The 447,918-nt window shown below is 62.3% G+C and carries 419 protein-coding genes, 9 tRNA genes and 1 other RNA gene (2 of these 429 running past the window's edge); 227 read left to right on the top strand and 202 right to left on the bottom strand.

Features of this window, described 5'->3' with window-relative positions; translation table 11 throughout:
* Both AC5STI_RS06290 and AC5STI_RS06285 read right to left on the bottom strand, forming a co-directional pair.
* Positions 1-755: the 5' portion of a 3-hydroxyacyl-CoA dehydrogenase gene (locus AC5STI_RS06290; RefSeq protein ID WP_495446060.1), read on the bottom strand. 1 nt of this gene lie to the left of the window's left edge; 755 of the gene's 756 nt are visible here — the first part of the coding sequence; the start codon lies at positions 753-755; the stop codon is cut by the window's left edge — 2 of its three bases fall inside, at positions 1-2.
* A 100-nt stretch (positions 756-855) separates the two neighbouring features.
* The gene (locus AC5STI_RS06285) at positions 856-1,782 is read right to left on the bottom strand and encodes a GNAT family N-acetyltransferase (protein ID WP_495446059.1); all 927 of its coding nucleotides are present in this window, start codon (positions 1,780-1,782) and stop codon (positions 856-858) included.
* A gap of 46 nt (positions 1,783-1,828) precedes the next feature.
* On the opposite strand from AC5STI_RS06285, the gene AC5STI_RS06280 reads away from it, so the two are divergent.
* Positions 1,829-1,966: a hypothetical protein gene (locus AC5STI_RS06280; protein ID WP_495446058.1), complete on the top strand. Its 138-nt coding sequence runs from the start codon at positions 1,829-1,831 to the stop codon at positions 1,964-1,966.
* Between the two features lie 402 nt (positions 1,967-2,368).
* Here the strand turns inward: AC5STI_RS06280 and tyrS are convergent, their stop codons facing one another.
* Entirely contained in the window at positions 2,369-3,625 is a 1,257-nt protein-coding gene (gene tyrS, locus AC5STI_RS06275; RefSeq protein WP_495446057.1) for a tyrosine--tRNA ligase, read from the bottom strand.
* A 143-nt stretch (positions 3,626-3,768) separates the two neighbouring features.
* Between tyrS and AC5STI_RS06270 the strand changes: the two genes are divergently transcribed.
* Positions 3,769-4,878 carry an anhydro-N-acetylmuramic acid kinase gene (locus AC5STI_RS06270; RefSeq protein WP_495446056.1) on the top strand — a complete coding sequence of 370 codons (1,110 nt, stop codon included), beginning with the start codon at positions 3,769-3,771 and terminating at the stop codon, positions 4,876-4,878.
* An 82-nt stretch (positions 4,879-4,960) separates the two neighbouring features.
* Here AC5STI_RS06270 and AC5STI_RS06265 read toward each other — a convergent pair whose 3' ends face one another.
* Complete coding sequence (locus tag AC5STI_RS06265) at positions 4,961-5,863, bottom strand: fatty acid desaturase (RefSeq protein ID WP_495446055.1); 903 nt, start codon at positions 5,861-5,863, stop codon at positions 4,961-4,963.
* 42 nt (positions 5,864-5,905) lie between these two features.
* Complete coding sequence (locus tag AC5STI_RS06260; RefSeq protein ID WP_495446054.1) at positions 5,906-6,325, bottom strand: cupin domain-containing protein; 420 nt, start codon at positions 6,323-6,325, stop codon at positions 5,906-5,908.
* A gap of 57 nt (positions 6,326-6,382) precedes the next feature.
* Between AC5STI_RS06260 and AC5STI_RS06255 the strand changes: the two genes are divergently transcribed.
* Positions 6,383-7,801 carry a protein adenylyltransferase SelO gene (locus AC5STI_RS06255; protein WP_495446053.1) on the top strand — a complete coding sequence of 473 codons (1,419 nt, stop codon included), beginning with the start codon at positions 6,383-6,385 and terminating at the stop codon, positions 7,799-7,801.
* 156 nt (positions 7,802-7,957) lie between these two features.
* Positions 7,958-8,662 carry an endonuclease/exonuclease/phosphatase family protein gene (locus AC5STI_RS06250; protein ID WP_475052620.1) on the top strand — a complete coding sequence of 235 codons (705 nt, stop codon included), beginning with the start codon at positions 7,958-7,960 and terminating at the stop codon, positions 8,660-8,662.
* A 255-nt stretch (positions 8,663-8,917) separates the two neighbouring features.
* Here AC5STI_RS06250 and AC5STI_RS06245 read toward each other — a convergent pair whose 3' ends face one another.
* Positions 8,918-10,237: a DEAD/DEAH box helicase gene (locus tag AC5STI_RS06245; protein ID WP_495446052.1), complete on the bottom strand. Its 1,320-nt coding sequence runs from the start codon at positions 10,235-10,237 to the stop codon at positions 8,918-8,920.
* Positions 10,238-10,587: 350 nt separating this feature from the next.
* On the opposite strand from AC5STI_RS06245, the gene AC5STI_RS06240 reads away from it, so the two are divergent.
* The 4 genes from AC5STI_RS06240 to AC5STI_RS06225 all read left to right on the top strand — a co-directional run bounded on the left by AC5STI_RS06240 (position 10,588) and on the right by AC5STI_RS06225 (position 13,915).
* Positions 10,588-11,001, top strand: a complete 414-nt coding sequence (locus AC5STI_RS06240) for a Fur family transcriptional regulator (protein WP_174146276.1) — start codon at positions 10,588-10,590, stop codon at positions 10,999-11,001.
* 157 nt (positions 11,002-11,158) lie between these two features.
* Positions 11,159-12,052, top strand: coding sequence for a DMT family transporter (locus AC5STI_RS06235; protein ID WP_475052615.1), 894 nt, complete (start codon positions 11,159-11,161; stop codon positions 12,050-12,052).
* Positions 12,053-12,225: 173 nt separating this feature from the next.
* The gene (gene eno, locus AC5STI_RS06230; RefSeq protein ID WP_027237328.1) at positions 12,226-13,500 is read left to right on the top strand and encodes a phosphopyruvate hydratase; all 1,275 of its coding nucleotides are present in this window, start codon (positions 12,226-12,228) and stop codon (positions 13,498-13,500) included.
* A gap of 250 nt (positions 13,501-13,750) precedes the next feature.
* Complete coding sequence (locus tag AC5STI_RS06225; RefSeq protein ID WP_495446051.1) at positions 13,751-13,915, top strand: hypothetical protein; 165 nt, start codon at positions 13,751-13,753, stop codon at positions 13,913-13,915.
* A 438-nt stretch (positions 13,916-14,353) separates the two neighbouring features.
* On the opposite strand, the gene AC5STI_RS06220 is transcribed toward AC5STI_RS06225, so the two are convergent.
* The 4 genes from AC5STI_RS06220 to mazG all read right to left on the bottom strand — a co-directional run bounded on the left by AC5STI_RS06220 (position 14,354) and on the right by mazG (position 17,232).
* Complete coding sequence (locus tag AC5STI_RS06220) at positions 14,354-14,629, bottom strand: glycine zipper 2TM domain-containing protein (RefSeq protein ID WP_475052610.1); 276 nt, start codon at positions 14,627-14,629, stop codon at positions 14,354-14,356.
* A gap of 222 nt (positions 14,630-14,851) precedes the next feature.
* Positions 14,852-15,301 (bottom strand): GNAT family N-acetyltransferase, encoded by a 450-nt coding sequence (locus tag AC5STI_RS06215; RefSeq protein WP_495446050.1) that lies wholly within the window; start codon positions 15,299-15,301, stop codon positions 14,852-14,854.
* The gene (locus AC5STI_RS06210) at positions 15,298-16,239 is read right to left on the bottom strand and encodes a nucleoside hydrolase (RefSeq protein WP_495446049.1); all 942 of its coding nucleotides are present in this window, start codon (positions 16,237-16,239) and stop codon (positions 15,298-15,300) included. The genes AC5STI_RS06215 and AC5STI_RS06210 overlap by 4 nt, the downstream gene beginning before the upstream one ends.
* 177 nt (positions 16,240-16,416) lie before the next feature.
* Positions 16,417-17,232, bottom strand: coding sequence for a nucleoside triphosphate pyrophosphohydrolase (mazG, locus tag AC5STI_RS06205; RefSeq protein WP_495446048.1), 816 nt, complete (start codon positions 17,230-17,232; stop codon positions 16,417-16,419).
* 63 nt (positions 17,233-17,295) lie between these two features.
* Here mazG and AC5STI_RS06200 point away from each other — a divergent pair, with 63 nt between their 5' ends.
* From AC5STI_RS06200 to AC5STI_RS06180, 5 genes are all read left to right on the top strand, one after another.
* Positions 17,296-18,462, top strand: coding sequence for a M20 aminoacylase family protein (locus tag AC5STI_RS06200; RefSeq protein ID WP_495446047.1), 1,167 nt, complete (start codon positions 17,296-17,298; stop codon positions 18,460-18,462).
* A 78-nt stretch (positions 18,463-18,540) separates the two neighbouring features.
* A complete protein-coding gene (speB, locus tag AC5STI_RS06195) occupies positions 18,541-19,509 on the top strand; it encodes an agmatinase (RefSeq protein ID WP_495446046.1) in 969 nt (322 codons plus the stop codon).
* Positions 19,502-20,449, top strand: coding sequence for an agmatinase (gene speB / locus AC5STI_RS06190; protein ID WP_475052594.1), 948 nt, complete (start codon positions 19,502-19,504; stop codon positions 20,447-20,449). The genes speB (AC5STI_RS06195) and speB (AC5STI_RS06190) overlap by 8 nt, the downstream gene beginning before the upstream one ends.
* 74 nt (positions 20,450-20,523) lie before the next feature.
* Positions 20,524-20,964 (top strand): DUF1499 domain-containing protein, encoded by a 441-nt coding sequence (locus tag AC5STI_RS06185; protein WP_475052593.1) that lies wholly within the window; start codon positions 20,524-20,526, stop codon positions 20,962-20,964.
* A gap of 333 nt (positions 20,965-21,297) precedes the next feature.
* Positions 21,298-21,954, top strand: a complete 657-nt coding sequence (locus tag AC5STI_RS06180) for an imm11 family protein (RefSeq protein ID WP_495446045.1) — start codon at positions 21,298-21,300, stop codon at positions 21,952-21,954.
* 46 nt (positions 21,955-22,000) lie between these two features.
* Here the strand turns inward: AC5STI_RS06180 and AC5STI_RS06175 are convergent, their stop codons facing one another.
* Positions 22,001-22,300, bottom strand: a complete 300-nt coding sequence (locus AC5STI_RS06175) for a hypothetical protein (protein WP_495446044.1) — start codon at positions 22,298-22,300, stop codon at positions 22,001-22,003.
* Positions 22,301-22,360: 60 nt separating this feature from the next.
* Between AC5STI_RS06175 and prfA the strand changes: the two genes are divergently transcribed.
* The 3 genes from prfA to AC5STI_RS06160 all read left to right on the top strand — a co-directional run bounded on the left by prfA (position 22,361) and on the right by AC5STI_RS06160 (position 25,164).
* Entirely contained in the window at positions 22,361-23,416 is a 1,056-nt protein-coding gene (gene prfA / locus AC5STI_RS06170) for a peptide chain release factor 1 (protein WP_495446043.1), read from the top strand.
* A gap of 2 nt (positions 23,417-23,418) precedes the next feature.
* Positions 23,419-24,270, top strand: coding sequence for a peptide chain release factor N(5)-glutamine methyltransferase (gene prmC, locus AC5STI_RS06165; RefSeq protein ID WP_495446042.1), 852 nt, complete (start codon positions 23,419-23,421; stop codon positions 24,268-24,270).
* Positions 24,271-24,483: 213 nt separating this feature from the next.
* The gene (locus AC5STI_RS06160; protein WP_490398013.1) at positions 24,484-25,164 is read left to right on the top strand and encodes a DUF4167 domain-containing protein; all 681 of its coding nucleotides are present in this window, start codon (positions 24,484-24,486) and stop codon (positions 25,162-25,164) included.
* A 122-nt stretch (positions 25,165-25,286) separates the two neighbouring features.
* Here AC5STI_RS06160 and AC5STI_RS06155 read toward each other — a convergent pair whose 3' ends face one another.
* From AC5STI_RS06155 to lptF, 8 genes are all read right to left on the bottom strand, one after another.
* Positions 25,287-25,826 carry a GNAT family N-acetyltransferase gene (locus tag AC5STI_RS06155; RefSeq protein ID WP_495446041.1) on the bottom strand — a complete coding sequence of 180 codons (540 nt, stop codon included), beginning with the start codon at positions 25,824-25,826 and terminating at the stop codon, positions 25,287-25,289.
* Positions 25,827-25,922: 96 nt separating this feature from the next.
* The gene (locus tag AC5STI_RS06150; RefSeq protein WP_495446040.1) at positions 25,923-26,708 is read right to left on the bottom strand and encodes a pyridoxine 5'-phosphate synthase; all 786 of its coding nucleotides are present in this window, start codon (positions 26,706-26,708) and stop codon (positions 25,923-25,925) included.
* A 38-nt stretch (positions 26,709-26,746) separates the two neighbouring features.
* A complete protein-coding gene (gene rsmA, locus AC5STI_RS06145) occupies positions 26,747-27,589 on the bottom strand; it encodes a 16S rRNA (adenine(1518)-N(6)/adenine(1519)-N(6))-dimethyltransferase RsmA (protein ID WP_495446039.1) in 843 nt (280 codons plus the stop codon).
* 84 nt (positions 27,590-27,673) lie between these two features.
* Positions 27,674-28,645 (bottom strand): 4-hydroxythreonine-4-phosphate dehydrogenase PdxA, encoded by a 972-nt coding sequence (pdxA, locus tag AC5STI_RS06140; RefSeq protein ID WP_495446038.1) that lies wholly within the window; start codon positions 28,643-28,645, stop codon positions 27,674-27,676.
* The gene (locus tag AC5STI_RS06135; RefSeq protein ID WP_475052574.1) at positions 28,642-29,901 is read right to left on the bottom strand and encodes a peptidylprolyl isomerase; all 1,260 of its coding nucleotides are present in this window, start codon (positions 29,899-29,901) and stop codon (positions 28,642-28,644) included. The genes pdxA and AC5STI_RS06135 overlap by 4 nt, the downstream gene beginning before the upstream one ends.
* Positions 29,886-32,066 carry an LPS-assembly protein LptD gene (locus AC5STI_RS06130; protein ID WP_495446037.1) on the bottom strand — a complete coding sequence of 727 codons (2,181 nt, stop codon included), beginning with the start codon at positions 32,064-32,066 and terminating at the stop codon, positions 29,886-29,888. The genes AC5STI_RS06135 and AC5STI_RS06130 overlap by 16 nt, the downstream gene beginning before the upstream one ends.
* A complete protein-coding gene (gene lptG, locus AC5STI_RS06125; RefSeq protein ID WP_475052571.1) occupies positions 32,050-33,153 on the bottom strand; it encodes an LPS export ABC transporter permease LptG in 1,104 nt (367 codons plus the stop codon). The genes AC5STI_RS06130 and lptG overlap by 17 nt, the downstream gene beginning before the upstream one ends.
* Positions 33,150-34,268 carry an LPS export ABC transporter permease LptF gene (lptF, locus tag AC5STI_RS06120; RefSeq protein ID WP_495446036.1) on the bottom strand — a complete coding sequence of 373 codons (1,119 nt, stop codon included), beginning with the start codon at positions 34,266-34,268 and terminating at the stop codon, positions 33,150-33,152. The genes lptG and lptF overlap by 4 nt, the downstream gene beginning before the upstream one ends.
* A 202-nt stretch (positions 34,269-34,470) precedes the next feature.
* Here lptF and AC5STI_RS06115 point away from each other — a divergent pair, with 202 nt between their 5' ends.
* The 3 genes from AC5STI_RS06115 to AC5STI_RS06105 all read left to right on the top strand — a co-directional run bounded on the left by AC5STI_RS06115 (position 34,471) and on the right by AC5STI_RS06105 (position 37,099).
* The gene (locus AC5STI_RS06115) at positions 34,471-35,946 is read left to right on the top strand and encodes a leucyl aminopeptidase (RefSeq protein ID WP_495446035.1); all 1,476 of its coding nucleotides are present in this window, start codon (positions 34,471-34,473) and stop codon (positions 35,944-35,946) included.
* Between the two features lie 6 nt (positions 35,947-35,952).
* Positions 35,953-36,411, top strand: a complete 459-nt coding sequence (locus tag AC5STI_RS06110; RefSeq protein WP_495446034.1) for a DNA polymerase III subunit chi — start codon at positions 35,953-35,955, stop codon at positions 36,409-36,411.
* 136 nt (positions 36,412-36,547) lie between these two features.
* Entirely contained in the window at positions 36,548-37,099 is a 552-nt protein-coding gene (locus AC5STI_RS06105; protein ID WP_490398003.1) for a CHAP domain-containing protein, read from the top strand.
* Between the two features lie 19 nt (positions 37,100-37,118).
* On the opposite strand, the gene AC5STI_RS06100 is transcribed toward AC5STI_RS06105, so the two are convergent.
* From AC5STI_RS06100 to AC5STI_RS06085, 4 genes are all read right to left on the bottom strand, one after another.
* A complete protein-coding gene (locus AC5STI_RS06100) occupies positions 37,119-37,535 on the bottom strand; it encodes a globin domain-containing protein (RefSeq protein WP_495446033.1) in 417 nt (138 codons plus the stop codon).
* A gap of 117 nt (positions 37,536-37,652) precedes the next feature.
* Positions 37,653-38,234, bottom strand: a complete 582-nt coding sequence (locus AC5STI_RS06095; RefSeq protein WP_495446032.1) for a retropepsin-like aspartic protease family protein — start codon at positions 38,232-38,234, stop codon at positions 37,653-37,655.
* Between the two features lie 44 nt (positions 38,235-38,278).
* Complete coding sequence (locus tag AC5STI_RS06090; RefSeq protein WP_495446031.1) at positions 38,279-38,899, bottom strand: MarC family protein; 621 nt, start codon at positions 38,897-38,899, stop codon at positions 38,279-38,281.
* Complete coding sequence (locus AC5STI_RS06085; RefSeq protein ID WP_495446030.1) at positions 38,896-40,752, bottom strand: ABC-F family ATP-binding cassette domain-containing protein; 1,857 nt, start codon at positions 40,750-40,752, stop codon at positions 38,896-38,898. The genes AC5STI_RS06090 and AC5STI_RS06085 overlap by 4 nt, the downstream gene beginning before the upstream one ends.
* 200 nt (positions 40,753-40,952) lie before the next feature.
* Here AC5STI_RS06085 and ndk point away from each other — a divergent pair, with 200 nt between their 5' ends.
* Positions 40,953-41,375, top strand: coding sequence for a nucleoside-diphosphate kinase (ndk, locus tag AC5STI_RS06080; RefSeq protein ID WP_008556653.1), 423 nt, complete (start codon positions 40,953-40,955; stop codon positions 41,373-41,375).
* 61 nt (positions 41,376-41,436) lie between these two features.
* On the opposite strand, the gene AC5STI_RS06075 is transcribed toward ndk, so the two are convergent.
* The 3 genes from AC5STI_RS06075 to AC5STI_RS06065 all read right to left on the bottom strand — a co-directional run bounded on the left by AC5STI_RS06075 (position 41,437) and on the right by AC5STI_RS06065 (position 42,599).
* Positions 41,437-41,958 carry a DUF4112 domain-containing protein gene (locus AC5STI_RS06075; protein ID WP_495446029.1) on the bottom strand — a complete coding sequence of 174 codons (522 nt, stop codon included), beginning with the start codon at positions 41,956-41,958 and terminating at the stop codon, positions 41,437-41,439.
* The gene (locus tag AC5STI_RS06070) at positions 41,951-42,121 is read right to left on the bottom strand and encodes a YqaE/Pmp3 family membrane protein (RefSeq protein WP_008553983.1); all 171 of its coding nucleotides are present in this window, start codon (positions 42,119-42,121) and stop codon (positions 41,951-41,953) included. The genes AC5STI_RS06075 and AC5STI_RS06070 overlap by 8 nt, the downstream gene beginning before the upstream one ends.
* A 130-nt stretch (positions 42,122-42,251) precedes the next feature.
* Complete coding sequence (locus tag AC5STI_RS06065; RefSeq protein WP_495446028.1) at positions 42,252-42,599, bottom strand: TfoX/Sxy family protein; 348 nt, start codon at positions 42,597-42,599, stop codon at positions 42,252-42,254.
* Positions 42,600-42,769: 170 nt separating this feature from the next.
* Between AC5STI_RS06065 and AC5STI_RS06060 the strand changes: the two genes are divergently transcribed.
* A complete protein-coding gene (locus AC5STI_RS06060) occupies positions 42,770-43,999 on the top strand; it encodes a cytochrome P450 (protein WP_495446027.1) in 1,230 nt (409 codons plus the stop codon).
* Between the two features lie 27 nt (positions 44,000-44,026).
* On the opposite strand, the gene AC5STI_RS06055 is transcribed toward AC5STI_RS06060, so the two are convergent.
* Entirely contained in the window at positions 44,027-44,641 is a 615-nt protein-coding gene (locus AC5STI_RS06055; protein WP_475052554.1) for a response regulator, read from the bottom strand.
* A 313-nt stretch (positions 44,642-44,954) separates the two neighbouring features.
* On the opposite strand from AC5STI_RS06055, the gene AC5STI_RS06050 reads away from it, so the two are divergent.
* Together AC5STI_RS06050 and AC5STI_RS06045 are read left to right on the top strand one after the other, a co-directional pair.
* Entirely contained in the window at positions 44,955-45,452 is a 498-nt protein-coding gene (locus tag AC5STI_RS06050) for a putative pterin-binding protein (RefSeq protein WP_495446026.1), read from the top strand.
* 25 nt (positions 45,453-45,477) lie between these two features.
* A complete protein-coding gene (locus tag AC5STI_RS06045) occupies positions 45,478-47,961 on the top strand; it encodes a PAS domain-containing hybrid sensor histidine kinase/response regulator (protein WP_495446025.1) in 2,484 nt (827 codons plus the stop codon).
* 120 nt (positions 47,962-48,081) lie between these two features.
* Here the strand turns inward: AC5STI_RS06045 and AC5STI_RS06040 are convergent.
* The 3 genes from AC5STI_RS06040 to AC5STI_RS06030 all read right to left on the bottom strand — a co-directional run bounded on the left by AC5STI_RS06040 (position 48,082) and on the right by AC5STI_RS06030 (position 49,487).
* Positions 48,082-48,156: transfer RNA gene (locus AC5STI_RS06040), tRNA-Asn, on the bottom strand.
* Positions 48,157-48,424: 268 nt separating this feature from the next.
* Positions 48,425-48,499, bottom strand: a tRNA-Asn gene (locus AC5STI_RS06035).
* 70 nt (positions 48,500-48,569) lie between these two features.
* Complete coding sequence (locus AC5STI_RS06030) at positions 48,570-49,487, bottom strand: MBL fold metallo-hydrolase (protein WP_495446024.1); 918 nt, start codon at positions 49,485-49,487, stop codon at positions 48,570-48,572.
* An 84-nt stretch (positions 49,488-49,571) separates the two neighbouring features.
* On the opposite strand from AC5STI_RS06030, the gene AC5STI_RS06025 reads away from it, so the two are divergent.
* Together AC5STI_RS06025 and AC5STI_RS06020 are read left to right on the top strand one after the other, a co-directional pair.
* Positions 49,572-50,891, top strand: a complete 1,320-nt coding sequence (locus tag AC5STI_RS06025; protein ID WP_495446023.1) for an ATP-binding protein — start codon at positions 49,572-49,574, stop codon at positions 50,889-50,891.
* A 155-nt stretch (positions 50,892-51,046) separates the two neighbouring features.
* The gene (locus tag AC5STI_RS06020; RefSeq protein WP_475052547.1) at positions 51,047-51,310 is read left to right on the top strand and encodes a spike base protein, RCAP_Rcc01079 family; all 264 of its coding nucleotides are present in this window, start codon (positions 51,047-51,049) and stop codon (positions 51,308-51,310) included.
* 125 nt (positions 51,311-51,435) lie between these two features.
* Here the strand turns inward: AC5STI_RS06020 and AC5STI_RS06015 are convergent.
* A tRNA-Ile gene (locus AC5STI_RS06015) sits at positions 51,436-51,511 on the bottom strand.
* A 159-nt stretch (positions 51,512-51,670) separates the two neighbouring features.
* Between AC5STI_RS06015 and purM the strand changes: the two genes are divergently transcribed.
* Together purM and purN are read left to right on the top strand one after the other, a co-directional pair.
* Positions 51,671-52,717, top strand: coding sequence for a phosphoribosylformylglycinamidine cyclo-ligase (purM, locus tag AC5STI_RS06010; RefSeq protein ID WP_495446022.1), 1,047 nt, complete (start codon positions 51,671-51,673; stop codon positions 52,715-52,717).
* Positions 52,714-53,310: a phosphoribosylglycinamide formyltransferase gene (gene purN / locus AC5STI_RS06005; RefSeq protein WP_495446021.1), complete on the top strand. Its 597-nt coding sequence runs from the start codon at positions 52,714-52,716 to the stop codon at positions 53,308-53,310. The genes purM and purN overlap by 4 nt, the downstream gene beginning before the upstream one ends.
* On the opposite strand, the gene AC5STI_RS06000 is transcribed toward purN, so the two are convergent.
* Complete coding sequence (locus AC5STI_RS06000) at positions 53,307-53,492, bottom strand: hypothetical protein (protein ID WP_475052540.1); 186 nt, start codon at positions 53,490-53,492, stop codon at positions 53,307-53,309. The genes purN and AC5STI_RS06000 overlap by 4 nt on opposite strands.
* A gap of 229 nt (positions 53,493-53,721) precedes the next feature.
* Here AC5STI_RS06000 and rnd point away from each other — a divergent pair, with 229 nt between their 5' ends.
* A complete protein-coding gene (gene rnd / locus AC5STI_RS05995; protein ID WP_475052538.1) occupies positions 53,722-54,879 on the top strand; it encodes a ribonuclease D in 1,158 nt (385 codons plus the stop codon).
* 82 nt (positions 54,880-54,961) lie between these two features.
* Here rnd and AC5STI_RS05990 read toward each other — a convergent pair whose 3' ends face one another.
* Entirely contained in the window at positions 54,962-55,474 is a 513-nt protein-coding gene (locus AC5STI_RS05990) for a hypothetical protein (protein WP_475052535.1), read from the bottom strand.
* Positions 55,475-55,609: 135 nt separating this feature from the next.
* Here AC5STI_RS05990 and AC5STI_RS05985 point away from each other — a divergent pair, with 135 nt between their 5' ends.
* Positions 55,610-56,020: a SufE family protein gene (locus AC5STI_RS05985; protein ID WP_495446020.1), complete on the top strand. Its 411-nt coding sequence runs from the start codon at positions 55,610-55,612 to the stop codon at positions 56,018-56,020.
* Between the two features lie 60 nt (positions 56,021-56,080).
* Here AC5STI_RS05985 and AC5STI_RS05980 read toward each other — a convergent pair whose 3' ends face one another.
* Positions 56,081-56,791: a DUF1638 domain-containing protein gene (locus tag AC5STI_RS05980; RefSeq protein ID WP_495446019.1), complete on the bottom strand. Its 711-nt coding sequence runs from the start codon at positions 56,789-56,791 to the stop codon at positions 56,081-56,083.
* Between the two features lies 1 nt (position 56,792).
* Positions 56,793-57,491 (bottom strand): corrinoid protein, encoded by a 699-nt coding sequence (locus AC5STI_RS05975; RefSeq protein ID WP_039178412.1) that lies wholly within the window; start codon positions 57,489-57,491, stop codon positions 56,793-56,795.
* A 223-nt stretch (positions 57,492-57,714) separates the two neighbouring features.
* Between AC5STI_RS05975 and AC5STI_RS05970 the strand changes: the two genes are divergently transcribed.
* The gene (locus AC5STI_RS05970; protein WP_495446018.1) at positions 57,715-58,794 is read left to right on the top strand and encodes a PA0069 family radical SAM protein; all 1,080 of its coding nucleotides are present in this window, start codon (positions 57,715-57,717) and stop codon (positions 58,792-58,794) included.
* A 73-nt stretch (positions 58,795-58,867) separates the two neighbouring features.
* A complete protein-coding gene (locus AC5STI_RS05965) occupies positions 58,868-59,146 on the top strand; it encodes an acylphosphatase (protein WP_475052523.1) in 279 nt (92 codons plus the stop codon).
* Between the two features lie 176 nt (positions 59,147-59,322).
* Here the strand turns inward: AC5STI_RS05965 and bmt are convergent, their stop codons facing one another.
* Together bmt and AC5STI_RS05955 are read right to left on the bottom strand one after the other, a co-directional pair.
* A complete protein-coding gene (bmt, locus tag AC5STI_RS05960; RefSeq protein WP_495446017.1) occupies positions 59,323-60,345 on the bottom strand; it encodes a betaine--homocysteine S-methyltransferase in 1,023 nt (340 codons plus the stop codon).
* Positions 60,346-60,609: 264 nt separating this feature from the next.
* Positions 60,610-60,927, bottom strand: coding sequence for a DUF1476 domain-containing protein (locus AC5STI_RS05955; RefSeq protein ID WP_495446016.1), 318 nt, complete (start codon positions 60,925-60,927; stop codon positions 60,610-60,612).
* Positions 60,928-61,199: 272 nt separating this feature from the next.
* Here AC5STI_RS05955 and purC point away from each other — a divergent pair, with 272 nt between their 5' ends.
* From purC to AC5STI_RS05925, 6 genes are all read left to right on the top strand, one after another.
* Positions 61,200-61,961 carry a phosphoribosylaminoimidazolesuccinocarboxamide synthase gene (purC, locus tag AC5STI_RS05950; RefSeq protein ID WP_027237392.1) on the top strand — a complete coding sequence of 254 codons (762 nt, stop codon included), beginning with the start codon at positions 61,200-61,202 and terminating at the stop codon, positions 61,959-61,961.
* 103 nt (positions 61,962-62,064) lie between these two features.
* Complete coding sequence (gene purS, locus AC5STI_RS05945) at positions 62,065-62,295, top strand: phosphoribosylformylglycinamidine synthase subunit PurS (protein WP_027243772.1); 231 nt, start codon at positions 62,065-62,067, stop codon at positions 62,293-62,295.
* Positions 62,295-62,963 (top strand): phosphoribosylformylglycinamidine synthase subunit PurQ, encoded by a 669-nt coding sequence (purQ, locus tag AC5STI_RS05940; protein ID WP_495446015.1) that lies wholly within the window; start codon positions 62,295-62,297, stop codon positions 62,961-62,963. The genes purS and purQ overlap by 1 nt, the downstream gene beginning before the upstream one ends.
* A gap of 36 nt (positions 62,964-62,999) precedes the next feature.
* Complete coding sequence (locus AC5STI_RS05935; RefSeq protein WP_475052508.1) at positions 63,000-64,772, top strand: ATP-binding protein; 1,773 nt, start codon at positions 63,000-63,002, stop codon at positions 64,770-64,772.
* Between the two features lie 31 nt (positions 64,773-64,803).
* Positions 64,804-66,141 (top strand): sigma-54-dependent transcriptional regulator, encoded by a 1,338-nt coding sequence (locus AC5STI_RS05930; protein WP_475052505.1) that lies wholly within the window; start codon positions 64,804-64,806, stop codon positions 66,139-66,141.
* A gap of 586 nt (positions 66,142-66,727) precedes the next feature.
* Entirely contained in the window at positions 66,728-69,739 is a 3,012-nt protein-coding gene (locus AC5STI_RS05925; protein WP_495446014.1) for an Rne/Rng family ribonuclease, read from the top strand.
* A gap of 202 nt (positions 69,740-69,941) precedes the next feature.
* Here the strand turns inward: AC5STI_RS05925 and AC5STI_RS05920 are convergent, their stop codons facing one another.
* On the bottom strand, positions 69,942-70,175 hold the full coding sequence (locus AC5STI_RS05920; protein WP_475053152.1) for a sulfurtransferase TusA family protein: 234 nt from the start codon (positions 70,173-70,175) through the stop codon (positions 69,942-69,944).
* 93 nt (positions 70,176-70,268) lie between these two features.
* Here AC5STI_RS05920 and AC5STI_RS05915 point away from each other — a divergent pair, with 93 nt between their 5' ends.
* The 3 genes from AC5STI_RS05915 to AC5STI_RS05905 all read left to right on the top strand — a co-directional run bounded on the left by AC5STI_RS05915 (position 70,269) and on the right by AC5STI_RS05905 (position 73,735).
* A complete protein-coding gene (locus AC5STI_RS05915) occupies positions 70,269-71,021 on the top strand; it encodes a cytochrome c biogenesis CcdA family protein (protein ID WP_475052501.1) in 753 nt (250 codons plus the stop codon).
* A gap of 93 nt (positions 71,022-71,114) precedes the next feature.
* Positions 71,115-72,383 carry a hypothetical protein gene (locus AC5STI_RS05910; protein ID WP_495446013.1) on the top strand — a complete coding sequence of 423 codons (1,269 nt, stop codon included), beginning with the start codon at positions 71,115-71,117 and terminating at the stop codon, positions 72,381-72,383.
* Positions 72,380-73,735 (top strand): cytochrome P450, encoded by a 1,356-nt coding sequence (locus AC5STI_RS05905; RefSeq protein WP_495446012.1) that lies wholly within the window; start codon positions 72,380-72,382, stop codon positions 73,733-73,735. Before AC5STI_RS05910 ends, AC5STI_RS05905 begins: the two co-directional genes overlap by 4 nt.
* A 48-nt stretch (positions 73,736-73,783) precedes the next feature.
* On the opposite strand, the gene AC5STI_RS05900 is transcribed toward AC5STI_RS05905, so the two are convergent.
* The 4 genes from AC5STI_RS05900 to fumC are packed head-to-tail and all read right to left on the bottom strand — an operon-like array spanning position 73,784 to position 75,832.
* A complete protein-coding gene (locus tag AC5STI_RS05900) occupies positions 73,784-74,011 on the bottom strand; it encodes an N-(5'-phosphoribosyl)anthranilate isomerase (RefSeq protein ID WP_259973249.1) in 228 nt (75 codons plus the stop codon).
* 23 nt (positions 74,012-74,034) lie between these two features.
* A complete protein-coding gene (locus AC5STI_RS05895) occupies positions 74,035-74,253 on the bottom strand; it encodes a ribbon-helix-helix domain-containing protein (protein ID WP_495446011.1) in 219 nt (72 codons plus the stop codon).
* Positions 74,250-74,438 carry a DUF4169 family protein gene (locus AC5STI_RS05890; RefSeq protein ID WP_495446010.1) on the bottom strand — a complete coding sequence of 63 codons (189 nt, stop codon included), beginning with the start codon at positions 74,436-74,438 and terminating at the stop codon, positions 74,250-74,252. The genes AC5STI_RS05895 and AC5STI_RS05890 overlap by 4 nt, the downstream gene beginning before the upstream one ends.
* Positions 74,438-75,832 carry a class II fumarate hydratase gene (gene fumC, locus AC5STI_RS05885; RefSeq protein WP_495446009.1) on the bottom strand — a complete coding sequence of 465 codons (1,395 nt, stop codon included), beginning with the start codon at positions 75,830-75,832 and terminating at the stop codon, positions 74,438-74,440. Before fumC ends, AC5STI_RS05890 begins: the two co-directional genes overlap by 1 nt.
* 251 nt (positions 75,833-76,083) lie before the next feature.
* On the opposite strand from fumC, the gene AC5STI_RS05880 reads away from it, so the two are divergent.
* Positions 76,084-76,596 (top strand): hypothetical protein, encoded by a 513-nt coding sequence (locus AC5STI_RS05880; RefSeq protein ID WP_495446008.1) that lies wholly within the window; start codon positions 76,084-76,086, stop codon positions 76,594-76,596.
* A gap of 61 nt (positions 76,597-76,657) precedes the next feature.
* Here the strand turns inward: AC5STI_RS05880 and AC5STI_RS05875 are convergent, their stop codons facing one another.
* The 7 genes from AC5STI_RS05875 to AC5STI_RS05845 all read right to left on the bottom strand — a co-directional run bounded on the left by AC5STI_RS05875 (position 76,658) and on the right by AC5STI_RS05845 (position 81,807).
* Positions 76,658-77,131, bottom strand: a complete 474-nt coding sequence (locus AC5STI_RS05875) for an SspB family protein (RefSeq protein WP_475052482.1) — start codon at positions 77,129-77,131, stop codon at positions 76,658-76,660.
* 119 nt (positions 77,132-77,250) lie between these two features.
* Positions 77,251-78,522 carry a chromate efflux transporter gene (chrA, locus tag AC5STI_RS05870; protein ID WP_495446007.1) on the bottom strand — a complete coding sequence of 424 codons (1,272 nt, stop codon included), beginning with the start codon at positions 78,520-78,522 and terminating at the stop codon, positions 77,251-77,253.
* A complete protein-coding gene (locus tag AC5STI_RS05865; protein ID WP_495446006.1) occupies positions 78,519-79,334 on the bottom strand; it encodes a chromate resistance protein ChrB domain-containing protein in 816 nt (271 codons plus the stop codon). The genes chrA and AC5STI_RS05865 overlap by 4 nt, the downstream gene beginning before the upstream one ends.
* Positions 79,335-79,483: 149 nt before the next feature.
* Positions 79,484-80,023 carry a nuclear transport factor 2 family protein gene (locus AC5STI_RS05860; RefSeq protein WP_495446005.1) on the bottom strand — a complete coding sequence of 180 codons (540 nt, stop codon included), beginning with the start codon at positions 80,021-80,023 and terminating at the stop codon, positions 79,484-79,486.
* A gap of 305 nt (positions 80,024-80,328) precedes the next feature.
* Positions 80,329-80,678, bottom strand: a transfer-messenger RNA (tmRNA) gene (gene ssrA / locus AC5STI_RS05855).
* A 127-nt stretch (positions 80,679-80,805) separates the two neighbouring features.
* The gene (locus AC5STI_RS05850) at positions 80,806-81,057 is read right to left on the bottom strand and encodes an aspartate aminotransferase (protein ID WP_495446004.1); all 252 of its coding nucleotides are present in this window, start codon (positions 81,055-81,057) and stop codon (positions 80,806-80,808) included.
* 21 nt (positions 81,058-81,078) lie between these two features.
* On the bottom strand, positions 81,079-81,807 hold the full coding sequence (locus AC5STI_RS05845) for a FadR/GntR family transcriptional regulator (protein WP_475052472.1): 729 nt from the start codon (positions 81,805-81,807) through the stop codon (positions 81,079-81,081).
* 125 nt (positions 81,808-81,932) lie between these two features.
* On the opposite strand from AC5STI_RS05845, the gene AC5STI_RS05840 reads away from it, so the two are divergent.
* The 6 genes from AC5STI_RS05840 (at position 81,933) to AC5STI_RS05815 (ending at position 87,866) form a co-directional block, all read left to right on the top strand.
* Positions 81,933-82,703, top strand: coding sequence for a DUF2182 domain-containing protein (locus tag AC5STI_RS05840; protein WP_495446003.1), 771 nt, complete (start codon positions 81,933-81,935; stop codon positions 82,701-82,703).
* Between the two features lie 15 nt (positions 82,704-82,718).
* Complete coding sequence (locus tag AC5STI_RS05835) at positions 82,719-83,351, top strand: DUF1326 domain-containing protein (RefSeq protein WP_495446002.1); 633 nt, start codon at positions 82,719-82,721, stop codon at positions 83,349-83,351.
* Between the two features lie 69 nt (positions 83,352-83,420).
* Positions 83,421-84,524: a dimethylsulfoniopropionate demethylase gene (locus AC5STI_RS05830; RefSeq protein WP_495446001.1), complete on the top strand. Its 1,104-nt coding sequence runs from the start codon at positions 83,421-83,423 to the stop codon at positions 84,522-84,524.
* Positions 84,525-84,535: 11 nt separating this feature from the next.
* Complete coding sequence (gene acuI, locus AC5STI_RS05825) at positions 84,536-85,528, top strand: acryloyl-CoA reductase (RefSeq protein WP_495446000.1); 993 nt, start codon at positions 84,536-84,538, stop codon at positions 85,526-85,528.
* A gap of 194 nt (positions 85,529-85,722) precedes the next feature.
* Positions 85,723-86,142, top strand: a complete 420-nt coding sequence (locus AC5STI_RS05820) for a universal stress protein (protein WP_495445999.1) — start codon at positions 85,723-85,725, stop codon at positions 86,140-86,142.
* Positions 86,143-86,225: 83 nt separating this feature from the next.
* On the top strand, positions 86,226-87,866 hold the full coding sequence (locus tag AC5STI_RS05815) for a BCCT family transporter (RefSeq protein WP_495445998.1): 1,641 nt from the start codon (positions 86,226-86,228) through the stop codon (positions 87,864-87,866).
* A gap of 56 nt (positions 87,867-87,922) precedes the next feature.
* Here the strand turns inward: AC5STI_RS05815 and AC5STI_RS05810 are convergent, their stop codons facing one another.
* Positions 87,923-88,303, bottom strand: coding sequence for a VOC family protein (locus AC5STI_RS05810; protein WP_475052457.1), 381 nt, complete (start codon positions 88,301-88,303; stop codon positions 87,923-87,925).
* Positions 88,304-88,567: 264 nt separating this feature from the next.
* On the opposite strand from AC5STI_RS05810, the gene AC5STI_RS05805 reads away from it, so the two are divergent.
* The 9 genes from AC5STI_RS05805 to AC5STI_RS05765 all read left to right on the top strand — a co-directional run bounded on the left by AC5STI_RS05805 (position 88,568) and on the right by AC5STI_RS05765 (position 98,626).
* Positions 88,568-89,791, top strand: a complete 1,224-nt coding sequence (locus AC5STI_RS05805; protein WP_495445997.1) for an aminotransferase class V-fold PLP-dependent enzyme — start codon at positions 88,568-88,570, stop codon at positions 89,789-89,791.
* A gap of 24 nt (positions 89,792-89,815) precedes the next feature.
* Entirely contained in the window at positions 89,816-91,240 is a 1,425-nt protein-coding gene (locus AC5STI_RS05800; RefSeq protein ID WP_495445996.1) for a cryptochrome/photolyase family protein, read from the top strand.
* A gap of 81 nt (positions 91,241-91,321) precedes the next feature.
* Positions 91,322-92,527 (top strand): class I SAM-dependent methyltransferase, encoded by a 1,206-nt coding sequence (locus tag AC5STI_RS05795; protein ID WP_490397922.1) that lies wholly within the window; start codon positions 91,322-91,324, stop codon positions 92,525-92,527.
* Between the two features lie 29 nt (positions 92,528-92,556).
* On the top strand, positions 92,557-92,997 hold the full coding sequence (locus AC5STI_RS05790; RefSeq protein ID WP_475052448.1) for a TrgA family protein: 441 nt from the start codon (positions 92,557-92,559) through the stop codon (positions 92,995-92,997).
* A 30-nt stretch (positions 92,998-93,027) separates the two neighbouring features.
* Positions 93,028-94,152: an NUDIX domain-containing protein gene (locus AC5STI_RS05785; RefSeq protein ID WP_495445995.1), complete on the top strand. Its 1,125-nt coding sequence runs from the start codon at positions 93,028-93,030 to the stop codon at positions 94,150-94,152.
* Positions 94,153-94,220: 68 nt separating this feature from the next.
* Positions 94,221-95,255: a cysteine synthase A gene (locus AC5STI_RS05780; RefSeq protein ID WP_490397920.1), complete on the top strand. Its 1,035-nt coding sequence runs from the start codon at positions 94,221-94,223 to the stop codon at positions 95,253-95,255.
* Positions 95,252-97,744, top strand: a complete 2,493-nt coding sequence (locus AC5STI_RS05775; RefSeq protein WP_495445994.1) for a DUF3772 domain-containing protein — start codon at positions 95,252-95,254, stop codon at positions 97,742-97,744. Before AC5STI_RS05780 ends, AC5STI_RS05775 begins: the two co-directional genes overlap by 4 nt.
* Positions 97,731-98,456, top strand: a complete 726-nt coding sequence (locus tag AC5STI_RS05770; RefSeq protein WP_495445993.1) for an alanyl-tRNA editing protein — start codon at positions 97,731-97,733, stop codon at positions 98,454-98,456. The genes AC5STI_RS05775 and AC5STI_RS05770 overlap by 14 nt, the downstream gene beginning before the upstream one ends.
* An 80-nt stretch (positions 98,457-98,536) precedes the next feature.
* Positions 98,537-98,626 (top strand) — tRNA-Ser (locus tag AC5STI_RS05765).
* Between the two features lie 87 nt (positions 98,627-98,713).
* On the opposite strand, the gene AC5STI_RS05760 is transcribed toward AC5STI_RS05765, so the two are convergent.
* Positions 98,714-98,911 carry a hypothetical protein gene (locus AC5STI_RS05760; protein WP_495445992.1) on the bottom strand — a complete coding sequence of 66 codons (198 nt, stop codon included), beginning with the start codon at positions 98,909-98,911 and terminating at the stop codon, positions 98,714-98,716.
* An 850-nt stretch (positions 98,912-99,761) separates the two neighbouring features.
* On the opposite strand from AC5STI_RS05760, the gene AC5STI_RS05755 reads away from it, so the two are divergent.
* Complete coding sequence (locus tag AC5STI_RS05755; RefSeq protein ID WP_495447735.1) at positions 99,762-101,990, top strand: Hint domain-containing protein; 2,229 nt, start codon at positions 99,762-99,764, stop codon at positions 101,988-101,990.
* Positions 101,991-102,084: 94 nt separating this feature from the next.
* Here AC5STI_RS05755 and AC5STI_RS05750 read toward each other — a convergent pair whose 3' ends face one another.
* From AC5STI_RS05750 to AC5STI_RS05720, 7 genes are all read right to left on the bottom strand, one after another.
* Complete coding sequence (locus AC5STI_RS05750; protein WP_495445991.1) at positions 102,085-102,666, bottom strand: nucleotidyltransferase family protein; 582 nt, start codon at positions 102,664-102,666, stop codon at positions 102,085-102,087.
* 259 nt (positions 102,667-102,925) lie between these two features.
* Positions 102,926-105,343: a GcvT family protein gene (locus tag AC5STI_RS05745; protein WP_495445990.1), complete on the bottom strand. Its 2,418-nt coding sequence runs from the start codon at positions 105,341-105,343 to the stop codon at positions 102,926-102,928.
* Between the two features lie 108 nt (positions 105,344-105,451).
* Positions 105,452-107,086: an MFS transporter gene (locus tag AC5STI_RS05740; RefSeq protein WP_495445989.1), complete on the bottom strand. Its 1,635-nt coding sequence runs from the start codon at positions 107,084-107,086 to the stop codon at positions 105,452-105,454.
* 37 nt (positions 107,087-107,123) lie between these two features.
* On the bottom strand, positions 107,124-108,434 hold the full coding sequence (locus tag AC5STI_RS05735; protein ID WP_475052427.1) for an HlyC/CorC family transporter: 1,311 nt from the start codon (positions 108,432-108,434) through the stop codon (positions 107,124-107,126).
* A 62-nt stretch (positions 108,435-108,496) separates the two neighbouring features.
* Positions 108,497-109,441, bottom strand: a complete 945-nt coding sequence (locus AC5STI_RS05730) for a site-specific tyrosine recombinase XerD (RefSeq protein ID WP_490397913.1) — start codon at positions 109,439-109,441, stop codon at positions 108,497-108,499.
* Between the two features lies 1 nt (position 109,442).
* The gene (locus AC5STI_RS05725) at positions 109,443-110,960 is read right to left on the bottom strand and encodes a hypothetical protein (protein WP_475052421.1); all 1,518 of its coding nucleotides are present in this window, start codon (positions 110,958-110,960) and stop codon (positions 109,443-109,445) included.
* Positions 110,950-111,099, bottom strand: a complete 150-nt coding sequence (locus AC5STI_RS05720) for a hypothetical protein (protein WP_167332331.1) — start codon at positions 111,097-111,099, stop codon at positions 110,950-110,952. Before AC5STI_RS05720 ends, AC5STI_RS05725 begins: the two co-directional genes overlap by 11 nt.
* Before the next feature lie 81 nt (positions 111,100-111,180).
* Here AC5STI_RS05720 and AC5STI_RS05715 point away from each other — a divergent pair, with 81 nt between their 5' ends.
* Together AC5STI_RS05715 and aroB are read left to right on the top strand one after the other, a co-directional pair.
* The gene (locus AC5STI_RS05715; RefSeq protein ID WP_495445988.1) at positions 111,181-111,771 is read left to right on the top strand and encodes a shikimate kinase; all 591 of its coding nucleotides are present in this window, start codon (positions 111,181-111,183) and stop codon (positions 111,769-111,771) included.
* Positions 111,771-112,877, top strand: coding sequence for a 3-dehydroquinate synthase (aroB, locus tag AC5STI_RS05710; protein WP_495445987.1), 1,107 nt, complete (start codon positions 111,771-111,773; stop codon positions 112,875-112,877). Before AC5STI_RS05715 ends, aroB begins: the two co-directional genes overlap by 1 nt.
* Before the next feature lie 79 nt (positions 112,878-112,956).
* Here aroB and AC5STI_RS05705 read toward each other — a convergent pair whose 3' ends face one another.
* Positions 112,957-115,128 (bottom strand): methyl-accepting chemotaxis protein, encoded by a 2,172-nt coding sequence (locus AC5STI_RS05705; protein ID WP_495445986.1) that lies wholly within the window; start codon positions 115,126-115,128, stop codon positions 112,957-112,959.
* Between the two features lie 413 nt (positions 115,129-115,541).
* Positions 115,542-116,078 (bottom strand): single-stranded DNA-binding protein, encoded by a 537-nt coding sequence (ssb, locus tag AC5STI_RS05700; protein ID WP_475052410.1) that lies wholly within the window; start codon positions 116,076-116,078, stop codon positions 115,542-115,544.
* A 232-nt stretch (positions 116,079-116,310) separates the two neighbouring features.
* On the opposite strand from ssb, the gene AC5STI_RS05695 reads away from it, so the two are divergent.
* The 3 genes from AC5STI_RS05695 (at position 116,311) to AC5STI_RS05685 (ending at position 118,973) form a co-directional block, all read left to right on the top strand.
* A complete protein-coding gene (locus AC5STI_RS05695; protein ID WP_475052407.1) occupies positions 116,311-116,895 on the top strand; it encodes a lytic transglycosylase domain-containing protein in 585 nt (194 codons plus the stop codon).
* A gap of 125 nt (positions 116,896-117,020) precedes the next feature.
* Complete coding sequence (locus AC5STI_RS05690) at positions 117,021-117,395, top strand: hypothetical protein (RefSeq protein WP_495445985.1); 375 nt, start codon at positions 117,021-117,023, stop codon at positions 117,393-117,395.
* 201 nt (positions 117,396-117,596) lie between these two features.
* Positions 117,597-118,973: a tetratricopeptide repeat-containing sulfotransferase family protein gene (locus AC5STI_RS05685; RefSeq protein WP_495445984.1), complete on the top strand. Its 1,377-nt coding sequence runs from the start codon at positions 117,597-117,599 to the stop codon at positions 118,971-118,973.
* Between the two features lie 56 nt (positions 118,974-119,029).
* On the opposite strand, the gene AC5STI_RS05680 is transcribed toward AC5STI_RS05685, so the two are convergent.
* The 6 genes from AC5STI_RS05680 to miaA all read right to left on the bottom strand — a co-directional run bounded on the left by AC5STI_RS05680 (position 119,030) and on the right by miaA (position 127,395).
* The gene (locus tag AC5STI_RS05680; RefSeq protein ID WP_495445983.1) at positions 119,030-121,120 is read right to left on the bottom strand and encodes a dipeptide ABC transporter ATP-binding protein; all 2,091 of its coding nucleotides are present in this window, start codon (positions 121,118-121,120) and stop codon (positions 119,030-119,032) included.
* A gap of 102 nt (positions 121,121-121,222) precedes the next feature.
* Positions 121,223-122,437: an ABC transporter permease gene (locus tag AC5STI_RS05675; protein WP_495445982.1), complete on the bottom strand. Its 1,215-nt coding sequence runs from the start codon at positions 122,435-122,437 to the stop codon at positions 121,223-121,225.
* 15 nt (positions 122,438-122,452) lie between these two features.
* On the bottom strand, positions 122,453-123,505 hold the full coding sequence (locus tag AC5STI_RS05670) for an ABC transporter permease (RefSeq protein WP_475052395.1): 1,053 nt from the start codon (positions 123,503-123,505) through the stop codon (positions 122,453-122,455).
* A 123-nt stretch (positions 123,506-123,628) separates the two neighbouring features.
* Positions 123,629-125,293: an ABC transporter substrate-binding protein gene (locus AC5STI_RS05665; RefSeq protein WP_495445981.1), complete on the bottom strand. Its 1,665-nt coding sequence runs from the start codon at positions 125,291-125,293 to the stop codon at positions 123,629-123,631.
* A 302-nt stretch (positions 125,294-125,595) separates the two neighbouring features.
* Complete coding sequence (locus AC5STI_RS05660; protein ID WP_495445980.1) at positions 125,596-126,408, bottom strand: helix-turn-helix transcriptional regulator; 813 nt, start codon at positions 126,406-126,408, stop codon at positions 125,596-125,598.
* Positions 126,409-126,534: 126 nt separating this feature from the next.
* Positions 126,535-127,395, bottom strand: a complete 861-nt coding sequence (miaA, locus tag AC5STI_RS05655; protein ID WP_495445979.1) for a tRNA (adenosine(37)-N6)-dimethylallyltransferase MiaA — start codon at positions 127,393-127,395, stop codon at positions 126,535-126,537.
* Between the two features lie 128 nt (positions 127,396-127,523).
* On the opposite strand from miaA, the gene pyrH reads away from it, so the two are divergent.
* The 13 genes from pyrH to lpxB all read left to right on the top strand — a co-directional run bounded on the left by pyrH (position 127,524) and on the right by lpxB (position 139,917).
* A complete protein-coding gene (pyrH, locus tag AC5STI_RS05650) occupies positions 127,524-128,273 on the top strand; it encodes a UMP kinase (protein WP_475052385.1) in 750 nt (249 codons plus the stop codon).
* 296 nt (positions 128,274-128,569) lie between these two features.
* Entirely contained in the window at positions 128,570-129,133 is a 564-nt protein-coding gene (gene frr, locus AC5STI_RS05645) for a ribosome recycling factor (protein ID WP_019296156.1), read from the top strand.
* Positions 129,134-129,142: 9 nt separating this feature from the next.
* Positions 129,143-129,901, top strand: a complete 759-nt coding sequence (uppS, locus tag AC5STI_RS05640; protein WP_490397903.1) for an undecaprenyl pyrophosphate synthase — start codon at positions 129,143-129,145, stop codon at positions 129,899-129,901.
* Positions 129,898-130,674, top strand: coding sequence for a phosphatidate cytidylyltransferase (locus AC5STI_RS05635; RefSeq protein WP_490397902.1), 777 nt, complete (start codon positions 129,898-129,900; stop codon positions 130,672-130,674). Before uppS ends, AC5STI_RS05635 begins: the two co-directional genes overlap by 4 nt.
* 16 nt (positions 130,675-130,690) lie before the next feature.
* Positions 130,691-131,863 (top strand): 1-deoxy-D-xylulose-5-phosphate reductoisomerase, encoded by a 1,173-nt coding sequence (gene dxr / locus AC5STI_RS05630; RefSeq protein ID WP_495445978.1) that lies wholly within the window; start codon positions 130,691-130,693, stop codon positions 131,861-131,863.
* Positions 131,864-131,867: 4 nt separating this feature from the next.
* Positions 131,868-133,217, top strand: coding sequence for an RIP metalloprotease RseP (rseP, locus tag AC5STI_RS05625; protein ID WP_495445977.1), 1,350 nt, complete (start codon positions 131,868-131,870; stop codon positions 133,215-133,217).
* 139 nt (positions 133,218-133,356) lie between these two features.
* On the top strand, positions 133,357-133,482 hold the full coding sequence (locus AC5STI_RS05620) for a hypothetical protein (RefSeq protein WP_495445976.1): 126 nt from the start codon (positions 133,357-133,359) through the stop codon (positions 133,480-133,482).
* A gap of 127 nt (positions 133,483-133,609) precedes the next feature.
* Entirely contained in the window at positions 133,610-136,012 is a 2,403-nt protein-coding gene (gene bamA, locus AC5STI_RS05615) for an outer membrane protein assembly factor BamA (protein ID WP_495445975.1), read from the top strand.
* A gap of 49 nt (positions 136,013-136,061) precedes the next feature.
* The gene (locus tag AC5STI_RS05610; protein ID WP_475053149.1) at positions 136,062-136,631 is read left to right on the top strand and encodes an OmpH/Skp family outer membrane protein; all 570 of its coding nucleotides are present in this window, start codon (positions 136,062-136,064) and stop codon (positions 136,629-136,631) included.
* A gap of 74 nt (positions 136,632-136,705) precedes the next feature.
* The gene (gene fabZ, locus AC5STI_RS05605; RefSeq protein WP_475052372.1) at positions 136,706-137,173 is read left to right on the top strand and encodes a 3-hydroxyacyl-ACP dehydratase FabZ; all 468 of its coding nucleotides are present in this window, start codon (positions 136,706-136,708) and stop codon (positions 137,171-137,173) included.
* 2 nt (positions 137,174-137,175) lie between these two features.
* The gene (lpxA, locus tag AC5STI_RS05600) at positions 137,176-137,961 is read left to right on the top strand and encodes an acyl-ACP--UDP-N-acetylglucosamine O-acyltransferase (RefSeq protein WP_490397897.1); all 786 of its coding nucleotides are present in this window, start codon (positions 137,176-137,178) and stop codon (positions 137,959-137,961) included.
* A 4-nt stretch (positions 137,962-137,965) separates the two neighbouring features.
* Entirely contained in the window at positions 137,966-138,754 is a 789-nt protein-coding gene (locus AC5STI_RS05595; protein WP_495445974.1) for an LpxI family protein, read from the top strand.
* Complete coding sequence (gene lpxB / locus AC5STI_RS05590; RefSeq protein ID WP_495445973.1) at positions 138,751-139,917, top strand: lipid-A-disaccharide synthase; 1,167 nt, start codon at positions 138,751-138,753, stop codon at positions 139,915-139,917. Before AC5STI_RS05595 ends, lpxB begins: the two co-directional genes overlap by 4 nt.
* A 264-nt stretch (positions 139,918-140,181) precedes the next feature.
* Here lpxB and mnmA read toward each other — a convergent pair whose 3' ends face one another.
* Positions 140,182-141,327, bottom strand: coding sequence for a tRNA 2-thiouridine(34) synthase MnmA (mnmA, locus tag AC5STI_RS05585; protein WP_495445972.1), 1,146 nt, complete (start codon positions 141,325-141,327; stop codon positions 140,182-140,184).
* A gap of 149 nt (positions 141,328-141,476) precedes the next feature.
* Between mnmA and sciP the strand changes: the two genes are divergently transcribed.
* The 5 genes from sciP (at position 141,477) to AC5STI_RS05560 (ending at position 147,381) form a co-directional block, all read left to right on the top strand.
* Positions 141,477-141,764: a CtrA inhibitor SciP gene (gene sciP / locus AC5STI_RS05580; protein WP_008557698.1), complete on the top strand. Its 288-nt coding sequence runs from the start codon at positions 141,477-141,479 to the stop codon at positions 141,762-141,764.
* Between the two features lie 117 nt (positions 141,765-141,881).
* Positions 141,882-142,601, top strand: a complete 720-nt coding sequence (ctrA, locus tag AC5STI_RS05575; RefSeq protein WP_495445971.1) for a response regulator transcription factor CtrA — start codon at positions 141,882-141,884, stop codon at positions 142,599-142,601.
* 202 nt (positions 142,602-142,803) lie between these two features.
* Positions 142,804-145,023: an NAD-dependent DNA ligase LigA gene (gene ligA / locus AC5STI_RS05570; protein WP_495447734.1), complete on the top strand. Its 2,220-nt coding sequence runs from the start codon at positions 142,804-142,806 to the stop codon at positions 145,021-145,023.
* Positions 145,020-147,110: an ATP-dependent DNA helicase RecG gene (gene recG, locus AC5STI_RS05565; protein ID WP_495445970.1), complete on the top strand. Its 2,091-nt coding sequence runs from the start codon at positions 145,020-145,022 to the stop codon at positions 147,108-147,110. The genes ligA and recG overlap by 4 nt, the downstream gene beginning before the upstream one ends.
* A gap of 148 nt (positions 147,111-147,258) precedes the next feature.
* On the top strand, positions 147,259-147,381 hold the full coding sequence (locus tag AC5STI_RS05560) for a hypothetical protein (protein WP_024090279.1): 123 nt from the start codon (positions 147,259-147,261) through the stop codon (positions 147,379-147,381).
* Positions 147,382-147,672: 291 nt separating this feature from the next.
* Here the strand turns inward: AC5STI_RS05560 and AC5STI_RS05555 are convergent, their stop codons facing one another.
* Positions 147,673-148,125 carry an iron-sulfur cluster assembly scaffold protein gene (locus AC5STI_RS05555; RefSeq protein WP_495445969.1) on the bottom strand — a complete coding sequence of 151 codons (453 nt, stop codon included), beginning with the start codon at positions 148,123-148,125 and terminating at the stop codon, positions 147,673-147,675.
* Positions 148,126-148,202: 77 nt separating this feature from the next.
* Here AC5STI_RS05555 and hisI point away from each other — a divergent pair, with 77 nt between their 5' ends.
* Positions 148,203-148,574: a phosphoribosyl-AMP cyclohydrolase gene (gene hisI, locus AC5STI_RS05550; RefSeq protein ID WP_495445968.1), complete on the top strand. Its 372-nt coding sequence runs from the start codon at positions 148,203-148,205 to the stop codon at positions 148,572-148,574.
* Positions 148,575-148,627: 53 nt separating this feature from the next.
* On the opposite strand, the gene gluQRS is transcribed toward hisI, so the two are convergent.
* From gluQRS to AC5STI_RS05530, 4 genes are all read right to left on the bottom strand, one after another.
* Positions 148,628-149,488 carry a tRNA glutamyl-Q(34) synthetase GluQRS gene (gene gluQRS / locus AC5STI_RS05545; RefSeq protein ID WP_495445967.1) on the bottom strand — a complete coding sequence of 287 codons (861 nt, stop codon included), beginning with the start codon at positions 149,486-149,488 and terminating at the stop codon, positions 148,628-148,630.
* The gene (locus AC5STI_RS05540; protein ID WP_495445966.1) at positions 149,485-150,099 is read right to left on the bottom strand and encodes a class I SAM-dependent DNA methyltransferase; all 615 of its coding nucleotides are present in this window, start codon (positions 150,097-150,099) and stop codon (positions 149,485-149,487) included. Before AC5STI_RS05540 ends, gluQRS begins: the two co-directional genes overlap by 4 nt.
* A gap of 33 nt (positions 150,100-150,132) precedes the next feature.
* Positions 150,133-151,488 carry a methylenetetrahydrofolate--tRNA-(uracil(54)-C(5))-methyltransferase (FADH(2)-oxidizing) TrmFO gene (gene trmFO / locus AC5STI_RS05535; RefSeq protein WP_495445965.1) on the bottom strand — a complete coding sequence of 452 codons (1,356 nt, stop codon included), beginning with the start codon at positions 151,486-151,488 and terminating at the stop codon, positions 150,133-150,135.
* 351 nt (positions 151,489-151,839) lie between these two features.
* Entirely contained in the window at positions 151,840-152,625 is a 786-nt protein-coding gene (locus tag AC5STI_RS05530; RefSeq protein ID WP_495445964.1) for an enoyl-CoA hydratase, read from the bottom strand.
* A 58-nt stretch (positions 152,626-152,683) separates the two neighbouring features.
* Here AC5STI_RS05530 and AC5STI_RS05525 point away from each other — a divergent pair, with 58 nt between their 5' ends.
* Complete coding sequence (locus tag AC5STI_RS05525; protein WP_495445963.1) at positions 152,684-153,106, top strand: PaaI family thioesterase; 423 nt, start codon at positions 152,684-152,686, stop codon at positions 153,104-153,106.
* Here the strand turns inward: AC5STI_RS05525 and asd are convergent.
* From asd to AC5STI_RS05505, 4 genes are all read right to left on the bottom strand, one after another.
* Positions 153,103-153,993, bottom strand: a complete 891-nt coding sequence (gene asd, locus AC5STI_RS05520; RefSeq protein WP_495447733.1) for an archaetidylserine decarboxylase — start codon at positions 153,991-153,993, stop codon at positions 153,103-153,105. The genes AC5STI_RS05525 and asd overlap by 4 nt on opposite strands.
* Before the next feature lie 320 nt (positions 153,994-154,313).
* Positions 154,314-155,177 (bottom strand): polyamine aminopropyltransferase, encoded by an 864-nt coding sequence (speE, locus tag AC5STI_RS05515; RefSeq protein WP_495445962.1) that lies wholly within the window; start codon positions 155,175-155,177, stop codon positions 154,314-154,316.
* On the bottom strand, positions 155,174-155,680 hold the full coding sequence (gene speD, locus AC5STI_RS05510) for an adenosylmethionine decarboxylase (RefSeq protein WP_259937596.1): 507 nt from the start codon (positions 155,678-155,680) through the stop codon (positions 155,174-155,176). Before speD ends, speE begins: the two co-directional genes overlap by 4 nt.
* 258 nt (positions 155,681-155,938) lie before the next feature.
* Positions 155,939-156,172, bottom strand: a complete 234-nt coding sequence (locus AC5STI_RS05505; protein ID WP_008557434.1) for a DUF1127 domain-containing protein — start codon at positions 156,170-156,172, stop codon at positions 155,939-155,941.
* A 96-nt stretch (positions 156,173-156,268) separates the two neighbouring features.
* Here AC5STI_RS05505 and AC5STI_RS05500 point away from each other — a divergent pair, with 96 nt between their 5' ends.
* From AC5STI_RS05500 to AC5STI_RS05470, 7 genes are all read left to right on the top strand, one after another.
* On the top strand, positions 156,269-157,672 hold the full coding sequence (locus tag AC5STI_RS05500; RefSeq protein WP_495445961.1) for an aminotransferase-like domain-containing protein: 1,404 nt from the start codon (positions 156,269-156,271) through the stop codon (positions 157,670-157,672).
* Positions 157,673-157,838: 166 nt separating this feature from the next.
* Positions 157,839-158,297 (top strand): 50S ribosomal protein L13, encoded by a 459-nt coding sequence (gene rplM, locus AC5STI_RS05495; protein WP_495445960.1) that lies wholly within the window; start codon positions 157,839-157,841, stop codon positions 158,295-158,297.
* A gap of 5 nt (positions 158,298-158,302) precedes the next feature.
* The gene (gene rpsI / locus AC5STI_RS05490; RefSeq protein WP_475043458.1) at positions 158,303-158,788 is read left to right on the top strand and encodes a 30S ribosomal protein S9; all 486 of its coding nucleotides are present in this window, start codon (positions 158,303-158,305) and stop codon (positions 158,786-158,788) included.
* Positions 158,789-158,942: 154 nt separating this feature from the next.
* A complete protein-coding gene (locus AC5STI_RS05485) occupies positions 158,943-159,725 on the top strand; it encodes a class I SAM-dependent methyltransferase (RefSeq protein ID WP_495445958.1) in 783 nt (260 codons plus the stop codon).
* Between the two features lie 153 nt (positions 159,726-159,878).
* A complete protein-coding gene (locus AC5STI_RS05480) occupies positions 159,879-160,502 on the top strand; it encodes a CatB-related O-acetyltransferase (RefSeq protein WP_495445956.1) in 624 nt (207 codons plus the stop codon).
* A 136-nt stretch (positions 160,503-160,638) separates the two neighbouring features.
* A complete protein-coding gene (locus AC5STI_RS05475) occupies positions 160,639-161,007 on the top strand; it encodes a group I truncated hemoglobin (protein ID WP_490397880.1) in 369 nt (122 codons plus the stop codon).
* Positions 161,004-162,062: an adenylate/guanylate cyclase domain-containing protein gene (locus tag AC5STI_RS05470; RefSeq protein WP_495445953.1), complete on the top strand. Its 1,059-nt coding sequence runs from the start codon at positions 161,004-161,006 to the stop codon at positions 162,060-162,062. Before AC5STI_RS05475 ends, AC5STI_RS05470 begins: the two co-directional genes overlap by 4 nt.
* On the opposite strand, the gene AC5STI_RS05465 is transcribed toward AC5STI_RS05470, so the two are convergent.
* The 10 genes from AC5STI_RS05465 to guaA all read right to left on the bottom strand — a co-directional run bounded on the left by AC5STI_RS05465 (position 162,059) and on the right by guaA (position 172,909).
* Positions 162,059-162,676, bottom strand: coding sequence for a TetR/AcrR family transcriptional regulator (locus AC5STI_RS05465; RefSeq protein WP_475052337.1), 618 nt, complete (start codon positions 162,674-162,676; stop codon positions 162,059-162,061). The two genes, AC5STI_RS05470 and AC5STI_RS05465, sit on opposite strands and share 4 nt — an antisense overlap.
* Positions 162,669-163,538, bottom strand: a complete 870-nt coding sequence (gene ppk2, locus AC5STI_RS05460) for a polyphosphate kinase 2 (protein WP_495445951.1) — start codon at positions 163,536-163,538, stop codon at positions 162,669-162,671. The genes AC5STI_RS05465 and ppk2 overlap by 8 nt, the downstream gene beginning before the upstream one ends.
* A 61-nt stretch (positions 163,539-163,599) precedes the next feature.
* Positions 163,600-164,553: an alpha/beta fold hydrolase gene (locus AC5STI_RS05455; RefSeq protein ID WP_495447732.1), complete on the bottom strand. Its 954-nt coding sequence runs from the start codon at positions 164,551-164,553 to the stop codon at positions 163,600-163,602.
* Position 164,554: 1 nt separating this feature from the next.
* Entirely contained in the window at positions 164,555-165,472 is a 918-nt protein-coding gene (metA, locus tag AC5STI_RS05450; protein WP_495445949.1) for a homoserine O-acetyltransferase MetA, read from the bottom strand.
* Between the two features lie 59 nt (positions 165,473-165,531).
* Entirely contained in the window at positions 165,532-166,395 is an 864-nt protein-coding gene (locus AC5STI_RS05445) for an ATPase (protein WP_495445947.1), read from the bottom strand.
* A 55-nt stretch (positions 166,396-166,450) separates the two neighbouring features.
* A complete protein-coding gene (locus tag AC5STI_RS05440) occupies positions 166,451-167,365 on the bottom strand; it encodes a DMT family transporter (RefSeq protein WP_495445945.1) in 915 nt (304 codons plus the stop codon).
* A gap of 120 nt (positions 167,366-167,485) precedes the next feature.
* Positions 167,486-168,601, bottom strand: a complete 1,116-nt coding sequence (locus tag AC5STI_RS05435; RefSeq protein ID WP_495445943.1) for an outer membrane protein transport protein — start codon at positions 168,599-168,601, stop codon at positions 167,486-167,488.
* A gap of 102 nt (positions 168,602-168,703) precedes the next feature.
* Complete coding sequence (locus AC5STI_RS05430) at positions 168,704-169,588, bottom strand: DMT family transporter (protein WP_495445941.1); 885 nt, start codon at positions 169,586-169,588, stop codon at positions 168,704-168,706.
* A gap of 143 nt (positions 169,589-169,731) precedes the next feature.
* Positions 169,732-171,231, bottom strand: a complete 1,500-nt coding sequence (locus tag AC5STI_RS05425; RefSeq protein WP_495445939.1) for a hypothetical protein — start codon at positions 171,229-171,231, stop codon at positions 169,732-169,734.
* A 115-nt stretch (positions 171,232-171,346) separates the two neighbouring features.
* Positions 171,347-172,909 (bottom strand): glutamine-hydrolyzing GMP synthase, encoded by a 1,563-nt coding sequence (gene guaA, locus AC5STI_RS05420; protein WP_495445937.1) that lies wholly within the window; start codon positions 172,907-172,909, stop codon positions 171,347-171,349.
* A 244-nt stretch (positions 172,910-173,153) separates the two neighbouring features.
* Between guaA and AC5STI_RS05415 the strand changes: the two genes are divergently transcribed.
* Positions 173,154-174,698, top strand: a complete 1,545-nt coding sequence (locus tag AC5STI_RS05415; protein ID WP_495445935.1) for a trimethylamine methyltransferase family protein — start codon at positions 173,154-173,156, stop codon at positions 174,696-174,698.
* Between the two features lie 16 nt (positions 174,699-174,714).
* Here the strand turns inward: AC5STI_RS05415 and AC5STI_RS05410 are convergent, their stop codons facing one another.
* On the bottom strand, positions 174,715-175,074 hold the full coding sequence (locus AC5STI_RS05410) for a DUF6477 family protein (RefSeq protein WP_495445933.1): 360 nt from the start codon (positions 175,072-175,074) through the stop codon (positions 174,715-174,717).
* 234 nt (positions 175,075-175,308) lie between these two features.
* Here AC5STI_RS05410 and AC5STI_RS05405 point away from each other — a divergent pair, with 234 nt between their 5' ends.
* Complete coding sequence (locus AC5STI_RS05405) at positions 175,309-176,376, top strand: DUF6456 domain-containing protein (RefSeq protein WP_495445931.1); 1,068 nt, start codon at positions 175,309-175,311, stop codon at positions 176,374-176,376.
* A 73-nt stretch (positions 176,377-176,449) separates the two neighbouring features.
* Here AC5STI_RS05405 and AC5STI_RS05400 read toward each other — a convergent pair whose 3' ends face one another.
* Complete coding sequence (locus AC5STI_RS05400) at positions 176,450-176,998, bottom strand: peroxiredoxin (RefSeq protein WP_174147073.1); 549 nt, start codon at positions 176,996-176,998, stop codon at positions 176,450-176,452.
* Between the two features lie 196 nt (positions 176,999-177,194).
* On the bottom strand, positions 177,195-178,109 hold the full coding sequence (locus AC5STI_RS05395; protein WP_495445929.1) for a hypothetical protein: 915 nt from the start codon (positions 178,107-178,109) through the stop codon (positions 177,195-177,197).
* A 211-nt stretch (positions 178,110-178,320) separates the two neighbouring features.
* On the opposite strand from AC5STI_RS05395, the gene lipA reads away from it, so the two are divergent.
* Positions 178,321-179,271: a lipoyl synthase gene (gene lipA / locus AC5STI_RS05390; RefSeq protein WP_495445927.1), complete on the top strand. Its 951-nt coding sequence runs from the start codon at positions 178,321-178,323 to the stop codon at positions 179,269-179,271.
* A complete protein-coding gene (locus tag AC5STI_RS05385) occupies positions 179,268-180,410 on the top strand; it encodes an amidohydrolase (RefSeq protein WP_495445925.1) in 1,143 nt (380 codons plus the stop codon). The genes lipA and AC5STI_RS05385 overlap by 4 nt, the downstream gene beginning before the upstream one ends.
* Positions 180,411-180,413: 3 nt before the next feature.
* On the opposite strand, the gene AC5STI_RS05380 is transcribed toward AC5STI_RS05385, so the two are convergent.
* Positions 180,414-180,743: a hypothetical protein gene (locus AC5STI_RS05380; RefSeq protein ID WP_495445923.1), complete on the bottom strand. Its 330-nt coding sequence runs from the start codon at positions 180,741-180,743 to the stop codon at positions 180,414-180,416.
* A gap of 233 nt (positions 180,744-180,976) precedes the next feature.
* The gene (hpt, locus tag AC5STI_RS05375) at positions 180,977-181,522 is read right to left on the bottom strand and encodes a hypoxanthine phosphoribosyltransferase (protein WP_495445921.1); all 546 of its coding nucleotides are present in this window, start codon (positions 181,520-181,522) and stop codon (positions 180,977-180,979) included.
* 74 nt (positions 181,523-181,596) lie between these two features.
* On the opposite strand from hpt, the gene AC5STI_RS05370 reads away from it, so the two are divergent.
* Both AC5STI_RS05370 and tmpT read left to right on the top strand, forming a co-directional pair.
* A complete protein-coding gene (locus AC5STI_RS05370; protein WP_495445919.1) occupies positions 181,597-182,043 on the top strand; it encodes a type II toxin-antitoxin system RatA family toxin in 447 nt (148 codons plus the stop codon).
* A 91-nt stretch (positions 182,044-182,134) separates the two neighbouring features.
* The gene (tmpT, locus tag AC5STI_RS05365) at positions 182,135-182,776 is read left to right on the top strand and encodes a thiopurine S-methyltransferase (RefSeq protein ID WP_495445917.1); all 642 of its coding nucleotides are present in this window, start codon (positions 182,135-182,137) and stop codon (positions 182,774-182,776) included.
* Between the two features lie 99 nt (positions 182,777-182,875).
* On the opposite strand, the gene AC5STI_RS05360 is transcribed toward tmpT, so the two are convergent.
* The 4 genes from AC5STI_RS05360 to AC5STI_RS05345 all read right to left on the bottom strand — a co-directional run bounded on the left by AC5STI_RS05360 (position 182,876) and on the right by AC5STI_RS05345 (position 186,330).
* The gene (locus AC5STI_RS05360; protein ID WP_495445915.1) at positions 182,876-184,057 is read right to left on the bottom strand and encodes an ammonium transporter; all 1,182 of its coding nucleotides are present in this window, start codon (positions 184,055-184,057) and stop codon (positions 182,876-182,878) included.
* Positions 184,058-184,196: 139 nt separating this feature from the next.
* On the bottom strand, positions 184,197-184,688 hold the full coding sequence (locus AC5STI_RS05355; protein ID WP_495445913.1) for a CinA family protein: 492 nt from the start codon (positions 184,686-184,688) through the stop codon (positions 184,197-184,199).
* A gap of 2 nt (positions 184,689-184,690) precedes the next feature.
* The gene (locus tag AC5STI_RS05350; RefSeq protein WP_495445911.1) at positions 184,691-185,197 is read right to left on the bottom strand and encodes a phosphatidylglycerophosphatase A family protein; all 507 of its coding nucleotides are present in this window, start codon (positions 185,195-185,197) and stop codon (positions 184,691-184,693) included.
* Positions 185,194-186,330 (bottom strand): bifunctional 2-C-methyl-D-erythritol 4-phosphate cytidylyltransferase/2-C-methyl-D-erythritol 2,4-cyclodiphosphate synthase, encoded by a 1,137-nt coding sequence (locus tag AC5STI_RS05345; RefSeq protein ID WP_495445909.1) that lies wholly within the window; start codon positions 186,328-186,330, stop codon positions 185,194-185,196. The genes AC5STI_RS05350 and AC5STI_RS05345 overlap by 4 nt, the downstream gene beginning before the upstream one ends.
* Positions 186,331-186,511: 181 nt before the next feature.
* Here AC5STI_RS05345 and dusB point away from each other — a divergent pair, with 181 nt between their 5' ends.
* The 5 genes from dusB (at position 186,512) to ntrX (ending at position 193,734) form a co-directional block, all read left to right on the top strand.
* A complete protein-coding gene (gene dusB, locus AC5STI_RS05340; RefSeq protein WP_495445907.1) occupies positions 186,512-187,498 on the top strand; it encodes a tRNA dihydrouridine synthase DusB in 987 nt (328 codons plus the stop codon).
* Positions 187,495-188,574 (top strand): two-component system sensor histidine kinase NtrB, encoded by a 1,080-nt coding sequence (locus AC5STI_RS05335; protein WP_490400164.1) that lies wholly within the window; start codon positions 187,495-187,497, stop codon positions 188,572-188,574. The genes dusB and AC5STI_RS05335 overlap by 4 nt, the downstream gene beginning before the upstream one ends.
* A 3-nt stretch (positions 188,575-188,577) precedes the next feature.
* Positions 188,578-189,945: a response regulator gene (locus AC5STI_RS05330; RefSeq protein WP_495445904.1), complete on the top strand. Its 1,368-nt coding sequence runs from the start codon at positions 188,578-188,580 to the stop codon at positions 189,943-189,945.
* Positions 189,946-190,045: 100 nt separating this feature from the next.
* Complete coding sequence (locus tag AC5STI_RS05325; protein WP_495445902.1) at positions 190,046-192,328, top strand: sensor histidine kinase NtrY-like; 2,283 nt, start codon at positions 190,046-190,048, stop codon at positions 192,326-192,328.
* The gene (ntrX, locus tag AC5STI_RS05320; RefSeq protein WP_490400161.1) at positions 192,325-193,734 is read left to right on the top strand and encodes a nitrogen assimilation response regulator NtrX; all 1,410 of its coding nucleotides are present in this window, start codon (positions 192,325-192,327) and stop codon (positions 193,732-193,734) included. Before AC5STI_RS05325 ends, ntrX begins: the two co-directional genes overlap by 4 nt.
* Positions 193,735-193,776: 42 nt before the next feature.
* Here the strand turns inward: ntrX and AC5STI_RS05315 are convergent, their stop codons facing one another.
* Together AC5STI_RS05315 and AC5STI_RS05310 are read right to left on the bottom strand one after the other, a co-directional pair.
* On the bottom strand, positions 193,777-196,110 hold the full coding sequence (locus tag AC5STI_RS05315; protein WP_495445899.1) for a caspase family protein: 2,334 nt from the start codon (positions 196,108-196,110) through the stop codon (positions 193,777-193,779).
* 445 nt (positions 196,111-196,555) lie between these two features.
* A complete protein-coding gene (locus AC5STI_RS05310; protein ID WP_475052290.1) occupies positions 196,556-197,023 on the bottom strand; it encodes a hypothetical protein in 468 nt (155 codons plus the stop codon).
* 113 nt (positions 197,024-197,136) lie between these two features.
* Here AC5STI_RS05310 and trkA point away from each other — a divergent pair, with 113 nt between their 5' ends.
* The 4 genes from trkA to hflX all read left to right on the top strand — a co-directional run bounded on the left by trkA (position 197,137) and on the right by hflX (position 201,683).
* A complete protein-coding gene (gene trkA / locus AC5STI_RS05305) occupies positions 197,137-198,513 on the top strand; it encodes a Trk system potassium transporter TrkA (RefSeq protein WP_475052289.1) in 1,377 nt (458 codons plus the stop codon).
* Between the two features lies 1 nt (position 198,514).
* Complete coding sequence (locus AC5STI_RS05300; protein WP_495445897.1) at positions 198,515-200,050, top strand: TrkH family potassium uptake protein; 1,536 nt, start codon at positions 198,515-198,517, stop codon at positions 200,048-200,050.
* Positions 200,051-200,172: 122 nt separating this feature from the next.
* The gene (gene hfq / locus AC5STI_RS05295) at positions 200,173-200,412 is read left to right on the top strand and encodes an RNA chaperone Hfq (protein ID WP_005611588.1); all 240 of its coding nucleotides are present in this window, start codon (positions 200,173-200,175) and stop codon (positions 200,410-200,412) included.
* Entirely contained in the window at positions 200,412-201,683 is a 1,272-nt protein-coding gene (gene hflX / locus AC5STI_RS05290) for a GTPase HflX (protein ID WP_475052283.1), read from the top strand. The genes hfq and hflX overlap by 1 nt, the downstream gene beginning before the upstream one ends.
* A gap of 65 nt (positions 201,684-201,748) precedes the next feature.
* On the opposite strand, the gene AC5STI_RS05285 is transcribed toward hflX, so the two are convergent.
* Positions 201,749-204,223 (bottom strand): penicillin acylase family protein, encoded by a 2,475-nt coding sequence (locus AC5STI_RS05285; protein ID WP_495445894.1) that lies wholly within the window; start codon positions 204,221-204,223, stop codon positions 201,749-201,751.
* Between the two features lie 86 nt (positions 204,224-204,309).
* Between AC5STI_RS05285 and AC5STI_RS05280 the strand changes: the two genes are divergently transcribed.
* Positions 204,310-205,215 (top strand): NAD(P)-dependent oxidoreductase, encoded by a 906-nt coding sequence (locus AC5STI_RS05280; RefSeq protein ID WP_495447731.1) that lies wholly within the window; start codon positions 204,310-204,312, stop codon positions 205,213-205,215.
* 94 nt (positions 205,216-205,309) lie between these two features.
* Here AC5STI_RS05280 and AC5STI_RS05275 read toward each other — a convergent pair whose 3' ends face one another.
* A complete protein-coding gene (locus AC5STI_RS05275; protein WP_495445892.1) occupies positions 205,310-205,885 on the bottom strand; it encodes a lipid-binding SYLF domain-containing protein in 576 nt (191 codons plus the stop codon).
* A 139-nt stretch (positions 205,886-206,024) separates the two neighbouring features.
* Positions 206,025-207,023: a porphobilinogen synthase gene (gene hemB / locus AC5STI_RS05270; RefSeq protein WP_495445890.1), complete on the bottom strand. Its 999-nt coding sequence runs from the start codon at positions 207,021-207,023 to the stop codon at positions 206,025-206,027.
* Positions 207,024-207,208: 185 nt separating this feature from the next.
* On the opposite strand from hemB, the gene AC5STI_RS05265 reads away from it, so the two are divergent.
* Together AC5STI_RS05265 and mfd are read left to right on the top strand one after the other, a co-directional pair.
* Positions 207,209-207,730: a component of SufBCD complex gene (locus AC5STI_RS05265; RefSeq protein ID WP_490400153.1), complete on the top strand. Its 522-nt coding sequence runs from the start codon at positions 207,209-207,211 to the stop codon at positions 207,728-207,730.
* 60 nt (positions 207,731-207,790) lie between these two features.
* Positions 207,791-211,246 (top strand): transcription-repair coupling factor, encoded by a 3,456-nt coding sequence (gene mfd / locus AC5STI_RS05260; protein WP_495445888.1) that lies wholly within the window; start codon positions 207,791-207,793, stop codon positions 211,244-211,246.
* 54 nt (positions 211,247-211,300) lie between these two features.
* On the opposite strand, the gene AC5STI_RS05255 is transcribed toward mfd, so the two are convergent.
* The 4 genes from AC5STI_RS05255 to AC5STI_RS05240 all read right to left on the bottom strand — a co-directional run bounded on the left by AC5STI_RS05255 (position 211,301) and on the right by AC5STI_RS05240 (position 216,578).
* Entirely contained in the window at positions 211,301-212,974 is a 1,674-nt protein-coding gene (locus tag AC5STI_RS05255) for a tetratricopeptide repeat protein (protein WP_495445886.1), read from the bottom strand.
* 60 nt (positions 212,975-213,034) lie between these two features.
* The gene (locus tag AC5STI_RS05250; RefSeq protein WP_490400150.1) at positions 213,035-214,258 is read right to left on the bottom strand and encodes a multidrug effflux MFS transporter; all 1,224 of its coding nucleotides are present in this window, start codon (positions 214,256-214,258) and stop codon (positions 213,035-213,037) included.
* 152 nt (positions 214,259-214,410) lie between these two features.
* Positions 214,411-215,076, bottom strand: a complete 666-nt coding sequence (locus AC5STI_RS05245; RefSeq protein ID WP_475052264.1) for a DsbA family oxidoreductase — start codon at positions 215,074-215,076, stop codon at positions 214,411-214,413.
* On the bottom strand, positions 215,073-216,578 hold the full coding sequence (locus AC5STI_RS05240) for a class I adenylate-forming enzyme family protein (RefSeq protein WP_495445883.1): 1,506 nt from the start codon (positions 216,576-216,578) through the stop codon (positions 215,073-215,075). The genes AC5STI_RS05245 and AC5STI_RS05240 overlap by 4 nt, the downstream gene beginning before the upstream one ends.
* A 64-nt stretch (positions 216,579-216,642) precedes the next feature.
* Between AC5STI_RS05240 and AC5STI_RS05235 the strand changes: the two genes are divergently transcribed.
* Positions 216,643-217,266, top strand: a complete 624-nt coding sequence (locus tag AC5STI_RS05235) for a helix-turn-helix domain-containing protein (RefSeq protein WP_495445881.1) — start codon at positions 216,643-216,645, stop codon at positions 217,264-217,266.
* Positions 217,267-217,275: 9 nt separating this feature from the next.
* Here AC5STI_RS05235 and AC5STI_RS05230 read toward each other — a convergent pair whose 3' ends face one another.
* The 5 genes from AC5STI_RS05230 to AC5STI_RS05210 form a co-directional block, all read right to left on the bottom strand.
* Complete coding sequence (locus AC5STI_RS05230) at positions 217,276-217,506, bottom strand: hypothetical protein (protein ID WP_475052259.1); 231 nt, start codon at positions 217,504-217,506, stop codon at positions 217,276-217,278.
* Positions 217,507-217,599: 93 nt separating this feature from the next.
* Positions 217,600-218,292 carry an aquaporin gene (locus AC5STI_RS05225; RefSeq protein WP_495445879.1) on the bottom strand — a complete coding sequence of 231 codons (693 nt, stop codon included), beginning with the start codon at positions 218,290-218,292 and terminating at the stop codon, positions 217,600-217,602.
* Positions 218,289-218,765: an arsenate reductase ArsC gene (locus AC5STI_RS05220; protein ID WP_495445877.1), complete on the bottom strand. Its 477-nt coding sequence runs from the start codon at positions 218,763-218,765 to the stop codon at positions 218,289-218,291. Before AC5STI_RS05220 ends, AC5STI_RS05225 begins: the two co-directional genes overlap by 4 nt.
* 22 nt (positions 218,766-218,787) lie before the next feature.
* Positions 218,788-219,621: an arsenate reductase/protein-tyrosine-phosphatase family protein gene (locus AC5STI_RS05215; protein WP_495445875.1), complete on the bottom strand. Its 834-nt coding sequence runs from the start codon at positions 219,619-219,621 to the stop codon at positions 218,788-218,790.
* A 72-nt stretch (positions 219,622-219,693) separates the two neighbouring features.
* Complete coding sequence (locus AC5STI_RS05210) at positions 219,694-221,409, bottom strand: extracellular solute-binding protein (protein ID WP_495445873.1); 1,716 nt, start codon at positions 221,407-221,409, stop codon at positions 219,694-219,696.
* 427 nt (positions 221,410-221,836) lie between these two features.
* On the opposite strand from AC5STI_RS05210, the gene AC5STI_RS05205 reads away from it, so the two are divergent.
* Both AC5STI_RS05205 and AC5STI_RS05200 read left to right on the top strand, forming a co-directional pair.
* Positions 221,837-222,610, top strand: a complete 774-nt coding sequence (locus tag AC5STI_RS05205) for a 3-hydroxybutyrate dehydrogenase (RefSeq protein WP_495445871.1) — start codon at positions 221,837-221,839, stop codon at positions 222,608-222,610.
* 99 nt (positions 222,611-222,709) lie between these two features.
* Complete coding sequence (locus AC5STI_RS05200) at positions 222,710-223,738, top strand: patatin-like phospholipase family protein (protein WP_495445869.1); 1,029 nt, start codon at positions 222,710-222,712, stop codon at positions 223,736-223,738.
* On the opposite strand, the gene AC5STI_RS05195 is transcribed toward AC5STI_RS05200, so the two are convergent.
* From AC5STI_RS05195 to AC5STI_RS05180, 4 genes are all read right to left on the bottom strand, one after another.
* The gene (locus tag AC5STI_RS05195; protein ID WP_475052243.1) at positions 223,735-224,451 is read right to left on the bottom strand and encodes a DUF502 domain-containing protein; all 717 of its coding nucleotides are present in this window, start codon (positions 224,449-224,451) and stop codon (positions 223,735-223,737) included. The two genes, AC5STI_RS05200 and AC5STI_RS05195, sit on opposite strands and share 4 nt — an antisense overlap.
* An 80-nt stretch (positions 224,452-224,531) precedes the next feature.
* Entirely contained in the window at positions 224,532-225,446 is a 915-nt protein-coding gene (locus AC5STI_RS05190; protein ID WP_495445867.1) for a pseudouridine-5'-phosphate glycosidase, read from the bottom strand.
* Positions 225,443-226,351, bottom strand: coding sequence for a PfkB family carbohydrate kinase (locus AC5STI_RS05185; RefSeq protein WP_495445865.1), 909 nt, complete (start codon positions 226,349-226,351; stop codon positions 225,443-225,445). Before AC5STI_RS05185 ends, AC5STI_RS05190 begins: the two co-directional genes overlap by 4 nt.
* 41 nt (positions 226,352-226,392) lie before the next feature.
* Positions 226,393-227,202 carry a DUF4198 domain-containing protein gene (locus AC5STI_RS05180; RefSeq protein ID WP_495445863.1) on the bottom strand — a complete coding sequence of 270 codons (810 nt, stop codon included), beginning with the start codon at positions 227,200-227,202 and terminating at the stop codon, positions 226,393-226,395.
* Between AC5STI_RS05180 and AC5STI_RS05175 the strand changes: the two genes are divergently transcribed.
* On the top strand, positions 227,201-228,352 hold the full coding sequence (locus AC5STI_RS05175; RefSeq protein WP_495445861.1) for a HupE/UreJ family protein: 1,152 nt from the start codon (positions 227,201-227,203) through the stop codon (positions 228,350-228,352). The genes AC5STI_RS05180 and AC5STI_RS05175 overlap by 2 nt on opposite strands.
* A 37-nt stretch (positions 228,353-228,389) precedes the next feature.
* On the opposite strand, the gene AC5STI_RS05170 is transcribed toward AC5STI_RS05175, so the two are convergent.
* Positions 228,390-229,022 carry a thiamine phosphate synthase gene (locus AC5STI_RS05170; RefSeq protein ID WP_495445859.1) on the bottom strand — a complete coding sequence of 211 codons (633 nt, stop codon included), beginning with the start codon at positions 229,020-229,022 and terminating at the stop codon, positions 228,390-228,392.
* A 181-nt stretch (positions 229,023-229,203) separates the two neighbouring features.
* Between AC5STI_RS05170 and AC5STI_RS05165 the strand changes: the two genes are divergently transcribed.
* Genes AC5STI_RS05165 through AC5STI_RS05155 form a run of 3 tightly spaced genes read left to right on the top strand, consistent with a single transcriptional unit; the run spans position 229,204 to position 232,635 of the window.
* Positions 229,204-229,956 (top strand): RNA methyltransferase, encoded by a 753-nt coding sequence (locus AC5STI_RS05165; RefSeq protein ID WP_495445857.1) that lies wholly within the window; start codon positions 229,204-229,206, stop codon positions 229,954-229,956.
* A 60-nt stretch (positions 229,957-230,016) separates the two neighbouring features.
* Positions 230,017-231,162: a heme A synthase gene (gene ctaA / locus AC5STI_RS05160; protein WP_495445855.1), complete on the top strand. Its 1,146-nt coding sequence runs from the start codon at positions 230,017-230,019 to the stop codon at positions 231,160-231,162.
* A 3-nt stretch (positions 231,163-231,165) separates the two neighbouring features.
* The gene (locus AC5STI_RS05155) at positions 231,166-232,635 is read left to right on the top strand and encodes a carboxypeptidase M32 (RefSeq protein WP_495445853.1); all 1,470 of its coding nucleotides are present in this window, start codon (positions 231,166-231,168) and stop codon (positions 232,633-232,635) included.
* A 192-nt stretch (positions 232,636-232,827) separates the two neighbouring features.
* Here the strand turns inward: AC5STI_RS05155 and AC5STI_RS05150 are convergent, their stop codons facing one another.
* Both AC5STI_RS05150 and gyrA read right to left on the bottom strand, forming a co-directional pair.
* Positions 232,828-233,178, bottom strand: coding sequence for a DUF6614 family protein (locus tag AC5STI_RS05150; RefSeq protein WP_495445851.1), 351 nt, complete (start codon positions 233,176-233,178; stop codon positions 232,828-232,830).
* A 127-nt stretch (positions 233,179-233,305) separates the two neighbouring features.
* Positions 233,306-236,014, bottom strand: a complete 2,709-nt coding sequence (gene gyrA / locus AC5STI_RS05145) for a DNA gyrase subunit A (RefSeq protein WP_475053142.1) — start codon at positions 236,012-236,014, stop codon at positions 233,306-233,308.
* Between the two features lie 224 nt (positions 236,015-236,238).
* Here gyrA and AC5STI_RS05140 point away from each other — a divergent pair, with 224 nt between their 5' ends.
* Complete coding sequence (locus AC5STI_RS05140; RefSeq protein WP_475052227.1) at positions 236,239-236,508, top strand: usg protein; 270 nt, start codon at positions 236,239-236,241, stop codon at positions 236,506-236,508.
* Between the two features lie 180 nt (positions 236,509-236,688).
* Positions 236,689-237,816, top strand: a complete 1,128-nt coding sequence (locus tag AC5STI_RS05135; protein WP_495445849.1) for a hypothetical protein — start codon at positions 236,689-236,691, stop codon at positions 237,814-237,816.
* Positions 237,817-237,823: 7 nt separating this feature from the next.
* Here the strand turns inward: AC5STI_RS05135 and AC5STI_RS05130 are convergent, their stop codons facing one another.
* Positions 237,824-238,777, bottom strand: coding sequence for a radical SAM protein (locus AC5STI_RS05130; protein WP_495445847.1), 954 nt, complete (start codon positions 238,775-238,777; stop codon positions 237,824-237,826).
* A gap of 139 nt (positions 238,778-238,916) precedes the next feature.
* Here AC5STI_RS05130 and zwf point away from each other — a divergent pair, with 139 nt between their 5' ends.
* The 3 genes from zwf to pgi are packed head-to-tail and all read left to right on the top strand — an operon-like array spanning position 238,917 to position 242,683.
* On the top strand, positions 238,917-240,392 hold the full coding sequence (gene zwf, locus AC5STI_RS05125; RefSeq protein ID WP_495445845.1) for a glucose-6-phosphate dehydrogenase: 1,476 nt from the start codon (positions 238,917-238,919) through the stop codon (positions 240,390-240,392).
* Positions 240,389-241,060 carry a 6-phosphogluconolactonase gene (gene pgl, locus AC5STI_RS05120; protein WP_495445843.1) on the top strand — a complete coding sequence of 224 codons (672 nt, stop codon included), beginning with the start codon at positions 240,389-240,391 and terminating at the stop codon, positions 241,058-241,060. The genes zwf and pgl overlap by 4 nt, the downstream gene beginning before the upstream one ends.
* Positions 241,061-241,078: 18 nt before the next feature.
* Entirely contained in the window at positions 241,079-242,683 is a 1,605-nt protein-coding gene (gene pgi / locus AC5STI_RS05115) for a glucose-6-phosphate isomerase (protein ID WP_495445841.1), read from the top strand.
* A 79-nt stretch (positions 242,684-242,762) separates the two neighbouring features.
* Here pgi and AC5STI_RS05110 read toward each other — a convergent pair whose 3' ends face one another.
* The 4 genes from AC5STI_RS05110 to AC5STI_RS05095 form a co-directional block, all read right to left on the bottom strand.
* Positions 242,763-243,245 carry a hypothetical protein gene (locus tag AC5STI_RS05110; RefSeq protein ID WP_490397381.1) on the bottom strand — a complete coding sequence of 161 codons (483 nt, stop codon included), beginning with the start codon at positions 243,243-243,245 and terminating at the stop codon, positions 242,763-242,765.
* A 157-nt stretch (positions 243,246-243,402) separates the two neighbouring features.
* A tRNA-Gly gene (locus tag AC5STI_RS05105) sits at positions 243,403-243,476 on the bottom strand.
* Positions 243,477-243,551: 75 nt separating this feature from the next.
* Positions 243,552-245,597 carry an ASKHA domain-containing protein gene (locus AC5STI_RS05100; protein ID WP_495445839.1) on the bottom strand — a complete coding sequence of 682 codons (2,046 nt, stop codon included), beginning with the start codon at positions 245,595-245,597 and terminating at the stop codon, positions 243,552-243,554.
* 144 nt (positions 245,598-245,741) lie between these two features.
* Positions 245,742-246,908 carry a CaiB/BaiF CoA transferase family protein gene (locus AC5STI_RS05095; RefSeq protein ID WP_495445837.1) on the bottom strand — a complete coding sequence of 389 codons (1,167 nt, stop codon included), beginning with the start codon at positions 246,906-246,908 and terminating at the stop codon, positions 245,742-245,744.
* 184 nt (positions 246,909-247,092) lie between these two features.
* On the opposite strand from AC5STI_RS05095, the gene guaB reads away from it, so the two are divergent.
* The 3 genes from guaB (at position 247,093) to AC5STI_RS05080 (ending at position 252,162) form a co-directional block, all read left to right on the top strand.
* Complete coding sequence (gene guaB / locus AC5STI_RS05090; protein ID WP_475052211.1) at positions 247,093-248,541, top strand: IMP dehydrogenase; 1,449 nt, start codon at positions 247,093-247,095, stop codon at positions 248,539-248,541.
* A gap of 36 nt (positions 248,542-248,577) precedes the next feature.
* Complete coding sequence (locus tag AC5STI_RS05085) at positions 248,578-249,750, top strand: RsmB/NOP family class I SAM-dependent RNA methyltransferase (protein WP_495445835.1); 1,173 nt, start codon at positions 248,578-248,580, stop codon at positions 249,748-249,750.
* A gap of 96 nt (positions 249,751-249,846) precedes the next feature.
* The gene (locus AC5STI_RS05080) at positions 249,847-252,162 is read left to right on the top strand and encodes an ATP-binding response regulator (protein ID WP_495445833.1); all 2,316 of its coding nucleotides are present in this window, start codon (positions 249,847-249,849) and stop codon (positions 252,160-252,162) included.
* A 54-nt stretch (positions 252,163-252,216) separates the two neighbouring features.
* Here AC5STI_RS05080 and AC5STI_RS05075 read toward each other — a convergent pair whose 3' ends face one another.
* The gene (locus tag AC5STI_RS05075) at positions 252,217-252,816 is read right to left on the bottom strand and encodes a gamma-glutamyl kinase (RefSeq protein ID WP_495445831.1); all 600 of its coding nucleotides are present in this window, start codon (positions 252,814-252,816) and stop codon (positions 252,217-252,219) included.
* A 193-nt stretch (positions 252,817-253,009) separates the two neighbouring features.
* On the opposite strand from AC5STI_RS05075, the gene recA reads away from it, so the two are divergent.
* The 3 genes from recA to AC5STI_RS05060 all read left to right on the top strand — a co-directional run bounded on the left by recA (position 253,010) and on the right by AC5STI_RS05060 (position 257,252).
* On the top strand, positions 253,010-254,077 hold the full coding sequence (gene recA / locus AC5STI_RS05070) for a recombinase RecA (protein ID WP_495445829.1): 1,068 nt from the start codon (positions 253,010-253,012) through the stop codon (positions 254,075-254,077).
* Positions 254,078-254,234: 157 nt separating this feature from the next.
* Positions 254,235-256,886 (top strand): alanine--tRNA ligase, encoded by a 2,652-nt coding sequence (alaS, locus tag AC5STI_RS05065; RefSeq protein WP_495445827.1) that lies wholly within the window; start codon positions 254,235-254,237, stop codon positions 256,884-256,886.
* Between the two features lie 78 nt (positions 256,887-256,964).
* Positions 256,965-257,252 carry a DUF1330 domain-containing protein gene (locus tag AC5STI_RS05060; RefSeq protein WP_174147010.1) on the top strand — a complete coding sequence of 96 codons (288 nt, stop codon included), beginning with the start codon at positions 256,965-256,967 and terminating at the stop codon, positions 257,250-257,252.
* A 144-nt stretch (positions 257,253-257,396) separates the two neighbouring features.
* Here AC5STI_RS05060 and typA read toward each other — a convergent pair whose 3' ends face one another.
* Positions 257,397-259,217: a translational GTPase TypA gene (typA, locus tag AC5STI_RS05055; RefSeq protein ID WP_475052197.1), complete on the bottom strand. Its 1,821-nt coding sequence runs from the start codon at positions 259,215-259,217 to the stop codon at positions 257,397-257,399.
* A gap of 92 nt (positions 259,218-259,309) precedes the next feature.
* Positions 259,310-259,645: a DMT family transporter gene (locus AC5STI_RS05050; protein WP_495445824.1), complete on the bottom strand. Its 336-nt coding sequence runs from the start codon at positions 259,643-259,645 to the stop codon at positions 259,310-259,312.
* Positions 259,646-259,892: 247 nt separating this feature from the next.
* Here AC5STI_RS05050 and AC5STI_RS05045 point away from each other — a divergent pair, with 247 nt between their 5' ends.
* Complete coding sequence (locus AC5STI_RS05045) at positions 259,893-260,675, top strand: class II glutamine amidotransferase (RefSeq protein WP_495445822.1); 783 nt, start codon at positions 259,893-259,895, stop codon at positions 260,673-260,675.
* A 24-nt stretch (positions 260,676-260,699) separates the two neighbouring features.
* Here AC5STI_RS05045 and AC5STI_RS05040 read toward each other — a convergent pair whose 3' ends face one another.
* The 3 genes from AC5STI_RS05040 to AC5STI_RS05030 are packed head-to-tail and all read right to left on the bottom strand — an operon-like array spanning position 260,700 to position 262,761.
* Positions 260,700-261,869, bottom strand: coding sequence for an HD domain-containing protein (locus tag AC5STI_RS05040; protein WP_495445820.1), 1,170 nt, complete (start codon positions 261,867-261,869; stop codon positions 260,700-260,702).
* The gene (locus AC5STI_RS05035; protein ID WP_475052189.1) at positions 261,866-262,108 is read right to left on the bottom strand and encodes a hypothetical protein; all 243 of its coding nucleotides are present in this window, start codon (positions 262,106-262,108) and stop codon (positions 261,866-261,868) included. The genes AC5STI_RS05040 and AC5STI_RS05035 overlap by 4 nt, the downstream gene beginning before the upstream one ends.
* Positions 262,108-262,761, bottom strand: a complete 654-nt coding sequence (locus tag AC5STI_RS05030; protein ID WP_475052187.1) for an alpha/beta hydrolase — start codon at positions 262,759-262,761, stop codon at positions 262,108-262,110. The genes AC5STI_RS05035 and AC5STI_RS05030 overlap by 1 nt, the downstream gene beginning before the upstream one ends.
* A 187-nt stretch (positions 262,762-262,948) precedes the next feature.
* Here AC5STI_RS05030 and iscR point away from each other — a divergent pair, with 187 nt between their 5' ends.
* From iscR to AC5STI_RS04975, 11 genes are all read left to right on the top strand, one after another.
* The gene (iscR, locus tag AC5STI_RS05025) at positions 262,949-263,407 is read left to right on the top strand and encodes a Fe-S cluster assembly transcriptional regulator IscR (protein WP_475052185.1); all 459 of its coding nucleotides are present in this window, start codon (positions 262,949-262,951) and stop codon (positions 263,405-263,407) included.
* 129 nt (positions 263,408-263,536) lie between these two features.
* A complete protein-coding gene (locus AC5STI_RS05020; RefSeq protein ID WP_495445819.1) occupies positions 263,537-264,580 on the top strand; it encodes a cysteine desulfurase family protein in 1,044 nt (347 codons plus the stop codon).
* Between the two features lie 14 nt (positions 264,581-264,594).
* Positions 264,595-266,118 (top strand): Fe-S cluster assembly protein SufB, encoded by a 1,524-nt coding sequence (gene sufB / locus AC5STI_RS05015; RefSeq protein ID WP_495445818.1) that lies wholly within the window; start codon positions 264,595-264,597, stop codon positions 266,116-266,118.
* Positions 266,119-266,121: 3 nt separating this feature from the next.
* A complete protein-coding gene (locus tag AC5STI_RS05010; protein ID WP_475052181.1) occupies positions 266,122-266,391 on the top strand; it encodes a hypothetical protein in 270 nt (89 codons plus the stop codon).
* Complete coding sequence (locus AC5STI_RS05005; protein ID WP_495445817.1) at positions 266,388-266,702, top strand: YbjQ family protein; 315 nt, start codon at positions 266,388-266,390, stop codon at positions 266,700-266,702. Before AC5STI_RS05010 ends, AC5STI_RS05005 begins: the two co-directional genes overlap by 4 nt.
* Before the next feature lie 17 nt (positions 266,703-266,719).
* Complete coding sequence (locus AC5STI_RS05000; RefSeq protein WP_495445816.1) at positions 266,720-267,322, top strand: hypothetical protein; 603 nt, start codon at positions 266,720-266,722, stop codon at positions 267,320-267,322.
* Positions 267,323-267,363: 41 nt separating this feature from the next.
* The gene (gene sufC / locus AC5STI_RS04995) at positions 267,364-268,119 is read left to right on the top strand and encodes a Fe-S cluster assembly ATPase SufC (protein WP_495445815.1); all 756 of its coding nucleotides are present in this window, start codon (positions 267,364-267,366) and stop codon (positions 268,117-268,119) included.
* Positions 268,120-269,400, top strand: coding sequence for a Fe-S cluster assembly protein SufD (gene sufD / locus AC5STI_RS04990; protein ID WP_495445814.1), 1,281 nt, complete (start codon positions 268,120-268,122; stop codon positions 269,398-269,400). It begins immediately after the preceding gene.
* Complete coding sequence (locus AC5STI_RS04985; RefSeq protein ID WP_495445812.1) at positions 269,400-269,885, top strand: YIP1 family protein; 486 nt, start codon at positions 269,400-269,402, stop codon at positions 269,883-269,885. Before sufD ends, AC5STI_RS04985 begins: the two co-directional genes overlap by 1 nt.
* Complete coding sequence (locus tag AC5STI_RS04980; protein WP_495445811.1) at positions 269,882-270,466, top strand: YIP1 family protein; 585 nt, start codon at positions 269,882-269,884, stop codon at positions 270,464-270,466. Before AC5STI_RS04985 ends, AC5STI_RS04980 begins: the two co-directional genes overlap by 4 nt.
* Positions 270,459-271,679, top strand: a complete 1,221-nt coding sequence (locus AC5STI_RS04975; protein WP_495445810.1) for a cysteine desulfurase — start codon at positions 270,459-270,461, stop codon at positions 271,677-271,679. The genes AC5STI_RS04980 and AC5STI_RS04975 overlap by 8 nt, the downstream gene beginning before the upstream one ends.
* Positions 271,680-271,781: 102 nt before the next feature.
* Here AC5STI_RS04975 and tmpB read toward each other — a convergent pair whose 3' ends face one another.
* Entirely contained in the window at positions 271,782-272,387 is a 606-nt protein-coding gene (gene tmpB, locus AC5STI_RS04970; RefSeq protein ID WP_495445809.1) for a (R)-1-hydroxy-2-trimethylaminoethylphosphonate oxygenase, read from the bottom strand.
* 3 nt (positions 272,388-272,390) lie between these two features.
* Positions 272,391-273,524: a 2-trimethylaminoethylphosphonate dioxygenase gene (gene tmpA / locus AC5STI_RS04965; RefSeq protein ID WP_495445808.1), complete on the bottom strand. Its 1,134-nt coding sequence runs from the start codon at positions 273,522-273,524 to the stop codon at positions 272,391-272,393.
* Positions 273,525-273,622: 98 nt separating this feature from the next.
* Between tmpA and AC5STI_RS04960 the strand changes: the two genes are divergently transcribed.
* Entirely contained in the window at positions 273,623-274,492 is an 870-nt protein-coding gene (locus AC5STI_RS04960) for a LysR family transcriptional regulator (RefSeq protein ID WP_495445807.1), read from the top strand.
* 33 nt (positions 274,493-274,525) lie between these two features.
* Here the strand turns inward: AC5STI_RS04960 and AC5STI_RS04955 are convergent, their stop codons facing one another.
* From AC5STI_RS04955 to mepK, 3 genes are all read right to left on the bottom strand, one after another.
* Positions 274,526-274,858, bottom strand: a complete 333-nt coding sequence (locus AC5STI_RS04955) for a PilZ domain-containing protein (RefSeq protein ID WP_475052160.1) — start codon at positions 274,856-274,858, stop codon at positions 274,526-274,528.
* 103 nt (positions 274,859-274,961) lie between these two features.
* Positions 274,962-275,038, bottom strand: a tRNA-Arg gene (locus AC5STI_RS04950).
* Between the two features lie 166 nt (positions 275,039-275,204).
* A complete protein-coding gene (mepK, locus tag AC5STI_RS04945; protein ID WP_475052158.1) occupies positions 275,205-275,774 on the bottom strand; it encodes a peptidoglycan L,D-endopeptidase MepK in 570 nt (189 codons plus the stop codon).
* A 348-nt stretch (positions 275,775-276,122) separates the two neighbouring features.
* Between mepK and AC5STI_RS04940 the strand changes: the two genes are divergently transcribed.
* The 4 genes from AC5STI_RS04940 to AC5STI_RS04925 are packed head-to-tail and all read left to right on the top strand — an operon-like array spanning position 276,123 to position 280,387.
* On the top strand, positions 276,123-277,751 hold the full coding sequence (locus AC5STI_RS04940; protein WP_495445806.1) for a L,D-transpeptidase family protein: 1,629 nt from the start codon (positions 276,123-276,125) through the stop codon (positions 277,749-277,751).
* Between the two features lie 39 nt (positions 277,752-277,790).
* The gene (gene lpxD / locus AC5STI_RS04935; protein ID WP_495445805.1) at positions 277,791-278,864 is read left to right on the top strand and encodes a UDP-3-O-(3-hydroxymyristoyl)glucosamine N-acyltransferase; all 1,074 of its coding nucleotides are present in this window, start codon (positions 277,791-277,793) and stop codon (positions 278,862-278,864) included.
* A gap of 48 nt (positions 278,865-278,912) precedes the next feature.
* Positions 278,913-279,170 carry an acyl carrier protein gene (locus AC5STI_RS04930; protein WP_495445804.1) on the top strand — a complete coding sequence of 86 codons (258 nt, stop codon included), beginning with the start codon at positions 278,913-278,915 and terminating at the stop codon, positions 279,168-279,170.
* 8 nt (positions 279,171-279,178) lie between these two features.
* Entirely contained in the window at positions 279,179-280,387 is a 1,209-nt protein-coding gene (locus AC5STI_RS04925) for a beta-ketoacyl-[acyl-carrier-protein] synthase family protein (protein WP_495445803.1), read from the top strand.
* A 72-nt stretch (positions 280,388-280,459) separates the two neighbouring features.
* Here the strand turns inward: AC5STI_RS04925 and AC5STI_RS04920 are convergent, their stop codons facing one another.
* Entirely contained in the window at positions 280,460-281,128 is a 669-nt protein-coding gene (locus AC5STI_RS04920) for an invasion associated locus B family protein (protein WP_495445802.1), read from the bottom strand.
* A gap of 498 nt (positions 281,129-281,626) precedes the next feature.
* On the opposite strand from AC5STI_RS04920, the gene AC5STI_RS04915 reads away from it, so the two are divergent.
* Positions 281,627-283,171, top strand: a complete 1,545-nt coding sequence (locus AC5STI_RS04915; protein WP_495445801.1) for a helicase HerA-like domain-containing protein — start codon at positions 281,627-281,629, stop codon at positions 283,169-283,171.
* Between the two features lie 30 nt (positions 283,172-283,201).
* On the opposite strand, the gene AC5STI_RS04910 is transcribed toward AC5STI_RS04915, so the two are convergent.
* The 7 genes from AC5STI_RS04910 to AC5STI_RS04880 all read right to left on the bottom strand — a co-directional run bounded on the left by AC5STI_RS04910 (position 283,202) and on the right by AC5STI_RS04880 (position 289,347).
* Entirely contained in the window at positions 283,202-283,450 is a 249-nt protein-coding gene (locus AC5STI_RS04910; protein WP_490397411.1) for a hypothetical protein, read from the bottom strand.
* A gap of 204 nt (positions 283,451-283,654) precedes the next feature.
* Positions 283,655-284,977 (bottom strand): branched-chain amino acid ABC transporter permease, encoded by a 1,323-nt coding sequence (locus AC5STI_RS04905; protein WP_495445800.1) that lies wholly within the window; start codon positions 284,975-284,977, stop codon positions 283,655-283,657.
* On the bottom strand, positions 284,974-285,984 hold the full coding sequence (locus AC5STI_RS04900; protein ID WP_495445799.1) for a branched-chain amino acid ABC transporter permease: 1,011 nt from the start codon (positions 285,982-285,984) through the stop codon (positions 284,974-284,976). The genes AC5STI_RS04905 and AC5STI_RS04900 overlap by 4 nt, the downstream gene beginning before the upstream one ends.
* Positions 285,984-286,436: a hypothetical protein gene (locus AC5STI_RS04895; RefSeq protein ID WP_495445798.1), complete on the bottom strand. Its 453-nt coding sequence runs from the start codon at positions 286,434-286,436 to the stop codon at positions 285,984-285,986. The genes AC5STI_RS04900 and AC5STI_RS04895 overlap by 1 nt, the downstream gene beginning before the upstream one ends.
* Before the next feature lie 2 nt (positions 286,437-286,438).
* Positions 286,439-287,269: an ABC transporter ATP-binding protein gene (locus AC5STI_RS04890; protein WP_495445797.1), complete on the bottom strand. Its 831-nt coding sequence runs from the start codon at positions 287,267-287,269 to the stop codon at positions 286,439-286,441.
* Positions 287,266-288,054 (bottom strand): ABC transporter ATP-binding protein, encoded by a 789-nt coding sequence (locus AC5STI_RS04885; RefSeq protein ID WP_495445796.1) that lies wholly within the window; start codon positions 288,052-288,054, stop codon positions 287,266-287,268. The genes AC5STI_RS04890 and AC5STI_RS04885 overlap by 4 nt, the downstream gene beginning before the upstream one ends.
* Positions 288,055-288,153: 99 nt before the next feature.
* Entirely contained in the window at positions 288,154-289,347 is a 1,194-nt protein-coding gene (locus AC5STI_RS04880) for an ABC transporter substrate-binding protein (protein WP_495445795.1), read from the bottom strand.
* A gap of 189 nt (positions 289,348-289,536) precedes the next feature.
* Between AC5STI_RS04880 and AC5STI_RS04875 the strand changes: the two genes are divergently transcribed.
* Positions 289,537-290,640: a PQQ-dependent sugar dehydrogenase gene (locus AC5STI_RS04875; protein ID WP_495445794.1), complete on the top strand. Its 1,104-nt coding sequence runs from the start codon at positions 289,537-289,539 to the stop codon at positions 290,638-290,640.
* A 21-nt stretch (positions 290,641-290,661) separates the two neighbouring features.
* Here AC5STI_RS04875 and AC5STI_RS04870 read toward each other — a convergent pair whose 3' ends face one another.
* Complete coding sequence (locus tag AC5STI_RS04870; RefSeq protein ID WP_475052129.1) at positions 290,662-291,666, bottom strand: GlxA family transcriptional regulator; 1,005 nt, start codon at positions 291,664-291,666, stop codon at positions 290,662-290,664.
* A gap of 181 nt (positions 291,667-291,847) precedes the next feature.
* Between AC5STI_RS04870 and AC5STI_RS04865 the strand changes: the two genes are divergently transcribed.
* Positions 291,848-293,218 (top strand): class II 3-deoxy-7-phosphoheptulonate synthase, encoded by a 1,371-nt coding sequence (locus tag AC5STI_RS04865; RefSeq protein ID WP_490397418.1) that lies wholly within the window; start codon positions 291,848-291,850, stop codon positions 293,216-293,218.
* Positions 293,219-293,358: 140 nt separating this feature from the next.
* On the opposite strand, the gene AC5STI_RS04860 is transcribed toward AC5STI_RS04865, so the two are convergent.
* On the bottom strand, positions 293,359-294,207 hold the full coding sequence (locus AC5STI_RS04860) for a PAS domain-containing protein (protein ID WP_495445793.1): 849 nt from the start codon (positions 294,205-294,207) through the stop codon (positions 293,359-293,361).
* A 238-nt stretch (positions 294,208-294,445) separates the two neighbouring features.
* Here AC5STI_RS04860 and AC5STI_RS04855 point away from each other — a divergent pair, with 238 nt between their 5' ends.
* The 10 genes from AC5STI_RS04855 (at position 294,446) to phoB (ending at position 304,080) form a co-directional block, all read left to right on the top strand.
* Complete coding sequence (locus AC5STI_RS04855; protein ID WP_495445792.1) at positions 294,446-295,342, top strand: YicC/YloC family endoribonuclease; 897 nt, start codon at positions 294,446-294,448, stop codon at positions 295,340-295,342.
* 15 nt (positions 295,343-295,357) lie between these two features.
* Positions 295,358-295,999 (top strand): guanylate kinase, encoded by a 642-nt coding sequence (gmk, locus tag AC5STI_RS04850; RefSeq protein ID WP_475052119.1) that lies wholly within the window; start codon positions 295,358-295,360, stop codon positions 295,997-295,999.
* Positions 295,996-296,517, top strand: coding sequence for a gamma carbonic anhydrase family protein (locus tag AC5STI_RS04845; protein ID WP_495445791.1), 522 nt, complete (start codon positions 295,996-295,998; stop codon positions 296,515-296,517). Before gmk ends, AC5STI_RS04845 begins: the two co-directional genes overlap by 4 nt.
* A 101-nt stretch (positions 296,518-296,618) precedes the next feature.
* On the top strand, positions 296,619-297,659 hold the full coding sequence (locus AC5STI_RS04840; RefSeq protein ID WP_495445790.1) for a sensor histidine kinase: 1,041 nt from the start codon (positions 296,619-296,621) through the stop codon (positions 297,657-297,659).
* A gap of 207 nt (positions 297,660-297,866) precedes the next feature.
* Positions 297,867-298,907 carry a substrate-binding domain-containing protein gene (locus AC5STI_RS04835; RefSeq protein WP_475052112.1) on the top strand — a complete coding sequence of 347 codons (1,041 nt, stop codon included), beginning with the start codon at positions 297,867-297,869 and terminating at the stop codon, positions 298,905-298,907.
* Between the two features lie 109 nt (positions 298,908-299,016).
* The gene (gene pstC / locus AC5STI_RS04830) at positions 299,017-300,489 is read left to right on the top strand and encodes a phosphate ABC transporter permease subunit PstC (RefSeq protein WP_495445789.1); all 1,473 of its coding nucleotides are present in this window, start codon (positions 299,017-299,019) and stop codon (positions 300,487-300,489) included.
* The gene (pstA, locus tag AC5STI_RS04825; protein ID WP_475052107.1) at positions 300,489-301,847 is read left to right on the top strand and encodes a phosphate ABC transporter permease PstA; all 1,359 of its coding nucleotides are present in this window, start codon (positions 300,489-300,491) and stop codon (positions 301,845-301,847) included. Before pstC ends, pstA begins: the two co-directional genes overlap by 1 nt.
* Before the next feature lie 14 nt (positions 301,848-301,861).
* Positions 301,862-302,659, top strand: a complete 798-nt coding sequence (pstB, locus tag AC5STI_RS04820; protein ID WP_475052105.1) for a phosphate ABC transporter ATP-binding protein PstB — start codon at positions 301,862-301,864, stop codon at positions 302,657-302,659.
* Positions 302,660-302,676: 17 nt separating this feature from the next.
* Positions 302,677-303,387, top strand: coding sequence for a phosphate signaling complex protein PhoU (gene phoU / locus AC5STI_RS04815; RefSeq protein ID WP_475052103.1), 711 nt, complete (start codon positions 302,677-302,679; stop codon positions 303,385-303,387).
* A 3-nt stretch (positions 303,388-303,390) separates the two neighbouring features.
* Complete coding sequence (gene phoB / locus AC5STI_RS04810) at positions 303,391-304,080, top strand: phosphate regulon transcriptional regulator PhoB (protein WP_058286894.1); 690 nt, start codon at positions 303,391-303,393, stop codon at positions 304,078-304,080.
* 73 nt (positions 304,081-304,153) lie between these two features.
* On the opposite strand, the gene AC5STI_RS04805 is transcribed toward phoB, so the two are convergent.
* On the bottom strand, positions 304,154-305,065 hold the full coding sequence (locus AC5STI_RS04805) for a LysR family transcriptional regulator (protein WP_495445788.1): 912 nt from the start codon (positions 305,063-305,065) through the stop codon (positions 304,154-304,156).
* Positions 305,066-305,164: 99 nt separating this feature from the next.
* Between AC5STI_RS04805 and AC5STI_RS04800 the strand changes: the two genes are divergently transcribed.
* Positions 305,165-306,385, top strand: a complete 1,221-nt coding sequence (locus AC5STI_RS04800; protein WP_495445787.1) for an acyl-CoA dehydrogenase — start codon at positions 305,165-305,167, stop codon at positions 306,383-306,385.
* A gap of 212 nt (positions 306,386-306,597) precedes the next feature.
* On the opposite strand, the gene AC5STI_RS04795 is transcribed toward AC5STI_RS04800, so the two are convergent.
* Both AC5STI_RS04795 and AC5STI_RS04790 read right to left on the bottom strand, forming a co-directional pair.
* Positions 306,598-306,852 carry a hypothetical protein gene (locus AC5STI_RS04795; protein WP_495445786.1) on the bottom strand — a complete coding sequence of 85 codons (255 nt, stop codon included), beginning with the start codon at positions 306,850-306,852 and terminating at the stop codon, positions 306,598-306,600.
* Between the two features lie 206 nt (positions 306,853-307,058).
* Positions 307,059-308,609: a trimethylamine methyltransferase family protein gene (locus AC5STI_RS04790; protein ID WP_495445785.1), complete on the bottom strand. Its 1,551-nt coding sequence runs from the start codon at positions 308,607-308,609 to the stop codon at positions 307,059-307,061.
* A 440-nt stretch (positions 308,610-309,049) separates the two neighbouring features.
* Between AC5STI_RS04790 and AC5STI_RS04785 the strand changes: the two genes are divergently transcribed.
* From AC5STI_RS04785 to AC5STI_RS04765, 5 genes are all read left to right on the top strand, one after another.
* Positions 309,050-309,565, top strand: a complete 516-nt coding sequence (locus AC5STI_RS04785) for a hypothetical protein (protein WP_495445784.1) — start codon at positions 309,050-309,052, stop codon at positions 309,563-309,565.
* A gap of 275 nt (positions 309,566-309,840) precedes the next feature.
* On the top strand, positions 309,841-310,422 hold the full coding sequence (locus AC5STI_RS04780; RefSeq protein WP_495445783.1) for an outer membrane protein: 582 nt from the start codon (positions 309,841-309,843) through the stop codon (positions 310,420-310,422).
* A 301-nt stretch (positions 310,423-310,723) separates the two neighbouring features.
* Complete coding sequence (gene cysS / locus AC5STI_RS04775) at positions 310,724-312,106, top strand: cysteine--tRNA ligase (RefSeq protein WP_495447730.1); 1,383 nt, start codon at positions 310,724-310,726, stop codon at positions 312,104-312,106.
* Positions 312,106-313,740, top strand: coding sequence for a citramalate synthase (gene cimA, locus AC5STI_RS04770; protein ID WP_495445782.1), 1,635 nt, complete (start codon positions 312,106-312,108; stop codon positions 313,738-313,740). The genes cysS and cimA overlap by 1 nt, the downstream gene beginning before the upstream one ends.
* On the top strand, positions 313,730-314,506 hold the full coding sequence (locus AC5STI_RS04765; protein WP_495447729.1) for a squalene/phytoene synthase family protein: 777 nt from the start codon (positions 313,730-313,732) through the stop codon (positions 314,504-314,506). Before cimA ends, AC5STI_RS04765 begins: the two co-directional genes overlap by 11 nt.
* A gap of 60 nt (positions 314,507-314,566) precedes the next feature.
* Here AC5STI_RS04765 and AC5STI_RS04760 read toward each other — a convergent pair whose 3' ends face one another.
* A complete protein-coding gene (locus tag AC5STI_RS04760) occupies positions 314,567-315,784 on the bottom strand; it encodes an MFS transporter (protein WP_495445781.1) in 1,218 nt (405 codons plus the stop codon).
* Between the two features lie 107 nt (positions 315,785-315,891).
* Between AC5STI_RS04760 and AC5STI_RS04755 the strand changes: the two genes are divergently transcribed.
* Both AC5STI_RS04755 and AC5STI_RS04750 read left to right on the top strand, forming a co-directional pair.
* Entirely contained in the window at positions 315,892-316,539 is a 648-nt protein-coding gene (locus AC5STI_RS04755; protein ID WP_495445780.1) for a DNA-3-methyladenine glycosylase family protein, read from the top strand.
* Positions 316,536-317,201 (top strand): alpha/beta hydrolase, encoded by a 666-nt coding sequence (locus tag AC5STI_RS04750; protein ID WP_495445779.1) that lies wholly within the window; start codon positions 316,536-316,538, stop codon positions 317,199-317,201. The genes AC5STI_RS04755 and AC5STI_RS04750 overlap by 4 nt, the downstream gene beginning before the upstream one ends.
* Positions 317,202-317,238: 37 nt before the next feature.
* Here AC5STI_RS04750 and AC5STI_RS04745 read toward each other — a convergent pair whose 3' ends face one another.
* Together AC5STI_RS04745 and AC5STI_RS04740 are read right to left on the bottom strand one after the other, a co-directional pair.
* Positions 317,239-317,661 (bottom strand): VOC family protein, encoded by a 423-nt coding sequence (locus AC5STI_RS04745; protein ID WP_475052079.1) that lies wholly within the window; start codon positions 317,659-317,661, stop codon positions 317,239-317,241.
* A gap of 13 nt (positions 317,662-317,674) precedes the next feature.
* Positions 317,675-318,328 carry a pseudouridine synthase gene (locus AC5STI_RS04740; protein ID WP_495445778.1) on the bottom strand — a complete coding sequence of 218 codons (654 nt, stop codon included), beginning with the start codon at positions 318,326-318,328 and terminating at the stop codon, positions 317,675-317,677.
* A gap of 240 nt (positions 318,329-318,568) precedes the next feature.
* Here AC5STI_RS04740 and AC5STI_RS04735 point away from each other — a divergent pair, with 240 nt between their 5' ends.
* Positions 318,569-319,153, top strand: a complete 585-nt coding sequence (locus tag AC5STI_RS04735) for an HNH endonuclease (RefSeq protein WP_259969497.1) — start codon at positions 318,569-318,571, stop codon at positions 319,151-319,153.
* A 198-nt stretch (positions 319,154-319,351) separates the two neighbouring features.
* On the opposite strand, the gene ocd is transcribed toward AC5STI_RS04735, so the two are convergent.
* From ocd to rocF, 3 genes are read right to left on the bottom strand one after another with little or no spacing between them, the layout of a single operon-like run.
* Complete coding sequence (ocd, locus tag AC5STI_RS04730; RefSeq protein ID WP_490397435.1) at positions 319,352-320,398, bottom strand: ornithine cyclodeaminase; 1,047 nt, start codon at positions 320,396-320,398, stop codon at positions 319,352-319,354.
* Complete coding sequence (gene ctlX, locus AC5STI_RS04725) at positions 320,395-321,324, bottom strand: citrulline utilization hydrolase CtlX (RefSeq protein WP_495445777.1); 930 nt, start codon at positions 321,322-321,324, stop codon at positions 320,395-320,397. The genes ocd and ctlX overlap by 4 nt, the downstream gene beginning before the upstream one ends.
* Positions 321,321-322,247: an arginase gene (gene rocF, locus AC5STI_RS04720; RefSeq protein WP_475052068.1), complete on the bottom strand. Its 927-nt coding sequence runs from the start codon at positions 322,245-322,247 to the stop codon at positions 321,321-321,323. Before rocF ends, ctlX begins: the two co-directional genes overlap by 4 nt.
* A gap of 112 nt (positions 322,248-322,359) precedes the next feature.
* Between rocF and AC5STI_RS04715 the strand changes: the two genes are divergently transcribed.
* A complete protein-coding gene (locus AC5STI_RS04715; protein WP_490397438.1) occupies positions 322,360-322,785 on the top strand; it encodes an Lrp/AsnC family transcriptional regulator in 426 nt (141 codons plus the stop codon).
* A 58-nt stretch (positions 322,786-322,843) separates the two neighbouring features.
* On the opposite strand, the gene AC5STI_RS04710 is transcribed toward AC5STI_RS04715, so the two are convergent.
* Complete coding sequence (locus tag AC5STI_RS04710; protein ID WP_495445776.1) at positions 322,844-323,311, bottom strand: disulfide bond formation protein B; 468 nt, start codon at positions 323,309-323,311, stop codon at positions 322,844-322,846.
* A 2-nt stretch (positions 323,312-323,313) separates the two neighbouring features.
* Positions 323,314-323,892, bottom strand: coding sequence for a YqaA family protein (locus tag AC5STI_RS04705; RefSeq protein ID WP_475053138.1), 579 nt, complete (start codon positions 323,890-323,892; stop codon positions 323,314-323,316).
* Between the two features lie 164 nt (positions 323,893-324,056).
* Here AC5STI_RS04705 and AC5STI_RS04700 point away from each other — a divergent pair.
* Positions 324,057-324,142: transfer RNA gene (locus AC5STI_RS04700), tRNA-Leu, on the top strand.
* 116 nt (positions 324,143-324,258) lie between these two features.
* Here the strand turns inward: AC5STI_RS04700 and AC5STI_RS04695 are convergent.
* From AC5STI_RS04695 to ypfJ, 3 genes are all read right to left on the bottom strand, one after another.
* The gene (locus AC5STI_RS04695; protein WP_495445775.1) at positions 324,259-324,924 is read right to left on the bottom strand and encodes a class II aldolase/adducin family protein; all 666 of its coding nucleotides are present in this window, start codon (positions 324,922-324,924) and stop codon (positions 324,259-324,261) included.
* Between the two features lie 14 nt (positions 324,925-324,938).
* Positions 324,939-326,045 carry an S-methyl-5-thioribose-1-phosphate isomerase gene (mtnA, locus tag AC5STI_RS04690; protein WP_495445774.1) on the bottom strand — a complete coding sequence of 369 codons (1,107 nt, stop codon included), beginning with the start codon at positions 326,043-326,045 and terminating at the stop codon, positions 324,939-324,941.
* A 134-nt stretch (positions 326,046-326,179) separates the two neighbouring features.
* Positions 326,180-327,025, bottom strand: a complete 846-nt coding sequence (gene ypfJ, locus AC5STI_RS04685; protein ID WP_495445773.1) for a KPN_02809 family neutral zinc metallopeptidase — start codon at positions 327,023-327,025, stop codon at positions 326,180-326,182.
* A gap of 361 nt (positions 327,026-327,386) precedes the next feature.
* Between ypfJ and AC5STI_RS04680 the strand changes: the two genes are divergently transcribed.
* Positions 327,387-328,535 carry an efflux RND transporter periplasmic adaptor subunit gene (locus AC5STI_RS04680; RefSeq protein ID WP_495445772.1) on the top strand — a complete coding sequence of 383 codons (1,149 nt, stop codon included), beginning with the start codon at positions 327,387-327,389 and terminating at the stop codon, positions 328,533-328,535.
* A 3-nt stretch (positions 328,536-328,538) separates the two neighbouring features.
* The gene (locus tag AC5STI_RS04675; protein ID WP_495445771.1) at positions 328,539-331,664 is read left to right on the top strand and encodes an efflux RND transporter permease subunit; all 3,126 of its coding nucleotides are present in this window, start codon (positions 328,539-328,541) and stop codon (positions 331,662-331,664) included.
* A 68-nt stretch (positions 331,665-331,732) separates the two neighbouring features.
* Here AC5STI_RS04675 and AC5STI_RS04670 read toward each other — a convergent pair whose 3' ends face one another.
* A complete protein-coding gene (locus AC5STI_RS04670) occupies positions 331,733-332,206 on the bottom strand; it encodes a hypothetical protein (protein ID WP_495445770.1) in 474 nt (157 codons plus the stop codon).
* Between the two features lie 244 nt (positions 332,207-332,450).
* On the opposite strand from AC5STI_RS04670, the gene AC5STI_RS04665 reads away from it, so the two are divergent.
* The 3 genes from AC5STI_RS04665 to AC5STI_RS04655 all read left to right on the top strand — a co-directional run bounded on the left by AC5STI_RS04665 (position 332,451) and on the right by AC5STI_RS04655 (position 336,563).
* Entirely contained in the window at positions 332,451-333,416 is a 966-nt protein-coding gene (locus AC5STI_RS04665) for a TAXI family TRAP transporter solute-binding subunit (protein WP_495445768.1), read from the top strand.
* A 109-nt stretch (positions 333,417-333,525) separates the two neighbouring features.
* Complete coding sequence (locus AC5STI_RS04660) at positions 333,526-336,135, top strand: TRAP transporter permease (RefSeq protein WP_495445767.1); 2,610 nt, start codon at positions 333,526-333,528, stop codon at positions 336,133-336,135.
* Entirely contained in the window at positions 336,132-336,563 is a 432-nt protein-coding gene (locus AC5STI_RS04655; RefSeq protein WP_495445766.1) for a universal stress protein, read from the top strand. The genes AC5STI_RS04660 and AC5STI_RS04655 overlap by 4 nt, the downstream gene beginning before the upstream one ends.
* A 27-nt stretch (positions 336,564-336,590) precedes the next feature.
* On the opposite strand, the gene AC5STI_RS04650 is transcribed toward AC5STI_RS04655, so the two are convergent.
* The 3 genes from AC5STI_RS04650 to AC5STI_RS04640 are packed head-to-tail and all read right to left on the bottom strand — an operon-like array spanning position 336,591 to position 340,700.
* The gene (locus AC5STI_RS04650; RefSeq protein ID WP_495445765.1) at positions 336,591-337,640 is read right to left on the bottom strand and encodes a lipocalin-like domain-containing protein; all 1,050 of its coding nucleotides are present in this window, start codon (positions 337,638-337,640) and stop codon (positions 336,591-336,593) included.
* The gene (locus tag AC5STI_RS04645; RefSeq protein ID WP_495445764.1) at positions 337,630-340,047 is read right to left on the bottom strand and encodes an FtsX-like permease family protein; all 2,418 of its coding nucleotides are present in this window, start codon (positions 340,045-340,047) and stop codon (positions 337,630-337,632) included. The genes AC5STI_RS04650 and AC5STI_RS04645 overlap by 11 nt, the downstream gene beginning before the upstream one ends.
* Positions 340,044-340,700: an ABC transporter ATP-binding protein gene (locus AC5STI_RS04640; protein ID WP_495445763.1), complete on the bottom strand. Its 657-nt coding sequence runs from the start codon at positions 340,698-340,700 to the stop codon at positions 340,044-340,046. The genes AC5STI_RS04645 and AC5STI_RS04640 overlap by 4 nt, the downstream gene beginning before the upstream one ends.
* 194 nt (positions 340,701-340,894) lie before the next feature.
* Between AC5STI_RS04640 and AC5STI_RS04635 the strand changes: the two genes are divergently transcribed.
* On the top strand, positions 340,895-341,344 hold the full coding sequence (locus AC5STI_RS04635; protein ID WP_495445762.1) for an ion channel: 450 nt from the start codon (positions 340,895-340,897) through the stop codon (positions 341,342-341,344).
* Here AC5STI_RS04635 and cls read toward each other — a convergent pair.
* Entirely contained in the window at positions 341,341-342,756 is a 1,416-nt protein-coding gene (gene cls, locus AC5STI_RS04630) for a cardiolipin synthase (RefSeq protein ID WP_495445761.1), read from the bottom strand. The genes AC5STI_RS04635 and cls overlap by 4 nt on opposite strands.
* A 145-nt stretch (positions 342,757-342,901) precedes the next feature.
* On the opposite strand from cls, the gene AC5STI_RS04625 reads away from it, so the two are divergent.
* Both AC5STI_RS04625 and AC5STI_RS04620 read left to right on the top strand, forming a co-directional pair.
* Positions 342,902-343,768: a YihY/virulence factor BrkB family protein gene (locus AC5STI_RS04625; protein WP_475052034.1), complete on the top strand. Its 867-nt coding sequence runs from the start codon at positions 342,902-342,904 to the stop codon at positions 343,766-343,768.
* A gap of 129 nt (positions 343,769-343,897) precedes the next feature.
* A complete protein-coding gene (locus AC5STI_RS04620) occupies positions 343,898-344,086 on the top strand; it encodes a hypothetical protein (RefSeq protein ID WP_475052033.1) in 189 nt (62 codons plus the stop codon).
* 6 nt (positions 344,087-344,092) lie between these two features.
* Here the strand turns inward: AC5STI_RS04620 and AC5STI_RS04615 are convergent, their stop codons facing one another.
* Both AC5STI_RS04615 and AC5STI_RS04610 read right to left on the bottom strand, forming a co-directional pair.
* Positions 344,093-344,809, bottom strand: a complete 717-nt coding sequence (locus AC5STI_RS04615) for an RlmE family RNA methyltransferase (RefSeq protein WP_027237657.1) — start codon at positions 344,807-344,809, stop codon at positions 344,093-344,095.
* Between the two features lie 76 nt (positions 344,810-344,885).
* Positions 344,886-345,998 (bottom strand): Ppx/GppA phosphatase family protein, encoded by a 1,113-nt coding sequence (locus AC5STI_RS04610; protein WP_475052031.1) that lies wholly within the window; start codon positions 345,996-345,998, stop codon positions 344,886-344,888.
* 284 nt (positions 345,999-346,282) lie between these two features.
* Between AC5STI_RS04610 and AC5STI_RS04605 the strand changes: the two genes are divergently transcribed.
* The 3 genes from AC5STI_RS04605 to AC5STI_RS04595 are packed head-to-tail and all read left to right on the top strand — an operon-like array spanning position 346,283 to position 348,604.
* On the top strand, positions 346,283-346,579 hold the full coding sequence (locus AC5STI_RS04605; RefSeq protein WP_039182980.1) for a virulence factor: 297 nt from the start codon (positions 346,283-346,285) through the stop codon (positions 346,577-346,579).
* Between the two features lie 27 nt (positions 346,580-346,606).
* Positions 346,607-347,533, top strand: coding sequence for a methylenetetrahydrofolate reductase (locus tag AC5STI_RS04600; RefSeq protein ID WP_490397454.1), 927 nt, complete (start codon positions 346,607-346,609; stop codon positions 347,531-347,533).
* Between the two features lie 9 nt (positions 347,534-347,542).
* Positions 347,543-348,604: a methyltetrahydrofolate cobalamin methyltransferase gene (locus AC5STI_RS04595; RefSeq protein WP_490397455.1), complete on the top strand. Its 1,062-nt coding sequence runs from the start codon at positions 347,543-347,545 to the stop codon at positions 348,602-348,604.
* Positions 348,605-349,918: 1,314 nt separating this feature from the next.
* On the opposite strand, the gene AC5STI_RS04590 is transcribed toward AC5STI_RS04595, so the two are convergent.
* From AC5STI_RS04590 to AC5STI_RS04580, 3 genes are all read right to left on the bottom strand, one after another.
* On the bottom strand, positions 349,919-351,565 hold the full coding sequence (locus AC5STI_RS04590) for a BCCT family transporter (RefSeq protein ID WP_495445760.1): 1,647 nt from the start codon (positions 351,563-351,565) through the stop codon (positions 349,919-349,921).
* A gap of 146 nt (positions 351,566-351,711) precedes the next feature.
* Entirely contained in the window at positions 351,712-354,222 is a 2,511-nt protein-coding gene (locus AC5STI_RS04585; RefSeq protein ID WP_495445759.1) for a CoA transferase, read from the bottom strand.
* A gap of 27 nt (positions 354,223-354,249) precedes the next feature.
* A complete protein-coding gene (locus tag AC5STI_RS04580) occupies positions 354,250-355,914 on the bottom strand; it encodes a GMC family oxidoreductase (protein WP_495445758.1) in 1,665 nt (554 codons plus the stop codon).
* A gap of 167 nt (positions 355,915-356,081) precedes the next feature.
* On the opposite strand from AC5STI_RS04580, the gene AC5STI_RS04575 reads away from it, so the two are divergent.
* Positions 356,082-356,990 carry a LysR family transcriptional regulator gene (locus AC5STI_RS04575; protein ID WP_495445757.1) on the top strand — a complete coding sequence of 303 codons (909 nt, stop codon included), beginning with the start codon at positions 356,082-356,084 and terminating at the stop codon, positions 356,988-356,990.
* Between the two features lie 125 nt (positions 356,991-357,115).
* Here the strand turns inward: AC5STI_RS04575 and AC5STI_RS04570 are convergent, their stop codons facing one another.
* The 5 genes from AC5STI_RS04570 to AC5STI_RS04550 form a co-directional block, all read right to left on the bottom strand.
* On the bottom strand, positions 357,116-358,651 hold the full coding sequence (locus tag AC5STI_RS04570; RefSeq protein ID WP_495445756.1) for a GTPase: 1,536 nt from the start codon (positions 358,649-358,651) through the stop codon (positions 357,116-357,118).
* Positions 358,638-360,551, bottom strand: coding sequence for a TerB family tellurite resistance protein (locus tag AC5STI_RS04565; RefSeq protein WP_495447728.1), 1,914 nt, complete (start codon positions 360,549-360,551; stop codon positions 358,638-358,640). The genes AC5STI_RS04570 and AC5STI_RS04565 overlap by 14 nt, the downstream gene beginning before the upstream one ends.
* A 9-nt stretch (positions 360,552-360,560) precedes the next feature.
* On the bottom strand, positions 360,561-361,157 hold the full coding sequence (locus tag AC5STI_RS04560) for a hypothetical protein (RefSeq protein WP_495445755.1): 597 nt from the start codon (positions 361,155-361,157) through the stop codon (positions 360,561-360,563).
* 286 nt (positions 361,158-361,443) lie between these two features.
* Positions 361,444-362,637 carry an IS91 family transposase gene (locus tag AC5STI_RS04555; RefSeq protein WP_495445754.1) on the bottom strand — a complete coding sequence of 398 codons (1,194 nt, stop codon included), beginning with the start codon at positions 362,635-362,637 and terminating at the stop codon, positions 361,444-361,446.
* Between the two features lie 12 nt (positions 362,638-362,649).
* Entirely contained in the window at positions 362,650-363,528 is an 879-nt protein-coding gene (locus AC5STI_RS04550; RefSeq protein WP_495445752.1) for a tyrosine-type recombinase/integrase, read from the bottom strand.
* Between the two features lie 409 nt (positions 363,529-363,937).
* Here AC5STI_RS04550 and AC5STI_RS04545 point away from each other — a divergent pair, with 409 nt between their 5' ends.
* Together AC5STI_RS04545 and AC5STI_RS04540 are read left to right on the top strand one after the other, a co-directional pair.
* Positions 363,938-364,825 (top strand): tyrosine-type recombinase/integrase, encoded by an 888-nt coding sequence (locus AC5STI_RS04545; protein WP_495445751.1) that lies wholly within the window; start codon positions 363,938-363,940, stop codon positions 364,823-364,825.
* Between the two features lie 11 nt (positions 364,826-364,836).
* Entirely contained in the window at positions 364,837-366,033 is a 1,197-nt protein-coding gene (locus AC5STI_RS04540) for an IS91 family transposase (RefSeq protein ID WP_259939175.1), read from the top strand.
* 783 nt (positions 366,034-366,816) lie between these two features.
* Here AC5STI_RS04540 and AC5STI_RS04535 read toward each other — a convergent pair.
* Entirely contained in the window at positions 366,817-367,689 is an 873-nt protein-coding gene (locus AC5STI_RS04535) for a LysR family transcriptional regulator (protein ID WP_495445750.1), read from the bottom strand.
* Between the two features lie 189 nt (positions 367,690-367,878).
* Between AC5STI_RS04535 and AC5STI_RS04530 the strand changes: the two genes are divergently transcribed.
* From AC5STI_RS04530 to AC5STI_RS04520, 3 genes are all read left to right on the top strand, one after another.
* Positions 367,879-368,994 carry an S-(hydroxymethyl)glutathione dehydrogenase/class III alcohol dehydrogenase gene (locus tag AC5STI_RS04530; RefSeq protein WP_495447727.1) on the top strand — a complete coding sequence of 372 codons (1,116 nt, stop codon included), beginning with the start codon at positions 367,879-367,881 and terminating at the stop codon, positions 368,992-368,994.
* Positions 368,995-369,066: 72 nt separating this feature from the next.
* Positions 369,067-369,900, top strand: coding sequence for an S-formylglutathione hydrolase (gene fghA / locus AC5STI_RS04525; RefSeq protein WP_495447726.1), 834 nt, complete (start codon positions 369,067-369,069; stop codon positions 369,898-369,900).
* Positions 369,901-369,942: 42 nt separating this feature from the next.
* Positions 369,943-370,683: a hypothetical protein gene (locus AC5STI_RS04520; protein WP_495445749.1), complete on the top strand. Its 741-nt coding sequence runs from the start codon at positions 369,943-369,945 to the stop codon at positions 370,681-370,683.
* Between the two features lie 47 nt (positions 370,684-370,730).
* Here AC5STI_RS04520 and AC5STI_RS04515 read toward each other — a convergent pair whose 3' ends face one another.
* Positions 370,731-371,171 carry an HIT family protein gene (locus AC5STI_RS04515; RefSeq protein ID WP_495445748.1) on the bottom strand — a complete coding sequence of 147 codons (441 nt, stop codon included), beginning with the start codon at positions 371,169-371,171 and terminating at the stop codon, positions 370,731-370,733.
* Positions 371,172-371,357: 186 nt separating this feature from the next.
* Here AC5STI_RS04515 and AC5STI_RS04510 point away from each other — a divergent pair, with 186 nt between their 5' ends.
* Complete coding sequence (locus tag AC5STI_RS04510; protein ID WP_495445747.1) at positions 371,358-371,501, top strand: hypothetical protein; 144 nt, start codon at positions 371,358-371,360, stop codon at positions 371,499-371,501.
* A gap of 313 nt (positions 371,502-371,814) precedes the next feature.
* Here AC5STI_RS04510 and AC5STI_RS04505 read toward each other — a convergent pair whose 3' ends face one another.
* From AC5STI_RS04505 to bla, 3 genes are all read right to left on the bottom strand, one after another.
* Positions 371,815-372,153 (bottom strand): hypothetical protein, encoded by a 339-nt coding sequence (locus AC5STI_RS04505; RefSeq protein WP_495445746.1) that lies wholly within the window; start codon positions 372,151-372,153, stop codon positions 371,815-371,817.
* Positions 372,146-373,051, bottom strand: coding sequence for a serine hydrolase (locus tag AC5STI_RS04500; RefSeq protein WP_495445745.1), 906 nt, complete (start codon positions 373,049-373,051; stop codon positions 372,146-372,148). Before AC5STI_RS04500 ends, AC5STI_RS04505 begins: the two co-directional genes overlap by 8 nt.
* A gap of 77 nt (positions 373,052-373,128) precedes the next feature.
* Positions 373,129-374,007 (bottom strand): class A beta-lactamase, encoded by an 879-nt coding sequence (gene bla / locus AC5STI_RS04495; RefSeq protein ID WP_495445744.1) that lies wholly within the window; start codon positions 374,005-374,007, stop codon positions 373,129-373,131.
* Positions 374,008-374,214: 207 nt separating this feature from the next.
* Here bla and AC5STI_RS04490 point away from each other — a divergent pair, with 207 nt between their 5' ends.
* On the top strand, positions 374,215-375,087 hold the full coding sequence (locus AC5STI_RS04490) for a LysR family transcriptional regulator (RefSeq protein WP_495445743.1): 873 nt from the start codon (positions 374,215-374,217) through the stop codon (positions 375,085-375,087).
* Between the two features lie 495 nt (positions 375,088-375,582).
* A complete protein-coding gene (trpS, locus tag AC5STI_RS04485) occupies positions 375,583-376,584 on the top strand; it encodes a tryptophan--tRNA ligase (RefSeq protein ID WP_495445742.1) in 1,002 nt (333 codons plus the stop codon).
* A gap of 199 nt (positions 376,585-376,783) precedes the next feature.
* Here trpS and AC5STI_RS04480 read toward each other — a convergent pair whose 3' ends face one another.
* The 5 genes from AC5STI_RS04480 to AC5STI_RS04460 form a co-directional block, all read right to left on the bottom strand.
* Entirely contained in the window at positions 376,784-378,202 is a 1,419-nt protein-coding gene (locus AC5STI_RS04480) for a hypothetical protein (protein ID WP_495445741.1), read from the bottom strand.
* Positions 378,202-379,410, bottom strand: a complete 1,209-nt coding sequence (locus AC5STI_RS04475) for a caspase family protein (protein WP_495445740.1) — start codon at positions 379,408-379,410, stop codon at positions 378,202-378,204. Before AC5STI_RS04475 ends, AC5STI_RS04480 begins: the two co-directional genes overlap by 1 nt.
* On the bottom strand, positions 379,407-380,561 hold the full coding sequence (locus AC5STI_RS04470) for a hypothetical protein (RefSeq protein WP_495445739.1): 1,155 nt from the start codon (positions 380,559-380,561) through the stop codon (positions 379,407-379,409). The genes AC5STI_RS04475 and AC5STI_RS04470 overlap by 4 nt, the downstream gene beginning before the upstream one ends.
* A 424-nt stretch (positions 380,562-380,985) precedes the next feature.
* Positions 380,986-383,628 (bottom strand): DUF4238 domain-containing protein, encoded by a 2,643-nt coding sequence (locus AC5STI_RS04465; RefSeq protein WP_495445738.1) that lies wholly within the window; start codon positions 383,626-383,628, stop codon positions 380,986-380,988.
* Complete coding sequence (locus AC5STI_RS04460) at positions 383,558-383,761, bottom strand: helix-turn-helix domain-containing protein (RefSeq protein WP_495445737.1); 204 nt, start codon at positions 383,759-383,761, stop codon at positions 383,558-383,560. Before AC5STI_RS04460 ends, AC5STI_RS04465 begins: the two co-directional genes overlap by 71 nt.
* On the opposite strand from AC5STI_RS04460, the gene AC5STI_RS04455 reads away from it, so the two are divergent.
* Positions 383,760-383,966 (top strand): ATP-binding protein, encoded by a 207-nt coding sequence (locus tag AC5STI_RS04455; protein ID WP_495445736.1) that lies wholly within the window; start codon positions 383,760-383,762, stop codon positions 383,964-383,966. The genes AC5STI_RS04460 and AC5STI_RS04455 overlap by 2 nt on opposite strands.
* 102 nt (positions 383,967-384,068) lie before the next feature.
* Here AC5STI_RS04455 and AC5STI_RS04450 read toward each other — a convergent pair whose 3' ends face one another.
* The gene (locus AC5STI_RS04450; protein WP_495445735.1) at positions 384,069-384,659 is read right to left on the bottom strand and encodes a hypothetical protein; all 591 of its coding nucleotides are present in this window, start codon (positions 384,657-384,659) and stop codon (positions 384,069-384,071) included.
* Between the two features lie 525 nt (positions 384,660-385,184).
* Here AC5STI_RS04450 and AC5STI_RS04445 point away from each other — a divergent pair.
* The 6 genes from AC5STI_RS04445 to AC5STI_RS04420 all read left to right on the top strand — a co-directional run bounded on the left by AC5STI_RS04445 (position 385,185) and on the right by AC5STI_RS04420 (position 390,884).
* On the top strand, positions 385,185-385,631 hold the full coding sequence (locus AC5STI_RS04445) for a hypothetical protein (RefSeq protein WP_495445734.1): 447 nt from the start codon (positions 385,185-385,187) through the stop codon (positions 385,629-385,631).
* A complete protein-coding gene (locus AC5STI_RS04440; RefSeq protein WP_495445733.1) occupies positions 385,621-386,112 on the top strand; it encodes a hypothetical protein in 492 nt (163 codons plus the stop codon). Before AC5STI_RS04445 ends, AC5STI_RS04440 begins: the two co-directional genes overlap by 11 nt.
* 86 nt (positions 386,113-386,198) lie before the next feature.
* Complete coding sequence (locus tag AC5STI_RS04435; protein ID WP_495445732.1) at positions 386,199-387,164, top strand: hypothetical protein; 966 nt, start codon at positions 386,199-386,201, stop codon at positions 387,162-387,164.
* The gene (locus AC5STI_RS04430; protein WP_495445731.1) at positions 387,154-387,528 is read left to right on the top strand and encodes a hypothetical protein; all 375 of its coding nucleotides are present in this window, start codon (positions 387,154-387,156) and stop codon (positions 387,526-387,528) included. Before AC5STI_RS04435 ends, AC5STI_RS04430 begins: the two co-directional genes overlap by 11 nt.
* A gap of 485 nt (positions 387,529-388,013) precedes the next feature.
* Positions 388,014-389,207, top strand: coding sequence for a hypothetical protein (locus tag AC5STI_RS04425; RefSeq protein ID WP_495445730.1), 1,194 nt, complete (start codon positions 388,014-388,016; stop codon positions 389,205-389,207).
* A 519-nt stretch (positions 389,208-389,726) separates the two neighbouring features.
* Positions 389,727-390,884: a hypothetical protein gene (locus AC5STI_RS04420; RefSeq protein ID WP_495445729.1), complete on the top strand. Its 1,158-nt coding sequence runs from the start codon at positions 389,727-389,729 to the stop codon at positions 390,882-390,884.
* A 240-nt stretch (positions 390,885-391,124) separates the two neighbouring features.
* Here AC5STI_RS04420 and AC5STI_RS04415 read toward each other — a convergent pair whose 3' ends face one another.
* Together AC5STI_RS04415 and AC5STI_RS04410 are read right to left on the bottom strand one after the other, a co-directional pair.
* Positions 391,125-392,066 (bottom strand): hypothetical protein, encoded by a 942-nt coding sequence (locus AC5STI_RS04415; RefSeq protein WP_495445728.1) that lies wholly within the window; start codon positions 392,064-392,066, stop codon positions 391,125-391,127.
* 340 nt (positions 392,067-392,406) lie between these two features.
* Positions 392,407-393,276: a LysR substrate-binding domain-containing protein gene (locus AC5STI_RS04410; RefSeq protein WP_495445726.1), complete on the bottom strand. Its 870-nt coding sequence runs from the start codon at positions 393,274-393,276 to the stop codon at positions 392,407-392,409.
* 116 nt (positions 393,277-393,392) lie between these two features.
* Here AC5STI_RS04410 and AC5STI_RS04405 point away from each other — a divergent pair, with 116 nt between their 5' ends.
* Positions 393,393-394,934 carry a trimethylamine methyltransferase family protein gene (locus AC5STI_RS04405; RefSeq protein ID WP_495445725.1) on the top strand — a complete coding sequence of 514 codons (1,542 nt, stop codon included), beginning with the start codon at positions 393,393-393,395 and terminating at the stop codon, positions 394,932-394,934.
* Between the two features lie 16 nt (positions 394,935-394,950).
* Positions 394,951-396,042 (top strand): aminomethyl transferase family protein, encoded by a 1,092-nt coding sequence (locus AC5STI_RS04400; protein ID WP_495445724.1) that lies wholly within the window; start codon positions 394,951-394,953, stop codon positions 396,040-396,042.
* 405 nt (positions 396,043-396,447) lie between these two features.
* Here the strand turns inward: AC5STI_RS04400 and AC5STI_RS04395 are convergent, their stop codons facing one another.
* Genes AC5STI_RS04395 through AC5STI_RS04375 form a run of 5 tightly spaced genes read right to left on the bottom strand, consistent with a single transcriptional unit; the run spans position 396,448 to position 402,752 of the window.
* Positions 396,448-397,302: a crotonase/enoyl-CoA hydratase family protein gene (locus AC5STI_RS04395; RefSeq protein WP_495445723.1), complete on the bottom strand. Its 855-nt coding sequence runs from the start codon at positions 397,300-397,302 to the stop codon at positions 396,448-396,450.
* Positions 397,303-397,304: 2 nt separating this feature from the next.
* Positions 397,305-398,738, bottom strand: a complete 1,434-nt coding sequence (locus tag AC5STI_RS04390; RefSeq protein WP_495445722.1) for an aldehyde dehydrogenase family protein — start codon at positions 398,736-398,738, stop codon at positions 397,305-397,307.
* Positions 398,739-398,753: 15 nt separating this feature from the next.
* Positions 398,754-400,358, bottom strand: coding sequence for a class I adenylate-forming enzyme family protein (locus AC5STI_RS04385; RefSeq protein ID WP_495445721.1), 1,605 nt, complete (start codon positions 400,356-400,358; stop codon positions 398,754-398,756).
* Complete coding sequence (locus tag AC5STI_RS04380; protein WP_495445720.1) at positions 400,351-401,142, bottom strand: crotonase/enoyl-CoA hydratase family protein; 792 nt, start codon at positions 401,140-401,142, stop codon at positions 400,351-400,353. The genes AC5STI_RS04385 and AC5STI_RS04380 overlap by 8 nt, the downstream gene beginning before the upstream one ends.
* Entirely contained in the window at positions 401,139-402,752 is a 1,614-nt protein-coding gene (locus tag AC5STI_RS04375) for a class I adenylate-forming enzyme family protein (protein WP_495445719.1), read from the bottom strand. Before AC5STI_RS04375 ends, AC5STI_RS04380 begins: the two co-directional genes overlap by 4 nt.
* Positions 402,753-402,844: 92 nt before the next feature.
* Between AC5STI_RS04375 and AC5STI_RS04370 the strand changes: the two genes are divergently transcribed.
* Positions 402,845-403,741 carry a LysR family transcriptional regulator gene (locus tag AC5STI_RS04370; RefSeq protein WP_495445718.1) on the top strand — a complete coding sequence of 299 codons (897 nt, stop codon included), beginning with the start codon at positions 402,845-402,847 and terminating at the stop codon, positions 403,739-403,741.
* Here AC5STI_RS04370 and AC5STI_RS04365 read toward each other — a convergent pair.
* Positions 403,696-404,718, bottom strand: coding sequence for a GlxA family transcriptional regulator (locus AC5STI_RS04365; RefSeq protein WP_495447725.1), 1,023 nt, complete (start codon positions 404,716-404,718; stop codon positions 403,696-403,698). The genes AC5STI_RS04370 and AC5STI_RS04365 overlap by 46 nt on opposite strands.
* Positions 404,719-404,726: 8 nt before the next feature.
* Positions 404,727-405,935 (bottom strand): aminomethyl transferase family protein, encoded by a 1,209-nt coding sequence (locus AC5STI_RS04360; RefSeq protein ID WP_495447724.1) that lies wholly within the window; start codon positions 405,933-405,935, stop codon positions 404,727-404,729.
* Between the two features lie 150 nt (positions 405,936-406,085).
* On the opposite strand from AC5STI_RS04360, the gene AC5STI_RS04355 reads away from it, so the two are divergent.
* From AC5STI_RS04355 to AC5STI_RS04320, 8 genes are all read left to right on the top strand, one after another.
* Positions 406,086-407,012 (top strand): LysR substrate-binding domain-containing protein, encoded by a 927-nt coding sequence (locus tag AC5STI_RS04355; RefSeq protein ID WP_495445717.1) that lies wholly within the window; start codon positions 406,086-406,088, stop codon positions 407,010-407,012.
* 304 nt (positions 407,013-407,316) lie between these two features.
* Complete coding sequence (locus tag AC5STI_RS04350) at positions 407,317-407,856, top strand: hypothetical protein (RefSeq protein ID WP_495445716.1); 540 nt, start codon at positions 407,317-407,319, stop codon at positions 407,854-407,856.
* A gap of 303 nt (positions 407,857-408,159) precedes the next feature.
* Positions 408,160-409,914 carry a site-specific integrase gene (locus AC5STI_RS04345; RefSeq protein ID WP_495445715.1) on the top strand — a complete coding sequence of 585 codons (1,755 nt, stop codon included), beginning with the start codon at positions 408,160-408,162 and terminating at the stop codon, positions 409,912-409,914.
* A gap of 56 nt (positions 409,915-409,970) precedes the next feature.
* A complete protein-coding gene (locus AC5STI_RS04340; RefSeq protein WP_495445713.1) occupies positions 409,971-411,299 on the top strand; it encodes a hypothetical protein in 1,329 nt (442 codons plus the stop codon).
* An 88-nt stretch (positions 411,300-411,387) separates the two neighbouring features.
* Complete coding sequence (locus tag AC5STI_RS04335) at positions 411,388-411,909, top strand: 3'-5' exonuclease (protein ID WP_495445712.1); 522 nt, start codon at positions 411,388-411,390, stop codon at positions 411,907-411,909.
* Between the two features lie 218 nt (positions 411,910-412,127).
* Entirely contained in the window at positions 412,128-412,505 is a 378-nt protein-coding gene (locus tag AC5STI_RS04330) for a hypothetical protein (RefSeq protein WP_495445711.1), read from the top strand.
* An 11-nt stretch (positions 412,506-412,516) separates the two neighbouring features.
* Entirely contained in the window at positions 412,517-412,933 is a 417-nt protein-coding gene (locus AC5STI_RS04325; RefSeq protein WP_260114573.1) for a hypothetical protein, read from the top strand.
* Positions 412,934-413,035: 102 nt separating this feature from the next.
* Positions 413,036-414,195, top strand: a protein-coding gene (locus AC5STI_RS04320) for an IS3 family transposase (protein ID WP_495445279.1) whose coding sequence is annotated in 2 segments (ribosomal slippage) — positions 413,036-413,294 and positions 413,294-414,195 — 1,161 coding nt in all. Because the reading frame shifts where the segments join, the coding sequence is not laid out codon by codon here.
* 172 nt (positions 414,196-414,367) lie between these two features.
* Here the strand turns inward: AC5STI_RS04320 and AC5STI_RS04315 are convergent.
* Positions 414,368-414,589 (bottom strand): hypothetical protein, encoded by a 222-nt coding sequence (locus AC5STI_RS04315; protein WP_495445710.1) that lies wholly within the window; start codon positions 414,587-414,589, stop codon positions 414,368-414,370.
* A gap of 35 nt (positions 414,590-414,624) precedes the next feature.
* Between AC5STI_RS04315 and AC5STI_RS04310 the strand changes: the two genes are divergently transcribed.
* Positions 414,625-415,722: a tyrosine-type recombinase/integrase gene (locus AC5STI_RS04310; RefSeq protein WP_495445709.1), complete on the top strand. Its 1,098-nt coding sequence runs from the start codon at positions 414,625-414,627 to the stop codon at positions 415,720-415,722.
* Positions 415,723-415,963: 241 nt separating this feature from the next.
* Here AC5STI_RS04310 and AC5STI_RS04305 read toward each other — a convergent pair.
* Positions 415,964-416,053: transfer RNA gene (locus AC5STI_RS04305), tRNA-Ser, on the bottom strand.
* 119 nt (positions 416,054-416,172) lie between these two features.
* Between AC5STI_RS04305 and AC5STI_RS04300 the strand changes: the two genes are divergently transcribed.
* The 7 genes from AC5STI_RS04300 to AC5STI_RS04270 all read left to right on the top strand — a co-directional run bounded on the left by AC5STI_RS04300 (position 416,173) and on the right by AC5STI_RS04270 (position 422,472).
* On the top strand, positions 416,173-417,024 hold the full coding sequence (locus tag AC5STI_RS04300; RefSeq protein WP_495445708.1) for a DUF2059 domain-containing protein: 852 nt from the start codon (positions 416,173-416,175) through the stop codon (positions 417,022-417,024).
* Between the two features lie 201 nt (positions 417,025-417,225).
* Complete coding sequence (gene rplU, locus AC5STI_RS04295) at positions 417,226-417,780, top strand: 50S ribosomal protein L21 (protein ID WP_475052022.1); 555 nt, start codon at positions 417,226-417,228, stop codon at positions 417,778-417,780.
* An 11-nt stretch (positions 417,781-417,791) separates the two neighbouring features.
* Complete coding sequence (gene rpmA / locus AC5STI_RS04290) at positions 417,792-418,061, top strand: 50S ribosomal protein L27 (RefSeq protein ID WP_222475790.1); 270 nt, start codon at positions 417,792-417,794, stop codon at positions 418,059-418,061.
* A 283-nt stretch (positions 418,062-418,344) separates the two neighbouring features.
* Positions 418,345-418,881, top strand: coding sequence for a GNAT family N-acetyltransferase (locus tag AC5STI_RS04285; RefSeq protein ID WP_490397457.1), 537 nt, complete (start codon positions 418,345-418,347; stop codon positions 418,879-418,881).
* A 121-nt stretch (positions 418,882-419,002) separates the two neighbouring features.
* Positions 419,003-420,037, top strand: coding sequence for a GTPase ObgE (gene obgE / locus AC5STI_RS04280; RefSeq protein WP_495445707.1), 1,035 nt, complete (start codon positions 419,003-419,005; stop codon positions 420,035-420,037).
* Positions 420,025-421,131: a glutamate 5-kinase gene (proB, locus tag AC5STI_RS04275; RefSeq protein ID WP_495445706.1), complete on the top strand. Its 1,107-nt coding sequence runs from the start codon at positions 420,025-420,027 to the stop codon at positions 421,129-421,131. The genes obgE and proB overlap by 13 nt, the downstream gene beginning before the upstream one ends.
* A gap of 75 nt (positions 421,132-421,206) precedes the next feature.
* Positions 421,207-422,472: a glutamate-5-semialdehyde dehydrogenase gene (locus tag AC5STI_RS04270; RefSeq protein ID WP_495445705.1), complete on the top strand. Its 1,266-nt coding sequence runs from the start codon at positions 421,207-421,209 to the stop codon at positions 422,470-422,472.
* A gap of 63 nt (positions 422,473-422,535) precedes the next feature.
* On the opposite strand, the gene AC5STI_RS04265 is transcribed toward AC5STI_RS04270, so the two are convergent.
* A complete protein-coding gene (locus tag AC5STI_RS04265; RefSeq protein ID WP_495445704.1) occupies positions 422,536-423,132 on the bottom strand; it encodes a histidine phosphotransferase family protein in 597 nt (198 codons plus the stop codon).
* Positions 423,133-423,166: 34 nt separating this feature from the next.
* Here AC5STI_RS04265 and AC5STI_RS04260 point away from each other — a divergent pair, with 34 nt between their 5' ends.
* The 5 genes from AC5STI_RS04260 (at position 423,167) to tsf (ending at position 426,960) form a co-directional block, all read left to right on the top strand.
* Positions 423,167-423,349 carry a DUF3553 domain-containing protein gene (locus tag AC5STI_RS04260; RefSeq protein WP_475052007.1) on the top strand — a complete coding sequence of 61 codons (183 nt, stop codon included), beginning with the start codon at positions 423,167-423,169 and terminating at the stop codon, positions 423,347-423,349.
* A gap of 105 nt (positions 423,350-423,454) precedes the next feature.
* On the top strand, positions 423,455-424,216 hold the full coding sequence (gene olsB, locus AC5STI_RS04255; protein ID WP_495445703.1) for an L-ornithine N(alpha)-acyltransferase: 762 nt from the start codon (positions 423,455-423,457) through the stop codon (positions 424,214-424,216).
* Positions 424,213-425,043: a lyso-ornithine lipid O-acyltransferase gene (gene olsA / locus AC5STI_RS04250; RefSeq protein ID WP_495445701.1), complete on the top strand. Its 831-nt coding sequence runs from the start codon at positions 424,213-424,215 to the stop codon at positions 425,041-425,043. The genes olsB and olsA overlap by 4 nt, the downstream gene beginning before the upstream one ends.
* Positions 425,044-425,231: 188 nt before the next feature.
* Complete coding sequence (gene rpsB, locus AC5STI_RS04245) at positions 425,232-426,005, top strand: 30S ribosomal protein S2 (protein WP_475052000.1); 774 nt, start codon at positions 425,232-425,234, stop codon at positions 426,003-426,005.
* Between the two features lie 79 nt (positions 426,006-426,084).
* Positions 426,085-426,960 carry a translation elongation factor Ts gene (gene tsf / locus AC5STI_RS04240; RefSeq protein ID WP_490397464.1) on the top strand — a complete coding sequence of 292 codons (876 nt, stop codon included), beginning with the start codon at positions 426,085-426,087 and terminating at the stop codon, positions 426,958-426,960.
* A gap of 500 nt (positions 426,961-427,460) precedes the next feature.
* Here tsf and AC5STI_RS04235 read toward each other — a convergent pair whose 3' ends face one another.
* Both AC5STI_RS04235 and aroQ read right to left on the bottom strand, forming a co-directional pair.
* The gene (locus tag AC5STI_RS04235) at positions 427,461-428,216 is read right to left on the bottom strand and encodes an autoinducer binding domain-containing protein (protein WP_490397465.1); all 756 of its coding nucleotides are present in this window, start codon (positions 428,214-428,216) and stop codon (positions 427,461-427,463) included.
* Entirely contained in the window at positions 428,213-428,662 is a 450-nt protein-coding gene (aroQ, locus tag AC5STI_RS04230; RefSeq protein WP_495445700.1) for a type II 3-dehydroquinate dehydratase, read from the bottom strand. Before aroQ ends, AC5STI_RS04235 begins: the two co-directional genes overlap by 4 nt.
* A gap of 274 nt (positions 428,663-428,936) precedes the next feature.
* Here aroQ and AC5STI_RS04225 point away from each other — a divergent pair, with 274 nt between their 5' ends.
* The gene (locus AC5STI_RS04225; protein WP_495445699.1) at positions 428,937-430,148 is read left to right on the top strand and encodes a serine hydrolase domain-containing protein; all 1,212 of its coding nucleotides are present in this window, start codon (positions 428,937-428,939) and stop codon (positions 430,146-430,148) included.
* A gap of 68 nt (positions 430,149-430,216) precedes the next feature.
* Positions 430,217-431,080, top strand: a complete 864-nt coding sequence (locus AC5STI_RS04220) for an acyl-CoA thioesterase (RefSeq protein ID WP_495445698.1) — start codon at positions 430,217-430,219, stop codon at positions 431,078-431,080.
* Between the two features lie 331 nt (positions 431,081-431,411).
* Here the strand turns inward: AC5STI_RS04220 and AC5STI_RS04215 are convergent, their stop codons facing one another.
* From AC5STI_RS04215 to pdxH, 5 genes are all read right to left on the bottom strand, one after another.
* Positions 431,412-435,056 (bottom strand): vitamin B12-dependent ribonucleotide reductase, encoded by a 3,645-nt coding sequence (locus AC5STI_RS04215; protein ID WP_495445697.1) that lies wholly within the window; start codon positions 435,054-435,056, stop codon positions 431,412-431,414.
* 725 nt (positions 435,057-435,781) lie between these two features.
* Positions 435,782-435,858 (bottom strand) — tRNA-Pro (locus tag AC5STI_RS04210).
* A 43-nt stretch (positions 435,859-435,901) separates the two neighbouring features.
* The gene (locus AC5STI_RS04205) at positions 435,902-436,378 is read right to left on the bottom strand and encodes a DUF192 domain-containing protein (protein WP_495445696.1); all 477 of its coding nucleotides are present in this window, start codon (positions 436,376-436,378) and stop codon (positions 435,902-435,904) included.
* Positions 436,379-436,382: 4 nt separating this feature from the next.
* Positions 436,383-436,922 carry a cold-shock protein gene (locus AC5STI_RS04200; protein WP_495445695.1) on the bottom strand — a complete coding sequence of 180 codons (540 nt, stop codon included), beginning with the start codon at positions 436,920-436,922 and terminating at the stop codon, positions 436,383-436,385.
* A 133-nt stretch (positions 436,923-437,055) separates the two neighbouring features.
* The gene (gene pdxH, locus AC5STI_RS04195; protein ID WP_475051979.1) at positions 437,056-437,661 is read right to left on the bottom strand and encodes a pyridoxamine 5'-phosphate oxidase; all 606 of its coding nucleotides are present in this window, start codon (positions 437,659-437,661) and stop codon (positions 437,056-437,058) included.
* 134 nt (positions 437,662-437,795) lie between these two features.
* Here pdxH and fabI point away from each other — a divergent pair, with 134 nt between their 5' ends.
* The 5 genes from fabI to trpE all read left to right on the top strand — a co-directional run bounded on the left by fabI (position 437,796) and on the right by trpE (position 443,986).
* Positions 437,796-438,599, top strand: coding sequence for an enoyl-ACP reductase FabI (fabI, locus tag AC5STI_RS04190; protein ID WP_421055384.1), 804 nt, complete (start codon positions 437,796-437,798; stop codon positions 438,597-438,599).
* Between the two features lie 71 nt (positions 438,600-438,670).
* Positions 438,671-439,174 carry a xanthine phosphoribosyltransferase gene (gene gpt, locus AC5STI_RS04185; RefSeq protein WP_490397471.1) on the top strand — a complete coding sequence of 168 codons (504 nt, stop codon included), beginning with the start codon at positions 438,671-438,673 and terminating at the stop codon, positions 439,172-439,174.
* A gap of 149 nt (positions 439,175-439,323) precedes the next feature.
* A complete protein-coding gene (locus AC5STI_RS04180; protein ID WP_495445694.1) occupies positions 439,324-440,499 on the top strand; it encodes an aminotransferase in 1,176 nt (391 codons plus the stop codon).
* A gap of 118 nt (positions 440,500-440,617) precedes the next feature.
* Positions 440,618-442,459 (top strand): peptidyl-prolyl cis-trans isomerase, encoded by a 1,842-nt coding sequence (locus AC5STI_RS04175; RefSeq protein WP_495445693.1) that lies wholly within the window; start codon positions 440,618-440,620, stop codon positions 442,457-442,459.
* A 15-nt stretch (positions 442,460-442,474) separates the two neighbouring features.
* On the top strand, positions 442,475-443,986 hold the full coding sequence (trpE, locus tag AC5STI_RS04170; protein WP_475051973.1) for an anthranilate synthase component I: 1,512 nt from the start codon (positions 442,475-442,477) through the stop codon (positions 443,984-443,986).
* Between the two features lie 80 nt (positions 443,987-444,066).
* On the opposite strand, the gene AC5STI_RS04165 is transcribed toward trpE, so the two are convergent.
* On the bottom strand, positions 444,067-445,641 hold the full coding sequence (locus AC5STI_RS04165; protein WP_495445692.1) for a divergent polysaccharide deacetylase family protein: 1,575 nt from the start codon (positions 445,639-445,641) through the stop codon (positions 444,067-444,069).
* Positions 445,642-445,832: 191 nt separating this feature from the next.
* Between AC5STI_RS04165 and AC5STI_RS04160 the strand changes: the two genes are divergently transcribed.
* The 3 genes in view from AC5STI_RS04160 to AC5STI_RS04150 are tightly spaced (each overlapping or abutting the next) and all read left to right on the top strand, a layout consistent with a single transcriptional unit that may run on beyond the window.
* Positions 445,833-446,414, top strand: a complete 582-nt coding sequence (locus AC5STI_RS04160) for an anthranilate synthase component II (protein WP_495445691.1) — start codon at positions 445,833-445,835, stop codon at positions 446,412-446,414.
* A complete protein-coding gene (trpD, locus tag AC5STI_RS04155) occupies positions 446,411-447,430 on the top strand; it encodes an anthranilate phosphoribosyltransferase (RefSeq protein ID WP_495445690.1) in 1,020 nt (339 codons plus the stop codon). The genes AC5STI_RS04160 and trpD overlap by 4 nt, the downstream gene beginning before the upstream one ends.
* Positions 447,427-447,918 carry the 5' portion of a uracil-DNA glycosylase gene (locus AC5STI_RS04150; RefSeq protein ID WP_495445689.1) on the top strand. 162 nt of this gene lie beyond the right edge of the window, so 492 of the gene's 654 nt are visible here — the first part of the coding sequence; it begins with the start codon at positions 447,427-447,429; its stop codon lies beyond the right edge, outside the window. Before trpD ends, AC5STI_RS04150 begins: the two co-directional genes overlap by 4 nt.

The raw sequence follows: 447,918 nt of genomic DNA, 5'->3' as shown, positions 1-447,918 counted from the left end.
CAGCGCATGCGCAGGGCGCCGTCGATGCGGATGACTTCGCCGTTCAGGTAGCCCATTTCGACGATGAAACCCGCCAGACGGCCGTATTCGCGCGGGTCGCCCAGGCGGGCGGGGTTGGGGACGTCTGCGGCCAGCTGCTGCTGCACCTCTTCCGGCAGGCCGGCCAGCATCGGGGTCATGAAGATGCCGGGTGCGATGGTCATCACGCGGATGCCGGAGGACGCCAGGTCGCGCGCCATCGGCAGGCACATGCCCGCGACGCCGCCCTTGGAAGCGGCATAGGCGGCCTGGCCCTTTTGGCCGTCGAAGGCTGCGATGGAGGCGGTGTTGATGATCACGCCGCGGGCGCCGTCATCGTCGGGCGTGTTCTTGGCGATCTCGACAGCGGCCAAGCGGGCGACGTTGAAGGTGCCGACCAGGTTGATGTCGATGGTGCGCTTGTAGGCGTCCAGGGGGTGCGCGCCGTCCTTGCCGACTGTCTTGGCGCCGATGGCGATGCCCGCGCAGTTCACGCAGGCGGTGATCTTGCCCATCTTTTCCACCGCGTGTGCGATGGCGGCGGAAACAGAGTCTTCGCTGGTCACGTCGGTCTGGGCGAAGTGGCCGCCGATTTCCTCTGCCACCTGGGTGCCGCGTTCGGCGTCGCGGTCGAGGATGGTTACCTGGGCGCCTTGTTCGGCGAAATAGCGCGCGGTGGCCTCACCCAGGCCCGAAGCGCCGCCGGTGATGACGGCTGCGGTGTCTGCAAGTTTCATGAGCGGGGCTCCTCCCGATTATCTGAACATTTGTTCATATAATGCAGGCTGCGCCTGCCTGTCCAGCGGGACGGGGCGTCGCGGCACAGGGGCGCGGAAGTCAGCCGGCCATCAGGCGGCGGTCGAGGGCCGCCAGCGGACGCAGCAGGCGGCCGAGCGGCGGCCACCAGCCCCAGGTGCCGCCCAAACGGTGCAGCCTGGCGCCGGTGCCGAGTTTGAACCGGGCGAGGCCGGGGGTGTCTTCGGTATTGATCAGGCCGAGGTCGAGCTGGCGGATGCCCTTGGCGGAGAGCCAGCTGGCGGCCTCCCAGAGCAGCCGGTTATGGGCGCTGAGCTGCTTGCCGCGGGCGGTGGTGTGGGCGATGTGATAGGTGGCGGTGCTGCCGTGCAGCAGGATCAGGATAGCGGCCACGGGTTCCTTCCCCTCGAAAGCCTGGAACAGCTTAGCCTGGCCCTTGTTCTGTTGCGCATAGGCAAGGGTGAGGCCGATCGGCCAGCTGCGGTAGCCGCGGCTGCCCTGCTGTTTGGCGTCAGCTGCGAACAGCCAGTGGCCAGGGTCATGCGGCAGGTTCTGGCGGGTGAGGCGCAGGTCCTGGGATTCGCCGTGTTTCAAGCGGTTGCGCCATTTCTGGTGCAGCGCGGCGCGGCGCTGGTCCGGGGGGGTGGAGAGGTCCAGCAGCGCTGCATGGGCCGGGCTCATCAGCGGCACCGCGCCGATGCGGGCCAGCTCCGGCGCCGGGGTTTCCGGAGACAGGATCAGGGGCGTGCGGCCCAGGCCGTGCGCCTGCAGCGCCTCCCGCAGGGATGCCGGTTCCGCAATGACTGCACGGTTTACCATGGCCAGCTGCAGGCCGCCTGGCAGCCGCTGCCGCAGCAACAGCGTGTCCTGCAATTGCGGTAAGGTGACCGGCGCCTGGCCGCAGGCGCGCAAAGCCCGGGCGAATTCAGGGCTTTGCTGGAGTGCGCAGGTGCGGTTGAGGGCGCTCCGGGCTTGCGGCATGGAGAGGTCTGGGGCGGCATCATACATGCCCCGCATTAACGCGCTGGAAACCTAAATCAGGGTTAATGAGCGCATGAAAAATTCAAAACAGATCATGGGGCAGGCGGCGGCTGCGCCGCGGATGACCAAGTCGGCGGCGCTCCTGATTGCCACCGGCCTGTCGGTGCCGGTGTTTGTGCTGCTGACGCTGCTGGAGGCGCTGCTGTTCTGAAACGGCCGGGCAAGCTCCCGCGCCCGCGGGCGCATTGGCTGCGCCACTGCGCCTTTGTGCGGCCTTGGGCCGGGCGCCGCTGCGCGGCGCGCTGCTGCACAGCAGATAGGTTGCTGAGAGGCGCTCAAGGTCAAGTCTGCCCTTAAGCGCCTGTTCCAGTCTATCCCGTCCAGCTCCGCCTCAAGGGTAAACCGTGCTGCGCACGGCCGCTGGAGCGGCCCTTGACCCGGTGCTGGCCTGATGGCAGCCGTAGCCAGCGAGGCGCTGCCGCGCCGCGCGGCGCGCGGTGCCGGGCCAACCATGAAGGCTCATCTTTAACGGGGCTGGAATGGGCGGGAGAGCCTGGCGGCAACAAAAAAAGGGAGCGCAGAGGCTCCCTTTTTCCGTTCCATGCCAGACGGTTCAGCCGTCCAGCCGCACCAGGGCATGGCGCTTCTTGCCAGCGCTCAGCTTGATCGGCGAGGACAGGGCGCCCGCGTCGATCATCAGGCCTGCATCCGTCAGCGGCTGATCGTCGATCCTGGCGCCGTTCTCGGCAATCAGGCGCTTGGCATCCTTGCCGGATTTGGCAAGGCCGGATTTCACGATCAGCTGCACGATCGAGATGCCGTCACCCAAGTCTGCCGACGACAGCGAGAGGGTAGGCAGGTCGTCGCCCACACCGCCCTTTTCAAACACCTCGCGCGCGGTGGCTTCCGCCGCCGCCGCCGCTTCGGCGCCATGGCAGAGGGTGGTCACCTCATTGGCCAGGATCACCTTGGCGGCGTTGATCTCGGACCCTGCCAGCGCGCCCAGGCGCTCGCATTCCCCGACCGGCAGCTCGGTGTAGAGCTTGAGGAAGCGGCCCACGTCCGCATCGGTGGTGTTGCGCCAGAACTGCCAGAACTCATACGGCGAGCGCATGTCGGCGTTGAGCCAGATTGCGCCGTCGGCGGTCTTGCCCATCTTCTTGCCGTCCGAGGTGGTCAGAAGCGGCGAGGTGAGGCCATAGACCTCGTGGTCGATCACCCGGCGGGTGAGGTCGATGCCGTTAACGATATTGCCCCATTGGTCGGAACCGCCCATCTGCAGGATGCAGCCGTAGCGGCGGTTCAACTCCATGAAGTCATAGGCTTGCAGGATCATGTAGTTGAATTCGAGGAACGAGAGCGACTGCTCGCGGTCGAGGCGGGACTTCACGCTTTCGAACGACAGCATCCGGTTCACCGAGAAATGGCGGCCGATGTCGCGCAGGAATTCCAGGTAGTTCAAGCCGTCCAGCCATTCGGCGTTGTTCAGCATCAGCGCCTTGTTCGGCGCGTCGCTGTCATAGTCGATGTAGGCGGAGAACACCTTCTTGATGCCCGCGATATTGTCGTCAATCTGCGCTTCGGTCAGCAGCGGGCGCTCGTCCGCGCGGAAGGAGGGGTCGCCCACCTTGGTGGTGCCGCCGCCCATCAGGGTGATCGGCTGGTGGCCGGTCTTCTGGAACCAGCGCAGCATCATGATCTGGATAAGCGAGCCGACGTGCAGCGACTTGGCTGTCGCGTCAAAGCCGATATAGGCCGGGCGCACACCTTGCAGCAGGGCCTCATCCAGCCCCTGATAATCGGTGCAGTCCGCGAGGAACCCGCGTTCCATCATGACTGCGACGAAATCCGATTTCGGTGTGTAGGTCATAACATGCCTCGGTCTATGGTTTTGCACCATGCCCTATAAATCGCATTGGCGCCGGTTGGAACCTGTTTTCCCGGCAAAATATGCGCTGTAGTGTGGCGCGCAAACGGGCGGAACGGCCCGGTTCTGTGAGAGGGGCAGGGGCGATGAGCAAGGCCATTGCGAAAACAGGTGCGGTCAGGGCGCTGGGGGCGATGAGCGGCACCTCGCTGGACGGGGTGGATGCGGCTGTGGTTGTGACCGACGGCGCGCGCATTCACGGGTTCGGAGAGAGCAGCTACCGCGAGTATTCCGCAGAGGAGCGCAGCGTGCTGCGCGCGGGCCTGGGGAAATGGACCGGGCCGGAGGTGGAGGCCGCGGCCGAGGTCTGTGACGCAGCCCATGCCGCGGCGCTGGCGGCGTTCGGGGATGTGGAGATCGTCGGCTTTCACGGCCAGACCCTGGCCCATGCGCCGCGGCGGCAGGGGACGCTGCAGGTGGGTGACGGGGCGGCGCTGGCTGAGACCTTGGGCAAGCCGGTGGTCTGGGACTTCCGCTCAGATGATGTGACGATGGGCGGAGAGGGCGCGCCGCTGGCGCCGTTCTTTCACTTTGCCTGCGCGAAATACATTGGCGCGGAACGGCCCTTGTGTTTCCTGAACCTGGGGGGGGTGGGCAATCTGACCTATGTGGATCCGCGGTTTGAGCGGCCGGAGGAGCCGGGGGCATTGCTGGCCTTTGATACCGGGCCCGCCAACGCGCCGGTCAATGATCTGGTGCAGGAGCGGCTGGGCATTCCCTGGGATGCGGACGGCAAGGTTGCGCGGTCGGGCACTGTGGAAACCGGCGCGCTGGAGCTGTTTCTGGCCGAGCCGTACTTTGCAAGAATGCCGCCCAAATCTCTGGACCGGAACGATTTTGCGGAAATGGTCGGACTGGTCAATGAACTGAGCGACGCGGATGCTGCGGCGACCCTGATCGCCATGTGCGCAGCCGCTGTGGCGCAGGGAATGGAGCATTGCCCGGAGCCGCCGGAGATGGTGCTGGTCACTGGCGGCGGGCGGCATAACCCTGTGCTGATGGAGATGCTGCGGGTCTCGCTGGACTGCCCGGTGAAGCCGGTGGAGGACGCAGGCCTGGACGGCGACATGCTGGAGGCGCAGGCCTTTGCCCATCTGGCGGTGCGGGTGGCGCGCGGCATGCCAACCTCGGCGCCTGGCACCACTGGCGTCAGTGCCTGCGTCGGCGGCGGTGTGGTCAGCGTGCCGGGGGAGTGACCGGGTGCGTCCAGACGCAAGAATTTTCAGAAAATTCTTGCCAAATTTCTTCTGAAGAAATTTGCCGCCTGTGGCGCGCGGATCAGCGGGAAAGCTGGCGGAGGTAGTCTCCGGTGAACGCAGCATAGCCGTCCGACGTGGACTTCAGATACTCTTGGGTAATGGCGTGGAAGGCGGGCAGCTGGTGGAACGGCACGTTGGGGAATGAATGATGCTCGGCATGATAGGGCATGTTCCAGGCCAGGAAGCGCACCAGCCGGTTTGTGAAGGTGGTGCGGGAGTTTTCCAGCATGTTGGCAACAGGCGGGCAGAGGCCGTGTTCTGCCAGAAGATAGGCGCGCAGGACCGGCTGGCCGATCAGCAGCGGCACGATCCACAGCCACAGCAGCAGCGGTGACAGCAGAAGGCTGAGCAGCGCGGCGGCGTAAAGGGCCAGCAGCACCCGTGCTTCCAGCCGCATATCCGAGTGGCGGCGTTCCGGCAGGTAGGGCGCGCTGATCGTGCCGAAGGCGTTGCGCCAGAGGGTCCCGGCCATGCCGCGCCAATAGCCCCAGCCGCTCAGGTATTTGAACCACTGGGGTAAGGTGGACGGGCGCGGCCCGTACTCCAGTTCCGGGTCGCGTTCGGGGTCGTTGGTGTATTTGTGATGCGCCAGGTGGAAATAGCGGAACCAGGTGAAGGGCAGCGCGATGGCGAGGGCACAGGCATGTCCCGCGGCCTCGTTCAGCCATTTGCTGCGGAAGGGTGTCTGGTGGGTGCACTCGTGGCTGAGCGTGAACAGGAACACCAGCAATATGCCCTGCGGCAGCATCAGCAGCGGCCAGAGCGGCACTTGCAAGGCAATGCCTGCGGTGCAGGCGGCGAGGGCGGTCAGGTAGAGTGCCAGGTGGCGCAGGCCCGCTGCGTCGGAACGGGCCGTCAGGGCGGCCTTGGTCTCTGGCGGCAGCGATTTGATCAGGGCGGTGTGATCCAGTGCAGCAGGCATAGGGCAGTGTTGGACGCCCGGCGATTCGCTGCAAGGGGCGGGTCAGGCGCGGGGGATGTCGAAACCGGGCGCGGCCAGCTCGAAACCCCCGAACTGGAAACCGGGGGAGACGGTGCAGCTGACCAGCGTGTAGTCCCCGGTGCTGCGCGCCGCCTGCCAGTGGCCCTCCGGCACGATCAGCTGGGGCGCGCCATTGGTCAGGTCCGGGGTCAGCAGGTGGTCTTGCGCGGGACCCTCGTCCGTTGCCGCCATCGAGAGCACCAGCGGCGCGCCGGCGTGGTAGAGCCAGATCTCAGCAGCATCGACCCGATGCCAGTGGCTGGCTTCACCGGCCTTCAAAAGGAAGTAGATACAGGTGCCTGTCGGGCGGCCCTCATTCCCGGCGCGCCAGGTTTCCTTGTACCAGCCTCCCTCCGGGTGCTGCTGCAGGCCCAGGTGCTGGATGATCCGGTCTGCGTCCATTGCTGCTCTCCCTCTATTGGTGCTGGTAAATCTCTATTCCAGTCATATGTTTGGGCCATGACACTCATGATCCCCTTTGACAACACCTATGCTGCCCTGCCGGGGCAGTTCTACTCCAAACTGGCGCCGCAGGCTGTGAAGGCGCCCAAACTGGTGGCGTTTAACGAAAATCTGGGCCGGATCATGGGGATCACACCCGGTGAGGCGGCGGAGATGGCGGAGGTGTTCGGCGGCAATCAGGTGCCGGACGGCGCGGACCCGCTGGCGCAGCTTTACTCAGGGCATCAGTTCGGCACTTACAATCCGCAGCTCGGCGACGGGCGCGCGATCCTGCTGGGGGAGACGGTGGGAACAGACGGCAAGCGCCGGGATATCCAGCTGAAGGGATCGGGGCGGACACCGTATTCGCGGGGCGGCGACGGACGCGCCTGGCTGGGGCCGGTGCTGCGCGAATATGTGGTGAGCGAGGCAATGCATGCCCTTGGCATCCCCACAACCCGCGCGCTGGCGGCGGTGGAGACCGGCGAGACCGTCTGGCGCGAAGGCGGCCTGCCGGGCGCGGTGCTGACACGGGTGGCGGCGAGCCATCTGCGGGTGGGCACATTCCAGGTATTCGCCGCGCGCGGCGACAAGGCGAGCCTCAGGCAGCTGACGGACTATGCAATTGCCCGCCACTACCCTGAAGCGGAAGGCCCGATGGGGCTGTTGAAGGCCGTGCGCGATGCGCAGGCGGAGCTGATCGCCGCCTGGATGGGGGTGGGATTTATTCACGGGGTGATGAATACCGACAACTTCTCGATCTCGGGCGAGACCATCGACTACGGGCCCTGCGCCTTCATGGATGTGTACCACCCGCACACGGTGTTTTCCTCGATCGACCGTGGGCTGCGCTATGCCTATGCCAACCAGCCCACGATCGCGGTCTGGAACCTGGCGCAGCTGGCCACGGCTCTGATCCAGCAAATGGACGACCCGGAGGCGGGTGTGGAGGAGGCGACGGAGATCGTGCACGCGATGCCGGACCTGACAGAAGCAGCCTGGCTCGGCCGCTTCCGGGCCAAGCTGGGGATCACCTCGCCGCAGGAGGATGACCTGGAGCTTGTCACCTCCCTTCTGGGGCGGATGGCAGAGAACCAGAGCGATTTCACCAACACGTTCCGGGCGCTGGCCAAGGGCACGGCGCGGGACCAGTTCACCGGTCCCGAGGCCTTTGATGCTTGGGCGGAAGGCTGGCAGGCGCGGCTGGAGGGAGAGCCGGACCCGCAGGCGGTGATGCGCCGGGCAAACCCGGCCTTCATCCCCCGCAACCACCGGATTGAGGAAATGATCGCCGGCGCGGTGACGGGCGATTACGCCCTGTTCCACCGGCTGAACGATGTGCTGGCCCGCCCCTATGATGACCAGCCGGACCACGCGGATCTGCAGCGCCCGCCGTTGCCGGAAGAAGTGGTGCAGGCGACGTTCTGCGGCACCTGATCCCCTGTTCATCTGGCTGAAAATATCCTCGGGGGTGAATTGAGCTGAAGGCTCAAGAGGGGGCAGACCGCCCCCTGCGCCGGTTGCGGCCTGATGCCGGTTGTGCATGGGCCGCATTCTGCGCCACACTCCCTGCAAGCCCCGGAGAGAGAGCAGATGCCGAAGCCCCCGCCGCCGGACACCCTGCGGATTGCCACTTACAACATCCAGAAATGCGTCGGCATGGACTTGCGCCGGCGGCCGGAGCGCACCTTGCAGGTGCTGTCGGGCCTGGGCGCTGATGTGGCGGTGCTGCAGGAGGCCGACAAGCGCCTGCCGCCGCGGCCCGCAGCGCTGCCGCATTTCCTGGTCGAGGAAACCGGCTGGCAGGCCGCGGATCTGGGCGGGGCGGGATCCTTGGGGTGGCATGGCAATGCGGTGCTGTTCCGCAATGGCGTGCGGCTGCGGGCCAAGGGCCATATCACACTGCCGGGACTTGAGCCGCGCGGCGCGGTCTGGGCGCTGCTGGAGACAGAAGCCGGGCTGGTCCGGGTGATCGGCGCGCATCTGGGGCTGACGGGGCGCGCCCGGCGCGAGCAGATGCATGCGCTGGCCCGTGCGGCGGAAGCGGATGACGCGGCAGTGGTCCTGGCGGGGGATTTCAACGAATGGTCGCGGTCTCCGGTGCTGGAGCATATCGCCCCGGCGCTGACCTTTCTGCCGCCGAAGGCCAGCTTTCCCGCACTGCGGCCCTTGGGAGCGCTGGACCGGATCGCCCATTGCAGGCGGCTGGAGGCGGTGGCGCATGGGGTGCATGGCGCGCGGCCGGCGCATATCGCCTCCGACCATCTGCCGGTCTGGGCGGATTTGCGGGCGGTTTGACTGCCGTTTGACTGCTGCTGGCAAGGGAGGGCTCCCGCGCCCGCAGGAGCTTCAGGCTGCGCCTGGCGCGCCTTGGCGGCCTTGGGCCGGGCGCTGCTGCGCAGCGCAGAGTTTTTCTGCTGAGAGGCGCTTAAGGGCAGGTTTGCCCTTAAGGCGCCATTTCGAGTGTGTATTCCGCCAGCGCCGCGTCAAGGGCAGGCCGCGCGTGCCGCGCGGTCCCTGCGGGCCCCTTGACCCGGCGCTGGCGGGGAAGCTTCAGCGTGCGCGCTGCTTTTGGCCGCGGCGCTGGGCGTTGCCGGGCTTGCTGCCCTGAGGTTTGCCCTGGCCGCTGGTGCCGCCGCCGCCGCCGCCTCGGCGGCGCTGACCGCCGGGTTTGCCGCCGCCGCGGCGTCCGCCGGGACGGCCGCCTGGCTTGCCGGCGGGTGCGGCCGGATCGGGCATCGCTTCCCAGGCGCGGCCGGAGGCGACGGGGATGGTGATCTTCATCACCTTCTGGATCGCCTTCAGCTCGTCCATCTCATCCGGCGAGCAGAAGGCGATGGCGGCGCCATCCTTGCCTGCGCGCGCGGTGCGGCCGATGCGGTGGACATAGGCGTCGGGCACATTCGGCAGCTCGTAGTTGTAGACGTGCTTGACGTCCGGGATATCCAGGCCGCGGGCGGCCACGTCGGTGGCAACCAGCACCTTGATGTCGCCGGACTTAAAGGCAGCCAGGGCGCGCTCGCGCTGGCCCTGGCTTTTGTTGCCGTGGATCGCGGCGGCGGCAAAGCCTGCCTTATCCAGCACCTTCATCAGCTTTTCCATGCCGTATTTAGTGCGGCCGAAGACCAGCGCGCGCTCGTCCTTGTGCTCTGCCAGCAACTCCTTCAGCAGGCTCAGCTTTTCCGCCTTGGCGATGAAATGCACCGACTGGGTGATCTTGTCGGCAGCCTTGCCCGGAGGCGAGACCTCGATCCGGACGGGGCTTTGCAGATAGGAGTTGGCGATCTCGTTCATCTGCTTGGGCATGGTCGCCGAGAACAGCATGGTCTGGCGTTCCGTCGGCAGCAGCGCTGCGATCTTGCGCAGGGTGTGGATGAAGCCGAGGTCCAGCATCTGGTCGGCCTCGTCGAGCACCAGGAAGTCGCAGGAGCCGAGGTCCAGCGCGCCGCGGTCGAGAATGTCGATCAGGCGGCCCGGGGTGGCGACCAGGATGTCGGTGCCCTTTGCGATGCGGGAGATCTGCGGGTTGATGGAGACGCCGCCGACCACCAGGCCGACCTTCATCGGGGTGCCTTCGGTCAGGCCCTTGAGGGTGTCGGCGATCTGGTTGGCCAGCTCGCGGGTCGGGGCCAGCACCAGACCGCGCACGGTGTTGGCGGCGGGCTTGCGGCCGTATTGCATCATCTGCGCGATCAGCGGCACGCCAAAGGCGGCCGTCTTGCCGGTGCCGGTTTGCGCCAGCCCCAGCACGTCCTTGCCGTTGAGGGCATGAGGAATGGCGCGGGCCTGGATCGGGGTGGGGTCGTTCAGACCCATGTCCTGGAGGCGGGCGAGGAGCTTCTCAGGCAGCCCCATGGTCGAAAATTCAGTCACGTATCGTCCTTTCACGGCCCTGCGGTCTGCACTGGCCGGGTCCGCTGCACGGCAGCGGTTTCATGCGGGGCAGGGACCTCGGGCGCGCGCTGGCCGGATGCCAGGCCGCTGGCCTCTGCAATCCCCACGCGTGATTTTGGGAATGGCGGCATATCACTAGACCCCGGGTGTTCTGTTACGCACATGCGGTGCGGCCGGTATTGGTCTCTGCTCACGCGGCAGGGAGGGATGCCTGGGTGCCAAATGGCTGTGGATAAGCGGTTTGTCAACTGCTGATGCACGTGAAAAGCCTGTTTTCGGCGCAGTTTGCATCCGTTAAAGAGGAAGCCCAGAAAACCGCGAGGACGCAAATGGCAAAGACGATTATCGCCCGCTGCGAGCGCAAGGGCCTGCGCATGACCGGCCAGCGCCGGGTGATTGCCCAGGTGCTGCAGGACAGCGATGATCATCCTGACGTCGAGGAGCTTTATGCCCGTGCCAGTGCGATGGATGCCGGGATTTCGATTGCCACCGTCTATCGCACCGTGAAGCTGTTCGAGGAAGCGGGCATTCTGGAGCGGCTGGAGTTCGGCGACGGGCGGGCGCGCTATGAGGATGCCGACCGCGAGCATCACGACCACCTGATCGACATGAATTCGGGCGAGGTGATCGAGTTCTGCGACCCGGAGATCGAGGAGCTGCAGGAGCGGATCGCCCGCAAGCTGGGCTATGAGCTGCGCGGGCACAAGCTGGAGCTTTACGGGGTGCCGCGCAAGCAGGACTGAGGCGGCAGGTGGCGCCCGACGTATCACGGAAATTGATACGTGTGCTCACGTCTTGTCATCGCGGCGGGTCGGAAACGGAGTTGCTGCGGGAGTATTTTGCCGCTTTTGTCCCACGGAACCCGGCAGCCCCGCCGGGCGGAACGATGGACGCGCGCTCATGAACAACCTGCACGGCATTCTGCTGGTCATTGCCTCGATGGCGTTTTTCACGCTTGAAGACATGTTCATCAAGCAGCTGTCAGGCACCTTGCCGGTGGGGCAGATCCTGATTTTCCTCGGTATCGGCAGCGGGCTGGTCTTTGCTGTGATGGCGAAGATGCAGGGGCACCGCCTGTTCGCGCCGCGCAGCTGGCGGCTGCGGCCGGTGCTGCGGGCGGGGACCGAGGCGGTGTCGGCGATGGGGTTTGCCTCGGCGCTGGCGCTGGTCGATATCTCAGTCGTGGCTGCCGTGTTCCAGGCGACGCCGCTGGTGATCACCATGGGCGCGGCGCTGTTTCTGGGCGAGCAGGTCGGCTGGCGGCGCTGGCTGGCAATCTGCACCGGCTTTGCCGGGGTTCTGCTGATCATCCGCCCGGGGCTCGACAGTTTTGAACCGGCGGCCCTGCTGGTGGTGATTGCGGTGCTGGGCGTGGCCACGCGGGACCTGATGACACGGGTGATGGACAGCGCGGTGCCTTCCACCGTTGTCAGCTTCCAGGCGTTTCTGGCAGTTATCCCTGCGGGGCTGCTGCTGCTGGCCTTCACCCCTGGCGAGGCGCAGGTGATGGAGCAGAACGAATACCTGATGATGGCAGGCGGGGTGCTGTTCGGGGTGCTGGGCTACTATGGCATCGTGACTGCGATGCGGGTGGGGGATGCCTCGGCGGTGACGCCGTTCCGCTACACCCGGCTGTTGTTTTCGATTCTGGTGGGCGTCATCGTTTTTGGCGAGCGGCCCGACACGCTGACCCTGAGCGGGGCGGCGCTGATTATCGGGTCCGGGCTGTATACCTTTGTCCGCGAGCAGCGGCTGGCGCGGCGGGCACGCCGTGCGGCAGCGGCTGCGGCCTGAGGTCCCGCCTGGCAGAAATCCTCCGCCCTGTTGGCGCAAACAGCGTTTTGTTAGCCCTAACCTGCCGGATTTAGACGTGTTAGCGATAACGAGCGTGGTTTACATTTCCCCCGCGGCTGGTATGACGCTGGCAACAGAACGCGCCGCTTTCAGGCCCAACCAAGGATGGACAGATGAGCACCATTATCGACATTCACGCCCGTGAGATCCTCGACAGCCGGGGCAACCCGACGGTTGAGGTCGACGTGATCCTGGAAGACGGCACCATGGGCCGCGCCGCCGTGCCTTCGGGCGCGTCGACCGGCGCCTATGAGGCGGTGGAGAAGCGCGACGGCGACAAGTCCCGTTACATGGGCAAGGGTGTGCTGGAAGCGGTTGCTGCGGTGAACGGCGAGATTGCCGAAGAGCTGGTCGGCTTTGACGCCACCGAGCAGGTTGCGGTTGACCAGGCGATGATCGAGCTGGACGGCACCGAGAACAAGGGCCGCCTGGGTGCCAACGCGATCCTGGGCGTGTCGATGGCGGTGGCCAAGGCCGCGGCAGATTTCACCACCCAGCCGCTGTACCGCTATATCGGCGGCACCTCGGCGCGTGTCCTGCCGGTGCCGATGATGAACATCATCAACGGCGGCGAGCATGCCGACAACCCGATCGACATTCAGGAATTCATGATCATGCCGGTGGCTGCGGACAACATCCGCGAAGCCGTGCGCATGGGCTCCGAGGTGTTCCACACCCTGAAGAAAGAACTGTCGGCGGCGGGCCTCAGCACCGGGATCGGCGACGAGGGCGGCTTTGCACCCAACATCGCCTCCACCCGCGAAGCGCTGGATTTCGTTCTGAAATCCATCGAGAAGGCTGGCTACAAGCCGGGCGAGGAGATCTACCTGGCGCTAGATTGTGCGGCGACCGAATACTACAAGGACGGCAAATACGTGCTGTCCGGCGAGGGCAAGACCCTGTCGTCCGAGGAAAACGTGGCCTATCTGGCGGCGCTGGTGAACGACTATCCGATCATCTCCATCGAAGACGGCATGTCCGAGGATGACTGGGACGGCTGGAAGGCCCTGACCCAGGAAATCGGCGACAAGGTGCAGCTGGTGGGCGACGACCTGTTCGTGACCAACCCGGCGCGTCTGGCCGAGGGCATTGAGCGCGGCTGCGCCAACTCGATGCTGGTCAAGGTGAACCAGATCGGCTCGTTGACCGAGACCCTGAAGGCGGTCGATATGGCCCACCGCGCGCGCTACACCAACGTGATGTCGCACCGCTCCGGCGAGACCGAGGATGCCACCATCGCCGACCTGGCGGTTGCCACCAACTGCGGTCAGATCAAGACCGGCTCGCTGGCGCGTTCTGACCGGCTCGCGAAGTACAACCAGCTGATCCGCATCGAGGAAATGCTGGGTGAAGTGGCCGAATACGCGGGCCGTTCGATCTTGAAGTAAGAGCGTCTCCAGCCGGAAGACGCAAAGCGCCTTGAACGATTGTTCGAGGCGCTTTTTTTCGGGGGGGAGGTCACGTCCAGTCGTGTATGCTGGCGGTCTTTCGCAGGGCGGGCTTGGGTAGACCTCAGGAGCCGCAGCGCCATCGTCGGCGCGCCCGGAACAGTCAGGGCCGGGCCTTAACACGCATCAAGGCCTGCTTTGCCGGAAACGGGCATTCTGTACCCGCTCACCGTCAATGCAGGAGCCTCACATGACCCCCGTCCGCATCATCATCCTTGCCTTGTTGTCTCTGCCGCTGCTGCTTGCTGCGTGCACCGAGCCCGGTACTTATCCAATCAGCGGTGAGGAGTGCGGGCCCGACGACCCGGTGCTGGAACTTGACGCGAGCGATTGCCCGTCATTGGCGGCAGTCTGATCCGCTTGCCCCGTTTCCCTGGCGCGGCTGGGGCTGGAAAGCCCGCAGCGTAAGAGCTGGCACCTGTCAGAAAACACGCTTTTATCAGAGCGTTACCTTCCGGAAATTGCATGTGTGGCCCGGATCACAGACGCTCACGCAGGCGTCATGCTAGGTTGATCTTGCGCGGCGCACGGGTGCTGCGGGAAAGGGGGGACAGGCCATGAAAACGCGGTTTATGCGCACAGTGGCGATCTGTGCAGTTCTTTCAGCACTTGTGGGGTGCAGCGGGGCCGGGACATACCCGATCAGCGGTCAGCCGGCGTCGGCCGGCGATCCGGTGATGCGGATGGACATGTCCGACAATTACCCGTTGCTGGCCGGGCTATAGTCAGGCGACCGGGGGGCTAGCGCCTGCAACTGGCGCCCTGACCGGGGGCGGGGCGCCAGTTGGCAGCATTAACAGGGGGCAGTGTAATAGGTGCCGTCACCGCGGGAATAGGCGCACTGCTGGGTCTGGTTGTTCTGTGCAACCAAAGTGCCAGCTGCTGCGCCGCCCAGTGCGGCGATCAGGCGCCAGTCGTCGTCGGCCTTGAGCGCATCGGCAGCGATCAGGCCGGCTGCGGCACCACCTGCCACGCCAGCGACTGTGCGCTGTTCCGGGGTCAGGTTGGTACAGGCGCCCAGGCCCAGGGCGGCACTGGTAGCGAGAACGGGAATCCAGCGGAAATTCATGATTTTCCTCCAATTTCGTTGGTCCGGACGGCCTGTTTGAGGGCCGCGGATGGCACTATAACGCCACCTGCTGACGGATGGTTCCGGTTTGTGGGGTGAATTTTCCGCTGCGGCGCCGATCCGCCCGCGCCGGGTGCCGGGCGGCAAGCTTCCGCCGCACGGCTGGGGCGGACCGCATTTCAGCGCGAAGTCCGGCCCGGAAACGTATTGGCTGCCGCAGAGTTACAGGGTCTTGGTCATCAGAATGTAGTTCTTGCGCGGCTGGAACCGGGTGCGCAGGTAGAGCCGCTGAGCGGTTTCATTTTCCCGGTCGACTTCAAGATGCAGGGCGCGCATTCCAGCGGTGGCCAGTGATTTCGGCAGCTCGGTCAGAACCTCGGTGGCGATGCCGCGGCCGCGCACCGCAGGACGGATGTAAAGCTCATCCACAAAACCGTCCATGCCGCCAAACTCCACTGACCAGCCGAAAGTGATCACGATATAGCCGATCGGCGCCCGGGTGGGTCCAATCAGGTAGACGGCGCCATAGGGGTGGCCGTTCAAGAGGGGCTCGATCCCGGCGCGGCGGTGCTCGTCGCTGCTCTCCAGCCCGGATTCGGTATGGAAGGCGGCGACCAGCGACAGCACGGTATCCAGATGCTCAGGCTTGGCGAGATGCAGGGCGGCGCTCATAGGCGGGCGAGCCTTTCGGTTAGAAGATCAAAGAAGCCGTCCGCGTCGGCATCACCGATGAACAGGGCGTTGGGTGTGCGGTCCGTGACACCCCACCAGTCTGCGACTGTCATGCCGAGAGTGAGAGCGGAGGCGGTTTCGATTTCCACATTCACATGGCGGCCGGAGAAGAGTTCAGGTCTGAGCAGCCAGGCGATGACGCAGGGATCATGCAGCGGGCCGCCTTCGGAGCCGTATTTCTCCACATCGAAGCGCTCGAAGAAATCGAGCATTTCAGCGGTAAAATGGCCGACGCGGGTACCGAGAGCGCGGATCGCCTCCACTCGCGGCTTGGTGGCCAGTACCTTATGTGTCACATCGAGCGGCATAACGGTGATCGGCGCGCCGGATCTGAACACGATTTCAGCAGCTTCCGGATCGACATAAATGTTGAATTCGGCTGCCGGGGTGATGTTGCCCACCTCAAAATAGGCGCCGCCCATCATCACGATCTCCTGCACCCGCTCGATGATGTCGGGTGCGGTGTTGAAGGCAGCGGCGACATTGGTGAGCGGACCCAGGGTGCAGAGGGTGACGGTGCCCGGTTCATGCGCCCGCAGGGTTTCGATGATGAAATCGACGCCATTGTCCCCGGCCAGCGGCATCTGCGGCTCCCACAGCTTCGGGCCGTCGAGGCCGGTCTGGCCGTGCACATGTTCCGCGGTGATCAGCGGGCGGTAAAGCGGCGCCTTGCTGCCCGCAAAGACGGGTACATCCGTGTGGCCTGCGGCCTCGCAGACGATGCGGGCGTTCTTGCTGGTGAGCGGCAGCGGCACATTGCCCGCGACACAGGTGATGCCCAGCAGATCCAGCTCGTCAGGGCTGGCCAGTGCGAGCAGGATGGCGACGGCATCATCCTGCCCCGGGTCGGTGTCGATGATGATTTTCCTGGCGCTCATCGCTGTCTCCGCAATTCGTGAGCCACGACACTACGCGCAGTTCAGCCGGGATTGAACCGCCGACTGGCGGGGCAGTGCGAATTTCCTAAGGTTTTCTGCGGCAGCAATTTGCGGCTTGCCCGGCCGCTGGCGGCCGGAAATTGAGTATTTGAGGAAAGATGAAGCCGAGGGGAGCGCTCAGGCGCGCTCGTCTGCTTTGACTTCGTCCCAAAGCGCGTCCATCTCGGCCAGGTCACTGTCCTCGGGGCGTTTGCCGCGGGCGGCAAGCTTGGCCTCGACGCCCTGGAACCGGCGGGTGAACTTGGCGTTGGCGGCGCGCAGCGCGGCTTCGGGCTCGACACCCAGATGGCGGCCCAGGTTGGCCATCACAAACAGGAGGTCGCCGAATTCTTCTTCGACTTCCGCCTGGGAGAGGCTGTCGCGGGCTTCGACCAGTTCGGCGCATTCCTCGGTGATCTTGGCGATGACGTTGTCAGCCGACGGCCAGTCAAAGCCGACGCGGGCGGCGCGTTTCTGCAGCTTGTAGGCGCGCAGCAGGGCGGGCAGGCCGACGGCAACGCCATCCAGCGTGCCCTTCTGCGCCTTGCCGGCCCGCTCGGCGGCCTTGATCGCCTCCCAGTCGCGAGTCTGCTGTTCGGCGGATTTCTCGCGGCTTTCGTCGCCGAAGACATGCGGGTGGCGGGAGACCATCTTGTTGGACATGGTGGTGACCACATCCTGGAAAGTGAAATGCCCGGCTTCCTGCGCCATCCGGGCGTGGAAGACGGATTGGAACAGCAGATCGCCCAGTTCGCCTTTCAGTTCATCCCAGGCCTCGCGCTCGATCGCGTCGGCAACTTCGTAAGCCTCTTCAATGGTATAGGGGGCGATGCTGGCAAAATCCTGCTCGATATCCCAGGGGCAGCCGGCTTGCGGGTCGCGCAGGCGCGCCATGATCTCCAGGAGCCTTTCGATGCCCGCGGTTTCGTCGTGGATCAGGTCTGTTTCTTGCATTGCGGCTGCTCATTTTCCGGTGTCAGATGCATCATCCCGAGTCTGGAGCAGGAGTCCACCCCAATGCCCGTTGTGAACCGTATTGCCGATTACGCCGAGGAGATGAAGGCCTGGCGGCGGCATCTGCACCAGATCCCGGAACTGGCGCTGGACCTGCCCAAGACGGCGGCGTTTGTGGCGGAGCGGCTGCGGGAGTTCGGGGTGGATGAACTTCATGAAGGGATCGCGCAGACGGGTATGGTGGCGATCATCAACGGGCAAGGGGACGGGCCGACCATCGGGTTGCGCGCCGACATGGACGCGCTGCCGATCCCGGAGGAGACCGGGGTGGAGTATGTCTCGGGCCATGAAGGCAATATGCACGCCTGCGGTCACGACGGGCATACCACGATGCTGCTGGGGGCGGCGAAATATCTGGCGGAGACGCGCAACTTCAGGGGCCGGGTGGCGCTTATCTTCCAGCCCGCGGAAGAGGCGATTGGCGGTGCCCGCATCATGGTCGAGGAAGGCATCATGGAGCGCTTCGGTATCGGTGAGGTCTATGCGCTGCACAATTCGCCGGGCCTGCCTGTTGGGCATTTCCTGACCACGCCGGGAGCGCTGATGGCCGCGGTCGATACTTTCCACATTCATATTCAGGGGGTTGGCGGCCACGGTGCCATGCCGCATGAAACCCGTGACCCGGTGATGGCGGCCTGCGGCATGGCGCAGGCGATCCAGACCATTGTGTCGCGCAACCACCATACGCTGGAGGATCTGGTGGTTTCTGTCACCCAGATCCACACCGGCAGCACCGACAACGTGATCCCGGACACCGCCTATATCAACGGCACCGTGCGCACCTTTAACCCGGAGGTGCAGAAGATGGTGATGCGGCGGATGAAGGAGATCGTCGCGGGGCAGGCGGCCAGCTATGGCGTCGAGGCGGAGCTGGACTATGAGATCGGCTATCCGGCGACTTTCAACGACGCGGAAAAGACAGCCTTTGCCGTTGATGTGGCCAAGGAAATCTCGGGCGAGTCCAATGTCGAGCCGGACGGCGGGCGCGAGATGGGGGCGGAGGATTTTGCCTACATGCTGCAGGCGCGGCCCGGCTCCTACCTGTTCCTGGGGCAGGGGGATACCGCCGGGCTGCATCATCCGAAATACGACTTCAACGATGAGATTTCGCCGGTGGGAGCCTCATTCTTTGCCCGGCTGGTGGAGCGGGCTCAGCCGGTGAGCGGGTAAAATCCAGGCCAGATGACACCCGCTTGCGCAGCGGGTATTTGATCAAACAAAGAACTCTCACAACAGGGACGCACCGTCATGGCACTGGAAGACGCAAAGCACATGATCGATCACGCCTTCACCCGCGAGGATCTGAAGGGGTTGAGTTTCGAGATCACCTTTGGCGGGGCGACGTCCTTTCTGCGCCGCAAGTACACCAAGGATCTGACCGGCGTGGATATTGCCGTCACCGGAGTGCCGTTCGACCAGGCGGTGACCAACCGGCCCGGAACGCGGCTGGGGCCGCGGGCGATCCGCGAAGCCTCTGCCCTGCAAAGCCCGGATGAGCCCTATGGCTGGCCGCATAAGCCGCTGAGCACCCTGGCGATTGCGGATTACGGCGATCTGGCCTTTGACCATGCCAATGTGCCGGAGTTTCCGGCGGCGCTGACGGAGCATATCCGGGGCATTCTGGCGGCGGATACGGCCTCGGTCGTCTTGGGCGGGGATCACTATATCAGCTTTCCGATCCTGAAAGCCTATGCCGAGAAATACGGGCCGATTTCACTGCTGCAGTTCGATGCGCATACAGACACCTGGCCGGATGACAACATGGACCGGGTGGATCATGGCACCATGTTCTATAAGGCGGTGAAGACCGGGATCGTGGACCCAAAGACCTCAGTTCAGGTGGGGATCCGCACCACCAATGAGGATACGCTGGGGGTCAATATCATTGATGCTCCCACCGTGAATGAGATCGGCCCGGTGGAGACCGCACGCCGGATCAAGGAGATCCTGGACGACCGGCCGGTCTATCTGACCTTTGACATCGACTGCCTGGATCCGGCCTATGCGCCCGGCACCGGCACGCCGGTCTGGGGCGGGCTGACCTCGGCGCAGGTGGCGCGCATCCTTCGGGAGATTGCCGGCATCAATATCAAGGGCGGTGACGTGGTGGAAGTCTCTCCCCCCTTTGACACAACCGGCGCAACTGCTATTGCCGGGGCACATGTGGCGACGGAGATCATCTGCCTTCTGGGCTGGAACATGAGAGACAATGACTGACTTCAATCAACCGATCAGCGGAAATGACCTGGCCCGGTTTTCGGGACCGAACACTTTTATGCGGCTGCCGCAGGCAACCTCGCTGGACGGCCTGGATGTTGCGGTTCTGGGGGTTCCGATGGATATCGGTACCTCCTGGCGGTCGGGCACACGGTTCGGCCCCAAGCAGATCCGCGCCGAAAGCGCGATGCTGCGGCCCTATAACATGGCCACCGGCGCGGCGCCGTTCGACAGCCTGAACATTGCCGATATCGGCGATCTGGCGATCAACACCTTCTCGCTGCCGGATTCGCTGAGGATCATCCAGGAGAGCTATGAGGCGATTCTGTCGGGCGGGGTGATCCCGGTGGCGATGGGCGGTGATCATTCGATCACCCTGCCGATCCTGCGCGCCATCGCGAAAAAATACGGCCCCGTTGCGCTGGTGCATGTGGATGCCCACGCGGATGTGAACGACGAGATGTTCGGCGAGCGCGAAACCCACGGCACCGTGTTCCGCCGCGCCTTCGAGGAAGGGCTGATTGTTCCGGACAAGACCTATCAGATCGGCATCCGCGGCACCGGCTATGCGGCAACGGACTTTACCGAGGCGCAAAGCTGGGGCTTTCAGCACTTCCCGGCGCAGGAGCTGTGGGGGCGGCAGCTGCATCAGATGGGTGCGGAAATTCGCCGCGATATCGGCAATAGGCCGGTCTATGTCAGCTATGATATTGATAGCCTTGACCCGGCCTATGCGCCGGGCACCGGCACGCCTGAAATCGGCGGGCTGACAACGCCTCAGGCGCTGGAGCTGATCCGGTCCCTGAAGGGGGTCAATATCGTGGGTTGCGACCTGGTGGAGGTGTCGCCGCCCTATGATCCCTCGGGCAACACCGCCTTGGTGGGCGCAAACCTGCTCTATGAGCTGCTGTGCGTACTGCCGGGGGTGGCAACGAGATAAGCGGTCCGGCCTCAAGCGTATAGGCCGGGGGAGGGCCGCGCAGGGAGGAGGCAAGGGTTGACCTTGAAACCGCAATGAAGCGGCTGATGCTGTTTGGCTGGCTGGTGCTGGCCGCTGTGGTCGCCGGGCTGGGGTTCATCCGGCTGGCGCCCAGTGATCCGCTGGATTGGAACACCCAGCCGGAGTTCACCGAGGACAAAGAGTTCCGCGGCGGCGTTTTCCGGGTGGTGCGCACCGGCCCGGACGGGCTGGAGCGGTTCCACCAGATCGCCAGCACCGCGCCGCGCACCAGCGTTCTGGCTGGCGGCCCGGACGACGGGATGGCCACCTATATTACCCGCACCCAATTGCTGGGGTTTCCAGACTACACCACCGCGGCGCAGGACGGCGATCTGCTGAAGGTCTATGCCCGGCTGCGCTTTGGCCGCTCAGACCTGGGCGCCAACAAGGAGCGGATCAACGGCTGGCTGGCGGAGATGGAAGAGGCCCCGCAAGAGGCTTCGGCCAGCGAGTAACCGGCAGAGCGTTCTCCCGCCTGTTCGCGGGCTTTTGGAAAAGCCCCCCGCAGTTGGGCCGGGCGCCGCGCTGGGCGCGGCGCGGGCTCTTCCGCCTGGGGCGGCAGAGCCTGTGGTTTTTCCGCGAAGCGATTCAGGGGCTGGGCTGCGCGTGAAGACGCTAGTCTGATTTTTGTTTCTGCCGCGTCAAGGGCAAGCTGTGCTGGCACGCGGAGGCTGCGCCATCCTTGAGCCAGCGCGGAGGGGCGGCGTTGGTTTGCGAAGACTGATGCGCTTGAAAGCTCTAATAAGAAGGGCCTATGCAGCAGGGGTTGCTGATTGAGGACGTGACATATGACAAGTGATTGCAAAGAAATGCTTTGCTACCGGCCAATTATGGCGCATGGAGACAAACGGTCAGTTACCTTCGAATTTTCGCCAAGAGCAGGAGAGGCTCCTAGTCCGTGGCCTGAAGGCAAATGGACGTCACGTATCCGTCATATCGAAGCGGGAAGTTTTGATGAGGAGGCAAAGCGTAACTTTGCCAGTCACTGGACGCTTATCAATCCGGAAATAAGAGAATTGCCGGATGTACTTGGCCAATTCAGTTGGGTGGAAGATGATTTTCCTGCGTTCCGCCGGGAGTTGAAGGAAGCCATTTTGGCTGCCGATCCCGAGCTGTGCAGTTTTGTGCCTGTATCACAGTTGTATGACTTGCGTCATGGCAGGGTGATCGACAAGCCGGAGTATTTCTTTGCTGCGGTGAAGCAGACAAAGGATTCTCTGGATGTTGAAAACAGCGAGACCCAGACCATTGCCTTTCACGATGGATCGACCATTCCGGGACTTATGCCTAAAAGCCGAGTGCATCGATCCGCGCTGAAAGGCGCAATGCTGTGGCGTGATCAGAAGTCGAGAGAAGTCCTGTGCACCAGTGAGTTCAAAGCGCTGGCTGAGACGGCAGGCTGCGTGGGAATGAGGTTTTACGAAGTGGGAATTTCTGAGGTCTGAAACCAGCCCGGCGAGCCGGGGGTACTGGTCTGCCAGATTAGAAACATCAGAGCAGAGGTACCTGCGGTGGCGCGCTCGACATGCCGGGCACATCCCCCAGCGACGCCGACAGGCAGCTGCTTTGCACCTCGCGCCACATCGGCACGTTCAGCGACATCTGGCATTGCGCCATGAACATGCGCCCGTCCACCTGCAGGCAGCGAAGCTCACCCAGTTCCACCCGGGCGCCGGACTTATCTGTGCAGTAGCAATCGATGGTTTTGCCGCCTGGACCCTTCACATCCGCCAGTGCCATGCAGGGCAGAGTGAGGAGGATTGTGGCAATAAGGACTCTGGCATGTCGCATGGCTCTAGCATATCACATGGGGGCAATTTGGCCAAAACATGAACAAGAATAGGCGCGCCCATGGTTCCCGAAGAACGGCTGGAACAGATCCTGCAGCGGTTTCAGTATCTTGAAGCCGCGATGGCGGATGGCGCCGGGGGCGGGGATATTGCGGCGCTGGCCAAGGAGTATTCCGATCTGCGCCCCGTGGCGGAGCAGGTCACGGCCTACCGTAAGCTGCTGAGCGATCTGGAAGAGGCTGAGCTGATGCTGGCGGACCCGGATATGAAGGATCTTGCGGCGGAGGAGATCCCGGCGCTGAAGGCGGCGATCCCTGAGGCCGAGCACGCTTTGCAGCTGGCGTTGCTGCCCAAGGATGCGGCAGACAGCCGTCCGGCGATGCTGGAAATACGCCCCGGTACGGGAGGCGATGAGGCGGCGCTGTTTGCGGGTGACCTTTTGCGCATGTACCAGCGCTATGCCGAAGGGCAGGGCTGGAAGTTCGACATCATCGAGGAACAGGCGACCGAGCTGGGCGGCATCAAGGAGGTGGTAGCCCATATCAAGGGCGAGGATGTCTTTGCCCGGCTGAAGTATGAATCCGGCGTGCACCGGGTGCAGCGGGTGCCGACGACCGAAAGCGGCGGGCGCATCCATACCTCAGCGGCGACGGTGGCCGTGCTGCCGGAAGCTGAGGACGTGGATATCCATATTGATGCCAATGACATCCGCATCGACACCATGCGGGCCTCGGGCGCGGGCGGGCAGCATGTGAACACCACCGACTCGGCGGTCAGGATCACCCACCTGCCGAGCGGGATCGTGGTGACAAGCTCGGAGAAGTCCCAGCACCGCAACCGCGAGATTGCCATGCAGGTGCTGAAAACGCGGCTCTATGACATGGAGCGGCAGCGGATCGACAGCGAACGCTCGGCGGACCGGGCGAGCCAGGTGGGCTCCGGCGACCGCTCGGAGCGGATCCGCACCTACAACTTCCCGCAGGGCCGGATGACCGATCACCGTATCAATCTGACGCTTTACAAGCTGGATCAGGTGATGGGCGGCGATCTGGATGAGGTTATCGACGCGCTGACAGCGGAAAATCAGGCGCGGCTCTTGGCCGAGATGGGGCAGTAGGCATGGCAGAGACGGCGGCACAGGCGATGGCGGCAGCAACGGCGCGGCTGCGGGCGGCAGGGGTTCAGGACCCGGCGCGGGATGCGCGGGTATTGCTGGCCCATGCGGCCCGGATCGAGGCCAGCCGGGTCACGCTGATCGCGCCTGAGGAACTGGCGCCGGAAGTGGCCGAGCGCTATGAGCAGCTGATTGCGCTGCGGGCCGTGCGTGTTCCGGTCTCGCATCTGATAGGTGAGCGGGAGTTCTACGGCCGCCGTTTCAAGGTGTCGCGCGATGTACTGGACCCGCGGCCCGAGACCGAAATCCTGATCGAGGCGGCGCTGGCGGAGCCCTATAGCCGGGTCCTGGATCTCGGCGTCGGCTCCGGCTGCATTCTGGTGACGCTGCTGGCGGAACGGCAGGAGGCAAGCGGGCTGGGTGTGGACATCAGCGAGGCTGCCTGCCTGCAGGCCAGTGCGAATGCGGTGCTGCACCGGGTTCAGGCGCGGGCTGATATCCAGCAATCGGACTGGTTCGAGGGGGTCGAGGGGCATTTCGACCTGATCGTTTCCAACCCGCCTTATATTGCGCTGGACGAGATGGAGGACCTGTCGGCAGAGGTGCGCGGGCATGAGCCGGGCATTGCGCTGACCGATGGCGGCGACGGGCTGGGGGCATACCGGCAGATTGCGGCTCAGGTGGGGGAACACCTGGCGCCGGGCGGCAGGGTGCTGCTGGAAATAGGCCCGACGCAGGGGCAGGCTGTCAGCGCGCTGCTGGAAACGGCAGGGCTGAGCGGCATTGCCGTGCTGCAGGATCTGGACGGCCGCGACCGGGTGGTGCGGGCGCATTCCAGCATGAAGAGCAGCATTTGACGCGGAAATTCGCGATTTCGAAAGAAAAAACTCAGAAAATACTATTGTGCCCCTTGTCTGGGGCTTCGTAAAATGGTTACTCAGAGGGAGCCGCTTGAGGAGAAAGCTTTGCAAGCCTTCCCGCGGCATCAAGCCCAAAAAAGCTGATGATCCGGCGCTGAGGCGCGCACGAATGGGTCTACGGCGCATTAACTCAAGGCTGACGTTAGGCAGATGAGATCGTCCAAATCACGTTCACGTTCCAAGTCGAACCGGAACCGTCCCAATGGCGCCAATGTTGTCAACCGCGTGTTTGACAGCTCCGGTCCCGAAGGCAAGGTGCGCGGAACGCCGCAGCAGATCATCGACAAATACAATCAGCTGGCCCGCGATGCGCAGCTGAGCAATGATCGGGTTGCCGCGGAGAATTTCCAGCAGCACGCAGAGCATTATCTGCGCATGCTGAACGAGGCACAGCGCGAAATCGAGGCGCGCCGCGAAGAGCAGGAGCGCCAGAACCGCGAACGCCAGGCCGAGCGCGACCGTGAGCGGGCCGAACGCCTGGAGCGCCAGGAGCGTGAAGCTGCGGCGGCTGCTCCGGCAGCGGATCCGGCTGGCTCGCCGCAGCCTGAGGTGATCGACCCGCGCGGCGAAAACGGCAATGGCGCGGACAGCGGTCTGGTGGAAACCCCGGAAAGTCAGTCTGCACCTGCGGACACTCCGGCTGAGGCCGCACCGAAAAAGGCCCCGGCCCGCAAGCCGCGGACCCGCAAGCCCGCGCCCAAGGCCGAAGATGCCGCACCGGCTGGAGACGGCGGCGATGCGGAAGCCAAGCCCGCGCCGAAGAAGACTACCCGCTCGCGCGCTAAGCCCAAACCCAAGACCGAAGACGGTCCGGCGGAAGCGGCTGAATAAGCGGTTCAGAACCAAATTTGATAGAAGTCCCCCGGTGCCGATGCCCCGGGGGATTTTTCCTTTCGGGAGGCGTTTTGTTAGCAGCAGCTAACGCTGACGTCGGACGCGGCCTTTACCTGACGCTACCAGTAATCGGGGTTGTTCAAGGCTTCGATACAGGCCGAAGGGCCGCGCAACGGGGCAAGCTCTTCGCCGTTGAGGGGCTGCGCCAGCCATCCTTCCGGGAAATTCAGGGACAGCGGGGCGGCGGCCTGCGCTTCGGTAATCTGGCGGAAGCCAACCCTGCTGTAATAGCCGGGGTCGCCATAGGTGACGGCAACGTCGACGCCCTGTTTACGGATCTCGTCCAGCCCATGCCTAAGCAGCGCCTGACCGATGCCCTGCCGTTGCCGGCTGGTTGAGACGGCAACCGGCGACAGGATGAACACCGTGCGGCTGTCCTGATCGTAACGCAGACGAGAATAGATGATGCAGCCGATAAGCGTATGGCCGTCCCAAGCCGAATAGACGAAAAAGTCCTGTTCCGGCGTTTTGGCGCAGATATCGCGGACGAGGCCCGCGATCAGATCGCCTTCGGCGTCCCCCTCAGAGGCGGCGAAAACCGCCCGGAAAAGGCTGATGATTTCAGATGTATGGCCGCGGTATTCTGATGAAAACTCCATCCGCTGCTCCTGTGCCTGTTGGCTGGCTGGTGCACGCAGCATAGGGCAGCCGGGGGGCGGGCCGTCAAGCGCCGGGCCGGCTGCGTCGCCAGGCAGTCAAGCTTCGTGGCCCAGCACCCGCAGGTAGCGGCGTACTGCTTCGGGGAAACCCAGCATCAGCGCATCGGCGGTGAGGGCGTGTCCGATGGACACCTCGGCCAGATCAGGAATGGCCTGGCGCAGGGCGGGCAGGTTGTCCACGGTCAGGTCGTGGCCTGCGTTCATCATCAGCGCGGTGCTGCTGCCCTCTGCGCCAAGCTGGCGGGCGGCGTCTGCGGTGGCCTTGATCCCGGCCAGTTCCTGCTGAATGGCGTCAGGCGCGGTCTGGTTGGCGTAAGGCCCGGTGTAGAATTCGATCCGGTCTGCGCCAGCCTGCTGCGCCAGCGCCGGGTCAGCCGGATTGGCGTCCACGAAATAGGAAACCCGGATGCCCGCGGCCTTGAACTCTTCGGCGATGGGCAGAAGCATTTCGCCATCGGCGGCAAAGTCCCAGCCGTGGTCGGAGGTGGATTGTTCGGGCGTATCGGGCACCAGCGTCACCTGTTGCGGTTTGTTTTCCAGCACCAGGTCGATGAAATGGCGGGTCGGGTAGCCCTCGATGTTGAACTCCGCCTGCGGGAATTCATCGGCGATCAGGCGGGCGAGGTCCGGCAGGTCGGAGAAACGGATGTGGCGCTCATCCGGGCGCGGATGCACCGTGATGCCATGGGCACCGGCCTGCAGGATGGCGCGGGCGATGTCGATCAGGTTGGGCCAGGGCACCTCGCGCCGGTTACGCAGGTAGGCAACAGCATTGACGTTCACGGACAGCAAGGTCGGGCGGGGCGTAACCGGTTGGGTCATCGGGCAATCAGGCTCCGGCAAGGAATTCGGGAAGAGGTTCAGGCCTTGGCCAGCTCGCGCGCCAGCGCGCAGAAGGCCTCAAGGCTCACCTGTTCGGCACGCTCGGTCGGCGGGATGCCGGCGGCGGTCAGATGCGCCTCTATATTGGGAGAGATGCCCTTCAATGAGGCGCGCAGCATTTTGCGGCGCTGGTTGAAGGCGGCGGCGACAACACGCGACAGGATCGCGGCATCGGCCGGGAAGCGCGGTTCCGGCAGGGCGTCCAGATGCACCACAGCGCTGGAGACCTTGGGCGGCGGGGTGAAGGCGCCGGGCGGCAGCGACAGCACGATGCGCGCCTCGGCCCGCCACTGGGCCAGGATCGCCAGACGGCCATAGGCCTTTGAGCCGGGCTGCGCCACGATGCGCTCGGCCACCTCGCGCTGGAACATCAGGGTGAGGCTCTGCCAGAACGGCGGCCATTCCTTGGGCGTGAGCCAGCGCACCAGCAGTTCGGTGCCGACGTTATAGGGCAGGTTGGCGGCGATGCGGATCGGCGGCGTCAGGTGTTCGAGCGGGTCGATCTCCAACGCGTCGCCGTTGATCACCTCAAAGCGGCCCGGGTAGGCCTCCGCGATCTCCTGCAGCGCGGGCAGACAGCGGCTGTCCTTCTCCACTGCCAGCACCCGGCGCGCGCCCTCGGCGAGCAGGCCGCGGGTCAGGCCGCCGGGGCCGGGGCCGATCTCGAGCACGTCGCAGCCGGTCAGGTCGCCTGCCTGGCGGGCGATCTTGGCCGTCAGGTTCAGGTCCAGCAGAAAGTTCTGGCCCAGCGACTTGCGGGCCGAAAGCTGATGCGTCGCGATCACTTCGCGCAGCGGGGGGAGATTGTCGATGGCGCTCATGTCAGCTCCACTGTGGCGCATGGCGGAACGGGCGCGCCAGAGGTTTCATGCCTCCGGCGGGGATATTTGCAGCAAGAAGAAGGTTCAAGAGCTGGCCGCCATGTCCTGTGCCAGTTTCAGCGCCTCGATGAGGCTGGAGGGGTTGGCCTGGCCGGTGCCTGCGATGTCGAAGGCGGTGCCGTGGTCGGGTGAGGTGCGGATGAAAGGCAGGCCCAGCGTCACGTTGACGCCGCGGTCGAAGTCCAGTGTCTTGATTGGGATCAGTGCCTGGTCGTGGTACATGCAGACCGCCGCGTCGTAGCGCGCGCGGGCAGCGGCATGGAACATCGTGTCCGCAGGATGCGGGCCGGTGATGTCCAGCCCCTCGCTCTGCATTTCGCCGATCAGGCCGTTGATCCAGTCCAGTTCCTCAGATCCCATGGCGCCGCCTTCACCCGCGTGCGGGTTCAGTCCCGCGACCGCGATGCGGGGGGAGTTGATGCCGAATTGATCGCGCAGCCCGGCGGCTGTGATCTCAACGGTTTCGCGCAGCAGGCCCGGGGTCAGCACCTTGGGCACGTCGGCAAGCGCGATGTGGATGGTGGCGGGCACCACACGCAATTGCTCGCTGGCCAGCATCATCACCACGCGATCGCGGCCCGCCAGCGCCGCGAGGAATTCGGTATGGCCGGGGTAGGCAAAGCCTGCGCCGTCAATCAGCGCCTTCTTGTGGATGGGGGCGGTACAGATGGCAGAGGCTTCCCCCTGCTGGACCAGCCGCACGGCGGTCTCAACGGATTGGATCACTCCGGCGGCATTGGCCGGGTCGGCAGTGCCCTTGACCGCGCTGCCGCCGAAGGAGAGCGGGAGCACCGGAAAGTGGTCGGCGAAAACTGCCGCGGCCTCTGCCGGGGCAGAGATCTCCTTGACCGGGGTGCCGGCGGGCAGGTGGCGCGGGTCGCCGATCCAGAAGAACGGGCAGGCGCCGCGCAGGGCGTCCCAGGCCTTGACGGCGATTTCCGGGCCGATGCCTGCGGGTTCGCCGCAGCTCAGTGCAATGGGCCCGGGCCGGCTCATTTGATGTCGATCCGCGCATCCGCGCGCAGCTGTTCCAGATAGCTGTCGACCAGAGAGGTCATCCGCTGTGCCACGAGCGCATTGGCTACGGTTTCACGGTTGGCGCCTTCACCGAGGTCGGCGGTGCGGCCGCAGAGCATCAGCACCATCAGGGTCTGGCCGTTGTTGCGGGTCAGTGCGGTGGAGGTTTCGCCCGGGTCCAGCTTGGCCAGTTCCAGTGCGACATCGCTGGGGATCTCAGAGGGCGGCAGGCTTTCAACCGCCAGAACAGATGGATCCTGCCCTTGCGCAAGACCATAGAAGTCTTGGCAGGTGTCGACGCTGTTCACCACACGCTGCGCGGCGGCCAGGGTCTCGGGTGTGCGCCCGCCGGGCAGGAAATAGGTGGCATATTCAATCGCGGTGTAGCGCGGGGCAGCGCCTTCCACCTCGCGCAGGCCGCGCATCTGGAACAGCGCCACGGCGCCCTGCAGCGGCAGCGGCTCGGAGATTTCACCGGGCTGCAGCGCCAGCACAACCTCTTGCAGCTGCGGCGGCAGCTTGGTCAGCGGCATCCAAGGCAGGCGGCCGCCGTCGCTGCGGCTGCCGGCGGCTGAATATTGGGCGGCAGCGGCGGAGAAACTGTCATAGCCTTTGAGCTGGGCGACCTGCTCCACCAGTTCCTCGACCTGGGCGGCGTTCTGGTCGTTGACCGGCACGATGAATTCGCTCAGCAGCACCTGGACACTGCCGCTGCCCGCCGTGCCCATGGCGCGGTCGATCTCTTCCGGCGTGGGGCGGGCGCGGGACAGAAAGCGGGCGCGGGTGTACTCGCGCCAGCCGAGCCCGACCTTGGTGAAATCGCGCAGTGTCTGCGGCGAAACACCCTGCTGCTGCAGCGCGGTGACGAAATCGTTGAGCGACAGATTGGCGCGTCCTGCCAGCTCTTCCATGCCCGCAGTGATGTCTTCGTCGCTGAGTTCGATCCCTGCTTGTTCCAGCACATCCAGTTTGAGACGGTCGTTGATCAGTTCTTCGCGGGCGGTTTCCAGCGGATCGCCCGGCACTCGCAGTGCGGCCTGGAAGCGGGCGCGTTGTTCCAGCTCATACCGGGTGATGACCTGATCATTCACGGTGACCGCCGGGGCAAAGAGGTTCTGTGCGCCCGCGGGCAGGCCGCTCCAGGCCAGCCCTGCTGCCAACGCCAGCGCGGCGGCAGTTTTGAGAGCACGGGAAAGGAAAGGAGCCGGGAACCGGGTATTCACGTCTTGCTGCATGACCGCCTGTACTGTTTGCTGCCGCTTTTTACGGAAAATCCGCTCAGCGAGATGGTAAAGCCGAAATCCGTTGTCGGCTCAACACTTGTTGTTGAGGTATAGCGGCGGTTGACCGAAAGGTCGACCGTCACGCATTCATTGCTGTACGCCACGCCGAGGCCCGCGCGGGTAGCTTGGGCACCGGCTATGTCATAGCGCAGCCGGGCACTGGCGGACCAGTTGGGGTTGATGTCATAGCGTCCGTCAACCCAAAGTTCGGAGCTTTCCTCGGCCCGGTCTTCCTCCGGGTCGGTGCCGAGCCACAGATAGGTGCCGGAGAGGCTGGAGCGGCTGGTGTGCCATTCGCCGCGGAATTCGGCCTTGGAGAAGTTCAATGACCCGTTCAGCAGGCCGCGGGTCGAAATGGCCAGGCTGTCGCCGTATTTGATCTGGCCCGCCAGCAGGATATCCGATGTGGTGCCGCCCAGGCCGGAGCTTTTTGTGAACCGGCCGTCGGCGTCGCTGCGCAGTACTTGGCCCGCGGTGGCATAGGCCTGCCAGCCGGTGGGCGCATAGCGGGCCCAGTTGGCGCCGTAGACAAGGGTCAGCCCGTCTTCGCGGGCATCGGTCGAGGGGAAGCGCGACAGCGACAGAAGGTTGCCCTGGTCGAATTCGACAAAGCGGCTTTCCTCGCTGACCACGTTGCCGCCGCCCTCGTCACGCCATCCCAGCTGCAGGATCGGCTCCAGGTACTGGCTGGCCCCGCTGGCTTCGCGGCGGATCATCGGCAGGCGCAGGGTCAGCGCACTGCGCGGGGTGAGGCGGGTGACTTCCTCGGTAAAGAAGGCGTCGTCGTAGGCGCGGAAGGCATCGCCGGCGGCGCCGATTTCCCATTCCGCGAGGACACCGTTGCCCAAACGCCAGCTGCGGCGCCAGTCGATATCGGCGGTCAGCCGGGACAGGTCTCGGCCGTTGCTGTCGGTGGCGGTGCCTTCAATGCTGGAGCTGCGGTGGTGGCCGTGGCCCTGCAGCGTCAGCCGCAGTTCACCGCCAGTGAGGGCCGGGAAATAGCGGGTCTGGTAGAAGGCTTCTGCGATGCCGGAGGGGATATCGCTTTGCTCTTCGCTCTCGCGCAGTGTTTTGTAATGTGTGAGCGAGGTGCGGAAAAGGCTGTTGCGCTTGGACCGGGTCAGCACCGCCTCGGACCGCAGGCGGTCCAGGTCCGGCAGGCCGTAGTCGGCCACATAGGCGTCGTCTGAGACCGCCTTGACGTCGAAAGTGAAGCGGAAGTCGCGCGGCAGGTCGAACTGGCCTTCGCCAAAGAGATAGCCGCGGTCCTCCCCGGAGAACAGGTCATCGCGGGTATAGGCGCCGTTGAACTCGATCCGGCCGCGGCGGAACGCCTGGCGGTAGCGCACATCCAGCGTCTGGGTGCTGGAAGAGATATAGGGGGCCAGTGTCAGATCGCGGTGCGGGCCGAGAGTGAAGAAATACGGCACCTTAACCCCGGTCCCGAGGTTCGAGGTCGAGCGCACAGACGGCACCAGAAACCCGCTGGCGCGCTCCAGCGACGGGTCCGGCAGGCGGATGGCCGGGAAATAGAACACCGGCACATCCAGCACCCGCAGCTGGGCGCTCTCGAAATAGAGCTGGCGTTCCTGCTGGTCATGGATGACCCTCTCGGCCCGGATCTGCCACAGCGGCGGGCGGCCGTCGTCGCAGACGTGGCAGGAGGTAACAGCGGTCTTGTACAGCTGCGTATAGCGGCCGCTGACCCGGGTCATTTGCAGCGAGGCCAGCTGAAGCTGCTGCTGGAAGACCATGCGGGCGCCGGTCAGCAGGCCGTTGCGCAGGTCGCGGTCCAGCTCGGCGGCGTTGGCCAGGATGGTGATGTCGCCATCCTGGTCGATGCGGATCGGGCCTTCGATCTGCAGGGTGCCAGTGCTCTGGTCAAAGGTGATTTTGCGGGCGCGCAGCCGGATATTGCCCTGGAACGCCTCGACGTTGCCCTCAGCCACCAAGGTGCGGTCCGGAGTGATGAAGACCTGATCGGCCACCAGCATCGCGGGCTGCGCCGGATCAGGGGGCGTTGCTGTCTGCGCCTGCAAATCAGGGGCTGTCAGCGCCAGCCAGGGCAGCACGGCGGAAAGAAGCAGCGCCCGGCGCAGGTTACCCGTCTTCGGCATGGAGAAGCAGTCCCAAGGTCAACAATATTGCAGCGGCAGGCGGCGCCCAAGCGGCCAGCGCCACCGGAATTTGCCCGTTCTCGCCAAGGATTTGCGCGAAATTACGGATAAAATAAAGCCCGAATCCCAACAGCACCGCCATCAGAACCGCCAGGCCGGTGCCACCGAAGCGGGCGTGCCGCATCGTGAAGGACGCGCCGACCAGCACCATGGCGATCAGGAACAGCGGCCGGGCCAGTTCCGCCTGATACCGGACCTCATAGCGTTTGGTGGTGAAGCCCGCGGCGGAGAGTTCGCGGATGGTGGCGGGCAGGTCGTAGATCGAAATACCGCTGGAAGTGCCCAGCGTGTCGCGGATGCGGTCGGTGGTCAGCGTGGTCGGCAGCTGCAGCTCGTCATGCGCAGCGGCACCGGATTCCGGGTTGATGCCAGCGGCAAGCGGCCAGGATTTGGCGTTGAACAAAACCCAGTTGCTGCCATCCAGCCGGGCACTTTCGGCAATGATGCGGCGCACCGGGCCCCCGGCGTTGGTATAGGCGTGGATAGACACGTCATGCAGGGTGATGTCGGCGGCATCGCCGCTGTAACCTTTTGCATGGATGACCGACTGTCCGCGGGCGCCGCCCTGTCGCAGCCACAGGCCCTCGCCGCTGAGCGACAGCGCCGAGGGTCCGCCATTGTGGTAGGTCTCAGCCAGATCCTGATAGCGGTTGGCGGTGGCTGCCGCGATGGGGTTCAGCATGGTGACCGCCAGTCCGCCGATCGCGGCTGCCGCCAGCACCGGCGCCGCCAGTGCCCGAATGCCGGAGCGGCCAATGGCACGGGTCACCACCAGCTCGCTGCTGCGGGCGAGGCCGACAAACAGCACGATGGTGGTGAGGATCATGATCAGCGGCAGGAACTCGCTGAGCGCGGCCGGGATGTTCAGCAGGCTGAGGCCGACCAGCTGCGGCAGGCCGAGCTCTGCGCCTTCGAAGCGGCGGATCTGCTCGTTCAGGTCGATCAGCACCACCAGCGTCATCAGAACCGCGCAGATCACCAGAAACCATTGCAGGAAGCGGCGCGCGTAATAGAGATCCAGCTTCATGCGGGGGCCTCCTGCCGGATGCGCTTGGGGCGGGACGCCAGGATCAGGAAGACCAGCGCCACCGCGATCCCCAGAAAGGTCGGCAGGTAGATCAGCGGCCACAGGCTGGGGTTATCCAGCACTGGCTCCGACACCACCCCGCGCAGGCCCTCGACAAAGATCAGAACGACAAAGGCCAGCAAGGCCTGACGCCAGACGCCGAAGCGGGAGAAGGTGCCCAGCATGAGGGTTGAAAACCCGATCAGCGCCACCGCCACGCAAACCAGCGCGCGGGCAAAGCGCAGGTGCAGCTCCTCCGCCTGGGCGCCTGCGGAATAGCCATCGGTGCGGGCGATGGCCTCTGTGCCGGTCATCAGCTCAAGGCTTGGGATGGCACGGATGTTGCGGGCCGGGTTCTCAGCTTGCCGCGCTAGAGCGCTGATATCGTACGAGAAATCCGAAAAGAACGTGGTCGACATCCGCTGCGTCGTGTGGTCCAGCCGCTGCGCCATGCCTTCCACCATGATCAGATGCGCGCTGCTCTCGTCACGCACCAGAAAGGCGCGGGCGCCGGTGTAGGTCACGGTCAGTTCCGGGTCACGGCGGTCCGACAGGAAGACATCGTTCAGGGTGCCGTCCGGGTCGATCTGGCGGATGTAAAAGGTGACGCCATCCGCCGGGTGCAGGAAGTCGCCCTCGCTCAGCAGCTTGGCGGTGATATTCCGGGAGACCTCGCTTTCGCGCACCTCGAGCTGGCTGATCGAGGCAGGCAGCAGGTAATGGGTCAGTGCTGACATCATCAATGCGGTGATGATGCCAAAGGCCAGGGCGGGCCGCGCCATCTGCCAGGGACTGGTGCCGGTGGCGCGCAGCACCGTCAGTTCGCTCTCGCTGTTGAGCCGGTTGGTGACCCAGACCGAGGCGCCGAAGGCGGCAATCGGCAGCACCATGCGGATCAGGTTCGGCAGGGTCAGGGCGGTGAATTCCAGAAACACCAGCGCAGATTGGCCGTTGCCGATCAGCCGGTCGAACAGCACCACGGCCCGGTTGACCCAGAACACGGCAACCAGAATCAGGGCAAAGAAGCCGAAGAAGAGCAGATACTGTGACAGCACATATCTGTCGTAGCGTGACACCCGATCCCCCCAGATCTTGCCATTGTTGTTTTGCCGGACCTTAGTGGATTTGCGTGGCGGGGAAAACTGCATTCTCGCCAGGGGTCAGGATCGGCGGCGGATTACGGACCAGCGGACCGAACGGCCGGGTCTGGCCAAGCGCCGCTGCGCAGGATACCTCTTGAGCCAACAATCAGATTACGCCAGCAGGAGTTCGCGAAAAATGAGCAGTCTTACCCCGATCCGTTTTGCCGAATACGATCCCAAGGGGCTGGCAGAGATGACCGGCCGCGTGGCGGTGATGGTCACGCCTGAGGGCAGCATGGATCAGGCGGCGCGCAGCGCCAACCGGCTGAGCAAAGGCGCCATTGCCCGGCTGATCGAGTCCGAGGGGTTCAAGAAGGCCAAGAGCGGCGACATGATCTCTGTGAGCTGGCCTGCGGGGATGCAGGCGGAGGCGCTGGACGTGCTGGTGCTGCCGCGCAAGCTGACGCCGGTGGAGGCGCGCAAGGCAGGCGCCAATCTGGCCAAGGGAGCCGCAGGCAAGCGTCTGACGGTAATGGCCGGCGGCATGAACAAGGCTGCCGACCTGGCCCAGGGGATCGCGCTGCGGGGCTATGAGTTTGACAACCACAAGTCGCCGAAAGACGACAAGCCTGAAGGCGAGGTGGTGATCGCCTGCAAGGCGCCGGCGGATGTGGAAGCCGCTTCTGCACCGCTTCTGGCGGTCGCCGAGGGCGTGCACATGACCCGCGATCTGATCAATGAACCGGCCAATGTGCTGACCACTACGGAGTTCGCCCGCCGTATTGAGGAGATGAAAGAGATCGGCCTGGAGGTCGAGATTCTGGAAGAGGCGGACCTGGAAAAACTGGGCATGCGCACGCTCTTGAGCGTCGGGCAAGGCTCCGACAGCCCCTCCAAGGTGGCTGTGATGCAGTGGAAGGGCGGCGCAGATGATGCCGCGCCGCTGGCGCTGGTCGGCAAAGGTGTGGTGTTCGACACCGGCGGCATCTCCTTGAAGCCCGCCGGCGGCATGGAAGAGATGACCATGGACATGGGCGGCGCAGGCGTGGTGACCGGCACCATGAAAGCGCTGGCCCTGCGCAAGGCCAAGGCCAATGTTGTCGGTCTGGTGGGTTTGGTGGAAAACATGCCGTCGGGCAATGCCACCCGTCCGGGCGACGTGGTAAAGTCGATGAAGGGCGACACGGTGGAGATCATCAACACCGACGCCGAAGGCCGTTTGGTGCTGTGCGATGTGCTTTGGTACGCGCAGGAACAGTTCAAACCGGCGGGAGTGATTGATCTCGCGACGCTGACCGGCGCCATCATCATCGGCCTGGGGCATGAAAATGCCGGTGTGTTTTCCAATGACGATGATCTGTGCAATGCCTTCTTGAAGGCCGCCAGCGCTGAGGATGAGGGCGCCTGGCGGATGCCCTTGGACAAGGCCTATGACGACCAGCTGAAGTCGCGTATCGCTGACATGAAGAACGTGGGCGGCCGGCCCGCAGGGTCGATTACCGCGGCGCAGTTCCTGCAGCGGTTCATCAAGGACGATATGCCGTGGATCCATCTGGACATTGCGGGCGTGGCCTCGGTCAAATCGGACACGTCTTATGCGCCCAAAGGGGCCACAGGCTGGGGCGTGATGGCTCTGAACCGGCTGGTCGCGGATAAGTTCGAGGCGGAATAAACACAGATGGGGGCTGCCTATTTCTATCATCTGACCCGCAGGCCGCTGGAAGAGACCCTTCCGGTGCTTCTGGACAAGGCGCGCGGGGCTGGCTGGCGCATTGCGGTGCGCGGGCGCGACCCCGAGCGCATGGCCTGGCTGGATGACCGTCTGTGGCTGGGGCCAGAGGAGAGCTTTCTGGCCCATGGCCTGGCGGGCGGCCCCCATGATGCGTTGCAGCCGGTTCTGCTGACCGCGGGACCGGAGGCGGCCAACGCCCCTGATTGCGTAATGGCGGTGGATGGAGCCGCCGTCAGCGCCGAAGAAGTGCAGGCGCTGAGCCGCGTCTGCATCCTTTTCGACGGCACCGACCCGGAGGCCGTCCAGCATGCCCGCACCCAATGGAAAAGCCTGACGGACGCCGGTTGCTCCGCCCAGTACTGGTCCGAAGAAAGCGGGCGCTGGGAAAAGAAGGCCGAGAAATAGGCCGCCCCGCCCAAATGATCGGCGGGATTCCGCCAGTTTTGTTTAGTTTTATTTCATTTGTGCAGGAAATACTCGCGTGATCGCGGGCGGCACAGTAATCCTCCCGGTCAAAAGTACCAGAACACTGGGGGGACAGATGACTTTCAAGCGTGTGTTTCTGCGGCCGCGGCTGCTGCCTGTTGTTGGGGCGGCGCTGCTTGTGCTGGCAAATTGCGGCGGCCCTCAGGGCGGGTCCGTAAGCCGGACCGAAGTTGATGTCGAGCGCCTGGATTTTGCGGTTCAGGAAGTGAAGTCCCTGCGGTCCAAGGGCAAGCGTGTCTGGTGCGTTCCATTTGCGCGCAACGCCAGCGGCATCGAGATTTACGGCAATGCCAAGACCTGGTGGTCACAGGCCAAGGGCCAATTCAGCCGGGGGAAGCAACCGCAGACTGGTGCAGTGATGGCCTTTCAGGCAACCCGCTCCAACCCGCTGGGCCATGTCGCGGTGGTGTCCAAGGTCGAAGATTCCCGCAGGATCGAGGTCAACCACGCGAATTGGCACCGCAACAAGGTCTCGCTGGGAATGGCAGTCATTGATGTGTCGGCGGCCAATGACTGGTCCGCCGTGCGGCTGGAAAGCAACCCGGGCGCTTTCGGGCGGGTTTACCCTATCCTCGGCTTCATTTCGGCGGATCCTGACGCCGGATGAGGCAAGGGGCGGACTGCTGTCAGCTGTTCTGAATGCCGCCGCGCTGGATCATGCGGCCGGAAATTTTCTCAAAGGCTTTTCGCCACAGGGTTTCGAGTTCCGGAGTGAAGTCCTCTTCCAGCGCGTTGCGCAGGGAATCCACCAGTGCTTCCTCCATCGGTGCAAAGTGTGAGACATGAACCCCCAGGCTTGCATGCCTTTTGCCGAGCTCCTGGAAATGCGGATCGACCGCTGATTCATCGTCAAGCTTGGCAAGAATGACGCCCAGCGTTGTCATGAATTTCATGCCTTGGCCTTCGAGGTCTTCCCGAAAGAGCTGCCGCAGCTCAGGCGCGTGACGGAACAATGCGTCGTAGAAGAACGCGGGGTCCCTGACGGCCTCGTCTTTCAGCTTGCTGTAACTTTTTCTCAGTTGTTCCAGTTCTTCTTCTGTCACGGGGATATCTTGCTCCTTTCTGGTGCCGAAGTTCCCCTCCAGCTTAGAAGCTTAGCAGCCGGAATTCCTTGATCCGGCTCAATAACCCGAATTGCGGGGCTGGACTGTCTGCTGCGGCTACCGCGTCAGGACCAGGGCGCCGTTGCGGATCTCGATGCTGGACCAGCGCTGGAGATAGCCCATTCCAAGCAGCGATTGATCCAGCGCCCCCTGGTTGACCCAAACCCGCACGCCGGTGTCAGTAATGCCCCCCAGGGACATTTCATCAATCCAGACTGAGGCGGTGCGCACCTCGCCATTTGCGGTTTGCGCCCGGCCGAGATAGGCGAGGTTTTCCGTATCGATTCCGGCGCGCCGGGCGTCTCGCTCATTCAGAACGACCTGGCTGGCGCCAGTGTCCACCAGAAACTCGATGGCAGCGCCGTTGACATCCAGGGTCAGGTAATAGTGCCCGTCCGGTGCGCGCGGCACCTCGACACGGCCGGTATCCACCGCAACGTTCTGCTGGGGGCGCACAGTCTGGCGGATGTCATGCCACAGCCCGTAAGAGGCGATCACGCCTAGGAAAATGAAGCCCCAGACGGCAAACATCTGCAGCGTCCTGCCAAGTCTTTGGCGGTTCTGCACGAAAACCCAGGACCCCACTGCCACCAGCAGGATCGCCAGATAGATGAACCGCCCGATTTCATAGTCGCCCATTTGCGCACCTCCTGAACAGAATGTAGGCGGTCCAGGGCGGTATGCTAGGCGGCAAAGCCGAAGGCGCGCAGCCCATCGAGCACGAACTGAACCGAAAGCGCCGCCAGCAGCATTCCCAGCAGACGGGTGACGACCGTGATGCCGGTTTTGCCAAGCATGCGCTCGAACAGGCCGGAGAACAGGCACATCACCAAGAGGATCGCCAGCACCGCAATCACCACGCCCATGACCATGGCAAAGCCGGTGAAGCCGGGCTGCTGGCCGGTCAGCAGGATGACCGTGGCGATGGAGCCCGGCCCGGCCATCAGCGGGATCGCCAGCGGGAAGACGGACGGGTCGTCGAAATCATCCTCCTCGCTGCGGTCCTCCCGCCGCTTGTTGCGGCGTTCGAACAGCATGTCGAGCGCGGTCAGGAACAGCAGCGCGCCGCCCGCAACCCGGAAGGCAGGCATGGAGATGCCGATGAAGTCCAGCACGGCTTCGCCGAGAGCTGCAAAAACCGCCAGCAGCACTGCTGCCGTGATGGTCGCCCGGAGCGCGATGGAGCGGCGGCGTTCAGACGGCATCCCTTGAGTCAGGGCGATGAAGACAGGAGTCAGGCCGATCGGGTCGACAATGACAAACAGCGTCACGAAAGAGGTGATCAGAAATGCGGTGTCGATCATTGCGCCTCGGCCTGCTCCAGTTTCTCCAGTGCGTCCATCCACAGGCCCTCAGCCCGTTCCAGCGCCTCAATGCATTCAGCGTGCTTTTTCTGCCAGACCGCCATATCCGACGCTTTGCCCGGTTCGTACAGGCTAGGGTCGGCAAGCTTTTCGTCAAGCTTTTCACGCATTTCGCTGAGCTTTTCCACCCGCGCCTCGGACTTTCGAACGTCTGCGCGCAGTGCGATCAGCACATCGCGGGGGGCGCGTTTGGGCTTGGCGGGCTTTGACGTATCGGTCTTTGCTGCCGGTTTCTCCCGCGCCAGCAGCAGCGTGCGGTAGCTTTCCAGGTCGCCATCATAGGGTTTCACGGTGCCCTCCGAGACCAGCCAAAGCCGGTCCGCCACGAGGCTCAGCAGGTGCATATCGTGGCTGACCAGAATGACCGCGCCGGAATAGGCCGTCAGCGCTTCTACCAGCGCCTCGCGGCTTTCGATGTCCAGGTGGTTGGTCGGTTCGTCGAGGATCAGCATATGCGGCGCGTCGATAGTGGCGATCAGCAGGCTGAGCCGCGCCTTCTGGCCGCCGGACAGCCGCCCGACCTCGGTTTCCGCCTGCGCAGCGCCAAGGCCGAACCCTGCCAGCCGCGCACGCCACTTTGCGGGCGCCTCATCCGGGCGCAGGCGGCGCAGGTGGTCCAGCGGGGTTTCATCGACGTAAAGCTCATCCACCTGATGCTGGGCGAAATATCCGATGCGCAGCTTGGAGGACCGGGTCATCTTGCCTGCCATCAGCGCAAGCCGGTCCGCCAGCAGTTTCGACAGCGTCGACTTGCCCTGGCCGTTCTTGCCCAGCAGCGCGATGCGGTCGTCCTGGTCGATGCGCAGGTTCAGCCGTTTCAGGATTTCCGTGTCGCCATAGCCGGTGACGCCGCCCTCGATATGGATGATCGGCGGGGACATCTCCTCCGGCTCGGGGAAGCTGAATGCGCGCAGGGCGGCCTCCTGCGGCGTGGTGATCGGCTTCATCTTGGCGATCATCTTGAGCCGCGACTGGGCCTGCACCGCCTTGGACGCCTTGTAGCGGAACCGGTCAACAAAGCTTTGCAGATGGGCGCGGCGGGCTTCCTGCTTCTTGGCCTCAGCCGCGGCAACCGCCAGACGCGCCGTGCGGGTTTCGGCGAACGTATCGTAGTTGCCCTGGTAAAGCGTTAGCTTCTTGTCCTCCAGGTGCAGGATCGAGCCCACCGCCCGGTTCAGCAGTCCGCGGTCGTGGCTGACGATCAACACCGTGTGCGGGTATTTCGCCAGGTAGCTTTCCAGCCAAAGCGCGCCCTCAAGGTCGAGATAGTTGGTCGGCTCGTCCAGCAGCAGCAGATCAGGCTGCGCAAACAGCACCGCCGCCAGCGCCACCCGCATCCGCCAGCCGCCGGAAAAGTCGGAGCAGGGTCGTTTCTGGTCGGCGTCGTCAAAACCGAGGCCCTTCAAGATCGAGGCAGCGCGCGCCTCCGCCGACCAGGCGTCGATGTCCGACAAACGGGTCTGGATCTCGGCGATCCGCGCCGGGTCCGTGGCGCTGTCAGCTTCGGCCAGCAGGGCGGCCCGTTCGGCATCGGCGGCCAGCACCGTGTCGGTCAGCGAGACATTGGAGGAGGGCACCTCCTGCGCGACACCGCCGATGCGGGCCTTGGAAGGCAGGGAAATGCTGCCGCCCTCCAGCGCCAGTTCGCCCCGGATCAGCCGGAAAAGCGTGGTCTTGCCGGTGCCGTTGCGCCCGACCAGGCCAACCTTGTGGCCGGTGGGAATGGTGGCAGAGGCACTGTCGATCAGCGGGCGGCCTTCGACCGAATAGGTGATGTCCTGAATGCGTAACATGATCAGCGGTGTGGCGCAGGTGCCGGAGGCTGTCAATCGGCCTGCCGCCTTCCTCTTGCTGAAAATACCCCCGCCGGAGGCACGCGCGCCTGCGCGCGGTCTGAAAACGTCTTCCCAAGCGCCTCCAGCCATGTTACGCGGCGCGCGGAGTTTTCGGCCCGGGGATACGCCCCGCGGCCCATCAATCAGGAGAATGCCAAATGGCTCTGGAACGCACTTTCTCGATCATCAAGCCCGATGCAACCCGTCGCAACCTGACCGGCAAGATCAACGCCAAGTTTGAAGAAGCCGGCCTGCGCATCGTGGCGCAGAAGCGCATCCACATGACCAAGGAGCAGGCAGGCAAGTTCTACGAAGTGCACGCCGAGCGTCCGTTCTACGACGAACTGTGCGAGTTCATGTCCTCCGCTCCGGTGGTTGTGCAGGTCCTGGAAGGCGAAAACGCCATTGCCAAGAACCGCGAAGTGATGGGTGCCACCAACCCGGCAGACGCTGCCGCCGGCACCATCCGCGCCGAGTTCGCTGAATCGGTTGGCGAAAACTCCGTGCACGGTTCCGACGCTCCGGAAACCGCCGCCGTGGAAATCGCTTACTTCTTCTCCGGCATCGAGCTGGTCGGCTGATCTTTCCGGATCACCGGTTGACACCGGAAGGGGCTGCAGCGTCACGCTTGCAGCCCTTTTTTCATGGATCGAGGTAGCGGTTCAGCGGATGCTGCCGTATCGCGGGCTGATCCTGCGGCGGCGCGGGCCTGCTCTTTACGTAAGACAGCGAGCGGCCCAGTTCCCGCGGTGCGGTCAGTTTCGAAACCGCCCGGCGCCCAAGGCGCTTGGGCAGGGGCTCACCCTTTGATGCGCGGTCCTCCAGGTGGCGGCGGAGCAGGTCAGTGTTGCGCGTGTTCGATTTCCACGCGACGTCGAACAGGTCACCCACCAGCGGCACGGAGCCGATCAAGGCATCGACGCCGGTGTTCGCCGCCATCCGGGCCAATGTGCCGGTGGAGGCGCCCATCTGATAGCCCGAGTAGATGATGTAGCCGGCGGGCGCCAGCGCCAGAGCGTCCCCGATGCCCGGAACCAGGCCAGCGATGCTGTCCCAGCCGACCCTAAGGCCGATGCCCGGAATGCGGAACGCCCGGTCCATGCGCTGCGCCAGGCGCTCAAGCGATTGCAGCTTTTGTTCGTGGTGTTGCGGCAGATCAGGCATGGCTCGGCGTCCTTGCGATGACCCAGACCGCGTGCACGATGCCGGGGATGTAGCCCAGGAGGGTCAGCAGAATGTTCAGCCAGAAGTGCTTGCCAAGACCAACCTGGAGAAAAACGCCAAGCGGCGGCAGCAGAACTGCGAAGATAATGCGGATCAGGTCCATGCCGGAACTCCTTCTGTTGCACTCATTCCTGCATGGTTAACGGCTGAACCCGGGAAAAAGTTGCATGAAGGGTGGGAGCGGCAAGACAGGTGGCCTCTCTTGGAGGCTGGCGAGATGGGGGCGTCGCAGCTTACAGGGGCTTCAGATCAGCAGGCACAGCGCGCACGCCAATGGCGTCCAGTTCCGCCAGCAGCTTCGAGCTGTGCTGCGGCCGGGCGTCTGCCTTGATCGCGTCAAAGCGCTTGCGCAGCTCCTCCTTTTCCTTGCCCTTGCAGTCGTTCCAGGGGCGTCCCTGCAGAGCCATCACCAGAACATAGTAGCCGATGAAATGCGGCCGGGTGCCGGATTGCAGCAGCCGTGCATAGGCTGCATCGGGACCGATGGCGCGCAGCTCTTCGGCAGAGGCGATTCCAGCGCGGTGGCAGGCTTCCTCGTAGGCAGGGCCAAGATTGCGGATGGAGGAAATAGCTGTGTTCATGGTTTGTTTCTATCGGGTGCGGGCCGCGTTGTCACGATGGAAAGCGCGGTGTTCGTTAACCGCGCAGGATTTGTCTGACGCTGGGTCCCTTGGTGACGCGCCTGATTGACAGTCGCATTTCCCGCCGCAAGCCTTGCGGGCAGGGCAAGCGGAACCGGGGGAGAACGGCGATGAAGGAAAGCCAGCAAGCATCTGTGAACGTGGAGGGTTTTGATCTGGCGGCCCCGCCAGCCGGATTTGCGGAGGATCCGTTTCCCTTCTACGACGCCTTGCTGCGTGACGCTCCGGTGCTGCCGCAGCCGGACGGGTCGCTTCTGATTTGCCGCCATGCCGATCTGGACCGGATTTACCGCGATACCACGCTGTTTTCTTCGGATAAGAAGAAGGTGTTTGCCCCCAAGTACGGCGCAGGCTCGCCGCTGTTTGAGCATCACACCACCTCGCTGGTGTTCTCCGATCCGCCTCTGCACACACGGGTGCGCAAGATCATGACCTCGGCGCCGACCCCGCGGGCGATTGCGAAGATGGAGCCGGGGCTGATTGCCACGGTGGATCACTTGCTGGAGGAGATGGCCGGAAGGGATCAGGCTGATCTCATTGAGGATTTTGCCGCCTCCATCCCGATCCAGATCATAGGCAACCTGCTGGATGTGCCGATGGCGGAACGCGAACCGCTCAGGGACTGGTCGCTGGCCATCCTCGGCGCGCTGGAGCCAGTACTGAGCGCGGAGCAGCTGGCGGCGGGGCACCGGGCGGTGGAGGAGTTCAAGGACTACCTCGGCGGTTTGATTGCCCAGCGCCGGGCCCGCCCTGGCGATATCGAAACCGATGTGCTGACTCGGCTTATCCGCGGCGAGGGGGCAGAGGGCACCTTGAGCGAGATCGAGCTTATTCAGAATTGCATTTTCATCCTGAATGCCGGCCATGAGACCACCACCAACCTGATCGGCAACGGGCTGGCACTGCTGCATGACAATCCGGAGCAGAAGCGTCGGCTGATGGAGGCGCCGGAGCTGATCAAACCCGCGATAGAAGAGATGCTGCGGTTCCGCTCCCCTAACCAGTTGGGCAACCGGGAAACGACCGCAGAAGTTGAGATCGGCGGACACCGCGTGCCTGCGGGCACCAACCTGCATCTTGTGATCGGCGCTGCCAACCGCGACCCTGAAGTTTTTGAAAACCCTGAAACTTTCGACATTTCCCGAAGCCCGAACCGGCATCTTGCCTTTGCTGGCGGCCCGCATGTCTGCGTCGGCCTGACGCTGGCGCGGCTGGAGGGGAAGGTCGCAATCGAACGGTTCCTGCGCCGTTTCCCGGAGTATCGCCTGCTGCCTGGCCGCGTGCCCGGCGGACGTATCCGGTTCAGGGGCTACGCGGCTCTGCCGGCCAGTTTGCTCTGAATACTGTTCGGCAGGCGATGGCTTGGGTCAGAACAGCCCGGCCTCCTTGGCGGTGAGCGCTGCCTGGGTGCGGTTCTTGGCATCCAGCTTGCGGCACAGGGTGCGCACATGCAGCTTGATGGTCACTTCCTGCAGGTCCAGTTCGCGGGCGATTTCCTTGTTGGACAAGCCGCGGCATAGCCCGTTCAGCACTTCCAGCTCCCGCGGGCTGAGCTTCTGGGCCAGCGGGTGAGTGCTTGCCGCGGATTCTTCGCGCATCAGGTCGACCGGCACATAGATTTCGCCGGCGCTCATGAAGCGGACCGCGTTCAGCAGCGATTGCGCCCCCATCGTCTTGGGGATGAAGCCGATGGCCCCGGCGCCCAGCGCCTCTTGCGCGGTTCTTGCGGGCGCGCTACCAGACAGAATGGCCACGCCCTTGCCGCCGTTAGCCGCCAGCGCCCTGGCCAGCCCGTCGAGCCCCATCATACCCGGCATATTGTAGTCAAGCAGCACCAGGTCGAACGGACCCTCGCCGGAGATCTGTTCGATTGCACCGGGCAGATCAGTGGCCAGCGCGACCTCGGCGCCGCCCTCTGACCGGAGGTAGGCGGAGATCGTTTCCCGAACCATGTCGTGATCGTCTGCCAGCAAAATTCGCATGAAGCCCCTGGACCTGTTCTGCAACTCACGGTCCCAGTCTACAGCCGCAAGTGTTTCAAAACTGTCAACCTTGGAATGCGGGGGGCGCCTGAAATGAGGACTTGTGCTGCAGCTCCTGTGAACTTGGCGGAATATTATTGATATTAGGCCAGCCGGGCGGTGACCGGTAAGCCAACATTAGGGGGCTGGCGCTAGGCTTGAGGCTGGGCACCCTTTAAGGAAGGTCAGGTTCCTATCCTCCGGTGCCGGTTTCGGGGCCGCGCCAATGTGGCATGTTTCCGGCAGATCTGATGAGGCAAGTGGAGAGCTGCAGATGAGAGAGATGATATCGCGGGCAGGTGCGCTTGCTGCCATGCTGGTTTTGGCTTTTTCGGCTGCGGTTTCCGCAGGTGATGATCCGCAGATGCTGCTGTCAGTACGCATGGACGGCCAGTCAGACTATGCGGCGCAATACACAATCGAGGACCTGCGCGCGCTGGAGCCCGTCACCTTTGAAACGGAGACCATATGGACCACCGGCCCGCAGCAGTTCACCGGCGTGCCGCTGGCGGTTCTGATGGAGCGGATGGGGGTCAGCGGCGGCCAGATGGTGGCGCATGCGGTGAACGATTATTCGGTGGAAATTCCGGTGTCGGACGCGGTTGAAGGCGGGCCTATTGTTGCTTTTGAGCGCAATGGAGCGGAAATGTCGCTGCGCAACAAGGGGCCGCTTTGGTTGGTATACCCCTATGACAGCAACCCGGACTACCGGACCGAAGAAGTATTTTCGCGCAGTATCTGGCAGCTGGACCGTATCGTAATCCGGCAATGACCGGCAGGCGGGGGGCAAGCTGCTGATGCTGCACGGGTTTCCATCGGTGCCGCGCTGGGTGCTGGCTCTGGTGCTGGCGATTGCCGCGGCGCTGGCGGCGCAATCGGTGCGGCTGGGCCATCAGGTGCTGCAGGAACTGGACGGCCTGTCGACCGCGGCCACCGACAACATGCAGTGGAACCTGTCGCAGGCCGAGGTAGAGCATCTCAAGCTGCAGACTGCGGTACTGACCGCCAGCGCACCCGAAGATTTGCCCCGGCTGCGGCGCCAGTTCGATATATACTACAGCCGGATCTCCACCTTTCGCGAAAGCCCGTTGTTCGAAGATCTTCGCCGCAGCCCCGCTGGGACAGGCCTGCTGCAGCAGATGCAGGACCGGCTGGACAGGATGGCGTCGGTGGTGGACAGCGGCGATCAGGCGCTTTTACGCGGTCTGCCGGACCTTGCGGAGGAACTGGAGGTTAACAGCGCTGACGTGCGCGAACTGGCTCTATTCGGCGTTGTCCTGCAGGTGGACGATTCCAAGGACAAACGGCTGAAACTCTTCACCATTCTGTCCCGCTTGGGCTGGGTTGTGCTGGCCCTGGTGCTGGCGTTGGCGCTGGCGGCGCTGCTTCTTGGGCGGCTTTACCGCAAGGGCCGTCAAATGGCGATCGAACGCAGCCGCGCCGCAGCGCGGATGGAGGCGATGATTGCCTCGTCGCTTGACGCCATCCTGGTTGTTGGCGCCGACGGGCGGATCCAGGCTTTCAACGGTGCCGCGGAGTCGGTGTTCGGCTACAGCAGAGAAGAGGCTGTCGGCCAGCCGATGGTAAATCTGATTGTGCCGGACCATTTGCAAGAGGCGCACGAGGCCGGCATGAGGCGGTTCCTGCAAACCGGCCAAGCGCGGGTTGTAGGCAAGGGTCGGCTGCAGTTGGAGGCGCGCCGCAAGTCCGGCGAACTCTTCCCGGTGGAGCTTTCGGTCTCGGTCAGCCAATCGGGCACCGACATGGTGTTTGTCAGTTTCCTGCGGGATATTTCCGAGCGGATTGCGGTGGAGGAAGAGTTGCGGCGCGCTCGTGACGACGCATTGGCAGGTGAACGGGCCAAGCACAACTTGCTGACAGTGATGAGCCACGAGATGCGGACACCGCTGACAGGGGTGCTGGGTGCCCTCGATCTGATCGAGGGAACTGGCCCGACGCAAGAGCAGCGCCGCTACCTCCAGGCCATGCGGGTCTCGGGTGAACTGCTGCTGCATCATGTCAACGACGTGTTGGAATTGTCGCGGCTGGAATCCGGAGCCGACTCGGAAAAGCTGCGGATCTTTGACTTGGAAGAATTGGTCGGCGGTTTGGTGGAAAGCCAGCAAGCCAGCGCCAAGGGGCGGGGAATCGACTTGTCTCTGCATTGCAGCTTGGGCGGTAAACCCGTGGTCGCCGGCCGCCCCCGCGCCGTGCAGCAGGCGCTTTTGAACCTGATCGGCAACGCCTTGAAATTCACCAGTGAAGGCGTGGTCAGCGTCGATGTGATGCGCCTGCCGGACGGTGAAACGGTGGAATTCAGTGTGGCGGACACCGGCCAGGGCATCGCAGCGGAGGATCTTGACCGGATCTTCGAGGATTTCATCACGCTGGATGCCAGTTATGGCCGGGGCAGCGAGGGCACCGGGCTGGGGCTGTCGATCACCAAGCGCCTGGTGGAGGCGATGGGAGGAACTGTCACCTGCGAAAGCGAACCTGGAGAGGGCAGCCTGTTCACGATTTCCCTTGCCCTGCCACCGGCCAAAGCGCTGCCGCGCCAGACCGAACAGGACAAGCCGCAGCATAAAGGCGGTTGCCGGCTGCTGGTTGCGGAAGACAATGACATCAATCGCGAGCTGCTGGCCACCATGCTCGGCCAGGAAGGGCACAAAGTCACCGCGGTGCCGGGCGGTGCCGAGGCGGTGCAAGCCGCCAGTGAAGGCAGGTTCGACCTGGTTCTGATGGACATCAGCATGCCCGAGGTCGACGGGATAGAGGCGCTGCGCCGCATCCGTGCCGGGCAGCTGGCCGAAGGCACAGACATCGTGGCGCTGACCGCCCATGCAGCAGCAGAGGATCACACCCGCATTCTGGAGGCCGGCTTTGCCGAGGTGCTGACCAAGCCGGTCAACAAGGCGGAGCTTGCCGATGTTATTGCTCGCCGGGCTGGAGGCGGGGTCAAGGCGCTCCCCAGAACCGAGTCTGACATTCACCAGTTCTTCGAGGCTTTGGGGCAGGACCGCGCACGCAGTTTCCTGGTGTCCTTCTGTGAGGAGGTGAATCAGTTTCAGGGCATGCTCCAGGGGTCTGCGGAGCTGGAGGATCTCCAGCGCAAGGAAGCACACCGGCTGGCAGGTTCAGCCGCGGTCCTGGGGCTGTCGGATCTGCGCTCGGCAATGCTGGCCATTGAGAAAACCGAACTGGGAGAAAACCCTCCGCTGGCTCCATTCCAGCAGGCATGGGCCAGTGCCGCAATGATCCTGGTGCCGCATCTGCATTCCTGAAACTGGGCCAACCGCTCTGCTGTGGTATCGCGGGACAGTGACGGAAACCTATACGGCGCAGCTGCGCCAATGCGGAAGCCAAAAGGGGTCAAAGCATTGCTGCTTTGACCCCTGGAAATCTGGCTCCGGCGGTAGGGATCGAACCTACGACCAATTGATTAACAGTCAACTGCTCTACCGCTGAGCTACGCCGGAATGTGAGGCGTCGTATAAGAGTTCCAACCTGTGGCGTCCAGAGGAAAATCGGCATTTCGTCAGATTTTTTTGCCCCCGGTTTCCAATCGGTTGAGCCTGGAGTCGGAGGGCGGGAAACCGGTTGCGGCGGCACTGCGAACTTGGCAGTGGAGGTGCCGGATTTTGTGGTGAAACAGTGCGGAAAGGCCGCGGGGATGGGCCTGGGAATACACGTGCGGTACGCTGCGCGTGGCCGGGCCTAACAGCCTGTTATCACATGATTTTTGAATGGCTCCGGCGGTAGGGATCGAACCTACGACCAATTGATTAACAGTCAACTGCTCTACCGCTGAGCTACGCCGGAACGGTTCGTGCCGTATAGCGCCCCCCGTGTTGGGCGTCCAGAGGGCGCAGGGCATTTTTTGAAAAAAAAATCAGCCGCCGCGCCGTTCGAATACTGCAGCCGCGGACAGGGGGCCTTGCGGCGCCGCCAGGCCGCGGCCGCTCAGGTCCACGAGATGGGCAAACACGTTGCGCTCAGCCGCCTTCAGCAGGGCGGGCGGTGTCTCGGTATAGATCTGCTCCGCCAGCGTGCGGGCAGTGGCAGGGGTCTCGGCCAGTGCTTGCAGAATCGCGGCCTCGCGCGATTCCCGGTGGGCGATCAGCCAGTCGAGCCGCCCGGCCGGATCCGTTACCGGGGCGCCGTGGCCGGGGTGAAACACCCGCCAGCTGCGCTGGCGCAGGCGGCGGCAGGAGGCCATGAAATCGGTGAGGTCGCCATCCGGCGGCGACACCAGCGAACTGGCCCAGCCCATCACGTGATCGGCGGTAAAGCAGGCGTCCCCCCATGCCAGCGCGATGTGGTTGCCGAGGTGACCGGGTGTGTGAATCACTTCCAGCTCCCAGCCGTCGCCGCTGATGACCTCGCCGTCGCCAACGGTGATATCCGGCGCAAACCCTGTGTCGATGCCTTCGCCGCCGCCGGCCAGCCCGCTGCCTGCCAGCCGGGACATCACCTCGCTGCGTCCCGCGTCCGCGCCCCCAAAGGCAAAAACCGGCGCGCCGGTGGCTTGGCTCAGGCCGCGCGCAAGGGGGGAGTGATCCAGATGGCAGTGGGTCACGATGATATGGGTGATCTGCTGGCCAGGCCGGACCGCGGCGAGAATCGCCTCCAGATGCGGCGCGGAGTCGGGGCCCGGGTCGATCACCGCCAGGCTGCCGGTTCCGATCAGATAGGTGTTGGTGCCGCGGTAGGTCATCGGAGAGGGGTTCGGCGCCAGAATGCGGCGCAGGCCCGGCTCCAGCTCAACGGCGAGGCCAGGCTGCGGGTTGAAATCGTCTGATGCCTGCATGGTCTTGCCCCGCTGCTGTTTTCCTGCACTGATGCGCCGGAGGATCGGCTTTCCTCTTTTCCTGGCGCCCTATAGGCTTAGCCCATGTCCTTCAATTGGCTCAAACAATATATGCCGCGCAGCCTATATGCCCGGGCGGCCCTGATCCTGGTGGTGCCGATCGTGGCGCTGCAGATCGTGGTCTCCGTGGTGTTCATCAAGCGCGATCTGGAAGATGTGACGGTGCAGATGACCGCCACCATACAGCGCGAGTTTGAACTTTTGCGCCAGGTGGCGGATTCGGCGCCGGATCAGGAGACGGCGCTGGCGCAAATGGCGCCGCTGCTGCAGCCGCTGAAAATGGAAGCCCGGTACCTGGCGCCCGGTGCGCCGCTGCCTGAGGACCAGTTCAGCCTGATCGAATTCTCCGGCCGGGTGGTCCGTGACGAGCTGGAGAAGACTTTGCCAGGGTTCCTGGCCGCACGCTTTCCGGCTGATCGTAAGGTGCTGGTCTATTTCAACACCGCGCACGGGCTGGTGGAACTGAGCTTTGACCGCCGCCGCCTGACCGCGGCAGCGCCCCATCAGTTGATCGTCACCATGATGCTGTTCGGCTTCCTCATGATGCTGATTTCCTTTCTTTATATGCGCAACCAGCTGCGCCCGATCAAGCGTCTGGCAAATGCCGCCGAAGCCTTTGGCCGCGGCCGGGTGGAGCCGTATTCGCCCGGCGGAGCAACCGAGGTGCGCGCTGCCGGCAGTGCGTTTTTGGATATGCGGGCGCGGATCGAACGGCAGATCGAACAGCGCACCCTGATGCTGTCGGGTGTGAGTCATGATTTGCGCACTCCACTGACCCGGATGAAGCTGGAACTGGCGATGCTGGACGAGGAGGACGCGGCGCCGATGCTGCGTGACGTGGATGAGATGCAGGCGCTTCTGGACGCTTTCCTGGATTTCTCCCGCGGGGCAGCTGTGAGCGAGCCGGAACCGGTGGACCCGCATGAGCTGGTGCGCACCATTATCAGCGACTGGCAGCGCCAGGAGAACCAGGTGTCGCTGGGCGAGATGAGCGGGGCAGGAGAGGTGATGCTGCGGCGCCAGCCGGTGCGGCGGGCGGTGGAGAACCTGATATCCAATGCCGTGCGTTACGGTACCAAGGCCCGGGTTTCGGTGGCGCTGACGGAGCGGTCACTGCGCATCCGGGTCGAGGACGACGGCCCGGGCATCCCTGCGGAACAGCGCGGCGATGCGGTCCGGCCCTTTACCCGGCTGGATCCGGCGCGCAACCAGAACCGGGGTTCCGGTGTCGGCCTCGGACTGGCGATCGTAGCGGATACTGCGCGCGCGCACGGCGGGACGCTTCGGTTGGGGGAAAGCGCCGACCTTGGCGGGCTGAAGGCGGATATCGTCATCGCCCGCTGATCCTGAGGCCGCCCTGGCAGTACTCTGACTATCTGGGTGTTGCGCGAGGCCGCGGCGCACCGCACGCTGGCTTTCCCTGATTTTCTCATTTTGCCGGTATCACTCTGACCCCGGGGCAGGCTGCCCTGGAGCAAAACCTTGTTTGGAGTCCTCTCATGCCTCAGATCGACCCGTTCACCAGCCATCGCCGCGGTCTGGAAAGCCCGGCCACGCATCACCTGGCCATTACCCCGCAGGACGGGGTGGATCTGCCTGTCCGGCCACGGGTGCTGCGAGTGCTTGCGTCCGGTGATCTCAGCCTGCGTGACGAGGCTGGAACGGTCATTACCTATTCTGTGACGGCCGGGGAGACATTCGTGTTTTCTGCTGTCGGTGTGGAAGCCTCAAACACCACCGCAACCGTTGCAGGATGGTACTGAGAGTGAGCCTGGTCCGGTAGCACGCTTGCGCTGGCTCTCCTCTTTGCCAAGGCGTCTTGCCGCTGGACCGGACACGCCGGCGCTGCGGCGTAGTTATCCCGCATACTTTGTTGTGGCAGCTGATGTGGTAGGCCCGGCAGGATTCGAACCTGCAACCAAAGCGTTATGAGCGCTCTGCTCTAACCGTTGAGCTACAGGCCCGCCATAGTCCCGTGGTTAGAAAATGGCGGGCGGGAGGTCAAGCGGCGATTGCACCGCAGCGCCGCAACCGCGGCCTTCTGTGCCGGGATGCAATCGCTTGTTTCCTTCTGTTCCGCCTTGCGCTAAAGGCTGCCGCAACGTGTTGGAAGGAGCCAAGTGATGACCAGCGGCAAAAACGGCCTGACCTATGCAGACGCAGGTGTGGACATTGATGCGGGCAACGCCCTGGTCGACCGGATCAAGCCGGCCGCCAAGCGCACCAACCGCCCCGGCGTGGCCAGCGGGCTGGGCGGTTTCGGCGCTCTGTTTGATCTGAAAGCCGCAGGTTACAACGACCCGATCCTGGTGGGCGCCACCGATGGTGTCGGCACCAAGCTGCGGATCGCCATCGACACCGGTGTGGTGGATGGCGTCGGCATCGACCTGGTGGCGATGTGTGTGAACGATCTGGTCTGCCAAGGGGCTGAGCCGCTGTTCTTCCTCGACTATTTCGCCACCGGCAAGCTGGAAACCGACGTGGCCGCTCGCATCATCGAAGGCATCGCCGAGGGCTGCGTGCGCTCCGGCTGCGCGCTGATCGGCGGCGAGACGGCGGAGATGCCGGGCATGTACCCCGAGGGCGATTTTGACCTTGCAGGCTTTGCCGTCGGCGCAATGGAGCGCGGCACCGCGCTGCCCGAAGGCGTGGTGGAAGGCGATGTGCTGCTTGGGCTGGCCTCTGACGGCGTGCACTCCAACGGCTATTCCCTGGTCCGCAAGCTGGTCGAGGTCTCGGGTCTGGGCTGGGATGCGGATTGCCCGTTTGGCGAAGGCTCCCTGGGCGAGGCGCTGCTGACCCCGACTCGTTTGTATGTGAAGCAGTGCCTGACGGCGGTGCGGGCAGGGGGCGTGCATGCGCTGGCCCACATCACCGGCGGCGGCCTGACCGAAAACCTGCCGCGCGTGCTGCCCGAAGATCTGGGGGCCGACATCGACCTGAACGCTTGGGAGCTCCCGCCCGTGTTCAAATGGATGGCGGAGACCGGCGGCATTGCCGAAGCGGAGATGCTGAAGACCTTCAACTGCGGCATCGGCATGATCCTGTCCGTCTCCGCGGACCGCGCCGATGAGCTGGCGAAGGTGCTGGAAGCCGAGGGCGAGACCGTCGCCCGCCTGGGCACCGTCACCGCAGGCGCCGGCATGCGCTACGCAGGCAAGCTGCTGTGAGCCACAGACGCGTCGCGATCCTGATTTCCGGCGGCGGCTCCAACATGGTGTCGCTGCTGGAGAGCATGACCGGCGATCACCCGGCGCGGCCCTGTCTGGTGTTGTCAAATAACGCTGATGCCGGCGGTCTGGCCAAGGCTGCCGCCGCGGGCGTGGCCACGGCGGTGGTGGATCACCGTCCTTTTGCAGGCGACCGCGAGGCCTTTGAGGCCGAGCTGGTGAAACCCATCTTTGACGCGGGCGCGGACATCGTCTGCCTGGCCGGGTTCATGCGGGTTCTGACCGCCGGGTTCGTCTCGCAGTTCGAAGGCCGGATGCTGAACATCCACCCGTCTTTGCTGCCGAAATACAAGGGCTTGCACACGCACGCCCGCGCGCTGGAGGCCGGCGATGCTGAGCATGGCTGCACCGTGCATGAGGTGACGCCGCGCCTGGACGACGGCCCGGTCCTGGGCCAGGCGCGGGTGCCGGTTCTGCCCGGCGATACGCCGGACACGCTGGCGGCGCGGGTGCTGGTGCAGGAGCACAAACTGTACCCGGCAGTACTGCGCCGGTTTGCCGCTGGCGACAAAACCCCGGTCCTGCTGCCCTAGCGTCTGTCCTGAACGGTTGCGCTGTTGCCGTGCCAGTCCAGCGGATCTTGCTGCGGGGCAGGTGCCAGAAGTGCGATCAGGCCAAGCAGTACGAGCAAAGCAGCGGCAGCCAATAGCGGAATCATCCCGCGAAAAGGTGTGACTCCTGCGGGTTCTGCGGGGGAATGGTCGAGTGCAGTCATCGGTGGTTCTCCTATTTGCGATACACACCCAATCTAGGGGTTGGTTTTGCATCATAAAAATGAATGTTTGGCGGGGATATCATCACAAGGGGTGAAGCGTTTAGCCCTGCTGCACCAGTGGCTGTGCTGCTTGCGGCACAAATTCACGGTGTCCGGTGCACCTGTTTGCATTGCCCGGAACAAGCGCGTATCACGGCCCGGCCCACGTGAGATTGAAAAGCGGTAATTGATGAAAACCCTGACCACCACCGAAGAACTGCAGGCCTTCTGCGATGCCGCTGCACAGCATCCCTACGTCACGGTGGATACCGAATTTCTGCGCGAGCGGACCTATTATTCCAAGCTCTGCCTGATTCAGCTGGCCTTTAACGGCGACGGTGAAAACGACGCGGTTCTGGTCGATCCCCTTGCCAATGGCATCTCACTGGAGCCGCTTTACGCGCTGTTCCGCGACGAAAATGTGGTCAAGGTGTTCCATGCCGCGCGTCAGGATCTGGAGATATTCTGGGTCGAGGCAAGCGTGTTTCCGAAGCCGCTGTTTGACACCCAGGTGGCAGCGATGGTTTGCGGCTTTGGCGAGCAGGCGGGCTATGAAACGCTGGTGCGCAAGATCGTCAAGCAGGGGCTGGACAAGACCTCGCGCTTTACTGACTGGTCGCGCCGTCCGCTGAGCGAAGCGCAGAAGACCTATGCGCTGGCGGATGTGACCCATCTGCGCAAGATCTATGAATTCCTGGCAGCCGAACTGGAGAAGAGCGGCCGCTCCCATTGGGTGGCGGAAGAGCTGCAGGTGCTGACCGACCCGGCGACCTATGACATCCAGCCGCAGGACGCGTGGAAGCGCGTGAAGACCCGGACCAACTCGGGCAAATTCCTGGCGGTGGTGCGCGAGCTGGCGGCGTTCCGGGAAACCTATGCGCAGTCAAATAACGTGCCGCGCAACCGGGTGTTCAAGGATGATGCGCTGGTGGAGCTGGCCTCGACCAAGCCGCGCACCGCGGCGGAACTTGGCGGCTCGCGTCTGCTGCTGCGGGAGGCCCGCAAGGGCGCGATTGCCGAGGGCATCCTGGAAGCGGTGGCCAAGGGCGTGAACTGCCCGCCGGAGAAATTTCCCCGTCTGGACCGCAGCAAGGAGAAGCTACAGGTGAACCCGGCGCTGGCGGACCTGCTGCGGGTGCTGCTGAAAGCCAAGACCGAGGCCGAAGGCGTGGCGGCCAAGCTGATCGCGCCAAGCGCCGATCTGGATGCCATTGCCGCGGGGCTGCGCGATGTGCCGGCGCTCAGCGGCTGGCGCCGTGAAGTGTTCGGCGAAGATGCGCTGCGGCTGTGCGACGGCAAGATCGGCCTCGCCGCCAAGGGACAGGCGGTGCAGGTGGTGGAACTTTAATCCAGCACTCCGACGCCGGAAAAAAGAAACGCCCGCAGATGCGGGCGTTTTCCGTTTTTCAATTCGGGCGAAGCCTGCGGCGTCAGCGGCGGCGGCTTTCCCGTGCGTTCTCCGCGCCGTTTACACGGACGAGGCTGACGGCCTCAAGATCCTGCTTCGACAGCGTACGGGCCGCGTGAAGAGTACGGCTGAACTCGCTGCCCTTCAGGGTCGCCTCCTCCGGGTAGACCACCCGGAAATCATAGGCCAGAACACCGTCCTCTGCCGTCTCTGACTTGCGCAGCTCGACATCAAACGCCCCCTGGCGCGCGGCAACGCCGGACGCGTGGATGATGGCTCCGGAGGCGGTCCGTTCGATTTGAAGCCCGGTGACCTGGCTGATCAGGACGCTTTTGTCCTCTGGCGGCTTCTTGGCGAAAATCCCGCGCGCATTGCTCTCCTGCGGCAGCAGCGGGTTGGTGCCTTCCGGCACCCGGGCCTCTGCTGGGGCCGACCGGCCGAACCAGTTAGACGGGTTGACCCGCGAGTCCTTCCAGCCGCCGCAGCCGGCCAGCACCAGCGCTGAGGCCAATGTGAGAGCCAATGGTTTGTGCATCTGTCCCCGCCCATTCAAAATGTCTTTGCAAGGGATTACCCGATTGGCCGAAGCTTGAAAAGCTGTTGAAATGAGGCGGGCAGGGGCTTAGGTGCTGATCAGCCCCGGAATACGGATTTTGAGGATAGACGGACGATGGCCACAGCCGCCTTTGAAGAGATCGTGGAGGACTTCGAGTTCATGGAGGACTGGGAGGACCGCTACCGCCATGTGATCGACCTGGGCAAGGCGATGGAGCCCCTGGACGACGCGCTGAAGGTGCCCGCCACCAAGGTCGACGGCTGCGCCAGCCAGGTGTGGCTGCATGCCACGGTCGAGGGCGGGGTATTCCGCTTCGATGGCGACAGCGACGCGATGATCGTGCGCGGGCTGATTGCGGTGCTGCGCAAGCTGTACAACGGGCTGACCCTGCAGCAGGTGGCGTCCGTGGACGCCAAGGCAGAACTGGGGCGGCTGGAGCTGAATGAGCACCTGTCCTCGCAGCGCTCCAATGGTCTCAGGGCGATGATCGAGCGGATCCGCGAAACCGCGATGGCGCAGGCCTGAGGAAAGCGGGCGAGGGGCCGACCCCTCGCGCTCCCCGGAGTATTTCGGGAAAGATGAAGGCTACTTGGCCCAGCGAGAAATGGCAGTTTCCAGATCGCCGTAGCCGGTGTGTCGGTGCTCGAAATCCAGTCCCATGCGGTCCGCGCATTGGCGGGCCTTTTCCACCAGCTTGGGGTCGCTGATCTGCGACTGGTAGACCAGCTTGGTGTAGTTGCCGAACACCATGTCCCGCAGCTCCGGGTTCTTGTCGAGACCCATCGGGCGCCAGACGAAGGCGTCGAATTGCTTGACCAGAAAGTCGGTCAGGTAGAAGGCGGTGATTTCGCCCTCATCGGCATGTCTGGCAAAGGTGTCATTGCCCTCGAAGAACGAATAGCAATGCGGGCCTGCGACCATTTCAACACCGAGCTCTGCGCATTTGCGCTCCAGCGCGCCGCCGGTGCCGCAGTCGGCATAGACCACATAGATCTTGTCATAGACCGCTGAATGTTTGGCCACGGCACCATCGACGGCATCGGTGATCTGCTCCGGATACAGGTGCAGCTTGGCGGGCAGGCAGGTGAGGTCGATGTGATCCAGCCCGTTTTTCTCCTTGATATCAAGGATCTCGCGCGCAAGCGCGCCGCAGGCGATCAGCAGGATGCGGCCGGTTTTCTTTTCAGGGGCAGCCAGACCCTGTTCGGTGAGGGAGCTTTCCTCAAGCGTCCGCCCGGTGGGCGGGCGGAAGGCAGCCCGCTCTGTCAGGCGGGCTGCGCGTCCTTTGCGTGCCAAATCAGGCGCTCATCGAGTTGTGCTTGCGCGCAACGAAGTCCTTGGCCATTTCCACGGCCACGGCTGCGTCACGGCAATAGCCGTCGGCGCCGATCGCCTTGCCGAACTCTTCGTTCAGCGGCGCGCCGCCCACCAGCACGATGTAATCATCGCGCAGGCCTTGTTCGACCATGGTGTCGATCACCACCTTCATGTAGGGCATGGTGGTGGTCAGCAGAGCCGACATGCCGAGGATGTCCGGCTTGTGCTCTTCCAGCGATTCCAGATAGTTCTCGACCGGGTTGTTGATGCCGATGTCGACGACTTCGAAACCTGCGCCTTCCATCATCATGGAAACCAGGTTCTTGCCGATGTCGTGAATGTCGCCCTTGACGGTGCCGATCACCATTGAGCCGACGCGCGGGGCGCCGGTTTCGGCCAGCAGCGGCTTCAGGATGGCCATGCCGCCCTTCATCGCGTTTGCGGCCAGCAGAACTTCGGGAACGAACAGGATGCCGTCGCGGAAGTCGGCGCCGACGATGGTCATGCCGCCCACCAGAGCCTTGGTCAGGATGTCGTAGGGAACCCAGCCGCGCTCCAGAAGGATGTTCACGCCTTCTTCGATTTCCTCTTTGAGACCATCATAGAGGTCGTCAAACATCTGCTGAACAAGTTCCTCGTCATCGAGTTCCGAGAGGATGATGTCTTCTTCGTCCGACATGCGCCTAATCCTTGCTGACGGGGGGAGCCCCCGGTGTTGGCCTATTTCAGAAGCTTTTGTGACAGAATGCCGCCTGCCGACTGCATTATTTGCGACATTGCCGCTGTTCTAACCGACGTATAGAGACAATTTCGGTGCAAGAATAATGAAGATTCCGCATGGAAATCTTCGAATTTGCCCATTTGTTCTTTATTTGTTCCTCGCGTGCGGTTACTTTGCGCCCATGCAGCCGGAATTCACGCCAGATACGTTACGCCGCAAAGCGCGCGCCAGCCTCAGCAATGCGGCAGGCCGCTTTGAAATGGCGCGCGATGCGGTGGATGACGGCTGGTTTCAGGATGTACCGGACGCGGTGATTCCCACCGAGGTGCGGCAGGAGACGGCGCGGTCGCTGATCACCTATAACCGGTCGCCGGACCTGCCGTTCGACCGGTCTATCAATCCCTACCGCGGTTGCGAGCATGGCTGCATCTACTGCTTTGCCCGTCCGACCCATGCCTATCTGGGGCTGTCGCCGGGGCTGGATTTCGAAACCCGGCTGGTGGCCCGGCCCAATGCGGCCGAGGTGCTGCGCAAGGAACTGTCGGCGCCGCGCTATAGGGTGGCCACTATGGCGCTTGGCACCAACACCGACCCCTATCAGCCGTGTGAGCGGGATTATGGCATCACCCGCGCCTGCCTGGAGGTGCTGGAGGCATTTAATCACCCGGTGGCGATCGTGACCAAGGGGGCAATGGTCGAGCGGGACCTGGATATCCTGGCACCGATGGCGGCCAAGGGCCTGGTGCGGGTGGGGATCTCCGTCACCACGCTGGATCCGGATCTTTCGCGCCGGATGGAACCGCGGGCGCCATTGCCTGCGCGGCGTCTGGCTGCCATCCGGCGGCTGACGGCGGCAGGTGTGCCGGTGCGGGTTATGACCTCTCCCATCGTGCCTGGATTGACCGATCATGAGCTGGAAGCGCTGCTGGCGGCCGGTGCGGAGGCCGGGGCGGATGCCGCCAGCTGGATCATGCTGCGGCTGCCGCGGGAGGTGTCGGAGCTGTGGCAGGAGTGGCTGGCGGAGCATGAGCCGGGCCGGGCCGCCAAGGTGATGGCGCGGCTGCGGGAGATGCACGGCGGGCGCGACTACGACCCGCGCTGGGGCCACCGGATGCGGGGCGAGGGGCGTTATGCGGAGATGATTGCGCAACGCTTCAAGGCGGCCTGCAAACGTCTGGGCTTGAGGGAGCGGACGGAGGAGCTGCGCAGCGGCCTGTTTGCCCGGCCGCCGCAGCCAGGGGATCAGCTGGCGCTGTTCTGATCCATTCTTGAACAGCCGGCCTGGCGCTTTTGTGCTATGCTGAAGCCCTTCATGACGGGAAGGAAGGTGTCCAATGGCTTCTATAGCTGTGAAGGCGCGTGTCACCGGGCGCGTGCAGGGCGTGGCTTTCCGCACCTGGGCCAGGGCGGAAGCAGTGCGCCACGGGCTGTCGGGATGGATCCGCAATGAGCCGGACGGCTCGGTGCGGGCGCTGCTGATAGGGCCGGCTGCCAGCGTTGCCGATATGGTGCGCAGAATGGGGCGCGGCCCCGGCGCTGCCTCGGTCAAGGACGTCCTGACGGAGAGAACTGATCCCGAGCCGGGGATCAGCGGCTTTAGTATTGTCGGCTAGGCTGGAGCGGACAGGGATTTGCAGGCCGGCGCAGACAGACCTGCCGCCGGGAGCAGGAACCTGCGCCCGGATGCTTGCGGGACGCTGAAACAGAAAGGAAATACGGCCTGAACGGAAAAAGGCGCCGCATGTGGACATGCGGCGCCGTTCTTTCAGGAGTTCGCCAACGGCTGCCTTCAGGCGCGGCGCCGGCCGCGGCGGGAGCGGCGCTCGCCGCCTGCATTCGCATCGTCGCCGGTTCCGTCGCTGTCGGAGGTGAAGGGGCCCAGCACCTCTACGATCTGTTCCAGTGCCGGACGGTCGCCGCGCGGGCGGCTGTCGAGCGCCGCGCGCATGTGGCGCAGGTGGTCGGGCATGGTGCCGCAGCAGCCGCCGATGATCTTGGCACCGGAATCGCGGGCCATCACCGCATATTCGCCCATCAGCTCAGGCGTGCCGTCATAGTGGATGTGGCCGTCGACATATTTCGGAATGCCGGCATTGCCCTTGGAGATGATCGGACGCTCTGTGCCTTGGGCGGCAAAGCCCAGCACGGTGCGCAGGATGTCGGAGGCGCCGGTGCCGCAGTTGGCGCCAAAGGCGAGCGGCCCGTTGTCGAATTCTTCCACCAGCTGGGCCAGATCCGCCGAGGTCACCCCCATCATGGTGCGGCCTGCGGTGTCAAAGCTCATAGTGCCGCACCAGGGCATGTCCGCCAGTTTGAAGGCCTCAGCTGCGGCGCGGAATTCCTCCGGTGCGGAAATGGTTTCCAGCCACAGCACATCGGCGCCGCCTTCTTTCAGAGCGTCGGCCTGCTCGTGGAACATCTCAACCGCCAGCGCATGGGACATGTCGCCGACGGGTTCAAATATCTCACCGGTCGGACCGACGGAGCCGGCCACGGCAATCTTGCGTTCAGCCTTGTCGGCCACCTCGCGGCCCAATTCGGCGGCGATGCGGTTCAGCTCGCGCACACGGCCCTGCGCGTCGTGCAGTTTCAGGCGCGCGGCAGTGCCGCCGAAGCTGTTGGTCAGAAACAGGTCGCTGCCCGCATCGACAGAGCCCTGGTAGAGCGCCATGATCTTCTTGGGTTCGTCCACGTTCCACAGTTCCGGAGCATCGCCGGACTGCAGTCCCATGGCAAACAGATTGGTGCCGGTCGCGCCATCCGCCAGCAGCACGTTCTTAGTGTCCAGCAGCTGTTTGAAAGTATTTGTCATCGGTTTTGTCCCGTGTCAGCAGGCCGCCCCGGCGGGGCGGGCGGCAAAGTGGTTTGTTTCCCCTGTCTCACGCCGGGCGGGCAAGGGCAATTTCATTTTGTTCATCTTCATTATGAGTTTGCGGCGCGGCGGCGTGCAGCCCCGGAGTGAGGGGCAGCAGGCGGCGTTTGCAGCGCGGCCCGGGCGAATGAAGCTTTGGCGGTGCCGCAGCGGCGCATGCCCGGCGGCGGCAGCCGGTCAGGCCGTTTGCCGCACAACGGATCTTCAGCTGGTTTCGCTGAGGACTTCTTCCTGCGCCTGAACCATCAGCTCCCGCAGTTTCAGGCGGATCTGCTCCTCGCTGGCCTGGCTGCCCAGATCACCGGTGAGCTTGCGCACCACATCCTCATGGCCTGCTTCCTCGAGGTCCGCGGCCACAATGGACTGGGCATAATCAGTGGCGGAGGAGCCGGTTTTTCCCAGAAGGTCCGCCGCCCACAAGCCCACCAGCTTGTTGCGGCGCGCCCGCGCCTTGAACTGCATTTCCTCATCATGCGCAAACTTGGCCTCAAAGGCCTGCTCGCGTTCGTCGAATGTCGTCATGGCTGATCCTCATTAACCTTGTGCACCTTAGATATGATAGGAGTATGATTGCCCCTCAGGGCAAGAAAAAACAGTGCCTGACAAAGCCTTTGGGCGGATTTGCCCTAGGCATGGCAGCGGCCGGCTGGGTCCTTGGTCCGGTCCGGGGGCTGCCGCCGCGGCAGCCATGGCGCGGCAGGCCCGTGCAGCAAGCTTGCGGCTGGGGTCCCCTTGCACTATGAGAGCGGCACATCGCAGGGCCGGATTCCCGGCAATGACCCGAAAGGTTCCCAATGGCGCGCCGCAAGAAAATCTACGAAGGCAAGGCAAAGACACTGTACGAAGGCCCGGAGCCGGGCACCATCGTGCAGTATTTCAAGGACGACGCCACCGCCTTCAACGCCGAAAAGCACGACGTGATCGAGGGCAAGGGAGTCCTGAACAACATCCTCAGCGAGTTCTTCATGCTGGGGCTGGCGCAGATCGGCGTGCCGACCCATTTCCTGAAGCGCCTGAACATGCGCGAGCAGCTGGTGCGCAGCTGCGAGATCATTCCGCTGGAGGTCATCGTGCGCAACTATGCGGCCGGCAGCATCTCCAAGCGCCTCGGGATCGACGAGGGCACCCAGCTGCCGCGCCCGATCGTGGAATACTGCTACAAGGACGACTCCCTGGGCGACCCGCTGGTCACCGAGGAGCATATCGCCGCCTTTGGCTGGGCCAGCCAGCAGGACATGGACGACATCCTGAGCCTGGCGCTGCGCGTGAACGATTTCCTGTCCGGCGTGTTTCTGGCCGTGGGTATCCGCCTGGTCGACTTCAAGATCGAGATCGGCCGTATCTATGAAGGCGACTTCCAGCGCCTGGTGATCGCCGATGAGATCAGCCCGGACAGCTGCCGCCTGTGGGACATCAAGACCGGCCAGAAGCTGGACAAGGACGTGTTCCGCCGCGACCTGGGCAGCCTGACCGACGCTTACAGCGAGGTGGCGCGCCGTCTGGGCGTGATGCCGAACAATCCGCCTGCGCCGGGCAAACCGACGCTGGTGAACTGAAAACGGGACCCGCTGCGCCTGACCGCGCCGCGGGTCCTTGAGTATTTTTGGAAAGATGAAGCCTGGATGGGGCTTCGCCATCGAAAACCTGAGGGATGATGCGATGAAGGCACGGGTGCATGTGATGCTGAAGAACGGGGTTCTGGATCCGCAGGGCGAGGCTGTGCGCCACGCGCTGGGAGCCTTGGGCTTTGACAAGGTCGAAGGCGTGCGCCAGGGCAAGGTGATTGACCTGGATCTGGCCGAAGGCGCCACCGAGGCAGATGTGACCGCCATGTGCGAGAAGCTGCTGGCCAACACCGTGATCGAATCCTACAGCATCGAGATGCAGTGATGAAGGCGGCGGTAGTAGTCTTCCCCGGCTCGAACTGCGACCGCGATCTGGCGGTGGCCTTCGAGCAGGCCGGCTTCGATGTGTCGATGGTCTGGCACAAGGACAGCGCGCTGCCCGAGGGCGTTGATATCGTCGGGGTGCCGGGCGGCTTCTCCTATGGCGACTACCTGCGCTGCGGCGCCATCGCAGCTCAGTCGCCGATCTGCAAGGCGGTGGTCGCGCATGCGGACCGCGGCGGCTTTGCCATCGGCGTCTGCAACGGTTTCCAGATCCTGACCGAAACCGGCGTGCTGCCGGGCGCGCTGCTGCGCAATGCGGGCCTCAAATACATCTGCCGCACTGTGGGCCTGAAGGTGGCAACCGCTGACAGCGTGTTTACCCAAGGCTACAGCGCGGGCGATGTGATCGGGGTGCCGATTGCCCACCACGACGGCAATTATTTTGCCGATGCAGACACCGTCAAGGCGCTGCAGGATCAGGACCGGGTGGCCTTCACCTATGAAGAGAACCCCAATGGCTCGGTCGCGGACATTGCCGGCATCCTGTCGGAAAACCGCCGTGTTCTCGGCATGATGCCGCACCCCGAGCGGGCCGCGGATGAGGGCCATGGCGGTACCGATGGTGCGGCAGTGTTCCGCGCATTGGCGGGGATGGTCACCGCTGCGTGACTTGAGGATGCGGGGCGGCCGCAATAGGTATTGGTTATGACCGCCCCGCGCTCTGAAACGACCAAAGGCAAGGCCAAGGCTGGTTCCCGCACGATTTCATGGCGGGCGCGGCTGGCGCTTGTCCTGTTCATGGTGGTCGCGGCGATCACGGTCTGGACCACCAACCGGGCGCTGACACACAGGTTCACAGAAAGCACCCGCAACCGGGCTGAGCTGCGGCTGGCGCTTTATTCCGGCAACCTGCTCAGCGAGCTGCGCCAGCACGCCATCGTGCCGCAGCTGCTGGCGCGCGACCAGACCTTGATCTCGGCGCTGCAGTCCAGCGATTTCTCCCTGTCCACCCAGCGGTTGATCTCCTTTGTTGATGAGATCGGCGCGGCCTCCATCATGCTGTTGGCGCAGGACGGGCGCACGGTGGCGGCCACCGACCGCAACCGGCTGGGCGAGAGCCACCGCAATGCCGCCTATTTCGTCGATGCCGTGCGGGCCAAGTCGACGGTGTTCTCGGTGATCCCGCGCGAGGTCGGCGGCTACCGCTTTACCTATTCGCGCCGCATCATTGATGCGACCGGCGTCCTGGGCGCGATTGTGGTCGAGGTAGACCTGCAGAAGTTCGAGCGCGCCTGGGCAGGCATTTCCGACGCGGTGCTGGTCACCGACAGCACCGGGACCATCATCCTGGCGACCGAGGCGCGCTGGCGCGGCCTCAAGGAAGGCGATGCGCTGACGCTGCAGACGCCCGAGGGCGCGATCCAGCGGGCGATCCGCGCCACCACCGACTGGACCGCGCTGCCGCCCGATGCCTACCTGCAGGGCGAGGCGGTGATGCGGCTGGAAACCCGGGTGCCGTTCCAGGGCTGGCGGATGGCGTCCTTCACCACCTATTCGTCGGTGCGGGAGCGCGTAAATGCCGTGCTGGCACTGGAAATCATGGGATTCGCGATCCTTCTGGCGCTCGCCTTCTATGCGCTGAGCCGCAAGACCGCGCTGCGGATGGCGCTGTTCCAGCGGGAGTCGGCAGAGCTTCGCGTATTGAATGCGCGCTTGCAGCGGGAAATCGCCGAGCGCGAACGGATGCAAAAGACCCTCGCCGTGGCCGAACAGAGCCTGGCGCAGAGCTCCAAACTGGCCGCCCTGGGCGAGATGTCCGCCGCCGTCAGCCACGAACTGAACCAGCCGCTGGCGGCGATGAAAACCTACCTGGCCGGCGCCCGCCTGCTCTTGAACCGCAACCGCCCGGACGAGGCATTGGCCTCCTTCGGGCGCATTGACGATTTGATCGAGCGGATGGGCGCGATCACCCGTCAGCTCAAATCCTACGCGCGCAAGGGTGGCGATGCGTTCAGCCCTGTAAACTTGGGTGATGCGCTGGCATCCAGCCTGTCGATGATGGAGCCGCAGCTGCGTCAGCGGCATGTGAAAATCACCCGGATTTTACCCGAAGAACCTGTTATGGTGATGGGCGACCGGATGCGCCTGGAGCAAGTTATGGTCAACCTCTTGCGCAATGCGCTGGACGCCACCAAATCCGTGGCGGACCCTGAGGTGGAAATTCTGCTGGCGGCCGGTGAGACGGCAACGCTGTCGGTGCGCGACAATGGAGGGGGGATCAAGGACTTCGACAATCTGTTCGAGCCTTTCTACACCACCAAGCAGCCCGGCGACGGGGTCGGTTTGGGTCTTGCCATCTCCTCGGGGATCGTCAACGACCTTGGGGGACGGCTGACCGCCCGCAATGGCCAGAATGGCGGCGCGGTCTTTGAGATGCAATTGCCGGTCCTGGTGGACGGTATAGAGGCTGCTGAGTGAAGCGGCCCGGAGTGATTAGGAGAGAACGCGCATGGCCCAGGCTATGAAAATCGCGATCGTTGATGATGAACAGGATATGCGGCAGTCGATCAGCCAGTGGCTGGCGCTGTCAGGCTATGACACGGAGACCTTCTCCAGCGCCGAGGAAGCGCTCAAGGTTCTGGGGCCGGATTACCCGGGGATTGTGATCTCTGACATCAAGATGCCGGGTATGGACGGCATGCAGTTCCTCAAGAAACTGATGGGCACCGACAGCGCGCTGCCGGTGATCATGATCACCGGCCACGGCGATGTGCCGATGGCGGTGGAGGCGATGCGCGTGGGTGCCTTCGACTTCCTCGAAAAGCCCTTCAACCCGGACCGCATGTCGGAACTGGCCAAGCGCGCTACCGGCGCCCGCCGCCTGACATTGGACAACCGCGCATTGCGTCGCGAGCTGTCGGACGGCTCTCAGATCATGAAGAAGCTGATCGGCCAGAGCCCGGTGATGGAGCGCCTGCGCGAGGACATCCTCGACCTGGGCCAGGCCGATGGCCACGTGCTGATCGACGGCGAAACCGGCACCGGCAAGACACTGGTCGCCCACGCGCTGCACGCAGTCGGCAGCCGGGCGGGCAAGAAGTTCGTGCTTGTGTCTTGTGCGGCTCTCGAAGAGGAGGCGCTGTCCAAACGCCTGTTTGGCCCGATGCAGCCAGAAGACAGCATGCTGCCCGCAATTGAGGAAGCCCGCGGCGGCACCCTGGTGCTGGAAGACATTGACGCGCTGTCCGAAACCCTCCAGGCCAAGCTGCTGAGCGTGATCAACGAGCAGGGAACACCTGCCGAGACCCGGATCATTGCAATCTCCAACTTGCAGGAAGCCGGCAAAACCTGCGAGGACGCGCTGCGCCCGGACCTGTTCTACCGTCTGGCCGCGCTGCGCATCACCGTGCCGCCGCTGCGCCAGCGCGGCGAGGATATCCTGACGCTGTTCACCCGCCTCAGCGAGCAATTCTCCGAAGAATACGGCTGCGATGCACCGCAGGTCAGCGCCCAGGAAGCGGCGCAACTCTTGCAAGCGCCATGGCCCGGCAACGTCCGTCAGCTGATCAACATCGCCGAACGCGCGGTCCTGCAATCGCGCCGCGGCTCCGGCACCATCGCGTCCCTCCTGATGTCCGATCACGAGGAGATGCAGCCGGTGATGACCACCGAAGGCAAGCCGCTGAAGGAATACGTCGAAGCGTTCGAGCGGATGCTGATCGACAACACCATGCGCCGCCACAAGGGCTCTATCGCCAGCGTGATGGACGAGCTGTGCCTGCCGCGCCGGACGCTGAACGAAAAAATGGCGAAATACGGCCTGCAGCGCTCGGATTATCTGGCCTGATCTCTCTTCCGGGCCGTTTCCCGGCGTGGGAAGCGGCCCGGAAAGCACGTTTTTTCAGCCGGAGTTCCTGCGGAATTCCGGTTCTGTACTGAATTTAAACGGAAAATTAACGACATTCCGGATACCGGCAATCTGATTTCATTTTCAGGTTTTGCGGTGACGAATGACCATTGTCATTACCTATCCACAGGCCTTATGCTGTCCCAACGGGCCGGAAACCGGCAATTGGCTTCCCCCGTACTGATGAGTTTCGCTGGCTTCGGCTTTTGTCCGGCACGATCCGAGAAAGCTGCAGCCAGACCGATTGGCCCCCTTGACCAAGGGGGCAGTGTAGCGCCCGAGCCGGAATTACAGCCGGCGCAGGGATTATAGGGCAGGGAAGGCTGCGGCCAGCCTGCCGGAGAAGAACCGCGATGACGCGCGCGAGAGCGAAGAGCACTGAGGCAGGAAGGCCGGGCACAGACCCCGGGACCACCTGCTGCACCGCGCCGTCCCAGATCGCCCTGACAAGACACCACCCGAAACGCGCGCGGCCGCCTGGAAGCAGACAGCTTGCGGGCGCACAGGGCAGGTGCACCAAGGAAACATGGCAAAGAAGATGCTTATTGACGCCACCCACGCGGAAGAAACCCGCGTTGTGGTGGTCGATGGAAACAAGGTTGAGGAGTTCGACTTTGAATCCGAAAACAAACGCCAGCTTGCTGGCAACATCTACCTCGCAAAAGTAACCCGGGTCGAACCGTCGCTGCAGGCGGCGTTTGTGGACTATGGCGGCAACCGCCATGGCTTCCTGGCGTTTTCGGAAATCCATCCGGACTATTACCAGATCCCCGTCGCGGACCGTGAGGCCCTGATGGAGGAAGAGCGCGCCTACGCCGAGGCGATGCGCGCCCGCGACGAAGACGAGGAAGAAAAACCGTCCAAGCCCAAGCGGTCGCGCCGGTCCAAGTCTTCCGCCAAGGCGGCTAAGGCCTCCTCTGATGATGCAGTGGAGACCAAGGAAGTTGACGTCTCCGAGGAGAAAACCGGCGAGATTGCCGGGATGGAAACCATCGACCTGAGCGACAGTGCCGCAGCCGAGGACGTCCCGGCGGAACTGGCCGAGGTGCCCGAAGGCTCCTCGCCGGTGGAACGCGTCGCGGAAACACCGGTGGAAGAGCCGGAGGACGAGGCCGAAGCCCCCGCTGAGGCGGACGCGCCTGCCGAAGCGGGCGAAGAGCCTGCAGAAGCGGTGGAAGAGATCGCTGAAGAGGCTGCTCCTGCTGAAAAAGCAGCGGCAGAAGAGACTGCGGAAGAGACCGGAGAAGCGCCTGCGGCGGCTCAGGCCGAAGCGGACGCCGGAGAATCCAAGGCAGAGCCTGCCAGCGATGATGCTGCTGGTGACGAGGGCGATGAAAACGGCGGCTCCCGCCGGGCGGACGCGGCCACCAAGGATGAAACCATCGAATCTGTCGCTGACGAAGACGACAGCGAGGACATCCGTCCGCCGCGCAAACCGCGGCCGCGCCGTTACAAGATCCAGGAAGTGATCAAGGTGCGCCAGGTGCTGCTGGTGCAAGTCGTCAAGGAAGAGCGCGGCAACAAGGGCGCGGCGCTGACCACCTACCTGTCGCTTGCTGGCCGTTACTGCGTGCTGATGCCCAACACCGCCCGTGGCGGCGGCATCTCCCGCAAGATCACCAACGCTGCCGACCGCAAGAAACTCAAGGACATCGCCTCTGAACTGGACGTGCCGACCGGCGCGGGCCTTATCGTGCGCACCGCCGGGGCCAAGCGCACCAAGGCGGAGATCAAGCGCGACTACGAATACCTGCAGCGCCTGTGGGAGCAAATTCGCGAACTGACGCTGAAATCCATCGCGCCCGCCAAGATCTACGAAGAGGGCGACCTGATAAAACGCTCGATCCGCGACCTGTATAACCGCGAGATCGACGAGGTTCTGGTGGAAGGCGACCGCGGCTACCGCATCGCCAAGGACTTCATGAAAATGATCATGCCGTCCCATGCGAAGAACGTGAAGCACTACCAGGACGCGCTGCCGCTGTTCGCCCGTTACCAGGTCGAAAGCTACTTGGGTGCCATGTTCAACCCGGTGGTGCAGCTGAAGTCCGGCGGCTACATCGTGATCGGCGTGACCGAGGCGCTGGTGGCGATCGACGTGAACTCCGGCCGTGCGACCAAGGAAGCCTCGATCGAGGAAACCGCGCTCAAGACCAACCTGGAGGCCGCCGAAGAGGTGGCGCGCCAGCTGCGTCTGCGCGACCTAGCGGGCCTGATCGTGATCGACTTCATCGACATGGACGAACGCAAGAACAACGCCGCCGTCGAAAAGCGCATGAAGGACAAGCTGAAAACCGACCGCGCCCGCATCCAGGTGGGCCGGATCTCCGGCTTCGGCCTCATGGAAATGTCGCGCCAGCGCCTGCGCCCCGGCATGATCGAAGCCACCACCGCGCCGTGCCCGCATTGCCACGGCACCGGCCTGATCCGCTCGGACGACTCGATGGCGCTGTCGATCCTGCGCCAGATCGAGGAAGAGGGCACCCGCCGCCGCTCCCGCGAGGTGCTGGTGCGCTGCCCGGTCTCCATCGCCAACTTCCTGATGAACCAGAAGCGCGAGCATATCGCCCAGATCGAGGCGCGTTACGGCCTGTCCGTTCGCATCGAAGGCGACGCGCATCTGGTGAGCCCGGACTTTGTTCTGGAGAAATTCAAGACCGCGTCACGCACTGTGCCTGCGGCCACGGCTCCGGTGGTGTCGGTTGACACATCGATCATGGATCAGGTGGACGCGGACGAGGCGCAGCAGGACGAGGAAGAGGCGCCCGTCGCCGCGGAGGCCGCTGAAGAAGCCGCGCCGCAGGATGACAAGCCCAAGCGCAAGCGCCGCCGCCGTCGCCGCCGCAAGTCCGGAAACGGCGATCAGCCCCAGGCGGGCGAGAACGGCGACGAAACTTCCGAAGATCAGGATCAGCCGAAGGAAGAGGCCGCAGAGGCGCAGGAAACTGCCGCTGAAGCGGAAGAACCTGCCGCGGAAGAGGTGAAGGAGAAGAAACGCTCCCGCACCCGGACACGTTCGCGCAAGCCGAAGGCAAGGCAGGCTGAGGCGGAAGCCGTGGAGGCCAGCGAAGAGACCGCGGCAGCTGCTGAAGGTTCAGAAGCCGCCGCAGAGGAAGCACCGGTCGCGGCTGAAACTGCCGAAGCACCTGTGGCAGAGGCTGCTGCGGAGGCTCCGGCTGAAGAGACCGCGGAACAAGCGGCTGCTGACAGCGCCGAGGCCTCCGCCGCCAAGGACGCAGAACCGGTTGCGGAAGCTGAACAGGCCGCTCCGGCCGAAGAAGCGGCCGCTGTGGAAGATGCCGCACCGTCTGAGGAGCCTGCGGAAGCGGCCGAAGCGGCTGAAGTGCAGCCTGCTGAAGAACCCGCTGCGGAAGCCGCGGAGGATCAGCCTGCCGCTGCTGAAGAAGCCCAGCCGGAACCCGTCGCTGCGGAAGAGGAAAAGCAGCCGGAGCCTGCCATGGCTGGCGCCGCGGCTGAACCGGAACCGGCAGCCCCGCCCAAGCCGAAGCGCCGAGGCTGGTGGTCGATGGGCGGCTGAGCCAGGCACAAGAATAAGGGAAAAGGCAGGCCGCCAGGCCTGCCTTTTTCATTCAAGGCTGCCGGCAATTCCGGATCTCCTGACTGGACGCGGGCCATCGTTTACCGGCGCGGGAAACCACCCGGAAAACACGTGTTTTCCGAGCCGGAATTCTCGCAGAATTCCGGCGCTCCCAGGCACGGGCGGTTGTGAGGATTGCGGCCTAGCTGCCTTTGCGGATCAGGTAGATCTGATGGCCTGCGCCTTCGCTGTGGCCCAGGAACTCATGCCCTGCTTCATTGCAGAAATGCGGCACATCGATCACAGCCGCCGGGTCGTCGGCCAGCAGTTGCAGCACATGGCCGGGCTGCAGCGATTTCAGCCGCTTGCGCGCCTTCAGGACGGGCAGGGGGCACAGCAGCCCGATTGCATCAAGTGTCTCTTTGATCTCGCTCATGGTGTTCAGATAAGGGGGATGTTTCATGCTGTCCACAAGGATGTGACCAGCCGTCCCCGTGACGTTGGCCGCCTGCTGGCATAAGTGTGGATCATGTTTGGAATCGAGATCATCGACGCAGGGCTGCTCCCTGCCATGCTGGTGGCGCTGCTGGGCGGCGTGATCAGTTTCCTGTCGCCTTGCGTGCTGCCGATCGTGCCGCCCTACCTGGCCTATATGAGCGGCGTCACCATTGGCGAGATGCAGGGCACGGTCGCCGCGCGGCGCAAGGCCATCATTGCGGCGCTGTTCTTCGTGCTGGGGCTGTCCACGGTGTTCCTTCTGCTGGGCTTCACGGCCTCGGCTTTCGGCGCATTTGTGCTGCAAAATCAGGAACTTTTTGCGCAAGTCTCAGGTGTCGTGGTGATCATTTTCGGCCTGCACTTCCTGTCGGTCTTTCGCATTCCGCTGCTGGACCGCGAGGCGCGGATGGAGGCCGGCGAATCCGGCGGCTCCGCTCTGGGCGCCTATGTTCTGGGGCTGGCTTTTGCCTTTGGCTGGACCCCCTGCATAGGGCCGCAGCTGGGCGCGATCCTGTCGCTGGCCGCATCGGAGGCTTCGGTCAGCCGCGGCACCATCCTGCTGGGCGTTTATGCCGCGGGCCTGGGCGTGCCCTTCCTGCTGGCGGCGATGTTCCTCAACCGTTCGATGACGCTGATGAACAAGATGAAGCGCCACATGGGTGTGATTGAAAAGGCAATGGGCGGCCTGTTGCTGTTCGTCGGCATCATGCTGGTTACCGGCCTGTTCACCACCTTCTCCTGGTGGCTGCTGGAGACATTCCCGGCGCTGGCAACACTGGGATGACCCCGGGGAGTTTCAAAGGGGCCTGAGGGCCCCTTCTTCTTTGTCCCTCCCAGCCTTACTCTTGCCGGATTGCGCTGCTAGTCTGCCTTCGAAATGTCAGAGCAGGACAGCGTGGATCAAATCGGTTCCAACCCTCAGCAGGTACGCAAACGCCGGGTGTTCTACATCCCCGGCTATGACCCGATTCACCCGCGCCGCTACCGGGAGCTCTACCGCAAGGAAGGCGCGGCTCAGGCGCAGATTTCCGGTTACAGCCTGACGCTGTCCCCCAAACGGACCAGAGGCCCCTACGGCTGGCACACGGCTGCTGAGATGGACGGGCAAAGGACCGAGGCGGATATCGAAGTGCTGGTCTGGTCCGACATCGTGCGCGGCAGCATGGAGGCGACGATCCCCGGCACCTATTGGCAGCTGTTGCGCACCGCCTGGATCTATATCTCAACCGGGGCGCTCAGGCGGCTGATGCGGCTGCGCAAGGGGCCGGTGATTGCGGCGCTTTACCCGGTAGGAATGCTGCTCTTGCAGGCGCTGCTGGCGCTACTGCTGGCCTGGGGTGTTGCCCATGCCTTTGGTCTTCTTTCAGTCGCGGCCGGGGTTGGCGGTACTTTCACATGGCTGCCGGGCTGGGCCTTGGGCCTTGGCGCCGGATATGCGCTGCTGCGCTGGTTCAAGGAACGCGATGGCAAGTTCTTCGCCTATTACCTGATGCACGACTACGCGCATTCGGCAGCCGCCGGCGGTGCGATCCCGCCGGAGATGGAAACGCGGATGAGGGAATTCCGCTCTGTGATTGCCGAGGCCTTGCAGGACAAAAGTCTGGATGAGGTGCTGGTCGTCGGCCATTCCTCCGGCGCGCATGTGGGCGTGTCGGTGCTGGCGGACCTGATCCGGGAGGGCGTTCCGGACACCCGCCCGGCGCTGGGGTTCCTGACACTGGGGCAGGTGGTGCCAATGGTCTCCTTCTTGCCACAGGCCAAACGTTTGCGGGCTGACCTGAAATACCTGTCTCAGCGCGAGGAGCTTGCCTGGGTGGATGTCACCGCCCCGGGCGACGGCTGCGCCTTTGCGCTGTGCGACCCGGTTGCGGTCAGCGGCGTTGCGCCAGCGGGCAAACGCTGGCCGCTGGTGTTCTCCGCCGCATTCACCCAGACCCTCAGCCCGGAGCGTTGGCAGCAGCTGCGCTGGCGCTTCTTCCGGCTGCATTTCCAGTATCTCTGCGCCTTCGACCGGCCGGGAGATTATGACTACTTCCGGATAACAGCCGGGCCGCTGACGCTGGCGCAGCGCTACCGGGACCGCAAACCTTCGCAGTCGCGGATTGACGTGCCGGTGTCGAAGTTCACTTCGGTGGCCGCTGAATGACCCAGGTGCTGCCGCCGAAACCGCCGGCGCGCCCCGACCGGGTGTCGCTCTGGCGCTATGTGAAGCTGTTCCGGCAGGACATCCTCTCGGCCCAGCCCGCGCGCCTCTACCGCGCCTGGATGGCCGAGTTCCGCACCCCGTTCTTCCGCTCTTTCCTGGTCAACCAGCCGGATCTGGTGAAGCTCTTGCTGAAGGAGCGTCCAGACGATTTCCCCAAGTCGGACCGCATTGCCGAGGGTTTGAAGCCCTTGCTGGGCAATTCCGTGTTTTTGACCAACGGCGAAGCCTGGAAGCGGCAGCGGCGGATCATTGATCCTGCGTTTGAGGGGGGACGGCTCAAGGATACCTACCCGGCGATGCGCGCCGCGGCAGAGGCGGCGGTCCAGCGGCTGGAAGGGCGGACGGGACCGGTGGAGATCGAGGAGGAAACCTCCCACGCGGCGGCGGATGTGATTTTCCGCACGCTGTTTTCAATTCCGATCGAGCATGAGGTGGCCGGACAGGTCTTCATTCGGTTCCGCGACTACCAGCGCAGCCAGCCCTTGCTGAACCTGGCCGCCTTCGTGCCGCTGCCGCGCTGGATGCCGCGGTTCTTCCGCCGCGGCACCCGCCGGAACGCTGAGACGATCCGGAGGCTGATTGCCCAACTGACGGCTGAACGGATGGCGGCGATCAAGGCGGGCAGCGCGCCGGATGATCTGGCGACCAAAATCATGACCACCCGCGACCCGGAGACCGGAAGCACGTTTGATACTGCCGAAATGGTCGATCAGGTGGCGATCTTCTTCCTCGCGGGCCATGAAACCAGCGCTTCTGCCCTAGCCTGGGCGCTCTATCTGATGGCGCTGTACCCTGAGTGGCAGGAGAAGGTGGCGGCAGAGGCTTCGGCGTTGGACGACGAGAGCTTTGCCGCTGTCTCCAGGCTGAAGATCAGCCGCGATGTGTTCCGCGAAACCCTGCGGCTGTATCCGCCGGTGCCGATGATGGTGCGCGAGGCCAGCTGTCCCGAGCATTTCCGCAACCGTGACGTGCCCAAGGGCGCGCAGATGGTCCTCAGTCCCTGGCACCTGCACCGCCACGAACGGCTTTGGGAGAACCCGGACGGCTTTGATCCGGCACGCTGGGGGACGGAGAACGGCAAGAAGTGCCAGCGGGAAGCCTATATCCCGTTTTCCGCAGGCTCCCGCGTCTGCACCGGGGCGGGGTTTGCCATGGTAGAGGGGCCGCTGATCCTGTCGATGATCCTGCGCCGGTTCCGCGTCGAACCGGTGGCGGGCAAGGCGCCGGTGCCGGTAGCGCATCTTACGGTGCGGTCAAGGAACGGGATCTGGCTGCAGCTTTCGAAACGCTAGCCAAGAAAATTCGAATTTTCTTGGCAAATTTCTTCGAAGAAAATTGCGTCACTGGATGATGCGCACGGCGTCCTGATTGCAGAAAATTACGACCTGACCTGCGTTTTCCACGGCATGGAATCCGCGGTGTTTCAACTCTTGCCGAAACCGGTCCCAGCCGAGCAGCCGTTCTATATCGCGCTTCTGCCGCCGGATGACACCACCCTTGGCCGCCGCCTGGGAACGGAACAATTGCTGCAGCCAAGCGTCAGCAGAGAGAGGGGCAGGTACCGGCATGAACCGATGATTGCAATTTGCGGTTAACGCGCTCTTAACCGTCGCAGCACAAACAGCCGGATGGCGGAGGCCAGCCCGCAATCCTCGCCGCGGCGTTCGTCAATTTCGGCTGCCAAGTCGTTGATTGCCCGGTCTTCCTGAGCTGCGATCTCGCGGAAGGCGTCCCAAAAGTCATCCTCCAGCGACACCGACGTCCGGTGCCCGCGCAGGGTCAAGGAATGCTTCTTGGGCCGGGAATTCATTCGTCGCGCTTGTGCGCGTCCAGGCGTTTGACCTCTTGCGCGTTGCGTGCCTTGTCCAGGTCTTTTTCTGCCTTGGTCCGTCCGAAGGTCACAGCGTTCCGGTCAGCGCGGGCCCTTTTCTCGGCCCGCGCTTTTTCTTTTCTGTACCGGTTCAGATTGACCGGCCCTGAACCGGAACCTGCCATCAGTCCTTGGGCCCGATCATCTGCTCAGGCCGCACCACCGCGTCAAAAGTGGCTTCATCGACAAAGCCCAGCTTGACCGCCTCTTCCTTCAGGGTGGTGCCGTTCTTGTGCGCGGTCTTGGCAACGGTTGTGGCGTTGTCGTAACCGATGGTCGGCGCCAGCGCGGTGACCAGCATCAGGCTTTCCTTCATCAGCTTGTCGATGCGCGGCTCGTTGGCCTTGATGCCGTTCAGCATCCGCTCGGTGAAGCTGTCCGCGGCATCGCCCAAGAGCTGGATCGACTGCAGCAGGTTATAGGACATCATCGGGTTGTAGACATTCAGCTCAAAATGGCCCTGGGAGCCTGCAAACTTGATCGCCGCGTCATTGCCCATCACGTGCGCCGCCACCTGGGTCAGCGCCTCTGCCTGGGTCGGGTTCACCTTGCCCGGCATGATCGAGGAGCCGGGTTCGTTCTCCGGCAGGATCAGCTCACCAAGGCCGGAGCGCGGGCCGGAGCCGAGGAAGCGGATGTCGTTGGCGATCTTGTAGCAGCTGCCTGCAATGGTCGCGAGCGCGCCGGACAGGAACACCATGGCGTCATGCGCCGCCAGCGCCTCGAACTTGTTGGGTGCGGTGACAAAGGGCAGGCCGGTGATCTCGGCCATGTTGGCGGCAACGGTCTCGCCCCAGCCTTTCTGGGTGTTGAGGCCGGTGCCGACCGCGGTTCCGCCCTGCGCCAGCTCGTAGATGCCGGGCATCGCCGCTTCGACCCGCGCCAGACCCTGACGGATCTGATGGGCGTAACCGCCAAATTCCTGGCCCAGGGTCAGCGGGGTCGCGTCCTGGGTGTGGGTGCGGCCGATCTTGATGATGTCCTTGAACTCTTCGGACTTCTTTTCCAGCCCTTCCGCCAGCTTGGTCAGGCCCGGCATCAGCACGTCGCGCACCATCATCGCGGTGGCGATATGCATCGCGGTGGGGAAGGTGTCGTTGGAGGACTGGCCCATGTTGCAGTGATCGTTCGGGTGCACCGGATCTTTGGAGCCGATGGTGCCGCCCAGGATCTCAATCGCGCGGTTGGCGATCACTTCGTTGGAGTTCATGTTGGACTGGGTGCCGGACCCGGTCTGCCACACCACCAGCGGGAAGTTGTCGTCGAACTTGCCGGCCACCACTTCGCTGGCGGCCTGGATAACGGCATCGGCGATCTTTGCGTCCAGCTTGCCCGAGTCCTTGTTGGCCATGGCGCAGGCCTGCTTGATCACGCCAAGCGCGCGCACGATGGCAACCGGCTGCTTTTCCCAGCCGATCGGGAAGTTCATGATCGAACGCTGGGTCTGCGCGCCCCAGTACTTGTCTGCGGGGACCTCAAGCGGGCCAAAGCTGTCGGTTTCGGTGCGGGTTTCGGACATCCGTCTTCTCTCCGTTGCGTATGCGATTGTATGCCGTTTAGCCTGCGCGCTGCTGCAGTGCAATTGGCCAGTTGCGCGCAGCATAGCCAATCACGCGGTCAGGTATAGTGCCGAATTGGCGCAATCCAAGACATGCCATTGCTTGAAACCATGCTATGATTACAGTGCGAGGGCAGGCTTGGACATCCGGAAGGAATTGCGACGTGCCGACGCATTTGCGAACTCTCAGAATCCCATTGGGCCTAGCTGCTATGCTTGTGGCGGGGGCCCTCTTGCTTCTGCCGCATTGGGCGCGCGCCGATATTTCCCGTTTTGTCGGCCAATACGCCGGCAGCGTCGAGATCGTGAAGGCTGATGGTGACACCGATCCCCGGGACATGAGTGTTGTGATCCGCGAAATGAAGAAGGGGTTCACCATCAAATGGACCTCCACCACTGAAAAGGATGACGGCCGCCGGAAATCCAAGACTTATGAGATCGAATTCCTGCCCAGCGGCCGCAACGGTGTCTTCTCCGCAGCCATGACGCGCAACGTCTTTGGCCATTCGGTGCCGCTCAATCCAATGGAGGGAGAGCCGTTTGTCTGGGGCCGGATCACTGGCGATAAGCTGACGGTGTTCTCGCTGTATATCCACCCCAACGGCGACTACGAGATGCAGCAGTACGACCGGACTTTGGCCGAAGGCGGTCTGGACCTGGAGTATACCTCGCGCCTGAACGGCGAGCCCCGGCGGCAGTTGAGCACTTTCCTGGCCCGGCAGTGATCCGGACAAGAAAAAGGCGGCCTGCGAGGCCGCCTGACGTTAACCGGGATGGTCTTCCGCGTTATTTGCGGAAGCTGTCCAGTGAAACGATATCAGCGTTTTTCTTTTCTTCTGCAGGAGCTTGGACATTGTCCTGCTCCTCGTCGGCGTCCGGCACCGCTGCATAGCTTTCCGGCTCCTCATCGGCGCTTTCGAAACGCAGGCCGAATTCCACCGACGGGTCCACGAAGGTGCGGATAGCGTCATAAGGAATATAGAGCGGTTCGGGCGAGTCACCGAAATTGAGCGTGACGGCAAACCCCTCGTCATCCACAGTCAGATTGTCGAACCAGTGCTGCATGACCACGGTCATTTCACCCGGGTACCGGTCGGACAGCCAATCGGCCAGTTCCACATCCGGATGTGCCGTGTCGAAGGTGATGAAAAAGTGGTGGTTACCGGGCAAGCCGTTCTCAGCGATGTCCTGCAGCACGGTCCGGATCAGGCCGCGCATGGCAGTGTGCATCAGGTTGCCATAGTCGATTTCACGGGACATGCAGTCACCCCTTGTTCATTTGTTCCCAAGCATAAGAGATTCTGGCGGAAACAAAAGACCGCCCTTTCGGTCAGCGAAAAAATTCTTGGAACCGCACGGCCCTCCGACGGCCGTCGCAGTCAGCTGATTGCAAACGGGAATTCCGCAGTGGCCAAACCGGCGCAGGCCATCGCGGCAAGCAGCAGCAGCATATTGCCGCGCACGATCCAGGCGGCCAGCGGCGCCAGCAAAACCAGCAGCACGGCCCGCGTGTCCATGCTGTCCCAGACGGGGACGGGAACATGCAGGATGCCTGCCTCAAAGACCTGCGTTCCGGCAAAAGCCACATGCATCAGGAACCAGACCGACAGGTTCAGGATCACGCCCGCGACCGTGGCGGTCACCGCCTTCAGCGCCATGCCCAGCCGCGGGTGCGCGGCTATGCGTTCCACATAAGGCGCGGCGGCAAAGATCCACAGAAAACAGGGCATGAAGGTCGCCCACAACGCCACGGCACCCGCGGCCAGAAACAGGCCCAGCCCGTCCTGCAGCAGCCCTGACAGCATGGCAACGAACTGGGTGACCAGGATCAGCGGGCCGGGGGTAGTCTCGGCCAGTCCCAGCGCGTCGATCATCTGCCCGGCGCTGATCCAGCCGAACTGGCTGACCACTGTTTGGCTGATATAGGCCAGCACCGCGTATGCCCCGCCAAAGGTCACCACGGCGAGTTTGGAGAAGAACCATCCGACATCGGCCAGAAAGCCCGCGCCGGACAGGCTGAGCGCGATCAGCGGCAGCAGCCACAGGCTGCCCCAGACGGCAATGGTCCGCAGTGTGCTGGCCGCCTGAAACGGTGCGGCGGAGGCGGGCAGATCCGGGTCTTCTGCCTTGCGCAAATATCCGGTAACCGCCGCGGCCAGCACCACCAGCGGAAACGGAAGGTTGAGCAGGAACAGCGCGGCAAAGCCGAACCCGGCCAGCATCCAGTCCACCCTGTGGCGCAGCGCCTTGGCCGCCAGCCGACGCAGCGCTTGCAGGATGATAACGACAACAGCGGCCTTGATGCCCAGAAAGGCCGACTGCACCGCGGGGAGGGTGCCGTATTGCACATAGAGCCAGGTCAGGAGGGCAATCACCGCCGCACCCGGCAAAACGAACAGCAGGCCTGCCAGCAGCCCGCCGGCGGTGCCGCGCATCTTCCAGCCGGTATAGGTGGCCAGCTGCATCGCCTCAGGCCCCGGCAGCAGCATGCAAAAGGACAGGCCGCGCAGGAAGCTCTCCTCGCTCAGCCAGGGCCGGTCCTCGACCAGCTCCTTGTGCATCACCGCAATCTGCGCCGCCGGGCCGCCAAAGCTCAGCACCCCGATGCGCCCGAACACACGGAACATCTCCGCCCAGCCGGGATGGCTCATGCCTTGCGGTCCGCGGGCCAGTCGTGGCCTTCGCCCTGGCCATCGCGGGCCCAGCGGTACAGCGCGTCATAAAGGGTCATGCCTGCCTCAAGCTGCTGATGGTCGTCCTTGTACTGGCGCGACAGTCCGACCGAAAGGGCGAGAAGCCCTGCTGCCTCGGGTGCCAGATCGTGCCGGTTGGTATCGGCGCCTCTCACAACCCGGGCCAGGGTGTCAAGCGCGGGCGTGCGCAGGCCGAATTCGTCCAGCATGGTGTCAAAGGTGCAGTGTTCGCCTCGGTGCGACCAGAACACATCCTCGGTATCGAATGGCGTGGCGCCAAAGCGTTCGGCTACGGCTGCCACCTCAGACGGCGTGACAAACAGAAAGCGCGCCTCCGGGTCCGCAAAGCGGCGGATCAGCCAAGGGCAGGCGATACGGTCGATCTTGGGCCGGTGCCGGGTCACCCACAGGGTTCTGCCGCCCACTGGCGCGGGCAGGGCCTCGAAGGGCAGGCGCGGCGCGCCTTTGAGGTCGCGCCAGGCGTGCATGCCGCCCTGCAGGTATTCCGCTACGATCCCGTCATTGCGCAGCCAGGCCGCCATACCTTGCGACAATTTGAGGCCCTTCTGGCAGATCACCACACAGCGCCGCCCGTTCAGGCGGGCCTTGAGGCCCTCGATATCCGAATGAGGATGCCTGAAGGACCCCGGGATCAGATAGGGGTCGGCAGCAAAGTCTTCTTCAGTGCAGATATCGGCCAGTACCGGCGCGTTGGGGGTGCCAATCAGGCGCAGCAGCTGGGCGGGGGTGATTTCATTCGGGGCAGCCATGGGCATGTCTCCTCGCAAGCAAGGTTAACATGCGAACCTTGGGCTGTCGCCTCACGGGGCGTTCGCGGTTGTCCCCCTGTCTTTAAAAAGACCAGCCGGGGCAGCCCTGTCAAGCCCGGGAGCCGCCGCCGGCAGAGAGTAAGCGCCCGCTACCTTAGCCGCTCACCGGTCAGGCAGATGGCCATGGCCTCTGGCGGCAATTGCCCCAGTTTCTCGAACATTCGAAAATAATCCATGTTGGAGTGCATCTCGGTGATCCTGCCGTCCTGTACCCGGGCCATGACCTGGCCGGTGATTTCAAACGGCTCGCCGTCGCGGGGATTGCTGGTTGCGGCCAGCATACGGACAGAGATCCATTCGTCTGTTTCCATCACGTGGGTAAAGGTCACCTTGATCGGACCCAGCAGGTTGCGCAGCGCTGCGACCACCTCGCCGTAATCGCTTTCCGGTTCCGCCAGGGCAGAAACCGCCCCGGAGATCAGCGTGTTGCTGCCCATGATTTCGGGAACCGCATTCAGATTGCCTTTGCCCCAGACTTCTTCGAACCAGTAGTGCAGAACACGGGTCAGCGGCATGTCTGCCATGCTGTCCGGATCGAATGGTGCCGCCATGGCGGTCTGGGGCGCGGACGCGGCGGCCCGGCGGGTGATTAGGGTTTCAGGTGCGGGATTGTTGGGGGACTGAGTCATTCTTTTCGTCGCGTATAACCTTGCCGGATCAGGCAAGCATCAGAGGGGGCTCGCAACCGCCCTCGCTTTTCCGGGCGGCGGGCCGGCGGAGCCGGTTGCATCGCGCGCTCCGGCACACCGGGCTGCTATTGCAGATTTTCGTTTTTCAACTTCGTGCTGGCCAGGGGACAGCCATTGTTTTTGCAGGCCGGTACCGGTTCAGATCCCGGCAGCCTATCTGCTGGCGGCAGGAACCGCAGCCCAAACATAAGGTTTTAAGCATTCACGTGAGACCGGTAGAGGACCTTCATTGCAAAGGCTGAAGAAGTGCAGGTTTCTGTTGCCAGGTACCTGCGAACCCCGCCTTACGCGGCTAGGCGCAAGGGCTTAGATTTCGATTCCTCGAACTGCTTACGCAGCCAGAGCAACCGGAGCACGATTGTCGTTTGCAATTGTACTGTTTGGGCCGGTACGGTGGCACCCCGCCGAGACAAAGCAAACCCCTTTAGACGTCCGTCGATCCTGTTTCGGCCCCATGATCCCCAAACGAAGGATTTTGGTGGAGCCGCCGGGTACCGCCCCCGGGTCCGATCCGCTTATTACGAGCGCGTTTATGTCCATAGTTCCACATGGGAACAGCAGCTATATAATGCGCTTCTGTGCGGTTGCAAAGGGGGCAACCGGAATCCTGCGAGGATTCCGGCCAGTTTTCCGGCGCGGAAAACTGGTGCTGTGCCGCCGCTGGTGCCGCCAGAAATCCTCGCAGGATTTCTGGCCGTTTTCCGCGCCGGAAAACGGTGCCGTCACACCAGTCTGCGGATCGGGGCGCTGTTGCAGAAGACGACAACCTGCTCGCGGTTCAGCACTGCCTGAAACCCGCGGGCGCGGACTTCGGCCAGAAAGGCCTCCATCCCGGCATAGCGCTCGATATCGCGGATCTTGCGGCGAAGCACCTGGCCGTTCTGCACCGCCTTGCAGGCGAAGATATCGCGCAGCCAGATTTCGGGGGAAAGGGCGGAGCCGGGTTTGACCATGCCGCCAGTGTCCCGGGTCATGGTTAACAAAGTGTTGACTGCCTATCTTTGCGCCCGCGCGGCAAAGACGTCGGAGGCCAGCTTGCGGGTCTCGCTCTCCAGGTCCTGCAGGCCGGAGACGGCTGCGCTGCCGTCGCCTGCCTCGATGGCATCGGCAATGCGGGAATGCAGGCCGGTGATCGCCTCCCGGTCGCGGGCGGTGAAGGTGATCATGTTCATCAAGGGCTGCATTGCCTCCACCGCGCCGGCCAGCTGGTAGGAAAGCACCGGGTTGCCCGCGCCATCCACCAGTGCCCGGTGAAACGCCACGTCAGAGGCGCAGAAGGCCTCGTCGGTCAGGCCCGGCTGCCCCTGGCGGAAGATCTCCGCCCGCATCGTCGCCAGATGGTCGGCACTGCGGCGCTCGGCTGACAGCGGTGCACAGGCACGCTCCAGCGCGTAGCGCGCCTCGCAGGCGGTATCGAAACTCACCGCATTCATGCTGAGGAGCAAGGTCGACGTGGTGATCTGCTGCGAATAGGCGTCTTCAAAGCTCAGCCGGTTCACGAACGCACCGCCCGCCGCGCCGCGCTGGGTGCGGATCAGCGATTGCGCAGCCAGCCGTTTCAGCGCCTCGCGCACCGTCGGGCGGGAGACCTGGAAGTGATCTGACAGCTCCGCCTCCGACGGCAGCCGCTCATCGACAATCAGCTCGCCGGAAATGATGGCATCCTTGATCGCCTGGGCTATCTGAACCGAAAGATCGGCGGAGCTGTTGGGGTCAATCTTCATACCCGGTATCCTGACGCTGCGTAATGCCGGAGCTGGCCCGGCAAGAAATCATTTGTCTGACATTTAAAAGTCTGACATTTAAAACTCAAGACGTGAGTCGCAGACCCTCTTACCCGGAGCGCGCCATGAAAGCCATTCTGGCACAACGGATCAGAACCATGGGAGGCTGGCATTGGCTGGGCCTGTTCGGGCTGATCCTGGGGGCGTGGGTCTTGCTTTATGCGATGTCGGTGCCGGCCGAGCTGCGCGCGGCTGGCGCGATCTACGGGCCCGATTTCTGGCGCGATTTCTGCACTCTGACGCCGGATGCGGCGGGCTTTGGCAAGATGCTGGTGATGTGGGCGCTGATGTCGGCAGCGATGATGGCGCCGACCGCGCTGCCCGCCTTTGCCACCTATGAGGACTTGTCCCACACCGCGCCCGGCACCAGTTTCACCCGGCTGGTGGGCGGTTATCTGGCCGTGTGGCTGGGTTTTTCCGCGCTGGCCGCCGTGCTGCAACTGGGACTGTTCCAGGCAGAATTGCTCACCGCCTTTGGCGACAGCAACTCGCGCTACCTGTCGGCGGGGCTGCTGCTGATCGCGGGCGGCTACCAGTTCTCGCCAGTCAAGGAGGCCTGCCTCAGCAAATGCCGCCGCCCGCTGGTGTTCTTTATGCAGCACTGGGACGAGGGCCCGCTGCGCAACGGCCTGCGGCTGGGGCTGGTGTGCCTGGGCTGCTGCTGGGCGCTGATGCTGCTGGCCTTTGCGGGCGGCACCATGAACATCGCCTTCATGGGGCTGGCGACCGTGATCATGATTTTGGAAAAGCTGCCGGACCTGGGCCGCTACATCACCAAACCGCTGGGAGCGGGGCTGGTGATTGCGGCGCTGGCGCTGGCGGCAGGGATAATCTGAGAGGGAGACTAAGACATGGCCTTGGACGCCGCAACGGGCACCGTGCCCTGGACAATCAAAGGGGAACTGATCCTCAACTGCAACTGCACTGTGTTCTGCCCCTGCGTGGTGTCGCTGGGCAAGCACCCGCCGACCGAGGGTCACTGCCAGGCCTGGGCGGGCGTGCGCATCGACACGGGCGAATACGGCGGGGTTGACCTGTCGGGCCTGAACGTCGGCCTGTTCCTGGAGATCCCCGGCAACATGGGCCGCGGCAACTGGAAGGCGGCGGCATATATTGACGAGCGCGCCTCGGAAGACGCCTATGACGCGCTGGTCGCGATCTTCTCGGGCGCGGCGCGCGGCACCACCGGGCTGTTCTCCATGCTGGTGGGCGAATTCCTGGGCGCCGAACGCGCGCCGGTCACCTTCGAGACCGAAGGCAAGGAGCGCCGCCTGATGGTCGGCAAGAAGATCCAGGGCGCTGTGGTCCCGGTCGAGGGCAAGGACGGCAAGGACATCGTTGTCACCAACACCGAATACTGGATGGGGCCCGACATCACCGTCGCCACCGCCACCAAAGGCCGCGTCCGCGCCTTTGGCCGGGTTTGGGATTTCGATGGCCGTTCTGCCGAGATCTGCCAGATCGACTGGCACGGCCCAAAATAAGCGGCTTTTCCGGCGGCTGCTCGTCTGCGGCCGCCGGGCATACTGCACATGGTTCTGGGAGGAATAGCCATGGCCCTGATTTCCCCGTCGCGCCGCCTTCGGCGCACCCCGTTTTCCGAAGGCGTCGAAGCCGCCGGCGTCAAGGCCTATACGGTCTACAACCGGATGCTGCTGCCCACTGTCTTTGAGAGCGTGGAAGCGGACTACCGCCACCTGAAGCGCCACGTGCAGGTTTGGGACGTTGCCTGCGAGCGCCAGGTGGAGCTGCGCGGCCCCGACGCCGGGCGGCTGATGCAGATGCTGACACCGCGCGACCTGCGCGGCATGACGGCAGGCCAGTGTTTCTACGTGCCCATCGTCGACGAGACCGGCGGCATGCTGAACGATCCGGTGGCGGTCAAGCTGAGCGACGACCGCTGGTGGATCTCGATTGCCGACAGCGATCTGCTGTTATGGGTCAAGGGCATTGCCAACGGCTGGCGGCTGGATGTGCTGGTGGATGAGCCGGATGTCTCGCCGCTCGCAATCCAAGGCCCCCGCGCGGACGACCTGATGGCCCGTGTCTTTGGCGAGGAGGTGCGCAAGATCCGCTTCTTCCGCTTCGGCATCTTCCAGTTCGAGGGCCGCGACATGGTGATCGCGCGTTCTGGCTACTCCAAGCAGGGCGGCTATGAGATCTACCTCGAAGGCGGCGATCTGGGGATGCCGCTGTGGAACCGTCTGTTTGAGGCGGGCGAGGACCTGCAGGTCCGGGCCGGCTGCCCCAACCTGATCGAACGGATCGAAGGCGGTCTGCTGAGCTACGGCAACGACATGACCGACGACAATACCCCGCATGAATGCGGCCTGGGCAAGTTCTGCAACACCCATACGGCAATTGGCTGCATCGGCCGCGACGCCCTGCTGCGGGTGGCCAAGGAGGGGCCGGTGCAGCAAATCCGCCCGATTGCGATTGACGGCGATGCCGTGCCAGGCTGCGACCGGCCATGGGCTGTCTTTGCGAATGGCAAGCGGGTGGGGCAGGTGACCTCCGCCGCCTGGTCGCCGGACTTTGAGACCAACGTCTCTATCGGCATGATCCGCATGACCCATTGGGATGCGGGCACGAAACTTGAGGTGGAAACACCTGACGGTATGCGCACAGCCTCCGTGCGCGACACATTCTGGATTTAAGGAGAAGGCAGATGTTCAACGCATTGGTTGTGAACAAGGACGAAGAGAGCGGCAAGACCTCTGCCGCGGTCGAGCAGATCAGCCTGGATCAGCTGCCCGAGGGCGAGGTGACCGTGGCGGTGGAATACTCCACCGTGAACTACAAGGACGGGCTCTGCATCGGTCCGGGCGGCGGGCTTGTGCGCAAATACCCGCATGTGCCGGGCATCGACTTTGCCGGCACCGTCGAGGCCTCCTCGGATGACCGGTATAAACCGGGCGACAAGGTGGTGCTGACCGGCTGGCGCGTGGGCGAGGCCCATTGGGGCGGCTACAGCCAAAAGGCCAACGTGCGCGCCGACTGGCTGGTGCCGCTGCCCGAGGGTCTTGATACCCGCCACGCGATGGCTGTGGGCACTGCGGGCTTTACCGCGATGCTGGCGGTGATGGCGCTGGAGGATCACGGCCTCGAGCCGGGCCACGGGCCGGTTCTGGTCACAGGTGCCGCGGGCGGCGTGGGGTCGGTCGCCACCGCAATTCTCGCGAACCTCGGCTATGAGGTTGCTGGTGTCACTGGCCGCCCGGAGACCGCTGATTACCTGAAATCGCTTGGCGCCACCCAGATCGTGGCCCGCGAGGAGATCAACGAGACCACCAAGCGGCCGCTGGAAAGCGAATCCTGGGCGGGCTGCGTGGACGCCGTCGGCGGCGCCATGCTGGCGCGGGTGCTGGGGCAGATGAAATACGGTGCCTCGGTGGCGGCGGTCGGCCTGGCAGGCGGTGCCGGGCTGCCGGCGACCGTCATCCCCTTCCTGCTGCGCGGCGTGAACCTGCTGGGCATCGACTCGGTCATGCAGCCCTACGACAACCGTGTCCGCGCCTGGCAGCGGATTGCCAAGGACCTGCCGATGGACAAGCTGGACGCGATGATCCAGCCCGCTACCCTCAGCGACTTGCCGCAACTGGGTGCGGATATCCTCAAAGGCCAGGTCAAGGGCCGCGTCGTGGTGGACGTCAACGCCTAAATCCTTATAATAAATTGCATCTACCGGATGAACGCGCGGCGCTGTCCGCGCGTTTTTCATGTGTGCCGCGGCTCTGCCGCGGACCAGAGGGACGGAGCATTGCCGCAATTGCGCGGCCTCTGCAGCGCTCCGCCCGGTGCTCTTCCGGCCCCGCGCCGGAGGTGCATATAATTTGAAGCAAGAGGAGGGAGACCGTGTATTCCAAAATCATGGTGCCCGTCGATCTGGCCCACGCCGACCGCCTTGAGCGGGCGCTCAAAATGGCATCGGATCTCGCGCATCTCTACAACGCAGAAGTGATTTTCGTGGGGGTAACCTCCCCCCAGCCCAGCAAGGTGGCGCATAACCCGCAGGAATATGCGGCAAAACTCGATGAGTTCGCGTCCGGCCAGGCAGCCAAGCACAGCATTACCGCTTCGGGCCATGCCGTTGTCAGCCACGATCCGGCGGTGGACCTGGATGCCACGCTGGTTAAGGCCTGCAGCGATACCGGGGCCGGGCTGATCGTGATGGCAAGCCATGTTCCCAGCGTGAGCGATTATCTGTTCCACGCCCACGGCGGGCGCGTGGCCGAGAAGGCACCGGTATCGGTGCTGGTCGTTCGTGAAAGCTGACCGTGGGGGTCCTTTGAAAGCGCAAGCGTTTGCCTGCGGGTTCAAAGAGTATTGGGCCGAAGTTTACAGGGAAGGAGGCCGCAATGGCTGACGAAACCACAAATCAGGGTATCCCCGCCCCGGAAGGCGAAGCGGATATCATCGATACCGAATACGAGATCGGGCAGGATAATATCGAAACCCAGATCGGCCCGTTCGGGGTCGATATCCACAACCCGGTGTTCCTGGTCTCAGGCCTCGTCATCGTGGCCTTCGTGTTCTACGCGCTGGCGCTGCCGGAGCAGGCGGGCACATTTTTCAACTGGCTGCGCCCGGCGGTGACCAGCACCTTTGACTGGTTCTTCTTCGGCGCTGCAGACCTGTTCGTGCTGTTCTGCCTGTTTCTGATCGTCTCCCCCTGGGGCAGCGTGCGGCTGGGCGGCAATGAGGCAACGCCGGATTACACCTATTTGGGCTGGTTCGCGATGCTGTTCGCGGCGGGCATGGGCATCGGCCTGATGTTCTATGGCGTGAGCGAGCCGATGAGCCATTTCTCCACCGCCTTTGGCGGCACGGCCGTGCCGGAGGGCGGCGGTGCCCGCACCGACTGGGCTCCGCTGGGCGCGGCTGCCGGGAATGAGGCGGAGGCTGTGCGCCTGGGCATGGCGGCAACGATCTTCCACTGGGGGCTGCACCCTTGGGCGATCTACGCCATCGTGGCACTGGCGCTGGCGCTGTTCACTTATAACAAGGGCCTGCCGCTCACCATCCGCTCAGCCTTTTACCCGATCTTCGGGGAGCGTGTCTGGGGCTGGACCGGCCATATCATCGACATCCTGGCGGTCTTCGCCACGCTGTTCGGTCTTGCCACCTCGCTGGGGTTCGGGGCGACGCAGGCGAATGCCGGTCTGAATGAGCTGTTCGGGGTGCCGATGGGTGCCACCACAGAGGTGATCCTGATTTCCGCGATTACCGCAGTTGCCCTGATCTCGGTGCTGCGCGGCCTGGACGGCGGCGTCAAGGTGCTGTCGGAAATCAACATGGGGCTGGCTTTCCTGCTGCTGGTCTTCGTGCTGCTGGCCGGACCCACCGTGGCGATCCTGACGGGGTTTGCCACCAGCCTGGTGGCCTACATCGAATACCTGCCCGCATTGTCGAACCCGATCGGGCGCGAGGACGTGAACTTCAGCCAGGGCTGGACCGCCTTCTACTGGGCCTGGTGGATCAGCTGGTCGCCGTTTGTGGGCATGTTCATCGCCCGCGTCAGCCGTGGCCGCACGGTGCGGGAGTTCGTGATCTGCGTGCTGCTGATCCCGAGCCTTGTCTGCGTGCTGTGGATGAGTGTCTTCGGCGGCACCGCAATTCATCAGGTGGTCGCCGATGGTTTCACCGGGGCGCAGGACGCGTCGCTTGAACTCAAGCTGTTCAAGATGCTGGGAGAGCTGCCGCTGGCCGGGATCACCTCCTTTGTCGGGATCGTGCTGGTGGTCGTGTTCTTCGTGACCTCGTCCGACTCCGGCTCGCTGGTGATCGACACCATCACCGCAGGCGGCAAGGTCGACGCGCCGGTGCCGCAGCGGGTGTTCTGGTGCATCTTCGAGGGCGCCGTGGCCATCGTGCTGCTGCTGGGCGGCGGTCTGGCGGCGCTGCAGGCCATGGTGATTTCCACCGGTCTGCCGTTCACCGTGGTGCTCTTGCTGATGTGCTGGGCGATCTTCCGCGGGCTGTTGACTGAGGCCCGCTGAGGCTTCTGGCCACTGGAAATAGGAACGCCCCGGCCGCGCAGCCGGGGCGTTTTTTGTCAGTCGTTGTATTTGAAGAACCCCAGCGAGTTGCCATCCGGATCGGTGGCATAAAAGAACCGTCCGGGCGGGATGGCGATGGTCTCTGAAACCACCTTGCCGCCCGCATCCGTGACCCGTTCCATCACATCCTCCAGCTCACCCTCAGCGGTCAGATGCAGGGTCGGGCCGCGGCCGTCGCCAGCGGGCTTGCCGGGATAAAGGTGCAGCGCAATGCCGGATGCCTCATCTGCCGTTTTGAACATTGCCATCGGGTTCGGCCCGCTGTTGTCGATGCTGAGATCGGCACCGGTGACCTTGGAATAAAACGTCACTGCCGCGTCCAGATCGCTCACGGGCAGCTCGCCCCAGACCAGGAAATCCTTGGGAGTAAAGGCCATGTCTAATCCTCCATGTTTGCCTGGGGGCAAAGTCTCATGCCCTGATGACAGTTTCCGGCATCAGCCTTGCCGCTTGACCGGACCGCCGGCGGTACGTTACGACCCTTGCGTCCTGTCCGGCCTTTTGCGCCTTGCAGGGCTGCCTGCGATCCCTCAATCCTTGTGCGGGAGCGCGGCTCGGCTGGAAGACCTGCCATGTTCGGGGAGATCCCTGGCATGTGCCGGCCTTCCCATCGGACCGCAGCGATTGAGGAGAGATTTGCAATGACTGCTTTGGATATTGATTTCGTCCGGGCCCAGTTTCCGGCCTTTGCCGAACCCAGCCTTCAGGGCCAGGCGTTCTTTGAGAATGCGGGCGGCTCTTACACCTGCCGCCAGGTGATTGACCGGCTCACCCGGTTTTACACCCAGCGCAAGGTGCAGCCCTACGCGCCCTATGAGGCCTCGCGCCTGGCGGGCGAGGAGATGGACGAGGCCCGCGCCCGCCTGGCTGCCCTGATGGGCGTTGCCGCAGAGGAGCTGAGCTTTGGCCCCTCGACCACCCAGAACACCTATGTGCTGGCGCAGGCGTTCAGGAAGTTCATGAAAGCGGGCGAGGCCATCATCGTCACCAACCAGGACCACGAGGCCAACAGCGGCCCCTGGCGGCGGCTGGCAGAGGAGGGGATCGAGGTCCGCGAGTGGCAGATAGACTCTCAGACCGGTCATCTGGACTTGGCGCAGCTGGAAACTCTGCTGGACGAAAACGTCCGCCTGGTCTGCTTCCCGCATTGCTCCAACGTGGTAGGGGAGATCAACCCGGTGGCAGAGATCACTGCGATGGCCCACGCCGCAGGCGCCTTTGTCTGTGTTGACGGCGTCTCCTACGCGCCGCACGGGCTGCCGAATGTGGACGAACTGGGCGCGGACATCTACCTGTTCTCCGCCTACAAAACTTATGGGCCGCATCAGGGCGTCATGGTGATCCGCAAGGCGCTGGGCGAGCTGCTGCCGAACCAGGCGCATTACTTCAACGCCGGTAGCCTCTACAAACGCTTCACCCCCGCAGGCCCGGACCACGCCCAGGTGGCGGCTTCTGCCGGTATGGCGGATTACGCTGAGGCGCTGGCGTCCCATCATGGCCACTCAGGCAGCGCCGCGGAAACCGGCGCCTTTGTCCACGACCTGATGCGGTCGCATGAGGTGAAGCTGCTGCAACCGCTGCTGGACGCTGTGAAGGACCGCAATGATGTGCGCCTGCTGGGGCCGTCCACTGCCGAAAACCGCGCGCCGACGGTTGCCCTGGCACTGAACCGTGCCGCGGAACCGGTGGCCGCCCAGCTGGCAGAATTTGGCATCATGGCCGGCGGCGGCGATTTCTATGCCGTCCGCGCGCTGGAGGGGATGGGCATTGATCCAGTCCAAGGCGTGCTGCGTATCAGCTTCACCCACTACACGTCCGAAGCCGAGGTCGCGAAGCTGATCGAGGCGCTGGACCGGGTGCTGTAACGCGAACTGGACAAGGAAATCGACATGAGCAGCCGTCCCCCGGTGATTTGGTGGATCAGGCGGGATCTCCGCCTGTGTGACAACCCGTCCCTGACGGCTGCCGTCAGCAGCGGCGCCCCGGTCCTTCCTGTCCACATCCTGGACGATCAGGATGAGGCGCTGGGCGCCGCCCCCAAATTCCGTCTCGGCCTGGGGCTGGAGCACTTCGGACGGCAACTTGCCAAGGCGGGCTCCCGCCTGATCCTGCGCCGCGGCAACGCGCTGGAGGTGTTGCGGGATCTGATCGAAGAAACCGGGGCAGGGGCCGTGCACTGGTCCCGTCTCTACGACCCGCAGGCCATCGCCCGGGACAGCGAAATCAAGCAGCAGCTCAAGGAGCAGGACGTCGAGGTCAGATCCCACGGCGGCCGGCTGCTGTTTGAACCTTGGACGGCAGAGACCAAGGCCGGCGGCATGTTCAAGGTCTACACCCCGTTCTGGAAGGCGGTGCAGGGCCGCGATGCGGACAGCCTGCGGCCCGCGCCAGCAAAACTGCAGGCACCGGACAGCTGGCCCGCCAGTGAGGATTTGGCCGATTGGCAGATGGGTGCCGCAATGCGCCGCGGCGCGGATGTGGTGGCCCGTTACTGCCGGGTGGGAGAGGCGGCAGCACAGGAGCGGCTCGACGAATTCCTGGAACACGCGGTGGACGCCTACAAGGCGCGCCGGGATTTTCCCGGGGAGGACGCCACCTCCGGCCTGTCGGAAAACCTCGCTTGGGGCGAGATCAGCCCGCACCGCATGTGGCACCAGGGCCGCGCAGCGCTGGAACGCGGCAGCCAGGGGGCTGAACACTTCCTGAAAGAGATTGTCTGGCGCGAGTTTGCCTATCACCTGATGTACAACTCGCCGCATATCCTGACCGACAGCTGGCGCGAGGAATGGCAGGCCTTCCCCTGGTCGCAGGACATCACCCCGCAGGTGCAGGCCTGGCGGCGCGGGCAGACAGGTTACGGCTTTGTCGATGCTGCCATGCGGGAGCTGTACGTCACCGGCAAGATGCACAACCGGGCCCGGATGATCGCCGCAAGTTTTCTCACCAAGCATCTGATGGCGCACTGGAAAATCGGCATGGACTGGTTTGCGGATACTTTGGTGGACTGGGACCCGGCGTCCAATGCCATGGGCTGGCAATGGGTGGCAGGCTCCGGTCCCGATGCATCCCCCTTTTTCCGCGTCTTCAATCCGTCGGGGCAGCTGGAGAAATTCGACCCCGACGGCACCTACACCCGCCGCTGGATTGCCGAAGGCCAGGGACAGCCGCCGCAAACCGCACTGGACTTTTTCGACGCCACGCCGCTGTCCTGGCGCCTCGCGCCTGACGGTGCCCGCGCGGAGCCTGTTGTCAGCCTGCAGGCCGGCCGGGAACGCGCGCTCACGGCCTATCACGAAGTCCGTGAAAACCGCTAACGCACAGTTTTCTTGCCAGAAAGCCCCCTGCGGCCTAGCTTTTCCCTGTAGCACTTCCGTATTTCGTACAGGGGGAAGCGTATGAAGTTCACGTCCGCTGAGGGACAGGAAAACCTGCCGCGCTACTTTGCAGCGGTGTTTGCCAGGATAAAGGCAATGGAAGTCGGGCAGCTGGATATCCACTTGCCGGACGGCCGCGTATTCTCCGCCAAAGGGCGGAACCCTGGCCCAGTGGCTGATCTGCACATCCACAACCCGGACTGCTTTGCCCGGCTGATCCGCGAAGGCGATCTGGGCTTTTCAGACGCCTACCTGGAAGGATGGTGGAGCACCTCGGATCTGCAAGCCTTCATGGATCTGGTCCATATGGGGGCCAACACAGTTTATGACGGCTTCCCGGGCAGCGGCCTGGCGCGCGCTTATGAACGGTTCCGCTTCTGGCTCCACCGCAACCACCGCCGCCAGGCGAAAAAGAACATCTCCTATCACTACGACCTGGGCAATGACTTCTATGGCCTGTGGCTGGATGACACGATGACCTACTCCAGCGCCCTGTTCCAAAGCGGCCAGGACAGCCTGGAAAAGGCGCAGACCGCCAAATACGCCTCTATGGTCGACCAGATGGGCGTGAAGCCCGGCGACCACGTGCTGGAGATCGGCTGCGGCTGGGGCGGCTTTGCCGAATATGCTGCCGGTCAGCGCGGGCTGCGGGTCACGGGGCTGACAATCAGTGAGGAGCAGTTGAAGTTTGCTCGCGAAAGACTTGAAAGGGCTGGGCTTTCCGACCGGGTGGAGCTGCGGTTGCAGGATTACCGCGACTGCCGCGGCCAGTTCGACGGCATCGCCTCGATTGAAATGTTCGAGGCAGTTGGCGAGAAATACTGGCCCGCCTATTTCAGCACCATCCGCGACCGGCTGAAGCCCGGCGGCCAGGCCACCTTGCAGATCATCACCGTCGCCGACCGCCGCTGGGAGGTTTACCGCAAGGGTGTCGATTTCATCCAAAAGCACATCTTCCCGGGCGGTATGCTGCCGTCACCGAAGGTGCTGCGCGAGCAGGTGGAGAAGGCGGGCCTCGGCGTCGTGCGCTCGATCGAGTTCGGCGACAGCTACAACCAGACCCTGCGCCGCTGGCACGATACTTTCAACACCCGCTGGGACCAGATTTCCGGCATGGGCTTTGACGAGCGGTTCCACAAGATGTGGAACTTTTACCTCACTTCCTGCGCGGCCGCCTTTAAGACTGGAAATTGCGACGTGACGCAGATTACAGTTGCTCATCGCTGACTGAAATGCCGCACGGAACCTGACCGCATATGCCCACCGGAGCCCGACTGACCGCTGCAATTTGCCTGGGCCTGGTGGCGTTTTTCGTGTCCTTCCTGGTCATGCCGCTGATGCCGGAGGGCACCGATTTCGGCTATTTCGTGCATGTGAATGTGGTGCTGGGCCTGCTCTGCGGCTGGATTTTCATGGGCAGCCGGGCAGGCCGCGGCCTGGTCCCGGCTGTCAATAACGGCATCACCGGCATGGCGGTGATGGTCCTGTGGGCGCTGTTCATCCAGGGCGCTTGGGAGATGTTCCGCCTCGCCATGCGCCACCGCTACGACGGACCGTTTGAGGCGCTGTCGGCGATCTTTGTCATTGCGCTGGATTATTTCTTTGTTATCGCTGTGCCATCCGTGCTGGTGCCCCTGGCCGTGGGCGGAGTGCTGGCGGGGCTTGCGACCGAAAACGCTTCCCGCCGCTGGCGCTGATAATAATTCATTAACAACAGGTTACCGACCGTGGCTAATCTCTTCTTCTTTGGCACGCTGCGCCATCTTCCTTTGCTCGAACTGGTACTCGGCCGCAGCGGCGCAGCGCTGAACGCGCAGGCTGCGAAATTGCCCGGGCACGGGGTCTACCAGGTCGCAGGGCAGCCGTTTCCGGCGATCGAGGAGCGTGCGGATGCCACCGCCAACGGCGTTCTGGTGCAGGACCTTTCGCCCGCCGATCAGGACGCACTCAACTTTTACGAGGGCGGCTTTGGCTACTCGCTGAAGCCGGTCTCGGTGCAGCTGGAGGATGGCAGCACGGCCCCGGCAGAGGTCTATTTCCCCGAACCCGGCCTGTGGCAGACGGCGGAGCCCTGGGACCTGGCGGCCTGGGTGCAGAAATGGGGCGCGCTGTCCTTGCGCGCCGCCGAAGAGGTGATGGCCTACCACGGCCGCATGACCGCTGAGGAGGTGGCGCGCTGCTTCCCCTCTGTGCGCCGCCGCGCCGCTGCCTGGCTGGCAGCCCAGGCGCGCCCGGGCGATCCGGAACATGACCTGTCCAAGGACGTGATTGTCCACAGCCACACCCGCGCTCATCTGAACTTCTTTGCGATGGAAGAGATGGAGCTGCAGTTCCGCCGCTACGACGGCAGCATGAGTCCGGTGGTGCACCGCTGTGCCTCGATGGCGGGCCATGCGGCGGTGGTGCTGCCCTACGACCCGGTCCGCGATCAGGTTCTTCTTGTGGAGCAATTCCGCGCACCCCCCTTCATGATGGGCGAAGCGCATCCCTGGATGTGGGAACCGGTGGCGGGTGTGATCGACCCGGGCGAGACGCCCGAGGAGACCGCGGTCCGCGAAGCGCAGGAGGAGGCGGGTGTGACCGTGCAGCGGCTTGAGCCGGTGGCCCAAGTCTATCCATCCAGCGGCGCACTCGCTGAATTGATCCATGTTTTCATTGGTATATCGGATCTTTCTGATCTAAATGGCGGCGGCGGCATTGCGGGCGAGGGCGAAGACATCCGCAGCAAGATCCTCAGTTATGATGAACTGATGCTGGGCGTGGACGGCCAGATCTATCAGGACATGCCGCTGGTGACCGCCGCGCTGTGGCTGGCACGCCACCGCACCCGGCTGCGCAACGCATTCTCCTGAGCCGCTTCCCGCCTTGTGAACGCCGGGACGCTTGGTTACATCTTGGGGAACAGATCGAAAGGGATACCATGCGCATTGCACGTGATCTGGCTGATGCCATCGGCCACACACCTCTTATCCGCCTGAACCGCGTCAGCGAAGAGACCGGCTGCGAGATCCTGGGCAAAGCTGAATTCATGAACCCGGGCCAGTCGGTCAAGGACCGCGCGGCGCTCTATATCATCAAGGATGCGGTGGCCCGCGGCCAGCTCAAGCCCGGCGGGACCATTGTTGAAGGCACCGCCGGCAACACTGGCATCGGCCTGGCCCTGGTGGGCGCGTCGATGGGTTTCAAGACAGTGATCGTGATCCCGGAAACCCAGTCCGAAGAAAAGAAGGACATGCTGCGCCTGGCGGGCGCCCAGCTGGTCCAGGTGCCTGCGGCGCCCTACAAAAATCCCAACAACTACGTGCGTTATTCCCAGCGCCTCGCGGAAAAACTGGCTCAGACGGAGCCCAACGGCGCGATCTGGGCCAACCAGTTCGACAATGTCGCCAACCGGCAGGCCCACGTGGAAACCACCGGCCCGGAAATCTGGGAGCAGACCGGCGGCAAGGTCGATGGCTTTGTCTGCGCCGTGGGCTCTGGCGGCACCCTGGCAGGCGTGGCCGAAGCGCTGCAGCCCAAGGGCGTGAAGATCGGACTGGCCGATCCGCTGGGGGCTGCGCTTTATTCCTATTACACCACTGGCGAGCTGGCCTCTGAGGGCAGCTCGATCACTGAGGGCATCGGCCAGGGCCGGATCACCAAGAACCTGGAAGGCTTCACGCCTGATTACAGCTATCAGGTGCCGGATGGCGAGGCGCTGCCGTATGTCTTTGACCTGCTGCATGAGGAAGGCCTGGTGCTGGGCGGCTCCTCTGGCATTAACATTGCAGGCGCTGTGCGTATGGCCAAGGACATGGGCCCGGGCAAAACCATCGTCACCGTTCTGTGCGACTATGGCACCCGCTACCAGTCCAAGCTGTTCAATCCGGATTTCCTGCGGGAGAAAGACCTGCCGGTGCCGGATTGGATGACCCATACGCCTGCGTCGATCCCCGGCGTTTTTGAGGACGTATGACACCTTTCATAACCGCGTTGCGGACTGTTTTGCTGGGGCTGGCCCTTGTGGCCGGCCTCGCTATGCCTGCCCTGGCGCAGCTGAATGCTGAATCCCGGGCTGTTTACCAGGACTGGCTCAAGACCGCGAACCGTGCGGAAGACGTGATCGACGCCAGGCGGGCCTCCAGCGCCGCGCTGGAGACCCTGCGCCAAGAGCTGGCGCGCTACCGCCAGAACTTCCTGGACGCGCGCACCGAAAACGGCGACCGCCTCCAGACGCTGGAAGGCCAGCTTGCCGCCCTGGGCGAGCCGCCCGCAGAGGGCGAGAGCGAGCCCGAGGACATCGCACAGCTGCGCAGTTCGCTGGAACAGCAGCTGAAGGATCTCAAGGTTCCGCGTATTGTGGCGGAGGAAGCCTTCAGCCGCGCCAACGGCCTGATCGCCGAAATCGACAAGATCATCCGCGAACGCCGCACCCGCAAGCTGCTGGAGCGCGGGCCGTCGCCGCTCAACCCTGAAAACTGGCCCGGCGCGTGGCGCACTCTGTCGCGGTCTGCCGGATCACTGCTGAATGAAACCGCCTCGCGCATCGGCAGCGCCACCACTGCCGAGCGGGTGCAGAACAGCTTGCCCGCCTTGATTCTGCTGCTGGCGACCTCCGCGCTGCTGCTGCTGCGCGGCCGGCCCTGGGCCCATGCAGCAGGCGACTACCTGCGCCAGTTCGGCAGCAGCGGCCGCGGCGTCTGGGGCTTTGTCGTCTCGCTGCTTGAGGTGATCCTGCCGTTTATCGGCATCCTCTTGCTGGTCGCGGCGGTGGACCTGTCCGGCATCCTCGGGTTCCGCGGCTCCGTGCTGCTGGACTATCTGCCGGGCTGGGCGCTGCTGATCCTCTCTTTTCACTGGCTGGGCAACCAGCTGTTCTCCGGCCGGATCGAAAACGATCTGGTGCCGGTGCAGGAGGGGCGCCTCAATGAAACCCGGCTGATGGTCGATATCCTGGCGGTGATCCTGGTTTTGCAGGATGCGCTGACCCTGATGGAGAACATCGACAGCATCCCGGCAGAGGCCCATGCGGTCGCCAGCTTCCCGCTTATTATGGCCGCGGCCCTGGTGCTGCTGCGCCTGCACCGGATCGGCGCCAAACGCCGCCAGCAGCAGAGCGAAGACGACACCGACGACGATGGCGCCATCGCAGCCGGTGCGAACCGGGTGATGACGCTGGTGCGCCGCGCCGTCTATCTGCTGGGCTTTGTGTCGCCGGTGCTGGCGGCCTTTGGCTACGTGAACGCGGCTGAGGCGCTGATCTATCCGGCGGTTTCCACCTTGGCGCTGCTGGCCGCCCTCTTGGTGCTGCAACGCTTCCTGGGCGACGTCTACGGCTGGCTGTCCGGCAAAGGGTCAGAGGCACGGGATTCGCTGTTTGCCGTGATCATCGGTTTCCTGCTGGTCACCCTGGCACTGCCGCTGCTGGCGCTGATATGGGGCGCGCGGGTGGCCGACCTGACCGAGCTATGGTCGCGTTTTCTGGAAGGCTTTCAGATCGGCGGCACCCGGATTTCACCCACGGCCTTTCTGACCTTTGCCCTGGTTTTTGCCGTTGGCTATGCGCTGACGCGTCTGGTGCAGGGGAGCTTGCGCAACTCGCTGCTGCCCAAAACCAAGATCGACCCGGGCGGCCAGAACGCGATCACCTCGGGGCTTGGCTACGTCGGCATCTTCCTTGCGGCGGTGGTTGCAATCTCTATGGCGGGACTCGACCTCTCATCGCTCGCCATCGTCGCCGGTGCGCTGTCGGTCGGCATCGGTTTCGGCCTGCAGACGATCGTGTCCAACTTCGTCTCCGGCATCATCCTGCTGATCGAACGCCCGGTCTCCAAGGGCGACTGGATCGAGGTCGGCGGGCTGATGGGCTATGTCCGCGACATCTCGGTGCGCTCGACCCGGATTGAGACCTTCGACCGCACCGATGTGATCGTGCCGAACTCCGACCTGATTTCCGGCACCGTCACCAACTACACCCGCGGCAACACCGTGGGCCGGGTGATCGTGCCGGTGGGCGTCGCCTATGGCACCGACCCGCGCAAGGTAGAGGCCATCCTGGCCGAAATCGCCAAGGGCCACCCGATGGTGCTGCTGAACCCCGCGCCCTCGGTGGTGTTCCAGGGCTTCGGCGCCGATTCCCTCGATTTCGAGATCCGCGCCATCCTGCGCGACGTGAACTGGGTGCTGTCGGTCAAGTCCGACATGAACTACGAAATCGCCAAACGGTTCCAGGAAGAAGGGATCGAGATCCCCTTCATGCAGCGCGACATCTGGATCCGCAACCCGGAGGCGCTGGCCCAGGCCACGGCAGCCCCTGGCGCAGAGGAGCCGGCAAGCACCCCGGCCTCCGCCCCCGCGGCTGCTTCCGTCAAGGCTCCGCCGAGGCCGGATCTGGACGATCTGCAGCAAGACCCCGGCGAGGATGCCGATGGAGACGGAGATGGAGATTCAGATGCCGACAAGTGACCTGCTGTTCCGCAAGGATGCCTATGCCCGCATGACAGAGGCCGAGGTCCTGGCCAATACGGAGCAGGGCGGCATCATCCTGGACCGCACGCTGTTCTATGCCACCGGTGGCGGCCAGCCCGGCGACAGCGGCAAACTGTTGTGGGCCGAAGGGCAGTGCACCATCGCCACCACGGTCAAAGGGGATGAGGGCGCGGTGGTGCTTGTGCCACAGGACGGCTCCGCCCTGCCTCCCGCGGGCACCACAGTGACCCAGGTGCTCGACTGGGACCGCCGCTACGGCCACATGCGTGTGCATACGGCGCTGCATCTCTTGTCTGTGGTGATCCCGCTGGAGGTCACCGGCGGCTCGATCAGCGAAGCCAAGGGCCGGCTCGATTTCAACATGCCCGAAGCACCGGAAGACAAGCAGGCGCTGCAGGACCAGCTGCAGGCGCTGATCGACCGCGATCTGGAGGTGAGTGAGGACTGGATCACCGACGCCGAACTCGACGCCAATCCGCAGCTTGTAAAAACCATGTCGGTCTCACCGCCGCGCGGCGCAGGTCAGGTGCGGCTGGTGCGCATCGGCACCCCGGAGGAGCAGATCGACCTCCAGCCCTGCGGCGGCACCCACGTCAAACGCACCGGCGAGATCGGGAAAATCCGCCTCGGCAAGGTGGAAAAAAAGGGCAAGCAGAACCGCCGCGTCTACCTGCATTTGGAGGTCTGAAAAAGATTGGGGGGAAGGTGCATTTTTTGCCATTTCGGCTCTTGCAATTCCCCCTCCAATCCTTCAAAAGCCCCCTCAACGGAGAGGTGGCCGAGTGGTCGAAGGCGCACGCCTGGAAAGTGTGTAGGCGGGAAACCGTCTCCAGGGTTCGAATCCCTGTCTCTCCGCCATAACCCCGCAAATAGGTTTGGATAACAGGCTGGTGCCGGTGCCAGTCGTCCGGTTGGACAGCCGGTGTGACCCGTTTGCGGGCAGGATCAGTTCGGCCGGACGGCCACAAGAACGACACCCAGTTCCTCTTCCAGTTCCTGCAGTTTCTTCAGCTGGTCATCCGGCAGCGAAGCACTATCCGCCTCAACCTCGGCCAGCGCCACAACAGGGCTTCCGATATCCTTTTCCAGAGCCCGGATCGCGTTGAGCTTCTCAGTTTCAAGCGAGGCGAGGGGGTACAGCATTGTGATCTCCTGTCTGTTGATGAGGCTGAGTATAGCCCGTTTTCCATGGAGCGGGCTGATTGATTTCGGGCCGGGCCGCGCATTGGCTGGAGCAGCCGGGCGGGCACCGGGCCTGCGGCACCCAGGTATCGCGGGTTTGTATAAAGTCTTCAGCGGTTTTTGCTTTCGGGATGGGCCGCTTTGGTTGCCCGGCCCGGGCTTTGATTCGAATGCGCGGACGGGCCGGGCTGCCGCCCTGTGGAAACAAACTCAGAAATTTCCGGTAATTGAAACCAAATCCAGCCCCTTTGCCGCAGCCGCGCCAGACAAACACGGCGGAACAAAGGCGTGACCTGATCATTCGCGGGTGTTTCGAATATGGAAACAAATCTGGGCTAATCTGGCAGTTGAATGCGAAATTCGGCATATTTCGACAAGTTGCAGCGCGTTTAATTTTCTGAAGTGGAAACAATGCGGGCTCGGGCAGGCCATGATCCGGCCGCTGCTGCCCGGCGGATACCCATAATGTGAGGAATTTTAGGCAATTTTTTGGCTTTGAGGGCAGGGGTGCCTAAAGTATGCATGGATTAGCCCATTTGGGGGGGCGAGTTCTGCGAGCTGCTGGACTGTGGTGGACTGCTGAAGATTTAAACAAGTCCCGGTGCCGTTTTTTACGGGCACGCCACTGATCAGAAAGCTGATGCTTACCGACTGCGCGCTGTTCAGGCGCGCAAACCAGGGCGTTTGCGCTCTGGCTCCCAATCCGCGTGGGCTGGTGTTTTGACTGCGGCAGGCCGCATGGCTGTGCGGCTGTCCGGCGGACCCGGCAGATGGGGTTTTTCGCCTGACCGGTGAGGAAAGGGTAATGACAATGAGTGACGAACAGCCGAATCCGGCACTGGACGGGATCGTAGAGGGCACGTCCGGCGACGACCGGATCGATGCCGCCTATACCGGCGATCCGGAAGGCGACATGGTCGACAACGCCGATGCCATCGACCCGGCGGCAGGTCCGGATGATGATGTCATTCTCGGCGGCGCCGGTAATGACAGCATCTATGCAGGCGCAGGCGACGACACGGTTGACGGCGGCAGCGGTGACGATCTGATCCTCGGCGACGGTGTGTCCGGCGTCCCGGACTCGGTCACCATCACGATCGACGGCTCCACCGCGGGGATCGTGAATCAGCTGTTCGCCTACACCATCGACCCGGACACCGGCGAGATCAGCAATGTGGTGGTCCTGACAGATAACGCCAATGGCAACATTGGCCGCAGTTTCACCTACGACGCGCCCGAAGGCGCCATTGTCGGTGTTGGCATCTCCAACGCCAAGGGCACATACTATTCCTCGGGTTACGGCAGCAATGCCGGGTTGAACCCCGATGGGCTGGTCCATACCCAGGGCTTTGGCCAGAACCCGGACGGCTCCGTGCAGATCGGCTTTGAAGATCTGCCCGGCCTTGGCGACCGGGATTTCGACGACATCACGCTGACTGTCGATCTGGGCACCTCGGGCACCACCTTTGACAACACCCATTACGACTATTCCTCGGATCCGCAGGATCCGGTGGTTCCGGGAGATGACTCGCTGACTGGCGGCGAGGGCGACGACACCATCCTGGGCGGCGGCGGCAACGACACAATCGACGGCGGCGACGGTGCGGACTCGGTGGACGGCGGCAGCGGTGACGATGTGATCGACACCTCCAAGGACAGCGGTGTTCCGCTGCCGGACCGCGGTTTTCCGGGCTACACGGGCACCGACCCGGATATCCCCTTCATTCCGGCGGATGCGGACCCGTCCGACGACATGGATACGGTGCTGGGCGGGGCCGGCAATGATACCATCTCGACGGGCGACGATGCCGATCTGATCGACGGCGGCACCGGCATGGATGTGATCGACGGCGGCATCGACGACGACACCATCGACGGCGGCGCGGATGCGGATGTGATCACCGGCAGCGAGGGTTCGGACTCTATCCTCGGCGGCAGCGGCGATGACACCATCTTCGGCGGCCTGAACCCGGCATTCCCGGACGGGCTGAACATCACCGATGACGGCAGCGACGGCCGCCCGGCGGATCCGGACCCCACCAACGGTATGGACACCATCTACGGCGGTTCCGGCAATGACCTGATCTATGGCCAGGATGACGATGACGAAATCCATGGCGGCACCGGAGACGATACGATCGACGCAGGCATCGACGACGACCTCGTCGATGGGGGTGCAGGCAATGATCTGATCACCGGCGGCCACGGGGCGGACACCCTGTCTGGCGGTGATGGCCGCGACACCTTCCTGGGTGGCACCGCCGGCGACGTTGTGGATGGCGGCTCAGGCGGCGATGACTTCGACACGCTGGACCTGACCGGCTCCGGTCCGTTTGAGCTGACCGGCGTCACCGAGGATGCGGATGGCAACAGCATCTCCGGCACCGTCAACTTCCTGGACGGCGACGGGGCCGTGACCGGCTCGATGACCTTTGGCGAGATCGAGCAGATCATTCCCTGCTTCACGCCGGGCACGCTGATCGCCACCCCGCAGGGCGAGCGCCGGGTCGAGGACCTGCAAGCCGGCGACCGGGTGATCACCCGCGACAATGGCATCCAGGAAATCCGCTGGATCGCGGCGCGCACGCTGGAGGGAGCCGATCTGGCCTCCGCTTCGCATCTGCAGCCGGTGCTGATCCGCAAAGGCGCCTTGGGCAACGGCCTGCCGGAGCGCGACATGATGGTCAGCCCCAATCACCGGGTGCTGGTCGCCAACGACAAGACCGCGCTGTACTTCGAGGACCGCGAGGTCCTGGTGGCTGCCAAGCATCTGACCGGGCTGGCTGGTGTCGACCGGGTGGAGGTGTCCAGTGTCACCTACATTCACTTCATGTTCGACCAGCATGAGGTTGTTCTGTCGGACGGTGCCTGGACCGAAAGCTTCCAGCCCGGCGACCACTCCCTGCGCGGTTTGGACAATGCCCAGCGCAACGAGCTGTTTGAGCTGTTTCCGGAATTGAAATCGGAACAAGGCCGCGCGGCCTATACCGCGGCGCGCCGGTCACTGCGCAAACACGAGGCGCATTTGCTTGTGCATTGAGAGATGTGGCTGCCGTTTGGGGGAATGGCAGATAAGAGCGAAGCGCAGGAAGGCAGGGCCTTGTGCCCTGCCTTCTCTGATTCAGCGGCGCGGGTCAGCGGCTGCGGCGCCAGGCGGCCCAGTCTTCAGGCGTGTCCAGGTCGGTAAGCGCGTGGCGGCCGGGCAGGGCAACCATCTGCACGGTTTCCTGTTTCAGCACGCTGCGAGCCCCCTGATCGCCACTAAGGGCCTGCAAGGCCGCGAAGCAGCGGCTGGGAAACAGCACCGGATGGCCCGGGGTTCCGTCCTCGGCTGAGGCGCGAACGATGGGGCTTTCAGCTCCGTGGAAATGCGCCGCAAGATGCAGCATGTCCTGGGTCTCCACTTCCGGCATGTCGGCGGGCAGGATCATCACGCCGCCGCACCCCTCGGGCAGCGCCGCGACCCCGCGGCGGATCGAGGCGGCCATGCCTTCGTCCGCGTCCGGGACTGGAACGGGTGTTGCTGTGCCAATGGCAGCTGCGCGGGGATGGGCCGTGCCGGGCACTGTCACAAAGACCGGCAGTCCGGTCAGTGCGGCGCGGCGGCAGACCTGGGACAGGAGAGGCTGGCCGACCACGTCCTCCATCAGCTTGTCTCGGCCCTGCATCCGCGAGGAGGCACCGGCGGCGAGCAGGAGAATGGCGATGACGGTCATGCGATTCCGGTCCTTGGTTCCTGGCCGCAATGGCGGATGCCTCCGGCGGGAGTATTTTTGCAAAGATGAAGAGCGGGGGCCAGAAAAGATGTGGTTCGAGAAAGGTCATAAGAGCTGACCTAATGTTTCGCGCGCGAAACATTCGGGTAACGGTACTGACGTTTGTGTTGCGCAAGTGCCGCCGCGTCAGCGTTCTCTCCCGTGGCAACGGGGCGGGTTCAGGTCAGGTACACTGACCTGAACCCCGTGTTTTTCAGGCTCAGCCGCGCATCCGGGCGCCGTCGGCGTCAAACAGCGGCTGGGTGATGAGGCGGGCCTTGTACATCTTGCCGAGGATTTCGATTTCCACTTCCAGGTTTTCCCTGGCTGTCCCCGTGGGGACAAACCCCAGCGCAATGGATTTCTGCGCGTGGTGCGAATAGCCGCCTGAGGTGCAGAAGCCCACGACCGCGCCGTCGAGCCAGATCGGCTCATAGGCGACCACATCGGCGTCGTCCGCTTCGACTTCAAAGGCGCAGAGCTGGCGGGCGGGGCCTGCCTCACGTTCGGCCTCAGCTGCGGCGCGGCCGATGAATTCAACGGGTTTCTTGAAGGAGATGAAGCGGTCCAGCCCGGTCTCTGCGGCGGTGTAGTCGGGCGAGAACTCCCGCAGCCAGGAGCCGAAGAACTTGTCCAGGCGCAGCGACATCATCGCCCGCATGCCGAAGGGCTTCATGCCGTGCGGCTGGCCTGCGGTCCAGAGCACGTCCCACAGGGCCCGCTGGCTGGGCAGGTCGCAATAGATCTCATACCCCAGATCGCCGGTGTAGCTGACACGCTGCACGATGCAGTCGGCCATGCCCACGGTCAGGCGGCGCACATCCATGAAGCGCATGTCCGAGATGTCCTGACGGGTGCAGGCTTGCAGGACTTCGCGGGCCTTGGGGCCTGCGATCTGGAAGCCGTTGCGGGTGTCGGAGATGTTTTCGAGGGACACACCTTCGTTCAGGTTCTGCAGGAACCAGCGCATGTGGTATGCCTGCGAGCCATAGGAAGCGGTGAGCTGGAATTCTTCTTCCGAGAGGCAGGAGATAGTGAAATCGCCGATCAGCCGGCCCTTGGGCGACAGCATCGGGGTCAGCGACAGGCGGCCCGGCTGCGGCACCCGGCCGGCCATGATGCGGTCGAGCCAAGCGCGGGCGCCGGTTCCCTTGACCAGATATTTGCCGAAGTTGTGGACCTCGTTGATGCCCACGTTTTCGCGTACGGCTTTGACTTCGCGGGCGGTGGCCTCAAAGGCGTTGGAGCGGCGGAAGGACGGGGTCTCATAGCGCGGCTCGTCACCCTCGGCGAAGTAGTTCGGGACCTCCATGCCGTATTGCGCACCCCAGACCGCGCCCATGCCATCGAAGATATCGTACATTGGCGTGGTGCGGAACGGGCGGGCTGCGGGCAGCTCCTCGTTCGGGTAGGCGATGGAGAAGCGCTTCTGATAGTTTTCAATGACTTTAGGCCGCGTGTAGCCCGGGGTGATCCAGTCGCCAAAGCGGGCGCAGTCCATCGCGAAGGTGTCGCGCTCGCATTCGCCCTCGACCATCCACTGGGCCAGCATCAGGCCGACACCGCCGCCTTGGGAGAAACCCGCCATGACGGCGCAGGCGGACCAGTAGTTGCGCATGCCGGGCACCGGGCCGACCAGCGGGTTGCCGTCGGGGGCAAAGGTGAAGGGGCCGTGGATTACGGATTTGACGCCTGCGGCCTCCAGCGCCGGGAAACGTTTGTAGGCGAAGGCGATGGAATCCTCGATCTTGTCGAAGTCATCGGGCAGCAGCTCATGTCCGAAGTCCCAGGGGGTGCCATCCACCGCCCAGGGTTTGCAGGGCTGTTCGTAGAAGCCGATGCAGAGGCCGCGGCCCTCTTGCCTGAGGTAGCTTTCGCCGGCGGGATCCATCACATGCGGATGCTCGCCGCCGCCGTCGATGATCTCGGCGATCATCGGCACCTCGTCGGTGACGATGTACTGGTGCTCCATCGGGTGCAGCGGGAAGTAGACGCCGGCCATGGCGCCGACCTCACGCGCCCAGAGGCCGCCTGCGTTGACGACGTGTTCCGCGTGGATGGTGCCTTTGTTTGTCACCACGTCCCAGGTGCCGTCCGGGCGCTGGTTGGTCTCGATCACCTTGCAGTGGGTTTCGATCGTGGCGCCGCCCATGCGCGCGGCTTTGGCATAGGCATGGGTGGTGCCGGAGGGGTCGAGGTGGCCGTCGAGGGGGTCATACAACCCGCCGATGATGCCGTCGACATTGGTGACGGGGGCGATCTTCTTGATTTCTTCGGGGGAGACGATTTCGGTCTCCAGCCCCATGAAACGGTGCTTGGCGCGCTCTGCCTTCAGCATGTCGAAGCGCTCCTGGGTTTCGGCCAGGGTGACGCCGCCGACGTGGTGGAGGCCGCAGGACATGCCGGTGATCTCTTCCAGCTCTTTATACAGCTTGATGGTGTAGCCCTGCAGCGCCGCCATGTTGGTGTCGCCGTTGAGCGTATGAAAACCGCCCGCCGCGTGCCAGGTGGAGCCGGAGGTCAGTTCCGAGCGTTCGATCAGCATGACATCGGACCAGCCGAGCTTGGTCAGGTGGTAGAGGACAGAGCAGCCGACGACGCCGCCGCCGATCACTGCCACGCGGGTGGTGGTTTTCATGTGGGCCTCCCTGAATAGGTGTTCCCCGCATTCTGTACAGAAGTGAACAGTAGTCCAGAAGAAAAACGGCACGGTATGCCGCTTCCAGACCGTCTGCGCCGCCCAGGGTTATTCAGAGGTGCGGAAGCGGCTGTTCTGGATGATGAAAATTGCCGTCAGCGGCGCGGCCAGGAAGATCACGCCAACCGTGATCAGCAACATGCCAAGCTGGGAGTAATCCGCCGGGGTGGTGATGTTGCCTGCCGAATCTGTGACCTCGCGCGTGACCACGAAGATTTCGTTCAGGTATTTGGTGCCGAGGCTGGAGGCCGAGAGCGCCAGATTGGTGAAGGAGGCCATTACCGCAAAGAAGGTGGCCTTGAGCCCCGAAGGCGCGTTGCGGGCGATCCAGGCGAGCATCGGGATCATCGCGACCTGGCCCAGCGGCGATTCCACGGCGGTGTCGACGATGGCGATGAAGCGGGCATCCACCACGCCGCCGGTCATTGCCGCCGTCCAGTGGTGGGCGCCGTAGTAGAGCGCGATGTTGGGCAGGCTGAGGACCGCCTCGGTTATCGCCAGGAAGGCAACGATCCAAGCGATCGGGCGGCTGGCCATCATCGGGCGGAAGATCAGCATGCCCGCCAGCGTCAGCAGCGAGGTTATGAGGGACAGGACCGACAGGAACTGCTGGTCGAAGCCCAGCACGTCGATCTCAAACCAGGTCGCACCGGGGCCGCGCAAGGGTGTGGCGCGGTAGACAAAGATGATAATGGCGGTGCCGATCAGGGCGCGGGCCTGATCCGTGGGCAGCACGGCGACCAGCTGGCGCATCAGGAACAGGACGATGGCCATGGAGCCGGCAAAGACGATTTCCTGCGAATAGGGCACGTCGCCCAGACCCACGGCGAGGGAGAGCGCGACAAAGGCGCCGCCGCCGATGAAATACCAATGGTTCGGGGCGACCGGCTCGCGCGGGAGTTCGATGCGGCTGCGGATGTCGGCTTCGGCCACTCCAGCGCGGCGAAGCTGCGCGGCCTTGCGCCATTTTTGCCAGATCGCCAGCGCCACGCCGGAGAGCGAGATCACCGGGATCAGCAGCGCAAGGGTGAAAACAAAGCCGTAAAGCGCGCCTTTCTCCGGCTGCGGCAGGGCATCGGCGCCGTCGAACAGAGCGACGTTCAGGGCCGCGGCGGCGCTGGAGCCGCCGATCAGCGCGATCCGCCCGAAGGTCTGCATGGTGGTGTGCAGGGACTTGGTTTCAGAGTCGGGCAGCGGATTGCCCTGCGCGTCGGTGTGCGGCACGGCCTCCACCGACATGGCATCAGCCACCACGTCCTGCAGCACGAACCCGCAAGGTGCGAGCAGTGCGGCAGTGACATACCAGGCATTGAGCGGCATCACCGCGCCCATCATCGCCGGCTCCAGAACGATGGCGGCCAGGATACCATAGCTGCCGGCCATCAGCCCCGCGCCTGCAAGGATCAGCAGGTATTTCCAGCGCCAGATCAAGTCGACCAGATGGCCCAGCGGCATCTTCAGCGCCCAGGGCAGGCCGACCCAGAATGCCAGTCCGGCCAGAAAGGCAGCCGACAAGTCCAGGTATTCTTTGACAAAAAACGAGGCGGCGACGGTGGTGATGCCCTGTGCGCCATAGGCGAAATAGATCAGGAGCGGCGGCAGGAAGGACCAGCGGAGCTGCCGGAACAGCTCCAGCACGACCCGGTCGAACCCGTTCCAGGCCAGCATCGCCGCGCGCGTCATGACTGCACCTGCCTCATCACAAGCCGCATAGCTGGGCTCACAACAGGGGCCGGATCTTGAGCCCGGTGACCCGGTTGCCTTCCCGTTCGGTCACCTCAAAGCGGAAGCCGTGGAAGGAGAACACCTGGCCCTTGGTGGGGATCATCTGCGCCTCGTGGATCACCAGGCCCGCGATGGTGTTGGCTTCGTCGTCCGGCAGGTTCCATTCGGTGGCCCGGTTCACGTCGCGGATGGTGGCGGCACCGTCGACCAGATAGGAGCCTTCGGTCGTTTTCTTAACGATGCTTTCCTCGTCCGGGTCGAATTCGTCGGTGATTTCGCCAACGATCTCTTCCAGGATATCCTCGAGCGTGATCAGCCCTTGCAGGGCGCCGTATTCGTCCACCACCAGCGCAAAATGCGAGCGCATCCGCAGGAACTGGCGCATCTGTTCGTCCAGGGTGGTGGTTTCGGGCACGAAATAGGGGGCCTTGGCGACCTTGGTGATGTCGAAGGATTTGAGCCGTTCGCTATCGCCCTCGGCACCGCCGGCCTCGGTGTACATCGTGCGGAACAGATCCTTGGCGTGAACCACGCCGATAATGTTCTCCTGCTCGCCGCGGAACACCGGCAGGCGGGTGTGCTGGCTTTGCAGGCATTGCTCCAGAATGGTTTCGGGTTCCGCATCCGCGTCGATCATCTCGATGTTGGAGCGGTGCAGCATGATCTCCTCGACAAAACGGTCGGAGAGGTCGAGCGCGCCCAGGATGCGGTCGCGGTCCTCTTTCTCGACCACGCCTTCGGAATGGCCCAGGTGCAGGGCGCCGGCAATCTCCTCGCGCACAGCCATGATGTGGCTGTCCGGGTCGATCTGCACGCCAAACACGCGCAGCACTCCGCGCACGAAGAGGCGCACCGCGCCCACCACCGGCGACAGCACCTTGACGATAATAGCGATCGGTGCCGAGACCGCCGAGGCGGCCTTTTCAGCGTTGGAAATGGCGTAGGTCTTGGGCAGCACCTCGGCAAAGACCAGTACCAGGAGGGTCATTACCAGAGTCGCCATCGCAACGCCGCTTTCACCAAAGAGGCGGGTGAAAAGCGCAGTGGCCAGCGAAGCCGCCAGGATGTTGACCACGTTGTTGCCCAGCAGGACCGAACCGATAAGCCTTTCGTTATCTTCGGTAATCAAAAGCGCGCGTCTGGCTCCCGCCGAACCTTTGTCGGCCTGGCTGCGCAGCTTGCCGCGGGAGGCGGCGGTCAGCGCGGTCTCGGAGCCGGAAAAGAAGCCGGAGCACACAAGCAACAGTGCAATCGAGCCGGCGGTGATCCAGAAATCGCTGTCAAAAACAGTAGTGGCGGGGTCCATTTGGAGTCCGTTGTTGAGAATGTCTGCACAGTTATGGGGTCTGGCCCGCGCCGCTTCAAGCGTCAGGCCTGATCCTGTGCCAGCGGGTGATGCTCCAGCACCAGTTCTTGCAGCCGGGCGTCCAATACGTGTGTGTAGATCTCGGTGGTGGCAATGTCGGCGTGCCCCAGAAGCGCCTGTATCGCGCGCAGGTCGGCGCCATTGGCCAGCAGGTGGGTGGCGAACGCATGGCGCAGCGTGTGGGGGGTGACCTTGTCCGGTGAGACGCCGCCGGTCACTGCCAGTTCCTTGATCAGCAGGTAGAAGCGGTGCCGGGTCAGGTGGCCGGACTTGCCGCGGGAGGGGAACAGGAAGCGGGAGGCCGGGTTGCCCTTTGCTTCGCGCGCGGCCTCTGCCTCGTCACGGACTTGCAGCCAGACTGCCAGCGCCTCGCGCGCGGGCGGCGACAGCGGAACCATGCGCTCCTTGCCGCCTTTACCCATGATCAGCAGCATCCGCGGGTCGCCGCGGGCAGCGGAGACCGGCAGCGACACCAGCTCGGTCACCCGCATGCCGGTGGCATAGAGCAGCTCCATCAGGCAGGTGTTGCGCAGCCGGTCGGCCTTGCTCCGGCCGGTCTGGCGGGCCGCGTCCAGCAGGCGGTCGACCTCGATCACCTCGAGCGTCTTTGGCAGCCGTTTCTCGCGGCCCGGTCCCCGGATCTGGATCGCGGGATTGTCTTCGCGCCAGCCTTCCTCAAAGGCGAAGCGGTAGATCTGCTTCACCGCCGACAGCCGCCGGGCCCGGGTGGAGCGCGCCAGCCCTTGGGCGTCGCAGTTGATCAGATAGGCCTCGATATCGTCCTGGGAAGCGGTGAGGAAATCCAGGGAGCGGTGCTCCAGCCAGGCGGTCAGGTCCTTGAGGTCGCGGCCATAGGCCAGGAGCGTGTTCTGCGACGCGCCGGTCTCTGCTGCCTGGGCATCGAGGAAGGTAGAGATCCATTGGAAGTTCGCGGAAGGAGCTGCCATGTCACTGACGCTCCAGCAGCATCAGCTGCAATGAGGCGCGCCGGGCGGTGTCCTCCAGCCCAACCGCACGGAAAGCGGCCAGCGCGGCGGTCAGGTCGCCCAGGTTGCCGTCGGAACCTTGCGCAAACAGCACCATGCTGCGCAGGATCGCTTCGCCCAGCTGGCCATTGTCCAGCAGCTGCCGGATCACGGCGGGGACGGGCGGTTCTGCGGCGAATCCCAGCGCAATGGCTTCCGCCAGCGGCGACGGGGCCGGGACCTCGCCGGGGCGTCCGCGGGCGAGGCTTGCCAGGAACTGCTCCCGGGTTCCTTCCGCTGGGGCGTCATGCGCGGCCAGTTCATAGAGCGGAGACAACAGGCGGATACGCCAGGCCAGCGCTTTGACGGGGCCGTCCAGCCCGGCGCGCGCCAGCGGCTCGGCAAAGAGGTCGGCAAAAACGGTCTCGGTGCCCGCCTGCTGCATCGCCTCCCATGCGCGGGGCAGGGAAGCGGCAACTGCTTCGGCACGGCCGGAATTCAGGTCGTGCTCCAGCTGCTGCACCGCCGCAACCCGGTCCCAGATGCCGCCCGATGCGGCCGGTTTGCGGTCGCTGAACAGGCCGAGATACTGATTGGGGTTGAGCGCTCCGCCGCGGGCCAGCCGCTCCGCCGCTTCCAGCTGCGCTTTCCAGCCGGCAATGTCGCGCAGATCCGCCGCGGCAAAGGCCGGCGGCAGCGGCGACGTGGGCATCGGCTCGCCAATCGTTTCGAACAGGCGGAAGGTCAGCGGATCCGGTTCCGCCGGATGGGGCAGCGGCGGCGCCCCCTCAAACAGGTCGGGATTGAGGAAACGGTCCAGCAGGTCCATCCGCTCCTTGGGCAGCAGTTCCAGCGCATGGGCGGTTTCCAGCATCAGCGCCGCAGTCGGCCAGTCGCCGCGCCGCGCCGCACAAAAGATTCTGTCGTCATAGCTGTCCGTCAAATGCGGCTCGGCGGCCAGTGCCTTGCAGGAGGCATCCTCGCTGCCGGTCAGCAGGGTGGCATCGAACCAGCGGGCGAACCGCTCCTTGTTTTTGGCCGGGCCAGCATGTTCCGCCAGTGCTTGCGACGGGTCCGCAGCCCCGAGCGCCAGCAGCCGGTCGAGCCGGGCCAGCAGGATCTTGTCCTTGGAGGCTGCAGGCGGGCGGCTTTCCGACAGCAGAAGGGTGAACAGCAGCGCCTGCATCGCCGGGCTGCCGCGCACCGGCACGGTTTCGATCAGGCGGGCGACCTCATCAGCACTGCTGCCGCGCCACATGTCGGGCGGAAGCCCCGTTGCGGCAGCCGGAACCAGCCCGACAGGCGGCAGAAGCGCCTCCAGCGGGGTGACGGACACCGGCGGCACCGTGGCGGTGCCGGTGACCGGCGGTTCCAGCAGAACGGTGCCGGGCAGGCCGCTGCGCGGCTGCGGCTGGTTCAGCCAGTCAATCGCTGCCAGGGGCTCGTTGGCGAAGGCATTGCCTGCCAGCATAACCCCTGCGGCAGCCGCCTTAATCCGCATTCAGCACCACCGGCTTGCGCACTTCGGTGCTGGGCGCGCGGAAATCGGCGCCGAACCACGGCCCCACATAGGCGTAGCCAACCAGCCCGATACCGGCCAGAACTACCAAATAGACCAGATACTTAATCAAACGCCCCATATCGTGTCCAATGCCTGTTTCCTGCTCTTTTGACCAAGTTATATATTCCCTTTTGCGCAAGATCACGTCATTCACTGAAGAATGAGCGAAAAAGAGCAAAGCAGCGGCCAGAAGGCGGCGGGCCCGGTGCCTGGGCAACTGAAGAAAACCATCGTGATGGTGGGGATGATGGGAGCCGGCAAGACCGCTGTGGGGCGGGCGCTGGCGGCCCGGCTGGATGTGTCCTTTCTGGACAGCGACCATGAGATCGAGGCCGCTGCCAACATGACCATCCCGGAGATTTTCGCCCGCGACGGCGAGCCGTTTTTCCGCCAGAAGGAGCGGCAGGTGATTGCCCGCCTGCTGGAAGAGGAGCGCGGAGTGCTGTCGACCGGCGGCGGCGCGTTCCTGGCGCAGGAGAACCGTGAGGTGATCACCGCCAAAGGGGTTTCTGTCTGGCTGGACGCAGGTTTGGATGTGCTGTGGAACCGGGTCCGCCACCGCGACACCCGGCCGCTGCTGCGCACCGCCGATCCCTATGCGACGCTTCGGGGCCTGTACGAGCAGCGGGTGCCGCTTTATGCCAAGGCCGATCTGACGGTTGCCTCTGACGGCCAGGCCGCAATCGAAACCATGGTTGACCGCGTGCTGGACGCCTTGAAGGCACGCCCCGATGTACTGGAGTGGAAATGATGGAACGTACGGTTCACGTGCCTCTGGGCGACCGCGCCTATGACGTCGTGATCGGGCCCGGGCTGCTGGCGCAAGCGGGCGAGCGTATCAGGCCGCTGCTGAAACGGCCGCAGGTGGCAGTGCTGACCGACGAGACCGTGGCGGAGAAGCACCTGGACGCTTTGCGCGCCGGGCTGGCGGCTGCGGGCGTGGAGATGACGGCGCTGGCCCTGCCGCCGGGCGAGGCGACCAAGGGCTGGCCGCAATTCACGCGGTCGGTGGAGTGGCTCTTGGAGCAAAAGGTGGAGCGGGGCGACGTGGTTGTCGCCTTTGGCGGCGGGGTGATCGGGGACCTGGCCGGTTTTGCCGCTGCTGTTCTGCGCCGCGGGGTGCGGTTTGTGCAGATCCCGACCTCGCTACTGGCGCAGGTCGACAGTTCGGTCGGCGGCAAGACCGGCATCAACGCGCCGCAGGGCAAGAACCTGATCGGCGCCTTTCATCAGCCCTCGCTGGTTCTGGCCGATACCTCGGTTCTGGAAACGCTGAAGCCGCGCGACTTCCTGTCCGGCTATGGCGAGGTGGTGAAATACGGGCTGCTGGGCGATGCGGCGTTCTTTGCCTGGCTCGAGGAAAACGGCCCGGCCCTGGCGGCTGGCGATGTCGCCGCACGGGTCGAGGCGGTGGCGCGCTCGGTGCAGATGAAGGCGGACATCGTCGTGCGCGATGAGACGGAGCAGGGCGACCGGGCGCTGCTGAACCTGGGCCATACTTTCTGCCATGCGCTGGAGGCCGCGACCGGCTATTCGGACCGGCTGCTGCATGGCGAGGGCGTGGCGATCGGCTGCGCGCTGGCGTTTGAGCTGTCGGCGAAACTGGGGCTGTGTTCCCAGGAAGACCCCAGCCGGGTGCGGGCGCATCTGAAGGCGATGGGGATGAAGACCGATCTGGCGGATATCCCCGGCGAGCTGCCCGGCGCCGCGGCGCTGCTGGAGCTGATGGGGCAGGACAAGAAGGTTGTCGCGGGCCAACTGCGGTTCATCCTGGCGCGCGGCATTGGCGAGGCCTTTGTGACCGGAGACGTGCCGCCGGAGCAGGTCCTGTCGGTGCTGCGCAGCGCCGGCGCCTGACGGGCGGGATTAGACAGGAAACCAAGAGGGCAGCCGCAGTGGCTGCCCTGTTTGTATTCAATGCAGGCGGCGGCCCGGCTCAGGCCGCGGCGCTGCCGGAGTCAAATCCGGGCTGACCGGCGTCAAAGCCGATGGTCATGTGCGGCTCCCCTCTGCCGGACGGGCGGGTCAGCGCGGGCAGCGGGCCAGACGACCGGGGAACGGTGAACTGGGTGACAAGTACCCGCAGATCCTGCGCCTGCTCCGAGAGGGAGGTGGTGGCGGCGGTGGTCTGCTCGGCCATGGCGGCATTCTGCTGTGCCATCACTTCCAGCTCGCCGACGGCAGTATTGACATCGCCCATCTGCACCGACTGTTCCTTGATGTTGGCAGCGATCTCTACGGCCAGGCTGGAAATTTCCCCGACCTGTTCGTTCACGCTGGACATCGCCTGGCCTGCCTGATCGACCAGCGTGGCGCCGTTCTTGACCTGTTCGGAGCTGCGGGCGGTCAGTTCGTCGATCTGCTGCACCGCATCCGCACAGCGCTGCGCAAGCATCCGGACCTCGCTGGCGACCACCGCAAAGCCGCGGCCCGCGTCTCCGGCCCTGGCCGCCTCGACCCCGGCATTCAGCGCCAGCAGGTTGGTCTGAAGGGCGATATCCTGGATCACCTTGGTGATCTGCGAGATTTCCTGAGAGGATTCCTGCAGCTTGTCCATGGCGGCAACGGTTTTTCTCACCACTTGGTCGCAGGATTTGACTTGGTTCCGGGCACTGTCCGCCAGGTGTTCGGCACGATCCGCGTTATTTGCCGAATCCTGCACGCTGGCGGTCAAGTCGCGCATGGCTTGCGTGGTATTCTCCAGCGTCGCCGACTCGGCCTCGGTGCGGTGTGCCAGATCTGTTGAGGCTTCTGCGATCGACCGGGTGCTTTCGTCGACGCTCGTGCTCAGTTCGCCGATGGCGGAGAGTGCTTCACTCAGCGCGTGCAGGGAGTTGTTGAAGTCCGTGCGGATCGACTTGAACTGCTCTGGGAAGACCTCTTTGATCGGGTGGTCCAGCCGCTTGTTCTGCAGATCCGTCAACGCTGCGCCGATACGGCGGGCCACCAGCAGAACTTCTTCGCGGCGTGCCCGTTCGATCCGGGTTTCCTCTGCCTGTTTATGCTGGGTCACCGTGCGCAGTTCGACGACATTGCGGGCGACTGCGCCGATCTCGTCCCGGCGGCCCGCGCCGGGAACCTCGGTGCTGGCGTCACCTTTGGCAAGTTTCCTCAAGGCGCTGTTCAGCACGGACAGCCCCTTGGTCATATCGCGGGCGACGACCAGGCTGAGGGTGAGAACGGCCGCAAGCAGTACCGCAGCAAGGACGGCCATTTCGGTCAGCTGCTGATTGTTCTGCGCATCGTACGCCGCCATGCCGTCTTTGAGGTTCTGAATGAGGGCGGTTTCTCTGCCGCGCAGGACTTTCAGCATGTCTGTCGCGGCTGCGAACCACGCGTCCCCGTTCATGCCCGACAGGTCGCCGCCGGCCAAAATTGCCTGCTGGAATACCTCGAACTCCTTCACCTCAGGGGTGCTTTTCAGGCTGTTCACCGCGGCGCGTTCTTCGGCGGTGGCAAAGTCGAGAAAACGTGCCAGACGTTCTTTGAAGCGCTCGTGGCTGACGGCAAAAGCCTGAAAATCATCGGGCGTCCAGCCATTGGCAAACCCGACAGCGCCGGCAGCGCGTTCAAGCCCGGCCGCATCCTTGGCCCGCAAATAGAGCGACAGGGCAACAGCCTCGTTGAAGATGCCGGGGTCGTCGATCGTTTGGGCTATGGAAAGCCCGGTCTGGATCAGCGCGGTGTTCAAAGCGGTGTAATATCCGACCGCGGCGCGCACAGGTAAGGACCGGGCGGCGATCTGCTGGCGGACACCCGCTATCCGGTCCAGCTCCGTTTGTGCAACGCCAATGGACTGAAGGGCCTCGCCGCTCAGCTGGCCGCGGTCGATACCTTTAAGGCGGGAGAGAAATCCGGCTATAGCGGCGTCATTCTTCTTGCGCATGTCAAGCAGCGCTTCCGGCATCGCCGCAGAGGCTCCGCCAAGGTAGCCTGCGCTCATCCCGCGTTCGACCTGCAGCGTGTGCACAAGGCTGCTGGTGCTGTCCAGCAGCTCCCCGGCCAGCACAGTGTTCACCTGTGCGCGCTGGTACAGTTCGACCAGCTTGTTACCCATAAACCAGAGGCTGAGGAGCAGCGGCGCTGCCAGCAGCATTGTGATCTTCACCCTAATGGAGAGGTGCTGCAAAAAACGCATACTCATAACCAGAACCTTTGTCACACAATTATCGCCATGATTGCATTCAGCATGCATCCGGTCTCTTAATATTCGGCTACTTGGGAGAACGGGGCGGCGCACGTCAGGAACGCCCGGGCCAACTGGTTCGAAGTCAACCGGCGGAGTGGTGTTCAGTTCGGCATGCTATTGAAACTTCTGGGAAAATGCGAAGAGTGCGAAGGAGCATCCGCCTGCCGGCACTGTATTTTCCGAAGGGAGCGGCTCCGCCGCCGGGGCAGGAGGCTGCCGTGCAAACCGTTAAAACACCAGAAAGCACCGCGACAATTTGAAAAGCTCCCAAGGCTGACCGCCTGGGAGCTTCTCTGTGTTCGGAATTGGCAGGCTTGCCGAGGCGACTGGCCTTAGAACGGAATTTCGTCGTCGTCGATGTTGTGGGAGGCGCCGCCGCCGTATCCGCCGCCGCTGCTGCTGCCGCCGCCTTGCGAACCGCTGTCATAGCCGCCGCCGTAGCCGCCGCCCTGACTGCCGCCGCCGTAGCCGCCACCGCCCTGGCCGCCGCCGTAACCGCCGCCGCCGCCGCCTTCGCCGCGGCCGTCAAGCATGGTCAGGGTCGAACCGAAGCCCTGCAGCACCACCTCGGTCGAATACCGGTCCTGGCCGCTTTGGTCCTGCCACTTGCGGGTCTGCAGCTGGCCTTCCACGTAGACCTTGGAACCCTTGCGCAGATACTGTTCTGCGACGCGCACCAGGCCCTCGTTGAAAATCGCGACGGAGTGCCATTCGGTCTTTTCGCGGCGCTCGCCGGTGTTGCGGTCCTTCCAGGTTTCCGAGGTGGCGATGCGCAGGTTGCAGACCTTGCCGCCGTTCTGGAAGCTGCGCACCTCGGGGTCGCGGCCCAGGTTGCCGATGAGCATGACTTTGTTGAGTGAGCCGGCCATAGGGTTCCGTCCTTTAGTTTCTGTTCGTCGTGTCCAGCAGCGGCCGGGCTCGAATCCGGCCCCGCCGCGTTCCGGCGACAGTATAGCCCCATGACCAGCGTGAAAAGCAGGCATCTGTGGATGCTTTGGACGCCGCCGGCGCGGGATTTGCGGTGGTTCACGCCTGTGTTGCTTTAATTTTGTTTCGCATTGGGTATATTGCCCGCAGTGGGACAGTATCAGGACAGCGGAAATGCGCAAAGCCGTTGCGGGGTTGGTGATCGCGGTCATGGCAGCAGGGCAGCCAGTTGCGGCCGATGTATTGAGCACAAAAAGCAGGCGCGACCTGTTTGCGGCCCACACCAGGGTTCTGGATGGCCGCGCCGCTGCGCAGTACAAGAATTCTGCCAGGCTGCAGCCGCAGACTTACGGGATTCCCTCCGCCGCGGGCACTCTGCCATATAATGGCAAGTACCGGGGGCAGTATCTGGAGATGGCGCGCGCAGCAGCCCGCCAGCATGGAGTGCCAGAGGACCTGTTCCTGCGGCTGGTGCAGCAGGAGAGCAACTGGAACCCGAATGCCAAGTCCCACAAAGGAGCACTGGGGCTTGCGCAGCTGATGCCTGCCACTGCGCGGGCGCTTGGGGTCAATCCGTCGGTACCAAAGCAGAATCTTGAAGGCGGCGCCCGCTACCTGGCGCGGCAGTTCCGCAAATTCGGCTCCTGGCGGCTGGCTTTGGCGGCGTATAACGCGGGGCCGGAGGCGGTGGTGAAACACGGAGGGGTCCCGCCCTACAAGGAAACCCGCAATTATGTGAGGAAGATCTGGGGCAGCTGAGACGGCTGTTCCCGGCTTGGTTAACCCTGCAGTAACACCCCTTAATGCCCCGTTAACTCCGTTCCAGCGTCACGCATTTGCCTTAATTTTTCGTGAAATTGGCGGCGGGAATTGGAGGGTAAGTGTTGTATATCAATAGCTTCGACGAGCGGATCGGCAGGATCAACTGGCAGCCGAGCCCAGTTCCGACCCGGCAGATGATTGACAGCGTCCTGGCCGGGCGGCTGCCGCGGCAGCCGCGCAGTGCGGTGTCAAGCCTGGCGGGGGCCGTGACGGGTATCCTGATCGGTGTCGGCCTGAAGGGCATGATGCTGCCTGGTTCCTCATGGGGGCCTGGCACCGGGCTGGCCGGCGCTATTGGCGGCAGCCTTGCCCTGGCGGGGCTGGCGGGTTCGGTGGCCGCAGCGCTGTTTGCGGCTGTCAGGGGCAGCCTTGCGCCGAAGCTGCTGCAGTTTGCGTCATTGAACCTCCTGATGATCGCGGTGCTGCTGCTGAGCTGACACCTGTCTGATCCGCGACTGGCTGTGTCCGGTGCTCCAGCAGGTCTCGGCAAGCCGCAGCTGGGCTTCGCGCGTCCTCTTCACTGCTTGTAAAGCTTGTGGCCTTAACCTTGGTCCCAAACGACGGAGCAAGGAGACCCCATGAACCGGGTGCTGGACAAAAGTGCTTTTGCAAAATTTCCCCACAGCGGTTTAGCGGCCGTGGACCAGCTGATGGCCGGGGGCAGGTTTGCTCAGGCGCTGCAACTGCTTATCCCGGTGCTGAGGTCAGACTTTGACGACGCAACAGTGCTGGACCGGGCCGCGGTCTGCTATTTCCGGGTAGGCGATTGCCAGACGGCCTTGAAACTGATGGAACTCCTTCTGGACGTTGTGCCCGCCAACGCGGCAGCCTGGGGAAAGTTCGCCGCCATGAAGGCATCTGCCGGCGACAGGACCGGCGCTGCAGCGGCCTATCGCAAGGCCCTGGAGCTGTCGCCGGAGAATGTCAGTTTCATCGCCGGATTGAACCTGGTGCAGCCGGTTCCGGTCAACAGCCCCCATGTTTCGCGCCTCAAGGCGCTGGCGGCATCCGCCACGGTCTCTGTCGCGGAGCAGGTTCTGGCGCATGCAACCCTTGCCAGGATCGAGGAAAAGCAGGGGAACTTCAAACTGGCATTTGCCCATTACAAATCGGCAAATGAACTGAAGGATGCGGACTACGATGCTGAGAGTGTCGGTACGCGTGTGAAGGATCAGGCCAGGTTTTTTGAGGCTTGCCGCGCCGCTGACGCACAGGCAGATGCTGACGCCTCCCGCATGCTGTTCATCACCGGGATGCCGCGTTCTGGAACCACGCTGGTGGAAAGCTCACTCAGCCGGCATCCAGAGATTTGCAGCATCGGAGAAAGCAGCGCACTGGACAAGACTGCCGGTGCCGTCCGGCAATATGTTGCGGCCCGCGGCGGCGGCACCGGCTGGTGGGATTGGTTCGGTCAGCTCGACGAGGAGGCAATCCGCCAGTTCCGGGCGTATTTCTACCAATGCGCCTTTCAGAACGAGCGTCCGGAGGGGCGTGTCGTGCTCGACAAGATGCCGCTGAACTGCTTCGAACTGGGGCTTGCGCATGTCCTGCTGCCCGATGCCAGGTTCGTGTTCATGTCACGGCATCCGCTGGATACCGGCCTGTCAAACTTCAAAACCAATTTTCACGCGGGCAATGGATTCTCTGCCCGGCTTGAGTGGATCGGCCACATCACCCGCAGTGTTCTGTCGTCGGTTCAGGACTACCAGAGCAAACTGGGCAGCCAATTGCGGATCCAATCCTATGAAGCGCTTGTTTCACACCCCGAGGAGCAGATCCGGGCGCTGCTTGCGCATGCCGGCCTGGACTGGCACGAGGCCTGTTTGCGTCCTGAGGAAAACGAAGCCGCGGTGAACACGGCGTCGCTCCTCCAGGTCCGGGAGAAAATCAACACAGGCGCACTTGGCAAGTGGCGGCGTTACCAGGAAGAGCTTGAGCCTCTGGCCGGTGCGCTTGGCGGATCCGAATGGATCGGCTCATGGCAGGCCTGGGACCGGCAGGCCGCCGGTGCTTGAGTGAAAAAGGCAGGGGCGGGCCCCTGCCTGATGTCTAGACTTGAGATTGCGCGGCTTTACTCAGCGGCGACCTTGATCACCGGTGTCATCCGCTCCAGCACCTCGTCGCTCAGGTGGCATTTGACCTGATGGCCATCACCCAGCTGACGCACCGGCGGCACCTCGCGCTCGCACAATCCGCCCGGCACTTCTGACTTCCAGCGGCAGCGGGTCTGGAACGGGCAGCCCGGGGGCGGGTTCATCGCCGACGGGATGTCGCCTTCCAGAACGATATGCTCCTTTTCGACCGAGGTATCGGCAATCGGCACAGCCGACAGCAGGGCTTCGGTATAGGGGTGGTAGGGCGGTGCGAACACCTGGTCGGTGGTGCCGAGCTCCACCACATGGCCCAAATACATCACCATCACCCGGTCCGACAGGTAGCGCACGATCGACAGGTCGTGGGAAATGAACAGCAGCGTGGTCTTTTCCTTGCGCTGGATCTCCATCAGGAGATCGGTGACGGCAGCCTGCACCGACACGTCCAGCGCCGAGACCGGCTCATCCGCCACGACAATGCGGGCGCCGCCGGCAAAGGCGCGGGCGATGCCCACACGCTGCTTCTGACCGCCCGAGAGCTGCCGCGGCATCCGGTCGGCAAAGGCCCGCGGCAGTTTCACCAGGTCGAGCAGCTCCAGCATCTTCTTGCGGCGTTCGGCCTCGGAACCGCCCACCCCGAAGATTTCCAGCGCCCGCATGATCTGGCGGCCCACAGTCATCGACGGGTTTAGCGTGTCGAACGGGTTCTGGAACACCATCTGCACGTCAGAGACGGTCTTGGTGTCGCGCTCCTCGATCGGGATCTGCTCGATATTGCGGTTATCCAGCAGGATCTGGCCCTCGGTTGCGGTTTCCAGACCCATCAGCACCTTGGCAAAGGTGGATTTGCCGCAGCCGGATTCGCCGACGATGGCGAGGGTTTCAGACTCGCGCGCCTCAAAGCTCAGCGTCTCGTTGGCCTTCACAACCTTCTTCTCACCGCCGCCGAACAGCGCATTGGCGGCAACCTCATAGTATTTCTTGAGGTTGTCCATCTTCAGAACGACGTGGCCGGGCGCGGTCTTTTCCTTCTGCTCGCCCAGCGTCAGCGGCGCGTTCCAGTCGATCTCCTCGAACCGCAGGCAGCGGGTCTCGTGCCGGTCATTGCCCTTTACCGGCCGCATCGGGATCACCTGGTCGGCATCGCAGCGGCCCTCTTCGAAATAGTCGCAGCGGGGGCCGAAGTTGCAGCCAGGCGGCCGCTCGTGGGGCAGGGGGAAGTTGCCGGGGATCGCGACCAGCGGCCGGGCGTTTTTGTCAGCCCCCGGCAGCGGGATCGAGCGGAACAGCGCCTGGGTATAGGGATGCTGCATCTCGTCGAACACGTCGTGGATCGAGCCGCGTTCCACGGCCTCTCCGGAATACATCACGCACAAGCGGTCGCAGGTCTCCAGAACCAGTCCTAGGTTATGGGAGATGAACAGCATCGAGGTGCCGTATTTCTTGCCCAGATCCTTGACCAGCTCAACCACCGCGGCCTCCACCGTCACGTCGAGCGCGGTGGTGGGCTCATCAAGGATCAGCAGCGAGGGCTTAGACATCAGGGCCATCGCGATCACGATACGCTGCTGCTGGCCGCCCGAAAGCTGGTGCGGGAAGGAGTTCAGCATCCGCTCCGGGTCGGGCAGGCGCACGTCGGTGACCACTTCCAGGGCGCGCTGATAGGCTTCCTTCTCGCTGACGCCTTCGTGGATCATCGGCACTTCCATCAGCTGCTTGCCGATCTTCATCGCCGGATTGAGCGAGGCCATCGGCTCCTGATAGATCATCGCGATCTCATTGCCGCGGATGTCGCGCAGCTCTTCTGCGCTCATCTCGCTCAGGTCGCGCCCCTTGAACTTGATGGTGCCGCCGACAATGCGGCCGTTTTTGCCCAGGTCCTGCATCACCCCCAGCGCCACGGTGGATTTGCCGCAGCCGCTTTCGCCGACCAGGCCCACGGCCTCGCCCGGCTGCACCGCCACGGAGAAATCCATCACCGCGGGGATTTCGCGCAGACGGGTGAAGAAGGAGATCGACAGCTTGTCAATCTCCAGGATCGGGCCGTTGTAGTCTGCCATTTTGATCATGTTCTTGTCTCCCTGTTGAGGCTGGAAGGGACGGGATCCCTTTCATCTGGCCTCAAATATCCCGGGGGTCCGGGGGCTGGCCCCCGGTCCCGCCGGTTCGGATCAGTCTTTCAGGCTCTCTTCGCGCAGGCCGTCGGCCAGCAGGTTCAGACCAAGCACCAGTGTCAGCAGCGCGAAAGCAGGCGGCAGCGCCGGGTGCAGGTAGATCGACAGCAGCTTGCGCCCGTCGTTGATGGTCGATCCCCAATCCGGGCTTTCCGGCGGCAGGCCAAGGCCAAAGAAGCCCAGAGTACCCAAGAGGATGGTGGTGTAGCCGATGCGCAGGCAGAAATCGACGATCAGCGGTCCGCGGGCGTTGGGCAGGATCTCCCACAGCATGATGTACCAGGGGCCTTCGCCGCGGGTCTGGGCGGCCGCCACATAGTCGCGGGTTTTGATGTCCAGCGTCAGGCCGCGCACGATGCGGAACACCGTGGGCGAGTTGACGAAGACAACAGACACGAACACCACCAGGATACCGCCAGGGATATCAAAGAGGTCCATCGCCCGGGGCAGGCCCCAGATCGCGTATTCCGGCGTGTTGATCAGGTAGCCGCCGTTGGACACCAGCTGCAGGTAGAACCAGATGATGGTCCCGAGCACAACCGGCAGCAGCCAGTTGCGCAGCTTGGGGCGGGTGTAATAGCGCGAGTTCAGCAGCACCCCGACAAAGATGATCGGGAAGATGAACAGAACGATCGCCATATAGTTCGGCACGCCGGTGGCAACGATTTCGGGTGTGACCAGCAGGTAGAACAGCAGGATCACCGGGAAGGCCAGGATCAGGTTCGCCGCAAAGGACAGGACGGTGTCCAGCTTGCCGCCGTAATAGCCCGCGGGCAGGCCCAGGGTGATCCCCACCATAAAGGCAAAGACCGCGGCCATCGGGGCAATCTTGATGACTTCCCAGGCGCCTTTCACAAGCCGGCTGAACACGTCGCGGGCCAGGTTGTCGCCGCCCAGCAGGTAATACTGGTACTCTTCTTCGCCTGCACCGCGCACCGGGGTGCCGGGCAGCTTGTTCTTCATGCCCGAGACCTGGGTCAGCGGGTCATGGGTGACGATCATGTCCATGGCACCGTAGATGCCGGTGAACACCCAGAACATCACCAGTCCGAAGCCGATCATGCCGATGGGGCTGTCAAACAGTTTGCCGTAAAGACCCAGCCGCCGTTTGAAGCCGATCGAGAGTGCAAACAGGATCACCAGTGAAATCCAGACCGGCGACAGCTGGTAGATGATCCGCAGGGTGATTTCAAAAAAACCAAGAGGTTCCATGCTCAGCTGCCTTCCTTAAGAGATCCGGATACGCGGGTTCAGGTACACATAGCCGATATCGGAGATCAGCTGGGTGACCAGCACCACGACGACTGAGACCACGGAGACGGCCAGCAGCAGTTCGATGTCATTGTTGCCCGCCGCTTCCACCAGCACCCAGCCGAAGCCCTTGTAGTTGAACAGGGTTTCGACGATCACCACGCCATTCAGCAGCCATGGGAACTGCAGCATGATGACGGTGAAGGGGGCAATCAGCGCGTTCCTGAGCGCATGCTTCAGAACGATGTTGTGGAAGCTCACGCCCTTGAGGCGCGCGGTGCGGATGTATTGCGCCGTCATCACCTCGGTCATCGAGGCGCGGGTCATCCGGGCGATGTATCCCATGCCGTAAAGCGCAATGGTCAGCACCGGCAGGAAGAAATTCTCAAATGTCGGATTATCCATCGCTGAGGTTGCGGTGCCCTTGAACCACTTCAGACCGACCGTGGACGACGTGAACACGGCGATGAAGATCACGCCCGAGACGTATTCGGGCGTTGCCGTGGTCAGGATCGACGCGGTGGACAGGGTCCGGTCGGTGGCCGAGCCCTCGCGCATGCCCGCCAGAACGCCGATGATCAGTGCCGATGGCACCATCAGCACCAGCACCCAGAACATCAGGCGGCCGGTGTTGCCGAGCCTTTCGGTGATGATTGACGAGACTTCATCCTTGAACCGGGTCGAATATCCCCAGTCGCCTTGCAGAATGCCGCAGAATGTGGGGGCTTCGGCGGCTTGCTCTGCACTGACAGCGCCAGTGATGCAGCGGCCGGTGATGCCTGTCTCGGTCTCGCGGGTCCAGCCCGGCAGCACACCGAGCCACTGGCCGTACTTGGAGACCATCGTGCCGCCATAGCCGTTGGCATCCAGCCAGCTGGCCACAGCCTCATCCGACATACGGAAGTTGCCTTGGGTTTTGGCGAGTTTCTCAAGGTTAGGGTAGAGGTTCGTCAGGAAAAACACGATGAACGTCAGGCACAAGGCCGTCAGCAGCATCACGCCCGAGCGTCGGAGAATGAAAAGTCCCATGGGGTCCCCTGTCAGTCTGGCGGATCGGACCCGTGCGCAGGTGCGGGTCTCTTATCGTCTTAGCTGGATCGCACCGCCCCGGGCGGGGCGGTGCAGGAGGCCGGAGCGGAGCCGGGAGCCGGCTTAAGCGGCCCAGCCCCACTTGTAGTGGTGATGCTCGAAGGACACGTGCATGTCCGCGCCCATGACACCTTCGCGCATGTGGCGGTACAGCGAGCGCCAGTACGGCTGGATGGTCACGCCTTCCTCCTGGATCAGCATCTCACCCTTCTTGGCGATCTCGCGGCGCTTGTCCGCGTCGGCAATCGACAGGGCTTCGGCCAGCAGGGCGTCGAACTCCTCGTTCGCCCAGCCGAACTCATTCCAGGCTTCGCCGGACTTGTAGGCCAGCGCCCAGATCTGCACGCCCAGGGGGCGGTGGTTCCAGTTGGTGGAGGAGAACGGGTATTTCGCCCAGTCGTTCCAGAAGGTCGAGCCCGGCAGCACGGTCCGCTTCACCTTGATGCCAGCGTCGCGCAGCTGCGCGGCAACCGCGTCGGTGGTGTTCCGGCGCCAGTCGTCGTCGATCGACAGCAGCTCATGCTCGAAGTCCAGCATGCCTGCTTCTTCCATCAGCGCGCGGGCGCCTTCCGGGTCCACTTTCTGCGGCGGCAGTTCGGCGTATTCCGGGTGGATCGGGCCGACATGGTGGTTTTCCGCAGGCTCGCCGCGGCCGCCATAGCCCAGTTCCAGGCAGACCGAGTTGTCGACCGCCATCTGGATCGCCTTGCGGACGCGCTTGTCTGCGTAAGGCTTCTTGCCGTCGATTTCCGCCAGCTGGTTGGGACGGATCACGATCGAGGACATGGTCACGACTTCAGACTTCTTGTAGCCGAGGCCGTCCATCACATCGATGAATTCGCCAACCGATTCATAGAGCATGTCGACTTCATCGGATTCCAGCGCCGCAAGCCAGGACGACGGATCGGTGCCGAAGTCGATGTATTCGATGCGGTCCAGCGCAGGCTTGCCAAATTCGGCTTCGCCCCACCAGGTGTGGTCCGTATTGCGCTCCAGTGCCGCCTTCACGCCCACTTCCAGTTCGGTCAGCACGTAAGGGCCAGTGCCGACGTTGCTCAGGAAGTCGTTGGTCTGGAAGGAGGAATGCACAATGGCTGCCGGATAGTCGGCCATGCCGGCGATCAGCGAAATGTCCGAGGACGGCAGGTTCAGCTTCACGGTGTGGCTGTCCACCACCTCGATGCCGCCTTCGACGGCCTGGCCGCTGTCGGCGTCGATCAGGGTGCCGAAACGGCCGGCCATGGAGTTGCCTTCGACCGACTTGTCGCACCAGCCGGCGATGTTGCGGGCCACGTCCTCTGCGGTGAAATCGTCGCCGTTGTTCCACTTGACGCCCTGGCGGACATTCAGCGTGTATACGGTGGCGTCTTCGTTGATTTCCCAGCTTTCCAGCAGCATCGGGCTGATGGAGCCGTCATTGTTGTATTCCACCAGGTATTCCTGGGTGCCGCGGGTCAGGTTGCCCATCTGCGACCAGTCGTAGGTGCGCGGGTCCTTGAGCGGCCGGACTTCCATCTGCACGCGCAAGGTGCCGCCTTCCTGCATGCCTTCAGCGGCCTTGGCCGGCGCGGCCAGGCCAATCATGCCATAGGCTGCAGTTGCGGTTACACCCAGGGCGGTGGTGCGGGTCAGAAATTCGCGGCGGCCGAGCTTGCCCTCCAGAACTTCCTTGGCATGCATTTTTGCTGCCCAGTGCACCGGGGCTCCGTTGATAGTGTCTTTGGTCATTTAGGTCTCCCTGTTGTAGCGTTTGTTTGTATTATCTTACGAAACGGCTATCGGCTCAGCGGCTGGCTGAGCGTTTGTGAAGCACGTTTCGGATTAAAGTTTCCCCATAGCTGCATTCGGGCAGAGATATGCCCTTTCGTCAATGCACAGTTTCGTCGTTTCACGGTAGAAATACGACATTTGCGGCGTCGTTTTTGTAAACGGAAAGGGCATACGGCCGCATACTGTTCAAAACTGCCCAGTAATAGGGGCCAAACCAGGTGCCAGCTGGCAAACATGCGAGAATCTGCAAGCGGATCAACCTATTGGGATTTCGCGCGTGCTTTTTTGCGCAGGGCGCTTGGGGACTGGCCGGTGTGCTGCGTGATGAATCTGGTGAAATATGCGGCGCTGCCGAAGCCCAGCTGGGAGGCGATGTCGCGAATGGCCAGGTCGGAGGCGATCAGCAGAGTGCGTGCGGAATGAAGCTGGCGTTCGGTCAGCAGGGCAGCGGCGGTCCTGCCGGTCTCGGCCTTGCAGACCCGCGTCAGGTGGGTCGGCGTCACTTGGAGAGCTGCGGCATGATCCGCCATTGCAGCCTGCCGGTCCTGCAGCCCGGCCACGCGCTGGCAATAGGCCCGGCACAGGCGCTGCGCCGCAGTCTGGCGCGCGGAGTGCGCGCCGGGGTCCGGCTGGCGCCTCAGGGTGATGGCGGCCAGTTCGCACTGCGCCTGCACGGCGCGCCGCCAGAACGGTGCCTGTGCGGCCTGCTCGCGGCTGATCGCTTCGAACAGGGTGGTCAGCCGGGTCTGCTCCTGGAGGCTGGTGAAGCGTCTGTGGCAGGGCGTTTCGGGAAAGGGCGGCAGCAGCGGACCGGTCATCGTCAGAACGTGGCCCAGGCACTGGCGGGAGAACTCTGCAGACCACAGTGTGCCAGCCGGGATGAAGATGGCGCTGTGCGGCCCGAATCCGCGCTGCCCGCCATTGAGACACATACGGCCCTGTCCGCGGGTGATCCAGATCAGCAGGTGTTCGCGGCGGCTGTGCGACAGCGAGGTCTGCCAGGCGCCGTCAGGGCTTAGGCTGAGAAGCGGGGCGGTATGAATGTCCCCGGAAAAATCTGGATCAAATGGCATCTGTTGCCTTGGGCAGTAAAAAAGATTGCCGCAACAGGCCAGAAAACGCTGATTCTGGCAAGTTTCCGCCGGAAAAAGCGGAAACTGAGAGGTATTTTACTGACCCGCCTGCTGGGCGCCGTCCGTTTACGGCAGCGCCACCTGCCGCCAATCCTTCATCCGGGCGCGGAACCAGCTGCGCTGGCGCTTGGCAAACTGCCGGGTGGCGATGGCGGCGTGCTCTTCGGCCTCCGCCAGGGTGAGCTGCCCCCGGGCATAGCCCATCAGCTCCGGCACCCCGATCGCCTTGCAGGAGGGCAGGGCGGGGTCATAGCGGTCCTGCATCGCCTCAATCTCTGCCATTGCGCCCTGATCCAGCATCAGGCCGAACCGCTTGCGGATGCGGCCCTCAAGCCACGCCTTGTCCGAATTCAGCACCATTGCGGTGCAGCGGGACAGCGGCAGCGCCGGGGCAGGGGTGTCGTCCTGCCAGCTGGCCAGCGGGCGTCCGGTGGCCTTGAGCACCTCCCACGCGCGCTGAACACGGGCGCGGTTTTGCAGATCAATGCGGCTGGCGGTTTCGGAGTCGAGCTCTGCCTTCAACGCCTCCAACGGCATCGCGTCGCCCTCGGCCCGCACCGCAGGCGGCGTGGGCGGGATCTCGGCCATGCCTTCGGTCAGCGCGGTGAAATACAGGCCAGTGCCGCCGACGATAATCAGCCGCTCCGGGCCGTCCAGCAGCGGCAGCACCTCGCGCAGCCAGTGGCCGGCCGAATATTCCGCGTCATACGCCACATGGCCGTACAGCGCATGCGGCGCCTGGGCTTCCTCCTTTGGCGAGGGGCGGGCGGTGATCACACGCCAGCAGTCATAGACCTGGCTGGCATCAGCGTTGACGATGATGCCGCCCTGACGGGCGGCAATCTCCAGCGCCAGGGCGGACTTCCCGGAGGCGGTGGGGCCTGCGATCAGCACAGGCAGATCCGGGTCGATGTCGGGCAGGTTCATGCGGTTGCGATCCGTCTTTGATGCCGGTTCCGCAAAACTCGGCGGAAACCGCGCTGCGCGCATTGAAACCCGCAGCGATTTACTCCATTTTGCGCGCAAATTAACCCTCACATCTTCTGGAGCGCAACATGCCTCAACCGCAAGACAAGCCGGAGCTGGATCCGGCCGCCGCCTATAAACGCGTCATGCTGAAAATTTCCGGCGAGGCATTGATGGGCGACCAGGGGTTCGGCCTTCATCCGCCGACCGTGCAGCGCATCGCCCGCGAGGTGAAGTCGGTGCGCGACATGGGCGTCGAGATCTGCATGGTGATCGGTGGCGGCAACATCTTCCGCGGACTGTCCGGCTCGGCCCAGGGGATGGAGCGCACCACTGCCGACTACATGGGGATGCTGGCCACGGTGATGAACGCGCTGGCGATGCAGTCGGCACTGGAAGGCATGGGTGTCTTTACCCGGGTGATCTCGGCTATCCGCATGGATGAGGTGGCGGAACCCTACATCCGCCGCCGTGCCGTGCGCCACCTGGAGAAGAAGCGGGTCTGCATCTTTGCGGCCGGCACCGGCAACCCTTACTTCACTACCGACACCGCTGCGACGCTGCGCGCCAATGAAATGGCGTGCGAGGCGATCTTCATGGGCAAGAACGGCGTCGACGGCGTTTATGACAAGGACCCCAAGGAACACCCGGACGCGGTCCGCTACGACGAGATCAGCTATGACGACGTCTTCGCCAAGCGGCTGAAGGTGATGGATGCCTCTGCCATTGCGCTGGCCCGCGACAACAACCTGCCGCTGATCGTCTTCCCGCTGGATGAGCCGGGCGGATTCCGCGGTATCCTGTCGGGTCAGGGAACCTACACGAAGGTCCAGGGCTAACCGCCTCTTACACTGCGGGAATCTGAGCGCGGGCTTTAATTTCGGCCCGCGTTCTTTCTGCCGCAGGCAGGGACCGGCCGGGACCGGCGTCCGCAGCCCGCAATCTGGTCCCGCCCGGCCGCAGCAATAGCAGGAAAAGCGTTGCGGACGGGCTATTTGCAAGGATGCGGGAGCGCGCGCCGGAGCACCGTATCGCTCAAGGGGGGCGGCAATTCCCCCGCATGATCGCTATACATCAGCCTTCCAATGGCTTATGAGCCAAGGGAAGACCGCCTCAGATAAGGGGAGAGAGCAGCATGTCTGATGATTTTGAACTGGATACCGATGATCTGAAACGCCGCATGGACGGCGCCATGGCCAACCTGCGCACTGAATTTGCATCGCTGCGCACCGGCCGCGCCTCGGCCTCGATGCTGGAGCCGGTGATGGTGGATGCCTACGGCTCGCCGACACCGATCAACCAGGTCGGCACCGTCAACGTGCCTGAGCCGCGCATGGTCACCATCAATGTTTGGGATAAGGGCCTGGTCGGCAAAGTGGAAAAAGCGATCCGCGAATCCGGCCTGGGCATTAATCCGCAGCTGAACGGCACCATTATCATGCTGCCGATCCCGGAGCTGAACGAGGAACGCCGCCGCGAGCTGGGCAAGGTTGCCGGCCAGTACGCCGAGCACGCCCGCGTGTCGATCCGCAACGTCCGCCGCGACGGTATGGACCAGATCAAGAAGGCCAAGGCCGACGGCATGTCGGAAGATGATCAGAAGTTCTGGGAAGCTGAGGTGCAAGAGCTGACCGACAAGATGATAAAACATGTGGACGAGGCGCTTGAGACCAAGCAAGCCGAGATTATGCAGGTCTGACGGCGCATTATGCCGGGAGATGCAAATCCGCAGATGAGCCCCGCCGGAGAAGCTCCGGCGGTCCGCTCTGGCCCGCGCCACGTGGCCATCATCATGGACGGCAATGGCCGCTGGGCGCAGGCCCGCGGGCGGCCAAGGCTGTTTGGCCACCATGCCGGTGCGCGCCGGGTTCGTGAAGTTGTCGAGTGCTGCCCAAGTCTGGGCGTGGAATATCTGACCATTTTTGCCTTCTCGACCGAAAACTGGAAACGCACACAGACCGAAGTGGCCGGTCTGATGAGCCTGTTCCGCCGCTATATCTCCAAGGAAATGAATGCCTTGGCAGAAAAGAATGTCCGGGTGCGCTTTATTGGCGACCGGGTGCGGCTGGATGCCAAGCTGATTGACCTGATGGACAAGCTTGAGCGCAAGACCGAGGGCAACGGCGGCACTCAGCTCACCATCGCTCTGAACTATGGCGGCCGCGATGAGGTGGCCCGGGCCACCAAGCGGCTGGCGCGGGATGTGGCCGAGGGCCGCCTGGACCCGGAAAACGTCGATGAGGAAACCCTGCCGCGCTATCTGGACACCCATGTGCTGCCGGACCCGGATCTGGTGATCCGGACCAGCGGCGAGGCGCGGATTTCGAACTTCCTGCTGTGGCAGTCGGCCTATGCGGAGTATGAGTTCATCGACACCCTGTGGCCGGATTTCACCGCTGAGGAACTGGCGCGGCTGTGCGGCAGCTATGGACGCCGCGACCGCCGCTTCGGGGCCGTCAAGACATGAGCGCTGCCAAGGGCCGCTGGGCCGACCTGCTGCCGCGGGTGCTGTCGGCCATCGTGATGGTCCTTGCGGGCGGCTATGCCGTCTGGGCCGGCGGGCTGGTCTTTGACGGAATGATCGCGCTCTGCTGCGGCGGCATGATCTGGGAACTGGTGCGGATGCTGGCGCCGGAACGCGGCGGCCTTGCGCTGCAGCTGGGCGCAGTCTCTGCCGTTGCGGTGCTGCTGGCGGCGCTGCTGCCGGTGATCTGGGTGGTTCCCTTGCTGGCTGCGCCGGTTGCGGCCGGCTTCAGCCAGTTCGAACGCAACCGCCACTATTTCTCCGGCTGCGCGATCTGGGTCCTGTTTGCGGGCTTCGGCTTCATCTGGCTGCGCGGCCAGATGGGGGTCGAGTGGATGCTGTGGCTGATCGGCATTGTGGTTGCGACCGATGTGGCAGGGTATTTTGCGGGCAAGATCATTGGCGGGCCCAAGTTCTGGCCGCGCGTCAGCCCCAAGAAGACTTGGAGCGGCACCGCTGCCGGCTGGCTGGCCGCCGCCCTCGTGGGCGCACTGTTTGCCGCGCAGATGGGGCTGGGCTTTGGTATCGTGGTGCTGTCAGTGCTGCTGGCGATGGCCAGCCAGGCCGGCGATGTTGCGGAAAGCGCGCTGAAGCGGAAGATGGGCGTCAAGGATTCCAGCGCGCTGATCCCCGGGCACGGCGGGCTGTTCGACCGTTTCGACGGGATGCTGGGCGCCGCGGCCATGTTCCTGGCCGTGACCGCCATCTGGGGATAACCAGGCAGGAAGAACTATGCGGAACGTTTCGATTTTCGGCGCTACCGGGTCGATCGGGCAGAACACCATCGACCTGATCCGGCGCGCGCCTGAAGCCTATGATGTCGTGGCCCTGACCGGCGGCGCCAATATCGCGCAGCTGGCGGAGGACGCCATCGCGCTGCGGGCTGAGGTGGCTGTCACCGCTTATGAAGACCGTCTGCCCGATTTGCGCGCGGCGCTGGAAGGGTCCGGCGTAGAGGCCGCCGCAGGGCAGGCGGCCCTGGTCGAGGCCGCAGCGCGCCCGGCAGACTGGATCATGTCGGCCATCGTCGGCGCGGCTGGTTTGGCTCCGGGACTGGAGGCGCTGAAGCACGGCACAACCTTGGCGCTGGCAAACAAGGAGTCGCTGGTCTGCGCAGGACGGCTGCTGCTGGAAACAGCGGAAAAGCATGGCGCCCGGCTGCTGCCGGTGGACAGCGAGCATTCGGCGGTGTTCCAGGGACTGGTCGGCGAGGACATCGAAGCGGTCGAACGGGTTGTCATCACCGCCTCAGGCGGGGCGTTCCGCGACTGGCCGCTGGAGGATCTGCCTAAAGCGACCCTGGCGCAGGCGTCCTCGCACCCCAACTGGGACATGGGGCAGCGGATCACCATCGATAGCGCGTCGATGTTCAATAAGGCGCTGGAAGTCATTGAAACCCGGGAATACTTCGGTGTGCGCCCGGATCAGATCGAGGTGCTGGTGCATCCCGAATCCCTGGTTCACGCTCTGGTCGGTTTCAACGACGGGGCGCTGATGGCGCATCTGGGAGCGGCGGACATGCGGCACGCCATCGGCTATGCGCTGCATTGGCCGGACCGCCAGCATCTGCCGGTTGAACGGCTGGACCTGGCCCGGATCGGCCAGCTGAATTTCCGCGCCCCTGACCCCGCCCGCTATCCGGCGCTGCGGCTGGCCTATGAGGTGATGGAGCGGGGCGGAATGATGGGCGCGGCGTTCAATGCGGCCAAGGAGCAGGCGCTGGATGAGTTCATTGCCGGCCGCATCCGCTTTACCGAAATGGCCGCGGTAACCGAGGCCGTGCTGGAGCGGTTTGCGGCGGAGAGCGGCCTCATCGATGCCGCAATGACACTTGATAACGTGACCCGGGTTGACCATCTCGCACGTCAAGAGGCCGTCAGGGCCGCAGAAAAACACATAGGGTAGATCTTTGGACATACTTGCTTTTGTCCCGCAGTTTGGCGGTTTTCTTTATACGATCGCCAGCTTTGTCATCGCGCTGTCGGTGATTGTGGCCGTTCATGAATACGGCCACTACATCGTCGGCCGCTGGTCGGGCATTCACGCAGAAGTGTTCTCGATCGGTTTCGGCCCGGTGCTGTGGAGCCGGGTGGACAAGCATGGCACCCGCTGGCAGATCGCGGCGCTTCCCTTTGGCGGCTACGTGAAGTTCCTTGGCGATGCCGATGCGGCCTCGGGCAAGGATGCGCAGGCTATGCAGGCGGCTGCGGAGGATCCGGAGCACCTGCGCCGGACCATGCATGGCGCCCCCCTTTGGGCCCGCTCGGCAACCGTCGCGGCCGGCCCGGTCTTCAACTTCGTGATGTCGGCAATCATCTTTGCCGCCGTTGCCATGTCGCAGGGGGTGATGCGTGATCCGCTGACCGTTGGGGACATGGCGCCGCTGCCAGGTGTCGAAAGCGGGCTGCAAGAGGGGGATGAGCTGATTGCAGCAGGCGGCTTGGCGGTACCAAGCTACCTGGATGCCGATGCCTGGGAAGATTTCCGCAAAGAACTGCCGCAGCAGCAGCCGCTGGAGTACCAGGTGCGCCGCGGCGGGTCTGAGCTCAGTGTCAGCGGTCCGTATCTGTATCCGCCCTATGTCCGCGGCGTGGTACCGCGCAGCGCAGCATCGGACGCCGGGTTGCAGCCGGAAGACCTGATCGTCGCCGTAGACGGCAAGCCGCTGGTGTCCTTCGACCAGCTGAAGGAGCACGTGGAAGCCGCAGACGGCAAGGTTCTGGTGCTGGATGTGCTGCGCGGCGGCGAAAGTGTCGAAATGGCCCTGGCGCCCCGCCGCACGGATGAGCCGCTGCCGGACGGCGGCTTTACCACCCGCTGGCGGATCGGCATCATCGGCGGGCTGGCGTTTGAGCCTGCAACCGACTCGGCCGGCTTTGGCGAGTCTCTGGCGGCTGGCGCCTACCAGGTCTGGGCAGTGGTCGAGACTTCCCTGTCAGGTCTGAAGCATATGATCACAGGCGCCATCAGCACCTGCAACTTGTCGGGTCCGATCGGCATCGCCGAAACCTCCGGCGCGATGGCCAGCCAGGGGGCGGAAAGCTTTATCCGCTTTATCGCTGTGCTGTCGACCGCAGTCGGGCTGTTGAACCTGTTCCCGGTGCCTGCGCTGGATGGCGGCCACCTGATGTTCTACGCCTATGAGGCTGTGGCGGGCCGTCCGCCAAGCGACCGGGCGGTGCGGGTGCTGATGTCGCTCGGCATTGCCATCGTGCTGTCGCTGATGGTGTTCGCGATCGGCAACGACCTGTTCTGCTGATCCGGCAGGCGGGAGTGCCAAGGGGCGGCCACGGTGCCGCCCAACTGCTGCCACATTCCCCCGTTAACGTTTCATCAACCCGCGGCGGCTGCCAAAGCGCTGCACCGCGGGCAGGTGGACTTGGACAGGGGGATGACCGATGCAGACACTCTCGCACTCTTATCGCGGCCTCGGCCTGCTGATGCGGCTGAACTGGGACCGGGCGCTGACCGGATTTGCCATTCTCGGCGCCCTGACCGCAGGTGCCTGGCTCTCTACTTTGTGATTCCCGCAACCGGCGCGCAAGCCCGTCGCGCCGGATGCTGCCAGAATGCGCTTTGATGGTTTTGACAACCGCTTTCAAACCCGGTACGCACTTGCCAAAGCTGCTATAATAATCGGGTTCAGAAAAAATGGTTTGGGGGAAAGTTACAGGCAAGTCCTGTAGTGAGCGCAAGTCGGGCATCAATATATTGTACCGTAAAGTTTCTGCCATTTCTTTGGCAGTTGCGCTGGGTTACGCGTTGTCGCCGCTGCCGGCGGAGGCGCAAAGCTACCGCTTCACCTCGGTTCAGGTTGAGGGCAACCAGCGGATTCAAACGTCCACTGTTGTCGCCTATACCGGCATCGAACGCGGCCAGACGGTCAGCGCGGGCGAGCTGAACGATGCCTACCAGCGCATTCTTGACAGTGGCGTATTTGAAACAGTCGAAATCGTGCCGCAGGGCAGCACGCTGGTGATCAAGGTCACCGAGTTCCCGACCATCAACCAGATCAGTTTCGAGGGCAACCGCCGCCTCAAGGACGACGCGCTGAGCGACATCATCGAGTCCGCACCGCGCCGGGTCTTCAGCCCCACGCAGGCTGAGCGCGACGCTGGGCTGATTGCAGAAGCCTACAGCGTTCAGGGCCGTCTGGCCTCCCGCGTGACCCCGCGTATCATCCGCCGCACCAACAATCGCGTCGATTTGGTCTTCGAGATTTCCGAAGGCGACACCATCGAAGTTGAGCGCGTGTCATTCACCGGCAACCGGGTCTATTCCGACCGCCGCCTGCGGCGGGTTCTGGAAACCAAGCAGGCCGGTCTGCTGCGCACTTTCATCCGCTCGGACACCCTGATTGAAGACCGTCTGGAGTTCGACAAGCAGGTGCTGAGGGACTTCTACCTGTCGCGCGGCTATGTTGATTTCCGGGTCAACAGCGCCAATGCCGAAGTCACCCAAGAACGTGATGCCGTTTTCCTGGTTGTGGATGTCACCGAGGGCCAGCAGTTCCGGTTCGGCAACATTTCGGTGACCAGTGAAATGCCGGAAGCTGACGCCGACCTGTTCAGTTCCACACTGAAGATCCGCCCCGGAGTGGTCTATTCCCCGACGCTGGTCGAGAACGCGATTGACCGGATGGAGGGGCTGGCCGTCCGCAACGAAATCGACTTTCTGCGGGTCGAGCCGCGTGTCACCCGCAACGACCGGGACCTGACACTGGATATCGAGTTCGTGCTGACGCGCGGTCCGAGGGTGTTCGTCGAGCGGATCGACATCGAGGGCAACACCACCACTCTGGACCGGGTGATCCGCCAGCAGTTCCGCTCTGTCGAAGGCGACCCGTTCAACCCGCGTTCGATCCGCAACAGCGCGGAACGGATCCGGGCCTTGGGCTTCTTCGCCAACGCTGATGTGGAAACCCGCGAGGGCAGCTCTTCGGATCAGGTCATTGTCGACGTGGACGTCGAGGAGCAGCCGACCGGTTCATTGAACCTCGGCGGTGCATACTCGGTCACCGACGGTTTCGGTGTCAGTGTTGGTCTGAGCGAAAACAACTTCCTGGGCCGCGGCCAGCGGCTGTCGTTCAATATCGCCACGGCGACGGAGTCGGATTCCTATGTCCTTGGCTTCACCGAACCGTTCCTGCTGGGACGGGAGCTGAAGTTCGATCTGGACCTTGGTCTGAATGAAACGGACTCCAGCTTCTCGGAGTATAAAACAAAACGCGTCTTCTTCCGTCCGGCGCTGACATTCAACACAGGCGAGGACTCGTCGCTGCAGGTCCGCTACACCTGGGACGCGGATGAGATGCAGTTTGATGATGATGACACCAACCAGAATCTGGCGGGTCCGGTCATCCAAAGCGAAATCAGGCAGGGTGAGCTTACATCCAGCGCCCTCGGTGTCACTTACAGGTACGACAGCCGTCTGACCGGGCTCGACCCCAACGCAGGTTTTCTGGTCGAAATCGGAGCTGATTATGCCGGGCTGGGCGGTGATTCCGAATACATCAAGGCAACCACCAAACTTGTTGCGCAGCGGAAAATTCTGAATGAAGAGGTTACCCTGCGCGCGACCCTGGAAGCAGGGGCGTTCCAATGGGAAGGCGGCGGTAACAGCCGCACGATCGACCGCTTCGTTCTGACCCCCTCTGTCATCCGGGGCTTTGAACCCGGCGGTATCGGGCCGCGGGATCAGAATAACGGAAATCCGAATGGCGGATTTTATAATGATTTCCTCGGCGGTAACTATTATGCGGTTGCGCGCTTTGATGCGGAGTTCCCGCTCGGCCTGCCGGAAGAACTGGGGCTGCGCGGCGCATTGTTCTATGATGTCGGCGGCCTCTGGGGGCTGCAGAACGTCAACACCGCAGGTTTTAACTCCGGCAACGGCATCGTGGGGCGTGACAGGTCCTTCCGTCACGTAGTCGGCTTCTCGCTCTTGTGGACCACGGGCTTTGGCCCGCTGCGGTTCAACTTCTCCAAAGCTCTCAAGAAAGAGGACTTCGACGAGGAGCAACCCTTTGACCTGACCCTGCAGGCGAGGTTCTGATCTGGTGCGGCAGCAGGCTCCCGGCTGTTGGGCGGCGCGCGGTCTTGCCGTGGCGCTGGCCTGTTTCGGGCCTGCTTCCGTTCTGGCGCAGGACACGGTGCAGCCGGCGCCGGGTTCGGGGCGCGGCTACCAGCTGGGGCTGCCGCAAAGCGGCATCCTCACCATCCAGCCTGAGCGGCTGTTCTCCGAAAGCGCCTTTGGCAAGCGGGTTGAGCGGGAAATGGAGGCGGAGGGCGCGGTGCTGACCGCGGAAAACCGCCGCATCGAGGCCGAACTGCGCAGCGAAGAGCTGGAACTGACGGAGCGCCGCAGCGGGATGGAGCCGGAAGCGTTCCGCGCTCTGGCCGATGCTTTCGACCAGAAAGTGCAGGACACCCGCCGCCGTCAGGAGCAAAAGCTGCGCGAAATCAACCAGATGGGTGAAGAGGCCCGGCGCGAATTCATCAACGCCTCGCTGCCGGTGCTGCAGCAGATCCTGCGGGAAACCGGCGCGGGCGCGATCCTTGATCATTCCTCGGTGTTTCTGAGCGCGGATGCCGCCGACATCACCAGCCTGGCCATCGCCCGGGTTGACGCGGTGCTGGGGGACGGCGCCGCGCAAGAGGATGGCGATCGCTGAGCCGGCGAACTTGCCCAAACGCCGCCTGCTTGCTAGGGACGGCGCAGCACATTTGAAGAAATGGGAAACCAACCATGACCACCGAGCTGCAAAGCGCTGATATTCACCTGATCCAGCGGATCCTGCCGCACCGCTACCCGTTCCTGCTGGTCGACAAGGTGGTCGATATCGACAGCTACAAATCGGCGCGCGGCATCAAGAATGTCACCATGAACGAGCCGCACTTCCAGGGCCATTTCCCGGGCACCCCGATCATGCCGGGCGTGACCATCGTCGAGGCGATGGCGCAAACCGCAGGCGTGATGCTGGGGGTCGGCATGGATATGGTCGACACCAATCTGCTGATCTACTTCATGAACATCGACAAGTGCAAATTCCGCCGCAAGGTGGTGCCGGGCGATGTGCTGGAAATGCATGTGGAGACCCTGCGCGGCAAACCCGGCGGCAAGATCTTCAAATTCACCGGCCGTGCCACCGTCGATGGCGAAGTGGCGGCAGAGGCCGAATTCTCGGCCATGGTTGACGTGCAGAAGGACGGATGAACATGAGCCGGATTCACTCCAGTGCCGTGATCGAAAAGGGCGCCAAACTTGGAAAGGACTGCGAAATCGGCCCGTTCTGCGTGGTTGGCCCCGACGTGGTTCTGGGGGACCGGGTTGTTCTGAAGTCTCACGTTGTCGTCACCGGCGACACCGAAATCGGGGACGAGACGGTCGTCTTTCCCTTTGCCGTTCTGGGCGAGATCCCGCAGGACCTCAAGTTCAAGGGCGAGAAGTGCCGGACCGTGATCGGCAAGCGCAACCGCATCCGCGAGCATGTGACGGTGAATGCCGGCACCGAGGGCGGCGGCGGGCTGACCAAAATCGGCGACGACGGCCTGTTCATGGCAGGCTGCCACATTGCCCATGATGCCCAGGTCGGCGACCGGGTGATCGTGGTGAACTCCGCCGCGGTGGCGGGCCACTGCGTGCTGGAGGATGACGTCATCATCGGCGGCCTGTCCGGCATCCACCAGTGGGTGCGGATCGGCAAAGGCGCGATTATCGGTGCGGTCACCATGGTGACCAACGACGTGATCCCCTATGGCTTGGTGCAGGCGCAGCGCGGCGAGCTGGACGGCCTCAACCTGGTCGGCCTCAAACGCCGCGGAGTGGCGCGCAGCGACATCACCGCCTTGCGCGCGGCCTTCCAGATGCTGGCGCAGGGCGAAGGCACCTTCCAGGAGCGCGCCAAGCGGCTGGGGGGGGAGACCGACAGCGAATACGTGCAGGAGATCGTTGCCTTCATCACCGGTGAAAGCGACCGCTCCTTCCTGACACCGGGGGGCTGATGCCATGCTGGCTTTGATTGCAGGCACCGGCGGCTTGCCCGCCGAAGTGGCCGCCCGGGCTGTGGGCCGTCCGCTGATCTGTGCCATGTCGGGGTCGGAACCGGATGCGGTGGATCCCGAAATCACGTTCCGGTTCGAACAGCTTGGCTCCTTTCTCGAAAGGCTGAAGGCCGCGGAGGTCACCGAAATCTGCATGGCAGGTGCGGTGCAGCGTCCGAATATCGACCCTTCGGCGATTGATGCGGCCACACTGCCGCTGGTGCCGGTACTGCAGGGGGCGCTTGCCGCCGGCGATGACGGCGCGCTGCGGGCGATCATCGGGATTTTCGAGCAGGCCGGTTTCGATGTGCGCGCCGCGCATGAGGTTGCCCCGGATCTGCTGATGGCCGCAGGCGTGCCGACCAAGGTGCAGCCGGGCGAACTGGACAGGGCGGATGCGGAGCGCGGCGCAGAGATCGTCGCTGCCATGTCCGCTGCCGACATCGGCCAGTCCTGTGCCGTGCGCAAGCGGCAAGCGATTGCGGTGGAAAATATCTTTGGCACCGACTGGATGCTGTCCGCGCTGGCGGAGCGCCCGGACGGGCAGGGCGGGCTGCTGTTCAAGGCCCCCAAGCCCGCGCAGGACCGCCGCGCTGACCTGCCGACGATCGGGGTGGAAACAGTTGAGGCTGCTGCGAAGGCCGGACTCTCCGGTATCGTTCTTGAGGCGGGCGGCGTCATCGTGCTGGACCAGGACGCGGTGATTGCGGCCTGTGACCGGCTGGGCCTGTTTCTGTGGCTGCGTGAGGCATGAGCCTTCGGGTGTTCATCCTGGCCGGTGAGCCTTCGGGCGACCGGCTGGGCGGGGCGCTGATGGCAGGGCTGAAACAGCTGGCACCTGGCGTCAGCTTCGATGGCATCGGCGGCGCGCTGATGGCGGAGCAGGGGCTGGTTTCGCGGTTTCCGATGGATGAGCTGTCGGTGATGGGGCTGGCGGAAGTGCTGCCCAAGTACCGCCATCTGAAACGCCGCATCCGGGAAACTGCTGACGCGGTGCTGGAGACCCGCCCGGATGTTCTGATCACCATCGACAGCCCGGATTTCAGCTTGCGCGTGGCGCGACTGGTGAAAGAGAAGAGCAACATCCGCACAGTGCATTATGTTGCGCCCTCGGTCTGGGCTTGGCGGCCCAAACGGGCCGTGAAGATGGCGGAAGTGATTGACCACGTGCTGGCGCTCTTGCCGTTTGAGCCGCCTTGCATGGAGGCCGCGGGAATGGACTGCGACTTCGTCGGCCACCCGGTGGTTGCCGAACCGCAGGCCACGGATGCGGAGATCTCTGCATTCCGGGAAGAATTCGATCTGGGCGATTCACCGTTTGTGCTGGCTCTGCCCGGCTCGCGGCGCTCCGAAGTTGCGCGGCTGGCACCGGATTTCGGCGGCGCGCTGCAGCGCTTCACCGCGGCGCACCCGGAGTACCGGATTGTCGTGCCCGCCGCCGCGCCGGTGGCCGGGCTGGTGCAGGAGGCGCTGCGAAGCTGGCCCGCAGGCACGGTGCTGGTCGATCCGAACCGGTTTGAGACTGCCACCACCAAGGCACACAAACGCGCGGCGTTTGCCGCGGCGGATCTTGCGCTGGCCGCCTCCGGCACCGTCTCGCTGGAACTGGCCGCCGCCGGCACCCCGATGGTCATCGCTTACAAGTTCCAGTGGCTGACCTGGCAGATCATGAAGCGCATGGCGCTGATCGACACGGTGACGCTGATCAATCTCGTGAGCGAGACCCGTGTGGTGCCGGAATGCCTGGGGCCCGACTGCACGCCTGAGAATATTGCCAGGCAGCTGGCGGCGCTGGCCGCGGACCCTGGGGCGCAATTGGAGGCCATGCAGCTGACCATGCAACGGCTGGGCGAGGGCGGCGAAGCGCCCGGGCTGCGGGCCGCCCGCGCGGTGCTGGACCGTTTGCCCGGGAGTTGAGACGCAAGCGCGCCGGAGGCTGGAGCCTCCGGCGCGCGGCTTCTGGCGGCGCGTGCGCTTGCGCACCCGCGCGGAGCTTGCCGTCGCGGAGGCGCTGAACGCTGGGCGATGTGAAAATTTGAAACGCTGGATCTTTTTTGCTGAGAAGCGCCTGAGGGCAGGACTGCCCTCAGGCGCATGTACAATTTTGGTTTGGCATGCTCTGTAAAGGACAAGCCGCGCTGTCGCGCGGAGGCTGCGCCTTCCTTGACAGAGCGCCGTGCCTCAGTAGCCGCGCCAGATCCAGCCCCCGCCGAAGATGCGGGAGCCTTCGCTGGCATAGAACACGCAGGCCTGGCCGGGGGAGACGCCTTCCTCAGGGGTCAGCAGCTCCACCTCGGCGGTGGTGTCGCTGAGCGGCCGGATGATCGCCTCGCGCGGGGGGCGGGTGGAGCGGACCTTGACCTTCAGATGCCATTCGTCCCGGCTGGTGAAGGGTTCGTCGCCCAGCCAGTTGATCTCGCGCACCGGAATGGTGCGGGTGGCCAGCAAGTCCTTGGGGCCGACCACCACCTGCTTCTTGTCGACGTCCAGCTTCACCACGTAAAGCGGCTCGGACAGACCGCCGATACCAAGACCGCGGCGCTGGCCGATGGTGTAGTGAATCACCCCCTCGTGGCTGCCCAGCACCCGGCCGTCCGCATGCACGATCTCACCCGGCTCTGCAGCACCCGGGCGCAGCTTCTCGATCACCGAGGCATAGTTGCCATCCGGCACAAAGCAGATGTCCTGGCTGTCGGGTTTGTCCGCCACCGCCAGCCCGTACTGGGCCGCCATTTCGCGCGTCGCATCCTTGGAGGGCAGGTGGCCCAGCGGGAAGCGCAGGAAGTCTAGCTGCTCCGGCGTGGTGGAGAACAGGAAATAGCTTTGATCGCGGTTGGCATCCTCGGCGCTGTGCAGCTCCGGCCCGTGTGCGCCCATCTTGCGCTGGATGTAGTGGCCGGTGGCCATACAGTCGGCCTCCAGATCCTTGGCGGTCTCCAGCAGGTCCTTGAACTTCACCCGCTCGTTGCAGCGGATGCAGGGCACCGGAGTCGCGCCCGCCAAATAGCTGTCAGCGAACTCGTCAATCACCGCATCCTTAAAAATGTTCTCATAATCCAGGACGTAATGCGGGAAGCCGCGCTCCTCCGCCACACGGCGCGCATCGTGGATATCTATCCCTGCGCAGCAGGCGCCTTTCTTGGCCAGCGCCGCGCCGTGGTCATAGAGCTGCAGCGTCACGCCGACCACGTCATACCCCTGATCGGCCAAGTATGCTGCAACAACAGAGCTGTCGACGCCGCCGGACATGGCAACCACCACCCGGGTTTCCGAGGGCGGCTTGGCAAAGCCGAGCGAGTTCAAGGTGGTGTTGTGGTCCAGCGCCATGGGGCAGCTCCTGAAGGCAAGGGGGCAGGCGCCGCAGAATATAGGAAAATCCTAACGACTCTCAAGGGGGGTGGTTCACGCGCCGTTAAGCCTGTTCGGAAATTCTTTTTCCAGGACCCCAACGAAAAAGATCTTCAAAGGGAAGACGGATGTTTTTGAAGAAAGTCGACGGCCCGCGGGCGGTCACCCTGCCGGACGGAACCATCATGACCCGGGCGGATCTGCCGCCGGAAACGACCAAGCGCTGGGTTGCCTCGCGCAAGGCTGCGGTTGTGCGCGGCGTGCTCTACGGCCTGCTGCCGCAGACCGAGGCCATGCGCCGCTACGGACTCAGCGAGGAGGAGTTCCGCAGCTGGGTTGCCGCCGTGGCCGACCACGGTGAAGAAGCGCTGAAAACCACACGGTTGAAGAAATTCCGCAATCCGGACGCAAAATAGACGGGGCCGCCCTTGAGTTGAATTCGTAAATTAACCATCATGGTAACGGGCCATTAACTTTTTTCCACCAAGGTTAACGAGACCTGAGGGAAACAGTGTACAGGCGGAGAATAAAATATGCGCATTCTTTTGGTTGAGGATGATCCGACCACAGCAAAAAGCATCGAGCTGATGCTGACCCACGCCAACCTGAACGTCTATTCGACGGATCTGGGCGAGGAGGGGATCGATCTGGCCAAACTCTATGATTATGACCTGATCCTGCTGGATCTGGGGCTGCCGGACATGAACGGCCATGAGGTGCTGCGCCAGCTGCGCATGTCCCGCATTGAAACCCCTATCCTGATCTTGTCCGGTGCGGATGATACCGAGAACAAAATCAAGGGGTTCGGCTTTGGTGCGGACGACTACCTGACCAAGCCGTTCCACCGCGAGGAGCTGGTGGCGCGGATCCATGCGATCATCCGCCGTTCCAAGGGCCATTCGCAGTCGATCATCAAGACCGGCAAGATCTCGGTCAACCTGGATGCCAAGACGGTTGAGGCCGATGGCAAGGCGGTGCATCTGACCGGCAAGGAATACCAGATGCTGGAGCTGCTGTCCCTTCGCAAGGGCACCACGCTGACCAAGGAAATGTTCCTGAACCACCTTTACGGCGGTATGGATGAACCGGAACTGAAGATCATCGACGTTTTCATCTGCAAGTTGCGCAAGAAACTCAGCAACGCGACGGGCGGCGAAAACTATATCGAAACCGTCTGGGGCCGCGGCTACGTTCTGCGTGATCCGCAGGAGGATCATATGTCCGGCGGCCAGCGGATGGCAGTCGGCGCTTGAAAGAATGAAATTCCGGACGGCACGTGAACCTGTGCCCCCGGTTGTAAAGGCCTGCCGCTTGGCGGGCTTTTTTCATGTCTGCCTGCGGCGCAGCCTGCTCTGACAGAGGCGCTGGACGCGGCGCGCGCGGCGTCATATCACCAAGGGTGAGAACGAAGAGGGACCGCGCGTGGCAGAGAATTCGGAAAAAGACGTGGCCGGCCTGACGGCAGAGGACGCCCGGGCAGAGTTTCTGGCGCTGGAAGAGCAGCTGCGGGCGGCGGATCTGGCCTATCACCAGGCTGATGCGCCGGAGATCAGCGACGCCGAATATGATTCGCTGAAACGGCGCTACCAGGCACTGGCAGAGGCCTTTCCTGAACTTGCCGACGAGGCCTCCCAGTTGGCGGCGGTTGGCGCACCGGCGGCGTCGGGGTTCGGCAAGATCACCCATGCGGTGCGGATGCTGTCGCTGGGCAATGCCTTCGAGGATGACGACGTCGCGGACTTTGACCGCAGTATCCGCAAATACCTGGGCCTGAACGGCGGGGCCGCGCTAGGCTACACGGCCGAGCCCAAGATTGACGGGCTGTCGCTGTCGCTGCGCTATGAGCAGGGCAAACTGGTGCAGGCCGCCACCCGCGGCGATGGCAGTGTGGGCGAGAACGTGACCGCCAATGCGCTGACCATCACCGATATTCCGCAGCGGCTGGCTGGTGCGCCGGAAGTGCTGGAGGTGCGCGGCGAAGTCTATATGAGCCACGCGGATTTCGAAGCACTGAACGCCCGCCATGCGGAGCGCGGCGGCAAGATCTTTGCCAACCCGCGCAACGCCGCCGCAGGCTCGTTGCGGCAGCTGGACGCGGAGATCACCCGCGCCCGGCCTTTGCGGTTCTTCGCCTACAGCTGGGGAGAGCTGAGCGCACCCTTGGCAGAAACGCAGATGGAGGCGATTGCGCGGCTGCAGTCGCTTGGGTTCCAGACCAATCCGCTGACCCGGCTGTGCACCAGCGTTGCGGAGATGATTGATCATTACCGCAGCATCGAGGAACAGCGCGCGACGCTGGGCTATGACATCGACGGCGTGGTCTACAAGGTCAACGATCTGGCGCTGCAGGGGCGGCTGGGGTTCCGCTCCACCACGCCCCGCTGGGCAATTGCGCATAAATTCCCGGCCGAGCTCGCCTGGACCCGGCTGGAGGCCATCGACATCCAGGTTGGCCGCACAGGGGCGCTCAGCCCGGTGGCGCGGCTCACCCCGGTGACTGTCGGCGGGGTGGTGGTGTCAAACGCGACGCTGCACAACGAGGACTACATCCAGGGCCGCGACTCCAAGGGCGAGGAGATCCGCGGCGGCAAGGACATCCGCATCGGCGACTGGGTGCAGATCTACCGCGCGGGCGACGTGATTCCAAAAGTGGCGGATGTGGATCTGTCCAAGCGGCCCGAGGGGGCCGAGCCGTATCCGTTTCCGCACACCTGCCCGGAATGCGGCAGCCCGGCGGAACGGGAAGAAGGCGATGCTGTGCGCCGCTGTTCCGGGGGGCTGATCTGCCCCGCGCAAGCGGTGGAAAAGCTGAAGCACTTCGTCTCCCGCGCGGCCTTTGATATCGAAGGTTTGGGCGCCAAGCAGGTTGAGCAGTTCCACAGCGATGGCTGGATCAAGGAACCCGCGGATATCTTTGATCTGCAAGAAAATTACGGCTCTGGCCTGCAGCAGCTGAAGAACCGCGAGGGCTGGGGGGAGAAATCCGCCGACAACCTCTTTGCCGCAATCGAGGAAAAACGAACGATCCCGCTGGCCAAGCTGATCTTTGCCCTCGGCATCCGCCATGCAGGTGAGGTAGCCGGCCGCGATCTGGCGCTGCACTACCGGGACTGGCAGGGTATGGCGGCTGCGCTCGACGTGGCCCGCCCGGCTGCGCTGGCGCACCGGGCCGCCGATGAAGCCGAGGAGTCCGAACGCCAGGCCGCCGCGGAGGAGGGCCGCCGCGCCCGGATCTCGGAAACCCGGGCCGCTGCCATTGCTGCCTGCGAAGTCCCGGCCGAGGCTTCAGCTGCCTGGGCCGACCTGATCGGCGTCGACGGGATCGGCGCGGTGCTGGGCCTGTCCCTATCCGATGCCTTTGCCAACCCGGAGGAACGCGCGGCCATCGACCGGCTGGTGGCGAAACTGACCATCGTGCCGCCCGATGCCCCCGCCGCGGACAGCCCGGTGGCGGGCAAGACCGTCGTCTTCACCGGCACGCTGGAGAAGATGACCCGCGCCGAGGCCAAGGCACGGGCAGAGGCACTGGGGGCCAAGGTCTCCGGCTCCGTTTCCAAGAAGACCGATATTCTGGTGGCCGGTCCCGGGGCGGGTTCCAAGGCCAAGAAGGCGGCGGAGCTGGGTATCCAAACCTTGGACGAAGACGGCTGGCTGGAGCTGATTGCAGGGGCATGAGCGGGCGTCCGGAGATCTTGTTTCCGCTGTTTGCGGGCGCCGAGACCTTGCAGGGTGTCGGCCCGAAAACCGCGCAGAACCTTCTCCAGATTGATATAGAAACGCCGCGCGACTTGTTGTTTTCCCTGCCTTATTCTGTGGTCGACCGCCGCCGGCGCGAGACTATTCGCGGTGTGGACTTGCCCGCAACGGTGACGGTTGAAGTGACCGTTGGCCGCCACCGGCCCGCGCGCAACAAGGGCGGCGCCTATCGTATCCACGTGGAGGACGCGGAGACCGAGTTCCAGCTGGTCTTTTTCCATGGCCGCAGCCGCTATCTGGAGGCGCAGCTGCCGGAGGGATCGCGCCGGGTGGTTTCGGGCAAGCTGGAGCTGTTTGACGGCATCGCCCAGATGGTGCACCCCGACCATATGCTGCCGGTGGAAGAGGCGCATGAGATACCGGAGTATGAGCCGGTCTACAGCCTGACCCATGGGGTCACGCAGAAAACCATGTACAAGGCGGCGCAAAGCGCGCTGTCGCGGATGCCTGAGCTGGATGAGTGGATCGACCCGGCGCAGATGCTGAAGGAGAACTGGCCTGCCTGGCACGAGGCGCTGCAATCCTCGCACGTGCCGCAAGGCCTGGATGACCTGAGCCCGCAGGCGCCGGCCCGGGCGCGTCTGGCCTATGATGAGCTGTTTTCGCATCAGCTGACCCTGGCGCTGGCGCGGCAAACTGAGCGGAAGGCCCGGGGCATCGAAAGCCACGCAACCGGCCGCCTGCAGTCGCGTGTTTTGAAGACGCTGCCGTATAAGCCCACCAACGCCCAGGCCCGGGCGATCGAGGAAATCTCCGCCGACATGGCCTCGCCCAAGCGCATGAACCGGCTGCTGCAAGGCGATGTGGGCGCAGGGAAAACCCTGGTTGCTTTCATGGCCTTGCTGGTCGCAGTTGAAGCGGGCGGGCAGGGGGTAATGATGGCCCCGACCGGCATTCTTGCACAGCAGCACATGGAGGGGCTCGCACCGCTTGCGGAAGATGCGGGGGTGGTGATCGAGATCCTGACAGGCCGCGACAAGGGGGCTGAGCGAAAGGCCAAGCTGGCTGCGCTCAAGCGCGGTGATATTCATGTTCTGGTCGGCACCCATGCGGTGTTCCAGCAGGATGTTGAATTCCGAGACCTGCGCCTCGCGATTGTCGATGAACAGCACCGCTTCGGGGTGCGGCAGCGGATGGAGCTGGCAGAAAAGGGCAAGGGCGCCGATGTGCTGGTGATGACTGCAACACCGATCCCGCGCTCGCTGGCGCTGGCGCAATACGGCGACATGGATGTCTCGGTGCTGGATGAGAAACCGCCGGGGCGCAAACCGGTCAAGACTGCGGTCATCAGCACCGAACGGATGCAGGAGGTGGTCGACCACCTGCGCAAGGCCATCGCGGAGGGGCGGCAGTGCTATTGGGTCTGTCCGCTGGTCGATGAGTCGGAGCTGAGCGACCTGACCGCGGCGGAGGAGCGTTTCAAGCATCTTCGCGCTGTCTTGGGTGAGGGGATCGCGGGTCTGGTCCACGGCCAGATGCCGCCCGCGGAAAAGGATGCCGCGATGGCGGCGTTCCAGGAGGGCAAGACCAAGGTTCTGGTGGCCACCACGGTGATTGAGGTCGGGGTAAACGTGCCCAATGCTTCTATCATGGTGATTGAACGGGCGGAGATCTTTGGCCTGGCGCAGCTGCACCAGCTGCGCGGCCGGGTTGGGCGCGGCAGCGCCGAGTCGACCTGCCTGCTGATGTACCAGCCGCCGCTGACCGAAGGCGGGCGAAAGCGGCTGGAGGTATTGCGCGAGACCGAGGACGGCTTCCGGATCTCGGAAACCGACCTGCAGATGCGCGGCGCGGGCGACATGATCGGCACCGCGCAATCCGGGCTGCCGCGGTTCCGGATTGCCGACTTGGAGCGCCAGGCCGGGCTGATGGCGGTGGCGCAAAGCGATGCGCGGTCGCTGCTGGCGGCGGACCCCAAGCTCGAGAGCGCCCGCGGCAAGGCAGCGCGGGTGCTGTTGTGGCTGATGAAGCAGGATCAGGCAATCCGTTTGATTTCAGTGGGTTAATCCGCGTTCCGGCGCGTGTTCCCGGTTGATGTTCCAATCTGTTCGCAAATGTTCTCAAAAAGTTCTTTACAGGTGCCAGTAAAAATGAGAACAAAGGGGCAACAAATTTGCCAAAGAGCGAAAAGACAGACTGGAGGAGGCCCGAGCCATGATTGCACAGATCAAAACCACGATTCAGAATGCCCATTCCACCCTGCTGCAGGACGCCATCGGCGCGGCCTCGCTGATGGTGATGCTGGTGGCGGCGCTGCACTTGCCGGGCCTGCTCTGACCCGCTGTTTCCATTCCTGAATGCCTCTGCTGTGCCGGGCCGGCCCTTTCCTGTCCCGGACTGCTCAAGGGATCAACCGCCTGTCCCGATCCCCCAATGGATTGCCTCAAGATCCAGCCTGGCCCGCCCGGGTCCCGCACCGCAGAGCATGACTGCCGCCGCCATCCTGCCCGGATGCGCGGCGGTTTTTTGTTGGAAGGGCGAAGGCAACAAAAATCTTTCCCTTGCAAAGCTGCAAGGGTGGTTGCGGGTTCTGTTGTCTATGACAATCAGTGACGCAAGGTGCCGCCGTCAGGCGCATTGCTCCTTGGCGGCGGTCTGCATCGCTTCCAGGGTGGCCTCCAGCGCCAGCATGATGGAGGCATGGCGGTTCTTGAACTCGCGCGCGGGCTGCAGCACTTCCAGCCCGTCGAAGGGGGCATCGGGCACCGGGCCGTCCTGGGTCAGCATGGCCTTCAGCTGGTCGCGGGCGGTTTCGACCTCAGCCAGCGAGCGGCCGATCACATTGGCGCCGACAACAGCCGCGGCGGCCTGTCCCAGCGCGCAAGCTTTTACGTCCTGGCCGAAATCCGTGATCCGTCCGTCGTCTACAGTGACGTCTACGGTGACGGTGGAGCCGCACAGCGGCGAGCGTTTCTTGACCGTGGCGTCCGGGGCTTCGAGACGCTCAAGATGCGGAATATCCGCCGCCAGCGCCAGAATGCGCGAAGAATACAGCTTGATCAGATCGGATTCGCCAGACATCGCTTTCCCGGGCTTTCCCTGCTTGGTGGTTCCCCATACATAGGGAGCCGAACAGCAGATGCAAAAGGTTTTTATCCATGTCCATTGCCGCGTCCTTTGATCCCGCCAGCCTGTCCTACAATGACGCCGGCCTGATCCCCTGCATCGCGCAGGATGAGGCGTCAGGCGAGGTGCTGATGATGGCCTGGATGAATGCAGACGCGGTGGCGCGCACGCTGGAAACCCGCCGGGTCACCTACTGGTCGCGCTCGCGCCAGGCGTTCTGGATCAAAGGGGAGACTTCGGGCCATGTGCAGGAACTGGTGGATCTGCGGGTCGATTGCGACCGCGACTGCCTGCTTGCGCTGGTGAGCCAGACCGGGGCGGCTTGCCACACCAACCGGCGGACCTGTTTCTATACCGCGCTGCGGGAGGGGGGCGAGGTCGAGCTGATGAAGCCGATGGAGTGAGCCGCAACCAAAGGAGACGGCCCTGATGGGCCGTGCCTGCGGCGGGGGTATCTTCAGCAAGAGGAAGGCGGCAGGCCAACCATGCCGCGGATGTCCCGCGGGGTGGCGCCCTCGGCGCGGTACTTGGAGATAGCGCGGGCGTCGTCGCGTTTGGCGAGCCGTTTGCCATGATCGTCGCGGATCAGGCGGTGGTGGTGATAAACAGGCGTGGGCAGCCCCAGCAGCGATTGCAGCAGCACATGGATCTGGGTTGCTTCGAACAGGTCGGCGCCGCGCACCGCATGGGTGATGCCCTGATCCGCGTCATCTATCACCACCGACAGGTGGTAGGAGCTGCCCATGCTGCGGCGCACCAGGATGATATCGCCAACGCTTGAGACCAGTTGTTCTGGGTCGAGCTGGTGCGTTCCGGCAAATTCTGGTCCGGTCTCGGTGAAGCTGCGCAGCTCTGCGGCTTGGACGGCCTTTTCCATGTTCAAACGGATCACGTCGCGCTCCGTGGCCTCGCCAGGCAGGCGGGGGCGGCAGGTGCCGGGATAGATGCGCCCGTCGGGGCCGAATTGCGGCACGCCTTCCTGCGGTGCTCCGGCCGCGGCCTCGATATCGGCGCGGTTGCAGCAGCAGGGGTAGGTGAGCCCCAGTGCGGTCAGCCGGTCCAGAGCGGCGCGGTAGCGGGGCAGCCGCTCTGATTGGCGCATCACTGGCTGCGGCCAGGTGAGGCCCAGCCAGTGCAGGTCGTCATAGATCTGCGCCTCCCAGGCGGGCCGGGCGCGGGATTGGTCGATATCCTCAATGCGCAGCAGGAAGCGGCCGCCTTCAGCCGCGGCCATATCATGCGCCAGCAACGCGGAATAGGCGTGGCCCAAGTGCAGCGGTCCGGTCGGCGACGGCGCAAATCTGGTGGTGAATGTCACGCCTTCTCAATCACATAAACGGTGGACTTCAGGTTTATTCCGGGGAGGTGATCCCCATGTTCCCGGAATAGCAGGCGTGCCGCCGAACAGTCCAGCCATTCGTTGAGCTTGCCGGTATAGGCGGGGTCCTCCAGCGCGTGGTCGTTGTAGGAGAAAGCAAACAGCCCGCCGCGCGGCAAGGCGCGCATGATCATGTCGAACACCACGGGCGGAGCCGCGCCGGTACCCAGCACACCGCAGCCGGTGATCAGGCGGTAGGCGCCTTCCGGGATCGGCTTCTTGTTGGAAACATCAATCTGCGTCAGCTTCCGGTAAACGCCTTTGCTGCGGGCCTGGGCGAGCATTTCCTCGGAAGGCTCCATTCCGTCGACGGTTTGAAAGCCTTGCAGCCGCAGAGCCATGCCCGACAGGCCGGTGCCGCAGCCGAAATCCAGAACAGGCTCGCTCAGGTCTTTCTGGAATTTCGCCAATGCCTGGGCAATCCGCCCCGGTGTCGCATACCCGTTTTCGGCAATCTCTGCGTCATAGGAAGCGGCCCACTGGTCGTAGTGCTTGAGGGTCGCTTCCGGTGTTTCAAGGTCATAGGCCTTGTTCAGAAACTTTTCGCTCATGCCGCAAGTTTAGGCCCCGCGGTCGTATTCCGTCTAGGAAAAGTTGCTGAGCCACTCCTGCCAGACAGTCTTGGCGCGGTCGGTATAGGCCTTGTAGCGGTCCTTGCGGCCGCGGCGGCCGCCTTTCAGGCCGCCCACCGGGCGGAACAAGCCAAAGTTCACGTTCATCGGCTGGAAGGTCTTGGCCTCGGCGCCGCCGGTGATGTGGTGGATCAGCGCGCCCATAGCGCTGTCCTGCGGTACTTCGGGCAAGTCCCGGCCGAGGATTTCTGCCGCCGCCAGACGACCTGCCAGCAGGCCCATGGCGGCGCTTTCGACATAGCCCTCAACGCCGGTGATCTGGCCGGCAAACCGGATGTTGGGCTTGGACTTCAGCCGCATCTGTGCGTCCAGCAGGGTGGGCGAATTGATGAAGGTATTGCGGTGGATGCCGCCAAGACGGGCAAAGCTGGCGTTCTCCAGTCCCGGGATCATTTTGAACACTTCGGTCTGGGCGCCGTATTTCATCTTGGTCTGGAAACCGACGATGTTGAACAGCGTCCCCAGCGCGTTGTCGCGGCGCAGCTGCACCACGGCATGGGCTTTAACGTCCGGCTGATGCGGGTTGGTCAGTCCCACCGGCTTCATCGGCCCGTGGCGCAGGGTTTCGCGGCCGCGTTCGGCCATCACCTCTATCGGCAGGCAGCCGTCGAAGTAGCCAGCGGTCTCGCCCTCGTGGAATTCGGTCTTGTCCGCGGCCAGCAGCGCGTCGATGAAGGCTTCGTACTGGTCTTTGTCCATCGGGCAGTTGAGGTAGGCGGTGCGCTCTTCCTCGGTCTCGCCCTTGTCATAGCGCGACTGCATCCAAGCCTTCGACATGTCGATCGACTCGGCGTAGACGATCGGCGCGATGGCATCGAAGAAGGCCAGCGCCTCAGCGCCGGTTTCAGCCTGAATCGCCTTGCCCAGCTCCGGCGAGGTCAGCGGGCCGGTGGCAAAAATCCAGTGGCCGTCGGCGGGCAGTTCGGTGATCTCCTCGTAAGAGACCGACACATTCGGATGCGCCTTCAGCCTGGCGGTCACGGTCTCGGCAAAGGGCTCGCGGTCCACGGCCAGGGCGCCGCCGGCGGGCAGGCGGTGCTGATCGGCGGTGGTCATGATCAACCCGTTTGCCTGGCGCATTTCCCAGTGCAGCAGGCCGACCGCGTTCTGCTCATCATCGTCCGAACGGAAGGAGTTGGAACACACCATCTCGCCCAGGTTGCCGGTCTGGTGGGCAAAGGTTTCCACCTTGGGGCGCATTTCGTGGATCACCACCTGTACGCCCATGTTCGCCGCCTGCCAGGCCGCTTCCGAGCCGGCCATGCCGCCGCCCACGATATGCAGTGTTTTTGCCGAATGATCTGTCATGCCCGCCACATAGGGCAGGGTGAGGGCCTGTGCAACCGGCTTGGGCGCGTTGGGGGTGGGGCAAAGCTGCCGGAAACCGCGCACGGGCGACGTCCGGGTGTCAGTTCGTCAGGGGCAGGGTAATTTGGGGCCGCCGCCGCGGGAATGATCGACCGGTGAGAGAGAACCGGCTGGAGGGACCCTTCCGCAGCAGCAGCCCAAATTGTGCAGGCCAGTGACAGTGCGTCGGCCTTGCCCAATCTTTGCCATCTTTCCGCCCGAATTGAAAGGCAGTTGGCTGGCGTCTTAGGGAAACAATAGGTTTCGATTGGTAAACAAAGCCTAAAGCTCTCCGAAAATTTTCCGAAAAACTCATTCCTGCCAGTCAGGCGCGCGTTTTTCGATAAAGGCGGCCATGCCTTCGATGGTGTCGCGGTACATCAGGTTCTCGACGATCACCCCGCTGGTATAGGCATAGGCCTGGTCGAGCGGCATTTGCAGCTGCTCATAAAACGCCTGTTTGCCGATCTTCACCGCCGCGCCCAGTTTCGCAGCGATGGTTTCGGCCAGCTTGGCGGTTTCCGCCTCCAGCGCCTCCAGCGGCACCGCGCGGTTGGCCAGCCCCAGCTCCACGGCGCGGGCAGCGTCGATGAATTCACCCGTGGTCAGCAGCTCAAACGCCTGTTTGCGCGGGATATTGCGCGACAGGGCAACCATCGGCGTGGAGCAGAAGAGGCCGATGTTCACCCCGTTGACGCCAAACCTGGTGCCCTCCGCCGCCACCGCCAGATCGCAGGAAGCGACCAGCTGGCAGCCCGCCGCGGTGGCGATACCGTGGACCTGGGCGATCACCGGCTGGGGCAGGGACTGCAGCCCCGTCATCACGCTGGTGCAGCGGGCAAACAGATCCTGGAAATAGGCCTTGCCGCCATCTTCGCCTGCGCGCCCTGCGGTCATCTGCTTGATGTCATGGCCTGCGCAAAAACCTTTGCCCGCGCCGGACAGGATCACCACCTTGATGCTGCTGTCCTCGCGCAAGGCATCAATCTGTTCCTGCAGCGCCGCCAGCATCTCGTCCGACAGGGCGTTCAGCTTCTCCGGCGTGTTCATCGTCAGCCGGGCAATATTCCCTGTGTCGCAACGTTCCAGAATTGCCATCTTGCTCTCCTCCCAAAGCTTGCGGCAACTCTAGTCAGCGCGAAGGGAAAGGAAAAGCATGGCACTGGCATTTGATGTCGCAGGTCTGACGGACTACCTGCATGAGATCTTTCCGCAGGTGAAGGACGACTTTTCCATTGACGCGATGGATGAGCAGGGCCTGCGGATGCGCCTGCTGACGGCGGAGCGGCACCTGCGGCCCGGCGGCACCGTGTCGGGCCCGTCGATGTTTGCGCTAGCCGACTGCGCGATCTACGCGCTGATCCTGTCGCGGCTGGGGCGCGAGGCGCTGGCGGTGACCACCAATTGCTCTTTGGATTTCATGCGTAAACCCGTGGCAGGTGCCGATGTGATTGCCGACGCGCGGCTGCTGAAGCTGGGCCGGGTTCTGGCGGTGGCGGATGTGCTGATGTACTCCGAAGGCATGGAGGAGCCGGTCGCCCGCGCCTCCATGACCTATTCGATCCCGCCCAAGCGTTAAAGCGCGGTGGCCAGAGGCTGGCCGACTTTGACCAGCGTTTCCCGGCCTTTGGCGCTGTTGGCTGCCAGGTCATCCGCAAACCGGACTTTGCCCGGCTCGAATACCACCACCACGGTGGAGCCGCCGAACTTGAAATAGCCCTTCTCGTCCATCTTCCGCACCGTGCCTTCGGAGCGGGTGTTGACGATGGAGCCGACGCCAAAGGCGCCCACCTCGACAAAGCAATAGGTGCCCAGGGTTTCGGTCTCAATCAGCGTCCAGGTCCGTTTGTTCTCGCCGAACACGTCCGGCCCGGCCCCCAGCGCAATCGGGTTCACCGAGTGCAGCGCGCCGGGAATGTCCCGCGCGCCGGTGATCCGGCCGCCGGCGGGAAAGTGGTAGCGGTGATAGTCCGCCGGGCACAGCCGCACGATGGCCAGCGCGCCGCCGATGAAGCGGTCGGCAATGCCCGGCAGCATGGTGCGGACCGACATCGGATAGCCCTTGACCGGGACAAAGACATCCCCGGCCAGTTCAGGGAACACCAGCACCCGGCCGTCGGCGGGGGAGACGATGTCCTTCGGATCATCGCTGAAGGGCCGGGCTTCGGGCTTCAGGTGGCGCACGAAAAAGTCGTTGAAACAGCTGTAGCTGTCCGCAGCCGCTGTGGCCTCCGACATGTCGATCGACAGATCCTCGATCACCTTGGCGATCTTGCCCTTGGATATCCGCGAGTCGAACCAGGCGCCCATCAGCCGGCTGATCAGGGAGGAGCGGAACAGCAGTTTTTCCACCGGCCTGGCGCTGGCGTTCTGATAGGCCCAGCGGATCCATTTCTCGCCCAGCACAACCTCTTCAAAAGTCTCGCCGGTCTCGCGGTCAACAACAAGGATGGGGTCGCGCTGCATTTGGCCTGCCACGTCTGATTAAGCTCCCGCCGCGCCTAGCAAAGACTGGCAGTCAGGCCAAGGGGGATCGGCGCGCAACGTTAGGGCCGGGGCCGTCGCCTCGGCCGGATCAATAAATTAAGCGTTCGCCCGGGTGGGCGCGGAACGCGCCCGCCGTGGGGCGGGCGGACGCGTGCCTGCCGCTGGCGCGACAGGCGAATTGAATGGAACGGGCTTAGTTCAGGTTTCATTCATGCTTGCGTCGAGGATGCTGAACGCGATCACCCGACTCAGCCGCTGACATGAAAAGGGGGGCCGGAGCCCCCTGTCTCCCGTGTTCCTTACGGGAACAGCTTCTTCACGTAGTTCGGCAAGGCAAATGCGGCCTTGTGAACCTCCGGATTGTAGTACCCGGTGTCGATCCCGGCGGCGGCAAAGCGTGCCTCCAGATCGGCCAGGCTCACATTGCGGGCCTTGTCCGAGTGGCTGCCCCAACCGAACGCCATCGGCCCGCCGGCATAGGTCGGCACGGTGGCCAGATAGCACGACGCATCGGCAAACAGCGCCTGGAACGCCCGCAGGGTGCCGGTCAGCTCATCGCCCTGCATGAACGGCACACCGTTCTGGGTGACGATGATGCCGTCCTCGGTCAGCGACCGCGCGGCATGGCCATAGAAGGTGTCGGTGAACAGCACTTCGCCGGGGCCGATCGGGTCGGTCGAATCGACGATGATCACGTCGAACTTTTCGGTGTTCTCTTTCATGAAGAGCGCACCGTCGTTGATCACCAGGTTGAGGCGCGGATCGTCAAAGGCGCCGTCGCTCAGCATCGGCAGATACTCTTTCGAGAAATCCACGACGCCGCCGTCGATCTCCACCATAGTGACATGCTCGACCGAGGTGTGGCGCAGCGCCTCGCGGGCCATGCCGCCGTCGCCGCCGCCGATGATCAGTACGCGCTTTGCGTTGCCATGCGCCAGGATCGGCACATGGGTCAGCATCTCATGGTAGATGAAGTTGTCGCCTTCGGTGGTCTGCACCACGTCGTCCAGCGTCAGGATGCGGCCGAACTGGCCGTTCTGAAACACTTTCAGGCGCTGGTGCTCGGTGTTGCTGTCATAGAGCATCTCGTCCACGCGCAGACGCTGGGCGTAATGCGCGTGCAGGCTCTCGGTGACCCACTCCTTCTTGACGGCATCGCTCATGCCGCCACCTCTTTGGCGATCAGCTCCTCCCCGCGCAGCAGCTCGCGCACTTCCACCATATCGGTGTTGAACGCTTCTTTCAGCACGCCGACGGCTTTCCACGGCTCTGCGTCGCCGCACATGAACACGTCAAAGGCGCCATAACCGATTTCCGGCCAAGTGTGGACGGAGATGTGGCTTTCGGCCAGAACGGCCACGCCGGACACGCCCTGGGGTGAGAATTTGTGGGTGTGGATGTGCAGCAGGGTGGCGCCGCAGACCTCAACACATTTGCGGAAGGCGTTCTGGATGCGCTCTTCGCAGTCCAGGCCGGTGCCCTTCATCACTTCGATGATCAGATGCGTGCCGGCAAACACCTTGCCATCCTTGCGGATGAAATGGTCTTCGCGGTCGGAATCAACAACAGCATCAAGATTCGCGGCAGTTACACCGCGGGCGGTATCTTCCTCATGGGCGCCTGTCTCCAGACCGATCCCCAGTTGGAAGAGGTTGGCGTCTTTCATGGCGCTCCCCTTCGTTCCAGCAGATGACAATCCAGACGGCCCTTAGCGCCCCCCCGGATAAGGGTCCGGGGTTGGGATCGGTGCCGAAAGTGAGGGGGCATGTAGGACCCATGAAAGATTCGTTCAACCTTTAATTTCCGCATGGCTGGTAACGCATGGGCGGGCGGGTCCGCCTGGCGGCGGCAGGTGAAAGAAAACGGGCGCAAAAAAAAGGCCGGGGCGAACCCCGGCCGTCAGGTTGTTCTATTGCCCAGGGGATCATGGGCGCCAGAACGGAAGAGTCGCTTCATAATGGGCGTCTGCGCGGGACACGCCGATGTCCTTCAGCTGCGCGTCGCTCAGGTGTTTCAGCTGGCACCGGGTTCGGTGGCGCAGGCTCCACTTGGTGACCAGCACGGCAAACAGGACGGCCCACTGCGCCAGCACCGGCAGGGCCGGGCGGCTGTTCAGAAAGGACATATTCGATTGTGCCATTTGCGTGTGCTGTGCCATGGGAGGCTTCCTTCGTATTGTGTTGATACAATCCTGTTGATTTGTCGTGATGTTCTGATACAAAGGGGTAGGCGTATTGTCCAAGGATGGATTGTAATGGGTACAATTTGGCCGCAGAGCCTGGAAGAGGCCAAGGGTCCGAAGTACAAAAAGGTGGCAGACACGATTCGGTCCGCCATTGACGCCGGCAGTTTGAAAATCGGTACAAAGCTACCACCGGTGCGCGATCTCGCGTACCAGTTGAGCATCACGCCCGGCACCGTTGCCCGGGCTTACAGCATCCTGACAGATGAGGGCGTGCTGGAGGCCGAGGTCGGGCGCGGCACCTTTGTAGCCGAAAAAAAGAAACCGGTGCCGGATGACGTATGGTCGCGGCAGTTGCATTTGGCTGAAGCGCGCGATCCCGGCCATGTCAGCCTGTTCAGCCCGCGGATTGCCGATATGGGGCAGGTGGCCGCGGTGCGCGAGGCGTTGCACAAGGTGGCCGAAGGCGACGCGCGCAAATTCCTGAATTATCCGACCCGCGACGCCTATCTGCCGGTGCGCCAGGCCGCAGCCGCCTGGGTGGGGCAATCGCCGGTCGGAACCGTGACCGAAAATGACATTGTACTAACACACGGCGGCCAGAACGGTCTGATGGTGGTGCTGCAGGCGATCCTTCAGGGTCCGCAGCCGGTCATCATGGTCGAGGACCTGACCTATGCCGGGTTCCGCCGTGCAGCCGAGCTTCTGCGGGCGCAGGTGGTCGAAGTCGCCATGGACGAACATGGCATCCGCCCGGATTCGATGGAACTGGCCATCCGCAAAACCGGCGCCACGGTTCTGTGCACCAGCCCTGAGGTGCATAATCCCACCGGGCTTTACACGCCCTTGGAGCGGCGCAAGGACATCATCCGGATTGCCCGCCGCCACGGGGTGCAGATCGTCGAGGACGACTGCTACCGCCTGGGCGAGTCCCGCGCGCCCAGCTACCGGGCGCTGGCGCCGGAACTCGCTTGGCATGTGTCCTCGATCTCCAAGATCCTGACGCCTGCCTTGCGCGTCGGCTTTGCGCTGGCGCCGGAGGGGCGGGCGGCGGATCTGCGGCGGGTGGCGGAATACGGCTATTTCGGGCTGGCCCAGCCGCTGGCGGATCTGGTCCGCATCCTGCTGACCGATCCGAGGCTGCCGGGGCTGGTGGAGAATGTGCGCGCCGAGATGGCCCGCTATGTGCGGGTCGCGGTCAACGCGCTTGGCGGCTTTGACCTCACCTGGAACCCGGATGTGCCGTTCCTGTGGCTGCGTCTGCCCTCGGGCTGGCGGGCGGCGGCCTTTACCCGCGCGGCAGAGGCAAACGGAGTGCAGATCCGGTCCGCCGATGAATTTGCTCTGCGCGACGGCCGCGCCCCGCATGCGGTGCGCATTGCCATCAATGCCCATGTGCCGCTGAAGCAGTTCGAGGAGGCAATGCTGCGGCTGCGCGCCCTGCTGGACAACCCGCCGGAGCAGATCAGCGTCTGAAATCGTGGGGTAAAATAATACCTATTTTATAAGGTATTGTAATGTCTAGTTTTATTCTTGTTTGCCCCTGTTGACGCGGCAGTCTGATCCCCGTAAACCCCGTCCATCGCATTCAGGCGGACCCGTTCCGGGATTCTGCCTTCACGACAAACAGGATTGACCTGCCATGAAAACCTTCTCTGCTACTCCGGCAGATATCGAGAAGAAGTGGATCCTAATCGACGCCGAGGGCGTTGTTCTGGGCCGTCTTGCCTCGATCGTTGCCATGCGCCTGCGTGGCAAGCATAAAGCCTCGTTCACTCCGCATATGGACATGGGCGACAACGTCATCATCATCAACGCCGACAAGGTGCAGATGACCGGCAAAAAGCGTGACGAAAAATTCTACTGGCACACCGGCCATCCGGGCGGCATCAAGTCGCGCACCAAACAGGAAATCCTGGAAGGTGCACACCCGGAGCGCGTCGTGTTCCAGGCCGTCAAGCGCATGCTGCCGGGCAACCGCCTGGCGCGCCAGCAGATGACCAACCTGCGTGTCTATGCCGGTGCCGAGCACCCGCATGAAGCTCAGGCCCCCGAAGTTCTGGATGTCAAATCCATGAACAAGAAAAACACCCGGAGCTGATATCGATGGCTGATCAGATCAACACTCTCGAAGAGCTCGCAGCTGCAACCGGTGTGGAAGCAGCGGCTGAGGAAACCATCGCGCGTGAGCCGGTTCGTGACGAACTGGGCCGCTCCTATGCCACCGGCAAGCGTAAAGACGCTGTTGCCCGCGTCTGGATCAAGCCGGGCTCCGGCAAGGTCGAGGTGAACGGCAAGGAAATCAACAAGTACTTCGCCCGTCCGGTGCTGCAGATGATTCTGCGCCAGCCGTTCCAGGTTGCCGGCGTCGAAGGCGAGTTTGACGTCTACGCCACCGTCAAGGGCGGCGGCCTGTCCGGTCAGGCCGGTGCGGTCAAGCACGGCATCTCCAAAGCGCTGCAGCTCTATGATCCCGCGCTGCGCGGCGCTCTGAAAGCTGCTGGCTTCCTGACCCGCGACAGCCGCGTTGTGGAACGTAAGAAATACGGTAAGGCCAAAGCCCGCCGTTCGTTCCAGTTCTCCAAGCGCTGATTTTCGCTTCACGCCTTTTTTGGAAGGGGCTGCCTTTTGGCGGCCCCTTTTTTTATGCAGTATTCCCGCTCGATTTTAGGCGCATCTTAAGTTCTGCCCGTCAATTTCCACGCATGTGCCGCTGGCGCGGCGCCTGATAAATTTGACAGGAGTTATGGGATTGAAGGAACGGCACGATTTTACAAGCTGCCCCTTGTGCGAAGCGACTGAGTTTTCGGAAATTTACCGCGGCGATTGCTCCAGAGAGGCCAAATACAACCCTGTTTTCAAGCCCGAAATCATTTGGAACAAATGCGCGCCTTGCTCCCATGTTTTCACAAACGGCTATTTCACGGATGAGGCGTTTGACGTCCTGTTTGCACAGACGACTCCAAACAAGACCGTAGGCCATGAAATGGAAAAGAACCGCCATGTGTCGGCTAAGATGGTGGAGAAGGTTCTGCCCTATGCCTCCAGCGGCCCTTGGCTGGACATCGGCTTTGGCAATGCTTCGCTGCTGTTCACTGCCCGCGAATTCGGCTTTGAACCCATTGGAGTCGACCTCCGCAAGCCAAATGTTGACGCGCTTTTGCAGATCGGGATCGAGGCGTATTGCGAGGACATTCAACAGCTGGATCTCGGAAGGCAATGCTCTGTCGTCAGCATGATGGACGTGCTGGAGCATGTGCCGTTCCCAAAACCGTTCCTGAAGGCGGCGGTGGATCTTCTGGAGCCGGGCGGGCCGCTGCTGATTTCGATGCCGAATTCCGAGAGTTTCTGCTGGGATTACGCGACGGGCATAAAGCAAAACCCGTATTGGAGTGAGATGGAGCATTTCCATAACTTTTCACGCCACCGTCTGTATTCCTTGCTGAGGGAGGTCGGAATGGAACCAGTCCGCTTCGGCATCAGCGAAAGATACAGGATGTGTATGGAAGTTGTCGCACTGAAGCGCTGATTCATCATCGGAATGGGTACGGAAGGGCGCGCGGCTGAGCGGCCCTTCCTTTGTGCCGCTCCTCTTTTACGGGACGCTTTCAGGTTTTTTTTAGAAAGTTTTTCTACTTTGTTCCCGAATTCGAGTGACCATATAGCGAAGGCAGGACAGAGCATGGCAACACCGGGAAACTTCAAGACTGCCCCAATCGGCAATGGGCAGCTGGAAATCGGCCGTTTCACCCACGGCTATGAGGATCTGGACATCCAGGAGCAGGGCGGCGGCGCCAATGTGTCGATCGGCTCGTATTGCTCCATTGGCAGGGGGGTGCGGATCCTGCTGGATGCCTCGCCGATGCTGGACCGGATCACTGCTTATCCCTTTGGTGAGGTTTTCACCGAAGAACTGGGCGGCGCCGGGGTTCACGTCCCGCGGCACGGGGCCGGCGATGTTGTCATCGGCAATGACGTCTGGATTGGCGCCAATACCACTGTGCTCGCCGGCGTGACCATCGGCAACGGGGCTGTGATCAGCCCGAACGCCACTGTCGCCAATGATGTGGGCCCTTACGAGGTTTGGGCGGGCAACCCTGCGCAGCTGGTGCGCAAACGGTTCGACGACGCGGTCTGCGGCAAGCTGCAGGAACTGCGCTGGTGGGACTTGCCGCTGCCGCTGATCCAGGAAATGGCGCCGTTGCTGACAGCCCAGCCAACGGTAGAGCTGATCGAAGGTCTGCAGGGCATCGTTTCCGATCTGGTGACCTTCACCGACCAGGGCGCAGGCGAAAGCGCGGCCTGAGGCGGGGCAGGGTCTGCGCCCAAGGCAAACTGCGGTGATTTCCGGTCCGGGACCCGGTCAGGTTCCAGGGGCGTTAACTTTTGCGCAAAACTGTCGTAACATTGGCGGCACTGCTTCCTGGTGGGGGAAAGCTGCCATGCCGCAAACCATTTACGAGAAATACGGCGGGTTCAGTGCCATCAGCCGCGTCGTGATGACATTCTACGAGATGGCGCTCGACTCCGATCAGATCGGCGATTACTTCGCCGACGTTGATATGGCGCGGCTGATTGATCACCAGACCAAGTTCATCTCCTCGCTCCTCGGCGGGCCGGCCTCCTTCAGCGACGAGCGGCTGGAGGCGGTGCACAGGGCCCTCGGCATCACCCACGAGGATTTCGACGAAATGGCTGCCCTGCTCAAGGAGGCGCTGGAGCAGCATGGCCTCGCTGAGCCGGATGTGCGCACCACGCTGGCCGCGATTGAGGCCAAGCGCAACATCATCGTCACCCGGAACGCGGCATGAGCATTGCCGCCATCAACGAGCAGCTGTTGCGTGCAATCGGTGTGGGGGTGGCGGTCGTGCGGTCCTCGGACCTTGGGTTTGTCTTTCACAATCAGCCCTTTGCGGAATGGTTCGGCACTCCGGGACCGGAGGCGTCGCTGACTGACGCGATTGAGGGGCTGAACCGCGAGGATTTGGGTCCGCTGTGCGAGGAGGGGCTGCGCTATTCGGCGGAGCTGAAGATCAAGCGCAAGCGCCGCACCCTGGTGTTCGCCATCAACATCTCGCAAGCCAGCCATCTGGATGAGCCGCTTTTGGTGGTGGAATGCCAGAACATCACCCGCATCCGCGAGCTGGAAAGCATGATCGACAGCTATTCCGCCATGGTCGAGCGCAACACTCGCGAACTGGAACGCGAGAAGGAGCGGGTGGAGCGGCTCCTGCTGAACCTGATGCCGCGCCAGGTCTACGAGGAGTTTAAGACCTTTGGCGTCGTCACCCCGCAGCTCTACCCGCAGGTGTCGGTGGTGATGCTGGACTTCGTGAATTTCACCGATTTTGCCTCCCGCACCGATCCGACGGTCACGCTGGGGGAGCTGAACGACATATTCACCGCCTTTGACCGCATCGTCGAGCAATATGGCTGCGAGCGGATCAAGACCATTGGCGACGCATACCTGGCGGTGGCCGGAATGCCGGAACCGATGCCGGAGCACGCCACCGCCGTGGCCCATTGCGCCACCCGCTTCCTGCGCTACCTGGAGCGGCGCAACCAAAGCCACCAGCACAAGTGGCAGGCGCGGATCGGGCTGGGCACCGGCTCTGCCGTCGGCTCTGTGGTGGGGATCCAAAAGTACGTCTATGACGTGTTCGGCCCCGCGGTGAACCTGGCCTCCCGCCTGCAAGTCTTTGCCAATCCGATGAAAATTGTCGCGCCGGAGGAAATGAAGGATGCCCTGTCCGAGGAATTCCACGTGACCGACATCGGCCCCGAAGACATCAAGGGCATCGGCGAGGTTAAGCTGGTCAATGTCGGCGACGAGCTGAGCGCACCGCAGCCCGCCGGCCGCTTCTAGCTGTCCGGTTCAATCAGCCCCAGCCCGCGCAGATAGATGCCGATGCCGCTTTCCAGCAGGTCCTCTGGCGGAAAGGGTGAGGTGGCTCCAGGAGAGTTGCGCGCATAAAGCTCTACCACTCCGTGGCTCATCGCCAGCACATGCGCCGAGAACATCGAGGCCGGCGGCCGTTTCTCTGCCGGGATATGCTGGCTCAGGTCCGCGGCGGCGCGTTCCAGGATCGCCCGGGCACGGGCGGCGGCGTCGGCCAGCTCCGGCGTGCGGTTCACGGAAATGCCGCTTTCGAACATGGCGATGTAGTGGCCCGGGTGTTTCCGGGCAAAGGCCAGATAGGCGCGGCCCGTCGCCTCGAACGCGGCCAGCGCAGAGGGCTGGTACTTGTCATAGGCGTGCTGCATCAGGTCGGCGAACATGATGTAGCCCTGGCGCGAGGCCTCGGCGATCAGGTCTTCGCGCCCCTCGAAATGCCGGTAGACGGCGGCCGGTGTGACGCCTGCTGTCTTGGCCGCTTCCGACAGGGTAAAGCCGGTCGGGCCCTTGGCCTCGATCAGCTGCAGGGCGGCTTCGACCAGCGCCTGGCGCAGGTTGCCGTGATGATAACCGCGTTTAGGCATCCCAGATGTCCGGGCCTCCGCAAATTTCCGTGTCCAGGGCGCCGATGGCCTTGGCGTCCTTGTTGTCATAGTCGATGGCGGTCAGCACCGCCCGGATCGCCGCCAGCCGCGCCCGCCGTTTGCCGTCAGAGCGCACGATGGTCCAGGGGGCCTCGGGGCAATGGCTGCGTTCCAGGGTCTCGGAGATTGCGGCGGTGTATTCGTCCCATTTCTCCAGCCCTTTGACGTCGATCGCGCTCAGCTTCCATTGCTTCAGCGGATCGGATTCCCGCTTCAGAAACCGCCGCAGCTGCTCAGCCCGGCCGACATTGAGCCAGAACTTGAACAGCAGCACGCCGTCATCCACCAGCGCCTGTTCAAACCCCTTTACTTGATGAAAGAACCGCTCGCGCTGATCATCGGTGCAGAAGCCGAACACCTTTTCCACCACGCCGCGGTTGTACCAGCTGCGGTCGAAGAACACGATCTCGCCGCCCGAGGGCAGGTGTTCGATATAGCGCTGGAAATACCACTGGCTCTGTTCTTCTTCGGTGGGTTTGGACAGCGCCACAACCCGGGCGCCGCGCGGGTTCAGGTTTTCGCGGAAGCGCTTGATGGTGCCGCCCTTGCCGGCCGCATCGCGCCCTTCCAGCACGATGGCAATGCGGGCGCCGCTGGCTTTGACCCAGGCCTGCAGTTTGACCAGTTCGATCTGCAGCGCCTCCAGCTCCTTCTCATAGGTTTTACGCCCCATGCGCTCCTTGTGGGGGTAGCTGGGGTTAAGGATATCGTCCTTGTCCGCATCCTGGATCGCCTTGCGGACCTCCTCCGGCGCGCCGGTCTGGTAATAGCGGCTGATGGCCCCGTCAAATGGCAGCGTCATGTGCAAAACCCTTCTGTCCTCAATCCCTTATATGGGGAGAGAGTATGGAATGTGAATCGCATTAACGCAAACGTGCCCGGTCGGCAGCGCGGTGCACCGCGGCGGCAACCTCATCGGTTGCCACGTGGTGCGGCATGTGGCCGATCCCCTCCAGCAGGGTCAGGGCAGCACTCGGGACGTCCCGCACCAGCTGCCGCGCGTGGATGTTGGGGCTGACAGTGTCATCCGCGGTGCCATGGATGATTTCGACCGGCACCCCGATGCGGCTGTACTGCGGCGCCAACGCTTTCACTTCCGCCAGCAGGTTGGCGCGCTGCCGGGCATTGGCTCGCAGGGACTTGCGCCGCAAGGTCAGGCCGATGCCGAAATGCTGGGCATACCCTTCCGGCACCGCCTGCGGCGCAAAGACGGCGTCCAGTGTCTCCATCACGGTGGCACGGGACACAAAGGCGGTGAGGGCCGGAACGGCGAGCGCACTGCCGATCCGGGAGGACGTCACCTTGTAGAAGGTGTCCAGCGGCGTGTCCCAAGGATGCGAAACGCCGGCAACAGACACCAGCGCCGCCAGCTCCTCCGGGTGGTCGACGGCCCAGGCAAGCGCCACCGCGCCGCCGTAGCTTTGCCCCAGCACAACGGGTTTTTGCGCGCCCAACTGCGCCGCGGCCTGGCGTAAAACATCAGCCTGCTGGCGGATCGTTGCGCCGCTGCCGTTCAGGCGGTCGGAATAGCCCAGGCCCGGCCGGTCGAAGACCAGGATACGGAAATCCCGGGCCAGCGCGGGCGCCAGCCGGAAGGTCATGTCCCGGGTGTTGCCGCTGGAGCCGTGGATCAGCACCAGGTCCGGCGCGCTGCCCTTGGGCTGGCCCATCTCCACCACATGCACCCGGTGGCGGCCGACCACCAGTACCTGACCCTGGGGCGGGTGGCTGGCCTCGGCGGCCGCCTCGCGCCGCCCGGCCTGCCACACGGTCAGCGCGGCGCCGGTTGCGGCAGCAAGGCTCAGATAGACCAGCATCCTAGCGGCCGATCTGATCCAGCTCATATGGCGTGGTCTGGTAGATCTCATTGATCCAGTTGCCGTACAGCAGATGCGCGTGGCTGCGCCAGCGGTTTTGCGGCTGCTGGCTCGGATCATCGTTCGGATAATAGTTGTCCGGCACGTTGATCGGGGTGCCATTGGCCACGTCGCGGTCGTACTCCTGCTTCAGCGTATCGCTGTCATATTCGAAGTGATTAAAGATATAGAGCGCGCGGTGCGCCTTGTCCTCAACCAGGCAGGGGCCAACCTGATCGCTGCCCAACAGGGTCCGCAGCCCCGGGGCCGCGTCGATCTCTGCCTGCTTCATCTCTGTCCAGCGGCTGACAGGGATCACGAAATCATCCGAGAACCCGCGCAGGTACGGCGAGGCCGGCGCCAGGTTCCGGTGACGGAAGCAGCCGAACGCCTTGTGGTCCAGCATGTGCTTCTTCACGCCGTGGAAATGGTTGATCATCGCCATGCCGCCCCAGCAGACGCCAAAGGTCGAATGCACGTTGGTCTGGGTCCATTCGAACACCTCGCGCATCTCGTCCCAATAGGTGACTTCCGGAAACTCCAGATGCTCGATCGGCGCGCCGGTGATGATCAGCCCGTCGAACTTCTCGTGCTTCACCTCCTGGAAGGAGTGGTAGAACTCCTCCATGTGCTCAGCCGCGGTGTTCTTGGTCTGATGCTCCGTCATCCGGATCAGGCTCAGCTCGATCTGCAGCGGCGTGGCGCCGATCAGCCGGGCAAACTGGTTCTCGGTCTGGATTTTCTTGGGCATCAGGTTCAACAGCCCGATGCGCAGGGCCCGGATATCCTGGCGCGCCGCCTGATCCGGCGACATGACCATCACGCCTTCGTTCGTCAGAACGTCATAGGCGGGGAGGTCTGCGGGGATCTTGATGGGCATGTCACTGTCCTGATTTGCGGAAGGTTGTGCGATATAGCGGAAGCTGAGAGATAAGCGGCTTAGCCGCGGGCCTCAAGAGCCGAGGCGATCAAATCCACGAAACCGGCCTCATCCTTGACGGCAGAGATCTGGTCGGCGGTGACGGTGATGCCCCAATTATCCGCCATCGCCTGATAGCGCGGCTGGCGGTGGGCCAGGGCCTGGGCATAGGTCCAGCGGATAAAGGCGTCGGGGTCCACATCCCCTTCAGCTATGCCATTTTCCTTGAGATATTCTTGCCAGACCCGGTCCAGGAACTCCGGCTGATAGGACATCGGCTTGGGTGCGCGGTCGAACCGGCGCACCAGCTCCTCGGTATGGGCGTCGTCGCCCTTGATCCAGACCATCAGCGTGTGCTTGCCAAGCTCGGACAGGATCTGGTCGTTCGGGTCGTTCGCGTCGGCCCATTCGCAGATCGACCCGCCGGTATCGCAGATGAAATGCGGATAGCCGTAAAGCTGCTGCGCGCGTCCTTCGAAATACTCGGTGTCCAGCAGCGCGCGGATCTCGGCAACCCGGAACTGCTCCTGCCGCCGCTTGTATTCCGCGATGGGCAGCCCGCCCTTGGCCACATCCCCGGGCTTGCCCAGATAGGCGGCGACCGGCGTCAGGTTTTCAAAGGTGATGTTGGAGCCGATAAAGATCGAATCCGACAGCAGAAGCTCCCGCAGGAACGGCACTTTCATCGCCTCGGCCTTGGCATTGTCTGCGATGTATTCACCCATATACCGGGTGCCGATGCGGTAATCGACCGAGTAGTGGAACCAGCTGCCCGCGCCGCGCAGAACGTTGCTGACATAGGTTTTGCCAAGCCCGGACATGCCAAAGAACAGCACCCGTTTGTTCGGCGCATCGCGCCAGTCCTGTGCGGAAGAATAGAGCATTAGGTATTCGGTCCCTGAAGGTTTCAGGCCTTGCTAATCCTCTGCGCGGGCTGGGTCAATTCCGTGCGCGCTTGCGCCGCAACCGGGGCTTGCCGTTCAGGATCACAAGTCCGGCCGCCAGCAGCGCAAAGCCTGCATAGGCCTGCGGCTTCAGCGCCTCGCCCAGCACCCAGGCGCCCAGCACGATGGCGACGGGCGGGATGATCAGCGTGACCAGCATCAGGTTGCCGCTGCCCGCCAGCCCCAGCACCCGGTAATAGAGCAGATAGGCCCCCGCCGTGGCGATCAGCGAGAAATAGGCGATGGAGATCCAAGTGCCGGTTTCCAGCGCCAGCACAGGCGCGCCGTCAATCAGCAGCGCGGCCGGAACCAGGCACAGGGTGGAGCCGGTGAGCATCCCCGCCGCCGCCACCTGCGGCGCCAGGCCGGACAGTTTCAGACGTGCCCAGGCGCTGGCAAAGGCATAGGACACCGTGCCCGCCAGAACCGCCAGCTGCGCTGTGCTGCGGATGTCGAAACTGGCAAATTGCTCCAGCCCGATGGCCGTGGCCACACCCAGGAACCCCAGCCCCACTCCCAGCGCCTTGCGCGCCGTCAGCCGCTCATCGGCAAAGACCAGGGCAGCCACGATCACCCCGAAAATCGCCGTCGCCGCGTTCAGGATCGAGGTGAGGCCGGTTTCGATGTGCAGCTGCCCCCAGGCCATCAGCCCGAAGGGAATCACGTTATTGAGCAGCCCCATAACCAGAAAGGCACCCCAGACCCGGGGGTCCTTGGGCACCGGCAGCCGCATCAGCAGCACGACGGCCCACAGGAACAGCGCCGCCCAGCCGCAGCGGTGCAGAACCAGGGTGACAACGGGGATTTCATCCAGGGCGATGCGGATCGACAGAAACGATCCGCCCCAGATCACGCCGAGCAGGATCAGCTCGGCCCAGGCACGGGGGGATATGGTCTTTTGCGGGCTCATAGAGCTCAGCTAACGCGCGGACGGGCGCCAGGCGACCCGTTTCTTGCGGCAAAAGAAAACCCCGCCCGGAAAGGGGCGGGGTCGATGTCTTGCCTGCTGTCTCAGCTGCCTTCCAGAGGATCAGAAGTTGTAGCCGACCTTCAGGCCAAAGCTCACAGCGTCGTTGTCCCGGAAGTTGGTGACCGGATTGCCGCCCGGAGAGGCGACCGCATCGCCCAGCTGGGTGTAGCGGATGCCGGCAGAGATCGTCATCTGATCCTGCTTGTACTGCACGCCAAGGCGGATCGCTTCATAGCCGTGGGTCGGCGCCAGCGGCGACACCAGGTCATCCCCGTCCACGTCGGCGTAAATCAGCGCCAGCGAACCGGACCATTGCTCATTGAAACGGCGGCCAACACCCAGCGTGTAGGTGAAGGAGTCATCCAGGTCGATCAGGTCACGGCCAAGCGTCGTGGGGGCGAGGTCAGTCACACTGTGTTCTGCCCAGCGGATGCCGCCGAACAGCAGCGTGTCCTTGGCGACGCCGGTCTGGAAATCCAGGTTCACCGATTGCGGTGTCTTGGTCGTCGTCGAGGTCGAGGCGTTTGCTGCGGGGAAACCGGCAAAGGTTTCGTCCACGTCGAAATCATGCTCGATCTCTGAGCTGTAGGTCAGCGACGCACGCAGGGCGATCTCGGGGATCTCATAGGCAACACCGGCCACCCAGCCAAAGGCGCCGTCCTTGTTCACCCGCACATTGTAGGTGCCGCCGGGGATGGCCCCGTATGCGGCGCCTGCCAGGTTGATCTGGCCGTCGATCTCCTGATAGCGGAGGCCGCCGTGGACGCTGAAGCGCTCGTTGAACTTGTAGCGCAAAAGGGCGGTGATCGCGTTGGAATCCGCCTGTGCAGTTGTGCCGCCAAGCAGCACAGAGCCGCCCACCGGATAGTTCACGTCCACACCCCAGGGCTGATCGAAGATCACGGCAAACGACAGCTGCTCGCTGAGGTCCCGCTTGTACCCCGCGCCGAACATGTTGAAGCGTTCGCCAACGTCGCCAGTGGCAGAGCCGAGCGGGTTCAAGGTCGTCCGGTCATTGCCCGACAGGTCCACCGAAGTGGTCGCGAACGAGAATTCGGCGTAGGTGCCTTCTTCGAAAATAAGGCCGATCGGCTGCCCGGTCCGGTCCAGACCGCTGGCCATGGCAGAGCCAGAGGCCAGCGCCAAAGCCGCCGAGGTTGCAAGATAGCGTTTCATTGTTCCTCCCTGAATTGCGGCCGGTGCGGGCCGCTTTACGGGAAGGTAAGCGGGCTGAAATCCGCAGATCAACCGTAACCAAGCGGCAACTTGCCGGAAACGTCAGTTCCGGGCGGACCTGACGGGGTTTCCTGCAACAATATTGAGATAATTGGCAATGCAGATGATCGCTGCGCCGCTCAGGACCCAGGCATCCAGCGCTTCGCCGTAAATCACCATGCCCAGGATCGCGATGGCGGGCAGGCGGGCAAAATCGACGGGCACCACCACGCTGGCAGGCGCCAGTGACAGGGCCGTGGTCAGGCAGAAATGCGCCGTGAGGCCGGCAATGCCGATCAGCACCAGCCAGGGCAGGGTAGAGGCATCCGGCAGCGCCATATTACCGTCCCAGCCCGCTGCCAGCAGCCCCATGGCCAGCTGCATCGCGGTCAGCCAGAACAGGATCGAGGCGGTTTTTTCATGCCTTGTCAGCCGTTTGGTCAGAATTGCGGTCAGCGCAAAGAAAATCGCGCAACTGGCCGCCGCGCCCAAGCCGAGGTTCAGCGTGTCCGGACTGGGGCGGGCGACGATCAGGATGCCGGCAAAGCCCAGGCCAACCGCCAGCATCCGCCGCCGGTTCAAAACCTCGCCCAGCAGCAGCGGCGACAGGATGATGACCCACAGGGGCGAGGTGAACTCCAGCGCAAAGACCTGCGCCAGCGGCACCAGCGTCACCGCCAGAAACCATAGGTTCTGGCCGGTGAAGTGGAAGACATTGCGCAGCAGATGCACACCCAGCCGGTCCCGCTGCACCTGATGCCAGCGCCCGGTGGCCGTCAGCACTGCCGCCACGATCAGCAGACCCACCATGCTGCGGTAGGTCATGATCTCGAAGGTGTCGAGCGTCAGCCCGGCTTCGCGCCCGGCAATCGCCATGGCGGAAAAGGAGACGATGGCACCCACCATCCAAAGGGCCGCCAGTCCTGCCCGTGCTTCGCCTTCTGCCATGCCGGCGCCTCTCTGTTTGCTCTGGCGGGAACAGACAGGGATACCGGCCGGCGGTCAAGCACAACAACAGCCCGGCCGCAGCAGAAGCGCAGCCGGGCCGGGCGGTCAGTCTGGCAGGAAGGGCGCTGCCTGCGCCCCGGAAATCAGGCCGCGGCGCTGTGCAGGGCGGAGGAGTCCAGGGTGCGGCCTGCATCGATATAGGCGGTGGCGATAGCCTTGGCGTCGAACTTCAGCCGCCCCAGCAAGGTGCGGATTTCGGCGGTCAGCGCGTCGTTGACCCCGGACTGGTTGAGGGTGGCGTTTTTCTTTTCCGGCAGGACCGGCACGCCGTCGTGGCCCAAAGCCGCCAGCAGCCTGGCGGCGCCGTCCGGCTTGGTCGCCTCTTCCAGCCGGGCCTCGACGAAATTGATCCGGTCGCCGTACTTGAGCTGGTAATAGGCATAGCGCGCTTCCATCTCCAGCGCGTACCAGATGGCCCAGCCGATCTGCCCCAGCTTTCTGAGGGTCGACGGGTTCACCATCACGTTGCGATAGTTCATGTCGAGATACCATTGCCAAGGGATGGTGATGTTGTGGAAATCATTGCGCCCGACATAGCTGGCGCATTGCTTGGCCAGGTCGCGGCGCAGGATGATCACGGTGGTGCGGTTGCAGATGCTGCTATCTGCCAGCGCCTCGATCAGACCGCATTTGCCCAGGGTGTGATTGGACTCGGCATAAGGCGCCTGGAGCGCGGCCAGCTTGTTGCGCCAGAAGTCCCGCGTCACACCGTCCATGCCGAAAGTGTTGAACCGGCGCATATGCCGGATCTCCGGCATCGCCGTGCCGAAATCCTCGACCCCCAAGGGTTCATGGACAGAGTGCACCTCCAGGTTTTCACCCAGGAATTGCGCCAGCCAGGCAGTTCCTGTCCGCCCGGCGGACAGAGTGAAGATGAAATCATTTTTTCCGCCCGTTTCCCGAGGCGCCGGCACCGTGCCAGGGCGTTTGTAGCCGAACCTGCGGATTTCGGCGCCGCATTGTTCCGCGACAATATCAGCCGCCGCCGGGTACCGGGTGTAAAGCGTGTCCGGGTCGGCGCCGCTGCGCGGGCGGATGGCGCCCTTGGCGCGCAGGCTGGAGAACCGTTCCCACAGCCCGTCAATGCCAAGCGCGGCGATATCTTCTTTCAGATGCTCGTAGCGCAAGTATACATCCATCGCATCCGGCCCCTCCAGCGGGGCGATTTGGCAGTTCGCGGTCAGCATGTCCTTGGATTCGCGCACGAAATCTCCGAACGACTTACTGGATTGATCTGCCCTTTCCCAGTAATAGCGGGAGATGATGGCATCATAGGGGTCCCGCCAGATGGTGACCTTGGTGTAGTTGTCCCAGATCTCCTGCGGGATGATGGCTTTGGCCTGCGATGCAGGGATGTGGTTATAGAAGGATTCTTCGGTCTCCGTTCCGTCCGGCCAGACCTGCTGCTTGTGATTCTGAGCACCGGGATAGCCCAATTCTGAACGGGTCGCTTCGTCGTCGTGTGAAATCGGTGTGATGACACTGGTTTCGTCGCAGAAACCGGACAGGGCGATTTCAAAAGATGTGCCGCCGACCTTCTGGGTTTTGATGAAGATTAGTTTCAGCGGGTGGCAAATGATCATTGGATTCTCCAAACCGGCGGTCTTTGGGGAACTATCCCATTAACACCTGACAGTTTGGTTAACCGGTCCGGACAAAAAGAAACCCCGGCCGCTGGGCCGGGGTTTTTTATGCAGGTCATTCCCACTCGATGGTGCCCGGAGGCTTGGAGGTGATGTCATAGGTGCAGCGGTTGATGCCCTTCACCTCGTTGATGATCCGGGTGGCGGTTTCGCCCAGGAACTCGTGGCTGAACGGGTAGTAATCCGCGGTCATGCCGTCCACCGAGGTCACCGCGCGCAGGGCGCAGGCATAGTCATAGGTGCGGCCGTCGCCCATCACGCCGACGGTGCGCACCGGCAGGATCGCGACAAACGCCTGCCAGATCTCGTCATAGAGGCCGTGCTTGCGGATCTGGTCGATATAGACCGCATCCGCCTCGCGCAGGATGTCCAGCTTCTCGCGGGTGATCTCGCCCGGGCAGCGGATCGCCAGGCCCGGCCCCGGGAAGGGGTGGCGGCCGATGAAGCTCGCGGGCAGGCCCAGCTCGTGGCCGAGCGCGCGGACCTCATCCTTGAACAGCTCGCGCAGCGGCTCGACCAGTTTCAGGCCCATCTTCTCCGGCAGGCCGCCAACGTTGTGGTGCGACTTGATGGTGACCGAGGGGCCGCCCGAGAAGGAGACCGATTCAATCACATCCGGGTAGAGCGTGCCCTGCGCCAGGAACTCGGCGCCGTCGATGGTGTCGGCGTGTTTCTGGAACACGTCGATGAACAGCTTGCCGATGATCTTGCGCTTGGTTTCCGGGTCCGACTGGCCTTCCAGCTCGCCCAGGAACAACTCGCTCTCATCCGCATGGATCAGCTGAATGTTGTAGTTGTCGCGGAACATCTTGACGACTTCTTCCGCTTCGTTCTTGCGCAGCAGCCCGTGGTCGACAAAGACGCAAGTCAGCTGATCGCCGATCGCCTCATGGATCAGCACCGCCGCAACCGAGGAATCGACGCCGCCGGAGAGGCCGCAGATCACCTTCTTGTCGCCGACCTGTTCGCGGATCTGGCGGATCGCCTCGTCCTTGTAGGCGCCCATGGTCCAGTCGCCGGTGAAGCCTGCAAGCTTCACAAAGTTCTCATACAGCGTCTTGCCGTTCGGGGTGTGGTGCACCTCGGGGTGGAACTGCACGGCGAAGAAGTTGCGCTCCAGGTCGGCGGTAATCGCAAAGGGCGCGTTGGGCGAGGTGCCGTAGACCTCAAAGCCCGGCGCGATTTTGGAGACATGGTCGCCGTGGCTCATCCAGACCTGCTCGCGCTCTTCCAGGAACCAGCCGTTCAGCAGCGGGATGCGCTCCTGGCTCGGGGTCACATAGGCGCGGCCGAATTCGGCGGTGCCGTGGCCGCTGACCACCTGGCCGCCCAGCTGGTGCATCATCACCTGCTGGCCATAGCAGATGCCCAGGATCGGCACGCCATATTCGAAAATCTCCTGCGGCACGCGCGGGGAGCCCTCGCGGGTCACGCTGTCCGGCCCGCCCGAGAAGATCACTGCCTTCGGCGCCATCTCGCGCACAAAGTCCATGGTGACATTCTGATAGGGGTGGATTTCGCAATAGACGTTCAGCTCGCGCAGGCGGCGCGCAATCAGCTGCGTGACCTGGCTGCCAAAGTCGATGATGAGAAGGCGGTCATGGGATGTCTCTGTCATGCACGCGCCATAGGGCAGGAACGCATTTTCTGCAAGAGGGTTTGGCGCTTGGCCCGCGCGCAGCCCGGTTTTTCACGGTGCCGCCGCACTGAGCCCGCAGAAGGTATGCCAAAGTCCACCGCTTGCGGGGGAAAATGCCCCGTCAATGTCGCTTTTCAACTTGAATGGCCGTAATCCTGCGGCGCGGCGCCGCGCGGTGGCTATAATACCCTCCGCAATGAAATGCCTGTGGTGAGGATAAACCATGACAGAAGCAGCACCGCGCCGGCGCGCCCGGGGTGGCGGCGGCGCCGCCCGCCGCGCAGAACGCACCAGCGTCAAGATCGAGACCGCCAAGTACATCGAACGCAACATTCCGAACTTCGAAGTCCTGAACGACGAAGCACTGGAGATCATCGAGTACAACGCGGAAACCATCCTCGAAGAGGTCGGCGTCAACTTTGTTGACAATCCGGCGGCACTGGAGCGCTGGCGCGAGGCTGGCGCGGACGTGCAGGGCGAGCGCGTGCGCATCCCCCGCGGTCTGGCCCGCAAGCTGTGTGAGACCGCGCCGTCGGAATTCACCCAGCATGCCCGCAACCCCGAGAAATCGGTGGTCATCGGCGGCAAAAACCTCGTGCTGGCGCCGGTCTACGGCCCGCCGTTCGTGCGCGACGCCAACGGCGGCCGCCGTTATGCGACCATGGCCGACTTCAACAAGTTCGTGAAGCTGGCCTATATGTCCAAGTGGCTGCACCACTCCGGCGGCACCGTGTGCGAGCCCACAGACATCCCGGTGAACAAGCGCCACCTGGACATGCTGATGGCGCACATGACCCTCAGCGACAAGCCGTTCATGGGCTCCGTCACCGAACCCAGCCGCGCCCAGGACTCGGTCGATATGGCCGGCATCCTGTTCGGCAAGGAGTTCGTGCAGAATAACACCGTGATGACCTCGCTGACCAACATCAACTCGCCGATGACCTTCGACGACGTGATGATGGGCTCGCTGGAAGTCTACGCGCAAAACATGCAGGCCTGCATCATCTCGCCGTTCATCGTCGGCGGCGCCATGGCGCCGGTGTCGGTGGCCGGCACGCTGACCCAGGTTCTGGCCGAAGTGCTGACCGGCGTCGCCTACAGCCAGCTGGTCCGCCCCGGCGCGCCTGCGATCTTCGGCGCCTTCGTGTCCTCGATCGACATGAACTCCGGCGCGCCGACCTTCGGCACCCCCGAAGCCTCCCTGGTCACCTATGGCGCAGGCCAGCTGGCCCGCCGCCTGAACCTGCCGTTCCGTTCGGCCGGTTCGTTCTGCGGCTCCAAGCTTCCGGATGCGCAGGCAGCCTATGAAACCGCCAACTCGCTCAACATGGGCCTCTTGTCCGGTGTGAACTTCATGCTGCACTCCTGCGGCTGGCTCGAAGGCGGCCTGGTTGCGGACTTCGAGAAGTTCGTGATGGACGCCGACCAGCTGGGCACGCTGCACGGCCTTGCCAAGGGCATCTCGGTTGACGAAAACGGCCAGGCGATGGAAGCCATCCGCGAAGTCGGCCCCGGCGGCCACTACCTCGGCTGCGCCCACACCCAAGCCAACTTCAAATCGGCTTTCTGGAAGTCCGACCTGCTCGACTACAAGCCGTTCGAGCAGTGGGAAGAGGAGGGCAGCCGCGACACCTATGCGCTGGCAACCGGCCGGGTCGAGAAGCTGCTGGCCACCTACGAACAGCCGGCAATGGATCCTGCTATCAAGCAGGCGCTGGAAGAGTTCGTCGCCGAGAAGAAGGCGTCGATGCCCGACACGTTCATGTAAACGTCCCGGCAACAGATCAGGGGCAGGGGGCTGCGCTCTCTGCCGCAATGGAACGGCGGTCCGCATGGGCCGCCGTTTTTGCATCGTCCGGACGCCCTGCCGCGCGCAGATAGCCCGCTTCGCCTGCCAGCGCGATCAAAACGTCCACATGGCGGATCATCGAATACCCCGCTTCGCCGGCCTTGCGAGCGGCGTTCAGGGCACTCTCCATTTCTAGAAGCCGCATCACCGCCGCGGCCGGCTTGGGCAGGTTCCCATAGCCCAGAACCCGCCGCAGGTCGCGCTGACGGCAATAGTTGCCGGCCCCCAGACGGGCCGCCCGCGACAAGATCCGCGGGCGGCGGAGCATTGTGACCCGGCTGAATACATCCTGCATGTGTCCTCTCCTTTCCAATCTCTGTGCCGGACCTGCTATAACACAACCTATCGTGGTGTTGCGGAGAGGGTGCTACCGGCGAACGGTCCGTTTTTTGATGATTATTCATTTTCTGGAAACAATAGCGCCTGATCTGAATTTCTTTTCAAAACCAGTCGGGTGACCGTGGAGGAGCCTCCGGGCGCAGTGCGCGCGCCCGGCGGGCGGGCCCGATTGACGACCGGGGGTCTGAAAATGCAAAACGTACCGCACGCACCCTTTCCTGGCTGGGTGCCGCTTGAGACATGCCGTTATCTTCAGCATACGGAGGCGGGCCGCCCGATCCGGCAGCTGGCCCGCAAGGCGGGATGCCATCCTTCCACCATTCTGCGGCAGGTGCGCCGGGTGGAAACCCTGCGGGATGACCCGCTGATTGACGAGGTTCTGAATTATCTTGCCGGGCGCTTTCAGGCCGCCGCCAAACCCGGCGCGGCTGCGGATAGGCCCGCGCCGCGCGGCCTGACAGCCGGGTTTGAGCGCGAAGCCGCCAGCGTTTTGACCCTGCTCAGCCGCGGCGGCGCGGTTCTGGCAGCGGCGGAAGGTATGGAAATGGCAGTTGTCGTGCGCGAGGGCGAGCATAGCGATGGCCAGAAGGTTGCCGTTTCGAGGCCGCTGGCCGGGGCACTGGCGCTCACCGGCTGGATTTCCTGCTCCCGCAGGGGAAGGATCAGCCGCTATGCCATAACGCCTGCCGGCCGAAACGCCCTGAAAGGGATCATTGCCGATCAGGAAAACAGGGCGCGGGCGCGGCTTGAGGGCGGGTTTGCCGAGGCCCAGGCCCCGTTCCAGGCCCCCGGCGGCGCCGGCAAGTCCGGCTATGGCCGCAAACCGCGTTATGGCACGTCGGAAACCCCGCTGGAGATGCTGGCGCGGCTGTCGGACAAGGACGGCAAGCCGTTTCTTTCTCCGGGGATGGTGAGCGCGGGCAAGAGGCTGCGCGAAGATTTCGAGCTGGCGCAGATCAGCAGCCACCTGACGCAGGAGAAGCTTTATTTCACGCCCGGCAGCCAGGCCCTGCGCAGCAACAGTCGCGAGGCCGGCGCCGCCGCGCAGCAGCGGATGACAGAGGCGTTGCAGAAACTGGGGGCTGGCCTTGGCGACATTGCCCTGCGCTGCTGCTGCCACCTGGAAGGTCTGGAAACCGCCGAGCGCAGCCTCGGCTGGCCGGCCCGCTCCGGTAAGGTGGTGCTGCGCATCGCGCTGCAGCATCTGGCGGATTATTACGGCGAAACCAGCGCTCAGGCAGCGGAGCTGATCGGCTGACAGGACGTTGCCCGCAAAAAGAAAACGGGCCCGCACTTGGCGGACCCGCAATACTGCCTGAAGAGGCTAAGCCTTAGGCGGCGACTTCTGCCTTGGCTTCTTTCAGGTGCTTCAGCACGGTCTCCGGGGAGGAGACGCCATAGGGGTCTTCGCCGTGGTTGTCGGACAGGCCCGGCTCTTCGAACCATGCTTCAACCACGCCGTTGTTGACGATCGCCGCGTAGCGCCAGGAGCGGTTTCCGAAGCCCAGGTTGTCCTTGGCGACCAGCATGCCCATCTTGCGGGTGAACTCGCCTGAGCCGTCCGGGATCACTTCCACGTTTTCCAGCTCCTGGGCACGTGCCCATGCGTTCATCACAAAGCTGTCGTTCACGGACATGCAGTAGATCGCGTCGATGCCCTCGGCCTGGAAGTCGGCAAAGCCTTTTTCAAAGCCCGGCAGCTGGTAGGTGGAGCAGGTCGGGGTGAAGGCGCCCGGCAGCGAGAACAGCACAACGCGCTTGCCTGCAAAGTAATCCGCGGTGGTCTTGTCTTCCCAGCGGAACGGGTTCGGGCCCTCGATCGACTCGTCACGGACACGGGTGCGGAAGGTCACGTCGGGCAGCTTAACGCCAGCTTTCATCTCTGAATCTCCTGAAGGTTCATGCTCGTTCGGCGCGCAGACTTAAAATGATTCTAAGCCGGTATCAACACGTCCATGAATCCAGGATGCAGGTTAAATTTCTGCGCCGCGGCAAGCAGCGCAGATGCGTCTTTCAAGGCGCGGATCGCGGCATGTGCCTGCCGCCAATCCACGCTTTCAGCCGGCGGGCGCGGCGCTAGGCCGCAGCTTTCTTGATCGTCACCGTGGTGCCGCGCACCTTGCGCTCGGCCGCGGCAGTGAGGTCATTGAATTTCTTCAGCGTCGCCAGCAGCTTCTTCTTGTCCTTGGAATCCTCTATGGCGCCCGGGAACTTCTTCTTGGCGGTCTGGTACTGGTCATTGATCTTCTTCAGATCCTTGTACTTCGCCGCTGCCGCCTTGAGATCCGGCGCCGCCGCCTTGAGATCCTGGCCCGCCTTGTCGATCGCCGCCACGCAATGGGCGTTGATCGCCTTCACCAGCGCGCCGACCTGGTTGGTGTATTTCTTGAGGTTCCGGTCCACCAGCAGCTGCGGCAGCTCGGTCGCGTCCTTCTTCTTGTCATGGCTGTCCGGCGTTTCCTTCATGATCTTTGCCACGTTCTTCTGGAAATTCGCCGCATACAGCTTCTGCATGGCGTTCAGCTTGCCCTCGTATTCCGAGGCCTTCTTGACCCCGGCAATCTCCTTGGCCAGCGCGCCCTGCAGCGCCTCTATGTCCTTCTTGGAGTCCGAGGTCTTGGACCGCTTTTTGAGGTCCTTTTCGATCTCGCTGGCCAGTTTGTTCATCTTGACCAGATGCGCCTTGGCCTCCGTGCAGAAGCCCTTCATCGCGTCGACTTCGCCCTGGTGAATGTCCACCGACTTGTTCCAGGTGGTCATGCCGTCCTTGAAATGCTTGTTCTTCTGAAAATCCGCCATCTTGCCGGAGGTCACCCCGTCGGCGCGCGCCTTGGCCAGGCTCTCGCGGAAATAATCCTCGCCCTCCCAGGCATTGCCCAGCGAAATCCCGATCCGTTTCTTCAGTTTGTCGCCCTCAGCGGTGGTGAATTTCTTGGTGCCCGCAGCCAGCTTCTTGTGCTCCGCCTTGAACTTCTCCAGCTCCTTGGCCATCACGTCCTCCCTGTACCGTTTAACCGTGCGTTTGCCCTGTACAGCTAGACTATGTGCGGCGATGCGGCGCTTTGGCAAAGGAAAACGGCATGTGTATCAGGTGGCCCCAGCCATGATCAGGCCGCAAGGCAGGGTTGACGATATGCCCGTGCCAAGCCACATCAGCTATGGTACACCCGCTCAGAAGCCAGAGGCCGGAAGGGAAACCCACGTGAGAGACCTAAAGATCCCGGAGCAGCGCCACCCCGAAAAGGCGCATCGTCCCGACAACGCTCAGCCCAAGAAGCCAAGCTGGATCCGGGTCAAGGCGCCGGGCGGCAAGGGCTATGCCGAAACGCACAAGATCATGCGCGACAACAAGCTGACCACGGTCTGCGAAGAGGCGGGCTGCCCCAACGTCGGCGAATGCTGGAGCCAGGGCCACGCCACCATGATGATCATGGGCGAGATCTGCACCCGCGGCTGCACCTTCTGCAACATCGCCACCGGCCGCCCCGACGCGCTCGACGCGTTTGAGCCCGGCCGGGTCGCCCATGCGGTCGAAAAGCTGGGCCTGAACCACGTGGTGATCACCTCCGTCGACCGCGACGACCTGCAGGACGGCGGCGCCGAGCATTTCGCCCAGACCATCCGCGCGGTGCGCCACCGCAGCCCCAAGACCACCATCGAAATCCTGACGCCCGATTTCATCAAATGCGATGACAGCGCATTGGAAAAGGTGGTCGAGGCCAAGCCCGACGTGTTCAACCACAATCTGGAAACCGTGCCGGGCCTCTATCCTGAGGTCCGTCCGGGCGCGCGCTATTTCCACTCCTTGCGCCTGCTGCAGCGGGTCAAGGAACTGGACCCGTCGGTCTTCACCAAATCCGGCATCATGGTCGGCCTGGGCGAGGACGCGCAGGCGGTGAAACAAGTGATGGACGACATGCGGGCCGCGGACGTCGACTTCCTGACCATCGGCCAGTATCTGCAGCCGACGCCCAAACACCACGCGGTTGACCGCTTCGTGACGCCGGAGGAGTTCAAAACCTACGAGAAAGCCGCCTATGGCAAGGGCTTCCTGATGGTCTCGGCCACGCCGCTGACCCGTTCGTCCTACCACGCCGGCGACGATTTCGCCCGCCTGCGCGAGGCCCGCAACAAGAAGCTGGGCCTGGCATGACGCCTGAGCGTCTGGCGCAGCTCACCCGGCTGCGCCACGCCCTGCATCAGATCCCCGAGGTTTCCGGCGCCGAGGAAAAGACCGCCGCGATGGTGGCCGATTACCTGCGCCAGCATCAGCCCGACCAGCTGCTGACCGGTCTTGGCGGCCACGGCGTCGCTGCCGTATATGAGGGCTGGGCGGACGGCCCCACTGTCTTGATCCGCTGCGAGCTGGACGGCTTGCCGATCGAGGAACTCTCAGACCAGCCCTACCGCTCCACCCATGCAGGCCGCGGCCACCTCTGCGGCCATGACGGCCATATGACGATGGTTGCCGCCCTGGCTGAGGATCTGTCGGCACAGCGCCCCGAAAGGGGCCGCGCCGTGCTGCTGTTCCAGCCCGCCGAGGAAACCGGCAAGGGGGCCGCGGCCGTGATTGCGGATCCCGCATATGCACAGATCGCTCCGGACTATGCTTTCTCGCTGCACAACCTGCCGGGGCTGGCGGTGGGGCAGGCGGCGCTCTGTTCTGGCGCCGCCAACTGCGCCTCCCGCGGGATGCGGATCAAGCTAACCGGTAGAACCTCCCACGCTGCCGCGCCGCAGGACGGGGTGTCGCCTGCCGGAGCCATCGCGCAATTGCTGCCGGGTCTGGTGGCTCTGGGCAGCGGTGGTGATCTGGGCCCGGAATTCGCCCTTGTCACGCTGACTCACGCCCGGCTGGGCGAGGCCACATTCGGGATCTCGCCCGGCCAGGCAGAGGTTTGGGCCACCCTGCGCACCGTCACCGATACGCGCATGGAACAGCTGATCACCGCGGCCACTGTATTGGTGGAACGGACCTGCGCGGCAGAGGGGCTGGGGCACGCGATCGAATTCGACGACGTGTTTGACGCCTGCACCAACGACCCGGAAGCTGTTGAGTTGCTGCGGGCAGCGGCAGCGGATGCGGGCTATCCGATGCAGATGCAAAACCAGCCCCAGCGCTGGTCCGAGGACTTTGGCCAGTTCGGCAAGACCGCCAAGACTGCGATGTTCTGGCTCGGTTCCGGAGAAAACCAGCCGCAGCTGCACAACCCGGACTATGATTTCCCGGACGCGGCGATCCCGGCCGGCGCCGGGATCTTTCTGCACACGGTCAGAAACCTGCTGGGCTGACCGTCACTTCGTCAGCGCGTCGACGACGGCCACCGCGCCGATGATCGCAAGCGTGTCCTTGACGACCTCAAAGATCTGGTTGTCCTGGCGGACATAGCGGTGCCCGTCGCGCGGCGGCTCCAGGCCCCAGCGCTGGTAGTCTTTCACGTAAGACCAATCATCACCGCGAATGTAGCGGTGGTGGGAATGGCGTTTCTTTACCTGGCCAGGCGCATGGTGGGCGGCGCTGTTATTGTGGCCCGGCGTCCATTTCGGCGGCCCGGCATGGGAGGCTGCGGGGGCGAGGGCAAAGCCCGCGGCGGCGGTTGCGGCCAGCATCAGACTTTTGTGCATCTGCGGATTTCCTGTGATCTCTGCGTTCGGAGACCAGATGAGCGTGCTGGACAAAAAAGGCAAATCCGCTGCGCCGGAATGTGCCGGCCGCGCGGCCAAACCGGCGGACTGGCGCCGGTTTCCGCGTGGGTTCAGGTTCTTGGTTTCTGTGGCATTTCTGCAAACCGGCTGCGGCAGGGCGCACTGGCGGTGTACAGGAGGTGCACGCATGGCACCCCCGGTTTCGGGCTCGATCAGCCCTCGCCGGTGAACCGCACCTTGCCGATGTGCGGCAGGTTCCGGTTGCGCTGCGCGTAATCGATTCCGTAACCCACGACAAATTCGTCCGGGATCTCAAATCCCACCCAATCGGAGCGGAAATCCACCTCGCGCCGCGACGGCTTGTCCAGCAGCGCAATGGATTTCAGACGCGCGGGATTGCGGCTTTGCAGCAGATGGGTGACGTGGTTCAGCGTGTGGCCAGTGTCGACGATATCTTCCACCACCAGCACGTCGCGACCTTCAATGGCGCCGCGCAAGTCTTTGAGAATACGCACTTCCCGGCTGCTTTCCATTGCATCGCCATAGGACGACGCCTCCAGGAAATCGACCTCGATCGGCAGATCCAGCTCGCGCACCAGATCGGCGATGAACACGAAACTGCCGCGCAAGAGGCCGACCACGACCAGCTTGTCGGTGCCCTCGAATTCACGCTGAATTTCCGCGCAAAGCTCCTCGATCCGTGCTGCAATCGCCTTGGCCGAGATCATCACATCAATGACATATGGACGCTGTGTCATGGCTGCCCCCTTGAATTTCCCGCGCGTACATAGGACATGACGCCCGGTAATTGTAGCAGAAAATCATCGGACAGATGCCCACACACTCGGAAACCCGCCAGATGCCCTACACGGCGCAGCAGATGTACGATCTGGTGGCCGATGTCGCGCAATATCCCAAGTTCCTGCCCTGGTGCGCCGCCGCCCGCATTCGCAGCCGTGCGCCGATGGGCGAGGCGGAGGTGATGGAGGCGGATCTGGTGATCTCGTTCAAAGTCTTCCGCGAGCGCTTCGGCAGCCGGGTAACTCTTTACCCTGGCGAGAAAAAGATCGACACGGAGTATCTGGACGGCCCGTTCCGCTACATGAAGTCGAACTGGTCCTTTGCGCCGCGCGAGGACGGCACCTGCGACGTGTCCTTTTTTGTCGATTTCGAGTTCAAGAATGCGGTTTTGCAGGGGATCATCGGCGTGGTGTTCAACGAGGCGATGCAGCGCATCGTGCGCGCGTTTGAACGCCGCGCGGCGGATCTGTACCGGTAAAGCCCAGCGGTCCTGAAACTTGTTGACCTAAAGCTGACTTCAATTGGTACCCCCGCGGGGCGTTTGGTTTTTGGCGGAAGGAACACCCAAAATGGAGCGGGATTTCTGGCAGGCGCGCTGGCGCGAAAACCGTATCGGCTTTCACGAAGCAGCGCCCAACACATTGCTGACCAAACACTTCTCCCGGCTCGGGCTGGAGGCCGGGGGGTCCGTCTTTGTGCCGCTCTGCGGGAAAGCGCTGGATCTGGACTGGCTGGTTTCCAAGGGTCTGCGTGTTACAGGCGTCGAGTTCAATCAGGGCGCGGTGGAAGAAGTGTTTGCCCGCCAGGACCTGGAGCCGGAGGTGGTGCAGACAGGTGCTCTCACACGGTACCAGGCGGGAGAGCTGACGCTTTATACGGGGGACTTCTTTGCCCTGAATTCAGCACATACGGGTCTGGTGGACGCGGTCTATGACCGTGCTGCGCTTGTTGCCGTAAAGCCCGAAGACCGAAAGGCATACGCCGCACATCTGAACCGGATCACAGCCAATGCCAGGCAGCTCCTGATCGGCTTCGACTATGACCAGTCCCTGATGGACGGGCCGCCGTTTTCGGTGCCTGGCAGAACGGTGGAAGAACTCTATCGCGGCAGCCATTCAGTCACCCTGATAGAGGAGCGCGCCGCCGGTGGCCGGATCGGCGAACGGTGCCAAGCGCTGGAGCAGGCCTGGCTGCTGGAGCCTCTGTCCTGAACCTTTTGGCCCGAAACGAAAAACGGGTCCCTGAAGGGACCCGTCCGGCGCCAAAATTGCGCCGTCTGCCGTGAGTGGTGGCATTCGCCGAAGCCGGGATCAGCTGTTCATGTCGTATGCGCGCTCGCCGTGAACGGACAGGTCGAGGCCATTGGTCTCGCTTTCAAGATCCACGCGCAGGGATGTGATCGCGGCGGAGACTTTCACCAGCACGATGGTCACCACCACGGTGAAGATCCCTACGATGACCAGGGCACCCAGCTGCGCGGCCCAGGCGCCAGCGCCGAAGACGGCGATCATGATGGTGCCGAAGATGCCGCCTACGCCATGCACCGCAAAGACGTCCAGGGTGTCGTCGATCTGCATCTTGTTGCGGATAAGGTTGACCATTTCCTGGCACAGCACGCCGGCAACGGCACCGATGATCAGCGCTTCCACCGGGCCGACAAAGCCGGAGGCCGGGGTGATCGAGGCGAGGCCTGCAATGGTGCCGGTCACCAGGCCTACCAGGGAGGCCTTGCCATACTTGATCTTTTCCCACAGCGCCCAGGAGAGGGAGGCTGTGGCGGCAGAGATATGGGTCACGGTCAGTGCCATCGCCGCGCCGCCGTCAGCCGCCAGCTGCGAGCCGCCGTTGAAGCCGAACCAGCCGACCCACAGCATTGCGGCACCGATCATCACATAGCCGGGGTTGTGCGGCGGGATGGTGCGGTTTTTGCGCGGTCCCAGGAAGAAGGCGATGATCAGCGCCGCCAGGCCCGCGGTTTCATGCACCACGATGCCGCCGGCAAAGTCTTTGACCCCAGTGTCGCCGAAGATACCGCCGTCAGCCAGGAAGCCGCTGCCCCAAATCCAATGCACCACGGGCGCGTAGCACAGCAGCATCCAGAGCCCGGAGAACACCAGGACGAAGCCAAAACCCACCCGCTCCACATAGGCTCCGACGATCAGCGCGGGCGTGATGATGGCGAATGTCATCTGGAAGGCAAAGAACAGAACCTCGGGCAGGGTGCCCGACAGGCTGTCGGCAGTGACGCCGTTCAGGAACATCTTGTCGAGCCCGCCCCACAGGCCGCTGGTGCCGCTTCCGAAGGCGATGGTGTAGCCGAAAGCCAGCCACAGAACGCTCATCAAACAGGCAATGGCGTAGCAATGCATGAAGACGCTGAGCACATTACGGGCACGCACAAGCCCGCCGTAGAACAGGGCCAAGCCTGGCAGTGTCATGAAGAGGACCAGGGCCGTGGCCACTATGATCCATGCGGTATCCGCTCCGTTCATCCGATTGTTCCTTCCCCTCAAAAACCGGTGAGGTCAGGAGAAAGCGCAGGTCGGGCGCAGAAAAAAGCGGCAGCGGGTTCGATAGCGCCCAAAATCGGGGCTTTTTTGCAAATGCCGAAAAAATGGGCGCTTCAGCGGGTCAGCTGCCCGTTTCGCGTTCAATTTGGGAAATGTCCTGTGAGAGCATCTCCAGCGCGCGGTCGCGGGAGGCGGCGCGGACCTTGTCCCGGCCGATGGCGCCGTATTCCACCGTTTCGGTGACGGTCTGCTGGCCGCTGCGGGCGAGGCCAAAGCAGACGCGGCCCTCGGGCTTGAACTCCGACCCGCCGGGACCGGCGATGCCGGTGACTGAAACTGCCAAGGTCACGCCTGCGTTCGCCAGTGCGCCTGCGGCCATTTCTGCGGCGACCTCTTCGCTGACTGCGCCTACGGCGTCGAGCGTTTCCGCCTTGACCCCCAGCATCTGCATTTTGGCGTCATTGGAATAGGTGACAAAGCCCCGGTCCACCACGGCGGAGGAGCCGGGAATATCGGTCAGCGCCGCAGCGATCATGCCGCCGGTGCAACTCTCGGCGGTGGCGATGGTGATGCCTGCGGCGGTGGCGCGGCGGATGAGCTCGGCGGTGTCCATGACTACATCCCTAGAACACCGTGGGACAGGAAGGCCAGCGCAACAACGCCGATGGCGGCCATGATGCCGGCGATCACGTCGTCCATCATCACGCCGGTTGCCCCCTTCTGCCGGTCGGCCCAGCCGACCGGGCCGGGCTTCCAGACGTCGAACAGGCGGAACAGCACAAAGGCGGCAATCCAGCCCGGCCACAGGGCAGTGATCTCGATATCATGCGCCCAGGCCGGATAGGAGACGGCCCAGAGCGCGGTGAACTGGCCTGCGACCTCGTCCAGGACGAATTCCGACGGGTCCATGTTCTCGCGGTTGCGGGTCATCGCCTCTGCTGCCCAGACGCCCACGATCATGCAGACCACAGTCGCCAGCGCCAGAAGGAGAAACCCGCCCAGCTGGTGCAGCGCATAGGCCATTGGAAGTGCCGCAAGCGACCCCCAGGTGCCGGGTGCCGGGCGCAGGTAGCCGATGCCGCCAACGGTGCCGATCAGGTAGGCCAGGCGCGATGTCTTCATGCCTTCACCAGGGCTGCGGTTGCAATCGCAGCGATGCCTTCACCGCGGCCGGTGAAGCCGAGGCGTTCGGAGGTGGTGGCCTTGATCGAAACACGGTCCGCGCTGATGCCAAGGAAGTCGGCCATGACTTCGCGCATCTTGGCCGCGTGCGGGCCGACCTTGGGGTATTCGCAGACCAGGGTGCAGTCGACATTGGAGAGGGTAAAGCCCATCTCGCGGGCCAAATTGGCGGCATGGCGCAGGAAGATCTCGCTGGCGGCGCCCTTCCACTGCGGGTCAGAGGGCGGGAAGTGCTGGCCGATGTCGCCCTGCGCCAGCGCGCCGTAAATGGCGTCGGTCACTGCGTGCATGCCCACATCTGCGTCGGAGTGGCCTTGCAGGGTCTTTTCATGCGGGATTTCGACACCGCAGAGGATCACACTGTCGCCGGGGCCGAAGCGGTGCACGTCGTAGCCATTGCCAAGCCTGATATCCATGTCTGCTCCCAGAATGCGTTCCGCCCGGGCAAAATCCTCGGGGCGCGTGATTTTGATGTTGTCGGGCTCGCCCGGAATGATGCGGACGTCAAGCCCTGCAGTGCGGGCAACCTCGACATCATCGGCGGCCCCGCCCGGGTGGGCAAGATGTGCGGCCAGAATGTCCAGATAGCGGAAGCCCTGCGGCGTTTGGGCGGCGAACAGGCCATTGCGGTCCTGGGTGCCGGTCACACTTCCCGCGGCGCCGGTCCACAGCGCATCGGTGACGGCAAGCGCGGGAGCCGCTGCAGGTCCGTCGTCCAGCGCATTGATAATGCGGTGAATCAGAGCGGTGCTGACACAGGGGCGGGCGGCGTCATGGATAAGCACCTTGGTCACGCCGTGCTGTTCCAGCGCCTTCAGCCCGTTCAGGACCGAGGCCGCGCGTTCGCTGCCGCCCTCGGTCAGGATCAGGCCGGGCTTGCCGGAGAACTCCGCCCAGGCCTGGTGGTCATCCGCCGAGAGAACAAGAACCGTGAGGTCGACGCCTGCCTTATCAAAGGCGTCCAGCGTCCAGTCGATCACCCGGCGGCCCTTGAGCGGGCGCCATTGTTTGGGCCTTCCGCCGCCTGCGCGGGTGCCGCGTCCGGCGGCGACGATCAGGGCGGCTGTGGTCATGAAGGCCTCGTTGCAAATCCAGCCTTTGTTTATGAGGTGGCGCAGGGATAGGCAATCACCTGGCGGAATGTGCCTAAAAAATAGGCAAAATGTGGTTGACGGTGCCTTGCAGAGGGCGGTTTCATTGCTGCATAGCAGGGACTTGGGCTAAATACGCTTCAGTTGCACAAGGATTAGGCAGTTGTCCTTCACGCTTGGAACCACCTCCATGTCTCCGCCGATTGCATTGGCGCCGATGGCCGGAATCACCGACCGTCCGTTCCGGGATCTGGTCCGCTCCTTCGGGGTGGGGCTGATGGTGAGCGAGATGGTGGCCAGCCAGGAGATGGTGCAGGCCAAGCCCGGCGTGCGCGAGCGGGCCGAGCTGAGCGCCGATGTGGAAAACACCGCGGTCCAGCTGGCCGGGCGTGAGGAATACTGGATTGCCGAAGCCGCCAAGCAGGTTGCAGGGCAGGGTGCGCGGATCATCGACATCAACATGGGGTGCCCGGCCAAGAAGGTGACAAACGGCTATTCCGGTTCAGCCCTGCTGAAAACGCCGGACCATGCGCTGAAGCTGATCGAGGCGGTTGTCGGCGCGGTGGATGTGCCCGTCACGCTGAAGACGCGGTTGGGCTGGGACGGCAACTGCCTGAACGCACCGGATGTGGCGCGCCGCGCGGCGGAAGCCGGGGTGCAGATGGTGACAATCCACGGCCGCACCCGCTGCCAGTTCTATAAAGGCTCCGCCGACTGGGCGGCGATCCGGGCGGTTAAGGACGCGGTGAATGTGCCGTTGCTGGCCAATGGCGATATCGTAGACACCGCCTCTGCCAGGCAGGCGCTGGAGCTGTCTGGTGCGGACGGCGTGATGATCGGGCGCGGGGCCGAAGGCAAGCCGTGGCTGCTGGCAGAGGTGGCGCATCACATCTGGGGCACCCCGGCACCGGACGTGCCGGAGGGCGATGCGTTTATCGAAATGGTTTCAGAGCATTACAAGGCAATGCTCGCCTTTTATGGGCATGATCTGGGCGTGCGCGTCGCGCGCAAGCATCTGGGCTGGTACATGGATGTGGCCGGGACCGGCCCGGCAAGGCGCCGTGCTGTTCTTACAGAGAAAAACCCGCAAGAAGTGCTGGCCCTGCTGCCGGAGGCGCTGAGCGCGCAAGATGCGGAGGCCGCCGCATGATGGACAGTGCCGCCCTCTGGGCCTCCCTGCCGGTGCCTGCGTTTCTGATCGACGCTTGGGACAATATCGCGGACGTGAATGCGGCCGGAGAAGGGTTCCTCAATACCTCCCGCAAGGCGCTGCTGGGGCAGCCGGTCTGGGACACGCTGGCGATCGACGCGCCGATCGAGGAGGCCTTTGCCCGCGCCCGGGTGCAGGGCACGCCGCTGTTTGTGAATGACATCGACGTCGGCTCCGGCAGCCGGGCGCCGCTGCAATGCGGGGTGCAGATCGCATCGCTGCAGGGGCAGGATGGGGTAATGCTGCTGATGGTCACCCCGCGGGAGCTGGCCGGGCGGATGACCCAGACCCATTCGGCCAAATCCGCCGCGGCCTCGGCCATCGGCATGGCGGAGATGCTGGCGCATGAGATCAAGAATCCGCTGGCAGGCATCACCGGTGCGGCGCAGCTTCTGAGTATGAATCTGGGGGCTGAGGACCTGGAGCTGACGGATCTGATCGTCAGCGAGAGCCGCCGCATCGTGAAACTTTTGGAGCAGGTAGAGCAGTTCGGCAACCTGACCGAGCCGGAATTCAAGCCAGTGAACTTGCATGACGTGCTGGACCGCGCGCGCCGTTCCGCCCTGCTGGGGTTCGGCGCCCATATGACCATCACCGAAGGTTATGACCCGTCGCTGCCGTTGGCCTGGGGAGATGCGGACCAGCTGCTGCAGGTGGTGCTCAATCTGCTGAAGAACGCCTCGGAAGCGGCGGATCCCAAAGGCGGGCATATCCATATCCGCACCTTTTACGAACATTCCTTCCGGCTGCGCCGCAGTGACGGAACCGGCAAGCTGCTGCCCTTGCAAATCGAGATCATCGACGACGGGCCGGGGCTGCCGGACAATATCAGGGATGACATTTTCGACCCGTTTGTGTCGGGCCGGGAGAATGGCACCGGGCTGGGCCTTGCTTTGGTGAGCAAGATCGTCTCGGAGCATAATGGCTGGATCTCGGTAAGCTCGGTTCCCGGGCGCACGGTGTTCCGGCTGTCGCTGTCGCGCGTGCCGCGTGACGCAAAACCTCAGGAGAGCTGATTCATGGACGGCACCGTTCTGGTCGCTGACGACGACCGCACCATCCGCACCGTTCTGACCCAGGCGCTGACCCGTGCAGGCTGCAAGGTGCATGCGACCTCCTCGCTGACCACTCTGATGCGCTGGGTGGGCGAGGGCAAGGGCGACGTCGTGATCTCGGATGTGATGATGCCGGACGGGAACGGGCTGGAGATGCTGCCCAAGATCCAGTCCGACCGCCCCGGCCTGCCGGTGATTGTGATCTCGGCGCAGAACACCATCATGACGGCGATCAAGGCGGAAGAGGCGGATGCCTATGATTACCTGCCCAAACCCTTTGACCTGCCGGAGCTGATGAAGCGCACCGCCAAAGCGCTGTCGGCCAAGCGGGTGGCGCCGGCGGCGGTGAAAGGCGAGACGCAGGAGCGTCCGGAAGAGCTGCCGCTGATTGGCCGCAGCGAGGTGATGCAAACACTGTACCGGCTGATTGCACGGGTGATGAACACCGATCTGCCGCTTTTGATCACTGGTGAAAGCGGAACCGGCAAGTCCCTGATTGCGCAAGCTATTCACGACTTCTCCGACCGCCGGACCCTGCCGTTTGTGCATGCGGATGCCGCCACACTGATTGAGCTGGAAGGCCCGGCGCGCCTGCTGGCCCAGGCCAAGGGCGGCACGCTGGTGGTTGATGAGCTTGCCGACCTGCCGGAAGAGGCGCAGGCGCGGCTGGTGCGGATGATGGACAGCCCTGGCGACCATGCGCCGCGTTTCATCGCCTCCAGCCAGAAGGATCTGGAGGCAGCCATGGAAGCGGGTGAGCTGCGCCAGGATCTGTATTACCGGATCTGCGGCACCGCACTGCATGTCCCCGCCTTGCGTGAGAGGGTGGAGGATATTCCGCTGTTGTCGGAGCATTTCCTGATCCGGGCCGAAAACGAGGGCGCGCCGCACCGGATGCTGAGCGAAGGCGCGCGCGAGGTGCTGCGCCATTTCGCCTGGCCGGGAAATGTGCGCCAGCTGGAAAACGCGGTGCGCCGCCTGGCGCTGACCGCCCGCGGCGAGGAGATCACCCAGGCCGATGCGGCCGCGGTCTTGGGGCCGCAGACCGGGCCGGAGCCTGCGGCCGCCGGGTTTTCCAATGAGAAACTGTCGGAATCCGTCGGACGTCATTTGCAGCGCTATTTCGACCTGCATGGCGACATGCTGCCGCCGCCCGGCCTGTACATGCGGCTTCTGCGCGAGGTGGAGACGCCGTTGATCGAAATCGCGCTGGCGGCGACCGGCGGCAATCAGGCGAAATGCGCCGAATTGCTCGGCATCAACCGCAATACCTTGCGTAAGAAGATCACTGATCTGGATATTGAGGTGACACGCCGCCGCAAACTGATGTAATATCGCCACAGAAATGTGGCTTTGCCGTGAATTTCCTAGGCAGGGCCACGAGATATGGCGGTGACTCGCAAAGAGTCGCACATCAGGATGAGGGCAGTGGGTGGCGTATAAGTCACATCTGAGGGCGGCATACGGGCCATTTGCGGCCTTTGACCGGTGGCGGAAGACCCGCCGCGCCCGAAATATCGGCACCATCGGCCTGGTCTTGCTGGGACCGGTTCTTGCCTTGGCGACTTTCCTGATTATCGGCCCGCTGGGGCAGGGGGCGTCCTCGCGGTCGCTGCGGCTGATCCTGCTCGCCGACCTGGTCTATATCCTGACAATTGCGGCGCTGGTGATGGCGCAGATCGTGCGCCTGTTTGCAGCGCGCCGGTCGAAATCGGCCGGCTCCCGCCTGCATCTTCGTCTGATCGGCGCCTTTGGCTTTCTGGCGCTGATCCCGACTGTCATTGTTGCCGTCTTTGCGGTTCTGACCGTGAATGTCGGTCTTGAGGGTTGGTTCTCGCAGCGCGTGCGTCAGGTGATCGGCAGCTCGCTGGCCGCCGCCGAAGCCTACCAGGCGCAGCAGAAGGGCGATCTGACCGAAGATGCCCAGGCCCTGGGGCGCTATCTGGATAACAGCCGCGCGCGCAGTTTCTTTATCAACGACGCCGAGCTGCGGCAGGTTCTGGCGCAGGGCCAGCTGCAAATCCAGCGCGGCCTGCGCGAGGCCTATATCGTCGACAGCGGCGGGCAGATCCGGGCGCGCGGCGAGCGATCATATGAATTCGATTTCGAGCAGCCCAACAGCCGCCAGCTGGAGGCGGCCCGCCAGGACGGCATGCTGCTGATCGAGGATTGGGACAACAGCGAGTTTCGCGCCCTGGTGCAGCTGAATGCCTTTGTAGACAGGTTCCTGTACATCAGCCGTGATGTGGACGGAGAGCTGCTGAACCTGCTGGACGACACCCAGGAAACCGCACATCTGTATCAGCAGCTGGAAAGCGAGCGGGGCCGGGTTCTGTTTGAATTTGCGCTTCTGTATATCGGGTTTGCGGTGATCCTGATCCTGGCGGCGATGTGGCTGGGCATGTGGTTTGCCGAACGGCTTTCGCGCCCTGTCGGGCGGCTGACAGTTGCGGCGCAGCGGGTGGGCGCCGGCAATCTGGACGTGCAGGTGCCGGTCGATGACGGCGGCGACGAGATTTCGCAGCTGGGCCAGTATTTCAACCAGATGACCCGCGAGCTGAAGGCGCAGCACAGCCGCCTGCTGGACAACACCCGGCAGATCGAACGCCGCCGCCGCCTGTTTGACTCGGTACTGTCGTCGGTGACCTCGGGTGTTGTTGGCCTGGACGAGGACGGACGGGTGACATTTGTGAACCGCTCTGCGGAGCGGCTGCTGGACTGGCAGGAGGACCAGCAGTCGCTGGCGCTGGCCGTGTCGGTTCCGGAGTTCGGACCGCTGTTTTCTGAGCTGATCGACACAGGTGCCGAGGTGGTGCAGGAAGAAATCAAGGTGACCCGCCAGGGACGGCTGGAAAACCTGCTGGTCAGGATGTCGCCGCGCCGCTCTGGTGAGGGCGGTCTGGAAGGTTATGTGGTGGCCTTTGATGATGTGACCGATCTGGTCAGCGCGCAGCGGATGGCGGCCTGGGGCGATGTGGCCCGCCGTATTGCGCATGAGATCAAGAACCCGCTGACCCCGATCCAGCTGAGCGCGGAGCGGATCAAGCGCAAGTTTGCGCCCAAGCTGGGTGAGGAGAACAGCGATAAACTGCAGTCTATGACCGATGTCATCGTGCGCCAGACCAATGATCTGCGCCGGATCGTCGATGAATTCTCGAAATTCGCCCGCATGCCTGAACCGGAGCGGCGCGAGGAGGATCTGGTCAAACTGGTTCGGGACGCGGTGATCCTGCAGCAGCAGGGGCAGCCGGGCGTCCGCATTGCGGCGGAGCTGCCAGAGGAGCAGATGCCGTCGGATCTGGATGCAACGATGATTGGCCAGGCGCTGACCAATCTGATCAAGAACGCAGGCGAAGCCATCGAAAGCCTGCAGAACAAGGGGGCGCCGGACGGCCTGGTGCCGGAAATCCGGGTGACAGCCCAGAAGGCGGGCAGCTTCTATGAAGTCCGCATAGCCGACAATGGCATCGGTCTGCCCGAAGACAGGGCGCGGCTGTTTGAACCCTATGTGACCACGCGGGACGCGGGCACCGGGCTGGGGCTGCCGATCGTCAAGAAAATCATCGAAGAGCACGGGGGCACGCTGACGCTGGAAGATGCCCCGGTGTTCGAGGGACACGCGCATAATGGCGCAATGGCGGTGATCCGCCTGCCTGCCGCAGCCAAAAGAGTGGCGGCACCTAACAAGAGCACAGTGAAAGCAGGTCTGACATGAGTGACATTCTGATTGTAGATGATGAGCGGGATATCCGTGAGCTGATCTCGGACATTCTGGAGGACGAGGGCTATGCCACCCGCAAGGCCGGCAGCTCGGACGAGTGCATGGCCCGGCTGGAGGAAGCCAAGCCTGCGCTGATGATCCTGGATATCTGGCTGAAGGACAGCCAGATGGATGGCATCGACATCCTGAAGACGGTTAAACGCGACACGCCGGACATCCCGGTGGTGATCATCTCCGGCCACGGCAACATCGAAATCGCCGTCGCCGCGATCAAGCAGGGTGCCTATGACTTTATCGAGAAGCCTTTTAACATCGACCAGCTGATGGTGGTGATCCGCCGCGCGATGGAAACCTCGCGCCTGCGCCGGGAAAACTCCGACCTCAAGCGCAAGGAGACCGGCCCGGCGGATATGATCGGCACCTCCGCGTCCTTCCGCACCCTGATCGGCCAGCTGGACAAGGTGACCAAGTCCAACGGCCGTGTGATGCTGACCGGCCCTGCCGGCAGCGGCAAGGAGATTGCGGCGCGTTATATCCACGCAAACTCCAACCGTGCGTCGGCGCCGTTCATCACCGTGAACTGCGCCAGCATTGAGCCGGACCGGATGGAAGACGTGCTGTTCGGCCGCGAGTCATCTGAACGCGGGGTCGAGCCGGGCCTGCTGGAACAGGCGCATGGCGGCGTGGTGTTCTTTGACGAAGTGGCGGATATGCCGCTGGGCACCCAGTCCAAGATCCTGCGGGTGCTGGTGGACCAGCAGTTCCAGCGGGTGGGCGGATCGGACAAGATCCGCGTTGACCTGCGGGTTGTGTCCTCCACCAACAAGGATCTGGATGCCGAGATCGAGGGCGGCACCTTCCGGCAGGAGCTGTATCACCGTCTGAACGTGGTTCCGGTTGCGGTGCCGTCGCTGGCGGACCGGCGCGAGGATATTCCGCTGCTGGCCAATTATTTTATCTCCCAGTTCAATGAGGCCCAGGGCCTGCCGCTTCGGGAGCTGACCGAGGAGGCGGTGGCGCTGATGCAGACGATGCCGTGGCCGGGCAATGTGCGCCAGCTTAAGAACCTGGTGGAGCGGGTGCTGATCCTGGGCGACGGCAGCGGCCCGATCGAGGCCAAGGATCTGCCGCGCGAGGAGGAAAAGACCGAGGAGGAAGGCCGGGTGGTGCTGTCCGGCGCGCTGGCAACCCTGCCGCTGCGCGAGGCGCGGGAGGCGTTCGAGCGGGAATACCTGCTGACCCAGATCAACCGCTTTGGCGGCAATATCAGCCGCACCGCGTCGTTTGTCGGGATGGAGCGCTCGGCGCTGCACCGTAAGCTGAAGTCGCTGGGGGTGGTGACATCCAACAAGGCAGGCGCCCGGGTGGCGCATGTGGAAACCGAAGAGGAGCAGGCCTGATCTGGCGGCCGTTGCGCCCGGGAATACCGGGCGCAGGCGGGGTCAGAACAAGTCCTGGCGGATCGGGTTCATCGCGAAATGGATCTGCGCGGCCAGTTGCAGCCGGCTGATCGGATCCTCGGGAACGATGGCGGGCAAACCTGCGGCCCGCGCTTTGTCTTCAAGCTGCTTGCGGGACGCCGGGCCAAACTGCCCGTCGACCGTGATGCCAGAACCCAGCTGGCGCAGGATATACTGGGTGCCCGCGTCCACGTCGCGCTGAGGCATGCCGGATAGCAGCTCTCGCGCGGCGGCACGGGCGTCCGGGTCGTTCAGAGCCATTGCTTTGCCTGCCCGTGCGGCGGCAGCGTGGGCGGGAACCCGGTCGGACAGCCGGTTCAGGGCAACCCAGGCGCCATTGGCGCCGCCCCAGGCATCGCCGCGGGACAAGCCCATGTCATACCATTCCAGCGCCTCCGCCGCGTCCCGTCCGGGCAGGTCGCCGCCCATGATCATCCGTCCGATCTCTGCCGGGGCGTGCGGGTGGCCAAGTTGCGCGGCTTCGGCAAACAGGGCCCGGGCTTTCTCCTTGTCGACCGGCTTGCCCGCGCCGCCGTCGCGGTAGACATAGCCGAGGTTGGCGGTGCCATAGATATCGCCGCGCCCCGCGGAGGCCTCCAGATAGGACAGCCCGCGTTCCGGCTGCGCCAGCTCATCTCCGCTCCACAGGAAGAACACGCCCAGCTCATTCATCGAAAAGGTATGGCCCAGCTCCACCGCGCGGCTGAGAAGATCGAAGCCGCGCTGCTTTTCCTCGGGCGTGCTGCTTTTCCGCAAAAGCCGCTTGCCACGGGCGTGCATCGAGAACGGGTCGCCGGCCTCGATCCCCTTGTCCCACAGGGCAAAGGCCTTGTCCGGGTTATAGGGTATCGGTACGGTTTCGCGGTCGACATTCGGGGTGACATGCAAATAAGCCACCGCGTTGTAGGCGCGGACATGGTTCAGTTCTGCTGCCTTTTCAAAGGCTTCATAGGCTTCGATCAAGCGGCCCTGGCCCTGCAGCGCACGGCCCAGCTGGTAATGCAGGCGGCCGAGTTCCGGTGCGGCCTGCAGCGCCTCGCGGCAGGCGGCCTCTGCCGCTTTCAGATCAATCTCATTCGGGTAGCGGTACAGGCCAACCCCTTGCAAATCCAGCAGATCCCCAGCTTCCAGGTCGCATTGGCGGGCAATCATCTCCAGGTTCACAGTCACGTCGCGGACCGTGTCAGCCTGGGCCAGCCGAAGAACCATCCGGTCCTTGCGTACCTGCCCGCCGTCCTGCCGCGCGTTCAGTTCCTCCAATTTGGGCGCATAGCTGAGGCTGAGCGCGCTTCCGTCGCCAGATTGCAGTGAGGTAACGCCGGAGGAGGGGGATTCCACGATCGTCACCGTGGTGCCTGAGCGGACATAGGGGCTGATCTCCGGCGCGAGTTCCAGCGAGCGGCCCAGCGGGATTTTCACCGAAAGCTGATCTGGAAGCTGGTCAAGGCTGGCCGGTGTCGCTTCAGGCTCCGCCCTGGCGACGTTCAACGACCGTTCCGCCGGGCGCAGGTAGATCTTCTGCATCAGCGTCGAGCTTTCCCAGGGCACCTGAGTGTTGCCGGTCGCGCTGTAAACATCGCCGCGGATCGCGGCGAGCACCGTCATCGCGTCTTCCTCCGGGCGGTCGGGGAAGTGGCGCACGACCGAAGCCGTGTAGGGACTGTTGCCGCCCGGCTCGCCATCCAGTGCGGTGGCGCCGGGGGAGGTGGAGAAGGCGACCAGCGTGTTCAGCGGCGGGCGGAACACGTCAAATCCTTCGCGCGCCTCATAAAGCTGAGCGCCGACCTCGGCGTTCAGTTTGACTTCGGGCACCGGGTTGTCGCGGCAGGAATCCAGCATCAGGATCTGGCTGCCTGCCTTGCCGCCGAGAATGGCCGACACCCGGTCCAGGGTGACCGACTGGAAGGGCAGGTCGTGAATGCCCGACAGTTCCGCATCGCTGGTCAGCAGGTAATTGCGCCGTCCCAGCTGGATGCCGTGGCCCGCGTAGTAGAAGAACACCTGGCTGCCGTCGCGGATGTTGAGGGCGGCCTGGCGCAGCAGCGCCTCAAACCCGCGCTTGTCCAGATCGTAGCCCTCAAAGACGGTATAGCCAAAGGACCTGAGCATTTCTGCCATCGCCTTGGCGTCGTTGCGGGTGTTGGTCAGGTCAGTGACGTGGTCGTAGTCCTGAATGCCGATCACGATGGCAGTTTCGGGCGCAGAAGCCCGCTCGCTGGTTTCATAGGCTGCCAGTGCCGGCACGGCGCGCAGCAGCGCCGCGCAAGCCAAAACCGCGGCTGCCGGGGTAAGTGGTCTGATAGTCAAGGCTGTCATGGCGGTGTTCCGGGTTAGCCCCAGCCCCCGCCGCCGCCAGAGCCGCCGCCTCCGCCGCCAGAGCCGCCGCCGCCTCCGGCTCCAGCACCGCCGCCGCCGGGCGGTCCGACCGGTTCAGGTGCCGGGGCGGGCGCTTGTGCCGGAGCGGGTGCCGGTACAGGTGCGGGCGCGCGGTATGTCGTAGGCGCGCTGTACGTCGCGGGCGCCGGTGCAGGAGCGGTTGCAGAGGTTGGAGGCGGGGCAATGGGTGCTGTCGGCTCGCAGGCTGCTGTGACAGCGGCCAAGGGCAGCGCGGCAAACAGGAAATGTATCCGCATGGGGTACCTTTCTCTTTGGAAATACTGGTCAACAAACAATCCGGTAATCAGCCTACTTGATATGGCGGTGCAAATCAAAGTTAACCCGCCGGCCGCCTCCGGCCAGAGCCTAAGCCGAAGAACCGGGCTCAGCCGTAGGGCCGGATCACCACACTGCCATCGCGGTTGCGTTGCGCGCATGCGGCTTCGCTCAATGGTGCCAGCCGCGGCCCCGGGACTGCCGCCGCATTGCGCTGTGTGCAGCGTTTCAGGGCGATCTGCTGATAGCCTTTGGCGGCCATGCAGGATCTTTCCAGCCGCTGGCGCAGCGGCTTGTTCACATCCACAGTGTAGATCCCGCCTTCGGCCCAATAACCGGGGTAGTAATAGCAATTGCCGCCATGGCAGACTTTGCGGCCGGGGTAGAAGACGGGCGGACGCTGGCGGATTTCGTTGGCGACCGGTGCGTCCTTCAAAGCCTGGGTCTGGCAGACGAGCTCGTCGGTTTGCAGACGGGACACCTCCGCGCCTTGCTTGTAGTAGACCGGCACCGGCCCGCAGGCTGCCGTGCTCAGCAGCAGGGCAAGGCCCGCCAGGATCTTGAGATCGCCTCTCATAGGGAAATAATGGCTGCAATCAGAGGAAGTTACAATTAAATTGACCGGCAAAGCGGCTTCTGTCATTCACTTCGGGCGAAACTCCGCCCGAATTTCCGCCAAGGGATACGCGTATGAAGGTCATTATCTGCGGCGCTGGCCAGGTCGGCTGGCAGATCGCCCGGCACCTGTCCGGCGAGCACAATGATGTGACGGTTGTCGACAACAACGCAGAGCTGGTGCGGCGGGCCACCGATACGCTGGACGTGCAGGGGATACACGGCTTTGCCTCCTACCCGGACGTGCTGGAGCGGGCCGGAGCGCGGGATGCTGACATGATCATTGCCGCGACCCATTCGGATGAGGTCAACATGGTGACCTGCCAGGTGGCGCATTCGGTGTTCAAGGTTCAGCGTAAGATCGCGCGTCTGCGGGCCAAGAGCTATCTGACCGCGATCTATTCCGACCTGTATCAGCGTGAGCATCTGCCGATTGACGTGGTGATCAGCCCGGAACGCGAGGTGGCAGCGGCGGCGATGCAGCGGCTGTCGGCGCCGGCGGCTTTTGACACCGAGACCTTCATGGGCGGAATGGCGCAGCTTCTGGGCATTCAGATCGACGCCGATTGCCCGGTGGTGAACACGCCGCTGCGGCAGCTGACAGACCTGTTTTCGACGCTGCGGGCGATTGTGGTGGGGGTGCGCCGCGACGGCACCCTGTTCGCGCCGGAGCCGGGCGATCAGCTGTTCGTGGGCGACAGCTGCTATGTGTTCTGCCACGTGGACGACGTGCCCCGCACGATCGAGGTGTTCGGCAAACAGGAAAAACGCCAGGACCGTGTGGTCGTGGTTGGCGGCGGCAATGTCGGGCTGGAGGTCGCGAAGGCGCTGGAGAGCAGCACCGCGCGGATCCGCGCCAAGGTGATCGAACGCGACCGCAGGTCCGCGGAACGCGCGGCGGAGGAACTTGAGCGCACCATCGTTCTGAACGGCGACGGGCTGGACCGGGCGCTGATGATCGAGGCGGGCATCGACAAGGCGGATGCGATGCTGGCGGTCACGGATGACGACAAGACCAACATGCTGGCCGCCGTGCGCGCCAAGGCCGAGGGCTGTCCGCTAGCGATTGCGCTGATCAACGACCCGACCCTGGTGCCGCTGCTGCCGCACCTTGGGATCGACGCCTATATCAACCCGCGCTCCACCACTGTGAGCTCGATCCTGCGCCACATCCGCTATGGCCGGGTGCGGCAAGTCTACTCGCTGGGCGATGCCGAGGCTGAGATGATCGAGGCCGAAGTGCTGTCGACCTCGCCGATTACCGGGCAGATGATCCGGGACACCGACTTCCCCGAAGGCGTTCTGGTTGGCGGGGTGCTGAAGAACGGCGAGATGCTGCGCCCCTCCGGTGAGATGCGGATCGAGGAGGGCGACGTGATCGCGCTCTTTGCTATGGCGGATGACGTGCCGGAGGTCGAACGCCTGCTGCAGGTGTCGATCGACTACTTCTAGGATGCGCCGCCCGGTCCAAGCTCCCATCGGCGTGCTGCGCCTGCCGCTGTTCCTGCTGATCTGGGGCACCGCTTCGCTGGCGATGTGGCTGCCCGCCGTGCATGCGCTGGTGCTCGATGATCACCAGACCTCGCGCAGTTTTTTCTATGCCGGGCTTGCCGGGATAATCCTGGTGGTGCTGATTGCCCTGTCGATGGGCAACCGGGTGCCGCGCTACAGCATGCCCGGGCAGCTGCTATCGCTGCTGGCAACCTTTGCCGTGCTGCCTCTGTTCCTTGCGGTGCCGGTGCAGGATGCGCTGGTCAGTGCCCATTATTTGAACGCCTACTTCGACATGGTCAGCGCGATCACCACCACTGGCGCCGATATCTGGGCCGACCCCGCGCGGCTGCCGCCCAGTGTGCATCTGTGGCGGGCGATCGTGGGCTGGCTGGGCGGGCTTCTGATGTGGATTGCAGCCTCGGCGGTGCTGGCGCCGATGTCGCTCGGCGGGTTTGAGGTCACGACCAAGGGCGAGCCCGGCGGCGGCACTGCGTCACCGCTGCATATGGAGAAGGCCGATCCGCGGCGTCAGCTGGTGCAGGTCACCAGCACGCTGGCACCGGTTTATGCGGGGCTGACATTGGTGCTGTGGATGCTGCTGATCATCACCGGCGAGGAGGCGCTTGCCGGGTTGAGCCACGCCATGTCGGTGATGGCAACCTCGGGCATTTCCGCAACCGGCGGGGTGGAGAACGCCCACAGCGGCATTGCCGGCGAGATGGTAATGTTTCTGTTCATGTTCTTTGCCCTGTCCCGGCTGACTTTTTCCAGCGACACGGTGACGGCCGGCCAGGGGCGTCTGGACAAGGACCCGGAATTCCGCACCGGGCTTCTGATCGTATTCGGCGTGCCGCTGCTGTTGTTCCTGCGCCATTGGGTGGCGGCCTATGAAGTGGATGCCGGCGAAGACCTGCCGCAAGCGCTGTACGCGCTGTGGGGGACGCTGTTCACGGTGATGTCGTTCCTGTCGACCACCGGGTTCGAAAGCGCGCACTGGGAAGCCGCGCGGACCTGGTCGGGGCTGGAAACTCCCGGCATGATCCTGCTGGGGCTGGCAGTGTTCGGCGGCGGTGTCGCCACCACGGCGGGCGGGGTCAAGCTGCTGCGCGTCTATGCACTCTATCTCAACGGATTGCGCGAGATGGAGCGGCTGGTGCATCCCAGTTCCGTCAGTGGGGAAGGCGACCGCACCAAGCGGCTGCAGAAGAATGGTGCCTTTGTGGCTTGGGTGTTCTTTATGCTGTTTGCCTTGTCCCTGGCCCTGATCAGCACCGCACTGGCCGCGGTCGGCAACGATTTCGAGCAGTCGATCGTGCTGGCGATTGCCTCGCTTTCGACCACTGGCCCGCTGACAGAAAGTGCCGCCAGCGAACCGATTGTGCTGAGCCTGCTGACAACACCGGCAAAACTGATCCTGTGCATCGCGATGGTGCTGGGGCGGCTGGAGACACTGGCCTTCATTGCGCTGCTTTCGCCAAATCTGTGGCGCAGCTGACAACGGCTTGCAGGCAAGACGTGTTTTTCGGGTAGAAACTTGTATTTTCTCCGGTCATAGTGATTTTTACCGTGCGTGCTGGTCCGCAGCGCGTGGCAAGAACAAAGGCGAGATAATAAAAAATGGCTTCGGACAGACAGAATCTTCAGGATGCCTTCCTGAATCACGTTCGCAAAACCAAGGTTCCGGTTACAATCTTTCTGATCAACGGGGTCAAGCTGCAGGGTGTAATCACCTGGTTCGATAATTTCTGCGTGCTGCTGCGCCGCGACGGACAGTCGCAGCTGGTCTATAAACACGCGATTTCGACCATCATGCCGGCCCAGCCGATCAGTCTCTATGAGGGTGAAGACTCCAATTGATGGAGCATGAGAGGAAGCGCACCCGCGCCTGGGTGCTGCATCCGGAAATCAAATCCGACAGCGGGCGCCGTGACGCAGCTCCCGCGCTTGAGGAGGCCGTTGCGCTGGCAGCGGCCTTGCCCGATCTAGATGTGATCGGCTCCAACGTCGTGCGCTTGCCCAAGGCGCATCCGGGAATGCTGTTCGGCTCCGGCAAGATCGAGGAGCTGGGGGGCGTCCTGAAGGCAAATGAAATTGAGCTGGTCCTGATCGACGGGCCGGTTTCGCCTGTGCAGCAGCGCAACCTGGAAAAGGCCTGGAAGGTCAAGATCCTGGACCGGACCGGGCTGATCCTGGAGATTTTCTCGGACCGCGCGGCAACCCGTGAAGGCGTGCTGCAGGTCGAAATGGCGGCGCTCAGCTATCAGCGGACGCGACTGGTCAGGGCCTGGACCCACCTGGAACGCCAGCGCGGCGGGCTGGGGTTTGTCGGCGGACCCGGCGAAACCCAGATCGAAGCGGACCGTCGTGCCATCGACGACCAGCTGGTGCGGCTGCGCCGGCAGCTCGACAAGGTGGTGAAGACCCGGACACTGCACCGCGCCTCGCGCGCCAAGGTGCCGTACCCGATTGTGGCGCTGGTGGGGTATACCAATGCCGGCAAGTCGACGCTGTTCAACCGCCTGACGGGGGCCGAAGTGATGGCCAAGGACATGCTGTTTGCCACCCTGGACCCGACCATGCGGCGGGTGCAGATCCCGGACGGTCCGGAGGTGATCCTGTCCGATACGGTGGGCTTCATCTCGAACCTGCCGACGGAACTGGTTGCCGCCTTCCGCGCCACCCTGGAAGAGGTTCTGGCGGCGGATGTGATCCTGCACGTGCGCGACATCAGTCACGAGGACAGCAAGCAGCAGGCGGAAGACGTCGAGGCGATCCTGGCGTCGCTGGGGGTGGATGAAAACCGCGCCCGGATTGAGGTCTGGAACAAGCTCGACCAGCTGCCGGAAGAAGAAGCTGAAGCCCGCCGTCAGCGTGCGGAGCGTGAGGATGGCATTCATGCGATCTCGGCTCTGACAGGCGAGGGGCTGGACGGTCTTTTGGCCGACATTGCCGAAAAGCTGCAGGGTGTGCGCCACGAGGAGATCCTGACCCTGACCTTTGCACAGGGCAAGCAGCGCGCCTGGCTGTTCAAGGAGGACCTGGTGCAGCAGGAGGAGCAGACCGAGACCGGGTTTGACATCACCGTGCTGTGGACCGACCGTCAGAAGGCCAAGTTCGACAGGCTTTGAAACGAACCTCGAAGCACAAAAGGAAACGGGCGCCGCAGCGCCCGTTTTTTATTGCCTCATTCTGGTTACCGCGGAGTGATCCGGGTGATGCCAACCGCAGCGGCGCGGGCCAAGTCCTCGTCAAGTGACATCGGTATATATTCACCGCGGCGCCATAGCTGTGCCATGTCATCGTAGTAGCGCGACAGCGGGTGGCCGGACTGGCCGGTGGACACAATGAAGACCGAGCTGTCAGGGTCTGCGAAATCATAGACCCCGCGGTAGCCGGCGGCGTGGATGTTCTGGAACGGATACGGATCCTTGCCGGAGCTTTTGCCGCGCTGGAGGGTGTTGTCGCTGCCACTGGTGGACTGGCGGATATTCACGAAATAGCGCAGAAGCGGCACCTTGCCGAGGACGGCATGGTCCTGCGTGGCCTGGTGGGCGTCCCCCCAGCGCAGCGATTCCAGCGCGCTGCCATAGCGTTCCTCGATCCAGATCAGCGCATCGTCCAGCGCCAGGCGGGCCATGTCGGTGCAGCTTTCCTTTGGCGCGCTTTGGCGGACGTCGCACCACGCGGAGGCACCGTCCACATCACGGTAGACACGCTCGATGAACAACGGCTCCACATGGCGGAAGGACTTGGCGACAGGCCCTAGCTCATCGGTGATCAGCCGTGCTTGCAGCGCCCGCACCCAGGCGGCGTAGATCAGCGGCTCCGGAAGGTGCTCGTTCATTTCGCCGTTCCATTCCGACAGCAGGGTCAGGGCAATCTGGCGCTGGCGCTCGCGGGTGCCTGCGGGGGCGGCCTCGCCGGTGAACCACAAGTCGGCGCCGATCAGCGGCAGCAGCGTGCGGGCAGTGTAGGAGACGGTGTCCAGCTGCGCCTCGATGAAGCTGTCTCGGGTGTGAACCTCGCGGTTCTGCATCAGCTTCTGCCAGCGGTGGATACGCTGGGTGTCGCCCCAGTCGAACGAGACATGCTGCGGGAAGGGCCGGTCCAGGATCTTGTTGTTGGTGTTGCCCAGGATGCCGCCGGCAGGGCGGATAAATTCCGGGTTCTCCGCATAGGGGGCACGGCCCTGCCAGCGGTTTTCCGGGTGCCAGCCCTGGCTGGGCATCCGGCCTTTGCTCTGGTGTCCGGGGTCGCGTGCGGGGAAGGCGCCAACGGTCTTGAGCGCGATCGATTCCCGGTCCGCCAGCGTCAGGTTCTGAGACGGCGCGATAAAATCCTCGCCCGCGTCGATGGCCTCCTGCACTGAGGTGCTGCGCATCAGGTTTATGGCAGCGCTCATCGAGGTGTCATTTGGACTGAGCACGGTCCAGCTGAGCGACACCACGTGGCCGGGCGGGGTGATCTCTGCAAGTTTGAACATGGAACCGGGCAGAACCGGGCCGTTGTCGGTCCAGCGCAGAGTCAGGGTGACCGGAGTTTCGTCCTTAATCTTGATGATCGAGGGGCGGGTGACGAACTCCTTATAGCCGTCAACGCTCAGATATTCCTGGCGGTTTTCCGGGTTCAGCTTTTCGATAAACAGATCCTGGTCGTCCAGATAGGAGGAGGTGACACCCCAGCCCAGGGTGTCCGACCGTCCCGTAATGACCGCCGGAATGCCGGGGATGGTGCCGCCGATCACGCCGCCGGTGCCCAGCTCGAGCCGCGCCAGGTACCAGACGCCGGGGGCGCTGAGGCCCAGGTGCGGGTCATTGGCCAAAAGCGTGCCGCCAGCGGCTGAGCGGCTGGGATCGGCGGCCCAGGCGTTGGAGGCCCCGGCCAGACCGCGCGGCGCGACCGGGAACAGCAGGCTTTCCTCCTCAGCGCTCTCTGCGGAGGCGTAGTGGCGGGCACCGGGCACAAGCTCGGCATATTCGGGCAGGGCGGTGATGCCGGTTCCCGGCGCATCCGGCAGGATATCCGTGATCCGGGTTTCGTCAGTCAGTGCCAGTGAGGTGCGGGCGCGCAGGATCTCTTCCCGCATGTGGCCGGACAGCTGCAGCGCCATCAGCTTCATAATGGCGATGCTGTCGGCGGGCTGCCAGGGCGGCAGCGGCATGCCGAACAGGAACATTTCCGGCGCGCCGCGGCCAAGCGCGTCTTCGTTGATCTCCAGCAGCCGGGCGTTGACGCCGGCGGCATAGGCATTGAGCGCAGCCATTGCCTCAGGCGATTGCACTTGCACCGATTGCTGCGCCAGACGGTAGATATCCAGGCGCCGCAGGTAGGTGTCGGTTTCCACCGTGCGGGTACCAAATATTTCCGACAGGCGGCCTTGCGCGGTGCGGCGCATCACCGCCATCTGCCACAGCCGGTCCTGAGCATGGGCATAACCTAGGCCGAAATAGACATCCTCGTCGCTGGCACCGTAGCTGCCGAAAATATGCGGCACGTTGGCGTTGTCGCGGACAATTTCCACGGGCGAGGAGAGGCCTGGCAGGTCAAGCTCCTTGCTGTATTCGGGCAGTGACTGCGAGGCGAGGTAGTACACCAGCGCAAAGGCCAGAACGCTCAGCAGAATCAGCCCCGCAGCAATGCGCAGAAGCCAGCGGAAAAGGTGTCCCATCAGCGGTTGTTTCCCATTGGGTTTTTGTCATTTCCACCGGCTGGCAGATTGCGCCCCGCGGCGGCGGTGTTAGGGTTGGCGCCAACATATGCGAAGACAGATCAGGGGAAAAGCAGATGGCAAAAATCGCGTTTCTGGGGCTCGGCGTCATGGGCTATCCGATGGCGGGGCACTTGCAGGCCGCGGGCCATGAGGTCACCGTCTATAACCGTACTGAGACCAAGGCCAAGGCCTGGGCTAAAGAGCATGGCGGCCATTTTGCGGCGACCCCGCGGGCGGCAGCGTCGGGGGCGGAGTTCGTGATGGCCTGTGTTGGTAACGATGACGACCTGCGGTCGGTTTGCCTGGGCGCGGATGGCGCGTTTGCCGGAATGGCCAAAGGCGCGGTGTTCGTCGATCACACCACGGTTTCGGCCAAGGTAACGCGCGAACTCTATGCGGCCGCGCAGGAGCAGGGGATCTCCTTTGTGGATGCGCCGATCTCTGGCGGCCAGGCCGGTGCGGAGAACGGCGCTCTGTCGGTCATGTGCGGTGGTGATGAAGTGGCCTATGCCAAGGCGGAGCCGGTCATCGGTGCCTACGCCCGCATCTGCCGCCGGATTGGCGAGAGCGGTGCCGGGCAGATGACCAAGATGTGCAACCAGATCGCAATTGCCGGTCTGGTGCAGGGTCTGAGCGAGGCGCTGCATTTTGCCGAGAAGGCCGGGCTGGACGGGCGTGCAGTGGTGGAGGTGATCAGCCAGGGCGCGGCAGGCAGCTGGCAGATGTCCAACCGCTATGAAACCATGCTGGACGATCATTTCGAGCACGGGTTTGCGGTCGACTGGATGCGCAAGGATCTGGGTATCTGCTTGGACGCTGCGGATGAAACCGGTGCCAGCCTGCCGGTCACCGCGCTGGTCGATCAGTTCTACAAGGACGTGCAGAAAATGGGCGGCGGCCGCTGGGATACCTCGTCGCTGTTCAAGCGGCTGCGCAAACTGGATGGCTGAAACGAAAATGGCCTTTCCGGGTGGAAAGGCCATGCCTCCGGCGGGGATATTTGGGGCCAGATGAAGGAGCGGATCCTTTCCGGCCGGTTTCCGGTCAGGGGATGATGCGGGTGTATTTGGTGCCTTCCAGAGTGGCGCCCACACGCAGGCCGGCCTGCCCGAAAACGGCGGCAAGCACCGGCGAGGTCAGGGTATTTGTGTCGGCGGTCAGCGAGTTGCCTTCGTCCTTGATCACATATTCCACATCGGCGCCTGCCGCCCAGCCGGAGGAGCGGCGGAAGCCGGCCAGCGCGTCCTCGGTCATGAAGAACAGCACATGGGCATACTGCTGGGCGCCGATCTGAAGCCCTGCGTTGCCCTTGACGGTGGAATAGTAATCGACGGTCACGCCGTTGATCCGCAGCGCGCCGCGCCCGTATGCGCCGCCAAAGACAAAGCCGGCCTCAGTCACCAGCGGCATCACCAGCATGCCGGTTGCCTTTTCGGCCAAGGTGCGGGTGTTGGGGTACTGGCTGTACATCTGGTTCAGCGTTGTATCGACACGGGCGTCGATGGTGGCGGCGTTGCTGTTGCCGACGCCGTTGCCGCAAGCGGCGGTCACTCCGGCACCGGCCAGGGCGGCCAGGGCAAAGCCGCGGCGGGTCATGCGGGAAGAGGAAAAACTGCTCATTTCTCAGGTGCCTGTAATGATTTGCTGCAAGGCCGGTTCGGTCCGGCTCTGGGCTATGGTATACGCGGAAAACCGCTGCCTGTCATCAACTGCAAAGCGGTTATTGGCGGCTTCCCGCTGAATTGGCCGGGCGCAGCTGTCAGCCGTTCAGCAGCTTGGCCGCGGCCGGGGCGAAATAGGTCAGGATGCCGTTGCAGCCGGACCGCTTGAAGGCCATCAGGCTTTCCATCATCACCTTTTCTCCATCAATCCAGCCGTTCTGCGCTGCCGCCTGGATCATCGCGTATTCGCCGGAGACCTGATAGGCATAGGTCGGCACGCCAAAGGCGGATTTCACGCGGTGGCAGATGTCCAGATAAGCGATGCCGGGTTTGACCATCACCATGTCTGCGCCTTCCATTAGGTCGCGCTCGATCAGCCGCAGCGCCTCGTCGCTGTTGGCCGGATCCATCTGATAGGTCTTCTTGTCGCCCTTCAGCGCCCCGGAGGCCCCGACCGCATCGCGGAACGGCCCGTAGTAGGCGGAGGCGTATTTGGCCGAATATGAGAGGATTGCCACGTTGTGGTGGCCCGCCTTTTCCAGCGCGCTGCGCATGGCGCCGATGCGGCCGTCCATCATGTCGGACGGGCCAATGATGTCGGCGCCGGCCTCGGCCTGCGCGAGCGTCATCTTGACCAGCGCCTCGACGGTGGCGTCGTTGACGATCTCGCCATCCACCACATAGCCGTCGTGGCCGTTGATATTATAGGGGTCCAGCGCCACGTCGGTCATCACCGCAATATCCGGGGCTGCATCCTTGATCGCGCGGATGGCGCGGTTGGTCAGGTTGTCCGGGTTCCAGGCCTCGGCGCAGTCCTCAGTCTTGAGCGAAGCGTCCGTGTAGGGAAACAGGCAGATAGCCGGGATCCCGAGCGCCTGCGCCTCAACCACCGCTTCGGCGATCTTGTCTACCGAACGGCGCATCACGCCGGGCATGGAGGCGACCGGCTCTTCCATGCCTGCTCCATCGCGGACAAACACAGGCCAGATGAAGTCGGACGGGGTCAGGGTGTTCTCCCGGACCAGATCACGGATGGACTGGGTGGCACGGGTGCGGCGCAGGCGGGCGGCGGGGAAGGGCGCGACGGTGGGCTTCATGGCGGTCTCTCGTTTTGGCTGGCCCATGGGTGGCATGGATGCTGTCCCGGGAACAAGAGGCACAATCGCCGCGTTGGAAAACTTGTGTGCCTTGCGGGGCTTGTCTGCGCGGGATTCCCGGTTGATATAGGGCCGGTTGAAGACTTTCCAGCCCGGAGCCAAGCGGGCAAAAGATGGGGGCTGGCGTGGATCTGCTTCACATTATCTATGAGATGATTGAGCTGCGGTCATTCTCCAACCTGTGGTACTGGATTTCGCTAGCAGTGCTGTGGTCCTCGGCCAGCCATTGGATTCTGGGCGTGCCCTACGACATGGTCTACCGGGCGCAGCGCAAGGGCGGCCAGGCGGAGCGGGATCTGGAAGACATCGCCCGGGTCAACGTGAACCGGCTGATGTATATCTCCGAGGTGTCCGGGCCCTGGCTGGTGGCGCTGTCCTGTTTTCTGCTGACCGGCCTGGCGATGCTGGGCTTTGTCTATCTGCTGGAAATCGCTCAGGCGGTGTTCCTGCTGGCCTTTCCGATGGCGGTGGTCGGGGTGATCAGCTATTTCACCGCCCGCCGGATCGCACGTGACGGGTCCACGGGAGAGGACTTGCGCAAACGGCTGGCCTTCTGCCGCCTGTATGTTCAGTTTGTTGGTGTGATATCGATTGTGGTCACCGCGTTCTGGGGCATGTATCAGAACTTGTCGATCGGAGCATTGTGACAGGCGGGCAGGGCAACTGGCTAGTTGGCGCCCCTGGTGGATTTCTGAAGAGGATAACGCATGGCACAGCGTGCAATCACCATGGGCGGCGCGCCCGAAGGCTTTGACGCCCGGCTGATCCTGAAAGAGGTGCAATCCTCCGGCGCGCCTGTGCTGCATGTGGCGCGCGACGACAAGCGGATGGAGGCGATGCGGGCGGCACTTGCCTTCTTCGCGCCGGACATGCCGGTGTTTGTCTTCCCGGGCTGGGATTGCCTGCCGTACGACCGGGTGTCGCCCAATGCCGATATCTCAGCGGCGCGGATGGCCACCCTGGCGGCGCTGGTGCATCAGATGCCCAAGCAGTTCGTGCTGCTGACTACGCTCAATGCCGCCAGCCAGCGGGTGCCTGCGCGCGAAGTGCTGCGCGAGGCCGCCTTTACCGCCCGTGTCGATCAGCGGATTGATGAAGAGGCGTTGCGCAACTTTCTGGTGCGTATGGGTTTTACCCAAAGCCCGACAGTGATGGAGCCGGGTGACTACGCGATCCGCGGCGGCATCATCGACATCTTCCCGCCGGGCGAAAGCGGCCCGGTGCGGCTGGACCTGTTCGGCGACGTGCTGGACGGCGCGCGGCGCTTTGACCCGGTGTCGCAGCGCACCACGGAAAAGCTGGAGGTGGTGGAACTGGCGCCGGTCTCTGAGGTGATCCTGGATGAGGCGGCGATCACCCGGTTCCGTCAGAACTACCGGATCGAATTCGGGGCCGCCGGGACCGACGATCCGCTGTATGAGGCGGTCAGCGCAGGGCGCAAGCATCAGGGGATCGAGCACTGGCTTCCGTTTTTCCATGAGAAGCTGGAAACCCTGTTCGATTACCTGCCGCAGGCGTCTGTGACGCTGGATGACCAAGTGACGCCGGCGCGGCTCGCGCGCTGGGAGACCATCGAGGACCAGTACCAGACCCGCAAGCACGCGATGGAGCAGAAGGGGCGGATTGATACGGTCTACAAGCCCACGCCGCCCGGGCTTCTGTATCTGGATGATGCGGCCTGGGAGGCCGCGGTTTCTGGAATGCGTGTGGTGCAGTTTCATCCGCTGCCGCAGGCCTCCGGCCCTGGCGTCGTGGATGCCGGCGGCCGTATCGGGCGCAATTTTGCACCTGAGCGGCAGCAGGAAAATGTCAGCCTTTTCGGCTCTTTGGCTGTGCATATTAAAGCGCGGATGCAAGAGGGGCCGGTTCTGGTCGCCTCCTACTCCGAGGGCGCGCGGGAGCGTCTGTCCGGGCTGATCGAGGATGAGGGCCTGGCCGAAGCGATCCCGGTGACGGACGGCACCCGCATCGGTAAATCAGGTCTGCACCTGGCGGTCTGGGCGCTTGAGCACGGGTTCGAGGCGCCCGGCCTGACGGTGATCTCGGAACAGGACGTGCTGGGCGACCGGCTGATCCGGGCGCCGAAGAAACGCCGCAAGGCAGAGAACTTCCTGACCGAGACCCAATCGCTCACCCCCGGCGATCTGGTGGTGCATGTGGACCACGGCATCGGACGCTACAAGGGGCTTGAAGTGGTGACCGCGGCGGGTGCAGCGCATGAATGCATCCTGCTGGAATACGCCGAGCAGGCCAAGCTGTACTTGCCGGTCGAGAACATCGAGCTGCTGTCCAAATACGGCCACGAGGAAGGCCTGCTGGACCGGCTTGGCGGCGGCGCCTGGCAGGCCAAGAAGGCCAAGCTCAAGGAACGCATCCGCGAGATGGCGGACAAGCTGATCCGCATCGCGGCCGAACGCGCGCTGCGCAAGGCGCCGGTGATGGACCCGCCGCCGCACGCCTGGGAAGAATTCTCGGCCCGCTTCCCCTATCAGGAAACCGACGACCAGTTGCGTGCCATCGAGGACGTAATGGAGGATCTGCACTCGGGCCAGCCGATGGACCGGCTGATTTGCGGTGACGTGGGCTTTGGCAAGACCGAGGTGGCGATGCGTGCAGCCTTTGTGGCGGCGATGTCGGGGCTGCAGGTCGCGGTGGTGGCGCCCACCACGCTGCTGGCGCGACAGCACGCTGCTTCCTTTGCAGAACGCTTCCGAGGTTTCCCGTTGCAAGTCAGGCAGTTGTCACGCTTTGTTAGTGCGAAGGAAGCAAGCCAGACACGCGAAGGGCTGGCAAAAGGCACCGTCGATATCGTGGTCGGTACGCATGCTGTTCTGGCCAAGAACATCAAGTTTCAGAACCTCGGCCTGCTGATCATCGACGAAGAACAGCACTTCGGCGTCGCCCACAAGGAACGCCTGAAACAGCTGCGCAGCGATATCCATGTGCTGACCCTGACCGCCACGCCGATCCCGCGGACGCTGCAGCTCAGCCTGACCGGTGTGCGGGACCTGTCGATCATCGGAACGCCGCCGGTGGACCGCCTGGCGATCCGCACCTACGTTAGCGAGTTCGACAGCGTTACCATTCGCGAGGCACTGCTGCGGGAACACTATCGCGGCGGTCAGAGCTTCTATGTTGTGCCGCGGATCACCGATCTGCCGGAGGTCGAAGAGTTCCTGAAGGCGCAGTTGCCGGAACTCACTTACGTGGTGGCGCACGGTCAGATGGCGGCGGGCGAGCTCGACGACCGGATGAACGCGTTTTATGACGGCAAATACGATGTGTTGCTGGCGACCACGATTGTGGAAAGCGGGCTGGATATTCCGACCGCCAACACGATGGTTGTGCACCGCGCCGACATGTTCGGCCTGTCTCAGCTCTATCAGATCCGGGGCCGGGTCGGCCGTTCCAAGACCCGTGCGTATGCATACCTCACCACCAAACCGCGCCAGCGGCTGACGCCCGCAGCAGAGAAACGCCTGCGGGTGCTCGGTTCACTGGATACGCTGGGGGCCGGCTTTACCCTCGCCTCGCAAGACCTTGATATCCGTGGTGCCGGCAACCTGCTGGGCGAGGAACAGTCCGGCCAGATGCGTGACGTGGGCTATGAGCTTTACCAGTCGATGCTGGAAGAGGCGATTGCCAAGATCAAGGCGGGTGAGATGGAAGGCCTGTCGGACGCAGACGAGCAATGGGCACCGCAGATCAATCTGGGTGTGCCAGTGCTGATCCCAGAGGATTACGTGCCTGATTTGGATGTGCGCCTCGGCCTCTACCGCCGTTTGTCGTCGCTCTCGACCAAGGTGGAGCTGGAGGGCTTTGCGGCGGAACTGATCGACCGCTTCGGCAAGCTGCCCAAGGAAGTGAACACGCTTATGCTGGTCGTTCGGATCAAGGCGATGTGCAAACGTGCAGGTATTGCCAAGATGGACGGCGGGCCGAAGGGCGCCACGATCCAGTTCCACAACGACAAATTCGCCTCGCCTCAGGGGCTGGTGGAGTTCATTCAAGGTCAGAACGGCCTGGCCAAGGTGAAAGACAACAAGATCGTCGTGCGCCGCGACTGGAAAAAGGACAGCGACAAGATCAAGGGCGCCTTTGCCATCGCCCGCGATCTGGCGGAGAAGGTCGTGGCCGAGAAGAAGAAGGCGAAGGCCGGGTAATAAGCGACAAGGAAATTCGAATTTCCTTGGCAAATTTCTTCGCAAGAAATTTGCTCAGCCGCAGCAGCTGTCCGGAGCCATCGCCGCTTGAGCGCAGAAACAGGACGCGCCCACGGCCCGGTCTGCGCGTGCCAGCGCCCGGTCAAGCTGCTGTTCAATGTGCCTGATTTCAATCGTTTCACCGCTGGCCTTCAAGCAATCGTGCAGCCCTTTGAGGCTCCAGATATTGGCGGGATGCACAGAGGCACGCGACAGGGTGTCGTCCAGCCCCAGGTCGGCGCGGTAGACGGCCTCGGCTTCTCCGGCATGGCCCTGCTCAAACAGCAGCGCGCCCAGTGCGTGGCGCGTGGGTTGCATCCAGCCCCAGGGCTCATCATAGGGCAGGTTGTCGTCCAGTTCCGCCGAGCGGCGCAGATGGGCAAAGGCCGCGTCGTAGTTCTGTTTGCGGTATTCGATCTCACCGCGCAGCATTTCAGCTGCGATTTCAAGCAGATCCACAACCTTGTTGTTGTGAAGCCGGCGCGTGTCCGGCACCCGGGCCTTGGCAGCCAGGAACAGCTTTTCTTCCGCCTCGGCCTCTGCCACGCGTCCCGTCGCGGCATAGGCGATGGCCCGGGCATAGTGGGTGTTTGCGGTCAGGGTGCAGTACAACTGCTGATCTTCGGGCAGGTCCAGCGCCATTGCCTCCTCCCAGCGGCCAAAGCGCACCAGGATATGCGGATGCATCGCCAGATAGCTTTCAAAGAAGTCCGCAATGGGCGGGCTTTCGACCAGCAGCATTTCAGGCGGCGTGGTGTCCAGTATGCCCTGGTTGGCCTCAAGCGCGGGTTCGATCTGGCCCAGGAACATCGCGCCGTAGATGACGAAATGGTAATTATGCTGGCGGTATCCGGTGTAGATGTTGAAGGCGCCTTCGCGTTCGTAGAACTTCAGGTCTGCCTCAATCGCCTTCCGGTTCCAATGCACCACGTTGTGGTAGTCGCCGCACAGCACGTCAATGTGTGTCGGCATATGCACCAGGTGGCCAGCATCCGGCACCAGCGTGCGCAGGGCATCGGCAGCCTTCAGCGCCTTTTCTGGGGTGGGCGACATTTCCATCAGATGCACATAAAGATGCAGCAGACCGGGGTGCTGCATGGCGTCCGTGTCATTCTCCATCACCCATTCCAGCACCTCTTGCGCTTCCTGCGTGGCTGCGCCCTCGGCAGGCAGGCCGGTCTTCAGGTCCCACATCTTCCAGGGAGTCAGGTTTAACAGGCTCTCAGCATAGACGGTACGCAGGTCCAGGTGATCCGGGCAGGCGGCAAAGGCTGCGCGCATGGCCCCGGCAAAATCGTAGTCCCAGGCGTGCATGTCCTCTCCGGGCTCGCGCTGCGGATAGCGGGTCTGGATGGCGCGGATCAACTGTTGTTCAGTCTCGGTACAACCGTCGATGCACTTCAGTGCGGACTGCGCTGCGTCAAAGGCCGCTGCCAGTGCTTCGGCGCGGCTTTTGGCGTCCCGAAGGTCCCAGGGCAGGTTGTAGTTCGGGCCAGCCGCATAGGCGGCACCCCAATGGGCCATGGCGCAGTTCGGATCATGCTCCAACGCGCGCTGAAAACAGGCGATGGCTTCTTCGTGATTGTAGCCATAGGTCCAGACCAGGCCGCGGTCGAACCAGCGCTGCGCCTCTGGTGAAGTTGTGGTCACCGGGCAGGAATAGCCGCCGAGATCATAATCGTAGCCCATGAAGAAACCTCCCCAAATGATTGGAGAGGTTAGGATCAGGCAGGCGCACCGGCAAGGCCGTTATTCGGCAGGCAAGCGCGCCTCGGCTCTGGCCATTTGCAGCATCAGCACAAAGGCAAGGGACGCCATGGTCAGCAGACCTGCACTCAGCGGCAGCAGGGAGCCGTCAAACAGCAGTCCGACCGGCGCGGCGATTGCGGCGGCCAAAACGGTGGAGATCGCGCCGATAACCGAGGCCGCCATGCCGGCAATATGGCCCATCGGCTCCATCGCGATGGCATTCAAGTTGCCAAGGGTGGTGCCCGCCAGGAAGAACACGCTGGTCTGCCAGGCGATGAACAGGCCGAACAGAAGCCCGCCCGGCAGCGGGCTGGAGCTGAGGAACAGCATGGCGGCAGAGGCCAGGATCTGCACGGCAAGCGACCAGGTCACGATGCGCCGCATGCCGACCCGGACAACGATGGCGGCATTCAGCAGGCTTGCCGTACCCGCCATCAGCGCCACGAAGCCGAACCAGAACGGGAAGCTTTCGGCGCGGTCAAAGATCACGTCATAGACCGGCTGAACCATGGTCAGCATGGTGAACAGCATCCCCAGGCACAGGGTCTGCACCATGATCGACAGTCGCACGGTGGGATGGCCCAGCATCTCCTTTACCGCGCCCAGCAGCAGCGGCAGGCGGAACGGCCGGCGGTTTTCCCGGGCCAGTGTCTCTGGCAGCCGCAGACCCATCCACACCACGATGATAACGGCGAAGATGGCAAAGGCCAGGAAGATGCCGCGCCAGCCGGAGAATGCGATGATGCCGGCGCCCAGCATCGGTGCGAAGGCAGGAACCAGAGTGAAGATCATCATGGCAATAGACATGAGGCGGGCCATTTCCCGGCCTGCGTAAAGGTCGCGCACGATGGCGATGCCAACAATGCGCGGCCCGGCGGCCCCCAATCCCATCACAACACGGGAGGCCAGCAGAAGCTCCAGCGATTGCGACCGCCAGGCAACGGCGGCGGCAAGGATATACAGCACCGCTCCGCCGGCAATCACGCGCTTGCGGCCAAAGGCATCAGACAGCGGGCCGGTGAAGAAAGTACCAATCCCCATGCCCAGCACAAACGACGTCAGCACCAGCTGCGCGCGGTTGACATCATCGGGACTCAGCGCCTGACCGATCTCGGGCAGGGCGGGCAGCATCGCGTCGATGGAAAAGGCAATGGTGGCAAACATCATCGCAATCAGCGCGATGAATTCAGCCTTGGCCATGCCATGGGCGGGGGACTGTGACATCTGAAACCTCTAACAGCTCTTCAGATGGTTCCGGGGAATAGGGCCGGTCTGGGAGCTGTCCGCTTCCGCTACCACAATCCTCCCAGCCGTGCCAGCGCCCGGTTGCACAGGAGGCTGTGCATAGTTGCGATGCTAAGCAGTCGCGCGGCGGCCTAGTTGCCCTCGGCCTCTTTCAGCTGCTTCTGGATGTCCTCAATCACCTGCTTCCACAGTTCCGGCGGCTGGGCGCCGGGCACCGCGTGCTGATTGGCGACAATGAAGGTTGGCACCGAGCTCACGCCCATCTCCCGGGAATGGGCGTCGCGGTCGCGGATTGCCTGCACATCGCTGTCGCCCTCCAGAAGGCGGGCAGCGACATCTGCCTCCATGCCTGCTGCCTGCGCGATCTCCGCCAGCACCGCTTGGTCGCCGATGTCCTTGGCGTCCACGAAGTAAGCCTGGAACAGGGCGTCCACGACCTGGCCCTGCTTGCCCTCGATCCCGGCCCAGTGGATCAGCCGGTGCGCGTCCAGCGTATTCGGGGTGCGCTTCATGGCTTCGAAGTTGATCGTCAAACCTGCTTTTTCCGCGTGTTCCACGACGGGCGCATAGGCCTTGACCGCGCCTTCCTTGCCGCCGAACTTGCGCTCCAGATACTCGCGCCGGTCCATGCCTTCACGCGGCATGTCCGGGTTCAGCTGGAACGGGTGCCATTCAATGACGAAAGGATGGTCCGGGACCTCCGCCAGCGCCTTGTCCAGATGGGTCTTGCCGATATAGCACCAGGGGCAGATCGGGTCTGACAGGATGTCGAGTTTGACAGTGGCCATTTGGGTCATCCTTTGAACAGGGCAGGCAGGGCGCGGCGCAACAGTTTGCCATTGGCGCCGGTGGGCAGCGCGTCCAGATGGACATAGGCGCGCGGCTGCTTGTAGCGGGCCAGGCGCTGGGATGCAAAGGCCTGCAGGTCCTGTGCGTTCAACTCTTCGGGACCGGTGTAAAAAGCAGCGATGATATAGGTGTCTTCCTTCACCTCCACCGCGGCAGCGCCGGCCTGAGCGATGCCGGGATGGGCGGCAAGCGCGGTTTCGACCTCGATCGGCGACACCCGGTAGCCGCCTGCGTTCATCATGTCATCGCTGCGGCCGAGATAGCGGATCTGGCCGTCAGCCGTCATTGCCCCCTGGTCGCCGGTCAGGAACCAATCGCCCTGATAGCGTGCGGCGGTTTCCTCCGGTGCGTTCAGGTAGCCCAGCATCAGCCCCGGATCGGAGCGGTGGATCGCGATAGTGCCTTCCTCGCCCATTTGCACCGGTCCGTCCGTGCCCAGAATGGCCACCTTGCGGCCCGGTTGCGGCTGGCCCAAAGCGCCATCCTGCGCCGGGTGCGAAGGTGACGAGGAAATGAACGTCGAGCACTCCGACATGCCGAAAGCTTCATAAAGCCCGCAGCCTGTTGCTGCATCCCACTCTTCGTGAAGGTGCCGCGAAAGCTTTTCACCTGCGCAAAGCCCATGCCGCAGGTCCGGCAGGTTCAGCGGGCCGTCGCGCAGGAACTTGCGGTAGACACCAGGGGCCGCTGCAAAGATGGTCGCGCGGTGCCGTTTGAGCAGCGCTGGCAGTTGTTCGGGCGGTGTTCCCGGAGCCGGGATCAGCGCCGTGGCACCTGCGGCCCAAGGGTCCATCAGCCCTGTGCCCAGCGTATAGGTCCAGTTGAACGCGCCCGCATGCAGCAGCCGGTCCTGCTCAGTCAGCCCGTACCATCCATCAACCATCATCTGCCGCGCCCAGACCGCCCGGTGAGCGTGTGTCACGGCGCGCGGATTTCCGCTGGTGCCGGATGTGTAGACCACATAGGCTAGGCGCTCCGGGTCTCCGGGGGCGTACTCACAAGGGGGTAGGCCGTGCATATCGAGCAACTGCCGCGTGGTGATCTCCACCGGGTGACTCGCGCAGGCCACCGCCGGATCGCGCAGGACCGCCGCAGGGTTCAGATCGGCGATTATCCGGGCGGTTTCCGGCCCGGTCAGCTGGGCCGAGGTCGGCACCGGCACCAGCCCGGCGGCAATGGCGCCGAGATAGGCAATCGGAAACTCGACCGTGTTGCCGAGCCGCATCAGCACGATGTCGCCCGGGTTCAGATCCGCCGCCAGCAGGCCGGTTCCAGTCCCGCGTACCGCGGCCTCCAGCCGGGCATAGCTCCAATCGTCGTGAGAGTCGCCCTCAAGAACCGACAGCGCAGTCTTGTCTGCCAGCCGGGCAGCATGGCGCAGCACATGGGCGGCAAGATTGAAGGGCGAGGGGCAGGGCGCGAAGGGCCCCTGATCAAAAACCGACAGCATGGCAAATGGCTAGCCTGCGCTGTCCTGCGTTGCAAGGCGCGCAGGTGCGGCTTATAGAGTGGCTATGACTGGCCGTGACCCGAAATCCCTGATCACCATCGCCCGCGCCAATGGCGGCGAAGGCGACGCAGAACCGCTGGATCTGGGCGCCCGGGTGCGGGAGCTTCGCAAGGCGCGGGACTGGACGCTGGAACATGCGGCCAACCAGGCCGGGCTGGCGCGGTCGACTCTGTCAAAGATCGAAAACGGCCAGATGTCACCGACTTACGAGGCGTTGAAGAAGCTGGCCGTGGGTCTGGAGATATCGGTGCCGCAATTGTTCACCCCGCCGCAGCGGGATCAGGTGAACGGCCGGATGACGGTGACCAAATCCGGCGACGGATCGGCCCATGCCACCGCGACCTATGAGCACGAGCTGCTGGCTGATGGCCTGACACGCAAGCAGATGCTGCCCTACCGGGCACGGGTGCGGGCACGGTCGATGGAGGAATTCGACGGCTGGGTGCGCCATGACGGCGAGGAGTTCCTGTATGTGCTGACAGGCGTGGTCAAGCTCTACACGGAATTCTATGAGCCGATTGAGATGCGCCGCGGCGACAGCGCCTATTACGACGCGGCGATGGGCCACAACGTCATCTCTGTCAGCCCCGAAGATGCAATGATCCTCTGGGTGACGTCGCTGGTCTGACGTGGCACGCTAGTGCTTGCGGCCGTCCAGCTCTCTCAGCAGGCTTTCTATGTAGAGGAAATCGTCCACCTCCTCCTTGGCTTCATTCAAGGTAAGGTGATGGGTGCGGGCCAGATAGGCAACAAATCTGTCCCGGTCATCCAGTATGGACGGCGCATTGCTGGCTTTCAGGTGCGGAAAGCGCTGTTTGATGCGGGGCATCCTGTCAATCCAGCTGGCAGCTGCTGCTTGTACAGGCATGGGGGGAACTCCCTGACAAACGGTGTATGGTTTTTGGCCCCCCATGGTAACACTTTTCGTGTCATTTTGTAACGTCCGGGCGTGGCGCCCGGGTCAAGTCTGCCGGCCTCGGCGGGTTTCCGCCGGGGGTGAGCGCTCGGCAAACAATCGCGTCAGCACCACGTGGCCGATCCCAACCGCAATCAGCTGCATCACGATGAACATCGGAATGTGGCCCGGATAGATGCCTGCGAAGGTGTCAGTAAAGCCGCGGGCGATGGTCACCGCCGGGTTGGCAAAGCTGGTGGAGGACGTGAACCAATAGGCGCCGGTGATGTAGAGGCCGACCAGCGGGGGAACCGCGTCGGGACGCGACCGCAGCCCGCCGAAAATCACGAACAACAGGCCGAAGGTGGCCAGGATCTCGGAAAACCATTGGGCAGTTCCAGTGCGGTGCATGGTGGTCGAGCTTTGCAGAATTGCAAGGTCGAACATTACGTGACAGGCCCAGACACCAAGAATACCGCCGCCGATCTGCGCCAGAACATACGGCCCGACCGCGCTCCAGGAGTGTTCGCCGCGCATGGCAAAGGCCAGCGTGACAGCTGGATTGAAATGGGCGCCGGAAACCGGGCCCAGCGTGGTGATGATCACATAGAGCATACAGCCGGTGGCAACGGCATTGGCCAGCAGTGCCAAGGCCACGTTTCCGTCAGCAAGGGTCTCCGCCATGATACCGGAGCCCACCACCCCAACCAGCAGCATGGCGGTGCCCAGGCCCTCGGCCAGAAGTTTCTGCGCGGTCATGCGATATCTCCAATCCGCTTGAGCTGCTGTGTCAGTTCCGCCGCGCTCATGGTTTCAAATGGAAGCTCCAGCAGCGCCTTGGCGCGCTTTTCCAGCGTGGCATAGGCCGCGCGGAAGGCTGCGTCCCAGTCCGGTTGCTCAGCCGCGGCGGGATCTTCGACGCCCCAATGGGCGCGCACCGGCGCGCCGGGCCAGACCGGGCAGGTTTCACCCGCGGCTGAGGCGCAGACGGTGATGACCATGTCCATCTCCGGCGCGTCCCCGGCGGCGAACTCATCCCAGCTCTTGGACCGCGCGCCGGAGGTGTCGTGACCCAGTTCCTTGAGCAGCACCAGCGATTGCGGATGCACTTTGCCAGTGGGGTTGGAGCCTGCCGAATAGGCGCGCACGCGGCCTGCACCAAGCGTATTGAAGATCGACTCCAGCAGGATTGAGCGCGCGGAGTTGCCCGTGCATAGGACGAGAATGTTCATGATTGATGACCGTGATTGAGGGTTAGTCGGAAGAGTTCACGCGGCCGATATCGTCAACCCGGTGCTGAAGCGACATGCGGTCGAGGGTATCAAAAGGCAGCGCCGCAAAGGCTTTGATGCGGTTGCGCAGCAGCCCGTAGGCCTGCTGGAAGGCAAGGCGTCGTTCGGCGTCCGTGCCTGTCGCCTTCACCGGATCGGCCAGCCCCCAATGGGCGCTCATCGGCTGGCCGGGCCAGGCCGGGCATTCCTCGTTGGCGGCGTGATCGCAGACGGTGAAGACGAAATCCATTTGCGGCGCATCTTTCGCTGAGAATTCACCCAAATCCTTGGAGCGCAGTTCAGAGGTGTCGTGCCCCTTGGCCTGCAGCAGCGCAGTCACTTCCGGCCGCGGGCCGGGCGACGGGCTGGTGCCCGCGGAATAGGCGCGGAACCTGCCGCCGCCCTCATGGTTAAGAATGGCTTCGGCCAGAAGCGATCTGGCGGAATTGCCGGTGCAGATGAACAGCAAGTTCAAAGGGCGCTCGGTGGTGGGAACCGGCATTACCTCAGAACTGGCGGGGGAGCAGATGTCTGGCCGGTTCCGGCAGCAGCCGGACAGCAGATCATCAAACATGCCGCGCAGACCCGGCAGGTCGGCGGCGTACATCAGCGAGGTGCCGGTCCGGTGCTGGCTGATCAGCCCGGCCTGTTTCAGCACTGACAGATAGGCCGAGGCGGTGTTGGCCTTGAATTCCAGCGCCGAGGCGATTTCCCCAGCAGGAACGGCGTCCGGATAGCGGCGCATCAGCAGGCGGAACAGGGCTAGCCGGTTGGGGTGCGCCAGGGCACCAAGCTTATCTGTGATCTCTATTTCCATAGTTCGCGAAATACGGAAATTAGAAGCGGCTGTCAACTCAGTTCGCGGCTATCGGCCCACAGCGTCAGGCCGTCAATCGGCCTCGTACCACCAGACATCTGGCATGAAGCCGGTGCGGTCGCCGTAGATCGGGAGCTTATCCGGGTAGCGCATTTCCTTGATGTGGGCGATCCGCCCGGCATCGTATGTCCAGAACGGGATCACGTATCGCCCCGCGGTCAGCACCCGGTCCAGCGCCCGCACGGCGGCGGTGAAATCCCCAGGCTCCTTGGCGGTCAGCATCGCGCCGATCATCGCTTCGGCAGCGGGGCTGTCCATCCCCATCAGGTTTCGGCTGCCGGGCTGGGAAACCCCGTCGCTGCCCCAATAGTAGCGCTGCTCGTTGCCGGGGCTCAGCGACAGTTCCCGGCGGTAGCGGGTGAGGTCGAAGTCATAGGCGTTTTCGCGCTCCACATATTGCGCGTTGTCGACAGTTTCGGCGGTGAGGGTTATGCCCAGACGCTCCAGCGCCCGGGCGTAGATTTCCGTCACCGTCTTCATCTCGCCGTCGCCCTGGCGGATCAGCACGGTGAGGTCCAGCGCTTGACCTTCACTATTGCGCAGCACGCCGCCGGTGACGGTCCAGCCTGCGTCTTCCAGCAATTTCATCGCCTTGCGCAGGTTGCCGCGGTTGCGCTTGCTGCCGTCGCCCTGGGGCAGGGTATAGCCGTCCAGCGTGCCGGGCAGCAGGCTGTCCGCAAACGGCTCCAGCAGCGCGCGCACCTTGCCGCTGGCCGCCCCCGGCTGCAGTCCCAGTGCCGAGCCGGAGAAATAGGAGGTGATGCGCGGCTGCACGCCGCCGGTCACGGTGCCGTTGATGTATTCGAAGTTGAATGCCAGCAGCAGCGCTTCGCGCACGCGCCAATCATCCAGCGGCGCACGGCGCGTATTCATCACCAGTCCGGTCATACCGGAAGGGCGCTGGTGCGGGATTTCGCTTTTGACCACATCGCCGCGGGTGACGGCCGGGAAGTTGTAGACACTGTCCCACTTGTCGGCATTGAATTCGCGCACCGCGCTCAGCTCGCCCGCCTTGAAAGCCTCGAACAGCACGGTTTCGTCGCCGAAGAAGTCGATGCGCATCTCGTCAAAATTCTGCGTGCCGCGCTGCAGGGGCAGATCCTTGCCCCAATAGTCCGGATTGCGGCGCAGGGTAACGTAGCGGCCCGGCTCATAGGCGCTGACCACATAAGCCCCGGTGCCGATGGGTGCGCCCTCGACGGTGCCGCTGGCAAAATCCTTGCCCTCCCACTGCGCCTTTTTCAGGATCGGGCGCATGCCGGCGATCAGGGCCAGCTCGCGGTCCTCGGTGTTGAAGGTCAGGCGCACGCTGCGCGGGCCGGTCTGTTCGATCCGCTCCACCTTGGCCCAGAATCCGCGGTAACGGGGATGCCCTTGGGTGCCGAGCGTTTCATAGGACCAGATCACATCCTCGATGGTGACCGGGCTGCCGTCGGAGAATCGCGCCTCTTCCCGCAGGGTGAATTCCACCCAGGAGCGGTCCTCCGGCACCTCAATCGATTCGGCCAGGAGGCCGTACAGGGTGAAAGGTTCGTCCCACGAGCGGCCCATCAGGCTTTCGTATCCCCAGAACCTCAGCTGCCAGGGAGAGGTCCCTTTCAGGGTGAACGGGTTCAGAGAGTCAAAGCCGCCGGTGTTGCCAAAGACCACCTTGCCGCCCTTGGGGGCATCGGGGTTGGCGTAGGGCAAAGACACAAAATCCGGTGGCAGGGCGGGGTCCCCGTACATAGCTATGCCATGCGCCGATTCTGCCTGCGCGGAATTCGCGGCAAATGCCAAGGTGATTCCAGCCAGTGCCGTGCGAAGATTCAGGAAATTTTCTTTTCGCAGTTTCACAACAATCCCGCTCTGCCCTTATTTTCTTGCCTCTGCACGCTACGTGCGCTTTTTCGTCTTTTCAAACTTTTAGCTTGGACGAAAGCCGGAAATTGCTTATAAAGAGATCACTGCTCGATAGGTTTCTTGCCTGTATGAAACCTGCCTCAATAACTAACGCCCGCCTTGTGCGGGCGTTTTTTTCTGGGGTGGTTCCCTTCCGTTTTTACCGCAAATGCCCCTGCGTTCCGCCGGGGCTCTGCGTCGTCTTACGCGTTCCCTTTGCATCTGCAGCATGGCACAGTGGCGCCAGTTTCATTGAGCCAAAGCGGAGAAGCTGATGTCCTTGCAAGGGAAGACTGCCGTCATCACCGGATCGAATTCAGGCATTGGCCTGGGGGTTGCACGCGAACTGGCGCGGGCAGGGGCCAATGTGGTGCTGAACTCCTTCACCGACCGGGAGGAAGACCACGCGCTGGCGGAAGAGCTGGCCAATGAGTTCGGCGTCCAGGCACAGTACGTCCAAGCCGATATGTCCAAGGGTGCCGACTGCCGGGCGCTGATCGAAAAGGCGGGGGCCTGCGATATCCTGGTGAACAATGCAGGCATTCAGCATGTCGCGCCGATCGACGAATTTCCGCAGGACAAGTGGGATGCGATCATCGCCATCAACATGAACTCGAACTTCCACACCATGGCGGCGGCCCTGCCCATGATGCGCGCCGCGGGCTGGGGGCGGATCGTCAACATCGCCTCTGCGCACGGACTGACGGCCTCGCCCTACAAAGCGGCCTATGTGGCAGCCAAGCATGGAGTCGTGGGCATGACCAAGACGGTGGCTCTGGAAACCGCCGAAGAGCCGATCACCTGCAATGCGATCTGCCCGGGCTATGTGCTGACGCCGCTGGTGGAGGCGCAGATCCCGGACACCATGGAGAAATACAGCATGGGCCGGGAAGAGGTGATCAAGAAGGTGATGCTGGAGCGCCAGCCGAGCCGCGAGTTCGCCACTGTCGAGCAGCTGGGCGGCACTGCTGTGTTCCTGTGCTCGGACGCGGCGGCGCAGATCACCGGCACCGCGATCAGCGTCGACGGCGGCTGGACCGCGCTGTAACCGCACTATGAGGAGGCGAGAGGGGGCCAGCCCCCTCTTGGCCTGGCGGCCAATTCAACCCCGGGATATTTTCAGCCAGATGAAGAGGCGGATCAGGGTATGACTGTTAAGATCAATCTGGCCCTGCAGGGCGGCGGCGCGCATGGAGCCTTCACCTGGGGTGTGCTGGACCGTCTGCTGGAGGATGAAGGAGTAGAGGTGGCCGGGATTACCGGCACATCGGCCGGTGCGCTTAATGGGGCTGCCTTCAAGTCCGGCATGGTGCAGGGCGGGCGGCAGGGCGCCAAGGCGGCGCTGGACGGTCTGTGGCAGCGCATGGGGGCCGTGGGGGATATGAGGTTCACCCATTGGCTGACGCGGTTCGATGCGGTGGCCTGGGCCGGGGCCTTGGAAGCCGTTATGCCTTTCACGCCGATGGAGGCGGTGAGCCAGGTGATCTCCCCTTATCACTATGGCCCGTTCTATGAGAACCCGCTGCGCGAGGTGGTGGAGAAGTTCCGGTTCGAGGACGTATGCGCAGGCGCCGGTCCGGAGCTGTTCGTTTGCGCGACCTGCGTTCGGACAGGCAAGATCCGCATCTTTGAAGGGCAGGAGATCAGCACGGATGCAATTCTTGCCTCCGCCTGCCTGCCGGACATGTTCCAGGCCGTGGAGATCGAAGACCCGGACACCGGCCGGATTGAGGCCTATTGGGACGGCGGCTATACCGGCAATCCGGCCTTGTTTCCGCTGTTCAAGGAACCGCTGCCGGGGGATGTGGTGATCGTGAACATCAACCCGCTGGAGCGTGAGGAAATCCCCAAGACGCCGCAGCAGATCCGCAACCGGGTGAATGAGATCAGCTTCAACTCATCGCTGCTGCGGGAACTCAGGGCGGTCCACTTTGTGCAGCGGCTGCTGGCGGATGGCACGCTTCAGCCGGGGCGGATGAAGCAGGTTCGCGTGCACATGATTGCGGATGACGCCCTGATGACGAAGCTGTCCGTTACCACCAAGCTGATCCCGGTGCCGCAGATCCTGGCAAGGCTCAAAAAGGCAGGCCGGGAGGCGGCAGAGGGTTTCCTGACTCAGCACCGGGAAAATCTCGGGGTTCGGTCTTCAGCCGATTTGCCCGCGATGTTCGGCTAGGCGTTTTCTTTCTCGAGCGCCTTGGTCTTTTTGCCGTTCTCCACCGGTTTCGACGGGTCCTTGGGGTTCGGATAAACCAGGCCCGCCGAGATCACCAGCTTGGCGGAATCCTCCACCGACATGTCCAGCTCGATCACGTCTTCCTCGGGCACAAACAGCAGGAAGCCCGAAGTGGGGTTCGGCGTGGTCGGGAGGAAGACGCTCACCAGCCCGCCGCTGGTTTCCGCCCGCTTGGCAATCTCACCCTTTGCGGTGGTCGAGATGAAGCCGATCGCCCAGATACCCTTGCGCGGGTATTGCACCAGGCATGCCTTTTCAAAACTGCGTTCCGATTGGGCAAAGACGGTCTCGGAGATCTGCTTGATGCCGGAATAGACTGTGCGCACCACCGGCATCCGGTCCACCAGGCTTTCGGCAAAGCTGATCAGCGAGCGGCCCAGGATGCCCTTGGCGATCCAGCCTACGACAATTGTGAACAGCAGGAAGATGATCAGCCCGACGCCGCGCAGGTTGATGCCGATGTACTGTTCGGGCCGGAACGTGTGCGGAACCAGCGGCAGCACCACGCTGTCGATCCAGCCCATCACCGACCACAACAGCCAAATGGTGAGCCCCACCGGCGCGATCACGACGATGCCGGTAAAGAAGGAGGCGCGCAGGCTTGCGAACAGGCCCTTGCGGCGGTGAGGTTCTTCGTCGAATGGCGTGGTCATAGATCAGTTTTCCAGGAATTCCGGGTGGAACCTAGGCACTGTTTTGGGGCGGAGCAATGGTTTCCGCCCCAAAAATCAACTCACTGTGCGATATTGTTGAGTTCCTGTGCAATCTTTGCCGCCAGCCGGGCATTGTTTCGAACCAATGCGATGTTCGCGGTCAGCGAACGGCCCTCTGTCAGTTCGAAGATGCGGCTGAGCAGGAAAGGTGTCACGTCCTTGCCGGCGATGCCCTGGGCGTCGGCCTCGGACTGGGCCTGCGCGATGACGGGGGCCAGGTCTTCTGCCGCAATCTGGGCGTCCGCCGGGATCGGGTTGGCAACCAGCTGGCCGCCGGGCAGGCCCATCGCCTGCCGGGTGGCGTGGGCGCGGGCGATCTGCGCCGGGTCATCCATGCGCAGCGGCGCCTTCAGGTCCGACTGGGCCGACCAGAAAGCCGGGAAGCTGTCCTGCCCGTAGGCAATGACCGGAACGCCCTGGGTTTCCAGCACTTCCAGGGTTTTGGGCAGGTCGAGGATCGCCTTGGCGCCTGCGGCCACAACGGTAACCGGGGTCTGTGCCAGCTCCATCAGGTCGGCGGAAATGTCGAAAGTGGTTTCAGCGCCTTTGTGAACGCCGCCGATGCCACCCGTGGCAAAAACGGAGATGCCAGCCAGCCGCGCCGCGATCATGGTGGCCGCCACAGTGGTCGCTCCAGTGCCGCCGGTGGCGATGCACGCGGGCATGTCTGCGCGGGAAATCTTGGCGACGCCTTTCGCCTGGCCCAGCGCTTGCAGCTGATCGGGCTCCAGACCCACGTGCAGCACGCCCGCGATCACCGCCATGGTGGCGGGGACGGCGCCGGCATCGCGGATGTCCTGCTCCACCTGCGCCGCGACCTCGACGTTCTGCGGGTATGGCATGCCGTGGGTGATGATGGTGCTCTCCAGCGCAACAATGGCACGGCCTTCGGCCTTGGCAGCCTGGACCTCGGACGAATACTGAATGTCGATCACAGCGGGGGTTCTCCTGAAACGTAGGTTGCCGCAGCCTTTAGGGCTGAGGCCAATGCGGTCTTACGGTCTTCGCCCCGTGCCTCGGCAACGATATGGGCGGCCATGAAGGTATCGCCTGCACCGGTCACCCGGGCGACTGTCACGCGGGGCGGGTGCAGGGTAATGGTGCCCTTGGCATCCGCCACGGTGGCAGAGGAGCCGCCATCGGTGACCAGAACCCGTGCTGCGCCACGGTCCAGCATCGCCTTGGCTGCGGTTTCGCTGTCAGTGAACTCTGCCTGGCACAGGATGCCGGACTCTTCGAGGTTCACATAGAGCGTGCCGCGGGTGCGGGTCAGAAACGGGCGCAACCGTTCCGCTTTGCCCGGTGAGGCCGGCGCGACGCGCAGGTCGGCCTTGGCAAAGGCAGGACTCGCGACGATGTCATCAAGCAGCGACAGTGTGAGGTTACCGTCCAGCGCCACCTGGCCCTCATAGGGCGCGGCCTCGGTGCCGAGCGAGCCGTCAGACAGCGGGCGCAGGATCTTGTCACCGGCGGCTTCCAGCGAATGGGCGTCGGCAATGGCGGCGATCAGCCCGTTGGCGCCCTCCACCGCCATGTAGCGGTCGGTGGGCAGGTCCTCGGAGCGGTAGATATGGTCGGTGATCAGCCCGAAATGGCCGCAGGCATGGATCAGCTCGTCGCCTTCGGGGTCGCGGCCAACGGCGGTCAGCAGCGCGGGCTGGACGCCGAACCGTGACAGCGTCATGGCAATGTTCATGGCAACCCCGCCAGGAAGGCGGGTAATACGGCCGGGCATATCCGAGCCGCGCTGCATTTCCGTGGTGCAGCGGCCGATGATGTCCCAAAGGACCGACCCGATGCACAGAATGGCGGGGGGCTGTGTGGCAGAGGCTTGTGTCATATTGACCTATTGCCGCCTTTGGCAGGCCTCTGCAAGCGGCTTCACCGGGGCGGCACCGCAAAGGTCAGGGCGGCCCAATGGCTTTCCCATACGTAACCTTTACCGCCGGGCGCCGGGCGCAGGACAACAGCGTCCAGCAGGTATTGATGCCCCGGCATCACAGCGACAGCGGTTTCGCCCTGCGCATCTGTCCGCTGGGTGCTGACGGTAACGCTGCCATCCGGGGCCTTGGCAAATACCTCGACCTGGGCTTGCGGCCTCGGCTCTCCCTGATAGAGCACCCGGACAGGCAGCCCGTTGGACAGATCATCGGTATAGGGATTGGCCAGGGCAACGATTTCTGCCTCCAGCCCGGTGGCGGCATCTGATCCTCTGCCTGTCCGGACCGCTACCAGAGATTTTGCGTAGCGGGTGTATTGTTCGCGAAAGCCCGCGTCCGGCAGCCCGCGCTCCAGATGCTGCGTGCGGATATCGCCAAACGCTTTGTGGTCGATGAAGGCCTGAAACTCTTCCCAGGTGTCATATGTCAGGGTTTGCGGCTGCGTCTGATGGATGAGCACGGCGAGGCCGTCTTGCGGCATGTCCTGTGTAAATGCCGGCATATCCCCCATCCGGCCATGGTAGGGATGGGTGTCTGTGCCCTGCATCACCTCGAACCGGGCGATCCGGTGATCAAGATAGGGTTGCTCAGCGCCCTTGAACTCCTGACCGTTGCGCAGCCGCGCCACCAAAGGTTCGCCGGATTCCACTTGATATTTCTCCGGCTCAATCCAAAACTCGTGGGATAATACCGGTGCGGCCCCATAGGCTAGTCCGGCACAGATAATTGAGCAGAACAGGCGGTATTGCATGGAAATGTCCTTGGCTGTCGGTCGCGGCTTAAAGAGGCCGCGGATCATATTTGCGCTGCTGTTCTGCTGGGTTGCAATAGCCGCCGCAAGTGTCCGCGCCCATGAGGTCACTCCGGCGATAGCCGATTTCCGGGTGGAGGACGGCCGGATTTCCTTGGAGCTTAGGCTGAACGTCGAGGCATTTGTTGCCGGGATAAATCTGGACGGGCTTGAGGATACCAACCAGACGGCACAGGCCGACGATTATGACGAGTTGCGCGCGCTGGGCGCGGAGGAGCTGGAACCAATGGTGCAGCTCTTTGCCGAGGAGTGGCTTGAGACCTTTTCCGTTCAAGCGCCAGACCGGATCGGCCTCAGCCTGTCCCGGATCACCATTCCGGAGGTCGGTGACGCCAGCCTGCCGCGCGCCTCCTATCTTGTGTTTGACGGTGAGATCCCGCCCGAGGCCCGCAGCCTGCGCATTGCCTGGCCCGCGGGTTCGGGCGGAGTGGTGCTGCGCCAGAACGGGGTAGCGGAGCCCTATACCGGATATCTGCAGGGGGGAGAGACCTCGCCGCCGATCCCGCTGAGCGGAGGTGCGGCCAAGACACCGGTCGAGGCTTTCATGGAATACATCCCCGTCGGCTTTACTCACATCCTGCCCAAGGGGCTGGATCATATCCTGTTTGTGCTGGGCCTGTTCTTCCTCAGCCCGCGGGTGAAACCGCTGCTGCTGCAAGTGAGCGTGTTCACCGTCGCCCATACTATCACCCTGGCGCTGGGCGCGCTGGGCATGGTTTCCGTCAGCGCCGCCATCGTCGAGCCGCTGATTGCCCTGTCGATTGTCTTTGTCGCGGTCGAGAACATCTTTGCCCGCAAGCTGCACAGCTGGCGCACATTCGTGATCTTCGGCTTCGGACTGCTGCACGGGTTGGGCTTTGCCTCCGTGCTGGGGGCATTCGGACTGCCGCAAAACCAGTTTCTGCCTGCGCTGATCGGCTTCAACGTGGGGGTGGAGCTGGGCCAGCTGGCAGTAATCGCCGCAGCCTACCTGGGCGTGCGCCTGTGGTTCGGGCGGCACCCGAAATACCGCGGCCGGGTGGCGATCCCGGCCTCAGTCACCATCGCGATGATTGGTGGTTACTGGTTCGTCGAGCGGGTGTTCCTGTGATCACCCGCCAAAGGCTCAGCCCAGGCAGCGGGGCTGGTTAGCCCATCGCCCGCATCAGGGTCTTGAGTGCCGCAAGCGGGTCCTCTGCGTGCCAGATCTCGTCACCGATGCCAAAGAAATCGGTATGAGGGGCGATGCCGCGCACCAGATCCTCGGTCAGCCCGCCTTCTGCCACAACCGGAACCTCGATCATCTTCGACCACCATTCGAACAGATCGGCCTCTGCCCGCGCACCGTCGCCCAGGCCGGAGGTTCCTACGGGGCCAAAGCTCACGTAATCCGCGCCCGCCTCGCCGGCCACCATGCCGTCGTGCTGCGACGCGCCGCAGAAGCAGCCGACGATTGCATCCGGCCCCAGAGCCTTGCGCGCCGTGCGCACGGACTTGGAGGCGTCCGTCAGATGCACGCCATCCAGCCCCAGCCGTTCCGCCAGGATCTGATGGTCCGAGATCACCAGAGCCACATCCCGCTCCATAGTGACTTCGCGCAGCGCGTCGCCCGCACGGCTCAGCGTGTCCTGATCGCGGCTGGCCAGATCCAGGCGCACGCAGGCCACGTCGACCTCATCCAGGACCCGCGCCAGCAGGCCGGGGAATTTGCCCAGCTCGAAACTCGGCGGGGAGATCAGGTAGATCTGCGGCTGCTCCGGTGCGTCAGCAGGGCTTCCCATAATGGTGCTCCATTGTTCAGGCGATTGGACGGTGTTTACCGTATTTGCTGCGGGACGCAAGGATTTGCGCTCTGGTACGGGCCAGGAAAAACGGCCTGCGCGGGTGCCGGACCTTGCCCCCGGCGCGCACGGGGATTACAGCACTACCGATTTAACGCGCAACAGACGGATGCCTGCAGCCATGCCGACCGACACCCCTCAGCCCGCCTTTGTCCTTGTCCGCCCGCAGATGGGCGAGAATATCGGTGCCGCCGCGCGGGCGATGTGGAATTTCGGGCTCGACCGGATGCGCATTGTGGCGCCGCGTGACGGCTGGCCGAACCCCAAGGCGGTGGCAATGTCCTCGGGCGCGGGCCGCCTGCTGGACGAGGCGCAGCTGTGTGCGGACGTGCCGGAGGCGCTGGGCGACTGCACCTATGTCTTCGCCACCACCGCCCGCCAGCGCGGGTTGACCAAGCCGGTCTACAGCCCGGAACGCGCCATGCAGATCGCAGCGGAGAAGATCGCAGCGGGCGAGAAGGTCGCGGTGATGTTCGGCCCTGAGCGTGCCGGTCTGGAGAACGAGGATATCGCCAAGGCCAACGCCATTATCTCTGTGCCGGTGAACCCGCTTTACGCCTCGCTGAACCTGGGCCAATGCGTGCTGCTCACTGGCTATGAATGGATGCGCCAGTCCGGCGATGTGGTGCATGAGACCACCGATCTGGGCCGCAAGGGCGACTGGGCGACCGGCATTGAGGTCGAGAAGCTGGTGGAGCACTACGAAGAGCGGCTGGACGACGCGGGCTTCTTCTATCCGCCGGAAAAGGCCGAGGGCATGAAGACCAACCTGCGCAACCTGTGGTCCCGGATGCGGATGACCCGCTCCGACGTGCAGATGCTGCACGGGATCATGCGGCAGATGGTCCGCTGGAAAGAGCGGGGCGGCGAATAAGCCGCTCTGGACCAATTCCGAAACCGCCCCTAGCTTGGCAGCACAGACAAAGAGGCAAGCATGAGCAAGCGCAGCATTTTCGAAGAGGTCGAGGGCGAGAAGAAAGACGCGCCCGCGGTGCAGCCGGGGCTGATCGACCGCGGCCGTGGCGGCGCCCGCAAGGCGATCCGCGCCTGGCTGATGGTTCTGTTTGGCCTGGTGGTTGCGATGATCGTGGTAGGCGGGCTGACGCGCCTGACTGACAGCGGTCTGTCGATCACCGAATGGCGCCCCGTGACCGGGGCCATCCCGCCGATGTCCGAGGCGGAATGGCAGTCGGAGTTCGACAAATACAAGGAAATCGATCAGTGGCGCATCCAGAACCAATGGATGGAACTGTCTGATTTCAAAGAGATCTATTGGTGGGAATGGGGCCACCGCCAGCTGGGCCGGTTCATTGGCGTGGTTTGGGCTGTTGGCTTCCTCGGCTTCCTGGCCGCGCGCAAGATTCCGGCGGGCTGGACCGGCCGGCTTCTGCTGCCCGGTGTCCTCGGCGGCGTGCAGGGCGCTATCGGCTGGTGGATGGTCGCCTCTGGCGTGACCCAGGGCGAGGGGATGACCGCCGTGGCCTCTTACCGGCTGGCGGTGCATCTGGGGCTCGCGTTCGTAATCCTCGGCTTTATCGCCTGGTACGTGCTTATGCTCGGCCGCGAGGAGCGCGAACTGATGCAGGCGCGCCGGGCCAAGGAGGCAAAGCTGTTCAGCCTGTCCACCGGCCTGATGCATTTCGCCTTCCTGCAGATCCTGCTTGGCGCGCTGGTGGCGGGGATTGATGCGGGCCGCTCCTACACTGACTGGCCGCTGATGGGCGGGCAGGTGATCCCGCCGAACCCCTTCATGATTGAGCCGGTCTGGAAGAACTTCTTTGAAAACCCCGGGCTGGTGCAGTTCATCCACCGGGTGGCGGGCTATTTGCTGTTTGCCTTTGCCGTGGTGGCCTGGCTGCGCGGGCGCGGCTCTGCCCATGCACGCACCCGTTTTGCCTTTAACGCCGTTTTTGCGACGCTGTCGGTGCAGGTGCTGCTGGGGATCATCACCGTGGTTTACGCCGCGCCGCTGCACGCCGCGATCACGCATCAGCTGGTGGCAATCGGCGTCTGGGTGCTGATCCTGCGCGCCCGTTTCCTGTCTGCCTATCCCATTGCAACCTCGATCAAGGATCACTGACGCATGAGCGCATTTGACGAACTGATGGCCTTCCAGCGCGAAACCCAGGCGCTGGGGCAGATTGCGGGCCGTCTGGGCTGGGATCAGGAAACCATGATGCCGCGCGGAGCGGCGCCGCAGCGGGGCGAGGAAATGGCCGCGATCGAAGCGGTGCTGCATGCCCGCCGGTCCGACCCGCGGGTGGCGGAGTGGCTGGAGCAGGCCGAAGCGCCGGATGAGGCCGGTGCCGCCCAGCTGCGCGAGATCCGCCGCAGCTATGAACGCACCGTCAAGGTGCCCGCCGATCTGGCCAAGAAGATCGCCCAGGTCACGTCGGAGGCGCAGGGCAAATGGGCCGCCGCGCGGGCGGATGAGGATGTCGCGGCTTTCCTGCCGGTATTGGAGGAAGTTGTCGCCCTGAAGCGCGAGGAGGGCCAGGCGCTGGCAGCGGGCGGCGACGTCTATGACGCCATGGTCGAGGACTACGAGCACGGCATGACCGGCGCCGGGATCGCGGAGATCTTTGACGCCATGCGCCCGGGGCTTGTGGAGCTGCGCGCCAAGGTTCTGGACAAGCCCGCGCCAAAGGGCCTGCAAGGCACCTTCGACGAAGCCGCGCAGATGAAGCTCACCCGCAAGATTGCCAAGGTGTTCGGCTATGACATGGGGCACGGACGGGTCGACAAGGCGGTGCATCCGTTCAGCTCCGGCTCCGGCCTGGATGTTCGGATCACCACCCGGACCAGCGAGACAGATCCGTTCAACTGCTTCTATTCGACCATCCACGAGGTCGGCCACGGCGCCTATGAGCAGAACATCAGCCGTGATTACCTGCTGACCCCGCTGGGCAGCGGTGTGTCGATGGGGGTGCATGAAAGCCAAAGCCGGATCTATGAAAACCAGATCGGCCGCAGCCGCGCCTTTACCGGCTGGCTGTTTGAGGAGATGAAAACTGCCTTCGGCGATTTCGGGATCGCCGATGCGGACGCCTTTTATGCCGCCGTCAACGCAGTGCATAAAGGCTATATCCGGACAGAAGCGGATGAGCTGCAATACAACCTCCATATCATGCTGCGGTTCGGCCTGGAGCGCGCGCTGATGAGCGGCGATCTGGCGGTGACGGATCTGGAAGCGGCCTGGAACGACCGGTTCGAGGCGGATTTCGGGTATGCGGTGGACAAGCCGTCCAACGGCTGCCTGCAGGATGTGCATTGGTCGGTCGGGCTGTTCGGGTATTTCCCGACCTACAGCCTGGGCAATGTCTATGCCGGTTGCCTGTACCAGGCGCTGCGGCGGGATCTGCCCGGTCTCGATGCACAGCTGGCTGAGGGTGATACCTCAGGCGCTACGGCCTGGCTGAAGCAAAACCTGCAGCAGCATGGCGGTTTGCGCAGCCCGCGTGAGACCATTATCCATGCGGCTGGCATGGAGCCCGGACAAGAGCCGCTTTTGGCCTATCTGGAAGAGAAATTCGGTCTGCTTTACGATCTGTGAGTCTCATCCGCGCACGGCGGGATTGGGGTGACGGGGCGGCGGGAATTCAGCTGCCCCGGAAATGCCGTATTCATCCGGTATTCTCTAGCGCACGTGGGGACGTGTGGAAGAGAGTAAAATGATGCATACAGCCGTAGCCTACCTGATCTTTGCCAGCTTCGTGCTGGCACCAACCCTGATCTGAGGCCGTTCTCAGATCAACGCCATCCGTTCGGCCCGCTCCGGATCGGGGAAGGGCCGGTAGAGGCCGATTTCCGCCCTGGCGATCAGGGCGGTGACATTTGAATACAGCTTTTCCACTTCCTCGTCATGTTCACCCAGAACGCGGAAGGCTTGGTCGAGCTGGGTCATGTCACGAAATTCGATTTCGAGAAGAAAGTCCCGGCAATTGTCACTGGCCAAATTCAGCTTGCGCCGCAGCAGACGCCAGCCCACCACCACACCGCGTTCCTGCAGATAGCTTATCCATTGCTCAACCGCGCTGGAAAAGCTCAGGGCCTTGGCTTCGTGATGCAGGTCGATGGAGCAGTGATACAAGTTCATGGGGCATCCCCTTGCTGAGAAAACGGAACTTGACCGCAAGAATGCCCGAAACCCGTTAGGGGGCCGTTAACAAAGCGAACGCCGCCCCGGCAACGGGACGGCGTTCAGCGTTTCCAATGGGACGGGCTTATTCTTCGCCGCCGTCCTCTTCCTCGCCGTTTTCGGCGATCCAGGCGACGGATACCACTTCCTCACCCTTGCCGGTGTTGAACACCCGCACGCCGCCGGCCGAGCGCGAGCGGAAGGAGATGCCATCGACGGGCACCCGGATCGACTGACCCTTGGAGGTGGCCAGCATGATCTGGTCGTCCATCTCAACCGGGAAGGAAGCCACGATCTCACCGCCGCGCATCGCCTTGTCCATCGCGGTCACACCCATGCCGCCGCGGCCGCGCACCGGGTAGTCGTGCGAGGACGACAGCTTGCCCGAGCCGCCCGCGGTAATCGTCAGGATCAGGTTCTCCGCTGCCGACATCTCTGCATAGAGCTCGGTGGAGAAGTTCGGATCCTCGGGTGCATCCTCATCCGAAGCGTCGGCGTCGTCGGTCAGGCCGGCCATTGCCCGGCGCATCTTGAGGTAGGCCGTTCGCTGCTCCGGTGTGTACTTGGAGTGGCGGATGACGGACATCGAGACAACACTGTCCTCGCCGGTCAGCTTGATGCCGCGCACACCGGTGGACTCGCGCGAGTTGAACACCCGCACGTCCGTGGAGCGGAAGCGGATGGCGCGGCCTGAGTTGGTGAACAGCATCACATCGTCGTCTTCCGAGCAGATGCGCACGTTCACCAGTTTGACGGAGCCGTCTTCCGGCAGTTTCATCGCGATCTTGCCGTTGCGGCGGACGTTTGTGAAATCCGACAGCCGATTGCGGCGCACGTCCCCGCCGGAGGTCGCAAAAACCACCTGCAGGTTTTCCCATTCCTCATCCGGCACATCGACCGGCATGATGGCGGCGATGGACACGCCTGTCGGGATCGGCAGGATGTTCACAATCGCCTTGCCCTTGGAGGTGCGGCCGCCCTGCGGCAGGCGCCAGGTCTTGAGCTTGTAGACCATGCCGTCTGTGGTGAAGAACAACAGTTGGGTATGGGTGTTGGCCACGAAGAGGGTGGTGATCACATCCTCTTCCTTGGTTTGCATGCCCGACACGCCTTTGCCGCCGCGCTTCTGGGCGCGGAAATCGGCCAGCGGAGTGCGCTTGATGTAGCCGCCGGAGGTCACGGTCACCACCATGTCCTCGCGCTCTATCAGGTCCTCGTCCTCCATGTCGCCGGACCAGTCGACGATCTCGGTGCGGCGCGGCACGGCGAAGTTGTCGCGCACTTCGCGCAGCTCGTCGCCGATGATGCCCATGATGCGCTCGCGCGAGGACAGAATCTCAAGGTATTCCTTGATCTTGGCCGCCAGTTCTTCCAGCTCGTCGGTGACTTCCTTGACGCCGATCTGGGTCAGGCGCTGCAGGCGCAGTTCCAGGATGGCGCGGGCCTGGGTTTCGGACAGGTTATAGGTCCCGTCGTCGTTCATCTTGTGGGTCGGGTCGTCGATCAGGCGGATGTAGTCCGCGATGTCGGCGGCCGGCCAGCGCCGGGTCATCAGCTTTTCACGCGCTTCAGCCGCATCTGCCGAAGAGCGGATGGTGGCAACGATTTCATCAACGTTGGAGACCGCAACAGCCAAACCGCACAGGATGTGGCTGCGCTCACGCGCTTTGCGCAACAGGTGCGCGGTGCGGCGGGCGACAACGTCCTCACGGAAATCGATGAAGGAGGTCAGGAACTTGCGAAGCGTCAGCTGCTCCGGCCGGCCGCCGTTCAGCGCCAGCATGTTGCAGCCGAAGGAGGTCTGCATCGGGGTGAAGCGGAACAGCTGGTTCAGCACCACCTCGGGCGTTGCGTCCCGCTTTAGCTCGACCACCACACGCACGCCATTGCGGTCGGATTCGTCCTGCACATGCGCCACGCCCTCGATCCGCTTTTCGCGGACCTGCTCTGCAATCTTCTCGATCATCGCGGCCTTGTTCACCTGATAGGGGATCTCGTCCACGACAATGGCATAGCGGTCCTTGCGGATCTCCTCGACGCGGGTTTTCGAGCGGATGATCACGCTGCCGCGGCCCTCAAGATAGGCCTTGCGGGCACCGGAGCGGCCCAGCATCACACCGCCGGTCGGGAAGTCGGGGCCGGGGATGTACTCGATCAGCTGTTCGCTGGTCAGATCCGGGTCGTCGATCAGCGCAAGCGTTGCGTCGACCACTTCGCCCAGGTTGTGCGGCGGGATGTTGGTGGCCATGCCGACCGCGATACCGCCGGCGCCGTTGACCAGCATGTTCGGGAAGCGGGCCGGGAGCACGGTCGGCTCGCGGTCCTTGCCGTCGTAGTTGTCCTGGAAATCGACGGTTTCTTTTTCGATATCCGCCAGGATCGCCGCGGCGGGCTTGTCCATGCGGACCTCGGTGTAACGCATGGCCGCCGGGTTGTCGCCGTCCATCGAGCCGAAGTTGCCCTGGCCGTCCAGAAGCGGCAGCGACATCGAGAAGTCCTGCGCCATCCGCACCAGCGCGTCATAGATCGCGCTGTCGCCGTGCGGGTGGTATTTACCCATCACGTCGCCGACAGGGCGCGCCGACTTGCGGTAGGCCTTGTCGTGGGTGTTGCCGGATTCGTGCATCGCATAGAGAATGCGGCGGTGCACCGGTTTCAGGCCGTCCCGCAGGTCGGGAATTGCACGGCTGACGATGACCGACATCGCATAGTCGAGATACGAGTTGCGCATCTCGGCTTCGATGGAAACGGTCGGCCCGTCATAGGCCGGGCGTTCCGGCAGGTTTTCGTCCATGTTTTCAGGAGTTTCCGGCGTATCGCTCACGTTGGCTGCCCGCTCTTTCTTCTGGCTCTATATATTGTGTTCGCACCCTATCAGAGACCGTATATGGGGCGCAAGCACACAGCCCGGAATTGCCGGATTCCAGCCGTTCACGCGGTGGTAACGCACTGTTTTTGAGGAAATTAACCAATTGCACCCTAGCATCAACAGGAGGGGGTAAGAATTGGAGGCTAGAGATGGAGACCAGCGAAACCGAGCTGATGCTGAAAGGATACGGGCTGACCACGGCGGAATTCACCTACCGGATGCCCGATTACATCCATGTTCTGAATACGTTTGTCTGGCAGGAATACGATCTTGCGCCGGATCACCCGCGGCTGTTTGAGTTCATCGAATTCTGGCACCGGGAGATCGAGGGGCCCTTGCATTCAGTACGCTTTACCCACCGCAAGATGATCGGGCCGGGACAATGGCGTAATGTCGTTGGCGAGTTCCCGATCCACTAGGCCGGTCCTGTCCTGAAGGAGGCTGGCGGCTTTGGGGCGCAGGGAAGTTCCTTTGATATTGCGGGAACCAAACGGCGGCCTTACTCCTATGCGTGTTAAGTTCTCTGGTGCAGTGCGGCGGATTCGGGCGGCACCAGACAATTGCGGGCAGTCAATAATCGGAAAGCACGGCAGGAATTAATGCGTAAATATATTCTGGGAACCAGGTTCGACAACGACCTGGAAGCCACCCAAACAATTCGCGAGAGCTTGTACGGCCGGGACGGCGACGACACGTTTTCAATTTACCATCACGACGTGAACGGCGTGCTGTACCCCGACTTGTCAGACCGGTTCTTCGGCGGGGGCGGAGCCGACACGCTCGGTACGCTCAATTTCGATTTAATGAACGGCAGCACGCTGAGCGACTACAGTCAGCTCAGCTTCAATGGCGGCGCCGGCTACGACACCGTGTCCTCGGAGATCGACACGCAGATCACCGGCGGGTTTACTCTGGACCTCTCCAACATCGAGACAAGCGTCCGGTCCGTTGAGCATTGGGATTACGGCATAGACCTGGGGACCAGCACGGGCGATGGAGATTTCGTTATCCGGTCCGGCCGCCAGGACGACACTCTGGACATCCGGCAGTGGGCGGCTGCGGGGGATGCAACCGTCAAGATCAAGACCCTGGCAGGCAATGATCATGTCGAGTATTCAACTGAGCACGATGTCAGCGACCTGCGCGTGAACACTGGCGCAGGCAGTGACTACTTTGAATTCAACGGGTTCTGGAATGTAACCGCAGGCCTCAGTGTCTCCACTGGCAAGGGTAAGGATACTGTGGTCATTAATGGAACCACCATTGCTTATCCCGACGGTTTGACCGCGAATATCCGTACCGGTTCCGGCGCCGACACGATCGTTCTGGAAGGGATGCACTCAGAACGTCTGAAAGCGGGCGGGGGCAACGACGATATCTATATTCTGACCGGCAGCTTTAAAAACGCTGCCGACACGATCTCTACCGGGTCGGGCAAGGATGAGCTGTTCATCGAGCTGGACGCTTATTCCACGGTTGCGGTTCTGGATGACTTCTCAGCCCAGAATGATGTGTTTGTTTTTGACGCTGACGAAGCCGCCGGAACGATCTCCCGCAACACTGACGTGACCTTCGACAGGTCGGAGTGGGAGGACGCCAGCGAAGACCGCCTGTACATGAGCAACGCCGAGAACAAGCTGTACTATGGCGATAATGTGCTGGTGGAATTCACCAGCGACGTGACGTTGAGCGCCGCCAATTTCACCACCGGAGACTGGGAGTACTAACGGCCAGTCAGGCGGAGCAGCTGGCCCCCCCAAGGACGCAGAATTTGGCGCAGTGGGGGTGGTTCAGCTGCACTGCCTGTTCGGCCTCGGCCAAGGTTGTCCCCAATTCGAACTCCGGCGCGTAGGGCAGCAGGGTGCAGGCGAGAACGGCGGGTGTCTCTGCGCCTTTACGTTTGACCACCATCCGTGATGACGCGCACATGACATCTTGCGGGCTCTTGTTGAGAATGCCCCAGCACGCGGTTGTGATTTCGGGAACTTCCACACGTTCATCCATTTCCGGAAACAGCACTGTCTGGCCTGGGTCCTGCGCGTCGATTGCAAAGCCATGCGAGGCAAACAGCGCGGCATAACCGGTGCGGGCTTCGGCTTCACTCTCCCCCCAGACCGTGCGGCCGGCCACGGCCATCCGGAAACCATTGTCGCGCAGCCATTCCATGCCTTCGATGGTCCTGGCAAAGCTGCCTGCGCCGCGCTCCTCGTCGTGCAGCGCCGCACTGTGGTGATCGACGGATATCCGCAGGGTCAGCTTGTCTCCAAACCGTTCGCGCAAGTCCAGAAGCCCGGCCTTCACCGGTTTGCGCATCATCGGGCGCATGGCGTTGGTGAGGATCAGAACCTCGAACCCTCGCTCCAGCGCGGCGCGGGTCATTGCGATCATCCCGGGGTTCATGAAAGGCTCGCCGCCGGTGAAGCCGATTTCGCGGATTGGCCAGCCGCGTGCTGCGATCTGATCCAGATAGCTCTGCACCTCAGCCTCGGTCAGATAGACCAGCGCATCGTTGGTAGGGGAGCTCAGGATATAGCAGTTGCTGCATTCGATATTGCACAAAGTTCCGGTGTTGAACCAAAGGGTCTGCGGGTCGCTGAGCGGAACAGAGGCGCGTTCCTGACCGTCTGCCGTCACGTAAGCGTCTTGAAACTTGCCTAGGTTCGCGACGGGTTTTTGCAGGTCTTTCATGCAGATGTCCTCTGAGGCGTTTCTTTCGCCGGAAGCTACCTTATACTAGGCAGGAAATGAAAGCAGCCGGGCAGGCACATGACAGGGATGTGAGCGGCGGTGTGCCGCGCTTGCACCGGCTTAGACAGGAAGAACAATAATGGTTTCGCGTGTGATACCGGTCGACCCGTTTGACCTGGTGATTTTCGGCGGCACGGGCGATCTGGCGCAGCGCAAGATTCTGCCCGCGCTGTTCCGCCGCCATTGCGCCGGCCAGCTGCCGGGCGGTGAGCGGATCATCGGCGCCGCGCGCACGGCCATGAGCAGCGCGGACTACCGTACTGTTGTTGCGGAATCGATCCGCGAGCACGCAGGCCCCAAGGCTTGTGGCGGCGGCGCGCTTGAGGCGTTCCTGGAGCGGGTCAGCTACGTTTCGCTGGATGCTTTGGGCGAGTCGGGCTGGCAGCAGCTTGGGCAAGAGCTGGAGGGGGCAGAGGATCAGCGGATCAGCATGTTCTATTTCTCTGTCGGCCCGGCGCTGTTCGGTCCGTTGGCGGAGCGCCTGCACAGATACGGTCTTGCCACTCCGCAGACCCGGATCGTGGTGGAAAAACCCTTTGGCCGCGATCTGGCCTCTGCAAGGGAGTTGAACCGGACGCTCGCCAGTCATTTTGACGAAAGCCAGATCTACCGGATTGATCACTACCTGGGCAAGGAAACGGTGCAGAACCTGATGGCGGTCCGCTTTGGCAACATGCTGTTCGAGCCGCTTTGGAACAGCCAGTATGTCGATCACATCCAGATCACCGTGGCCGAAACCGTTGGCGTCGAGGGGCGCGAGGAATACTATGAGCGCGCTGGTGCCATGCGCGACATGATGCAGAACCATCTGATGCAGCTTCTGTGCCTGATCGCGATGGAGCCGCCCGCGAAATTCGACCCGGACGCGGTACGCGACGAGAAGCTCAAGGTGATACGCGCGCTGGACCCGGTGGAGCCGCATCACATCGTGCGCGGCCAGTATCAGGCGCGGCTGGACCCGGAGGCGCCGCATCCGTCCTACCGCGGTCTGGTCGGCAACCCGCGCAGCACGACTGAGAGCTATGTGGCGCTGAAGGCGCATATCAGCAACTGGCGGTGGGCGGGCACGCCGTTCTACCTTCGCACCGGCAAGCGGCTGGTGAACCGCTCCTCGGTCATCAACGTGATGTTCAAGGACGCGCCGCATTCGATCTTTGGGGCCGAGGCGGGCCGCCATGCCAATCACCTGAAGATCCGCCTGCAGCCGAATGAGGGGATCACGCTCAGCGTGACCATCAAGGAACCGGGGCAGGGCGGCATGCGGCTGATCGACGTGCCCTTGGACATGAGCTTTGCCGAGGCGCTGGGGCCGGAGGGCGGCGATCCGCCGGATGCCTACGAGCGGCTGATTATGGATGTTGTGCGCGGCAACCAGACGTTGTTTATGAGGGGGGACGAAGTGGAGGCGGCCTGGGCCTGGACAGATCCGCTTATTGCGGGCTGGAAGTCCCGGGGCGATGTGCCTAAACCTTATGAAAGCGGCAGTACCGGTCCCGGGGATGCCGATTTGCTGATGCGCCGCGATGGGCGTGAATGGAGGGGGATAAACCCATGAAATTCAACGAGTACCCTGACCAGGACATGCTGGCGATTGAAGTTGCGAACGAAATCGCCGGGGATTTGAAAACCCATCTTCTGCATCACGATACAGTATCCTTTGCGGTCGCTGGCGGGTCCACGCCGGGCCTCATCTTTGACGATCTGTGCGCTGCGGACATCGAATGGGACCGGGTGCATGTGATGGCGACAGACGAACGCTGGGTGCCCGCGGACAGCGCGCGGTCCAACGCTGCGATGATCCGGGCGCGGCTCCTGCAAAACCGGGCGTCTGCGGCGCAATTCCTGCCGTTCCATGTGCCGGAGCGCGAGCCTGAGGATGTTCTGGCGGAACTCGAGAGCCGGGTGGTGCCGGAGCTGCCGCTGTCGGTTCTGCTGCTGGGCATGGGCGAGGACATGCACACTGCGTCTCTGTTCCCCGGCACGGCGGGTATTGAAGCGGCTTTGGAGCCGGATGCGCCTGCGCTCACGGTCATGCGTCCGGACAGCCAGCCGGAGCCCCGGGTCAGTCTGACCGCACGGGTGCTGGACGGTGCGATTGCAAAGCATTTGGTAATATTCGGCGATGCCAAACGGCGGGCGCTTGAACAAGCGATGTCCTTGCCGCCGGAAGATGCGCCGGTCCAGGCCGTATTGTCCGAGGCCTCCGTCCATTGGGCACCTTGATTTTCAGGAAAACTAAGTATGTTTGAAGGTTTGAAGACGCTGCATGCAGAGAAATGCGGCGGAGATATAACTGAACTTTTTGAAGAGGACCCGCAGCGCGCCAGCAGTTTCAGCGTGCGGTCCGAAACGCTGTTGTTCGATTATTCCAAAACCCGGATCACTGCAGAGGTGCGAGAAGGCCTGACTGCCCTTTGCGAGGGTCGGGACGTGGCCGGGCGGCGTGCGGCCATGTTCGACGGCGGGCAGATCAACGAAACGGAACAGCGCGCGGTGCTGCATACTGCTTTGCGCGACCCGGACGGGCCGGAATTGCTGGTCGATGGAGAGGACGTGCGCGCGCCTTTGCGGCACACACTGGAGCGGATGGAGGATCTGGCGCGCCGGGTGCGCTCGGGTGCTCTGGCCGGGCCGGGCGGCACCTTCACCGATGTGGTTAATATCGGCATTGGCGGCTCCGATCTGGGGCCGGTGATGGCGACGCTGGCGCTGGCGCCGTACCATGACGGCCCGCGCTGCCATTTCGTGTCCAACGTGGACGGCGCGCACATCAATGACATCCTGCAGCGGCTTGATCCAAAAACAACTTTGGTGATCGTTGCCTCCAAGACATTTACCACCATCGAAACCATGACCAATGCCGCCACGGCGCGGCGCTGGGTAGAGGCCGGCGGCGGCACTCCGGCGCGCCAGTTTCTCGCGCTGTCCACGTCAGAGGAAGAAACCGCAGCTTTTGGCATCCCGCCTGAGCATGTGTTCGGTTTCGAGGATTGGGTCGGCGGCCGCTACTCGGTCTGGGGGCCGATTGGGCTGAGCCTGATGCTGGCGGTCGGGCCGGACCATTTCCGCGACTTCCTGGCAGGCGGCAAGTCGATGGACAACCACTTCCGCGCGGCCCCCTGGGAGCAGAACATGCCGGTGATGCTGGCGCTCACCGGGATCTGGCACCATCAGGTTTGCGGCTATCCGACCCGCGCCGTGCTGCCCTATGATCAGCGCCTGCGGCGCCTGCCGGCGTACCTGCAGCAACTGGAGATGGAATCCAACGGAAAATCCGTGGCCATGGATGGCACGCCGTTGCCCTACAACTCCGGCCCGGTTGTCTGGGGGGAACCCGGAACCAACGGCCAGCACGCTTTTTACCAGCTGCTGCATCAGGGCACCACGGTTGTGCCTGCTGAGTTTCTTGTCGCAGCTAAGGGGCATGAGCCGGAGCTCGACCAGCACCACCAGTTGCTGGTGGTGAATTGTCTGGCGCAGTCTGAGGCGCTGATGCGCGGGCGCAGCCTGGAAGAGGCCTGCGCGCTGATGAAGGCCGCCGGCTATGAGGGCGCAGAACTGGACCGGCAGGCGCGCCACCGGGTGTTCCCGGGCAACCGGCCCTCCACGACGCTGGTCTACCCGCAGCTGACGCCTCATGTGCTGGGCCAGATCATCGCGCTTTATGAACACCGGGTGTTTGTCGAAGGCGTGATCCTCAGCATCAACTCCTTTGACCAATGGGGTGTTGAACTGGGCAAGGAGCTGGCCAATTCCCTGGTTCCGCTATTGCGTGGCGAGGGGTCTGCTGACGGGAAGGACGGATCGACCCGGGCGCTCCTCACGTTCGTTCAAGAGGCGCAATAGGTCAGCGGACGGGCCGCCACTGGGCGCCGGGCCGGAGCTCTGCCCGAGGGTCTCAGTCAGGTCCGGACCGCACGCCGCCTTAGGGCATGGTCACGCTGCTGGTGATGGTGTTCACGAATTTGCCGGTCTCGGGGTCGGTCAGGGACGAAAACGTGCCGCCGCCCTGCGCATCAGCCCACGGGCCGCTGCCTCCGCCCAGGGTCCAGCTGCCAGTCAGCGCGCCGGAGTCGTCCATGCCTTCAGCGTCCCAATGCAATACGACCTTTTCGCCCGCACTGTCGGTAAATGCGCAGATTCCGCCGCCCTCAACCTGGCCAGAGGCAACCTCAACCGCCCCGAAACAGGGGCCCGCGGCGCCGTTCATCGGATGCTCAGCCTCATCCATTTCAACATTTTCATAGGAACTGCTGATCTGCATCACCATGTGGCCTTCGGCAATCTGGTTGACGGAACTGGTGGAGATTCCGGTTCCTTTGCCCGTTTGGTCCCAGGTCGTGCCGGCCAGTGCGGCTCCTGCGCTGAACGCGCAAAGCAGTGCTGCGGTCAAACAATGACGTGTCATACTGATACCCTCTCAACCAAGCCGCCCGCACCTTGCAGGCAGATGGTCCGAGTTTAGCACACTTCGGCCTGTGCCGCGCGGCAGGCTTGCTGCCGGCGGATACGCACCGGGCGTGCCCGGCTGCATGGCGGTAACATTTTGAAATGTCGTCGGAAACTGGAGCGGGTAGCGGGAATCGAACCCGCGCGTTCAGCTTGGGAAGCTGACAGGCTACCATTACATCATACCCGCCTGTGAACAGCAGGATTATGCTGCAGCGCCAAGGAGGTCAAGGGCGCTGCAGCGGTATTTTCGGCCTTTCGGTCTTCAGCCGCGGCGGCGGCGCCGGCGGCCTCCGGACCCTTCGCTGTCGCCGCCGCCGGTGTTGAAGTTCACCTGCGGCAGTGTCACCACGGTTTCCAGGATCGGGAAGGGTTCGGCCGAGTTCGGGATCGCCGAGGCGTTCACGAAATGCTCCTGGAAGCGGGGCTCCACGGCGGTTTCGATCTTTTCGATGTTGCGAACGGTTTCCTCGATCTCGCCGCGCGCTTCGGTGTTCAGCAGCGCGATGCGGGCGCCGGTGCCTGCGGCGTTGCCAGCCGAGGTGACCTTGTCCAGCTGGCAATCAGGGATCATCCCCAGCACCATCGCGTGTTTGGCCGAGATATGCGCGCCGAAGGCACCGGCGAGCACCACGCGGTCCACCTTGTCGACACCGAACTTGTCCATCAGCAAGCGCGCGCCGGAATACAGCGCCGCCTTGGCCATTTGAATGGCGCGGATGTCCGGGTTGGTGACGGTGATGGTCGGGCCGCCCTCGGCGGAGCCGTCCCACAGCATATAGGCGTTGGTTCGGCCGTCCTGGATGCAACGGGCCGACCCGGTCTGCTCAGCCGAGCCGATCAGGCCGGATGCGTCCAGCACCCCGGCCAGGCGCATTTCGGCGATGGCCTCGATAATGCCGGAACCGCAGATGCCGGTGATGCCGGTGGTGGCAATGGATTCGGCAAATCCCGGCTCGTCGGACCAGATCTCGGATCCGATGACGCGGAAACGGGGCTCCTTGGTCTTGGGGTTGATCTCGACCCGTTCGATGGCGCCGGGGGCGGCACGCTGGCCGCTGGAGATTTGCGCCCCCTCGAACGCGGGGCCAGTGGGGGAGGAGCAGGCGAGGACCTTTTCTTTATTGCCAAGCAGGATCTCGGCATTGGTGCCCACGTCGACGACCAGAACCAGATCCTCGGATTTGTCCGGGGCTTCCGACAGCGCCACCGCGGCGGCATCGGCACCCACATGGCCTGCGATGCAGGGCAGCAGATAAACGCGGGCAGCGGGGTGGATGTTCAGATCCAGCTCAACCGCGCGCAGTGCCAGCGAATTGGAAGTTGCCAGCGCAAACGGTGCCTGGCCCAGCTCGAACGGGTCGATGCCGAGGAACAGATGGTGCATCACCGGGTTGCAGACAAAGACCGCATCCACGATCAGCGCCTTGTCGATTTCGGCCTCAGCCGCGATCTGGGTAAACAGCGCGTTCATGCCTTCGCGCACCGCGCGGGTCATTTCCTGGTCGCCGCCCTTGTTCATCATCGAATAGGAGACGCGGCTCATCAGGTCTTCGCCAAAGCGGATCTGCGGGTTCATGATGCCGGAGGAGGCGACCACTTCACCGGTTTTCAGATCGCAAAGATGCGCAGCGATGGTGGTGGAGCCTAGATCAACCGCCAGCCCGTAGACTGAGCCTTCGTAGAAGCCAGGCCAGATGTGCATGATCTTGGGCGGATGGCTGGCATCGCCCAGATGCACGGCGACGGTTACCTTCCAGTTGCCCTTGCGCAGGGCTGGCTGCAGAACGCTCAGGATATGCAGGTCGGTTTTGACACCTTTCAGGCCCCACTGGCTGTCCAGCGCCTCAATCAGGCGCTCCATATCGCCGGTAGGCTTATGCATGTCGGGCTCTTCAACCTCGACATAATAGAGCCGGGTGGATGGGTTCATGGTGATGTCGCGGGCTTCGGCGCGCTTGCGGACCACCTGGCGGTGGACCTGGCTTTCCGGCGGAACGTCGATCACGACGTCGCCCTGCACGGTGGCCTGGCAGCCCAGGCGGCGGCCGTCGATCAGGCCGCGCTTGTCCTTGTAGCGCTGCTCGACCTTGTTCCACTCGCTGAGCGCGCCTTCCTGAACAGTTACGCCGTGCTTGGGGAATTCGCCGTAGGAGGGCGTGATCTGGCACTTGGAGCAGATCCCCCGGCCGCCGCAGACCGAGTCGAGATCGACCCCCAGCTGCCGGGCGGCGGTGAGGATCGGCGTGCCCGCGGGGAAACGCCCGCGCTTGCCGGAGGGGGTAAACACAACGAGGGGTTCGTCAGTCATGCCTGTGGCCTTCTCATTCCGCAATTTAGGCGGAGCATATGGGCTTTTGCGGCAAGCGAAAGGCAAGGGGCGGCATTTTCCCGTCTGCCGGCGGCATTTTTGTAAATTGATGACTTTGGAATGCGGATTTCGAGCGTCCTGCCGTCAGGTGGGCTGCTGCCCTTCAACCTCCTCCAGCCACGCCAGAATCTGCGCCCGGCTGCCGTCGAGCTGAGGGGCAGGGGGGCGGGTTGCGGGGTCGGGCAGGCCGCTCATCTTGATCGGATTGCCAGCTGACAAATATTCAGGGCGGCCATCATCGCCCAGCACATCCACTACCATATTGCGGGCCAGGATCTGCGGATCCTTGAGCACCTGATCGACGGTCTGGATCGGCCCGGTCGGAATGCCCGCCTCCGTCAGCAGCGAAATCCAATGCGCCTTTGTCCCGTCAAGGGTCACGGCCTCAATCAGCCGCTTCAAAAGGCGGGCGTTGTCGCAGCGGGCGGGGTTGGTGGCAAAACGCGGGTCAGAGGCCAGCGGCAGCTCCAGAACGTCGCACAGCCGGGCGAACAGCGCGTCGTTGCCCGCGGCGATCACAAACAGCCCGTCCGAGGCGTGAAAGGTTTCAAACGGGGTGATCGACGGGTGGCGCGCACCGGAGGGTTGCGGCGCTTCGCCGGTCACCGAGGTGATGGCGATGGCGTGCTCCAGCAGCGCCAGCTGGCTGTCGAGCATGGCGACATCGACGAATTTGCCTTCGCCGGTTTTCTGCACGTCCAGCAACGCTGCCAGGATGCCGTGGCCCAGGAACATGCCCGCCACGATGTCGCCGATCGAGGCGCCGACCCGCACCGGCTCGCGGTTCTTTTCTCCGGTGATCGACATAACCCCGCCGCGGGCCTGGACCACCATGTCATAGGCCGGTTTCAGGGCATCCGGCCCGCTGTGGCCGAAGCCGGAAACGGCACCGTAGATCAGCCGCGGATATTTCGCGTGCAGTGCGTCCCAGCCGTAGCCCAGCCGCTGCATCACCCCAGGGCGGAAGTTTTCCAGCAGCACATCGGCTTGCGCCAGCAGCCGGTCGAAAATGGCGCGGTCCCTTGGTGCCTTCAGATCCAGCGCGATGCTTTCCTTGCCGTGGTTGATGGTGGCGAAATAGGCGCTTTCGCCGTCCTTGAACGGTGGAAAGGCTCGGGTATCGTCACCGCCGCCGGGGCGCTCCACCTTGATGACCCTGGCGCCCAGGTCGGACAGGATCATGGAGCAATAGGGACCGGCCAGCACATGGGTGAGGTCAAGGATGGTGATGTTTTCCAGTGGTCCGGGCATGAGCAGTCCTGTTCGCGGTTCGATGCAGCACAGTGCTAACGTTCCTGTGAAACAGGTCCTTGATGCAAGTCAGGAAAAGCCGGGTTTTCTGCACCGCAGGAATTCTTGCCCTCTGCCTCTTTTCCCCCGGCCGGTTCTGTGCCATAGGGTCACCGCCAAACGGGGTTATGCATGGGGATGACAAATGCAGATTCGTGAGGCTCTCACCTTTGATGATGTTCTTTTGGTGCCGGGCGCGTCCAGCGTGCTTCCGAACACCGCCGATACCCGCACCCGGGTTACCCGGTCGGTGTCGCTGAACATCCCGCTGCTCAGCTCGGCGATGGACACGGTGACTGAGTCCCGCATGGCGATTGCGATGGCACAGGCCGGCGGCATGGGCGTGATCCACAAGAACCTGAACGTCGAAGAGCAGGCCCGAGAAGTGCGCCGGGTGAAACGCTTTGTCTCCGGCATCGTCTACAACCCCATCACCCTGACCGCCGAGCAGACTCTGGCCGATGCCAAGGCGCTGCAGGAGCGCTACCGGGTGACCGGTTTCCCGGTGGTGGACGGCTCCGGCCGCGTGGTTGGTATCGTCACCAACCGCGATATGCGCTTTGCTTCCGATGACAGCACGCCGGTCTCGGTCATGATGACCTCCGACAACCTGGCGATGCTGCAGGAGCCGGCCGATCTGGAAGAGGCCAAGTCGCTGATGAAGGCGCGCCGGATCGAAAAGCTGCTGGTTACCGATAAGAACGGCAAGCTGACCGGCCTTTTAACCCTTAAGGACACCGAACAGGCGGTTCTGAACCCCACCGCCTGCAAGGACGAGCTGGGCCGCCTGCGCGTGGCGGCTGCCAGCTCCGTCGGCGACAGCGGCTTCGAACGCTCCGAGGCACTGATCGACGCGGGTGTTGATATCGTCGTGGTTGACACGGCGCATGGTCATTCCGCGGGTGTGATCGACGCCGTGAAGCGGGTCAAGGCGCTGTCCAGCAAGGTTCAGGTGATTGCCGGCAACGTGGCCACCGGTGAAGCGACCCGGGCGCTGATCGACGCAGGCGCGGATGCGGTTAAGGTCGGCATCGGCCCGGGCTCGATCTGCACCACCCGCATGGTGGCGGGCGTTGGCGTGCCCCAGCTGACCGCGATCATGGATTGCGCAAGCGCCGCTGGCGACACTCCGGTGATCGCGGATGGCGGCATCAAGTTCTCCGGCGACTTCGCCAAGGCGATCGCAGCCGGCGCATCCTGCGCGATGGTCGGTTCGATGATTGCGGGCACTGACGAGTCCCCGGGCGAGGTGATCCTGTACCAGGGCCGCTCCTACAAATCCTACCGCGGCATGGGCTCAATGGGTGCGATGGCGCGCGGCTCCGCTGACCGCTACTTCCAGAAGGATGCCGCCAGCGACAAGCTGGTGCCGGAAGGCATTGAAGGCCAGGTGCCCTATAAAGGCGGCGCAAACGCGGTGATCCACCAGCTGGTGGGCGGTCTGCGTGCGGCAATGGGCTACACCGGCTGTGCCACCGTTGATGAGATGCGCAAGAACTGCAACTTTGTCCGCATCACCGGCGCCGGGCTCAAGGAAAGCCACGTGCATGACGTGCAGATCACCCGCGAAGCGCCGAACTACCGGGTGGGATAAACTGATGACGGCCGTGTGTGAAATTGGGGCAGGGGCATGACCCCCGCCGCCCGCCTGCAGGCGGCCATTGAAATCCTAGACCAGGTGCTGGCGGGGGAGCCGGCGGAAAAGGCGCTGACCTCCTGGGGCCGGCGCAGCCGCTTTGCCGGCTCCAAGGATCGCGCGGCGGTGCGCGACCATGTGTTCACTGCCGTACGCTGCCTGCGCTCGCACGCGGCCTTGGGCGGTGCACGCAGCGGGCGGGGGCTGATCCTTGGCGCCTTGCGCGAGGCCGGGCAGGACCCGGATGAGGTCTTCACCGGGCAGGGCCACGCCCCCGCGACGCTGAGCGAGGCTGAACGCCAACTGCCACCGCCGCCTGAAGGGGCTGAGGCGCTGGATATTCCCGATTGGCTGTGGCGTGAATTCAGTGCCAGTCTCGGACGGAACGCCGAAACTGCCGCGAAGGCCCTTCGCAGCCGTGCTCCGGTGCATCTGCGGGTGAACACGGCCCGGTGCACAATCGAGCAAGCTCAAGACGCTCTGGCTGCCGAGGGGATATCCACCCAGCCGCACCTCGCGGCTTCAACTGCGTTGGAGATCACCGAAGGCGCCCGCAAGCTGCGCAATGCCAAGGCCTACGCGGACGGCCTGGTTGAGCTGCAGGACGCGGCCAGCCAAGCGGTGGTTGAGCAGCTGCCGCTGCAGGATGGCATGTCCGTTCTCGACTATTGCGCCGGCGGCGGCGGCAAGAGCCTTGCCATGGCGGCCCGCGCCCGGATCCGCCTGCACGCCCATGACGCCGATCCCAAGCGGATGAAGGACCTGCCGGAGCGCGCCGCGCGGGCAGGCACCGGGGTGACGCTTCTCTCCTCCACGGATGTTGACCGCACAGCCCCCTTTGATCTCGTCCTCTGCGACGTGCCCTGTTCCGGCTCCGGATCATGGCGGCGGGCGCCCGAGGGTAAATGGCGGCTGACGCCAGAGGCCTTGCAGGCCCTGCTGCAAACCCAATCGGAAATTTTGCACAAAGCGGCGGGTCTCACGGCCCCTGGCGGCACGCTGGCCTATGCAACGTGCTCCATGCTTCAAGCGGAGAATACGCTGCAAGTTGAACGCTTTATCCGGGAGCAGCCTGAGTGGTCCCTGACGGCGGAGCAGAGCTGGCAGGTGCAGCAGGGCACAGACGGGTTCTATGTTGCCGTGTTGACGCGCGCAAAGACCGGTTGATAGGGTCGCGGCTGGGAAACCCTTTGTTTTTATTAACGTGGTTTTAACCTGAACCGCCGCGTTATGGCGTCACCAAGCAAAGACCATGGAGCCGTAATGTCCGGTCGCCAAGACACTTCCGTTCCGGAACTGCGCGTTTATGCGCCTGAACACGCCAGGCTGGCCGCCACTTTGCTGCTGGCCCTGATGCTGATGTCCGGCCCCTGGCTGTTTCCGCTGCCCGATTGGATGAGCCGCGGCTTTATCATGGTCGGACTGACGCTACTTGTGGTAGCAGTGCTGATGGTGGTGCAGACCCGCATGCGGCTAAACGCACGGGCGATGGCTGCGGAACTTCTGACTGGCTTCATCGAGAAAGACGCCACACCCAGCTTTGTCACGGACGGCGATGGGGTCATCCACGCCTGCAACGGCGCGGCGGTGAAGCGATTCCAGGATGGCGGCGGGGAAACTCTGACGGGCACTTTGCGGTCGATCCTGGCGAATCCGTCCGCCGTTCTGTACCGGCTGCAAAGCCGTGCCCGCGTCGATGGTGCCGCGCGCGAGGATATCGTGACACGGCGCGGCCATGTCCGGCTGGCGGTGCATCAGATGAATGGCGGCAGCTTCCTGTGGCGGGTGGAGGATATTCTGGACCGCGGCAGCAATGGCCGCGGCGCGGACACTATGCCGGTGCCGATGATCACCGTAGGCCGGACCGGCGCGGTTCTGTTCATGAACGAAGCCGCCCGCAGCCTGATCGGCGAACGGGTGAAGTCCACCGACCGCCTGTTCCCCGCGCTGCCGGTTCTGCCGGGGCGGATCAACACGCTCAGCACCAAAAACGGGCCGGTGCAGGTTCTGGTCAGCGAAAACAACCGTACCCAGGGCCGCAGCGAGCTGTTCCTGATGCAAGTGGACGAAAGCGGGCTCGACGCCGCGCAGGCCGGGCTGGAGGCGCTGCCGGTTCCCTTCCTCAAGGTTGCACCCACTGGTGAGATCCTGACCACCAACCGGATGGCGCTGCGCCTGCTGGGGGTGGAAAGCTGCGCCAACCTGAAACTTGGCCAGCTGATGGAGGGCCTCGGCCGCCCGATGTCCGACTGGCTGCGCGATACGGCTGACGGGCTGGCCCCCAACAAATCCGAATTCCTGCGTCTGTCACGTTCCGACAAGGAAGTCTTCGTCCAGGTCACTCTCACCCGCGTGGTCGAAGAGGGCACGCCGGTGCTGATCGCGGTTCTGAACGACGCGACGGAACTGAAAACGCTGGAAGCGCAGTTTGTGCAAAGCCAGAAAATGCAGGCGATCGGCCAGCTGGCCGGCGGTGTTGCGCATGACTTCAACAACCTGCTGACGGCGATTTCCGGCCACTGCGACCTGCTTCTGTTGCGCCATGATCAGGGCGATCAGGACTATGGCGATCTGATTCAGATCCACGAGAATGCCAACCGCGCGGCCTCGCTGGTCAGCCAGCTGCTGGCGTTCTCGCGCAAACAGACACTGCAGCCGGAGATCCTGGATGTGCGCGACACGCTGTCGGATCTGACTCATCTTCTGAACCGCCTGGTGGGCGAGAAGGTCACGCTAACCCTGAGCCACGACCCGGTGATGAAGTCAATCCGCGCCGACAAGCGGCAGCTGGAGCAGGTGCTGATGAACCTGGTGGTGAACGCGCGCGATGCGATGCCGCAAGGCGGCGAAATCCGTGTTGAGACCGAGGTCCTCTCGCTGGACAAGCCGCTGGAGCGGAACCGCGCCACCGTGCCTGCGGGAGATTGGGTAACGGTTAAAGTGTCCGACGAAGGTGTCGGGATCGCGCCGGACAAGTTGCAGAAGGTGTTCGAACCTTTCTACACCACCAAACGCACGGGCGAGGGCACCGGTCTGGGTCTGTCCACGGCTTATGGCATCATCAAGCAGACCGGCGGCTATATCTTTGTCGACTCGGTCAAGGGGCACGGCACCCAGTTCACGCTGTTCTTCCCTGTCTTCAAGCAGCAGGCTGACACGCTGGCCGCAGAGAAGACCGAAGAAGCGGAGGACAAGACCGCAGCAAATCAGCATGGTGAGGGTGTGGTGCTGCTGGTGGAGGACGAGGCGCCGGTGCGGGCCTTTGCCTCCCGCGCGCTGCGGATGCGCGGCTATACCGTGCTGGAGGCGGATTCGGCCGAGGATGCACTGCGCACGCTGGAAGATCCCGGTCTGACCGTTGACGTCTTTGTCACCGATGTGGTGATGCCCGGCATGGACGGCCCCAGCTGGGTGCGCGAAGCGCTGAAGGAGCGGCCGGATACCCGGGTTGTCTTTGTGTCCGGCTACGCCGAGGGTGCCTTTGGCGAGGCGGAGCCGGAGGTGCCGAACTCGGTATTCCTGCCCAAGCCCTTCTCGCTGAACCAGCTGACAGAGACGGTACACGCCCAGCTGCATTGAGGTTTGAAGAGAATTGCGCTGAATAAGCCGCCGGTCCCCGGCGGCTTGCTTGTCTCAGCGGCGCGGTATCGATCTATACAACGAGAATTCCTCCGCCCGTTTCCGCCGCAGCCGGTCTTCGGCGTCCTGGCTCAGCGACAGTTCCGCTGCAGGGCTGACGTTCTTGCGCTCCAGTCGTATTCCGGTGTCCAGTCGCTGTTCCAGAAACGCTTTCAGCGCATCCTGGTCTTCATAGCGGAACAGATGGCTGACCTTGCAGCCGTTCGGCTGGGGCTCGAGGAACTTTGCCTGGGTGCCCACATTGGCATAGGCAGGCGGTTTGCCCTTGCAGTAGCCGTGCAGGAAATCTTCGAAACTGATACCCTTGGTCGAATTCGGATTGCCGTCCAGCGCGGGCCGCTGGCGGTAGCGGTACCAGCTGCCCAGCCAGCTCACCGGCTCCCGCATCACCGCTGCAATCTCCAGCTCGGCGCTACAGACCTTTTCATACATTGGCCGGATCCAGCGGTTGTAGCGGTAGAGCGGTGCATGTTTCAGCTCCGGCGGGTCGGAGATAACCAGATCCGCCCGGTCGCGCAGCGCAGCCTGAAAGGCAGTGGTGCCGGTCTTGGGAACGGAAAGAAGCGCCAGCCGTTCCTTGAAAAATATCATCATTCCGTTAACTGCCCGGTAAAAATAATTGCTCGGCTTTAACCATAAAGGACTCTTTAACACCCTGCCGTTGAAGTGGGTATATCAGTTTTACTGTTGCAATGTTCTCTTTTTGATCTCATAAGGAACAAGAGGTGAACAAAGCAGTGATTGCCGCACGCCCCGGTGTGTGACAGATAGAAAGGGACAAGGGACTATGGCGGATCTTTTGACCATGAAAAATAAAGTAAGCGGTGACAAGCAAAAGGCGCTCGACAGCGCGCTTGCCCAGATTGAGCGGCAGTTCGGCAAGGGCTCCATCATGAAGCTCGGCGATGGCAATGCCATGAACGAAATCGAGGCCAGCTCGACCGGCTCTCTGGGCCTCGACATCGCATTGGGCATTGGCGGTCTGCCGATGGGGCGGATTATCGAAATTTACGGGCCCGAAAGCTCGGGCAAGACCACCCTGACCCTGCATTGCATCGCGGAACAGCAGAAAAAGGGCGGCGTCTGCGCCTTTGTGGACGCGGAACATGCGCTGGACCCGCAGTATGCGGCCAAACTGGGCGTTGATCTGGACGAGCTGCTGATCTCGCAGCCCGACACCGGTGAACAGGCGCTGGAAATTACCGACACGCTGGTGCGTTCAGGCGCGGTCAACATGGTGATCGTCGACTCGGTGGCGGCGCTGACCCCGAAATCCGAGCTTGAGGGCGACATGGGCGACAGTAACGTCGGCGTCCAGGCCCGCCTGATGAGCCAGGCGATGCGCAAGCTGACCGGCTCTATCAGCCGCTCCAAATGCATGGTGATCTTTATCAACCAGATCCGTATGAAAATCGGCGTGATGTTCGGCTCCCCCGAAACCACCACCGGCGGCAACGCGCTGAAATTCTATTCCTCCGTCCGCCTGGACATCCGCCGCATCGGAGCGATCAAGGACCGCGACGAGGTGGTCGGCAACTCCACCCGCGTCAAGGTCGTCAAGAACAAGGTGGCGCCGCCGTTCAAGCAGGTGGAATTCGACATCATGTATGGCGAAGGCATCTCCAAGATGGGTGAGCTGCTGGATCTGGGCGTGGCGGCCGGTGTCGTCAACAAGTCCGGCGCCTGGTTCTCTTACGGGGACGAGCGGATCGGGCAGGGGCGCGAAAACGCCAAGACGTTCCTGCGCGAAAACCCCTCCATCGCCTATGACATCGAGGACAAGATCCGCGCCGCGCACGGGCTGGAATTCGAGCGTCCGGACATGGATGGCACCGACGATATCCTTGAGGCCTAAGCGCCGGATAATCTGATCAAATCCTGAGAGTGAGGGGGCGCGGCGAAGGCTGCGCCCTTTTTCGTTGCTGCACGCCGCTTCCCGCTGTGGACAGCGCCCCGGCGCGCGGGTAAACCTGCCCGGAACGCTTGTTTTAAGCCCGCAAGAGATCCCGCATATGCCGACGCTCAACGATATCCGCTCTACCTTTCTGAACTACTTTGCCAAACAGGGGCATGAGGTTGTCGACTCCAGCCCGCTGGTGCCGCGCAACGATCCGACCCTGATGTTCACAAACTCGGGCATGGTGCAGTTCAAGAACTGCTTCACCGGGGTAGAGACCCGCGACTACAAACGCGCGACCACCTCGCAGAAATGCGTCCGCGCCGGCGGCAAGCACAACGACCTCGACAACGTCGGCTACACCGCGCGCCACCACACGTTCTTCGAGATGCTCGGCAACTTCTCCTTTGGCGATTACTTCAAGGAAGAGGCGATCCCCTTCGCGTGGGAGCTGATCACCAAGGAATTCGATATTCCCAAGGACCGGCTGTACACCACCGTCTATCACACCGATGACGAAGCCTTTGAGATCTGGAAGAAAATGGGCGTGCCGGAGGAGCGGATCATCCGCATTGCCACCTCCGACAACTTCTGGCAGATGGGCGACACCGGCCCCTGCGGCCCCTGCACCGAGATTTTCTATGATCACGGCGACCACATCTGGGGCGGCCCTCCGGGCTCTCCGGAGGAAGACGGCGACCGCTTCATCGAGATCTGGAACCTCGTCTTCATGCAGAACGAGCGGTTCGCCGATGGCACCATGGTTGATCTGGAGATGCAGTCCATCGACACCGGCATGGGGCTGGAGCGGATTGCGGCGCTGCTGCAGGGCACCCATGACAACTATGAAACCGACCTGTTCAAGGCGCTGATCGAAGCCTCCGCGAACGTGACGAACACCGATCCGTTCGGGGATCAGAACGTGCATCACCGGGTGATCGCCGATCACCTGCGGTCCTGTTCGTTCCTGATTGCCGAGGGGGTGCTGCCGTCGAACGAAGGCCGCGGCTACGTGCTGCGCCGGATCATGCGCCGCGCGATGCGCCATGCCTCGCTGCTCGGCGCCACCGATCCGGTGATGCACAAGCTGGTGCCGTCGCTGGTGCAGAAGATGGGTGCGGCCTATCCAGAGCTCGGCCAGGGCCAGGCGCTGATCGAAGAGACCTTCGAGCAGGAGGAAACCCGTTTCCTCAAGACACTGGACCGCGGTTTGAAACTTCTGGACGAAGCCTCTGCCGATCTGGGCAAGGGTGACGTGCTGCCGGGTGAAACTGCGTTCAAGCTGTATGACACCTACGGCTTCCCGCTCGACCTAACGCAAGACGCCCTGCGCGCCAAGGAGATCGAGGTCGACACCGATGGGTTCGACGCTGCGATGAGGGAGCAGAAGGAGAAATCCCGCGCAGGCGGTATCGGTTTGGGCGAAGCCGCGGATGTGAAGGTTTACTTTGACATCGTGGACGCCGCCGGCACCACTGATTTCCTGGGTTATGAAACCGAGAAGGCAGAGGGCCAGATCGTTGCCATCGTCAAGGACGGCGCACAGGTGCAGTCCGCGGCCAAGGGCGACACGGTGCAGGTCATCCTGAACCAGACGCCGTTCTATGGCGAAAGCGGCGGCCAGGTGGGGGACACCGGTGTGCTGACCGTGGAAGGCGGCGCTGCCCGCATCACCGACACCAAGAAGGTAGAAGGCCTGTTCCTGCACATCGCCGAAGTGACCGAGGGCACTGTTGCCGTCGGTCAGGGCGCGGCGATGGAAGTGGATCATGGCCGCCGGAGCAAAATCCGGGCCAACCACTCGGCAACCCACCTGTTGCACGAAGCCCTGCGCAACGCGCTGGGGGAGCATGTGGCGCAGAAGGGTTCTCTGAACGCCGCTGACCGGCTGCGCTTCGACTTCAGCCACAACAAGGCGATGAGCGCGGATGAACTGGCCAAGGTGGGCGCGGAGGTGAATGACTTCATCCGCCAGAACACGCCGGTGTCGACCCGGATCATGACTCCGGATGATGCGCGCGATTTGGGCGCGCAGGCCCTGTTCGGCGAGAAATACGGCGAGGAGGTGCGAGTCGTCTCCATGGGCCGTGCTCCGACTGGTAAAGGCCAGGATGGCGACACGTACTCGATCGAGCTGTGCGGCGGCACGCATGTGAAGCAAACCGGCGACATCGGCACCTTTGTGATCCTGGGCGACAGCGCGTCCTCTGCCGGCGTGCGCCGGATTGAGGCGCTGACCGGCGCGGCAGCGGTCGAGCATCTGGAGCGCGAAGCGGGCCGCATGGCTGAGGTCGCCGGAGCGCTGAAGGCGCAGCCCGCAGAGGTCCTGGACCGCCTGAAGGCGATGATGGATGAGCGCAAGGCGCTGCAGAACGAGATCTCCAACCTCAAGCAGCAGATCGCCATGGGCGGCGGTTCCGGCGGCGGTGCCGAGGCTAAGGATGTGAATGGCAAGAAGTTCCTGGCCCAGGCTCTGCAAGGCGTCTCCGGCAAGGATCTCCGCGGCCTCATCGATAAGCACAAGCAGAACATCGGCTCTGGCGTGATCCTGCTGATCGCCGAGGATGAGGGAAAGGTGGCCGTGGCTGCTGGTGTCACTGACGATCTGACCGGCGAAGTCTCTGCCGTGGACGTTCTGAAAGCCGCGGTTCCGGCCGTGGGCGGCAAGGGCGGCGGCGGCCGTCCGGATATGGCCCAGGGCGGCGGCAAGGACTTCTCCGGCGCCGAGGAGGCGATCAAGGCCGCAGAGGCGGTGCTGGCTGGCTGACCATTTGGTCAAATAACACTTGGTCTTTCCGGCAAACTGCCTAAGCTGCCGGGAAGATCATAAACTTGGGAGGCTCCGATGCCCGCGCTTTGGATTGCACATGTGACCGTCACCGACGCCGATGCATACGGCAAATATGCCGAGTTGGCTGGCCCTGCCATCGCCAAGCATGGCGGTGAGTTCATCGCCCGCGGCGGCCGGTTTGTGCAGCTGGAGGGCAAGGAGCGGCCGCGCAATGTGGTGGCCCGCTTCCCGAGTGTCGAGGCGGCGGTGGATTGCTATCACAGCCCGGAATACCAGGAAGCGCTGGACCACGCGCGCGGCGCGTCCGAGCGCGAGCTGATGGTGGTGGAGACCAGCGAGTAAAGGCTGGTCCCTGCGGCGGTTCTGCCGTCTTTTTTGAGTATTTTGGGAAAGATGAAGGGGTGCCTTGTGTGCCCCTTTTTGCTGCGGTGCAGACTAAGTCGGCCGCGTAAAAAAGGCGCCCGAAGGCGCCTTTTCAGGTCTGTGTCAGCTTGCGGCCTTGGCCATCCGCTTGCGTTCATGCGGGTCCAGGTAACGCTTGCGCAGACGCACGTTGTTCGGTGTCACTTCGACCAGTTCGTCATCGTTGATGTAGGCGATGGCCTCTTCCAGCGACAGCGTCATCGGGGTGGTCAGACGCACCGCGTCGTCGGTGCCGGAGGCGCGGACGTTGGTCAGCTTCTTGCCCTTCAGCGGGTTCACTTCCAGGTCATTGTCGCGCGAATGCTCGCCGATGATCATGCCGGTGTAGATGTCGGCCTGAGCCCCGATCATCATCTTGCCGCGCTCTTCCAGGTTCCACAGGGCATAAGCCACCGACTGGCCGTTCTCCATCGAGATCAGCACGCCGGCGCGGCGGCCCGGAATTGCACCCTTGTGCGGAGCCCAGCCGTGGAACACGCGGTTCAGCACGCCGGTGCCGCGGGTGTCGGTCAAGAATTCACCGTGGTAGCCGATCAGGCCCCGCGAGGGGACATGGGCGATGATACGGGTCTTGCCTGCACCTGCGGGCTTCATCTCGACCAGCTCACCCTTGCGGGCGCCGGTCAGCTTCTCGATCACCGCGCCGGAGTATTCGTCATCCACGTCGATGGTGGCTTCTTCGATCGGCTCCATGCGGACACCATCGACTTCCTTCATGATCACCTGCGGGCGGGAAATCGACAGCTCGAAACCTTCGCGGCGCATGTTTTCGATCAGAACGCCCATCTGCAGTTCGCCGCGGCCGGAGACTTCGAAGGCCTCGCCGCCAGGGGTGTCCTGGATCTTGATGGCGACGTTGCTTTCGGCCTCTTTCATCAGGCGGTCGCGGATGACGCGGGACTGGACCTTTTTGCCATCACGGCCGGCCAGCGGGCTGTCGTTGATGCCAAAGGTTACGGTGATGGTCGGCGGGTCGATCGGCTGGGCGTCCAGCGGCTCATCCACGGCCAGGGCGCAGATGGTGTCGGCTACGGTGGCCTTGGACATGCCGGCAATGGAGACGATGTCGCCTGCCTGTGCCTCTTCGATGTCCTGCTGGGCCAGGCCGCGGAACGCCTGAATCCGGGTGACGCGGAACTGCTCGATCTTCTGCCCGATGCGGGAGATCGCCTGCACGGTGGCGCCGACCTTCAGCTTGCCGGATTCCACGCGGCCGGTCAGGAGGCGGCCGACAAACGGATCGCTGCCCAGGGTGGTGGCCAGCATCCGGAAATCTTCGTCCTGGCGCTTGATCTGCTTGGGCTCCGGCACGTGGTTCACGATCAGGTTGAACAGCGCGTGCAGGTCCTTGCGCGGGCCGTCCAGCTCGGCATCGGCCCAGCCGGAGCGGCCGGAAGCGTACATATGCGGGAAGTCCAGCTGGTCTTCGGTCGCGTCCAGAGAGGCAAACAGGTCAAAGCATTCGTCCAGCGCGCGGTCGGGTTCTGCGTCGGGCTTGTCGACCTTGTTCAGCACCACGATCGGACGCAGGCCCAGGGCCAGCGCCTTGGAGGTCACGAATTTGGTCTGCGGCATCGGGCCTTCGGCGGCGTCTACCAGCAGCACCACGCCGTCCACCATCGACAGGATCCGCTCGACCTCGCCGCCGAAGTCGGCGTGGCCGGGAGTGTCAACGATGTTGATGCGGGTGCCGTTCCATTCGACCGAGGTCGGTTTGGCAAAAATGGTAATGCCGCGTTCGCGCTCAAGATCGTTGCTGTCCATGGCGCGTTCCGCCACAGCCTGATTTTCGCGGAAGGCGCCGGATTGTTTCAGCAGCTCGTCGACCAGAGTGGTTTTGCCGTGGTCAACGTGAGCAATGATCGCAATGTTGCGCAAGTCCATGACGTTCGCCTTTGTAAGGAAGTTGGGCCGCGCATAGCCCGATCCCGGTTCAAAGGCCAGAGAAAAACCGCCATATGGCCTGCAAATGCGGTTCAGTGGCCCGAGGACTTGGAAAACAGGTGGATGATGACGATACCGGACATGATTAGAATCATGCCGATGACTGCGGGAAGATCCAGCTTCTGGCCGAAGACAAAGAAGGCAATCACCGCAATCAGCAGGATGCCGAGGCCGGACCAAATAGCATACACGATGCCCACTGGCATGAATTTGAGCGTCAGCCCCATCATGTAGAAGGAAAAGGCATAGGCAACCAGCACGATCAGCGACGGCCCAAGACGGGAAAACTGCTGGCTGGCTTGCAATGCCGTGGTTCCGATTGTTTCCGCGGCTACGGCAATGATCAGGTAGAAGTAATGTACCGGCATCTCTGCCTCCGTTCTGCGCGCTTGCCCCCGCAACGGCGGGCCTGTTTCCCCGGTACCTTATCCGCCGCGTTCAAGGAAGTCCCGATGCGTCACCGGCTGCCGCTTTTCCGCCTGCCGCGGCGGCGAACAGGCGACTGTGCGCGAACACACTGGACTGTGATTTGGGAGTTTCTTAGGAGATTGTTCCAATAATCCGGTGCCGGAAAAGCTCCGGTCCGATTCCCAAACTGGTGCGGGGGACTGCCATATGTGCCGCTGGGCTGCCTATTCGGGGGCTGATGTGTTCCTGGAAGACATCATTTCAATTCCCGCGCATTCCCTGATTGCCCAAAGCCAGAAGGCGGCTGAATGCAAGACGGCAACCAACGGCGACGGGTTCGGCCTCGCCTGGTACGGCCAGCGGCCGGAGCCTGGTCTGTACCGCGATGTTTATCCGGCTTGGTCGGACTGCAATCTGCGGGCGCTGGTCCAACAGGTGAAATCAGGCCTGTTCCTGGCCCACGTGCGCGCCTCGACGGGCTCCGCAACCAGCCGCAACAACTGTCATCCCTTCACCGCTGGCCGGTGGAGTTTCATGCATAACGGCCAGGTCGGCGGCTTCGAAAAATTCCGCCGCCATGCTGACATGTGCATCCCTGATGAGCTGTATGAGCACCGAAAAGGGGCCACCGACAGCGAGGTGCTGTTTCTGCTCGCCTTGCAGGAAGGCCTGGATACCGACCCGAAAGCGGCGCTGGAGCGGGCGGTTGCCCGGATGGAGGCTTTGTCGCGCGCGCGGGGATCCACTCCGCATATGCGCCTGTCCGTAGCAATGTCGGACGGGCAAAGGCTTTATGCGGCGCGCTATTCTTCGGACAGTATTGCGCCCTCGGTCTATTACCGCTGGAGCAACAGCCTGAGCGGCTGGGCGGTGGTGTCGGAACCACTGGAGCAGACCGGCGAAGCCTGGAGCGAGTTGAAGCCGGGCGCCTTTCTGACGCTGACTGGGGAAGGCTCGGAAATCGAGCCGTTTCAACCGTTTCTGGAGTGACGTTCAGTGCGGGGGCGCCTGCTGCTACAGGCGCCCGGCCTCCCGGAACCAGGGTTCGACCGTTGCGCGAACATAGTCCCAAACGCCGGGGGTGCCGCGGCTGACCTTTTCGCCGACGCGGGCCTCGAGCTGCGGCAGGGTTACGTCGTAATCTACCCAGCTGCCACCGCCGTTCAGCAGGTTCAGCAGCACCGGCTGCACCCGGTCAATGGACTTGGCAAAGACTGCATCTGCGCTGCTCGCGGCCTCGAACTCTTCCCAGATGGCGCGCATCGGAGCGCCCTGCTCCAAGGGAAGAAGGCCGAACAAACGGTCTGCGGCAGCTTGCTCCTCAGCGGCCAGGGCAGCGAGGGCAGCAGGATCCAACACCCCGTGGATCGGAGCATCGCCTGCGTCGATTTCCACCAGGTCATGCAGCAGCAGCATCTGCAGCACCCGGTCCACATCCGCCGCATCCGCGCTGTGCTCTGCCAGCACCCAAGCGTAAAGCATGATGTGCCAGCTGTGCTCTGCCGAGTTTTCATGCCGCGAGCCGTCGCCCAGCTTGGACGCGCGGGTGACAAGTTTCAGGTTGTCGGCTTCATTCAGGAAAGGAAGGCGGGCCGTCAGCCTGCTGCAATCAAATCCGGTGTCTTCTCCCAGCAGGGCCAGCGCGTGGTGAAACGCTTCGGGCAAGTCGTGCTCCAGCGCGGCTGCCCGGCCGCCGAACAGGTTCTGCCGGACCACACCGACATGCCAGTCCAACGGCTCTGCGCCGTAAAGGGTCTGAAAGACCGGCTGGCAATGGTCCACCCGCTTGGCAAAGCGTGCATCGGGCGTTTCGGACGCTTCGAACTCCTGCCACAGTGTCAGGAATTCTGCGCCCTGATCCGCGGGCAGCAGGCCAAACAGGCGGTCAGCAGCGGCCAGTTCAGACCGCGCAACGGCGTCCCAGTCGACCTCATCGGTGATCGGATGATCGCCTGCGTCGATCTCCACCAGATCATGCAGCAGCAGCATCCGTATGGCGCGGAAGATGTTCACCTCCGGCGCGGCAAACGGTGCCAGCACCAGCGCATAAAGCGCCAGATGCCAGCTGTGCTCGGCTGAGTTTTCGCGGCGGCTGCAATCCAGAATCAGGTTCTGTCGCTCCACGCAGCGCAGCTTGTCCGCTTCCAGCAGGAAGGCGAATTGGGCATCCAGACGGGCGCTCACGCGTCACCCTTGGCTTCCAGCTGTGCCTGCAGCGCGGAAACTTTCTGATTGAGGAATTCACGCGCCTTGCGTTCCGCCAGGCGCACGCGCATTTCGGTGAGGAACGCCTCTTCGAGCGATTGGGAGGCAGCGCCCAGCACCTGGCCCACCTCGACGTACAGCCGGTCCTCGCCGCTGGCGTCCTGAACTTTGAGCGTATCGACCGCCAGTTTTTGGGCCAGCGTCTCGATTGTGCTCATCAGCGCGACGTCTCCGTCAGGCGACGCTTCACGTAATCGCTCACATTGCCGATCATCGTGTCCATATACGGATCCTGGAAGAAGTGGTCCGCGCCCTCGATCTCGGTGTGGGTGATGGTGATGCCCTTCTGCTCATGCAGCTTGCTGACCAGGTTGGCGGTATCCGCAGGCGGCGCCACGCGGTCGGCAGTGCCGTTGATGATCAGACCTGAGGACGGGCAGGGCGCCAGGAAGGAAAAGTCGTACATGTTGGCCGGCGGGGCAACCGAAATGAACCCGGTGATCTCGGGGCGGCGCATCAGCAGCTGCATACCGATCCAGGCCCCAAAGGAGAAGCCAGCAACCCAGCAATGCTTGGAGTTGGTGTTCATCGACTGCAGGTAATCCAGAGCCGATGCCGCATCGGACAGTTCGCCGACGCCCTGGTCGTATTCGCCCTGGCTGCGGCCAACACCGCGGAAGTTGAACCGCAGAACGGTGAAGCCCATGTTGTAGAACGCGTAGTGGAGGTTGTAGACAACCTTGTTGTTCATGGTGCCGCCGAACTGCGGATGCGGGTGCAGCACGATGGCGATCGGGGCGTCTTTTTCTTTTTGCGGGTGATAGCGGCCTTCGAGGCGGCCTTCGGGTCCGGGAAAGATGACCTCGGGCATGGGCGGTTTAAATCCTAATCTCGTTTTCGGGTCTGCTGGCAGAATACTTGACGGGTTCCGTCAGGCATCTTAGAACAGTTCTAATCAAGGGCGCAGGCCAGAGCCGAACACCGTCAAGCTGAGATACGCACAGACGCGGGCGAGGTCAATGTTTTCGCGTGGCCGCTCTGATTTCGAGGAGACATAGATGAAGCTTTCCACCAAGGGGCGCTATGCCATGGTCGCTTTGGCCGATATCGCGCTGCAAACGCAGGGTGATCTGGTGCCTTTGGGCGATATCTCCAAGCGTCAGGATATTTCCCTGCCGTACCTTGAGCAGCTGTTTGTCAAACTGCGCCGTGCCGGGCTGGTTGAATCAGTGCGCGGCCCCGGCGGCGGTTACCGTCTGGCCATGCCGGCGTCGGAAATCCGGGTTGTCGATGTGCTGTCCGCCGTGGACGAAACGGTGGACGCTATGCACAAGGGGGCAGGCGCCTCAGGGGCGCTGTCCGGCAGCCGGGCGCAATCCTTGACCAACCGCCTGTGGGAGGGGCTGAGCGCGCATGTCTATGTGTTTCTGCATCAGACCCGCCTGTCCGATGTGATCAAGAACGATCTGGCGCCATGCCCGGCGGTGCCGAGCTTGTTTGCCGTGGTGGATGATTGAGGTGCCGGTGACTTGCTGCGCCACCCCATCCGGTTCTATCGGACCCACCACACAATTTGTGCGGGAAGGCTTTGCGCATTGGTGCAAGGCCGCGTATGACGCGGCAGCGATCCGCAAAAAGATGCATCTATGAAACGTGTTTATCTCGATCATAACGCCACCGCCATTCTGCGTCCCGAAGCGCGGGCTGCGATGATTGCAGCGATGGACGTCTGCGGCAACCCGTCGTCGGTCCATGCCGAGGGCCGGGCCGCCAAGGCGCTGGTCGAAAAGGCGCGGGCGCAGGTGGCTGCTGCTTTTGGAGCCGATGGCGCGGATATCGTGTTTACCTCGGGTTCAACCGAGGGCGCGTCGCTGGCGCTGGCCGGCCGCGGCCTGCATGGCGCACCGGTGGAGCATGACGCGGTTCGAGCGTGGATCGTCGAGGACCTGAATGCAGGCTCCGACGGTGCGGTGGAAATTACCGCCCCTGCCGCTTCAACCTTGCAATTGGCCAATTCGGAAACGGGCATTGTTCAGCGCTTGCCGGACGGCTTGGCAGTGACCGATGCGACCCAGGCATTCGGTAAATTGCCGGTTGCCTTCAACTGGCTTGGCGCTCAAATGGCGCTGATCTCAGCGCATAAATTGGGCGGCCCCAAGGGCATCGGCGCGGTGGTGATGAAACGCGGTACCGACCTGTCGGCTCAGATAAAAGGCGGGGGCCAGGAGATGGGCCGCCGGTCCGGCACCGAAAATGTCATTGGAATCGCTGGCTTCGGCGCCGCAGCTGAAGCTGCTGCCAAAGATCTGGCCGATGGCGTCTGGGAGCGGGTTGAAGAACTTAGAAATATTCTAGAAAAGGCGCTTGTGTCTGGCGCAAGCCATACTATTTTTGTCGGGAAGGATCAGAAGCGGCTGCCGAACACCCTGTGTTTCGCAACGCCCGGCTGGAAGGGCGAGACCCAGGTCATGCAGATGGACCTTGCGGGATTTGCCATCAGCGCGGGCAGCGCTTGTTCCAGCGGCAAGGTGCGCGCCAGCGCGGTGCTGACCGCCATGGGATACGACGAGGCCACGGCACAAGGCGCGGTGCGCGTGTCGCTGGGGCCGGAGACGACGGAAGAAGACGTGCTGCGCTTTGCCGAGGCGTGGCTGCAAAAAGAAAAGAAACATCGCGCCCGCGCGGCGTGAGTGAGGAGAAGATAATGGCCGCTTTGGACCAGACCCAAGTCAAGGAAGGTGTTGACCAGGAAACCGTGGACGCAGTCCGCGAGGTAGGCGGTGCTTACAAATACGGCTGGGAAACCGATATCGAGATGGAATACGCGCCCAAGGGCGTGAACCCCGATATCGTCCGACTGATCTCGGAAAAGAACGAAGAGCCCGAATGGATGACCGAATGGCGCCTGCAGGCCTTTGAGCGCTGGGAGCAGATGGACGAGCCGAACTGGGCGATGGTCAGCTACCCGGAAATCGACTTCCAGGACCAGTATTACTATGCCCGCCCCAAGTCGATGGAGACCAAGCCCAAGTCGCTGGATGAGGTCGACCCCAAGCTGCTGGCGACCTACGAGAAGCTGGGTATCCCGCTGAAAGAACAGATGATTCTGGCAGGCGTCGAAGGCGCAGGCGAGACTCCGGAAGAAGGCCGCAAGGTCGCCGTGGACGCGGTATTCGACTCCGTCTCCGTCGGCACCACTTTCCAGAAGGAGCTTAAAGAGGCGGGCGTCATTTTCTGCTCGATCTCCGAGGCGATCCGCGAGCATCCGGAACTGGTGAAAAAGTATCTCGGCACCGTTGTTCCGGTTTCGGACAACTTCTATGCGACGCTGAACTCCGCCGTCTTCTCTGACGGTTCGTTTGTCTACGTGCCCCCGGGCGTGCGCTGCCCGATGGAGCTGTCGACCTATTTCCGCATCAACGCGGAAAACACCGGCCAGTTCGAGCGTACCCTGATCATCGCCGACAAGGGCTCTTACGTGTCCTATCTGGAAGGCTGCACCGCACCGCAGCGCGACACCGCGCAGCTGCACGCCGCGGTGGTGGAAATCATCATCGAGGAAGATGCCGAGGTGAAATACTCCACCGTCCAGAACTGGTATCCGGGCGACGAAAACGGCAAGGGCGGTATCTACAACTTTGTGACCAAACGCGCCGACTGCCGCGGCGACCGCGCCAAGGTGATGTGGACCCAGGTGGAGACCGGCTCTGCTGTGACGTGGAAATACCCGTCCTGCATCCTGCGCGGCAACGAAAGCCAAGGCGAGTTTTACTCGATTGCCATTGCCAACAATATGCAGCAGGCCGACACAGGCACCAAAATGGTTCACCTGGGCAAGAACACCAAATCGCGCATCGTCTCCAAAGGTATCTCTGCAGGCAAGGCGCAGAACACCTATCGCGGTCTGGTGTCCATGCACCCCAAGGCCAAGGACAGCCGCAATTACACCCAGTGCGACAGCTTGCTGATCGGCGACAAATGCGGGGCGCACACGGTTCCCTACATCGAGGTCAAGAACAACTCTTCCCGCGTGGAGCATGAGGCGACCACATCGAAGGTGGACGACGACCAGCTGTTCTACTGCCGCCAGCGCGGCATGGACGAGGAAGAGGCTGTGGCCCTGGTGGTGAACGGCTTCTGCAAGGACGTGCTGCAGGCGCTGCCGATGGAGTTCGCCATGGAAGCCCAGCAGCTGGTTGCAATTTCGCTGGAAGGCTCGGTGGGGTAAGCAGTGAACTTGGACAAGAGGGCAGATGCAGAGGTCAAGGCCTTTGAATACAACGCGAAAGAAGGCGTTCGCGCCGTCGCGTTCACCTGGTTCCTGCGCCGCATTGCCGGTCCTCTTTTCCTGGTTTTTGTAATCACTCTTGTCGCGGCCGTCGCCGTCAACGGAGTGATCGCTGGAGTGTTATGCCTGGCGGTATTTGGCGGCCCCTTTTTGGTTTTGTGGATGTTCACTTACCGGCAAGGATCAAAAGTGTTGGAGTATTGGAAAAGATGATCGTCACAACCACCAACTCCGTCGAAGGCTACCAGGTTGCCGAATACAAGGGCATCGTGGTGGGCGAGGCGATCATGGGCGCCAATGTGGTGCGCGATGTCTTTGCCTCGATCACCGACATCGTCGGCGGCCGCTCCGGCGCCTATGAAAGCAAGCTGCAGGACGCGCGCGAAACCGCGCTGAGCGAGCTGGAAGAGCGCGCCCGGGCCAAGGGCGCCAATGCCGTGGTCGGCGTCGATCTGGACTATGAAGTGGTCGGCCAGTCCATGCTGATGGTCTCGGCCAGCGGCACCGCCGTGGTGCTGGGCTAAGGGGCCGGGAGACGGGCATGGCCAAAGACGAGCAGCTGATCGAGCGCCCGGCGCTCACCCTGCCGCCGGAAGAGGCGGAATGGGTGTGCAGCCATTACCAGGCGGCAAATGTCATCCTGGAATACGGCAGCGGCGGCTCGACCGTGCTGGCGTCTGAGCTGAGCGGGAAAAAGGTCTTTTCCGTTGAGTCCGACAAGATGTGGTACCGCATGATGAAGCGGTATTTGCGTCAGGCTGGGGCCAAGTCCGAGGTGTATCTGCACCACGCCAATATCGGCAAGACCGGCAAGTGGGGAAGGCCGCTGAATAATGACATGTGGCGGCGGTTTCACCAGTATCCGAACTCCGTATGGGATCTTGAAACCTTTGAGGCACCGGATCTGGTTTTGATTGACGGCCGCTTCCGCACGGCCTGCTTTCTGACCGTCATGCTGCGGACGGAACAGCCCGTCACCGTCCTGTTTGACGACTACGTGGGGCGGGCGCTGTACAAGCAGGTCGAAAGATGGGTGAAGCCGGTTGAAATCCGCGGCCGCATGGCCCGGTTCGACCTGCTCCCCGATGAACTTCCGCGCCGGGATCTGACCCAGATCCTGACGCTTTACACCAAAACCTTCTAGGCGCCGACGGCTGCCGGAACAGTACTATGCGAGAGGCAAAAATGCTCGAAATCAAAAACTTGCACGTCAAGCTTGAAGACGAAGACAAGCAGATCCTGAACGGCGTCGACCTCACCGTCGAAGCGGGCAAGGTGCATGCGATCATGGGGCCGAACGGCTCGGGCAAATCGACCCTGTCCTATGTCCTTTCGGGCCGTGATGGCTATGAGGTGACGGAAGGCTCTGCCGAGCTGGAAGGCGAAGACATCCTGGAGATGGAGCCGGAAGAGCGCGCCGCGGCGGGCATGTTTCTGGCGTTCCAGTACCCGGTCGAAATTCCTGGTGTCGGCAACATGACCTTCCTGCGCACCGCGGTAAACGCACAGCGCAAGGCCCGCGGCGAGGAAGAGCTGTCGGCCTCCGACTTCCTCAAGGAAGTGCGCGCCAAGGCCAAAACCCTGAAGATCGACGCCGAGATGCTGAAGCGTCCGGTAAACGTCGGCTTCTCCGGCGGTGAGAAGAAGCGCAACGAGATCCTGCAGATGGCGATGCTGGAGCCGAAGCTGTGCATCCTGGACGAGACCGACTCCGGTCTGGACGTGGACGCGATGAAGCTGGTGGCCGAAGGCGTGAACGCCCTGCGTGACGAAGGCCGCGGCTTCCTGGTGATCACCCACTACCAGCGTCTGCTGGACCACATCAAACCGGACGTGGTGCACATCCTGGCCAACGGCCGCATCGTCAAGACCGGCGGCCCCGAGCTGGCGCTGGAAGTCGAGAACAACGGTTACGCCGGCATCCTGGCAGAGGAGGCGTAAATGGCCCTGCCCGAAGTCAAGCAAAGCGCAACCGAGGCACGGCTGTCAGCGCTGAGCCTGCCGGAAAGCGGCTGCCTCAAGGCGGCCCGCGAGGCAGCGCTGTCACGGGTCCAGACCATGGGCCTGCCCAGCCGCCGCGACGAGTACTGGAAATACACCAAGCCGGACACGCTGGTGCAGGTCGGCGCGCCCAAGGCGGCGGTGTTCGACGCCGATGAAGCGCCGATGTTCAGTGCCTTTGAGCGTTTGAACATCGTTTTCGTTGATGGCGTGTTTGATGCAGAAGCCTCCGACGATCTGTCGCTGGAAGGTGTAACCATCGACCGGATCGAGGATATCTGCTGCAAGGATATCCATTGGGCCAAAGACTTGTACGGTGTTCTTGAAGCACGCGGGCAGACCCCGGTGGAACGTCCGCTGGCGGCGCTGAACACCGCTTTTGCCAGCGATGGCGTGGCGATCCGGGTGACTGGCAAGGTCTCCAAGCCGATCAACTTCACCTATGTGCATTCGGACGAAAACTCCGACGCGATCCTGCATCACGTGATCCGCGTGGAAAGCGGTGCCGAGGTGACTATTCTGGAAAACGGTCCGGCGGCCTCGCGCTTCAACAAGTGCATGGAGATCGACATTGCCGACGGCGGCAAACTGCATCTGGTGCGCGCCCAGGGCCGTGACCATGAGCGCCGTGCGGCCACCCACCTGTTTGCCCGCCTGGGCACCGAGTCGGTGTTCAAGTCTTTCACCCTGACCGTGAATGGCGTGCTGACCCGCAACGAGGCGGTGATCGAGCTGACCGGCGACGACGCGGTTGCTCACATCGCAGGCGCTTGCGTCGGCGACGGCGACTTCCACCACGACGACACCGCGTTCATCACTCATGACGCCGTGAACTGCGAAAGCCGTCAGGTGTTCAAAAAGGTGCTGCGCAACGGAGCCACCGGTGTGTTCCAGGGCAAGATCCTGGTGAAGGAAGGCGCGCAAAAGACTGACGGATATCAGATTTCCCAGTCGCTGCTGCTGGACGACGACAGCCAGTTCCTGGCCAAGCCGGAGCTGGAGATCTACGCTGACGACGTGGCCTGCTCGCATGGTTCGACCTCCGGCGCGATCGACGAGGAGGGGCTTTTCTACCTGCGCTCCCGCGGTGTGCCGCACGCAGAGGCCACTGATCTGATGACCCTGGCCTTCCTGGCTGAAGCGGTGGATGAGATCGAAGATGCGGAGATTGCCGCCGACATCGTCTCCCGCCTCGAAGGCTGGCTGGCCCGGCGCCGCTGATGTCCGTAACCACGGATATCCCCGCAACCTACAAGGGGCCGCGCAAGGTTTTTGCGCGGCTTCTCAGCATGGGCGCCCGCGAGGACCGGCTGCTGGTGTTCCTCATTGTTGGCTGCGTGCTGACCTTTGTGGCGCAAATGCCGAAACTGGCCCGCGAGGCGCATCTGACCGGCCAGGAGCTCAACATGCTTTTGGGCGGCGCGCTGCTGGGCATCGTCTTTATCGCGCCGCTGCTTCTTTACGTCCTGGCACTGGTTGCGCATTGGATTGCCCGGGCCGCGGGCGGGCAGGGTGATGCTTATCGGGCCCGGCTTGCGCTGTTCTGGGCGTTTCTGGCCTCCAGCCCGCTGATCCTGCTGAACGGCCTCGTGGCCGGTTTCATCGGCGCCGGTGCGGCGCTGAACCTGGTGGGGGCACTGTGGTGCGCCGTCTTTCTGTGGTTCTGGATTTCCGGCATGATCCAAGGGTATTGGACAAAGTCATGAACGCTCTGGCTGCTTTTGCCCTGCTGACAATCAAGTCTCCGCGCGATGCCGCGATGCAGATCCTGGCGCGCGATTGGCCGCGGGAAGCGCTGTGGACCGCGTTCCTGCTGTCCGTGGTGCTGAACACCTGCGTCTACACGCTGCAGCAGGTTCTGTTCCCGCTGCCGCCGGAAGTCTTGCTGCCACGGTTTGCGCCCGGTGCGTATTTCGCAGTGGTTCTGGTGTTGCAACTCAGCTTCATTGCAATGCTGGCAACCACAGGCCGCTGGCTGGGCGGGCAGGGTGACCTGCCGTCGCTGCTGGCGCTGATCACCTGGCTGCAACTGCTGCAGGCCGCGTTGAACGGTGCCATCGTGGTGGTGTTCCTGATCCTGCCGGCGCTGGCGGCGCTGCTCAACATTGCCGCCAATATCGTGGTGTTCTTTATCCTCTTGCATTTCGTCAACGCGGCGCACAGGTTCGGCTCCGTCTGGCGCTCGCTTGGGGTGGTTTTGATGGCCAGCCTGATCCTGGTGTTTGCTCTACTCTTCATCGTGGGTCTGATCGGCCCAGCCAATCTGGGACTGCCCGAAAATGTATGACGTCGAAAAAATCCGTGCCGACTTCCCGATCCTCTCGCGTGAGGTGAACGGCAAGCCGCTGACCTATCTCGACAACGGTGCGTCGGCCCAGAAGCCGCAAGTGGTGATTGACGCGGTGAGCAAGGCCTATGCGGAAGAATATTCCAATGTCCACCGTGGCCTGCACTTCCTTTCCAACCTCGCGACCGAAAAGTATGAGGCCGTCCGAGGCATTATTTCCCGGTTCCTGAATGCGGGCGACGAAAACACCATCGTGCTGAACTCCGGCACTACCGAGGGCATCAACCTTGTTGCCTATGGCTGGGCGATGCCCCGGTTTGAGGCCGGCGACGAGATCATCCTGTCCGTGATGGAGCATCACGCTAACATCGTGCCCTGGCACTTCCTGCGGGAGCGTCAGGGGGTAGTGCTGAAATGGGTCGATACCGAGGCCGACGGCAGCCTCGATCCGCAGAAGGTCATTGACGCCATCACCCCCAAGACCAAACTGGTAGCGGTCACCCAATGCTCAAACGTCCTGGGCACCGTGGTGGACGTCAAAGCCATCACCCAAGGCGCCCATGCCAAGGGTGTGCCGGTGCTGGTCGACGGCTCGCAGGGCGCGGTCCACATGCCGGTCGACGTTCAGGACATCGGCTGCGATTTCTATGCGATCACCGGCCACAAGCTCTATGGCCCGTCCGCATCCGGCGCGATCTACATCAAGCCCGAGCGCATGGCCGAAATGCGCCCCTTTATCGGCGGCGGCGACATGATCAAAGAAGTCCACAAGGAGCAGGTCATCTACAATGATCCGCCGATGAAGTTCGAGGCGGGCACGCCGGGCATTGTTCAGACCATTGGTCTGGGCGTGGCGCTGGAGTACATGATGGACCTTGGCATGGAAAACATTGCCAAGCACGAGGGAGGCCTGCGTGACTATGCGATGGAGCGGCTGACCGGTCTGAACTGGATCAACGTGCAGGGACAAGCACCGGGTAAAGCAGCGATTTTCAGTTTCACCATGGAAGGCGCCGCGCATGCTCATGACATCTCCACCATCCTGGACAAGAAAGGCGTCGCGGTGCGTGCGGGCCATCATTGCGCCGGTCCCCTGATGGATCACCTGGGGGTTTCCGCAACCTGCCGCGCGTCTTTTGGCCTCTACAACACCAAGGAAGAGGTCGACACGCTGATCAATGCGCTGGAATTGGCACACGAGCTGTTTGCTTGATCTAAGATTCTGACCGAAAAGAAAACGGCGCCCGTCACGGCGCCGTTTCGCATTTTCCAGCTTGGTAACAGCCTTGGTATCCCAAGAGATCCCGCCGGTCGCTTATCTTGCGAAATCTCCCGTACCCATATGCTTATCGACCATCCGCTGCACCATCGGTGCAAAGTGCCAGTAATCCGGGGTCTCCATATCCGCGCGCTTGCCGGCCTCATCCAGATACCGCACTGCGATAATCTGCTTTAGGTTCGGATTCCTCTCGAACTCTGCCACTTCCTCAGCGTTCATCGGCCCGCCTTGCAGGTGGAGCGAGTGCACGGAAGCCTCTGACAGCCGGTTGAAGTATTCCGGCTTGGTCGCGCAGAGGTAACGTTTCGCGGCCACATGATAGCGTACGCAATCGGTGATTACCGAAGGAAAGAACCGTTCCAGCACCTCGGCGCCAGCTTCCTCGTGAAAGCGGTCTTCGGTGTCGTTCATTGAGAACATCCCGAACTCACTGGTGAAATGGCCGATATCGTGGAGCAAAGCCCCTACGATGATTTCTTCCGGCTGGCCGTTCTGCTCGGCAATCGAGGCGCCTTGCAGCATGTGTTCAGCCATGGTGACCGGCTCACCCAGGTATTCCTCGTCCCCGCGGCGGTCAAAGATTCCGCCAATGAACGCAACGATGTTTTCGCGGTTCAGCTTGCTGACGTCCGGCTTGCTCATGTCTCAACCCTCCAGTTGGGCGTTCAGCACGTTCAGGGTGGACAGCAGCCCGTCCTTGTCGGCGTAGCATCCTTGCAGCCAGCGCGATCCGGCACCGGAATAGCCAAGCCGCGCGTGCAGCACGCGGGTGTTGTCGACAATAAAGCTTTCCCCGGGCTCCAGCTTGAACGACACTCCCATTTCGGGATCGTCAATGATTTCGCCGAGGCGCCGGTAAGCGGCGTAATAGACTTCCATCTTCTCAAATGGGATGTCCACAAACGGCGCCGAGGAGCGGTTGTTGAACCGAACCGCAATCATTTCGCCATCGGGCGACAGCTCAATCATCGGACGGCGAGAGCGCAGATGCACCCCGTCAGAGCCCTTGTACTCAAACCGGGCCGGGTAGCCTGCCAGCAGGGCAAAGCCCTCCGGGTCTTCTTCGCGCAGCCGCTCGGCCGCGCGGAAACCGTCCACCACGATGCTGTCACCGCCCTCGGCGGAGTTTTCCAGACAATAGAGGATCTGCAAACTGGGCACCGGATCGCGATAGGGGTTATCGGTATGCGCCTGCAGGCCCAGGCCGGTATAGGCCAGGTTGGTCGGGTTCACCTCGGTCCGCACTTCGAAGTACTTGCCATAGTTGGTCTCACGCACAAAACCGAACATTGCGGCACAATCAATCAGTGCGCCCTCGCGCACCGGGCCGTTCACCAGCTTGGCAAAGCCGAGGCGGGCGATGGCATCCAGCCAATTGCGCTTGATCTCCGGCTCGAACTGTACTTCGTTCCAGTCAAAGGCCGGGGCCGGCTGGCCGCTATCCCAGGTCTGGACGCCCGGAGCCGTCCGGCCAAAATCAGTTATTTTTTCAATGTCATATGCGTTGGACTTTAACCAGTTTCCGGGGAAGGTAACGGTCTTGCCCCCGGGGGAGAATGTCACGGTCAGTTCGCCGTCTTCCACCAGAGCAGTGCTGATTTTGGTATCCGCCGGAATGTCGCCAATGGTAATCAGCCGCTGGCCGTTGCCAGGGTCGCGGGTCTCGGGATCCAGCGCGTTGTCCCGCAGCCAGATCGCGTGAAAGCGGCTTTGGCTGCCGTCGTCGAATGTCAGGGTCAGAAAGCTGCCGGATGCGTCAGCGATCACGGAACGGGGCATAGGGTTTCTCCGGTTGGCTTGGTTCTTCCTTGCGCTGGTACCGCGGCTGAGCCATCAAGAGAACGACGGAAATCAGGGTCCGAGAGTTAGGTTTGCTAATGCCAAAGAAAATCACCAAACAGGGGCTGCCGCCGCTTGATTGGCTCAAAGTGTTTGAGGCGGCGGGCCGGCACGGCAGTTTCACCGCCGCGGCCGAAGAATTCGGAGCCACCCAGGCCGCGGTCAGCCAGCGGATTCGCAATCTCGAATCCTGGCTGGGCCGCCAGCTGTTTATCCGCTCCGCGCGCGGGGTAACGCTGACCGTGGACGGCGAAAGCTATTTGCCGCTGGTGCATGACTCCCTACGCGCGCTGGAGCAGGGAACCGAGAACCTGTTCGGCCAAACGGTACGTGAACTTCGGATTGCGGGTTTGCCGTCTCACGTGGAAATGCTTGTGCTGCCGCGGCTTGCTGCGTTTTCTGAATCCTATCCGGACGTGCGGCTGGTTACAGAAACTGTGCCCAAGCGGCTGGACTTTGAGGCCGCTGACGGGGCTTTGCACATCCGTTTCGGGCGCGGCGGCTGGCAAGGGCGCGACGGCGTTCTGCTGGCAAATGAAGTTTTGCAGCCGATGGCGGCACCGGAACATGCGAAAAACTGGCGGAACCTGCCGACAATTGAACTGCGCGGCGAGCGCCCCGGCTGGGCTGAGTGGGCCCGGGTAACGGGTGAAGCCGTGCCGGAAGCGGGAGCCGTTTCAGTCGATTCCATGGGCCATGCATTGCGGGCCGCGCGGCTGGGAATGGGCGTGGTCCTGGGGTCCACGGCTCTGGCAGCCAATCTTCTGCGCACCGGGCAATTGGAAAGTGCCGGCGCGCCTGAACTGGCCACCATCGACGGCTATTGGCTGACCTGGCCTGCCATTCAGGGAAAGTCCAAGCGGCAGACAGAAGTTCTGGCCGCACTCACTGCCGCACTTCAGAGCTGATTTCAGCTCAGCAGCCGGACAAGCATTGTGAAATCAGGTCGGGTACTCGCCGATACGGGTGAAATATGCATCCAGTTCTGGCCGGGCGCCGCGCTTGCTGTAGAACTTGAAGCCAATTCTCACGTCCTTGCGCCACCGGGTGCGAACTTCAAACTCACCGATATCCCCGATGGTGACCGAGTTCAGATCTGCCAGAGCGAAAGTTTCGTGGCCTTCGGGAAGGCGGATAGCAAAACCGCTGTAACTGATGTTGTACACCGTGGCTTCCTGTTTGGATCCGGACAGATTGACAACGCAGGGCAAGTTCAGACGAAGCCGGGGCTCTGTCGGTTCTGCAGTCCGGAAAATAGAGTTGGAATGTACCATTCTGCCTCACTGGCCGCATCGGGAGATATCAGCAGCGTTGCTAGCATCACGCTCTTTACGAAACCTTAAAGGTCGTAAGGATTGGAGAGCTTTTGCGGTGAAATGGCGCACCTGAGAGGATTCGAACCTCTGGCCTCTGCCTTCGGAGGGCAGCGCTCTATCCAGCTGAGCTACAGGTGCGTCTTTAAGCCGGGGTATACCCGTGCTTTGCTACCTCTGCAACGGGAAAAACTGCCTGTTTCCAATTTCCTGAGATAGGCTTGTGTAATCAGGGGCGGCATCGGCGAAGACAAAAAAAGCCCGCCCCGGGACGGGCAGGCTTGCATTCTTGCAATGGAGGAGCTGATTAGCCGCGCCAGGTGCGGACAACACCGCAATCCATATGCACGAAGTTGGAGCGCGCGTATTTACCAACACCACCGGCGCGGCAGGCTTCGGCGGCTTTCGCCATCTGCGACACCGACCGCGATGCCAGCCGCAAGTCAGCAGCCTGGCCGCGCATGTGCAGCGAGTTCTTGGCCACCCCGCGCGAGCGGCTGCGCAGCATCGCGTTGGTCTTGGGGCTGCGGTAGCCCGACAGCAGCATGTAGGGCTCATTCACATCCAGAAGGTTGTGAGACGCCGCCATGATGTCGATGGTGCGCAGGTCGATTTCCTTCACATCATCCGTGCGCCAGTCCCGCATGAAGTGATTGATTTCCTTGACCGCGTCTTTGATGTACTGGCCGTCAATCCAATACACCATGTCGACACGCTCGCCGGTACGGCCGGAATACATGCGGATGCGCCGGATATCACCGCCGCCGCGCAAGAAGCCTGCTGCACTTGAGAAGGTTGGGGCTGCTGTCACTGCGGTTGCAGCAAAAACACCCAAAAGAGAACGCCGGGAGATCCCCGTGCCCGTGGTTTCTGCCATTGATACTGCGCCGTCCCGTACGCTGTTAGTCCTGCCTAAACGCCCGATGTTACGGGCTCGTCAACGCTCTTAGTTAACGTGCGGCATGTATGGCACAGTGAGAATCTTGTTCCAACATTTCTTTGCCGCACTGTAACGTATGACCGGGTTTTCGGCGATTTCTTGCGCAAAAGGGGAGGGCGATGGAACTTTTCCCCGCGACTGTTGCAGGCGGGTTTCATAGACGCGGCAACGGTGCATCAGGGTTAACTTTTCGCGATTGTGAGTGGACAACGCAGGCTGGCATTTACCAGAATTTCAGATAGGCACTGCCAAAATTGGAAAAAACGGCACAAGGACCGGAGATTTATGACGCGCGCATCCGCTGGATATTTTTTGCCGGGGCTCAAGGCAGGGCTGTTTGCTCTGGCCTTGAGCGGCTTGGCTGCCGGAACCACCGCCGGCACGGCGCAGGCAGATATACCGGCGGCCTTCCGTCAGGCCGTGGCTGAGGCGGCCTCAACCGACGAAGCGGTCGCCAGTTTTTACCGGGAGAACAGTTATCAGGCGATCTGGACCGGAACGGATGAAGCGTCTCTCCAACGCCGCAACGCGCTGCTGGCCGCGCTGAACGACACCCGCGCGCATGGGCTGCCGGACCGCTCTGCGGAGGTCAACGCCCTGCTGCAGCAGATGCGGGAGGCCCGCACCACCCGCGACATCGGCAAGGTTGAGGCGGCGCTTAGCAGGGCGCTGGTGGATTATGCCACCGACTTGCAGACCGGCCTTCTGGTGCCGTCGCGGATTGATGATGGCATGGTGCGCAAGAAGCATACTGTGGACGGCGCCAGCTTCCTTGCCGGCATCCGCGACGCCCAGCCCTTTGCTTATATGCGCAGCCTGGTGCCCACATCCCAGCAATACCGCGGACTGATGCGCGAGAAGTTGCGTCTTGAGCAGGTTCTGGCCGCCGGCGGCTGGGGGCCCGTGGTGCAGGCCAAGAAGCTGGAACCTGGTGAGCAGGGACCGGCGGTCATTGCCTTGCGCAACCGGCTGATGGCGATGGGCTATCTGCAGCGCAGCGCCGCGCGAAGCTATGACGCCGTGATGGTTCAGGCGGTGCAGAGCTTTCAGGCGGATCATGGACTGGAGACAGATGGCGTGGCGGGCGCCGGCACTCTGGCAGAGGTCAACAAACCGGTCAGCGACCGTCTGAAATCGGTGATCATCGCCATGGAGCGGGAACGCTGGCTGACCCCGGACCGGGGCGAGCGCCACATCCTGGTCAATCAGACCGATTTCACCGCCAAAATCGTCGACAACGGCGATGTGACGTTTGAAACCCGCTCGGTGATCGGCAAGAACACCCACGACCGGCGCAGCCCCGAATTCTCGGACGAGATGGAGCATATGGTGATCAATCCGAGCTGGTATGTGCCGCGCTCGATCATCACCAAGGAATACCTGCCCAAGCTGCGAAATAATCCCAATGCCGTGGGCCATATCCAGATCACCGACCGCCGCGGCCGGGTGGTGAACCGCAGCTCTGCCGATTTTTCTCAGTACACAGCGCGGAACTTCCCCTATTCCATGCGCCAGCCCCCCAGCCGCAGCAATGCTCTGGGTCTGGTCAAGTTCATGTTCCCGAACAAGTACAACATCTATCTGCACGACACTCCGCAAAAAAGCTTGTTTGCGCGTGAAGTGCGCGCCTTCTCGCACGGCTGCATCCGTCTCGCGCAGCCGTTCGAATTTGCCTATGCGCTGCTGGCGCGCCAGACCGAAGACCCCAAAGCCTTCTTCCACCGCATCCTGAACAGCGGTCGGGAAACCAAGGTCGAGCTGGAGCAGAAGGTGCCGGTGCATATCATCTACCGGACCGCGGTTGTTTCCAGCAAAGGCCGTGCGGAATTCCGCCGCGATGTCTATGGCCGCGACGCTAAGATCTGGGCGGCACTGGAGCGGGCAGGGGTGGTGCTGCCCAGCGTTCAAGGGTAAATACCGGGCCCATACAGGATTATTCTGAAAGGGCCTGCCATGTTCACTATCCGCCAGATCGCTGAGTCCCTGGGCGCTGAAGCCCAGGGCGACCTGGACCTGCAGATTGCAGGCGCGGCTGAACCGCAGGATGCTGAAGCCGGCCAGATTGCCATGGCGATGGCGCCGAAATATGCGGAAGGCCTGCAGGCAGGCAAGGCGCAGGCGGCAGTGCTGTGGGAAGGCGCGGACTGGCAGTCTTTCGGGCTCAAGGCCGCGATCTTTGCGACGCGTCCGCGGATGACAATGTCCGGCGTGACCGCCATGCTGGACCGCGGGCAGGGATTCCCCGCAGGCATTCACCCCTCCGCCGTCGTTGATCCCAGCGCCGAACTGGGCGAGGGCGTCTCTGTGGGACCGCTGACGGTTGTTGCGGCCGGTGCCAGGATTGGCGCAGGATCCGTCATCGGCCCGCATTGCTTTATCGGTGCAGATGCGGTGATCGGTGCGGAGGCCCAGCTGCGCGAGATGGTTTCGATCGGAGCCCGCGCCACCATCGGGGACCGCTTCCGCGCTCAGCCGGGAGCGCGAGTCGGAGGCGATGGGTTCTCTTATGTGACGCCGGAGGTCTCCGGCGCCGAAAACGCCCGCAAGACCTTGGGCGACCAGGGCGAGGCCAAGGCACAATCTTGGGTCCGCATTCATTCGCTGGGCGCTGTCACCATCGGTGATGATGTGGAGATCGGCTCCAACTGCACCATCGACAACGGCACCATCCGCGACACCGTGATCGGCAATGGCACCAAACTCGATAACCTTGTTCACGTCGGCCACAACACCCGCATCGGCAATGACTGCCTGCTGTGCGGCCAGACAGGGATCTCCGGGTCGGTGGACATCGGCAACAACGTTGTTCTGGGCGGCCAGTGCGGTGTGGTCGACAACATCTTCATCGGCGACGGGGTGATTGCCGGCGGCGGAACCAAGATCCTGTCGAACGTGCCTGCGGGCCGCGTGATCATGGGCTACCCGGGCGTCAAGATGGAGACCCACACAGAGATGTATAAGGCACAGCGCCGGCTGCCGCGGCTGATGCGTGACATCGAATTGTTAAAAAAGGCTGTTTTCAAGTAGCGGCCGAATACATACATCAGCCTCAGGCAGAAAATCGGGGATCTTTACATGAGCACGCAGGACAAGGTCATTGCAATCATTGCCGAACAGGCGGTTCTGGAACCGTCGGATGTGACCCTCGACAGCACCTTGGAAGATCTTGGCATCGACAGCCTGGGGCTGGTCGAAAGCATCTTTGCCATTGAAGAGGAGTTCGACATTTCGATTCCCTTCAATGCCAATGAGCCCGAGAAGAGCGACTTTGACATCTCCAATGTCGCGGCCATCGTCGAAGGCATCGACAAGCTGATCACGGAAAAGGCGTAAGCCCTCTCATGAAGCGCGTTGTCATTACCGGGGCCGGGACTATCAATGCTTTGGGCCATTCGGTGCCGGCCACGCTGGAGGCCATGCGGGAAGGCCGCTGCGGCATCGGAGAATTGGAGTTCCGCGATGTGGACCGGCTGGCGATCCGCATCGGCGGCCAGGTCCGCGGGTTCGAGGCCGAAGGCCGCTTCAACCGGCAGCAGATGAGCCTTTATGACCGCTTCACCCAGTTCACCCTGACCGCAGCCAAGGAAGCTATCGAACAATCCGGCCTGGAGTTTCATGGGGAGCTGTCGGCCAAGGCCGGTGTCGTTCTGGGCAACTCCGGCGGCGGTATGCAGACGCTGGATGAGAACTACCGCAGCGTCTACGAGGACGGCAAGAATAGGGTGCATCCCTTTGTGGTGCCCAAGCTGATGAACAATGCCGCGGCCGGCCATGTGTCGATGCAGTTCAACCTCAAGGGGCCGAGCTTTACCGTTTCCACCGCTTGCGCGTCCTCCAACCATGCGATGGCGCAGGCGTTCCAAATGGTTCGCTCGGGGATGAGCCCGGTGATGATCACCGGCGGCTCGGAATCGATGCTGTGCTTTGGCGGCGTAAAAGCCTGGGAGGGCCTGCGGGTGATGTCCAAGGACGCCTGCCGCCCCTTCAGCGCCAACCGCAACGGTATGGTGCAGGGCGAAGGTGCTGGCGTCTTCGTGTTCGAGGAATATGAGCACGCCAAGGAACGCGGCGCAGAGATCCTGTGCGAAGTAATCGGTTTTGCGATGTCCTCGGATGCCGCCGATATCGTCATGCCCAGCAAGCAGGGCGCCGCGCGGGCCATTGCCGGCGCGCTGCAGGATGCCCGCGTCAGCGCTTCAGAGGTCGGCTATATCAACGCGCATGGCACCGGAACGGCCGCCAATGACAAGACCGAATGCGCTGCGGTGGCGGATGTCTTCGGCCCGCACGCGGACAGCCTGATGATCTCCTCCACCAAATCCATGCACGGCCACTTGATCGGCGGCACCGGAGCGGTGGAACTGCTGGCCTGCATCATGGCGCTGCGCGACGGGGTGATTGCGCCGACCATCGGCTATGAGGAGCCGGACCCGGAATGCAACCTGGATGTGGTCCCGAACGAGGCGCGCGAGGCCTCGGTCGAGGTTGCACTGTCCAATGCCTTTGCCTTTGGCGGGCTGAACGCGGTGCTGGCCCTGCGCAAGGTCTGAAGACCTAGAAAACGGAAACGCCGCGGCCCAGGGCGGGACGCGGCGTTTCTGGGTTCAGGCGGGTGGCTGGCGTTACTGCTTGACCACGTCCACCACGTCATAGCCTGCGGTAAACCCGCTCAGCGACAGTTTCATCTCCACCACCTGTTCCGGCGCCGGTGCGGGGCGCAGCGACAGGGTGGCTTCCTTGCCTTTCTTGAAGGCGTCGATGTCGCCTTGGGTCAGGCCGATCTGCGCCACACAGCCCAGCTGGTTGCAGAAGGAATAATTATAGCGCTTGGCCGGCGCGCCATCGATCGAGATGGTCAGCGCGGCTGGCAGCAGGGTTTCGAGCGGAACAATCACGGTGGCGCCGGCAACCGCCTGGCCGCCCTGCTGCTCGATCCGGAACAACGAAACCTCGGCAATCGGGTTGCCTTGCGGTCCCGACAGAATCTGCAGCAGCGAACAGGGGTCGCTCTCGCCCTCGGTCTTGATGCAGGCCAGATCCCAGTCGCCGTGCTTTCCCTTGGAATAACGCTGACCAAGCTGCGGGCCGTTGCTGACCGGCTCCCCCAGGTCAAGGAGCTGATCCGCGGTTGATTCCGCCTGCTCGCCTTGCTCCGCCTGTCCGGTTTGCTCAGCCTGTTCTGCGGTTTCCGCCCCGGCGGCTTCCTCTTCCGCTGCCGTTTCCTGCGCCGCCAGCGGCGCGGCCATTGCCAGCATTGCGGCCAGCGTGATCGGGGTCAGGGACTTCAACATGAATGCCTCATTTTTCTACAGACGCTGCTCTCGCGTGTAACACGCTGTCCGGACAGTGTCAGGTCAATATCAGACGATCAGCGGGGAATTCCGCTCAAACCGCCTCAATCGTGGAAGTTGCTGAATAAGAACAAAAAAGGGAACCCGATGGCCCCCTTTTTCGTGTTTGCGTCTCCCCGTCGGACTGGCCGACTTAGTTATTGCGTAGGACGTTACGAAAGGGCTGGCCATCGGTCAACATGCAAGTTCAAAAAAATACAGCACAGCCGCGATTTGGCGAAAATTGCCGGAAATCGCGGGAGGTTGCGGTGCAAGCTGCCCGTTTTGCAGGCAGTTTCGCCAAAAAGAAGGCCGTGCACGAGGCACGGCCCAGTCTGACAGGGAGGAAATGTCCGCCGCGGCAACCGCATGTGCAGGGGCGGGCAAGATTGACTATCGCACTGAAAAGTTAACTTTGTATTGTTATCCACAGGCGCAAAGCACAAGCAGGGGGCAGGCATGGAAGAATGGGTTTTTTTGGGTGGCGGCGGAGAGGGTTACGGCACACCGCAGGGGCTGGCGCTGAGTTATGCCAACCGCCACGGGCTGATTGCCGGCGCAACCGGCACAGGCAAGACGGTGACACTGCAAATCCTGGCCGAAGGGTTCTCCAATGCCGGCGTGCCGGTGATCCTGTCGGACGTGAAAGGAGACCTGTCAGGCCTGGCAAAACCAGGCACGGACAGCCACAAACTGCATGGCGCCTTCACCTCCCGGGCGGAAAAGATCGGGTTTGCTGACTACAGCTACCACGCTTGTCCGGTCACCTTCTGGGATCTCTACGGGGAGCAGGGTCATCCCGTGCGCACAACGGTCGCCGAAATGGGCCCATTGCTGCTGTCGCGGCTGCTGGAACTCAGCGAGGCGCAGGAAGGCATTCTGAACATCGCTTTCCGGCTTGCCGACGAAGAAGGGCTGCCGCTCCTGGACCTCAAGGACCTGCAGGCGCTGCTGGTCTGGATCGGGGAAAACCGCAGCCAGCTGTCCCTGCGCTACGGTAACGTCTCACCCGCGTCGATCGGCGCGATCCAGCGCCGCCTTCTGGTGCTGGAGAACCAGGGCGGTGCCGGTCTGTTCGGGGAGCCGGCGCTAGAGCTCAGCGACCTGATGCGCTGCGATTCAAATGGCAGGGGTATGGTCAACATCCTGGCCGCGGATAAGCTGATGGCCGCACCGGGCCTCTACGCAACATTCTTGCTCTGGCTCCTCAGCGAGCTGTTCGAGGAACTGCCTGAGGTTGGCGATCCAGACAAGCCGCGCCTGGTCTTCTTCTTTGACGAAGCGCATTTGCTGTTTGAGGATGCCCCCAAGGCATTGATCGACAAAGTGGAGCAAGTGGCCCGGCTGATCCGGTCAAAGGGCGTGGGGGTGTATTTCATCACCCAGAACCCTGCCGATGTGCCGGAGGATATCCTGGGCCAGCTCGGCAACCGCATCCAGCACGCGCTGCGCGCCTTCACCGCCAAGGACCGCAAGAACCTGCGGCTGGCCGCGGAAACCTACCGCGAGAACCCGCGGTTTTCGACCGAAGAGGCGATCCGCGAGGTCGGTGTCGGCGAGGCGGTCACTTCGATGCTGCAAAAGAAGGGCGTGCCCGGCGTGGTGGAGCGGACCCTGATCCGCCCGCCAAGTTCCCAGCTGGGGCCAATCACCGCTCAGGAGCGGGCGGCCATGCTCAAAGCGTCCGATATGGCCGGAAAATATGAGACGACTCTGGACCGGCGGTCAGCACATGAGATCCTTGCCCAACGGGCGCAGGCCGCGGCCCAGGAAGCTGAAGCGGCCGAAACCGCAGCAGAAGAGTCGCCGAAACCGGCGGCGCGTGAGTTCAACGCTGGCCGCCGCTATTCCGGAACACGGGTCAGCCGGTCCTCGTCCCGCACACACCGCCAGAAGGACAGCTTTGCCTCTGCGATGTCGGAAGCGGTGATCAAGGAGCTGAAAGGCACGACAGGACGCCGCATTGTCCGCGGCATCCTCGGCAGCCTGTTCAAGGGCCGTTAGGGGTTGAGCCAAACTTTGCAAAAGGGCGGATCAGACGCCGTCCTTTTGCCGCTGCCCTTCCTGCTTGCAGATCGCGTCAGCCTCCTGCACCGACATGGCCGCGGGGCGGTCGATCGAGCGGTCCCAAAGAACCCGGTCCTTGGTATAAAGCTGACAAGTCACGATGCCTTTGCTTGTCTGGAGCTGCACCGGAGTGGTTTCAAACTGCTCTGGCGAAACGCAGCCGGACAATGCGGCCGCCGCCGCGGATATCAGAAAGAGAGTCAGAGTATTGCGCATGGAACCGTGCCTCTTTGTTATTAGTGAACTGCTTAGCACCTGATAGTTAAGAAAATGAGGCAGGTCTTTTCCAATTTTAAGGAAAACCTGAGGCGTGGACTTCATCGGGGCTTCGGTCTGACAGCAGTCAATCGAATAAACTGCGACCGTCTTGAAAAAGTGCAGGGCCCTGCCTGGGATCATCCAGACAGGGCCCGTGCGTTCTTACTTTTCGGGGATCAGGCCGCGCGGGCTGAACCTCAGCACCAGAAGCAGAATCAGGCCCATTGTGAACAGCCGCATGTGCGAGGCGCTTTCCATCAAATGCGCCTTCAGTGCGCTGCCCTCGGCCATGCCGGAAGTCACCAGCTCCATCAGCAGGATGCCCATCGGCTCCACCTTGATCCAGAAGAACCAGATCAGCATGCCGCCCAGCACCGCACCAAAGTTGTTGCCGGAACCGCCCACGATCACCATCACCCAAATGAGGAAGGTGAACCGCAGCGGGTTGTAGGTGCCCGGCGTCAGCTGGCTGTCGAGCGTGGTCATCATCGCGCCGGCAATGCCGCAGATTGCGGAACCCAGCACAAAGATCTGCAGGTGGCGGCGGGTGACGTCCTTGCCCATCGCTTCGGCCGCGGTTTCGTTGTCACGGATCGCGCGCATCATCCGGCCCCAGGGGCTTTTCAGCGCCATCTGCGCCATCCACAAAAGCGCCAGCAGAACCACCGCGAACATCACCGCATAACCCGCCTTGACGTAGACGGTCGAGGCGGTGACCGGGTCCATGCCCCAGCTTGCCGCACGCTCCACAAAGGACGGATCGTTCTGGAGGTCAACCTCATAGGGCAGCGGGCGGGGCAGGCCGACCACGTTCTTCACGCCGCGCGACAGCCAGTCCTCGTTCTTCAAGACCGCGATGATGATCTCGGCGATGCCCAAAGTGGCAATGGCCAGATAGTCAGAGCGCAGGCCCAGAGCCGTCTTGCCGATCAGCCAGGCCGCACCTGCCGCCAGCAGCCCGCCCGCGGGCCAGGCCAGCAGAACCGGCAGGCCCAGGCCGCCGATATTGCCCTGCAGCGCGGGATTGATCGCCTCGACCGAGCTGACTGCCGGGTCGAAGATCGCGCGGTAAACAAAGAAGCCGGCGACCAGAACAGCCAGCAGGACCAGCGTTCTGAATTTACCCGCTGGCATGTTCTTGGTGATCATCACCGCGGCCACGATTGTCATCGCACCCATGACCAAGGCCATTACGATGCTGACGCCGCCCGAAGACCAGGCCGCAGGGACCACCGGAGTGGAAGTCAGCACCACGGCCAGCCCGCCAAGCGCGGTAAAGCCCATGATGCCGACGTTGAACAGCCCGGCAAAGCCCCACTGGATGTTTACGCCAATCGCCATGATGGCCGAGATCAGCCCCATGTTCAGGATCACCAGCGCCGAGTTCCAGGAGCCAGAGAAGAACAGGAAGTCGGTCATGCCTTCCAGCAGGATCATCACGCCGACAAAGACGAAAAGAAGGGTATGTTTCATAGTATCGGTCATACCGCTTTCCCTTTGAAAAGGCCGGTGGGCTTGAACAGGAGGACGACAATCAGGATCGCGAAGGAAACCGCGAACTTGTAGTCGGTGCTGAGGAGCTGAACCAGCCCGTCAGGCGCCAGGCTCTCCGGCAGGCCATAGGTCAGCACCTTCTTCCAGGCATAGGTGATCGTCACCTCGGAAAACGCGATGATGAACCCGCCGGCGATCGCCCCGATCGGGTTGCCGAGGCCGCCAACAATGGCAGAGGCAAAAATCGGAAGCAGCAGCTGGAAATAGGTGAAGGGTTTGAACGACTTGTCGAGGCCATATAGAACCCCGGCAATGGTCGCCAGCGCCGCCACGATCATCCAGGTGTACATCACCACGCGCTCCGGGTTGATGCCGGAAAGCAGCGCCAGATCCTCGTTGTCCGAGTAGGCCCGCATGGATTTGCCCGTGCGGGTCTTGTTCAGGAACCAGAACAGCACCGCCACCACGATGATTGCGGTGATCACGGTGATGCCCTGGGTGGTCTTGATTGCCAGGCCTTCATCCAGGCCAGTCATCTGCTTGAAGGTGCGCGCCTTGATGATGAACCGCTCGCCATCGGCAAACCGCTGGTCGCCGGGGCCGATGATGAAGCGCACGATGCCGTTCATCATGAACATCACACCAAGCGAGACCATGACGAAGATCACAGGCTTCGCTTTTTGCTGGCGGTAGAACCGGTAGACGGTCTTATCGGTCAGCAGCGCCAGGCCGATGGTGCCCAGGATGCCAAAGGGCAGGGCCAGCAGCGCCGTCGGCAGCGGGCCTGCGCTGATCCCCATGGACTGGAAAGCCCAGGTGATCAGGATTGTGACCATCGCGCCAAACGCCATGGTGTCGCCATGGGCAAAATTCGAGAACCGCAGGATCCCGTAAATCAGCGTCACCCCCAGCGCGCCAAGCGCCAGCTGGCTGCCATAGGCCAGCCCGGGGACAAGTACAAAGTTGGTAAGCGCCACGAGGGCATTGAGAAGATCCATTAGTTTGTCTCCTCACATACGCCGGAAAGCACAGTGATTATGCTGTGTTTCATGTTTCTTTGATCAGTCATTTGAAAACTTGAAGTGCTGTTACTTTCCGATCCACTCAGCGCCGCTGTCGACACGAAGTCTTCTCCGCGCTCATAAGCGAGCAGAGTGGTGGCGGTGGAACGCTCCTGGTCAATCAGGATTTCTCCGAGTGGAAAAGTTCCTTCGCTAATTGGTGAGACTGCAGTCAGGACCATTTTGCCCTCGCTGGAAGTAACATCCACAGTGAGCGTTTTTTCGGGACAATCGGCGATTTCACAGATTCCGGTGCCCATGCAATACGTTGTGAAGATGCATAAATTGACTTGGCAACGATTGAGATCGGGCAATGCATTTGCACCTGTGTGCATGAGCGCAGCGAAAGCCGCACTCACTAACAATGCGGGTAGTCGTACACCTTGCATACTCACCCCCCCAGGAAAGATTTACGCACTTCGGGATCGGCCAGCAGCTCCTTGCCGGTGCCGGTATAGGCATTGCGCCCCTGCACCAGAACATAGCCTTTGTCCGCGATCTCAAGTGCTTGCTTGGCGTTCTGCTCTACCATCAGGATCGGCAGCCCGGTGCGGGCGACCTCGATGATGCGGTCGAACAGTTCGTCCATCACGATGGGGGAGACACCCGCCGTCGGTTCGTCCAGCATCAGAACCTTGGGCTTGGTCATCAGCGCGCGGCCCACCGCGACCTGCTGGCGCTGGCCGCCGGACAGCTCACCGGCCGGCTGGTTGCGCTTGTCGCGCAGGATCGGAAACAGGTCATAGACCTGCTCCATGGTGTCCCGGAAATCATCGGTGCGGATAAACGCGCCCATTTCCAGGTTCTCCTCGACCGTCATTGAGGTGAAAATGTTGCTGGTCTGGGGCACAAAGCCCATGCCCTTGACCACCCGGTCCTGCGGGGTCAGCTGGGTGATGTCCTCGCCGTCCAGACGCACGGCGCCGGAGCGCACGTTCAGCATCCCGAACACCGCTTTCATTGCGGTCGACTTACCGGCGCCGTTGGGGCCGACGATCACCGCGATTTCGCCCTTGTCGACGGCGATGGTGCAGTCATGCAGGATGTCCGGACCCTTGCCGTAGCCGCCGGTCATGGTGTCGCCGATCAGGAACGGGCCGCCCTCGACCTTATGCGTGCGGCCGCTTTTCAGATGGGCCGGCTGCATCGTGCCCATGCCCTTCCGGTTGGTGATCGAGGCGTCCTTGTTGCCGTGATCGTCCTGGTAGGGGTTGTCGCTCATGCGTCCGCCTCCAGCTTATCCTTGTTTTTCAGACCGGTACCCAGATAGGCCTCGATCACATGCTCGTTTGCCTTGATTTCGTCCAGGGTGCCCTCGGCCAGCTTCTTGCCCTCGGCCATGCAGATCACCGGGTCGCACAGGCGGCCGATGAATTCCATGTCGTGCTCGATCACCACGAAGGTATATCCGCGCTCCTCGTTCAGGCGCTTGATCGCATCGGCGATGGTGTAGAGCAGGGTGCGGTTCACACCGGCGCCGACCTCGTCGAGGAAGACGATCTTGGCGTCCACCATCATGGTGCGGCCCAGTTCCAGCAGCTTCTTCTGGCCGCCGGAGATCTGGCCCGCCTTCAGGTCCGCGATATGGCTGATGGTCAGGAACTCCAGCACCTCGTCGGCCTTGGCCCGCAGCGCGCGTTCCTCGTCAGCGATCCGCTTGCGCCCGAACCACGTGTTCCACAGGCTCTCCCCCGACTGCGCGCCGGGCACCATCATCAGGTTTTCCCGGCAGGTCATCGAGGAGAACTCATGCGCGATCTGGAAGGTGCGCAGCAGGCCCTTGTGGAACAGCTCATGCGGGGGCAGGCCGGTGATGTCCTCACCGTCCATGGTGACCCGGCCTGAGGTCGGTTCCAGAACACCTGCGATTACGTTGAAAAGAGTGGTTTTTCCGGCACCGTTCGGGCCGATCAAACCGGTTATGGACCCCTTGGCGATTTCCAGCGAGGCGCCGTCCACCGCGTGGAACCCGCCGAAGTGCTTATGCAAGTCCTCGACGACGATCATGACATTTCATCCCCTGCCGCAGTTTTTGCGGCGTTTTTAATTTGGAACAGCCCGGGTGGGACCCGGGCTGCTCTTTATCGGTTGCGTTTCCGAAGGTTATCAGCGGAAGCGAAGGGTTTCGTTCTTGCCGTCCTTCACTTCGATCTCGCGGTAGGAGCCTGCGCTCTCACCCGGGCCGATCAGCTCGACGCCGGTTGCGCCCTGATAGTCGATGTCACCGCCGGCAGCGAGGATTTCCAGCGCCTTGCCCAGCTCACCCGGGTTGATCGGCTCACCCGGGGCGTTGGCCACGTCCAGGATCTTGCCGACATAATCCGCCGGGTTGGTGGAGTTGGCGGCCTGCATTGCCAGCAGGAACAGCGCCGCTGCGTCATAGGATTCAGACGCATAGGCCGAGGTGCCGTCAAAGCCGCGCTCTTTCGCCATTTCGGCAAAGATTTCCGCGCCCTTGCTGTCGGAACCCGCGATCTGGCCAAACGAGCCATCGAGGTCCGCGCCAACATTTGCGGGCAGGCTGTCGCCGATCATGCCGCCGGGCAGGCCAAAGGTTTCAAACGCACCGGAGTCCAGCGCGCCCTGAATGATGCCCAGGCCACCCTGGTCCAGGTAGCCCGCCACAACCAGCACATCGCCGCCGGCCGATGCCAGCGCGCCGACTTCTGCGGAATAGTCGCCTTTGCCGTCTTCATGCGCGGTCACGATGGTGACTTCGCCGCCGACTTCCTCAAAGGAGGTCTTGATCGCGTCCGCCAGGCCCTTGCCATAGTCGTTGTTGGTATAGGTCAGGGCGATCGAGTTGATGCCGCGCTCCTTCAGGATCTCGGCCATCACCTGGCCTTCGCGTGCATCCGACGGCGAGGTGCGGAAGAACAGGCCGTTGTCTTCCATGGTCGACAGACCCGGCGAGGTTGCCGACGGAGAAATCATAACCATGCCGTTCGGAATCGCCACGTTCTGCAGGATGGCACCGGTCACGCCGGAACAGTCGCCGCCGATGATGCCGTTCACGCCCTCAGCCACCAGCTTTTCGCCGTTTGCCACTGCCAGGCCGTTGTCGATACAGCCGGTGTCCGCGCGGACCGGGGTCACGGTGGCGCTGTCCAGCAGCTTGCCCGACTTGGTGACCTCTTCCATGGCCAGCTCAGCGCCGTCGCCCATGGCCGGGGCCAGCGATTCAATCGGGCCGGTGAAGCCGAACAGCACGCCCAGTTTCACTTCCTTCGCGTGGCCGCCGGCAAATGCGGTGCCAGCGGTCAGCGCAACAGCCGCGGTGGCCATCAGCAGTTTTTTCATTTGAGAACTCCCATTGTTGGAACAAAAATGTTCACATCGGACCCTAGGCAAGCCGGTTGAAAAAGAAAAGTCTTATTGAACCGGAACAATTTTCCTCGGGCCGCCTGTTTTGCGCTGCTCCTCCTCTTGATCCCCGGATGCAGCGCCGGCGTGGATTTACCGTGGAATCATCAGAAGGAAAAGACCTCAATGTTGCAGCTGCTCCGCCCCGTGACGCTTGCCCTGGCGCTGATGACGGTTTTCACGGCCGCATGGGCAGAAACTCTCTCCAGCAGCCAGGGCACACTGCGCGTGACCCGGATGGCGGCGGGGTTTGATGTGCCCTGGGCGTTTGCGTTCCTGCCGGACGGCGGCCTGCTGGTGACTGAGCGGGACGGCCAGCTTCTTTATATTCGAAACGGGCAAAAGCAGCCCATCAGCGGCACGCCTGCGGTTGTAGCCGAGGGGCAGGGCGGGCTGTTGGACGTGATGGTGCCGCGGGACTTTGCCAGCAGCCGCGAGGTCTTCCTGACCTACGCCAAGCGCCAGGGGCGCGGGGCAGGCACCGCCTTGGCCGTTGGCAAGCTCAGCCGGGACAATAGCCGGCTGACAGGCGTCAGGGTTTTGTTCGAGGCCGCGCCCGGCTCCCGCGGCGGGCGGCATTTCGGCGCCCGCGTGGTGGAAGCGCGCGACGGCACGCTGTTTCTTTCGCTGGGGGAGCGCGGTGACCGGCCCAGCGCCCAGAACCTGCGGCTGCACCAGGGGTCGGTGGTGCGGATCAACCGCAACGGCACAGTGCCCGCCAGCAATCCGTTCACTAGGACCGAAGGCGCGCAGCCGGAGATCTGGTCCTACGGGCACCGCAACCCGCAGGGGATGGCGCTGGATCTGCAAGGCAATCTCTGGGTCGCCGAACATGGCGCCAAAGGCGGTGACGAGGTCAACCGGGTCCGCAAAGGCGCCAATTACGGCTGGCCGGTGATCTCCTACGGCCGCCATTACTCCGGCGCGCGGATCGGCGAGGGCACCGCAAAGCCCGGGATGGAACAGCCGCAGTGGTACTGGGACCCGTCCATCGCGCCTTCCGGCATGATGATCTATTCCGGCCGGATGTGGCCGGAGTGGCGCGGCGATATTTTCGTGGGCTCACTGAAATTCGGCTACATCTCCCGCCTTTCCGGAGCACCGCTTAAAGAGGTCGAACAGCTGCGCAGCGATGAGACGGGCCGCATCCGCGATGTGCAGGAAGCGCCCGATGGCAGCATATGGTTCGCCTCGGAAACTGAAGGAGCCGTATTCAGGCTGTCCCGCTGACACGGAACAGCCAAGCGCCGGTCAGGCCTTGTAGTGCGCCGCCTTGCTGCCGCGCTCGCGGTAAGGCGTCGTGTCGTAATGCGCCCGGTAGCATTTGGAGAAATGCGACGGCGAGGCAAAGCCGCAGGCCAGCGCCACGTTAATCACGCTCATGTCGGTCTGCATCAGGAGGTTGCGCGCCTTCTGCAGCCGCAGCTCCATGTAATAGCGCTTGGGCGAGCGGTTCAGGTAGCGGCGGAACAGCCGCTCCAGCTGACGGGTCGACATGCCGACATCCTGCGCCAGCACCGACGGGCTGATCGGCTCTTCGATATTGGCTTCCATCATCTGGATCACCATCGACAGCTTGGGGTGGCGCACGCCGATACGGGTCGGGATCGACAGCCGCTGGGTGTCCTGGTCGGTGCGGATCGAGGAATAGATCAGCTGATCCGCGACCGCGTTTGCCAGCTCTTCGCCGTGGTCATTGGCAATCAGCTTGAGCATCAGGTCGATAGACGATGTGCCGCCTGCGGTTGAAACCCGGTTGCCGTCGATCACGAAAACCGATTTGGTCAGGTCGACCTCGTCGAATTCCTCGGCAAAGCTGTCGGCGTTTTCCCAATGGATGGTGGCCCGTTTGCCGTCCAGCAATCCGGCCTTGGCCATGGTGTAAGACGCGGTGCACAGCCCGCCCACGGTCAGACCCTTGCGCGCCTCGCGGCGCAGCCAGGCCAGCAGCTTCTTGGTGGTGGCCTCCTGCACGTCTATACCGGAGCACAGCATCACCACGTCGTCGCGGCGCAGCTCGATCAGATCGTCGTCCAGATGAAAAGTGGTTCCGGCGGAACAGGTTACATTCTCGCCGCCTTCGCCCACCAGGGTCCAGGAATACATATCCTCGCCATACATCCGGTTGGCGATCCGCAGGCACTCGACAGCCGATGCAAAGGACAGCATCGTAAATTTGTCGAGCAGCACAAACACGAACCTCTTCGGCTGGCCGGCTTCTGTTCCAGAATCAGCAGGCTTGCGTGACGTCTGCATGGCGGGGGTCCTTCAAGAAACAAGTCGGGCCGCGGGAGCACGCTCCGCGGCAGGTCGGAAAACCGTGTTCACAGGATGGACGCCGGGTCAAGTAGGCGCAATTCTAAACTGGCCTCCAAGGAGCGGATTTTGTATAGAGCACCCTACAAATTCTAAAGTCCTCTGATGCGGAGAAAAAGTCATGAGCGAATGGCAAAAATCGGACTGGCGCAGCAAGCCGCGGGTTCAGATGCCGGACTACACCGATGCGGCAGCGCTGAACGCTGTCGAGGCTCAGCTTTCCAAGTATCCTCCGCTGGTCTTTGCCGGTGAGGCGCGCCGCCTCAAGCAGCATCTGGGCGCTGCGGGCCGCGGCGAGGCGTTTTTGCTGCAGGGCGGCGATTGCGCCGAAAGCTTTGACCAGTTCAGCGCCGATGCGATCCGCGACACATTCAAGGTGATGCTGCAAATGGCGATGGTGCTGACCTATGGCGCCAAGGTGCCGGTGGTGAAGGTGGGCCGCATGGCCGGCCAGTTTGCCAAGCCGCGCAGCGCGCCGACCGAAACCATTGATGGCGTCGAGCTGCCCAGCTACCGCGGCGACATCATCAACGAGCTTGCCTTCACACCGGCAGCCCGCATTCCCGATCCCAGCAAGATGCTTCAGGCCTACACCCAGGCCGCGGCCACACTGAACCTGCTGCGTGCCTTCTCCACCGGCGGCTTTGCCGACATGAGCCGGGTGCACTCCTGGACCCTGGGCTTCACCGATGAGCAGGAAGTCCAGAAATACAGCGAGATTGCCACCCGCATTCAGGACACCATCGACTTTATGGGCGCCGCGGGCATCACCGCCGACACCACCCATGAGTTCTCGACCGTCGAATTCTATACCAGCCACGAAGGCCTGCTGCTGGAATACGAGGAAGCGCTGACCCGTCTGGACTCGACCTCCGGCAAATGGCTGGCAGGCTCCGGCCACATGATCTGGATCGGCGACCGCACCCGCCAGCCCGACGGTGCCCATGTGGAATTCTGCCGTGGTGTGCTGAACCCGATCGGCCTCAAGTGCGGCCCGTCCACCACCGCCGAGGACCTGAAGGTTCTGATGGCGCGCCTGAACCCGGAGAACGAAGAGGGCAAGCTGACCCTGATCGCCCGCTTCGGCGCGGGCAAGGCAGGCGAGCATCTGCCGCGGCTGGTCAAGGCCGTGAAGGAAGAGGGGGCCAATGTTACCTGGGTCTGCGACCCGATGCATGGCAACACCATCAAATCCTCCACCGGCTACAAGACCCGCCCTTTCGACAGCGTGCTGCGCGAGGTGCGCGACTTCTTCGGCGTCCACAAGGCCGAGGGCACGATCCCCGGCGGCGTGCACTTCGAGATGACCGGCCAGGACGTGACCGAATGCACCGGCGGCGTCCGTGCGGTGACCGAAGAGGACCTGAGCGACCGTTACCACACCGCCTGCGATCCGCGCCTGAACGCCAGCCAGTCGCTGGAACTTGCCTTCCTAGTGGCCGAGGAACTGTCCGCCCTGCGCGCCGCGCAAAAAGCCCGTCAGGCAGGCTGACACCAGTGGGGGCGCGGCTGCGCGGCCTTTCCACGGTTCTTGCAAAAGAAAAGGCGCCCCGGGGGTTCTCCCTCGGGGCGCAGTCAATTCAAGTGCTATGACCTTGTACTTGAATGATAAGATCTGTGCGGCGCGGCCTGTTAGTCGCGGCTGACCACCAGGCGCAGGTGCGGCGCGCCCTTGGGCTTAGCCGGTGCCGCTGCGGGTGTCTCCTCCGGTGCTGCGGGTCTGGCCGCGCGGCTGCGCTCCAGCAGCGCCTTGGCCTCATCCAAAATGGAGCGCTCCGGCTTGAACCGCGCCTGGGTTTCGGCAAAGCCCGGGTTCGGCTGGTTCACGTCGCGGCGCTCTTCCTTGGCTGCGGGCGTGGCGGCAGGCGCGGTATCAGGACGCGGTTTGGCCTTGAACCCGGCAGTGCCCGGGGTCTTGGAGACCGCGCGCATCTCGATCGAGGAGATCGAGAACCGCTGCGAGGTGACCGTCTCGCCCTCATCCGCCACCAGCACGCCCAGCACCCGGCTGATGTCGCCCAGATCGCTGCGCAGAGGCAGCAGCAGCATGCGGGCCTCGCGAGGAGTGCGCAGGCGCGGCGCTTCGATCTGCAGCTCCAGCTCCACAATTGCGGGCGTCTCGAACATATGCTCCATCGCCGAGCTCAGCTGCTTGCGCGCCTCGGTGGTGAAGAAGGCGGTGACTGGCATACCGCGCACTTCCATGCCGGCCATGTCATTCACCATCGACCCGGCCAGGCGGAAGCGGGCGATGCCCGGTGCGATCCGCTCCAGAATGAATGTGTTGCTCAGGATATTCTCAAGCCCGCGCGGATCGATCTGCGACCGGCTCGGCACATCATCGCCGCGCCGCAGGGCCGTCCAATAGGCCTCCGCCTGGCGCAGCGGCGACAGCGGTCCGCCTTTGCGGAACCGGTTCATGGAAACAACCTTGTCCTGACTGCTGGTCTTTTCGGTACCGCTGCGGCTGCCAAAAATCATCTCATATCCCCTTAAGCCCCGGCGTGCCTTGCGTTTCTCTCAGCCAGCGGCTGCGTTAACACTTAGGGCCGGTATGGTTACCCTGAAGTTAAGATGACACAATCTAATTCAAATTTGGACTACTTCTTTAAGCAATGGTTAACGTGCAGGGGTAGCGGCGTTTTTGCGATTGCGCTTGCACCCTATACTTTCGAGACAGTAGAGCTGACCAATCACCAGCGACGAGAGGGCCTTTGCCATGACCATCCGCAGCATGACCGCCTTTGCCTCGGCGCAGGGCAGCACCGGGCAGCACAGCTGGAGCTGGGAACTCCGCTCGGTCAATGCCAAGGGGCTGGACATCCGGCTGCGGGTTCCGGACTGGCTGGACGGCCTTGAAAACCATATCCGTTCGGTTTTGTCCAAGGCGCTGGCACGGGGCAATGTCTCGCTGACGCTGCGGCTGTCACGGACCGAAGACAGCGCCGCGCAGGTTCAGATCAACACGGCAGTCTTGCAGTCGGTCATCAAGGCACTGGGCGAGGCGCAGTCAATCGCGCAGCAGAACCGGGTCGGCATCCGCCCGGCCTCCGCCGCCGAGGTGCTGGGCTTCAAGGGCGTGCTCGAACAGGCCGCAGTGGACGACGACCCGGCGCCGCTGGTTAAGGCGCTGAGCAAGGAACTGGAAACCCTTGTGGCGGAATTCGTGCAGATGCGCGAAGCCGAAGGCGCCGCGCTTGCCGTAATCCTTAACGGCCAACTCGAGCAGGTTGCCTCACTGACCGCCCAAGCAGGGGCACGGGCCGACGAGCGCAAAGTCAAAATGGCGGAAACCTTCAAGGCCAACCTGGCCCGGGTGCTGGACAACGCCGACGGTGCCGATCCGGACCGCGTCGCGCAGGAACTGGCGCTGATTGCCGTCAAGGCAGACGTGACCGAGGAACTGGACCGCCTCGGCGCCCATGTCGAAGCCGCACGCGACCTGCTGGTCAAGGGCGGCGCCGTGGGCCGCAGGCTCGACTTCCTGATGCAGGAATTCAACCGCGAGGCCAACACGCTTTGTTCAAAAGCGCAGCACAGCGCCTTGACGGCGGTGGGGCTTGAGCTGAAAACCGTGATCGACCAGATGCGCGAGCAGGTGCAGAACATAGAATAAGAAAAGGAGTGCCCCATGGCGGACCGCCGCGGCCTTTTGATCATCCTCTCATCGCCTTCGGGCGCAGGCAAATCCACACTGGCCCGCCGCCTGATGGCCTGGGACCCGGGGCTCAAGTTCTCGGTCTCCGCCACCACCCGCGCCCCGCGCCCGGGCGAGGAGCATGGCCGCGAGTACTTCTTCATGTCCGAGGACGAGTTCCGCCAGAAGGTGGCCGAAGGGGGAATGCTGGAGCACGCCCACGTGTTCGGCAACTTCTACGGCTCCCCGGCAGGCCCGGTAAAGGACACCATCGAGGCCGGCCAGGACGTGCTGTTCGACGTCGACTGGCAGGGCGAAATCCAGATCCGCAACTCCGACCTGGGCAAGCACGCGCTGTCAATCTTTATCCTGCCGCCCTCGATCCCAGAGCTGCGCCGCCGCCTGGAAACCCGGGCTCAGGACAGCGACGAGGTGATCGCCAAACGGATGCAGAAAAGCTGGGATGAGATCAGCCACTGGGGCTATTACGATTATGTGCTGGTCAATGACGACCTGGACCAGACCGAGGCCAAGCTGAAAACCATCGTCGAAGCTGAACGGATGCGCCGGATCCAGCAGCCCAAGCTGCAAGAGCATGTGCGCGCCCTGCAAACCCAATTCGAGGAACAGTCATGACCCTTTACGCCCTTGGAGACCACCAGCCGCAAATCCACGAGGACACCTGGGTTGCTCCCGATGCCAATCTGATCGGCAAGGTGGTGATGGAGGCAGGGTCGTCGGTCTGGTTTGGCGTCACCATCCGCGCCGACCACGAGGATATCCGCATTTGCGAAGGCACCAATGTGCAGGAAAACGTGGTGATGCACATTGATGCGGGCTACCCGCTGACCATCGGCAAGAACTGCACCATCGGCCACAAGGCGATGCTTCACGGCTGTATCATCGGCGAAAACACCCTGGTCGGCATGGGCGCCACCATCCTGAACGGTGCAAAGATCGGCAAGAACTGCCTGATCGGTGCCGGCGCCCTGATCACCGAGAACAAGGAAATCCCCGATAACTCGCTGGTCATGGGCAGCCCCGGCAAGGTCGTGCGGGAGGTGGATGCCGCGCTGGCAGAGAAGCTCACCCAAAGCGCATTGCATTATCAGGACAACATGCGCCGCTTCCGGGCTGAGCTGAAACTGCTGTAACCAGCATCCGTACCCCGGTTTTTGCGCTGGCTGAACGCGGGTGCCACACGGCGTTTACAAAGCAGCGCTAGGCAGGCCGGACACTCAACGACGGGGATCTGATGACGACGGAGCTGATTGACGGATTTCTGGCGGCCATCCCGCTGCCCGCTGTGCTGGTGGACCAGACCGAGCGGTTCATCGCGGTGAATACCGAAGCGGCCACGCTTCTGGGGCAAGGGGTGAAGGGGCGCCATTTCGCCACCATCCTGCGCCAGCCCAGCGTCGCCACCGCCATCGAGGGCTGCCTGCGAGACCGCAACCCCCGCGTGGCCCGCCACCTCGCCAATGACGGTGCCCAGGACACGACATTTGCCGTCACCCTGCGCTATGTGCCCGGCATCGGTGCCGTCGGCGGCGGCGCGGTGCTGGCCTGTTTCGACGACGTCACCGAACGCGAGCAAGCCGGCCAGATGAGGCGCGATTTCGTCGGTAACGTCAGCCACGAGCTGCGCACGCCGCTGACCGCGCTGATCGGTTTTATCGAAACCCTGCGCGGCCCGGCCCGCGAGGATGCGCAGGCCCGCGACCGTTTCCTGACGATCATGGAGGGCGAGGCGAGCCGGATGAACCGCCTGGTGGGCGACCTCCTGTCTCTGAACCGGGTGGAAAGCGAAGAGAGGGTGCGGCCCAAGGAGAAGGTCGATCTGACCGGCCATCTGGCCTCCACTCTCAGGACGCTGCAGCCGGTGGCGGAGGCTCGCGGCGTCCAGATGAAACTTGAGGCGCCCGAGGAGGCCGTGTCAGTTACCGGCGATCCGGACCAGCTGCAGCAGGTCTTCACCAACCTGGTGGAAAACGCGGTGAAATACGGCGGTGACGAGGTCCGGGTGGTGCTGAGCCATACTGATCGCGACCCATCCGTGCGTGCCCCGGCCGCCCGCGTGCAAGTGATCGACAACGGGCCGGGAATCGACCCCGTCCACCTGCCGCGCCTGACCGAACGGTTTTACCGCGCCGACAGCCACCGCTCCCGCGAGATGGGCGGCACCGGGCTGGGGCTGGCAATTGTAAAACATATCATCAACCGCCACCGCGGACGCCTGCGGGTGGAAAGCGAATTGGGGCAGGGCTCTGTTTTCACGGTGATCCTGCCGGAATGACCAGGCGCCGCAAATAACTCTGCACACAAACCGCCGCCGGTAATTCCCGGCGGCGGTTTGCCGATTCATGACACATTTTTTTCCGTCCAAACGGCGGTTGTCATGAAGCTGTTACACTGGTGTCACAAAAGCCTCATCAGCGGCCTCTAGGTGATGCGCCAAGATCATCGAGGGGTGATCGAACATTGAAAACTCATGGAGACAAAAATGTCCTTTGTGAAACTGACCGCTTCCGCCCTGGCAATTTCCGCCGTTTCTGCCACTGCAGCAGCCGCGCGCGACCAGGTGCAGGTTGCCGGTTCGTCGACCGTTCTGCCCTATGCCTCTATCGTGGCTGAGGCCTTTGGCGAGAACTTCGACTTCCCGACCCCGGTTGTGGAATCCGGCGGCTCCTCCGCGGGCCTCAAGCGGTTCTGCGAAGGTGTGGGCGAAAACACCATCGACGTCGCCAACGCCTCGCGCAAGATCAAGGACAAGGAAGTCGCCGCCTGTGCCGAAAACGGCGTGACCGACATCATCGAAGTCCGCATCGGCTATGACGGAATCGTGTTTGCCTCCGACATCAACGCCAACGCTTTTGAGTTCACCCCGTCCGATTGGTTCCTGGCGCTGTCCGACAAGATCCTGGTCGACGGCCAGCTGGCCGATAACCCGAACCAGACCTGGGCCGACGTGAACGCCGATTTCCCAGCCGTCGACATCCAGGCCTTCGTTCCGGGCACCAAGCACGGCACCCGCGAAGTGTTCGAAGATAAGGTGATCCTGGCAGGCTGCGAGGAAACCGGCGCCTTTGAAGCCTTCAAGGAAGCCAACGGCGGCGACAAGAAAGCAGCCGAGAAAGCCTGTATCGCCCTGCGCACCGACGGCAAGTCGGTCGACATCGACGGCGACTACACCGAGACCCTGGCCCGCATCGAAAGCAACAAGGACGGCATCGGCGTCTTTGGCCTGGCGTTCTATGAGAACAACACCGACAAGCTGCAGGTTGCCACCATGTCCGGTGTTGTGCCCTCGACCGAAAGCATCGCAACCGGCGAATACCCGGTCTCCCGCCCGCTGTTCTTCTACGTGAAGAAAGCCCACATCGGCGTGATCCCCGGCCTCAAGGAATATGCTGAGTTCTTCGTCGCTGACGAAGTCGCAGGCGAAGACGGCCCGCTGGCCGAATACGGCCTGGTAGCAGACCCGGAACTGGCCGAGACCCAGGAAACCGTCGCCAACGAAGCCGTCATGGGCGGCAACTCCTAAGGCTTTGTCCTGACGTAAGATTTGCCGGGGCGGACTTTTCTGCCCCGGCGCTGTTTTTCCCGGTCCCCGACGCTGTTTCCCTTTCCGTCACCGCCTAACGGAGCCCTCCATGCCCACTTTCTGGCTCGTTGTTCTCCTGCTTGCGCTGTCCGCAGCGGGTTTTTACTGGGGGCGCAGCCGCGCGCTCCAATCCGCCGGGGGCGATGCAAGAGAACTGCATTCTCTGCCGTCCTACTACGGCTACCATGTTGCACTGGCATCCTTTGTGCCTGCCATCGCTGTGCTGGCCATCTGGCTGCTGGCCCAGCCGCTGGTCATTGAGAACCGTGTCTCGGGCATGATCCCGCCTGAGGCGGTTCCGGAAAGCTCCACCCTCGGCTTGGTGATGAGCGACGTGCGCCGGGTTGCCGAAGGGCTGGATCTCGCGGTGGAGCAGGAACTGCTGACCCGCCGTCAGGCCCGCGATGCCTCCAGCAGCGGGCAGGACCTGCGCGCCCTGATGGGCGAAGTCGGAGTTGCCCTCGGTGCCGATGTGCGGCCCGAGGTTCTGAATGCGGCTCAGGCCTACCGCAACCTGTCGCATACCGGCAAAACCGCAATGACCGTGGTAGTCGCGCTGCTGGCGCTTGGCGGCTTTGCTTGGGCCCACAGCCGCACTCACAAGGATTTCCGCGCCCGCAACGTTGTGGAGCGCGGTGTCCTTGCGCTGCTGATCCTGGCTGCCTCGCTGGCAATCCTGACAACGGTCGGCATCGTCCTGTCGATGCTGTTCGAGACCAAGAACTTCTTTGGCCTGCACAGCTGGACCGACTTCTTCTTTGGTTCCACCTGGGCGCCCAACTTCCGCGGCGACAGCGACCTGTCGATCCTGCCGCTGTTGTGGGGCACGCTATATATCTCCTTCATCGCGCTGCTGGTGGCGGTGCCGGTGGGCCTCTTTGCCGCCATCTACCTGTCGGAATACGCCAGCGGCGCCGTGCGCGCCTTTGCCAAGCCGCTGCTGGAGATCCTGGCGGGCATCCCAACCATCGTTTACGGCCTGTTCGCGCTGCTGACCGTGGGGCCGGCGCTGGCCAATCTGTTCGCCAAGGGCGGGCTGCTGGGCGTCGAATGGATGGCCGGTGCCACCTCGGTTCTGACCGCGGGGCTGGTGATGGGCATCATGCTGATCCCGTTCGTCTCCTCGCTGTCCGATGACATCATCAACGCGGTACCGCAGGCGATGCGCGATGGCTCGCTGGGCCTGGGCGCCACCAAATCTGAGACCGTGCGCCAGGTGGTGATGCCGGCGGCATTGCCGGGCATCGTCGGCGCGGTGCTGCTGGCCGCGTCCCGCGCCATTGGCGAAACGATGATCGTGGTGATGGGGGCAGGGGCGATTGCCAAGTTCTCGGCCAACCCGCTGGAATCGATGACCACAATCACCACCCGCATCGTCAGCCAGCTGACCGGGGACACCGACTTTGCCAGCCCCGAAACCCTCGTTGCCTTTGCCCTGGGCCTGACCCTGTTTGTCCTGACCCTCGGCCTGAACGTCCTGGCGCTCTACATCGTGCGCAAATACCGGGAGCAGTATGAATAATGACTGACCTCAGCCAATCCCCCGCAGGCGCCGCGCCCCGCAAGCACGGCGGTTCGCTGCTGGAGCAGACCCCGCGCACCAGAAAACGCAACGCAGCCGAAGCACGGTTCCGCGGCTATGGCATCGCCGCCATTACCGCGGGCCTGATCATGCTGCTGATCCTGGTGACCACCATTGTCAGCAAGGGCACCGGCGCCTTCCAGCAAACCTTTGTGACGCTTCAGGTGGAGCTGCTGGAAAGCAAGCTCGACAAGAAGGGTGAGCGCAACATCGAGGACATCAAGAAGGTCACCACCTTCGGCTATGCGCCGATCATCAAGGGCGCGATGGAGTCCGCGGTCGAAGAGCTGGGCATTGAGACCAGCCTGAAGGCCAAGGAACTGGCGGGCGTGCTGTCCAAGGACGTCGCCGCGCAGCTGCGTGATTTTGTTATCGCCAATCCGGACCAGATTGGCCAGACGGTGGAGTTCCGCTTCCTCGCCTCCGGCCGGGTCGACGGCTACATGAAGGGCCGCGTCAGTCGCGACAGCATCGTCAACGACAAGAACATCTCGGCCGAACAGCTTGATCTTGTTGATGCTTTGGCCGCAGCCGGAGTGCTTGAAAAGACCTTCAACCTCGACTTCATCACTGGCGCCGACGCCTCCGACGCCCGCCCCGAAGCCGCCGGCATCGGCGTCTCCATGCTAGGCTCGCTGTTCATGATGTTTGTGGTGCTGGCGCTCGCGCTTCCGATTGGCGTCGCCGCCTCGATATATCTCGAGGAATTTGCGCCGCAGAACTGGCTCACCGACATGATCGAGGTGAACATCTCCAACCTCGCCGCGGTGCCGTCGATCGTGTTCGGCATCCTGGGTCTTGCGGTGTTTATCAACTACATGCACCTGCCGACCTCGGCGCCGCTGGTGGGCGGCTTGGTGCTGACGCTGATGACGCTGCCGACCATCATCATCTCCACCCGTGCCTCGCTGAAATCGGTGCCGCCGTCGATCCGCGACGCCGCCCTGGGCGTTGGCGCCTCCAAAATGCAGGCGGTGTTCCACCACGTGCTGCCGCTGGCCGCGCCCGGTATCCTGACCGGCACAATCATCGGCCTGGCGCAGGCGTTGGGGGAAACCGCGCCGCTGCTGCTCATCGGCATGGTCGGCTTTATCGCCTCCAACGCGCCGGAAACCCTGGCCGACGGCCTGCTGGCCCCGAACTCCGCGATGCCCGCGCAGATCTATGAGTGGGCCAAACGCGCCGACCCGGCGTTCTATGAACGCGCCTGGGGCGGTATCATCATCCTTCTCATCTTCCTGGTGACCATGAACACGCTTGCCGTGATCCTGCGACGCCGCTTTGAACGCCGCTGGTAAGGGGGCATAGTGCAATGAACGACATGACCTTGATGGATAACACCGTGGACACACAACAAATCAAAATCGCCGCCAAGGATGTGAACGTCTACTACGGCGACTCCCACGCGATCAAAGACGTCAACGTCGAGATCGAGGACAAGACCGTCACTGCTTTCATCGGGCCTTCGGGCTGCGGCAAGTCGACCTTCCTGCGCTGCCTCAACCGGATGAACGACACCATCGATATCTGCCGCGTCAAGGGCGACATCCTGCTGGATGGCGAGGACATCTATGACAAGCGCGTCGATCCGGTGCAGCTGCGCGCCAAGGTCGGCATGGTGTTCCAGAAGCCGAACCCGTTCCCCAAGTCGATCTATGACAACGTGGCCTACGGCCCGCGTATCCACGGCCTGGCCAAGAACAAGGCGGAACTGGATGAAATCGTTGAGAAATCCCTGCGCCGCGGCGCGATTTGGGACGAGGTGAAGGACCGGCTGGACGCCCCCGGCACCGGCCTTTCCGGCGGCCAGCAGCAGCGCCTGTGCATCGCCCGCGCCGTCGCGACCGAACCCGAAGTGCTGCTGATGGACGAACCCTGTTCAGCGCTGGACCCGATCGCCACTGCGCAGGTCGAGGAGCTGATCGACGAGCTGCGCAGCCAGTATTCCGTGGTGATCGTCACCCACTCGATGCAGCAGGCCGCGCGGGTCAGTCAGAAAACCGCCTTCTTCCACCTTGGGAACCTGGTGGAATTCGGCCCCACCGGCCAGATCTTTACCAACCCCGAAGATCCGCGCACCGAAAGCTACATCACCGGCCGGATCGGCTGATCTATAGGAATTTCAACATGGTAGAACAGCATATTGCATCGGCATTCGACCGCGACCTGGAGGCAATCCAGGCCCGGATCATGAAAATGGGCGGCCTGGTTGAGGACGCCATCCGCGAGGCAGCCCGCGCGCTGGAAACCCGCGACGAAGAACTGGCGCTGACCGTGCGCCAGGGCGACAAGGCGATTGACGGGCTGGAAGAGCTGATAAACGAGGAAACCGCCCGGCTGATCGCGCTGCGCTCGCCCACGGCCTCCGACCTGCGACTGGTCCTGTCGGTGATGAAGATCGCCGGCAACCTGGAACGCATTGGCGATTATGCAAAAAACATGGCCAAGCGCACCGCGGTGCTGGCCCAGGGTCCTGACATCACCGAAGGCGCAGCGGCGTTGCGCCGGATGGCGCGCGAGGTGGAGCGGATGCTCAAGGACGCATTGGATTCCTACATCCAGCGTGACCCCGAGCTGGCAGCTGATGTCATCGAGCGCGACCGCGATGTGGATCAGATGTATAACGCGCTGTTCCGCGAATTTCTGACCCATATGATGGAAGACCCGCGCAACATTTCGGCCTGTATGCACTTGCATTTCATTGCAAAAAACACAGAGCGCATGGGTGATCACGTGACCTCCATCGCTGAGCAGGTGATCTATCTGGTGACCGGTGTAAAACCGGAGGAAGACCGTAAGAAAGCCGATACCACCTCGACAACATCTCAGGAGATCTGACCGATGGCTGCCGATCAGCCCACCGTCCTTGTTGTTGAAGACGAAATGGCTCAGCGGGAAGTGCTGGCCTACAACCTCGAAGCCGACGGCTTCCGCGTGCTGCGCGCCGAACATGGCGAAGAAGCGCTGCTGGTGGTCGAGGAAGACATGCCCGACATCATCATCCTGGACTGGATGATGCCTAACCTCAGCGGCATCGAAGTGTGCCGCCGGCTTAAGACCCGACCGGAAACCCGCAACATTCCGGTGATCATGCTGTCGGCCCGCTCGGAAGAGGTCGACAAGGTGCGCGGCCTGGAGACCGGCGCCGATGATTACGTGGTCAAACCCTATTCGGTGATTGAGCTGATGGCGCGGGTGCGAACCCAGCTGCGCCGGGTGCGGCCCTCCACCGTCGGGGTGCGGCTGGAGTATGACGACATCGTGCTGGACGCCGAAACTCACAAGGTCAGCCGCGCCGACAATCCGCTGAAGCTGGGGCCGACGGAATTCCGTCTGCTCTCCACCTTCATGGAGAAGCCGGGCCGGGTGTGGAGCCGCGAGCAGCTACTGGACCGGGTCTGGGGCCGCGACATCTATGTCGACACCCGCACCGTCGATGTTCACATCGGGCGGTTGCGCAAGGCGCTGACCCAGCATGGCGGCAGCGACCCGGTGCGCACGGTGCGCGGCGCGGGCTACGCGCTCGGCTGAAACGGCATCAGGGGGTGTACAGGCGGTGCACAGGGGGGGCACGCATGTCAGCCCCTTGTTTTGCCGCCGCCGGTCAGCGCGGCAGCGGATCTTCCGGCTGCGCCTGGCCTTCCAGCCATTCGCGGAATTTTACCAGCGCAGGAGCGCCCGATTTCCGCTCCGGCCAGACCAGGTAATAGGCACCGGCTGACTCCAGCGGTTCCGGGTGCAGCGCCACCAGACGGCCGGTGGCCAGATCCTGTTCCACCAGGTAATCCGGCATCAGCGCCACCCCGAGGCCATGCAGAGCAGCTTGGGTAATGGTTGCGAATTGATCATAGATCGTGCCGCTCAGCCCGTCATCGGCAGCGATCCCTTGCCGGTTGAACCAGTCCCGCCAGGCGGTCGTCCGGGTTTGAATGTGCAGCAGCGGCAGTTTCAGAATGTCCTTGGGGCCCGTGACTGAACGGCCCTCGAGAAGCTGCGGCGCGCAGACCGGCAGCAGCTGTTCGTGCTTGAGCAGCAAGGATTGCGTGCCGGGCCACTGAGCATTCCCGAAATGAATAGCCGCATCAAAGGGTTCTGTGGAGAAATTGAATGGCTCCAGACGGGTGGCCATGTTGATGGTCACATCCGGGTGCAGCCGGGCAAAGTCCGGCAGCCGCGGCATCAGCCAGCGCATCCCGAAGGCGGGAAGAATGGCCAGATTCAGCGTGCCGGCCAGCGGCGCGGCCTGCAAACGCAGGGTTGATTGCACAATCTGGTTCAGCGCTTGGCGGATCTCCGCGGCGTAATCCTGCGCTTCTGAGGTCAGCATCAGGCGTTTCTGGTCCCGCTGCACCAGTTCCATCCCCAATTGCCGTTCCAGCGTTTGCAATTGGCGGCTCACGGCACCTTGCGTGAGTGCGAGTTCCTCGGCCGCAGCGGAAGCGCTGCCCAGACGGTCTAGCGCTTCCAGCGCGCGCAGGGAGGAGATGGATGGCAGGAATTTGCGGGGCACGGTCATGTATGAGTGTTTGTCATGGATCTTTGCGAAAGTCTCGCTGTTTTTTCCCTTCACCTCCCGTTAGGGTTTGCCCAAACCGCGAACCATTGAGGTGACATGATGACCGACAAACCCGCGCTGCGCGCCAAAGATGCTCCGGACCTGGGCCGTTTCAACTGGGATGATCCGCTGCGGCTGGAGGACCAGCTAACCGAAGATGAGCGGATGATCTCCGCCTCGGCCCGCGCCTATGCCCAGGAAAAACTTCAGCCGCGTGTGCTAAGTGCCTATGAAAACGAAGAAACCGATCCCGAAATCTTCCGCGAGATGGGCGAGATGGGCCTGCTTGGCACCACCATCCCGGAAGAATACAGCGGCCTTGGCGGCGGCTATGTCTCCTATGGCCTGGTGGCGCGCGAAGTGGAGCGTGTGGACAGCGGCTACCGCTCGATGATGTCGGTGCAAAGCTCGCTGGTGATGTATCCCATCTACGCATACGGCAGCGAAGAGCAGCGGCAGAAATACCTGCCGAAACTCGCCTCCGGCGAATGGATCGGCTGCTTCGGCCTGACCGAACCGGATGCCGGTTCCGACCCCGCCAGCATGAAGACCCGGGCTGAGAAAACCGAAGGAGGCTATAGGCTTACCGGCTCCAAAATGTGGATCTCCAACGCGCCGATCGCGGATGTTTTTGTGGTCTGGGCCAAGTCCGAAGCGCATGGCGGCAAGATCCGCGGCTTTGTGCTCGACAAGGGCCTGAAAGGCCTGAGCGCGCCGAAGATCCAGAACAAGGCCTCGCTGCGCGCGTCGATCACCGGTGAGATCGTGATGGACGGCGTTGAAGTTGGCGAAGACGCACTTCTGCCGTATGTTCAGGGGCTTAAGGGTCCTTTCGGGTGTTTGAACCGCGCCCGTTACGGCATCAGCTGGGGCGCAATGGGCGCGGCGGAGGCCTGCTGGCACGCAGCGCGCCAGTACGGGCTTGATCGCACGCAGTTCGGCCGTCCGCTGGCCAATACGCAGCTGTTTCAGCTGAAGCTTGCCAACATGCAGACCGAGATCACCCTTGGCCTGCAGGCCTCTCTGCGGGTCGGGCGGCTGATGGATGAGGCCAGCGCGGCACCGGAGATGATCTCGATCATCAAGCGCAACAACTGCGGCAAGGCGCTGGAGATTGCCCGGATGGCTCGCGACATGCATGGCGGCAACGGTATCAGCCTGGAGTTCAACGTGATCCGCCACATGGTGAATCTGGAAACGGTGAACACCTATGAGGGCACCCACGATGTTCATGCCCTGATCCTGGGCCGTGCTCAGACTGGTTTGCAGGCCTTCTTCTAAAGACCGATTGCAGCGCGAGATACCGTCTCGCGCTGCATTTTTCCATTATCATTTTGCAGTTTTGCAAGATGTGACCGCTCGGTGAGTTCCGCAAAGGATTCTGGCTCGTTTTCAAGCTCAGCTATCGCCGGATCGGATCCGAAAACCCTACCCTGAAATCTGTGGTGGCATAAAAACTACTGAGAAACTTTGGTCTCTCGGGAGACAGCTGGTTAATATTCGAGGACCGCTTTTGCAACGGTGTTGGGTGCGGCGACCCAAGCGCAGGTTTGCGTTGCGAATTTTCGGATGATGGTTTTCCCACCCATCTGGCGCTGTCGTCTTGCGCTTTTGAGGAGCCGCGAGGCTGTAGCGAGATACACACGGGTCTCGTCATGCAATAATGCAATACCAGCCTGCACCTTTGCATTGCAAAAATGCGCGGCATGAAACGGCAGAACGCCGGCGCGCTTTGCAAAGAAACGCATGTTAACAAATAGTTACCATGAAGCTCCCGGCTGTGGAAGCCATTAGTTTGTGTTTTATTGGATTGCTGGTGATGGGCCCCGTGTAGCACAAATGGACCACTCAGGAAGGCAGCCTGGTATATCGGCCGGTTGCAGAACTGACGGCCACAGGCACTGATGCAAAGACGGGCCGGAAATTCCGGCCCGGTTGAAAGCGATACTGGCGGTTACGCAGGCAGATGGATGTTGAAACGCTCCCGGATTGCCATGTCGGTGGCGGCGTCAAACCTGGCTGTGGCGCGTTGCGACAGGATCTTTTCCTTTTTCACAATTGCCTTCTGGATCAGGTCGGGCTTGTCGCGCTCCGCCCATTCCTTGGGTGAGGTGCGGTCGCCCAGGTCAGGATAGACATAGTCCATCTGCATCCGGCTGAGCGTCTGATCGGTGCCCAGATAGTGGCCGGGCCCGCCCAGGCAGGTGGCGCGCATCTGGTCCAAGGCCAAAGTCTCTTCGTTGACTTCAATGCCGCGCACACAGCGTTGCGCCTGACCCAGCAGGTCGTTGTCGAGGATCAGCGACTCATGGCAGAAGCCCAGCAGCGAAGCATGCATGCCCGCGGCCTCGTAAACCATATTGAGACCAGACAGCCCCGCCATCACGGCAGAGCACATCTGCTCCCAGCCGGCCTGCATGTCGGGCATTTTGGAATCTGAGGCGCCCGCAGCTGCGCCGCCGGGCAGGTTGTAGAACTTGTGCATCTGAGCGCAGCCTGCAGTCAGCAAAGCTTGCTCGCCAGAACCCACGGACATCGCGCCGGTGCGCAGGTCCAGGCCGAAGGGCCAAGTGCCAAAAATTGCGGGAGCACCGGGCTTTACGGCGTTTACGTAAACCAGCCCGGCCAGGCATTCCGCCACCGCCTGGGCAATTGCGCCGGCAATGGTGGAGGGCGCGGTTGCGCCCGCCATACCAGCCGACAGCAGGAGTACTGGCATGCCGCCCTTGATGCACTCCTCCATGACCTCGCAGGATTCCGTGGCGAACTTCATCGGCGGAACCACAAAGCAGTTGGAGTTCGACACGAACGGGCGCTCGCGCCACTTGTCTTCGCCGCCAGCAATCATATGCAGAAGTTCCAGCCCGGGCTTCACGAACCCAGGTTCTGTGAAGGAGACGCCAACATGTTTGGTCGTGCCGGCGGTGGTGGCGTAGATTGAGTTCAGATCCATCTCGCAGTTGTCGGCGATGTCGCGGCATACCATCGGGCGCTGGACAAAGTGGATATTGTCGAGCTGGTCGCAGATGCGGGCGGCGTCATGCAGGTCCTGAACGGTGGAATCGCGGTAGGTCTTGCCATGCACATCGACCATGCTGACCGCGGCGCCTGCGGTGCCGTAATGAACGCGGCCGCCAGAAAGCTGCAGGTCGGTTTTGCCGTCGCGGCTAAACAGGGTGACTGACCGGTTGGCTTTGGAAATGGTGTCCTCGACCAGGGCGCGGGGGAAGCGGATACGGCCGTCATCGCCCAGGGTACAGCCTGCTGCGGTCAAGTATTCGATGCCGCTTGGCGGGGCATCGGCGAGGCCGATCTCTTCGAGTGCGGTCAGTGCGGTCTGGTGGATCTGCTCCATGTCCGCTTGGCTGAGCATTTTCAGGGCGGTGGATTCCATCCCCGGGCGCACGGGGCGCAGATGATCCGGCAATGCGGCGGCCCGGGCGGCACGTCGTGCATTGCGGCCGCCGCTGCGGCCAGCGCGGGAGGAGGAGGCTTGGTCGTTCATTATATTGAGCCTTTCAGGTGGGTGAGTGGAAATTGCTGGAAATCCAACTCAGTGCGGCCGGCCTCTGGCCGCACGCCCGCGCGCCGCACCGATTGTGCGGCAGATCAGGCTGACAAGGCTGCGTTCTCCCTGCATGCGGGCTCCTGTCTGTGTTGTTGCAATTTGACATGGCTGGAAGGGGTTTCTTGCCCGTTTGCGACCAGGATGAAAAAAGCGACATGATTTTCATTCGGGGCGCCAGGCGCGGTTTGGACGCCGCAAAACTGTGGCTTTAAGTAAATGTATTTATTTTTATTGGTGTATCTTCGATTTTTGACGCTATGCGCGGCTGGCGGTTATTGGCAGGATGGCCTTGGGAACCGAATATTAAGCATTAATGGCGAAACTGGGGTCCTGGGGATGGCGCGCTGAAACAGCGCATTTCAAGAAGGCAAAGCGATATGCCGATGGTTAGAAAAACCACACTCACTCATGCCTTTGCCGCGGGTCTTTCTGTTGGGCTTGCATTTGCCCAGCCGAGTTTTGCAGAAGGGTGGGCCAGGCCGCTTTTCAGTAACCGCGTTCAATCCGCATCCGGCGCCGGCAGCACCGAGCCGCAGGCTTTCCAGCTGGCCTTCCTGCAGGAGTTTGGCAGTTTTATCCTTGGCGGCACGGTTGCCTCCCGACGTTCCGGTCTGCTGACACGGGCGGTGCGGGCAGATGAAACGCATCAGCTGCGTCTCCACGCGGGATACGACTTTGGTCCAGCAACGGGTGTTGTTACCCTGGGCGGGTTGCAAGCTGAGACCGCAACCGGCAAGCGGAATGGGACACTGTTTGGTTTGGGAATGCGTGTTTCTCTCAACCGGGCACTGCAACTGCGGGGTGAGCTGCTGCATCACGAAGCCGGACCCAAGGATGGCAGCGGCCGACCGCGTGGCGAGACTTTATCCTTAACCGCTGCATTTCGCTTCTAACGATCGGTTTCCCCGGCTAACTGCCGTTACGCGCGGCGGGTGACCGATGCCATGCAGTGTCAGGGCGCTAGGTGCGCGCAGGGTCCATTTCAATGGCTGCACTTAACTCCGTTATTGGAGTCCGGCGGAAAAGCGCACGTTGCAGGGGAATTTCGGCCAGTCATTGCCAGTTCAAGGGAACGTGAGCCGATAGGACTGGAAGTTCGGCTTTGGAGACCTTTTGTAAGCTCCAACGGCGCACAACCTGCGCCGGGACTGCAAAAGGAGAAGTCTGAATGACTCGTTTCGTAGCTATGACAGCCATCGCAGCCGTAATGGGCAGTGCAGCATTTGCCGGTAACATCAGTGAACCGGTGGTCGAGCCGGCACCGGCACCGGCACCCGTACCGGTGGCCAATGATGGCGGCGACTGGACTGGTTTCTACCTGGGTGGCCAGATCGGCCAGCTGGATGTGGACGCAACCAACGGTGCGTCGGGTGATGATCCCGCATACGGTATCCACGCCGGCTACAACCATGACTTTGGCCGCTTCGTGCTGGGCGGCGAACTGGATTATGACACCACCGACGTGGACCTGGGCGGTGGCGCAACCGTTGACTCGGTTGCTCGTGCCAAGGTGAAAGCCGGTTATGACTTCGGCAACGTTCTGGCCTATGTCACCGGCGGTGTGGCTGAGGCGGACAGCTCGCTGGGCAGCGAAACCGGTGAGTTCTACGGCGTTGGCCTGGCTTATCAGGTGACCGACCAGTGGCAGATCGGCGGCGAAGTTCTGGAGCATGAGTTCGACGACTTCGGCAACTCCGGCGTTGGCGCGGATGCCACCTCGGTATCGCTGCGCGCGTCGTTCAAATTCTAAGCTGACGCTAAAGCGGGCGCAGCACTCACCTGTTCTGCTGCGCCGCTGGCCGCCCGGTCTGTACCCAAGGCAGACGGGGCGGCCTTTGCTTTTTGAAGCAAAAGCCTTGGCGGGGGTGCCGGCCCGTGCTAAGCAACCCTCATGAACCATAAATGCACCGCCATCATCTGCTGCATTACCTGCTGACATATCAGCGGGCTGGTTTCTGTCGTTTTCATTTCCTTGACAAGTTGCTAAGCCCGCGCTGCGCGCAAAGGGTGATGCCGGCCGTTTTGAGCTGGGCATGGGAAAGGAACCGGGCATGGGAACCAAGGACATAGTGATCAAGCTGCATAATACGAAGACCCGCAAGAAAGAGGTCTTTGAGCCGATCAACGCCAGCAACGTGCGGATGTATGTCTGCGGCCCCACGGTGTATGACCGGGCGCATCTGGGCAATGCCCGGCCTGTGGTGGTCTTTGACGTGCTGTTCCGGCTGCTGCGGGAAGTTTATGGCGCGGATCAAGTGACTTATGCCCGGAACTTCACCGACGTCGACGACAAGATCAACGCCCGCGCCGCCGAAAGTGGCCGCGCGATCGGCGATATCACAACGGAAACCACCCAGTGGTTCCTGGACGATATGGGCGAGCTCGGGGCGCTGGAACCCAACCACATGCCGCGGGCGACTGAGTACATTCCGCAGATGGTGGCGATGATCGAGGATCTGATCACCAAGGGCCACGCCTATGCTGCGGAAGGCCATGTGCTTTTTGCTGTCGATAGTTGGAAAGAACTTTACGGCAAGCTGTCAGGCCGGTCTGTTGATGACATGATCGCCGGCGCCCGTGTGGAGGTGGCGCCTTACAAAAAGAACCCGATGGATTTCGTGCTGTGGAAACCTTCCACCGGCGATCTGCCAGGCTGGGAAAGCCCCTGGGGCCGCGGCAGGCCGGGCTGGCACATCGAATGCTCGGCGATGTCCTATGAGCTGCTGGGCGAGACGTTCGATATCCACGGCGGCGGCAACGACCTGATGTTCCCGCACCATGAGAATGAAATTGCGCAAAGCTGCTGCGCCCATCCGGAAGGTGAATTTGCACGCTTCTGGCTGCACAATGAGATGCTGCAGGTGGAAGGCAAGAAGATGTCCAAATCACTGGGCAACTTTTTCACCGTGCGCGACCTGCTGGACCAGGGCTATCCAGGCGAGGTGATCCGGCTGGTGTTCCTGCAGACCCATTACCGCAAGCCGATGGACTGGACCGACAAGAAGGCCAAGGAGGCCGAGGCGACGCTGCGCAAGTGGCGGGCGCTGACCGCGGGCATCGAACCCGCGTCCAGCGCTGCTGCCGCGGTCCTGGAAGCACTGGCGGATGACCTCAATTCCGCGGGCGCGATTGCAGAGCTGCACAAGCTGGCAGCGGATGGCGATGCGGCGGGGCTGCTGGCCTCCGCCCGGTTGCTGGGGCTGCTGACCGATGAGTTGGGGGCTTGGGCGTCAGCGCCTGCCATCGATCTTTCCGCCTTTGAGGAGAAGCTTTTCGAAACGCGCCGGAAGGCCATGGAAAGCAAGGATTTTTCCGAAGTCGACAGGCTAAAAGCGGTCTTTGTTGAGGCAGGGCTTGAGGTGCGGATGAGCAAGACCGGCGTGGAACTGGTGCCGGGTGCGGGGTTTGACCCGGACAAGCTGGGGGCGCTTTGATGGGCAAGGAACGGCTCTACCTTTACGACACGACCCTGCGGGACGGGCAGCAGACCCAGGGTGTGCAGTTCTCGACTGCGGAAAAAAAGCAGATCGCCCAGGCGCTGGACGGCCTGGGGGTCGATTACATCGAAGGCGGCTGGCCGGGTGCAAACCCGACCGATAGCGCCTTTTTCGGGGAGGCACCGGAAACCCGCGCCACCATGACCGCCTTTGGCATGACCAAGCGGGCCGGGCGGTCCGCGGAAAATGACGATGTGCTGGCAGCGGTCATGAACGCGGGCACACCGGCCGTCTGTCTGGTCGGCAAAAGCCACGACTACCACGTGACCCATGCGCTGGGGATCACGCTGGAGGAAAACCTCGAGAATATCCGTGCCTCGGTCGCCCATATCGTGGCGCAGGGGCGCGAGGCGCTGTTTGACGCCGAGCATTTTTTTGACGGCTACAAGGATCATCCGGAGTACGCGCTGGCGGCCTGCCGCGCCGCGCTGGAGGCCGGGGCGCGCTGGGTGGTGCTGTGCGATACCAACGGCGGCGCGCTGCCGGCCGAGGTGAGCCGCATTGTTGCGGAGGTTGTTGCCGCCGGAATTCCGGGTGAGAAACTGGGGATACATACCCATAACGACACGGAAAATGCTGTTGCCTGCTCGCTAGCGGCGGTGGATGCCGGGGCGCGTCAGATCCAGGGCACACTGAACGGTCTGGGGGAGCGCTGCGGCAATGCCAACCTGACCGCGCTGATCCCGACTCTGCTGCTGAAGGAGCCCTATGCCAGCCAGTTCGACACCGGCGTGAGCCTAAAGGCGCTTAAGGGTCTTACCCGGATCAGCCGGACACTGGATGATATCCTGAACCGGGTTCCGGTGCGGCAGGCGGCCTATGTGGGCGCTTCGGCTTTTGCCCATAAGGCGGGGCTACATGCCAGCGCGATCCTCAAGGATCCGTCGACCTATGAGCACATCGAGCCAGGCAAGGTCGGCAATGCGCGGGTCATCCCGATGTCTAATCAGGCCGGGCAGTCGAACCTGCGCAAGCGTTTGACCGACGCGGGCTTGAGCGTAGAAACTGGCAACCCGGCGCTGGCGCGGATCCTGGAGCGGATCAAGGAGCGCGAGGCGGAAGGCTATTCCTACGATACCGCGCAGGCCTCGTTCGAACTGCTGGCGCGCGATGAGCTAGACCAATTGCCTGACTTCTTTGAGGTGAAGCGCTACAAGGTCACGGTCGAGCGGCGCAAGAACAAGTACAATCGGATGGTCAGCCTCTCCGAGGCGGTTGTGGTGGTGAAGGTCGACGGCGAAAAACGCTTGTCAGTCAGTGAGTCACTGGACGAAACCGGCAGCGACCGCGGCCCGGTGAACGCGTTGGCACGGGCGCTGATCAAGGATCTTGGGCGCTACTCCGCCCAGCTGGAGGATATGCGGCTCGTCGACTTCAAGGTGCGGATCACTCAGGGCGGCACCGAAGCTGTGACCCGTGTCATCATCGACAGCGAAGATAGTCAGGGCCGCCGGTGGTCCACTGTTGGGGTCAGCCCGAACATCATCGACGCCTCGTTCGAGGCGCTGCTGGATGCGATCCGCTGGAAATTGGCGCATGACTGCGGGGCCGGGCAGGCGGATGCAGTTTGACGACGACCTGACGGCCTGCGCGGAGCTGGTTCAAAAGAGCGACCCGGACCGGTTTCTGGCCGCGATGGCCGCACCGGTCCAGGCCCGGCCGCTGCTGTTTGCGCTCTATGCCTTCAATGTCGAACTGGCCCGGGCACCTTGGGCCAGCCAGGAAAGCATGATTGCCGAAATGCGGGTGCAATGGTGGCGCGACGTCGGTGCAGAGATCGCCGAGGGCAAGCCCGTCCGGCGGCACTACGTGGCGACTCCGCTCGCGCGGTTTCTGAAGCCGGAACTGGCGGCCTGTGTTGACGGTATGGCGGAGGCGCGGCGCTGGGACATCTACAAGGACCCGTTTGAGGATCAAGCTGCCTTTGACAGCTATATCGACCGCACCAGCGGGTCGCTGATGTGGATGGCGGCGGCGTCTTTGGGGCAGGCGGATGAAGCTGTCGTGCGTGACTTTGCCTATGGCATCGGCGTTGCCAACTGGCTGCGCGCCATTCCGGAGCTGGAGGCCAAGAAACGGATCCCGTTGCTGGACGGAACCTTGGACGGTGTGCAGGCTTTGGCGCGTAAGGGCTTGGAAAAAATCCAAAACTCTCGGTTAAGCGGCGGGAAAGTCTCGAAACCGTCGGGAACTGCGCTGTTGGCGGGCTGGCAGGCGGAAAGCCTGCTGAAACAGGCCATTCGCCAGCCTGAACGGGTAGCGCAGGGCACGCTTGGGCAGAGCGAGTTCCGGCGCAGGGCGGGATTGATGTGGCGGGCCGCCTTAGGGCGCTGGTAAAGAAATCGCATCCAAAGAAAAAGGCGCCTCCCGGGGCGCCTTTTTTGGTTTGCAGAGTGGTCAGGCCTCTTTGGGCCGCAGGACCAGCCACATCAGCGCGCCGCCTGCCAGCACCAGGAAGGGGGCCATGGCCATGTTCACTGCGCTCCAGCCGTCCGCCGGGTTGCCGCCCGAGCAGTTCATCAGCCCGCCTGACGCCAGCGAGGCCATGGTGACGCCGCCAAAGACCAGCAGGTCGTTAAGGCCCTGCATCCGGCCGCGCTCGTAGCTTTCATGCGCGCCGGCCAGCATTGTCGTGGCGCCGATGAAGCCGAAGTTCCAGCCGATGCCCAAAAGCACCAGCGCAATAAAGAAGTTCTCCAACTCGACCCCTTGCAGGGCAACGGCGCCGGCGCCTGCGAGGATCACCAGACCCGCGGCGACGATCTTTTCCACGCCAAAGCGGGCAATCAGGTGACCTGTAAAGAAGGACGGTACATACATCGCCAGCACATGCCAGGTGACCACATCGGCGGCGTTGCCCTCTGTAAAACCGCAGCCGACAACCGCCAGCGGCGTCGAAGTCATCACCAAGTTCATCAGCGCATAGGAGACCATGGCGCAGATCACTGCAACTGCGATCACGGGCGTCTTCAGCAGCTCCATCCGGCTGCGGCCCTTGGGGCCGTCCTCTGTAGGCGCGGGCGGCTTAGGGATGTCGAGAAACAGGAACAGCGCAGCGCCCAGGACGTTGACTGCAATCACTGCTAAGTAGGTGCCAAGGAATGGAATAACAAAGGCTTGGCTGGTGGCCTTCACGATTTGCGGGCCGATAATCGCCGCCGCCAGACCTCCCGCCATGACGTAGGAAATCGCCTTGGGGCGGAAGGCATCGGAGGCGGTATCGGCAGCGGCGAAGCGATAGAACCCATGCGCGCTCATATAGACACCGGTCAGCAGGCTGCCGAGCAGAAAGATGGGGAAGGACCCAAGATACAGCCCGTAAGCGCCGACCAAACCGCCAACAGCGCCAAAGGCGGCCCCGACAAAGAACCCCGCGCGGCGGCCCCAGCGCTGCATGATGGCAGAGATCGGGGTCGCGGCCAGCATCGAGCCGCCGACAATCAGCGAGATAGGCAGCGTTGCAAAGCAGGGGTTCGACGCCAGCGACTGCCCTGCGAGGCCGCCGATTGTAAAGATCATCGGCATCTGCGCGCCGAGGATCGCCTGCGCCAGCACCAGGATGGCGACGTTTTTCTTGGCGACGGCGTCGCTGGGGGTGGTCATGCTCATGGTCATGTGGGATGCGTAGCGGTGAATATGTTGCGGAGCAAGACAGCGGAATTGGCTTGGCGATCACGCTTTCTTTCAACAGCGGCCAATCAGGGGGTGACGTGGCGTCAGAAGTGCAGACATTTCTCCCAGGCGTGGGCCGGATCATCCAGTGCGATGCCTGCGTGAGCGAAGGTGCCGCGTGGCTGGCGGCGCAGGAAAGCCGTTTTGGCCATGCGCTGGAGCTGACCGGCGCGCTTCCGCTCAGGCGCAGGCCGGACGGCTTTGCGGAACTGCTAAGCGCGATTGTCAGCCAGCAGGTTAGCGTGGCGTCCGCCAATGCGATCTGGAAGCGGATGAAAGACGCAAAGCTCACCGGACCGCGCAAGATATTATGGGCAACGGATGAAGATCTGCGCGCAGCCGGTCTTAGCCGCCAGAAGATCCGCTATGCCCGGGCTTTGGCGGAAGCGCGCATTGATTTCAAAGCCTTGCGCGAAGCGCCTGATGCGGAGGTGATTGAAACACTGGTCCAGGTTCCAGGGGTCGGCGTCTGGACGGCTGAAATTTATGCGATGTTCTCGCTGGGCCGTGCGGATGTGTTTGCCCATGGCGATCTGGCCTTACAGGAGGCGGCACGGGTGCTGTTTGATCTGCCAGCCCGCCCAAAGGAGCGTGAGATGCGGCAAATGGCCGAAGCCTGGTCGCCGTGGCGGTCGGTTGCGGCGCGCATTCTCTGGGCCTATTACCGGGTGGCGAAGGACAGGGAAGGGATCCGATGACTCGTGTACTGAATGCCGGCCGCAAGGAGCCGGTCTCTGGCAGCATCCGCTCGATTGTGGTGTTCCTGCATGGCTATGGCGCGAATGGGGCCGACCTCTTGGGGCTGGCCGATCCGCTGGGCGAACATCTGCCGGATACGCTGTTTGTCGCCCCCGACGCGCCCGAGGCCTGCGCCGGCGCGCCCTTTGGGTTCCAGTGGTTCCCGATCCCCTGGATCGATGGCTCCTCGGAAGAGGAAAGCATGCGCGGGATGCAGGCGGCGGTCGAGGACCTGAACGCCTTCCTTGATGCGCTGATGGTCGACGAGGATGTGCTGCCGGAGCAGGTGGTGCTGTTCGGGTTCAGCCAGGGCACCATGATGAGCCTGCATGTGGCGCCGCGCCGGGAGGACCCAGTGTCGGGTATAGTAGCCTTTTCCGGCCGGTTGCTGGCACCGGAGTTACTGAAGGACGAAGCGGTCTCCAAGATGCCGGTGCTGCTGGTGCATGGCGACCAGGATGACGTGGTGCCGGTGCAGTCTTTGCCGGAAGCCGCCGAAGCCCTGCAGGAGGCCGGGTTCCAGGACGTTTTTGCTCATATCCAGAAAGGCACCGCCCACGGCATCGCGCCGGACGGGCTGAGCGTGGCGCTTGCGTTTATGCGCGACAAGCTTGGTCTCTAATTTGTTGAAATAACTGGCCTTCCAATTCTTCGGGAGGTCAGGGTGCCCACAAGTGCGGTTCGGCGATTTCAAGGGAGTTACCGGCCGGGTCGCGGAAGTAGATGGACCGGGCGCCGCTCGGCCAGTCGAATTCCGCCTCAATCGCAATGCCTGCCGCCAGCAGCCGGGCGCGCATCAGGAGCAGCTCCTCTCTCGGCTGCGAAAAACACACGTGACCCGGCCCGCGGGCGCCATGCGGCGGAACCGGCAACCTTGGGTTTCCCGGTGGCTTCACCGTTTCCTCAGCGTTGAACAGCAGCAGGACTGAGGCGCCGCAGCGGAAGAAAACATGGCGTTTGGCGACCCGCTGGATACGCTCCAATCCCAAGATTTCACCATAGAAACCTTCAGCTGCGTCGAGGTCGTCCGCGTACAGCGACGCTTCGAGAATGGCATTAGGGGCAGGGGCGTGCGGCAGCATAGCTTTAAGGCTATCAGCGGCGGCGGGACCTGTCACCTTTTGCAGGCCGCGCCGCCGATGCCTTGGGTCTGCGCGGCGGCTTCTGCGAGGGTTTCGGCGGGCCGGGAACGCGGGGCGGTTCCAGGTCCGACCAAGCGCCCTGCGCCAGCCCGTCCAGGGTCCAGGCGCCGATGCTGTAGCGGATCAGGCGCAGAGTGGGATGCCCAACCGCGGCTGTCATCCGGCGCACCTGCCGATTGCGGCCTTCGCGAATGGTGAGCGCGATCCAGCTGTCGGGGACGGTCTTGCGTTCCCGGACCGGCGGGGTGCGGGCCCAGAGTCCCGGCGGTTCCGGGATCATCCGAGCCTTGGCCGGCAGGGTCATTCCGTCTTTGAGTTCAACACCTTCTGCCAGGTTCTTCAGGGCCTGCTGATCCGGGATACCCTCCACCTGCACCCAATAGGTCTTGTCCATCTTGTGCTTGGGGTCGGTAATCCAGGCTTGCAAACGGCCGTTGTCTGTCAGCAGCATCAGTCCTTCGCTGTCGCGGTCCAGGCGGCCGGCTGCGTAGACACCCGGGCAGTCGATATATTCGCTCAGTGTCGCGCGCGGGCTGTCCTGGCTGCCGCGGTCGGTGAACTGAGGCAGCACATCGTAAGGTTTGTTGAAACGAATGAGACGGGTCATGGCACGGCAATATGCGGGCGGTGGCCGCAGGGCAAGAGGCGCAGAGGCCCTTGGGGGCTGGGCACCTGTGGATAAGTGTCACCGTGCTGTCACGGAATCAGCGCAGGTTGCTCCCGACATATTGTGGATCATCAGGGCTTGTCAGGCGCTAACCACGATATATAGTCAAAGTCAGGCTGGGGCGGGTTCCCCGCTCTGGTTCCGCAACACGGAAGATCAGGGCGAGGAAGACGTTCAAAAATGGATGGCGATTTCAGAGCAGAGTTTGTCAGATCTCCGGGCGCGCTCAAGCAGCACCCGGCGCTGGTGCTGAACGCGGATTACCGGCCGCTCTCCTATTATCCTTTGTCTTTGTGGACCTGGCAGGATGCCGTCAAGGCGGCCTGGCTGGACCGGGTGGCCATCGTGGCCGAATACGACGAGGTGGTGCACAGTCCGAGCACCGAGATCCGAATACCGTCTGTGGTGGTTCTGAAAGATTATGTAAAACCTCAAAAGCGCGTGGCCTTCACGCGCTTTAATTTGTTTTTACGGGATGAATTCCGCTGCCAGTACTGCGGCAGCAAGGGAGAACTGACTTTCGACCATGTGGTGCCGCGTGCGGCGGGCGGTGTGACCAGCTGGGAGAACGTGGTCGCGGCCTGCAGCCCCTGCAATTTGAGAAAGGGGTCCAAGTCGCTGCACCGGGCCGGCATGTCCCTGCGCAAGCCGCCGCGGCGGCCTGGCGCGGAGGAGTTGCGCAATACCGGGCGCAAGTTCCCGCCCAACCACCTGCATGAAAGCTGGATGGACTTCCTGTACTGGGATACTGAGCTGGACGCTTAAAGTAAGCTTATCCAATATGTTGGAAAATAAGGGTTCCGGCCTCTTTGTCGGATCGTCTGCTCCCCGTGGGGCAACTGCTCAGATCCCCATGAACAGTGCTACCGAAGCCGCTGGGTGCTGCAAACGGACAAGGAGGCCGGAGGTGCCGGCGGCCTCAGTTCAGCGGGCCGCCTTTGCATGGTGTAAGGGGGTGGCGTGTCAGGGCTTGGCGCGCTGAAGCATACCGAACAGATCGCGCGGATCGTCCGGGTCGGCCAGCATGTCCAGGTCGATGAAGTAATCGGTGCCCTTAATGCGGTCGCGGATGTAGCGCAGCGCCGAGAAGTCCTCGATCGCAAAACCGACGCTGTCGAACAGGGTGATTTGACGGTCTCCGGTGCGTCCCTGCTTCTTGCCCGCAATCACTTCCCACAGTTCGGTCACGGCGAAGTCTTCCGGCATCTGCTGGATTTCGCCCTCAATCCGGGTTTGCGGCGGATATTCGACAAAGACATCGGAGCGGTTGAGGATTCCGGGTGCCAGTTCGGTCTTGCCGGGGCAGTCACCGCCGATTGCATTGATGTGAACGCCGCTGCCGACCATGTTGTCGGTCAGGATGGTCGCATACTGCTTGTCCGCGGTGCAGGTGGTGAGGATCTGCGCGCCTTCGATCGCCTCCTCTGGTGTTTTGCAGGCGACAACTTCCATCCCCAGCCCTTGCAGGTTGCGGGCGCATTTTTCGGTCGCGGCTGGGTCGTTGTCATATAAACGCACGGATTTCAAACCGATGATTGCCTTCATCGCCAGCGTCTGGAACTCCGACTGGGCGCCGTTGCCGATCATGGCCATCGTTGTTGACCCCTTGGGCGCCAGATACTTGGCGGCCATTGCTGACGTGGCTGCAGTCCGCAGCGCGGTCAGCATTGTCATCTCTGTCAGCAGCACCGGATAGCCAGTGTAGACATCCGCCAGGAGGCCAAAGGCGGTGACGGTCTGCAGCCCTTCGGAGGTGTTCTTGGGGTGACCGTTCACGTATTTGAAGCCGTAGGCCTCGCCATCCGAGGTCGGCATCAGCTCGATCACGCCAACGTCCGAATGGCTGGCAACGCGCGGGGTTTTGTCGAACAGCTCCCAGCGCTTGAAGTCTTCTTCCACATATTCGGCCAGATCGCGCATCATCTGCTCGATGCCGACGTGATGAATGAGGCGCATCATGTTGTCGACGCTGACAAAAGGTACCAGCGCCTTGTCCGAGGGCTGTGTCATGCGGTTTTCCTTTCACGGGGGCTGAGGTGGATGCCTGCCAGCATGCAGCGTACCGACCCGCCTGCGGTTTCGATGGTGGGGATGGTCAGCGGCAGCGGCTCCGCGCTCTGTTCGATGACCGAAATCTGATCCGGGCGCAGCGCGTCCAATGCCTTGGCCGAGAGAGCCAGAAGGCGTTTGCGTCCAGTGAGTTCCAGGGCGTTGCCGGCAAAACTGGCGATCTGCCCGGGCGTTAGGTCGATGACCCGGCGGCCGGTTTCTTCCAGCCGCGCGGCAACTTCGGCGCGGCGGGCGGGGTCCACAATCATGTCCAGGCAGATCAGCGCGTATTCAGTGCCGATCCCCATCAGAACATTGGTGTGATAGACGTCGCGGCCTGCATCATCTTTGGCTTCGAACACCATGGGTTCAAAGTTGAAATGGGTGCAGAAGCGTTCCAGCAGAACCGGATCGGCGCGGTTGGATTTCACCGTGTAGGCGATGCGGCCGATATGGTCGAGCACCATGGCGCCGGTGCCTTCCAGCGACAACCCGTCCTGTTCCAAACCGGAATAATCGATCACATCCTGAACCCGGTACTCCCGTTTCAGCAGTTCGATCACATCCCAGCGGCGCTCCTTGCGGCGGTTTTCGGCAAACATCGGGTAGACCGCGACATGGCCGCCTGCGTGGGTGGAAAACCAGTTGTTGGGAAACACACTGTCCGGGGTTGCGGTGCCGGTGTCATCAAACACATGCACCGCAACACCCGCACCGCGCAGCGCGTCGACGGCGCCGTCGAATTCCGCCAGAGCCTGGGCCGACGTAACCTCAGCCGACGTGTTAGCCAATGTCTGGAAGGCGTTATCGCCTTTGGTTTCAGGGTTCGAGCAGAAGTGATGCGGCCGGATCATCACGACCGCAGAGGGGGCTTGCAGGCTGGTCACTGGTAGCTCCGGGTCGGACGGTCAAAGACGCGGCGGCCGAGGGCGGAGGCACAGAGATCCACCATCAGATGCGCGGTTCGGCCGCGCTCATCCAGGAACGGATTCAGCTCGACCAGATCCAGCGAGGTCATCAGGCCGGAATCATGCAGGATTTCGCAAACCAGATGCGCCTCGCGCACGGTCGCGCCGCCGGGGACGGTGGTGCCGACGGCCGGGGCAACCGAGGGGTCGAGGAAGTCCACGTCGAGAGAGACGTGCAACATGCCATTGGCCTCTGCGACCTGATCCAGGAACCGGTTCAGCGGACCGGCAATGCCGTTTTCATCAATGTGGCGCATGTCGTGGGTGCGGATGGCGCTGTCTTCCAGCGCGAGCCGCTCCTGTGTGTCCACTGACCGCAGGCCGATCATGCAGACATTCTCTTCCGGAACCGGGTTCAGGACTTCAGGAAAATCGTCGAACCCCCTGCGTCCGGTGAAATATCCGACTGGCGTTCCATGCAGATTACCGCTGTCAGAGGTTTCCGGCGTGTGGAAATCGGTATGCGCATCCAGCCATAGCACAAAAAGCGGCCGGCCTGCCTTGGCAGCATAGTTTGCGGCGCCAGCCACCGATCCCAGCGACAGCGAGTGATCGCCGCCGAGAAAAACCGGCAAGCCGCACTCAAGCGCATCTTCCGCGGCCTGAGCGAGGCGCGATGTCCAGCCGATGGTTTCATTGCGGGCGTAGACAAGCCCGTCATTGGTGTCGGCGGCGTGTGTCTCGGGAGACAAGTTGCCGAGATCTTCCACTGTGTGCCCGAGACTTTCCAGGGCGGTGGCAATTCCGGCAGTGCGGTAGGCGTCCGGGCCCATCAGACAGCCGGCACGGCGCTTGCCGCTGTCGACCGGGGCTCCAATCAGGATGCAATGTTGTGAAGTCACGGTTTTGCTCTCTCAAAAAGTCAGCTTTCCATCTATAAACTTCCGAAATGCGATGGAATCCAGCAAGCATTTTGGTCATATTGGTTGCTGATTGTTCGATTTGAGGTGAAATATGGACAGAACGGATGAGCGCCTGATCTCTGCGCTGCGTCACAACGCAAGGGCGTCGCTGTCGGATTTAGCGCTGGAGCTGAACCTGTCGCGCACTACGGTACGGGCCAGGATAGAGCGGCTGCAGGCCCGCGGGGACATTCTGGGGTTCACTGTTGTGTTAAAGGAAGATGTGCTGCGGGATCCGGTGCGTGGTCTGATGATGATCGGGATCGAGGGCCGTGGAACCAGCCGGATCACCCGGCAACTGCAGGGGCTGCCGGAAGTGAGGGCGATTCACACCACCAATGGACGCTGGGATCTGATTGTGGAACTTGGCACTGAAACTTTGGAGACACTGGATGCAGCGCTTGCCAAGATCCGAACCTTCGAAGGGGTGGTGAGCAGTGAAACCAATCTGCTACTAGCCACCAAAAAGGACACGTGATTCCGAAGCATCCAATGCGGCCAGCGGGTTAGCGGCCGCAGTTTAGCTTTCCAGCAGGTTAACCCTGCTTGCGGATATAGTTGGCGGCGGCAATCCAAAGCAGTGCGAGGCCAAAGGAGGCAATTGCATTCCAGCTGGCCATTGACAGCGAGAACAGCTCCCATGGCACCTCGTCGCAGCGCACCAGCGGTGCGGCCATGATCTGCTCCATCAGCTGATCGGGGGACAGTCCGCCGATCGGGCCGGAGGTGCAGGTGGAAGGACCTTCCCACCAGCCGCGTTCAACCCCGGTATGAAACACGCCGACGCCTGCGGTGGTCAGCGCTGCCAGCGCCCCTAGATACGGCAGAGTGGCACCGGGAATGATCAGCGCCAGAATGCCGATACCGGCTGCGGCGGCATGCGGATAGCGCTGCCAGTAGCACAGATTGCAGGGTGGCATTTCGCCGATGTACTGAAAGGCCAGCGCTCCAACCAGGAGAGCTGCAGAGCCTGCGGCGGCAATGACGATCAATAACCGGTGCATGATCAGATGAACCTCACCATCAGGAAGCCGCCGAACAGCACCACCATGAAGGCCGAGAAAACCAGCCCCAAGCGGCGTTCAATGAAGTCGCGGACCGGGGCCCCGAACTGCCAGAGCAGAGCGGCGACAATGAAAAAACGCAGTGCACGGGCGAGGATAGAGGTGGCAATGAAAGTGCTGAGCGGCATTCCTGTCCAGCCCGACATGATGGTGATCACCTTGTAGGGGAACGGCGTGATGCCTGCGCCAAGAACCGCCCAGAAGCCAAAGTCGTTGAAGCGGGTGTTGAACTCCGCCATGGCATCGCCTTTGCCCATCGCCTCCAGAACCGGTTGCCCGATGCTGTCATAAAAGAATGCTCCGATGGCATATCCAAGCATACCGCCCGCCACAGAGGCCACCAAGGCCACCAGCGCGACCAGCCAGGCGCGCGACGGGCGCGCCAGGATCATCGGTATCATCAGCACGTCTGGGGGAATTGGAAAAACAGAGCTTTCCACAAAGGCGACGGCAGCCAGGCACCAAAGCGCCTTGGGGTGATCGGCCAAAGCCATTGTCCGGTCATATAGCGGTTTCAGCATGCTGCGCCCTGCGTCCTCAACGGCGTTTGCAGAGGGAGGTCGCATGTGCGCCGGCCTCCGTCAACCTTTGCTGCGGATGAATTTGGAACGGGATGTGATTTCGGCGCAGAGGTGCCGTTTTGCCTCTGGACGTCGGCGGCAGGCTTGGCTAGGAACGGTGCGTGGCCCAAGTGGCGGAATGGTAGACGCAGGGGATTCAAAATCCCCCGATGGCAACATCGTGAGAGTTCGAGTCTCTCCTTGGGCACCACAGATTTCCGTGAACTATCAAATGCATCGGAAACGAAGCTGAACCAAAAAGCTGGCACGGCAAGGATTGCCTGCGACCGGCGGCTTACTCCGGTTACGCTTTGCATCAGTGCAAAATCAGCGGCTGTCCTTCAGGCCGTAATCAGCGAAAGCTGCGATCACGTCCGCCATCTCATCCTCGCTCAGGATATGCGGCTTGCCCAAGACGAGACTGGTCGTATAACCCTTTGCAAGTGTTTCAAGTTCCACCATCCGCCAAAGCGCGCGGGGAATGCTCTCACCCGTTGTCACCGCGCCGTGATTGGCCATCAGGCAAGCGCTGCGGTCCTGCAAAGACCGGATTATATTCTCTGACAATTTGCGGCTGCCGAACAAGGCGTAGTCCGCCACCGGCACGTCGCTGCCGCCAAAGGCCGCAACCATGTAGTGGCAGGCGGGGATCGACTGCCGGTTCATGGCCAGCGCGCTGCAATAAACAGGATGGGCATGGACAACCGCGTTGACGGCAGACTTGGCCTGCAGGATCGCCAGGTGAAACGGCCACTCGGTGGAGGGTTTGAGCTGCCCCTCTGGCGGGGCGCTGCCGTCCAGCGGCATCCGGACCAGATCCGCAGGTGTCATTTTCTCGTAAGGCATGCCAGATGGGGTGATCAGCATGTGATCACCCGCCCGCACGGAGATATTGCCTGACGTTCCCTGATTGATACCCGAGGCATTCATCTCAAGGCAGGCGTCAATCACCGCCTGCCGCAATTCTGCGCTGTCCTTATAGGGAGGCTTCACGTCTGGCGCCCCTGTCAGGCGGACTTGGCGGCGGCCATTTCCGGGAACAGCCCGGCCAGGCCTTCCTCGGAGGCTTCGCAGATGCCGCGTTCAGTGATCAGTCCGGTGACCAGCCTATTGGGGGTTACGTCAAAGGCCGGGTTGCCGCCGGGCGTTCCGTCGGGTGTAACCTGAATCACACCGATATCACCGCTTCCCGTCTTGCCTTGGACATGGGTGATCTCGTGTTCGCTGCGCTCCTCGATCGGAATTTCGGCGACACCATCCGAGACAGTCCAGTCGATCGTCGGCGAGGGCAGGGCAACATAGAAGGGCACGCCGTTGTCCTTGGCCGCCAGCGCCTTAAGGTAAGTGCCGATCTTGTTGCAGACGTCGCCGCGGCGTGTGGTGCGGTCGGTGCCGGTGATCACCAGATCGACTTGGCCGTTCTGCATAAGATGGCCGCCGGCGTTGTCGGTGATATAGCTGTGGCTGATGCCGTGGCTGCCCAGTTCCCAAGAGGTCAGCGCGCCCTGGTTGCGCGGGCGGGTTTCATCCACCCAGACGTGGATCGGGATGCCCGCGTCATGGGCCTGGTACATCGGGCTGGTGGCGGTGCCCCAGTCCACGGTGGCAATCCAGCCGGCGTTGCAATGGGTCAGCAGCCGCACAGGCTCGCCTGCCGGTTTTCCTTCGGCAATTTTTGCAATCAGATCAAGACCATGCGCGCCAATACTGCGATTGATCTCGACATCTTCGTCAGCGATTTCATGGGCCAGCGCCAGAGCCGCTGCTGCCCGTTCGCCTTCCACCAGCGGCCGCAGGTAATTGCGGCAGCGGTCCAGCGCCCAGCGCAGGTTGATGGCAGTGGGGCGCGTTGCATTGAGGAAGCTCCAAGCCTGATCCATCGCGGCGTCGGACGGGTCCAGGCGCATCGCCAGCGCCATGCCGTAGGCGGCAGTGGCGCCGATCAGCGGCGCGCCGCGCACCCGCATCTCGACAATCGCGTCTGCAAACTCCTGCAGGGTGTTGACCTGCTGGATGCGGAAGTCATGCGGCAGCCAGCGCTGGTCAATGATTTGCAGCGCGTCCTTGTCATGATCCCACCACAGGGACCGGTAATGCGTACCGTCAACTTTCATCTGGCTGTCTCCCTAATCCGGCGGCCCCAAGCGCGGCGCCGGAATCGATCCGGTTTCCGGCTCCGGCCTAGCGCCGCCCGTGAGGTTAGACAACCACCAACACCAGGAGAATTCAATGAACCGGAATCTTCGAATCAAAGCGAATTGGCTGAGAAGGTGTCGCAGGCGCTGATATCCCCGGTCTCATATCCCCGCGCAAACCATGCCTGCCGCTGGGCGCTGGTGCCGTGCGAGAAAGTATGCGGCTGCGGCACCCGGCCCGCGTTGCGCTGCAGCGTGTCATCGCCGATCTGTTTAGCCGCATTCATCGCTTCGCCGATGTCACCGGGCTCCAGCGTGCCCAGCTGATCCCGGGCAAAGCGGGCCCAGATGCCGGAGAAGCAATCTGCCTGCAGTTCGGTGCGCACGGAAATCGCGTTGGATTCGACCTCGCTGACCTGGGCGCGGATACGCTGCGTCTGGCTCAGGATACCAAGCTCATTTTGGACATGATGCGCAACCTCATGCGCGACGACATAGGCAGCCGCAAAATCGCCGCTCGCGCCGAGCCGCTGGCTCAGGGTGGTGAAAAAAGCGGTGTCGAGATAGACCTTCTCGTCCAGCGGGCAGTAGAAAGGGCCGGTCGCACCAGAGGCCCCGCCGCAGGGCGATTGCGTCACGCCCTTATAGAGAACCAGCACGGCTGGATCGTAAGCACGGCCAAGCTGCTGTTCAAAGATCGCGGCCCAAACGTCTTCAGTGTCGGCCAGTGCCACGCTGACAAACTCTGCGGCGGCCTGATCCGCTTCGGTGACCGGCGCGGATTGGCGGCTTTGCGGTGCGGTGCCTTGCAAGAGCGGTGTGAGGTCGACGCCCAGAAATGCCCCTACGACCACGATCAGGATGGCACCGGCGCCTCCGATCCCGGCGGTTCTTCCCGACAGCCTCCGGCCACGGCGGTCCTCGATATTGCTGCTTCCCCGGCGGCCTCTCCAACGCATTCTTTCCTCCTGGCTTCCTGGCCTGCCTGCGTTCGTGGAACCAAATAGCGGTTGGCCCTCCGCTATCAAGCGGACCCGCCCCGGCGGGTTTCTGGTCAGGCATCCGATAAGATAACACTTCGCCGCCGCATGCGGTTCCCAACTCCCGCAGATGGTGCGGCGCTGCACGCAGATGAAACCGTTTGGGCAGCCCTCGCGGCTGGACCACGCGATGAGAGAAAGCGCGTGAGGTGCAAGACGGCTCTTGCAGATAAGGTTAGCAAATTATTGAATGGAGTAAATTTCGTTACCGCAACGACGGCCATCACAGCCGCCGGCGCATCAATTCCTAGTTCACAATCAAAATTCGAAGGGGCACAGCATGGCACGATTTAGGACTGCAGGCCTGTCCGGAGGCACCGGTCTTGCGATGATTGCAGCGGCAAGTCTGATGCTTGCGGGGCCTGCAACCGCCCAGCAGGGCGCGGCGCCGAAAGTTTCGGTTGCGCAGGCTGCTATCAAGCCGATCAAGGACACTGCGACCTTCATCGGCCGCGGCGAAGCGATCGACAAGGCCGACATCATGGCCCGCGTCAGCGGTTATCTGGAGGAGGTGCTGGTCGAGGACGGCGCCGAAGTGGAGCAGGGGGACTTGCTGTTCCGTATCGAGCGCAGCGCCTATGAGGCGGTGCTGGAAAGCCGCCGGGCCGAGCTGGCGCAGGCCGAGGCTAACCTTGAACTGGCCGCTCTGGATCTGGCCCGGAAACAGGAACTGTTCGAGCGCGGATCGGTCTCTGAAGCGGACCGCGACACTGCCCGTGCCAATGAGCTGGTGGCGGAGGCCGGGGTGCGTGCCGCCCAGGCTGCCATTCAGCAAGCGGAGCTGGACCTGAGTTACACTGAGGTCAACGCGCCGTTTTCAGGCCGCCTCGGCCGGGTCGAGGTCAGCATTGGCGATGTGGTGAGCCCTAGCGGCTCGCCCTTGGTCAATATCGTGCGTGAGGCACCGGTCTATGTTTCCTTCTCGCTGAATGAAAAACAGTTTGTCGAAATCCTTCAGGAGCTTGAGGCCAACGGCCGCGACCGTGCAAATACCGAAACCGCACCGGAAGTGTTCGTTGTGCTCCCCAATGGAGAGGAGCTGGAGGAAAAGGGCCGGATCGCGTTTGCCGGCAATCGCGTTGACCCTGACACCGGGGCTGTCACCGTACGGGCGAAGTTCGAAAACGATCACCGCTTGATCCTGGACGGCGCTTTTCTGACCGTTGGCCTGCAGTCGCAGGAGGCAATCGACCGGATCATTATCAGTCAGGCGGCGATCCAGCGCGATCAGCAGGGGCCGTTTGTATTGGTCGTAGATGATCAGAACCAGGTTCAGCAGCGTTACATCGTGACCGGTGACGTGCAGGGGACCGGCATCGTGGTTCTGGACGGGCTGACCCAAGGCGAAACCGTGGTGGTCCAAGGACTTCAAAAAATCCGCCCCGGCGTTGAGGTGGATCCGGTGCAAGCCGCGCAGGCTGGAGAGTAAGCGATGTTTTCCTCACTCTTTATCTCGCGGCCCAAGTTCGCGATTGTCATCTCTCTGGTTCTGACCGTCATGGGGGTCATCGGCTATTTCGCGCTGCCCGTGGCACAGTTCCCCGAAATCACGCCTCCGGTGGTGAACGTTACCGCCAGCTATCCTGGCGCCAATGCGGAAACGGTTGAAAAAAGCGTCGCCGCGCCAATCGAGGCGCAGGTCAACGGGGTGGACGGGATGCTCTATATGTCCTCCACCTCTGCCGACAACGGCAGCTATTCACTGTCTGTTACCTTTGAGGTGGGCACTGATCCGGACATTGCCTCGGTCAATGTTCAGAACCGTGTGGCGCAAGCGGTCGCCGCACTGCCGGCCGAGGTTACCGCCAATGGCGTGGTGACGCAAAAAAGCTCGTCCAACATGCTGCTGGTGGCCGCGCTCACCTCGCCGAATGGGTCATATGACAGCGTGTTCCTGTCGAACTACGCCGCAATTAACATCAAGGATGCGCTGGCGCGGGTGGCTGGCGTCGGCAAGGCGGACATCCTGACCAACTTCGAGTACGCCATGCGTGTCTGGCTGGACCCGAACAAGATGGCAGGCCTGAGCATTTCACCCGGCGACGTGATCAACGCGGTGCGCGAGCAGAATATCGAGGTCTCGGCGGGGCAGGTGGGCGCACCGCCGGTGCCCGGCGACCAGATATTCCAGTATACCATCAAGTCCAAGGGCCGGCTGACCGAAGTCAGCGAATTCGAGGAAATCGTGATACGAACCGGCAATGGCGGCAGCACCGTGCGGCTAAGCGATATCGCGCGGGTGGAACTGGGGGCTTCCAACTACAGCGCGTCGGGCTTTTACGATGGCGTTCCGGCCACCATCCTGGCCGTCTACCAGGCTCCTGGCGCCAATGCGCTAGCAGTGTCGGAAGCGGTACTGGAGGAAATGGAGAGGCTGTCGCAGGACTTTCCTGAGGACGTGTCCTACTCAGTCCCGTTCAACACCACGGATTTTGTCGAGCAATCGCTGAATGACGTCATCTCCACCCTGATGATGACTTTTGTACTGGTGATTTCGGTGGTGTTCGTTTTCTTGGGCTCTTTCCGGGCGACCATCATTCCAGCCGTGGCCATTCCGGTGTCGCTGATCGGCACATTCGCCTTCCTTCTGGCGCTCGGCATGTCGCTCAACACTATCTCACTGTTCGCGCTTGTGCTGGCGATCGGTATCGTGGTCGATGATGCCATCGTGGTGGTCGAGAACGTCGAGCGGATCATCGCCGAGGAGGGGCTGCCCCCGGCTGAGGCGACCCGCAAGGCAATGGGGCAGATCACCGGTCCGGTTATCGCGACCACACTGGTGCTGCTGGCGGTGTTTGTGCCGGTCACCTTCATGCCCGGGATAACAGGCAAGCTTTATTCCCAATTTGCCGTGACCATTTCGGTTGCGGTGGTGATCTCCTCAATCAACGCGCTAACGCTGTCGCCAGCGCTTTGCGCCATCGTTCTGAAGCCCCGCTCTGGCCCGCCCAAGGGGCTGCTGGCAATGTTTGAGAACATGATCGGCGGTGTGCGCAGCGGCTACCTGAGCATCGTTACGCGCCTGCTGCGGCTGCCGGTGATCGGTTTGGCCATCATCGCGGCTGTAGCTCTCGGGGCAGGCGGCATTTTCAACTCGACCTCCAAGGGGTTCCTGCCGTCGGAGGACAACGGCTATCTTTTTGTCGATGTTCAGCTCCCTGATGCGGCCGCCTTGGGGCGCACGGAGGCGGTGACAAGCCGGATTGACGAGCAGATCCGTCAGATCCCCGGCGTTCAGGGCACCGTGCTGGTCAACGGTTTCAGCCTGCTGAATGGTGCCAGCGCAAATGGCGCGATGATCATTGCCAATCTGGCCCCTTGGGACGAGCGGCAGAGCGAAGCACTGCAACCCAACGCCATCCTCGGCCAGATCTACGGCATCGCTAACGCCGAGGCGGCAGCCAGCATTGTCGCGTTCAACCCGCCGCCAATCTCCGGCCTTGGCATGTCAGCGGGTGTTGAAATGGCGGTGCAGCAGACTGCAGGCGGCACACCGCAGGATCTGGCGCAGTCGATCGGCTCACTGGTCTATTCCGCCAACCAGCGGCCTGAGATCGCCCAGTCCTATACCACCTTCCGGGCCAACGTGCCGCAGGTGTTTGTCGATCTGGACCGGGAGAAGGCCAAGACGCTGAACGTGCCGATCGCCGAGGTCTTCCAGACCATGCAGGCGCATCTGGGCTCTTACTATGTCAACGACTTCAACCTGTTTGGCCGCGTCTACAAGGTGATGCTTCAGGCCGAGGGCACCTATCGCGACAAAATAGAGGACATCGGTGGCCTTTATGTGCGGGCTCAGTCCGGCGAGATGGTGCCGCTGTCGACCCTGATCGACGTGGAGAACGTGCTGGGGCCAGTGCTGCTCAAGCGGCACAATATCTTCCGTTCTGCCACTGTGACGGCAGTGCCCGCACCCGGGTTGTCTACCGGCGATGCCATCCGGGTGATGCAGGAAGAGGCCGCAACGGCACTGCCGCCGGGGTACGCCTTTGAGTGGACCGGCACAGCGCAGCAGCAGCTGGACTCGGCGGGGCTGGTCACGGTGATCCTGGCGATGGCGGTGCTTTTCGGCTACCTGTTCCTTGTGGCGCAGTACGAAAGCTGGACTATGCCGGTGGCAATCCTGCTGTCCGTTATCGTTGCCTTGTTCGGCGCTGTCGCGGCGGTGGCTATCGCAGGCAATGACATCAACCTCTACACCCAGATCGGGATGATCATGCTGATCGGCCTGGCGTCAAAGAACGCGATCCTCATCGTCGAATTTGCGATGGAGCAGCGCGCGGCTGGCCTGAGCATCCGCGAGGCCGCGCAAGAGGCCGCAAAGCAGCGGTTCCGCGCCGTGATGATGACGGCGCTGTCCTTCTTGCTGGGGGTCGTGCCGCTGATGCTCGCCTCTGGCGCTGGGGCCGCCAGCCAGCGTGCGATCGGTATTGCCGTCTTTGGCGGGATGCTGGCAGCGACGGTGGTCGGGGTGATTGTTGTACCGGTGCTGTATGCGATGATGCAGGCCATGCGCGAACGCGTCAAAGGCACACCTGAAGCAAGACCGGCAGAGTAAACGAACTGACCCCGCGGGCCATCAGGCTGGCGGGGTCAATTTTCCCCAGGGTGCTGGCTGAATTGAAATCAGGCTTGACGCGCCCGCAGGCCGCGATTGTGGGCCGCCGCAAGGATAATGTCCCATTTGCGCGGTGTGCAGCGAAACTCCGGCTCCACATCACATGTCAGGGGCGCGCTGGCCTCCGGCGGGATCTTGCGGGCTTCGGCGGAAACGCAGCGTTCCAATGCCCAGAAATCCGTCAATGACGGGTTGTCTTGAATCACCTGGCTCAGCAGCATTGCCGCAAGCTCCCTGTCTTTGTGCCCGCAGTTTCGGTTCTTGAACCGCGGATCAATTTTTGCGTGACGCTTGTTAGCGCCATCCGCCTCATTTGTCACCAGGGCAATTCTCTGCCGCCCGCAAATCAGCATAAAAAGCTGTGTTGGACGCAGCCCCGCAGGCGGTAGCCCAAGCACATTTTCCGCAATGCAAGAATCGCCCGGCTGCAGATTCCCCTTGCAATTAAATTCTTTGCATGCCGGTACCGCGAAACCTTCCAAAGCGGACGGGGAAATTTACCTAACTGTCGTCATGACAGAGAAAAAATGCGGTTTTAGGGGGTGCGTCAATAGATAGCACCCTTGACTTGGGCGGGTCCCGGTGAAACCTTTGTTGACGTGCAAAAAAATCCGCACTTGCCTAGCTTGGGGGCCAAATTCTCTGGCCGTGCGTGGAGCATAATACCGCTTTCGCTAATTTCCGGGCCGGGCTGCAAATCATAAGACAAGTGGGAGAGACTTGATCATGAAACACACCAAGCTGGCGATCGGTGCTTTGGTGACCGCGGCCTTTTTGGCTCCGGCAGCATCTGCGCAGGAATTCATCACCATCGGCACTGGCGGCGTGACCGGCGTGTATTACCCGACCGGCGGTGCCATTTGCCGTCTGGTGAACAAGGGCCGCAAGGAGCATGGCTTCAAATGCGCCGTCGAATCCACCGGCGGCTCGGTCTACAACATCAACACCATCCGCGAGGGCGAGCTGCAATTCGGCGTGGCCCAGTCGGATTGGCAGTACCACGCCTACAACGGCTCCTCCAAGTTTGAGGAAGCGGGGCCGTTTGAAGGCCTGCGCGCCGTATTCTCGGTACATCCAGAACCGTTCACCGTGGTGGCCCGCGCTGATGCCGGCATTTCCACCTTTGATGACCTCAAGGGTAAGCGCGTCAACATCGGCAACCCTGGCTCCGGCCAGCGCGGCACCATGGAAGTGCTGATGGAAGCCAAGGGCTGGGGCATGGAGGATTTCGCCCTGGCGACCGAGCTGAAGGCGGCAGAGCAGTCGGCGGCGCTGTGCGACAACCAGATCGACGCGATGATCTACACCGTCGGCCACCCGTCCGGCTCCATTCAGGAAGCCACCACTGCCTGTGACTCGGTTCTGGTCACCGTCGATGGCGAAGCGGTTGAGAAACTGGTTGGCGACAACTCTTTCTACCGAACCGCCACCATCCCCGGCGGCATGTACCGCGGTACTGACGAGGACGTGAGCACCTTTGGTGTGGGCGCGACCTTCGTGACCTCGGCAGACGTGTCTGAAGATGCGGTTTACGCGGTTGTCAGCTCGGTCTTCGAAAACTTCGAGGCGTTCCAGAAGCTGCACCCGGCATTCGCGAACCTGAAGCCGGAAGAGATGATCGCGGACGGCCTGTCGGCTCCGCTGCATCCCGGCGCAGCCAAGTACTACAAGGAAAAGGGCTGGATCGAGTAATCAGCCAGAGAATTGGGACGGGGCGCATCAGCGCCCCGTTTCTGCCCCCTGGTCGGGGGAGGAAATTTGAGGCCGAGCCGCACTGCGCCGGCCCTAAGGGAGATTATCCATGACATCCGATGCTCAGGGAAATCGACCGCTCAGCGAAGAAGAGCTGCAGGAACTTGTCGCGTCCTCCGACGCAGGCGCCCGCAACCCGGTGGGAAGCGTGGGGCTATTCCTGGCGATTGTCGCAGTCATCTGGTCGGTTTTTCAAGTCATTCTGGCCTCGCCACTGGCCAATCAGCTGCTGCCTGGCAGCGTGATCAATAATTCGCGGCAAATCCATCTGGCGTTTGCCATCTTCCTGGCCTACGCCGCTTATCCTGCATTGAAATCCAGCCCCCGAGGTTATGTTCCGGTTCAGGACTGGATCTTTGCCATCGCGGGCACCGGCATCGCGCTGTATGGCTATATCTTTTATCAGAAAATCGTCGACTCCGGCGGACTTGCCGATGATGTAGACAAATGGTTCGCGCTCGCGGGCCTGCTTTTGCTGTTTGAGGCCGCCCGCCGTGCGCTGGGTCCGGCGATGGCAATCATTGCGACGATTTTCCTGCTCTATGTCTTCTTCGGCTCCTCTGAATGGGTGCCCGAAGTCATCCGGTGGAAGGGCGCAAGTCTGAAAAAAGCGATGAGCCACATGTGGATCACGTCTGAGGGCGTGTTCGGCATTGCTCTGGGTGTCTCCACCAAGTTTGTCTTCCTGTTTGTGCTGTTTGGTGCGCTGCTGGATAAGGCGGGTGCCGGCAACTACTTTATCAAGATGGCGTTTGGCGCGCTCGGCCACCTGCGCGGCGGACCTGCAAAGGCGGCGGTTGTCGGCTCTGCGGCAACCGGTCTGATCTCCGGCTCCTCCATCGCCAACGTGGTTACCACCGGCACTTTCACCATCCCGCTGATGAAGCGTGTGGGCTTTACATCTGAGCAGGCCGGTTCGGTCGAAGTGGCCTCCTCCGTGAATGGGCAGATCATGCCGCCGGTGATGGGGGCTGCGGCCTTCCTGATGGTGGAATACGTCGGCATCTCCTATGTCGAGGTGATCACCCACGCCTTCCTGCCCGCCGCGATTTCCTACATCGCGCTGGTCTACATCGTGCATCTGGAGGCGGTGAAGCGGAACATGCCGACGCTGGGCAACCGCGTGGTGTCCATGGGCCGCACCATTGGCGGCATGGCGCTGTTCTTTGCCGGCTTTGCAGCCCTTTGCTATGGCGTGCAGTATCCAGTGAAGTGGATCGTCGCGGCAATGCCGGGTGCCTCCGGGCTAACGCTGTCAGCACTGGTAGTGGTAGCATATATCGCACTGCTGTGGCTGGCCGCCGGCGTTGAAGACCTGGTACCGGATGATCCCAACGCCGAAGAGGTCGAGCTGCCGGTGGTGGCGGAGATCTATAAGGCTGGTCTGCATTACCTGCTGCCGATCATCGTGCTGGTCTACTTCCTGATGATCGAGCAGAAGTCGCCCGGCCTGTCCGCCTTCTGGGCTACGGCACTGCTGTTTGTGATCCTGCTGACCCAGAAACCGCTTAAAGCGATTTTCCGGGGTCAAAGTGATATGGCCAATGCTTTCATGGAAGGTGTCGGAGATCTTTGGAACGGGCTGATCGACGGAGCGCGCAACATGATCGGGATCGCGCTGGCGACGGCGACTGCGGGCGTGATCGTCGGCACCGTGACTCTGACCGGCGTAGGGCAGGTGATGTCTGAGCTGGTTGAGTTCATCTCGGGCGGCAACCTGATCCTGATGCTTGTGATGGTTGGCCTTTTGTCCTTGGTTCTGGGCATGGGGCTGCCGACCACGGCAAATTACATCGTCGTCAGCTCGCTGATGGCCGGTGTCGTGGTCGAGCTGGGCGCTCAGTCCGGCCTGATCGTGCCGCTGATTGCTGTGCACCTGTTTGTGTTTTACTTCGGGATTATGGCCGATGTGACGCCGCCTGTGGGGCTTGCCAGCTTTGCCGCGGCGGCTGTATCGGGGGGCGATGCAATCCGCACTGGGTTCACCGCATTCTTCTATAGCCTTCGGACTGTGGCGCTGCCGTTCGTGTTCATCTTCAACACCGATCTCCTGCTGATCGATGTGAACTGGATACAAGGGATCCTTGTCGCCATATCAGCCACCATCGCCATTTTGGTCTTCACCGCGGGTACCATGGGCTACTTCGTCAGCCGCAACCGGATCTATGAAAGCATCCTGCTGATCTTTGCAGCCTTTGCGCTGTTCCGGCCGGACTTCTTCATGGACCGCGTTATGCCGCCCTTTGCCCAAGTCCCGCCGGCGCAGCTGGTACAGGCACTGGATGAAGCGGAGCCGGGAGCTGAGCTGCGGATCACTGTGGAAGGCCCTGATTTCGATACGTCCGAAATCAAGAGCACTACGATGATCGTGACGGCGGACGGCACCGGCGGCCAGCAGGCGGTGGATGCCTACGGGCTGCTGCTGCTGGAAGAGGACGGCGCTGTGAAACTGGAGGAACCGATGTTCGGCACTCCGGCTGCTCCGAATCTGGAGAGCTTTGACTTCTACGCCGACGAACCGGTGCGGATCATCGCCATCCAGGCCCCGGCCAGCCAGCTGCCCAAGGAACTGATGTTCATCCCGGCGCTGCTGCTGGTAGCGCTGATTGCGTTTCTGCAGCGCGGACGTGCAGGTGAACAGGAAGGAGTACCGGCATGAGCAAACCCGTTCTTTGTGCCCTGGAACTGAGCGACCGCGGCCTGGATGAGAAGGTCCTGACCGAGGCCGCCCGGCTGGCGGATCTTGACGGCGCCCAGCTTGATGTCGTCAACGTCCTGCCGAACTTTGGCGAAACCTGGGTGTCCGGCTTTTTCGAAGAGCACCACCACGAAAAGGCCGTAGAGGACGCCACAAAGCGGTTGCAGGAGCTGTGCAGCAAAGTGCTGGGCGAAGAGCGCAATGCCAAGGTGCGCCACCTGGTCGCCACCGGCACGGCCTATCAGGAGATCCTGAAAGTGGCGGAAACCGCCGGCAGCGGGCTGATCGTGATCGGCGCGCATAAGCCGGACTTGAAGGACTACCTGCTCGGGCCTAATGCGGCCCGGGTGATCCGGCACTCTGATTGTTCGGTCTTTGTGGTACGCTGATCAGTTTAAGGGCGCCTTCGGGCGCCCTTATTCGTAGCCGGTCATCTCCAAATAGCCCTTGCCTGTGTGGCTGCCGGTGACAGAAACCGGCCCCTCCCAATACGAAAACGAAGTGCCCATCCAGCTTTGCGGATTAAGGGCTTGGACTTCCACGGAAACACCTTTCTCCGGCAGGCGCGCGCTCCAGCGCGTCGGGATGCTGCGCCCCTGCACGTCGCTGGATTCCAGCGCCTCGGCCTGAAAGGCCCCCGGTTCCAGCGGCTCAGCCGTCCCGTCGGCGGCAATCCAGGTGCCGGAGGTAAAGTCGCCGCTTTCTCCCCGCAGGACAAATCCCATCAGTTTGGCACCGCTCTCAAAGCTGAGCGAAAACCAGTCCCAGCCGCTTTGATCCTCGGCCAGCGGCTGGCTGGACCATTCCCTGTCGAGCCACCCATGGCCCGTGACCTCAACCGCACCGTCCGGAAGCGCCACTGTTCCAGTGACCTGGTAATGCGGCTGGGAGTAGTAATAGCTCGCCTGACCACTGGCAGACTTCACGGAGTAGCCATCCTCCCCATGATGCACCAAAGGACCGTCCGCGGCGAGCTGAAGATCATAGGAGAAGGTTTCGCCCGAGGCCGTAAGCGTCAGGTTATCAAGAGATTTTCCGGTGGATGACATTTGCCAGTTGTCGATCCAGGCCGCAAATGGCTGCGTTGTGACCCCTGCCTGGCCGATACCGCCGCGGGCAATGCGTTCGGCAAACAGGTGCTGATCCGGCCCGGTCACCGCCGCATGGGCCATCCAAATCTGCGGGCTCTGCCAGCCGATGCCTTCGCCTGGAGCCAGAGCCGAGCGGAACAGCGTCCACTGGATGCCGTAATCCCGGCCATCTGCGCCTTCAAGATTGGCGGTCAAGTACCACCACTCAATTCGAAAATCAGGGTGATGGCCGTGATCGTCAGGGAAAGTCAGCTGGTGGCCGCGCTGCGGAATGGCAAAACCTTCAGCCTCGGTGCCCAACCCGGCGTAGCCTTGCGGCAGCGCGGGTGAGGCCCAACCAGTGAAAACAAGCGCGAAGACAGTTCTAGCGTTCATTGGCAAACACCTTGAGCAATTCGGCCGGATCCAGCCGACTGAGGCGTCGCGCGGGCAGGGCGGCGGCCACCACGGCAGCCAGCAGCGCCAGCAGGAACAGCCGCAGCCAGTCACCCGGGAAAACATGCATGGGCAGCTTCCAGCCAAAAGCTTCGACGTTGATCACCGAAAGCAATGCCCAGGCCAGGATCAGCCCCAGAGGCAGCGCCAGCACCGCGGTGATCGCGGCAAGCAGGAGGCTGCGCAGAACCTCGGTTGCGGCCAGCTGCCGGCGGCTGAGCCCCATCGCCCAGACCGGCGCAAGCTGCGGCAGGCGCTGGCTCCACAAGGTCAGCAGGCTGGTCAGCATGGCAAAGGCGGCAACCCCGAGTGTCAGCAGGTTGAGCGCTGCGGTTATGACGAATGTACGGTCGAACACTGCCAGCGACCGCGCCTTGAGATTCGCCTGATCAATTATGTTTTCCCTTGGTATTTCAAACTGTTTCCGGACCTTTCTGATAAGCTGTGGAACCTCCGCAGGCGGCAGACGCAGGCCAAATTGCCGGTTCGGAACACCGGGCGTGCGGGCAAGCAGCTGGTCCAGTGCGACAATGGCTTGGCCGTTAGGGTTGCCGTAGTCGGAATAGACCCCGGCGATGGTTAGCTCCCATCCGGTCTCCAGCTTGATCCTCCCGCCAGGTGCCAGGTCATGACGGCGGGCAAGCTGCTCATTCACCAGTACTGCCTCTCCGGCAGCCAGCCGGTCCCAAACTTGCGGCAGCGCCTCCAGCAGCGGCCAGTTCTCCCGGTAGGTCGCATCATCCACCACTCCATAGATCCGCAGAGGCGCGCCCTTGAAACGAAGATCGTTGCGGCGAATGGGCAGGACAGTGATGCCTTGCTCCTCAAGCCAGCGGGCAAGCTCCGCGCCTTGAGCGTCTGTTGCAGCGGTCACGTAGACTTCAGCTGACAGGCGTTGGTCCAGCCAGCCCAAGAAAGTGAGCCGGAAGCTGGAAACCATTGTTCCAACGCCGATATTCGTAGCTAGCGCCAGCAGAAGCGCCATCAGGGCGAGCGACATGCCCGGAAGTTGCGCACGCGTGTCGGCCCAAAGCCATTCCGCATAGGGGCGCCGGGCCAGCCGCGCGCCCAGCCGGAGCCCGGCGGCAATCAGCAACGGCAGAACAAGCGCAGCGCCCAGCATCAAGCCACCGAGGAAGAAAAAACCGGCAACAAGTCCTTGGAAGGTCGCAAGAGTGGCGAACCCAGCCAAAATGCAGGCAGCGCCTCCGCCGGCAGACAGCAAATGCGACCGGGCGGCCTGCTGTCCGCGGGCGCGGGTTGCTGGTGCCGCCAGAAGCGGCATTCGCCACATATCAAAAAGCGCCTTGGCCCCCGCGAGGAATGTGCCGCCAAGCGCCATGGCGAGCCCGGACAGAACCCAGCCCGGCCGCAAGGACAGGCTGCCGTCGACTGGTGCGCCGTACAGCCCGGCCAGCGTGGCATTGACGTCCGGCAGCAGCGCCGCCGCAATGAGATAGCCGCCAGCAAGTCCCGCTGCGCCCGCGATCAAAGCAACAACCGCCAGTTCCGCGGCAAACAGTCCGGCCAGCACCTGCATCGGCACACCCAGCCCTCGCAGCGTCCTGATCAACCCCCGGCGCTGCTCCAGGCTAAGCGTGATGGTGCCCTGAACTATGAACAGACCGACCGCAAAGGACAGTAAGCCGAAGGCAGTCAGGTTGAGGTGAAAACTGTCTGTCAGCCGTGCCGTATCAGACGCTGCGGTTTGGGCGGTAACACGGGACAGGTTCCGGGCGAGCTCTGTCAGCGGAACCAAGCCCGGAACCTGGTTCGGCAGCACCAGCAGGTAACTCAAAGTATCCGGTTGCTTCAGCAAGCGGCTGGCAAGGCTCAGGTCGGCGACCAATATACCGCGCGGCAGCGCGTCCGTCGGGGTGACCGGGTGTTTCTGTTGTGCGGCTGTGAGTTCCGCCGCGGTAACAGGGTGCGCAAAGACCCGACCCGGCGGAAGCAATGTGTCCAATGGCAGCGCGCCGTCCTGTTCTGCAGCCGTTGCCAGGTCCGCGACCAGCGGATGACTAAGCAGATCAATACCCATGATATCAAAGCTTTGCCGCCCGAACCTGACAGTTCCCTCCAGCACCGGCGCGAGGGCCCAACCCGCGCGGCGAAGATCAGCATACTGGCGCAGCGCAATGCTGCCGCTGTCTGGGACCAGCCGGTCGGCCCCGGCGGTGCCCAGCTGCTCCGCTGCCCGTGCATAGCTGGCCCGCGCTTCGCCATTGATCGCCTGAACCGCCGACCACAGACCTGTGGCCAAGGCCAGCCCGATTATCAGTGTCGCCAGCTGCAGCGGGTGGCGCCGCCAGTGGGACAGGATCGCTGCCAGCGCGGCGCGGATCATGCGGCCTTGCCGTGCTTGAGGTGCAGCCGTCGGTCCAGCATCTGTGCGATGGCCGCGGAATGAGTGACGAGAAACAGCGCGGCACCGCTTTCCCGGACCAGCTCCAGCATCAGCTCCATTACCGCGGCGCTAGCGGTCTCATCCAGGTTCCCGGTCGGTTCGTCCGCCAACAGCAGCTTGGGTCGCAAAGCAAGAGCGCGCCCGATTGCAACCCTCTGCTGCTGCCCGCCGGAAAGCTGCTCCGGATAGCGGTCCAGCAGCGCGGACAGGCCAAGGCGGTCTGCCAGCTGCTGGCCCCAAATCGCGTCCCACCGGCCGCCAAGCCGCGCGTGCAATGAAATGTTCTGCCGGACGGTGAGTGAAGGGATCAGGTTAAACTGCTGAAAAACAAGAGCAACCTCTTGCCTGCGCAGTGCCGCGCGCTGGTAATCTCCAAGGCCGGAAAGTCGTGTAGCGCCAATCTCGATCTCGCCGCTGTCGAAATGGTCCAGAGCCCCGGCCAAGTGCAGCAGGGTGCTTTTGCCGGAACCGCTGTCACCCGTCAGGGCCAGGCTGGTTCCCGCCGGCAGATCCAGGGAGACACCGCGCAGTACCGCGGTTTCCGCGGTTTGGCCGGGATAAGCCTTGGTCACGTTGCGGATTTTCAGAACCATCCTGTGGCATCCTCCGGCGTTTGGCCGTCCATTGCTGCCAATGCACTCAATACCTCTGGCCCTTGGAAGTCCAGTGCGGCACAAAAGCAGGGCTGCTGCCCAGGGCACTAGCGGTTCCTGATGCAAGTGTTTAGGAACAGAAACCAATCAGGCCGCCAGGAAGGGCTGAGCAACCAACGGATACGAGGGCCGGAATGACACTGTGGAACCAGTTGCTTTGGGGCTCGATCTATCTGAGCGTCTGCCTGATCCTGGAGATTTTGGTTCTGGTCTGGTGCGCGTCGGTGCTGAACAAGCTGTCGTCCCGGTTTACCAAACCCTACCGGCGGTGGCAGATCGGCCTGATGCTGGTTGCGGCGATCTTCATCATTCTCGGCGGCCACACAGCGCAGGTTTGGATCTGGTCCTCAGCATTTGTCCTGGTTGGTGCAATCGAGGATTGGAACACCTCGGTTTATTTCTCGCTAGCGACCTATACCACGCTGGGCTATGGCGATGTGGTTTTAGGGCCGGCACTGCGGATCTTTGCGGCTTTTGCAGCCGTGACGGGTTTGTTCGGCTTTGGCATCAGCACCGCCTTCCTGGTCAGCGCAATGGGAAGGCTTTTTTCCCTGAACGGCCAGTCGTATGACGGCAAGGATTAAAGCACCGGAGCCAGCAGACGCGCCACCGGAGCCAGCAGCCGGATGCTAAGCTTTTGCTGGTCCAGCGCCAGGCTGAGCTCGGTCGCGCGCCTGAAATCTTTGCTCAGCATGTCCGAGACTTCCTCGGCAGATTTGCGGTCAAAGAACAACGCCATCGTTTCAAAGTTCAGCCGGAAGGAGCGGTTGTCGAGATTGGCAGTTCCGACGCCGGAGATCGTGTCATCAATGACAAAACACTTCTGATGCATGAAACCGCCCTGATAACGCAATATGCGCACGCCAGCGTCGCGCAGCTCGTCAAAATAGGCGAAGGCTGCAAGCCACGGCAGCACGTGGTCAGCGGTTTCCGGCAGCAGAATACGGACATCAAGCCCGCGCAAGGCCGCGTGTTTCAAGGCAGCAAAGACATCCTGATCCGGAACGAAATAGGGCGAGGCCAGCCACACCTTCTCCTTCGCCGCAGAAATGGCAGAGAAATACAGCATGGAGCCGTTGCCAGTGGTGTCGCCAGGTCCGGTGGAGGCAATCAGGGCCGGGCGGTCCTGTGGAGAAGCGGCAGCCTCCCAGTTCAGCAAGTCGAGAACCGGCTCTTGGGTGCGCCAGTGCCAATCCTCTGCAAACGAAAGCTGAAGCTGCTGAACCACGGGACCGGTGAGGCGCACATGCGTGTCACGCCACGGACCAAAGGCGGGGTCCAGCCCCATGTATTCGTCGCCGACGTTCAAACCGCCGGTGAAACCGATGCGCCCGTCCACGATGACGGTTTTCCGGTGATTGCGGAAATTGATCCGCAGCCGGTGCCACGGCCCCCGTTGCACCGCCGGGTCAATCAGATTGACGCCGGCATCCTCGAGCGCGCTTGTGTAAGCGCGCGGCAGCTTGCGGCTGCCGATGCTGTCAGTCATCAGCCAAATGGTCACCCCGCGCTCTGCCGCGGCGATCAGACGTTTCTGCAGCGCGAGCCCAAGGTCGTCTGCGTGCAGGATGTAATATTGCACAAGGATGTATTCCTGAGCGTTTTCAATCGCTTCAAGGATGGCGTTGAACGTTTCCTGGCCGTCGATCAGCAGTGTCATGCCGTTGCCGCGGCATACATTCATGCCAGCAATCGCTTCGAACGGGCTGGTGTTGACCGGCAGTTCCTGCGCGTCCTCTGAATGGGCGGTGGTGTAGTTCCGGGTGGCAATCACTGCCTGCTCCGCGCGGCGGCGGGCGTTCCAGTAGCTTTTGAACCTGTGATGGCCGAAGATCATGTAAGCGGGCAGGGCGATAACGGGCGCAGCCAGCAGGAACACTACCCAGCCGATCGCCCCCTGCGGGGTGCGGGCCGTCCGGGCCGCGCTCAAAGCGGCCAGTCCGGCCGCCGTCCAAGTTGCGGCAATCGCTCCCGTGCTGAAAATAAACCAGAACATTCTGCAGCCCTGCTTTGGCCCTTTGCATTTACCTAGTATGCGCGCTGTCTGCACACCATAGGCGGTTATGCTACACGCAACGGTAAAACCGCATAAAGGGCCATTGCTACTGGATATTTGCCGGTGGCTGTGGAACCTTGCAACCATGCCGATCCTGCCCCCTCTGAGCCGCTGGCCCGCAGCGTTATTGACCGCCGCCCGCCGGTTCGACCGGAAGAACGGCTGGGTCATGAGCAGCCATATCGCGATGTCGATGATGCTGGCGCTGTTTCCATTTGTTCTGTTCACGGTTGCGCTGGCGGGCACTGTCGCTGAGATGCTGTCGCAAGAGGTGGAAATGGACCTCATGACCGAGCAGGTTTTCAGCGTCTGGCCGGACGCCGTGGCCCGGCCGATCCTGACCGAACTGAAAGCGGTGCTGAGCACCTCAAACACGCAGCTGGTCACCCTAGGCGGGCTGTTCGCGCTCTATTTTGCGTCCAATGGAGTCGATGCGGTGAGGGTGGCCATGGTGCAGGCCTATCATGACACTGATACCAGGCCGTTCTGGCGCGCGCGCGCATTGTGCATCGGGCTGGTGATCATGGGCGGAGTGGGCATCCTTGCGGTGGCATTTTTCGAGGTATTCCTGCCGCTGTATGTTCGCCACATCACCAAATTGCTCCCCTTTGCCAGCGTGCCGCAAGGCTGGGAACAGGGGCTGAGCGGTATTCTGGCCCTAGCGCTGCCGGTCGGCGCGGTGCTGGCCTTTCACATTCTGCTGCCGGGCCGGGTGCACCGGCTGCGGCGGATCCTGCCAGGCGCGGTACTGACATTGTTGCTGTGGCTGGCCTGCGGCAGCGGCTTTGCAATCTATGTCAGCTCGTTTGCTCAATACTCCGCCACCTACGCTGGCCTCGCCGGGGCGATGGCGGCAATGATCTTTCTCTATCTGAACTCCGTGATTTTGATTTTGGGAGCAGAGTTCAATGGAGCGCTGATCGATATGGCCAACGGGATGGGGCGGATCTGATCGTTGCGGTTTTTCTGCAACTGTTTCCGGCTTCGCAACAATAAGGCGCCTTTGCCTCAATTGAGCCCAGATTGCGGCTTAAAACCCCTTTAACCTTGCAAGTATGAAGCGCGGCCAGAAGGGGGCACTATGACAAAACTGCAAAACAAACTGCGCCGCATGCGCTTGTTCGAACTGATGCGCCAGCGGGAAATGGCCAGCCATGTCACCCGCAAGCTGCGTGTTTCGCGGCTGACCGATGACGACGGCGAGGAGGCAATCCTGTTGCGCACCCTCGCAAGCCGGTCGCTGACAACTCCGCACAACCGGCCAGTCTGAGGCCGCTCAGCCGCGGAACCCTGTGGCGACCACAAATTTCTCGGAGCTGTCCGAACGGGAGGAGGGCGGCTTCATATTCATCACCTTGGTGAACTTCTGCTTCAGCAGCTTCTGAAGCTCGCCTTCGGCGCCGCCGGCCAGAACCTTGGCAACAAATGTGCCGCCTTCCTCCAGCACGTCAAAGGCAAAATAGGCCGCGGTTTCGCACAGCGAAATGATCCGCAAGTGGTCGGTCTGCTTGTGGCCGGAACTGGCCGCCGCCATGTCCGACATCACCACATCCGCCTTGCCACCCAGCCATTCCTTGACCTTGTCGTCGGCGCCGTCGTCCATGAAGTCGAGCTGGTGGAACTCGGCCCCGGCCAGCGGCTCCACTTCCTGCAAGTCGATTCCGATGATGCGGCCCACGGCCTTGCCTGGTTTCTCCCCCAGCGCATTGATGCGCTTCACCGCAACCTGCGCCCAGCCTCCGGGCGCGCAGCCTAGGTCGACAACACGGGCACCATTGACCAGGAACCGGAATTTGTCGTCCAGCTCCATGATCTTATAGGCGGCTCGACCGCGATAGCCCTCAGCCTGGGCGCGTTTCACATAAGGGTCGTTCAACTGCCGCTGCAGCCAGCGGGTTGAGCTGAGCTTGCGGCCGCGTGCCGACTTTACCTTGACCTTCAGGTCGCGTTGTCCGCGACCGGATGTATTTTTACCTGTCGGTGTCTTAGCCATTTCCGCCACCATTTGCGCCGGGGTTCGGAATTTCGCTTAACTCCGGCCCGGAAAAATCCAATTCTTCCGGCCCCGCCTAGTAGGGGCCGTCCTCCAGAACGCCATCCGCACTCATCTGCGCATAGAGCAGGCCCTCGCGCAGGCCGCGGTCCGCAACCGACAGCCGGTCGGTCGGCCAGCAGCGCAGCAGCGCCTGCAGGATTGCGGATCCGGACATGATCAGCGCCTGCCGGTCCTCGCCGATGCGGGGGTCGCGGCGGCGGCCCTGAGGGCCGAGTTCTAGATAACCCCGGATCACCTTGTCAATCTGATCGCTGGTCATCCGCAATCCGTCGACCTTTGTGCGGTCATACCGCTTGAGTCCCAGATGAGACGCCGCAACGGTTGTGACCGTTCCGGAGGTCCCGACGATCTGGAAGCCTTCGCGCGCCTGCTCATCCTTGTAGGGGGCAAAGTCGGCCAGGTTCTCCTCGAAGAACCAGCTCATCAACGCAAAGCGGGCGGCGTCATCCTCCACATCGTTGAACTGATCGCGCAAAGTGGCGACGCCCAGCGGCACCGAAATCCAGTCAACAACCTTCGCTGCGGGGAAGGGACTCTCGGTCGAGTGGAACCCGTTGTGCAGCCGCATGATAGCAGAGGGCCGGTCGCGCCGCGGCACTGAGGAGATGTCAATCCACACCAGTTCGGTCGAGCCGCCGCCGATATCGACCACCAGCAGCTGCTCCGTCTTCGTGGAGACCAGCGGCGCACAGGAAATCACGGCGAGCCGTGCCTCTTCCTCCGGCTGGATGATTTCCAGCGTCAACCCGGTCTCGCGCTTGACCTGGCGGATAAAGTCGCGGGCGTTCTTCGCCCGGCGGCAGGCCTCAGTCGCGACCAGCCGCATCCGCCGGACCCTGTTGCGCTTGAGTTTTTGCTGACAAATCCGCAGCGCCTGTATGGTGCGCGCCATGGAAGACCGCGACAGCCGTCCAGTCCGCTCCAGCCCGGCGCCCAATTGCACCGACTTGGAGAAGCTGTCCACCACATGAATACCGCTGCCCTTGGGCTGGGCGATCAGCATGCGGCAGCTATTTGTTCCCAAATCCAAAGCGGCATAAAGCGCATCAGGATCGGGACGGGCCGGTGCAGGGGTTTCAACCGCTTTGGGAAACGCGCCCGCACCTTTCGAGCGCCTGGGCGCCATGATTCACGCCCTCCGATTATCGTGTTAAGAATGACAATAGGTGCGCAGCCGCGGCGGTGCAAGCTCTGGCCGCCAGAAGCAGAGCAATTTCCGCCGTCTAGCGGGTTCTTCATAATCCACATGAATATTTTGGCGAAAACCGCCTGTGGCATTCGAAAGTGCACAAAGCTAGGGTCGCGGCAGTAAAACGTCGCTCAATCCCATCGTGTTGTCGAAATTCGACCAACTTGCCGAGCGCCGCCGCTCTAGAACGTGGTCTATCCAGGCTAGGAGGAAATCAGGGCATGCCCGACGTTACGATCGTATACTGGCGCGATATCCCCGCGCAGGTCATCGTTGGCAAAGGCCGCCGCGGCGCCAAGCGCCAGCTCGAAGAGCGGTTCGAGCAGGCCATTGACCGTGCGGCCATGAAGGTGAACGCCAAGGACGCGGACGCCTATCTCGCCGAGTGGCGCAAGGCAGCTCCCTTTTCAGCCGAAGGCGAGGCAGCTGATGTTGCCGAAGCCGAGGCCAAACGCCTGGAGACTGAGTATGATCAGGACCGCCTGAAGGCCCTGATTGCAAATGACGGATGGGCATGACCCGCAGACCACTCTTGGGAGGCCGTGATGGCTTTGCTGAACTTTAAAAAACGTGACACGGGCGCCGCCCAGACCGTCAACCCGCAGGTCGAGGCCTTCCTGCAGGACTACTCGATCGAAGTCATGCCGCGTACGGCTGAAAAGGTCGCCGATTTCCGCGACCTGCTGCCGGCCGGCACCCGCGTCTACATCGCGCATATCGAAGGCACCCCGATCGAGGACATGGTCGCCACTGCGAAGCGCCTGAATGCCGAAGGTTACCCGGTGATGCCGCACTTCCCGGCGCGGATCATCAAGGATGAGGCCACTCTGGCCGACTGGATCGCCCGCTACCAGGGCGAGGCAGACGTCAAGCAGGCGCTGATGCTGGCAGGCGGCGTAGCCAAGCCGCACGGCGACTTCCACAGCTCCATGCAGCTGCTGGAGACAGGCCTGTTTGACAAGGCGGGCTTCACCAACCTGCACGTTGCCGGCCACCCGGAAGGCAACAAGGATATCGACCCGGACGGCTCTACCAAGAACGTCTCCGATGCGCTTCAGTGGAAACAGAAATTCTCCGAGCGCACCGATGCCAAGATGGCGCTGGCCACCCAATTCGCTTTTGAGGCAAAGCCGATCATCGAATGGGCAAACGGTCTCAAGGCCGCAGGCGTCGATCTGCCGATCCACATCGGCATCGCCGGTCCGGCCAAGCTGCAGACGCTGATCAAATTCGCCATCGCTTGCGGCGTAGGCCCGTCGCTCAAGGTGCTGCAGAAACGCGCAATGGACGTGTCCAAGCTGCTGCTGCCCTACGAGCCGACCGATGTTGTTGCCGAACTGGCCGCTTACAAGGCGGAAAACCCGGACTTCAACATCACCAACGTCCACTTCTTCCCGCTGGGCGGCATCAAGACCAATGCCACCTGGGCCATCAACAACGGCGGCGCCTCGGCGAAGCCGGTCAACTCCTAAGGATCAACCATGACCCGTACAGTCGTAGAATCAAAAACAAAAACCGCGGTCCTGGGCTTTGATGAGCCTTTCTGCGTGATCGGTGAGCGCATCAACCCGACCGGCCGTAAGAAGCTGGCGGCCGAGCTGGAAGCCGGCGATTTCTCCACTGTCGAGAAGGACGCCGTGGCACAGGTTCTGGCCGGTGCAACCGTTCTCGATATCAATGCGGGCGTGGTCTACAACTCCAACCCGAACCCGAACGAGACCGAACCGCCGCTGATGAAGAAAATCGTCGAGCTGGTGCAGGGGCTGGTCGATGTGCCGCTGTGCATCGACTCTTCGGTTCCCGGCGCTCTGGAAGCCGGCCTGGAAGTCTGTGAAGGCCGCCCGCTGCTGAACTCTGTCACCGGTGAAGAAGAGCGCCTGGAGCAGATCCTGCCGCTGGTCAAAAAGTACAACGTGCCGGTCGTGGCGATTTCCAACGACGACACCGGCATTTCGGAAGACCCCGATGTGCGTTTTGCCGTTGCCAAGAAGATCGTTGAGCGCGCAGCCGATTTCGGCATTCCGGCGCATGACATCGTGGTTGACCCGCTGGTGATGCCGGTTGGCGCCATGGCAACCGCTGGCCTGCAGGTGTTCGCACTGGTCCGCCGCCTGCGTGAAGAGCTGGGCGTGAACACCACCTGCGGTGCGTCCAACATCTCCTTCGGCCTGCCGAACCGCCACGGCATCAACAACGCCTTCCTGCCGATGGCAATGGGCGCGGGCATGACCTCTGCGATCATGAACCCGGTGGCGCTGCCGGTGACCCAGAAGGCCATTGCCGAGAAGAAAGCTGCGGTCGAAGCCGCGGGCATCATCCTGCCGGAAGGCATGGACGATGAGGCATTCGTCACCATGTTCGGCCTGGGCTCGACCAAGCCGCGCGCTGGCAAGGAGATGGAAGCGATCCGCGCTGCCAACTTCCTGACCAACAACGACCCGCATGGCGGTGAGTGGATCAAGTTCAACAAGCCGCCGGCAGCCGAAGGCGAAGAAGGCCGCGGCCGTGGCGGCCGCGCCGGCGGACGCCGCCGCCGCGCCTGATCCGCGCAATCTGGAATGCAAGGGGCCGGGCAGTAGTGTCCGGCCTTTTTCGTTTCCAATCAAGAATTTGCACGGGTTTCTTTCCGGGAATGACTGCAAACCGTTCAAGTAGCTGGAAAGGATGCCAAACGGTTATCCCAATAGGCGGCTCGTCAGTCTGACGTAGGCCGTGCGGCATTTGTGGGAAGCGGTCTGTAAGGAAAAGTGGCGGAGAGACAGGGATTCGAACCCTGGGTGGGCTTGCACCCACAACGGTTTTCGAGACCGTTTCCGACTTCATACCCAGAAGGTTCAGATCAAGAAAATAAGGACTTTGTAAACGCGGATTGAGCAACCTCGGCATAGAAGGCGGGCAGAGGGGCATAGAAAAGTGTCATAGCGTGCAGAGGTCAGTGAGTTTCATCGCCGTTCGTTCGAAAAGGAGGGAGGTTCCAATAAGGGCGGAAAGCGGAGTGACGGCTCTGCGTCATCGCGAAGGCAGCGAACACCAACAACGTTCAGGTGTAAGACTTCAGACTTGATCTGACGGACACCTCAGCTTTCTGTGCTGAGAATGGGTTGCCGGCTGTCCGTTGTCTCGAAAGCTCTGATCGTTTTGTCCCTGGCAATATGCATCGTTTCGCGGAAGGTCTGCATAGGCGTTTTGCCGTAGTAGTATCTTCCCTAATGCGGCCGCTGCTCGTTGTATTTGGCCAGTCAGGAAACCAGGTCCACCTGCAATTCCTCCACAGACCAGTAGAGCTTCTTGCGGAATCTCCGGGATGCTCCCGACGATCACGACGCGCTTACCGGCTTCCTGCAATGCGGAATGGGTTTGAGCGAAGGACACTGCCATCGCTCCGAAGATCCAGTCAAGCACTTGGCCGTTCGACATCCAGGGCGGAATCCGGACTTTCGCGGCTGTTGCGAAGAAGCCGAGGTATGACAGAAAAGGTGGACATTGACCCGGGGCCCAGCCCGGAAACTGACGGATCCGTCAGAATGTCCGAAGGGTCAAATAGAAAAACGTCAGCAAAGTCATCCAAATCCAAACGATCCTGACAGCGCTGCATATCCCTTCAAATCCTTGCTTGGCAAAACTCTGCGAGAGGGCCGGTGGAAACAATGGAAGGATTACTGGTCCATCAAAGGGCATTCTGGAGCAGGTATAAATATAGAAGCCGTATCCTGTTTTGATGTCTCGCAACTGAATTAGCCTGCGGCTCAAGCCCTGATGCCGCCAGTCTTGCGCTCGAAGCTGGTATGTCCTCTGGTGAACTGCCTACCTGAATACGTTGGCGAGGCAGGCAGTGCCTGCCTCGTGCGCTATATGCTTTACGTTTCTACGTGAAGGCTCTTCACACCCCGGTGCTCGCGGATCGCATCCTTGATGATCGCCTTGGCCAGCGCCACGCACATCAGGAACATGACAAGGCTGAACGGCAGCGCGCCGATCACCATCGCGGTCTTGATCGCATCGAGCCCGCCGACCAGCAGCAGCCCCCCGACCACAAGGCTCAGTGCGACACCCCAGAACACGATATGTGCGCGGCCCTTGGGGCTTTCCTCTCCGGCGGCGTTGATCGTGTTGACGATCAGGATCGCGGAGTCCGCAGTCGTCACCAGATAGGTCAGTAGCAGCACGACGACGATAGCCGCCATGATCCATGCCAGGCGGCTGCTCAGCATCAGGTCCAGCATGACGAACAACTGGCTCTCCTGACCCGCGCCCGAAATCGCATCGCCAGCCGTGCCGTTCAGGGTCATGTCAATGGCCGTGCCGCCGACAAGAGTAAACCAAACGAAGCACATCAGCGACGGCACAATGATCGCGCCCAGGACATATTCGCGGATGCTGCGCCCGCGCGAGATTCGGGCCAGGAACACGCCGACAAAGGGCGCGAAGGCGATCCACCAGGCCCAGTAGAACACCGACCAGCCGCCTTGCCACGCGGCCAGGGCGTCGCCTGTCTCGGACCCGTCGGCGTGCCAGACCGTGAACAGCAGCGCGGGCAGTTCGATCACGTAGGCCACAAGCCCTGCCACCAGAGCGTTCAGCCCGAAAAAGGTGGAGCCGAAGAGGATGAAGAAAGCCAGCAGAAAGAAGCTGAGCCCCATGTTGAGGTTCGACAACCACTTGATCCCCTTGCCCACGCCGGACAACGCCGACAGGGTGGAGGCGCCAAGGATTACCACCAGCGCCAGCACGATACCGGCGGAACTGGGCTTGCCATCAGGCTGCACGATCCAGTCGCCAAGGCCCACGCGGTTGAGGCCAGCCACGAATTGCTCGACCCCAAAGCCCAGTGTCTGCGCGACACCAAGGATGGTGGCGACAACGGCCACGATATCGACCACATGCCCCACCGGACCGGACAGCCTGGCGCCAAAGAGCGGCACCAGCGCTGAGCGCACAGTCAGCGGCAGATTCCGGCGATAGGAAAAATATGCCAGCGACAGTCCAACAAGTGCATAGCAGGCCCAAGCGGAAAAGCCCCAGTGCAGGAAGGACCATACATATGCGGCGGTCACATTGCCCGCACCTGATCCGGTTGTCTCACCCATGATAACATTGGGGTTGGTGGCAAAGTGATACATCGGCTCTGCCGTGGCAAAGGTCAGCATGCCGATGCCGATGCCCGCGCCGAACATCATGGAAAACCACGAAAACCGCGAGAACTCCGGGCGATCCTCCGGTCGGCCCAGCTTCAGGTGTCCGGTGGTGGGTACCAGTGCCAGCGCTACGCAGACTATCAGGAACAGCGCGACGACCCAGATGTACCAGCTGGCGAAACTCTTGAGCAACGCGCCATTGAGGGCGTTCAGTACGGCGGCGGCGTTATCGGGCACGGCGATGGCCCAGACAATTAAAGCGCTGACCAGTATCTTGGACGGGATGGCGACGCTTTTCGCGAAGCCGGAATAGAAACCGCGATCTGCGGTCGCGATGTCCAGTTCCATCAATGGGGGTTTGTTGGCCATGTCTCCTCCGTTCTGGCACAGGGGGTCCGGGCAGCCTCCTCCTCTTGCCGCGCATTGCTGCACGGCAGTGCTGGCCCGAACCTTTCGGAAATTGCGGCAATCCGCGGAAAAGCAAGGGGGACGTTCGAAGCCCCCCTTAAGCGCCCTCAGCTGGGCAGGTATTCGGCGCTCCAGCTTTCGCTGATCTGACCGGATTCCAGCATCCGCGCGATGGCCGCATCGGAATAGCCGAGGTCGCTCAGGATGACCCTCGTCGAGGTGCCGAATTTTTCAGTCGGCGACAGGGCAAGGACTTTTCCGCGCGTGGGGCGCACCGCGTAGGGATCAAGCTGGATCACCTCGTGGCCACTGGGATGGTCACTGTCTTGCGAGAAAGAATAGCTGCCCCGGTCGGTGCCGGGGGTGCCGTCCGGCTCGCGTAGATTTTCAGAGCGCAGCGCGTCGATGTTGTTGCAAATTGCACAGCCGATATCCGCCGCGCGAAGTCGGGCGATCCATTCGGTCGCGGGTTGCTTCTGGAACGCGCCAGCGAGGTAGGTCGCACGGTCTTCTTCGGGCAGATCGGGCAGCGCCGACAGGTCCTCGACATCGCGGAATCGCGGCAGGTCAGTCTCGTAGGCACTCAGGAGGATGTAAACCCCTGAGGCGGTGCTGTAGAAACGGTTGAGCGGGCCGTACCCGTTCGCTTCCGGGCCGGAGGGTTCGTCGAACAGCCCGCGCCCCCGGAAGTCATAGGCAAAGGGCACCTGGAGCAAGCCACTGTTGGCGCTGAGCGAGGTGCGGCCGCGTCCGATGCGGCCAAAGCGGTGTTTCTGATAGAGCGCCGCCGCCACGGCCAGCGCACCGCCAAAGCCGCACATCACGTCAATGGTACCCACATGGGCGTGCTCCTCGGGGCGGTCCATAGCCCCGCCAAAGCGCAGCATGATGCCAGTGGCTGCCTGCACAAGGTCGTCATAACCGATGTAATCCGTGCGGGTGCCGCGCCGCACGCCGCTGAAACAGTCCAGCTTGCAGAAGATCGCCTCGGGGTTCAGCTTGCGCAGGCTGTCGGCATCCAGCCCCATGCGTTTGATCTGGTTGTCCGGCGCGTTCCAGAAGATCACGTCAACCGATTTCACCAAGTCTTCCAACACCTTGCGCCCGTGTTCCGATTTCACGTCGGCCAGGATCGACTTCTTGCCGCGGCCCTGGCTGAGCCCGTAGATCACCGTGTTCCAGCTGTCGTAGAGCGGCGTTGCCGGATCGAGCTTGATCACTTCTGCACCAAAGCGCGCCAGATAGCTGGCCGCATGCGGCCCTGCGATGACGTTGCACATGTCCAGCACGCGCACGCCCGAGAGCCAGCCCTCTTGTTCCAGCTTCTCTTTCGGGGCTGGTATCTCCGTCGGCAGCTTGCGCAGAACCGACAGCGCCTCGTCAAAATCCACCCAGCGGCGGGGTTCGGGGTTCAGCGCCTCTTCGCCGCTTTCCTCCATCCAGACCACCGGTCCGGGTTGTGTCATCTCGCCGTACTCTGGGTCCGTGACGTCGATCATCAGCCCCGAGGTCTCGGCGTATTCGTCGTTTATCCATTCCTGCAGCCAGCGCTGCGGCGCGCCGGGGATGCCCGCGCGGCCAAACATCCGTTTCCACTCGTGCGATGTTCGGGTCAAGAAGACCTCTTTCATCCGCGCAGCGATCTTGTCGGCCCAGAATTTCGGCATCGGGTAAACACCGAGAGAGGTGTCCGAAACCCACTCAGACTGCGGCTTGTAGGTGTCCTCCTCCTCCTGCAGCCCCGCTTCGATCATCTCGTCATAGAGGCCCAACACTTCGAGGCAGCGGCGCGCGTGGTTCTTGTGGCTGGGGCAGACCACGTAGAACATCCGACCATCCTTGCACATGTAGCTGCGGAAGAAGGGGTCCAGAAGCTCCTGCAGCTCCTCATAGGACACGTTCATCGGCAGCCCCTCGACCCGGCGGCGCTCGATCTCGACCTCGCGCTGGGTCAGATACCGTTCCGGCATGTCCGAGACCTTGATCGAGTTGTAGCAGAGCCCCTCCATCACAGCGGCAGCCAAGGGCACTTCGATCTGGTCCCCAAGTCCGGTAACTTGCCGGGATTGCAGAGCCAGCACTGTTGCGGATGCCGCGATCTGCGAGGCATAGGCCGAGGCCAGCGGCAGCGGCGAAAAGGACGGGTTCAGCCCCATCAGAACCCTGTTCAAACCCATATCGGTAAACACGCCGGAACTGGCCGCAACCACGCTTTCAAAGGCGCGCTGCTCGCGCCGCTCCAGATCGTTCGAGGCAAACCCGGGGATCGACAGGGTGATCAGCTCGGGGCGCTCCTCGCGCATGGCGGCAAAATCAATGCCGAGCGCGGCCAGCTTGCCGGGGCGGAAGTTCTCGACAATGATATCGGCCTCGGCAAAGAGCGCGCGGGCCTGCGCCAGGCCTTCCTCGGACTTGAGGTCGAGATTCACGATCAGCTTGTTGCGCATCAGGGTCGCATTCGCCGGGCTGTCCCACATCGGGCCGTCGGGCGGGTCGATATGCACGACGGTCGCGCCAAGATCGCCCAGCAGCATCGCCACGGCAGGCCCGGCGATGTACTGCCCGAAATCGACCACTTTGACCCCGCGCAGGGGCAGGTTGGAAAACGTTGAACGCATTTGTTTCTCCGTCAGGAAGATGTGCGATTAGTGTCCGGCCAAGATCCAGCGAGCCGCCTTTTCCGCGATCATCAAGGTCGGCGAATTGGTGTTGCCGCTGGTGATCTCTGGCATGATGCTGGCATCGACGACACGCAGATCGGCCACGCCCTTGAGGCGCAGATGCGGGTCCAGAACGGCGCTGTCATCGTCCTCGCGGCCCATTTTCACGGTGCCGACAGGGTGAAAGATCGTGTTGGCAATGTCGCCGGCCAGCTTGGCGAGGTCCTCGTCGCTCTGGTACTGGACACCCGGTTTGAACTCCTCGGGCTCGTAGCTTGCCATCGCGGGCCGGGACATGATTTCACGCACTTGCCGCAGGCTGTCGGCAGCGACCTTGCGATCGTCTTCCGTGGCGAGGTAGTTGGGCGAGATCAGCGGCGCATCGCGGAAGTCGGCCGAGCGGATGCGCACGTGCCCCCTGCTCGTCGGGTTCAGGTTGCAGACACTGACCGTCATGGCCGGGAAGGCATGCAGCGGCTCGCCAAAGGCATCGAGGCTGAGCGGTTGCACATGATATTCAAGGTTGGCATGAGGCCGGTTCGGGTCGGACCGGGTGAATGCGCCCAATTGGCTGGGCGCCATGCTCATCGGGCCGGATCGTTTCAGCGCATATTCCGCGCCGATCTTCGCCTTTCCAATGAGACTATTCGCCAGAGTGTTGAGCGTGCGGGTTCCGTTCACCTTGTAGACCGCGCGGATTTGCAGGTGGTCGTGAAGGTTCTCACCCACGGGCGCGTCGCGCAGAACCTCGATGCCATGTTCGCGGAGCAGATCCGCCGGACCAATGCCGGACAGTTGCAGGACCTGCGGCGAGTTGACGGCCCCTGCCGACAGCACGGTCTCGCGCCGGGCTGTCACGTCAACGACTTTTCCCTTGCGATCGACCCGTGCACCAGTGCAGCGCAGCGCGCCGTTGGCGTCTTTGTCAAAGGTCAGCTTCTGGACCTGTGCCTCGGTCCAGACCGTCAGGTTACGCCGTGCCCGGGCGGGCTTCAGGAATGCCTTGGAGGTGTTCCAACGCCAGCCGGACCGCTGGTTCACGTCGAAATAGCCAACACCCGCGTTGTCGCCACTGTTGAAATCGTCGGTTTTGGCGATCCCCGCCTCTTCCGCGGCATCGGCAAAGCTGTCCAGCACGTCCCAGCGCAGGCGTTGCTTTTCGACCCGCCATTCGCCGCCATGGCCATGCAGGTCGGAAAAACGTTCGTTGTCGCCCACTTTCGGGTCGGCACCATTGTCCAGCTTGTAGTGGTTTTCGTGCGCTTTGAAATCGCGCAGAGCCCCCTCCCAGGACCAGTCGTCTTCGCCGGTCAGCGCGGCCCAATTGTCATAGTCGCGGGCCTGACCGCGCATGTAGATCATGCCGTTGATCGACGAACAGCCGCCCAGCGTCTTGCCCCGCGGGTAGCGCAGGCTGCGCCCGTTCAGCCCCCTGTCGGCCTCGGTGTTGTACATCCAGTCGGTGCGCGGGTTGCCTATGCAATAGAGGTAGCCGACGGGCACGTGAATCCACGGATAACTGTCCGCCTTGCCCGCTTCCAGCAACAGGACGCGGTTGTCCGGATCGGCGCTCAGCCGGTTGGCCAGAAGGCAGCCCGCGGACCCGCCGCCGATCACGATGAAGTCGAACTTAGTTGCCATTCCTGCCATGTCATCCCTCGCCTTTCGAGCAGGGCACGCACCACACCCCAACCGCCCCGCGAAACCGGGCTGCCGGGCCGAAGGCTCCTCCCTGCGCATCTACGGTTTCCGGTTTAGTAAGGCCGAGAGCACATTCCCAATGACATATATCTCTGACTGATATTAAGTTTCTTAATATGGAAAGATTCTCCAACCTCAACAGTATCCTCGCCTTTGTCACCGTCGCCCGGGAAGGCAGCGTTTCGCGCGCGGCCGAGGTATTGAACCTCACGCAACCGGCGATCAGTCACCAGATCAGGCGGCTCAGCGAAGAAACCGGCGTAACCTTCTTCAAGCGGGCGCCGCACGGGCTGTATCTGACCCCTGATGGCAAAGCGCTGCTTTCCAAGGCAGAGGCGGTTCTGAGCGCCATGGCGGATTTCCGTCAAAGCGCCAGCGGGCGGGCCGGTCAGGTCTCGGGGTCACTGCGCATCGGGACGATCGTGGACCCGGAATTCATCCGCCTGGGCCGCCTGCTGAGCCAGCTGGGCGAGGCCCACCCCGGCATCACCACGGAGCTGGTGCATGGCATCAGCGGCGAAATCTTGGAAAAACTCCGCCGCGGCCAGATCGACGCCGGATTCTACCTGACAGACCCCGGCGCAGTCGACGATATTGCCTCGGATGAAGCTATGCAGGTGAGGGTCCTGGCCACCTTCAACTACCGCATAATCGCGCCCGTCGGCTGGGAGGCCCGGGTCGCCACCGCCGATTGGTGCGAGCTGGCGGCTCTGCCGTGGATCGGCACGACCGGGGTGTCGGTCCATAACCGGCTGCTGAGCCGGATCTTTGCGGAACACGGCTGCACGCAGAATATCGTCGCATTGGTGGATCACGAGGCGTCGATGCTGGAGATGGTCCGCGCCAGGGTCGGCCTGTGTCTGTGTCGTGAGACTATCGCTTTGGATCAGCGGCATTCCTTTGGCCTCAGCCTTTGCGAAACCCAGAGCGTGCCGGCCTGCCTCGTGATGCTCTCCCCGGAGGCCCGTAAGTCAGCGCCAGTCGTCGCGGCCCTATTCGACCAGCTTGCCATCGTATGGAGCTGAGGGATCGTGGTGTCTCCCGGGGCTCGTGTGAAAGTCCGCTTTGAGCCGGGAGCATCATGGCGCCCCAAAAGGCCTTGAGGTCGTCAACAAGACAGAAAGCGGTTCTCAGCTGCCTTTACCTGATTTCACCGTCCGAACAGCTTCCCGGTAACCAAACGCCCTGTCTCCCAAAGCCCGGACGCGCCTCGCGACATTTCCTGCGAGAAGGTAGCGCTGGCCTCGGCCCCTGTGATGCGTCGGCGATTGCGCTGCGTGGCCAAGGCGTCCGATGCGCTGTGCGCGACGGTGGAGATCAGTTGATCGAGGTTCCAGACCGCCCCTTCAGAGACGACAGGAATTGCCTCGCGGCAGGTCAGATCCGAACAGATGGCGGCGCTCGCGGCGGCAATGGTCGCCTGTGCCTCGCGCGGGAGGAGGTGTTCGGGAAAGGGCCAGTCCGGAAGCAGTTGGTCGACAGCGTTTGCCACGATGGTAACGGGCGGCATCCGCCGCAGGGGGCGGGCGGCGAAGGCGGCCTCGATCTGTCGGAGCAGCGCGGCATCCGGGGCCCGTGCGGGGCGGTTGGCGCGGAGGATCCATAACACTTGGTCACAGTCCAGTACCTGCGCGAGCAGGGTCTCGGCAACCTTTTCGCTGCCGTCGATGCCCTGTGTGTCGATCACTGAATAGGCAATCCCGTCGATGTCCAGCGCGTGGCGGGTCAGGTCGGGGGTTGTGGGTGCCATGTCTGTCTCGGCGACCACACCTCCTGCCAGACGGTTAACGATTGTTGATTTTCCTGCCGACACCTGACCAATCACAAGGAGACGTATCGGTTCGTTCGGCTGAGCGAGGATCTGTTTATCAAAGCCGGCGGAGCCGAGCTCAATATTCAAGAGTTCTTCATCCGTAAACCGCAGGTAGCCGGAATGCAGGTCCACTGCGGCGCGCGCGACCTCTTCCAGAATGATCTGCTGAACGAGGGCCAGGCTGAAATTTTTCATCTCGCCGCCATCTGCACTGCTGGTCACCGCCCCCTGGATTTCCTGCATGATGGCGGCCGGCGGGTTGGTTATCAGGCGTTTCGCGCGCCATGCCCAGCCGACCACGGTGGCACCGCGCTGGACCCAAGCCTTGTTCTCCCAGATCCAGAGGATCGTCTTGAGGCTGATCCGGTCGGAAAATGGCACCATGTCATGCAGGTTGCGGCGGAGGCGGATCATAACGCGGTCGGCCAGCAGCAGCGCCTCGGGGATCGAGAAATCGAGGGCGCCTTTTTGACCTGCGGACAGCTGCTGCGCTGCTTTCTCGACCAGATCGAAGGAAAGCTGTCGCATATCTCCCCAAGGGCGGGGTTCCCGGGCGATTTCTGTGCATAGGCTGTTGAACACCGCCAGTTCCCGCGCGGACCATTCCGGGTTCGCCGTCACGATCGGGGCTGGGTCAGCATCGACGGGCGCGGCACTCTGCGTCTGTCGCAGGTGTTTCAGCAGCAGAAGGCTAAGCCGAAGCAGAAGGACCAGACCCAAGGTGATCGCGACGAAGGGCAGCAGCCAGTCATGCTCGGCCAACCAGAGGACTCCGAGGATAACCAAAACCACCCAAGGCAAAGCATATAGGATGGCCGTCAGCAATGCGGGACTGCGCGCGATCCGTTTTAGGATAACCTTAACCGGCGGCACTGTCGCGCTCCTTCACCTCGGCCCGCGAGAAGGCGGCAAGGTAGTGGTCCCGCAGCGATTGTTCATCGACCGTCCGGCCCGCCTTGGTGTGATACATCCAATAGGCCGCCGCGCGCCCCACCGCATAGGTCGAGGCAAAGCCATAGCCTGCGTTAAGCACCGGCACCGCCGTTTGACCAACGACAGGGATCAACCCGGCAAGGCTGCGGCCAAGGAGACCGACCAGCGCCCCGCCCACCACGCCGGTCCCCAGCGCGGAGACAAAGGCGATCAAGCGGTCCCGGTCCCAAGGCAGACCGTAGCTGTTCGCCAGCGCCGTAACCAAAGCAAGTTGCAAGGCGGGCGCGGTGGTTGCCCCAACCACAGGCACGGCCCCCGAGGCGGTCGCCATCCCCGCATATCGCAGGACGGTTCCTCGGCGCGCGAGAAAGGCTGCCTCCTCGGCAGTGCTGGCCTTGCGCCGGTCCATCAGCAGCGCGACGGAGGGTAAGGTATTAGCCAGGATCTGTTTCAGCTCGGACATATCGGCCTGTGATGGCACCGACATATCCAGTTCCAGCCAGGGCAGATCGCGCTTGGTGGCTTTCTCAAACCGCGACTGGTTCGCGGTTTGAACCCGTCGACGTTCAAGCGGATCGGGGACCTTATCTGCAGCGGTGTGGAGAACGACCACAGGCAGGTCGGGCTTTTTGCGCACCACCTGCGCCAAGGCCTCAGCGACGTTACCCTGAACCGGATCGTCGAGCCGCGTGAGCACGAGGACCATTTGCGAGGCGTCACCGTTGGAGGCAAGATCCGCATTCGGGCGATAGCCTGCTTCACCAAGCCCACGGGTGTCGAGAAAGCGCAGGACCGGGTCCCCCTCGGGGTAATCATAGGCATCCGCCGTCCGGGTGCAGGAGGCAAAGCCATTTCCAACCTCTGCCGCGTCCTTGCCCGTTATCGCCTGCACGAGCGATGATTTACCGGCGCCGGTCTTCCCCAAAAGCCACAGCACCGGGATCGAGCGATCCACCGGGGTTGGACTGTCGGGCGCCTTCGTCTCGCTGTCCCAAAACGCGGCCGCGCCCTCCGTCACGCTGGACCAGAGATAGGAGGGCGCGGCCGTCACATAGCCGAGCGCCGAGCGCGCCGTCTCGGACCAGCCGCCCGCGGCCTTTTGGAAAATCCGGTCTGTCCGGGCGATTGCGGCAAGTTCGGCATCGTGAAGCACGCCATCCGCCGCGGCGATCTCGGTCAGAAAAGCCAGCAGCTCCGCCCTTAGGGTGTCGAAATTGCAGTCCGGGTTGTCGCGCTTATAGAGGGCGAGGGCCTCGGCGATCTCGTCTACGCTGCGGCCTTCTGCGCTCTGTTCGATCACGGGCAAGGCTGCGGCGACATAGGCGGGATCAAGCCCCCATTCGGCGGTGAAATAATCCGCGATGGCTGCCCGCTCTGCATCGTCAACCTCTTCGGCTTCCCGTGCGACCCGGATCGCCAGCGAGCCCATCAGGTCAAACAGCGCCGCGCCGAGCACATCGACGGGCGTGTTGATGAAAGCCGGCACTTTCTTGACGCGCGCCCCTTCGTAGCCGCGGTAAAGGCGCAGAACACCGTAGCAGGCGGCGCCGCTGGCGACTGCGGCCCCGACGACCCAACCGACGGGCGTCACCGCCGCTCCAACCCCGAGGGCCGCGAGCCAGCCGCCACCGAAAAACGTGCCCGCAACGGCGGAGGAGCTGGCCGCCAGCCCGCCCGCCGTCGCGGCTGTTCCGACTTGCCAGAGATCCCCGACCAGCCGCGCGGCCTGCAACGACGCAAAGGCCTCTTCGCCAATGTCGAGCTTCGCCTTGAACTTCATCGGTTCGGCGACCACCCGGCCGACGCCCTCGAACCTGCCGGTTTCGTCAGAGTTTTCCATGATCGACAATCACGCCTTCACGGCCACGAGCTGCTCTTGCAGGGCAGTGACTTTCGTCGACCAGGCCGAGGACCGGAAATCGGACAAAGCGCCCATCGTCAAACCTGTCGCGAGCAGGATCGGGCCTACAAATGAGGCGAGGAGTGGCCCGACCAACGGAAGGGTCCCGACAATCAATGTGACGATCGAGGCCACGACGACGCCAAACATTGTGCCAGGAAAGGTCGTCACGATCTCGAGAGCAACCGAAAGGATTTTGCGACCGATCGCAACGACGGTCGATCCGACCGACCAGGTCACTTTGGCCAGATCACAAAGCACCGCTTTGAAGTCCGCCGACACGTCGAGCTGGTCGATGTACGCCGTCAACTTCCGAAGGGGGAGCGCAAGGTTCAGGTCCTTCAGAAGGTCTGGATCGGGGGAATATGGAGGGTGCGACGTCGTCATTTTAATGGCCTGTTGCTTGAATGTGTCCCCATGTAATAGGCCGAAATCTTGAATTCCAAGCAAAATATCCGGGGGCAGTTGAAAGCCGCACCGCAAACGTCCGCTTTGTCGAAGGTTTTTCGATGCGGGCCGCGGCGCATCGGTGGCGTTCGTGTGCAACCCGGCCCGCGTTGAATAACCTGACAAGGAGGAAGCCGTGTGAGGCTGGGCGGCGTCTATGGGGAAAGTATGCTGCGGGTGATTGCAAGTGTCGGTTCTGAGCGACAGCCAGGCAGGAAGCGCCGGTTGAGAAAGGTTTTCCAGCGGGGTGTGATCATGCGTTCCGGGTGCCGGCGGAGCCGTTGACCGGGTGATTGCGGGCCAGCCACAGGGCCGGGCGTACCGGGGGCGGACCGGGTCACGAATTGGAACCGGGGCAGTCTTCGCGGCATGGACGGGCGTTTCGTCATGCGGCCTGCTCCCTGGGTGGCGCGCGGCTCATCGGTTTTTGCCCGCGCCGGAAGATTTCGACGATGCGCATCGGGCCGCCGCAGCAAGGGCACGGCTCGCGCAGGGTGAGCGGTACGGTCTCAGCAGGCTCCTGCGTTTCCTGTTCGACCGGGGTCTTCACAAGCAAGCCGCGGATGCGGGCGATGGTGGCCTTGCGGGTGGCGCCGGCCAGCAGGCCGTAGTGGCGAATGCGGTGAAAGCCGTCGGGCAGGACGTGCAGCAGGAACCGGCGGATGAATTCGCCGGTCTTGAGCCGCATCACCTTCATCCGGTCGCCGCGCTTGATCCGGTAATCCTTCCATCGGAACGCCACAGTATCGGCATCGGCGCTGACAAGGCGATGGTTCGAGATCGCCACGCGGTGGGTGTACCGGCTGAGATAGGCAAGGACAGCCTCAGGCCCGCCGAAGGGCGGTTTGGCGTAGACGACCCATTCGGTCTTGCGGAGCGGGGCGAGGCAGGCGGCGAAGGCTGCGGGGTCGGCCAGTCCTTCCAGATCACCGAAGAACTGAAGCTGCCCGGCTTTGTGCAGCGCCGACAGCCCTTCCAGGAAAAGGCGCCGGAACAGCCGGGCCAGGACGCGCACGGGCAGAAGGAAGCCAGGGCGGCAGGCGATCCATCGTGTAGCGTCAGGTGACAGGCCGCCGCCGGGCACGATCATGTGGACGTGCGGGTGGTGGGTCAGTGCCGAACCCCAGGTATGAAGTACAGAGGTCATGCCGACACGGGCGCCAAGATGCCGGGGGTCGGCGGCGATGCTCGCCACGGTCTCGGCTGACGCTCGGAACAACAGGCCGTAGACCGACTTCTTGTTCCAGTAGGCGATCCGTGCGATCTCCGCCGGCAGGGTGAAGACCACGTGGAAATACTCCACCGGCAGCAGGTCATCGGCCCGCGCCGCCATCCAGTCCCGCGCCGCGGGCCCCTGGCACTTCGGGCAGTGCCGGTTCTTGCAGGAATTGTACGCGACGTGCCGGTGGCCGCATTTAGCGCAGGCGGCCACATGCCCGCCGAGCGCCTCGGTCCGGCAGGCTTCGATCGCCGACATCACCCTGAGCTGGGTGAGGCTGACATGCCCGGCATTGGCCCGCCGCCATTCGGGACCATGGGCGCGAAAGATGTCAGCGATTTCAAGCCTCGGGCGGGCCACCGCCCCGGTCCGCTAATCCCGGCTTCGATCCTGCAGCTTGGCCAGCGTCTCGTAGGGGCTCGCCGTGTCACGGATCAGCTTCGTGGCGACATGTGTGTAGCGTTCCGTTGTCTCGAGTTTGGCGTGCCCGAGCAGTACCTGGATCACCCGCACATCCGTCCCGGCCTCCAGAAGGTGCGTCGCGAAGCTATGCCGCAGCGTGTGCAGCGTGCTGCCCGGCTTCTTGATCCCCGCGATGAGCTTTGCCGAGCTGAAGGCGCGGTGGAGCTGGCGCGACGAGAGGGGGTTGATCTTGGGCTTGCCCGGAAACAACCAGCCCTCGGGCCGCGCCTCGCGCCAGTACTCGCGCAGCAGGTTCAGCAATCCCGGCGACAGCATGACCTTCCGGTCCTTCCGCCCCTTGCCCTGTTCGACATGGATCAGCATCCGGTCGCTGTCGATATCGCTGACCTTGAGATTGCAGACTTCAGATGCCCTGAGTCCGGCCCCATAGGAAATGCTGAGCGCCGCCCGGTACTTCAGCCCAGGTCCAGGCGCGACCCGCAGCAGCGCCGCTACTTCCTCGGCGCTGAACACTACGGGGAGCTTGCGCGGCTGGGTGCGGAACTGCATGTGCCGCTTCATCTCGCCCCGCCCGCAGGTCGTCTCGAAGAAGAACCTCAGTGCGATGATGCGGGCGTTGTAGGTCGGCGGCGTGACACCGCGGTCGGTCATGTGAAGCTGGTAGGCGCGCAGATCATCTGGCGTCGCGGTGTCCGGCGACCGTCCCAGAAACGCTGCGAAGTCCTTGATTGCCCGGATGTGCGACTTCTGAGATTTGTCACCCAGTCCCTTGATCCGCATGTCCTCGATCATCCGCGCGCGCAGCGGCGTTGTTCTCTCCTCTGTCATGGGAGCCTCCTGTCTTTCGATTGAGAGGTCCCAATCGTCAGACAGCCGCGCCCATTCCCAAATGAACAGGGGTCAGATCAATGCAAAACGCCTGCCACAGGCGCCAGTGCCGCGCGAGCGGCTTCGTCCAAGTCTATCTCTACTGAACTTGGTTCTTCAAAAAGGGCTGCACGGCGCAATGAATGACCGGTTCGGGGAAGCTGAGATGCGGCGCGAAAGCTGACAACAACAGTGTTCTGGTTTGGGCCGTTCGCGAGGTCGTGTCAAAAGGGCGGGAGGACGAAGCCGCTCGCGCGGCAGGGGCGGCTGTGGCGGGCGCACCTCGCTGATCTGACCCCCCTGTGCATTTGGGAATGACCGGATCTGTCTGATGATTGGGACCTTCTCAATCCACAGACAGGAGGGTCCCATGAAGGATCATAGAACCACGCCGCTGCGCGCGCGGATGATCGAGGACATGCGCATCCGTGGCATGGGCGAGAGCGCCCAGAAAGCCCATATTCGGGCGATCAAGGATTTCGCGGGATACCTCGGGCATGCGCCCGATACGGCGACGCCGGAAGAGCTTCGGGCCTACCAGTTGCACATGACCGATACCGGCGTCTCGGCCTCGACGTTCAACGTGCGGATCTCATCGCTGCGGTTCTTCTTCGGCATCACATGCGGCCGCGAGGAGATGAAGCGGTACATGCAGTTCCGAAGCAAACCCCGGAAGTTGCCGATCGTCCTCAGCGTCGAAGAGGTGGGCGACCTGATGGCCGCGGTGCCCGGACCCGGGCTGAAGTACCGTGCGGCCCTGGGTATCAGCTACGGAGCAGGTCTGCGGGCCTCCGAGGTCTGCAATCTCAAGGTCAGGGATATCGACAGTGACCGGATGCTGATCCACGTCGAGGACGGCAAGGGCAGCCGGGACCGCAAGGCGATGCTGTCGCCGGGGCTGCTGGAGCTTTTGCGCGACTATTGGCGCGAGGCGCGGCCGGAGGGCTGGCTGTTCCCGGGCAAGCCGAAGATCAACCCGCTGTCACCGCGGCAACTGAACCGGGCGTTCACGTCCGCAAAACACATGGCAGGGATCAACAAGCCCGCAACCCTGCACACGCTCCGCCATAGCTTCGCAACGCATCTGCTGGAGGCGGGGACGGATGTGCGGATCATCCAGGTTTTGCTGGGCCACGCCAAGCTCAGCACCACCGCCCGCTACGCGCATGTGGCCACCAAGACGATCCGCTCCACCGTCAGCCCGTACGAACGTCTGAAGGAGCTGCAGGACCACACTCTCCGGCGCGGACTGGAGTGACCGGACGGGGGGTGCCCGGGCGGCCGGGACTGGAGCTTGCTGACATCTTCCGAAGACACGGACCCGCGTGGCGGCGGGCCAATGCCGGGCATGTCAGCCTAACCCAGCTCAAGGTGATGTCGGCGATCGAGGCCTGCCGGACCGAGGTGCTCGGCGGGCATGTCGCTGCGTGCGGAAAATGCGGCCACCGGCACATCGCCTACAATTCCTGCAAGAACCGGCACTGCCCGAAGTGCCAGGGACCAGCCGCACGTGACTGGATGGCCGCGCGGGCCGAGGACTTGCTGCCAGTCGAGTACTTCCACGTGGTCTTCACCCTGCCGGCCGAGATCGCGCAAATCGCTTACTGGAACAAGAAGGCAGTCTACAGCCTGCTGTTCCGCGCCTCGGCTGAGACCGTGACGACCATCGCCGCGGATCCCCGGCATCTCGGCGCCCGGGTCGGCATGACCAGCGTGCTCCACACCTGGGGCTCGGCGCTGACCCACCATCCGCATGTCCACATGATCGTGCCCGGCGGCGGCCTGTCGCCGGACGGCACAAAATGGATCGCCTGCCGCCCCGGGTTCTTCCTACCGGTGCGCGTCCTCTCCCGGTTGTTCCGGCGACTCTTCCTCGAAGGGCTGGCGGTCCTGCACAAGGTGGGCGCGCTTCAGTTCTTCGGCGACCTCAAAAACCTGGCTCAGGCCGGCGCTTTTGCCACCTACCTCGCCCCGCTGCGCAAGACCGAGTGGGTCATCTACGCCAAACCGCCCTTCGGCGGCCCTGAGGCCGTGCTCGCTTATCTCAGCCGATACACGCACCGCGTGGCGATCTCGAACCATCGCTTGATCAGCGCCGATGCTGCGGCCGTGGCGTTCCGCTGGAAGGACTACCGCATCAAGCACGGCGACCGGCAAAAGGTGATGCGCCTCGAGACCGGCGAGTTCATCCGCCGGTTCCTGATCCACGTCCTGCCCGATGGATTCCACCGCATCCGGCACTACGGGCTGCTGGCCAGCGCGGCTCGCAAGGCCACCATCGCCCGCATCCGCAGATTGCTCGGCGAGGCGCCGCAGGACCCGGACCCGCAGGAGAGTGCTGAGGTCATCCCACTCACACTGCGCGAACCGTGCCCCTGCTGTGGCGGGGCGATGCGCATCATCGAGATCTTCCGCCGTGGTCAGAAGCCGCCATCTCGAGCACCACCCCGGGAGCAGGCCGCATGACGCAACGCCCGTCTCAAACGCGCGAAACTCACCAGCTGCCGCCTGCAGGCTGGACCGCTCCTGGCCTGCCCGTTACCGCGCTTTGCTCAGGAAAATGCAATCAACTGTTCCGCCGGCATCCGAAACCCACGCCCCCAGTCATCCGAGCGACCTCCAGCGATAGGCACGCCATGTCCGGTCGGTGGCCAGACCCCACCCTCGCAATCACCCGCAGCACGCTTTCCCCATAGACAGCGCTCGGGTCCCGCGGCTTCCTCCTTCCGAGGTTTGTCAACGCGGGCCGACGCCCGCAGACGCCCCGCTGTCACGCAGCGGCCCGCATCGAAAAACCTTCAGGTTTTCGGACTTTCGCTGCGTCAATCACGAACGGCAGGAACGCGCATTTAGCGGCATATGGAAACTCAGCGGCTTGCAGCGGTCCGATAGGGTTTCAAACTGCATCGCGCACGGCACAGCTGACTTTGGCCTCCTCTGCAGCATTCATGCCAAGTCGATGGGGAAAATTGGGCACAAAGGCGCTCCATCTGGCTCCGCAGCTGATGAACGCGAGCCGCCCTTACCGTTAACATTCCTAACCCGTCGACATGGTGCGTAGCAAATGCACTCAAATTGGTTAAGTCAATTTACCCCGCGTGCATTTCTTCGAGATGCAATCTGCACATTGGTCTCCTGATCTTCTTAGCGACCGATCTCTGCCTTTCCCGAAGAAGTTGCTGGGACAATGGATGTTGTTGACGGATCCTGGGCTCTCATGTTTTCAGAGGAGTACTTTCCTACTTGGGCTCAAGAGCTCAAGCCTTTGCTAAGGTGATCCAGCAGCAGCCGTACCTTCGGGGACAAGTGACGGTTATGAGGGTATATCGCCCAGATGCCGTCGTCGGGAGCGCGGAAACGTTCCAGCACCGGAACTAACTCAGCCGCCTCAATCCGGTCTTGAACGTAGTAGTCCGGCAATTGGATGATACCGATCCCCTTCAGTGCCGCGTCAACCAGCGACCAGCCGCTGTTGCAGCGGAGGCTGCCGGTGACTCGGATATGGCGGGGCTTGCCCTGCTCATGAAACCGCCAGAAATCCAGCGTCCCTTGCAGGCAGTTGTGCTGGTCCAGCTCGGACAGCGTATGGGGCGTGCCCCTCTCTGAAAGATAACCCGGCGAGGCACAAACGTGGTGTGCTCTCGACGCCAGCCGCTTGGCCATCATGGAGCTGTCTTCGAGGTCCCCGAGCCGGATGGCCAGGTCAAAGCGCTCGGCCACGAGGTCGAGCCTGCGGTTGGTCAGTGTCAGGCTGACCTCCAGATCGGGGTAGCGGACGGCAAAATCATTGACCAGCGGCGCGATCCGGTTTTCGCCGTAGGTCACCGGCGCGGTCAGGTTGAGACGGCCCCTGGGGGCCTGGTGCAGGTCGGTGACCGCGCGCTCGGCCTCGGCCAGACCGTCAAGCACCTGCCGGCAGTGATTGTAGTAGATCTGCCCGGTCTCGGTGATCGAGACCCTGCGCGTGGTGCGGTAAAACAGCTTGACCGCGAGCCGGGTTTCCAGCGCGCCGACCTGGCGGCTGACTTGTGCGGTGGAAATCCCCAAACGGCCGGCGGCCGCGGTGAAGCTGCCGGCCTCGGCAACCGCCACGAATTCAGTGACGCCTTCCCAGCTAAACATCCTGTTTCCTTTCAAAACCCGTGCCCTGTGCCTGCCCTCATTATTGCGAAATCGCAATAGTCATTTACGGAATGAGCAAATTAACTTCGTTCGGAAATAGTTTACATCGCCATCATCGAAACCGAGCCCGGCGGCAAGCCGGGAAAGCCAACTGTTCCAACTGCAAGGCACACCCCTATGACCGACATCATCAAATCCAAGGCGGCCATCGCCTGGGGCCCGAAACAACCGCTCTCCATTGAAGAAATCGACGTGATGCCACCACAGGCCGGAGAGGTCCGGGTGCGCATCATTGCCACCGGCGTCTGCCACACCGACGCCTTCACCTTGTCCGGTGATGACCCGGAAGGCATCTTTCCCGCCGTTCTGGGCCACGAAGGCGGCGGCATCGTTGAATCTATCGGCGAGGGCGTCACCAGCGTTGCCGTCGGTGACCACGTCATTCCGCTCTACACGCCGGAATGCGGCGAATGCAAATTCTGCAAATCCGGCAAGACCAACCTGTGCCAGAAGATCCGCGAGACCCAGGGCAAGGGCCTGATGCCCGACGGCACCACCCGTTTCTACAAGGATGGCGAGCCGATCTTTCACTACATGGGCTGCTCGACCTTCTCGGAATACACCGTCCTGCCGGAAATTTCGCTGGCAAAGGTGAACCCCGCAGCGCCGCTGGAAGAGGTGTGCCTGCTGGGCTGCGGTGTGACCACCGGCATGGGTGCTGTGATGAACACCGCCAAGGTCGAAGAAGGCGCGACCGTTGCGATTTTCGGCATGGGCGGCATCGGCCTGTCGGCGGTGATAGGCGCAACAATGGCCAAGGCCAGCCGGATCATCGTGATCGATATCAATGAAAGCAAATTCGACCTCGCCTGTAAGTTGGGCGCCACCGACTTCATCAATCCCAAGGATCATGACAAGCCGATCCAGGACGTGATTGTCGAGCTGACCGACGGCGGCGTCGACTATTCCTTTGAATGCATCGGCAACGTCAACGTTATGCGCTCGGCGCTGGAGTGCTGCCATAAGGGCTGGGGTGAATCCGTGGTCATCGGCGTCGCCGGCGCCGGTCAGGAGATCTCGACCCGTCCGTTCCAGCTGGTCACCGGCCGGGTCTGGCGCGGATCTGCCTTTGGCGGCGTCAAGGGCCGGTCGGAGCTGCCCGATTACGTCGAGCGCTACATGCAGGGCGAATTCAGGCTAAACGATTTCATCACCCACACCATGGGCCTTGATGACATCAACGAAGCGTTTGAGCTGATGCACGAAGGCAAGAGCATCCGCACCGTCATTCACTTCGACAAGTAACCCGACCGCAATCCCATGGCTGCGTCGGCAACGGCGCAGCAAGCACTTATGATTTCGAGGCCCGGAATGTCACTGGAAATTACAAGCGTCAGCAAGAGCTTTGGCGGCTGGACCAAGCACTACACCCATTCTTCGGAAGTGCTGAACTGTGACATGCGGTTTGCGATCTACTTGCCGCCGCAGACCGCGAACGGGCAGAAAGTTCCGGTGGTCTACTGGCTGTCCGGGCTGACCTGCACCGATGAGAACTTCATGCATAAGGCAGGTGCGCAGCGCATCGCAGCGGAATTGGGCATCGCACTCGTGGCACCGGACACCAGCCCGCGCGGCGACGCGGTTGCCAACGACGACAGCTATGACCTCGGCCAGGGCGCTGGGTTTTATGTCAACGCGACGCGGCCGCCCTGGAACCGCCATTACCATATGTATGACTATGTTCTGGACGAGCTGCCGCAGCTGGTCGAGGCGGCCTTTCCGGTCAGCGGTTCAGCTTCGGTCATGGGCCATTCGATGGGCGGTCACGGCGCCCTGGTGCTGGCCTTGCGCAATCCGGGCCGCTTTCGGTCGGTGTCGGCGTTCAGCCCGATCAGCAATCCGGTCAATTGCCCTTGGGGCCGCAAGGCGCTGACGGCCTATTTGGATGAGGATGCCAGCGCGTGGTCCGAATATGACGCGAGCCTGCTGATGCGCAAGGCAACGCAATTCGTACCGGCACTTGTAGATCAGGGCGATGCTGACGCGTTCCTGGATGAACAATTGCAGCCGGAAACGCTGGAGGCGGCGGCCAAGGCCAGCGGCTACCCGTTAAAGCTCAACCGGCGCGACGGTTATGACCACAGCTACTACTTCATCGCCAGTTTCGTTGATGACCATCTTCGGTTCCATGCGCAGCACCTTGCCTCTTAGCGCCTGTCTCAGCAGTCAACATAGTCCCCGGAGGGAAATCACATGAACGACACAGCCCTGATTGGCCTGTCTCTGGCTTCGGTCGTGTTGCTCGGCTTGATCCACGTGCTGGCGGACATGTTCCGCTGGAAGAAGCGTCAACTGCCCCAGAAATACTGGCTGTCCTTTGCCGACGGCATCTCGATCAGTTATGTGTTTCTCGGCCTCTTGCCCAAGATCGTTGAGGGCACGGCATATCTTCCGGATACGCTTGGCCGAACGGCGGATATTCTGAAGGACAACCCGTTCCTGCCACTGCTGATTGGTCTGGTTACGTTTTACGGGCTGGAAAGGCTGGTCGAGAAACCGGGCAGTGCAAACGGCGCCCACGCAGGCCACGAGGCAACCGGGCTTCGAGTGACGATTCACCTTGCGTCCTACACCGTCTACAAGGCCGTCATCGGCTATTTGATCGTGCAGATGGAAAACCCGGTTTCCATGGCGGTCTTTGTGGTCTCGATGGCGGTCCACTTCCTCGTCGTGGACTATCGGATGATGGACATCCACAAGGGAGTTTATCAGCGCATCGGCCGGTGGGTGCTGACCGTGGCAATCCTATTCGGCTGGATCGTCGGTGTCCTGACGCTGATCTCGCCGACGAGTGTCACGCTGCTGCTGGCCTTTGTCGCCGGGGGGATTGTCCTGGTGGTTCTTGAGGAAGAATTTTCCCGCGAACACCCTTCGTCATTTCCGGCGTTTGTCGCTGCAGTTGCGGTCTATCTGACGGCACAGATTGCGATTTGACTTCGCATCAGCGCGCGGCCGCCAAACCTCGTCCGGGGGTATTCCGTTCAGCCGGCCTCCGCCAGTTGCGCCCGGATACGGTCCGCCGTCTGCGCGAGTGCCGCGCCGCCGGGGCTCGGCGGCAGAGAAAACGCCTCGATCCCGTCTTCGAGATACCGCGCCGAAGAGACATCGTGGCGGTGAAACATCGGCACCACATGGGCATGCGCGTGCGGCACGTGAATTCCGGTGTAGAAAAACGAAACCCGTTCGACGCCCCATTCCCGTTTCATCGCCCGCCCCAGCCGCTGCCCAACGGCCATGATCCGCGCTGCGGTGATCTCTGGCAGATCTTCGAACCAGGGATAGTGCTGCTTGGGGATGATCAACGCATGGCCTTCGCGGATCGGATGGAGATCGAGAAACGCAATCACCAGATCGTCCTCGAAAACCTTGTGTGCGGGCAAGTCGGCCTCGGCAATTCGGCAAAAGATACACTCGTCGGTCATCACAGCTCCCATCCGCCAGCCTCACACCAAAGCCACGTTACAGCGGCTGGCACCCGCTGCAAGTGATTGTCGAGTAGGATTGGGGCCAACGGACGCTGTGCCGTTTACGTACGGCAGGTATGGGCCACAGTGGAAAGAGCAGAAAATGTGAATTTGCCAAATCTTCGATGACAACCTCACTAACCTGTGATTGCAGCCATTCGCAGCGGGGACGATCAAGCCGCTGGCAAGGCCATGCGGGACCATGTGCTTGTTCAAGGCGACCGCTTTCATGATCTGCTTGCCGCACTGCGGATGGATGCCCTGCAAAGGAAGGAAAGCGCTTCCTGATTATGCAGGCTCGCCTGCTTAGTAATTATAGGGGGAAGCTACACCCTTTCTTACGTATCGGGAATGCGTACAGCTGCGCCGGAAGTTTCATCTTAGATGCTGCGCGCTGGCTGCACGGCCAGACCGTGGAAGCCGCAGCGCAGCAACTTAGAGGACAATCAAAGGCAGGAAAGGGCCGGCCTCGCCCACCAGGGCCTGAAGGACGCGCCCATTGCCGCCGCGGCGCGGAGACCGGCCGGTTTGAGCCCATCTTGTCAAATGCTGCGCGCGGCACAGGCAAGTGATAACTCTGCAAAGCAGCTCTCCGGCGTCTTCAGTCATCACATCCGAAAGGAACGAAGGTGCTGGCCATGCCTTCGTTCATCGTCATAATGGTCAGAAGGTTTGCGAGCTCTATCTCTTTCTCCGATTGCGGGCAGATGTTTCCCCGGTCTTGGCAGCCGCCGGTAATGAACTGTTCGTTTTGCTCCAGAAATCCCGGGCGCATCCCTGCGGCTCCAAGAATGCTCACCGCATCATCAACAGCGCTCCGGTAGAGAGCGCATTTGTTTTCGCTCCAGCTGGCAGCCGCGATGCTGTCGGCGCTCGCGCTTGCAGGAATTGCGTCGGAAAGTGCGTAAGGCAGAACGGATAGAAGCAGGGGTTTAATCATCGGGATAGGGATCCAAGGAGGGCAGCAAAAGGTTGGTTGTGACGATACGGGCAAGCTCGGCCAAATGATCGTTCAGGATAAGCGACCCATGTTTGCTACCGGCGATAAAAAAGGACATTAACAGTGGAGCCCGCGAGGGTGGGAAGACAGCCGCCACCGACGCGGCCTTGCCATCCTGAGTGACTGATGTTTGGCAGAACACAGGCCAGGCGCCGGGAACCCCTGAACGCAGCCCCGTGCCAGTGGACGACCCCATCCGCGCATTTTGCCGCAAGAGGTGGTGAGCCGAACCGTTTCCCACCATGCTGAAAACATATTTGAGGCTTTCCACAATATCCCGCGGCGTAGCGGCAACCGATAGTTCTGCAGCGCAGGAAATCACCCCGGCCGTCGCAGACTCCGGCTCTTTCCGCCCGCCGTCCAAGTGCCGCAGGAAACCGGACAACAGCTGCCTGTCCGCGAGGATCTTGTGAAGGGCCGCCGTGGTTGCCGGGTCTGGTGCTGCGGCCATTGAGGAACACAGATCATCTGGTGCGGCCCGGTGGAACACTCCCGCGGCAGGACACGTGCTGTAGCGTCCGGTCCCTTGCAGCTTGCCCTCAGCAATGGCCCATTGCACCGCTGCAATCAGCATCGGACCGGCGACCGGCGTTGCATCAAACTCAGCATTTGACGACCAGCTGCTGCTGCGGCCGGTCTCCAGATCCAGGACATAAGCCCCGAGACGTCCGCCGAGGCTCATTTCTATCACCTCAAAGGAAAAGCGCGGGATCAGCCCATCGTCATAGGTCCGTGGATACAGCGTTCTGTATCCGTGCGCGGTTGCTCCGGCGTTGGCTGAAATTGCCTGAGCGCAGGCAAGTCCTGCCAGGAAGCCCCGCCGAGTGATTGTTCTCATGATGCTTCTCAAGTTTTGATGTCAGAAAGGAGGGGGGAGGGCAGCAGCCAAGTACCGACCTCCCCCTTTTTAAGTTTCTACCGGGCTTCGATTTCGGCAATCATGGCTGCACCGATCTCCGAGATCACCTGATTGCGCAGCTCAAAGTCGGCATCGCTTTCGGTGATGTAGACGGCCGCCATGTAGGGGCCGCCGGCCGGCGGTTCAATAAAGGCGACAATGCCGCGGGAGCCGTGGCCGCCTGCACCGGTCTTGTCACCGATAACCCACCCCTCCGGCAGATGGGCCCGGATCAGTGCATCGGCGACCTTGTCGTCTATCATCCATTGGCGCAGTTGGGCCGCAGAGGCAGGCTTGAGGACATCGCCATAGAGCAGGGCCTCAAGCGTTTTTAGAATTCCGGAAGGCATCGCCGTATCCCGCGGGTCTCCCGGCACCGCCTCGTTGAGCTCTGTTTCCCAACGATCAAGACGGGTGGTCTGATCGCCGGTTTCGCGCAGAAAGCTTGTGAGGCCGGCCGGGCCGCCAATCGCGCCAAGCAGCAGATTGGCGGCGGTGTTGTCGCTGAGCGCAACTGTGGCCTCGCAAAGCTCCGCGATTGTCAGGCCGCCAGGCAAGTGCTGTTCGGCAACTGGAGAATAGGTCACCAAGTCACTCTCATCGAAATGAATGCGCCGGTTCAGGTCTTCTTCGCCGGCATCAACGCGGGCCAGAACCGCGCCGCAAAGAAGGGACTTGAAGGTGCTGTTCATGGGGAAGCGCTCCAGCGGGCGCAGAGCAATTTCCCAATCCGATGAGGTGTCGTGCAGCACGGCACCGATACGCGCATCCAGGCGTTCTTCCCAGGCTGCAACAACAGTTTCCAAACCCTGTGCTGCCAGGTCACACGTGGTTGCGAGCGTGATGGCGCCGCTAAGTGCGAATAGTCGCAGCAGTTCGCAGGATTGTTTCTTCATCGGTCTTCTCCGTGTTCTCAGGTTTCAAAAAAACGCACTGACCTATCCGCCCCGAAGGCCGAAACGGACGGTCACTTGCGGATCTTCAGAGCGCTGCGGCAGGCAGCGGACGCCCCTTGGCATTGTTTCATGTCATGGGGTGCGGGCTATTCGCTTCCAATTTCCAGGGCAAACGACTAATAGTCAGACTCCGCATTAGAAAAAGTAATGGCTATGGACCGCCCGAATATTCCCCTGAACGCTTTGCGCACATTTGAGGTTGCTGCCCGGCAGGGCAGCTTCACAAATGCGGCGGTCGAGCTGTGCGTGACGCAGGCGGCGGTAAGCCATCAGATATTGCGGTTGGAGGACCAGCTTGGCGTCAAGCTGTTTCACCGCACGCCGAAAGGGCTGCTCCTGACACCCGAAGCGGAGGCACTGCTGCCGGTACTGACCTCCAGCTTTGACCGTATCGGCGGCGTTCTGGACCGCTTTCTGGATGGCCGGTATCAGGAGACACTCAATGTTGGCGTCGTGACCACCTTTGCCGTTGGCTGGCTGGTGGACCAACTGCCCGGGTTCGAGCAGCGTTACCCGGGGATCAGCATCCGCCTGTTCACCAACAACAACCGGGTGGACATTGCGCGCGAGGGTCTGGATCTTGCAATCCGTTATGGCCACGGGCGCTGGCCGGGGCTGACTGCACACCCCTTGATGGAAACCCCGCTTACACCGCTTTGCAGTCCCTTGCTTGCCTCCCGTCTGGAGGGGCCTGATGCGCTTGCACACCAGGTGCTGCTGAGATCTTACCGCTCTGACGAGTGGCCGATCTGGTTTCAGGAAGCGGGTGCAAAATATTCCAAACTCGACGGCCCGGTCTTTGACTCCTCGATCGCCATGGCGGAACTGGCAGCAAAGGGTATGGGCGTGGCTCTATTGCCTTACAGCATGTTTCAGGCGCAGCTGGCCGATGGCCGCCTGACGCGCCCCTTTGAAGTGGAGATCGCAACCGGCAGGTACTGGATTACCCGTCTGGCCTCCAAAGAGGCATCCGCCGCAGCCCTGGCTTTTGAAGCCTGGCTTGCAGAGACGGCGCAATGAGTGGCGATATTCGTGTTGCCAGGCAAACGACTGATACCCGGTGGAGGCACTTTCCACTGAGGTCGCGAACCGCACACTGCTGACGCAGGTGAAGATGCAGCGAAAGCCAACTTTGTTCCGCTTTACCCACATTGGTACGTTGAAAAAGCTGCGCTGCACACGAATGGCTTGCCTGTTGAAGCTGCACTGCAGCGTTTACTGGGCGGTAATGGTCGGGAAAGGGCCATCCTTGCATCGCATATCGACCGCGATCGCGCACGTGCCGCACCCCATCCGAGGTCAGTTTCGGGCCCTTTCCATCATTTGATTGACGAGTAATCTCGCAGACGATAGCCAGTGTTCTATGGAAAACACTACGATCATCGCAATGACTTGGTGGCTGGCCTCCTGACAGGGTGGCCGGATGACCAAACGTATTCCGAGGCCGCCGCATGGGCGGCCTTTTGTTTTCCGAGATTCCCGATGCGCCGCCTCCCGTTTCATGAGAAGACGCAAATGAACAGACCAACCATTCTGACAGGTGACCGCACCACGGGACCGCTTCACATCGGGCACTATTCAGGCTCGCTTGCAAACCGGCTGCGCTATCAGGACAGCCATGAACAATTTCTGCTTCTGGCGGATACCCAAGCCCTAACCGACAACGCCCATGACCCGGAGAAGGTGCGGCGCAGCGTGATGGAGGTCGCGCTGGATTATTTGGCCGTGGGCATCGATCCCTGTCGCACCACCATCTGCCTGCAATCGCATCTTCCGGCGTTAGCGGAGCTGTCGGTGCTCTACCTGAACTTCGTCACGGTCGCGCGGCTCGAACGGAACCCGACGATCAAGGACGAAATTCGCGTGCGCGGGTTCGGACGGGATATTCCCGCCGGATTTCTGTGTTATCCGGCGGCACAGGCGGCGGACATCACAGCCTTCAAGGCGACGGTCGTGCCGGTCGGCGAGGATCAGGCCCCGCTGATCGAGCAAACGAACGAGATCGTGCGGCGCATCAACGCAGCCTCAGGCTGCGCCGTGTTGCCCGAGGCGCGGGCGATCATCCCCAGGGCGGGCCGGTTGCCCGGTATCGACGGCAAGGCCAAGATGTCGAAATCCGGTGGCAACGCCATTGCGCTGTCCGCGTCGTCCGAGGAGATCCGAAATGCTGTCAGGGCGATGTTCACCGATCCGAACCACCTGCGTGTCGAAGACCCGGGCTGCATCGAGGGCAATGTCGTCTTTACCTATCTCGACGCCTTCGATCAGGATCAGGACGGGCTTGCCGAGCTGAAGGCTCAGTATCAGAAAGGCGGGCTTGGCGATAGCAAGATCAAGGCGCGTCTGGAAGCTATCCTTCAGGAGCTCATCGCCCCAATTCGCGAACGTAGGGCACAGCTCTCCGAGGACCGGGGATACATTCTTGATGTGATCAAAGAAGGCACGGAACGGGCGCGAGAGCGCACCGAGGCGACAAGGCGGGATGTGGTGAGTGCCTTGGGCCTGTTCCAGTTGTAGGTGACCAAAGGCGGGCGAGCCGGATGAAGGTCCGTTTCGTCCGCGGTCCCGTCCTCCAAACTGATTGCGATTTTGCGGTTGCAGCTAAAGTCTGGAATGCGGGCTGCGACCACAGCATTTGAAAACCGTGCTCAAGGTCGGCTCTGGGCCGGGAGCGTCACCTCGAAGACCGTTCCATCCGCCGAAACCGTTTGCCGAGTCAGGGCAGGTCGGCGCCGAAATCTGTCATAAAGGAATGGAAGGGCCCTGCGGCCAGTTCGTGCTGCATTTCCTGACCGATCCGTGCCCAAAGTCCGTCCAGCAAATGGCGGGTGTCTTTCGTATCGTCTTCGCTTCCTCCGTCGCTGTTGCGCGAGATCGACACGAGGTCGCGCAACAGCCGCCGCGAGGCCAAAAACTGCGGCGGCCCTGCCTTGTGTACTCTGGCGAGCTTGGCCAAGACTACCTGCTGGTCGCCGGTGTCGAACAGCAGGTTGGTCCAGGCGCCCAGGGCCAGCGCGTCGGGCGACCATGGGAACCAGCTTGCCAAGTTCTCGACCCAGTTTGCGCGGCGGTCCAGCCGCCTGTGGCGCAGCAGGAACAGCGCCGCGACCACGGCGGCCTCCGGGTCGTGGATCTTGTCGTGCAGGGCCTTGTCGGCAACCGCAAAGGCCGCGTCGGACACCGCGTCCGTGTCAGCGAAGCCGCGCCCCCGCAGCGATTGCAGCAGCGCATCAATGTCGTTGTCGATCGCCGACAAGTACCAGTCGAAGCGCGGCGCCTGATCCGACGGGGAACCGTCACCGAGGCTGTCCGATCCACTCCGTGATACCTCTTCGCCCGATGCCCCGCCTGCGCCACCATGCGACAGAACCAGTTGTGCGCCCTTAGAAAACAGCGGCAGGGCGATGAAGCGGGCGGGCTGGTCCTGCCGGAAGGCACCGATAAGGTGGATCGCCTCACGCAGAGGATCGTCCAGCGCCGGGCGCGGCGGAAAGCGCAGCCAAGTGTAGTCCATCGCGTATTCACCCCGGGCCATGTCTATCAGTTCCGAGCGGACCCAGCGCAACCCTCGGGGATGCCAGAGGTAGCTGCGCAGGCTCACGTCGCCCGGGCGGCGGGTGTTGCGTTTCGGGCGGCCGCGCAGGCCCAGGCGCCTGCCCAGCGCCTTCTGCGCGTTCGCCACCTGGCCGCGCGCGGCGTGAAAGACAACGCCTGACGGCAGGGACAGCGAGGACCGCGGACTGACCTCCTTCAGCGCTTCCAGCGGGAGCGAGCCCATCGCCTCAACCACCGAGAGACTGACGTTCGCCGCCGAGCGCGGCAGCTGTTGGCGGGCGGTGATCTCGGCCAGCCATTCGTGCGGCGAGGTCTGCAATGGATCGACGGCAAAGCGCTGGTCGTCGCCCGGTGCCAGCGTCACGGGGATGCGCGCCTGGTGGCCGCTTGGCGACAGGCCGCTGACCATGTAGTGCCCAGGCTCCAGCGACAGCACCAGCTCCGTCCGGTTCATCGTCAGCGTTTCGCGTGCGCGCACCACATGCGAGGCGTCGGTCACGGTCACGTCCTGGAACGGCATGGTGTTGGCCTTCATCAGCGTCAGCTGTGCGATGCCGTCATTTGCCATTTCGCCCGCCATCACGACCTCCTCAATTCGGCGTCCTGGCCGCCGCCGTACACGATCACTTCCACCGACTCCAACTGCATGGGGGCGCTTTCGCCGATGCCGGCGATCACGCCGCTGGCCTTGTAGGGTTCCATGCTGGAGTCGACCCAAGCACTCAGCGCCTTCGGCTTCACGATCATCGGCGCGCGCTCTGCGTGAAAGCCGTTGCCCGCGTGTTCCAGCGTTAGTGTTGCGCGCCCTACGTCCAGCGGCTCGGCCTCTCGCACGCGCACGGGGTAGCGCGGGGTTCCCTCCAGCTTCAGGAAGGGCGTCGTGTCCCAGCCAGGGTCCTCGTCCACCGGTCGCAGATCGGCATCGGCGATGCCCAGACCGTAGCGCCCCGCCGCCTCGACCCAACTGCGCAGCCGGTCAGGCGAGATGCACCAGCCGAAGTGAGGGCGCGGCTCTCCGGCGCCGCCGTCAAAACACGCAAGCAGCGATTCCGTCAGGAAGCCCAGCCCCTTTGGCGTCGCCTTGGCCACCACGCCGCGCGGCGAGGCCCGCAGCAGGTAGACGAAGCGGTCCGCCTCGTTACGCGCCTTCACGTACTCCGTCTCCGAGATGTTGCCGATCCGGCGCCCCGAGAACGAGTCCATCGACAGCACCCCCTCCTCCAACAGGTTGCGGCAGCAGTCGGCGATCAGCACGTTACGCTTGTGCCTTTTCCTGTAGAGGTTCAGGTGCAGGTGGTTCAGCGACAGCATATTCCGCCACGGATCGGAGGCGCGCTTGCCCGCGTCCTCCAGCAGCAGGATGTGCTCCTGCGCCTGCATCCCGTGGCTGCTGCCGTAGACGAACCCCTGATTATCGTCGCGTGTCTGGCAGCGCGCCAGCCAATCATCCAGCGCCGTCTCCACTGCATCGCCGGTGGCGGCCTCCACGTCATCGCTCTGCCGACCGGGGGGCGTATGGTCGCCGCGCGGGAACTGCGCCGTGCTGCCGTCCTTCTCGCTCACCAGCAGCTCGACCGACCCCAGCTTCGGCACCAGCCGGTCCGCCGCCTCGATCAGCCACGCCGCGATGGCGCGCGCGTTATTCGGCGGGCTGGTGACCGGCTCAACCTTGCGCAGCTCTTCCATCAGCTCGGCGTTCGACCCGTCGAGGTAGGGAAACCGGCCGACTCCGATGACGATGGCGTGCGTTTGCGGGCCGCCGGTGTCGCGCGCGTAGACCAGCGTCATGCCGCGCCCGTCACCGGCACGCCGACCTCGTGCAGACGCCGCCGCAGTCGCTCGTAGAACTGCACTCGCGCGAAATAGGCGCTGTGTGCATCCAGGATGCCCGTCCGGCTGGAGAACATCATGTCCCGCACCCGGCCCGAGAACATCGGCCCCGCGAGAAAGGACAGTACGTCCAGCTCGTCGAACACGTTGATCCAGTGTTCCGCCACCTCCAAGTGCGGCGTCGGATCCATGCCCAGCAGGTCCAACTCTTGGAAGAAGCCCGGCTGAGATCCGACCGTCACCAGCGCCTTTACGGTCTTCCCGTCTTTCAGGCCGACACCGGTGCAGAACTCCGGGTCGCCCAAGCAATCCGCGAGGATCACGCCGCCCATGCTGTGACCGATGAGCACGATGGGCTTGCCGCTGTCGACCGCGCGCGACAGTTCCTCGTGCATCAGCGCGCGGATAGGCGCCCGCCCCGCGCCATCCTTGAGATAGCAAAACACATCCCCGATGAATGTCGCGATGGCGCCATGCACCTTGTCGCGTCCCGCCGCCAGCGCCACGCGGCCACCGGCATTGCGCACCTTGTCCACCACGTCGCGTGCACCGTCGCGCAGCCAGGAACCCAGCCCCAGCACCTCAACTTCGTCCACCCCGCCAGCAGGCTGCGACTGAGCGTAGGCCGTGGCGCGCATCTCCAGCTGCTCCAGGAATTGATGGTCCGTCAGATCCACCTTGATCCAGGTCGGGGCCGGGTCGTCCAGCGCATAGGCCGCCGCGGCGCGCGCCTGCGCGGCGGCTTCGTCGGGTAGTGTGCCATCGTTCTCCTGCGCCCGGCGCAGCGCGCCGTCATAGATCAAGTCAACGGTCTCGGGGAAATCCTCGCGGGCAAGCTCCACCAGCCGCGGCGCTTCGCCGGTGGTAGGGGGCGGCGCAACCGACAGGACCTCGATGCTGTCGTCAGCGGGATTGTCGTAATCCGGCAGGCTCTTGTAGCGCCCGCCCTCGGGGTTGGCGCCATACGCACCCCAGTAGGGATTGTGCACCGTGACCGACGTGCCGAAAACCAGCTTGCGGAACCGCTCGGTGCGGGCCGCCTCCGTCGCTTCGTAATCCGGGCCTGCACGGTTCGCCACGCCGTGAACAAAGACAACATATGCCGACATTTTTCCTCGCAATGAATGACCGTGATAGTTTGATTGAGCTATCTTACAACGAAACTCGTCAAGGTTGCGAGCTTTCGTTGACGTCCCCCTGTGGGACAAGCCACCCAAACGCGCCACAGCCTTCTGCAATTCTTGATGAACTTTCTGGCGGAAGTCTGTCAGGCATGACGATCGATCCGACGAAGTCTTTCGAAGACTGCTTCGGGGCTCTCCGCCCCTAAGGTCGGATTGGCGGGACAGCGGAGACATCGGAGCGCGCAGCTCCGGCCCAGAATCAAGGCAAAAGGCCACTGCGCATTTTCAATCGCCATTTCACGGGCTCATCAGGTCAAAGGTCAGAGCCAAGCTGCGCAGCCGAAACCAGATCATTAGCCTGCTGTGAATGTCGGGAGCGACACGCCGCGCAGCAGCCTGCCGATTTCGGCTATCTGGTGGCGGCGGAAGCTCGTGTTCTGACCTTCAGCCCCCCTTTTACGTTATCCGCTGGGGGTGCTGCTTCCCACCGCTCTATTAACGTCGCCATGGGAACGGCGTGCAAGTGGTGCTCAGAGCCCGACATTAACAACAGCCGGTTGATGGTGTTGTCTTGAAAGCCTCCAAAGCGAAAGGCGGTAGTAAGGCGTGCCGCGACGGCAGGAATTTTGGCGCGGTCGATTAAGGTTTTCATCGAGTCACGCTGCCGCCGGAAGCGTGCGGCGACGTGTGCTTCGAAGTTCGGTTTCAGCTTGTCCGCATTACGAGCAGCCGTGTAGCCAAAGGCAGCACGAAAAAGCGACTCTGTCCCGCCGAACGAAGGGTCGTCGAAAACTTGCGATATCGCTTGGTGGCCTACCGGAAATTCGACTGGGGTCGATGAGATCTCGTGTTGCAACTGAATCAAAGCAGGGGTGGTTTCGAGGTGCCGCCTTGTAAGCGCCGTGTGGAGTTCTCTCCAACGGAAAGGACTGTCGGTCAGGATCTGTGCGCCGGTGGCCTGGGCCAAGTACATCGCCATCTCGAAGTTGGGTGCCATCTTCAAGATTTCAAACTGGCCGCAACTCGTGAGCGGGTCGTCCTGAAGGACGGCCAGCATGTCTTCGACCTTCATCTGTTCGATGGTATCTGCGAGGGTATCCATCCCGATTGGCTCTTCGTCGCCAGCCATCGCCAACATGCGCTCAGCAAGGGCGTCCTTCGGCATATTCAGCATCATGCGGCGCATGTCTTCCTGCATCACTGCCTCAAGCCTGGGGTCGTCGGAGGGGCGGAACTTTACGTTCTTGGAACGGGCCCGAGCCATGGCCATCATTTGGTCTCGGAGGTGAAAATCGAAATCGCATGGATCCGGGATCAGCGTGATTAGCCCTGCTTCAACGAGCGGCATAAGCTGAAAGAAGGCCATCATGGATTTGAGAGCTTCGCCTCGGTACTGGCGAGGGTGCTCAGTGGGTCGTTTGTCCGCCTGGAGGGTTCGAGAGATTAAGAACGGATTCTGGACAATGACCTCGCCGAAATACAGCGGTGCCCCGAGCGCGAACTCCATGACCAGCTTGGGATGCAGCGATCCTGTATAGACCGAGCGCATCTTGCTGTCCGGCTTGGGCAAGAGGGCCATTAGGTCAGTGTCGAGTGGCCACAGCGCCTCGTACAGGCGATACATCCGCGCGATCTTGTCGTCAGTCATCTCGCGTCGGATCGTGTCCCAATCCTTGGTCCCCAATTCGAAAAGCTGGGTCAGGGCGTCCATGAACATCATGTTGCGCTCACGGATACTCCTCTCCGTCCACGACATGCGCAGGTGCTTCGGCTTGTTCCGACAGCAATTCGCGAATGACTGGCCAGATCCACACGGACAGTACTCGCGTGGCCGGAGCAGAGTCTTCGGTTCCTCCTTCAGCAGCCATTCCCGCGGCTTCTCGGTTCGCCCGAACTCGTCCTGGTAGTAGACCTCTCCGTTCTCAAAGCTGGCATACATCTCTCCGCCGAACCTGTAGAGCTCGTCCGCTGGCGGCAGGAACGTTGTACGCAGGTCAGCCCAAGACTTGGACACTACCTTTTCGGGGAAAAGATCCTCCCGCCGGGATCCGGCGACAAATCGGTTCGCACGAGCCTTCATCACGAAGTTCACCTCGGCGACTTGATCGTCGGTGAGGTACCGCGTTCTAATGAAATCGATCGTCGACACCATCGTCGACTGGTAGTTCCGTGCGAATGTGCGCTTCGCATCGGGGCGCGTCCCGGGGTTCTTCGCGTATTCGAGGTTGGTCAGGATAAGGAGGTGATCCGGCCCCAACGGGTAAAGCGTCTGCGAGCCTTTAAGTGCGGTTGACGGATCTTCGGGGTACTGGGTTCGAGCGTCGGACGGCGAAATGGCATGGTTATAGACCGTGACAGGGTGGTCGCTAAGTATGAACTTGACGCTGGCCCGCTCCGCTGAGACGATCTCCCGAACTCCGGTGGTCCACGTCGTAACGTTGAGCATGCGGATAGCCTGCATCTCGCCCATCAACTGGTTCTGAGCAACATCTGGCAACATCTCACCGAGTCGATCGATCTCCGGATACTGTTGGCGTAGCCATGCGAGGCCCTTGGGTGTCCGCAACTTTTGGATGTCCAAGAATTCGAAGAGATCCTTGAAATGTCGATGCCAAGCACCCTGGTCATCGCCGCAGAATGCCCGGACTGCGTCGGCACCCCGCCTGTCGATGTCACCGAAAAACATTCTCTCGATCTCGTCGTTGACCTTGACCCCGAAGAATGTCGAGTAGAGGTCTTGCGCGACAAACGCCCGTGACGTGGGTGAATCGAAAAGGCAGCGCCCGCTGGCTACCGTTCCGTCCCGCCGCTTGAAGGTGGGTGGGTTGAGGTCGAGGAGGGCATGCGTGGTTTTCCCAGGGGTGAAGAACCTTTCTTGATGCCATTGCGGGACGTAGTGGTTTTTTCTTGTTACCGACATAAGTGCTCGCTGCGTACGATACGGGATATCCAAACAGTCTGATCTGTCGATTTGCCGAACGTCAATGTCCGCTATCAACAGTACCCTGAAGCTTGCTAAATACCAGCTCACGCGGTGGTAGTTCCGGCTCATTCAGGGCGAGGTCAACGAGAGCCTGCCGGATCTCGCCGGGGATGCAGTTCCAAACCCGGCCGGGGTGTGGACGGCGGTCCTCGAGCCCGGCTTCACCGCACGCCTCATAGCGGGCACACCAAGGGTAGAACATGCCTTTCGGGATGCCATGCACGCGAAAATCATATTTGGCCAAGGCGCTCGGCGTGTCCGCGGTCAAGGCGGGCAAGAGCGTCCATCGTGCAACCCTGGCCGAACCGATTGCAGCGTTGAGCCGGGCTGAGCGGGAGGGTCGGCTGGCCGACAAGATCCGCTTCTATGCCTGGGTGTCTATGCTGATCGCCGACGAGATCAGTTAACGGCAGCAATCCGGTCCGGAACAGCCTGTGCCACGAACTCAGGACTGTAACACGTCGGAAAAATTAGCCGCTGAGAGATTAGGCCATATACACTGGATGGGATTACTGGTGCCCCGGCGGGCGCAACATTTCCAACACGGCATCCTTTGCCTCAAGCTGCGCGCGCAACGCAATGATCTGCTTAACCGCATCATCGAGTTCCAAGTCTTTGCGCTGCACCTCGGTTTCCAGGACAGCAATCCTTTCTTCCTCGGCGGATAGGCGGTTCTTGAACTCATCGTGTTCTTCTCGCTTCCTACGGAGCTCGTCACGCATTGATTTTAAGCGTTCTTGCGCTTCCTGAAGTGGAAGAGTGCTTTGTTCCTTCAACTCACCGAAGCTCTCGGCGATCCCGGTGACGAGTTGACGGCGAGACTTGTCGATGGCCTGAGCGATGAAATCCGTTGCCGACTTCGGGAGGGCGGCGATCAATTTCAAAACACGCTGTTCCTCTTTGGCGTCCTGAACTTCCTGGATCATCTGCCGCAAACCCTCCGGGCGGGGCTTGGCCGTCAAATGCTGCTCTTCGATCATGTGTCGGGCAACATTTTCGACGGAAGGTTCCAGTCCGCGAATTTTGAGATCGGCAAGTGCCCTGGAAACCTGTCCCTCGTTATACGACTTCTTGCGCCCGGAGTTGGAATTTGCAGCCATCGGGATGCTCCTCATGTTTTGATTTGTCCTATCATTTGACAAATCAGATTTGACAAATTGCCTGCACGCGCAGGCCGAGGCACGTGTTGCCTCTTCGTGATGAGGAGTTGCGTTCGATTCAAATTTTGAGAAACAAACCCGGTCTGGAAGTCGGAAAAACCTTGGTCTCGCATAGCGCGGTGAGGTTCACGGCCCGCGGAAACTCTCGTGTTTCATGCACGGAAGAACCCTGACAACCGTGTCAGACGTTAGGACCTGCGAAATCTGCATCGACATCTGCAAAATCTGCACACCGAGCTGAAATTTCTGCATCTTCGGCTGACAAACTTGCATTTTCATCTGCGAAATTTGCATCCGCCCCCCGTCAAGGCATTGAAACCAAGCTATAAACCGTCCTCCCGAAAGAAGAGAAACCCCGGAAAGAGTAGAAAGGCCTCTGGTGAGGCCGTTTTTTGTTTTGAGTGGATGGCACCACACCTGCGCCCACCTCTCGGGCACATCTGACACGTGTTGATTGACGGGCCGATGGCGACCGCAGTGCCGCGTGCCGGGGAAAATATCCTGTTCAGATTGAAGGATCAGGCTCTCTCTCAGGCAAATCGTCCCGAGATGGCAGCGCACCACCATGACGTCCGGCCTGGAAACCCTGAACGGGTCGGCGAAACAGCTTCACTGATCTCATCCAAACACCTTCATTCTGTCGGCAAGAAAAAATTTGGCCCCGTATTTTCAAAGTTTCGGCAAACGACCGCATCTCCTTCCCGAACCAAGAGGGAGAATCCCATGCTTACAACCGCCGAAGTTGCACATCATTTTGCCCTTGCCGAGTATCGATTGGGTTGTAGCCCGCAATCAGGAACACTGGATGCCATTGAAGGCCTATCGCAGCCTTGGCTGCGCTCCCAGATCCAACGATCCCAGGCATTTTCAGTTGGCGACAGAGTTATGGCAGGAGGAACGGGTGCTGTTTGATAACATCGCTTTGACGAAGGATCACCGGTATGTCAGATGGCGGTTTTCGAAGTTCAGCTTCGAGCTCATGTCCGAGATGGACAGATACGCTTTGCTGATTGCAGAAAGACTAAAAACCGCCCGGACAGATTTGGATCTGGATGTCCTTCTCCAGGCCGTACTGCATCATAGAATGCAGCGCCCGGAATTCTGGATGCTCGCTCAGGGTTTTCAAGGCCGGGGTGAAGAACCCGTACCGTTCAAACTCAAGGATGTCGATCGAAAGCTTAAAAGCAGTTTGCAGCATCTGGCGGATCTAACCGGCTATCGTTTTGTCGTCGGCTACCTGCAGGAGGGCAAGGCGCCCGGGTACACCTCGGTGGCCATTCGCATCCAGCACGAAAAGACGAAATGGCCATCCGGGCGCATTGATAAGTTCCCCCCCCGGACCAAGCAATTCTCTCTGGTCCCGGAAGCTGTCGAAGCCCAACAACCCTTGTAACTGAAGGTCTGACAACAATATCGCCAGAAAATTCCTTTGGAAAACCCAAAACCGGCCAATCTCCTTGATAAAGGAGTAGCGGAACGATGTTTCAACAACTGAAATCATGGGGCGAGGCTAACGGACTTCCCGAAGGGAACTGGCCAAGACTGAAGGCCGCGATTGAATTCCATGAAACCTTTGTATGCAATGGCGATCTTGCGAACATCGTTCATCCCCATGATTTCGAGGACACCTGGCCTCAAGATCTGGATGATTTGCCAGAACACTTCAGCAATCCGGCACAGTACCAAGTCTGGCGGAATATTCTGATTTCCGGGTTGGAAGCGTATTCCGGACAAATTTCCCGAAAGTCAGCAGTTCAAGAAGAGGCGAAGGACGATTGGCTACGGCTGCGTGACTGGTGCAGGGAGCGGGATTTTGGGTACGTGCATGAGAACAACCTTCTGGCGCTGCGCCGGATTGCCCTTAGGCTTGATATCGAACCTGCAGGAGTGACCCAAGACTGGGCAGAGTGGGCGCAACAAGGCTTGGAGCAGTCTCAGCGCGCCTTGTTCAGGTCTGGTGTCGGCGCTTTTGAAAAAGCTCGCGCTCATCCTGAAATTCGTGAGGAGTTCGGTCTGACTGAAACACGGATTGGACAGCTCCAGTTCAAACCTTCGCCAAATGAAGAACAGCCCTTGCCGCCGCGCTTCAAGGCGGACTTTGAGGAATGGGTTGGTCGTCTGGCTGCTGGCGAGCCTATCGGGTTCCGGGGGCGGCGGCGTAAACCCGTGGCGGAGGCAACTCTGCGCCAGTACCGGTTTGCGATCGCCTGGTATTGGCGTTGCTTTGCTGTGGCGTTCCCAGGTCAATTCAACCCGGAAACTGCCAATCTCGCACGCCAGTTCGTGTTGGAGGAAATCTCCGAGATCGCGGACAAGACAAAAGGTCTTCAGCTCAAACCGGGTATGAAAAAGGAATACTTCTCTAAAGTCCTACCCTTCTTCCACCAATGGAATCCACAGCTGGTGCAACCAAGAAAGGGAAAGAAAGACAAAGATGAAGGATAAACAGACGGGGAAATTCGTGCGTGCCGGGCGGATCAGCGAACGGCTCGCCGCGATGGAAGCACCAGAGAAGTTTGTAACTCATGCAAGGGCGATTGAATCTGGGGAAACTGGCCTGAAAGGATACCTCCATAAACCTGCCCTCAATGGAATGTTCAGGTTTATTGATTTGGCGGTCACCCAGGACCTTCCGTTGGATTTCCATAAGAGCACGATCGTGGCATTTCTCGATGATCTTGATAAACGATCCACGGGCTCTGCGTATTGGTTGCGCTACGCAAATGCGATGCAGGAAGTGGCGCGCGAGATGGGTTACCCCTTCCAAGTCATCGATGGGTTCGAGGTGAGGTTGGGGCCGGTTTCTTAGAACACCAGGAACCTCACATGCGATACCGGCCCATTCCTGCCGTTCATCCATGACAGTGCTCGCCGCAGTGCGGCCCGTCAGACCGGACTTTCGCCGCGCTGCAATAATCTTTGCCTGCTCGAATTCACAGTTCGCGGGACCTTCCCGCCGTTCGCCGCAAGTGCTCAATCGTCGCTGCAGTAGCGAAGGCGACCTGAAAGAAGGGCGGACAGCGGACTTACGGCAGTGCGGCACGGCCGGTGCAGCAGCCTTGAAGGAGCAGCCGTTCGTTCGAACTGCGGGGCTCTGCGTCGTAAGCGACAGTGAGCGTGACCGAGTCAAAACCGTCCCCGTCGCAGTGCCGCAAGCTCGCTACGAGCCCAAGCGCACAATTCTTGTATCATTAGCAAGAGATACATTCAGGCTCCTGACTGTGGACAAAGATAAGAGAACAACGCAGTGTTTTACACTCCGCTGAGTCATCGGCATAAACTCGAGATACATCCATGAGAAATTCCACGTCGAATGACAGCCAAGGCGTCGTTATCGAGAAAGATCTGCCACTTGGGTCAGTGGAAGAATCCAATCTCTTTCTTCGAGCGCTTTGGAGTATTTTACGATCTAAATACGGAAAGCTTGGCTGGCAATACACGCCAAAGAAGTCAGGAGAGGAAAGGCGAATATCTTTCGGCTACATGTCCCTTGCAGGCACGAGCTCTGGCCCCATCGAGGTTTCGATCGAATATGAGAGGCGAGGTGTAATTCGGAACATATGCTTCCAGACATTGCATGGCAAAACACCCTCTGAAGGTTTGGCAAGAAACTTGCGAAAATCGGTTATTGAGGCTGTGGAATCTAAAGACAATCCAATTCGAAAGATGCTCGGAGTTAATGTGGCATCCTCGCTTAATTCTCCGTTAGCGCCCTACTTCGGTCAGAATTGGCTGAGCATCCCAGTAAATGAGAATGTAACAAGAATTTCTATTGATATTGCGGGATTTGACGAAGCTGATCTGACGCAAGAGTTCCTCTCTCGCCTCGATGAGTTGCTGGATGCATTATCTTTCATGACGAATGTTTTGTTTTTTGTGTGTGAGGGCGTGTCAAGCGATAACGAACAGAAGGTCGAGGGCGTCAATGCATACTTGAGCGAAGAGGGTTGGCTGGACGACTTCAGTATTGAAGCCGGCCAGCTGCGCTTATCCCGTAGTCAGGTCAAATACTGTGACCGATTGGTTAATCGGAATATTTCCGATGGAAAATCGATTAAAGCGGCGCGCCTTTTCCGCAGTGGGCTCGAAGTTTATCAGCAGACTGACCTGGAATCAAATATCGCGGCGACTTTATTTGTTTCAGCGGTCGAGGCTATTAGTCTTCCCCTGGAAGAGAATAAAAGTTGCGATACTTGTGGACAGCCGGTTTTCAGTATTTCTCAGCGTGTTTCCGAGGTGGCCGATAGGCACTTGGGCCCTCATGTCGCCCGCATGTTTCGGAGTCGTTATTATAACGATCGCTCGAAGTATTTACATACGGGTCACGTTCGAGCTACTCAACCTATACATAGAAATATTATCCCTTTGCTCGACCCAAATGGCTTCGAAGGCTGCGCAGCGCCAGCACTAATGACCTTTCCAAAAAACCTCATGGAATTCACCAGCTTCATCCTGCGCCGAGAGATTGAGAATATTCCGGACGAATGAAAAGTTTTTCTCTGCCAGTCCCGCATCCGCTTTGACCGCACAGCTAACACTCGGTGACATCCCGAAGCGGCATCTCTGCACGAATGACCGGTTCGGGGAAGCTTCACTGCGGCGCTCAGCCGCTGACGAAAGGCAGCTTTGGGCCGTTAGCGACGGGAGGAACCTTGCTGCACGCGCGAACTCGGCCTGGCAAACCGCAGTGATTAGGGCTCGAAGCAGTCATGCAGCGCTGCGGCCGGCCGCATACACATGCCGCCCAAGTGCTCCGTCGTTTCCGGCCCACACCGGACCTTCAAGGGCAGCGCGCTGAATGACTGCTCTGAAACCCAAAGTGGTCCCTCGCCGTGTCGGCCGTGGCCGACAATTGTATGCCACCAGCCAGTCGAGCCATGCCCACAGTGCGCAGTGTGCCGACCCTCAGTTGCCTACGGCTTATTGGAATGGCATTGTCGAGGAAGAGGTTCCACAGCAGCCAGTCGGAACAGCATTGATCGCATGGCGCACAAAGGTTGAAGAATTTTGGATCTATTTGTTCCACAGCTATCTGAAAAAAAGCTCCATCCAAATTTTCGCATCATCTCTTCAGATCCTGCCTACGCAAAGGTCAAACCTATCATACAAAGCTGGGGAGCTGGCCTGCTGGAGCGTCGAGGGGAGGGTAAAAAGTTCCTGAAAGAGTTTCAATCCACATTCAATTCGTCGATGTGGGAGCTTTATCTCAATAGAGCGTTTCTCGACTTGGGGTGCGTAGTCGATTTCAACAAGCCTTCACCGGATTTCTTCGTGCAAGGGCCCGGAAACTATGAATTCAACGTGGAAGCTGTAATATCTGACGATCCGAAGCAAGAGAAGGTGCAGAAGCCATTCAGTCGCGTGGCTTTTAGAAAGCGTGGAGCGCTCAAACTCGCTGGAAAAATCAGGGACAAGTTGCAAATTTATAGAGGATCGAATGGAAAGAAATACCCATACTCCTCGATGAGCCATGTGCGCGATCGTCCGTTCGTAATTGCAATTGCGCCCTTCGACCACGAGCTTTCACTGACACAAAACAATGAGATCATCAATATGGTCCTTTTTGGCTTGGCACCTCCGGTGTTAGAAGGGCCTGAAAGAGGAAGGCAAGATAAGATAAAGTCGATCCTCAAGCCTTCTGGGGCGAAAGTTGAAATGGGGATCTTTACGAACGATTCGCACAAAGAGATAAGTGCGGTATTCTTTTCCACGACCGGAACCTTCGGAAAGGCTGTTGTTGAGAGTCAGATTGACCGGCTTGTCCGCTCGACCCGCTATCGAGTAATTGATAAAAGTAAAATTGGACCCAATTCGCAAGAATGGAGAATCGGGACGGAACGGATTAAATCCGCTGGGCTGGACTACTTGCTCAGGCAGCGCGAAGAGGGAGCAGATCAGATCGCGGGCGCGGATGTTCGTATCCAGCACTCGTCGCTTCATCGTGAAACTCATCTGGACGGGTTTCAGGTCTATTTCAATCCATATGCGGAAGTGCCTTTTGACCAAAACTTTCCATGGCCCACAGAGATCGCTCTCAATTTCTTCGACACCGAAACGGCGACCCACATTCAAGCGCATCCTGACGGGGCGCTCGTCTCAAGACAGATTTATGCCCCAGATCCCGCGCTCCTCTTCACTTTACTCAGAAGCTACGGGTTTGTCTGATCGTTCTCTGATTTTTTAGGTTTCGAGATGGATGTCGATGTCCTGGCATTAGATTCTTCCCCCAAGGGTAGGCCGGTAGAACACGGCCATTTACCAGACGTTACACCGCGCCCGATCAATGGTGGCTGCCAGCCCCTCGTTTCCTGCATATATGGTCCGCTTCCGCCAAACGGTGATCAACCCGAGGGGAATGCACGTGTCGATGATCCGCGCGAGGTGAATAGGTGCGAGAGAAGGTGACTAATCATGATTGGGCGCCACGTCCTCCGTCCAAGGTACGAGGCCCGCGTGCTTCAGGAAATTATCGCGGTTCATTCTGGTCTCATCATGCATCTCACCCGTCGTTAGTAGGTAGAATACCCCCTTTAGGGTGGCAGTGAGGTCCCGGATATCGTCAATGGAGAAGAACGGTATCGGTTCAGCTCCATAACGGCTGTCGGTGTGAAAATTCCGAACCCGGTCGATGTAGTAGTCCTCGAAGAACTTCCGATCGGTTCGGGGCACACCCCACAAGTCATCAAGATATGCTTGGGCCTGTGCCGAGGTCGGATTCGGGTTGTCGGCCTCGCGCAGCCGGCTCAAGACCATGCTGAAAGCGGCGTCGAGCGCGATGTGGGCCGACGCGAGCGAAGCATCCCGGAACTGGAAGTGACTGAACAACATTTCCGATTTCAGCAGGGCATGCAGCCCCCGGATCATGACTGCGTCTTCCTGGTCGAAACCCTGCCAGAACTTGGACGCTTGGGCCAAGCGACGTTCATCCCAATCCCAGAACTGATACTCGTCCAGTCGCTGCGCATGGAGTCCGTGATTTCCGGCCATGAAATAATCGTCACTCGCGGCGGCCTCCAGAAGGGGGCGCAGAAGGCTTCCATCTTCCAGAACCGAATCCGGAGACTCGATTTCGAGGTCGCAACTGATCGGCAAGGGATAGAGCCGGACGGACGAAGCTTCGCCGTTGCCGATGTATAGGGAGGAGAAAAGGCGAACCTCCTGAATAGTCCAATTGTCGAGTTCGAACGCCGGTTGGTCAACGCCTCTCTGGCCGTATCTCTCAGTCTGCCTGTTCTTTGTGCAGGAGAAGAGGGTGTGTCCGCTCCGAATAAGCATGTCCGTGCCGATTTCGATATCCGGGGTGGGATAGCTGCCAAGAAAGGAGAAGGGGCGAAAACGAAACGACATGAGGGCACGTTATCATGGGCTCGCTTTTCCGTGCACCATCCATTTACGGCTGCGGACAGAGATATGCATCCGCACGTAGATAGTGAGCCATTCTGACAACATCGAATTGCCCCAACGGCGGCGTCCCGCATTTAGTGACATGCGAGCCAAGCGCAACGATTAGCTGCTTACCGCTCCCTGCATGCTGGTTCGATCGGCCCAAAGCTGCCGTTGATCAGGGGCCGCGTCGCTGCAGTGCAGCTTCCCGGAAACCGCCATTCGCATTCAGACGCGGCATCGGTGCCGGTGCCAAGCCTGTTCATGCGAGAGCTCAAAAAGACAATTCGGCAATTATCGCAGTCTATTGTTTTTGCAGCCATTCTGAGAATGCAATGACACCTTTCCGGGAGACAGATTTTCGCGGGCGGACCAGAAAGTAGCCGTAGTCCTGCAGCACATGTGGTGACAGGCGGAACAGCTTATTCTCTTCCAGTTCCCGTTCGATCAGGGAGTCCATCAGGGCAATACCCTGACCGTCGATAACCGCCTGAACCCGCACGTTGGGGTCGGGGATAATCAGCGTATCCCGCCGCGTCTGGTGCGGCAGACCGGCGGCATTCAGCCAGTCTGTCCAGGCGTCGCTGTCATCATGGTCACGCAGCAGCGTAGAGGTTGAAACCGCTTGTTCCCAACCGAGCCGCTCCACTTGTTTCAGGGCTGCGGCGTTGCCTGCAGGAAAAGCCGGACAGGGCAGGAACGGGGTAATTTCGCCGTCATCCCACTGCCCGCTGCCCCAGCGGATGGCGATATCGACGCCCTGCGCCTCAAGATCGAACAGCCGGATCATCGGCTGCAGCCGCAGCTGGATGTCCGGGTGATCCTGCATGAAGGACATCAGCCGCGGCGACAGCCAGCGGGCGGCGAAATAGCTGGAGACGCCCACCGTCAAGGTTCTGGTGGAGAGCCCCTTGAGGGCCAGGACTTCGGCTTCGATCTCTTCATAGTGGCTTTGGCAGGCCACCAGCAGTTTCAGTCCCCCGGGCGTCATCTCCACCCCGCGGGCGTTGCGCTGAAACAGGGCAAAACCCAGGTCTGCCTCCAGCGTTTTGACCTGATAGCTGACCGCGCCTTTGGTCATGTTCAGCGCCTCCGCCGCATCGGAAAAACTGCGGTAGCGGGCGATTTCGGCAAACAGGCGCAGGGTGTCGTGGTGGCGGAATTCTACGGGCATGACGCAAGCGTATAAAATTTCTGAACGCATAGGACAAATAAAATCGATTGTTGCGCGGGGATACTTCTAAAATATGGCCCCTGAAAATCATTTCAGGAGTCGAGCCGTTGGGAAATATGAACGCTGAAGGCCATATCACCCAGCGCGGAAAGTCGCGCCGGGGGCGGCTGACCCGGCATAATGCACCGCAGGCAAGGCCGGTGTATCAGCGCCGCCGGATTCCAGCGTATGACCTGCTGGACGAAACCTCGCTGATGAGCATCGAATGCCAGGCGGACTGGATCCTGGAGCACATCGGCGTTGAATTCCGCGGCGACGATGCAGCGCTGGCGCTGTTTGCCGGGGCCGGAGCCCGCGTCGACGGCGTCCGGGTCCGCTTTGAGCTGGGCCATGTGCGGCAGCTCTGCAAAACCGCGCCCGCCGAATTCCAGCTGCATGGCCGCACCCCCGCCCGCACCGTGACCCTGGGTGGAGACAGCCTGGTGCTGATGCCCGGCTACGGCTCGCCCTTTGTCTCGGACCTGGAGCAAGGCCGCCGCTATGCCACGCTGGAGGATTTCCAGAACTTCGTGAAGCTCGCGCATCTCGCGCCTGCGCTGCACCACTCCGGCGGCACCGTGGTTGAGCCGACTGACGTGCCGGTGAACAAGCGGCATCTGGACATGATGCTGGCGCATCTCACCCTGTCGGATAAACCCTTCATGGGCGGCGTCACCTCGGCCCAGGCCGCCTGGGACAGCATTGAGATGGCCCGGCTGGCCTTTGGCGCGGAGTTTCTCGACCAGAACGCGGTGATGCAGGCCAACATCAACGTCAACTCGCCGCTGATCTATGACGAGGTAATGTCCGCATCCCTGCGCATCTACGCGGCGTCAAACCAATGCGTCTGCATCTCGCCCGCCATTTTTGCCGGCGCCATGGGGCCGCTCTCCCCGGCTGCGGTTGCCGCCCAGACCTTGGCTGAAGCGATGGCGGGCATTGCGCTGACGCAGCTGGTGCGCCCTGGCTGCCCGGTGGTGTTCGGCAGCTTTCATTCCTCGATGAACCTGCGCACCGGCGCGCTGACCTTTGGATCGCCCGAAGCCAATCTGACCACCATGGCGCTGAGCCAGCTGGGCCGCAGGCTGGGGGTGCCGGTGCGCTCCGGCGGCGGCCAGGTCACTGCCTCCAACGCCGCCGACGGCCAGGCGATGCAGGACAGCGCCGGTGCGATGTGGGCAACCCTTCTTTCCGGCGGGCATCAGGTCTGGCACGCGGCAGGCTGGCTCGAAGGCGGGCTGGTGATGTCCTACGAGAAGTTCGTGATGGACCTCGACCATTGCGGCGCGATGCTGAAGATGCTGCAGGGGTTTGGCACGGACGACGAGGCCTTTGGCCGTGATGCCTACGCCGAGGCCGGTCCGGGCGAAAACTTCCTGTCCACCAGCCACACCCTGCGCCACTACACAACCGCCAATTTTGAACCGCAGGTGCCCGAAGGCGGCCCCTTTGAAACCTGGGACGAGAACGGCCGCCAGACCGCTGATCAGCGGGCCGCGGCCCGATGGCGTCAGATGCTGACGGAATTTCAGCCACCGGAAATGCCGGAAGCCACCCGCACCGCCCTGAATGACTTCGTGGCGGAGCGCAAAGCCGCCATGCCCGACGAATGGTATTGAGAAAGGACCCTGAAACATGACCGAAGAACTGAGCCGCATCTCGGCGCTTGCCTCCCGCCACATCGCCCTGGGTTCAGGGCTTGAGGACTGGAACGGCATGGGCACCGCCTGGACTTACAGCACCGACCCGAATGACGAGCACGACGCAGTGCGCGAGCGGGCCGGCATGTTCGATATGTCCCCGCTGAAGAAGGTGTTTGTCCGCGGCAAGGACGCGCAGGCCGTGCTGGATCACTTGACCACACGCGACCTGTCCAAACTGGCGCCGGGCAAAGCTGCCTACCTCTGCGTTTTGACCGAAGCGGGCGGCATTGCCGACGACGCCATTGTCTCGAACAACGGCGGCGATGAATGGATGATCGTGCATGGCTCCGGCGATACCATGGCGCTGCTGCAAGCCTCGGCAAAGGGCCGTGACGTCTGGCTGGAGTTCACCGACGACCTGCATGACGTCTCGGTTCAGGGTCCGGCGGCGCTGGATATCCTAAACGCACATTGCGATAACGATCTTGCCGGACTGGGCTATTTTGAACACGCTCCTGCTGTCCTGTTTGGCCACCCCTGCCGGATCTCGCGCACCGGCTATTCGGGCGAACGCGGCTATGAGATCTTTGCCAGCGCCGCGGTGGTTGCTGATATCTGGGACAAGCTGGCAGAAGCTGGCGTCATGCCCTGCTCTTTCACCGCGCTCGACAAGGTGCGGATTGAAGCGGGGCTGCTGTTCTATGGTTATGACATGACCGAGGCACACACGCCTTGGGAGGTCGGCCTGGGTTTCACTGTCAGCGCCTCTAAGGGCGATTTCCGCGGCAAAGAGGCGGTAATGGCGGCGAAAGGCCAGGAGAGGATTTCGAATGTCTGCCTTGACATTGATCATTCGGACATGGTGGAGGGCGGAGAGACCTTGCTGCTGGATGGTGAAGAGATCGGGGTGATCAACAGCCCCTGCTTTTCTCACCGGATGGGCAAATCGCTGGCGCTGGCACATGTCCGTCCTGGGATCGCCGCTGGAACGGTTCTGCGGCTCAAAGGCGAGACTCTTCAAACCGCCGCAACAGTGGTTGGCAGCCCGGTCTACGACCCGCAAAAGACACAGACGCATCAATAACCTGGCGAATTATATACAGCGGGCGGGCGTGAGAGACATTGGACCGATAGACACTTACGTCCGCCCTTCAGCATTTTGGCTCAACAAAGGCGGTTACAGGAGTTTCCATATCCTCCTTAAAGGGCCGAAACGACCAGCCAAGGTCTTTCAATGGACGATCAGTGCGGTTAGCACCTTACCGGCACTGTCGGCCCAATCCCGACCTTGGTAACAGAATCCTGATGATGTGGTGCAGCCCGCCGTTTCTGCTGTTCGCCGCGACCAAATCAATGGCTGCTTGCGACGCTTCGCGACCTCAGATCAAAGCGCACCGGGCTGAAAGCTGGCTTTCTTTACGTTTGCTATTAGGGCCTGCTTTTGCGACGGAACAACTGTGATTACGCCTTCGGCCTGAAGGTGTACATCTCATTCGCCGAAAACAAAGGGCTGGTTTCCCGTCCAGTCGAACGAACCCTGATCCCTTTCCTCAACAGCTTGTTTCCAGCCTACCTCTTCGACGCGGGCCTTGAAGTTCATACCCTCCGGGGAATGGCGCGTGATGCCGTCGAATACAGTCGCCAGCCGCTGGGTCTGATTGATCTTCTCTTCGACTGCGGAATTGATCACCATCTTCTGCATGGCCAGCTGGTTGATCGGCACAGTTGCCATGCGTCCGGCCAGGGTCTCGACAGCATCGTCCAATTGATCATCCGGAACCGACTTCAGTATCAACCCCATCTCTGCGGCCTCAACGCCAGAGATTTTATCACCTGTGAACATCATCCGCTTCGCCTTCTCCGGGCCCAGCCGATGCACCCACATCGCTGTGGTCGGGCATCCCCAGACCCGGGTCGGCATGTAACCGATCTGTGCGGTATCTCCCATGATTGTCAGATCTGCGCAGAGGGCAATATCCGACCCGCCAGCGACGGCGAAGCCATGGACTTTGCACACGACCGGCTTCATCGCCCGGAACAGCGACATGAAGTTCTGAGTGTTCGCCCACATGAACTGGAAGTCCTGTATAGGATCCCAGGGCATCTCCTGCACCACCTTGTTCGGGCCGTTGCCTTCGGCGTAGTGCGCCAGATCGTAGCCTGAGCAAAACGCTTTGCCTGCTCCTGCCAGAATCATCACATGAACGCCCGGGTCTGCGTCAGCCCGCCCTACAGCGGCGGCAAGTTCGCGCGGCAGATCATCGTCAATTGCGTTCATCACGTCCGGGCGGTTCAGAGTGATCCGTCCGATGCGGCCGTCTTTTTCATAGAGAACTTTGGACATATTTACTCCCAATCGCTGACGGCTTTGACTTCAAGAAACTCCTCCAAGCCCCAGGCTCCGCCTTCACGGCCATTTCCGGACTGTTTCATTCCGCCAAAGGGGGATCCGGCGCCGCCGAATTTGCCATTCATTTCAACCATGCCTGAACGGAGTTGCCGCGCCACCCGGCGTGCGCGGGCCTTATCAGTGGTCTGAACGTAGTTGGTCAGGCCATAGGGGGTATCGTTGGCCAATTCGATGGCCTCTTCTTCAGTGTCAAACGGGGTCATGATCAGAACTGGGCCAAAGACTTCTTCCTTCCAAAGAGTCATCTCCGGGGTGACGTCCGCAAAGACAGTTGGTCTGACAAAGTAGCCTTGCTCCAACCCCTCAGGCAGGCCCAGACCGCCCGCAACCAGTCTTGCTCGCTCATCAAAGCCGCGTTTGATCAGGAATTGGATCTTGTTGAACTGGGTTTTCGAAACAACCGGGCCGATCTGTCGGCCTTCAACGTTTGCCGGTCCCACTTCGGTTTTCTCTGCAACTGAACGCGCGGTTTCGACGGCCTGTTCATAGATTGAGCGTTCTACCAGCATCCGTGTCGGTGCGTTGCAGGACTGGCCGGAGTTGTTGAAGCAATGGCGCACGCCACGTGTGACCGCCTTTTCATCGGCGTCGGCAAAGATGATATTGGCGCCTTTGCCGCCCAGCTCAAGACTGACGCGTTTGACAGTGTCTGCCGCCGATTTGCTGATCGCCACACCTGCACGTGTCGAGCCGGTGAAGCTGACCATATCCACGTCCGGATGCGCGGTGAGGGCGCTGCCCACGCCTGCGCCATCTCCATTGACCAGATTGAAGACACCTGGCGGAAAACCTGCTTCGTCAATCATTTCGGCCAGCAGCATCGCGCTGAGCGGCGCCTGTTCCGCGGGTTTCAGAACCATCGTGCAACCTGCTGCCAATGCAGGCGCGACTTTGAGCATCACCTGGTTCATCGGCCAGTTCCAGGGGGTGATCAGTGCGCAGACCCCGACCGGTTCATGGAAGATCATGTCACCCGGTGCGTGATCCCCCAGGGGGTGCTCGAAAGCAAATGACTTGGCTGCACGGATGGTGTTCTTGAGATGCCCGGCCCCGGCGCCCACTTGTGCCGTACTTGCCAACGCTATGGGAGCGCCCATCTCCTGGCTGATTGCTTGCGCCATTTCCTTCGCGCGCCTTTTGTAAGCTTCCATCAGCCGTTCCAACGCGGCGATACGCTCCTGGGGCTCGGTCGCTGCCCAGCCCGGAAAGGCAGCTTTGGCAGCTGAAACAGCCGCATCTGTATCTGCGGGACCACCCAGCGAGATTTTGGCGATCTGTTCTTCGGTCGAGGGGTTCACCACGGCCATCCCGCTCCCGTCAACCGAAGCAACCCAATCTCCATTGATGTAGTGTTTTGTCATGATGTTCATGGCGTTCCCTTTCGGTCAGAGTTCATGGAAATCTCCAGCGACAAAGCGGTCGCGGAGAATAAATTTCTGGATCTTGCCGGAACCGGTCAGGGGAAACTCTTCCACCTGCACCCAGACATTCGGGGTTTTCTGCGGTGACATGTTTGCGCGGCAATGTGTGTGAAGTTCTGCTTTTGCGAGCGGTTTGTTGCTGCGGATGAACGCGCCGATCAGCTCACCCCATTTAGGATCCGGCAAGCCGACGACTGCAACCTCGGCAACGTCAGGGTGCTCCAGCAGACAGTTCTCGATCTCTGCAGGGAAATGGTTTTCGCCGCCCCGGATGATCATCTCTTTGACACGGCCAGTGACGCTCACATATCCGCGCGCGTCCATCCGGCCCAGATCACCGGTATGCAGCCAGCCATCCGCATCCACCGTCTCGGATGTGGCTTTGGAATTGTCGTTGTACTCCAGCATGACGCAGGGGCCGCGGGCGCAAATCTCTCCGACCGCGCCAATGGCGACGGCGCAATGGTCATCGACGCTGCGGATCGAGACCTCAGTCTGTGCTACCGGCTGGCCAGCCGTGTTGCAGATGTCGTCAATACAGTCGCCCAGATGATGCTGGGTAATCACCGGGCAATGCTCGGTCTGACCATAGAGCGTTGAAAACCCGGCCCCCATCAGCGTCTGGACCCGACGCACCAGTTCGGGGGCAACCATCGAACCGCCGCAGCTGACAAGCTTCAGGGCCGACAGGTCGCGCGGGCGCTTTTCCTGCGCGTCAAGTAGCGCCACCACCATGGTCGGCACGCCAAGGATGATGTCCGCGCCGTTCGCTTCCAACTGGTCAAGCACAACATCCGGGTCGAACAGGCTAATCAGCACCATGCGGCACCCCGCCTGAAGGCATCCAAGCGTAACCATGCCGCAGCCCGAGGTGTGGAACATCGGCATGATGTTGACCCAGGTCGTCGCCTTGGTCGCGCCACAGCGGGACGCGTAGAAGCGCGCATTGTTGACCAGCCCGCGATGGCTCAGCACCGCCCCTTTGGGAAAGCCGGTCGTGCCGGATGTATACTGGATCATCGCGGCGTCGCCTGGGGCGACTTCGGGCAAAGCAGGCGGGCGGTCCCCTTCCGCGTAAAGCACGGCGCTTTCCATGTCCGTGACTTCGCGCACCGATGGGATGCTCGCCGCGACCTCAGCCCCAATCCGGCCCATCGGGTTGCCGCGGAATTCCTCGACAAGAAACAGGGCGACCGCCCCGGACTGCTCCAGCACATACTCCAGTTCGCGGGCTTGAAAGGCCGGGTTTGCGGTCACCAGTACCAGCCCGGCCAAGGCGCAGGCATATTCCATTAGCACCCATTCCGGGCTGTTGGGGGACCAGACGACGACGCGTTCCCCCGGAGCGAAACGGGTCGTGAGAGCCCGCGCCAATTTCTCAGCCTCTGCCAGCAGTTCGCCATATGACCAGTTCCGTCCAGGCGACCCATCCTGCCGGATCTCCGTCAGGGCCTCGGAATTTGGCCGCGCCTCGGCAATCTCGCGCAGCATCGCTCCGACTGTTATCTCGCGTACATCCATGTCAGACTGGGCCGGGACATAGGACGTTGTGAGGTTCAGGTCATACATCGCGGAAATCTCCGCCCCGTCCTTTACCCCCGGCGAAACGGGTCGCGCCCTCGACACCTTTCGTCACCTCGGCCTTGCTGCCACGCCATTCCTGTCGAAGCGCGTCGTGCAAAGGCAACCCGTGTTGCGCCCGCACAGAACGGCGATCCGCGCGCATGCAGCTTTGTGGGAAACGAGCAATGTCGTGGGCCAGGGCTTCGGCCTTTGTGCGCGCACCGCCTTCGGGCACCACGTATTCACACAGGCCAATCCGCAGGGCCTCTTCTGCATCTACACGTCGCCCGGTCAGGATCAAGTCCGTGGCGCGGCCTTCCCCAACCAGCCGTGGCAGGCGCACTGTACCGCCGTCGATCAGCGGAATGCCCCAGCGGCGGCAGTAGACCCCCATAAAGGCCGTTTCTTCCATCACCCGGATATCGCACCAAAGCGCCAATTCCATTCCGCCCGCCACGGCAGGCCCTGACACAGCGGCTATCACCGGTTTGGACAGCTCCAACCGGCTGGGTCCCATGGCCGCCATCGGTGGTTCACCTTCGCCGGGAAAGTCGAAAGGATCGAGCGCTTCGGCCCCGGCAAGCGAAGCAGCGTGTTTCAAATCCCAACCGGCACAGAAGGCTCCGCCTTCGCCCCAAAACACGGCGGCGCTGGCGGTATCGTCCGCGTCAAACGATTGGAAGGCCTCAAAGAGTGCCTTGGCGCTTTCCGGATCCATGGCATTACGAGCCTCAGGGCGGGAATGGATGATGGTCCAGACCGGACCATCCTTTTCAACGCGAACGCTCATGCTAACAGCTCCCCATAACTACCTGCGAGATACTGCTCCCGGATGGCGAACTTCTGCACTTTGCCGGAGCCAGTCAGGGGGAATTCCGGGACTTGCACCCAGACCGAAGGAGTCTTCTGTGCCGACAGATGAGCGCGGCAATGAGCGCGCAGGTCGGCCACGTCCGGTGCAGTGCCGGACAAGATGAATGCAGCAATGACTTCTCCCCACTTCTCATCCGGCAGGCCGACCACAGCCACTTGCGCCACGTCCGGGTGGGTCACCAGAACGGCTTCGATCTCGGCCGGAAAATGGTTTTCACCGCCGCGGATGATCATGTCCTTGACCCGGCCGGTCACCCGCACAAAACCCTGGCTGTCCATTGTGCCCAGATCACCAGTGTGCAGCCAGCCGTCGTCATCAATGGCGGCGGCGGTGGCCTCTGGATTGTCGTTGTAGCCGATCATCACAGCGTAGGAACGCGCGCAGATTTCGCCTGCTTCGCCGACTGGGAGCACGCTGTTGTCCTCCGGAGAGCGGATCGAAACTTCTGTTTGCGGCAGCGGCTGGCCTGCCGTTTCCACGATCTGTTCAAGGGTGGCCTCGACCGGGTTCAGGCAGATCATCGGGCTGTGTTCCGTTTGTCCGAATGCACTGAGCAAGTGACACCCCAGGTGGTCCCGAACCCGGCGAACCAGATCAGGCGGCACAGGTGCGCCGCCCGTCGTGATGACCTCAAGCGAAGACATGTCTCGCGGGGTCTGTTCGAGGGATTCCAGCAGATTGAACAGCATGGTCGGGACGGCAAAACAGGTTGTGACCCCCTGTTCCTCGATCAGCCGGGCAAAGATATCTGCGTTGAAACGCTTGATCAGTAGCATCTTGCAAGCTGACTGGAGGCACCCCAACGCACCCGTTGCGCAACCCGCGGTATGAAACAGCGGCATGAAATTGGCCCATACGGAATGCGCGCCGACTTGCGCCCGCCCGCAGAAGAGCCGGGCATTGTTCACCAGGTTCTTGTGGCTGAGTACGGCACCCTTGGGGAAACCGGTTGTCCCCGAGGTGTACTGAATCTGCGCGGCATCATCCGGCAACACTTCAGGAAGTACAGCGGGCCGTTCTCCGGTGGCGTAGAGAGCACCCGCGTCCTCCAGGTTTACGATCTCACGCAGGCGCTCGTTCCCGCCGGTAGCTTCCTGCGCGATTTCAACCATCGGGTTTCCACGGAATTCATCGACCATAAACAGGCCGACTGCACCGGATTGCTCCAGCACATACTTTAGCTCAGAGGACTGAAAGGATGGATTGGCAGTAACCAGAACCAGCCCCGCCAAACCGCAGGCATATTCCATGAAAATCCACTGGGGGATATTGGGTGCCCATACGACAACCCGCTCACCCTGAGCGTAGCGGGTGGACAGGGCCAACGCCAGTCGCTCAGCCTCTTCCAGAAGTTCGCCATAGGTCCACTCTCGGTCGCAACTCCCATTGTCAGAAACGTCAACCATCGCAACTGAAAGTGCGTGCCTGTCTGCGATTTCCCGCAGCAAGCCGCCAACGGTGATGTTGCGAATTTCTGCGTCGCCCTGAGCGGGAAAATGTGAGGTCGAAAGGTTTGGCAGATACATTAGAGGCTCCCTGATACAGCAAGATCATTGCACGGTCTGATCGCCTTGAATAATATCAATACGCCATCAAGCGATAACTTGGAGCTATCACCTTGAATCTCACCCTGCGCCAATTTCTGGTGTTCAAAACCATCGTCGAAAGCGGCGGCTTCCGGAAAGCGGCAGAGGTTCTGAATACGTCGCAACCTGCCTTGTCCAAGACCATTCAATCGCTGGAAGCCGAACTTGGTTTCTCGCTGTTGGACAGATCCACCCAGGCAGTAGAAATGACCAAAGCCGGTGAAGCGTTTTACGAACGCCTTGGAGAGCTCTTTGACCTGGTCGATCAGATCGCAAGCAATGCCCGGGATGTAGCCGAAGGACAGCGCGGAAGCCTCGCCATCACTTACACAGATTTTGCCATTTTGGGTCAGCTGCCGGAAACCATAGAGACCTTCCGGCGGCAACAGCCAAGGGTCAAGATCGGTGTCCGGTTCTATCCAAGCCCTCGCCAGATTGAACTGGTTCTGAATGGGCAGGTCGATATCGCGTTCATCTGGCATTTCATGGGGCATGTGCCGCCGGTTCTCAACTGCCAGCCGATTTCGAGCGAAGGGCTCGCCGTCGTTCTGCCCGATCATCATCCTCTGGCCTCGCGCGACACGATTGATCTGGTGGAGTTGCGTGATGAGACTTTTCTGATCGGTGACACGCCTTGGCTTCCATTCACCAACCTTGTTAGGGATCTTTGCATCGAACGGGGATTTGTCCCAAAGACCGGGCAGGTCGCATATCTCCGGGATGAGTTCTTTACGTTTGTGCTGCTGGGCATGGGTGTCCTGATTTATCCAGAGAACGTTGTGCGTGCGCGCCGGGCCGGGCTCAGCGCTGTGCGCATCCGGGATGTGGAAAAAGTGGTCGACATTTCGGCGGTTTGGCTCAAGGAAGCACGCAATCCGGCTCTTCATAGATTCCTGGACCTGTTGCCCAACGAGATTGCAGCATCCTGATGAGGTGAGACGCCGAAGTGCCTGCGAAAAAGTCTGGAAAAATGGGATTGGCTGCTAAAGCCGCTGGCAATGGAAATTTCGATGATTGGCAACGATGTTTGATGAAGTAAACGGCGCGCATGTTCGAGCCTTAGTTTTCTGTAGAATGCTTTTGGGCTTGTAGACAAAAACGCCTTGAAGAGACGTTCAAGCTGCCGCACGGAAATACCAACCGAGGCAGCTATTTCTTGAACTGGAATAGGTTCCTCCAAGTTCGACCGCATAAATCCGATTGCGCTTGCGAGCTTGGCATTTCGCTCTCCGGTATGCAGGAATTCAGCAACCGACTGCTCTTCTTGCCCAGTTCTATAAGAGCCGCAAACAAGCCTGTCTGCCACCCAGCTGGCTATACAGCTACCACTGTTTTCAGTGATCAGCTGCAACATCATATCCAAGGTCGCAGCCCCTCCAGCACAGGTCAGGCTTTTTTCGCCAATACAGAAGATGTTCTGCTCTAACTCCAAATCTGGGCAATGTTCGGCAATTGCCCCCCTGTACCTCCAGTGAGCAGTTACCGGTTCGTTTGAAACTATCCCGGCTTTGGCCAAGGTGAAGACAGCGCTTCCCACCGCGCCTATGCGCGAACCTTTCCGGGAAACACTTCGCAACCAGGCCAGAACTGGCAAAGTAGATGCGTCGACGTATTCATTGCCTCCCAGCACGATCACCGTGTCTCTTCTGCTGACCGGTATCATCGGACCATCCACATTCATGGACAAACCGTTAGACGCCAACACAGCGTTTCCGTCTTCACTGAACAGAGACCACGAATATCTGGGCGTCTGGTCAAACAGGTTAGCTTCATTCAACACGTCCAGCGCAGCACAAAGATCCAAGGAAGAGAACGACCTCAACAGTAGAAATGCAAAGTGCGTGGAGACGGCCGAAGCCGCCTCTCGTTCGCAACTCCCGATGCGTGCTGTTGAAACGCCGGGCATGAAGGTCACTAAGCTGCATTCGGTTTGGTTGGAATATCCACCAACTTGCCGCGTGGGATCAGGCGGTCGGCGTCATACATAGGCAGGGTGCAGAGCTCACCGCTCTGGGTGGACCCATCGGCGCAGAGTACATCGACCTGCGCACCCGGACCCTGCGCAGGGTCGTCCATGCGCACGATGCAGACACCGCAACCCTGATAGGGCGAATAGCCCGAGGAACAAACACGGCCGACGGGCCTGCCATCAATTGTCATGACGCGTCCAAGCTGCGCCACACCACCGGTTACCCGCATCCCCCAGGTACGGCAGGATTTGTCGGCGGCTTCCAGAGCCTCGCGGCCGATAAAGTCGCGGTCATCGAACTCAACGAATGCGCCAAGGCCAGCGTCGAAAGGTGTGGTCTCCGCTCCGAAATCGGATCCGGCATTCAGCAGGCCAGCCTCGATCCTCCGGGCGCGGAAAACAGGTGTGCCGGTCAGTAGGATATCGAATGCCGCGCCGACCTCCATGATCTTGTCGCCGATTGCAGGGATATCCGTATCCGGCAGCAGATAGACCTCCCAGCCCAGCTCGTTGGTGAAACCCGATCGGCTGATCCAGCAAGTCTGGCCTGCAATTGAAACCTCAGCACAATCAAAGTAGCGGAATGGGTCCGGCATCGGTCCGTCAAGCACAGCTGCCAGCAGTTCCAGCGAGCGTGGACCCTGGATTTGGCTGACCCAAACATTCGGGTCGTGGATTCTCACATCCAGGCCCTGGGCATGCGCCTTGTACCAGCTGAACAGGTCGCCATCCGCCTGCGCCATCCAGAATCTGTCTTCCGCAAGCCGCAACAGCACCCCATCGGTAATCATGCCGCCGTCGTGATAGCAGGCAAACTGATAGGTGCAGCGTCCTGGTTTCACTTTGCTGACGCTGCGGGTGAAAACCTTGTTCAGCAGGGTTTCGGCGTCGGGGCCGCTGATTTCGATCGGCAATTCACCAGTATGTCGGAAAATGACGTTGGTGCGCACGGCCCAGTACATTTCATCATCAGAAGCCGTGCTCAATGCTTCCGGCGTCAGGCGAGAGTTGTAGAGCGTGTATTCCGGGTCATAGGGCAGCTCCATGTAGCTGAGCGGATGGGCAGGCATGGTCCGCGCAAGTTCACGTGGACGCGCGCCTTTGTTCGGCAGAGCTTTTGCCACGAAACGGAATTGGGAAAGATCGGCATTCATGATGTTCACCGTTTGGAATTGTTTGACACCTGCGGGTGTTTGCCGGACGGCTTACGGTCTCCACGCATTACCAAAGGCCTATCGTGGCCGGCATCTCTGAGGCAAACCCAATGAATTGCACAAGCCGTTCGAAAATATTAGACAGATGAGATGCGCTTTCGTTCCTATGACGCCTTGAAGACCTTTGATGTTGTCGCCCGCAGGCTCTCAATGACGGCGGCGGCCGAAGAGGTGCATCAGTCCAAAGGATCGGTCAGCTATCAGATCAACAAACTCGAGAGAGATCTTGGGTTTCAGCTGTTTGAAAGAGGCAACGCCAAACTGACCCTGACTGACGCCGGGCGCAGGTTGTGGCATGTATCTCAGTTCGCCTTGGGTCAGATTGACCGGGAAATCTCGGATCTGCGCGGCGTCTCGTCAGCTACCGTGAACATCGGCGCGCTGACCTACTTTTCTTCCCGCTGGCTCTCCCCACGGCTCACTCGCTTCTTTGAGGCCAATCCGGGCGTCAGTTTGAGAATTGAACCGATCAATTCCATCGAGATGCTGGAGACTGCCAGAGTGGATCTGGCAATCCTCTGGGGGCTCGGCGGCTGGGCGAACTACAAAAGCGAACTTCTCATGCCTTGCCCTGCAGTCCCAACTGCCAATCGAGCTGTCGCCGACCAAATTGAGAAGATGGGAATTGCAGATGCTGTGCGCAGGCTTCCATTGCTTGGCGATAGCTCCGGCGATGCGGGCTGGCGTGCCTGGCATGATGAGGCTGGACTTCCTTATGAACCCAGTCGGTCAAGCTTGGCGATCCCGGACTCCAACAGTCGGGTTCAAGCAGTTGTTGACGGCCAGGGGGTAGCTTTGTGGGATGATCTGGTCATCCCGGAAATAGAAGCCGGAACTCTGGTCCGAGTGTCAGATGTTTGGGTGGAAACCTCAGGCTACTATGTCGTCTTCCAGAAAGCCCCTCTCTCAGCAGGAGCGGAAGCGTTCTTGGATTGGCTTTGGTGCGAAGCTGAGAGTTGCCACTTAGGCGGCAGCCCTGAACTGTCGCCCTCAACACCCCCTGGTGAAAAGCGCTGATTTCAATGGTTGCTTCGGGCTGGCCCCATCATGGCAGTGTCCGTTCTGCACGCTTCGCACACGTTCATTCCTTGCGCGGCACCCAGCGGTTTGGGCTCGGAGATGCCCTGCGGCGACGCAGAAATAAATGGGACTAAATGAAAGCCGGAATGTCAGCTTCCTCAGATGGCACCACGTGATCTCGCACCTGCGGAGAAGGTCCGCAAACCGCCCATCCTTCCCTGTGCGGTTTTGTAGACCGAATCTGAAACCATTTCCTTGAAAACAGATCTGAACCCATCTTCCCACCAGAAATGGAGCGCAGATGGAACAATCAGACAAACCAAACTGGAAGCCGGATCTGGCAATGGTCAAGGATCTTGCCGAATTCTTTCGGATAGACCGCACTGCTGTACCGGATGTCATGGCGACCATGGGCATCCCGAAGCGCGGCGCAGGCTATCCTTGGATCAGAATTTGGGTTGCTCTTGGTATCGACCTCGAAATTGTGAAAGACCCGGAAGATCTAAAATACCCATTGGCGGAGCTGAAACAGGTGGCCGCAAAGCTGGGAGAGAGCGCAAAGACAACGCGCCGTCGCAGCAATGGTGAACACCGGGATAAATCCATTCCGGCGTATATCGAGCTTGGTCCGCGAAAGCGCTTGTTTTTCCCGGCAGAGATCGAAAGCTGGCTCTTGGGGGAACAGCTGCCCTTCGGCCGGGAACAGAAGAACCTGTCGTTCATCCCGGGACAGGCAAAAAGAACTGGAGCGCGCAAAGCAGCACGCAGAGAGGCCGAGGTCACATTGTCTCCGTCACCCTCAGCAGCTGCCATGTTCATGGCGCCACCCAAATCGGGGTGAACCAGAACCGGGATTTCCTGAAACTCTCCACGGGACCTACCTCCTTTCCGCACCCGGAAAGGAGGTTTTCTTTTGTCTGTCAGCAGGGTGCCGCCATGCCCATTTCATCAGCAACACTTCCGCGAAAATGACACCTGGGCACGGAATTGGCCGAACAACGGACAGATGACAGGCCGAGCGGACAAAATGACAAACGCCCCCGAAATTTCGGCAGCGGCAAGTGGAGGATTAATTGTCATTTTCAGCTTCGGTTTGGGGAATAACGGCCAATTTGTCATTCAGCGGACAAGATAAGAGGCCTTCATGAGCTTTTTCATACCCATCGCGCCGATGACATTCCAGAACGTGCTGGACTGGACCATCGCGCAAGACAAGAAAGACTACGTCTCCCCGGTCAAGCGTTGCAGTGAGTTGTACAAGAACCGGCACCTGCAAGACATTCCGGCCGATCTGGATGAATTCAAGCGACGCTTTCCGCTGGGCGGTTTTGATCCCCGGCATTTCAAGACCGAGAAGGCCTACAAGGCCTGGCGCCGGAAAGTGTCCGCCGCCATCAAAGGAGCCACCGGGCAGCTGCAGGAAGAACAGGAGCGCCGGGCGCGGCAAGACGCCTGGGCGGAGCTGATCGATGCTCTGGAGCCGCTCACCGGCATGCCCGAAGAGGCAATGTATCCGCACCAAGTGCTGATCCCAATCCGGAAGCTGGCCGATCTTGCCCGGCAGCATGGCAAAGACCCCTGCCAAATTTCCCAGGAATGGCTGTGCGGGCTGCGGCCACGTTTGGGATCAAATGAATGGAAATCCCTGCAATCCGCTTTTCGGCAACTGGATCATTTCCGGTACCTGTCTTCGGTTCGGCCGCTGCTTCCGCCCGAGCCGTTCGCCGAACCCGCGGTTTTGCGTGCCAACATCCTGCCGGGTATCCCGGCTCACGTCGCAGCTGAGATCAATGACTGGGTGCTCAACGCGACGCGTGGAGAATACGATCCGGTCGAGGACAGATACGAGGAAGGGACCTCTGAGGATGACAAGTCCTTCAAAACAGCGGCGTTGCGCAAGTTTGTCAGCACCCTGTCGGAAGGCGCTGATCCGGTGGCGGAGCTTGGGCTGAGGGAACTCCTTTCTCCTGCTTATGCAGTCCAGGTCGTGCGCAGGTGGTCGTCCAACATGGATGGGGCCGGCAAGATCGCCGCCCGGACGGCACATGACTACCTCAAAGCCATCTACGTCGTGATGGTGCGCAACGGCCTGCCGCCGGATGCGATGAAGGCGCAGCTCGCAAACAACCGGTTTTTGAAGCAGGGAAAGAAGCAGGGCAGCCATATGTCACCCGGTGCGAGGACCTTCTGTGAAACTCTGCTTGGATCGCAGAAACTGACCCTGACCTTCCTTTCCCTGCACGTGCAGCTGCGCAACCGAGCCCAAGAGCTCCTCAACAGATTCTCGGCGGATGGGCGAGCAATGACCTCGAGAGAGATCGAGAAGGTGCGTTCCATCGGTTCGGTGGCGGCCGTCTGCGCGCTCGAAACCCGCGGCGCACCGATCCGCATCGACAACGCGCTGGCGCTTGCGATCCGCGGCGACAACATCACATTCCACCTGCCGGGCAGGATGACTGATCACGCGACAATCACGCTGTCGCCGGAGCACACCAAGAACGACAACGAGATCTGGGCGCCGATCGAACGCGGCAACCTGAACGGGCTCGAAGTGATCGAATGGTACATGGAAACGATCCGTCCGCTGTATCCGGGTGCAGATAGCAGCGATTTCCTGTTTCCCGGGATTATTGCGGACGGCAATCTGCCCTACGAGACCTTTCTCGACTGGTTCAAGCGCGAAACCCGTGCTGCCGGCCTGCCGATGACCCCGCATAATTTCCGCCACGGCTTGGCCTCGCTGCTGATCGAAGCCAACCCGGGAAGGTGGGATCTGCTCGAGCGGCTGCTCGACGACACCGTCGGCACTGCCAGGAAAAACTATGGCTGGGTCAACAAACGTGTGCAGCGCTCCGAGGTGCAGAAATACGTGCTCGATCTGACGAGGCTGAAGGCATGAAGAAACCTGATCGCCGGACCGTTCCGGAAATCCTGCAGCACCCGCGATGGGATCCCTTGGCCGCATGGCTGAACATGAGGGCTATCACCGCGCCGCAATTGCGTGTCCTCGATGATTTCCTCGCCTTCATTGAAGGCAGGCAGATTGCTTCGATATGGGAACTTTCGGTTTCGGACTGCCTGTCATTCGATGCCGGGTATCGGTCCGCCAACCGCCTGCGCGCCTTGAAAAAGGCGATGCAGGCGGTTTTCCCGGCCCAGCCCGCCATCCTCGTCCTGACCGACGCCATCCGCCGGAAAGAGGCGCAGACCCGGAAGCCGGCGGCCACGGCGCCGAGGCGGCGCAAGCTCAGGGTGTCGATTCCGGAGGAGGAACTGCCAGAACACTGGAAAAGCGCGCTGGCAGACATGGCGGCGGGCTTTGACGGGGACGGTGTCATCGCACCGTCTCCCAAAATGATCCCGACATACAGAATGAAGCTGAGGCAGCTGGCCTGTTCGGCCAGAAAGGCCGGGGTGCCGGAGGAAATCTCGGTTGAGGCAGTGAAGGCCTTCACCCGCGACATGCGTGGACGCGGGCTGGCCGCCGCGACACAGCTGGCCTCTTTCTCTGCATTGAAGAAATGTGCCCGCTATGTCGGCGCCGACCAGGAGGCGCAGGAGCTCTTGTCGCAGCTCCTGCGAAAGGCTGAGGATCAAGCCGGCAAAGCTCCAAAGAAGAAGTATGAAAAGCTGCAGAAAACCGGATATTCGCCGGTAGCGATCATCGGCCGCGCGGAGGACTTTCTGAAGGAGGCGGAAAGCCTGACATGCCCACGCTCGCGCCAGGCGTTGAGAAACACCGCCGCTGCTTTGGCGCTGTTTTCTGTGCTGCCGGTCCGCTTGGCGGATACACGGCTTGTATTCGGGGAGCACCTGTCGTGGCGGCAAGGGCGATATGAGCTGCACATCACACTGTCCAAGGATGGTGAGACTTATGACGCGGAAATTGATCCCCGGCTGAATGTATTCATTGATGCACTGATCCTCAGGGGGTGTGACGAGGCCTGGCTCGACCAGATGCGCAACGGCTGCCTGAAGTCCAATCGGCCGCTCTTCGTTCGAAACGACGGGGTTGGTGTGGGCTACAACTATATCTCTGATTGCTGGCGCAGTGTTTTCGGAACCGGCGAGCATATTGCCCGCACCATCCTGCATACCTTTCTGGGTATTGAGTTGGGGGCTGCCGGAACGGACATGGCCCTGGCGGCCAACGGCCAGAAATCACCACGGACAGCCGCGGATTACCAAGACCAAATGGTTGCAAAAGCGCAGCGCCTGCAAGGACAGAAAGTCTTTGAGGATATGGTCGGCGGCGTGAACTTGAAGCTCTTTGAACTCACCTGAAACGGGCTTGGAGGCGAGCTTTTCAGCGCATCCTTCGTGGTGAGAATGCGCTGAAAAGCGTCCTCCAACCCGGAGAAAAGGAAGAACCATGGAACCTGTTTTCATTGATTTCGAAGCGTCAAGTCTGGCGCCCAAAAGCTGGCCCATCGAGGTTGGTATCGCTTGGGTGGACAACTGTCGGGTTGCTGCCGAGGCCAAGCTCATCTGTCCGAAGCCATCTTGGTCCATGGATGACTGGCATCCGGCAAGCGAGAAGGTGCACGGCATCCCCAGGAGTGCCCTGAATGAGGCGGAGACGGCGGAAAGCGTAGCGATGTGGCTTCGGGGCAAGCTCCAAGGAAAACACGTTGTCAGCGATGCGCCGGAATTCGATCAGCGTTGGCTTGACCGTCTGATGCAATCCATCGGTGGAGCACCTGATATCACGCTCGACGACTTTGATCGTGCGGTCTGGTGGGCCTTTTCGGAAATGGACGGTCAGATTGCTCCAGGACGTCTGCACGACGTGTACAGCCATCTGGCGAATGAAACGACGGTTCATCGCGCATGTGACGATGCGGCCAAACTGGCCCGGGCATGGCTAACAGGGATCAAAGAAAGCAAGGAATGAGGCATGCATCGGTGATGATGCCGAAGGCGAATTTGATTATCTGGCCGCAACCGCAATCAGGAAGAGAACGAAGACCTTTGTTTTCCGCGCAGTCCTCAGGTTGAGGCCGCGCAGAAAACAAAGTCATTCGAAACCAGAAAAGGAACAACACAGCGACGCTCCGCCCCCTTCTTGAGCTGTCCTTTGTGGCAGCAAAAACACAAACAAGGAGTTGCGCTATGCACACATCCCCTTCACCTGCCGTTCAGGCCCTCTTTCTCTTTCTTTCCGAGAACAATGAGGGCCTGCAGAATGCTGCCCTCGTTTTGGGGGGCGGAAAGGCCCTGAATCGCGTTCAATATCTGCTGGATCATCTGGGAGCGGCCCGGCAACTGACCCGTCGTGCCCGTCTCGATCTCGTCGCCCTGCACGAACTGTTCACTCTGAAATACGTTGGTGACCCGCTGCGCCTCGAAACCGCGCTCTTCGCAGAAATCGATCCCATGGATCCGATGGTTGAGGAGATCTGTCTTTTGACAGACCGCCTGGAAGATCACATGCGCGCCATCGATGCTGCGTCTGATCTGCCAGTCTTCGATTTCGACATCGCTGCATGAGGGAGGTTCAGATGCAATACGACACAGGTTACGAGCCGGAATCTCCTCAGGAGCGGGCTGCTCTTCGAGCCATTCGGTATGCGAGGCACTTCGTATCGGAATGGCGAGAAGCTTCAGTTGAGATCCCGGAGTTGAAGCTCCGCCAGATCGCGCCGACGCTCGAACGCCTCGAGGACGGTGTCCTCTTCGATTTTCAGGACGTGTCTGTTCTGGAAATTCTCGAAAAGGCCATTGTCCGGCACGTGAATGACATTCGGGAAGGGTATGGCAGCCGGGCCATTCGATTGGATGTCAGCGGCGATGATATTCTTTGCCCGACGCTTCGAGAGGGCCGTTACCTTATCGAGCAATGGAAATGCTTCAAGCATGCGCGCCAACACGTGCTGGATCTCCGGCAGGCGCGGAAAATAGCCGATAGGTTTGGGTGAAATGAAGTTGCCGCTGCCTCTGGCTTTGTCGGAGGTGACCTGCCCCCCGCAAAATCCCTCACCATGAAGTAGAGTCTGCCCAACCTATGTAGGAGCAGACGAATGCGTAAGAGCCGTTTCACCGAGGCGCAAATCATTGGGATGATCAAAGAGCAGGAAGCCGGGATGCCGACAGCAGAGGTGTGCCGACGGCACGGCCTGAGCCCGGCGACCTTTTACAAGCTGAAGTCCAAATATGGCGGCATGGAGGTTACGGAGGCCGCGCGGCTGAAGGCGCTGGAAGATGAGAATGCCAAGCTGAAGCGGCTGCTGGCAGACACGATGCTCGACAACGTGGTTTTGAAAGACCTGCTGGGAAAAAGCTGACGACACCGAAAGAGCGGCGAGAGGCAGCGCTCACTGCGATGCGGGATCACGGCATCTCGCAGCGCAGGGCCTGCCGGCTTGTCGGTGTCGACCCCAAGACGGTCCGGCGCGAACGCCCGCCCGACCATCCCGAGATCCGCCAGGAGATGAAAGAGATCGCTGGCAAACGCCGCCGGTTCGGCTACCGGCGGATCGGCGTGCTGCTTGAGCGCAAAGGCATGATCATGAACCACAAGAAACTCTACCGGCTCTACCGCGAAGAAGGCCTTGCGGTAAGGAGGCGGCGGGGCCGCAAGCGTGCCCGGGGCTCGCGAACGCCGATGCCTGAAGCCACGCAGCCCAACCAGCGCTGGTCCCTGGACTTCCTGGCGGATAGCTTCGGCGCGTCGCGGAAATTCCGCATCCTGGCCGTGAATGATGACTGCTGCCGGGAAAACCTGTGCCTGGCCGCGGACACCAGCATTTCAGGAGAGCGCGTTGCCCGGGAGCTGGACGCGCTCGTCCGGATCTACGGGAAACCCGCTTGCATTGTCAGCGACAACGGCACGGAATTCACCAGCCGGGCAATCCTGAAATGGGCCGACAGGAACGGCGTGGATTGGCATTACATCGACCCCGGAAAACCGCAGCAGAATGCCTTCATCGAGTCGTTCAACGGCAGCCTGCGGGACGAGCTTCTCAATGAAGAGCTGTTCGATACCCTGGACGATGCCCGCCGCAAGCTGGCGCTGTGGCGCTACGATTACAACAACGTCAGGCCCCACTCTTCGCTGGGGAACAGAACGCCAAAGCAAGCGCGGCAGGCGCTTGAGCTATTTGAGGGCTCCGCGCCCGCCGCGCTTGCCAAGCCCGAAACCGACGACTACCAAAATCAAACCCGCAGACTCTCCTCATGAGCGAGGGACCAGCGGGGGGCAGGTCAGAGGCAGCGGCAGGCACAACGGAACTATACAGAGAAAAGGCCTGAACTGAGTGAAGGGTCGTGCCTCATTTCGCTCTGAAATCAAACCCCAGTCAAACCAGTTTTTCGGATTTCCGAGCCGACCACAGCTCCCGGTTACGCAAGCTCTAACCCGTACCGGAAGCATCAAGATGACCATTCAAACCAATCAAACCAAAATTTCGGTTTCTGAGGAAACGGCCAATGTCCTCGAAACGATGAAACCGAGGCTCAGGTCGTCGGCTGTCGCAAAGCTCTCTGGATTGTCCAAAAGGGCAATCACGCAGCACGCGGCAAACGACAACATTCCTGGTGCCGCTAAACACGGCGGTGTCTGGACGTTCGATCATGACCTGGCCCTACTTTGGATAAATGAGGGCAGCAAATGTCTAACAAAGAAGAGAAACCAAAAAACATCTTCAAACCGAGAAACAGCAAGTATTGGTGGCTCCGCGTCAAAATCGACGGCTTCACCCACCGGGAAACACTTCGGACAACTTCTCAAAGAGTCGCGGCGAAGAAAGCCAAGGATCGCATAAAGGAACTCCGTGGAAAGGAGGAGTCGGGGGAGCTGGATTGGACTTTCGCTGCGGGCTTTACGAAATTTTTTAACGCCCTCGATCTCACCTCCAGTTCCTGGGGCAGTGAAACTCGCAAGCGTTATCAGAGCAGCCTCCGCCAAATTCTTCGCGTTATCGTTGATATCTGTGAGGATGCGGACCGTGAAATAGAAGATCTAATGGCCGCAGAGATCACGGTGGCAACCGTTTCAGAATTTGTCGCTCGCAGGCGTGCAGAAAAAGTGACCGTTTCCACTATCAACCGGGATTTGACTGCGTTCACCAGTCTTATGAGTTCGATCAAAAATCAGGGATGGATTGAGGAAAACCCAGTCCGGTTGTTTGAAAAGCAGGGCATGAAGGAAGTGTTGCCCGTCATTACTCTTCCGAGCAACATGGCCATTCAAAAGCTCTCAGCTCGGGCTCCGGGTACGTTGCACTATTTCCCCAGTTTCCTCGACGCTACAGGAGGTCGTGTTACCGAGATGGCGTTGCTGCTTTGGGCGGATGTTTCGGGGCTCGACAACCCAGTCGAAGGGAATGTCAAAGCAACGTTAAGAAATACAAAAGGGAAGAAGGTTCGCGCGATTGAGTTGCGGCAACAAGCCATCGATATCCTGTTGAAGATCCCTCGATCAAATGTCTCTCCCTATATTTTCTGGAACTCTACCGAACACGGTTATTACAAGGACCCGTCGAACCTCTTCTGGGAATACGGACAAGAAACAGGGTTCGATGCCCGGCTGCATGATCTTCGGCACAAGTTCGCCATTGAACGCCTCAAGGAGGGTTGGTCCATCTATCGCGTTCAGAAATACATCGGCCATGGATCGGTGCTGACTACAGAGCGCTACTATCTCAGGTATCTTACCGCGGAAGAGAAGGCTCGAGTTTCCGCAGATGGCGACAACGGATTTCGCTAAGAAATGCCGGGTGAAATGAGGAGGGGATCCCGCGATTGCGGGGTCCCCTATTTTCATGCTCGGGGGGGGGCTGTCAGTCTTGAAAAGGGGCATAGATACCGGCCTAAGGGGGCATAGTCGGCATACCCGGAAGCCGCAAAAGGTGTCATAGTATGACACTATTGGCCCGAAGCTCAGGAAACAGAAGAGGGGTTCCTTGGCCTTGAATAGGGCAAATTTTGCAGCGATCTCAGGGGGATAATGGCGGAGAGACAGGGATTCGAACCCTGGGTGGGCTTGCACCCACAACGGTTTTCGAGACCGCCCCGTTCGACCACTCCGGCACCTCTCCGCGGGGGGTGAGGCGCGGTTTAATGTTGATTCCGGACCGGCGCAAGGGGCGAAATGCGCCTTTGACAAAAAAAGCCGGAAATCCGTTGCCAGCCAAAGGTTTTTGCCTAGATTTGCCCTATGCAGATGATCGCTCCGACCCCCGCCGTGCTTATGCGTTTTCTTGCCGTGCTGTGTTTCGCCATTGCCGCCGTTCCGCTGCCGGCGCTGGCAGCCGACCGGGAGCGGGTTGAGGCGTTTCTGGAAGTGACAGGATTTGATGTGGCGCTCGACAGCATCGCACTGTCCGCCTCCAGCGCGCCGGAAATGCTGGGTGTCGACACAGGAGCCTTCGGCAGCCAGTGGACCAAATTGTCCGAGGACGTGTTTGACACCCGGGAAATGCGCGGGCAGGCCGTGGAGATTTTGGAGAACACGCTGGATGACGAGGCGCTGGATCACGCTGCGGCCTTTTACGCCAGCGATCTAGGCAAGCGGCTGGTGCGGGCGGAGAACGCCTCACATATGGTGGAGGATGACGAGGTAAAGCAGCTGGCCGGCAACCGGATCATCTCCGGTCTGGTCAAGGAGGGCAGCGAGCGCGTCGCCATGTACCAGCGGATGGGATCGGCCATTGATGCGGCCGGCACCGGCGTGCGGGCGCTTCAGCAAATCCAGTTTCGCTTTCTGATGGCGGCCGCTGCGGCCGGCGTGATTGAACTGGAGCTGGACGCCGATGGCTTGCGGGCGCTGATGAAGGAGCAGGAGAGCGACTTGCGCCTCAGCCTGCAGGCATCCAGCCTAGCGGCCTCTGCCTATACCTATCAGGAATTCACCGACGCAGAGGTCGAGGCTTACGTCGAGGCGCTGGAGGAGGCGCCGATGCAGCGGGTTTACGAGCTGTTGAATGCGGTGCAGTATGAAATCACCGCCAACCGCTTCGAGGAACTGGCGCACCGCATGGCTGAGCTGACACCGGGGCAGGATATCTGACCCGGCAAGCTGCTGATACAACCTGTGGAAAACGGTTGACAGCCCCGGCATTCCGAACCATAAGCCCGCATCCCGGCCCGGAATCCGCGCGCCGGGATTCACTTGTAATCCGCCCTGCACAGGGGCGCGCTGTTCGAGGCGGCATCAGCCGGAACGCCCGCGAGGGGGCCGTAGGACGCGGTAAGAAAAGGAAAGACGCACATGTTTGCGGTCCTCAAGACTGGCGGCAAGCAGTACAAGGTTCAGGCGGGCGACGTGCTCCGCGTTGAAAAACTTGCTGCAGATGCTGGCGACACCATCCAGTTCGACGAAGTTCTGATGCTTGGCGGCGACGCACCCGTTGTGGGCGCTCCGCTGGTGGAAGGCGCTGCCGTGAAGGCAGAAGTGATCGACCAGATCAAAGGCGAAAAGCTGATCAACTTTGTGAAGCGCCGCCGGAAGCACTCCTCCAAGCGCACCAAAGGCCACCGTCAGAAACTGACCCTGGTCCGGATCACCGAGATCCTGGCATCGGGTGCAACCAAATCCGCTCCGAAAGCTGCTGCCAAAGCCGCTCCTGCTGCTGACGCTGCTGCATCGGACGACCTGACCCAGCTGACCGGCGTCGGCCCCGCAGCTGCCAAGAAACTGGCAGAAGCAGGCCTCACCAGCTTTGCCCAGATCGCAGCCTTGTCCGAAGACGACATTGCTGGTATCGAAGCAATCAAAGTGAAGCCCGAGTGGGTTGAGCAGGCCAAAGAGCTGGCCAAAGGCTAAGGAGAGAGAGAATGGCACATAAAAAAGCTGGCGGTTCCTCCCGTAACGGCCGCGACTCTGCCGGTCGCCGCCTTGGCGTGAAACTCTACGGTGGCCAGGCGGCCATCGCAGGCAACATCATCGTGCGTCAGCGCGGCACCAAGTTTTGGCCGGGCGAAGGCGTGGGCATCGGCAAGGACCACACTCTGTTTGCCACTGCTGACGGTGCTGTAAGCTTCCGCAAAGGCCTGAAAGGCCGCACCTTTGTATCGGTTCTCCCAGTGGCGGAGGCCGCTGAGTAAGCCGACCCGAAGGGTAAAGAAATCTTTAGGGGGATCGGCTACAAGGCCGGTCCCCCATTCTGTTTTGAGTATGCGAGTGAATGATGATTTTCCCAGTACAGGCCAAGCCCCCAAGCGCAGCGCCGCGGCTCCCGGGTGTTCACGCCCGGCCTACGGGAAGTTTTGCGCAATTTGAACAGCGCGTGCCTTGCCGTCAGGGCAGGGCGTGCACATCTGAATTTGGCCGCCACAATAATCAGGGCTTTGTCCGCCCGGAAAAACACGGCAGAGGAGGAGCACATCCATGAATCTGGATCAAATTGTGTGCCAGCAGGTCATTGAAACCGAACGTTTCATTCTGCGGCCGTTGCGGAAATCTGATGCCGGGCTGATTGAGCATTATGTCAGCGACGAGCGTGTTGCCCGCATGACCCGCTCTATTCCGCACCCGCTGCCGCCCGGCGCGGCAGAGGCGTTTGTGGCGCGTGCCATGGCGGATGAACGCGACGAGGATGTCTGGGTGATTGACGGCACTGCCGATGGCGATGCCGAGTTGAAGGGTGTGATCGGCCTGAAACGGATGGACCGCAACCAGTCAGAGGTGTCTTACTGGACCGCACCGCCGTTTTGGAATACCGGGCTTGCCTCAGCGGCGCTCAAGGCGCTGGTGGATGCAAACCCGCAAAACAACGCGGCGATGTTTGCCTGCGTGTTCCAGGACAACCCGGCCTCTGCGCGGGTGCTGATCCATTGCGGTTTTGATTATCTGGGCGACGCCGAAAGCTTTGCTGTTGCGCGCGGCACCACTGTTCCAACCTGGACCTACAGCCGAAAACTGTGATTGGCGCGGCGCGCGCTTTACGGTAAGGCAAACGAAACATTCCCGCCAAGGCCCCGCGCCTTGGCGGGACACTTGTACTGCACGGGCAGGCCGCAAGATCCTGCCGCATTAAGGAGCTGTCATGAAATTCCTCGATCTGGCAAAGGTCTACATCCGCTCGGGCGCCGGCGGGAACGGCTGCGTCAGCTTCCGGCGTGAGAAGTACATCGAATATGGCGGCCCCGACGGCGGCGACGGCGGCAAGGGCGGCTCGGTCTGGGCCGAGGTTACCGAGGGGCTGAACACCCTGATCGACTTCCGCTACCAGCAGCATTTCTTTGCCAAAAACGGCCAGTCCGGCATGGGCCGCCAGCGCACCGGCAAGGACGGCGACGACATCGTTCTGCGGGTTCCGGTCGGGACTGAAATCCTGGACGAGGATCAGGAAACCGTTTTGGCTGACCTGACCGAACCGGGCCAGCGGGTGCTGCTGGCCAAGGGCGGCAACGGCGGCTTTGGCAACCTGCACTTCAAGTCCGCCACCAACCAGGCGCCGCGGCGCGCCAACCCGGGGCAGGAGGGCGTAGACCGCACCATCTGGCTGCGGCTCAAACTGATTGCCGATGCCGGCCTTCTGGGCCTGCCGAACGCGGGCAAGTCCACATTCCTGGCGGCAACCTCCAACGCGCGCCCCAAGATCGCCGACTACCCCTTTACCACCCTGCACCCGAACCTGGGTGTGGTGGGCATCGACAACACCGAATTCGTGGTGGCCGACATTCCCGGTCTGATCGAAGGCGCGCATGAGGGCCGCGGCATCGGCGACCGCTTCCTGGGCCACGTCGAACGCTGCGCCGTGCTGCTGCATCTGGTGGACGGCACTTCGGAGACCGTGGTCGAGGATTATGAGACCATCATCAGCGAGCTTGAAGCCTATGGCGGCGAGCTTGCCACCAAACCACGCATCACCGCGCTGAACAAGGTCGATGCCTTGGATCCGGAGGAGCGCGACGAGAAACGTGCCGCGTTGGAAACTGCGGTTGGCGGGCCGGTGATGATGATGTCTGGCGTCAGCCGCGAAGGGCTGAACGAGGTGCTGCGCGCTGTGCGTGCTGAAATCGACGATGACCGCGTCCGGATGAAACCCGCCGAGGAGGAAAAGCCTTGGCAGCCCTGACCGCGGCCAAACGGATCGTCGTCAAGATCGGCTCGGCGCTGCTGGTCGATCGGGGCAGTGGTGAGCTGCGGGCCGGCTGGCTGCATTCGCTGGCCAATGACGTCGCCTGGCTGAAGTCCCGCGGCACCGATGTGGTTCTGGTTTCCTCAGGCTCCATCGCCTTGGGCCGCGGCGTGCTGGGGCTGCCCCGCGCAGATCTGCCGCTGGAGAAATCCCAGGCCGCAGCCGCGGTTGGCCAGATCCGCCTGGCCCGCGCCTATGAAGAGGCGCTGGCGCCGCACCGGATCACCACTGCGCAGGTGCTGGTGACGCTGGAGGACAGCGAAAACCGCCGCCGCTACCTGAACTCCCGCGCGACGCTGGAAACGCTGCTGAGCATGGGCGCGATTCCGATCGTGAACGAAAACGACACCATCGCCACAGATGAAATCCGCTATGGCGACAACGACCGGCTGGCCGCCCAGGTGGCGGTGACCGTTGGGGCTGACTGCCTGATCCTGCTGTCCGATGTCGACGGGTTCTATAGTGCCAACCCGGCGCTGGACCCCGACGCCCGGCGCTACGACCGGATTGACGAGATCACGCCAGAGATCGAGGCGATGGCGGGAGATGGGGTTTCCGGCCTGTCCAAAGGCGGCATGATCACCAAACTGCAGGCGGCCAAGATGGCCACCGCCGCGGGCTGCGCCATGGCGATCACTGAAGGTTTACCTCTGAACCCTTTGAAAAATCTAGAAGATGGCGCGGCTTGCACCTGGTTCACCGGGCAAGGCGACCCGCAAACAGCCCGCAAACGCTGGATCAGCGCGATGAAGACGCGCGGTGTCCTGACCGTTGACGAAGGCGCGGCGCGTGCGCTGATGTCCGGTAACAGCCTGCTGCCCGCAGGCGTCCGTCATGTGGAGGGTGACTTTGGCCGCGGCGATCCGCTGGCCATCCTTGGCCCAGACGGGCGCAAGCTGGGGCAGGGTCTGTCGCGCTATACCGCCGATGAAGCCCGCGCCATCCAGGGGCGCCGCTCGCATGATATCGAGGCCACGCTGGGCTATCCCGCCCGCGCGGCTCTGATCCACCGCGATGATATGGCGCTTTGATCAGACCACCTGATGGTTTATTCCAGCCGGCAAGCACTGAAGTGCCAGACAGGGACCGGCAAGGGCGCGAGACAAATGAAAGACAATGAGAATATTCCCGCCGTGATGGCGGAGCTTGGCAAGCGTGCAAAGCAAGCAGCGCAGATCCTGGCCACAGCCAGCGCTGAGCGCAAAACCTCGGCATTGATCGCCGCCGCAGACGCGGTCTGGCGCCGCCGGGCGGAGATCATCGCCGCTAATGCCAAGGATCTTGAGTTCGGCCGGGGCAAGGGTCTGTCGGACGCGATGATGGATCGGCTGATGCTGGACGAAGCCCGCGTTCAGGGCATCGTCTCCGGCTTGCGCGCGGTGGCGGACCAGCGCGATCCGGTCGGCGAAGTGATGGAAGAGTGGGAACAACCCACTGGTCTGAAAATCCAGCGTGTGCGCACCCCGCTGGGCGTTATCGGCGTGATCTACGAAAGCCGCCCCAACGTCACCGCCGATGCCGGTGCTCTGTGCTTGAAATCGGGCAATGCGGTGATCCTGCGCGGCGGTTCGGAAAGCTTCCATTCCTCGCAAGCCATTCATGCATGCCTGGCCGAAGGCCTGAAGTCCGCAGGCTTGCCCGAAGACGCAGTCCAGCTGGTACCGACCCGCGACCGTGCGGCGGTGCAGGAGCTGCTGACCATGACGCAGTATGTCGACGTTATTGTTCCCCGCGGCGGCAAAGGACTGGTCGGGCTGGTCCAGCGCGAGGCGCGGGTGCCGGTCTTTGCCCACCTCGAAGGCATCGTGCACATCTACCTCGACAAATCCGCCGATCCGCAAAAGGCTCTGGATGTGGTGCTGAACGCCAAGACCCGCCGCACCGGCATCTGCGGTGCAGCCGAGTGCCTGCTGATCCATCAGGATATTGCGGACACTCTGGGCAAGGCAGTGCTGGAGGCGCTGTCCGGCGCTGGCGTGGAGATCCGCGCCGAGGAAGAACTGCCCGGTCCCGTAGGTATGACCGCTGCAACGGCGGAGGACTGGGGCAAAGAGTATCTGGATTCGATTATTGCTGCTAAACAAGTAGCGGGCATAGATGATGCGATCCGGCACATCCGCACCCATCACTCCCAGCACACAGATTGCATCATCACCGAGGATGAGGCCGCAGTTCAAAAGTTCTTTGCTGAGCTGGACAGTGCCATTCTGATGCACAACGCCTCGACACAGTTTGCTGACGGCGGCGAATTCGGCATGGGTGCAGAGATCGGCATTGCCACCGGCAAGATGCATGCCCGCGGGCCGGTCGGAGCGGTACAGCTCACCAGTTTCAAGTACCTGGTGCGCGGAAACGGAACGACCCGCGCCTGACAGCACCGCTAACGCAAAACGCCGGGCAACGTGCCCGGCGTTTCTTTGCGTATTTGCTGGCAATCAGAACTGCAGCGTAATCTTCTCCAGGTTCTGCTCAAGCCGGACAGTGCGGTTTGCTTCCTTCGCTGCCTCGGGCAGCAGTGCGAACTGAACCAGGGCAGGGGTGATCTCGGCGTTGGATGTGCCGCCGCTGACCCGGGCCCACAACTCGTCATCAACGTTCAGCTTGCTGCCTTCGCCCATCACGGTCCACTTCCCGTCGGCGCAGAAAATCTTGACCGTGCCGCCATAGGGCAGTGCGGATTCAAGGCACAGTGCCGCCAGCAGCGCCAGGCGGGCCTCGCTGCGGGTGCAGCCCTCAAGCGGCGACCATTGATACTTGATGCGGCCGCCCTTGCTGATGTCCTCCAGAACCGAAACGATCTCGGCCCGCGCCATTTGCTGATCCCCCGCCGCGCCAAAGGCGATCCGGAAAAACCGGATGCGGGCATTTGCGTTGGCGACGCTGTCGGAGATCAGCTCCAGTTCCGGGCCTGACATGCTGCCTGCCATGCCAAGCAGCTCCAGACCGTTGTTGATGGCGCCGACCGGGCTGATCAGATCATGGCAGATCCGGGACCCTACCAATGCCGCCAGATTGGCGTTATCTAAACCCATAACTTCTACTTCCTCCGAATTGGGCCACCCGTAAATGAATGACCTCAACGCAATTTTAGCTCCCGGAATGTTCGTCCGGCACCCGGATCACCCCGAATGGGGCGTCGGTCAGGTTCAGTCGAACGCGGGCGGCAAGATCACCGTGAATTTTCCCGACCAAGGAAAGCTCGTGATTGACGGAGCGCGCATCTCCCTTATCCCCGTCTTTGAGCCATAACGGTTTATGAAGGGTTAACGAACCCCCTCGAATTAGCCATAAATGCCGCGCACTCTTTGCCCCAAGGGCAGGCTGCGCTCAAGCCGAAACATGCAAGGAAGCCGTATGCAAGACCGCGCCCCGGAGTTTTCCGTGAAAATCGCCGGCACGGAGGAAGAGCTGCGCGCCGCGCAGGCTTTGCGGTATGAAGTGTTCGTCCGGGAACTGGGCGGCGGTGGTGCGATGGTGGATCACGAGGCGGGACTTGAGCAGGACCGGTTCGACCCCTTCTTTGACCACATGCTGGTGACCGATACCTCCACGGACATGGTTGTCGGCGTCTACCGTTTGCTGCGGGACGATCAGGCGGCCAAGGCCGGGCAGTTCTATTCCGAGGATGAATACGATCTGAGTGTTTTGAAAGCCTCCGGCCGCAGGCTGCTGGAACTTGGGAGGTCCTGCCTGCATCCTGAATACCGCGGCGGGATGGCGATGTTCCACCTCTGGTCCGGGCTGGCGGAGTATGTCGAGGCGCACGGGATCGAGGTGCTGTTCGGTGTGGCGAGCTTTCACGGAACCGATCCGCAGCAGCTGGCCAATCCGCTGGCGATGCTGCACCACAACCACCTGGCACCAACCGAGTTGCGCGTGCGGGCGAAATCCTTTCAGCCTATGAACTTGGTTCCCAAAGCAGACCTGGACCGCAAACGCGCGATGCTGGACACGCCCGCGCTGATCAAGGCCTATCTGCGGCTGGGCGGCTTTGTCGGTGAGGGCGCCTATATCGACCATGCGTTCAACACCACAGATGTCTGCCTGATCCTGGACACCGCGCGGATGAACGAACGGCAGCGCAAGATTTATGCTGGGGGGCGGGGAAGGGAATGAGCGTCAGCTGGCAGAGCGAGGAGGCTCCGGACCCGGTCCGGATCAGTGCTCTGGGCTGGTGCCTGGTGCTGTTGCGCGGCGTGCCGCTGGCGCTGCTGGTGTTTGGCGGCCTCCTGCTGCTGCTGGCCGTGCGGCTGGCAGAACGGCCGCTATTCGGGCTCCAGCGGCCGGTCACGCCGTTCATCACCCAGTTTGTCTGCCGCAATGCGTTCCGCCTCATGGGGATCCGCTACAAAACCCGCGGCACCCTGATGCGCCAGCGCGGTCCGGTCGTCGCCAACCATTCTTCCTGGCTGGACATCTTTGCCTTGAACGCGCGCAAGCGGATCTATTTCGTGTCCAAAGCCGAGGTTGCCGGATGGCCAGGGATCGGCTGGCTGGCGCGCGCGACCGGCACCGTGTTCATCGAGCGCAATCCCAAGAAAGCCAGGGAGCAGGCAGACCTGTTCGAGCAGCGCCTGCGCGCCGGGCACAAGCTGCTGTTTTTTCCGGAAGGCACATCAACTGATGGGTTGCGTGTTTTACGTTTCAAAACAACGCTTTTCGCTGCCTTTTTCACAGACCACCTGCGCGACGGCCTGCACGTTCAGCCGGTTTCCGTGGTGTATCATGCGCCCAAAGGAGCGCCCGCCCGGTTTTATGGCTGGTGGGGGGATATGGACTTCGGCCCTCACCTTCTCAAAGTTCTGGCCGCCCCGCGCCAGGGAGCAGTAGAGCTGATCTATCATCCGCCGCTGAAAGTGGCGGACTTCCCGGACCGCAAGGCGCTGGCCGCCAGGGCCGAGGAATTGGTGCGCAGCGGTCATCAAGAAGCCTTGCAGGCTTGAAATTCGGGGCAGGGCGCCGATTTCTGCGGGACGGTACTTGTCAGCTGACAATAACTGCTCTATAGGCGCGCATACGAACCCGCAGGCGGGGTTTGGCCTGATCAGGGGAGACATCCCTGACGGACCCCCGGTTGGAGCTTTTGCTCTGAACCCCCGCCGAGGATAGAAACCGGAAAGGAAAGAATAGCATGGCTCTTCCCGAGTTCACCATGCGTCAGCTGCTGGAAGCTGGCGTTCACTTCGGCCACCAGACTCAGCGCTGGAACCCGCGCATGTCGCCGTTCATCTACGGCTCGCGCAACGGCATCCACATCATGGACCTCACCCAGACTGTTCCGATGCTGGACCAGGCGCTGCAGGTTGTCCGTGACACCGTCGCCAAAGGCGGCCGCGTCCTGTTCGTCGGCACCAAGCGCCAGGCAGCTGGCCCGATTGCCGAAGCCGCTGAGAAATCCGCTCAGTACTACATGAACCACCGCTGGCTGGGCGGCACTCTGACCAACTGGAAAACCGTTTCCCAGTCGATCAACCGCCTGAAGGAAATCGACGAGAAGATGTCCTCCGGCGCCGAAGGCCTGACCAAGAAAGAGCGTCTGGGCATGGAACGCGACCAGGAGAAGCTGCAGGCCTCCCTGGGCGGCATCCGCGAAATGGGCGGCGTGCCGGACCTGCTGTTCGTCATCGACGTGAAAAAAGAAGCACTGGCAATCGCCGAAGCCAAGAAACTGGGCATCCCGGTTGTGGCTGTTGTCGACACCAACTGCTCCCCCGACGGCGTGGACTTCATCATCCCGGGCAACGACGACGCATCGCGCGCCATCTCGCTGTACTGCGATCTGGTGGCCCGTGCGGCTCTGGACGGCATGTCGGCTCAGCTGGGCGCAGCAGGCGTTGACCTGGGCGCGCTGGAAGAAGCACCGGCAGAAGAAGCCGTTGCTGAAGAAGCAGCCGCCGAAGCCTGATCCGTCCTGTCACGGAACTGACATGCGGGGCAGGGTATCACCTGCCCCAAATCCGTTTTTGAATTGAGGAGAGCCTAAGATGGCAATCACTGCAGCAATGGTGAAAGAACTGCGCGAATCCACCGGCGCAGGCATGATGGATGCGAAGAAAGCACTGGTCGAAAACGACGGCAACATGGAAGCCGCCGTTGACTGGCTGCGCACCAAAGGCCTGGCGAAAGCCGCCAAGAAATCCGGCCGTACCGCTGCTGAAGGCCTGGTGGCCGTGGTCGTCGAAGGCGGCAAAGGCGTTGCGGTTGAAGTGAACTCCGAAACCGACTTCGTTGCCAAGAACGGCGAATTCCAGGAAATGGTCGCAGGCATCGCCAAGGCCGCTCTGTCCGCAGACGACGTCGAAGCGCTGAAAGCAGCCGACCTGGGCGGCAAGTCCGTCGAAGCAACCCTGACCGACAAAATCGCCACCATCGGCGAGAACATGTCGCTGCGCCGCATGGAGAAGCTGGAAGGCGAAACCGTTGTGTCCTACGTGCACAACGCGGCCACCGCCGGCATGGGCAAGATCGGCGTTCTGGTTGCCATGAACGGCGGCGACGAAGCGATCGGCAAGCAGGTTGCAATGCACATTGCCGCCGTGAACCCGGCCGCTCTGTCCGAAGCCGACCTGGATGCGTCCGTTGTCGAGAAGGAAAAGCAGGTCCAGATGGACATCGCCCGCGAGTCCGGCAAGCCGGAGCAGGTGATCGAGAAGATGATCGAAGGCCGCATGAAGAAATTCGTGGCTGAATCGACCCTGCTGAACCAGCAGTTCGTGGTGAACCCGGACCTGACCGTGGAAGCCGCGGCCAAGGAAGCTGGCGCCACCATCACCGGCTTCGTCCGTGTGGAAGTCGGCGAAGGCATCGAAGTCGAAAAAGAAGACTTCGCAGCAGAAGTGGCCAAAGCCGCTCAGGGCTGATCAGCACTGCTGACACCTTTTATTGTTTTGACCGGCGGGTGGCTTCCATCCGCCGGTTTCTTTTTATCGCATATAGCTAAGGCTGCGGCAGATCCAGGACTGGCGCCGGATTGCCGCCGCATTGCCAGGTTACGTCGAAAACAAGCTGTGCTGCAGGTGAGGGGCCCCACTGATGGGGATGGATGGAGCCCCTCTGATATCCGGGATAGACGCGGACCAATACGCGCCTATACCCGACCAGGTAGGAGAGCCTTGTAATCGCAAGGGTCGATACCCAAAGTTCCTTGGCCAAAGCCACCACTCACGGAACATGTGCAACATGCAGTGAATTACCCTTTAACGGTAGTACAGAATTCCTTACTTTTTGATGCTAATTGGCGTCTAGCGCTTTAGCGCATCAGGTATTTCTCCGGCCCGTGCTACAGGGTCAGAGCTATCCAGAAAAAGGCGAATAATTTCATAAAGCTGCTTCAGCCGCCTCAAACAGCCCAGACGTGCAATTATGCGTCGACAACGTACATCTGATTGTGCAAGGCGGCCTTCAAAACGGCCTGTGCAGTCGTCTCAACCGACAAAGAGGCGCGCGCAAGACGGAGGTGTTTTTCAATCGTAGCGGGTGTTAATCCCATTAAAAGCGCAATATCTTGTGTGGTCTTACCGTCGCCGACCCATTGCAAGACTTCCCGTTGCCGCTTGGTCAGGCTGCGGTTTGGTGCGGCATAGGGCAGGGTAAGGATCTTCAGATGAGCGACGTTGTTCATCAGCACAATGTCCTCACCGCAGTCCGCCCATACCGCGTCAACCTCATCCTGGGTCATGCCGGGTTTAGCCGCAAGCGAGATCGCGCCCTTGTAGCGGTTCGAGGCCGAATGAAAGCTGATCGTGTACCCGGCTGTCATGTCGAGCCTCTGGTTGAACTCGTGCACCTTTCTGGCCTCCGGTGTCAACGTGCCGGTTGCTGCCATGTCCTGGACAATGCGCCAGCTGCCGGCGCCCTCATTGTCCAGCGCCCATCGGAGCATAGGTGCCGACAAATACAGCCCCTTGTGCAGAAAGCCGTTCAGATACTCGTTTTGGTGATTGGACAAGATGACAAAGTCCTCGGGATCTCCCAGAGAGGTCTCCGTCTTGAACCGCGTGTGTCCGTAAATCAGCCGGTCAAAACCGAACGAGGCCATTTGCCTCACATGCTGGTGCCACAGCACCTCCAGGCTCTGAGCCCCGCAAACGAAGTTCAGGTAGTCCTTGAACGTCATGCCGGCCCAGCCGCGTTCAGATGTTCGGCCAAGGCATCGAGCGCCAAGAGATAACCTTTGGCACCGAAGCCGCAGATCTGACCCAACGCTGCCTTGGCGATATAGGACGTGTGCCGGAATGGCTCACGTGCGTGGATGTTTGAAAGATGGACTTCAACTGCCGGAATTTCCACGGAAATCAGCGCGTCCATCAACGCAATGGACGTGTGCGTATAGGCCCCGGCATTCAAAATAATCCCTTGGTGCACGCCTTTGGCGGCGTGAATGGCGTCGATCAGCGCGCCCTCATGGTTGGACTGCAGGCAGGCAACATCAAACCCAAGCGTCTTGCCGTGTGCCTGACAACCCTGTTCGACCATTGGCAAAGTGACGGACCCGTAAACGTCCGGCTGCCGGGTGCCGAGCAGGTTCAAATTCGGGCCGTTCAATACCAGAATACTCTTCATCAGATGAAATTCCTTGCTGTCCTTCTCCTTGAACTACTAAGACAATTTTCGGCGAAATGCGAATACACAAAGGGATGCGAATATGAAAAAACGCTGCGGGAATTATTTGTGCGCATCACGCTCCTGATTGCGCGGTTTGCTGGCAATGTGAAAAAGCATTTCACCTCTTGCCAACACATAACCCCTTGCGCGACTTTCACCCGGCCGGGCGGTCAAGGCTGCACGCCTTGAGTTTCCAACCGGTCCGAAAATGGCTCAATACAGGAGAGCGGTGATGCAAACTGACCGGTTCGAACGGATCAAGTCCTGGCAGCAACGCTATGTGGATAAACGGAAATATCCTGGAAGCGCTCTTCTGATCAAGAGCGGCGGCCACGAGGTTTTCAGTCATTCAACCGGCCTGCGGAACGTTGAGGACGAGCTGCCGTTCACCCGCGACACCCTGGTGCGGCTCTATTCGATGACTAAACCGGTGACGTCGGTGGCGTTGATGATCCTGCTGGAACGGGGATTATTCCATCTGGATGCGCCTATTAGTGATTTTCTGCCCGAATTCAGTGACATGCAGGCGTTGACACTAGGTGCTGGCAGCATCAGCCAGACGGAACGCAGCCCGGTGCCTACGCTGCATCAGCTGCTGACCCATACCAGCGGGCTCAGCTATTCCTTCAATCCCGGGCTTCTTCCAGCGGCAATGGAGCGCGCGGATCTTATGTTCAAGCCGGACCAAGGCAGCCTGGCCTCGATGGTGTCTCGCCTGGCGGAACTGCCGCTGGCCTTTCAGCCCGGGACCCGGTGGGAATACTCGGTGGCAACCGATGTGCTGGGCCGTATCGTCGAAGTGGTCTCCGGAAAAACCCTGGGCCAGTTCTTTTCAGAGGAGATATTTGAACCGCTCGGCATGTGCGAGACCGGCTTCCAGGTGCCAGCCGGGGCAGGGAACCGGTTCGCCTCTCTCTACACACCGCTGGCCGGTGACGCCATGGCGCTGAACTCAGCGGAGACTGGAACCGAAAGCTTGCGGCTGACGGACAGCTGGGAAAAGTCGCCGTTTCAGAAGGCAACGATGCACTCCGGCGGCGGCGGTCTGGTCGGAACGCTTGACGACTACATGAGATTTGCAGAAATGCTCCGGCTCCGGGGAAGATGCGGCGACGGCTTTATTGTCAGCCCGCAAGCCGCTGATTTCATGATGCAAAACCATTTGCCGGGTGAGATCGCGTCAATGGGACCGCAAAGCTTTGCGGAGCAGCCGATGGAAGGTATGGGCTTTGGCCTCGGCGGTGCCGTAGTGCTAAATCCGGCCCGGGCCCGCTGCCCCGGTTCGGTTGGTGATTTCAGCTGGGGCGGCATAGCCTCGACGTTTTTCTGGATCGACCGGCAGCTGGATCTGTCAGTGGTCTTTCTGACCCAACTGGCGCCGTCCAGCTCTTACCCGTCGCGGCCGGAACTCAAAGCGTTGGTGCAAAGCGCAATCACGGCATGACTTCCAAGCGCCGCGTTTCCGGCTATGATGAGCAGCCTGAGATGACCCGACCATAGAAAGCGCTGCAAATGACAGATACCGCCAAGGTGCTGCTCGATCTGCTGGATCTGGAGCTATTGGACACCAACCTTTACCGCGGCTCAGGCTCCGGCGGTGAAACGCCGACGCGCATTTACGGCGGTCAGGTGATCGCACAGGCATTGGCCGCGGCTTATGCCTCTGTTTCCGGACGCTTATGCCATTCTCTTCATGCATATTTCATCCGTCCGGGCGATCCGTCCAGGCCCGTCATTTACGAGGTTGATCCAGCCCGCGACGGCGGCAGCTTCACCACGCGCCGGGTTGTCGCCATGCAGAACGGCAAGCAGATCCTGAACCTTGCAGCATCGTTCCATGCCCAGGAAGACGGCTGGCAGCATCAGCATCCGATGCCGCCGGTTGCAGGGCCTGAAGGCCTGGAGCCGCGCCATGAAATCCTGCTGCGCAATGCTTTCCGGGTGGATCCGGCCAAGCGAGGCGAGTTCACACGACCGCGGCCGTTTGAGATCCGCGAGGTTGAGCCGCGCGATCCTCTGGCGCCCGAGGAAACCAGTGACGTCAATCACATGTGGATCAGAATGGAAGCAGCCAAGGACGCCGGGCCGGAACTGCAGCATATCCTTATGGCCTATGCATCGGATTTCGGTTTGCTAGGTTCATCGATGCGGCCGCATGGGCTGACGTTCCACAAGCCCGCCGCCATGACCGCCAGCCTGGATCATGCCATGTGGTTCCACGCGCCGGTGCATTTCGAGAACTGGCATCTGTACACAATGGATGCGCCATTCACCGGCAGTGGCCGAGGTTTTAACCGTGGTGCTATCTATACGGAGGACGGGCAACTGGTCGCCAGCGTCGCGCAAGAAGGTTTACTTCGGCCTTTAAGGTCCTGATTGCTACTCTAAAATATTCGGATGGCCGTGTGGGTGCAATGCCGCCTGAAGCAGCTATTATATAACATAATTCTGATTATAAGACTGCCCGATTACCCACCCAACCAGCCCAAGATAACCAAAGAAAATGGCTTCCTCTGCGACAGAGGAAGCCAGTTATCACCGGTCAGGCTCCTTCATTGACTGCCCGAAAGTATTTTCTTACCTGGGCCATCCCGGTGTTCAGAACAGGCGCACCCATTCCGGATCTCGTGCAAAGCAGGTTCGTCCTGCTTCAGTTTACTTGTTTGCGGCGCCGTCGGGGGTATGCCGGCGCCGCAGGCAGAGGTCCTCAGCTGCAGCCGGAGGTGCCCCCGCAGGTGTTGCATTTCATGCAGGTGCCGTTGCGCACCAGCGTGTAGTTGCCGCATTCGCCGCAGGCTTCGCCCTCGTATCCTTGCATTTTTGCCTTGGTGCGGGCATCCATTCCGCCAGTGTTTTGCGCCGGTGCCTCAGTGGTTTCCGGTACCAGCGACTGCAACGCTGAAACCGGATCGGTGCCGGTTCCCAGGATCCCCGCATCTGTCTGGCCGCCTTGCAGCACCACCAGTTCCTGCGGCAGACGCTTGCGCAAGTAGCCGGTCGAGGAGATTTGCTTGAGCACTTCCAGAGACCGCGTTGCGGCGCTTTCGCTCAGCTCGGAGACGTTCGACACGCCTTCTTCCTCGCCGCGGCCCAGGTCGTCGAAAGTTGCGCCCTCAGGCTTTACATGAGCCAGATCAGTGCGGTCCAGATAGCTGACTGCCAGTTCGCGGAACACGTAGTCGAGGATCGAGGTCGCATTCTTGATCGAGTCGTTGCCCTGGACCATGCCTGCGGGTTCGAACTTGGTGAAGGTGAAGGCGTCGACGAATTCCTCGAGCGGCACCCCGTACTGCAGGCCGACCGACACCGCGATGGCGAAGTTGTTCATCATCGCCCGGAAGCCAGCGCCTTCCTTGTGCATGTCGATGAAGATCTCACCGAGGTTGCCGTCCTCATATTCGCCGGTGCGCAGGTACACCTTGTGGCCGCCAACAACCGCCTTTTGGGTGTAACCCTTGCGCCGCTGCGGCATCTTGGTCCGGTGCGATTTCAGCACCTCCTTGATGACCACTTTCTCGACGATCTTCTCGGCCAGCACCGCGGCCTTCTCTTGGGTCGAGCCGCTCTCCAGCACCTCCGCCGCGTCGTCGTCATCCTCCACCAGCGCGGCCGCCAGCGGCTGGCTCAGCTTGGAGCCGTCGCGGTACAGCGCGTTGGCTTTCACCCCCAGGCTCCAGCTCAGCTCATAGGCTTTCTGGCAGTCCTCGATGGTGGCCGAGTTCGGCATGTTGATGGTCTTGGAGATCGCACCGGAGATAAAGCTCTGGGCTGCCGCCATCATGTAGATATGGCTGTCAACGCTCAGGAAACGCTTGCCTTTCTTGCCGCACGGGTTGGCGCAGTCAAAGATCGCGTAATGCTCTTCCTTCAGGTGCGGGGCGCCTTCCAGGGTCATGGTGCCGCAGACGTGGTCATTGGCTGCGTCGATGTCCGCCTTGGTGAAGCCCAGGTGACGCAGCAGATCAAAGGTCGGATCATTCAGCTTGGGCGCCGGGATGCCCAGCACGCCGGTGCAGAAATCTTCACCCAGGGTCCACTGGTTGAACACGAACCGGATGTCAAAGGCCGATTCCAGTGCCGCGTCCACCTTGGCAAGCTCATTTGGACCAAAGCCGTGACCGGCCAGCGAGGTGTGGTTGATGCCCGGCGCATTGCCGATGGAGCCGTGGCCCACCGCATAGGAGACGATCTCCTCGATCTGGGCAGAGCTGTAGCCCAGCCCCTCCAGCGCCGACGGCACCGAGCGGTTGATGATCTTGAAGTAGCCGCCGCCAGCCAGCTTCTTGAACTTCACCAGCGCGAAGTCCGGCTCGATCCCCGTGGTGTCGCAGTCCATCACCAGCCCGATGGTGCCGGTCGGTGCGATCACAGTGGTCTGTGCGTTGCGGTAACCGTGCTTTTCGCCGAGCTCCAGCGCCTCATCCCAAGCGCTGGCCGCCAGATCGGTCAGCAGCGCATCCGGGCAGCTGGCGATGTCCAGCGGCACCGGTTTCACGGACAGCGACTCATAGCCGTCTGCGTTGCCCTTTGCAGCATTTCGGTGGTTGCGGATCACCCGCAGCATGTGGTCTGCGTTTTTCGCATAACCCGGGAAGGCACCCAGCTCCGAGGCGATCTCGGCGGAGGTGGCATAGGCGACACCAGTCATCAGCGCGGTCAATGCACCGCAAAGCGCCCTGCCCTCGTCCGAGTCATAGCCGTAGCCCATGTTCATCAAGAGCCCGCCGATATTGGCATAGCCCAGGCCCAGGGTGCGGAAGTCATAGGAGCGCTGCGCGATTTCCTTGGACGGGAACTGCGCCATCATCACCGAGATTTCCAGCGTCAGCGTCCACAGGCGGCAGGAATGCATGAAATCATCCGCCTGGAACAGCCCGTCCTTCAGGAAGCTGAGCAGGTTCAGCGACGCCAGGTTGCAGGCAGTGTCGTCCAGGAACATGTATTCCGAACAAGGGTTTGAACCGCGAATCTCACCGTCTTCCGGGCAGGTGTGCCATTCATTCACGGTATCGTGGAACTGGATGCCAGGATCGGCGCAGGCCCAGGCCGCATGGCCGACCTTCTCCCACAGGTCACGCGCCTTCACGACCTTGGCAATCTTGCCGTCTGTGCGGTTGACCAGCTCCCAATCCGCGTTCTTTTCGACCGCGTGCAGGAAGGCGTTGGTCACCCGGATCGAGTTGTTGGAGTTCTGCCCGGAGACAGAGCTGTAGGCCTCCGAGTCCCAATCGGTGTCATAGGTCGGAAACTCGATCGAGGTGTGGCCCTGCTTGGCGTAGTCCAGCACCCGCTTGATGTAGGTTTCCGGGATCGCCACCTTTTTGGCTTCGCGGATCGCCGACTTCAGCCCGCCGTTGACCGCCGGGTCATAGGCGTCGGCCTCTGCGCCGTCCCAGCTGCGGATCGCCTCGAAAATGCCGTTCAGCATCTTCTCGTGCATCTTTGAGCCTGCGACGATCGACGCGACCTTCTGCTCTTCCAGAACCTTCCATTCGATGAACTGTTCGATATCCGGGTGATCTGCGTCGACGATCACCATTTTTGCTGCCCGACGGGTTGTGCCGCCTGATTTGATGGCGCCCGCCGCGCGGTCGCCGATTTTGAGGAACCCCATCAGGCCGGAGGATTTGCCGCCGCCGGACAGCGGCTCGCCCTCGGCGCGCAGATGAGAGAAATTGGTGCCGGTGCCGGAGCCATACTTGAACAGGCGCGCCTCGCGCACCCACAGGTCCATGATGCCGCCGTCCTTGACCAGGTCATCGGACACCGACTGGATAAAGCAGGCGTGCGGCTGGGGATGCTCATAGGCGCTGTCCGACTTGGTCAGCTTGCCGGACTTGTAATCGACATAGTGATGGCCCTGCGCCGGGCCGTCGATGCCATAGGCCCAGTGCAGGCCGGTGTTGAACCACTGGGGCGAGTTCGGCGCCGAACGCTGGGTCGCCAGCATATAGCGCATCTCGTCGTAATAGGCGCGCGCGTCCTCCTCGGAGGAGAAATAACCGCCCTTCCAGCCCCAATAGGCCCAAGCGCCTGCCAGACGGTCAAACACCTGCTTGGAGGAGGTCTCGCCGCCGAGGACGGCGCCATCGTCGGGCACAGAGCGCCACAGGAACTCCGGCACGCCCTTTTCGCGGACCTTCTTCAGGCGGGACGGCACGCCGGCCTTGCGGAAATACTTCTGGGCGATGACGTCGCTGGCAACCTGGCTCCAGGACGCGGGAATTTCGATATTGTCGAGACGGAAAACGATGGTCCCGTCCGGGTTGCGGATTTCCGAAGTGGCCGAGACAAAGGCCAGATCGGCATAGGCATCCTGTCCGGGTTTGGTGAATTTCCGTTCGATCTTCATGCTTTGCCCCTTCTCAAGCACTCATCGTTCATGTGTCGCGGTGCCCCCGCACCAATCTGCCCCGGCTGCAGAACACACGAACATTCCTGTGCACGCCGCATTTGGCGTACCCGAGGCCCTCGCCGGCCGTTCTTCCCAGGACTGTGTGCTGTTTTCAGCGTTGTTGCTGCGGCTCCAAAACCCACCAGATCTAGTGCCACCGCAACCGGTGAACACAATTTGGCGTATTCTGACACAAGGGGTCAACGTTAAATTTACGTCTTGGAAAGGATCTTTGCTGTTGACGCTTTCTACGCTTTGCAGGGTCCGCCAGTGCGATTTGATTCATCCACAGGCGGTCACTGTTTCAACTCATTCAGTACACTAGGCAGTGACCTCGAATTTCTATTGTCAGGCGAGTGACTTGCCTCCTTGGCTTCTGAAGACGCCAGCACCGAAAGAACGCCCGCCAGAGGATTCTTCGGCCAGTACAGGAGACTGCAGCCGCCTAAGTGAGTTAACGGTGACCTTATCGTGACTTAATGCCCTTCCCCTTACGGCACCCGCACCGCAGTTAACAATCTGATGCGCCTTCGCGCCAATTGATTAAGGAAGCCTTAACAAGGGATTAAGGAAGTATTAACGCCTTAGGTTGCGCTAGCGCCTAACGACTCTCCATGCGCGCGAAACGATTCCCGGCAGGCCGCGCTGCTGCGAAAGATTCGCTGAGGTTTTATGATGTGGAGTGGTCGGGGCGGCGAGATTCGAACTCACGACCCCCTGTACCCAAAACAGGTGCGCTACCAGACTGCGCCACGCCCCGGACCGTGCGCCTTCCTATCTCCGGCGGATTGATTTGAAAACCCCTAACAGGGCCAAACTGCGCCGCTACCGGAAAAAATTTTGTGCCGCATCTGGCTGCCGGCTGAGATGCCATAACTGCGGGCGAGCCCGCCGTTAATTTCAAGCACCGCAAACACCTGGTCGCCGCCGGGGATCGGTGTCAGATCGCCGGGCACTGCGTTTTCGTGAACAGACGTCACCTGTCCCCATTCATCCAGAAAGATGATGTCCAGGGGGATCAGCGTGTTCTTCATCCAGAAGGCGGCCGGTTGCGGCTGTTCGTAAACAAACAGCATCCCTGCCCCGCGCGGCAGATCTTCCCGGAACATCAGCCCCTTTGCCCGTTCGGCCTCGCTGTCGGCGATCTCGACGTCAAAGGCTGCCTGTCCCCAGGCGCCGCGTAGATAGACCCGGCCCGGCGCGCAGTCCGCTGCCAGCGCCGGGGCAGCAATAAGGGTCAGGGCGGCGCACAAGCTCAGCTGAACCAGGCGCCGTCTCATGGTGTCAGTCCGTCGCGCCGGGCTGAAGCGCGGCTTCCCAGGCCAGCACTTCTACCGCCATGCGGCCGCGCTTGCCGTCGATCACCCGCATCGCCAGCGCTTCGCCCGGCTGCAGATCGGCAAGCCCGGACTGGCGCAGAACCTCGACATGCAGGAATACATCCTCGCCGCGGCCAAAGACATTGGCAAAGCCGAAGCCCTTGCCCTTGTCGAACCATTTGACCCGCGCCGGCTCCAGCGGTTCACTTTGAAGGCTGTCCATGTCCAGCTCGGCGAAATCGCTCAGCACCGGAGTGTCGTCGCGTTCCGGCGGCATGATGGAAAGAACCTCAACCGCCTGAACACCGCGGCCGGTCTGATGCGTTACAATTTCGATCCTTGCCCCGTCCGCGACAGAGCTTTGGCCGAAATTGCGCAGCACATTAACGTGGAGAAGAATGTCCGGACCGCCCTCGTCAGATACGACAAACCCGTAACCTTTGGCCGGGTCGAACCACTTCACCAGCCCCTGAATCTGATGCAAGCTGCTGAGATCTTCTGCCACTTACTTTTCCCACCACGTTTTATTATTTTTGATGAAGCTCTGATGCGCGATTCTGACCTTGGATTTCAAGCTAAAAAGTCTTGAAATTGTCATGAAACTGCTATTGACCCTAGGTAAACGTTAACTATTTCCATCACGGGTTTAGCCGCAGAATTTCCCATTCTGCGGTGCCCTCTTTGCGACGCCAGCGAAACCGGTCATGCAGCCGGAATGCGCCATCAGCCCAAAATTCGATCTCAACAGGCGCCAGCCTGTAGCCGCCCCAGAATGGCGGCCTCTCCGGGTTCGGCCCCTTCAAAGCCGTCACCTTGGCCACCTCCGCCATCAGCGTGCCGCGGCTGTCCAGGGGCTGCGATTGTTTCGAAGCCCAGGCGCCAAGGCGGCTTTTGAGCGAACGGGACCTGTAGTATTCGTCGGCCTGCGGCCCGTCCTCGCGGCTGATTGTTCCGCGTACCCGGATCTGGCGGCGCAGAGATTTCCAGTGCATCACAAAAGCGGCCTTGCCTGCTTGATCCAACTCCTGCGCCTTTGCACTTTCGTAGTTCGTGTAAAACACAAAGGCACCGTCTTCGATTTCCTTGAGCAGCACCATCCGGGAATTGGGCAGACCGCTTTCGTCCACCGTGGCCAGTGCAATGGCGTTGGGATCATTAGGTTCTGACTGCTCCGCCTCCGCCAGCCAGGCGCGGGCGATTGCAAACGGATCGTCGCCTGCAAAAATTCCGGAACGGTCGGACATTGTGCACCTCATCGTGGGGTTTCGCTGCAACCTATGCAGCTTCCTGCCCGGCGGCAAGGGCGTGCACCCTTGAAGCGGCCCGCGCGGCATACTAAACACCGTCTAATTCAAGAGATCACAGGCGGAGAACCTGAATGTCTAGTCAACTGATGGCCGGTAAGCGCGGCCTCATCATGGGCCTGGCCAACGACAAATCCATTGCTTGGGGGATTGCCAAGGCCTGCGCCGATGCCGGCGCCGAGCTTGCCTTTTCCTATCAGGGTGAAGCACTGAAAAAGCGGGTCGGACCGCTGGCCGAGCAGCTGGGCAGCGATATCGTCCTGCCCTGCGATGTTTCCGACGAAGCCTCGATCGACGGCCTGTTCGCCGAGCTGGAAGCCAAGTGGGGCAAGCTGGACTTTGTGGTTCACGCCATCGGGTTTTCCGACAAGAACGAGCTGCGCGGCCGCTATGTCGACACCAGCCGCAGCAATTTCCAGATGACCATGGACATCTCGGTCTTTTCCTTCACTGCGGTTGCAAAACGCGCCGAGAAGCTGATGACCGAAGGCGGCTCGCTGCTGACCCTCACCTACTACGGTGCCGAGCAGGTGATGCCTCATTACAATGTCATGGGTGTGGCCAAGGCCGCGCTCGAGGCTTCGGTCAAATACCTGGCCGAGGATCTGGGCAAGGACGGCATCCGCGTCAACGCGATCTCGGCTGGCCCGATTAAGACCCTGGCCGCCTCCGGCATTGGCGACTTCCGCTACATCATGAAGTGGAACGAGTACAACTCGCCGCTGCGACGCAATGTGACCATCGGCGACGTCGGCAATTCCGCACTTTACCTGCTGTCCGATCTCAGCTCCGGCGTGACCGGCGAGAACCTGCATGTGGATGCAGGCTATCATGTAGTGGGCATGAAGGCGGTGGATGCACCGGATATTTCGAAGTAAAATCTGATACCGGGCCCGGGCTGCAGCCCCGGATCCGGCAAGCTGACGCGATTTCGCGGGGAGCAAGAAACATGACCGACCGTCTGCCGCACGAAAAAGGCTTTCACATCAGCTGGGACCAGATCCATCGCGACTCGCGCGCGCTGGCATGGCGCCTGGACGGGCGAGGCCCCGATAATGGCGCTTGGCGGGCTGTAGTGGCGATCACCCGCGGCGGCATGGCGCCGGCCATGATCGTCAGCCGCGAACTGGACATCCGTACCGTCGATACGATCTCGGTGCGGTCCTACCACCACCAAGCCCAAGGCGAAGCAGAGGTGCTGAAAGCCCCGGACGCTGATCTGATGGGCGACGGCGAGGGCGTGCTGATCATCGACGACCTGGTCGACAGCGGTAAAACCCTGGAACTGGTCCGCGAAATGTACCCCAAGGCGCATTTTGCCACGGTCTATGCCAAGCCCAAGGGGCGCCCGATGGTGGACACCTTCATCACCGAAGTAAGCCAGGACACCTGGATCTTCTTTCCCTGGGACATGGCGTTGCAGTACGTGGAGCCCTACCGCGGCAAAGACTGATCCGTTTCTGTTTCAAGGTTTCAAAGGCGCGCGTTACAGCGCGCCTTTTCTTTTGGGCCTTCCTGCTTGAGCCGCGACCGGCACCGTGCCAGACATATGCCGGGCGCAATCGGACGCGCCGGAAAACACGCCGCAGCCCGGAGCCGCTCATGCCCCTGCCCCGCACCCAAGCCACTTTTGTCTCGCCTATCGTCGAATCGCGCCGCTGGGTGGCCGGGGCCGCGTTTCCCCCGGACCGCCCTCTGCTGAATGTGAGCCAAGCTGCCCCGGCCGAAGCCCCGCCCCAGGGGCTGCGCCAGGCGCTGGCCGACGCTGCGCTGACCGACGTTTCAGCCCACCTCTATGGCCCGGTGCTGGGCAATGAGCCTCTGCGCCAGGCGCTGGCGCGGCAGATCTCCACGCATTACCGGGCCGGCGTGCGGGCTGGGCAGATCGCCATCACTTCCGGCTGCAACCAGGCCTTTGCCGCCGCCATTGCTGCGCTTTGCGGTGAAGGGGACGAGGTGATCATCCCGGTCCCCTGGTACTTCAATCACAAAATGTGGCTGGACATATCCGGTGTCACGGCCGTTCCGCTGCACGTCGGCGAAGGCATGCTGCCGGATCTCGCGCTTGCAGAATCCCTGATCACGGAGCGCACCCGCGCCATCGTTCTGGTGACACCCAACAATCCCTGCGGCGTCGAATACCCCGCCGGGCTGGTGCAGGCCTTCTTCAGCCTCGCCCGCGACCGCGGCCTGGCGCTCATCGTAGACGAGACCTACCGCGATTTCGACAGCCGCGAAGGCGCGCCGCACGGGCTGTTTCAGATGCCGGAGTGGGACAGGACCCTGATCCATCTCTACTCGTTTTCCAAGGCTTACCGGCTGACCGGCCACCGGGTCGGCGCCATTGCGGCATCTCAGGAGCGGATGTTCGAAATGGAGAAGTTTCTGGATACCGTCACAATCTGCCCCTCGCAGCTGGGCCAGGCCGGCGCCCTATGGGGAATTGAAAACCTGCAGGATTGGCTGGCGGGCGAACGCCAGGAAATCCTGGACCGCCGCGCCGCGATTGAGGAAGGGTTCCCGGTACTGGCGGCCAAAGGCTGGAAGCTGCTCGGCTGCGGCGCCTATTTTGCCTATGTCGAACACCCCTTTGACGCGCCATCCGAGGAGATCGCAAAGCGGCTGGTGTCTGAAGCCTCGATCCTGATGCTGCCGGGCTCGATGTTCATGCCCGCAGGCGACCCGGACGGCGACCGCCAGTTCCGCATTGCCTTTGCAAATGTGGACCGGGCAGGCATCCGGACGCTGTTCGACCGTCTGGCGGCCTTTAATCCCTGATCATCCGGCAGTTTGAACCGCAACCGTCTTGCCCCTCTGCGGGCAGCCGCGTATTCAGTCAGCGGCATTTCCCGCTGCCGGGCAAACCCTTGCGCAGCAGAACAATAAAGAGGGCATCATGGCCGCAGGCATGAAACACCTATCCAAAACCTTTGTCTGGATCCTGATGGGGATGCTGATTGTCGGCCTCGCCGGATTTGGCGCTGTGAATTTCACCAGTTCCTCCTCCTCCGTTGCCCAGGTCGGCGATGAGGAAGTCAGCATCGGAAACTATGTCCGCGAGCTTCAGCGCGAACAGCGCGCCCTGCAGGCTCAGACCGGACAGGCGGTGTCGATGTCGCAGATGACTGCCTTTGGGATGGACCGGATGGTTCTCGGGCGGCTGATCTCGCTCGCGGCACTGGACCACGAGGCCAAGCAGCTGGGCCTGTCGATCGGCGATGAAAACCTGATCGAAGAACTCTCTTCAATTGATGCCTTCCAAAGCGTCAGCGGCGAATTCGACCGCGACGCCTACCGCTTTGCCCTGCGCAACGCCGGCCTGACCGAGAAAGAATTCGAAGAGGACCTGCGCCGCGAAGCCGCCCGCACCATGGTGCAGGGTGCAGTTCTGTCCGGCACCAAAATGCCGGAAACGCTGACCGAAACCCTGACCGGTTTCATCGGCGCCCGCCGCAGCTTCTCTTACGTTCAGCTCAATGCTGCTGACATCGCCCTGACCGCCGAGGTTTCGTCAGATGAGGACCTGCAAGCCTTCTACGAGGCCAATCAGGACCAGTTCATGCTGCCGGAAACCAAGGTCATTACCTACGCCGCCCTGCGCCCTTCCATGCTGATGGATGAGGTTGAGATCGACGAGACTGCCCTGCAGCAGCTGTTTGAAGACCGCAGCGAACAGTATCAGGTGCCCGAACGCCGCCTGGTCGAGCGCTTGGTGTTTGCCGATCAGGAGGCCGCGGCCAGCGCGAAGGCGCAGCTGGAAACCGGCGGAGCCACCTTTGAAAGCGTTGTCGAGGCCCGCGGGCTGACTCTGCAGGACGTTGACATGGGCGACGTGACCATGGGCGATCTCGGCGCGGCAGGCACAGACGTGTTTGCTGCTGAGGTTGGCACCGTGGCAGGACCCCTGCCCTCCGATCTCGGCCCGGCGCTCTACCGTGTGAACGGCCGCCTGGAGGCACAGATCACAACCTTTGATCAGGCAGAGCCGGAACTGCGCGAGGAGCTTGCCTCCGGCCGTGCCCGCCGCCTGGTGGAGGCGCAGGCCGAAGATATCGACGACATGCTTGCCGGCGGCGCGACCCTGGAGGAGCTGGCGACCGAGAGCGGGCTGGAACTGGTTCAGATCAACTGGACCGAAGAGTCCAGCGAGGGCATCGCCGCATATGAAGGGTTCCGCGCCGCCGCTGCTGCGGTCACCGCAGATGACTTTCCGGAAGTGAATTTCCTGGACGATGGCAGCCTGTTCGCCCTGCGCCTTGACGAGGTTCTGCCCGAACGCCCCGAACCCTTTGCAGAGGCCAAGGACAAAGTCCTGGCAGCCTGGCAGGCTGACCGCCTGGCAAACGCCCTGAAAGCACAGGGTGAGGAGCTGCTGGCTCAGGCAGAGGCCCAAGAGAACTTTGCGGAAGGCGCCGAGGTCAAAACCGAAACCGGCCTGACCCGCACTGCCTACATCGACACCGTGCCGACGGAGCTGGTTACCGGGGTGTTCGATATGGAGGTCGGCGATTTCCGCTTGGTGCAAGATGCGAACTCGGCCGTTGTGGTCCGTCTCGATGCCATCCTGCCGCCGGAGCAGAGCGACGACATGACCCTGCTCACCCAGGCCCTGCAGGCGCAACTGGACCAGTCGCTGGCCGAGGAGCTGTTCCAGGCCTATGTGCAGGACGTCCAAGCCCGCGCCGAACCCCGTGTCGACCAGCAGGCGCTGAATGCAGCGCAGGCAAACTTCCAGTAATCAAGGCAAGCACCCATGGCCCTGACCCCCGATTTCGACAGTTTCGCCAAGGCCTATGAGGCCGGTGAAAACCAGGTCGTCTACACCCGCCTTGCCGCCGACCTCGACACGCCGGTGTCGCTGATGCTCAAGCTCACCGGCGCCCAAAAGGATGCCTTCATGCTGGAATCGGTGACCGGCGGCGAGGTGCGCGGGCGCTATTCGATCATCGGCATGAAACCGGATCTGGTCTGGCGCTGCCACGGCGAGCAGTCCGCGCTCAACCGCTCAGCGCGGTTTGATGCGGATGACTTCACGCCGCAGGACGGCAACCCGATGGACAACCTGCGGGCGCTGATTGCAGAAAGCAAAATTGCCCTGCCCGACGATCTGCCCCAGGCTGCCGCCGGTCTCTTCGGATATCTCGGCTATGACATGATCCGGCTGGTGGAGCACCTGCCGGACGTGAACCCCGACCCGCTCGGCCTGCCCGATGCGCTGATGCTGCGGCCTTCGGTGATTGCCGTGCTGGACGGGGTCAAGGGCGAGGTCACCGTGGTCTCCCCCGCATGGGCCAGCGACGGCCAGACCGCAAAGGCGGCCTACGCCCAGGCTGCGGAACGGGTGATGGACGCGGTACGCGATCTGGAACGCGCCATGCCCGCGGAAAGCCGCGATCTCGGCGATGCTGATGAGGTCGCGCCGCCGGTCTCAAACTTCACCAAAGAGGGTTACATGGCCGCGGTGGAGAAGGCCAAGGACTACATCCGCGCAGGCGACATCTTCCAGGTGGTGCCGGCGCAGCGGTGGACCCAAGAGTTCCGCCAGCCGCCCTTCGCCCTCTACCGCTCCCTGCGGCGCACCAACCCGTCGCCCTTTATGTTCTACTTCAACTTCGGCGGCTTCCAGGTGGTGGGCGCGAGCCCTGAAATCCTGGTCCGCGTCTTCGGCCAAGAAGTTACCATCCGCCCGATCGCAGGCACCCGTCCCCGCGGCGCCACGCCTGAGGAAGACAAGGCGCTGGAACTGGATCTGCTCGCCGACAAGAAGGAACTGGCCGAGCACTTGATGCTGCTGGACCTTGGCCGCAACGACACCGGCCGGGTGTCCAAAATCGGCACCGTGCGCCCGACTGAGAAATTCATCATCGAACGCTACAGCCACGTGATGCATATCGTCTCCAACGTCGTGGGGGAACTGGCAGAGGACAAGGATGCGCTGAATGCCTTCTTTGCCGGCATGCCCGCAGGCACCGTCTCCGGCGCGCCCAAGGTGCGTGCGATGGAGATCATCGACGAGCTGGAACCGGAAAAGCGCGGTATCTACGGCGGCGGTGTCGGCTATTTCTCGGCCGGTGGCGACATGGACATGTGCATTGCTCTGCGCACCGCCATCGTCAAGGACCAGAACCTCTACATCCAGGCAGGCGGCGGCGTTGTCTACGACAGCGACCCGGAGGCGGAGTATATGGAGACAGTCCATAAATCCAACGCCATCCGCCGCGCCGCTGCAGATGCCGCCCGCTTTACCGGCAACGGCAACCGGTAACGCCCAAGAGACACCGCCGAAGCTTCACGTTTCCCGAAGTACTCCCGCCGGAGGCAACGGCGCCCGCCCAGGGCGCCGTTTCACTTTGACGGCAGCTGCGCCTCAAGGCTGGCAGATACCGGCGCCAGGGCCACCCGGGCGGCCCGGTCCTGCAACCCCCAAAGCAGCAGCGCCGAAATCGTGTCGGGCCGCAGACGGCCCAGCATGATCACCGCGCCCTCCTGTCCGGCCCGGAACGCCGCCTGATCCAGAAACCGGCGGATCGCCCGCGGATTCTGGCCCGCCCCGTCAAAGTCGCGGAACACCACACCGGCAGGCACACCATCCCGCAGCGCCAGTTTCTGCACCGTGTTGAGGCCGCTGTTCTGTGTCACCAGGCCATAGCCGGCAGAGGCCGCCATCGCCGCCACCTGATCCGCCAGCGGCCGGTTGCCTTGCACTCCGGTGTCCACCCCTTCCAGAATGGCCACCGCTTCCGGCAAGTTCCCGCGCCAGACTTCCAGCGCCGTCTCGGCGTCCTGCGGCGTGGCGGCACGCGGCAGGTCCGCCAGCATCAGAACCTCGAACCCCGCCGCCCGGCGCGCCGCCATCTTCGCCGCGGCCTCAGGGTCGTCAGGGTCAATGGCAAAGCTCAAGGGATACGGAAACTCTGCCAGCGCTTCTGCGCCCACGGCACCGGCGTCATCAATCAGCACGATCGACATCAGCGGCCGGTCTTCCGGGTTGGCGAACGGTTCCGCGAAAGCCAGAAACGGCGGCTTGTCCTGCGGCTTGGGGCCGGCCTGCGCAAATTCCTGCGTCTTGTCCCGTTCGGTCAGGGGAACCACTGGCGTGCCGATACGCGGAGCCAGGACCTCCTGCTCCGGCTCTTGAGCAACGCCGGCCTCGTCCTCAGTCTGCAAAGCTTCATCCCCGGCGTCGGTCTCAGGGACAGCCGGCGCCGCGCCGATCACCGGCAATGTGGTCGCTTGCGGCGCCGCACCGATATCGGGGGCCAGCACCGACGCCGTCGCTTGCGAGGCAGGGTCTTGCTGCACGGCGGGCAATGGTGGTGTTGCCTGAGGCGCCGCGACGGAGGCAGTCTCTTCTTCGACCGGCTGTTCGGGTTCTGGCGCCGGCTCCGTTGCGGCTATGACTGCGGTCTCGCTGCCGGGCGCTTGCGGGGCCTCCGGCTGGGCGGCCTGCGGCTGGCCTTCAGGTCTCGTCTGCTCCACACCCGGCGCTGGAGCCGGTGCGGGACTGGTTCCGTCAACCGCAGATGCGGCAAGGCCGACCTTCGGCTTGCCTGCAGGTGCCGTATCAACTCCAGTCAAGGCGCTCAGATCATCGGCTGCACCAGTTGCGGCCGGACTTGCAGGCTGTGCTTCCACCAGGTCTGCATCGCGCCCCTGGCCATTGCCGGGGATTTCCGCAACCCCGCCGCCGCCATCAGGCATTTGCGGGGCATCGCCAGGCTCATGCGGCGCCGGCTCCGTCGCGGTGCCGGCCTTATCTTCATCTGATTGTTCAAAAGGTTGCGGCACGGCAGCCGTCTGGTATTCACCGGCCTGTTTCTCCGGTTCCGAAACCGGCAGCGGCACCGATAATGACAGCATCGCCAGCCCGCCAGCGGCCAGCAAAGCCCCAACACTCACGCCGCCCAGAAATCCACGCATGCCTGTTTTGCCTCTCAATCCGTCTTTCCGTGCTGCGTCAATCCGGCCTGCCTGGACGGACCCTGTTACCGGCCCTGTCCCGCAATCGCCTTTCCTGCCCTTGACGCTGCCCCGTATCCCTGAACATGTATGTTTCGACCACTATACTGCGGCGCGCCCCCGGCCCGCCACCCTTAAAAGAGCCCGCTACGATGCTGCTGCTGATCGACAACTACGATTCCTTTACCTACAACCTTGTGCACTATCTGGGCGAGCTGGGCGCGGAAATGGAAGTGCACCGCAACGACGCCATCAACGTGCAGGAAGCGATGGCGATGAAGCCGTCCGGCATCCTGCTGTCGCCCGGGCCCTGCGATCCCGATCAGGCCGGCATCTGCCTGGCGCTGACCGAAGCGGCGGCCGAGACCGGAACACCGCTGCTGGGTGTCTGCCTGGGCCATCAGACCATCGGCCAGGCCTTTGGCGGCAAAGTGGTGCGCTGCCACGAGATCGTGCACGGCAAGATGGGCAAGATGCACCACAAAGATAAGGGTGTTTTCAAAGGCTTACCCTCGCCGTTTGAAGCGACGCGCTACCATTCCCTGGTGGTGGAGCGCGACAGCCTGCCTGACTGCCTCGAGATCACAGCGGAGCTGGAAGACGGCACCATCATGGGCCTGCAGCACAAGGAGCTGCCGATTCACGGGGTCCAGTTCCACCCCGAATCCATCGCCTCCGAACACGGCCACACGCTGCTGAAAAACTTTCTCGACGTTATGAAGGTGCCCGCATGAGTGACCGCCTGAAGCCGCTCATCGGAGCCGCTGCCGAACGTGCCCTGACCCGCGAAGAGGCGGAAACGGCCTTTACCCTGCTGTTCGAAGGCGAGGCCACACCCAGTCAGATCGGCGGCCTGCTGATGGCGATGCGCACCCGCGGCGAAAGCGTTGATGAATATGCCGCCGCCGCCGCCGTAATGCGCGCCAAGTGCAACCCGGTGAAGGCGCCCGCCGGCGCGATGGACATTGTCGGCACCGGCGGCGATGGCAAGAACACCCTCAACATCTCCACCGCCACCGCCTTTGTTGTCGCGGGCGCCGACGTTGTGGTCGCCAAACACGGCAACCGCAACCTCAGCTCCAAATCCGGCACCGCAGACCTCCAGTCCCAGATGGGCATCAACGTGATGGTCGGCCCGCAAGTTGTTGAAAAGGCGATCAATGAGGCCGGGATCTGTTTCATGATGGCGCCCATGCACCACCCGGCGGTAGCGCATGTGATGCCAACCCGGCAGGAGCTGGGAACCCGCACCATCTTCAACATCCTCGGCCCCCTTACCAACCCGGCCGGCGTCAAACGCCAGCTGACCGGCGCCTTCAGCCGCGCGATGATCCGTCCGATGGCGGAAACGCTCAAGGCCCTGGGCTCCGAGCGCGCCTGGCTGGTGCACGGCTCCGACGGCACTGATGAGCTGACCATCACCGGCATCAGCTGGGTATCCGCGCTCGAAGAGGACGGCAGTATCCGCGACGTTGAGCTGCATCCGGAGGACGCAGGCCTGCCGGTGCATTCCTTCGACAAGATTGTCGGCGGCACGCCCGAAGAAAACGCGATGGCCTTCCGTGTGCTGTTGCAGGGCACGCCCTCGGCTTACCGCGATGCAGTGCTGCTGAACGCAGCCGCTGCGCTGGTGGTGGCCGGTAAGGCTGCGGACCTCAAGGAGGGCGTCGCCCGCGCCGCTGAGTCGATCGACAGCGGTGCTGCCAAAGCCAAGGTAGAGGCGCTGGCCCGCATCACCTCAGCCGCATGACCGCTCTTCCGCCAGGGCTGGGCCGCTGGGCCGGCCTGCCCTTCTTCACAGTTCAGTGGCCCGGTATCGCAGCCGCGCTGCAGGCGGAGAAGCGTGAGGTCCTGCCGCCCGCGCTGCAGCGGTTTGCCGCGCTGGAGCTGACCCAGCCGGAGGACACCCGCGTGGTGATCCTGGGCCAGGACCCCTATCCAACGCCCGGCCACGCCCACGGGCTTGCGTTCTCGGCAGAACCGGGCGTGCGCCCGCTTCCCCGCTCCTTATCCAATATTTACAAAGAGCTGGAGGCGGATCTTGGTGCAACCCGTCCGAACGGCGACCTGCGCGGCTGGGCCCGCCAGGGGGTGCTGCTGCTGAACACCGCCCTGTCGGTCCCCGCGGGTGAGGCAAACGGCCACAAGCACCTCGGCTGGCACCATCTGGTGCATCAGGTGCTGGAGCTGACGTCAGAACGCCCCACCGCTTACATTCTCTGGGGTAATGCGGCGCAA

Source organism: Leisingera sp. CC-HEC096 (assembly GCF_059429235.1).
This window is presented reverse-complemented; position numbering and strand designations above follow the sequence as displayed.

Coding starts and splice junctions, on each gene's coding strand:
- AC5STI_RS05130 (WP_495445847.1), bottom strand. CDS start 238,777: ATGAAAGACCTGCAAAAACCCGTCGCGAACCTAGGCAAGTTTCAAGAC.
- AC5STI_RS05930 (WP_475052505.1), top strand. CDS start 64,804: ATGGCCCAGGCTATGAAAATCGCGATCGTTGATGATGAACAGGATATG.
- AC5STI_RS05385 (WP_495445925.1), top strand. CDS start 179,268: ATGACGCCTGAGCGTCTGGCGCAGCTCACCCGGCTGCGCCACGCCCTG.
- fabZ (WP_475052372.1), top strand. CDS start 136,706: ATGACCACCGAGCTGCAAAGCGCTGATATTCACCTGATCCAGCGGATC.
- AC5STI_RS05235 (WP_495445881.1), top strand. CDS start 216,643: ATGACTGGCCGTGACCCGAAATCCCTGATCACCATCGCCCGCGCCAAT.
- fabI (WP_421055384.1), top strand. CDS start 437,796: ATGTCTAGTCAACTGATGGCCGGTAAGCGCGGCCTCATCATGGGCCTG.
- bla (WP_495445744.1), bottom strand. CDS start 374,007: ATGAAGAAACAATCCTGCGAACTGCTGCGACTATTCGCACTTAGCGGC.
- AC5STI_RS05395 (WP_495445929.1), bottom strand. CDS start 178,109: ATGGCCAAGGAGCTGGAGAAGTTCAAGGCGGAGCACAAGAAGCTGGCT.
- AC5STI_RS05285 (WP_495445894.1), bottom strand. CDS start 204,223: ATGGGACACCTTTTCCGCTGGCTTCTGCGCATTGCTGCGGGGCTGATT.
- cysS (WP_495447730.1), top strand. CDS start 310,724: ATGGGAACCAAGGACATAGTGATCAAGCTGCATAATACGAAGACCCGC.
- AC5STI_RS05245 (WP_475052264.1), bottom strand. CDS start 215,076: ATGACCCAAATGGCCACTGTCAAACTCGACATCCTGTCAGACCCGATC.
- AC5STI_RS05695 (WP_475052407.1), top strand. CDS start 116,311: ATGCGCAAAGCCGTTGCGGGGTTGGTGATCGCGGTCATGGCAGCAGGG.
- AC5STI_RS05230 (WP_475052259.1), bottom strand. CDS start 217,506: ATGCCTGTACAAGCAGCAGCTGCCAGCTGGATTGACAGGATGCCCCGC.
- AC5STI_RS04380 (WP_495445720.1), bottom strand. CDS start 401,142: ATGAGCGTTCGCGTTGAAAAGGATGGTCCGGTCTGGACCATCATCCAT.
- AC5STI_RS05850 (WP_495446004.1), bottom strand. CDS start 81,057: ATGACCCGGGACACTGGCGGCATGGTCAAACCCGGCTCCGCCCTTTCC.
- AC5STI_RS05095 (WP_495445837.1), bottom strand. CDS start 246,908: ATGCCCGGACCACTGGAAAACATCACCATCCTTGACCTCACCCATGTG.
- AC5STI_RS05215 (WP_495445875.1), bottom strand. CDS start 219,621: ATGGAAATAGAGATCACAGATAAGCTTGGTGCCCTGGCGCACCCCAAC.
- ocd (WP_490397435.1), bottom strand. CDS start 320,398: ATGACACAGCCCTCGGACAAGGCGCTGGTACCTTTTGTCAGCGTCGAC.
- AC5STI_RS05955 (WP_495446016.1), bottom strand. CDS start 60,927: ATGACGACATTCGACGAACGCGAGCAGGCCTTTGAGGCCAAGTTTGCG.
- sufB (WP_495445818.1), top strand. CDS start 264,595: ATGGCCGCTTTGGACCAGACCCAAGTCAAGGAAGGTGTTGACCAGGAA.
- ctaA (WP_495445855.1), top strand. CDS start 230,017: ATGAGCAAGCGCAGCATTTTCGAAGAGGTCGAGGGCGAGAAGAAAGAC.
- aroQ (WP_495445700.1), bottom strand. CDS start 428,662: ATGAAGAGTATTCTGGTATTGAACGGCCCGAATTTGAACCTGCTCGGC.
- AC5STI_RS05800 (WP_495445996.1), top strand. CDS start 89,816: ATGAGCAGCCGTCCCCCGGTGATTTGGTGGATCAGGCGGGATCTCCGC.
- AC5STI_RS05740 (WP_495445989.1), bottom strand. CDS start 107,086: ATGACGCGCGCGGCGATGCTGGCCTGGAACGGGTTCGACCGGGTCGTG.
- AC5STI_RS04475 (WP_495445740.1), bottom strand. CDS start 379,410: ATGACGCTGGTCTACGCGCGCGACACCGGCGGCCCGCAAACGCACGCC.
- AC5STI_RS05350 (WP_495445911.1), bottom strand. CDS start 185,197: ATGAAGACATCGCGCCTGGCCTACCTGATCGGCACCGTTGGCGGCATC.
- AC5STI_RS04445 (WP_495445734.1), top strand. CDS start 385,185: ATGGCGACCGCAGTGCCGCGTGCCGGGGAAAATATCCTGTTCAGATTG.
- AC5STI_RS04655 (WP_495445766.1), top strand. CDS start 336,132: ATGAGCAAACCCGTTCTTTGTGCCCTGGAACTGAGCGACCGCGGCCTG.
- sufC (WP_495445815.1), top strand. CDS start 267,364: ATGCTCGAAATCAAAAACTTGCACGTCAAGCTTGAAGACGAAGACAAG.
- AC5STI_RS04745 (WP_475052079.1), bottom strand. CDS start 317,661: ATGCTGCCGCACGCCCCTGCCCCTAATGCCATTCTCGAAGCGTCGCTG.
- AC5STI_RS04955 (WP_475052160.1), bottom strand. CDS start 274,858: ATGGTACATTCCAACTCTATTTTCCGGACTGCAGAACCGACAGAGCCC.
- ndk (WP_008556653.1), top strand. CDS start 40,953: ATGGCTCTGGAACGCACTTTCTCGATCATCAAGCCCGATGCAACCCGT.
- AC5STI_RS05165 (WP_495445857.1), top strand. CDS start 229,204: ATGCCGACCGACACCCCTCAGCCCGCCTTTGTCCTTGTCCGCCCGCAG.
- pyrH (WP_475052385.1), top strand. CDS start 127,524: ATGCCTCAACCGCAAGACAAGCCGGAGCTGGATCCGGCCGCCGCCTAT.
- AC5STI_RS04875 (WP_495445794.1), top strand. CDS start 289,537: ATGTTGCAGCTGCTCCGCCCCGTGACGCTTGCCCTGGCGCTGATGACG.
- AC5STI_RS06215 (WP_495446050.1), bottom strand. CDS start 15,301: ATGAGCGCCGCCCTGCATCTCGCCAAGCCTGAGCATCTGGATACCGTG.
- AC5STI_RS06130 (WP_495446037.1), bottom strand. CDS start 32,066: ATGCCGAAGACGGGTAACCTGCGCCGGGCGCTGCTTCTTTCCGCCGTG.
- AC5STI_RS05155 (WP_495445853.1), top strand. CDS start 231,166: ATGAGCGCATTTGACGAACTGATGGCCTTCCAGCGCGAAACCCAGGCG.
- AC5STI_RS05775 (WP_495445994.1), top strand. CDS start 95,252: ATGACACCTTTCATAACCGCGTTGCGGACTGTTTTGCTGGGGCTGGCC.
- AC5STI_RS05990 (WP_475052535.1), bottom strand. CDS start 55,474: ATGCACAAACCATTGGCTCTCACATTGGCCTCAGCGCTGGTGCTGGCC.
- AC5STI_RS05465 (WP_475052337.1), bottom strand. CDS start 162,676: ATGCCTAAACGCGGTTATCATCACGGCAACCTGCGCCAGGCGCTGGTC.
- uppS (WP_490397903.1), top strand. CDS start 129,143: ATGCCGGGAGATGCAAATCCGCAGATGAGCCCCGCCGGAGAAGCTCCG.
- AC5STI_RS05180 (WP_495445863.1), bottom strand. CDS start 227,202: ATGCAATACCGCCTGTTCTGCTCAATTATCTGTGCCGGACTAGCCTAT.
- AC5STI_RS05895 (WP_495446011.1), bottom strand. CDS start 74,253: ATGAATTCCCGGCCCAAGAAGCATTCCTTGACCCTGCGCGGGCACCGG.
- AC5STI_RS04765 (WP_495447729.1), top strand. CDS start 313,730: ATGCAGTTTGACGACGACCTGACGGCCTGCGCGGAGCTGGTTCAAAAG.
- AC5STI_RS04805 (WP_495445788.1), bottom strand. CDS start 305,065: ATGACCGTGCCCCGCAAATTCCTGCCATCCATCTCCTCCCTGCGCGCG.
- lpxB (WP_495445973.1), top strand. CDS start 138,751: ATGAGCCTTCGGGTGTTCATCCTGGCCGGTGAGCCTTCGGGCGACCGG.
- AC5STI_RS04975 (WP_495445810.1), top strand. CDS start 270,459: ATGTATGACGTCGAAAAAATCCGTGCCGACTTCCCGATCCTCTCGCGT.
- AC5STI_RS04740 (WP_495445778.1), bottom strand. CDS start 318,328: ATGACCCGTCTCATTCGTTTCAACAAACCTTACGATGTGCTGCCTCAG.
- AC5STI_RS04385 (WP_495445721.1), bottom strand. CDS start 400,358: ATGTATGACCTGAACCTCACAACGTCCTATGTCCCGGCCCAGTCTGAC.
- AC5STI_RS04580 (WP_495445758.1), bottom strand. CDS start 355,914: ATGGCAGGAATGGCAACTAAGTTCGACTTCATCGTGATCGGCGGCGGG.
- AC5STI_RS04500 (WP_495445745.1), bottom strand. CDS start 373,051: ATGAGAACAATCACTCGGCGGGGCTTCCTGGCAGGACTTGCCTGCGCT.
- AC5STI_RS04505 (WP_495445746.1), bottom strand. CDS start 372,153: ATGATTAAACCCCTGCTTCTATCCGTTCTGCCTTACGCACTTTCCGAC.
- AC5STI_RS04845 (WP_495445791.1), top strand. CDS start 295,996: ATGACCCTTTACGCCCTTGGAGACCACCAGCCGCAAATCCACGAGGAC.
- AC5STI_RS06155 (WP_495446041.1), bottom strand. CDS start 25,826: ATGGAGTTTTCATCAGAATACCGCGGCCATACATCTGAAATCATCAGC.
- AC5STI_RS04905 (WP_495445800.1), bottom strand. CDS start 284,977: ATGACCGATACTATGAAACATACCCTTCTTTTCGTCTTTGTCGGCGTG.
- AC5STI_RS05675 (WP_495445982.1), bottom strand. CDS start 122,437: ATGGAACCTCTTGGTTTTTTTGAAATCACCCTGCGGATCATCTACCAG.
- AC5STI_RS05150 (WP_495445851.1), bottom strand. CDS start 233,178: ATGAACTTGTATCACTGCTCCATCGACCTGCATCACGAAGCCAAGGCC.
- AC5STI_RS04205 (WP_495445696.1), bottom strand. CDS start 436,378: ATGAGACGGCGCCTGGTTCAGCTGAGCTTGTGCGCCGCCCTGACCCTT.
- AC5STI_RS05755 (WP_495447735.1), top strand. CDS start 99,762: ATGAGTGACGAACAGCCGAATCCGGCACTGGACGGGATCGTAGAGGGC.
- AC5STI_RS04365 (WP_495447725.1), bottom strand. CDS start 404,718: ATGCCCGGCGTTTCAACAGCACGCATCGGGAGTTGCGAACGAGAGGCG.
- AC5STI_RS05020 (WP_495445819.1), top strand. CDS start 263,537: ATGAAACGTGTTTATCTCGATCATAACGCCACCGCCATTCTGCGTCCC.
- prfA (WP_495446043.1), top strand. CDS start 22,361: ATGGTTCCCGAAGAACGGCTGGAACAGATCCTGCAGCGGTTTCAGTAT.
- asd (WP_495447733.1), bottom strand. CDS start 153,993: ATGCAGCGCGACCCCATCCTTGTTGTTGACCGCGAGACCGGCGAGACT.
- AC5STI_RS05845 (WP_475052472.1), bottom strand. CDS start 81,807: ATGAAGATTGACCCCAACAGCTCCGCCGATCTTTCGGTTCAGATAGCC.
- AC5STI_RS04390 (WP_495445722.1), bottom strand. CDS start 398,738: ATGAACATCATGACAAAACACTACATCAATGGAGATTGGGTTGCTTCG.
- AC5STI_RS05835 (WP_495446002.1), top strand. CDS start 82,719: ATGGCCTTGGACGCCGCAACGGGCACCGTGCCCTGGACAATCAAAGGG.
- AC5STI_RS04325 (WP_260114573.1), top strand. CDS start 412,517: ATGCAATACGACACAGGTTACGAGCCGGAATCTCCTCAGGAGCGGGCT.
- AC5STI_RS05410 (WP_495445933.1), bottom strand. CDS start 175,074: ATGCAGGATGTATTCAGCCGGGTCACAATGCTCCGCCGCCCGCGGATC.
- AC5STI_RS05485 (WP_495445958.1), top strand. CDS start 158,943: ATGGGATTGAAGGAACGGCACGATTTTACAAGCTGCCCCTTGTGCGAA.
- AC5STI_RS05595 (WP_495445974.1), top strand. CDS start 137,966: ATGCTGGCTTTGATTGCAGGCACCGGCGGCTTGCCCGCCGAAGTGGCC.
- AC5STI_RS06260 (WP_495446054.1), bottom strand. CDS start 6,325: ATGGACGCAGACCGGATCATCCAGCACCTGGGCCTGCAGCAGCACCCG.
- trpD (WP_495445690.1), top strand. CDS start 446,411: ATGAGTGACCGCCTGAAGCCGCTCATCGGAGCCGCTGCCGAACGTGCC.
- AC5STI_RS05075 (WP_495445831.1), bottom strand. CDS start 252,816: ATGATGATATTTTTCAAGGAACGGCTGGCGCTTCTTTCCGTTCCCAAG.
- AC5STI_RS05975 (WP_039178412.1), bottom strand. CDS start 57,491: ATGTCGGACGAAGAAGACATCATCCTCTCGGAACTCGATGACGAGGAA.
- AC5STI_RS05735 (WP_475052427.1), bottom strand. CDS start 108,434: ATGGACCCCGCCACTACTGTTTTTGACAGCGATTTCTGGATCACCGCC.
- AC5STI_RS05860 (WP_495446005.1), bottom strand. CDS start 80,023: ATGACTCAGTCCCCCAACAATCCCGCACCTGAAACCCTAATCACCCGC.
- AC5STI_RS05250 (WP_490400150.1), bottom strand. CDS start 214,258: ATGTCACAGTCCCCCGCCCATGGCATGGCCAAGGCTGAATTCATCGCG.
- mfd (WP_495445888.1), top strand. CDS start 207,791: ATGGCACAGCGTGCAATCACCATGGGCGGCGCGCCCGAAGGCTTTGAC.
- AC5STI_RS04640 (WP_495445763.1), bottom strand. CDS start 340,700: ATGGTTCTGAAAATCCGCAACGTGACCAAGGCTTATCCCGGCCAAACC.
- AC5STI_RS06025 (WP_495446023.1), top strand. CDS start 49,572: ATGTCCTTCAATTGGCTCAAACAATATATGCCGCGCAGCCTATATGCC.
- AC5STI_RS06255 (WP_495446053.1), top strand. CDS start 6,383: ATGACACTCATGATCCCCTTTGACAACACCTATGCTGCCCTGCCGGGG.
- AC5STI_RS05635 (WP_490397902.1), top strand. CDS start 129,898: ATGAGCGCTGCCAAGGGCCGCTGGGCCGACCTGCTGCCGCGGGTGCTG.
- AC5STI_RS04345 (WP_495445715.1), top strand. CDS start 408,160: ATGAGCTTTTTCATACCCATCGCGCCGATGACATTCCAGAACGTGCTG.
- AC5STI_RS05330 (WP_495445904.1), top strand. CDS start 188,578: ATGGACGGCACCGTTCTGGTCGCTGACGACGACCGCACCATCCGCACC.
- AC5STI_RS05725 (WP_475052421.1), bottom strand. CDS start 110,960: ATGCGGATTAAGGCGGCTGCCGCAGGGGTTATGCTGGCAGGCAATGCC.
- AC5STI_RS04710 (WP_495445776.1), bottom strand. CDS start 323,311: ATGCACCGGTTATTGATCGTCATTGCCGCCGCAGGCTCTGCAGCTCTC.
- hemB (WP_495445890.1), bottom strand. CDS start 207,023: ATGAAGCCCACCGTCGCGCCCTTCCCCGCCGCCCGCCTGCGCCGCACC.
- AC5STI_RS05985 (WP_495446020.1), top strand. CDS start 55,610: ATGGCCACAGCCGCCTTTGAAGAGATCGTGGAGGACTTCGAGTTCATG.
- AC5STI_RS04520 (WP_495445749.1), top strand. CDS start 369,943: ATGAACGACACAGCCCTGATTGGCCTGTCTCTGGCTTCGGTCGTGTTG.
- AC5STI_RS04165 (WP_495445692.1), bottom strand. CDS start 445,641: ATGCGTGGATTTCTGGGCGGCGTGAGTGTTGGGGCTTTGCTGGCCGCT.
- tsf (WP_490397464.1), top strand. CDS start 426,085: ATGGCAATCACTGCAGCAATGGTGAAAGAACTGCGCGAATCCACCGGC.
- ntrX (WP_490400161.1), top strand. CDS start 192,325: ATGAGTGACATTCTGATTGTAGATGATGAGCGGGATATCCGTGAGCTG.
- AC5STI_RS06180 (WP_495446045.1), top strand. CDS start 21,298: ATGACAAGTGATTGCAAAGAAATGCTTTGCTACCGGCCAATTATGGCG.
- AC5STI_RS05770 (WP_495445993.1), top strand. CDS start 97,731: ATGCCGACAAGTGACCTGCTGTTCCGCAAGGATGCCTATGCCCGCATG.
- mtnA (WP_495445774.1), bottom strand. CDS start 326,045: ATGAAAGTTGACGGTACGCATTACCGGTCCCTGTGGTGGGATCATGAC.
- AC5STI_RS04595 (WP_490397455.1), top strand. CDS start 347,543: ATGACCCGTACAGTCGTAGAATCAAAAACAAAAACCGCGGTCCTGGGC.
- purQ (WP_495446015.1), top strand. CDS start 62,295: ATGAAGGCGGCGGTAGTAGTCTTCCCCGGCTCGAACTGCGACCGCGAT.
- purS (WP_027243772.1), top strand. CDS start 62,065: ATGAAGGCACGGGTGCATGTGATGCTGAAGAACGGGGTTCTGGATCCG.
- recG (WP_495445970.1), top strand. CDS start 145,020: ATGAGCGGGCGTCCGGAGATCTTGTTTCCGCTGTTTGCGGGCGCCGAG.
- AC5STI_RS04430 (WP_495445731.1), top strand. CDS start 387,154: ATGAAGGATAAACAGACGGGGAAATTCGTGCGTGCCGGGCGGATCAGC.
- AC5STI_RS05185 (WP_495445865.1), bottom strand. CDS start 226,351: ATGACACAAGCCTCTGCCACACAGCCCCCCGCCATTCTGTGCATCGGG.
- AC5STI_RS06250 (WP_475052620.1), top strand. CDS start 7,958: ATGCCGAAGCCCCCGCCGCCGGACACCCTGCGGATTGCCACTTACAAC.
- AC5STI_RS05345 (WP_495445909.1), bottom strand. CDS start 186,330: ATGACCACAGCCGCCCTGATCGTCGCCGCCGGACGCGGCACCCGCGCA.
- AC5STI_RS05255 (WP_495445886.1), bottom strand. CDS start 212,974: ATGGGCTACGATTATGATCTCGGCGGCTATTCCTGCCCGGTGACCACA.
- AC5STI_RS05880 (WP_495446008.1), top strand. CDS start 76,084: ATGCTTGTGGCGGGGGCCCTCTTGCTTCTGCCGCATTGGGCGCGCGCC.
- olsA (WP_495445701.1), top strand. CDS start 424,213: ATGAGCGTCAGCTGGCAGAGCGAGGAGGCTCCGGACCCGGTCCGGATC.
- AC5STI_RS06090 (WP_495446031.1), bottom strand. CDS start 38,899: ATGATCGACACCGCATTTCTGATCACCTCTTTCGTGACGCTGTTTGTC.
- miaA (WP_495445979.1), bottom strand. CDS start 127,395: ATGAACCTGCCCGACATCGACCCGGATCTGCCTGTGCTGATCGCAGGC.
- AC5STI_RS05060 (WP_174147010.1), top strand. CDS start 256,965: ATGCCCGCGCTTTGGATTGCACATGTGACCGTCACCGACGCCGATGCA.
- AC5STI_RS06095 (WP_495446032.1), bottom strand. CDS start 38,234: ATGGGCGACTATGAAATCGGGCGGTTCATCTATCTGGCGATCCTGCTG.
- trkA (WP_475052289.1), top strand. CDS start 197,137: ATGAAGGTCATTATCTGCGGCGCTGGCCAGGTCGGCTGGCAGATCGCC.
- sciP (WP_008557698.1), top strand. CDS start 141,477: ATGTTTTTGAAGAAAGTCGACGGCCCGCGGGCGGTCACCCTGCCGGAC.
- AC5STI_RS06210 (WP_495446049.1), bottom strand. CDS start 16,239: ATGAGCGCCAGGAAAATCATCATCGACACCGACCCGGGGCAGGATGAT.
- AC5STI_RS04890 (WP_495445797.1), bottom strand. CDS start 287,269: ATGAGCGACAACCCCTACCAGGACGATCACGGCAACAAGGACGCCTCG.
- AC5STI_RS06045 (WP_495446025.1), top strand. CDS start 45,478: ATGCTGCACGGGTTTCCATCGGTGCCGCGCTGGGTGCTGGCTCTGGTG.
- AC5STI_RS04545 (WP_495445751.1), top strand. CDS start 363,938: ATGAAGGATCATAGAACCACGCCGCTGCGCGCGCGGATGATCGAGGAC.
- AC5STI_RS04865 (WP_490397418.1), top strand. CDS start 291,848: ATGAGCGAATGGCAAAAATCGGACTGGCGCAGCAAGCCGCGGGTTCAG.
- AC5STI_RS04800 (WP_495445787.1), top strand. CDS start 305,165: ATGACCGACAAACCCGCGCTGCGCGCCAAAGATGCTCCGGACCTGGGC.
- AC5STI_RS05430 (WP_495445941.1), bottom strand. CDS start 169,588: ATGGCAGAAGGCGAAGCACGGGCAGGACTGGCGGCCCTTTGGATGGTG.
- AC5STI_RS04315 (WP_495445710.1), bottom strand. CDS start 414,589: ATGATCGAACGTCCAGACACCGCCGTGTTTAGCGGCACCAGGAATGTT.
- AC5STI_RS04885 (WP_495445796.1), bottom strand. CDS start 288,054: ATGATCGTCGTCGAGGACTTGCATAAGCACTTCGGCGGGTTCCACGCG.
- trmFO (WP_495445965.1), bottom strand. CDS start 151,488: ATGACAGATCATTCGGCAAAAACACTGCATATCGTGGGCGGCGGCATG.
- speD (WP_259937596.1), bottom strand. CDS start 155,680: ATGAAAGACGCCAACCTCTTCCAACTGGGGATCGGTCTGGAGACAGGC.
- AC5STI_RS04645 (WP_495445764.1), bottom strand. CDS start 340,047: ATGATCCGCGCCGCGCTGGCAGCGATCCTGTCCCACTGGCGGCGCCAC.
- AC5STI_RS05300 (WP_495445897.1), top strand. CDS start 198,515: ATGCGCCGCCCGGTCCAAGCTCCCATCGGCGTGCTGCGCCTGCCGCTG.
- trpS (WP_495445742.1), top strand. CDS start 375,583: ATGAACAGACCAACCATTCTGACAGGTGACCGCACCACGGGACCGCTT.
- AC5STI_RS06285 (WP_495446059.1), bottom strand. CDS start 1,782: ATGTATGATGCCGCCCCAGACCTCTCCATGCCGCAAGCCCGGAGCGCC.
- AC5STI_RS05810 (WP_475052457.1), bottom strand. CDS start 88,303: ATGGCCTTTACTCCCAAGGATTTCCTGGTCTGGGGCGAGCTGCCCGTG.
- AC5STI_RS06075 (WP_495446029.1), bottom strand. CDS start 41,958: ATGCCTGATCTGCCGCAACACCACGAACAAAAGCTGCAATCGCTTGAG.
- AC5STI_RS04855 (WP_495445792.1), top strand. CDS start 294,446: ATGACCATCCGCAGCATGACCGCCTTTGCCTCGGCGCAGGGCAGCACC.
- AC5STI_RS05035 (WP_475052189.1), bottom strand. CDS start 262,108: ATGAGCACAATCGAGACGCTGGCCCAAAAACTGGCGGTCGATACGCTC.
- AC5STI_RS04160 (WP_495445691.1), top strand. CDS start 445,833: ATGCTGCTGCTGATCGACAACTACGATTCCTTTACCTACAACCTTGTG.
- rpsB (WP_475052000.1), top strand. CDS start 425,232: ATGGCTCTTCCCGAGTTCACCATGCGTCAGCTGCTGGAAGCTGGCGTT.
- AC5STI_RS05935 (WP_475052508.1), top strand. CDS start 63,000: ATGACCGCCCCGCGCTCTGAAACGACCAAAGGCAAGGCCAAGGCTGGT.
- AC5STI_RS06000 (WP_475052540.1), bottom strand. CDS start 53,492: ATGACTGCACTCGACCATTCCCCCGCAGAACCCGCAGGAGTCACACCT.
- AC5STI_RS05915 (WP_475052501.1), top strand. CDS start 70,269: ATGTTTGGAATCGAGATCATCGACGCAGGGCTGCTCCCTGCCATGCTG.
- AC5STI_RS04870 (WP_475052129.1), bottom strand. CDS start 291,666: ATGCAGACGTCACGCAAGCCTGCTGATTCTGGAACAGAAGCCGGCCAG.
- lptG (WP_475052571.1), bottom strand. CDS start 33,153: ATGAAGCTGGATCTCTATTACGCGCGCCGCTTCCTGCAATGGTTTCTG.
- AC5STI_RS04735 (WP_259969497.1), top strand. CDS start 318,569: ATGGATGGCGATTTCAGAGCAGAGTTTGTCAGATCTCCGGGCGCGCTC.
- AC5STI_RS05175 (WP_495445861.1), top strand. CDS start 227,201: ATGGAAATGTCCTTGGCTGTCGGTCGCGGCTTAAAGAGGCCGCGGATC.
- AC5STI_RS05045 (WP_495445822.1), top strand. CDS start 259,893: ATGTGCCGCTGGGCTGCCTATTCGGGGGCTGATGTGTTCCTGGAAGAC.
- acuI (WP_495446000.1), top strand. CDS start 84,536: ATGTTCAACGCATTGGTTGTGAACAAGGACGAAGAGAGCGGCAAGACC.
- AC5STI_RS04650 (WP_495445765.1), bottom strand. CDS start 337,640: ATGAACGCTAGAACTGTCTTCGCGCTTGTTTTCACTGGTTGGGCCTCA.
- AC5STI_RS04285 (WP_490397457.1), top strand. CDS start 418,345: ATGAATCTGGATCAAATTGTGTGCCAGCAGGTCATTGAAACCGAACGT.
- AC5STI_RS04375 (WP_495445719.1), bottom strand. CDS start 402,752: ATGTATCTGCCAAACCTTTCGACCTCACATTTTCCCGCTCAGGGCGAC.
- AC5STI_RS04930 (WP_495445804.1), top strand. CDS start 278,913: ATGAGCACGCAGGACAAGGTCATTGCAATCATTGCCGAACAGGCGGTT.
- bmt (WP_495446017.1), bottom strand. CDS start 60,345: ATGACAAATACTTTCAAACAGCTGCTGGACACTAAGAACGTGCTGCTG.
- lpxA (WP_490397897.1), top strand. CDS start 137,176: ATGAGCCGGATTCACTCCAGTGCCGTGATCGAAAAGGGCGCCAAACTT.
- AC5STI_RS04680 (WP_495445772.1), top strand. CDS start 327,387: ATGGCACGATTTAGGACTGCAGGCCTGTCCGGAGGCACCGGTCTTGCG.
- AC5STI_RS05220 (WP_495445877.1), bottom strand. CDS start 218,765: ATGAACATTCTCGTCCTATGCACGGGCAACTCCGCGCGCTCAATCCTG.
- AC5STI_RS05790 (WP_475052448.1), top strand. CDS start 92,557: ATGCCCACCGGAGCCCGACTGACCGCTGCAATTTGCCTGGGCCTGGTG.
- AC5STI_RS04550 (WP_495445752.1), bottom strand. CDS start 363,528: ATGACAGAGGAGAGAACAACGCCGCTGCGCGCGCGGATGATCGAGGAC.
- pstB (WP_475052105.1), top strand. CDS start 301,862: ATGAACGACATGACCTTGATGGATAACACCGTGGACACACAACAAATC.
- AC5STI_RS06160 (WP_490398013.1), top strand. CDS start 24,484: ATGAGATCGTCCAAATCACGTTCACGTTCCAAGTCGAACCGGAACCGT.
- AC5STI_RS06175 (WP_495446044.1), bottom strand. CDS start 22,300: ATGCGACATGCCAGAGTCCTTATTGCCACAATCCTCCTCACTCTGCCC.
- AC5STI_RS04330 (WP_495445711.1), top strand. CDS start 412,128: ATGCACACATCCCCTTCACCTGCCGTTCAGGCCCTCTTTCTCTTTCTT.
- AC5STI_RS04455 (WP_495445736.1), top strand. CDS start 383,760: ATGCCTTTCGGGATGCCATGCACGCGAAAATCATATTTGGCCAAGGCG.
- bamA (WP_495445975.1), top strand. CDS start 133,610: ATGGTTTGGGGGAAAGTTACAGGCAAGTCCTGTAGTGAGCGCAAGTCG.
- AC5STI_RS06055 (WP_475052554.1), bottom strand. CDS start 44,641: ATGCGAATTTTGCTGGCAGACGATCACGACATGGTTCGGGAAACGATC.
- AC5STI_RS04785 (WP_495445784.1), top strand. CDS start 309,050: ATGCCGATGGTTAGAAAAACCACACTCACTCATGCCTTTGCCGCGGGT.
- cimA (WP_495445782.1), top strand. CDS start 312,106: ATGGGCAAGGAACGGCTCTACCTTTACGACACGACCCTGCGGGACGGG.
- AC5STI_RS04235 (WP_490397465.1), bottom strand. CDS start 428,216: ATGACGTTCAAGGACTACCTGAACTTCGTTTGCGGGGCTCAGAGCCTG.
- AC5STI_RS04705 (WP_475053138.1), bottom strand. CDS start 323,892: ATGCTGAAACCGCTATATGACCGGACAATGGCTTTGGCCGATCACCCC.
- AC5STI_RS05170 (WP_495445859.1), bottom strand. CDS start 229,022: ATGGGAAGCCCTGCTGACGCACCGGAGCAGCCGCAGATCTACCTGATC.
- AC5STI_RS06225 (WP_495446051.1), top strand. CDS start 13,751: ATGACCCCCGTCCGCATCATCATCCTTGCCTTGTTGTCTCTGCCGCTG.
- typA (WP_475052197.1), bottom strand. CDS start 259,217: ATGGACTTGCGCAACATTGCGATCATTGCTCACGTTGACCACGGCAAA.
- alaS (WP_495445827.1), top strand. CDS start 254,235: ATGCCGACGCTCAACGATATCCGCTCTACCTTTCTGAACTACTTTGCC.
- AC5STI_RS04300 (WP_495445708.1), top strand. CDS start 416,173: ATGCAGATGATCGCTCCGACCCCCGCCGTGCTTATGCGTTTTCTTGCC.
- AC5STI_RS05425 (WP_495445939.1), bottom strand. CDS start 171,231: ATGATCATTTGCCACCCGCTGAAACTAATCTTCATCAAAACCCAGAAG.
- AC5STI_RS05275 (WP_495445892.1), bottom strand. CDS start 205,885: ATGAGCAGTTTTTCCTCTTCCCGCATGACCCGCCGCGGCTTTGCCCTG.
- zwf (WP_495445845.1), top strand. CDS start 238,917: ATGGTTTCGCGTGTGATACCGGTCGACCCGTTTGACCTGGTGATTTTC.
- AC5STI_RS04405 (WP_495445725.1), top strand. CDS start 393,393: ATGAACGCTGAAGGCCATATCACCCAGCGCGGAAAGTCGCGCCGGGGG.
- rpsI (WP_475043458.1), top strand. CDS start 158,303: ATGGCTGATCAGATCAACACTCTCGAAGAGCTCGCAGCTGCAACCGGT.
- AC5STI_RS04925 (WP_495445803.1), top strand. CDS start 279,179: ATGAAGCGCGTTGTCATTACCGGGGCCGGGACTATCAATGCTTTGGGC.
- AC5STI_RS05830 (WP_495446001.1), top strand. CDS start 83,421: ATGGCCCTGATTTCCCCGTCGCGCCGCCTTCGGCGCACCCCGTTTTCC.
- aroB (WP_495445987.1), top strand. CDS start 111,771: ATGGAACGTACGGTTCACGTGCCTCTGGGCGACCGCGCCTATGACGTC.
- mepK (WP_475052158.1), bottom strand. CDS start 275,774: ATGGCAGAAACCACGGGCACGGGGATCTCCCGGCGTTCTCTTTTGGGT.
- AC5STI_RS04310 (WP_495445709.1), top strand. CDS start 414,625: ATGTCTAACAAAGAAGAGAAACCAAAAAACATCTTCAAACCGAGAAAC.
- AC5STI_RS05400 (WP_174147073.1), bottom strand. CDS start 176,998: ATGAAAGCTGGCGTTAAGCTGCCCGACGTGACCTTCCGCACCCGTGTC.
- AC5STI_RS05840 (WP_495446003.1), top strand. CDS start 81,933: ATGAAAGCCATTCTGGCACAACGGATCAGAACCATGGGAGGCTGGCAT.
- AC5STI_RS04660 (WP_495445767.1), top strand. CDS start 333,526: ATGACATCCGATGCTCAGGGAAATCGACCGCTCAGCGAAGAAGAGCTG.
- purC (WP_027237392.1), top strand. CDS start 61,200: ATGGCGCGCCGCAAGAAAATCTACGAAGGCAAGGCAAAGACACTGTAC.
- AC5STI_RS05865 (WP_495446006.1), bottom strand. CDS start 79,334: ATGGCTGCCCCGAATGAAATCACCCCCGCCCAGCTGCTGCGCCTGATT.
- trpE (WP_475051973.1), top strand. CDS start 442,475: ATGGCCCTGACCCCCGATTTCGACAGTTTCGCCAAGGCCTATGAGGCC.
- AC5STI_RS05000 (WP_495445816.1), top strand. CDS start 266,720: ATGGCCAAAGACGAGCAGCTGATCGAGCGCCCGGCGCTCACCCTGCCG.
- purM (WP_495446022.1), top strand. CDS start 51,671: ATGACCAGCGGCAAAAACGGCCTGACCTATGCAGACGCAGGTGTGGAC.
- AC5STI_RS04675 (WP_495445771.1), top strand. CDS start 328,539: ATGTTTTCCTCACTCTTTATCTCGCGGCCCAAGTTCGCGATTGTCATC.
- AC5STI_RS04270 (WP_495445705.1), top strand. CDS start 421,207: ATGAAAGACAATGAGAATATTCCCGCCGTGATGGCGGAGCTTGGCAAG.
- AC5STI_RS04840 (WP_495445790.1), top strand. CDS start 296,619: ATGACGACGGAGCTGATTGACGGATTTCTGGCGGCCATCCCGCTGCCC.
- AC5STI_RS05530 (WP_495445964.1), bottom strand. CDS start 152,625: ATGGCAATTCTGGAACGTTGCGACACAGGGAATATTGCCCGGCTGACG.
- fumC (WP_495446009.1), bottom strand. CDS start 75,832: ATGTCCGAAACCCGCACCGAAACCGACAGCTTTGGCCCGCTTGAGGTC.
- AC5STI_RS04415 (WP_495445728.1), bottom strand. CDS start 392,066: ATGTCGTTTCGTTTTCGCCCCTTCTCCTTTCTTGGCAGCTATCCCACC.
- AC5STI_RS04395 (WP_495445723.1), bottom strand. CDS start 397,302: ATGTCCAAAGTTCTCTATGAAAAAGACGGCCGCATCGGACGGATCACT.
- AC5STI_RS04835 (WP_475052112.1), top strand. CDS start 297,867: ATGTCCTTTGTGAAACTGACCGCTTCCGCCCTGGCAATTTCCGCCGTT.
- AC5STI_RS04460 (WP_495445737.1), bottom strand. CDS start 383,761: ATGTTCTACCCTTGGTGTGCCCGCTATGAGGCGTGCGGTGAAGCCGGG.
- gpt (WP_490397471.1), top strand. CDS start 438,671: ATGACCGACCGTCTGCCGCACGAAAAAGGCTTTCACATCAGCTGGGAC.
- AC5STI_RS05050 (WP_495445824.1), bottom strand. CDS start 259,645: ATGCCGGTACATTACTTCTACCTGATCATTGCCGTAGCCGCGGAAACA.
- AC5STI_RS05380 (WP_495445923.1), bottom strand. CDS start 180,743: ATGCACAAAAGTCTGATGCTGGCCGCAACCGCCGCCGCGGGCTTTGCC.
- pdxA (WP_495446038.1), bottom strand. CDS start 28,645: ATGAGCCGGCCCGGGCCCATTGCACTGAGCTGCGGCGAACCCGCAGGC.
- hfq (WP_005611588.1), top strand. CDS start 200,173: ATGGCTTCGGACAGACAGAATCTTCAGGATGCCTTCCTGAATCACGTT.
- AC5STI_RS06235 (WP_475052615.1), top strand. CDS start 11,159: ATGAACAACCTGCACGGCATTCTGCTGGTCATTGCCTCGATGGCGTTT.
- AC5STI_RS04960 (WP_495445807.1), top strand. CDS start 273,623: ATGCCAAAGAAAATCACCAAACAGGGGCTGCCGCCGCTTGATTGGCTC.
- AC5STI_RS05005 (WP_495445817.1), top strand. CDS start 266,388: ATGATCGTCACAACCACCAACTCCGTCGAAGGCTACCAGGTTGCCGAA.
- gmk (WP_475052119.1), top strand. CDS start 295,358: ATGGCGGACCGCCGCGGCCTTTTGATCATCCTCTCATCGCCTTCGGGC.
- AC5STI_RS04780 (WP_495445783.1), top strand. CDS start 309,841: ATGACTCGTTTCGTAGCTATGACAGCCATCGCAGCCGTAATGGGCAGT.
- AC5STI_RS04625 (WP_475052034.1), top strand. CDS start 342,902: ATGCCGATCCTGCCCCCTCTGAGCCGCTGGCCCGCAGCGTTATTGACC.
- AC5STI_RS06115 (WP_495446035.1), top strand. CDS start 34,471: ATGAGCAGTCTTACCCCGATCCGTTTTGCCGAATACGATCCCAAGGGG.
- tmpT (WP_495445917.1), top strand. CDS start 182,135: ATGGAGCGGGATTTCTGGCAGGCGCGCTGGCGCGAAAACCGTATCGGC.
- guaA (WP_495445937.1), bottom strand. CDS start 172,909: ATGACAGAGACATCCCATGACCGCCTTCTCATCATCGACTTTGGCAGC.
- AC5STI_RS06020 (WP_475052547.1), top strand. CDS start 51,047: ATGCCTCAGATCGACCCGTTCACCAGCCATCGCCGCGGTCTGGAAAGC.
- AC5STI_RS05240 (WP_495445883.1), bottom strand. CDS start 216,578: ATGCTGTCGGTTTTTGATCAGGGGCCCTTCGCGCCCTGCCCCTCGCCC.
- AC5STI_RS06150 (WP_495446040.1), bottom strand. CDS start 26,708: ATGACCCAACCGGTTACGCCCCGCCCGACCTTGCTGTCCGTGAACGTC.
- AC5STI_RS04260 (WP_475052007.1), top strand. CDS start 423,167: ATGAATGACCTCAACGCAATTTTAGCTCCCGGAATGTTCGTCCGGCAC.
- AC5STI_RS04435 (WP_495445732.1), top strand. CDS start 386,199: ATGTTTCAACAACTGAAATCATGGGGCGAGGCTAACGGACTTCCCGAA.
- AC5STI_RS05730 (WP_490397913.1), bottom strand. CDS start 109,441: ATGGCAGCTCCTTCCGCGAACTTCCAATGGATCTCTACCTTCCTCGAT.
- AC5STI_RS05080 (WP_495445833.1), top strand. CDS start 249,847: ATGTCCGGTCGCCAAGACACTTCCGTTCCGGAACTGCGCGTTTATGCG.
- AC5STI_RS04980 (WP_495445811.1), top strand. CDS start 269,882: ATGAACGCTCTGGCTGCTTTTGCCCTGCTGACAATCAAGTCTCCGCGC.
- AC5STI_RS04400 (WP_495445724.1), top strand. CDS start 394,951: ATGACCGAAGAACTGAGCCGCATCTCGGCGCTTGCCTCCCGCCACATC.
- olsB (WP_495445703.1), top strand. CDS start 423,455: ATGCAAGACCGCGCCCCGGAGTTTTCCGTGAAAATCGCCGGCACGGAG.
- AC5STI_RS04920 (WP_495445802.1), bottom strand. CDS start 281,128: ATGTTGAAGTCCCTGACCCCGATCACGCTGGCCGCAATGCTGGCAATG.
- AC5STI_RS04895 (WP_495445798.1), bottom strand. CDS start 286,436: ATGCAAGGTGTACGACTACCCGCATTGTTAGTGAGTGCGGCTTTCGCT.
- AC5STI_RS05910 (WP_495446013.1), top strand. CDS start 71,115: ATGTCAGAGCAGGACAGCGTGGATCAAATCGGTTCCAACCCTCAGCAG.
- AC5STI_RS06030 (WP_495446024.1), bottom strand. CDS start 49,487: ATGCAGGCATCAGACGATTTCAACCCGCAGCCTGGCCTCGCCGTTGAG.
- AC5STI_RS05415 (WP_495445935.1), top strand. CDS start 173,154: ATGACAGAAGCAGCACCGCGCCGGCGCGCCCGGGGTGGCGGCGGCGCC.
- AC5STI_RS05760 (WP_495445992.1), bottom strand. CDS start 98,911: ATGCTGTACCCCCTCGCCTCGCTTGAAACTGAGAAGCTCAACGCGATC.
- AC5STI_RS04940 (WP_495445806.1), top strand. CDS start 276,123: ATGACGCGCGCATCCGCTGGATATTTTTTGCCGGGGCTCAAGGCAGGG.
- AC5STI_RS04790 (WP_495445785.1), bottom strand. CDS start 308,609: ATGAACGACCAAGCCTCCTCCTCCCGCGCTGGCCGCAGCGGCGGCCGC.
- metA (WP_495445949.1), bottom strand. CDS start 165,472: ATGCCCATCAAGATCCCCGCAGACCTCCCCGCCTATGACGTTCTGACG.
- AC5STI_RS05750 (WP_495445991.1), bottom strand. CDS start 102,666: ATGACCGTCATCGCCATTCTCCTGCTCGCCGCCGGTGCCTCCTCGCGG.
- AC5STI_RS05210 (WP_495445873.1), bottom strand. CDS start 221,409: ATGTACGGGGACCCCGCCCTGCCACCGGATTTTGTGTCTTTGCCCTAC.
- AC5STI_RS04910 (WP_490397411.1), bottom strand. CDS start 283,450: ATGCGCAATACTCTGACTCTCTTTCTGATATCCGCGGCGGCGGCCGCA.
- AC5STI_RS05620 (WP_495445976.1), top strand. CDS start 133,357: ATGCAGACACTCTCGCACTCTTATCGCGGCCTCGGCCTGCTGATGCGG.
- AC5STI_RS06280 (WP_495446058.1), top strand. CDS start 1,829: ATGAAAAATTCAAAACAGATCATGGGGCAGGCGGCGGCTGCGCCGCGG.
- AC5STI_RS04575 (WP_495445757.1), top strand. CDS start 356,082: ATGGAAAGATTCTCCAACCTCAACAGTATCCTCGCCTTTGTCACCGTC.
- AC5STI_RS05100 (WP_495445839.1), bottom strand. CDS start 245,597: ATGACTGACGAACCCCTCGTTGTGTTTACCCCCTCCGGCAAGCGCGGG.
- AC5STI_RS04180 (WP_495445694.1), top strand. CDS start 439,324: ATGCCCCTGCCCCGCACCCAAGCCACTTTTGTCTCGCCTATCGTCGAA.
- AC5STI_RS05720 (WP_167332331.1), bottom strand. CDS start 111,099: ATGGGGCGTTTGATTAAGTATCTGGTCTATTTGGTAGTTCTGGCCGGT.
- AC5STI_RS04620 (WP_475052033.1), top strand. CDS start 343,898: ATGACAAAACTGCAAAACAAACTGCGCCGCATGCGCTTGTTCGAACTG.
- AC5STI_RS05195 (WP_475052243.1), bottom strand. CDS start 224,451: ATGACCACGCCATTCGACGAAGAACCTCACCGCCGCAAGGGCCTGTTC.
- AC5STI_RS05680 (WP_495445983.1), bottom strand. CDS start 121,120: ATGATCAAAATGGCAGACTACAACGGCCCGATCCTGGAGATTGACAAG.
- rsmA (WP_495446039.1), bottom strand. CDS start 27,589: ATGAGCGCCATCGACAATCTCCCCCCGCTGCGCGAAGTGATCGCGACG.
- AC5STI_RS05205 (WP_495445871.1), top strand. CDS start 221,837: ATGTCCTTGCAAGGGAAGACTGCCGTCATCACCGGATCGAATTCAGGC.
- AC5STI_RS05405 (WP_495445931.1), top strand. CDS start 175,309: ATGCAAAACGTACCGCACGCACCCTTTCCTGGCTGGGTGCCGCTTGAG.
- AC5STI_RS04175 (WP_495445693.1), top strand. CDS start 440,618: ATGGCCGCAGGCATGAAACACCTATCCAAAACCTTTGTCTGGATCCTG.
- AC5STI_RS05525 (WP_495445963.1), top strand. CDS start 152,684: ATGGCACTGGCATTTGATGTCGCAGGTCTGACGGACTACCTGCATGAG.
- AC5STI_RS06065 (WP_495446028.1), bottom strand. CDS start 42,599: ATGAACACAGCTATTTCCTCCATCCGCAATCTTGGCCCTGCCTACGAG.
- AC5STI_RS04265 (WP_495445704.1), bottom strand. CDS start 423,132: ATGGGTTTAGATAACGCCAATCTGGCGGCATTGGTAGGGTCCCGGATC.
- AC5STI_RS05440 (WP_495445945.1), bottom strand. CDS start 167,365: ATGAGCCCGCAAAAGACCATATCCCCCCGTGCCTGGGCCGAGCTGATC.
- AC5STI_RS05315 (WP_495445899.1), bottom strand. CDS start 196,110: ATGACAGCCTTGACTATCAGACCACTTACCCCGGCAGCCGCGGTTTTG.
- AC5STI_RS05920 (WP_475053152.1), bottom strand. CDS start 70,175: ATGAGCGAGATCAAAGAGACACTTGATGCAATCGGGCTGCTGTGCCCC.
- AC5STI_RS04410 (WP_495445726.1), bottom strand. CDS start 393,276: ATGCCCGTAGAATTCCGCCACCACGACACCCTGCGCCTGTTTGCCGAA.
- AC5STI_RS05435 (WP_495445943.1), bottom strand. CDS start 168,601: ATGAAACGCTATCTTGCAACCTCGGCGGCTTTGGCGCTGGCCTCTGGC.
- mnmA (WP_495445972.1), bottom strand. CDS start 141,327: ATGGCGCTGGACCACAACACCACCTTGAACTCGCTCGGCTTTGCCAAG.
- AC5STI_RS05355 (WP_495445913.1), bottom strand. CDS start 184,688: ATGGACACCGCCGAGCTCATCCGCCGCGCCACCGCCGCAGGCATCACC.
- AC5STI_RS04760 (WP_495445781.1), bottom strand. CDS start 315,784: ATGACCATGAGCATGACCACCCCCAGCGACGCCGTCGCCAAGAAAAAC.
- phoU (WP_475052103.1), top strand. CDS start 302,677: ATGGTAGAACAGCATATTGCATCGGCATTCGACCGCGACCTGGAGGCA.
- AC5STI_RS05225 (WP_495445879.1), bottom strand. CDS start 218,292: ATGACCGCGCAGAAACTTCTGGCCGAGGGCCTGGGCACCGCCATGCTG.
- gyrA (WP_475053142.1), bottom strand. CDS start 236,014: ATGGACGAAAACCTGCCGGAACGCCCGGCCTATGACGGGCCGACCGTT.
- AC5STI_RS04490 (WP_495445743.1), top strand. CDS start 374,215: ATGGCTATGGACCGCCCGAATATTCCCCTGAACGCTTTGCGCACATTT.
- AC5STI_RS05660 (WP_495445980.1), bottom strand. CDS start 126,408: ATGCCATTTGATCCAGATTTTTCCGGGGACATTCATACCGCCCCGCTT.
- AC5STI_RS06240 (WP_174146276.1), top strand. CDS start 10,588: ATGGCAAAGACGATTATCGCCCGCTGCGAGCGCAAGGGCCTGCGCATG.
- pdxH (WP_475051979.1), bottom strand. CDS start 437,661: ATGTCCGACCGTTCCGGAATTTTTGCAGGCGACGATCCGTTTGCAATC.
- AC5STI_RS05925 (WP_495446014.1), top strand. CDS start 66,728: ATGGCAAAGAAGATGCTTATTGACGCCACCCACGCGGAAGAAACCCGC.
- AC5STI_RS04535 (WP_495445750.1), bottom strand. CDS start 367,689: ATGTTTAGCTGGGAAGGCGTCACTGAATTCGTGGCGGTTGCCGAGGCC.
- AC5STI_RS05135 (WP_495445849.1), top strand. CDS start 236,689: ATGCGTAAATATATTCTGGGAACCAGGTTCGACAACGACCTGGAAGCC.
- AC5STI_RS05665 (WP_495445981.1), bottom strand. CDS start 125,293: ATGACCAAAGACACTATCAACGGAGCCCCGGTGCACTGGGCAGCAAAA.
- rplU (WP_475052022.1), top strand. CDS start 417,226: ATGTTTGCGGTCCTCAAGACTGGCGGCAAGCAGTACAAGGTTCAGGCG.
- AC5STI_RS04635 (WP_495445762.1), top strand. CDS start 340,895: ATGACACTGTGGAACCAGTTGCTTTGGGGCTCGATCTATCTGAGCGTC.
- dxr (WP_495445978.1), top strand. CDS start 130,691: ATGCGGAACGTTTCGATTTTCGGCGCTACCGGGTCGATCGGGCAGAAC.
- AC5STI_RS05560 (WP_024090279.1), top strand. CDS start 147,259: ATGATTGCACAGATCAAAACCACGATTCAGAATGCCCATTCCACCCTG.
- ppk2 (WP_495445951.1), bottom strand. CDS start 163,538: ATGACGCTGCCATTTGACGGGGCCATCAGCCGCTATTACCAGACCGGC.
- AC5STI_RS05085 (WP_495445835.1), top strand. CDS start 248,578: ATGACCCCCGCCGCCCGCCTGCAGGCGGCCATTGAAATCCTAGACCAG.
- phoB (WP_058286894.1), top strand. CDS start 303,391: ATGGCTGCCGATCAGCCCACCGTCCTTGTTGTTGAAGACGAAATGGCT.
- AC5STI_RS04610 (WP_475052031.1), bottom strand. CDS start 345,998: ATGGCGCCCAGGCGCTCGAAAGGTGCGGGCGCGTTTCCCAAAGCGGTT.
- AC5STI_RS05470 (WP_495445953.1), top strand. CDS start 161,004: ATGAGCATTGCCGCCATCAACGAGCAGCTGTTGCGTGCAATCGGTGTG.
- AC5STI_RS06265 (WP_495446055.1), bottom strand. CDS start 5,863: ATGCCTGCTGCACTGGATCACACCGCCCTGATCAAATCGCTGCCGCCA.
- eno (WP_027237328.1), top strand. CDS start 12,226: ATGAGCACCATTATCGACATTCACGCCCGTGAGATCCTCGACAGCCGG.
- AC5STI_RS04465 (WP_495445738.1), bottom strand. CDS start 383,628: ATGAGCCGGAACTACCACCGCGTGAGCTGGTATTTAGCAAGCTTCAGG.
- AC5STI_RS04360 (WP_495447724.1), bottom strand. CDS start 405,935: ATGAATGCCGATCTTTCCCAATTCCGTTTCGTGGCAAAAGCTCTGCCG.
- AC5STI_RS05745 (WP_495445990.1), bottom strand. CDS start 105,343: ATGAAAACCACCACCCGCGTGGCAGTGATCGGCGGCGGCGTCGTCGGC.
- AC5STI_RS04565 (WP_495447728.1), bottom strand. CDS start 360,551: ATGGAAAACTCTGACGAAACCGGCAGGTTCGAGGGCGTCGGCCGGGTG.
- AC5STI_RS04665 (WP_495445768.1), top strand. CDS start 332,451: ATGAAACACACCAAGCTGGCGATCGGTGCTTTGGTGACCGCGGCCTTT.
- lpxD (WP_495445805.1), top strand. CDS start 277,791: ATGTTCACTATCCGCCAGATCGCTGAGTCCCTGGGCGCTGAAGCCCAG.
- speB (WP_475052594.1), top strand. CDS start 19,502: ATGACTGACTTCAATCAACCGATCAGCGGAAATGACCTGGCCCGGTTT.
- AC5STI_RS04715 (WP_490397438.1), top strand. CDS start 322,360: ATGGACAGAACGGATGAGCGCCTGATCTCTGCGCTGCGTCACAACGCA.
- AC5STI_RS05805 (WP_495445997.1), top strand. CDS start 88,568: ATGACTGCTTTGGATATTGATTTCGTCCGGGCCCAGTTTCCGGCCTTT.
- tmpB (WP_495445809.1), bottom strand. CDS start 272,387: ATGAGCAAGCCGGACGTCAGCAAGCTGAACCGCGAAAACATCGTTGCG.
- AC5STI_RS05815 (WP_495445998.1), top strand. CDS start 86,226: ATGGCTGACGAAACCACAAATCAGGGTATCCCCGCCCCGGAAGGCGAA.
- AC5STI_RS06070 (WP_008553983.1), bottom strand. CDS start 42,121: ATGGACCTGATCCGCATTATCTTCGCAGTTCTGCTGCCGCCGCTTGGC.
- rnd (WP_475052538.1), top strand. CDS start 53,722: ATGAAAACCCTGACCACCACCGAAGAACTGCAGGCCTTCTGCGATGCC.
- AC5STI_RS05875 (WP_475052482.1), bottom strand. CDS start 77,131: ATGTCCCGTGAAATCGACTATGGCAACCTGATGCACACTGCCATGCGC.
- chrA (WP_495446007.1), bottom strand. CDS start 78,522: ATGAGCCATCCCGGCTGGGCGGAGATGTTCCGTGTGTTCGGGCGCATC.
- AC5STI_RS05030 (WP_475052187.1), bottom strand. CDS start 262,761: ATGCCCGAGGTCATCTTTCCCGGACCCGAAGGCCGCCTCGAAGGCCGC.
- rplM (WP_495445960.1), top strand. CDS start 157,839: ATGAAAACCTTCTCTGCTACTCCGGCAGATATCGAGAAGAAGTGGATC.
- AC5STI_RS04590 (WP_495445760.1), bottom strand. CDS start 351,565: ATGGCCAACAAACCCCCATTGATGGAACTGGACATCGCGACCGCAGAT.
- AC5STI_RS06185 (WP_475052593.1), top strand. CDS start 20,524: ATGAAGCGGCTGATGCTGTTTGGCTGGCTGGTGCTGGCCGCTGTGGTC.
- sufD (WP_495445814.1), top strand. CDS start 268,120: ATGGCCCTGCCCGAAGTCAAGCAAAGCGCAACCGAGGCACGGCTGTCA.
- prmC (WP_495446042.1), top strand. CDS start 23,419: ATGGCAGAGACGGCGGCACAGGCGATGGCGGCAGCAACGGCGCGGCTG.
- AC5STI_RS04480 (WP_495445741.1), bottom strand. CDS start 378,202: ATGGCGGGCGAAATGGCAAATGACGGCATCGCACAGCTGACGCTGATG.
- AC5STI_RS04615 (WP_027237657.1), bottom strand. CDS start 344,809: ATGGCTAAGACACCGACAGGTAAAAATACATCCGGTCGCGGACAACGC.
- AC5STI_RS04450 (WP_495445735.1), bottom strand. CDS start 384,659: ATGGCTGCAAATTCCAACTCCGGGCGCAAGAAGTCGTATAACGAGGGA.
- AC5STI_RS06270 (WP_495446056.1), top strand. CDS start 3,769: ATGAGCAAGGCCATTGCGAAAACAGGTGCGGTCAGGGCGCTGGGGGCG.
- AC5STI_RS05200 (WP_495445869.1), top strand. CDS start 222,710: ATGACTGTTAAGATCAATCTGGCCCTGCAGGGCGGCGGCGCGCATGGA.
- speE (WP_495445962.1), bottom strand. CDS start 155,177: ATGAGCGATGCCGTCAAGAAGGAGTGGGTCACCGAGAGCCTGCACGCG.
- AC5STI_RS04605 (WP_039182980.1), top strand. CDS start 346,283: ATGCCCGACGTTACGATCGTATACTGGCGCGATATCCCCGCGCAGGTC.
- AC5STI_RS06200 (WP_495446047.1), top strand. CDS start 17,296: ATGCCCGTTGTGAACCGTATTGCCGATTACGCCGAGGAGATGAAGGCC.
- AC5STI_RS05370 (WP_495445919.1), top strand. CDS start 181,597: ATGCCCACACACTCGGAAACCCGCCAGATGCCCTACACGGCGCAGCAG.
- AC5STI_RS04915 (WP_495445801.1), top strand. CDS start 281,627: ATGGAAGAATGGGTTTTTTTGGGTGGCGGCGGAGAGGGTTACGGCACA.
- AC5STI_RS04795 (WP_495445786.1), bottom strand. CDS start 306,852: ATGCGTTTCTTTGCAAAGCGCGCCGGCGTTCTGCCGTTTCATGCCGCG.
- AC5STI_RS05335 (WP_490400164.1), top strand. CDS start 187,495: ATGATGGACAGTGCCGCCCTCTGGGCCTCCCTGCCGGTGCCTGCGTTT.
- AC5STI_RS05455 (WP_495447732.1), bottom strand. CDS start 164,553: ATGCTGGTCTATCTGAGCCTTGCTGCCGCAACCGGCGCCGCGCTGACC.
- AC5STI_RS05555 (WP_495445969.1), bottom strand. CDS start 148,125: ATGTCTGGCGAATCCGATCTGATCAAGCTGTATTCTTCGCGCATTCTG.
- hisI (WP_495445968.1), top strand. CDS start 148,203: ATGTCCATTGCCGCGTCCTTTGATCCCGCCAGCCTGTCCTACAATGAC.
- AC5STI_RS05505 (WP_008557434.1), bottom strand. CDS start 156,172: ATGGCACAGCACACGCAAATGGCACAATCGAATATGTCCTTTCTGAAC.
- AC5STI_RS06050 (WP_495446026.1), top strand. CDS start 44,955: ATGAGAGAGATGATATCGCGGGCAGGTGCGCTTGCTGCCATGCTGGTT.
- AC5STI_RS05480 (WP_495445956.1), top strand. CDS start 159,879: ATGGCAACACCGGGAAACTTCAAGACTGCCCCAATCGGCAATGGGCAG.
- frr (WP_019296156.1), top strand. CDS start 128,570: ATGTCTGATGATTTTGAACTGGATACCGATGATCTGAAACGCCGCATG.
- AC5STI_RS04600 (WP_490397454.1), top strand. CDS start 346,607: ATGGCTTTGCTGAACTTTAAAAAACGTGACACGGGCGCCGCCCAGACC.
- AC5STI_RS04215 (WP_495445697.1), bottom strand. CDS start 435,056: ATGAAGATCGAACGGAAATTCACCAAACCCGGACAGGATGCCTATGCC.
- AC5STI_RS04515 (WP_495445748.1), bottom strand. CDS start 371,171: ATGACCGACGAGTGTATCTTTTGCCGAATTGCCGAGGCCGACTTGCCC.
- AC5STI_RS04355 (WP_495445717.1), top strand. CDS start 406,086: ATGCGCTTTCGTTCCTATGACGCCTTGAAGACCTTTGATGTTGTCGCC.
- tyrS (WP_495446057.1), bottom strand. CDS start 3,625: ATGACCTACACACCGAAATCGGATTTCGTCGCAGTCATGATGGAACGC.
- AC5STI_RS04335 (WP_495445712.1), top strand. CDS start 411,388: ATGGAACCTGTTTTCATTGATTTCGAAGCGTCAAGTCTGGCGCCCAAA.
- AC5STI_RS05795 (WP_490397922.1), top strand. CDS start 91,322: ATGAAGTTCACGTCCGCTGAGGGACAGGAAAACCTGCCGCGCTACTTT.
- ypfJ (WP_495445773.1), bottom strand. CDS start 327,025: ATGCGTTGGAGAGGCCGCCGGGGAAGCAGCAATATCGAGGACCGCCGT.
- cls (WP_495445761.1), bottom strand. CDS start 342,756: ATGTTCTGGTTTATTTTCAGCACGGGAGCGATTGCCGCAACTTGGACG.
- AC5STI_RS05140 (WP_475052227.1), top strand. CDS start 236,239: ATGGAGACCAGCGAAACCGAGCTGATGCTGAAAGGATACGGGCTGACC.
- AC5STI_RS06135 (WP_475052574.1), bottom strand. CDS start 29,901: ATGCAGCAAGACGTGAATACCCGGTTCCCGGCTCCTTTCCTTTCCCGT.
- rpmA (WP_222475790.1), top strand. CDS start 417,792: ATGGCACATAAAAAAGCTGGCGGTTCCTCCCGTAACGGCCGCGACTCT.
- AC5STI_RS04880 (WP_495445795.1), bottom strand. CDS start 289,347: ATGAAAAAACTGCTGATGGCCACCGCGGCTGTTGCGCTGACCGCTGGC.
- AC5STI_RS05715 (WP_495445988.1), top strand. CDS start 111,181: ATGAGCGAAAAAGAGCAAAGCAGCGGCCAGAAGGCGGCGGGCCCGGTG.
- AC5STI_RS04425 (WP_495445730.1), top strand. CDS start 388,014: ATGAGAAATTCCACGTCGAATGACAGCCAAGGCGTCGTTATCGAGAAA.
- AC5STI_RS06220 (WP_475052610.1), bottom strand. CDS start 14,629: ATGAATTTCCGCTGGATTCCCGTTCTCGCTACCAGTGCCGCCCTGGGC.
- AC5STI_RS04350 (WP_495445716.1), top strand. CDS start 407,317: ATGGAACAATCAGACAAACCAAACTGGAAGCCGGATCTGGCAATGGTC.
- AC5STI_RS04750 (WP_495445779.1), top strand. CDS start 316,536: ATGACTCGTGTACTGAATGCCGGCCGCAAGGAGCCGGTCTCTGGCAGC.
- hpt (WP_495445921.1), bottom strand. CDS start 181,522: ATGACACAGCGTCCATATGTCATTGATGTGATGATCTCGGCCAAGGCG.
- AC5STI_RS05500 (WP_495445961.1), top strand. CDS start 156,269: ATGGGTACAATTTGGCCGCAGAGCCTGGAAGAGGCCAAGGGTCCGAAG.
- AC5STI_RS05110 (WP_490397381.1), bottom strand. CDS start 243,245: ATGACACGTCATTGTTTGACCGCAGCACTGCTTTGCGCGTTCAGCGCA.
- AC5STI_RS05905 (WP_495446012.1), top strand. CDS start 72,380: ATGACCCAGGTGCTGCCGCCGAAACCGCCGGCGCGCCCCGACCGGGTG.
- AC5STI_RS04585 (WP_495445759.1), bottom strand. CDS start 354,222: ATGCGTTCAACGTTTTCCAACCTGCCCCTGCGCGGGGTCAAAGTGGTC.
- AC5STI_RS04860 (WP_495445793.1), bottom strand. CDS start 294,207: ATGATTTTTGGCAGCCGCAGCGGTACCGAAAAGACCAGCAGTCAGGAC.
- AC5STI_RS06105 (WP_490398003.1), top strand. CDS start 36,548: ATGACTTTCAAGCGTGTGTTTCTGCGGCCGCGGCTGCTGCCTGTTGTT.
- AC5STI_RS04225 (WP_495445699.1), top strand. CDS start 428,937: ATGCAAACTGACCGGTTCGAACGGATCAAGTCCTGGCAGCAACGCTAT.
- AC5STI_RS04220 (WP_495445698.1), top strand. CDS start 430,217: ATGACAGATACCGCCAAGGTGCTGCTCGATCTGCTGGATCTGGAGCTA.
- AC5STI_RS06085 (WP_495446030.1), bottom strand. CDS start 40,752: ATGTTACGCATTCAGGACATCACCTATTCGGTCGAAGGCCGCCCGCTG.
- ssb (WP_475052410.1), bottom strand. CDS start 116,078: ATGGCCGGCTCACTCAACAAAGTCATGCTCATCGGCAACCTGGGCCGC.
- recA (WP_495445829.1), top strand. CDS start 253,010: ATGGCGGATCTTTTGACCATGAAAAATAAAGTAAGCGGTGACAAGCAA.
- AC5STI_RS05310 (WP_475052290.1), bottom strand. CDS start 197,023: ATGAGAGGCGATCTCAAGATCCTGGCGGGCCTTGCCCTGCTGCTGAGC.
- AC5STI_RS06110 (WP_495446034.1), top strand. CDS start 35,953: ATGGGGGCTGCCTATTTCTATCATCTGACCCGCAGGCCGCTGGAAGAG.
- AC5STI_RS04900 (WP_495445799.1), bottom strand. CDS start 285,984: ATGGATCTTCTCAATGCCCTCGTGGCGCTTACCAACTTTGTACTTGTC.
- pgi (WP_495445841.1), top strand. CDS start 241,079: ATGTTTGAAGGTTTGAAGACGCTGCATGCAGAGAAATGCGGCGGAGAT.
- AC5STI_RS05360 (WP_495445915.1), bottom strand. CDS start 184,057: ATGAACGGAGCGGATACCGCATGGATCATAGTGGCCACGGCCCTGGTC.
- AC5STI_RS05670 (WP_475052395.1), bottom strand. CDS start 123,505: ATGGGACTTTTCATTCTCCGACGCTCGGGCGTGATGCTGCTGACGGCC.
- hflX (WP_475052283.1), top strand. CDS start 200,412: ATGGAGCATGAGAGGAAGCGCACCCGCGCCTGGGTGCTGCATCCGGAA.
- AC5STI_RS05890 (WP_495446010.1), bottom strand. CDS start 74,438: ATGGCAGGTTCCGGTTCAGGGCCGGTCAATCTGAACCGGTACAGAAAA.
- guaB (WP_475052211.1), top strand. CDS start 247,093: ATGCAGATTCGTGAGGCTCTCACCTTTGATGATGTTCTTTTGGTGCCG.
- pstA (WP_475052107.1), top strand. CDS start 300,489: ATGACTGACCTCAGCCAATCCCCCGCAGGCGCCGCGCCCCGCAAGCAC.
- AC5STI_RS04985 (WP_495445812.1), top strand. CDS start 269,400: ATGTCCGTAACCACGGATATCCCCGCAACCTACAAGGGGCCGCGCAAG.
- AC5STI_RS05965 (WP_475052523.1), top strand. CDS start 58,868: ATGGCTTCTATAGCTGTGAAGGCGCGTGTCACCGGGCGCGTGCAGGGC.
- AC5STI_RS05780 (WP_490397920.1), top strand. CDS start 94,221: ATGCGCATTGCACGTGATCTGGCTGATGCCATCGGCCACACACCTCTT.
- AC5STI_RS06060 (WP_495446027.1), top strand. CDS start 42,770: ATGAAGGAAAGCCAGCAAGCATCTGTGAACGTGGAGGGTTTTGATCTG.
- AC5STI_RS05540 (WP_495445966.1), bottom strand. CDS start 150,099: ATGAGCGAAAAGTTTCTGAACAAGGCCTATGACCTTGAAACACCGGAA.
- AC5STI_RS05445 (WP_495445947.1), bottom strand. CDS start 166,395: ATGCTCTATTCTTCCGCACAGGACTGGCGCGATGCGCCGAACAAACGG.
- AC5STI_RS05970 (WP_495446018.1), top strand. CDS start 57,715: ATGCAGCCGGAATTCACGCCAGATACGTTACGCCGCAAAGCGCGCGCC.
- obgE (WP_495445707.1), top strand. CDS start 419,003: ATGAAATTCCTCGATCTGGCAAAGGTCTACATCCGCTCGGGCGCCGGC.
- speB (WP_495446046.1), top strand. CDS start 18,541: ATGGCACTGGAAGACGCAAAGCACATGATCGATCACGCCTTCACCCGC.
- iscR (WP_475052185.1), top strand. CDS start 262,949: ATGAAGCTTTCCACCAAGGGGCGCTATGCCATGGTCGCTTTGGCCGAT.
- AC5STI_RS05475 (WP_490397880.1), top strand. CDS start 160,639: ATGCCGCAAACCATTTACGAGAAATACGGCGGGTTCAGTGCCATCAGC.
- pstC (WP_495445789.1), top strand. CDS start 299,017: ATGCCCACTTTCTGGCTCGTTGTTCTCCTGCTTGCGCTGTCCGCAGCG.
- mazG (WP_495446048.1), bottom strand. CDS start 17,232: ATGCAAGAAACAGACCTGATCCACGACGAAACCGCGGGCATCGAAAGG.
- ctrA (WP_495445971.1), top strand. CDS start 141,882: ATGCGCATTCTTTTGGTTGAGGATGATCCGACCACAGCAAAAAGCATC.
- AC5STI_RS05900 (WP_259973249.1), bottom strand. CDS start 74,011: ATGCCGGTACCTGCCCCTCTCTCTGCTGACGCTTGGCTGCAGCAATTG.
- tmpA (WP_495445808.1), bottom strand. CDS start 273,524: ATGCCCCGTTCCGTGATCGCTGACGCATCCGGCAGCTTTCTGACCCTG.
- pgl (WP_495445843.1), top strand. CDS start 240,389: ATGAAATTCAACGAGTACCCTGACCAGGACATGCTGGCGATTGAAGTT.
- AC5STI_RS04470 (WP_495445739.1), bottom strand. CDS start 380,561: ATGTCGGCATATGTTGTCTTTGTTCACGGCGTGGCGAACCGTGCAGGC.